The sequence below is a fragment of the Acinetobacter sp. AR_0276 genome, from assembly GCF_003000705.1.
Taxonomy (GTDB): Bacteria; Pseudomonadota; Gammaproteobacteria; order Pseudomonadales; family Moraxellaceae; genus Acinetobacter; species Acinetobacter nosocomialis.
Genome location: NZ_PSQO01000004.1, coordinates 2306509 through 2767881 on the forward strand (window position 1 = coordinate 2306509; position 461373 = coordinate 2767881).

Annotated in this window: 421 protein-coding genes, 12 tRNA genes, 3 rRNA genes, 1 other RNA gene, 13 pseudogenes and 1 riboswitch (2 of these 451 cut by a window edge); of the genes and pseudogenes, 277 read left to right on the plus strand and 173 right to left on the minus strand. The window is 39.2% G+C overall.

The features are described from left to right. Together CSB87_RS11855 and asd are read right to left on the minus strand one after the other, a co-directional pair. On the minus strand, positions 1-467 hold the start of the coding sequence (locus CSB87_RS11855; protein ID WP_006582232.1) for a FimV family protein. It extends 895 nt beyond the left edge of the window; the window shows 467 of its 1362 coding nt (coding positions 1-467); it begins with the start codon at positions 465-467; the stop codon falls past the left edge of the window. A gap of 148 nt (positions 468-615) precedes the next feature. Next, positions 616-1734 (minus strand): aspartate-semialdehyde dehydrogenase, encoded by a 1119-nt coding sequence (asd, locus tag CSB87_RS11860; protein WP_002053322.1) that lies wholly within the window; start codon positions 1732-1734, stop codon positions 616-618. 187 nt (positions 1735-1921) lie between these two features. Between asd and CSB87_RS11865 the strand changes: the two are divergent. Both CSB87_RS11865 and gltP read left to right on the plus strand, forming a co-directional pair. Further along, a pseudogene (locus tag CSB87_RS11865) lies at positions 1922-3043 on the plus strand (endonuclease/exonuclease/phosphatase family protein). Positions 3044-3732: 689 nt separating this feature from the next. After that, complete coding sequence (gene gltP, locus CSB87_RS11870) at positions 3733-5019, plus strand: glutamate/aspartate:proton symporter GltP (RefSeq protein ID WP_002053256.1); 1287 nt, start codon at positions 3733-3735, stop codon at positions 5017-5019. Between the two features lie 56 nt (positions 5020-5075). Here the strand turns inward: gltP and CSB87_RS11875 are convergent, their stop codons facing one another. From CSB87_RS11875 to CSB87_RS11885, 3 genes are all read right to left on the minus strand, one after another. Further along, positions 5076-6176, minus strand: coding sequence for a glycosyltransferase family 4 protein (locus CSB87_RS11875; protein ID WP_006582230.1), 1101 nt, complete (start codon positions 6174-6176; stop codon positions 5076-5078). 266 nt (positions 6177-6442) lie between these two features. Then, a complete protein-coding gene (gene lpxL, locus CSB87_RS11880; RefSeq protein ID WP_006582229.1) occupies positions 6443-7378 on the minus strand; it encodes an LpxL/LpxP family Kdo(2)-lipid IV(A) lauroyl/palmitoleoyl acyltransferase in 936 nt (311 codons plus the stop codon). A gap of 119 nt (positions 7379-7497) precedes the next feature. After that, a complete protein-coding gene (locus CSB87_RS11885; protein WP_004883388.1) occupies positions 7498-8130 on the minus strand; it encodes a LysE family translocator in 633 nt (210 codons plus the stop codon). Between the two features lie 140 nt (positions 8131-8270). Here CSB87_RS11885 and CSB87_RS11890 point away from each other — a divergent pair, with 140 nt between their 5' ends. Continuing rightward, positions 8271-9281 (plus strand): acyltransferase family protein, encoded by a 1011-nt coding sequence (locus CSB87_RS11890; protein ID WP_006582227.1) that lies wholly within the window; start codon positions 8271-8273, stop codon positions 9279-9281. Positions 9282-9297: 16 nt separating this feature from the next. Here the strand turns inward: CSB87_RS11890 and CSB87_RS11895 are convergent, their stop codons facing one another. Beyond that, positions 9298-11208 (minus strand): ATP-binding cassette domain-containing protein, encoded by a 1911-nt coding sequence (locus tag CSB87_RS11895; protein WP_004710693.1) that lies wholly within the window; start codon positions 11206-11208, stop codon positions 9298-9300. Positions 11209-11240: 32 nt separating this feature from the next. On the opposite strand from CSB87_RS11895, the gene CSB87_RS11900 reads away from it, so the two are divergent. Further along, positions 11241-11486, plus strand: coding sequence for a SlyX family protein (locus tag CSB87_RS11900; RefSeq protein ID WP_002053395.1), 246 nt, complete (start codon positions 11241-11243; stop codon positions 11484-11486). Positions 11487-11541: 55 nt separating this feature from the next. Here CSB87_RS11900 and CSB87_RS11905 read toward each other — a convergent pair whose 3' ends face one another. Continuing rightward, a complete protein-coding gene (locus tag CSB87_RS11905; RefSeq protein ID WP_006582226.1) occupies positions 11542-12549 on the minus strand; it encodes a zinc-binding alcohol dehydrogenase family protein in 1008 nt (335 codons plus the stop codon). Between the two features lie 99 nt (positions 12550-12648). Here CSB87_RS11905 and CSB87_RS11910 point away from each other — a divergent pair, with 99 nt between their 5' ends. The 10 genes from CSB87_RS11910 (at position 12649) to CSB87_RS11955 (ending at position 21446) form a co-directional block, all read left to right on the plus strand. After that, complete coding sequence (locus tag CSB87_RS11910) at positions 12649-13026, plus strand: winged helix-turn-helix transcriptional regulator (protein ID WP_006582225.1); 378 nt, start codon at positions 12649-12651, stop codon at positions 13024-13026. Between the two features lie 147 nt (positions 13027-13173). Continuing rightward, positions 13174-13623: a hypothetical protein gene (locus tag CSB87_RS11915; protein ID WP_000368721.1), complete on the plus strand. Its 450-nt coding sequence runs from the start codon at positions 13174-13176 to the stop codon at positions 13621-13623. A 35-nt stretch (positions 13624-13658) separates the two neighbouring features. Further along, positions 13659-16295 carry a type I DNA topoisomerase gene (gene topA, locus CSB87_RS11920; protein ID WP_002053435.1) on the plus strand — a complete coding sequence of 879 codons (2637 nt, stop codon included), beginning with the start codon at positions 13659-13661 and terminating at the stop codon, positions 16293-16295. An 86-nt stretch (positions 16296-16381) separates the two neighbouring features. Continuing rightward, on the plus strand, positions 16382-17140 hold the full coding sequence (locus CSB87_RS11925) for a hypothetical protein (protein ID WP_006582224.1): 759 nt from the start codon (positions 16382-16384) through the stop codon (positions 17138-17140). 137 nt (positions 17141-17277) lie between these two features. Next, a complete protein-coding gene (locus CSB87_RS11930; RefSeq protein ID WP_023188503.1) occupies positions 17278-17850 on the plus strand; it encodes an HdeD family acid-resistance protein in 573 nt (190 codons plus the stop codon). A gap of 117 nt (positions 17851-17967) precedes the next feature. Continuing rightward, the gene (locus CSB87_RS11935) at positions 17968-19947 is read left to right on the plus strand and encodes an ATP-dependent helicase (protein ID WP_006582222.1); all 1980 of its coding nucleotides are present in this window, start codon (positions 17968-17970) and stop codon (positions 19945-19947) included. Positions 19948-20020: 73 nt separating this feature from the next. After that, on the plus strand, positions 20021-20260 hold the full coding sequence (locus tag CSB87_RS11940) for an RNA recognition motif domain-containing protein (protein WP_000699342.1): 240 nt from the start codon (positions 20021-20023) through the stop codon (positions 20258-20260). A gap of 7 nt (positions 20261-20267) precedes the next feature. Beyond that, positions 20268-20435, plus strand: a complete 168-nt coding sequence (locus CSB87_RS11945; protein ID WP_006582221.1) for a hypothetical protein — start codon at positions 20268-20270, stop codon at positions 20433-20435. 116 nt (positions 20436-20551) lie between these two features. Next, the gene (locus tag CSB87_RS11950) at positions 20552-21055 is read left to right on the plus strand and encodes a DUF6586 family protein (RefSeq protein ID WP_004710685.1); all 504 of its coding nucleotides are present in this window, start codon (positions 20552-20554) and stop codon (positions 21053-21055) included. Positions 21056-21167: 112 nt separating this feature from the next. After that, entirely contained in the window at positions 21168-21446 is a 279-nt protein-coding gene (locus CSB87_RS11955) for a hypothetical protein (RefSeq protein WP_002053465.1), read from the plus strand. A 36-nt stretch (positions 21447-21482) separates the two neighbouring features. Here the strand turns inward: CSB87_RS11955 and CSB87_RS11960 are convergent, their stop codons facing one another. From CSB87_RS11960 to CSB87_RS11975, 4 genes are all read right to left on the minus strand, one after another. After that, positions 21483-23192: a cation:proton antiporter gene (locus CSB87_RS11960; RefSeq protein WP_006580456.1), complete on the minus strand. Its 1710-nt coding sequence runs from the start codon at positions 23190-23192 to the stop codon at positions 21483-21485. A 147-nt stretch (positions 23193-23339) separates the two neighbouring features. Continuing rightward, entirely contained in the window at positions 23340-23495 is a 156-nt protein-coding gene (gene rpmG / locus CSB87_RS11965; RefSeq protein WP_001205031.1) for a 50S ribosomal protein L33, read from the minus strand. 12 nt (positions 23496-23507) lie between these two features. After that, entirely contained in the window at positions 23508-23744 is a 237-nt protein-coding gene (rpmB, locus tag CSB87_RS11970; RefSeq protein ID WP_031952295.1) for a 50S ribosomal protein L28, read from the minus strand. A 167-nt stretch (positions 23745-23911) separates the two neighbouring features. Continuing rightward, positions 23912-25360 (minus strand): coniferyl aldehyde dehydrogenase, encoded by a 1449-nt coding sequence (locus CSB87_RS11975; RefSeq protein WP_031952296.1) that lies wholly within the window; start codon positions 25358-25360, stop codon positions 23912-23914. A gap of 112 nt (positions 25361-25472) precedes the next feature. Here CSB87_RS11975 and CSB87_RS11980 point away from each other — a divergent pair, with 112 nt between their 5' ends. From CSB87_RS11980 to CSB87_RS12000, 5 genes are all read left to right on the plus strand, one after another. Next, a complete protein-coding gene (locus tag CSB87_RS11980; RefSeq protein ID WP_002053350.1) occupies positions 25473-26165 on the plus strand; it encodes a TetR/AcrR family transcriptional regulator in 693 nt (230 codons plus the stop codon). 74 nt (positions 26166-26239) lie between these two features. Next, positions 26240-27103: a formyltetrahydrofolate deformylase gene (gene purU, locus CSB87_RS11985; RefSeq protein WP_002053369.1), complete on the plus strand. Its 864-nt coding sequence runs from the start codon at positions 26240-26242 to the stop codon at positions 27101-27103. A 387-nt stretch (positions 27104-27490) separates the two neighbouring features. After that, positions 27491-28246, plus strand: coding sequence for an energy transducer TonB (locus tag CSB87_RS11990; protein ID WP_002053518.1), 756 nt, complete (start codon positions 27491-27493; stop codon positions 28244-28246). A gap of 44 nt (positions 28247-28290) precedes the next feature. Further along, positions 28291-28911: a MotA/TolQ/ExbB proton channel family protein gene (locus CSB87_RS11995; protein WP_002053291.1), complete on the plus strand. Its 621-nt coding sequence runs from the start codon at positions 28291-28293 to the stop codon at positions 28909-28911. Continuing rightward, positions 28911-29315 (plus strand): ExbD/TolR family protein, encoded by a 405-nt coding sequence (locus CSB87_RS12000; RefSeq protein WP_002053449.1) that lies wholly within the window; start codon positions 28911-28913, stop codon positions 29313-29315. Before CSB87_RS11995 ends, CSB87_RS12000 begins: the two co-directional genes overlap by 1 nt. Before the next feature lie 57 nt (positions 29316-29372). On the opposite strand, the gene msrA is transcribed toward CSB87_RS12000, so the two are convergent. The 8 genes from msrA to lgt form a co-directional block, all read right to left on the minus strand. Continuing rightward, positions 29373-29897: a peptide-methionine (S)-S-oxide reductase MsrA gene (gene msrA / locus CSB87_RS12005; RefSeq protein WP_031952298.1), complete on the minus strand. Its 525-nt coding sequence runs from the start codon at positions 29895-29897 to the stop codon at positions 29373-29375. A 135-nt stretch (positions 29898-30032) separates the two neighbouring features. After that, entirely contained in the window at positions 30033-30530 is a 498-nt protein-coding gene (locus tag CSB87_RS12010; RefSeq protein WP_006580453.1) for an SRPBCC family protein, read from the minus strand. Positions 30531-30678: 148 nt separating this feature from the next. Then, the gene (locus tag CSB87_RS12015) at positions 30679-31734 is read right to left on the minus strand and encodes a DUF4105 domain-containing protein (protein ID WP_006580452.1); all 1056 of its coding nucleotides are present in this window, start codon (positions 31732-31734) and stop codon (positions 30679-30681) included. Between the two features lie 14 nt (positions 31735-31748). After that, positions 31749-32258, minus strand: a complete 510-nt coding sequence (locus CSB87_RS12020) for a dihydrofolate reductase (protein ID WP_000312548.1) — start codon at positions 32256-32258, stop codon at positions 31749-31751. A 44-nt stretch (positions 32259-32302) separates the two neighbouring features. Continuing rightward, positions 32303-33145, minus strand: coding sequence for a thymidylate synthase (gene thyA / locus CSB87_RS12025; protein ID WP_002053494.1), 843 nt, complete (start codon positions 33143-33145; stop codon positions 32303-32305). 117 nt (positions 33146-33262) lie between these two features. Beyond that, positions 33263-33625 carry a hypothetical protein gene (locus CSB87_RS12030; RefSeq protein ID WP_004710679.1) on the minus strand — a complete coding sequence of 121 codons (363 nt, stop codon included), beginning with the start codon at positions 33623-33625 and terminating at the stop codon, positions 33263-33265. 11 nt (positions 33626-33636) lie between these two features. After that, on the minus strand, positions 33637-33996 hold the full coding sequence (locus tag CSB87_RS12035) for a hypothetical protein (protein WP_002053200.1): 360 nt from the start codon (positions 33994-33996) through the stop codon (positions 33637-33639). Positions 33997-34069: 73 nt separating this feature from the next. Continuing rightward, on the minus strand, positions 34070-34888 hold the full coding sequence (gene lgt / locus CSB87_RS12040) for a prolipoprotein diacylglyceryl transferase (RefSeq protein WP_002053387.1): 819 nt from the start codon (positions 34886-34888) through the stop codon (positions 34070-34072). Positions 34889-34981: 93 nt separating this feature from the next. Here lgt and CSB87_RS12045 point away from each other — a divergent pair, with 93 nt between their 5' ends. After that, complete coding sequence (locus CSB87_RS12045; protein WP_006580450.1) at positions 34982-35761, plus strand: NRDE family protein; 780 nt, start codon at positions 34982-34984, stop codon at positions 35759-35761. Positions 35762-35805: 44 nt separating this feature from the next. Here the strand turns inward: CSB87_RS12045 and CSB87_RS12050 are convergent, their stop codons facing one another. The 4 genes and pseudogenes from CSB87_RS12050 to CSB87_RS20080 all read right to left on the minus strand — a co-directional run. Next, on the minus strand, positions 35806-37998 hold the full coding sequence (locus CSB87_RS12050; RefSeq protein WP_006580449.1) for a PhoX family protein: 2193 nt from the start codon (positions 37996-37998) through the stop codon (positions 35806-35808). 205 nt (positions 37999-38203) lie between these two features. Further along, a complete protein-coding gene (locus CSB87_RS12055; protein ID WP_006580448.1) occupies positions 38204-40189 on the minus strand; it encodes a PhoX family protein in 1986 nt (661 codons plus the stop codon). Between the two features lie 176 nt (positions 40190-40365). Beyond that, the gene (gene tatC / locus CSB87_RS12060; protein ID WP_002053474.1) at positions 40366-41136 is read right to left on the minus strand and encodes a twin-arginine translocase subunit TatC; all 771 of its coding nucleotides are present in this window, start codon (positions 41134-41136) and stop codon (positions 40366-40368) included. Beyond that, a pseudogene (locus CSB87_RS20080) lies at positions 41133-41249 on the minus strand (twin-arginine translocase subunit TatB); the annotation flags it as partial. The gene tatC and the pseudogene CSB87_RS20080, both read right to left, overlap by 4 nt. Positions 41250-41329: 80 nt before the next feature. Between CSB87_RS20080 and CSB87_RS12070 the strand changes: the two are divergent. Then, entirely contained in the window at positions 41330-42538 is a 1209-nt protein-coding gene (locus CSB87_RS12070; protein ID WP_000343018.1) for an IS256-like element ISAba26 family transposase, read from the plus strand. Positions 42539-42575: 37 nt separating this feature from the next. On the opposite strand, the pseudogene tatB reads toward CSB87_RS12070, so the two are convergent. Then, positions 42576-42896: pseudogene (tatB, locus tag CSB87_RS12075) on the minus strand (Sec-independent protein translocase protein TatB); the annotation flags it as partial. Positions 42897-42907: 11 nt separating this feature from the next. Continuing rightward, on the minus strand, positions 42908-43126 hold the full coding sequence (locus CSB87_RS12080) for a Sec-independent protein translocase subunit TatA (RefSeq protein WP_002053267.1): 219 nt from the start codon (positions 43124-43126) through the stop codon (positions 42908-42910). 252 nt (positions 43127-43378) lie between these two features. On the opposite strand from CSB87_RS12080, the gene CSB87_RS12085 reads away from it, so the two are divergent. Continuing rightward, on the plus strand, positions 43379-44254 hold the full coding sequence (locus CSB87_RS12085) for an AEC family transporter (RefSeq protein WP_006582218.1): 876 nt from the start codon (positions 43379-43381) through the stop codon (positions 44252-44254). Between the two features lie 196 nt (positions 44255-44450). Here the strand turns inward: CSB87_RS12085 and rdgB are convergent, their stop codons facing one another. The 7 genes from rdgB to CSB87_RS12120 all read right to left on the minus strand — a co-directional run bounded on the left by rdgB (position 44451) and on the right by CSB87_RS12120 (position 52902). Continuing rightward, positions 44451-45077: an RdgB/HAM1 family non-canonical purine NTP pyrophosphatase gene (gene rdgB / locus CSB87_RS12090; RefSeq protein ID WP_002053259.1), complete on the minus strand. Its 627-nt coding sequence runs from the start codon at positions 45075-45077 to the stop codon at positions 44451-44453. A gap of 167 nt (positions 45078-45244) precedes the next feature. Further along, positions 45245-45832 carry a tetratricopeptide repeat protein gene (locus tag CSB87_RS12095; RefSeq protein ID WP_106105074.1) on the minus strand — a complete coding sequence of 196 codons (588 nt, stop codon included), beginning with the start codon at positions 45830-45832 and terminating at the stop codon, positions 45245-45247. Then, positions 45829-46422, minus strand: a complete 594-nt coding sequence (metW, locus tag CSB87_RS12100; RefSeq protein WP_006582217.1) for a methionine biosynthesis protein MetW — start codon at positions 46420-46422, stop codon at positions 45829-45831. The genes CSB87_RS12095 and metW overlap by 4 nt, the downstream gene beginning before the upstream one ends. Continuing rightward, positions 46422-47582: a homoserine O-succinyltransferase MetX gene (gene metX, locus CSB87_RS12105; protein ID WP_006582216.1), complete on the minus strand. Its 1161-nt coding sequence runs from the start codon at positions 47580-47582 to the stop codon at positions 46422-46424. Before metX ends, metW begins: the two co-directional genes overlap by 1 nt. A gap of 83 nt (positions 47583-47665) precedes the next feature. After that, a complete protein-coding gene (gene leuA, locus CSB87_RS12110; protein WP_000978841.1) occupies positions 47666-49363 on the minus strand; it encodes a 2-isopropylmalate synthase in 1698 nt (565 codons plus the stop codon). A 459-nt stretch (positions 49364-49822) separates the two neighbouring features. Then, a complete protein-coding gene (locus tag CSB87_RS12115; protein ID WP_001984475.1) occupies positions 49823-50506 on the minus strand; it encodes a Fe2+-dependent dioxygenase in 684 nt (227 codons plus the stop codon). 104 nt (positions 50507-50610) lie between these two features. Further along, a complete protein-coding gene (locus CSB87_RS12120; protein ID WP_004883343.1) occupies positions 50611-52902 on the minus strand; it encodes a TonB-dependent receptor in 2292 nt (763 codons plus the stop codon). 415 nt (positions 52903-53317) lie between these two features. On the opposite strand from CSB87_RS12120, the gene tig reads away from it, so the two are divergent. The 4 genes from tig to CSB87_RS12140 all read left to right on the plus strand — a co-directional run bounded on the left by tig (position 53318) and on the right by CSB87_RS12140 (position 57731). Then, entirely contained in the window at positions 53318-54652 is a 1335-nt protein-coding gene (gene tig, locus CSB87_RS12125) for a trigger factor (protein ID WP_002053278.1), read from the plus strand. Between the two features lie 194 nt (positions 54653-54846). Beyond that, positions 54847-55452: an ATP-dependent Clp endopeptidase proteolytic subunit ClpP gene (gene clpP, locus CSB87_RS12130; RefSeq protein WP_000289452.1), complete on the plus strand. Its 606-nt coding sequence runs from the start codon at positions 54847-54849 to the stop codon at positions 55450-55452. A 101-nt stretch (positions 55453-55553) separates the two neighbouring features. Further along, positions 55554-56867 carry an ATP-dependent Clp protease ATP-binding subunit ClpX gene (clpX, locus tag CSB87_RS12135; RefSeq protein WP_006582214.1) on the plus strand — a complete coding sequence of 438 codons (1314 nt, stop codon included), beginning with the start codon at positions 55554-55556 and terminating at the stop codon, positions 56865-56867. 147 nt (positions 56868-57014) lie between these two features. Beyond that, positions 57015-57731: a DUF2846 domain-containing protein gene (locus tag CSB87_RS12140; protein ID WP_002053277.1), complete on the plus strand. Its 717-nt coding sequence runs from the start codon at positions 57015-57017 to the stop codon at positions 57729-57731. Positions 57732-57755: 24 nt separating this feature from the next. Here the strand turns inward: CSB87_RS12140 and CSB87_RS12145 are convergent, their stop codons facing one another. From CSB87_RS12145 to CSB87_RS12160, 4 genes are all read right to left on the minus strand, one after another. Next, positions 57756-58310, minus strand: a complete 555-nt coding sequence (locus CSB87_RS12145; RefSeq protein ID WP_002053362.1) for a DUF2059 domain-containing protein — start codon at positions 58308-58310, stop codon at positions 57756-57758. Between the two features lie 140 nt (positions 58311-58450). Further along, entirely contained in the window at positions 58451-59977 is a 1527-nt protein-coding gene (locus CSB87_RS12150; RefSeq protein ID WP_002053445.1) for a fumarate hydratase, read from the minus strand. 226 nt (positions 59978-60203) lie between these two features. Continuing rightward, positions 60204-62348, minus strand: a complete 2145-nt coding sequence (gene pta, locus CSB87_RS12155) for a phosphate acetyltransferase (protein ID WP_031952299.1) — start codon at positions 62346-62348, stop codon at positions 60204-60206. Between the two features lie 43 nt (positions 62349-62391). After that, positions 62392-63594: an acetate/propionate family kinase gene (locus CSB87_RS12160; protein WP_023188487.1), complete on the minus strand. Its 1203-nt coding sequence runs from the start codon at positions 63592-63594 to the stop codon at positions 62392-62394. Between the two features lie 759 nt (positions 63595-64353). Here CSB87_RS12160 and edd point away from each other — a divergent pair. From edd to CSB87_RS12185, 5 genes are all read left to right on the plus strand, one after another. Further along, positions 64354-66207 carry a phosphogluconate dehydratase gene (gene edd / locus CSB87_RS12165; protein WP_006582211.1) on the plus strand — a complete coding sequence of 618 codons (1854 nt, stop codon included), beginning with the start codon at positions 64354-64356 and terminating at the stop codon, positions 66205-66207. A 20-nt stretch (positions 66208-66227) separates the two neighbouring features. Beyond that, positions 66228-66848: a bifunctional 4-hydroxy-2-oxoglutarate aldolase/2-dehydro-3-deoxy-phosphogluconate aldolase gene (gene eda / locus CSB87_RS12170; RefSeq protein WP_006582210.1), complete on the plus strand. Its 621-nt coding sequence runs from the start codon at positions 66228-66230 to the stop codon at positions 66846-66848. 197 nt (positions 66849-67045) lie between these two features. Next, positions 67046-68404 carry a gluconate:H+ symporter gene (locus CSB87_RS12175; protein ID WP_002053229.1) on the plus strand — a complete coding sequence of 453 codons (1359 nt, stop codon included), beginning with the start codon at positions 67046-67048 and terminating at the stop codon, positions 68402-68404. Positions 68405-68421: 17 nt separating this feature from the next. Next, positions 68422-68934, plus strand: a complete 513-nt coding sequence (locus tag CSB87_RS12180; RefSeq protein WP_004710666.1) for a gluconokinase — start codon at positions 68422-68424, stop codon at positions 68932-68934. A gap of 172 nt (positions 68935-69106) precedes the next feature. Further along, positions 69107-70735, plus strand: coding sequence for an NADP-dependent glyceraldehyde-3-phosphate dehydrogenase (locus CSB87_RS12185; protein ID WP_006582209.1), 1629 nt, complete (start codon positions 69107-69109; stop codon positions 70733-70735). A gap of 105 nt (positions 70736-70840) precedes the next feature. Here CSB87_RS12185 and CSB87_RS12190 read toward each other — a convergent pair whose 3' ends face one another. Then, positions 70841-72106 carry a glutamate-5-semialdehyde dehydrogenase gene (locus CSB87_RS12190; RefSeq protein ID WP_006582208.1) on the minus strand — a complete coding sequence of 422 codons (1266 nt, stop codon included), beginning with the start codon at positions 72104-72106 and terminating at the stop codon, positions 70841-70843. Positions 72107-72405: 299 nt separating this feature from the next. On the opposite strand from CSB87_RS12190, the gene CSB87_RS12195 reads away from it, so the two are divergent. Continuing rightward, positions 72406-73719, plus strand: coding sequence for an alpha/beta fold hydrolase (locus CSB87_RS12195; RefSeq protein WP_006582207.1), 1314 nt, complete (start codon positions 72406-72408; stop codon positions 73717-73719). Between the two features lie 51 nt (positions 73720-73770). Here CSB87_RS12195 and CSB87_RS12200 read toward each other — a convergent pair whose 3' ends face one another. Together CSB87_RS12200 and nagZ are read right to left on the minus strand one after the other, a co-directional pair. Next, positions 73771-74613, minus strand: coding sequence for a class I SAM-dependent methyltransferase (locus CSB87_RS12200; protein WP_006582206.1), 843 nt, complete (start codon positions 74611-74613; stop codon positions 73771-73773). Between the two features lie 325 nt (positions 74614-74938). Continuing rightward, complete coding sequence (gene nagZ / locus CSB87_RS12210; protein WP_006582205.1) at positions 74939-75958, minus strand: beta-N-acetylhexosaminidase; 1020 nt, start codon at positions 75956-75958, stop codon at positions 74939-74941. A 192-nt stretch (positions 75959-76150) separates the two neighbouring features. On the opposite strand from nagZ, the gene CSB87_RS12215 reads away from it, so the two are divergent. From CSB87_RS12215 to CSB87_RS12280, 14 genes are all read left to right on the plus strand, one after another. Further along, positions 76151-78334: a carboxy terminal-processing peptidase gene (locus CSB87_RS12215; protein WP_004710662.1), complete on the plus strand. Its 2184-nt coding sequence runs from the start codon at positions 76151-76153 to the stop codon at positions 78332-78334. Positions 78335-78471: 137 nt separating this feature from the next. After that, positions 78472-79770 (plus strand): glycosyltransferase family 4 protein, encoded by a 1299-nt coding sequence (locus CSB87_RS12220; protein WP_023188485.1) that lies wholly within the window; start codon positions 78472-78474, stop codon positions 79768-79770. 24 nt (positions 79771-79794) lie between these two features. Continuing rightward, positions 79795-80346, plus strand: coding sequence for a phosphatase PAP2 family protein (locus CSB87_RS12225; RefSeq protein WP_006582204.1), 552 nt, complete (start codon positions 79795-79797; stop codon positions 80344-80346). A gap of 99 nt (positions 80347-80445) precedes the next feature. Then, entirely contained in the window at positions 80446-80646 is a 201-nt protein-coding gene (iscX, locus tag CSB87_RS12230) for a Fe-S cluster assembly protein IscX (RefSeq protein WP_000524329.1), read from the plus strand. 113 nt (positions 80647-80759) lie between these two features. Continuing rightward, positions 80760-81191: a nucleoside-diphosphate kinase gene (gene ndk / locus CSB87_RS12235; protein WP_000963851.1), complete on the plus strand. Its 432-nt coding sequence runs from the start codon at positions 80760-80762 to the stop codon at positions 81189-81191. A gap of 122 nt (positions 81192-81313) precedes the next feature. Continuing rightward, on the plus strand, positions 81314-82546 hold the full coding sequence (gene rlmN, locus CSB87_RS12240; protein ID WP_002053401.1) for a 23S rRNA (adenine(2503)-C(2))-methyltransferase RlmN: 1233 nt from the start codon (positions 81314-81316) through the stop codon (positions 82544-82546). Between the two features lie 15 nt (positions 82547-82561). After that, positions 82562-83362, plus strand: a complete 801-nt coding sequence (gene pilW / locus CSB87_RS12245; protein WP_004710659.1) for a type IV pilus biogenesis/stability protein PilW — start codon at positions 82562-82564, stop codon at positions 83360-83362. Next, on the plus strand, positions 83353-84144 hold the full coding sequence (locus CSB87_RS12250; RefSeq protein ID WP_006582203.1) for a helix-turn-helix domain-containing protein: 792 nt from the start codon (positions 83353-83355) through the stop codon (positions 84142-84144). The genes pilW and CSB87_RS12250 overlap by 10 nt, the downstream gene beginning before the upstream one ends. A 21-nt stretch (positions 84145-84165) precedes the next feature. Next, positions 84166-85281 (plus strand): flavodoxin-dependent (E)-4-hydroxy-3-methylbut-2-enyl-diphosphate synthase, encoded by a 1116-nt coding sequence (gene ispG, locus CSB87_RS12255; RefSeq protein ID WP_000572095.1) that lies wholly within the window; start codon positions 84166-84168, stop codon positions 85279-85281. Continuing rightward, a complete protein-coding gene (hisS, locus tag CSB87_RS12260) occupies positions 85278-86570 on the plus strand; it encodes a histidine--tRNA ligase (protein ID WP_006582202.1) in 1293 nt (430 codons plus the stop codon). Before ispG ends, hisS begins: the two co-directional genes overlap by 4 nt. A 28-nt stretch (positions 86571-86598) precedes the next feature. After that, the gene (locus tag CSB87_RS12265) at positions 86599-87297 is read left to right on the plus strand and encodes a YfgM family protein (RefSeq protein ID WP_006582201.1); all 699 of its coding nucleotides are present in this window, start codon (positions 86599-86601) and stop codon (positions 87295-87297) included. Beyond that, the gene (bamB, locus tag CSB87_RS12270; protein ID WP_004883298.1) at positions 87297-88442 is read left to right on the plus strand and encodes an outer membrane protein assembly factor BamB; all 1146 of its coding nucleotides are present in this window, start codon (positions 87297-87299) and stop codon (positions 88440-88442) included. Before CSB87_RS12265 ends, bamB begins: the two co-directional genes overlap by 1 nt. Positions 88443-88630: 188 nt before the next feature. Further along, entirely contained in the window at positions 88631-90040 is a 1410-nt protein-coding gene (gene der, locus CSB87_RS12275) for a ribosome biogenesis GTPase Der (protein ID WP_006582200.1), read from the plus strand. Positions 90041-90155: 115 nt separating this feature from the next. Next, complete coding sequence (locus CSB87_RS12280; RefSeq protein ID WP_006582199.1) at positions 90156-90812, plus strand: 4'-phosphopantetheinyl transferase family protein; 657 nt, start codon at positions 90156-90158, stop codon at positions 90810-90812. 71 nt (positions 90813-90883) lie between these two features. Here the strand turns inward: CSB87_RS12280 and secB are convergent, their stop codons facing one another. From secB to rsgA, 4 genes are all read right to left on the minus strand, one after another. After that, positions 90884-91342 (minus strand): protein-export chaperone SecB, encoded by a 459-nt coding sequence (gene secB / locus CSB87_RS12285; RefSeq protein ID WP_002053511.1) that lies wholly within the window; start codon positions 91340-91342, stop codon positions 90884-90886. Positions 91343-91369: 27 nt separating this feature from the next. After that, a complete protein-coding gene (grxC, locus tag CSB87_RS12290) occupies positions 91370-91627 on the minus strand; it encodes a glutaredoxin 3 (RefSeq protein ID WP_000729828.1) in 258 nt (85 codons plus the stop codon). An 11-nt stretch (positions 91628-91638) separates the two neighbouring features. Beyond that, positions 91639-92055 carry a rhodanese-like domain-containing protein gene (locus CSB87_RS12295; RefSeq protein WP_000443006.1) on the minus strand — a complete coding sequence of 139 codons (417 nt, stop codon included), beginning with the start codon at positions 92053-92055 and terminating at the stop codon, positions 91639-91641. A gap of 97 nt (positions 92056-92152) precedes the next feature. After that, the gene (gene rsgA / locus CSB87_RS12300; protein WP_002053397.1) at positions 92153-93211 is read right to left on the minus strand and encodes a ribosome small subunit-dependent GTPase A; all 1059 of its coding nucleotides are present in this window, start codon (positions 93209-93211) and stop codon (positions 92153-92155) included. Positions 93212-93336: 125 nt separating this feature from the next. On the opposite strand from rsgA, the gene orn reads away from it, so the two are divergent. The 3 genes from orn to CSB87_RS12315 all read left to right on the plus strand — a co-directional run bounded on the left by orn (position 93337) and on the right by CSB87_RS12315 (position 95729). After that, on the plus strand, positions 93337-93903 hold the full coding sequence (orn, locus tag CSB87_RS12305; RefSeq protein WP_002053300.1) for an oligoribonuclease: 567 nt from the start codon (positions 93337-93339) through the stop codon (positions 93901-93903). Positions 93904-94057: 154 nt separating this feature from the next. Continuing rightward, a complete protein-coding gene (locus tag CSB87_RS12310; RefSeq protein WP_006582198.1) occupies positions 94058-94789 on the plus strand; it encodes a Bax inhibitor-1/YccA family membrane protein in 732 nt (243 codons plus the stop codon). A gap of 136 nt (positions 94790-94925) precedes the next feature. Then, the gene (locus tag CSB87_RS12315) at positions 94926-95729 is read left to right on the plus strand and encodes an enoyl-ACP reductase FabI (RefSeq protein WP_002027450.1); all 804 of its coding nucleotides are present in this window, start codon (positions 94926-94928) and stop codon (positions 95727-95729) included. Between the two features lie 196 nt (positions 95730-95925). Here the strand turns inward: CSB87_RS12315 and CSB87_RS12320 are convergent, their stop codons facing one another. The 8 genes from CSB87_RS12320 to CSB87_RS12355 all read right to left on the minus strand — a co-directional run bounded on the left by CSB87_RS12320 (position 95926) and on the right by CSB87_RS12355 (position 106543). Continuing rightward, positions 95926-96774 (minus strand): DUF4062 domain-containing protein, encoded by an 849-nt coding sequence (locus CSB87_RS12320; RefSeq protein ID WP_006582197.1) that lies wholly within the window; start codon positions 96772-96774, stop codon positions 95926-95928. Between the two features lie 194 nt (positions 96775-96968). Beyond that, positions 96969-98363, minus strand: a complete 1395-nt coding sequence (locus CSB87_RS12325) for an efflux transporter outer membrane subunit (RefSeq protein WP_079377027.1) — start codon at positions 98361-98363, stop codon at positions 96969-96971. A 22-nt stretch (positions 98364-98385) separates the two neighbouring features. Further along, entirely contained in the window at positions 98386-100380 is a 1995-nt protein-coding gene (locus tag CSB87_RS12330) for a MacB family efflux pump subunit (RefSeq protein ID WP_004710652.1), read from the minus strand. A gap of 2 nt (positions 100381-100382) precedes the next feature. Beyond that, complete coding sequence (locus CSB87_RS12335; protein WP_002053440.1) at positions 100383-101723, minus strand: MacA family efflux pump subunit; 1341 nt, start codon at positions 101721-101723, stop codon at positions 100383-100385. Between the two features lie 107 nt (positions 101724-101830). Next, on the minus strand, positions 101831-102820 hold the full coding sequence (holA, locus tag CSB87_RS12340; RefSeq protein WP_002053357.1) for a DNA polymerase III subunit delta: 990 nt from the start codon (positions 102818-102820) through the stop codon (positions 101831-101833). Positions 102821-102840: 20 nt separating this feature from the next. After that, positions 102841-103350: an LPS assembly lipoprotein LptE gene (lptE, locus tag CSB87_RS12345; RefSeq protein WP_002053498.1), complete on the minus strand. Its 510-nt coding sequence runs from the start codon at positions 103348-103350 to the stop codon at positions 102841-102843. Positions 103351-103377: 27 nt separating this feature from the next. Beyond that, positions 103378-106002, minus strand: coding sequence for a leucine--tRNA ligase (gene leuS, locus CSB87_RS12350; RefSeq protein ID WP_006582195.1), 2625 nt, complete (start codon positions 106000-106002; stop codon positions 103378-103380). Between the two features lie 187 nt (positions 106003-106189). Beyond that, complete coding sequence (locus CSB87_RS12355; RefSeq protein WP_004883279.1) at positions 106190-106543, minus strand: DUF4124 domain-containing protein; 354 nt, start codon at positions 106541-106543, stop codon at positions 106190-106192. A 503-nt stretch (positions 106544-107046) separates the two neighbouring features. Between CSB87_RS12355 and CSB87_RS12360 the strand changes: the two genes are divergently transcribed. The 6 genes from CSB87_RS12360 to CSB87_RS12385 all read left to right on the plus strand — a co-directional run bounded on the left by CSB87_RS12360 (position 107047) and on the right by CSB87_RS12385 (position 114866). Further along, a complete protein-coding gene (locus CSB87_RS12360; protein ID WP_106105076.1) occupies positions 107047-108771 on the plus strand; it encodes an acetolactate synthase 3 large subunit in 1725 nt (574 codons plus the stop codon). Next, a complete protein-coding gene (gene ilvN, locus CSB87_RS12365; RefSeq protein ID WP_001215920.1) occupies positions 108771-109262 on the plus strand; it encodes an acetolactate synthase small subunit in 492 nt (163 codons plus the stop codon). The genes CSB87_RS12360 and ilvN overlap by 1 nt, the downstream gene beginning before the upstream one ends. 32 nt (positions 109263-109294) lie before the next feature. After that, on the plus strand, positions 109295-110311 hold the full coding sequence (gene ilvC / locus CSB87_RS12370) for a ketol-acid reductoisomerase (protein WP_006582194.1): 1017 nt from the start codon (positions 109295-109297) through the stop codon (positions 110309-110311). Between the two features lie 326 nt (positions 110312-110637). Next, positions 110638-112692, plus strand: coding sequence for an EAL domain-containing protein (locus tag CSB87_RS12375; RefSeq protein WP_006582193.1), 2055 nt, complete (start codon positions 110638-110640; stop codon positions 112690-112692). Positions 112693-113247: 555 nt separating this feature from the next. Beyond that, positions 113248-114198: an IS481 family transposase gene (locus CSB87_RS12380; protein WP_006582413.1), complete on the plus strand. Its 951-nt coding sequence runs from the start codon at positions 113248-113250 to the stop codon at positions 114196-114198. Positions 114199-114302: 104 nt separating this feature from the next. Next, on the plus strand, positions 114303-114866 hold the full coding sequence (locus CSB87_RS12385) for a TetR/AcrR family transcriptional regulator (RefSeq protein WP_106105077.1): 564 nt from the start codon (positions 114303-114305) through the stop codon (positions 114864-114866). Between the two features lie 235 nt (positions 114867-115101). On the opposite strand, the gene CSB87_RS12390 is transcribed toward CSB87_RS12385, so the two are convergent. Next, positions 115102-115674 (minus strand): TetR/AcrR family transcriptional regulator, encoded by a 573-nt coding sequence (locus CSB87_RS12390; protein ID WP_002053226.1) that lies wholly within the window; start codon positions 115672-115674, stop codon positions 115102-115104. 330 nt (positions 115675-116004) lie between these two features. Here CSB87_RS12390 and CSB87_RS12395 point away from each other — a divergent pair, with 330 nt between their 5' ends. From CSB87_RS12395 to CSB87_RS12430, 8 genes are all read left to right on the plus strand, one after another. Continuing rightward, positions 116005-116868, plus strand: coding sequence for a hypothetical protein (locus CSB87_RS12395; RefSeq protein WP_006582192.1), 864 nt, complete (start codon positions 116005-116007; stop codon positions 116866-116868). A gap of 227 nt (positions 116869-117095) precedes the next feature. Continuing rightward, a complete protein-coding gene (locus tag CSB87_RS12400; protein WP_004710644.1) occupies positions 117096-118688 on the plus strand; it encodes a peptide chain release factor 3 in 1593 nt (530 codons plus the stop codon). Positions 118689-118757: 69 nt separating this feature from the next. After that, the gene (locus tag CSB87_RS12405) at positions 118758-119600 is read left to right on the plus strand and encodes a hypothetical protein (protein WP_006582191.1); all 843 of its coding nucleotides are present in this window, start codon (positions 118758-118760) and stop codon (positions 119598-119600) included. An 87-nt stretch (positions 119601-119687) separates the two neighbouring features. Then, a complete protein-coding gene (locus tag CSB87_RS12410; protein ID WP_017393500.1) occupies positions 119688-120629 on the plus strand; it encodes an RsiV family protein in 942 nt (313 codons plus the stop codon). After that, positions 120629-121441, plus strand: a complete 813-nt coding sequence (locus tag CSB87_RS12415; RefSeq protein WP_006582189.1) for a TatD family hydrolase — start codon at positions 120629-120631, stop codon at positions 121439-121441. Before CSB87_RS12410 ends, CSB87_RS12415 begins: the two co-directional genes overlap by 1 nt. Before the next feature lie 124 nt (positions 121442-121565). Beyond that, complete coding sequence (acnA, locus tag CSB87_RS12420) at positions 121566-124322, plus strand: aconitate hydratase AcnA (protein WP_006582188.1); 2757 nt, start codon at positions 121566-121568, stop codon at positions 124320-124322. Positions 124323-124444: 122 nt separating this feature from the next. Further along, positions 124445-124918, plus strand: a complete 474-nt coding sequence (locus CSB87_RS12425) for a RidA family protein (protein WP_006582187.1) — start codon at positions 124445-124447, stop codon at positions 124916-124918. A gap of 124 nt (positions 124919-125042) precedes the next feature. Then, on the plus strand, positions 125043-125807 hold the full coding sequence (locus CSB87_RS12430) for a ThiF family adenylyltransferase (RefSeq protein WP_006582186.1): 765 nt from the start codon (positions 125043-125045) through the stop codon (positions 125805-125807). Positions 125808-125872: 65 nt separating this feature from the next. Here CSB87_RS12430 and CSB87_RS12435 read toward each other — a convergent pair whose 3' ends face one another. Next, the gene (locus tag CSB87_RS12435) at positions 125873-125995 is read right to left on the minus strand and encodes a hypothetical protein (RefSeq protein WP_009503237.1); all 123 of its coding nucleotides are present in this window, start codon (positions 125993-125995) and stop codon (positions 125873-125875) included. A gap of 102 nt (positions 125996-126097) precedes the next feature. Between CSB87_RS12435 and CSB87_RS12440 the strand changes: the two genes are divergently transcribed. Then, a complete protein-coding gene (locus tag CSB87_RS12440; protein ID WP_006582185.1) occupies positions 126098-126991 on the plus strand; it encodes a LysR family transcriptional regulator in 894 nt (297 codons plus the stop codon). Positions 126992-127002: 11 nt separating this feature from the next. On the opposite strand, the gene CSB87_RS12445 is transcribed toward CSB87_RS12440, so the two are convergent. Continuing rightward, positions 127003-127512, minus strand: a complete 510-nt coding sequence (locus CSB87_RS12445) for a hypothetical protein (RefSeq protein WP_002050979.1) — start codon at positions 127510-127512, stop codon at positions 127003-127005. A gap of 336 nt (positions 127513-127848) precedes the next feature. Further along, positions 127849-128865: a tRNA dihydrouridine(20/20a) synthase DusA gene (gene dusA, locus CSB87_RS12450; protein ID WP_004883253.1), complete on the minus strand. Its 1017-nt coding sequence runs from the start codon at positions 128863-128865 to the stop codon at positions 127849-127851. Positions 128866-128999: 134 nt separating this feature from the next. Between dusA and CSB87_RS12455 the strand changes: the two genes are divergently transcribed. Next, positions 129000-130148 carry a tyrosine-type recombinase/integrase gene (locus CSB87_RS12455; protein WP_004883251.1) on the plus strand — a complete coding sequence of 383 codons (1149 nt, stop codon included), beginning with the start codon at positions 129000-129002 and terminating at the stop codon, positions 130146-130148. On the opposite strand, the gene CSB87_RS12460 is transcribed toward CSB87_RS12455, so the two are convergent. The 6 genes and pseudogenes from CSB87_RS12460 to CSB87_RS20265 all read right to left on the minus strand — a co-directional run bounded on the left by CSB87_RS12460 (position 130132) and on the right by CSB87_RS20265 (position 136729). After that, positions 130132-130404, minus strand: a complete 273-nt coding sequence (locus tag CSB87_RS12460) for a pyocin activator PrtN family protein (protein WP_004883247.1) — start codon at positions 130402-130404, stop codon at positions 130132-130134. The two genes, CSB87_RS12455 and CSB87_RS12460, sit on opposite strands and share 17 nt — an antisense overlap. 18 nt (positions 130405-130422) lie before the next feature. Further along, positions 130423-131403 (minus strand): hypothetical protein, encoded by a 981-nt coding sequence (locus tag CSB87_RS12465; protein WP_004883244.1) that lies wholly within the window; start codon positions 131401-131403, stop codon positions 130423-130425. A gap of 1 nt (position 131404) precedes the next feature. Then, positions 131405-132640 carry a YagK/YfjJ domain-containing protein gene (locus CSB87_RS12470; protein ID WP_002062435.1) on the minus strand — a complete coding sequence of 412 codons (1236 nt, stop codon included), beginning with the start codon at positions 132638-132640 and terminating at the stop codon, positions 131405-131407. A gap of 749 nt (positions 132641-133389) precedes the next feature. After that, positions 133390-134502 carry a hypothetical protein gene (locus tag CSB87_RS12475; protein WP_000235770.1) on the minus strand — a complete coding sequence of 371 codons (1113 nt, stop codon included), beginning with the start codon at positions 134500-134502 and terminating at the stop codon, positions 133390-133392. Between the two features lie 361 nt (positions 134503-134863). Then, positions 134864-135079: a hypothetical protein gene (locus tag CSB87_RS12480; protein WP_000489165.1), complete on the minus strand. Its 216-nt coding sequence runs from the start codon at positions 135077-135079 to the stop codon at positions 134864-134866. A gap of 271 nt (positions 135080-135350) precedes the next feature. After that, positions 135351-136729: pseudogene (locus tag CSB87_RS20265) on the minus strand (IS3 family transposase). A gap of 363 nt (positions 136730-137092) precedes the next feature. On the opposite strand from CSB87_RS20265, the gene CSB87_RS12495 reads away from it, so the two are divergent. The 7 genes from CSB87_RS12495 to CSB87_RS12520 all read left to right on the plus strand — a co-directional run bounded on the left by CSB87_RS12495 (position 137093) and on the right by CSB87_RS12520 (position 141368). Further along, positions 137093-137356 (plus strand): hypothetical protein, encoded by a 264-nt coding sequence (locus CSB87_RS12495; RefSeq protein ID WP_002083868.1) that lies wholly within the window; start codon positions 137093-137095, stop codon positions 137354-137356. 100 nt (positions 137357-137456) lie between these two features. After that, positions 137457-137603, plus strand: a complete 147-nt coding sequence (locus tag CSB87_RS19885) for a hypothetical protein (protein ID WP_000682545.1) — start codon at positions 137457-137459, stop codon at positions 137601-137603. Between the two features lie 70 nt (positions 137604-137673). Then, on the plus strand, positions 137674-138699 hold the full coding sequence (locus CSB87_RS12500) for a J domain-containing protein (protein WP_000942646.1): 1026 nt from the start codon (positions 137674-137676) through the stop codon (positions 138697-138699). A gap of 81 nt (positions 138700-138780) precedes the next feature. After that, positions 138781-139479: a hypothetical protein gene (locus CSB87_RS12505; RefSeq protein WP_004883233.1), complete on the plus strand. Its 699-nt coding sequence runs from the start codon at positions 138781-138783 to the stop codon at positions 139477-139479. A 58-nt stretch (positions 139480-139537) separates the two neighbouring features. Next, positions 139538-139867, plus strand: a complete 330-nt coding sequence (locus CSB87_RS12510) for a hypothetical protein (RefSeq protein ID WP_001068165.1) — start codon at positions 139538-139540, stop codon at positions 139865-139867. Positions 139868-139957: 90 nt separating this feature from the next. Beyond that, positions 139958-140251, plus strand: a complete 294-nt coding sequence (locus CSB87_RS12515; RefSeq protein WP_000553830.1) for a hypothetical protein — start codon at positions 139958-139960, stop codon at positions 140249-140251. Between the two features lie 67 nt (positions 140252-140318). Beyond that, positions 140319-141368 (plus strand): DUF932 domain-containing protein, encoded by a 1050-nt coding sequence (locus CSB87_RS12520; RefSeq protein WP_004883230.1) that lies wholly within the window; start codon positions 140319-140321, stop codon positions 141366-141368. A 264-nt stretch (positions 141369-141632) separates the two neighbouring features. Here CSB87_RS12520 and CSB87_RS12525 read toward each other — a convergent pair whose 3' ends face one another. Both CSB87_RS12525 and CSB87_RS12530 read right to left on the minus strand, forming a co-directional pair. Next, complete coding sequence (locus CSB87_RS12525; protein WP_000611873.1) at positions 141633-142514, minus strand: copper resistance D family protein; 882 nt, start codon at positions 142512-142514, stop codon at positions 141633-141635. 66 nt (positions 142515-142580) lie between these two features. Continuing rightward, complete coding sequence (locus tag CSB87_RS12530; RefSeq protein WP_000689222.1) at positions 142581-142961, minus strand: copper resistance CopC family protein; 381 nt, start codon at positions 142959-142961, stop codon at positions 142581-142583. Between the two features lie 281 nt (positions 142962-143242). Between CSB87_RS12530 and CSB87_RS12535 the strand changes: the two genes are divergently transcribed. Next, positions 143243-145582 (plus strand): heavy metal translocating P-type ATPase, encoded by a 2340-nt coding sequence (locus CSB87_RS12535; RefSeq protein WP_000350166.1) that lies wholly within the window; start codon positions 143243-143245, stop codon positions 145580-145582. Positions 145583-145659: 77 nt separating this feature from the next. Here CSB87_RS12535 and CSB87_RS12540 read toward each other — a convergent pair whose 3' ends face one another. Both CSB87_RS12540 and CSB87_RS12545 read right to left on the minus strand, forming a co-directional pair. Then, positions 145660-147036 carry a heavy metal sensor histidine kinase gene (locus CSB87_RS12540; protein ID WP_000149047.1) on the minus strand — a complete coding sequence of 459 codons (1377 nt, stop codon included), beginning with the start codon at positions 147034-147036 and terminating at the stop codon, positions 145660-145662. Further along, a complete protein-coding gene (locus CSB87_RS12545) occupies positions 147026-147709 on the minus strand; it encodes a heavy metal response regulator transcription factor (protein WP_001221580.1) in 684 nt (227 codons plus the stop codon). Before CSB87_RS12545 ends, CSB87_RS12540 begins: the two co-directional genes overlap by 11 nt. Before the next feature lie 149 nt (positions 147710-147858). Here CSB87_RS12545 and CSB87_RS12550 point away from each other — a divergent pair, with 149 nt between their 5' ends. From CSB87_RS12550 to CSB87_RS12585, 8 genes are all read left to right on the plus strand, one after another. Further along, positions 147859-148176, plus strand: coding sequence for a hypothetical protein (locus tag CSB87_RS12550; protein ID WP_000853611.1), 318 nt, complete (start codon positions 147859-147861; stop codon positions 148174-148176). An 82-nt stretch (positions 148177-148258) separates the two neighbouring features. Then, entirely contained in the window at positions 148259-150166 is a 1908-nt protein-coding gene (locus tag CSB87_RS12555) for a copper resistance system multicopper oxidase (protein WP_004883224.1), read from the plus strand. Beyond that, positions 150153-151082: a copper resistance protein B gene (locus CSB87_RS12560; RefSeq protein ID WP_001260878.1), complete on the plus strand. Its 930-nt coding sequence runs from the start codon at positions 150153-150155 to the stop codon at positions 151080-151082. Before CSB87_RS12555 ends, CSB87_RS12560 begins: the two co-directional genes overlap by 14 nt. 112 nt (positions 151083-151194) lie before the next feature. Continuing rightward, positions 151195-151587, plus strand: a complete 393-nt coding sequence (locus CSB87_RS12565) for a hypothetical protein (protein WP_004883218.1) — start codon at positions 151195-151197, stop codon at positions 151585-151587. 81 nt (positions 151588-151668) lie between these two features. Beyond that, positions 151669-152976 carry a TolC family protein gene (locus CSB87_RS12570; protein ID WP_000348404.1) on the plus strand — a complete coding sequence of 436 codons (1308 nt, stop codon included), beginning with the start codon at positions 151669-151671 and terminating at the stop codon, positions 152974-152976. Continuing rightward, the gene (locus CSB87_RS12575) at positions 152976-154466 is read left to right on the plus strand and encodes an efflux RND transporter periplasmic adaptor subunit (protein WP_004883216.1); all 1491 of its coding nucleotides are present in this window, start codon (positions 152976-152978) and stop codon (positions 154464-154466) included. Before CSB87_RS12570 ends, CSB87_RS12575 begins: the two co-directional genes overlap by 1 nt. Positions 154467-154480: 14 nt before the next feature. Further along, positions 154481-157627 carry an efflux RND transporter permease subunit gene (locus tag CSB87_RS12580; RefSeq protein WP_004883215.1) on the plus strand — a complete coding sequence of 1049 codons (3147 nt, stop codon included), beginning with the start codon at positions 154481-154483 and terminating at the stop codon, positions 157625-157627. Between the two features lie 33 nt (positions 157628-157660). Next, complete coding sequence (locus CSB87_RS12585; RefSeq protein WP_000911303.1) at positions 157661-158023, plus strand: copper-binding protein; 363 nt, start codon at positions 157661-157663, stop codon at positions 158021-158023. Between the two features lie 71 nt (positions 158024-158094). Here the strand turns inward: CSB87_RS12585 and feoB are convergent, their stop codons facing one another. The 3 genes from feoB to CSB87_RS12600 are packed head-to-tail and all read right to left on the minus strand — an operon-like array spanning position 158095 to position 161493. Beyond that, positions 158095-159924: a ferrous iron transporter B gene (feoB, locus tag CSB87_RS12590; protein WP_002061944.1), complete on the minus strand. Its 1830-nt coding sequence runs from the start codon at positions 159922-159924 to the stop codon at positions 158095-158097. Beyond that, the gene (locus tag CSB87_RS12595) at positions 159914-160174 is read right to left on the minus strand and encodes a FeoA family protein (protein ID WP_001048218.1); all 261 of its coding nucleotides are present in this window, start codon (positions 160172-160174) and stop codon (positions 159914-159916) included. The genes feoB and CSB87_RS12595 overlap by 11 nt, the downstream gene beginning before the upstream one ends. An 11-nt stretch (positions 160175-160185) precedes the next feature. Then, positions 160186-161493 carry a cation transporter gene (locus CSB87_RS12600; protein WP_009501710.1) on the minus strand — a complete coding sequence of 436 codons (1308 nt, stop codon included), beginning with the start codon at positions 161491-161493 and terminating at the stop codon, positions 160186-160188. A gap of 75 nt (positions 161494-161568) precedes the next feature. Between CSB87_RS12600 and cadR the strand changes: the two genes are divergently transcribed. The 12 genes from cadR (at position 161569) to CSB87_RS12660 (ending at position 171519) form a co-directional block, all read left to right on the plus strand. Further along, positions 161569-161961 carry a Cd(II)/Pb(II)-responsive transcriptional regulator gene (gene cadR, locus CSB87_RS12605; RefSeq protein ID WP_000480874.1) on the plus strand — a complete coding sequence of 131 codons (393 nt, stop codon included), beginning with the start codon at positions 161569-161571 and terminating at the stop codon, positions 161959-161961. A gap of 224 nt (positions 161962-162185) precedes the next feature. After that, positions 162186-162620, plus strand: a complete 435-nt coding sequence (arsC, locus tag CSB87_RS12610; RefSeq protein ID WP_004883202.1) for an arsenate reductase (glutaredoxin) — start codon at positions 162186-162188, stop codon at positions 162618-162620. 55 nt (positions 162621-162675) lie between these two features. Further along, positions 162676-162999, plus strand: a complete 324-nt coding sequence (locus CSB87_RS12615; RefSeq protein WP_000373080.1) for a metalloregulator ArsR/SmtB family transcription factor — start codon at positions 162676-162678, stop codon at positions 162997-162999. A 6-nt stretch (positions 163000-163005) separates the two neighbouring features. After that, on the plus strand, positions 163006-163479 hold the full coding sequence (locus CSB87_RS12620) for an arsenate reductase ArsC (RefSeq protein ID WP_002125971.1): 474 nt from the start codon (positions 163006-163008) through the stop codon (positions 163477-163479). Between the two features lie 7 nt (positions 163480-163486). After that, complete coding sequence (arsB, locus tag CSB87_RS12625; protein WP_000068659.1) at positions 163487-164527, plus strand: ACR3 family arsenite efflux transporter; 1041 nt, start codon at positions 163487-163489, stop codon at positions 164525-164527. A gap of 4 nt (positions 164528-164531) precedes the next feature. Next, positions 164532-165236, plus strand: coding sequence for an arsenical resistance protein ArsH (arsH, locus tag CSB87_RS12630; protein WP_001052988.1), 705 nt, complete (start codon positions 164532-164534; stop codon positions 165234-165236). A gap of 18 nt (positions 165237-165254) precedes the next feature. Then, a complete protein-coding gene (gene trxB, locus CSB87_RS12635) occupies positions 165255-166208 on the plus strand; it encodes a thioredoxin-disulfide reductase (RefSeq protein ID WP_002061937.1) in 954 nt (317 codons plus the stop codon). A 105-nt stretch (positions 166209-166313) separates the two neighbouring features. Continuing rightward, the gene (locus CSB87_RS12640; RefSeq protein ID WP_002061939.1) at positions 166314-167381 is read left to right on the plus strand and encodes an ArsO family NAD(P)H-dependent flavin-containing monooxygenase; all 1068 of its coding nucleotides are present in this window, start codon (positions 166314-166316) and stop codon (positions 167379-167381) included. A gap of 293 nt (positions 167382-167674) precedes the next feature. Beyond that, positions 167675-168493 carry a hypothetical protein gene (locus CSB87_RS12645; protein WP_000835372.1) on the plus strand — a complete coding sequence of 273 codons (819 nt, stop codon included), beginning with the start codon at positions 167675-167677 and terminating at the stop codon, positions 168491-168493. 407 nt (positions 168494-168900) lie between these two features. Further along, entirely contained in the window at positions 168901-169173 is a 273-nt protein-coding gene (locus CSB87_RS12650; protein WP_000770669.1) for a type II toxin-antitoxin system HigB family toxin, read from the plus strand. Next, a complete protein-coding gene (locus CSB87_RS12655) occupies positions 169163-170386 on the plus strand; it encodes an ImmA/IrrE family metallo-endopeptidase (protein ID WP_000394713.1) in 1224 nt (407 codons plus the stop codon). Before CSB87_RS12650 ends, CSB87_RS12655 begins: the two co-directional genes overlap by 11 nt. Positions 170387-170388: 2 nt before the next feature. Beyond that, positions 170389-171519: a beta family protein gene (locus tag CSB87_RS12660; RefSeq protein WP_000975797.1), complete on the plus strand. Its 1131-nt coding sequence runs from the start codon at positions 170389-170391 to the stop codon at positions 171517-171519. Positions 171520-171862: 343 nt separating this feature from the next. On the opposite strand, the gene CSB87_RS12665 is transcribed toward CSB87_RS12660, so the two are convergent. The 3 genes from CSB87_RS12665 to CSB87_RS12675 all read right to left on the minus strand — a co-directional run bounded on the left by CSB87_RS12665 (position 171863) and on the right by CSB87_RS12675 (position 174474). Further along, positions 171863-173053, minus strand: a complete 1191-nt coding sequence (locus CSB87_RS12665) for an MFS transporter (RefSeq protein WP_004883192.1) — start codon at positions 173051-173053, stop codon at positions 171863-171865. A gap of 18 nt (positions 173054-173071) precedes the next feature. After that, entirely contained in the window at positions 173072-173479 is a 408-nt protein-coding gene (locus CSB87_RS12670) for a RidA family protein (protein WP_106105078.1), read from the minus strand. A gap of 68 nt (positions 173480-173547) precedes the next feature. Further along, the gene (locus CSB87_RS12675) at positions 173548-174474 is read right to left on the minus strand and encodes a DMT family transporter (RefSeq protein ID WP_004883187.1); all 927 of its coding nucleotides are present in this window, start codon (positions 174472-174474) and stop codon (positions 173548-173550) included. Positions 174475-174713: 239 nt separating this feature from the next. On the opposite strand from CSB87_RS12675, the gene CSB87_RS12680 reads away from it, so the two are divergent. The 3 genes from CSB87_RS12680 to CSB87_RS12690 are packed head-to-tail and all read left to right on the plus strand — an operon-like array spanning position 174714 to position 177634. Then, positions 174714-175841: a Re/Si-specific NAD(P)(+) transhydrogenase subunit alpha gene (locus CSB87_RS12680; protein ID WP_004883185.1), complete on the plus strand. Its 1128-nt coding sequence runs from the start codon at positions 174714-174716 to the stop codon at positions 175839-175841. Positions 175842-175852: 11 nt separating this feature from the next. Further along, entirely contained in the window at positions 175853-176167 is a 315-nt protein-coding gene (locus CSB87_RS12685; protein ID WP_000230434.1) for a proton-translocating transhydrogenase family protein, read from the plus strand. Positions 176168-176179: 12 nt separating this feature from the next. Next, positions 176180-177634 (plus strand): NAD(P)(+) transhydrogenase (Re/Si-specific) subunit beta, encoded by a 1455-nt coding sequence (locus tag CSB87_RS12690; RefSeq protein WP_000394402.1) that lies wholly within the window; start codon positions 176180-176182, stop codon positions 177632-177634. A 51-nt stretch (positions 177635-177685) separates the two neighbouring features. Here CSB87_RS12690 and CSB87_RS12695 read toward each other — a convergent pair whose 3' ends face one another. The 6 genes from CSB87_RS12695 to CSB87_RS12720 form a co-directional block, all read right to left on the minus strand. Further along, entirely contained in the window at positions 177686-178507 is an 822-nt protein-coding gene (locus CSB87_RS12695) for an SDR family NAD(P)-dependent oxidoreductase (protein WP_004883181.1), read from the minus strand. Positions 178508-178743: 236 nt separating this feature from the next. Then, a complete protein-coding gene (gene rsfS / locus CSB87_RS12700) occupies positions 178744-179145 on the minus strand; it encodes a ribosome silencing factor (protein WP_004883179.1) in 402 nt (133 codons plus the stop codon). An 81-nt stretch (positions 179146-179226) separates the two neighbouring features. Next, positions 179227-180021 (minus strand): hydroxypyruvate isomerase family protein, encoded by a 795-nt coding sequence (locus tag CSB87_RS12705; protein WP_004883177.1) that lies wholly within the window; start codon positions 180019-180021, stop codon positions 179227-179229. Positions 180022-180037: 16 nt separating this feature from the next. Next, on the minus strand, positions 180038-180904 hold the full coding sequence (locus CSB87_RS12710; RefSeq protein WP_004883176.1) for an NAD(P)-dependent oxidoreductase: 867 nt from the start codon (positions 180902-180904) through the stop codon (positions 180038-180040). 11 nt (positions 180905-180915) lie between these two features. After that, a complete protein-coding gene (locus CSB87_RS12715) occupies positions 180916-181704 on the minus strand; it encodes a crotonase/enoyl-CoA hydratase family protein (RefSeq protein WP_004883172.1) in 789 nt (262 codons plus the stop codon). A 97-nt stretch (positions 181705-181801) separates the two neighbouring features. Beyond that, positions 181802-184609, minus strand: coding sequence for an ATP-binding protein (locus CSB87_RS12720; protein ID WP_004883171.1), 2808 nt, complete (start codon positions 184607-184609; stop codon positions 181802-181804). Positions 184610-184781: 172 nt separating this feature from the next. On the opposite strand from CSB87_RS12720, the gene cysM reads away from it, so the two are divergent. Genes cysM through CSB87_RS12740 form a run of 4 tightly spaced genes read left to right on the plus strand, consistent with a single transcriptional unit; the run spans position 184782 to position 190284 of the window. Beyond that, the gene (cysM, locus tag CSB87_RS12725) at positions 184782-185705 is read left to right on the plus strand and encodes a cysteine synthase CysM (RefSeq protein ID WP_004883169.1); all 924 of its coding nucleotides are present in this window, start codon (positions 184782-184784) and stop codon (positions 185703-185705) included. Between the two features lie 22 nt (positions 185706-185727). Continuing rightward, positions 185728-186546, plus strand: coding sequence for a 3'-5' exonuclease (locus CSB87_RS12730; protein WP_004883168.1), 819 nt, complete (start codon positions 185728-185730; stop codon positions 186544-186546). A 9-nt stretch (positions 186547-186555) separates the two neighbouring features. Then, positions 186556-187947, plus strand: a complete 1392-nt coding sequence (gene rlmD / locus CSB87_RS12735) for a 23S rRNA (uracil(1939)-C(5))-methyltransferase RlmD (RefSeq protein ID WP_002059581.1) — start codon at positions 186556-186558, stop codon at positions 187945-187947. A 30-nt stretch (positions 187948-187977) separates the two neighbouring features. Next, positions 187978-190284, plus strand: coding sequence for a RelA/SpoT family protein (locus tag CSB87_RS12740; protein WP_002125975.1), 2307 nt, complete (start codon positions 187978-187980; stop codon positions 190282-190284). 43 nt (positions 190285-190327) lie between these two features. Here CSB87_RS12740 and CSB87_RS12745 read toward each other — a convergent pair whose 3' ends face one another. Continuing rightward, on the minus strand, positions 190328-191101 hold the full coding sequence (locus CSB87_RS12745) for an SDR family oxidoreductase (RefSeq protein ID WP_000682841.1): 774 nt from the start codon (positions 191099-191101) through the stop codon (positions 190328-190330). 111 nt (positions 191102-191212) lie between these two features. On the opposite strand from CSB87_RS12745, the gene mazG reads away from it, so the two are divergent. The 9 genes from mazG to yjgA all read left to right on the plus strand — a co-directional run bounded on the left by mazG (position 191213) and on the right by yjgA (position 197851). Beyond that, positions 191213-192019, plus strand: a complete 807-nt coding sequence (mazG, locus tag CSB87_RS12750) for a nucleoside triphosphate pyrophosphohydrolase (RefSeq protein WP_000359488.1) — start codon at positions 191213-191215, stop codon at positions 192017-192019. Continuing rightward, a complete protein-coding gene (locus CSB87_RS12755; RefSeq protein ID WP_004883163.1) occupies positions 191988-192398 on the plus strand; it encodes a ComEA family DNA-binding protein in 411 nt (136 codons plus the stop codon). The genes mazG and CSB87_RS12755 overlap by 32 nt, the downstream gene beginning before the upstream one ends. A 124-nt stretch (positions 192399-192522) precedes the next feature. After that, complete coding sequence (pcnB, locus tag CSB87_RS12760) at positions 192523-193986, plus strand: polynucleotide adenylyltransferase PcnB (RefSeq protein WP_004883161.1); 1464 nt, start codon at positions 192523-192525, stop codon at positions 193984-193986. Beyond that, positions 193983-194465, plus strand: a complete 483-nt coding sequence (gene folK, locus CSB87_RS12765; RefSeq protein WP_004883158.1) for a 2-amino-4-hydroxy-6-hydroxymethyldihydropteridine diphosphokinase — start codon at positions 193983-193985, stop codon at positions 194463-194465. Before pcnB ends, folK begins: the two co-directional genes overlap by 4 nt. 45 nt (positions 194466-194510) lie before the next feature. Beyond that, the gene (panB, locus tag CSB87_RS12770; RefSeq protein WP_000624763.1) at positions 194511-195320 is read left to right on the plus strand and encodes a 3-methyl-2-oxobutanoate hydroxymethyltransferase; all 810 of its coding nucleotides are present in this window, start codon (positions 194511-194513) and stop codon (positions 195318-195320) included. 3 nt (positions 195321-195323) lie between these two features. Further along, entirely contained in the window at positions 195324-196172 is an 849-nt protein-coding gene (gene panC, locus CSB87_RS12775) for a pantoate--beta-alanine ligase (RefSeq protein ID WP_002054580.1), read from the plus strand. Positions 196173-196194: 22 nt separating this feature from the next. After that, complete coding sequence (gene rapZ, locus CSB87_RS12780) at positions 196195-197046, plus strand: RNase adapter RapZ (protein WP_002054547.1); 852 nt, start codon at positions 196195-196197, stop codon at positions 197044-197046. Continuing rightward, the gene (locus tag CSB87_RS12785) at positions 197043-197312 is read left to right on the plus strand and encodes an HPr family phosphocarrier protein (RefSeq protein ID WP_000567533.1); all 270 of its coding nucleotides are present in this window, start codon (positions 197043-197045) and stop codon (positions 197310-197312) included. Before rapZ ends, CSB87_RS12785 begins: the two co-directional genes overlap by 4 nt. Positions 197313-197314: 2 nt before the next feature. Next, on the plus strand, positions 197315-197851 hold the full coding sequence (gene yjgA, locus CSB87_RS12790) for a ribosome biogenesis factor YjgA (RefSeq protein ID WP_004883153.1): 537 nt from the start codon (positions 197315-197317) through the stop codon (positions 197849-197851). 58 nt (positions 197852-197909) lie between these two features. Here yjgA and CSB87_RS12795 read toward each other — a convergent pair whose 3' ends face one another. Further along, positions 197910-199538, minus strand: coding sequence for an acyl-CoA synthetase (locus CSB87_RS12795; RefSeq protein ID WP_004883150.1), 1629 nt, complete (start codon positions 199536-199538; stop codon positions 197910-197912). A 412-nt stretch (positions 199539-199950) separates the two neighbouring features. Here CSB87_RS12795 and thrS point away from each other — a divergent pair, with 412 nt between their 5' ends. The 4 genes from thrS to CSB87_RS12815 all read left to right on the plus strand — a co-directional run bounded on the left by thrS (position 199951) and on the right by CSB87_RS12815 (position 203737). Then, entirely contained in the window at positions 199951-201873 is a 1923-nt protein-coding gene (thrS, locus tag CSB87_RS12800; protein ID WP_004883147.1) for a threonine--tRNA ligase, read from the plus strand. 5 nt (positions 201874-201878) lie between these two features. Beyond that, on the plus strand, positions 201879-202430 hold the full coding sequence (infC, locus tag CSB87_RS12805; protein ID WP_079377112.1) for a translation initiation factor IF-3: 552 nt from the start codon (positions 201879-201881) through the stop codon (positions 202428-202430). Between the two features lie 205 nt (positions 202431-202635). Then, the gene (locus tag CSB87_RS12810) at positions 202636-203256 is read left to right on the plus strand and encodes a glutathione S-transferase N-terminal domain-containing protein (RefSeq protein ID WP_004883144.1); all 621 of its coding nucleotides are present in this window, start codon (positions 202636-202638) and stop codon (positions 203254-203256) included. Positions 203257-203308: 52 nt separating this feature from the next. Then, the gene (locus CSB87_RS12815; RefSeq protein ID WP_004883141.1) at positions 203309-203737 is read left to right on the plus strand and encodes a YqaA family protein; all 429 of its coding nucleotides are present in this window, start codon (positions 203309-203311) and stop codon (positions 203735-203737) included. A gap of 40 nt (positions 203738-203777) precedes the next feature. Here CSB87_RS12815 and nreB read toward each other — a convergent pair whose 3' ends face one another. After that, the gene (gene nreB / locus CSB87_RS12820) at positions 203778-205028 is read right to left on the minus strand and encodes a nickel resistance MFS transporter NreB (RefSeq protein WP_004883138.1); all 1251 of its coding nucleotides are present in this window, start codon (positions 205026-205028) and stop codon (positions 203778-203780) included. Positions 205029-205157: 129 nt separating this feature from the next. Between nreB and CSB87_RS20085 the strand changes: the two are divergent. The 5 genes and pseudogenes from CSB87_RS20085 to CSB87_RS12840 form a co-directional block, all read left to right on the plus strand. Then, positions 205158-205265, plus strand: a pseudogene (locus CSB87_RS20085) (hypothetical protein); the annotation flags it as partial. A gap of 11 nt (positions 205266-205276) precedes the next feature. Continuing rightward, on the plus strand, positions 205277-205471 hold the full coding sequence (rpmI, locus tag CSB87_RS12825) for a 50S ribosomal protein L35 (RefSeq protein ID WP_002054552.1): 195 nt from the start codon (positions 205277-205279) through the stop codon (positions 205469-205471). 11 nt (positions 205472-205482) lie between these two features. Continuing rightward, positions 205483-205842, plus strand: coding sequence for a 50S ribosomal protein L20 (gene rplT, locus CSB87_RS12830; RefSeq protein WP_000124858.1), 360 nt, complete (start codon positions 205483-205485; stop codon positions 205840-205842). Between the two features lie 91 nt (positions 205843-205933). Beyond that, entirely contained in the window at positions 205934-206491 is a 558-nt protein-coding gene (locus CSB87_RS12835) for an NADAR family protein (RefSeq protein WP_004883136.1), read from the plus strand. Positions 206492-206550: 59 nt separating this feature from the next. Further along, the gene (locus CSB87_RS12840) at positions 206551-207054 is read left to right on the plus strand and encodes a GNAT family N-acetyltransferase (RefSeq protein WP_004710546.1); all 504 of its coding nucleotides are present in this window, start codon (positions 206551-206553) and stop codon (positions 207052-207054) included. A gap of 6 nt (positions 207055-207060) precedes the next feature. On the opposite strand, the gene CSB87_RS12845 is transcribed toward CSB87_RS12840, so the two are convergent. After that, positions 207061-208062: a hypothetical protein gene (locus CSB87_RS12845; RefSeq protein ID WP_004883135.1), complete on the minus strand. Its 1002-nt coding sequence runs from the start codon at positions 208060-208062 to the stop codon at positions 207061-207063. A gap of 157 nt (positions 208063-208219) precedes the next feature. Here CSB87_RS12845 and pheS point away from each other — a divergent pair, with 157 nt between their 5' ends. Genes pheS through CSB87_RS12860 form a run of 3 tightly spaced genes read left to right on the plus strand, consistent with a single transcriptional unit; the run spans position 208220 to position 211907 of the window. Beyond that, positions 208220-209200: a phenylalanine--tRNA ligase subunit alpha gene (pheS, locus tag CSB87_RS12850; protein ID WP_002054514.1), complete on the plus strand. Its 981-nt coding sequence runs from the start codon at positions 208220-208222 to the stop codon at positions 209198-209200. A gap of 32 nt (positions 209201-209232) precedes the next feature. Then, positions 209233-211614, plus strand: coding sequence for a phenylalanine--tRNA ligase subunit beta (pheT, locus tag CSB87_RS12855; protein ID WP_004710542.1), 2382 nt, complete (start codon positions 209233-209235; stop codon positions 211612-211614). Next, a complete protein-coding gene (locus CSB87_RS12860) occupies positions 211611-211907 on the plus strand; it encodes an integration host factor subunit alpha (RefSeq protein ID WP_000126166.1) in 297 nt (98 codons plus the stop codon). The genes pheT and CSB87_RS12860 overlap by 4 nt, the downstream gene beginning before the upstream one ends. 174 nt (positions 211908-212081) lie before the next feature. Here the strand turns inward: CSB87_RS12860 and CSB87_RS12865 are convergent, their stop codons facing one another. Further along, a complete protein-coding gene (locus CSB87_RS12865) occupies positions 212082-212345 on the minus strand; it encodes a hypothetical protein (RefSeq protein WP_004883134.1) in 264 nt (87 codons plus the stop codon). A 93-nt stretch (positions 212346-212438) separates the two neighbouring features. On the opposite strand from CSB87_RS12865, the gene CSB87_RS12870 reads away from it, so the two are divergent. Continuing rightward, positions 212439-212573, plus strand: coding sequence for a hypothetical protein (locus tag CSB87_RS12870; protein WP_017393480.1), 135 nt, complete (start codon positions 212439-212441; stop codon positions 212571-212573). Positions 212574-212757: 184 nt separating this feature from the next. Here CSB87_RS12870 and rho read toward each other — a convergent pair whose 3' ends face one another. Beyond that, positions 212758-214026, minus strand: coding sequence for a transcription termination factor Rho (gene rho, locus CSB87_RS12875; protein ID WP_001054522.1), 1269 nt, complete (start codon positions 214024-214026; stop codon positions 212758-212760). Positions 214027-214345: 319 nt separating this feature from the next. Next, a complete protein-coding gene (trxA, locus tag CSB87_RS12880; protein WP_002054512.1) occupies positions 214346-214672 on the minus strand; it encodes a thioredoxin in 327 nt (108 codons plus the stop codon). A gap of 279 nt (positions 214673-214951) precedes the next feature. On the opposite strand from trxA, the gene ppx reads away from it, so the two are divergent. From ppx to CSB87_RS12905, 5 genes are read left to right on the plus strand one after another with little or no spacing between them, the layout of a single operon-like run. Further along, positions 214952-216472 (plus strand): exopolyphosphatase, encoded by a 1521-nt coding sequence (ppx, locus tag CSB87_RS12885; RefSeq protein WP_002054555.1) that lies wholly within the window; start codon positions 214952-214954, stop codon positions 216470-216472. 18 nt (positions 216473-216490) lie between these two features. Further along, entirely contained in the window at positions 216491-217312 is an 822-nt protein-coding gene (locus CSB87_RS12890) for an acetyl-CoA carboxylase carboxyltransferase subunit alpha (protein ID WP_002054564.1), read from the plus strand. Further along, positions 217249-218649 (plus strand): tRNA lysidine(34) synthetase TilS, encoded by a 1401-nt coding sequence (gene tilS / locus CSB87_RS12895; RefSeq protein WP_079377113.1) that lies wholly within the window; start codon positions 217249-217251, stop codon positions 218647-218649. Before CSB87_RS12890 ends, tilS begins: the two co-directional genes overlap by 64 nt. Continuing rightward, positions 218624-219460, plus strand: coding sequence for a pyrroline-5-carboxylate reductase (proC, locus tag CSB87_RS12900; RefSeq protein ID WP_079377114.1), 837 nt, complete (start codon positions 218624-218626; stop codon positions 219458-219460). Before tilS ends, proC begins: the two co-directional genes overlap by 26 nt. 21 nt (positions 219461-219481) lie before the next feature. Beyond that, positions 219482-220051, plus strand: coding sequence for a YggT family protein (locus tag CSB87_RS12905; RefSeq protein WP_002054582.1), 570 nt, complete (start codon positions 219482-219484; stop codon positions 220049-220051). 59 nt (positions 220052-220110) lie between these two features. Here the strand turns inward: CSB87_RS12905 and polA are convergent, their stop codons facing one another. Then, positions 220111-222882: a DNA polymerase I gene (gene polA / locus CSB87_RS12910; RefSeq protein WP_004883118.1), complete on the minus strand. Its 2772-nt coding sequence runs from the start codon at positions 222880-222882 to the stop codon at positions 220111-220113. A gap of 154 nt (positions 222883-223036) precedes the next feature. On the opposite strand from polA, the gene CSB87_RS12915 reads away from it, so the two are divergent. Further along, complete coding sequence (locus tag CSB87_RS12915; protein ID WP_004883117.1) at positions 223037-225844, plus strand: DUF2339 domain-containing protein; 2808 nt, start codon at positions 223037-223039, stop codon at positions 225842-225844. Here CSB87_RS12915 and CSB87_RS12920 read toward each other — a convergent pair. Next, entirely contained in the window at positions 225834-226751 is a 918-nt protein-coding gene (locus tag CSB87_RS12920) for a mechanosensitive ion channel family protein (RefSeq protein ID WP_004883114.1), read from the minus strand. The genes CSB87_RS12915 and CSB87_RS12920 overlap by 11 nt on opposite strands. Positions 226752-226760: 9 nt before the next feature. Beyond that, positions 226761-227582, minus strand: coding sequence for a hypothetical protein (locus CSB87_RS12925; protein ID WP_002054549.1), 822 nt, complete (start codon positions 227580-227582; stop codon positions 226761-226763). A 96-nt stretch (positions 227583-227678) separates the two neighbouring features. Between CSB87_RS12925 and gspE the strand changes: the two genes are divergently transcribed. Continuing rightward, the gene (gene gspE, locus CSB87_RS12930; protein ID WP_004883110.1) at positions 227679-229169 is read left to right on the plus strand and encodes a type II secretion system ATPase GspE; all 1491 of its coding nucleotides are present in this window, start codon (positions 227679-227681) and stop codon (positions 229167-229169) included. Positions 229170-229224: 55 nt separating this feature from the next. Here the strand turns inward: gspE and CSB87_RS12935 are convergent, their stop codons facing one another. The 7 genes from CSB87_RS12935 to CSB87_RS12965 all read right to left on the minus strand — a co-directional run bounded on the left by CSB87_RS12935 (position 229225) and on the right by CSB87_RS12965 (position 234190). Next, positions 229225-229656, minus strand: a complete 432-nt coding sequence (locus CSB87_RS12935; RefSeq protein ID WP_000051124.1) for an organic hydroperoxide resistance protein — start codon at positions 229654-229656, stop codon at positions 229225-229227. 86 nt (positions 229657-229742) lie between these two features. Then, positions 229743-230180 (minus strand): MarR family winged helix-turn-helix transcriptional regulator, encoded by a 438-nt coding sequence (locus CSB87_RS12940; protein WP_004710519.1) that lies wholly within the window; start codon positions 230178-230180, stop codon positions 229743-229745. Between the two features lie 159 nt (positions 230181-230339). Then, complete coding sequence (locus tag CSB87_RS12945; RefSeq protein WP_002054542.1) at positions 230340-230717, minus strand: DUF4951 domain-containing protein; 378 nt, start codon at positions 230715-230717, stop codon at positions 230340-230342. Positions 230718-230731: 14 nt separating this feature from the next. Further along, positions 230732-231556: a carbon-nitrogen hydrolase family protein gene (locus CSB87_RS12950; protein ID WP_002054557.1), complete on the minus strand. Its 825-nt coding sequence runs from the start codon at positions 231554-231556 to the stop codon at positions 230732-230734. Positions 231557-231582: 26 nt separating this feature from the next. Beyond that, entirely contained in the window at positions 231583-232104 is a 522-nt protein-coding gene (gene gigB / locus CSB87_RS12955) for an anti-anti-sigma factor GigB (protein ID WP_000103065.1), read from the minus strand. Positions 232105-232206: 102 nt separating this feature from the next. After that, a complete protein-coding gene (gigA, locus tag CSB87_RS12960) occupies positions 232207-233175 on the minus strand; it encodes an RsbU family protein phosphatase GigA (RefSeq protein ID WP_002054548.1) in 969 nt (322 codons plus the stop codon). 115 nt (positions 233176-233290) lie between these two features. Then, entirely contained in the window at positions 233291-234190 is a 900-nt protein-coding gene (locus CSB87_RS12965) for a VacJ family lipoprotein (protein WP_004883104.1), read from the minus strand. Between the two features lie 571 nt (positions 234191-234761). On the opposite strand from CSB87_RS12965, the gene CSB87_RS12970 reads away from it, so the two are divergent. The 12 genes from CSB87_RS12970 to hisC all read left to right on the plus strand — a co-directional run bounded on the left by CSB87_RS12970 (position 234762) and on the right by hisC (position 247211). Then, positions 234762-236299, plus strand: a 16S ribosomal RNA gene (locus CSB87_RS12970). Between the two features lie 59 nt (positions 236300-236358). Beyond that, positions 236359-236435, plus strand: a tRNA-Ile gene (locus tag CSB87_RS12975). Positions 236436-236490: 55 nt separating this feature from the next. Further along, a tRNA-Ala gene (locus tag CSB87_RS12980) sits at positions 236491-236566 on the plus strand. Positions 236567-236914: 348 nt separating this feature from the next. Continuing rightward, positions 236915-239805, plus strand: a 23S ribosomal RNA gene (locus tag CSB87_RS12985). A gap of 179 nt (positions 239806-239984) precedes the next feature. Next, a 5S ribosomal RNA gene (gene rrf, locus CSB87_RS12990) occupies positions 239985-240099 on the plus strand. The 16S, 23S and 5S rRNA genes sit together here with 2 tRNA genes alongside, the layout of an rRNA operon. Positions 240100-240368: 269 nt before the next feature. After that, the gene (locus tag CSB87_RS12995) at positions 240369-241817 is read left to right on the plus strand and encodes an RNA polymerase factor sigma-54 (RefSeq protein ID WP_002050391.1); all 1449 of its coding nucleotides are present in this window, start codon (positions 240369-240371) and stop codon (positions 241815-241817) included. 169 nt (positions 241818-241986) lie between these two features. Further along, complete coding sequence (hpf, locus tag CSB87_RS13000) at positions 241987-242325, plus strand: ribosome hibernation-promoting factor, HPF/YfiA family (protein ID WP_001167461.1); 339 nt, start codon at positions 241987-241989, stop codon at positions 242323-242325. Between the two features lie 138 nt (positions 242326-242463). Continuing rightward, positions 242464-242715 carry a BolA family iron metabolism protein IbaG gene (gene ibaG / locus CSB87_RS13005; RefSeq protein WP_002050455.1) on the plus strand — a complete coding sequence of 84 codons (252 nt, stop codon included), beginning with the start codon at positions 242464-242466 and terminating at the stop codon, positions 242713-242715. A 6-nt stretch (positions 242716-242721) separates the two neighbouring features. Next, positions 242722-243978 (plus strand): UDP-N-acetylglucosamine 1-carboxyvinyltransferase, encoded by a 1257-nt coding sequence (murA, locus tag CSB87_RS13010; protein WP_004710509.1) that lies wholly within the window; start codon positions 242722-242724, stop codon positions 243976-243978. Next, complete coding sequence (gene hisG / locus CSB87_RS13015; protein ID WP_001000724.1) at positions 243978-244661, plus strand: ATP phosphoribosyltransferase; 684 nt, start codon at positions 243978-243980, stop codon at positions 244659-244661. Before murA ends, hisG begins: the two co-directional genes overlap by 1 nt. A gap of 105 nt (positions 244662-244766) precedes the next feature. Next, positions 244767-246056 (plus strand): histidinol dehydrogenase, encoded by a 1290-nt coding sequence (gene hisD / locus CSB87_RS13020; RefSeq protein ID WP_009499874.1) that lies wholly within the window; start codon positions 244767-244769, stop codon positions 246054-246056. Positions 246057-246125: 69 nt separating this feature from the next. Continuing rightward, positions 246126-247211, plus strand: coding sequence for a histidinol-phosphate transaminase (hisC, locus tag CSB87_RS13025; protein ID WP_006582173.1), 1086 nt, complete (start codon positions 246126-246128; stop codon positions 247209-247211). Positions 247212-247214: 3 nt separating this feature from the next. Here hisC and CSB87_RS13030 read toward each other — a convergent pair whose 3' ends face one another. Then, a complete protein-coding gene (locus CSB87_RS13030) occupies positions 247215-248570 on the minus strand; it encodes an anthranilate synthase component I family protein (RefSeq protein ID WP_085946332.1) in 1356 nt (451 codons plus the stop codon). A gap of 351 nt (positions 248571-248921) precedes the next feature. On the opposite strand from CSB87_RS13030, the gene CSB87_RS13035 reads away from it, so the two are divergent. The 4 genes and pseudogenes from CSB87_RS13035 to CSB87_RS13050 form a co-directional block, all read left to right on the plus strand. After that, a complete protein-coding gene (locus tag CSB87_RS13035; RefSeq protein ID WP_002050459.1) occupies positions 248922-249770 on the plus strand; it encodes a DUF6160 family protein in 849 nt (282 codons plus the stop codon). 297 nt (positions 249771-250067) lie between these two features. Further along, positions 250068-250901, plus strand: a complete 834-nt coding sequence (locus CSB87_RS13040; RefSeq protein ID WP_009499867.1) for a C39 family peptidase — start codon at positions 250068-250070, stop codon at positions 250899-250901. A gap of 44 nt (positions 250902-250945) precedes the next feature. Then, a pseudogene (locus tag CSB87_RS13045) lies at positions 250946-251239 on the plus strand (hypothetical protein); the annotation flags it as partial. A 2-nt stretch (positions 251240-251241) separates the two neighbouring features. Continuing rightward, positions 251242-251649 (plus strand): annotated as a pseudogene (locus CSB87_RS13050) (protein FilF); the annotation flags it as partial. Positions 251650-251696: 47 nt separating this feature from the next. On the opposite strand, the gene CSB87_RS13055 reads toward CSB87_RS13050, so the two are convergent. Next, the gene (locus CSB87_RS13055; protein WP_000006666.1) at positions 251697-252245 is read right to left on the minus strand and encodes an NUDIX hydrolase; all 549 of its coding nucleotides are present in this window, start codon (positions 252243-252245) and stop codon (positions 251697-251699) included. A gap of 114 nt (positions 252246-252359) precedes the next feature. On the opposite strand from CSB87_RS13055, the gene CSB87_RS13060 reads away from it, so the two are divergent. The 8 genes and pseudogenes from CSB87_RS13060 to fghA all read left to right on the plus strand — a co-directional run bounded on the left by CSB87_RS13060 (position 252360) and on the right by fghA (position 258431). Next, on the plus strand, positions 252360-252986 hold the full coding sequence (locus CSB87_RS13060) for a CoA pyrophosphatase (RefSeq protein ID WP_006581515.1): 627 nt from the start codon (positions 252360-252362) through the stop codon (positions 252984-252986). Between the two features lie 22 nt (positions 252987-253008). Further along, entirely contained in the window at positions 253009-253536 is a 528-nt protein-coding gene (locus CSB87_RS13065; protein ID WP_079377068.1) for a gamma carbonic anhydrase family protein, read from the plus strand. Positions 253537-253668: 132 nt separating this feature from the next. After that, positions 253669-254334, plus strand: coding sequence for a tRNA (adenosine(37)-N6)-threonylcarbamoyltransferase complex dimerization subunit type 1 TsaB (gene tsaB, locus CSB87_RS13070; protein WP_004888686.1), 666 nt, complete (start codon positions 253669-253671; stop codon positions 254332-254334). Positions 254335-254345: 11 nt separating this feature from the next. Further along, positions 254346-255137, plus strand: a complete 792-nt coding sequence (locus CSB87_RS13075; protein ID WP_004888684.1) for a class I SAM-dependent methyltransferase — start codon at positions 254346-254348, stop codon at positions 255135-255137. A 136-nt stretch (positions 255138-255273) separates the two neighbouring features. After that, positions 255274-255612 (plus strand): annotated as a pseudogene (locus CSB87_RS13080) (peptidase C13 family protein); the annotation flags it as partial. Positions 255613-255653: 41 nt separating this feature from the next. Beyond that, a protein-coding gene (locus CSB87_RS13085) for an IS5-like element ISAba27 family transposase (RefSeq protein ID WP_076611894.1) occupies positions 255654-256476 on the plus strand; the annotation gives its coding sequence in 2 pieces (ribosomal slippage) (positions 255654-256034 and positions 256036-256476; 822 coding nt in all). A 16-nt stretch (positions 256477-256492) separates the two neighbouring features. Further along, positions 256493-257611 (plus strand): annotated as a pseudogene (locus CSB87_RS13090) (C13 family peptidase); the annotation flags it as partial. Further along, positions 257580-258431: an S-formylglutathione hydrolase gene (gene fghA / locus CSB87_RS13095; protein ID WP_004888680.1), complete on the plus strand. Its 852-nt coding sequence runs from the start codon at positions 257580-257582 to the stop codon at positions 258429-258431. The pseudogene CSB87_RS13090 and the gene fghA, both read left to right, overlap by 32 nt. Here the strand turns inward: fghA and CSB87_RS13100 are convergent. Next, the gene (locus CSB87_RS13100) at positions 258428-258700 is read right to left on the minus strand and encodes a DUF2218 domain-containing protein (RefSeq protein ID WP_004888677.1); all 273 of its coding nucleotides are present in this window, start codon (positions 258698-258700) and stop codon (positions 258428-258430) included. The two genes, fghA and CSB87_RS13100, sit on opposite strands and share 4 nt — an antisense overlap. 184 nt (positions 258701-258884) lie before the next feature. Between CSB87_RS13100 and rpe the strand changes: the two genes are divergently transcribed. The 14 genes from rpe to CSB87_RS13170 all read left to right on the plus strand — a co-directional run bounded on the left by rpe (position 258885) and on the right by CSB87_RS13170 (position 269056). Then, a complete protein-coding gene (gene rpe, locus CSB87_RS13105; protein WP_004710471.1) occupies positions 258885-259571 on the plus strand; it encodes a ribulose-phosphate 3-epimerase in 687 nt (228 codons plus the stop codon). 355 nt (positions 259572-259926) lie between these two features. Further along, a complete protein-coding gene (locus CSB87_RS13110; RefSeq protein WP_004888675.1) occupies positions 259927-260748 on the plus strand; it encodes a Cof-type HAD-IIB family hydrolase in 822 nt (273 codons plus the stop codon). Positions 260749-260849: 101 nt separating this feature from the next. Continuing rightward, positions 260850-261245, plus strand: coding sequence for a hypothetical protein (locus tag CSB87_RS13115; RefSeq protein WP_023188473.1), 396 nt, complete (start codon positions 260850-260852; stop codon positions 261243-261245). A 40-nt stretch (positions 261246-261285) separates the two neighbouring features. Continuing rightward, positions 261286-263220 carry a copper resistance system multicopper oxidase gene (locus CSB87_RS13120; protein ID WP_004888671.1) on the plus strand — a complete coding sequence of 645 codons (1935 nt, stop codon included), beginning with the start codon at positions 261286-261288 and terminating at the stop codon, positions 263218-263220. After that, positions 263207-263962 (plus strand): copper resistance protein B, encoded by a 756-nt coding sequence (locus tag CSB87_RS13125; protein ID WP_004888669.1) that lies wholly within the window; start codon positions 263207-263209, stop codon positions 263960-263962. The genes CSB87_RS13120 and CSB87_RS13125 overlap by 14 nt, the downstream gene beginning before the upstream one ends. 28 nt (positions 263963-263990) lie before the next feature. Next, positions 263991-264986 (plus strand): cation transporter, encoded by a 996-nt coding sequence (locus CSB87_RS13130; protein WP_004888668.1) that lies wholly within the window; start codon positions 263991-263993, stop codon positions 264984-264986. Between the two features lie 148 nt (positions 264987-265134). Beyond that, a complete protein-coding gene (locus CSB87_RS13135; RefSeq protein WP_002115842.1) occupies positions 265135-265455 on the plus strand; it encodes a DMT family transporter in 321 nt (106 codons plus the stop codon). Between the two features lie 11 nt (positions 265456-265466). After that, entirely contained in the window at positions 265467-265946 is a 480-nt protein-coding gene (locus tag CSB87_RS13140) for a methylated-DNA--[protein]-cysteine S-methyltransferase (RefSeq protein WP_002050401.1), read from the plus strand. 136 nt (positions 265947-266082) lie between these two features. After that, positions 266083-267303, plus strand: a complete 1221-nt coding sequence (argJ, locus tag CSB87_RS13145; protein ID WP_004888666.1) for a bifunctional glutamate N-acetyltransferase/amino-acid acetyltransferase ArgJ — start codon at positions 266083-266085, stop codon at positions 267301-267303. A 146-nt stretch (positions 267304-267449) separates the two neighbouring features. Further along, on the plus strand, positions 267450-268514 hold the full coding sequence (nadA, locus tag CSB87_RS13150; protein ID WP_001278265.1) for a quinolinate synthase NadA: 1065 nt from the start codon (positions 267450-267452) through the stop codon (positions 268512-268514). Positions 268515-268656: 142 nt separating this feature from the next. Next, positions 268657-268733, plus strand: a tRNA-Pro gene (locus CSB87_RS13155). Between the two features lie 56 nt (positions 268734-268789). Then, a tRNA-Arg gene (locus CSB87_RS13160) sits at positions 268790-268866 on the plus strand. Between the two features lie 33 nt (positions 268867-268899). Further along, positions 268900-268975, plus strand: a tRNA-His gene (locus CSB87_RS13165). A gap of 4 nt (positions 268976-268979) precedes the next feature. Continuing rightward, positions 268980-269056, plus strand: a tRNA-Pro gene (locus CSB87_RS13170). A 148-nt stretch (positions 269057-269204) separates the two neighbouring features. Here CSB87_RS13170 and add read toward each other — a convergent pair. Beyond that, entirely contained in the window at positions 269205-270200 is a 996-nt protein-coding gene (gene add / locus CSB87_RS13175; RefSeq protein WP_009499898.1) for an adenosine deaminase, read from the minus strand. A 401-nt stretch (positions 270201-270601) separates the two neighbouring features. Between add and CSB87_RS13180 the strand changes: the two genes are divergently transcribed. Further along, on the plus strand, positions 270602-271777 hold the full coding sequence (locus tag CSB87_RS13180; protein WP_023188475.1) for a zinc-binding dehydrogenase: 1176 nt from the start codon (positions 270602-270604) through the stop codon (positions 271775-271777). 105 nt (positions 271778-271882) lie between these two features. Here CSB87_RS13180 and CSB87_RS13185 read toward each other — a convergent pair whose 3' ends face one another. Continuing rightward, positions 271883-272830, minus strand: coding sequence for a LysR substrate-binding domain-containing protein (locus CSB87_RS13185; protein WP_004888660.1), 948 nt, complete (start codon positions 272828-272830; stop codon positions 271883-271885). A 245-nt stretch (positions 272831-273075) separates the two neighbouring features. Between CSB87_RS13185 and CSB87_RS13190 the strand changes: the two genes are divergently transcribed. From CSB87_RS13190 to CSB87_RS13200, 3 genes are all read left to right on the plus strand, one after another. After that, positions 273076-274296 carry an acyl-CoA dehydrogenase gene (locus tag CSB87_RS13190; RefSeq protein ID WP_004888657.1) on the plus strand — a complete coding sequence of 407 codons (1221 nt, stop codon included), beginning with the start codon at positions 273076-273078 and terminating at the stop codon, positions 274294-274296. Between the two features lie 225 nt (positions 274297-274521). Then, positions 274522-275844: an MFS transporter gene (locus CSB87_RS13195; RefSeq protein WP_004888654.1), complete on the plus strand. Its 1323-nt coding sequence runs from the start codon at positions 274522-274524 to the stop codon at positions 275842-275844. Positions 275845-275895: 51 nt separating this feature from the next. Beyond that, on the plus strand, positions 275896-277125 hold the full coding sequence (locus tag CSB87_RS13200) for a CaiB/BaiF CoA transferase family protein (protein WP_004888652.1): 1230 nt from the start codon (positions 275896-275898) through the stop codon (positions 277123-277125). 103 nt (positions 277126-277228) lie between these two features. Here the strand turns inward: CSB87_RS13200 and tcuB are convergent, their stop codons facing one another. The 6 genes from tcuB to CSB87_RS13235 all read right to left on the minus strand — a co-directional run bounded on the left by tcuB (position 277229) and on the right by CSB87_RS13235 (position 284329). Then, complete coding sequence (gene tcuB / locus CSB87_RS13205) at positions 277229-278362, minus strand: tricarballylate utilization 4Fe-4S protein TcuB (RefSeq protein ID WP_004888650.1); 1134 nt, start codon at positions 278360-278362, stop codon at positions 277229-277231. Continuing rightward, positions 278352-279758 carry an FAD-dependent tricarballylate dehydrogenase TcuA gene (gene tcuA, locus CSB87_RS13210; protein WP_006582169.1) on the minus strand — a complete coding sequence of 469 codons (1407 nt, stop codon included), beginning with the start codon at positions 279756-279758 and terminating at the stop codon, positions 278352-278354. The genes tcuB and tcuA overlap by 11 nt, the downstream gene beginning before the upstream one ends. 103 nt (positions 279759-279861) lie before the next feature. Further along, on the minus strand, positions 279862-280791 hold the full coding sequence (locus CSB87_RS13215) for a LysR family transcriptional regulator (RefSeq protein WP_004888644.1): 930 nt from the start codon (positions 280789-280791) through the stop codon (positions 279862-279864). Positions 280792-280922: 131 nt separating this feature from the next. Beyond that, positions 280923-281717: a substrate-binding domain-containing protein gene (locus CSB87_RS13220; RefSeq protein ID WP_004888642.1), complete on the minus strand. Its 795-nt coding sequence runs from the start codon at positions 281715-281717 to the stop codon at positions 280923-280925. Between the two features lie 93 nt (positions 281718-281810). Continuing rightward, positions 281811-283121 carry an MFS transporter gene (locus tag CSB87_RS13225; RefSeq protein ID WP_004888639.1) on the minus strand — a complete coding sequence of 437 codons (1311 nt, stop codon included), beginning with the start codon at positions 283119-283121 and terminating at the stop codon, positions 281811-281813. Positions 283122-283399: 278 nt separating this feature from the next. Then, positions 283400-284329: a LysR family transcriptional regulator gene (locus CSB87_RS13235; RefSeq protein ID WP_004888638.1), complete on the minus strand. Its 930-nt coding sequence runs from the start codon at positions 284327-284329 to the stop codon at positions 283400-283402. Positions 284330-284489: 160 nt separating this feature from the next. Here CSB87_RS13235 and CSB87_RS13240 point away from each other — a divergent pair. The 4 genes and pseudogenes from CSB87_RS13240 to CSB87_RS13255 all read left to right on the plus strand — a co-directional run. Further along, a pseudogene (locus CSB87_RS13240) lies at positions 284490-284627 on the plus strand (LysR family transcriptional regulator); the annotation flags it as partial. Positions 284628-284993: 366 nt separating this feature from the next. Next, positions 284994-285980 (plus strand): DUF1852 domain-containing protein, encoded by a 987-nt coding sequence (locus CSB87_RS13245; RefSeq protein WP_000031355.1) that lies wholly within the window; start codon positions 284994-284996, stop codon positions 285978-285980. Positions 285981-286001: 21 nt separating this feature from the next. Further along, positions 286002-287045, plus strand: coding sequence for a methionine synthase (locus tag CSB87_RS13250; RefSeq protein ID WP_004888632.1), 1044 nt, complete (start codon positions 286002-286004; stop codon positions 287043-287045). Between the two features lie 185 nt (positions 287046-287230). After that, on the plus strand, positions 287231-287722 hold the full coding sequence (locus CSB87_RS13255; protein WP_004888630.1) for a flavin reductase: 492 nt from the start codon (positions 287231-287233) through the stop codon (positions 287720-287722). A gap of 1593 nt (positions 287723-289315) precedes the next feature. On the opposite strand, the gene CSB87_RS13270 is transcribed toward CSB87_RS13255, so the two are convergent. The 4 genes from CSB87_RS13270 to CSB87_RS13285 form a co-directional block, all read right to left on the minus strand. Continuing rightward, the gene (locus tag CSB87_RS13270; protein ID WP_004710391.1) at positions 289316-290599 is read right to left on the minus strand and encodes a ribonucleotide-diphosphate reductase subunit beta; all 1284 of its coding nucleotides are present in this window, start codon (positions 290597-290599) and stop codon (positions 289316-289318) included. Positions 290600-290736: 137 nt separating this feature from the next. After that, entirely contained in the window at positions 290737-290871 is a 135-nt protein-coding gene (locus CSB87_RS13275) for a hypothetical protein (RefSeq protein WP_002050433.1), read from the minus strand. A gap of 552 nt (positions 290872-291423) precedes the next feature. Continuing rightward, positions 291424-292074: a hypothetical protein gene (locus CSB87_RS13280; protein WP_039248851.1), complete on the minus strand. Its 651-nt coding sequence runs from the start codon at positions 292072-292074 to the stop codon at positions 291424-291426. After that, on the minus strand, positions 292071-292532 hold the full coding sequence (locus CSB87_RS13285) for a hypothetical protein (RefSeq protein ID WP_039248849.1): 462 nt from the start codon (positions 292530-292532) through the stop codon (positions 292071-292073). Before CSB87_RS13285 ends, CSB87_RS13280 begins: the two co-directional genes overlap by 4 nt. A 212-nt stretch (positions 292533-292744) precedes the next feature. On the opposite strand from CSB87_RS13285, the gene CSB87_RS13290 reads away from it, so the two are divergent. The 6 genes from CSB87_RS13290 (at position 292745) to CSB87_RS13315 (ending at position 300624) form a co-directional block, all read left to right on the plus strand. Continuing rightward, positions 292745-293767 carry a CBASS cGAMP-activated phospholipase gene (locus CSB87_RS13290; protein ID WP_228155268.1) on the plus strand — a complete coding sequence of 341 codons (1023 nt, stop codon included), beginning with the start codon at positions 292745-292747 and terminating at the stop codon, positions 293765-293767. After that, positions 293760-294944, plus strand: a complete 1185-nt coding sequence (locus tag CSB87_RS13295; protein WP_039248846.1) for a CBASS cGAMP synthase — start codon at positions 293760-293762, stop codon at positions 294942-294944. Before CSB87_RS13290 ends, CSB87_RS13295 begins: the two co-directional genes overlap by 8 nt. Before the next feature lie 2 nt (positions 294945-294946). Further along, on the plus strand, positions 294947-295441 hold the full coding sequence (locus tag CSB87_RS13300) for a Mov34/MPN/PAD-1 family protein (RefSeq protein WP_050049515.1): 495 nt from the start codon (positions 294947-294949) through the stop codon (positions 295439-295441). Next, on the plus strand, positions 295438-297171 hold the full coding sequence (locus tag CSB87_RS13305; protein ID WP_050049514.1) for a ThiF family adenylyltransferase: 1734 nt from the start codon (positions 295438-295440) through the stop codon (positions 297169-297171). Before CSB87_RS13300 ends, CSB87_RS13305 begins: the two co-directional genes overlap by 4 nt. A 388-nt stretch (positions 297172-297559) precedes the next feature. Continuing rightward, positions 297560-299773 (plus strand): hypothetical protein, encoded by a 2214-nt coding sequence (locus CSB87_RS13310; protein WP_044709353.1) that lies wholly within the window; start codon positions 297560-297562, stop codon positions 299771-299773. 536 nt (positions 299774-300309) lie between these two features. Further along, positions 300310-300624 (plus strand): type II toxin-antitoxin system Phd/YefM family antitoxin, encoded by a 315-nt coding sequence (locus tag CSB87_RS13315; protein ID WP_039248843.1) that lies wholly within the window; start codon positions 300310-300312, stop codon positions 300622-300624. 84 nt (positions 300625-300708) lie between these two features. Here the strand turns inward: CSB87_RS13315 and CSB87_RS13320 are convergent, their stop codons facing one another. The 5 genes from CSB87_RS13320 to CSB87_RS13340 all read right to left on the minus strand — a co-directional run bounded on the left by CSB87_RS13320 (position 300709) and on the right by CSB87_RS13340 (position 308820). Then, positions 300709-301125, minus strand: coding sequence for a hypothetical protein (locus CSB87_RS13320; protein ID WP_039248841.1), 417 nt, complete (start codon positions 301123-301125; stop codon positions 300709-300711). Positions 301126-301128: 3 nt separating this feature from the next. Beyond that, on the minus strand, positions 301129-303207 hold the full coding sequence (locus CSB87_RS13325) for a hypothetical protein (protein ID WP_039248838.1): 2079 nt from the start codon (positions 303205-303207) through the stop codon (positions 301129-301131). Beyond that, positions 303204-304610, minus strand: coding sequence for a site-specific integrase (locus CSB87_RS13330; RefSeq protein WP_039248835.1), 1407 nt, complete (start codon positions 304608-304610; stop codon positions 303204-303206). The genes CSB87_RS13325 and CSB87_RS13330 overlap by 4 nt, the downstream gene beginning before the upstream one ends. Positions 304611-304612: 2 nt before the next feature. Then, complete coding sequence (locus tag CSB87_RS13335) at positions 304613-305851, minus strand: tyrosine-type recombinase/integrase (protein ID WP_039248834.1); 1239 nt, start codon at positions 305849-305851, stop codon at positions 304613-304615. 134 nt (positions 305852-305985) lie between these two features. Further along, on the minus strand, positions 305986-308820 hold the full coding sequence (locus tag CSB87_RS13340) for a ribonucleoside-diphosphate reductase subunit alpha (protein WP_004888625.1): 2835 nt from the start codon (positions 308818-308820) through the stop codon (positions 305986-305988). A 329-nt stretch (positions 308821-309149) separates the two neighbouring features. Here CSB87_RS13340 and CSB87_RS13345 point away from each other — a divergent pair, with 329 nt between their 5' ends. Genes CSB87_RS13345 through bfmS form a run of 3 tightly spaced genes read left to right on the plus strand, consistent with a single transcriptional unit; the run spans position 309150 to position 311751 of the window. Next, entirely contained in the window at positions 309150-309356 is a 207-nt protein-coding gene (locus CSB87_RS13345; protein ID WP_023188471.1) for a hypothetical protein, read from the plus strand. Continuing rightward, positions 309353-310069, plus strand: coding sequence for a response regulator transcription factor BfmR (bfmR, locus tag CSB87_RS13350; protein WP_000076440.1), 717 nt, complete (start codon positions 309353-309355; stop codon positions 310067-310069). Before CSB87_RS13345 ends, bfmR begins: the two co-directional genes overlap by 4 nt. Positions 310070-310101: 32 nt before the next feature. Further along, a complete protein-coding gene (bfmS, locus tag CSB87_RS13355; protein ID WP_004710386.1) occupies positions 310102-311751 on the plus strand; it encodes a sensor histidine kinase BfmS in 1650 nt (549 codons plus the stop codon). 21 nt (positions 311752-311772) lie between these two features. Here bfmS and CSB87_RS13360 read toward each other — a convergent pair whose 3' ends face one another. The 4 genes and pseudogenes from CSB87_RS13360 to CSB87_RS13375 all read right to left on the minus strand — a co-directional run. Continuing rightward, on the minus strand, positions 311773-312126 hold the full coding sequence (locus CSB87_RS13360) for a hypothetical protein (RefSeq protein ID WP_002050462.1): 354 nt from the start codon (positions 312124-312126) through the stop codon (positions 311773-311775). Positions 312127-312218: 92 nt separating this feature from the next. Further along, a pseudogene (locus CSB87_RS13365) lies at positions 312219-312857 on the minus strand (GGDEF domain-containing protein); the annotation flags it as partial. A gap of 62 nt (positions 312858-312919) precedes the next feature. Then, positions 312920-314052, minus strand: a protein-coding gene (locus CSB87_RS13370; RefSeq protein ID WP_223235881.1) for an IS3 family transposase whose coding sequence is annotated in 2 segments (ribosomal slippage) — positions 312920-313800 and positions 313800-314052 — 1134 coding nt in all. Because the reading frame shifts where the segments join, the coding sequence is not laid out codon by codon here. 90 nt (positions 314053-314142) lie between these two features. Beyond that, positions 314143-314925, minus strand: a pseudogene (locus tag CSB87_RS13375) (sensor domain-containing diguanylate cyclase); the annotation flags it as partial. Between the two features lie 427 nt (positions 314926-315352). On the opposite strand from CSB87_RS13375, the gene ndhC reads away from it, so the two are divergent. The 16 genes from ndhC to CSB87_RS13455 all read left to right on the plus strand — a co-directional run bounded on the left by ndhC (position 315353) and on the right by CSB87_RS13455 (position 332178). Beyond that, the gene (gene ndhC / locus CSB87_RS13380; RefSeq protein ID WP_002050273.1) at positions 315353-315904 is read left to right on the plus strand and encodes an NADH-quinone oxidoreductase subunit A; all 552 of its coding nucleotides are present in this window, start codon (positions 315353-315355) and stop codon (positions 315902-315904) included. Positions 315905-315910: 6 nt separating this feature from the next. After that, positions 315911-316588, plus strand: coding sequence for a NuoB/complex I 20 kDa subunit family protein (locus CSB87_RS13385; RefSeq protein WP_002050353.1), 678 nt, complete (start codon positions 315911-315913; stop codon positions 316586-316588). Positions 316589-316672: 84 nt separating this feature from the next. Next, positions 316673-318460, plus strand: a complete 1788-nt coding sequence (gene nuoC / locus CSB87_RS13390) for an NADH-quinone oxidoreductase subunit C/D (protein WP_002050296.1) — start codon at positions 316673-316675, stop codon at positions 318458-318460. 13 nt (positions 318461-318473) lie between these two features. Further along, entirely contained in the window at positions 318474-318983 is a 510-nt protein-coding gene (gene nuoE / locus CSB87_RS13395; RefSeq protein ID WP_002050341.1) for an NADH-quinone oxidoreductase subunit NuoE, read from the plus strand. Then, the gene (nuoF, locus tag CSB87_RS13400; protein ID WP_002050452.1) at positions 318980-320311 is read left to right on the plus strand and encodes an NADH-quinone oxidoreductase subunit NuoF; all 1332 of its coding nucleotides are present in this window, start codon (positions 318980-318982) and stop codon (positions 320309-320311) included. Before nuoE ends, nuoF begins: the two co-directional genes overlap by 4 nt. Positions 320312-320322: 11 nt before the next feature. Next, entirely contained in the window at positions 320323-323007 is a 2685-nt protein-coding gene (gene nuoG / locus CSB87_RS13405; protein WP_106105080.1) for an NADH-quinone oxidoreductase subunit NuoG, read from the plus strand. Between the two features lie 3 nt (positions 323008-323010). After that, on the plus strand, positions 323011-324027 hold the full coding sequence (nuoH, locus tag CSB87_RS13410) for an NADH-quinone oxidoreductase subunit NuoH (RefSeq protein WP_004888617.1): 1017 nt from the start codon (positions 323011-323013) through the stop codon (positions 324025-324027). Between the two features lie 18 nt (positions 324028-324045). Beyond that, complete coding sequence (gene nuoI, locus CSB87_RS13415) at positions 324046-324588, plus strand: NADH-quinone oxidoreductase subunit NuoI (protein WP_000276693.1); 543 nt, start codon at positions 324046-324048, stop codon at positions 324586-324588. After that, positions 324588-325106 carry an NADH-quinone oxidoreductase subunit J gene (gene nuoJ, locus CSB87_RS13420; protein WP_014205902.1) on the plus strand — a complete coding sequence of 173 codons (519 nt, stop codon included), beginning with the start codon at positions 324588-324590 and terminating at the stop codon, positions 325104-325106. The genes nuoI and nuoJ overlap by 1 nt, the downstream gene beginning before the upstream one ends. Next, complete coding sequence (gene nuoK, locus CSB87_RS13425) at positions 325106-325414, plus strand: NADH-quinone oxidoreductase subunit NuoK (RefSeq protein ID WP_000529822.1); 309 nt, start codon at positions 325106-325108, stop codon at positions 325412-325414. Before nuoJ ends, nuoK begins: the two co-directional genes overlap by 1 nt. Beyond that, positions 325411-327300, plus strand: coding sequence for an NADH-quinone oxidoreductase subunit L (gene nuoL / locus CSB87_RS13430; RefSeq protein ID WP_004888613.1), 1890 nt, complete (start codon positions 325411-325413; stop codon positions 327298-327300). The genes nuoK and nuoL overlap by 4 nt, the downstream gene beginning before the upstream one ends. Before the next feature lies 1 nt (position 327301). Continuing rightward, positions 327302-328900 carry an NADH-quinone oxidoreductase subunit M gene (gene nuoM, locus CSB87_RS13435; protein ID WP_002050326.1) on the plus strand — a complete coding sequence of 533 codons (1599 nt, stop codon included), beginning with the start codon at positions 327302-327304 and terminating at the stop codon, positions 328898-328900. 2 nt (positions 328901-328902) lie between these two features. Next, positions 328903-330399 carry an NADH-quinone oxidoreductase subunit NuoN gene (gene nuoN / locus CSB87_RS13440; protein WP_002050422.1) on the plus strand — a complete coding sequence of 499 codons (1497 nt, stop codon included), beginning with the start codon at positions 328903-328905 and terminating at the stop codon, positions 330397-330399. A gap of 100 nt (positions 330400-330499) precedes the next feature. Then, a complete protein-coding gene (gene upp, locus CSB87_RS13445) occupies positions 330500-331135 on the plus strand; it encodes a uracil phosphoribosyltransferase (protein ID WP_002050313.1) in 636 nt (211 codons plus the stop codon). A gap of 117 nt (positions 331136-331252) precedes the next feature. Further along, a complete protein-coding gene (locus tag CSB87_RS13450) occupies positions 331253-331546 on the plus strand; it encodes a cold shock domain-containing protein (protein WP_002050402.1) in 294 nt (97 codons plus the stop codon). A gap of 155 nt (positions 331547-331701) precedes the next feature. Next, a complete protein-coding gene (locus CSB87_RS13455; RefSeq protein ID WP_006582164.1) occupies positions 331702-332178 on the plus strand; it encodes an excalibur calcium-binding domain-containing protein in 477 nt (158 codons plus the stop codon). An 11-nt stretch (positions 332179-332189) separates the two neighbouring features. Here the strand turns inward: CSB87_RS13455 and gigC are convergent, their stop codons facing one another. Further along, the gene (gigC, locus tag CSB87_RS13460; RefSeq protein WP_002050411.1) at positions 332190-333077 is read right to left on the minus strand and encodes a LysR family transcriptional regulator GigC; all 888 of its coding nucleotides are present in this window, start codon (positions 333075-333077) and stop codon (positions 332190-332192) included. An 85-nt stretch (positions 333078-333162) separates the two neighbouring features. Between gigC and CSB87_RS13465 the strand changes: the two genes are divergently transcribed. Continuing rightward, a complete protein-coding gene (locus tag CSB87_RS13465; protein ID WP_004888609.1) occupies positions 333163-333924 on the plus strand; it encodes a ferredoxin--NADP reductase in 762 nt (253 codons plus the stop codon). Between the two features lie 47 nt (positions 333925-333971). Here CSB87_RS13465 and CSB87_RS13470 read toward each other — a convergent pair whose 3' ends face one another. Beyond that, positions 333972-334391 (minus strand): hypothetical protein, encoded by a 420-nt coding sequence (locus CSB87_RS13470; RefSeq protein ID WP_170318166.1) that lies wholly within the window; start codon positions 334389-334391, stop codon positions 333972-333974. Between the two features lie 291 nt (positions 334392-334682). Here CSB87_RS13470 and CSB87_RS13475 point away from each other — a divergent pair, with 291 nt between their 5' ends. From CSB87_RS13475 to CSB87_RS13485, 3 genes are all read left to right on the plus strand, one after another. Continuing rightward, positions 334683-334910 (plus strand): hypothetical protein, encoded by a 228-nt coding sequence (locus CSB87_RS13475; RefSeq protein ID WP_002050410.1) that lies wholly within the window; start codon positions 334683-334685, stop codon positions 334908-334910. 227 nt (positions 334911-335137) lie between these two features. Beyond that, positions 335138-336805, plus strand: a complete 1668-nt coding sequence (locus CSB87_RS13480; protein WP_004888608.1) for a mechanosensitive ion channel — start codon at positions 335138-335140, stop codon at positions 336803-336805. Positions 336806-336933: 128 nt separating this feature from the next. Next, positions 336934-337104 (plus strand): hypothetical protein, encoded by a 171-nt coding sequence (locus CSB87_RS13485; protein ID WP_004888606.1) that lies wholly within the window; start codon positions 336934-336936, stop codon positions 337102-337104. A gap of 12 nt (positions 337105-337116) precedes the next feature. On the opposite strand, the gene CSB87_RS13490 is transcribed toward CSB87_RS13485, so the two are convergent. From CSB87_RS13490 to CSB87_RS13510, 5 genes are all read right to left on the minus strand, one after another. After that, positions 337117-338316 carry an NAD(P)/FAD-dependent oxidoreductase gene (locus CSB87_RS13490; RefSeq protein ID WP_004888604.1) on the minus strand — a complete coding sequence of 400 codons (1200 nt, stop codon included), beginning with the start codon at positions 338314-338316 and terminating at the stop codon, positions 337117-337119. A 116-nt stretch (positions 338317-338432) separates the two neighbouring features. Then, entirely contained in the window at positions 338433-339314 is an 882-nt protein-coding gene (locus CSB87_RS13495) for a 1-aminocyclopropane-1-carboxylate deaminase/D-cysteine desulfhydrase (RefSeq protein ID WP_002050330.1), read from the minus strand. A 65-nt stretch (positions 339315-339379) separates the two neighbouring features. Then, on the minus strand, positions 339380-340513 hold the full coding sequence (locus CSB87_RS13500) for an HlyD family secretion protein (RefSeq protein ID WP_004710365.1): 1134 nt from the start codon (positions 340511-340513) through the stop codon (positions 339380-339382). A gap of 40 nt (positions 340514-340553) precedes the next feature. After that, a complete protein-coding gene (locus CSB87_RS13505; RefSeq protein ID WP_002050275.1) occupies positions 340554-342197 on the minus strand; it encodes an MFS transporter in 1644 nt (547 codons plus the stop codon). After that, positions 342194-342763 (minus strand): TetR/AcrR family transcriptional regulator, encoded by a 570-nt coding sequence (locus CSB87_RS13510; RefSeq protein WP_022575897.1) that lies wholly within the window; start codon positions 342761-342763, stop codon positions 342194-342196. The genes CSB87_RS13505 and CSB87_RS13510 overlap by 4 nt, the downstream gene beginning before the upstream one ends. A 178-nt stretch (positions 342764-342941) precedes the next feature. Here CSB87_RS13510 and CSB87_RS13515 point away from each other — a divergent pair, with 178 nt between their 5' ends. The 3 genes from CSB87_RS13515 (at position 342942) to CSB87_RS13525 (ending at position 344232) form a co-directional block, all read left to right on the plus strand. Beyond that, positions 342942-343565 carry a LysE family translocator gene (locus CSB87_RS13515; RefSeq protein ID WP_004888595.1) on the plus strand — a complete coding sequence of 208 codons (624 nt, stop codon included), beginning with the start codon at positions 342942-342944 and terminating at the stop codon, positions 343563-343565. A 162-nt stretch (positions 343566-343727) separates the two neighbouring features. After that, positions 343728-343916 carry an NF038215 family lipoprotein gene (locus CSB87_RS19965; protein WP_004888592.1) on the plus strand — a complete coding sequence of 63 codons (189 nt, stop codon included), beginning with the start codon at positions 343728-343730 and terminating at the stop codon, positions 343914-343916. Continuing rightward, on the plus strand, positions 343897-344232 hold the full coding sequence (locus CSB87_RS13525; protein ID WP_004888590.1) for a hypothetical protein: 336 nt from the start codon (positions 343897-343899) through the stop codon (positions 344230-344232). The genes CSB87_RS19965 and CSB87_RS13525 overlap by 20 nt, the downstream gene beginning before the upstream one ends. 82 nt (positions 344233-344314) lie before the next feature. Here CSB87_RS13525 and metG read toward each other — a convergent pair whose 3' ends face one another. After that, positions 344315-346381 carry a methionine--tRNA ligase gene (gene metG / locus CSB87_RS13530; protein ID WP_004888589.1) on the minus strand — a complete coding sequence of 689 codons (2067 nt, stop codon included), beginning with the start codon at positions 346379-346381 and terminating at the stop codon, positions 344315-344317. Between the two features lie 379 nt (positions 346382-346760). Between metG and CSB87_RS13540 the strand changes: the two genes are divergently transcribed. The 3 genes from CSB87_RS13540 to CSB87_RS13550 all read left to right on the plus strand — a co-directional run bounded on the left by CSB87_RS13540 (position 346761) and on the right by CSB87_RS13550 (position 349678). Next, positions 346761-347288 (plus strand): hypothetical protein, encoded by a 528-nt coding sequence (locus tag CSB87_RS13540; RefSeq protein ID WP_050457715.1) that lies wholly within the window; start codon positions 346761-346763, stop codon positions 347286-347288. Between the two features lie 145 nt (positions 347289-347433). After that, a complete protein-coding gene (apbC, locus tag CSB87_RS13545) occupies positions 347434-348663 on the plus strand; it encodes an iron-sulfur cluster carrier protein ApbC (RefSeq protein WP_004888584.1) in 1230 nt (409 codons plus the stop codon). 142 nt (positions 348664-348805) lie between these two features. Continuing rightward, positions 348806-349678 (plus strand): 5'-methylthioadenosine/S-adenosylhomocysteine nucleosidase, encoded by an 873-nt coding sequence (locus tag CSB87_RS13550; protein WP_004888582.1) that lies wholly within the window; start codon positions 348806-348808, stop codon positions 349676-349678. 30 nt (positions 349679-349708) lie between these two features. On the opposite strand, the gene CSB87_RS13555 is transcribed toward CSB87_RS13550, so the two are convergent. Next, entirely contained in the window at positions 349709-350275 is a 567-nt protein-coding gene (locus CSB87_RS13555; RefSeq protein WP_004888579.1) for a DUF2062 domain-containing protein, read from the minus strand. Positions 350276-350630: 355 nt separating this feature from the next. Between CSB87_RS13555 and CSB87_RS13560 the strand changes: the two genes are divergently transcribed. The 7 genes from CSB87_RS13560 (at position 350631) to CSB87_RS13595 (ending at position 360175) form a co-directional block, all read left to right on the plus strand. Next, positions 350631-351224: a LysE family translocator gene (locus CSB87_RS13560; protein WP_004888576.1), complete on the plus strand. Its 594-nt coding sequence runs from the start codon at positions 350631-350633 to the stop codon at positions 351222-351224. A gap of 115 nt (positions 351225-351339) precedes the next feature. After that, the gene (dcd, locus tag CSB87_RS13565) at positions 351340-351909 is read left to right on the plus strand and encodes a dCTP deaminase (RefSeq protein ID WP_000985728.1); all 570 of its coding nucleotides are present in this window, start codon (positions 351340-351342) and stop codon (positions 351907-351909) included. Positions 351910-352220: 311 nt separating this feature from the next. Beyond that, positions 352221-353519 carry a hypothetical protein gene (locus CSB87_RS13575; protein WP_004888573.1) on the plus strand — a complete coding sequence of 433 codons (1299 nt, stop codon included), beginning with the start codon at positions 352221-352223 and terminating at the stop codon, positions 353517-353519. A 225-nt stretch (positions 353520-353744) separates the two neighbouring features. Then, positions 353745-355877 carry a hypothetical protein gene (locus tag CSB87_RS13580; protein ID WP_004888571.1) on the plus strand — a complete coding sequence of 711 codons (2133 nt, stop codon included), beginning with the start codon at positions 353745-353747 and terminating at the stop codon, positions 355875-355877. Positions 355878-355892: 15 nt separating this feature from the next. Further along, entirely contained in the window at positions 355893-356618 is a 726-nt protein-coding gene (locus CSB87_RS13585) for a DUF6160 family protein (protein WP_004888567.1), read from the plus strand. Between the two features lie 32 nt (positions 356619-356650). Next, positions 356651-359062 (plus strand): DUF6160 family protein, encoded by a 2412-nt coding sequence (locus tag CSB87_RS13590; RefSeq protein ID WP_004888564.1) that lies wholly within the window; start codon positions 356651-356653, stop codon positions 359060-359062. A gap of 159 nt (positions 359063-359221) precedes the next feature. Next, the gene (locus tag CSB87_RS13595; protein WP_004888560.1) at positions 359222-360175 is read left to right on the plus strand and encodes a DUF6160 family protein; all 954 of its coding nucleotides are present in this window, start codon (positions 359222-359224) and stop codon (positions 360173-360175) included. Between the two features lie 77 nt (positions 360176-360252). On the opposite strand, the gene CSB87_RS13600 is transcribed toward CSB87_RS13595, so the two are convergent. Then, on the minus strand, positions 360253-361197 hold the full coding sequence (locus CSB87_RS13600; RefSeq protein ID WP_004888558.1) for a tRNA dihydrouridine synthase: 945 nt from the start codon (positions 361195-361197) through the stop codon (positions 360253-360255). An 84-nt stretch (positions 361198-361281) separates the two neighbouring features. After that, positions 361282-362091, minus strand: coding sequence for a cytochrome C assembly family protein (locus tag CSB87_RS13605; protein WP_000624644.1), 810 nt, complete (start codon positions 362089-362091; stop codon positions 361282-361284). 140 nt (positions 362092-362231) lie between these two features. Here CSB87_RS13605 and ffh point away from each other — a divergent pair, with 140 nt between their 5' ends. After that, positions 362232-363641, plus strand: coding sequence for a signal recognition particle protein (gene ffh, locus CSB87_RS13610; RefSeq protein ID WP_004888555.1), 1410 nt, complete (start codon positions 362232-362234; stop codon positions 363639-363641). 49 nt (positions 363642-363690) lie between these two features. Here the strand turns inward: ffh and CSB87_RS13615 are convergent, their stop codons facing one another. Together CSB87_RS13615 and CSB87_RS13620 are read right to left on the minus strand one after the other, a co-directional pair. Next, entirely contained in the window at positions 363691-364425 is a 735-nt protein-coding gene (locus CSB87_RS13615; protein WP_004888554.1) for a pantothenate kinase, read from the minus strand. A gap of 15 nt (positions 364426-364440) precedes the next feature. Further along, entirely contained in the window at positions 364441-365193 is a 753-nt protein-coding gene (locus tag CSB87_RS13620; RefSeq protein ID WP_004888550.1) for a biotin--[acetyl-CoA-carboxylase] ligase, read from the minus strand. A gap of 30 nt (positions 365194-365223) precedes the next feature. Here CSB87_RS13620 and CSB87_RS13625 point away from each other — a divergent pair, with 30 nt between their 5' ends. From CSB87_RS13625 to CSB87_RS13655, 7 genes are all read left to right on the plus strand, one after another. Further along, the gene (locus CSB87_RS13625) at positions 365224-366027 is read left to right on the plus strand and encodes a sulfite exporter TauE/SafE family protein (protein ID WP_004888547.1); all 804 of its coding nucleotides are present in this window, start codon (positions 365224-365226) and stop codon (positions 366025-366027) included. Between the two features lie 249 nt (positions 366028-366276). Further along, positions 366277-366972, plus strand: a complete 696-nt coding sequence (locus tag CSB87_RS13630) for a GntR family transcriptional regulator (protein WP_001047228.1) — start codon at positions 366277-366279, stop codon at positions 366970-366972. Positions 366973-366982: 10 nt separating this feature from the next. Continuing rightward, the gene (gene smc, locus CSB87_RS13635) at positions 366983-370432 is read left to right on the plus strand and encodes a chromosome segregation protein SMC (RefSeq protein WP_004888542.1); all 3450 of its coding nucleotides are present in this window, start codon (positions 366983-366985) and stop codon (positions 370430-370432) included. Between the two features lies 1 nt (position 370433). Next, a complete protein-coding gene (locus CSB87_RS13640; protein ID WP_004888538.1) occupies positions 370434-371471 on the plus strand; it encodes a cell division protein ZipA C-terminal FtsZ-binding domain-containing protein in 1038 nt (345 codons plus the stop codon). Between the two features lie 94 nt (positions 371472-371565). After that, positions 371566-373602 (plus strand): NAD-dependent DNA ligase LigA, encoded by a 2037-nt coding sequence (gene ligA / locus CSB87_RS13645; RefSeq protein ID WP_009499930.1) that lies wholly within the window; start codon positions 371566-371568, stop codon positions 373600-373602. Positions 373603-373856: 254 nt separating this feature from the next. Beyond that, entirely contained in the window at positions 373857-374321 is a 465-nt protein-coding gene (gene ftn, locus CSB87_RS13650; protein ID WP_001214863.1) for a heteropolymeric bacterioferritin subunit Ftn, read from the plus strand. Positions 374322-374614: 293 nt separating this feature from the next. Further along, complete coding sequence (locus CSB87_RS13655; RefSeq protein ID WP_002050338.1) at positions 374615-375808, plus strand: MFS transporter; 1194 nt, start codon at positions 374615-374617, stop codon at positions 375806-375808. A gap of 67 nt (positions 375809-375875) precedes the next feature. Here CSB87_RS13655 and CSB87_RS13660 read toward each other — a convergent pair whose 3' ends face one another. Both CSB87_RS13660 and otsB read right to left on the minus strand, forming a co-directional pair. After that, the gene (locus CSB87_RS13660) at positions 375876-377306 is read right to left on the minus strand and encodes an alpha,alpha-trehalose-phosphate synthase (UDP-forming) (protein ID WP_004888531.1); all 1431 of its coding nucleotides are present in this window, start codon (positions 377304-377306) and stop codon (positions 375876-375878) included. Then, positions 377294-378145 carry a trehalose-phosphatase gene (otsB, locus tag CSB87_RS13665; protein WP_004888530.1) on the minus strand — a complete coding sequence of 284 codons (852 nt, stop codon included), beginning with the start codon at positions 378143-378145 and terminating at the stop codon, positions 377294-377296. The genes CSB87_RS13660 and otsB overlap by 13 nt, the downstream gene beginning before the upstream one ends. A 354-nt stretch (positions 378146-378499) precedes the next feature. Here otsB and CSB87_RS13670 point away from each other — a divergent pair, with 354 nt between their 5' ends. The 5 genes from CSB87_RS13670 (at position 378500) to bioD (ending at position 383155) form a co-directional block, all read left to right on the plus strand. Further along, positions 378500-379234: an alpha/beta fold hydrolase gene (locus tag CSB87_RS13670; RefSeq protein WP_004888527.1), complete on the plus strand. Its 735-nt coding sequence runs from the start codon at positions 378500-378502 to the stop codon at positions 379232-379234. Between the two features lie 90 nt (positions 379235-379324). Then, on the plus strand, positions 379325-380605 hold the full coding sequence (gene bioA / locus CSB87_RS13675) for an adenosylmethionine--8-amino-7-oxononanoate transaminase (RefSeq protein ID WP_004888524.1): 1281 nt from the start codon (positions 379325-379327) through the stop codon (positions 380603-380605). A gap of 1 nt (position 380606) precedes the next feature. Then, positions 380607-381764: an 8-amino-7-oxononanoate synthase gene (locus CSB87_RS13680; protein WP_002050382.1), complete on the plus strand. Its 1158-nt coding sequence runs from the start codon at positions 380607-380609 to the stop codon at positions 381762-381764. Further along, the gene (bioC, locus tag CSB87_RS13685) at positions 381761-382510 is read left to right on the plus strand and encodes a malonyl-ACP O-methyltransferase BioC (RefSeq protein WP_004888523.1); all 750 of its coding nucleotides are present in this window, start codon (positions 381761-381763) and stop codon (positions 382508-382510) included. Before CSB87_RS13680 ends, bioC begins: the two co-directional genes overlap by 4 nt. Next, the gene (gene bioD / locus CSB87_RS13690) at positions 382511-383155 is read left to right on the plus strand and encodes a dethiobiotin synthase (protein WP_004888521.1); all 645 of its coding nucleotides are present in this window, start codon (positions 382511-382513) and stop codon (positions 383153-383155) included. Between the two features lie 64 nt (positions 383156-383219). On the opposite strand, the gene rluB is transcribed toward bioD, so the two are convergent. The 5 genes from rluB to CSB87_RS13715 all read right to left on the minus strand — a co-directional run bounded on the left by rluB (position 383220) and on the right by CSB87_RS13715 (position 387163). Beyond that, a complete protein-coding gene (rluB, locus tag CSB87_RS13695) occupies positions 383220-384143 on the minus strand; it encodes a 23S rRNA pseudouridine(2605) synthase RluB (RefSeq protein WP_004710314.1) in 924 nt (307 codons plus the stop codon). Between the two features lie 41 nt (positions 384144-384184). Continuing rightward, positions 384185-384778 (minus strand): SMC-Scp complex subunit ScpB, encoded by a 594-nt coding sequence (scpB, locus tag CSB87_RS13700; protein ID WP_002050325.1) that lies wholly within the window; start codon positions 384776-384778, stop codon positions 384185-384187. Continuing rightward, on the minus strand, positions 384775-385566 hold the full coding sequence (locus CSB87_RS13705) for a segregation and condensation protein A (protein ID WP_016805462.1): 792 nt from the start codon (positions 385564-385566) through the stop codon (positions 384775-384777). Before CSB87_RS13705 ends, scpB begins: the two co-directional genes overlap by 4 nt. Before the next feature lie 227 nt (positions 385567-385793). Beyond that, a complete protein-coding gene (locus CSB87_RS13710; RefSeq protein WP_002050309.1) occupies positions 385794-386411 on the minus strand; it encodes an L-threonylcarbamoyladenylate synthase in 618 nt (205 codons plus the stop codon). A gap of 89 nt (positions 386412-386500) precedes the next feature. Continuing rightward, entirely contained in the window at positions 386501-387163 is a 663-nt protein-coding gene (locus CSB87_RS13715) for an elongation factor P hydroxylase (protein ID WP_004710311.1), read from the minus strand. A 96-nt stretch (positions 387164-387259) separates the two neighbouring features. Between CSB87_RS13715 and CSB87_RS13720 the strand changes: the two genes are divergently transcribed. The 6 genes from CSB87_RS13720 (at position 387260) to lysM (ending at position 390933) form a co-directional block, all read left to right on the plus strand. After that, positions 387260-387820: a YceD family protein gene (locus CSB87_RS13720; RefSeq protein WP_002050389.1), complete on the plus strand. Its 561-nt coding sequence runs from the start codon at positions 387260-387262 to the stop codon at positions 387818-387820. A 74-nt stretch (positions 387821-387894) separates the two neighbouring features. Continuing rightward, positions 387895-388080, plus strand: coding sequence for a 50S ribosomal protein L32 (rpmF, locus tag CSB87_RS13725; RefSeq protein WP_000290730.1), 186 nt, complete (start codon positions 387895-387897; stop codon positions 388078-388080). 152 nt (positions 388081-388232) lie between these two features. Further along, positions 388233-389219, plus strand: coding sequence for an ACP S-malonyltransferase (gene fabD, locus CSB87_RS13730; protein ID WP_001274818.1), 987 nt, complete (start codon positions 388233-388235; stop codon positions 389217-389219). Beyond that, complete coding sequence (fabG, locus tag CSB87_RS13735) at positions 389216-389950, plus strand: 3-oxoacyl-ACP reductase FabG (protein ID WP_000191300.1); 735 nt, start codon at positions 389216-389218, stop codon at positions 389948-389950. The genes fabD and fabG overlap by 4 nt, the downstream gene beginning before the upstream one ends. 84 nt (positions 389951-390034) lie before the next feature. Further along, on the plus strand, positions 390035-390271 hold the full coding sequence (gene acpP, locus CSB87_RS13740; protein ID WP_001279871.1) for an acyl carrier protein: 237 nt from the start codon (positions 390035-390037) through the stop codon (positions 390269-390271). Between the two features lie 188 nt (positions 390272-390459). Further along, entirely contained in the window at positions 390460-390933 is a 474-nt protein-coding gene (gene lysM / locus CSB87_RS13745; protein WP_002050305.1) for a peptidoglycan-binding protein LysM, read from the plus strand. 45 nt (positions 390934-390978) lie between these two features. On the opposite strand, the gene CSB87_RS13750 is transcribed toward lysM, so the two are convergent. Then, positions 390979-391746: a hydroxymethylpyrimidine/phosphomethylpyrimidine kinase gene (locus tag CSB87_RS13750; RefSeq protein WP_106105081.1), complete on the minus strand. Its 768-nt coding sequence runs from the start codon at positions 391744-391746 to the stop codon at positions 390979-390981. A 97-nt stretch (positions 391747-391843) separates the two neighbouring features. On the opposite strand from CSB87_RS13750, the gene CSB87_RS13755 reads away from it, so the two are divergent. Beyond that, complete coding sequence (locus tag CSB87_RS13755; RefSeq protein ID WP_004888510.1) at positions 391844-392518, plus strand: HAD-IA family hydrolase; 675 nt, start codon at positions 391844-391846, stop codon at positions 392516-392518. 63 nt (positions 392519-392581) lie between these two features. On the opposite strand, the gene ribB is transcribed toward CSB87_RS13755, so the two are convergent. Continuing rightward, complete coding sequence (ribB, locus tag CSB87_RS13760) at positions 392582-393241, minus strand: 3,4-dihydroxy-2-butanone-4-phosphate synthase (protein ID WP_004888507.1); 660 nt, start codon at positions 393239-393241, stop codon at positions 392582-392584. A 90-nt stretch (positions 393242-393331) separates the two neighbouring features. Continuing rightward, positions 393332-393482, minus strand: a riboswitch (FMN riboswitch). Between the two features lie 176 nt (positions 393483-393658). Here ribB and CSB87_RS13765 point away from each other — a divergent pair. Together CSB87_RS13765 and CSB87_RS13770 are read left to right on the plus strand one after the other, a co-directional pair. Beyond that, on the plus strand, positions 393659-395440 hold the full coding sequence (locus CSB87_RS13765; RefSeq protein WP_004888506.1) for a DUF2157 domain-containing protein: 1782 nt from the start codon (positions 393659-393661) through the stop codon (positions 395438-395440). Further along, the gene (locus CSB87_RS13770) at positions 395440-396000 is read left to right on the plus strand and encodes a GDYXXLXY domain-containing protein (protein WP_004888502.1); all 561 of its coding nucleotides are present in this window, start codon (positions 395440-395442) and stop codon (positions 395998-396000) included. The genes CSB87_RS13765 and CSB87_RS13770 overlap by 1 nt, the downstream gene beginning before the upstream one ends. Positions 396001-396052: 52 nt before the next feature. On the opposite strand, the gene panD is transcribed toward CSB87_RS13770, so the two are convergent. From panD to CSB87_RS13825, 11 genes are all read right to left on the minus strand, one after another. Beyond that, positions 396053-396433 carry an aspartate 1-decarboxylase gene (gene panD / locus CSB87_RS13775; protein WP_000952664.1) on the minus strand — a complete coding sequence of 127 codons (381 nt, stop codon included), beginning with the start codon at positions 396431-396433 and terminating at the stop codon, positions 396053-396055. Between the two features lie 130 nt (positions 396434-396563). Then, on the minus strand, positions 396564-397145 hold the full coding sequence (gene pth / locus CSB87_RS13780) for an aminoacyl-tRNA hydrolase (RefSeq protein ID WP_004888501.1): 582 nt from the start codon (positions 397143-397145) through the stop codon (positions 396564-396566). A gap of 20 nt (positions 397146-397165) precedes the next feature. Beyond that, positions 397166-397462 (minus strand): 50S ribosomal protein L25, encoded by a 297-nt coding sequence (gene rplY, locus CSB87_RS13785; RefSeq protein WP_031952341.1) that lies wholly within the window; start codon positions 397460-397462, stop codon positions 397166-397168. Between the two features lie 98 nt (positions 397463-397560). Next, positions 397561-398511: a ribose-phosphate pyrophosphokinase gene (locus CSB87_RS13790; protein ID WP_002050293.1), complete on the minus strand. Its 951-nt coding sequence runs from the start codon at positions 398509-398511 to the stop codon at positions 397561-397563. A 36-nt stretch (positions 398512-398547) separates the two neighbouring features. Further along, positions 398548-398622: transfer RNA gene (locus tag CSB87_RS13795), tRNA-Gln, on the minus strand. Positions 398623-398714: 92 nt separating this feature from the next. Then, a tRNA-Gln gene (locus CSB87_RS13800) sits at positions 398715-398789 on the minus strand. 20 nt (positions 398790-398809) lie between these two features. Beyond that, positions 398810-398884: transfer RNA gene (locus tag CSB87_RS13805), tRNA-Gln, on the minus strand. A gap of 26 nt (positions 398885-398910) precedes the next feature. Further along, a tRNA-Gln gene (locus tag CSB87_RS13810) sits at positions 398911-398985 on the minus strand. Further along, positions 398984-399817 (minus strand): 4-(cytidine 5'-diphospho)-2-C-methyl-D-erythritol kinase, encoded by an 834-nt coding sequence (ispE, locus tag CSB87_RS13815; RefSeq protein ID WP_004888496.1) that lies wholly within the window; start codon positions 399815-399817, stop codon positions 398984-398986. Before ispE ends, CSB87_RS13810 begins: the two co-directional genes overlap by 2 nt. 18 nt (positions 399818-399835) lie before the next feature. Beyond that, positions 399836-400414, minus strand: a complete 579-nt coding sequence (gene lolB, locus CSB87_RS13820; protein WP_002050400.1) for a lipoprotein insertase outer membrane protein LolB — start codon at positions 400412-400414, stop codon at positions 399836-399838. 4 nt (positions 400415-400418) lie between these two features. After that, positions 400419-402128, minus strand: coding sequence for a tetratricopeptide repeat protein (locus CSB87_RS13825; RefSeq protein WP_213065517.1), 1710 nt, complete (start codon positions 402126-402128; stop codon positions 400419-400421). 88 nt (positions 402129-402216) lie between these two features. Here CSB87_RS13825 and hemA point away from each other — a divergent pair, with 88 nt between their 5' ends. Then, positions 402217-403500 carry a glutamyl-tRNA reductase gene (gene hemA, locus CSB87_RS13830; protein WP_004888492.1) on the plus strand — a complete coding sequence of 428 codons (1284 nt, stop codon included), beginning with the start codon at positions 402217-402219 and terminating at the stop codon, positions 403498-403500. Here the strand turns inward: hemA and CSB87_RS13835 are convergent. Together CSB87_RS13835 and CSB87_RS13840 are read right to left on the minus strand one after the other, a co-directional pair. Further along, a complete protein-coding gene (locus CSB87_RS13835) occupies positions 403497-405362 on the minus strand; it encodes a DNA primase (protein WP_004888490.1) in 1866 nt (621 codons plus the stop codon). The genes hemA and CSB87_RS13835 overlap by 4 nt on opposite strands. Before the next feature lie 158 nt (positions 405363-405520). After that, a complete protein-coding gene (locus tag CSB87_RS13840) occupies positions 405521-406642 on the minus strand; it encodes an outer membrane protein assembly factor BamD (protein ID WP_004888487.1) in 1122 nt (373 codons plus the stop codon). Between the two features lie 71 nt (positions 406643-406713). Between CSB87_RS13840 and rluD the strand changes: the two genes are divergently transcribed. The 3 genes from rluD to CSB87_RS13855 all read left to right on the plus strand — a co-directional run bounded on the left by rluD (position 406714) and on the right by CSB87_RS13855 (position 409287). Next, the gene (gene rluD / locus CSB87_RS13845; RefSeq protein WP_002050385.1) at positions 406714-407766 is read left to right on the plus strand and encodes a 23S rRNA pseudouridine(1911/1915/1917) synthase RluD; all 1053 of its coding nucleotides are present in this window, start codon (positions 406714-406716) and stop codon (positions 407764-407766) included. Between the two features lie 10 nt (positions 407767-407776). Then, a complete protein-coding gene (gene pgeF / locus CSB87_RS13850) occupies positions 407777-408514 on the plus strand; it encodes a peptidoglycan editing factor PgeF (RefSeq protein ID WP_004888484.1) in 738 nt (245 codons plus the stop codon). Between the two features lie 221 nt (positions 408515-408735). Then, the gene (locus CSB87_RS13855) at positions 408736-409287 is read left to right on the plus strand and encodes a flavodoxin family protein (RefSeq protein ID WP_004710280.1); all 552 of its coding nucleotides are present in this window, start codon (positions 408736-408738) and stop codon (positions 409285-409287) included. 41 nt (positions 409288-409328) lie between these two features. On the opposite strand, the gene smpB is transcribed toward CSB87_RS13855, so the two are convergent. Beyond that, positions 409329-409805, minus strand: a complete 477-nt coding sequence (gene smpB, locus CSB87_RS13860) for an SsrA-binding protein SmpB (RefSeq protein WP_001029798.1) — start codon at positions 409803-409805, stop codon at positions 409329-409331. Positions 409806-409940: 135 nt separating this feature from the next. Here smpB and coaD point away from each other — a divergent pair, with 135 nt between their 5' ends. The 5 genes from coaD (at position 409941) to CSB87_RS13885 (ending at position 412553) form a co-directional block, all read left to right on the plus strand. Next, positions 409941-410432 carry a pantetheine-phosphate adenylyltransferase gene (gene coaD / locus CSB87_RS13865; protein ID WP_000047853.1) on the plus strand — a complete coding sequence of 164 codons (492 nt, stop codon included), beginning with the start codon at positions 409941-409943 and terminating at the stop codon, positions 410430-410432. Position 410433: 1 nt separating this feature from the next. Continuing rightward, positions 410434-410697, plus strand: a complete 264-nt coding sequence (locus tag CSB87_RS13870) for a YfhL family 4Fe-4S dicluster ferredoxin (RefSeq protein WP_001979799.1) — start codon at positions 410434-410436, stop codon at positions 410695-410697. 27 nt (positions 410698-410724) lie between these two features. Continuing rightward, positions 410725-411079: RNase P RNA component class A (rnpB, locus tag CSB87_RS13875), an RNA gene on the plus strand. Between the two features lie 64 nt (positions 411080-411143). Then, a tRNA-Met gene (locus CSB87_RS13880) sits at positions 411144-411220 on the plus strand. Between the two features lie 148 nt (positions 411221-411368). Then, on the plus strand, positions 411369-412553 hold the full coding sequence (locus CSB87_RS13885) for a porin (protein ID WP_006582134.1): 1185 nt from the start codon (positions 411369-411371) through the stop codon (positions 412551-412553). A gap of 52 nt (positions 412554-412605) precedes the next feature. Here CSB87_RS13885 and CSB87_RS13890 read toward each other — a convergent pair whose 3' ends face one another. Further along, entirely contained in the window at positions 412606-413586 is a 981-nt protein-coding gene (locus CSB87_RS13890) for a LysR family transcriptional regulator (RefSeq protein WP_004710275.1), read from the minus strand. A 103-nt stretch (positions 413587-413689) separates the two neighbouring features. On the opposite strand from CSB87_RS13890, the gene CSB87_RS13895 reads away from it, so the two are divergent. The 7 genes from CSB87_RS13895 (at position 413690) to CSB87_RS13925 (ending at position 421372) form a co-directional block, all read left to right on the plus strand. Next, the gene (locus CSB87_RS13895) at positions 413690-414802 is read left to right on the plus strand and encodes a tartrate dehydrogenase (protein ID WP_004710273.1); all 1113 of its coding nucleotides are present in this window, start codon (positions 413690-413692) and stop codon (positions 414800-414802) included. A gap of 20 nt (positions 414803-414822) precedes the next feature. Beyond that, positions 414823-416475 (plus strand): BCCT family carnitine transporter, encoded by a 1653-nt coding sequence (locus CSB87_RS13900; RefSeq protein ID WP_006581588.1) that lies wholly within the window; start codon positions 414823-414825, stop codon positions 416473-416475. Positions 416476-416486: 11 nt separating this feature from the next. After that, complete coding sequence (locus tag CSB87_RS13905; protein WP_004888395.1) at positions 416487-417461, plus strand: alpha/beta hydrolase; 975 nt, start codon at positions 416487-416489, stop codon at positions 417459-417461. Positions 417462-417503: 42 nt separating this feature from the next. Continuing rightward, entirely contained in the window at positions 417504-418619 is a 1116-nt protein-coding gene (gene cntA, locus CSB87_RS13910; protein WP_004710265.1) for a carnitine monooxygenase subunit alpha, read from the plus strand. Positions 418620-418682: 63 nt separating this feature from the next. Continuing rightward, positions 418683-420134 (plus strand): NAD-dependent succinate-semialdehyde dehydrogenase, encoded by a 1452-nt coding sequence (locus tag CSB87_RS13915; protein WP_004888394.1) that lies wholly within the window; start codon positions 418683-418685, stop codon positions 420132-420134. Positions 420135-420181: 47 nt separating this feature from the next. Further along, the gene (gene cntB / locus CSB87_RS13920; protein ID WP_004888393.1) at positions 420182-421138 is read left to right on the plus strand and encodes a carnitine monooxygenase, reductase subunit CntB; all 957 of its coding nucleotides are present in this window, start codon (positions 420182-420184) and stop codon (positions 421136-421138) included. 157 nt (positions 421139-421295) lie between these two features. Then, positions 421296-421372, plus strand: a tRNA-Met gene (locus CSB87_RS13925). Positions 421373-421415: 43 nt separating this feature from the next. On the opposite strand, the gene CSB87_RS13930 is transcribed toward CSB87_RS13925, so the two are convergent. From CSB87_RS13930 to CSB87_RS13955, 6 genes are all read right to left on the minus strand, one after another. Next, complete coding sequence (locus tag CSB87_RS13930) at positions 421416-422444, minus strand: hypothetical protein (protein ID WP_004888392.1); 1029 nt, start codon at positions 422442-422444, stop codon at positions 421416-421418. Continuing rightward, on the minus strand, positions 422437-424062 hold the full coding sequence (locus tag CSB87_RS13935; RefSeq protein WP_004710259.1) for an NAD+ synthase: 1626 nt from the start codon (positions 424060-424062) through the stop codon (positions 422437-422439). The genes CSB87_RS13930 and CSB87_RS13935 overlap by 8 nt, the downstream gene beginning before the upstream one ends. A gap of 385 nt (positions 424063-424447) precedes the next feature. After that, positions 424448-425008: a hypothetical protein gene (locus CSB87_RS13940; protein WP_006582131.1), complete on the minus strand. Its 561-nt coding sequence runs from the start codon at positions 425006-425008 to the stop codon at positions 424448-424450. A 90-nt stretch (positions 425009-425098) separates the two neighbouring features. Further along, on the minus strand, positions 425099-425959 hold the full coding sequence (locus CSB87_RS13945) for a pirin family protein (RefSeq protein WP_004888390.1): 861 nt from the start codon (positions 425957-425959) through the stop codon (positions 425099-425101). Between the two features lie 171 nt (positions 425960-426130). Beyond that, complete coding sequence (gene hemJ / locus CSB87_RS13950) at positions 426131-426583, minus strand: protoporphyrinogen oxidase HemJ (RefSeq protein ID WP_002050435.1); 453 nt, start codon at positions 426581-426583, stop codon at positions 426131-426133. Between the two features lie 18 nt (positions 426584-426601). Further along, entirely contained in the window at positions 426602-427831 is a 1230-nt protein-coding gene (locus tag CSB87_RS13955; protein WP_002050356.1) for a beta-ketoacyl-ACP synthase II, read from the minus strand. 296 nt (positions 427832-428127) lie between these two features. Between CSB87_RS13955 and CSB87_RS13960 the strand changes: the two genes are divergently transcribed. From CSB87_RS13960 to rimI, 8 genes are all read left to right on the plus strand, one after another. Then, entirely contained in the window at positions 428128-429444 is a 1317-nt protein-coding gene (locus tag CSB87_RS13960) for an EcsC family protein (RefSeq protein WP_031952347.1), read from the plus strand. A gap of 200 nt (positions 429445-429644) precedes the next feature. After that, positions 429645-430019 carry a 30S ribosomal protein S12 gene (gene rpsL, locus CSB87_RS13965; RefSeq protein WP_002050319.1) on the plus strand — a complete coding sequence of 125 codons (375 nt, stop codon included), beginning with the start codon at positions 429645-429647 and terminating at the stop codon, positions 430017-430019. 159 nt (positions 430020-430178) lie between these two features. Then, complete coding sequence (gene rpsG, locus CSB87_RS13970) at positions 430179-430649, plus strand: 30S ribosomal protein S7 (protein ID WP_001138055.1); 471 nt, start codon at positions 430179-430181, stop codon at positions 430647-430649. 178 nt (positions 430650-430827) lie between these two features. Then, a complete protein-coding gene (gene fusA / locus CSB87_RS13975) occupies positions 430828-432966 on the plus strand; it encodes an elongation factor G (protein WP_002050327.1) in 2139 nt (712 codons plus the stop codon). 94 nt (positions 432967-433060) lie between these two features. Then, positions 433061-434251 carry an elongation factor Tu gene (gene tuf, locus CSB87_RS13980; RefSeq protein WP_002157016.1) on the plus strand — a complete coding sequence of 397 codons (1191 nt, stop codon included), beginning with the start codon at positions 433061-433063 and terminating at the stop codon, positions 434249-434251. Positions 434252-434454: 203 nt separating this feature from the next. Next, the gene (locus CSB87_RS13985; RefSeq protein WP_004710249.1) at positions 434455-435336 is read left to right on the plus strand and encodes a metal-dependent hydrolase; all 882 of its coding nucleotides are present in this window, start codon (positions 434455-434457) and stop codon (positions 435334-435336) included. Between the two features lie 239 nt (positions 435337-435575). Further along, complete coding sequence (locus CSB87_RS13990; RefSeq protein WP_002052039.1) at positions 435576-436451, plus strand: metal-dependent hydrolase; 876 nt, start codon at positions 435576-435578, stop codon at positions 436449-436451. 109 nt (positions 436452-436560) lie between these two features. Continuing rightward, complete coding sequence (rimI, locus tag CSB87_RS13995) at positions 436561-437016, plus strand: ribosomal protein S18-alanine N-acetyltransferase (RefSeq protein WP_002052080.1); 456 nt, start codon at positions 436561-436563, stop codon at positions 437014-437016. Positions 437017-437056: 40 nt separating this feature from the next. Here rimI and CSB87_RS14000 read toward each other — a convergent pair whose 3' ends face one another. The 3 genes from CSB87_RS14000 to trxB (CSB87_RS14010) all read right to left on the minus strand — a co-directional run bounded on the left by CSB87_RS14000 (position 437057) and on the right by trxB (CSB87_RS14010) (position 439689). Further along, complete coding sequence (locus CSB87_RS14000; protein WP_002052085.1) at positions 437057-437872, minus strand: arginyltransferase; 816 nt, start codon at positions 437870-437872, stop codon at positions 437057-437059. An 18-nt stretch (positions 437873-437890) separates the two neighbouring features. Further along, on the minus strand, positions 437891-438622 hold the full coding sequence (aat, locus tag CSB87_RS14005) for a leucyl/phenylalanyl-tRNA--protein transferase (protein WP_004710244.1): 732 nt from the start codon (positions 438620-438622) through the stop codon (positions 437891-437893). 119 nt (positions 438623-438741) lie between these two features. After that, positions 438742-439689 carry a thioredoxin-disulfide reductase gene (gene trxB, locus CSB87_RS14010; protein WP_002052068.1) on the minus strand — a complete coding sequence of 316 codons (948 nt, stop codon included), beginning with the start codon at positions 439687-439689 and terminating at the stop codon, positions 438742-438744. Between the two features lie 269 nt (positions 439690-439958). On the opposite strand from trxB (CSB87_RS14010), the gene CSB87_RS14015 reads away from it, so the two are divergent. Both CSB87_RS14015 and rhtC read left to right on the plus strand, forming a co-directional pair. Further along, positions 439959-442991 carry a DNA translocase FtsK gene (locus tag CSB87_RS14015; RefSeq protein ID WP_006582130.1) on the plus strand — a complete coding sequence of 1011 codons (3033 nt, stop codon included), beginning with the start codon at positions 439959-439961 and terminating at the stop codon, positions 442989-442991. A 150-nt stretch (positions 442992-443141) separates the two neighbouring features. Further along, positions 443142-443762: a threonine export protein RhtC gene (gene rhtC / locus CSB87_RS14020; RefSeq protein WP_004888379.1), complete on the plus strand. Its 621-nt coding sequence runs from the start codon at positions 443142-443144 to the stop codon at positions 443760-443762. A 50-nt stretch (positions 443763-443812) separates the two neighbouring features. Here rhtC and CSB87_RS14025 read toward each other — a convergent pair whose 3' ends face one another. From CSB87_RS14025 to CSB87_RS14050, 6 genes are all read right to left on the minus strand, one after another. Beyond that, positions 443813-444100 (minus strand): PA4642 family protein, encoded by a 288-nt coding sequence (locus tag CSB87_RS14025; RefSeq protein ID WP_001218560.1) that lies wholly within the window; start codon positions 444098-444100, stop codon positions 443813-443815. A gap of 83 nt (positions 444101-444183) precedes the next feature. Further along, positions 444184-444456 (minus strand): cell division topological specificity factor MinE, encoded by a 273-nt coding sequence (minE, locus tag CSB87_RS14030; protein WP_000896934.1) that lies wholly within the window; start codon positions 444454-444456, stop codon positions 444184-444186. 2 nt (positions 444457-444458) lie between these two features. Next, complete coding sequence (minD, locus tag CSB87_RS14035) at positions 444459-445271, minus strand: septum site-determining protein MinD (RefSeq protein ID WP_001074362.1); 813 nt, start codon at positions 445269-445271, stop codon at positions 444459-444461. 70 nt (positions 445272-445341) lie between these two features. Further along, a complete protein-coding gene (gene minC, locus CSB87_RS14040) occupies positions 445342-446064 on the minus strand; it encodes a septum site-determining protein MinC (protein WP_002052013.1) in 723 nt (240 codons plus the stop codon). A 121-nt stretch (positions 446065-446185) separates the two neighbouring features. Next, positions 446186-447232, minus strand: a complete 1047-nt coding sequence (locus CSB87_RS14045) for a hypothetical protein (protein ID WP_004888377.1) — start codon at positions 447230-447232, stop codon at positions 446186-446188. Positions 447233-447246: 14 nt separating this feature from the next. Next, a complete protein-coding gene (locus tag CSB87_RS14050) occupies positions 447247-448173 on the minus strand; it encodes an acyltransferase (protein ID WP_031952353.1) in 927 nt (308 codons plus the stop codon). Positions 448174-448418: 245 nt separating this feature from the next. Between CSB87_RS14050 and CSB87_RS14055 the strand changes: the two genes are divergently transcribed. From CSB87_RS14055 to CSB87_RS14090, 8 genes are all read left to right on the plus strand, one after another. Next, positions 448419-449072: an OmpA family protein gene (locus CSB87_RS14055; RefSeq protein ID WP_031952355.1), complete on the plus strand. Its 654-nt coding sequence runs from the start codon at positions 448419-448421 to the stop codon at positions 449070-449072. 193 nt (positions 449073-449265) lie between these two features. Then, a complete protein-coding gene (locus CSB87_RS14060) occupies positions 449266-451305 on the plus strand; it encodes a UvrD-helicase domain-containing protein (RefSeq protein ID WP_002052000.1) in 2040 nt (679 codons plus the stop codon). 25 nt (positions 451306-451330) lie between these two features. Beyond that, positions 451331-451783: a dUTP diphosphatase gene (gene dut, locus CSB87_RS14065; RefSeq protein ID WP_002121799.1), complete on the plus strand. Its 453-nt coding sequence runs from the start codon at positions 451331-451333 to the stop codon at positions 451781-451783. A gap of 188 nt (positions 451784-451971) precedes the next feature. After that, a complete protein-coding gene (locus CSB87_RS14070) occupies positions 451972-453390 on the plus strand; it encodes a phosphomannomutase/phosphoglucomutase (protein WP_004888372.1) in 1419 nt (472 codons plus the stop codon). Between the two features lie 14 nt (positions 453391-453404). Continuing rightward, complete coding sequence (gene argB, locus CSB87_RS14075; RefSeq protein WP_002052003.1) at positions 453405-454313, plus strand: acetylglutamate kinase; 909 nt, start codon at positions 453405-453407, stop codon at positions 454311-454313. A gap of 118 nt (positions 454314-454431) precedes the next feature. After that, positions 454432-455214 (plus strand): GNAT family N-acetyltransferase, encoded by a 783-nt coding sequence (locus CSB87_RS14080; protein ID WP_004710230.1) that lies wholly within the window; start codon positions 454432-454434, stop codon positions 455212-455214. Positions 455215-455322: 108 nt separating this feature from the next. Continuing rightward, positions 455323-456171, plus strand: a complete 849-nt coding sequence (locus CSB87_RS14085) for a class II glutamine amidotransferase (protein ID WP_009505210.1) — start codon at positions 455323-455325, stop codon at positions 456169-456171. Between the two features lie 252 nt (positions 456172-456423). Continuing rightward, positions 456424-456822 carry a bacteriohemerythrin gene (locus tag CSB87_RS14090; protein ID WP_171073138.1) on the plus strand — a complete coding sequence of 133 codons (399 nt, stop codon included), beginning with the start codon at positions 456424-456426 and terminating at the stop codon, positions 456820-456822. On the opposite strand, the gene CSB87_RS14095 is transcribed toward CSB87_RS14090, so the two are convergent. Next, entirely contained in the window at positions 456779-457600 is an 822-nt protein-coding gene (locus tag CSB87_RS14095; RefSeq protein WP_076611894.1) for an IS5-like element ISAba27 family transposase, read from the minus strand. The genes CSB87_RS14090 and CSB87_RS14095 overlap by 44 nt on opposite strands. A gap of 41 nt (positions 457601-457641) precedes the next feature. On the opposite strand from CSB87_RS14095, the pseudogene CSB87_RS14100 reads away from it, so the two are divergent. The 3 genes and pseudogenes from CSB87_RS14100 to CSB87_RS14115 form a co-directional block, all read left to right on the plus strand. After that, positions 457642-457764 (plus strand): annotated as a pseudogene (locus tag CSB87_RS14100) (hemerythrin); the annotation flags it as partial. A gap of 152 nt (positions 457765-457916) precedes the next feature. Next, positions 457917-458984: a hypothetical protein gene (locus tag CSB87_RS14110; RefSeq protein ID WP_004888368.1), complete on the plus strand. Its 1068-nt coding sequence runs from the start codon at positions 457917-457919 to the stop codon at positions 458982-458984. Next, on the plus strand, positions 458984-459307 hold the full coding sequence (locus CSB87_RS14115; protein ID WP_004888367.1) for an RnfH family protein: 324 nt from the start codon (positions 458984-458986) through the stop codon (positions 459305-459307). The genes CSB87_RS14110 and CSB87_RS14115 overlap by 1 nt, the downstream gene beginning before the upstream one ends. 55 nt (positions 459308-459362) lie before the next feature. Here CSB87_RS14115 and CSB87_RS14120 read toward each other — a convergent pair whose 3' ends face one another. Then, complete coding sequence (locus CSB87_RS14120; RefSeq protein WP_001170994.1) at positions 459363-459761, minus strand: outer membrane protein assembly factor BamE; 399 nt, start codon at positions 459759-459761, stop codon at positions 459363-459365. Between the two features lie 111 nt (positions 459762-459872). Between CSB87_RS14120 and fur the strand changes: the two genes are divergently transcribed. Next, entirely contained in the window at positions 459873-460310 is a 438-nt protein-coding gene (gene fur, locus CSB87_RS14125) for a ferric iron uptake transcriptional regulator (protein ID WP_002052029.1), read from the plus strand. A gap of 69 nt (positions 460311-460379) precedes the next feature. On the opposite strand, the gene CSB87_RS14130 is transcribed toward fur, so the two are convergent. After that, positions 460380-461373 carry the 3' portion of a PilT/PilU family type 4a pilus ATPase gene (locus tag CSB87_RS14130; RefSeq protein WP_031952361.1) on the minus strand. Its footprint extends 125 nt past the window's final position, so the window shows 994 of its 1119 coding nt (coding positions 126-1119); its start codon lies off the right edge, out of view; the stop codon is at positions 460380-460382.

Sequence of the window (461373 nt, forward strand, 5' to 3'; positions counted from 1 at the left end):
TCAGGTAGGTTTAACGCAATGTCTTTTTCATTTACGATAAATTGTGGTGAAAGTGGAGTTTCATTCGCAGCAACCTTTTTAATAGGCGATGGCTTTAAAACAGTTTTAATATGTTGAAGGCGAGTTGCATTACCCTCACTGACTTTTACGACAATATTCAGTTCAGGATCAATAATAGGACGAGATGAGGTAATCACAATAACGCCAGTACCTTGGCCATTTTGTCGTGTATAAAAATTTAGATTACCAGGAGGTTGGTGAGTGACTCCCAAACTATTAAGATCTTCTTGAGTGGCTAAACTGACTTGTAATGGGGTATTTGGATCTGCTTGCTGAAAATTCATTTCTGCATAAAGTAATTCCCCAGGTGCAGATTGAATTTGAATAGGATCTAATGTAATCGCATAAACACAAGGCGAAGACATAATGGTGAAAATGGCAATTTTTAATTTGTTATATGCAGTCATCTCAATCCATGACCTGATCAGTCGTAAAGTCGTTCAAAATTATACAATAATGAAATGTAAATAAATTGTTAATTTTTCACAAACCAGTTACGAAAAAGCCGATCAAATGTGATCGGCTTTTTATTTTGACTGAATAATTCAGGTCAAATTATGAGCTTTTGTATTCTACTAAAATACGTAACATACGACGTAAAGGTTCAGCAGCACCCCAAAGTAGCTGATCGCCTACTGTGAATGCACCGAGATACTCTTTACCCATATTGAGTTTGCGTAAACGGCCTACAGGTACAGTTAAGGTACCAGTCACAGCTACAGGTGTAAGATCAGTCATCGATGCTTCACGTGTATTTGGTACAACTTTAGCCCACTGGTTTGAGTTACGAATCATATCTTCGATCTCATCAAGCGGAACATCTTTTTTCAGTTTGATGGTTAATGCTTGAGAGTGGCAACGCATTGCACCGATACGCACACAGTGACCATCAATAGGAACAATTTGAGAGTTACCTAAAATCTTGTTGGTTTCAACTTGACCTTTCCACTCTTCTTTAGATTGACCGCTTTCAAGCTGTTTATCAATGTAAGGAATCAATGAACCAGCAAGTGGCACACCAAAGTTCGCAGAAGGGAAGCCTTCACCACGTTGTAACTCAGCAACTTGACGGTCAATATCAAGAATTGCAGATTTAGGATCATCTAACAAAGTCTTGGTATTGTTGTACAAATAACCCATACCTGTTAACAACTCACGCATGTTTTGTGCGCCAGCACCTGATGCTGCTTGATAAGTCATAGCAGTCATCCACTCAACCAAATTATTTTGGAAAAGTGCGCCTACGCCCATCAACATAAGTGATACGGTACAGTTACCACCAACGAAAGTTTTAGTACCTTTCGCTAAACCGTCTTTAATTACGTTAAGGTTAACTGGATCAAGAACGATGATTGCATCATCAGACATACGTAAAGTAGATGCAGCATCAATCCAGTAGCCATCCCAACCAGTTGCTTTTAACTGTGGGAAAACTTCAGACGTGTAGTCACCACCTTGGCAGGTAATAATGACATCCATTTGCTTCAGACTGGTAATGTCTGTAGCTTCCATAAGTGCTGGGGCAGTCTTACCACCAAATGAAGGAGCTTCACCACCTGCATTACTGGTAGAGAAGTAGAATGGCTCAATATGAGCAAAATCATTCTCTTCAACCATACGTTGCATAAGGACGGAACCGACCATCCCGCGCCAACCGACCAGACCTACTTTCATGTCATTTTGCCTCGGTGCGTTAAAATTGTTAGGGGGAGTTGAGTGTATCAAAAGTGCTCACAACTGCAAGCGTTACAGAATCAAAACAGCAATTTTATTGAGTAGAATATCTTGTTTATGTTACATACAAAATTGATAAAGATGACAAAAACATTAAAAAACAAATCATCTTAAAAGAGTAATTTCAATGATTTATATCGAAGTTGTGTCTGTGGTGGTGATTTGGTTGACTTTCTGGTCACTTATCCCTCGTGATAAGTGGTGGTTTAGAGGGGCTGATTTTCCACGTTTACAAATTCTGTTTGTGGGCTTTATTGCTTTAATTGGCATGTTGTTTTGGCCGTCTGAATGGAACATATGGCGTGAGCTTTTACTTGCAGTACTCATTGCAGCAATTGCTTATCAACTTAAAATGGTTTTGCCTTATACCTTGTTTTAGAAAAAACAGGTTAAAAAGGTAAAGCAACATCAAGTAGATCCTAAAAAACAGATTTCACTAATTGTTTCTAATGTGCTTACACCCAATGATAAATATCATTTATTACTTGAGCATGTACGGACATTAAAACCTGATTTATTGTTGACGTTAGAAAGTGACAAGACATGGGAAAATGCTCTAAAAGAAATTGAAGAGGAGTACCCTTACCGTGTGCCTGTACCATTAGATAATTTATATGGCATGCATTTATATAGTCGATTACCGCTTAGAAATACTGAGGTCAAGTTCATTTTAAGTAATGAAATTCCTTCTATTCATACCACTGTAATCTTACGTTCTGGGATGCCTGTTCAGCTCTACTGTTTACATCCTAAGCCGCCTAGTCCAACTGAAGCAAAAGATTCAACACTACGAGATGCAGAGCTTTTAATTGTTGGAGATCAAATTAAAGATCTGGATGAGAGTTGTATCGTGATGGGAGATCTAAATGATGTCGCATGGTCACGCACAACACGTTTATTTCAGCGTATTAGTGGATTACTCGACCCGCGAGTTGGCCGACACTTTATTAATACTTTTCACGCAGATTACTCTTTATTGCGTTGGTCACTTGATCATATCTTTCATAGTACAGATTTTGGTTTAGTAAAAATGCAGCGTTTATCTCATATTGGATCAGATCATTTTCCTGTCTATGTGGTTTTACAAACAGGTCGAATATTTGAAGAGATTCAAGAAGAAGTTGAAGAAACTCAAGATGATGAAGAAGAAGCTCAAGCTGCCATACAAGAAGGTATTGCTAAAGCTGAAAAAGAAGAAAAAATAGTGACTGATGAAATTGCAGAGCCTTATAAAGAGAAAAGTATATAAAACCAGGTTGTAAGCAATATCGTACAAAGATTTGAGTCTAGGTCCAATAGGCAGGGTGAGCTAAAACCCGTATTCTACATTCATCGGCACACGGAAGCGGGAATGGATAATCCCAAGTAAGGATGCACTAAGCTGATATGGAACGACATCACGGATAAGATGTTAGAACGGAAGCAATAAAAAGAATTATATACCCTGAAAGCACAACCTCATTTACCCGAGTTTTGCAGGACGCAGAACTCGGGTTGATATTTTATATAAATACCATTTAATTATTTGTAAATTAAAGAAATATTTTTAAGATTATCTTAATTTTAAAATCTATTTAATTATAGGTAGTTGTCCATAAGTTTTTTATATATCCGAGCCTTTTTCGATGAAAATAGATACAAAAATTTTTTTTGATAAGTTTTTGTTTTTATAGATTATTGAAGAATAAATATAGGCTTTGGTCTATTTAGACATAAATTGGACTTGTTTAATTGGCAAATCTCAATAGAATGTGCCGATCGTTGACATGTTGGATCGTCAACAGGCATTGTTGTTTACTTCGCCGGATCGGCGGGTTGTGATTTGCTTGTGCATTTAAATTTCTGTTTGGAAATTAGTGTACATATTGAGGTTTCACTCTAAGATAGTGGTCTTCTCCCTCTCATATTTGATACTTTGCGGTGCATAAGGATTGTCTTATGAAGAATTTTAAATTTAGCCTTGCGTGGCAAATTTTAATTGCTTTAATCCTAGGGATAGTTGTCGGGGCTGTTTTACATAATCAGCCTGAAATCAAAGATAGTATTGTAAATAACGTTCTTACGCCGTTAGGTAAGATCTTTATTAGCCTGATTAAAATGATTGTTATTCCAATCGTTTTTTCTACATTGATTTTAGGTATTGCGGGTGTTGGCAGTACAAAAAGTCTTGGGCGTCTTGGTTTTAAAACCATTCTCTATTTCGAAATTATTACTACTATTGCTATTTTGGTCGGCTTGGTTGCAGCAAATATCTTCCATCCAGGTTCAGGCATTGATATGTCTCAACTGGTTCAAACTGATATTTCTCAATATAAGCATACAACTGAAGAAGTACAGTCACAGTCTCATGGTATTATCCAGACGATATTATCGCTTATCCCAACGAACATTATTAGTTCAATGGCACATGGCGAAATGTTACCAGTGATTTTCTTTGCTGTGCTTTTTGGTATTGGCTTATCTTCATTGCCAGCTACAACAAAAGACCCATTATTAAATGTATTTCATGCTGTATCGGAAACAATGTTCCGTGTGACACACATCATCATGAAATATGCGCCAGTGGGTGTATTTGGTTTAATCGCTGTTACTGTTGCAAACTTTGGTTTTGCTTCACTTATTCCATTAGGTAAATTGGTTGTATTGGTTTACGGTGCAATCTTGTTCTTTGCTTTAGTGGTACTTGGTTTAACTGCAAAAATGTTCAGCATCAATATCTTTACTTTGTTTAAGATTTTGAAAGATGAATTAATCTTGGCATATTCAACTGCTAGTTCTGAAACAGTTTTACCGCGTATTATGCAAAAAATGGAAGCTTATGGTGCGCCAAAAGCGATTTCTAGTTTTGTAATCCCAACTGGTTATTCATTTAACCTTGACGGTTCTACGCTTTATCAAAGTATCGCAGCAATCTTTATTGCACAGCTTTACGGTATTGAAATGTCGATCAGCCAACAAGTTATTTTGGTTGTAACATTAATGATTACTTCGAAAGGTATTGCAGGTGTTCCTGGCGTATCGTTTGTTGTGTTATTAGCGACATTAGGTAGTGTTGGTATTCCTGTGGAAGGCTTAGCGTTTATTGCTGGTGTTGACCGTATCATGGATATGGCACGTACTGCGTTGAACGTTGTTGGTAACGCACTTGCTGTACTTGTTATCAGTAAGTGGGAAAAACAATATGACTATGAAAAAGCTGCTGCTTATGAAGCAACATTTAAATAAGACTGCTTTCTTTTAGTTAATAAAAAACCCGCGATGATCGCGGGTTTTTTATTACGTTATTTCAATACACTTTGATATAGCTCAAGCGTCTGGTCGCACATATCTTTTAAACTGAACATTGTCACAGGTGCGACTGTTTGCGGTTGTTCAATATGATGCTTTACTGTTTCTACTAAAGCTTTTTCATTTTCTGCTTCAACAAGACCTTGTGGATATACATGAGATAAAATCTCTGCAACACCTCCACGGTTCCAGCCAATAACTGGCGTACCTACCGAAAGGGCTTCTAATGCTGTTCTACCGAATGTTTCTGCTTGATTAGATAGAGAGAGTACTATATCGCTAAAAGCGAGCCATTCGCGTATATCTGAGCGATGTCCTACAAAGGTAATTTTATCTGCAAGCCCTTTGCTTTGAATGGTGTTTTGCAACTCACTTAAATAGGCTTGTTTTTTTACATCAGCGCCACCCACAACAACAGCATGCAGTTGAGGATATTGCAAATGAAGTTGCTGCATCAGTTCAATTAAACTTTCATGTCCTTTTAAACGAGTAATACGGCCAGGTAGGCAAAGTAAAAATTTATTTTCGAGTTCGGGAAAGTCATTAAAAACTTGGTTAAACCACTGTGCTGAAGGTTGATAATTATGCGGAAAAGCGGCAGGGTCAATGCCTCGATAAATCCGGACAATATCTTGTGGTGGGCAGTTTTTATAATGGTCTGTGATGTATTTAACTACACTGTCAGAAACAGCAATCACTTTTTCTGCCTGAGTCATGATCGCACTATAGCGGTTGACTGAGTAGAAACCATGTACTGTACTGATGAGGTGAGGGCGCTGATGGGCTGGTATTCCTTTTAAAGCAAAATGAGTAAGCCATGCAGGAACACGTGAGCGTACATGAACAATATCGGGCTGATGCTCTTCAATAAGTCGACGTAAAGGGCGGATTTGCCATAAGCTCGATAAAGATTTTTTATGAATCGGTAGTGTTAAGTGTTTAGAGCCCTCGGCTTCAAGTTGAGACACTAATCGTCCGCCATTTGATACAACCAAAGATTTGTGGCCTTGTGCAACCAGTGCACGTGCAATTTCCAGTGTGCCGCGTTCTACGCCACCGCTATTGAGTTCTGGGAGAAGTTGCATCACTTTCATTGTTTATTGCCTTTAGGTTGTAGCAAAGCGGTGTTTTACCGTTTATTCATTTAATAGGTGGAGTTTACTCCTTACTTTTGTTTTGGCAAAAGTAACAAAACCATTTGTTGGACTAACGACACATCCTGAGCGATTCCCAAAGCACTGCTTTAGGAATCAGCGCAAGGTAGTCCAACGGGCGACATCCTTGTCGCCTTCGCACGATAGTACATGCTGGTGTTTATTTAGATGTTTATTACTACGGTGCGGCCGTTACTGAAGATTATTTAATAGATCTCTTCATATCCCTTAGGACGTGTCTTAAATCGACGATGAAACCACATATATTGAGTTGGTGCGATGCGAAGCTGATTCTCAATAATCTTATTCACGCGGGTTGCATCATCGACTTCATCTTCGCTTGGCATATTGTCGACTGCAGGTTCAATCAAGATATGATATTTAGGGTCATGTACATCGCCATGACGATAAAAATATAAAGGAACAGCAACCGCTTTGGAAATTTTTAATAAACGACGGTGAGCCGTTACTGTCGCAGCTGGCACTCCAAAAAATGGTGCCATAACGCCTTGTTTAAGCCCGAAGTCTTGATCGGGACTATACCAAATGGCATCACCATCTTTAAGGTGACGAATTAAGCCGCGCATATCATCATGATCAATTTGTGCTTTGTAGATTGTGCCGCGGCAGCGATAAATCAGCATATCGAGTAGTGGATTATTTTGAGGACGATAAACAACATCAGGTTCAAAATATTGAGCGCATACATAACCACCGGCATCAAGCAAAGTACTATGAGTTCCCAGTAATAAAACACCTTTGCCCTGAGCTTGAGCATCAGTAATGTGTTCTAAACCTTCAATTGTGACGCGGTTTTTAAACCAGTAAGGCTTATACCATGCGTTTAAGGTTTCAAAAATACCAAGCATCATATCTACAAAAACTTGTTTTGCTTGTTGCTCTACTTTTTCAGGTGACCATTCAGGGAAGCAAACTTCTAAATTACGAATAGTAGTTTTGCGACGAGATTTTAAATATTTCCAAGCAAGATTTGCTAACCCGTGAGCTAAACGCCATTGGATCGCCCATGGTAAAATAGCCAAAAGCATGAGGAAAGTAATCGCAATCCATACACCCCAATATTTAGGTAATAAAAAGGACCATTGAAACTCACCGGGCGTATAAGGCTGCTTTTGGCTCATAACGATATAAAGGATTTAAAAAGTTAAAACTGGCAAAAGTGTATCACGAACTGAATTTATCGTCGTAATACACAGGAGTAAATTGAAGTTTTAAAGCAGGAGGAAGAAAACAAAGTGGGTTATCGGCGGTGTTCTAAAAGAATACGAACAGCGAGTCCGGCTAATACGGTCCCCATAATCCAGCGTTGAATGCTTGCCCAAAGCGGTTTTTGCTGTAGAAAGAGCGCAATACTACCTGCAGAAAATACAATCAGTGCATTGACTGAAACACTTACAAAAATTTGTATGGTTCCGAGTTGAATGGACTGCGCTAAAATACTGCCTTGTTGTGGATGTATAAACTGTGGCAATAAAGACAAATACATAATTGCAATTTTGGGATTAAGTAAATTTGTCAAAAAGCCCATTAAAAATAATTTTAATGGTGAGTCGATAGATAAGTCTTTTACACTGAAAATAGGCGCTGCATTTGGACGTAATGCTTTCCACGCAAGCCAGAGTAAATATATGGCACCGACAATACGAATCGTGTCATAAGCATATGGAACTGCCACAACAAGCGCTGTGATCCCGAAAGAAGCGCAGAGCATATAAAATACAAAACCAACAGCAACCCCACCGAGGGAAATAAAACCTGCTATTTTGCCTTGACTAATGGAGCGAGAGATAAGATAAATCATGTTCGGACCCGGGGTGAGTACCATCGCCAAGCAAATGAGTCCGAATGCCAAAATTTGAGAGAGATCTAGCACGGAATTATCCTTAAATATTATTATACTGATAGGTATATCATAATTATTTTATATACAGCGAAACATTATTCATTGTCTTTTTAAATTAAAAAATAAGAATAATTCAGTATGATATGAATATCCTGATTTCATAGAAATTTATGAGAAATCTCCATATCGATGCCACAAAAGGCATCTTAATTTTTCTGGTTGTATTAGGTCATTACCTTGAAAGGTTAATTGGCTGGAACGAGCCTCTAAATCAAGTGATTTTAGGGAGTATTTACTTTGTTCATATGCCAGCTTTTATTTTTATATCAGGCATGTTTTTTAAAGAAGAGAAAATACTAGAAAAATTAATTTACTTTTTATCTTTATATTTACCATTTCAGTTTTTATTTCAATTGCTTGATGCCTTTTATAGCGGAAGTTTATGGAATTGGTCGTTTCATTTGGTATGGTTTGCTAAGCCTTATTGGGTGCTATGGTATTTATTTAGCATGGTGGCTTGGACGGTTCTCGCTTTTTTCCTAAAAAAGACGGCTTATCCAGTTTTATTTTCAATAGTTTTAGCTTTACTGGTTGGATGCTCACCTATTAATAATTACAGCTATTCGATGGGTCGAATTTTCGTATTTCTACCTTTTTTTATAGCTGGGTCGATTTATGGTAAAACCATTTTTCAGTATATATTGCAGTTGCCTTATGCAAAGTTATTTGCTGTTATCACATTACTAATCATTACTGCTGTAGCGGCTATAAGTCATTATAGTTATTACTGGTTATTTGGTAGTTTGTCATATTTTCAACTACATGTAGATCTATGGCAGGGAATGCTGATTCGCAGTGTAATTATGTTGCTATCGACTATGGGTGTTTTGAGTTTATTTGTACTCACTCAAAATTTTAAACGACCTTGGATCGGTTTAGGCCAAAAAACGCTGCCAGTTTATATATTGCATGGTTTTATAATTATTGTTTTGACTCATCAGTTAAGTTTTAAATACTCGGTCGAGATCAATATTTTCATTAGTCTTGTTTTGGCTATCGTGACTTGTATGGTTTTGCAGTTACAGCTATTTGAACGTTTAATTGGTTTAATTTCCTTCTTTATTTACAGACCTTTTATAAAACTATTAGAACTTTTAAAACCAAAAAAGGGCTTTAATTAAAGCCCTTTTTTATTGATTAACTGCCTTTACTCATTTGCTCAAGTTCATCCCAACGCTCTAATTTTTCAAGCAATAATTCTTCAATTTCTGCTAGGCGTTGACTTGCTTGAGTCGCAGCATCTGCATCAGACACAAACCATGAACCATCTGCAAGTTTGTCAGAAAGCTCGGCTTGTTCAACTTCCAGCTTTTCAATTTCAGCAGGAAGTTGCTCAAGTTCACGTTGGTCTTTATAGCTCAATTTCACCTTTTTTACGGTACTTTGAGCAGCAGCTTTTTCAGCTTCAGCTTTTGCCTGAGCTTTCTTAACGTCAGACTTCTGGTCTACCACTTTTTCATCTGGGCGTTGTAGTAAGTAGTCTTGGTAACCACCTATGTACTCTGCAATACCACCTTTACCATCAAAGACCCAAGTAGAAGTGACAACGTTGTCCATAAATGCACGGTCATGCGAAATAAGTAATAGCGTGCCTTTATATTCGGAGAGCATCTCTTCAAGTAGTTCAAGAGTTACCATATCCAAGTCATTGGTTGGTTCGTCCATCACAATCAGGTTCGATGGTTTAAGCAATAATTTAGCAAGCAAAATACGGTTACGCTCACCACCAGAAAGAGCTTTTACTGGTGTGCGTGCACGTTCAGGTGAGAACAAGAAATCTTGTAAATAACTGTAGATATGACGACGGTTGCCATTTACATCCACAAAGTCAGAGCCTTCTGAAACGTTTGCCATGACTGTTTTTTCAAGATCTAAGGCATTACGTAATTGATCAAAATAAGCAATCTCTAATTGAGTACCTGTTTTAACAGAACCACCGTGTTCGATTTCACCTAAAATAGCTTTAATTAAAGTCGTTTTACCGACACCGTTATCACCGACTAAGCCAATACGATCACCACGCATGACAAGCGTCGAGAAGTCTTTGATGAGTGGTTTGCCATCATAAGATACGCTCAAGTGCTCAATATCAAATACTAATTTACCAGAGCGATTTGCTTCTTGAGTCGCCATGCTCACTTTGCCTTGTTGTGAACGGCGTGCTTTCGATTCTTCGCGTAAAGCTTTTAATGCACGAACACGGCCTTCGTTACGTGTACGACGTGCTTTAATGCCTTGACGAATCCAAGCCTCTTCTTCAGCTAATTTTTTATCAAATAAAGCATTTTGTTTCTCTTCGGCTTCCATTTGCTGAGCTTTAAGCTCCAAATAGCGTGAATAGTTACCTTCGTAGCCACGTAAGATGCCGCGGTCAAGTTCAACAATTCGAGTCGCAATGCTATCTACAAAAGAGCGGTCATGCGAAATAAATAGAAGTGTTAAATTATTTTGATCGAGTAGGAATTTTTCTAGCCACTCAATACTTTCAACATCTAAATGGTTGGTTGGTTCGTCTAGAAGCAATACGTCTGGCTGCGTTAAAAGAGCACGAGCGAGTAAAACACGACGTTTACGTCCACCAGATAAGTCTGCCAAATCTGCATTTGGATCGAGACCCATTTTACTTAATAGAGCATTAACCTTGTTTTCAAGTGCCCAACCGTCTAGTTGGTCTAGCTTGTGCTGAAGGTTACCCATACGGTCGCAAGCTTCCATATCGCCAAGCATACAAGCATCGGTTGCTTGATGATACGCTTTAAGTACTTCAGCCGCTTCTCCTGCGCCGTCTGCTACAATGTCAGCAACCTTACCTGAATCCATTGGAACGTCTTGGGCTAACATGGAAACTGTTAAACCATTTTGGATAGAAACTTCACCAGAATCCGGTAATAAGCTTCCCTCGATGAGTTTAAGTAAAGTAGACTTACCTTCACCATTACGCCCAATTAAACAGACTCGTTCGCCACGTTCTAGATTAAAGTTCGCGCCATCGAGCAGGGCAGGTCCGCCAAAAGCAAGTTGGACATCCCTTAGGGTAATATAGGCCATAATGTTTTCCAGAATCTCAAATGAGGATTTAAATGACTAAACCACCATATCATGATGATCAAGCGTCATTTTCCGCACCCATTGAAGATTTGCAAGTGCGAATTACATTTTTGGATGATTTAGTTGAACAATTAAATCAACAACTCGCTATTCAAACTCAGGAAATAGCTGATTTGAAAAAACAAATGCAATTACTTTATCAACGTGTGGAATCTTCGGATTTATCAGAAGGCATTGCACCTTTTGACCCTTTAACGAATAAACCCCCGCACTATTAATAAAAAGGCAAGTTCAATACTTGCCTTTTTATTGGGGGAATATTTTTAATTTTATTTAAAAACCTTGTAAAACAATCTTCCCTTTTGTTGTTCCACTTTCAATTTGCTGATGAACCCGTTTTAAGTTTTCAGCATTAATTGGACTTAAAACTTCAGTCACAGTTGTTTTAATTTTCCCTTCATCAACCAGCTTGCTGACTTCATTTAATAGGTCACTTTGTTTTTGCATATCTTCAGTCTGAAACATTGAACGTGTAAACATAAACTCCCAATGTACGGATACAGACTTCGATTTAAACGGTTTAATATCTAACTGTTCAGGGTCATCAATTAAGCCAAAATGCCCTTGTGGTGCAATCAACTCTACAATATCTGATAAATGCTGATCCGTTTGAGTGGTCGAGAACACATATGAAGGTGCATTTAAGCCTAATTGCTTGATTTGTGGGGCTAAAGGCTCGCGATGATCTAATACATAGTCGGCACCTAGTTGTTCTACCCATTCTTTTGTTTCAGGGCGTGAAGCTGTAGCAATAATCGTGAGGTTAGTTAATTGCTTAAGAAGCTGAATGGTAATTGAACCTACACCGCCAGCTCCACCAATCACTAAAATAGTTGTATTAGCAGGTGCAGTCTTTGGAACTTGCAGACGATCAAATAGCATTTCCCAAGCTGTGATTGCAGTTAAAGGGAGAGCTGCTGCCTCTGTTGCTTCTAAAATTTTTGGTTTATGACCAACAATACGTTCATCAACCAATTGCAATTCACTATTACTGCCTTGGCGATTTAAAGCACCTGCATACCAAACAACATCGCCTACTTTGAATTGAGTGACTTTATCTCCAGTCGCTTCAACCACGCCTACAGCATCCCAGCCAAGCACTTTCCAGCCGGATTCGGCACTTATATTTTTACGTATTTTGGTATCGACTGGATTTACTGAAATAGCTTGCACGCGAACTAGTAAATCGTGTCCCTTCGCAGCAGGTGTATCGAGTTCAATATCAACGAGTGATTCTGGCGATGTAATGGGACCTGCTTTTTGATATGCGACAGCTTTCATAATTATGATTCCTCTTGTTGAGAGTTTGATCATAACGTAAGCTTAAAAATAGTGACTACAGACAAATAACGCTCATAGTGTCAAAAAGGATACTGTAAAATGGCAAAAGCTCGACATTCAAGTTTTGACTGCTCACCGGGTTGTTCAGTTGAAGCCGCGATCAGTTTGATTGATGGCAAATGGAAATGCGTCATTCTTTGGCATTTATTAAATGAAGGAACTTTACGATTTAATGAAATCCGTAAACGAGTTCCAAGCATTACGCAAAGAATGCTCACCAATCAGCTTCGTGAGTTAGAACAAGATGGCATTATTCATCGGGAGGTTTATCCTCAAGTTCCTCCTAAAGTGGAATATAGCCTGACTGATTTGGGGCTCGGGCTTGAGCAGATACTTCTTGCTCTAAAAACGTGGGGAGATGCACATCTGGATCAGTTTGGTAAGTTAGCTACTCTTGAAACTGAAAAGAGCGCCTAAATATTGTGCCTAGATTGCTAAGAATATCTATGAGGAAATGTTGTAGTTTTTAACCTCGTCGGTTAATTGGACATTATTTTTATGATGTAACTTGCGTTTTCTGGTCAGCTTATGCAACTCTAATAAAAGAGATTAATAGGTTTTGCTATGGACAATATCGGAATTTGGGTTACCGTTATCATTGTTCTTTTCGTGCTAGGCTCCATTTTTGGTTTAAGAGTGAGTCCACGTGAAAAGGCGCTGGGAATTATGCGAGACAAAGCCCGCAAAATGGGGCTACATCCACGCGTAATTGCTGCACCTGAATGGACACATGTCCCGATGGCAACTGAAAAGCGTGCCAGCATGGTTGCTTACTATAGTGTATTGATCCCCGATGCTCGTTTACCGCTCATGCGTGCTCGCGTTATAGACGGAAAATTAAAAGTTGTGCAAGGCGATGAGAAATTTAATGATTCTCCCATTGCATTAAAAGGGATTTATGCTATTGATATGCAGGCAAACTGTGTAGGCCTTTATTGGGATGAGGAATCGGACCTGAAAGCTACGCAATTAGATGAGATGAAGGCTTATCTGTTGGCCTTGGCTGAAGCCTGATTTTTAAATTTATTGGTATAGGAATAACATTTTATATGGCGAATACCTCGCGCTCTGCATCTCAAAGCACAGCATCTACTGCCTCTGCTGCACATAAACGTGCCTTAGTGATTGTGGAGTCGCCTGCCAAAGCGAAAACCATCAACAAATATTTAGGTTCGCAGTACATTGTTAAGTCTTCTGTAGGTCACGTACGTGACTTGCCAACAGGCGGCAGCAAATCAACAGAGAAAAAGCCGGCTGCCCGGACAAAACTCACTGAAGCTGAAAAAGAACAAAAAGCCCAATCTGCGCTGATTAATCGTATGGGTGTCGATCCGGAACATGACTGGAAAGCACACTACGAGGTTCTACCTGGCAAAGAAAATGTTGTTGCTGAACTCAAGAAACTTGCCAAAGATGCAGATGCAATCTATCTCGCAACGGACTTGGATAGAGAAGGGGAAGCAATCGCTTGGCACTTACGCGAAGTGATTGGTGGTGACGATAGCCGTTATCATCGTGTGGTATTTAACGAAATTACTAAAAATGCCATTCAAGAAGCATTTAAACAGCCAACTCGCCTAGACTTAAACCGTGTTAATGCACAGCAAGCGCGTCGTTTCTTGGACCGTGTAGTAGGCTTCATGGTTTCGCCATTACTATGGGAAAAGATTGCCCGTGGTTTGTCAGCAGGTCGTGTACAGTCTGTAGCGGTAAAGCTTGTTGTTGAACGTGAACGTGAAATTCGTGCTTTTATTCCAGAAGAATATTGGCAAGTGTTTGCAGACACTAAGGCTAAAAAAGATGATATTCGTCTTGAGGCTGTGAAACAGGCTGGTAAAACACTTAAATTAAAGAACAAAGCTGAAACAGATGCCCTGTTGGATGTATTAAAGGGCGCTGAATATAAAGTTGCACAGCGTGAAGATAAGCCGACTAAGGTGAATCCGAGTGCACCATATATCACGTCGACTTTACAACAGGCGGCAAGTACACGCTTAGGTTTCTCTGTAAAGAAAACCATGATGTTGGCGCAACGTTTGTATGAAGCTGGTTTTATTACCTATATGCGTACGGACTCAACATTCTTGAGTGATGACGCTGTAAGTATGGTCCGTGCTCATATTGAAAGCCAGTTTGGTGAGAAATATTTACCAGCAAAGCCAAACCGCTATGGTAACAAAGCGGGTGCTCAAGAAGCCCATGAAGCAATTCGTCCGTCAAATGTTGCACTTACAGGTGATCAACTTGCAGGTGTAGAGCGTGATGCGCAGCGTTTATATGATTTAATTTGGCGTCAATTTGTTGCTTGCCAAATGACTCCGGCAGAATATTTATCTTCAACTTTAACCGTTGAAGCTGGCAATGTGGAGTTAAAGGCAAAAGGCCGTACGCTTGTATTTGATGGCTTCACTAAAGTTCGTGGTGCTAACAAATCTGATGACGATATCATTTTACCTGCAATTAAAGTGGGTGAAATTTTAAAATTAGAAAAGCTAGATCCGAGTCAGCACTTTACTAAACCACCAGCTCGTTTTACTGAAGCATCTTTAGTAAAAGAACTTGAAAAACGTGGTATTGGTCGTCCATCAACTTATGCTGCCATTATTTCTACAATTCAAGAACGTGGCTACGTTAAGTTAGAAAATCGCCGTCTCTTTGCCGAGAAAATGGGTGAGATCGTAACAGATCGTCTTGATGAAAGTTTTAATAACCTGATGAATTATGCTTTTACCGCAGATTTAGAAGGTCAGCTGGACCGTGTGGCAACGGGTGAGCGTAATTGGAAAGAATTACTCGATACATTCTACGGTGATTTTAAAAAGCGTCTGACCAATGCTCAAGGTGAGCAGGGAATGCGCCGTAATCAACCAGTTGAAGTACCAGCAGTACATTGTCCTGAATGTTCACGACCAATGCAGATTCGTACGGGTACTACAGGCGTATTCTTAGGTTGTTCAGGTTATAACTTGCCGCCTAAAGAACGCTGTAAAGGAACTTTGAACTTAACACCAGTTGAGTCATTAGCAGCGTTATCTGATGATGACAGTGCTGAAACCGCAGACTTGATGTCTAAACATCGTTGTCCTAAATGTGGTACAGCAATGGATAGTTATGTCATTGATGGTGGCCGCAAGTTACATGTTTGTGGTAACAACCCAGACTGTGATGGTTATGAGCTTGAAGAAGGCGAGTTCAAGATCAAAGGTTATGATGGCCCAACCATTCCATGTGATAAATGTGATGGTGAAATGCAGCTTAAAACTGGCCGTTTTGGTCCGTATTTCGCTTGTACAAGCTGTGATAATACACGTAAAGTCTTGAAAAATGGTCAACCTGCACCACCACGCGTAGAACCAATTAAGATGGAACATTTGCGCTCGACCAAACATGATGATTATTTTGTGTTACGTGATGGCGCGGCTGGTTTGTTCTTGGCTGCAAGTAAGTTCCCGAAAATTCGTGAAACACGTGCACCAAAAGTTGCGGAGCTTCGTAGTGTTGCTGACCAACTTGATCCAAAATACCAGTTTATTTTACAAGCTCCGGATGTAGACCCTGAAGGTAATCCAACGATTGTGAAGTTTAGTCGTAAGAACCAATCACAGTATGTGGGATCTGAAACACCAGAAGGTAAACAAACTAAATGGAGCCTGATTTACCAAGACGGTAAATGGATTGAAGGCTAAATAAGACAAATGAAAAATGCTAGCTCAGCTAGCATTTTTTATATCTAGAACAAGAAAAGAAAATTTAATTTTTATGGGGAACAAGAATGTGGAAAAACATTCGGATTTTGTGTCTATTGATTGTTTTATTAATCGTTGCAGTTCAAGCCTGGCGTGACCAAAACCAAGACTGGAATCAGCCTATTGTTGTGGTATTGCACCCAATAAATGCGGATGGTTTACAAACCACACAAGCTTATATTCATCAGCTACAAAACGCTGACTTCCAAACGCTTAAAAGCTACCTAAGTGAATGGTCACAGCATTATCGTGGGCAATCAAGTAACTTTGAAATTCGTTTAGGGCAGCAACTACAGCAGAGGCCGCCTGTAGTTCCTCAAAATGCCAATATCCTGAATGTCATTTGGTGGAGCTTAAAGTTTCGTTTTTATGCATGGCGACAACAGCAACCTGAAGATAGTGGGGCATCACTCAAACTTTATTTAAATTATTATGATCCAAGTTATCAAAAAGTTTTGGTGCATTCGACTGCTTTAGAAAAAGGCCGTATTGGTAGCGTTAATTTGTTTGCTACACGAGAGCAAGCCCCACAAAATCAGGTTGTTATCGTTCACGAGCTATTACACGGCTTTGGCGCAAAAGATAAATATGATTTAAAAACAGGTCAGCCGATTTATCCATTAGGCTACGCACAACCTGAAAAGGTCCCTCTTTATCCACAAACACGAGCAGAAATCATGGGTGGTCGAACACCATTATCTGAACAGACCAATAAAATGCCAAGTGATTTACAAGAAACTGTAATCGGTTTACCGACTGCTCAAGAAATTGGATGGTTGAAATAAAATTGTGGATAAATACTGTTTTATCCCCATCAATTGTTAATAAACGATGCAGATCTTATACAGACAATAAATGTGAAGTGCATCACTATAATGACATTATATAAACTTTCTAATACCTGATAATAAGAGTAGCCATGATGAAAACTGTAGGTAATGATTTAGTTCGTAATCAGCTACATGCTGATCGTAAATGGTATCTAATATTAGGCTTTGTGCTCATTATTTTCGGTTTGGTGTTATTTAGCTCACTGCCATTTGCAACATTTTCGGTTGTTTTCCTATTTGGTATTTTAATGATGATAGGTGGTGTGCTGCACTTGATTGCTGCCATAAGTGTATTTAAGGGCGGTAGCCGATGGCTGTGGGCACTTTTTGGTGTGCTGTATTTAATGGCGGGCTATTACGCATTTTCTACGCCTGTGACTACGGCTGTGGTTTTAACTAGCTTATTATCAATTGCCCTGATTATTGCCGGGATAATTCGTACTATAAATGCATTTTTATTGAGACCAATCGCTGGATGGGGCTGGACCTTATTTTCCGGGTTACTAACACTCGCTACCGGTATTTTAATTTTAGTTTCTAAAGACTCACCTTTTTGGGTGTTGGGAATGTTTTTAGCAGTAGATATTTTATTTCAGGGAATCAACTTTTTAGGACTTGCTTCTGCAATTAAACATTTGCCTTCTAGCTCAAAAACGGTTTCTTAATATAAATAACGAACAAAAGGGCACCTAGAGTGTCCTTTTTTTGTTTTTAGTGAGTGAAGGTCCATCTCATGGTATGGGTCTGTTAAACTAAGCCTTGGTGTTTTAGCGATATGTGTTATGAGTCTTGCAAAGTTAATTAATGAATTAAATGCTCAGCAAAAAAAAGCAGCAACTACTACAGCACAAAACTGTTTGGTTTTGGCTGGAGCGGGCTGTGGCAAGACTAAAACCATTGTTGCTCGCGCAGCTTATTTAATTGATCAGGGGCTGCCAGCCAATCAAATTCAGATTTTAACATTTACGCGCCGTGCTGCGAGTGAAATTGTTGCAAGGGTTGAACAGCATGTTGGAGCACAAGCCAAAGGCCTTCGCGCATCTACTTTTCATACCTTTTGCATGTATTTATTGCGTCGTAATCCGCAAGCGTTTGGTTTAACCCAATTTAGTATTATTGATCGTGATGATCAGTTACTCATGTTTCGCTTATTGAGAGGCAAAGACAAAGATAATGTTTTGCCTAAAGCGGCAGAGCTGTGTGATTTATATTCTTATGCCCGAAATACACAATCTAAGCTGTCTGAAGCGTTACTCAAGCAATTACCTGAAGCATATGAATATAAATCACAAATTGCTGAGTTAATGAAAACCTATGAACAGCGTAAAAGAGAGCGTAATTTTTTAGATTATGATGACATTTTGTCGATCGTCGCTGTTCATTTACAAAACTCGGAAGCACTGACGAATTGGGTTGCAGGCTTTTGCCAAGCTTTATTGGTTGATGAGATGCAAGATACCAATCCTTTACAGTGGGCTCTTTTGCAGCCACTGATTGGTAAGGTGAAATTATTTTGTGTGGGAGATGATGCTCAGTCGATTTACGGTTTTCGTGGTGCCGACTTTGAAAACATTCATTCGTTTAAAGAGCGGATTCCAGACGCAGTAATTCATACTTTAGATTTAAATTATCGCTCGACTCAAGAAATATTAGATTTATCAAATTGGTTACTCGCCCACAGTCCAATCGATTATCAAAAACAGTTACAGGCACATCGTGGCAAAGGACAAAAGCCACAACTCCATTTGTTTGGTAATGAATTTGAAGAAGCCAACTGGATTGCACAAGACTTAATAGAGCGACATCAACAGGGCGCAAATTGGTACGACCATATGGTGTTAGTCCGCTCTGGCTACAGTGCTCGTTATTTGGAAGGTGCATTTATTGCCGCTGAAATTCCGTATCGTTTTATTGGGGGCGTAAAGTTACTTGAATCAGCGCATGTAAAAGATGTGCTCAGTTTATTACGTATTGTGAGTAACCCACAGGATGACTTGGCTTGGATGCGCTTTTTAACCTTATGGGATGGTATTGGTGACGTTGGGGCCAGCAAGTTAGCACAAGAGTTAATGGGTATTAGTGAGGTCGAAGAGCGTTGCCAGCGTTTGGAGCGTCATGGAAAAGTTCCTTTACAGGCTATTTTGATTTTGAAGCAGCTTGATGTGCTACAGCAGCATGTTGAGGCAAGCATTGGTCTAGCTCTTGATGCCTTAAGTGAACAGTTGGAGCAAAACTATAAAACTAAAGATTGGTCACGTCGCGCTAGAGATTTTGATTTAGTCAAACAACTAGCGCGTAAACATGCATCTCTTGGTGAGTTCCTTGAAGAATATGTGCTTGAACCTATTTCAGTTTCTGAAATTGAAAAAGCGGGTGATGATGATTTAGTGACCTTAATTACAATTCATTCGGCTAAAGGTGCAGAACAGAAGGTGTGTTATGTGCCGCATGTCTCACCAAATCAATTTCCATATGCGCGTGCGCAGGGCGATTTTGATGAAGTCGAAGAAGAACGCCGTGTATTGTATGTTGCATTAACACGTGCGGAAAATGAATTGATTTTAACGAAGCAAAATCTCAATACATGGTCACAAGATACATATGACGAACAAGGCCGTAAAATCGAAAGTTATTTCCTAAATGATTTACCTGCTCATTTGGTGCAGGCAAAAATTCATCGGCAAGTTCCGCAGCCATTTGCCAAAAAACAATGGAACACTTCACGAACAGTAAACTTAGGTTTTGGTATCGATCTTGACTAAACTACTGTATAAGACACTGTGAATACTCAAATGTATATTGGCCTTTATTTTGAAGGCTAATTAAGGTTGGAAAATGAAAATATTAGTTCGTAATTTAGATCGTTCAGTGACTGAAGCTGAAGTTTTAGAGCTGTTTAAGGCTTATGGTAAAGTTGAGTCTTGTGTGGTTGTTACCGATAAAGATACAGGTAAATCAAAAGGTTTTGGCTTTGTTGAAATGCCGAATCCGCGTGAAGCCATTAAAGCAATCAAAGGTCTAAATACACTTAAGGTAAAAGGTTACGGTATTCGCGTTAAGGCTGCTGAAGAGTAATACTTTTATGCAACAATTTTTAGCTCTTTCTGTGGTTGCTCCAAATGGAATCTATATAGCCCAAGGTGTAAAGACACTTGAAGTCCGTTCATGGGTGCCTACAGAGTTACCTCTTAAAGATCTATTAATTGTTAAAAACAAGAATTTTTTAATGAATGATGGTGATGAGGGATAATGTAAAATTTATCAAGTCTCTCTGGATTTACCATAAATAACGTTGATTTTATCAATGGAGTCGTTAAGCTAAGAATAGCCATATTGATGGCAATTTTAGAACAGGAAAGTTTAGTTATGTCACGTGTTGCTCGTTATCATGCCGATCGTACCAATCAAAAACTCTATTTTGCGCGCCTAGCGTGTCAACAAGCAGAGCAAACTGATCATGTACAGCAGGTACAAGCGTATCGTGAAACAGCTGTCTTTCACTTGCATGGTGCGATGTTAGCATTTTTGCAAGAACTGGTACGTTATTATCGTTTAAATGACTCGCAGCCGACATTAAAATCGATTGAAGAGCATATGGCGGCAAAAGGACAAGTTTCTCCTGAAGTTTCTGTTTTGCAGCAATTGGCAAAAGATGGTTTTGTTGCAGAGTTAAAGCGTGCTTACCGCATGTGCCAATATGCACCGGAACCTACTGAACCGACACCGGAAGAAGAAACTTCTTCTAATTTGATCATTAAAGTGACTCAGGGGCCACAATCATGGTTACCTGATGTGAAAATTTTGCGTGAATGGCATAGAGAGTTAAGTCATTTAATTGATGGTTTTCGTAACGAAATGGTCGAGTTCTAAAATTAAACTGTCTGAGCGCTTGAAATTTAATCCTAGTGCGCCTATATAAATAAGACGAGAGATGCAAAGTGCAAGGGTGCTTTGCCACCATGTTGAAACATGGAGGAAGTATATGTCTATACAGCAATTGAAAGAGTTATTTGGAAATCAAGAAGCAGTGTTGGAGTTAGTCCAACTCGAAGGTGGTGAGCTCGCCTTGCGTAATGCTGGTTCTGAAAAAGAGCCTTTGGTTAAAATTCAATTTAGTGATGAACTAAAAGAGATATTAGGCGAGCAAACGCCTATCGTTGCCCAGCATATGATTCAAGCTGCTTTATTTGGACTGCTAGAGAAGCAGGTTAATGAATGGCAGGCTGAAGTTGTAGATGAGCAGCCTAAATTCCTAAGTTAAAAAAAGCGTACTCTTGAGTACGCTTTTTTGTATGCGTTAATGATGTGTTGACTGATGCGCAAGCTCGATTTGATTTAAAATATGATGGCTCATATTCTTTGCCATTTCTTCTTTTGCATAGAATACTTCACCAATATTTTCATCTCGAATAACGGCAGCTTCTTCTTTACTTTCTGCACAAATTAAAACCTGAATTTGAGGGTTCAATTGTTTGGCAATATCCACAATCCGGTGAATATCTAAAATATCCATAGGGGAAATCACCAAAAGACGTGCATGCATGATATGAGCCTGAATGAGAACACCAGGTTCAGTTGCTACACCACTTACGGCAGCAATATTTGCTTGACGTAACTTTTCTACAATTTCACGATTTTCTTCTGCAATCACGACTTTAATATTCTGATTAATTAAATTTTCAGTAATACGTCGTCCAACGCCACCATATCCTACAATTACCACTTGATCGCGTAGATAAGCCTGATCGACTTCATCTGGCAACATAGCGAGTGGGTCACCACTACGTTCAAGAAGTCGTGCCAAATGAGAGCGCTCACGAATCCAGCGTTGTACAGGTTCAACTGCCGAGAAAACAAAAGAGTTAAGCGTAATAGAGAATAAAGCACCCGCTAAAATCAGGTTTTGCGCTTCTAGGGTTAATAGACCTAAAGAAACTCCCAGAGTAGCCAAAATAAATGAAAACTCACCAATTTGTGCAAGGCTGGCCCCGACAGTCAAAGCAGTATTAATTGGATAGCGGAAGAATAAAACCAAGGCCATTGCAGCAAGTGTTTTACCCACCATAATAATTGCGATAACTGCCAAAATATGCAGTGGACGCTCGATAAGAATATGTGGATCAAACAGCATTCCTACCGAAACGAAAAATAAAATTGAGAAAATTTCACGTAGGGGAAGAGTCTCTTCTTCTGCACGGTGGCTAAAGTCTGATTCTTTTACGACCATCCCCGCAAAGAAGGCCCCTAAGGCCATTGAAACGCCAAAGATAGCATAAGAGCCATAGGCGATTGAAACAGCTGCTGCTACGACTGTCAGCGTAAATAGCTCTCTTGAACCTAAGCGAGCAACAAACTGCATAATGATAGGCACTACACGCTTGCCTACAATGAGCATGAACGCAATAAAGCCAATCACCTTTAATAGGGTGATTCCAAGCGTTAACCAAATGTTGCCTTGCGCGCCTGCTGGTGCTTTGCCACCAAGTAAAACTGCTGTAGCTGGAAGAAGTACTAAAACAAGTACCATCACTAAGTCTTCAACTAACAGCCAACCTACAGCAATTTTGCCGTTTACTGAGTCTAAAAGACCGCGGTCTCCTAAAGCTTTTAATAAGACAACAGTACTCGCACACGATAGGCTTAAGCCAAAAACCAGAGCGGAGCCAAAGCTCCAGCCCCATAACATTGAAACGCCAATACCAAGTAAGGTGGCAACAGCAATCTGTAAAATCGCACCCGGCAAGGCAATACGACGAACTTGTAAAAGATCATTTAATGAAAAATGCATCCCAACGCCAAACATCAAGAACATTACGCCGAGTTCAGCAAGTTGGTTGGCAAGATGAATATCTGCTTCTATGCCGGGGGTATTCGGACTAATAATAATTCCGGCAATAAGGTAGCCAATAAGAGGGGGAAGTCGTAGTCGGGCGGCTATATAGCCAAAAAAGAGGGCAACACCGAAACCAACAGCAAGTAAAATAATTAAATCTACGTCATGCGGCACTAAAAACTCCTTTTACGTGAGTTAGGCTAAAGACAAGCATAAAAAATGCCAAGGTGGAATATGTAGAAAGTTTAACAAAAAGGCAGGTATAAAAAAAATGCAAAAAAAAACGACTTCTTTAAGAAGTCGTTTTTTTCGACGCTAAAATTATTTGATTTTAGCTTCTTTGAAAATCACGTGTTGACGGATTTTTGGATCAAATTTTTTGATTTCCATTTTTTCCGGCATAGTACGTTTGTTTTTAGTTGTGGTATAGAAATAACCTGTACCAGCTGAAGAAACGAGACGAATCTTATCACGCATTGCTCAGACTCCTTAGATCTTTTGACCTTGAGCACGAAGGTCTGCAATAACCTTTTCGATACCCAATTTGTCAATAATACGCATACCTTTAGTGGTTAAACGAAGACGTACAAAACGTTTTTCGCTTTCTAACCAGAAACGGTGGTGGTGCAGGTTCGGCTCGAACCGGCGCTTGGTTTTGTTGTTGGCGTGTGAGACGTTGTTACCAACGACTGGACGCTTGCCGGTAACTTGGCAAACCTTAGACATGGTGTAACTCCATTGATTTAGCCAACAGCAAATCTGTGGCCAGTCATACTAAATGTAAACGGATGAATTCATTCAAGGGGCGTTTTATACCAAAAATACGATTAAAAGACAAGCGAAATTGGTAAAAACGAGGCATGATCTAGTGTAACAGATCATGCCTTGATCAGTTAACGCAACAAGGTTTTCGAAATGAAGCGATGAATTGGTTTATTGAACGGTGGAAGAATGTATTTCAAGCTATAAAGTTTTGGATTTGACATTACCGAACGTTCATGTGACAGCCCAAAAAAGCCTTCAGGTCCGTGGTATTTACCCATACCTGATGCGCCGATTCCTCCAAATGGCAAGTCATCTTGCGCAACATGGGTAATCACCATGTTAATTCCGAAATGCCCTGAATGAGTATGTTGAGAGATATAATCAGCGCGTGCCTGATCATAATCTAAATAATACATTGCTAAAGGACGCGGGCGACTATTAATAAACTCAATGACCTCTTCGATTTGGTCATATTCTAAAATTGGTAGAACAGGACCAAAAATTTCATTTTGCATAATATCCATTGCAGTTGTTACACCAGTCACTAGAGTCGGTGCAATTTTGCGGACATCATCTAAAATTTCATTTTGCGGATTAACTTCAACAATACGCGCACCTTGATCACGGGCATTTTCGAGATATCCCTGAATACGGTTGTACTGTTTATCATTAATAATAGAGGTGTAGTCTTGGTTGTTACGGAAATGTGGGTACATTCCGGCCACAATCAATTTAAAGTTTTCAATGAACTCGGCAGTTTTTCCGCGTGGCAAGAAAATATGATCTGGCGCAACACAAGTTTGGCCTGCATTCCATAGTTTACCTACAGCAATACGCTGTGCGACATCTTTCATATCTACGGAAGCATGTACCAAAGCAGGGGATTTACCACCCAACTCAAGAATAACCGGAACCAGATTTTGAGCTGCGGCTGCCATGACAGTTTTACCAACAGAAGTCGAGCCAGTGAAAATCATTTTGTCGAAAGGCAAATGACTAAACGCATCAGAAATTACGCCGCCGCCATTTACCACCCCAACCAGCTCTTGTGGGAAGGCTTCAGAAAGTGCATTTTCAAGAACCTGTCCAAAATTTGGAGAAGCACTCGAAATTTTGATCATGGCATGGTTACCTGCAGCCAAAGCACAAATAAGTGGTCCAACAGACAGTAGTAACGGGTAGTTCCATGGTGTAATAATGCCAATTACGCCCATTGGTTGATATTGTACCCAACCTTTTGCTGGCTGATGTAATACACTGATATGGCGTTTTGATGGTTTCATCCATCCGGTCAGGTTCTTACTGTAATATTTGATTTGTTCAAGACAGGTAAGCAACTCACCAATTTTGGTTTCCATAATGGCACGATTGCCATAATCAAGGTTAATTGCTTCGGCAATCTGATCTTGATATTTTACCAAGACTCTTTTAAGACGAGCTAAACGATCAATACGCTCTTTAGCAGTGGGTACCGGATGACGTAAGTAGGCAATCTTTTGCTGCTCAAGCAAATCTTGTAAATGCTTAACATCATAAGGAACCTGAGTCTCTGGATTTGTTTTTGTTTGACTGTTCATCGGTACTTACCAAATATACTGATATACTTATTTTTTAGAGTAAATACTCTAAAGAGTCAAGTTGGTTTCTGTGTGCAAGTCTTAACCATATGAATTAACGAAGGTTATTAAAATGTCTCTACCTAAAGCTTTGAAGACAAAAGACCGGATTTTACAAATCAGTTTGCAGCTTTTTAATGAGCGTGGCGAACGGTCTGTCACTACCAATCATATTGCTGCAGAGTTGGGCATTAGTCCTGGAAACTTGTATTATCACTTTCGAAACAAGCATGAAATTATTAAAGAATTAATGTATCAATATCAGGTCGAGACTTTGGAAATGCTATCTTTACCTGAAGACAGACCATTAACGACCAATGACAAAATTAACTATTTTCAAGTGCTCAGCGGCCAGTTATGGAACTATCGTTTTATTCATCGTGATGTTTATCACTTAGTTGAAAGTAACGAAGACTTTAAAAAGATCTATCCGCGATTTGCGGGACAGGTGATGCAACAAGGACAACGAATTTATCAGGCCTTTGTTGATGCAGGACTTATGAAAATGACAGCTTCTGAAATTGAAGCTTTAATTATTAACCTTTGGATTGTCTTAACCAACTGGACCAACTTTCTATATATGTCTGGGCATATTAGTGACAACAATCACCTTGAAGAGAAATGGGTCTGGCAAGCATTACGTCAAATGGTTTTCTTAGAAGGCCCTTATTTGATGGGTGAAAGCCGTGCGACTTATGAACAATTGTTAGAATCACTTGGACCCTCTGATCTTTTTGCAAGCTTGTCATCCTTAAAAGATGAATAGTTGTGCTTGTTTATTTAGAGCGCTAGAATACTCGGCTTATCAAAATTTTGTCTCAATTAAGTGATATTAACCAAATGAATATGACCACTGCCAATACAGCCCGTTTACTGATTACTTGTGAAGACAAGCCTGGGATCGTACAGGCTGTATCGAGCTTTTTGTACCACCAAGGTGCAAACATTACCGCGCTTGATCAGTATGCGACGGAAGCTCAAGGCGGGCGTTATTTCATGCGTGTTGAATTTGAACTTGATCATTTACAGTCACGTAAGGATGCTTTAATTCAGACTTTCGCTGCAAATGTTGCTGAACGTTATGGCATGCAATGGCGTCTTGCTTTTGTAAATGATGTTAAAAAGGTTGGTATTTTAGTTTCTAAAGTCGACCATGCTTTGCTTGAGTTATTGTGGCGCCATGCTCGTGGTTCTTTACCTTGTGAAATTACCCACGTTATTTCTAACCATGAAGATTTACGTGAAGCAGTTGAAAACTTTGGTATTCCGTTTACTGTGATTAAGGTAACTAAAGACAATAAAGCAGAAGCCTATGCTCAAATTCATGAAATGATGCAGGGTAATGACTTATTAGTTCTAGCGCGCTACATGCAGATTTTAAGTGAAGATTTCGTTTCTAAATGGGAAATGAAAATCATCAATATTCACCACTCATTCTTACCTGCTTTCGTTGGGGCAAATCCATATAAGCAAGCCTATGAAAAAGGTGTGAAGTTGATTGGTGCAACAGCTCACTATGTGACTGCTGATCTAGACCAAGGCCCAATTATTGAGCAAGACGTTGAACGTGTGAGCCACGATTATAATGTTGAGCAGTTACGTGAGCTTGGCGAAGATGTGGAACGTAATGTGTTAGCTCGTGCTGTTAAATGGCATTTAGAAGACCGAATCATTGTAGATGGTAATAAGACGGTTGTTTTCTAATTACCTCATATTTTTAAAAGCACACTTTTGAGTGTGCTTTTTTATGGCTAAAATAAAATTAAAATGTTATAACATAACTATGATTTGAGGTTTCATTGATTACGTTCAATATAGTTGCTTAATGTTTTTTTTAAGTTGAGCACGATTTGATAAGTAGTATCTGAAACCAACAAGTTTTAGTGCATTGTCTAAACATGAGAAAAGTAAAGTGATATCACTTTATGAAGTTAGATCGCACAATACTGGAAAGTGTTTTCGCAAAAAAAGTAGTTGCAAATGAAAACACTTCTCATTTATTATTGTGGCACTTTATTGTTCTATCCGATGTTTGAAATCGTTTCTATAAATTGAAGTCGACTTCATCATCCATTAGGTAATTAGATTCTTATGAGTCAATCTTCCGCAGCCTTAAACTCTCCCAATCCGATGAAAAAGAAAGTCATCACGGCACTAATTGCGGTTGCAATTGGTCATATCGGGGTCTTATGGGCAGTTAGCCACATTAAGCCTGCTGAACTAAAGCCAATTGATAAGAAGCCTTTACAAGTCCGCTTTGTAAAAATTCAAGAACAACCAAAACCTTTACCACCGAAACCGAAAGAACCGCCTAAAAAGCCGGAACCTAAAAAAGAAGTGAAAGAAGTTAAGGTTGTTGAGAAACCTGTGACTCCGCCTAAACCAGTGGAAAAAATTCAGCAGGTGAAAAAGGCTGAAACTCCTAAACAAGCAGTAAAGACAGAACCTAAAGTTGAACCAAAAGTAGTGACCCCAACAACTACTGTGACTGAAAAAGTCGTTGAAAAGCCAAAGCCAGTGGTGCAAGAAGCACCTAAAGCTCAACCTGCGCCAGATCCATCACCAAAACATGTTTCAATTGGTGGTTCAGGTGTGCAGTGGAGCCGTTCACCACGTTTGACTGTTTCACCAAAAGATTTACAAGGCGAAGCGCGTTCGGTTGTTGTACTGATTGAAGCCGATGAAAAAGGTAAGATTACCAACGTACGTGTAACACGAAGCAGTGGCATTTCAAGTCTAGATGACAAAGTTGTCCGTGCTGTACGTGGTGCAAAATTTAAACCTTATATGGAAAACGGTGTTGCTTATCCAATTAAAGCCGAGCAACCCTTTGATTTAACCCCTTAAACGAATTTGAGTCCCAACGGCTAACCTTAATCAGGAGTTCTAATATGAACTTTTCAATCTATTGGCAACATGCAGATGCAGTGAGTAAAACTCTGTATTTCATTTTATTGGCAATGTCGATTGCTACCTGGACAGTTTTCATCTTACGTTTGATGGGGACTCGCCAATTAAAACAACAAGCTTACGCTCAACTCTCTAAAGCTATTAGTTCGCTAAAAGCAAAGTTACAGCCTTTGAGTTTTGAACAGCGTAAAGCAGTTGCAGAGCAAGCACTATTGCGCCAAATTTCTGCTGAAAAAGTCAATGCTGAAAAAGGTATTTCTGTTTTAGGAACAATTGCTTCAATTGCACCATTTGTTGGTTTGTTTGGTACGGTATGGGGTATTTTCCACGCGCTGGTTGCTGTAGGTAAGAGCGGACAAGCAGGTTTGGCTCAGGTGGCTACACCAGTAGGTGAAGCACTTATTATGACTGGTCTTGGTCTTGCAGTTGCGATTCCTGCGGTATTGGCTTATAACATTTGTGTACGTGCTAATCGTGGTCTTGCTCATGATTTACAAGATCAAGCACACAGTTTGTTAATCGACACCATGTTGCAGCAAGACTCAACTGTAAAGTCTGATGTTAAAACTGCAGAGCAAAGTTATGTTGGAGGTCAAGCTTAATGGCTTTTCAATTGGGTGAAGACCACGATAGTGGCATAAATGAGATGAACCTCATTCCGCTAATCGACATTATGTTGGTGTTAATGATCATCTTTTTGGTCACAGCAACAGTTGCCAACCCATCGATTCCATTAACACTGCCTAAAACAACTGCTGAAATTATTGATCCACCACCAAAAGCAATTACGATTAGTATCAATGCAAATGGTGAAGTGGCTTGGGATACTCAAGTAATTAGTCTTGATGAGCTTCAAAAACGTTTCCAAGAAGCAGGTCAAGGTGCGGTTAAACCAACCGTTCAACTTCGTGCTGATAAAGAGTCGAAGTACGATACGGTAGCTCAGGTAATGTCTCGCGCCAGTGAAGCCGGACTGAGCGATATTGCCTTTGTAAGTGAAAACTAAAATTTAGTTTACTCAATAAAAAAGCAACCAAGTCGGTTGCTTTTTTATTGCTCTAATTTAGTGATCTTTCATTAGATGCTGGAATTTACTATATAGCTTTAATAGCTTAGGTGGAATCGCAAAGTTGCAATAACCTTGTGAAGGATTCTTTGCATAGTAATTCTGATGATATTCTTCGGCTGGATAGAATGTCGGGGCAGGAGACAGCTCAGTCACAATATCAAGATCGTCATCTTTTAACGTTTGAATCGTGTGTTCTGCTGCCTGTTTTTGCTCTTCATTAAAATAGTAAATAACAGAGCGGTACTGAGTACCAATATCATTACCTTGGCGATTTAAGGTCGTTGGATCATGCGTTGCAAAGAACACATCAAGTAACTGAGAATATGTAACTTGTTGTTCATCAAAGTCGATGAGAACTACTTCAGCATGCTGAGTGTCACCTTGACATACTTGCTCATAAGTTGGCTGAGTTGTATGCCCACCAGCATAACCACTTGTTACTTTTTCTACACCACGTATTTGTAAAAATACGGCTTCGACGCACCAAAAACAGCCGCCGCCAAATAATGCCTGTTGCATTGTTTTTCCCTCTATTTCCTGCCTATTACAATAGGGTCTATCTATCTAGATTACAAAGTAAAGCGTGTATAAAAAAGTAAAGAAAAAGAGAATAACTTATTTAGTTTTCGATAGCCACCAACAGATCCTCTATATTTAAAGGGTTTTTAAATAAGCTTCTAAATTGGAGAATGTTCCATTAAATCCTTGCGTCATTCCATCGCGTGCAGAATCAAAAGTTGAGTTACCAATATCGTCAGAGTTCCACGGTTGCCAAGTAATTGTGACTTTTGTTTTATTATCAATATTTTCAAAAGTTGTGGTTGCTAACATTTCTAATGGCCATGTCGGTGACATAGGGTGTCGTGTGCTGTTACCGTCTTTGTCTGAAAAAGATTGAATAAACGTTAATCGCTCATTAGGTACAATCTCACGAAACACTTGCTTACCCCACATTTGTGTTCCATCGGGTCCTTCTAATCCATAGTGATAAGTGCCACCAACTCTAAAATCCATTGAGGTATGAATGATTTTGAAATTTTTTGGACTCATCCAATTTTGTAAGTGATTAATATCAGTATGTACCTTAAATACAAGATCACGAGGTGCATTAAATACTTTAGAAATACTAAATGGTGTAATTTTTTCTGTCATGATTATTTTCTTTTATTAGAAAACTGGTTAATTTACAAATTGAATAAGTTATACAATTACTTTGTAATTTTTGTAGATCATATTCAATGCTCTCAAAGTGTTCTTCTAGTATTTGGCGAAAATAAGCCTATAAAATATCAAGCAGACTCTAGTCAGCTTTGGGTAAACCTTGTCGCACAATTTGAGAGAAGTGTTCACTACTCTGATCTGAAAGTTGTTCAAAATGCTCAGTACGTGGATTGATATGTGCGATTTGATACCACTGTTTTAAACTAATATTTTGATTAAGTGCTTTAAGATCATATAAATAATTAGGTAAGTAACCAGACGCAATTAAGCGATAATCTTTAGGAAGTTGATATGGGTTAATGGCTTGAACCATATCAAAAATCAAGGTTGTGCAATTACTTGTGAGGGTGTTATACCATTTTGGCTGTGCACGTAGCTCATCTGACTTTTTAAGATATTCTAAAAATAGTGCTTTTTGTTCAGAGCGAGGCATATTGACCGGGAAATTATAAACTTGCTCTTTACGAATGTTGCTACGTGTGTAGACAATATCTTTTTCATCAGATGCAATTAAGCTCAGTTCATATTTTCTAAAAAAACCACCAATTGCCGAAAATTCTTCAGTCTTTTCTTTTCGAATTTCGATGGAAAAAACTAAAGGTTGTTGATTTTTAAATTCGAAACTGACTAGCGTATGGGCAATTTGTGGCCCCATCCAGTAAGAGGTAATGATATTTATGCCATTTAACTGGTTCAGGTCAAAAGTACGGGTTTCCCAGCGGACATCATAGGTTCCATCAGGATGCCAGTTGAAGTTACGGACATTATGCAAGGTAATAACATCGCCGTGTTTTTCGTAACTTAGCATATTGGCAACTTCAGGGTTCCAGTCACGGTCTTGACGTGCAGTAATCGAAAAATACCAAACCAGAGAACAGGCAAAAGCTAAAAGATAAATCAGGATATCTGTACGACGGCTAATGATATGTCCATTGAAATATAAGCCTGCCATACTTAGAGCAAAGGCAATCCATATGCCAATAATAATACGGCTGCCTAACCAGCCAAAGGGTTGTTGGACCCATAAGGCTAAGCATACCCAAATGCTGGAAAGCACAATAAACAACGTGAATAAACTATGTAAAGCGCCGAAAGCGAGGGCGATAATAAATTCACGTGTTCCGATATTGTGCATAGGCGACCAGAAAATTATTTTTTATAAGTGGCAAATTCGAATGAAGTTCCTGATTTTTCATCTACTTGCTGTTCGCTTGCAGTTTTATGAAATTCACTCGGTATAGTTGGATAATGTGCATCACCTTGTACATCTAAGTCAACATGAGTGAGCTCAAGACGGTCTGCAATTGACAAGGTTTGCTTAAAGATTTCACCGCCACCAATAATGAATAAAGCTTGCTTTTCGGTGTTTTTGGCATCTTCTAAAGCAGCATTTAAAGCATCTTCAATTGAATACGCAATTTTTACGCCGTCAAAATGCCAGTTAATGTCACGGGTAATTACCCAGTTCACACGGTTCGGTAGAGCACGGCCCATAGACTCAAGGGTTTTACGGCCCATGATCACCACACCACCTTGTGTGATTTCTTTAAAGTGTTTTAAGTCGGCAGAGATATGCCATGGCAACGCATTGCCTTTACCAATACAGTGATTTTTGTCCATTGCGACAACGTGGACAACTTCTACATTTTGCCATGCCATAATTTTATTCTCTAAACCGTAATCTAATGAAATTTAAGCCGTCGTTATACTGCAACTGGTGCTTTAATTGCCGGATGTGACTCGTAGCCTACAATCTCGATATCTTCAAATTTAAAGTCGAAAATATCTTTAACCTCCGGATTAAGTTTTAATTGACAAAGTGGTAATGGCTCACGCGTCAATTGTAGTTTTGCTTGCTCAAAATGGTTGGCATAAAGATGCGTATCGCCACCTGTCCAAACAAAATCACCAACACCTAAGTCACACACCTGAGCAATCATATGGGTGAGTAGGGCATAGCTGGCAATATTAAATGGCACGCCTAAGAATACGTCAGCACTACGTTGATAAAGCTGGCATGACAACTTGTTGTCTTGTACAAAAAATTGGAAGAGTGTGTGGCAAGGTGGTAAAGCAACTTGTCCGGCTTCATTTGGGTTCCAGCCAGAGACAATTAAACGGCGTGAATTTGGGTTGGTTTTAATTTCATTAATTAACCATTTAATTTGGTCAAAACCATCTTGGTTATAAGTACCATCGGCATTTTTGGTTGCGCCGAAATTACGCCATTGATGGCCATAAACTGGACCAAGTTCATGTTCTGGGCGGCCGAAACGGGCAGTTTGTTCTGCTGTTGCCCATTCATCCCAAATGGTGACTTTATTGTCTTGTAAGTACTTAACGTTAGTATCGCCTTTTAAGAACCAAAGTAACTCAATCACGATAGAACGAAAGTGAACTTTTTTTGTGGTGAGTAAAGGAAAACCCTTAGAGAGATCAAAACGCATTTGATGACCAAATACAGAACGGGTTCCTGTGCCTGTACGGTCGCCTTTGTCACCGCCATTATCAAGGATATGTTGTAGAAGGTCTAAATATGCACGCATAACACTCTCGAGTTCGGATTAATTCCATAAAATAAAAGGGAGACGGTTCATGGATCAATAAACCGTGGAAGATAATAGCATGCTTTAGGAATAGTAAAAACGAGCTAAACTTTATGCTTAAAAACGCTTGGCACGATTTTGATAAATTGAAACAAGAAAAAATCCAACCAGTACAAAGCCTAAAGCTTGTATTGTTGCGATCCAATTGTGTTGAGGGGGCAGTAACCACATCACAATAACAACAATAATGAGAGGGTAAATTCCAAGCAGAAACTGGAGTTTAGATTTATATGAGCTGTGCTCTGGAATTTTTGTTTGTAAATATTGCCCGAAATGAAGCCCGAACCCTAACACGAGGCTCAGAATAGTGTAAGTCGACGATAAAGGCTGAACTTGATTGGCTGCATAAATTGCAGCACAAACGACAATAATAAAGATGAGTTTGATGTGACGTGGTGCGTTATACCAATAAGCCAACATAAAAAATGAGCCTATTTGTTAAATAACGATTGTGGTGAAAAAATAAAAGCAGCAAGTGCCATAAATGCAATGCCTTGGACGCCCCAGATCAACAAGTTAGGCATGGTTTTTACAAAAATAAGTGCAAACAAGAGGGCAATAGGCACCCACGTAAATAGGCGGTAAAGTAAACCAGTCGGGTTACTTTGAGCAAAATGCAATTTAAAGTAACGGCAGATTAAAAAAATAACCCCAGTTCCTGTAAACATTAAAATAGTATCTAAGGGCAATGGTTGATATTGATATAACCCAATACAGATTAAGAGGGTAATAATTAAGATCATTAATTTTTTAAAAGTCGGGACTTGCGTATTAAACCAGAATTCCAGCATGGCGAATCTTCTTTCTTGGGAGATAAAAACTGTAGCATAAAAAAGAGGAGCCGAAACTCCTCTGATTTAGATGTTAACTGTTCTTTTGAGGGCCCCAGTCATAAATTTTCTTTTGGTAGGCATACCACATCATCCAAAGGCCAATGAGTAGCATTGGAACGGTGAGGATTTGTCCTTTCGTCATCCAACCAAATAAGATAAAACCTTGGTCAGCATCTGGTTGACGGAAGAATTCCATTACAAAGCGTGCAACACCATAACCCATTAAAAATAGGGCAGATACGGCCATACGTGGGCGTGGTTTTGAGCTAAACCACCACAAAACAATGAATAGAATTAGACCTTCACAAAGCGCTTGATAAATTTGAGAAGGGTGACGAACTAAATGTAATGGGTCGGTTGGGAAAATCATTCCGAACGGATAATTCGGATCTGTAACCGCACGACCATATAATTCTCCACCAATAAAGTTACCGAAGCGTCCAAACATTAAGCCTGTCGGTACACAAGGGGCAATAAAGTCGAGTGTCTGGAACCATGTTTTTTGATATTTTTTACACCAGAATAGCATTGCGATCATGACGCCTAAGAAGCCGCCGTGGAAGCTCATACCACCTGTCCAGACTTGGAAGAGCCAGATCGGGTTTTCAAGGAATTTATCAAACTCATAGAAAAGCACATAGCCGATACGTCCGCCGAGTACAACTCCTAAGGCGCCGTAAAACACCAGATCGGAAACCATGTCCGATGTCCAGCCATCACGCTGTTTGGCACGGTAGGAAGCGAGTCCCCAAGCACATAAAAATGCCAATAAATACATGAGTCCATACCAATGGACTTGAAGAGGTCCTAGATGTATTGCGACCGGATCGATATTAGGATAGGTCAGCATTGCTGCTCCTTGATCTTACGTTTTGACAGATTGTAGCGGAATGATGTGAAAAATGTTGTACATTCAATGTGTAAACATAGGGAACAAGAATCAATGTGTATTGTGGCTTTAGCATGGCATGTTCTGGATGATATGCCCTTGTGTCTGATTTCAAACCGTGATGAGTTTTATCACCGACCAACAGCATTATTGCATCAATGGGAACATACGCCAATCATTGCAGGGCAAGACTTACAGTCGGGTGGTACTTGGATGGGGGTTACCCCGCAGGGCCGATGGGCTGTGTTAACCAATTTCCGTGATGGACGTGATAAAAAACAATATGAAACTTCTCGTGGTCATTTGGTTCAGGCTTTTTTAGAGTCTGATTTATTACCGATTCGCTTTGCTCAGCAATTAGAACAACGGCAACAGAACTTTGCTGGTTTTAACCTGTTTATGGGGACTGCTGATCAAGCGGTCTACATGAGTAACCGTGGTGAGGCTCCTCAAGTATTAGCCAACAGCGTTTATGTGGTTTCGAATGGTTTAATGTCCGATCACTGGGAGAAAACCAGACATTTACGCACACGTTTTACGCAAGAGTTCTTGCCTATGCATCAGCACAAAACAGAAGAGTTAAGCTTGCAACATGCAGCGTGGGATATTTTAGAAGATGAGCGCAAGGTCACCACAGCATTGTTGCCAAATACAGGCATTCAACCAGAAATGGAAGAGTTGTTATCATCGACTTTTATTCAAAGTCCAGTATATGGAACCCGGTGTTCGAATTTTTTAAGAATGACCAATAATGAATGGATTTGGTTGGAAAAGACCCAGCAAGGCGAACATAGCGGCCAAATTGTACAGCAGCAGGTGCCTCTAAACCGTTAAAAGAATGCCGATCACTTGATCGGCATTTTCTAGGAAGAAATCAATTAACCAGCAATAACACCGCCATCTTTACGGGTAATAACTACAGTTGCCGAACGTGGGCGCGCAGTTTTGTTGCTTGGATCTTTTTGTGTGGCAGGCCAGTTACTTTCTGGTTTTGCATAACTTGCCGAGTCTTCACCAGGATGCTGAACATTAATGAAAATAGCTTTGTAGTCAGGTGTCATAGCAATACCAGTAATTTCACATTGCTTTGGTCCAACTAAGAAACGACGTAATGTTGCGTCTGTAACTTTAGCACCGGTTATAGTTTGCTGACCATTTGATGTAGTTGCCGCACCACCATCACCAATTTGACCTGGTAGGGCAGCAAGCATCATACAGTTGGTGACATCTGTATAAGCGCCGTCATCTGTTTCAATCCAGAGAACACCGCGTGGGTCAAACCACATACCATCTGGAGACGAAAAGTCGTTATTGTCTGTTAAGCCTGACAAATTGATATTTGAAGCCATCGAAGCTTCTGCACCGAACAGATAAATATCCCATTTGAAGGTTTCAGCAGTGGTTTTGTCATCGGCTTCTCTAAAACGGATGATATGACCGTTCACATTTCCTTTTTGTTCTTTTGTGCCTGCATACAGATCGGTATAGTTGCGAGGGTTAGCCGCATCTGTAGGGTAATCTTTACCACGGTTTGAGTTATTTGTAAGTGTGACATAGATTTCGCCATTGATTGGGTTAACTGTAGCCCACTCTGGGCGATCCATTTTAGTTGCTCCGACTGAATCTGCCGCCAAGCGTGCAAAAGTGACTACCTCTGCCTGAGATTTAAATGGATAGGTAGTGTTACTTTCATTTAAACCATTTTTACCGTAGGCAAGTTCAATCCATTGACCTGAACCATCGTTATTAAACTTGGCAACATACAACTTACCTGAGTTCATATATTTGTCACCAGCTGCATAGCCGCCGTTTATATCTTTTGTATCCCACACTGCGGTTGAAACAAACTTATAGATATATTCGCCACGAGAGTCATCCCCCATATAAAATGCGATTGGTTGACCTGCTACGGCACGGCATGCACTGTCTTCATGGGCAAAACGGCCTAATGATGTGCGTTTAACCGGATTTTGGCGGTTATCAAATGGGTCAATTTCGACCATCCAGCCAAATGTGTTTGGTCCATTGCGGTAATCTTGAGTTGCTTGAGCGGCTTTTACATCGGCATTCCAGCGGTCATATAGGTCTTGCGCCTCTACTTGACCAATTGCGGTTTCCCAACCGTAGCGAGAGCTTGATCCTGCTTTAAGACCATAGCGTTTAAGAGCAATAATTTCTTCTGGAGTACGTAGCGCATCATCAGTTGTACTACGCGCAAAATAACCAATGAAGTTTTCTTCCGTGGTTAAGTATGTTCCCCAAGGTGTATAGCCATTACCACAGTTGTTGTGTGTACCACGAGTCTGGCGGCCAGCAGGCGAAAAACGCGTCGAAAGTAAGTTAGATCCTGCCGCGGCACCAGCGAAGTCCATGACTGTAGAACCTGTAATACGTCTATTAAAAATAGAGTTTTTTACAACTTCGACTTTTTGAGTAGTAGGGTCTTTTTTGATTTGGACTACAGAAACCCCATGGGCATTGGTTTCACGAATGACTTCGTCTTCTGGGCGGCGTCCATCAACTTTGGTTGGACCTTTAGGGTGTAGAAAGGTTTGGTTGATGTATTCGTGGTTCATCACCAATAAACCTTGTGCTGAAACAGTGTCATCAAAACGGTTTGTTGATGTGTTTAAACCAAAATAGTGCATACCATCATGGCAGTCACCTGAGCGAAACTGGAAGCTTGGACCAGATGGAATATTGTTATCGTCCCAATCACCAAAAGAAGGATTAAGAGAATCACCTAAAGCGTAAATTACATTTGCTTCGTAACCTTCTGGTACGGTCACAATATCATTTAAATTTTTAGCAACTGGCGTAAAGGTAAGTTTTTCAGGCTTTTTGTTTGGATCGACTGGAGCAGTTCCACCGTTATTAGAACCAGAGTCATCGTTATTATCATTACAGCCCGTTAAAGTAGAGGCTAAAGTTAATGCCACAGCACCGCTTGCTGCTTTAGTAATGAGGCTACGACGGCTCACATATTGGTCTAAAACATCACGAAAGTGAATATTGTCTGAAGTGTTGTTGTCTAATTCCTGATCTTCATGATATGGCGTCAAATCGTTCATATTAAATTCCTAATTCAAAATAAGTTTTTTATAAAAGTCTTGATTAGCTTAAATTTTGAATATGACGAGGTCTTGACGTTTTAATGATAACTTAATGAAAAATTTGATCGTTTAGTCAAAAAAGAAAAGGGCTTTTTATTTTTATAAATGCTTTTAAATAAAAGAAACCTGCATAAAGCAGGCTTCTTTTGAGTTGCGCTAAGAATTATTTCTTCACAACAGATGGTGCGATAGGGTCAGCTGTAATATAGCCAACTGCTGCTGCAAAACGATCTTTGTAGTTTGCACGAACAAGAGGATCAAGCGTTGCTTTTACTTTATCGTGTAATGGAGATTCCCAGTCACCAGGGTGCTGGAAGTTACTCATGATGTAAGTCCAACCATTTACAGAGTCAACTGCGTGCAAACCTGTAGATTCTGCGCCAGCAGGTGTTGATAAGATACGACTTAATTGTTTGGTATCAACATTATATGCCCATAAGAAGTTATTTACGTGCATACCACTATCTTCACCAATGAAGAGGGTACGTAAATTTTCAGAGAACTTAATGTTATCTGGGTTGGCAATTTTATCTGCATTTGCAGTATTACCTAAAGCATCAGCAGTTGTTAGGTCTTCACCCACTAAAGCTGCAGGTGGTTCCATATGAGTCGATACCCATTCACTGTTAATAAGCTGACCTTTGTTATCAACTTGGCTGCCTTTTAACGTATGTGCGTAAATTGCACCAGCTTTTGGACCTTGTACTTGAATATCAGTAGTTTTATCAACCATAGAAGACTGTACATAAGACATCGCAGAGTAAGCAATTTTGTCTTTGATATTTACAGTTGTGCCTTCCATCTTAGTAAAGCCCATACTTGCACCAACCAAGGCTGCATAACGATGCGTTTCTAAGAAAGCCGCTTCACGTTCTTTACCAGGTACAAGTTTTACCCAGTTGTCTTTACCGCTATAACGGATTTTGGTGTAGCTTGCATCTTTTGGATCAGACGTTTTTACATCCATCAGGTCGGTAATCTTATATTGATCAGCCCAGCTCTTTACTTCAGCACTTGTCGCGTGACCAAGGTTAATCCATGAAATATCACCGGCACCAGCACCTACGCCTGAGGTTTGCTTCCATTTAGCAACATAGAGCGTACCCGCAGATAAGTCTTTTTCTTTATCTGCAACAAACATGAATAAACCGCCATTTGTTGCATCATCACCCATCAATGCAGTGCGGTTATCTGGCATAACTTGAATAAGTTCGTGAGAGATACGACCTAAACAGTAATGTTTTTTGATTGAACCTGTACCATCCGTATTTACAGTAACTTCTGGTAAGTGACCGTAGTGGTAAGGATTACCTTTTGTACTGTCGCCAAATAAGTTTTTGCTAAATACTGGTAAATAGCTTCCAGCAACATTGTTTGCATCTGGTTCATATTCTTCACTCGACAGGTGAGTTCCCCATGGAGATAAACTTGCACCACACGTGATCCATAAACCGTTTACTTTAGAGGTATCAACATTGTGGTATTTAACAAGGGTTAAATGACCAGTTTTAGGGTCTTGGTCTAAAGTTAAAATCGCAATTGGAGATGGTAGTAAACCATACATAGACGCTAAGCTTTGGTCACGAGTCGTATATTCAAATTGAACTACGTGAAATACAGGGTTGCCAGTAACACCTAAAGCTTGTTTGTCTGCATCGGTAAAGTCACGGCCTGTTGCTTGTTTAAAGCTAATTAAAGAGCTTCCGTCCGGGCAGTCAGAGAAGAATTGACGTTCTTGGCCTGGTTTTGACTTATCAATAATTGGTTGATTATTAATATCAACATAACCACCCGCCAGAATTTTTCCACCTTTACCGTCTGCAACCAAATCACCTGTGGTAAAGAAAGGCTTATACGCTAATGTGTAGTCAGTTTTTGAGCCATCTTCCCAATTAATTGAAAGGCTTGATGTAACAGTTGTGGTTGCCATCGCCGCTGGGTTAGCTAAAGATGGCGCAGCCATTGATGTAAAGGTTGCGTTTTTAAAGTTTACTGTTGGTGGTGGAGTAACAACATCTGAATCATTATTGCTGTCATTACAGCCTGCTAACGTTGCTGCCGTAGCCATCGCACCTAATGGAAGAAAAGGAATCCCCGTAAACCATTTTAAAATATCGCGACGTGTTGGGTGGTTAGAAGCAGTTGTCATAATAAATCCGTAACTTTTGTGTGTATATTTGTTGAGTCGATTCTATGGATTGGAAATGACACTTTTCTTACATTTTTAAGTCACTTTGAAGACAGTTTATGGTTTGATTAATTAAGACGATTTAAAAGTAAAAAGCCCAAATTTTAATATTTGGGCTTTTAAAGAGAAGTTTTAAATTATTCGGCAGTCTGGCTTTTTCTCTTCTCAAGAATCTTACCGAACAGTAGGCCTATTTCAAAAAGTAACCACATTGGAATAGCTAACATCACCATTGAAATCGCATCTGGTGGAGTAATAAACATTGCAACAAAAAAACAGCCCACAATAATAAAACGTCTTTTTTCAGCAAGGCTTTGCGTATTTACTACACCAATTAAAATCAGTAATAAGGTCGCGATAGGAATCTCAAAGGTCACACCAAATACCAAAAATAGCTTTAAACAGAAGCTTAAATAACTATTAATATCGGTCATTGGTGCTACTGTTTCAGGTGAAACGCTAATAAAGAAATGTAATATGGCAGGCAAGGTAATGTAATAAGCAAAAGCGACACCTGCATAAAATAGGACAATACTACCAATCAGTAATGGAAGCGCTAAATGGCGTTCTTTTTGATAAAGCGCAGGGCGAACAAAAGACCATATTTCATAAAGAATAAATGGCATTGCAAGCATAAGTGCGACAAATAAATTAAGTTTAAATGGCGCCATAAAGGTTGCTGTTACATCTGTTGCAATCATTGACGATGATGCAGGGAGTTGTAACCTTAAAGGCTCAGATAATAATTGGTAAGTATTATTTCGAAAGGGTAATAAACAAAAGAATAAGAATAATGTTACCCCTACAATCCTGAATAAATGGCGTCTTAAAACAACCAAATGATTCATGATTGGCATTTGGTCTAAGTTTTCTTGACTATTTACAGTGGTTGAAGGCAGTTGGTTCATACGGCAATCTTCAATTCAACAGGAGATGTTTCTGCAATATCAGTTTGAGTCACTAAAGGCGTAGGTTTAGCAACATACGGTACTTTGTAATGGTCTGATATAGGAATACATTTCCGAAGGGACTGTTCTAAATTTTGTGTAAGTACTTAATTTTCATTTATCCTTCAGAGGATAATTACAAAAGGTACTTCACATGGATGAAGCAACAATCAAAAGTATGGCTGCCGAATTGGCTAAAGGTCTAAAAACACCAGAAGACTTAAACCAAATGACAGCAGTCTTTAAAAAATTCATGATTGAAACTGCACTCAATACTGAACTTTCAGACCATCTCGGTTATGAAAAGCATCAGCCCAAGAAAGGCTCAAATAGCCGTAATGGGTTTAGTTCTAAAACCATTACAACTCAAGATGGACAACTGGCTTTAGATATTCCCCGTGATCGAGAAGGTTCATTTGAGCCACAAATTATCAAAAAGCACCAAACACGCATCACCAGTATGGATGACCAAATCCTCTCACTGTATGCAAAAGGAATGACTAATAGGGAAATTGTAGCCTTCTTCAAAGAAATGTACGATGCCGATGTGTCAGCATCTCTCATCAGCAAAGTTACCGATGCTGTGATTGAGCAAGTGACTGAGTGGCAAAATAGAGCCTTAGATAGCCTTTATCCTGTTGTCTATCTTGACTGTATTGTTGTCAAAGTCCGTCAGCACTCCAATGTGATTAACAAGTCCGTATACCTTGCTTTAGGCATCAATATGGATGGGCAAAAAGAATTACTGGGTATGTGGATTGCTCAGACAGAAGGTGCCAAATTCTGGCTGTCAGTCATGACAGAGCTAAAAAATCGAGGAGTACAGGACATTCTTGTTGCCTGTGTAGATGGATTAAAAGGCTTCCCTGACGCGATAGCCTCTGTTTACCCTCATACTGATATTCAACTGTGTATCGTGCATGTTGTACGCAATAGCCTGAGATTTGTAAGCTGGAAAGACTACAAAGCTGTTACGTCGGGTCTGAAAGCGATTTATCAGGCAAGTACAGAGGAAAATGCTTTAAAATCCCTAGACATCTTCTGTGATCAATGGAATCACCAGTATCCCAAAATTGGAGAATCCTGGCGGGCCAATTGGGAAAATATCCGAACGATCTTTAGCTATCCAGCCGAAATACGTCATGCAATTTATACAACAAATGCGATTGAGTCGTTGAATAGCGTAATACGCCATTCAACGAAGAAAAGGAAAATCTTTTCATCTGATGACTCAGTAAAGAAGGTCATTTACTTAGCAACATCAAATGCTGCGAAGAAATGGACGATGCCAATTCAAAATTGGCGTTTAGCAATGAATTGGTTTACGATTCAGTTCGATGATCGATTAAAAGATCATTTATAAAAAATGGAACTTACACAAAATAATTTACAGGCTCTTTCCGAATAGGCTTTGGTGTTGTTTTAGGCGTTTCAGTAACTTCTAAATGTTCTGAAATCTGCTGTTTTTGTATTTCTTCAAGCTGTTGCTGTACTTTTCGTTCCAATGCTTCGATGCGGTTAAGTTCCTCTTGCATTTCTTTGCGGAACTCAGAAAGACGCAGCTCCTGATCAATCTCGTTTTGCAGATTGGTAATATAGCGTTTTAGTCGAACATACCAGCGGCCTGCAAAGCGTGCAGCTTCGGGAAGCTTATCTGGACCTAAAACTAAAATTGCAATAATTGCAAAACAGAGTAGCTCTGTCATTCCTACATCAAGCATGGGTCAAACCTTTAGCTTTTCACTGATGTGCTTTCAGATGTTTTAACTTGTGCATCGATTGTACGAGGAGTATTTAAAGATGCAGCTTCGTCTTCTTCACGAACTGATTTTTTAAAGTCTCTTACTGCACCGCCAACATCTTTACCAATATTTTTTAATTTAGATGTACCGAACAATAAAATAACTACAATTGCGAAAATGACGACATGCCAAATAGATAAACCGGCCATAATTTTATACCTCTTTTTAGTTCGCTTTATCTCAACAGGTTGCCATGACAAGAATGTGACACTTATATTTCATTTTTAAGACAATATTTATAAGTAGACACTTATGATCAGTTTTTAAAAGATATTTTTTGGAAGGATTTTTAAGTTTTATTGAGCTTCTTTCTTAGACGAATTTACTTGAAATAGACCATACATTTCAAAATTAAAAGGTGTAGCATAACAAGCTGATTTTGACGAGTGAGAGGAGAGAACGTGGCATTACTACTGCCTGTATTGGCATTTATCACAGGACTTCTACTTGCTCAAACCTCCATTTCAGAAACCGTAAAACCTATTCTTTCAGCTTGGCTTGCACGACTCCTGATTCCGGTTGTAATTATTTACAACATGGTTTTTTATCAATCGGGAAGTTTGAGCTTAATGCTCTTTAGTTTTGGGTCGGCATTCATTATTTTCTTTGCTTATTTGGCTTTATTTAAAGACCGCTTATTGGCGCTTTGCGTAAGTTATACCAACATGGGATGGCTTGGATTTCCTTTCGCTATGGCTTTATTTGGCCCTGAAGCAACTGCTCCGATTGTTGCTTTATATATTGGGATGTCGCTTTTTGGCAATGCTTGGGCTGTGACTGCCGTTACTACGGCACCGCAAAGTAAGTTCAATATATTAAAAAAGGTTTTAACGTCGCCACCTTGTATATCAATATTTTGTGCTGTTGTGCTCAGACTGTTAGGGGCCCAGCATATCGAAAGCCCTGCTATACATTGGGTTTATGAGGTTGCTAAATTTGCGATGACTTTCGCAGGTATGTGTGTGCTTGGAATGTGGCTACGCCGTACCAGAGTTTATGCAAAAGATTTAATTTACAGTACAAAAGCTCAAGCATTTAAAGTAGCCTGTGGATTTTTACTTTGTGGATTAAGTTATAGATTTTTACCGATTCCAAATATAAATCAGCATATTGGTGTAATGTTTTTAATGTTTTGCTTGCCACCGGCAGCCAATATTGTAGCTCTGGAAACACATTATCAAGGGACGGGTAGATCTGCGGCTTATATCGCATCAGGGACGATTGTGAGTTGTGTGTGTATTGCGATTTATGCAGTGTTTTTACACTTGTTCGTCTAATTAATTATTTAATTCTAAGTTCCTCTACACTCGCTGGTGCGAAGGCGGCATGGATGCCGCCAGTTAGACTGTGGTACATGAACGTACCATCAGTCTAACAAAAGATTTTTGCTTACTTTTCATCTTTGAAAAGTAAGGTTTGCCTATACAAAGCTTAATATGTTTTAACGCTGCATATTGTGGCTATATGATCAGCTTACTTCTGCAAGCTCTCTCTAAATAACTGCATCGCTTGTCCACGATGACTAATCTTATTTTTTTCTTCTTTAGACAACTCAGCGCTAGAAACTTGTAGCTCTGGCAACCAGAACAGTGGGTCATAACCAAAACCATTTTCACCGCGTGGTGCTTCTAAAATTTCACCATGCCAAATGCCTTGGAAAATTTGTGGTAATGGATCTTCCGCATGAGTCACTAAAGCAAGCACACATACGAACATGCCTTCAATCACTTCTCCATTTTTACGAAATGGCAAAAGATCATTTAATAACTTGGCATTATTCGCTGCATCGTCACCATGTTCTCCAGCATAGCGTGCTGAATAAATACCAGGTGCACCACCTAAAACCGGAACACAAATACCTGAGTCATCAGCCATAGCAGGTTTCCCTGAAATTTTAGAGGCATGACGTGCTTTAATAATGGCATTTTCAATAAAGCTTAAGCCGTCTTCAATGGCGTCGGGAATATTAAGGCGACCCTGAGGAATAATTTCTACAGGTAACTTAAGCTGTTCAAAAAGTTTTTCAAACTCTGCGACTTTACCTTTGTTATTACTTGCAAGGACTAAAGAGCCCTGATCAAACCAATGTGGGGTAGACATAAGATAACCAAACTTTATAACCAATATTGAACGTGAGCTATGTTACGTGTTTTTTGAAAGGGGATATAGAGTAAAACAAATAGAATATAAAATTAGAAACTTAAAAACTAAAACCACCTTATAGGTGATATAAGGTGGTTTTAGTCGAGTAAGTATAAGCTGGATTATTATTGTGCTTGAATCCATTTATCCGCGCGGTCGCGTGCCATACGGATTTGCTCTTGAGTTAAGTTTGCAGCAAGAGCCGTCTTTTTACCTTCAGATAAGCTAATTACTTTATTGTCGAGCATGCCATCACGAGTTGAAAGCTCATACCACTGGTAAGCACCTACGTAGTTTTTCTTTTGCTCTTCCATCATCGCAAGGTTATAGCTTGCACGGTTATCGCCGTTACTTGCCGCTTTTTCGAAATACTTACGAGCCATAGACTCATCTTTCTTAACGCCAATACCATCGGCGTACATACGGCCAACATTTAATTGCGCAGGTGAAAGGCCTTGGTCAGCAGCAGCTTTGAACCAAGTAAAAGCTTGTTTATCGTCTTTTGCTACATCTTTACCGTATTGGTAACGTGTTCCAAGATAAAATTGTGCGCCAGCTTGATCCGCTTGAGCCGCTTTTTGAAGGTCATGAATCCCCATTGTGGAGAAGCGCGCAGCCTGGCTCGCAACCGATTGTGGCTGGGCGATATAATCTGCATGAGCCTGCATACTTAGCAGTCCTGCAATTAGTGTGCTAAATAATGTCTTTTTCATAGTGCACTCACTCGATAAATAGCGACTTCACCAAACAAATTCGGAACATGTTTGCTTAACAGGCTTCCCTGCTGGTTTCCATTGACGGCGAGTCGATTAATAATTTGTATTTGATTTTCCGCACATAGTGCTTCGAAATCTTTAAACGTACATAAATGAATGTTGGGGGTGTTATACCACATATATGGTAGAGCATCCGATACAGGCATCATTCCTTTTAATGCTAGAAAAGAGCGAGTCTTCCAATGCGCAAAGTTTGGAAAAGTAATAATAGCCTGTTTACCCACACGCACCATGTCTCTTAATAAAACATCGGGTGCATCTACGGCTTGCAAAGCCTGTGCCATAACCACATAGTCAAAAGACTGGTCGGCAAAACGGCTCAAACCGAGATTCAAATCTTGTTGAATAATATTTAACCCGCGACTGACGGCAATTGCAATCTTTTCTTGATCAATTTCTAAACCATAAGCACGAATTTGATGCTTTTGGCTCATATGAGCGAGTAATTCACCGTCACCACACCCTAAATCGAGAACGCTAGAGCTGGGTTTAATCCACTTTTCTGCCAGTTGTTGATCAATACGCATTAGTTTGCCTCCAGTGATGTCGATTTTAAATGTTCTTCACCGCCTAAGAAAGCGCGCAGTGTTTTGACATACAGAGGAATCGGGAATAAAAACGAGTCATGACCTTGTTCAGCATCAATATCGAGGTAACTTACCGGCTTATGGTTGGTAATGAGTGCATCTACAATTTCTTGTGAACGGCTTGGTGCAAAACGCCAGTCAGTGGTGAACGAGACAATCAGGAACTGACATTTGGTCTTACTCATCGCTTCTGTAAGCGAGTGGCCGTACTCACGCGAAGGATCAAAATAATCCAAAGCTTTGGTCATAATCAGATAAGTATTGGCATCAAAGTTACGGCTAAACTGTTCACCTTGATAACGCAGATAACTTTCAACCTGAAACTCGACATCAAAACCATACATAAACTTGCCGGATTTTAAATCACGACCAAATTTTTGTTTCATGGCTTCTTCGGAAAGATAGGTAATATGGCCGACCATACGAGCCAAAATCAAACCACGTTTTGGATAGCTATCATTTTCCAAATAACGACCATGATGGAAGTCCGGGTCAGACAGAATTGACTGACGTGCCACTTCGTTAAACGCAATATTTTGTGCTGAAAGCTTTGGCGCACTGGCAATAACAACACATTTTTGTAAACGGTCAGGGTAATCTACCGACCATTGTAGTGCTTGCATGCCCCCTAATGAACCGCCAACGACTGCATACCAAACGCTTACTCCTAAACGATCAGAAAGCATGGCTTGAGTTTTAACCCAGTCGCGTACCGTTACTAATGGGAAATCTGGTCCATAAGGGCGATTGTCATTTTCAGGGTTTGGTGAAGTTGGACCGGTCGATCCGCTACATCCACCAATATTGTTGAGTGCAACTACAAAAAATTTATTTGTGTCGATTGCCTTACCCGGGCCAATACAGCTATCCCACCATCCAGCTTTTTTATCATCTTCATGGTGATAACCCGCTGCATGATGATGTCCGGAAAGGGCATGGCAGATTAAAATCGCATTTGATTTATCTGCATTTAAAGTGCCGTAAGTTTCAACCATTAACTCAAAGCGCGGTAAAACACGGCCACATTCAAGATGTAAGGGTTCTTCAAATTGGAACTTTTGCGGAGTGACTAACCCCACTGAGTCAGCTGGAAAAGACACGGGAACATTTCGCCTTTTAAATCTTTCAGGAATAAAAAGAAAGGATACCAAGCTAGGTATCCTTTCCAAAGTCTTTTTTTTAATTAAACAGCGGCAGCAACAACCTGATCTGTACTTAAAACACCTTGATCAATCAAACGGTTGGTACATGCAATAATGGCTTCAATAGATGAAGTGACTGTGTTGTCGTGAACACCTGCACCAAATGAGCCTCTACCAGTACCTTTCACTTGAAGTTCAATTAAGGTTAATGCTTTGGCATTTGCGCCTGAACTAATACTACGTTCTTCGTAGTTCAATACGTCAATTGGTAATTGGAGTGCATTTAAGAATGCAGAGATTGGACCATTACCTTCGCCACGCAATTGTTGAGTTTCACCTTCAACATCAATCTCAAGTTCAATAATTTGAGTACCATTAATGTCAGATAACTTATAGTTTTTGACCGTGTAATGGTGGTTTTTCACTTCAACATACGTGTCTTTAAATAAAGTCCAGATTTGTTTAGCGCTAATCTCTGTACCATTTTCATCAGTATATTGTTGAACAACCTGACTAAATTCGATTTGTAAGCGACGAGGCAATACAACGTTATAGTTCGATTCTAATAAGTAAGCGATACCGCCTTTACCAGACTGACTATTTACACGAATGACAGCATCATAGTCGCGGCCCAAATCTTTCGGGTCGATTGGTAAGTAAGGCATATCCCAGATTTCTTCGTTTTTCTGGTATTCAAAGCCTTTTTTGATTGCGTCCTGATGCGAACCAGAGAATGCAGTAAATACCAAGTCACCTGCATATGGATGACGAGGGTGTACAGGTAAACCAGTACATTCTTCAACCGTTGCAATGACTTCATTAATATTAGAGAAATCTAACTCTGGCGCTACACCTTGGGTGTACATGTTCAATGCAATTGCTGCAACGTCAACGTTACCTGTACGTTCGCCGTTACCAAACACGCAGCCTTCAACACGGTCGGCACCCGCCATAATGGCAAGTTCTGATGCGGCAATACCACAGCCACGGTCATTGTGACAGTGAACGGAAATAATCACGCCATCACGACGTGCCAAATTACGATGCATCCATTCGATTTGGTCCGCATAAACATTTGGTGTTGAAACTTCGACAGTAGCAGGTAAGTTCAAAATAACTTTATGATCTGGGCGTGCATCCCAAATTTCTGTAACCGCATCACAGACTTCTTTCGCTACTTCTAATTCAGTTGCAGAGAAACATTCTGGACTGTACTGGAAAATCCAGTCAGTTTCAGGATATTGTGCAGCATATTCTTTTACTTTCTGAGCTGCATTCACTGCCAACTGTTTTGCGCCATTTACATCTACATTCAACACTTTTTGACGGAAGGTTGGAGAGTTAGAGTTATAAATATGCACAATTGCGCGCTTAGCACCTGCTAAAGCTTCGAAGGTACGCTCGATTAAATGGTCACGTGCCTGAACCAATACTTCAATGTATACATCATCCGGAATATGATTTTCTTCGATCAACATGCGAGTAAAATCGAAGTCAATTTGAGATGCAGAAGGGAAGCCGATTTCAATATGTTTAAAACCGATTTTTACAAGCATTTTGAACATTTTGAACTTTTGTTCCATGTTCATCGGTTCAAAAATTGCTTGGTTGCCATCACGTAAATCCGTGCTCATCCAGATTGGCGCTTTTGTAATTTCATTATTTGGCCATTGGCGATCTGGTAAATCGACTCGCTGGTACATACGGCGGTATTTTTTGCTAGGGTCAGCCAACATCATGAGAAAACTCCTTATCTCGTAGCACGGTTGCTCTAGGTATCGTATAAAAGGCAACGTTCTACAGTTATATATGGTATCTAATACAGAAAAATTAAAGGGAATTTGAAAAGGTCTGCTCTAAAATACAGACAAAAATTTATACGCGCGCGAGGCGCAGCATCAGGAGTTCGAGATGATGTCTTGCTTGAGTAGGCTGGGCAAACAAGTGATTCGTTTTCATCTATGGACCATGTAATAGTAAGTTTGGTGGTTTGCAAATATGCTTATTGTTTAGATATACCACATCTAAACAATGATTACACGTTGTGCAAAAGTCTTATACTCATTTTAATTTTAGTGTTCAGAAAATAATTTTCTAATTTTGCGTTGTTTAATGTTTTGTCGAAAATAATTTTCATTGTTTTGCCTTATTGAGATAAAAATAATTAATTAGTCCAAATAAGGCAAAAATAAATAGAGTTACAGTTCAGCCCATTTACGCATTAAGTTATGGTAAAGGTTGGTCAGTTTAATGACTTCGCTATGATTGTCACCCAGCTGCATTCTTAAGTTTTGTACTGTTTGATCTAGATTAAAAAGCATATGTCGCTCAGCATCATCACGCACCATACTTTGCACCCAGAAAAAAGAAGCAATACGACATCCAGAAGTAATCGCCGTCACTTCATGCAAACTGGTAGATGGATATAAAATCATATCTCCTGCCGGAAGTTTCACTTCGTGATAGCCATAAGTGTCTTCTACGACTAGATCACCACCTTCATATTCTTCAGGTTCGCTTAAAAATAAAGTGCATGATAAATCGGTTCTAAGCCGTTCATTAGTACCACGTATGCGGCGGATAGAATTGTCTACGTGAAAACCAAAAGACTCCTGATTCTCATAACGATTAAACAGGGGGGGGATAATATCAAGTGGTATTGCAGCAGATAAAAATAATGGGTGAGTACCTAGTGCCTCAAGAATAATATTACTCAGATGGTGAGTAAGCGGATGATCTTCGGGTAATTGCTGATTGCGTTTTACAGTTGCAGAGAGTGTACCAGCTGTTACTTTGCCATTGACCCATTCAATTTTGTCCATTTCATTACGAAAATATTGAACCTGTTCTTTACTCAATACATTGGGAATATGGTGGATCACGGTGATACCTGCGAGTAATAATAGTAGAAAATTAAAATAGCCTCTAACAATAGAGGCTATTTTATATTAGAAACCATAAAAATATTATGGGATTCTAGACTAACTTAGTATTTAAAGTTGATTGCGAGTACTGCGCTACGGCCTTCTGCTTCTGTTGCATAGTGAGAAGCATAAGCTTTAGTAAAGTAACGCTTATCAGATAAGTTGTTTAGGTTAAGCTGTAAATTAACATTTTTATTTACGTCATAACGAGCCATAGCATCGTAACGAACATAACCAGGAACATATTTAGTATTTGCAGCATCTCCAAATACTTTATCCATAGCGACTGCACCAGCACCTACGGTCACTTGTGGTAATACTTTATAAGTTGTCCAAAGTGTCGCTGAGTTTTTCGCTACGTTTTGTACTTGATTACCGTTTGTTGGGCTTGGAACATAGTTGCCGTTACTATCTTTAGCATATCCACCATCAACGATTTCGCTATCTAAATAGGTGTAACCAGCAGAGACTGCCCACTTTTCAGTAATGTTACCGTTCGCACCTAATTCAATACCGTCAACACGTGTTTCACCAATATTTCTTGTGAAACCATCAGTACCTAAAGCACGTGTATTGGTTTTTTCAGTACGGAAGATTGCAGCAGTTAAGTTTAAACGGTTATTTAACACATCCCATTTTGTACCTAACTCATAAGTTTTAACTTCTTCTGGCTTAAGGTTATTAATAGCTCTTGCTTGCTCATCGGTTGTATTACGGTTTGGAACACTAATTCCTTCTGAACCATCACCAGCATCTACACCTACTGGGTTAGCTGACGTTGCGTAGCTCAAATAAATAGAACCATTTTCAACAGGCTTAAATGTGATACCTGCTTGATAGTTAAAGAAGTCATTGCTTGAGCTGTATTTTGTGCCAGCTTTAATGAGCGTTGCACCTGAGCCTGAGTCCTTATTATATTTAACATCAGTATCAAATTTGTCCCAACGTACACCTAAGTCAATTAACCATTGAGGTGTAATTTCAATGTTGTTTAATGCGTAAATTGACTGGGTTTTAGATGTAATGTTGGTAACATTTGGGTTTGCTTGTATACGACCCAACCATGCATCATTTGGATTAGGGTTATTAAGGTCAGTACACCAGCCATTTGAGTTAGCAAGTGAACAAGCATTGTTTGTACCGCTACCACCAATTTGTGAAGTATTTGGATCTGTTACGATGTTTGTGCCACGATCTGAATCTTGCTTGCTATATTCAGCACCAATATTAAAGCTGTGCTTAAGAGAACCCGTATTGAATTTACCTTTTAATGATAGCTGATCAGTAAAGCTGTCTGTATCAGTAATATTGGTATTTACACGGCGCCAAACCTTACCATTAACAATGTTACCTTGGCTGTCATCTGGCTGAGTCCATAAATAATTATTTTTAGACTTACCATAAACAGCGGTATTGCTGAGAGTTAGGTTATCGTTGAAGTCATGTTCAAGTTTAAGTGTACCAATCTGGTTTTCTTGCTTTTGGAAATCGCGATCTTTCCAACCGTAATAAATACCTTGTTTAACATCAACCGGTTTACCAGCAGTCGCTTTCTTAATGACGTCATATTGATAAGGCACACCAGAATCAGGTGTATCATCAGTTTTTAAATAGTAGTAGCTCAGTGTTCCGCGAGTAGCACTATCTAAACCGAAGCTAATACTTGGTGCGATACCAGCGCGTTTATATTCTGCGCCATTACTTTGGCCGGCTTTGTCATTTTGGTGTCCCATCACAATCACACGGGCAGCCACTCCATTGCCGAAGTCTTTATTGCCATCCAAAGTAACACGTGCATAGTTATCTGTGCCCCCGGCAACAGAACCTTCAAGAGAGTCACCTTTTTTCGCAACTTTCGTAATCAGGTTAATACTACCGCCTGAACCACCCGCACCACTTAAAGCAGATGAAGAACCTTTGGTCACTTCTACTTGCTCGACAGCAAACATTTCACGGTTTTGAGAAGTTGCGTTACGAACGCCGTCTACATACATCGAACTTTCTGAATTGTAGCCACGAATGAAAGGTCGGTCGCCATTTGGATTGCCACCTTCACCTGCACCTAACGTGATACCAGGGACGGTACGTAATGCATCTGATAAGGTTGTTACTTTTGTATCTTCAATAAGTTGTTTTGAAATCACTGAAACTGATTTCGGAGTATCTAAAAGGGGAGCAACGAATTTTGCATTTGCTGATTGATCTACCTTTAAAGATTCTTCTTGTGTTGCTTGAGTATGAATCGTTGGTAGTTGTGAAACAGCTTCTTGTGCCATTGCAGTAGTTGCAATCATAGAAAGGGATGAAGCGATTGCAGATGAAACAATTTTTTTACGTGTTCTAATCAATGACATGACTTTCAGGACTTAAATACAAAACGTTATGCGAATAATAATAATTCTTATTTATATGTACAGTTTGTGTTAATTGGATTTGCCGATAGGATTATGAAGAAAATATGAAAGATTTAATAGGTTTTTGTGTCTAAAATTCTCTAATTGATTGATTATTCTTAACTGTTTTTAAAATCGATAATAATGTGAAATTTAATTGTAATTTTAGATTCATGAAGAATAACTAAAAAATTACTTTGGCTTAAGGTTGAATTAAAAAAAATTAAAAAATCATAAAATTATTGTGAAATTTCCTGGAAAAACCACCTTCAATTTACTGATCTGATCGGTTAATTTTGTATATCTTGAAAGTTGTCATATAATACAGCACTTTTTTAAAAACTGTTCCTACTAACTAATTTTTATCGAGGAAGCCATGCAAGTAACGACTGAAGCGGTTTCGGGCGTTGCCCGTCGTTTAAATGTTTCTGTACCGACGAGCCGTATTAACGAGCAATTTGAAGCTCGTTTGAAGCGCACTGCCAAAACTGTGAAGATCAACGGCTTCCGTCCGGGCAAAGTACCTGCAAACGTTGTTCGTCGCGAATACGGTGCAAGTATTTATCAAGAAGTTGTGAATGACATCATTCGTGACAGCGTATTTGAAGCAATTCAACAAGAAAAAATCAATGCGGTAGGTATGCCGAACATTGAGAAAGTTGAACATAAAGAAGATGCTTTAGTTTTTGAAGCAACTGTAGAAGTTTATCCTGAAGTTGAAGTAAAAGCATTTGACGGCTTAGAAGTTGAACGTAAAACAGCTGAAATTAAAGATGCTGACGTCGACACTATGATCGAAAACTTGCAAAAACAACGTCAAACTTGGGCTGTGACCAAGGGTATGGCGAAAAAAGATATGCAAGTGACTTTTGACTTCGAAGGTTCTATCGACGGTGAGAAGTTCGAAGGCGGTTCTGCTGAAGACTTTAAACTTGTGTTAGGTTCAGGTCGTATGATTCCTGGCTTCGAAGACGGCATCATTGGTATGAAAGCTGGTGAAGAGAAAGTAATTGATGTGACTTTCCCTGAAGACTACCAAGCTGAAAACTTGGCTGGTAAAGCAGCTCAATTCAAAATCACTGTGAAGCAGGTTGAAAAACCTAAACTTCCAGAGATTGATGCTGAATTCTTAAAAATCTTCGGTGTTACTGAAGAAGAAGGCATTGAAAAATTAAAAGCTGACGTTCGTAAAAACATGGAACGTGAAGTTCGCAATGGTTTACGTAACCAAGTTAAACAAGCGGCATTTGATGCTCTTGTTGCTGCCAACGAAGTTGAAGTTCCAGCTGCAATGGTTGCTCAAGAAATTGACCGTCAACGTCAACAAATGGTTCAACAGTTCACTCAACAATTTGGTGGCGCTGGTGCTCAATCTTTTGACAAGAGCATGCTTCCTGACGAATTGTTCAAAGAACAAGCAGAGCGTTCTGTTAAACTTGGCGTATTAGTAAGCAAAGTATTAGCTGATGCTAAACTTGAAGTTGACCAATCACGTGTTGATGCTTACATCGACGACATGGCTTCTTCTTATGAAGATCCAACTGAAGTGATCGAATACTTCAAAAATGATGCTCAACAACGTGCTCAAATCGAAGCTGTTGTATTAGAAGATCAAGTTGTTGATCATATCTTAGCTGCTGCTAAAGTGACTGACAAAGCAGTATCTTACGAAGATTTATTGAAAGAACAACAAGCTCGCCGTATGGGCTAATCTTTTGAGAAGTCAGGAAAAGGCGCTTTAGGCGCCTTTTTCATTTTTTAGGTATGTGGTTAATTTGAGTACGTCATTAAGTACTTAGGTATAAATAATATAATATTTCAGTGCGAACCTTTTGCAATTTGAGAAATTATCCCGCATATTGTTGCCATAGGTTAAGTCACAAAAAATTTAGGAATAAATAACGTATGTATGTTCCAACAATTGAAAATGCTTTAGTTCCTGTTGTGGTTGAACAATCTTCTCGCGGCGAACGTTCTTTTGATATTTATTCACGACTTTTACGTGAGCGCGTCATTTTTCTAACTGGTGAAGTTGAAGACAACATGGCAAATTTGATTGTTGCTCAAATGTTGTTCTTAGAAGCTGAAAACCCGGATAAAGATATCCATCTTTATATTAACTCGCCTGGTGGTTCAGTCACTGCTGGTATGGCGATTTATGACACGATGCAATTTATCAAACCTGATGTAGTGACATACTGTATGGGGCAGGCTGCATCTATGGGCGCATTCTTATTAAATGCTGGTGCTAAAGGTAAACGCTATTGCCTTGAAAATGCACGTGTAATGATTCACCAACCATTAGGTGGATTCCGTGGTCAGGCATCAGACATTGAAATTCACGCACGTGAAATTCTATTTATTAAAGAACGCTTGAATCGTTTGATGGCAGAACACAGTGGTCAAGACTATGACACGATTGCTCGTGATACTGATCGTGATAACTTTATGACTGCACAAGCAGCAAAAGAATATGGCTTAGTCGATCAGGTATTAAGTAAGCGTCCATAAGGGGAGTTTTTAAGTGGCTTGAGTTGTTAGAAAACGCCTCCATATAGTCATTTAACCCTATCGCTTGCCCTCATATTTAAGATTCTATTTGTGGAGAGAATATGTCCGAACATCCTCAAGGACAAAAACATTGTTCATTTTGCGGTAAAACGCAGTCTGAAGTCGGGAAACTGATTGCGGGCGAGGACGCATATATTTGTAATGAGTGTGTAGATGTCTGCTTAGACCTTGTACAAACCAGCCAACAGGTTGAAGCAGGTGACTGGGCGAGCAAGGCATTGCCAAAACCACATGAAATACGTGCTGCGCTTGATCAATATGTGATTGGTCAGGATCTTGCCAAAAAGACATTATCTGTTGCCGTTTATAACCATTATAAGCGTTTGAAAGTCGGGCAATCTGGTCATGTGTCTAAAGATGTGGAAATTGCTAAAAGTAACATTCTACTGATTGGACCTACCGGTTCAGGTAAAACATTACTTGCTCAAACATTAGCTCGTTTGTTAGATGTTCCATTTGCGATGGCAGATGCGACCACTTTAACTGAAGCGGGTTATGTCGGCGAAGACGTTGAAAATATTGTACAAAAGCTTTTGCAAAAAGCAGATTACGATGTAGAAAAAGCTCAAAAGGGCATTATCTATATCGATGAAATCGACAAGATTACACGTAAATCTGAAAATCCTTCGATTACGCGTGACGTTTCTGGTGAAGGTGTACAACAAGCATTGCTTAAGATGATTGAAGGTACTGTAGCTTCAATTCCACCACAAGGTGGACGTAAACATCCGCAGCAAGAGTTCATTCAGATTGATACCTCAAATATTTTATTTATTTGTGGTGGTGCATTTGCTGGACTGGAAAAAATTGTACAACAGCGCCAAGAGAAAGGCGGAATTGGCTTTACAGCTGACGTGAAGAAAAAAGATGAAAGCAAGAAAATTGCTGAATTGTTCCGTCAAGTTGAGCCAACTGACTTAGTAAAATTTGGTTTAATTCCAGAATTTATTGGCCGTTTACCAGTAATTGCAACGCTTGAAGAGCTTGATGAAGAAGCGTTAATGCAAATTCTGACTGAACCGAAAAATGCATTAACTCGTCAGTATCAATACTTGTTCAATATGGAAAATGTTGACCTCGTATTTGAAGATTCAGCTTTACGTGCAGTTGCTAAGCGTGCGCTTGAGCGTAATACCGGAGCTCGTGGCCTACGTTCGATTTTGGAAAATGTTTTACTTGAAACGATGTATGACTTGCCAAGCCGTACAGATGTAGGAACAGTTTTCATTAATGAAGCAGTCATTAATGGTGAAGCTGAACCTGTTTATAAGCCAGAACGTCGGCCTAGAGAAACAGCAACTCATGAAAGTGTTGCTAAGGCAGATTTAAAAGTAATTGATTCGAAGTCTGCTTAGATTTCATTCATCTAAAAAGCATGAATCGCGTAAGTGATTCATGCTTTTTTTGTTTTCAATTCACGTAGGTGGTGTTAATCTAAAAAAACAAAATGCGCATAGTTTTGCGATATAGAAAAATCAAAAGAAAACGCTTTGAGGGATGTCATGCGTTATTTAATTATTGCATTAAGTTGTACCGCATTACTTGCAGGTTGCCAAAGTTCATCACACTTAGCAAAAAATTCAGGTGAGCTGACTGCGACTTTACCGAAAGTTGATGTAGATAAAGCACCTGGGGTGTTTGATCAATACCATGTCGGTGGCTTTAGCATGGGTGGGTGGGTAAATCAGAAACTAGGTCAGACATTTGTACCGATTAAACCGCAAAATGAACATGCGGCAGTTGTCTATCTGTATCGGCCAGATACTAAATGGAACCGTCAGGAAATTGCAGCCATCAATTTGTTTGTAAATGGCAAGCGAATTCCAAGTTTATTGCATAATCACTATTACTGGATTGAACTGCCAGCAGGAAGTTATCGTATTTCTGCAAGTCGTCCTTTATTAGGTATTCATTTCCAAGAACCCAAATATATTGATATTACGGTCGATGCAGGAACATCTTATTATTTAAAATACGATGAAGAAAATAAAATGGACCGTGGTGAACACACTGGCCCGTTTATGTTAATGCAAGATAATATCGGTCGTAGAGAAATTGCATTTACCGAGCTTAAATCTTCTAGCTATAATTTTGTTGCTGAAGATGCTTCAGGAAAAATACGTCATAAACCACAAGAGCTAAAACCAGCCAAATATGACGAAAAGTCAGATGTTCATCTGATTAAACCATTTAAATTATGGAATCCTTTAACGTGGTAATGGGTTGCAAAAGATAAAGAAAAGTTAAGACTTTTCTTTATCTTTCATCAATGGGGCAATAATTTTAAGCATCTCTTCTTGCATATGATCACGTGCTTTAGGGTCATTAAAAGTTTGTTGTCCCAGCTCCATCATATATTCTGAAATTTGCCCCATAATCTGTACGTTTTTACGCGTAATCGATTGGCCTTCTGGGGTTTTTAAAAACTTTAAATTTGCCTGAACTTCTTCTTCAGTATATGTCTTTAAATAAATATCTTGTAAGGCTTGCGTAGTTTTTGGGCTACTAATGAGCTGGTTACTCGAATCTTTTAAAAGTAAGCCTAACTTTTTTGCGGCCTCTTTTTCTTTCGCACCTAAAGTTTTGATGCCCGTAATATTAGTGATGATCTGCTCAGCTTGTTGATCATAATAAGGTGTTAATTCATTAATTGATTCTTTCAGTAAATAATCAATTTGGCTCATTTGCATGAGTTCTTTGACTGAACTTAATTTGGCAGGAGAAGCAAATAAGCTTGTCGTAATACAGCTTAGGCAGAGGCTGATTGAGAGATTTTTGAGAATAGGGCGGATAGTCATGAAATGACCTATATACAATATATGGCGGGTGGGTTTATTTATTAATAACACAGATTGGTGAATCAATTGTTACAATTCTTTTCAATTTCCAAAAAAATTATAAGGCATAAAAAAAGCACCGAATTCGGTGCTTTTCTTGATTAGCCTGCTGCGGCATCGATTACTGGAATTTTACCAATTTTCGCTTGCCAGATTTTTGGAGCCACTGCGTGAATTGAAGTACCGTTTACATCAACTGCTACAGATACAGGCATGTCTTCAACTACGAATTTGTAGATTGCTTCCATACCTAAGTCTGCAAATGCTACAACTTCAGCTTCACGAACAGCTTTAGATACGAGGTAAGCCGCACCACCAACTGCCATCAGGTAAGTTGCTTTATTGTCTTTGATTGCTTCAATTGCTGCTGGACCACGGTCAGCTTTACCAATCATACCGAATAAACCAGTATGCTCGAGTACTTTACGTGTGAATTTGTCCATACGTGTTGCAGTTGTAGGACCAGCAGGACCAACGACTTCATCACCCACTGGATCAACAGGGCCAACGTAGTAAATAAATTTACCTTTAAGATCAACTGGTAATTCTTCACCATTGTCGATCATTTCAACCATACGTTTGTGCGCAGCGTCACGACCTGTGTACATTGTACCGCTAAGAAGTAATGTGTCACCTGGTTTCCAAGAATCCATTTCTTCTTGAGTAATGGTATCAAGGTTTACACGCTTAGATTGTGAAGAGTCCCAAGTGACTGAAGGGTAGTCTTCAAGTTTTGGTGCTTGAATATGAGCTACACCTGAACCATCAAGCTGGAAGTGAGCATGACGAGTCGCAGCACAGTTCGGAATCATACCAACTGGTTTGCCTGCAGCGTGACATGGATAATCTTTGATTTTAATATCAAGAACAGTCGTTAAACCGCCAAGACCTTGAGCACCAATACCCAGAGCATTTACTTTTTCAAAGATTTCGATACGAAGTTCTTCGATTTTGTTCTCTGGTCCACGGCGAAGTAATTCGTCCATGTTGATTTCTTCCATGAGCGCTTCTTTCGCAAGCATCATGGCTTTTTCAGCAGTACCACCAATACCGATACCGAGCATACCAGGAGGACACCAACCTGCACCCATAGTCGGAACAGTTTTAAGTACCCAGTCAACAATCGAGTCAGATGGGTTAAGCATTGCAAGCTTAGATTTGTTTTCTGAACCACCACCTTTCGCAGCAACAGTAATATCTACCTTGTTACCCGGTACGAGTTTGTAGTGAATAACAGCAGGGGTATTGTCTTTTGTATTTTTACGACCAAATGCAGGGTCAGCAAGTACAGATGCACGAAGAACGTTACTGTTTTCAAGGTAGCCTTGGCGAACACCTTCGTTTACTGCATCGTCTAAGCTCATAGTTAAATCAAATTTAACATCTAAGCCCACTTCAAGGAAAACGTTAACAATACCAGTATCTTGGCAAATTGGGCGATGACCTTCCGCACACATGCGAGAGTTAATTAAAATCTGTGCAATTGCATCCTTTGCAGCTTTGTTTTCTTCGCGATCATAAGCACGGCTCATCGCTTGGATAAAGTCTTGCGGGTGATAGTACGAAATAAACTGTAGGGCGTCCTTGATTGATGTAATCAAGTCATCTTGTTTGATAATCGTTGTCATACCAGAAAATCTCTTGAGCGGGCTGTTAGCTAGCGGGCTAAATTATATGACAAAAACACAAACTTGTGGGGGATTGGTTGATCTTTTGACCGAAAGTCGAATAGGACTAGTGCTAAGTGTTTTAAAACTAAGAATAACCAAAAGGGAATGTTGTTATTTAAGAATAAAAAAAGCCATTTGAGCGGATATCAAATGGCGAGAGGTAGAAAAGATTAAATGATATTAATTATTTCGCAGCAGCCTGTTGTTCAGCCTGAATTGCTGTTAAGGCAATAGTAAAGACAATATCATCTACTAAAGCACCACGAGACAAGTCATTGACTGGCTTGTTTAGACCTTGCAGCATTGGTCCAACGCTGACTACATTTGCTGCACGTTGTACTGCTTTATAGGTCGTGTTACCTGTATTTAAGTCAGGGAAAATAAATACATTGGCACGGCCAGCTACAGGTGAATTCGGTGCCTTTTGGCGTCCGACACTTTCAACGGAAGCTGCATCATATTGGAGTGGACCGTCAATTAGTAAATCAGGACGGCGTTGCTGTGCAATTTGAGTCGCTTGCTGTACTTTCTCAACATCCGCACCTGTTCCAGACGTACCAGTTGAATAGCTGATCATGGCAATACGTGGGTCAATTCCAAACGCTTTTGCAGAGTCAGCAGACTGAATCGCAATTTCAGCAAGTTGTTCGGCTGTAGGGTCTGGGTTAATTGCACAGTCACCGTAAACATATACTTCATCTGGTAAAAGCATAAAGAATATGGACGAAACTAAAGAGTAAGAAGGTGCGGTTTTAATCAGCTGAAAAGCAGGGCGCACGGTGTTAGCCGTGGTGTGAACTGCACCTGAAACCAAACCATCTACATGATCTAGCGCCAGCATCATGGTGCCAAGAACTACGGTGTCTTGTAATTGATCTTTGGCTTGTAACTCATTGAGTTTGCCTTTGCGGAGTTCAACCATAGGTGCAACATATTGATTGCGAATGCTGTCCGGATCAATAATTTCCAAGTCTGCTGGTAATTCAATACCGCGTGCCTTTGCAACGTCTTGTACCGCATCTGGCTTAGCTAACAAAATACAATGCGCAATACCACGAGCCTGACATATAGCAGCAGCTTCAATAGTACGTGGTTCATCGCCTTCAGGTAGGACAATCCGTTTTTTGGCTGCAATTGATTTTTGCACTAACTCATGACGGAATGCAGAAGGAGAAAGGCGTGGAGTTGCACCGTTATTACTGTGCTGTTTAAGCCATTCGACATCGATATGACTTGAAACAAAACGAGTCACTTGCTCGGCACGTTCGGTGTCATCGATTGGAATTTCATTACCAAAATCGGATAAGCGCTGTGCTGTTTCCAGTGTGTTTAAACGGGTATGTAAAATTGGTAAACCTTGTTTGATGGCGCTTTGACAAAACTCTAAAAGCTCAGGAGCAGGGGCTTCACGTTCAGTTAGTACTAAGCCTGCCAATGGAATACCATTACTGGTTGCCAAACTACCTGCAAGTAAAACGTCGGTACGTTCAGATGCACTAATAATCAGCTCGCCTGCAATGAATTTATTAAGTTCATATTCAATACTTGAAGCAATTAAACTTGAGTGCAAAATACGACGTGTTTTCGCTTCGCCTTGATGTACCCATTGACCATCAATCACGTTCGCGATGTCTAAAGTTCTAGGTACACTTAAGGTATTACTAAATGGGACTAAACCAATAATTGGTAAATCGTTTGATCCAAAGTAGCGATTGTATTTTTGCAGTTCTGTCGTAAATTTTGCGATGTCTTCAGTTGGACGTAACGACGGATCAAATGCGACAGGTATTTGAGCTGTTTCTTCAGACAACCCGCGTGTACGCATAAAGAGTACGCCGGCTGTTCGGTTAGAGGTTGCACCACCAAACTGCCGTAAGTGAGCTTCAACTTTCTCTGCTGTTTTACGTGGGTTTTGAATATCTGCTGTACTGACTAAAACCACTTCAGCATCGAGAGCTTGAGCAAGGCTCGCATTCAGCTCACTGGCAAAATGATCTTGCCCATTTGGCAATAAGCCTTCAACAATAATCACATTATTGTCTGCTGCAATACTGCGATGAAGACTTACCGCTTCTTCAAGTAGTTCATCGACTTCACCTGATGCAATGCGTTGGGTTAGTTTTTCATGAGAAATGGATTGAACAGTTTTACCTTGAAATAAATGGCCAAATAAAGAGGTAGTCCGGTCTAAATTTTCTTGATCTACCTGAGAAAATGGTTTTAAAAAGCCTGCTTTAATCCCATTACAATCAAGTGCATAAATCATACCTAAGCAGGCAGAGGTTAAACCAACCCCTTCACCTGTAGGAATTAATAAAATTGTATTCATATAAACCTATAAATAAATGAATAACGTTCTTTGACTTCTGTAATTAAGCAAGGCTAACTTCAGGAGATGTGTTTTGTGAAACGTCTACAACCTGACGAGTTTCTTTGGCAATACGACCTTCTTCATCGGTTGGAATAACCCAAATTTGTGGACCTGTACCGCTATCAATACGGCCTTCTGTGCCACGTTTTAAATTGTTGTTCTGGTCTTTATCGAGCTGTAAACCAAAGTGGGGTAAATAAGCTAAAGTCTTTTCACGAATATAAGCTGAGTTCTCACCAATACCACCTGTGAAAATCAGGCCATCAATGCTCGGTAAACCACAGCTTAATGCAGCAAGTGATTTTGCAAGGCGGTAGCTAAATACTTCAATTGCAAGACAGGCATCTTCGTTGCCATTTTCAGAGGCTTCAATCACTGTACGCATATCGTTAGAGAGTTGTGATAAGCCAAGTAGGCCACTTTCGTTATTCAAAACTTTATCGATTTTCGCCAAGTCCCAACCAAGATTTTTTGCAAGGAAACTGTGTAAGCTTGGGTCGACATCACCACTACGGGTTCCCATTACAACGCCTTCAAGCGGAGTAAGGCCCATAGAAGTATCAACACTTTGTCCATTCCATACTGCACAAGTCGAGCTACCATTGCCCAAGTGTGCTGTTAGCCAACCACCTTTTTGGAAATTTCCAGCCAGTTCACTGCCGCGGTCAGACACATAAGCATGGCTTGTGCCGTGGAAGCCATAGCGGCGAACGTTATGGTCTGTATATAAAAATTTCGGAATTGCATAACGGTATGCATGCGCAGGCATGGTTTGGTGGAATGCGGTGTCAAATACGGCAACTTGAGGCAATTCAGGAAATAGGCGCATTGTTGCTTCAATCCCAATTAAGTGAGCAGGGTTATGAAGCGGGGCAAGAGGCGTGGCTGCACGAATACGTTCTATAATTTCAGGGGTGAGTAATTCAGCTTTAGTAAGACTTCCACCATGTACGACACGATGACCGATTGCTTGAGGTTTATAGTTTGCAAGACGTGCAAGTAAGGTTTCTAAAGCTTTGGCGTGGTCAGCATAGGGAATTGAAAGCTCTAGCGGTTCTCCACCGACTGTAATTCCTTTAATACGAGCATCAGCTGCCCCTAAGTTTTCTGCTAAACCATAAATACGATCTTCACGACGCTCTGAAACCAGTGCGTATTTAATAGATGAAGAACCGCAATTAATAACTAATACTGATGTAGCCACGTTGAAATACCCAAGTCCTGATTTAAAAATAGTTTTCCTAACTTCCTGATCAAAAGGCATTAATTGCAATATGCACTAAGAGCAGGTTGTGATGTTTTAACATGTGTTGTTTTTCTGTCCAAGATAGACTTTAGCCCATTAGACTTAAGCACTATCGACCATTAAATTTTTTATAACTAATATTTGTTCAGTATAAAGCTTAACCACTGTATTCATTTATTTTTTGTAGATGAATTAAACATTTTTTTGTATATATTTATGAAGAGTAAATTTGTTTTTAATGTAATTTTCAACTATTTGGTATAAATTTTTTAAGAAAAAAGTGATGTTATTTTAATCAAGCTCGATGAATATATTACAAATAATATACGTAAATGAAATTAAGATTTAATCGTTTATATATAGGTTAAAATGAATAAATCATAAACATTTTTATTATAAAATTTAGTATAAAAAATCCGTGTTAATACATTTATAAAGATATTTTATTACTTTGATATTATGAGAATTTTCTCATAGTTATTAGAGGCTAATATACCGGTAAATATAGTCAAAAATAAAACCAGCTTCTTGTTTAAAACTTAAACATAATTTGTATTTAATACTCATGCTCAGGTATTACCGTAAAGTTGTCTAGGGCTTGCATGTCGCTTTTTGCCTTAATAATATTGTTCCTCCCCCTTATCAAATGATGATGAAATATATCATTTGGTCTATTTTTATTGTTCCGGCTTATCCGGTTGTACAGGAGCGTCCAGCATGGACTTGCCGAATCCAATATTGGCAAAAGTTACCGAACGTGTAATTGCGCGTAGCCAAAAAACTCGTTCTGCATATTTACAACGTATTGAACATGCTCAAGGCAAATTTCCAGCTCGTGGAGCACTTTCATGTGCCAATCTGGCTCATGGATTTGCCGGCATGGAAGATAATGAAAAATTAATTATTAAAGTGGGGCGTGAACCAAATATTGGTATTGTGTCTTCTTATAATGAAATGCTTTCGGCACATGCCCCATATAAAACATTCCCTGACATTATAAAAACAGCTGCTCGCGAAAATGGCGGCGTTGCACAGTTTGCTGGTGGTGTACCGGCAATGTGTGATGGTATTACTCAAGGTAATGCCGGTATGGAATTGTCATTGTTTTCACGTGAAACAATTGCAATGAGTACAGCGATTGCACTTTCTCATAATATGTTTGACGCTGCATTGTGTCTCGGGGTATGCGATAAGATTGTGCCAGGCTTGCTGATTGGTGCTTTACAGTTTGGTTATCTACCAACTATTTTTGTACCCGCAGGTCCAATGAGCAGCGGTTTGTCGAATGATGATAAAGCTAAAATCCGCCAGCAATTCGCTACAGGCCAAGTAGGTCGCGATGCCTTACTTGAAGCTGAGTCTGCTGCATATCATGGGCAGGGCACATGTACATTCTATGGTACTGCCAATAGTAACCAAATGTTGATGGAAGTGATGGGTTTACATTTGCCAAGTTCTGCATTTGTTCATCCTCACACACCACTACGTGACGCGCTTACTGCCGAAGCTGCTAAACGTGTACTTGACTTAACTGCTGAGCGAGGCAACTACACGCCAATTGGTCATGTTATTGATGAAAAAGCCATTATCAATGGCATTGTAGCTTTACTGGCTACAGGCGGTTCAACCAACCATACCTTACATCTTATTGCGATTGCACGTGCGGCTGGCATCTTAATTGACTGGGATGACTTCGATGAGTTGTCTGCTGTTGTTCCATTGCTCGCAAAAATCTATCCAAATGGTAAAGCCGATGTAAACCATTTCCAAGCAGCGGGTGGGGTGGCATTCCTTATTCGTAACTTACTTGAGGCTGGTTTACTACATAACGATGTGACGACAGTCGCTGGTAAAGGTTTACAGCACTACACTAAAGAACCGAAATTGATTGACGGTCAGCTCACTTGGGTTGACGGTGTGGTTCAAAGCCTTGATGACAAAGTACTCCGTAGTATTGATGCGCCGTTTCAGCCAGATGGTGGCTTGCGCTTAATGCAAGGTCGCCTTGGCCGTGGTGTTATTAAAATTTCTGCGGTTGCGCCAGAGCACCGTAAAGTGAAAGCACCAGCAATCGTATTTGACTCGCAAGAAGCGGTACAAGCGGCGTTTGATCGTGGTGAATTACACCGAGACTTTATTGCGGTGGTTCGTTTCCAAGGTGCTCGTGCGAATGGTATGCCTGAATTACACCGTTTAACGCCTGTGTTGGGTGTTTTACAAGATCAAGGCTTCCATGTTGCATTAGTGACTGATGGCCGTATGTCTGGTGCTTCAGGCAAAGTACCGGCAGTCATTCATTTGTCTCCAGAAGCGTTATTAAACGGTCCGATTGGAAAAGTTCAAACCGGAGATATGTTAATCATTGATGCTGAAGCTGGCGTACTCGATATTGAGTTAGATGAACAAACTTGGCAGTCACGCCCTGTTGCACAGCCAGAACATCAGGCTGAAAACGAAGTCGGTTTTGGACGTGAATTATTTGGTGTATTCCGTGCAGCAGCAGCGCCTGCTGAGCATGGTGCATCTGTGTTTGGTGCACTTGTTGGCGAAGAGCCACAAGCGCATATTTGAGACGAAGGAATTACAAAGTAATGAGCAAGATTGAAGATGTTGTCAAATTAGGCCCAGTAATTCCAGTGTTGGCTTTTGATTCTGCTGAACAAGGTGAGCATGTATCACGTGCGTTGCATGCTGGTGGTGTAAAAGTACTGGAAATTACTTTACGTACCGCTGCTGGTTTGGCTGCTATTGAGCGAGCGTCTCAGTTAGCAGATGACATTGTGGTGGGCGTAGGAACGATTACTAAGCCTGAGCATTGTGCTCAAGCTAAAAAAGCAGGTGCTAAATTTGGGGTATCTCCGGGTTTGACTAAAGACTTGCATCTGGCTGCGCAAGATGCGGACTTGCCTCTTTTACCAGGGGTAATGACACCGAGTGATCTTATTCAAGCGATTGAATTGGGTTACGACATTGTGAAGTTTTTCCCTGCTCAACAGGCAGGTGGGGTTGAGATGCTAAAAGCATTTTATGGGCCATTTCCAAACTTACGTTTTTGTCCTACAGGTGGAATTACAGCGGAGTCAGCTCCAGATTTCTTGAAGCAACCTAATGTCGTGTGTGTAGGTGGGTCATGGTTAACACCTAAACCTGTTGTCGCTGCACAAGATTGGGCTGAAATTACCCGTTTAGCCCAAATTGCAAGTCAGTTGTGAGTTTTACGAAAGTAATTGTGGTTTGAAAATCTAAAGTATCTTTTAGGTGCTTTAGATTTTTTGTGATGCGGTGACTGGCGGATGCCAGTCATACAAAATATAAAAAATGAGTGCTTCAACAATGAGTATATCTCTGGTTGAAGAGCTTCGTTTGGGCAGTATGCCTAGATAGCATTATTCCAAGGAGAAAGTGTCACATGGAGACCGTTCAGGGTGGCATGTTGCTTATCTATACTTTAATCGCGATTGTTGCTTTGATTGTTATGATCGCGAAGTTTAGAATTTACCCCTTTTTAGTTCTTATTATTGTTTCTCTCGGTTTAGCTCTTGCAGTTGGCATGCCAATGGATGGGATCGTTAAATCATATGAGGCTGGTACCGGTAAAACATTAGGTCACCTTGCGATTGTGATTGCGCTAGGAACCATGCTTGGCAAGATGATGGCCGAGTCAGGTGGTGCAGAACGAATAGCAATCACTTTAATTAAATGGTTTGGTGAAAAACATATTCACTGGGCCATGATGTTCATTGCGTTAATTGTAGGGCTTCCCGTATTTTTCGAAGTCGGTTTTGTACTTCTAATTCCAATTGCCTTCAACATTGCTAAACGCACAGGTAAATCATTGTTGGTTGTAGGTTTACCTATGGTTGCAGGTTTATCGGTCGTACACGGGTTGATTCCACCACATCCAGCAGCTTTGCTCGCGGTGCAGGCTTACCACGCTGACATCGGTAAAACTATTATGTACAGTTTGTTGGTTGGTGTCCCGACAGCGGTTGTTGCAGGTCCATTGTATGCATTATGGATCAACAAATATGTCAAATTGCCTGAAAACAATCCTTTAGCAAAGCAGTTTGTTGAAGCAGATGCTAACAAGACACGTGAATTACCAAGTTTTGGTATTACCTTATTTACGATCATGCTGCCAGTTGCATTGATGCTAGTTGGTAGTTGGGCAGATGTTTTCTTTGCTCCAAAAACTTTTCCAAATGAGTTATTACGCTTTATTGGTACTTCTGATATTGCATTACTTATTGCTGTTTTGGTCAGCTTTATTACTTTCGGCACCATGCAGGGTTTCAACCGTGAACAAATCGAAAAGTTCTGTGGTGGGTGCTTGGCTTCAATTGCCGGTATTTTGTTGATTGTTGGTGCTGGTGGCGGTTTTGGCGGTATTTTAAGAGACAGTGGAATTTCTAATGAAATTGTATCTACTGCCTTAAAAGCAAACCTTTCACCATTGTTGTTAGGATGGCTTGTTGCAGCTCTTATACGCTTGGCGACAGGTTCGGCTACTGTTGCGATGGCTACGGCTTGTAGCATTGTTGCACCTATTGCGGCGGCGGCAGGTGTAGTTGTTAGACCTGAACTTTTAGTATTAGCGACAGGTTCAGGATCATTAATTTTCTCGCATGTAAACGATGCTGGTTTCTGGCTAATCAAAGAATATTTTGGAATGACAGTTGGGCAGACACTGAAGACTTGGTCTGTACTGGAAACAATTATTTCAGTACTTGGTTTGTCTTTCACATTGTTGCTTAGCGCTGTTTTGTAATTAGAGGTAGGTAATCCATGATTGTGATAGCTATGGGTGTCTGTGGAACAGGGAAAACCCTCATTGGTGAGTTGTTATCAGAGCGTTTGGCTTGTGAGTTTCTTGATGGCGATACGCTTCATTCCGCTGCAAATAAAAGCAAGATGAGCCAAGGTATTCCTTTAACTGATGAAGATCGCTTGCCATGGTTGCAAGCCATTCGTCAGGCAATTGAAACAAAACAAAGAGATGGTGAAACAGCTGTGTTTACATGCTCATCTTTAAAGCGGATGTATCGCGATATTTTAAGAGGGCAGGACCAGAATGTTAAGTTTGTATATCTAAAAGGTTCTTTTGAACTATTGCAGCAAAGACTTGCAGAAAGATCTGGTCATTTTTTTGATCCATCGTTGTTACAAACTCAACTAGATACATTAGAAGAACCTGATGTGAATGAGGCAATAGCAATTGATATTGCTCTCACACCAGAACAGATCATTGAACAAGTCATCCAGAAGCTAGGGGTGACTGATAGTGTGTGTCGGGGGTAAATTCATTTAGAAAATATCGAAACTATCATAGCCTTAAGATATTCACCTTGCATCTACGGTTCAAGCAAGGTGAGTACTGATAATAATAGTAGTATTGACCCGAATAAGACCTGATTACAGTGAAAGCTCGGTAGATATAAAAAGATATACAAAGAATAAGGTATTAAGAAGAATGAATCAGTTAAATAATTTACAGCATAAATTTCCAGTAGTGGACAGTATTCCTGAAAGTGTACGTCTGCCATCTCAAATTCATCAACGTGTCTCACTGGTGGACGGTGAGTTGAAGCTATGGGCTGGTCCAACCAAGAAAACATTATCTCCGATCTGGATTCAGCAGTCTGACGGTAGCCTACAGCAAGTTGAACTTGGTAGTTATCCAGTCATGGGCGAAAAAGAAAGTGATGAAGCTCTGGAAGCGGCAGTACGGGCTTACAACAATGGTCGCGGCGAATGGCCAATGATGAAAGTTGGTGAGCGCATCGCTTGTATGCAGAATTTCATTCAGCGCATGGTAGAGCAACGAGATCTGATTATTAAGCTGATCATGTGGGAAATTGGCAAGAGCTTGGCTGACTCAGAGAAAGAGTTTGATCGTACTATTACCTATATGCGTCAAACCATTGATGCTTTAAAAGATCTGGATAATGCTAACTCTCGCTTTGTAATTGCTGAAGGTACTATTGGTCAAATTCGTCGTACTCCATTAGGTGTTGTGTTGTGTATGGGACCATACAACTACCCACTGAATGAAACCTTCGCAACCCTCATCCCAGCTATGCTAATGGGTAATACCATTATTTTTAAACCACCTCAATTTGGAACTTTACTATTTGAACCATTGCTAGAGGCATTCCGAGATTCATTTCCAAAAGGCGTAATCAATACTATCTATGCACCCGGTTCTCTGGTAGTGCCTCACTTATTAGCGTCAGGGCAAATTAATGTATTGGCACTGATTGGTTCTAGTAAAGTGGCTGATCACTTGAAAAAGCAACATCCAAAATCCCATCGTCTGCGTGCGATTTTGGGGTTGGATGCGAAGAATGCAGCCATCATTTTGCCTGATGCTGACTTAGACCTGACAGTGAAAGAATGTCTACTGGGTGCATTGTCATTCAATGGTCAGCGTTGTACGGCTTTGAAAATGCTGATGGTACACCGCTCAATAGCCGATGAATTTGTTAATCGTTTAACGACTGAGCTGGCTAAACTGAAAGTAGGTATGCCGTGGGAAAAAGGTGTCTCTATTACGCCGCTACCGGGTATGCACCGTACTACCTATATGACTGAAGTGATTGAAGATGCTGTAGCTAAAGGGGCTAAAGTGGTTAATCCGGAAGGTGGTGAATTCTGCAAAACCATGTTCTATCCAGCTGTCGTTTATCCAGTGACTGAGGGGATGAGACTATATCGCGAAGAACAGTTTGGGCCAGTGGTACCAGTTGCTGTTTATGATGATATTGAAACTGTATTGGACTATGTCACTACTTCTGATCATGGTCAGCAGGTGAGTATCTTTGGTAGTGACCCAGCGCAAATTGGTCATTTGGTCGATACACTGGTACATCAAGTTTGTCGTGTAAACATCAACTGTCAATGTCAGCGTGGTCCTGATGTATTCCCATTTGGTGGTCGTAAAGATTCTGCAGAAGGTACACTGTCTGTGCATGATGCGCTTCGTGCATTCTCGATCCGCTCTATGATTGCGGCTAAACAGACTGATGACAGTAAAGGTATGCTGGCTTCTATGGTGTCTGAGCACTATTCGAAATTTGTGAATACCGACTTTATTTTCTAATTAATATACGATTAAAAAAACCAGCCTTCGGGCTGGTTTTTCTGTGGGAAATAACAAAATAAAAACGCCTGATATGGATCAGGCGTTTTTATTTAAATAAGAGACTTATTGACGAATTTGACCGTCACCTAACACAATCCATTTTTGAGAAGTTAAACCTTCTAAGCCAACAGGGCCGCGTGCATGGATTTTATCAGTTGAGATACCAATTTCAGCACCTAAACCATATTCAAAGCCATCGGCAAAACGAGTTGATGCATTAACTACGACAGAGCTTGAATCTACGCGAGCCAAGAACTGACGAGCTAAAGTATAGTTTTCAGTCACAATTGCATCGGTATGATGCGAACCATATTTATTGATATGGTCAATTGCTTCATCAATCCCGCTAACCACTTTAACTGCAAGAATTGGTCCTAAATATTCGGTATACCAGTCTTCTTCTGTTGCAGGTTTGACAGTCGTACCCAAAATACGACGTGTTTCTGGACAGCCACGTAACTCAACTTGTTTTTCAGCATAAAGTTCAGCAATGCGTGGTAAGAAAACATCTGCAATTTTTTCATCAACAAGCAGTGTTTCCATCGCATTACAAACACCGTAACGATGAGTTTTGGCATTTAAAGTAATCGGTAATGCTTTTTGCAAGTCTGCTTGTGCTTCTACAAACACGTGGCAGTTACCATCAAGATGCTTAATCACAGGAATACGGGCTTCGTTGGTTACACGCTCAATTAAGCTTTTACCACCGCGTGGAACAATGACATCTACATACTCAGCCATGGTAATGAGGTGTCCAACTGCCGCACGGTCAGAAGTTTCAATCACTTGTACTGAGTGCTCAGGTAAACCAGCAACTTTTAAACCATGTTTAACTGCTTCTGCGATTGCTTTGTTTGACTCAAGTGCTTCTGAGCCACCACGTAAAATAATGGCATTGCCCGATTTAATTGCTAAAGATGCAGCTTCAAGTGTGACGTTTGGGCGTGATTCATAAATCATACCTACTACACCCAAAGGCACACGCATTTTCCCAATTTGAATACCTGTGGGGCGATATGCAAGATCCGTAATTTCCCCAATTGGATCGACGAGAGCGATCACATCTTTTAAACCTTGCAACATCCCTTTAAAACGTGCGGGCGTAAGTTCAAGACGATCAAGTAAGGCACTGTCAAGTTGGTTACTACGGCCTTTTTCCATGTCGAGTTGATTCGCCACCAAAATCGCTGCCTGATTATTTTCTAAAGCAGTGTAAATAGCAGAGAGTGCATGATTTTTAAGCGAAGTCGAAGCACTTGTTAAGACACGTGAAGCCTCACGTGCTTGTTGCCCGACTTTTTGCATGTATTGTTCAATTGAATCTTGCATAGCAGTTTTTAATCATTTACCAATGACTACGATAGTAGCAGTCAAATGCGGAACAATGAATGGCTTTTTTTGAAAAATGTGACCGCTATAAAAAAACATTTAAATATTTTGCAAACTATTCGCGGCTTAAACAAGATGAGCGGTCATTTCAGCGATTGCGTATATTTCAGACAATTGTTTAGAATGGACTTGTGCAATACAAACTAATACAAATTTTAAAGATTTGTGCATAAAAGATTACATGTTCAAGAAGGAACTCTTGCAGCATAAAAAAATTACAGCAAGGAGGAAGCAAGGATATGAATTCCATTATTCAAATGGATTCGGAGATAAACCAAGCTTATGCCGGTTTTGGGTTTTTCGATATCTACCATAGAGATAGTTTTAAACAGCCAGCTCGTACGACATGGATTGACGGTTGGAAAATTGAATACATGGCGATTGCAGACCCAAAAACCATTCACAAAACACCGATTGTGATTGTTGGTGGTGCTTTTCAAAATTTTAACTCTTATAAATATTGTGTTGAGCAACTGTTTGAAAGTGGCCCGGTCATTTTAATCGACTTGCCATCTATGGGCGCAAATCAACAAATTACCAATCGAGATACCGGAATTTCTGCTGGAACATTAGAACTACCTGATTTGTCCGAAATGTTAGGTCGCTGGTTAGATATTGTGGGAATTCAAAAAGTTTCTGTAATGGGAATGTCGTTGGGTTCAGTTGTTGCTTCTTGTTTTGCTTATCACCGTCCAGATTTAATGGACCGTATGATTTTAATGGGTGTCATGCAAAAGACCCGTAAAAGTTGGCGGATGATTTTGGAAGAATCACTCAAACTCATGCAAGAAAACCGTATGGAAGAGTTTGGACAAGCGGTGATTCTATATTTGGTGAATCATGCCAAATTAGATAAAACACGTATGTCACCGACAGCTAAAAAATTATTTTTTAGGCAAATGGCTGAGTTTACGGGGACCGAGCGTGAACGTTATGATATTAACTGTAATCGACTTTTACGCTTAACAGATGTACCGATTCCACAGTGTAAAACACTGGTCGCAGCAGGGCAGTACGATAGTTTTACTTTGCCTCATGAAAATGCCAATTTTGCTTTGCAATGTCCGGATATGGAATTTGCTCTGATTGCTAACGCAGACCATGTGCCACAGCTTCAGCGCCGTAAAGAAACTATGAGTTTGTTCACTTCATTTTTGAAGGGTGAATCTATCCAAAATCTGGATGGCATTATTCCAATGACGCGTGAGCAAATGCAAAACATGGAACGCCGAGGTGAAGAGCGTATACCAGTTCTCCAGCCTAAAACGAAACTGAGCCACCGTGAATGTCAAACAGAGGTGCTAGTGACGATTGTTGATGTGACTTTCTTTGGGATGTATTTGAAGTTAGATGATGTGAAACAGCTCGACTTTGTAAATGAACATCCACGGGATCTGGCACTATATTTAGAAGATGAAGAGGGTGCTTTTTCGATTGAATGTTTAATCTTTGAAGCTACTGAACAAGGAATCCGTGCTTTATTTAAACATGGCAGTTTCGAACTTGCTGACCGTTTAAGTCGTTTTATTGCCCGCCAAAAGCAAGCAGCATAAAGTTTAATTTTTTATAAAAAAGAAGTCCCAAAAATATTGAGACTTCTTTTTTTATTTCAATTGAGCATGAATAGTCCACACTAAGTCACCTAAATGTTCTTCATCGCTCTCTTTAGTAACTTGTCCGAAGAATATTTGCGGTTGTTCAACGTTAACTTGATTAAAGCCTGCATCTTTAAAAAAGTCTTTCACTTCTAGTGGAGTCTTAAAATGAAAACTAAATGAGCTTCGAGACATAAGTTTAAGTAATTTACTACTGTTCCAGATAATACTTGCGAGTTTGTTCTTAACGGGTTCAGGATACAGGTCAGTTAAATAATGAAGCTTTTTAAAGGAAGCACCATAGTGGGCAATGGATTGGATCAGTTGCTTTAATAAGTCTTTATCAAAATAGTTAATTAAACCTTCACTGATGATAACCAATGGGCGGCTAGGGTCAAACACTTCAAACGCTTGTGCGAAAGCCTCGGTAAATAAATCGACCGATAAAATTTCAGGTGCATTTTTTTCAATTTGTTGTAGTGCATTTTGTTTTGTCTGAGCCATATCGGGCAAATCAAGCTCCCGATAGGTAATAGAAGGATAATGCTGCCTAAACCACCAACCACGTGGTGATAAACCACAAGCAATTTCAAGCACCTGTAAATCAGGATGTTCTTGAATTAACTTCTCTAAATCATGATCAAGCATGGTATGGCGCTGTTTAAGCGTCGTGCGCATACTGCCACCGACATATTTCTCTGCCCAAGATTCTAATGGGTGAACTAAATATGCCAACGATTTTCCTTTGTTGGTGGCAAGTGCTTCGTGTGAGATCCCCATTTGATACCAGATATAGCCTGTATAGTGGGCTGTAAAAGAAATGTGGCGGTGTTTTGAAAGGTGTTGTGTCATTCGTCCTGAACTCGATTTATTGTTTTTGTGTGATCTTCATTATTAATAACAATGAAGAAGTTCTAATGCATTGATGGTGAATGAACCTGCATGACGGAGTCCTGTCAATTAGGTTAGCATTCTGGGATGAACTTTCAGTTGGAGTTACTTTCCTTTCGGGAAAAGTAACCAAAACCATTGTCATACGCAAAACCTGTTCACTTTCTGCACCTATCAAATATATTGAAGCAATCAATATCCTTCAGCAGATGAGCAGGTTGCGTATGACTTAACCGCGTATCAGATAGTGAATAGGTTTTTGTAGCCAATTAAAATTTTTACTAACTTAAATCGAATTCTTAAACTCTTCAATGGCAGTTTTGACAGCTTGCCACTCATTTCCAAGCGATAAGGTTTCACCAACTTGGATTTGTGGAATTCGACCACGCATACGTTCTAAACGCTCTTGATTTGGTAACGCTAAGTTGGCAATACCATCGAGTGCTGTACATGCTGCACTACGGTCATTACACACTAGCCCCATATCACAACCAGCTGCCAAAGCTGCTTGAATACGCGCATCTGCACCACCAGCGACACATGCAGCTTGCATGCTTAAGTCATCAGAGAAAAGTACGCCATTAAACTTCAAGCGATTACGAAGGACTTCTTGAATCCAGAAAGGTGAGAAACCTGCCGGATTTGGGTCAACCTTGTCGTAAATTACATGTGCCGGCATGAGCGCATCGAGCTCAGGCATAAGCTTAATGAAGCTTTGCATGTCATGGTTATAAATTTCATCATAGCTACGGCTGTCAATTGCGGCTGCGACATGTGAGTCTGCTTTGACCGAACCGTGACCCGGGAAGTGCTTACCGGTATTTGCCATGCCGGCTTTTTTCATACCGCGCATAAATGCACCAGCAAGCGGAGCAATATCTTCAATATTTTTAGAGAAGCCACGGTCGCCAATGACATCACTAATCGCATTAAGGTCTAAAACTGGTGCAAAACTAAAATCGATCCCGACAGCTAAGACTTCAGTTGCCATTAACCAGCCACACTGTTCAGCCAGTTCAAGAGCCTTTTGTGGTTGAGTGATATAAAGTTCGCCAAAGCGGCCCATGGCTGGCAATAGCGTAAAGCCAGATTTTAAACGTTGAACACGGCCGCCTTCTTGGTCGACAGCAATTAAAATATCTGGGCGAACTTGGCGCATATGGTCGGTTAAAGCACGGACTTGTTGTGGTGATTCAATATTTCGTGCAAATAAAATCATGCCACCGACTTGCGGAGCTTGTAATAGTTCAATATCTTCTTTAGTAAGTTCTGTGCCGGCAATGTCCAGCATCAACGCGCCAATCATATTGGTTCCATTTGAATTTTGATTGAAAAACAATAAGCGAATTTTGCAATGATTTGCTACATTTTGTCAGTACAGAATATGATAAAACTACACGGTATAAACAATTTAGTTGGTTAAGATGTTGAATCTGCTTAGTTCATATCGAAAACAGAGCGTGTAAGATACGAACACCCAAGGAAGTATTAAGAATTTATGAAACTTCAAACTATAGCTTGTGCAGTAGCAATCGCGACTGGCGGTTTATTCTTCTCTCATACGATGAACGAAGCAAGAGCAGCAACCAATACAGCTGCTGTTTCTCAATCGATACAGCCAACGCAAGAGCAGGCCTTGGTGGCTCGTCAACTGGCAACTTTAGTTGATCGCCAACATTATTTAAATATGCGTTTGGATGCGAATACATCTAACCGTATTCTCGATATGTATTTAGATAGTCTTGATCCAGACCATTCATTATTTTTAGACGCTGAAGTTCAAAATTATAAAAAGCTCTATGGTTCAAATTTTGGTGCTTCATTAAAAGCGGGGAATTTAACTGGACCGTTTGCTATTCACCAGCAATATCGTGAACGCTTAAAACAATTTTATGAGTTCATGCTTGCTGAGTTAAAGAAACCACAAAATTTAAAACAGCCAAATACTTTTATTGAAGTAGATCGCGAAAAAGCACCGTATTTTAAAACATCGGCCGAGCAGCAAAATCACTGGCGTAAAATGTTAGTTTCGCAGTTAATTAATTTAACGATTAGCCGTGAAGAAGAGCAGGCGAAACAAAAGGCATTAAAAGAAAATCCATCACTTGCTGATGGTCAAGACTTAACAGGCCCAGAAGATTTAACACCGGCTCAGACTTTGACCAAGCGTTATACACGTCAGCTTGAAAGAATTAGCCGTGTGAAAAGCGACGATGTTTTAGATAAAACATTAAATGCAATGTTGGCGACTTATGATCCACATAGTAACTATTATCCGCCAATTGATGCGATAGAACTGAACCGCCAAACGACCTTACAACTTGAAGGTATTGGGGTATCGATTCGTCCAGAGCGTGGCAATGAAGATTACACCAAGATTGAAACCATTGTAGAAGGTGGCCCGGCAAGTAAGTCCGGTCAAGTGAAATCAGGAGACCGAATCGTTGGTGTCGCTCAAGAGGGCGGTAAAATGATTGATGTGGTCGGCTGGTCGAGTTCAGAAATTGTTGGGTTGATCCGTGGTAAGCGTGGCACAAAAGTAACGCTGAAACTTCTTGGTGCTGGCGCGTCAATGAGTCAGGCACGCAATGTGACCTTGGTGCGTGATGTCATTCAAGAAGAAGATGCGGGCGTCCGTTCACGTACAGTTGAAGTAACACGTGATGGTAAAAAACATCTATTAGGTGTCATTGAAATTCCATCTTTCTATTTCGACTATCGTTCACGTCGTGCTGGTCAGCAATATCGTTCAGTTTCTGAAGATACTGCAAATGCGTTTGAGGCTTTAAAAGCTAAGAAAGTAGAAGGTATTATTATTGACTTGCGTAATGACCCAGGTGGTTCATTAGAAGAAGTTGCACGTATGCTTGGACAGGTAATTAAGTCAGGTCCGGTTGTGCAAATTCGTGACGGCAATGGCAATGTAAGTGTATTTGAAGACAACGATGGTGGTCAGCAAATCTATACAGGTCCACTCGCTGTATTGGTGAACTTGGCATCGGCATCTGCAAGTGAAATTTACTCTGCTGCAATTCAAGATTATGAGCGTGGCATTATCATTGGTAGTACAACCACAGGTAAAGGTACAGCTCAAGTTCAACTTGATACTTTGGCATATGGTCAAGCAACCTTAACTCAGCGTAAATTCTACCGTGTTACCGGTGGTAGTACGCAAAACAAAGGTGTAGTGCCAGACATTAAGCTTGTTGATATCTATAACGAAGAGTTTGGTGAGCGTAAATCGAAAAATGCGTTAAAGTGGGATACGATTCCAACTGCACCATTTAAACGTGAAGGTTCTGTTCAGCCATATGTGGCGAAGTTGTCTCAACTTTCAGAGCAACGTGTAGCAGTGGATCCTCAGTTTAAATATTTAAATAAACGTACGGCAATTGCGAAGGTAACTAGCGATCAGAAACAAGTTGTTCTTGATATTGATAAGCGCCGCGCAGAGCTTCTGAGTTTAGAAAAGCAAACTTTAGATGCTGAAAATGAACGCCGTGTAGCGACAGGTCAAAAACCTTTTGCTAACTGGGAAAGCTATCAGGCTTCATTAGATGCCTTGGCTGAATCTCGTGCCAAAATGAAAGCCAACCAACGTCCTGCATTGCCAGAAGAAGAAACATTTGTGAATGAAGCAGCAAATGTACTTATGGATTATGCAAAATTGCAGAACCGTTAAGTTTTTTGTCTGTTTATAAAAAAGCACGCTGTTCTCAGCGTGCTTTTTTAATTTTTCATGTCAGTAAACTGTCATGCATTTATCATCAAAGTGTCAAGAAAGCTGCTTAATCTTTAAGCATGAAAATAAATACATTGATGGATGGCGCTATGCAAGGCTCATACGCGACAGCACTATTAAAACAACAGCAACTCCCTGAAAGCTTCCACTTCTATTTTAAACAAAAACAGCAGTTGTCTAATACTCAGGAATTGCACCAACTCCACGGGTTGGTTCGTCCTCGTTTAAAAATTGCGATTGTGACAGAGACATGGCCACCAGAAATTAATGGTGTAGCACTTTCGTTATTACAGTTATGTCAAGGTTTGCAAAAACAAGGTCATAAAATTCTACTGGTTCGCCCAGAACAAAAAGCCAAGTGTCATGATTTTCTACCAGAGCAAGAATGTCTCGTCATGTCGCAGGCTATTCCTAAATATCCAACTCTACAATTTGGTTGGCCTCAATATTTAAAAGTTTCAAAAGCTTTTGAAAAATTTGCGCCAGATGTTGTGCACATCGTGACGGAAGGGCCTTTGGGCTTAACTGCCATGCAAGCTGCAAAAGCAAAAGATATTCCGGTCTCTAGTGGCTTTCATTCACCATTTCAAGATTTTAGCCGATTCTTTGATTTGGCTTTTTTAGTTAAGCCGATTCAAAAATATCTTTGCTGGTTTCATAACAATACTCAAGTGACTTGTGTGCCAAGTAAAGATACCGAAGAAGCTTTACGTGGTTTTGGTATTACCTGTCCACTGGTTGTGGTGGGACGAGGGGTCGATACCACACGCTTTTCACCAAAACACCGTTCGGAAAGCTTACGCCAGCAATGGGGTGCCGATGCCGATACTCGTGTCATGCTGTATGTAGGGCGTTTATCACCAGAAAAAGAAGTTCAATTGATAGTTGAAAGCTATGCAGCTATGCAAAATATGCAGCAACATAAAACTAAACTTGTGGTGGTAGGAGATGGCCCAGATCTTGCTCGATTAAAAGCATTACCTGAAGCGACAAATGTCATTTTTACGGGTAGTTTGCGTGGACAAGATTTAGCAATAGCATATGCAAGTGCTGATGTCTTTGTATTTGCGAGTCAGGTTGAAACGTTTGGTAACGTAGTTTTAGAGGCAATGGCAAGCGGTTTGCCTGTTATCGCGTATGATTATGCATGTGCACATCAATATTTAGTCCATAACGTAAGTGGCTGGTTAAGTCCACTTGGACAGAAAAACCATTTTATACAACAAATTTATCAACTCCCTTCAGTACAACAACTTAGAGAAATGGGCATACAAGCCTGTCGTAAAGTACAGCAAAGCGGTTGGCAACTTCCGGTACAGCAATTAGAACAGGCATTTTATCAGGTAGTGAAGGAATCCTCGGTGGACTTCACCTAAGTATCCTAAAATAGGAGAACAACCATGAAATTAAAGAATGCAAAAATAAAAATACTCGATCTAGATTTACGAGGCTGTTTATACCTCAATCATTTTTCCCATTCACAGCGTGTATCTTTATTTTTCAAAATTATTAGCCGTGCGGGCGATGGGCCATTTTGGTACCTCATGCTGGCAATTGTATGGGGAATGCATGGCATTACCTATAGTTTGCAAATTATCTATTTGCTACTTGGCGGTTCAGTCGGAACGGCAATTTATAAATTCTTAAAACATAAAACCACGCGTCCACGCCCTTACCAAGTACATCAGGTGATTGTGCTTGGGGAGAGACCACTTGATCACTTTAGTTTTCCATCAGGCCATACGCTACATGCAGTGATGGTGACAATTGTGTTAGGTTATATCCAGCCTGTGTTGCTAGCTGCCATGTTGCCATTCATGGTGCTTGTGGCATTGTCTCGTATGGTGCTTGGACTTCACTACCCAAGTGATGTGATTGTAGGCGCACTTATTGGTGCGGCAGTAGCAAGTCTGATTATTTTTGTCGCGCCATTATTGGGCATTGCTTTATAACGAACAGTAATTTTTATCAGCTTAAGCTATCGATTACGTTTGTGGATTTGCTAAAGTACACAGTTCGTGATTTAGCAGATTAAACAGATAGGAGCCGCTATGGGCTTACGTTGGACAGATACGATTGATATTGCCATTGAATTGTCAGAAGCACATCCAGAAGTTGATCCGCAATGGATTCGTTTTACCGATTTACATGCATGGGTATGTGCGTTACCAGACTTTAGTGATGACCCAAATAAATCAACCGAAGGATTGCTAGAAGCCATCCAAATGGCTTGGTTAGATGAAGTTCGCTAAAAACAGTAGAAAAAATCGCAACTTTTACACATTCAAAGCTGATTATTGCCTATGACATCGGTATAATGCGGCAAATTTTTTAAAGTTTAAATCTTAAAATAAAGGAGCCACTCATGGCAATTGAACGTACTTTGTCTATCGTAAAGCCAGATGCTGTGTCTAAAAACCACATCGGTGAAATTTTTGCTCGTTTCGAAAAAGCGGGTTTAAAAATTGTTGCGACTAAAATGAAACACCTTTCTCAAGCTGATGCTGAAGGTTTCTATGCAGAGCACAAAGAACGCGGTTTCTTTGGTGACTTAGTTGCATTCATGACTTCTGGTCCAGTTGTAGTATCTGTTCTTGAAGGTGAAAACGCAGTTCTTGCTCACCGTGAAATTTTAGGTGCTACAAACCCTAAAGAAGCGGCTCCTGGTACTATCCGTGCTGATTTCGCTGTAAGCATCGACGAAAATGCTGCTCACGGTTCTGACTCAGTTGCTTCTGCAGAGCGTGAAATTGCTTACTTCTTTGCTGACAACGAGATCTGCCCACGCACTCGTTAATCGAAAGCATTCAAACCAGATAAGTGGTATACTACTTATCTGGTTTTTTTATTCTCTCAAGAGCATATTGTTTGATTCTTGAACAATATATTCTTTTTTTGACATGGTTTAGGTAAATACACATGAGTTCTGCAGTGGTCGTTTCATCTGAAAATCTTGATGGACAGCAGCAATCTTCGTCCACGCCAGCATCGCCTGCTGCCGAAAAAGTGAATTTACTCGGCATGTCACGCGCTCAATTAGAAAAATTCTTTGAAGATATTGGTGAGAAAAAGTTTCGTGCCGGGCAGGTTATGAAATGGATTCATCAATATTTTGTCACTGATTTTGCTGAAATGACCAATATTTCAGGCAAATTGCGCGCAAAGCTTGAACAAATTTGTGAAATTAAAGCCCCTGAAGTGGTTCACCGTCATTATTCAAAAGACGGAACACGTAAATGGGTGTTTCGCGTAGGTGAAGGTTCTGGCTCTTTAGTAGAAACTGTATTAATTCCTGCCGAAGATAAAACTGGTTCACGCAAAACCTTATGTATTTCTTCACAAGTGGGCTGCGCATTAGACTGCTCATTTTGTTCAACAGGTAAGCAAGGTTTTCAGCGCGATTTAACGCCAGATGAAATTATTGGGCAACTTTGGATGGCAAACTATTCCTATATGGAAGAAGTGCCTGTTGCCGAGCGCGAGCGTTCAGTAACTAATGTGGTGATGATGGGTATGGGTGAGCCATTACTCAACTATGATGCTGTATTAAGCTCAATGCACATTATGCTTGATGACTTTGCTTATGGCATGTCAAAACGTCGCGTGACTTTGTCAACGTCTGGTGTTGTACCGAAAATTGACCAACTTGCACAAGATATTGATGTTGCATTAGCAATTTCTTTACATGCACCAAACGATGAACTACGTAATGAACTTGTACCTATTAATAAAAAATATCCATTGGCTCAGTTGATTGCAGCGTGTCAGCGTTATATTGCCAAAGATGGTAATGAAAGTGCGCGTAAACATGTGACTATTGAATATGTGATGTTAGAAGGCGTAAATGATCAGCCTGAACATGCACAGCAGTTACTTAAGTTGCTTAAAAACTTACCAAGTAAAATTAATTTAATTCCATTTAATCCATTCCCTCATGCGCCATATGGTCGCTCAAGTCGAAATCGTATTATCTCGTTCCAAAAAACTTTGTCTGATGCCGGATTTGTGTGTACGATTCGTCAAACACGTGGTGATGATATTGACGCTGCATGTGGACAGTTAGTGGGTCAAGTTGCTGACCGTACGCGCCGTGCTGAGCAGTGGCAAAAGAAAGTAGCGCAGCGACAAGAGATTTTACGTACACAAGGATAAAGTTGAGGGCAGACTTTGAGTACTCCGAAGTTAAAGATCATGTTATGTATGGGGGTTGCTGTTGCATTTCTGGCCAGTGGTTGTCAGTCTTCGCCAACGCTTAAAAAGGACCCGGAAAAAGCAGTTAAGGTGCGTACGCAGCTTGCCGCTGAATACATTCGTTCTGGTGACTTGGACTCTGCAAAGCGTTCCCTTGACCAAGCTTTAAGTGTCGATAGTCGTGATGCAACGGCAAATATGATGATGGGTATTTTATTGCAACAAGAAGGCAGTAAACCCAATTTAGAAAAAGCAGAACATTATTTTAAACGTGCAATTTCATCTGAGCCAGATAATGCTCAGGCGCGTAATAATTATGGTACGTATTTGTACCAAATGGAGCGTTATAATGATGCCATTGAGCAATTCCGTATTGCTGGTGCAACATTAGGTTATGATCAACGCTATCAAGCCTTAGAAAATCTAGGGCGGATTTATTTAAAATTAGGTGATATTGCGAGTGCTGAAAAAACATTCAAACAAGCACTCCTTGCTAACCGCGATTCTTACATTTCAATGTTAGAGTTAGCAGAAATTTTTTATTTGCAGCAGCAGATTCCGGCTGCTACACAAATGTATGAACAATACGTTCGTACAGTGGGGCAGAAAAATCAGGGTGCTCGCGCACTTTGGATTGGTTTAAGAGTGGCTCGAGCCAATGCGGATAAAATGGGAATGCAAGTTTTAGTAAACCAGTTACGTGCTTTATTCCCGGAAAGTCCAGAATATCAACGTTATTTGCAATTACAGTATAGTACTGAGGCCGTATGGAAATAAATCCTAATTCACAGCAGCCAACTGGCTCAAGCTTACCGACTTCTGCTTTAGGAAATATTCAACGTCCTGGTGAGTATTTACGTCAAATTCGTGTTTCTCAGAAAAAAGAATTAGAGCAAGTATCTTCTGATTTAAATATGCCGCTTAAAACGCTTAATGCGTTAGAGCAAGACGATTATAAATCTTTGCCAGAAGCGACTTTTATCAAAGGCTATTATCGTTCTTATGCGAAGTATTTAAATACTGATGCAACTGCAATTATTCAGCGTTTTGATGAAATTTATGCGAACGATACAGGTCTTTTGCCAAATCATGCTTTAAACAACTCACCAATTAAAATCATGGGTAAATTACCGGGTTCTAATAGTGATCGTAACAAAAAATGGTTAAAGCGTGCGTTACTTACGATTTTGATTATTGCTGTCGTGTCATTGATTGTGATGGGTGTCCAAAAATGGACTTCAAACAAAGAAGAAGCTGATGTGCCAAAAGCCAATCAGTCTAATGTTGAAGTTTTACCTATGAAAGGAAGTGCCTCTGCAACAGCGGGTGATCAATTGGTGTTAAACTTTAACCGTCCAACTTCTGTTCATATTGTAGATGCAACAGGCAAGGTTTTAGCGACGGGTCGTCAGGCATCGACTTTAACCTTAAATGGTGAGTCTCCATTCCAGATTCGTCTTGATGATGCAACAGCTGTGTCATTAAGTCTAAACCAAGAACAGATTTCATTGTCTCCATATACGGTAAACGGTAAAGCTGAATTCCGTTTATCCCGCTAATACCATGAGTTGAGCGATACAATGATAGAGAACCCAATTAAACGTCGACCAACACGTAAAATCCGTGTTGGTTCGGTCTATGTCGGTGGCGATGCACCTATTAGCGTGCAAAGTATGACAAATACCGAAACTTGCGATGTCGATGCAACTGTTGCTCAGATTGAGCGTTGTGTTGACGCAGGTGCAGATATTATGCGTGTTTCAGTTCCTTCTATGGAAGCAGCTGAAGCCTTTGGTGCGATCCGCAAACGTGTTTCAGTTCCATTAGTGGCTGATATTCACTTTGACCATAGAATTGCCTTGGCAGTTGCAGACTATGGTGCAGACTGTTTGCGTATTAACCCGGGTAATATTGGTTCAGATCAAAAAGTTCGTGAAGTTGTTGCTGCTGCACGCCATCACGGCATTTCTATGCGTATTGGTGTGAATGCGGGTTCTCTAGAAAAAGATTTACAGAAAAAATATGGCGAGCCAACAGGGCAGGCACTGCTTGAGTCAGCTTTACGTCATATCGATATTTTAGACCGTCTAGATTTCCATGAGTTTAAAGTCAGCGTAAAAGCATCAAATGTGTTTTTAACCATGGATGCTTATCGTTTGCTTTCTCAGCAAATCGACAATCCATTGCACCTTGGTGTGACTGAAGCTGGTATTTACCGTACAGGTACTGTGAAATCAGCGATTGCTCTTGGTGGATTATTGATGGAAGGTATTGGCGATACCATGCGTATTTCGCTTGCTGCTGAACCAGAAGATGAAATCAAGATCGGTTTTGACATCTTGAAATCGCTTGGTCTACGTTCTAACGGTATTAACTTTATTGCTTGTCCAAGTTGTTCTCGCCAAGAATTTAACGTGATTCAGGTGATGCAAGCCTTAGAAGAGCGCCTAGAAGATATACGTACGCCAATGGATGTTTCAGTTATTGGTTGTAAGGTAAATGGCCCAGGTGAAGCAAAAGAAGCAGATATCGGGGTTGTTGGGGCTGCGCCTCGTTCACTGGTTTATCGTAATGGTGAGAAAAGCCATTTAATTGATACCAATCAATTGGTTGATGAAATCGAAACTATGGTTCGTCAACGTGTTCAAGAGCTTGAAGAAGCTAAATCTAAAGAAATTATTCGTAGTTCATCATGAGTTCAATTGTCGCAATCAAAGGTTTTAATGACGTTTTACCAACGCAAACAGCAGCGTGGAGACGTCTCGAGCAGCATTTAGCATCGTTAATGGATGCTTATGGTTACCAACAAATTCGTTTGCCGATCGTTGAACAAACGGGACTGTTTAAACGTGCTATTGGTGATGCAACCGATATCGTTGAAAAAGAAATGTATACATTCTTCGATAAAGGAAACCCACCTGAATCATTAACTTTGCGTCCGGAAGGAACAGCTGGTTGTGTACGTGCTTTGGTTGAACATAACTTGTTGCGTGGTGCTACGCCGCGTGTGTGGTATATGGGACCTATGTTCCGTTATGAAAAACCACAAAAAGGCCGTTATCGTCAGTTCCATCAGTTTGGTGTAGAAACTTTTGGTGTGGCAACTCCTGATATTGATGCTGAATTGATTCTGTTAACAGCTCGTTTGTGGAAACGTATGGGCGTTGATCATATGGTTCAGCTTGAGTTGAATACTCTAGGTGAAACCGATGAGCGTACAGAATATCGTAATGCTTTGGTTGCCTTCTTAAATGAACATAAAGATGCTTTGGATGAAGATTCACAGCGCCGTTTAACAACAAACCCATTACGTATTTTAGATTCTAAAATTGAATCGACTCAGAAAATTTTGGAAAATGCGCCGAAATTACACGACTTTTTAAAAGAAGACAGTCTAAACCACTTCCAGCAATTACAAGATTATTTGACTGCTGCGGGCGTTAAATTTGTAATTAATCAAAAACTGGTACGTGGTTTAGATTATTACAATAAAACTGTTTTTGAGTGGACAACAACAGCTTTAGGTTCGCAGGGTACGGTATGTGCAGGTGGGCGCTATGACGGCTTGGTTGGCCAACTAAAAGGCAAGGCTGATCAGTCTGTACCAGCAGTTGGTTTTGCAATGGGTATGGAGCGTTTATTGCTTCTACTTGAGCAAGTTGAAAAAGTTGAAATTGTACGTGATTGTGAAGTTTTCTTGGTAGCAGAGCCAGCTTATCAATCTAAAGCATTAGTTTTGGCAGAACAATTACGTGATCAGTTAGAAGCTGCAAATAGTAACATTCGCATTAAAACTGGTTCACAAGGCAGCATGAAGAGTCAGATGAAAAAGGCTGATCAGGCTGGGGCCGTTTACGCCATGATTTTGGGTGAACGTGAATGGGAAGCACAGCAGCTTGCTCTCAAAGAGTTGGCAACAGCTGAGCAGACACAAGTTGCACTAGCTGAACTCGTACCATTCTTAATTGAAAAATTTACAAAATAAACTGAAACATCTGGAAAAGGACAATCATATGAGCTTAAGTGATGAAGAACAATTCGACAGCTTAAAGTCGTTCGCCAAAAAATATGGTTCTGCCATGATTAGCGGGATTCTCATTGCATTGATTGCCTTTTTCGGGTGGGAATATTGGCAAAAAAGAAACCTTGCAACAAGTCAGACAGAAACTGCAAAAGTACAGCAGTTAATGGATGAAGCAAATGCAACAGCCGATAATCCAAATGCTTTAGCTTCAATAACAGCATCGGCAGATAAACTTGTAAAAGACGATATTGATTCAGTTCAGGCGATACAAACTCAATTTGTATTAGCAAAGCTTGCATATGAAAAACAAGATTATGCTGCTGCTGAAAAAGCTTTGAAAAAAGTTGAAAACTCAAAAGTAAAAGATGAAGGACTGATTCAGGTTGTAAAATTGCGTTTAGCAGATGCACAATTAGCGCAAAACAAATATGATGAAGCTCTAAAAACCTTGTCTGGTAATGTCGATCCGGCATTTAAAGCAACAGTAGAAGAGTTACGTGGTGATATCTTTGTTGCTAAGAAAGATATTGATTCTGCTAAAAAAGAGTATCAAGCTGCATGGGATTCGTTACTGGAACGTAAACAAGAGCGACAAATTTTACAAATTAAACTCGAAAGTGTTGGCGTTTTAGTTGAAGATCCACAGATTGAGCGCCCAATTTTGGAAACACAGGTGGAAGAGTCTTAATGAATCAGAAATTCAAACTGCCTTTGGCAATTGCAATCGCATCAGCTGTACTGGTGGGATGTTCTAGCAACAAAGTAAAAGAAGCAAAACCAAATCCACTACCGAAATTGACTGAGTCGAAAAAGGCTCTGGTACCGGTGTTTTCGCGCAGTGTTTCTTCTACAAATAAGGCAGATCCATTACGTTTACAACTTGACGCTAGTGACGGTGTTGTTTTTACGCTTGACCCTAAGGGTGAAGTTGCTGCATATCGTGGCAAACAACGTCTTTGGGAGAAAAAAGTCAGTAAATTGGGCTTAAGCTCTGGTGTTGAAGCAGCTGAAGGTATTGTTGTTGTTGGTAACAGCAAAGGTCAATTATTTGCTTTAGATCAAGCGACAGGTGAACAAAAATGGACTGCACAATTATCTGGTGCATTATTAAGTCCTTCTTTAGTTCAATCTGGACGTGTGATTACGATTGCAAACGACGGTACCGTATTTGCACATGATGCGTCATCAGGACAACAAGTTTGGGCATACAAATTGCCAAACGTTCAGTTCAGTTTACGCGGTCAACCATCGCCAGTAAGTCTTGACCCACGTACTGTTTTAATTGCTTCTGCAAATGCATATGTTTATGCAATTGATACGATTAGTGGTATCCCACGTTTCCAACGTCGTGTTGCGGTAAGTGAAGGTCGTTCTGATATTCAACGTCTAATTGATATTGATGGTGATCCGGTTGTTGCAGGCCAACTCATGGTTACAACCAGCTTCCAAGGTCAAGTCACAGTGACTGATTTGGCTTCTCAACGTGTAGTTTGGAGTGAAGATTCAAGCAGCACCAAGCGTCCAGAAGTTTATGACAATAAAGTATTTGTTTCATCAACTGATGGCAAGTTGACTGCTTATGATTTATCTACAGGCGAGAAGCTTTGGGAAAATGATAGCTTGTTGAATCGTCATTTAAGTAACCCTGTTGTGTTGGGATCGGACCTTATTGTTGGCGATTTGGATGGTGTTTTACACCTGATCGACCCAGCAACTGGTAAATTGGTAGGTCGTTCTAAAACAAGTGGTGAGGTTAATACTTTACGTGTTATTGAGAATCAACTCTACGTTTCGACCCGAAAAGGCGATTTAAGTATTTGGCAGAATCGTTAATTTTGTTCGCTTGTGCTAAAATAGCCGCTTAACAAATTACGCTGTTAAAAAATATCGGGGTGTTTGAATTAAATCAGTTCAAAGCCCCGTCTTTTATTATGGTCATATCTGACCTTAAAATATATCTCCTGTACTGTTTCTAATGCTCATGCCATGAGATATGGCTGGTCTTGAATTAAGGTTATTGTATGAAACCCGTTATTGCGCTCATTGGTCGTCCGAATGTCGGAAAATCAACGTTATTTAACCAGATTACCAAGAGTCGTGATGCACTTGTAGCCGACTTCGCGGGTCTGACTCGTGACCGTAAATATGGTGATGCGACTTATCAAAATAAGTCTTTCATTGTTGTTGATACGGGTGGTATCGGTGAAAGTGAAGGCGGTATCGATAACTACATGGCCGAGCAGTCAAAAACAGCCATCAACGAAGCAGATATTATTATTTTTGTGGTTGATGCGCGCGCCGGATTGTTAGCTTCTGATGAACAAATTGCTCGTGAACTTCGTACGTTAGGCAAGAAAATTTATCTTGTTGCGAACAAGGTAGATGGTGTACATGCTGAAGCTGCTTTAGTTGAGTTCTTTAAACTTGGTATGGGTGAACCATTACAAGTTGCAGCGAGTCATGGTCGTGGCGTTCAGCAAATGCTTGAAGATGTACTTCAAGATGTTCCTGAAGATGAAAACCCAGAAGAGCATGATAAAGATACTGGTTTACGTTTAGCCATTATTGGTCGTCCAAACGTGGGTAAATCAACGTTGGTAAACCGCTTACTTGGTGAAGACCGTGTAGTGGCATTTGACCAACCGGGTACAACTCGTGATTCTATTTACATTCCTTTTGAACGTGAAGGCCGTAAATACACTTTAATTGATACAGCGGGTGTACGTCGTAAAGGTAAAGTTGATGAAATGATTGAGAAGTTCTCAATTGTGAAAACTTTACAGGCAATGAAAGATGCTCACGTTGTGGTTGTTGTGGTCGATGCTCGTGAAGGTATTGTTGAGCAAGACTTACATTTAATTGGCTATGCGCTTGAAGCTGGTCGTGCCATGGTGATCGCCATTAACAAATGGGACAACATGAGCGAGTACGACCGTAAACAATGTAAGCTTGACGTTGAACGTCGTTTTGACTTCATTCCTTGGGCAAAAATTCACTTAATTTCTGCTTTACATGGAACAGGGGTAGGTGAGTTATATCCTTCTATCCACCGTGCTTATGAGTCTGCAAATTTAAAAGTTTCACCAGCAAAATTAACTCAAATTTTGAGTGATGCGACAGAAGCTCACCAACCGCCAATGATTAGTGGTCGCCGTATCAAAATGCGTTATGCGCATATGGGTGGACAAAACCCACCGACTATTGTGATTCATGGTAACAAGGTTGATAAGACACCTGCGGACTACCGTCGTTACTTAGAAAACGTGTTCCGTAAAGTGTATAAACTTGAAGGTACGCCAGTTCGTATTGACTTTAAAACTTCTGAAAACCCGTTTGAAGGTCGTAAGAGTCAAGTTGATGAACGTACAGCTGCGCGCCGTCGTCGTTATATTCAGAAATTCAAAAAAGCGGAAAAGAAATTTAATCGTTAATCTGTATAAATGTAAAAAAGCCCAAAGTATTCTTTGGGCTTTTTATTATATGGTTTAATAAGTTATTGGTATTTTTATATTAGCTTTAATCCTTAATTAGATGGATTTAAAAAAAATGAATGATAGGAAAATTGAAGTTTATATAGGAAAGCTCAATGAGTTTTTAAAACAAGAACAGCAAGACTTTCCTGACTTTCGTACATTTAATAATTATAAAAAGCAGCAAATACAGCACATTAAAAATAATTTATTAGCTCAAAAGCTAAATGTAAATCCAGAAGATTTGTTATTTGCTAAACATGAGTATGGCAAACCTTACTTATTGGACCATGTTCTGCATTTTAACCATTCACATAGCCAACAATATTATGCTTTAGCGCTAAGTGAGCGAGTTAAAGATATTGGTATAGATGTTGAAGAACTTGACCGTAAAGTACGTTTAGATAGTTTGGCACAACATGCTTTTCATACTGATGAATATGCAACATGGCAAAATCTAGAACAAGATAGAGAGTATTGGTTTAAAGTCTGGACCACTAAAGAAGCTGTTCTAAAAGCATCGGGCCTTGGTATACGTTTAGATTTAAATACTTTAAACACTCAAGCACACCCTACAAATCATGGCGGATTATGTTCGCATGAACTTATTGGAACATTTGCTTATCAAAATTTTGTTTCAGGTAACATGATTTTAACAGTGGCATGGCGTTCAGAGCAGTCTTGCCGCGGGTTTCAGTTTCCTTCTATTCAGCTTCATCCATTTGAAAGATAGAGTGTGCCAAATAGCACGTATAAAAAAACCGCGAATTACGCGGTTTTTTGAGTTTAGAGCAAGCTATAAAATTAAGCTTGACCTTCAACAGCAGCAGCTTGAGCACGTTCCATATTTGCTTCGAACTCTGCATCAAAGTTGATTGGAGTAAGAAGTAATTGTGGGAAGCTACCCTTAGTAACTAAGTCGTTTACAGCTTCACGTAGGAACGGGAACAAAATGTTCGGGCAGTATGCACCCAAAATGTAAGGTAAGCGGTCTTCTTCGATATTATCGATTAAGAAAATACCAGATTGAGTTACATCTACGATGAATGCTGTTTCATTGTCGTTATTGGCTTGAACCACAACTTTTAAAGATACTTCAAAGTGAGTTGGGTCAATCTTTTCAGCAGCAGAAGAAAGATTGATGTTAAGTTCAGGTTGCCATTGTTTAGTAAAAACTTGTGCCCCTGGAACCTCAAAAGAAATATCTTTTGTATAAATACGCTCTAAAGCTAATTGTGGTTGAACTTGTTGTTCTTCGCTCATTGTTTTTTCCTTAATATGGATGCGATGTTAAGCCAATAATTCGTCGAGTTTACCTTCACGCTCTAAAGCATAAAGTTGGTCAAAACCACCGATAAACTGATCATTAATAAAAATTTGTGGAACAGTACGATGATTTGTACGTTGCATTAATTCAGCACGTACTTCTGGTGCCTCAACAGAAAGATTTACTTCTTTGTAAGCAACACCTTTACGCTCAAGTAATTGTTTCGCGCGAACGCAGTACGGGCATACAGAAGTTGAGTAAACAATGACATTTGCTGCCATAACAATTCTCCTTAAGCTTTTGGTTTGCTTTTAACGAGAGGTAAGCCTTGAGCTTTCCAGTTACTGATACCACCATCAAGGCGATAGCTGTCATGGTGAGCAACTTTCTGTAAAGCGCTACCAGCAACTTGCCCTAGGTTGCAAATAAATACCAATGGACGGTCACTTGCTTTTAATTCATCAGCATGACTTGCAATTTGGCTATAAGGAATATTGCGGCTACCACTAATGTGACCTTCGCGGAAGTCTTTGCTATCGCGTAAGTCAATCAAAAGGGCATTTTTCGCTTTCACTAAAATACCAAGCGACTGTGGAGAAATTTTACGACCGTTACGTTGACCTTCAAAAATGAAGAACAATACGATCAAGACTCCGAGTGTACCAAACAAAATGGGGTGATTCCCCATAAACTCTAACCAGCGTTCCACAAGTCACCTAAAAAAATTAAAAACAAAATTGACCTAGAGTATAGCGTATATAGATGGTGATCAAAATCACCACTTCAAGGGCAAAAGGGGTAGAAAATTAGTTTTTTTGCTGCGCTTCTTGAATCTCGTCGATTAAACGTAAGAAGCTATCTAAGCGTCGCGGCAAAATTTCACCTGCTTCAACAGCCTGTTTTAAGCCACAGTTCTTTTCATGAGTATGCGTGCAGTTACGGAACTGACATGAACCTAAATGCGCTTCAATTTCAGGAAAACCCATACGAATTTTATCTAAATCGAGATGCCAAAGCCCAAACTCGCGAATTCCCGGCGAATCAATTAAGGCGCCATTTTTACCAAAGTTGATTAAGCGCGTAGAAGTCGTGGTGTGTTGTCCAAGTGCCGAGTTTTCAGAGATGATATTGGTTTTCTGCTCGGCATCTGGAATGAGCACATTAATAAGTGAGCTTTTACCAACACCTGACTGGCCTACAAAAGCTACTGTCTCACCATCAAGTCGTTGAGATAATGCTGAAATATCACCTTTAGAATGACAAATCATGACTTCATAACCTAAATTTTCATACTCTTTGAGCATGTCGAGAATCGGATCATTTTCAGTGAGTAAATCCGATTTATTTAGTACTAGAAGAGCAGGAATATTTGCATCTGCACATGCTACTAAATAGCGATCAATTAAAGTCGGTGCCGGTTCTGGAAGCGGAGCAAAAACAATAACGATTAAACTAATATTGGCTGCTACAGGCTTTACTTTATGATAGCGATCTGGACGAGTAAGTAATGAAGTACGAGGGTGAATTGCAGTAATAATCCCTAAGCCTGTGTTAGGGTCTGCTTGCCACTTCACTCTGTCACCCGTGACTAGTAATTCAAGATTTGTACGAGTGTGGCAACGCCAAATACTTTTTAGTTCAATCGGTTTCCAAAATGGTTCTGGTTCGCCTTCGGCAACTTGAGGTTTTTCTGGGTGATGCTCGGGTACAGAAAGTGCCTGTACTTCAAGTTGACGGCCATAGTGCTGCACAACCAGCCCATCTAGATCTTGTGAAGTATCGACTTCTTCTTGGCGAGTTTTATGCTGTTTTTCAATACGACGTTGCTGTTGCTCAGTTAAACGACGCTTACGAATTAGAGCCATTCATATCCCAAAAAAACCATTGTTTGAAGACCGCAAAAATAGCACGAAGCTGGTATGGAATTACAGCGCAGAAGCAAGAAATTTGCTACTATTGATGTTTTTACGGCATTTTAGAACGTACATACATGAGCAGTACTTTAAATACACGATTAATTTGGATTGATCTGGAAATGACCGGTTTGGATACCGACAACGACCAGATTATTGAAATCGCAACAATTATTACAGATGATCATTTAAATGTACTTGCCGAAGGTCCGGTTTTGGCTATTCATCAACCTGATCGTATTTTAAATGCAATGGATGAGTGGAATACGCGTCAGCATGGCCAGTCAGGTTTAATTGAGCGAGTTCGCCGTAGTAAATTGACAGCTCGTGACGCTGAGTTACAGACTTTAGAATTCTTAAAAAAATGGGTCAATCCAAAAGTTTCACCAATGTGTGGTAACTCGATTTGTCAGGATCGCCGTTTCTTGCATCGTCTTATGCCTGAGCTAGAGCAGTATTTCCACTATCGTAATCTCGATGTGTCTACGATCAAAGAACTCTCAAAACGCTGGCGCCCTGAAATTATGAGCGGTCTGAAAAAGAATGCATCACATTTAGCTATGGATGATATTCGCGATTCAATTTCAGAGTTGAAATACTACCGCGAATATTTCTTCATTATGAACACTGATGGTAAAGATTGATTACGTTGTTCAAGTCATATGAAAGGGGGCAGTAGCCTCCTTTTTTATTGCTTATAAGACATCGTTACAATAATACCAAGGGGTAATTTGGCTTTCATATTCATTTTGCTTAAAATGATGTTTTAAGTTTATTTATTATAAAAAGAGAGCATTTATGCAAAGTAATAACCCGATACTGACTCGCGTTGAAACGGTCAGTGACTACAGTCAACCAATGACCGTGCAAGGTGCGATTCAAAAATCTGTGATGTTGACTATCATTGCTGCTGCAGTGGGTGTCGCTTTATTTTTCTATGCAGCCTTTACTGCAAATGTTGGTATTGCTTACGCAGCTTCAATTGTGGGTGCAATTGGTGGCTTGGTTTTAGCTTTAATCACAACGTTTAAACCAACGACTGCGCCAACTTTAGCAATTCCTTATGCTTTATTCGAAGGGGCATTTATTGGTGGTATTTCTTTTACTTTCCAGTTGAAATATCCGGGCGTTCCGCTTCAAGCTTTATTAGCTACTTTCGTTACCACTTTAGTGATGTTTGGTCTCTATAAGTTCCAAATTATACGCGCAACCGAAAAGTTCAAATCAGTTGTAATTTCGGCATCTCTAGCAATCTTTATTGTATTTATTGTACAGATGGTGATGCGTTTAGCGTTTGGTTCAAGCATTCCTTATATTTTTGAAAGCAACTGGTTGGGTATTAGTTTTGCTGCATTTGTTGCAGTCATTGCTTCACTTAACCTGATTTTAGATTTTGACTTGATCGAAACCAATGCAGCATACCGTGCTCCAAAATTCATGGAATGGTTGTGTGGTATTGCCTTACTTGCAACTTTAGTTTGGATGTATATCTCGTTCTTACGTCTACTTGGCTTATTGTCTGATGACTAAAAATGAGATGATAAAAAGTCGCTCCTAAATCGGGGCGATTTTTTTTCGTGCGATTTTTGAAAAAAGATGCATTATGCAATTTCGAAAAATGTTGAATATTGGCATTATGCTGGAAATTGTTTTGAGTGAGATCGGCATGACACAAGGACTTTTAGCAGGTAAACGCTTTTTGATTGCAGGCGTTGCTAGTAAATTATCAATTGCTTATGGTATTGCACAAGCATTACACCGTGAAGGTGCTGAGCTTGCATTTACTTATCCAAACGAAAAATTAAAAAAACGTGTAGATGAGTTTGCTGAGCAATTCGGTTCTAAACTTGTGTTTCCATGTGATGTTGCCGTTGATGCTGAAATTGATAATGCATTTGCGGAACTTGCAAAACATTGGGACGGCGTAGATGGTGTTGTACATTCAATCGGTTTTGCACCTGCACACACGCTTGACGGTGACTTTACTGACGTGACTGACCGTGACGGTTTTAAAATTGCTCATGACATTAGCGCATACAGCTTTGTTGCAATGGCACGTGCTGCAAAACCTTTATTACAAGCTCGCCAAGGTTGTTTATTAACTTTGACTTACCAAGGTTCTGAACGCGTTATGCCTAACTACAACGTAATGGGTATGGCAAAAGCTTCTTTAGAAGCTGGTGTTCGTTACTTAGCATCAAGCTTAGGTGTTGATGGTATCCGTGTAAACGCGATTTCTGCGGGTCCAATCCGTACTTTAGCCGCTTCTGGTATTAAATCTTTCCGTAAAATGTTAGATGCTAACGAAAAAGTTGCACCATTAAAGCGTAACGTAACGATTGAAGAAGTGGGTAACGCAGCATTATTCCTATGCTCACCTTGGGCTTCAGGTATTACTGGTGAAATTCTATATGTAGACGCCGGTTTCAATACTGTCGGTATGAGCCAATCTATGATGGATGATGAATAATTAGATTTATCTAATTTACATAATGAAGCCGCTTTTAAAGCGGCTTCATTCTTATTATCCCTAAGTTTTTTGAATAGGATTATCGTTCGAAAAGGATTTTAAAGCACTAAGCCTAGCATCATTAGAGAGTATATCTAGCAATTTTAGTTGGGAAAAATTCTATCTTAATCAAGCTTATATAAATTGATCCTGATATTTATAATTCGATCATATCCGCGATTTGATAACCGAGATTAGTGATTCTAAATATTTCACCTTTATAGCCGCGATCTTCAATTAAATTTTCATCTTTTAGTTCTTCAATAGCTGATTTCCAACGGGCAACCTCTCTTGGTTGTCGTGATGAAATAAAATTTTTACCATTAGTTTGAATGTCTTCACCCCCAAGATAGCTTAGATACATAATAGTACCGTTACTATCGAGACTTGCTTCTTTAAGTAATGTACGAGCTTCGTTTGATAAAGTCGGAAGTGAAATTTTAGATTTTACTACTTCAGTTTTATGTAGTAATGAGTCACTTATTTCGAATTTAAATAAAGAGTGTTCATTAATTTTAAGTTGGAGATGGCGATAAAATTTCTCTTTAAAGTCAGATTGGTTATCATAACTTTGATATAAGCCACGAGTTTGACAACTTTTCTTAAACTTACTTAATTCAGCATATTGATTTGGGTCAACTGTGTCTATTACAACAGGCTGACTGGAAAAATAAAGCATTGCTGGTTTATCAGTGGCTATATGTTTTTCGATTTCCTCCACAGTGCCGCTAGCATATTCTGTGGTAGGTGTTCCAATGCGTGTCCAAAAAACACCAATAAGGAAGTCACATTTATCTAAAACTTGGTTATTTATGATTTCTTGAGGAGATGCTCCCATTTCAGGAGATGAATGAGATTCCCATCCAACAGGTAATAAAACAATATTTCGTGATTTTGAATGAACAGCATTCCATTCATATATTACATCACGAATGATAGTCCTTTCAGATGCAACATCTCCAGGAGAGGCTATCATTACATTGAATACTTTAGCTTCGTAACTCATAGTTGGAACTCTTTTTGTAAATAAAATTAATCGAATTTTCTATCTTATTTGGATTTATTTTATTCAGTGTATAAAGCAGAAATATTTACGTTAACATATAGAATTTGATGAGTAAAATCAAAAAACTATCAGCTCATCGAAAATGAACTGATAGTATTAAGCAAGTAAAAAAATAGCATCTAGAGTAGTGCAAGTTATTGTGGCAATTCTTTTACAGGTGAACCACCTAATGCCTGCATGAGGGTGACATAAGCGTTGTATTGGCTTTGTTTGGTTTCAACAAGACTCAAGCGCGCAGTACGTGTTGTTTGCTGGGCATCGAGAAGTGTTTTTAACGCAACAGCGCCATAACGGTAACGTACTTCGGTTAAACGTTCGGTTTTTTCTGCAAGTTGAAGATTACGCTCTTGCAGTTCTACTTGTTTGTCGAGTTCTGTACGGCTTGATAACGCATTTTCTACATCAGCAAAAGCCTGATAAAGCGTTTGGCGATATTGAATAATCGCTTTTTCATAATCAAGATTACTAATCGCGATATCTTTTTTCATATCGTTATATTGCAAAAATGGCAAACTCAAACTTGCCCCAAGCGTGAGGGCAGGGTTGCGTAATAACTCGGTTAACGATGTGCTGCTTGAACCTAAACTACTGGTTAAGCTAATAGACGGATAGTAACTTGCTTTGGTCGCATCTTTGGTTGCCAGAGCCTTTCTTAAACGAAGCTCGGCTGCTTGCAAGTCAGGGCGGCGTGACAAAATATCCGCCGGTAAACCTGCACCAATAGCAGGAAGCGCTGTACGTGGTAAACGCTGTGGTTCTTGGATGTTGAGTTGCTGTACTGGCTCATGCAATAACACTGCAATGGCTGTACGTGTTTCCACAAGCTGTTGTTCAATTTGGCTTAAACTTGCTTTTTGGCTTTGAACAGACTGCTCGGCTTGCGTAAGGTCTAAGCCTGAAACTGCACCTGCTTTATACTGAGTTTGAACTAACTGATAAAGCTTTTGTGAAGTGGCTAAGCTCTGCTGTGCAGTTGCATAACGTTCATTTAAGTAGCCCAGTTGCCAGTAGAGTTTCGCTGTAGTGGCAATCAGACTTTGACCTGTAGACTGTAAGTCTTGTTCAGTCGCTAAAGCTTCCCATTTACTTGCTTCGGTTTGACGAGCAAGCTTGCCAAACAAATCAAGTTCATAACTTACGCCTGCACTTAAGGATAGTCCTTTAGCACTATCATCGCCTGAATTTAAATCGAAACTATGACCTGTAGAAACATTTGAACTGGTACGTAAGCCTTGTTGATTTGCCGTTAAATCAGCTTTTAAGCGAGCTTGCTTTAAGGTAATTCCCGCAACAGCTAAATCGCTATTACGTTCTAATACGTTGTTTACAAGCTGATTGAGCTGTGCATCTCCAAACAGTGTCCACCAACGGTCAGAGTATTGTTCAACTGATGCTGTTTTAGTTTTAGTCGTATCGTACTGAAAACTACCCGGAACTTGTACAGACGGTGCTTGGTAAGGCGTTTTAACCATTGCCGCACATCCCACAAGAGAACTGCTGAGGAGAAGTGCTGCGCTAAGTTTAGTCATTGAAAAAGACATGCAATTTTCCTTATTCTCGTGATAGTGCTGCAACAGGGTCAAGTTTTGCGGCATTTTTGGCAGGCAAGAAACCGAATACGACACCAATCAGTGTTGAGCAAACAAATGCTGCCACAATCGAAGTCGTTGAATATGCCACTGCAAAATTACCTGCGGCTACTTTGTTAATAAGTTGTCCTAACCCCAGCGAAAGTAATACGCCGAGAACACCACCAATTAAACACACTAAAATTGCTTCAATTAGGAACTGTTGCAAAATATCACTTTGTCGAGCACCGACAGCCATACGTACACCAATTTCTTGCGTACGTTCAGTTACCGAAACCAACATAATGTTCATTACACCAATACCACCAACTACCAGAGAAATGACCGCAATTGCTGAGACCAGAAGGGTCATGGTGCTGGTTGTTTTCTCAATGGTTTGACGGATACTGTCACTGTTCATAGTGAAAATATCTTGGGCACCATGTCGCTGCGTTAATAAATTAACAATGGCGTTTTCAGCAGCGCTGGTCGAGTATTTATCATTAATACGTACAACAATATTACGGACATGCGCTTGCCCTAACATACGGCTCATGACCGTGGTATATGGCATATACACATTAAGCGTATCGTCTGAGCCCATACTACTGGTCTGAGGTTCGACAATCCCGATAATACGAGCCGGCACACTACCTAGTAAGACCACTTGCCCGATTGGGTTAGTACCATCGCTAAAGAATTGTTTTTGCGTATTCGTGTCAATCACTACATCTTGTGAACGATCACGTACACTACGTTGATCAAAAGTTTGACCATCTTTAAAAACCAGACCTTTTACATCAAAAAAATCGTTACTTACGCCATTAATGGTCGCGTTCGCTTCATTTTGTTGATAACGCATAGTTTTGGATGTGCTGACCATTGGACTGACCGCACTCACATAAGGCTGCGTCATTAATGCATCGGCATCGGCAGGTACCAATGTTTTAAAATTGGCCGTCTTGGAGTTATCACCAAAACCACGCCCTTGGAATACCGTAATTGTGTTAGTACCGAGGCCGCTAATATTTTCCAAAATCTGCTTTTGTGAACCATTACCCAGTGCGACCACCGTTACGACAGATGCAATACCAATAATAATCCCGAGCATGGTTAAAAAGGTACGCATACGGTGGGCATTCATAGACAGCAGCGCCATTTGGAACGCCTCAGATAAGCGGTCTAAAGTTGAACGCCAAGCTGAAATGCTTTTACCTTTTTTCTGCTTATTTTGTAGAGCAGGTGCAGCATCGGGGTCAGATTTAACTTCTTCTGTAGATTGGTCTGGAACATTAGGACGGTCACTAATAATTTCTCCGTCACTAATTTCGATAATACGCGTTGCATTTTTCGCAACTTGCATATCGTGCGTAACCAAAATAATGGTGTGACCAGCTGCATTGAGTTCACGTAAAATTCGCATTACCTCAATACCACTATGTGAGTCGAGTGCGCCTGTTGGCTCATCGGCTAAAATTACATCACCACCATTCATTAAGGCACGGGCAATTGAAACACGTTGCTGTTGACCACCTGAAAGTTGGCTTGGTCGGTTTTGTGTTTTTGTGCCTAAACCTAACTCGGTAAGTAAGGCAGTTGCACGCTGTTTACGATCTGAAGGTGTAACACCTGCATAAACAGCCGGAACTTCAACGTTACCTTCGGCTGACAAGTCACCAAGTAAGTGATAGCGCTGGAAAATAAAGCCAAAATATTCACGGCGTAATTGGGCCAACTGGTCAGGTTCTAGCTTACCGGTTTCTTGACCATTAACCTTGTAACTACCACTTGTTGGGCGGTCCAGACAGCCCAAAATATTCATGAGCGTTGATTTACCAGAACCGGACTGGCCGACAATCGCAACCAGTTCACCTTCATAAATGGTCAGGTCAATGCCTTTTAAAATTTGAATCGTGCTTTCGCCAGCAGGGAATTCCCGGACCAGATTGCTGACTTCAAGCAAAGCTTGTTTTGTCATGCTTACATTCCCATTGGACCATTACGGCGACGGTTATTACCACTATTTGCAGAGGCAGCAGAGTTTTCTGAACTATCCGCAATTACAACTTGATCACCTTGTTTTAATCCGGCAAGTACTTGTGCATTTACACGGTTATTAATACCTACCAAAATTTGTGTTGGTTTAGTTGTACCATCTGCTTGTAAAACACGAACTACGCTCAAGGTTGCTTTACCTTGTTCAATAAGTTGTTTTTGTTCAGGAGTTAAGTTTAAGCGTTCTAAACGGGCACCATTACCTGAATGTTTTCTTTCGGCATTTGGAGTTGAAGCTGCTTTATCTGCTGACTGACCAGGTTTTTTCTGACCAGAAAATTGTTTGCTACTTAAGGCAGAAGATGGAACCAGTAAGGCATTTTTTGCTGAATCTAATACGATATAAACTTGAGCAGTCATATCAATACGCAATTTGCCATCTGTATTTGGAACGTCAAATAAAGCGTTGTAGTAGACAGCTGAGCTACTGGTTGAACTTGTAGTACTGTTTGACTCACTAGAAATTGAATCTGGTGCTGGCTCAATCTGACGTAATGTCGCATAACGCTTACTGTCATCGCCTAAAGTAGTGAAGTAGACTTTTTGACCTTTTTCTACTCGCATGATATCCGCTTCACTTACCTGCGCTTTAATCGTCATATTTTGCAGTTTTGCAATTTTAACGATCGTTGGAGCACTTTGGTTCGCGTTTACGGTTTGGCCTTCTTCAGTCACAATCGCAACAACGGTACCATCAGTTGGCGCAACAATACGGGTATAGCCAATATTTGTTTGTGCTGTTGAACGAGTAACTTTCGCAGACTCGATTTGTGCATCTAATGCTTTGACTTGTGCTTGGGCTGTTTTATAAGCAGCTTCAGCTGACTCTAAATCTGCACGAGGTGTCGCATCTTGAGCATACATTTGTTGCTGACGACGATATTCGAGTTGCTTTTCATTTAAAGATGCCACTTGTTGAAGGCGCTGTGCCTCTAAGTTTTTAATATTGGCATCAGATGTTTTTAAACTGTTTTCTTGGGTGGTTGAGTCAATTTGTGCAATAAGTTGACCTTGTTTCACTTGATCACCAAGCTGCACATACATCTTTTTAACCTGACCGGATACCTGAGCACCGACACTAATGAGCTTGGTTGCATCAAGCGTACCGGTTGCAAGTACATTATTCTCAATATCTCCGCGAGTTACCTCAGCTGTAATATATTGAGGCTGCTGCTGTTTAGGTTTAAAAAACTTCCAAGCTAATGCAGCAATAACGGCTATACAGACGACAATAATAACGAGTTTAATGGGCTTTATTTTTGGCATGGCGAGAGGTCGAAAAGTCTAAAATTTTAATTAGTATAAGAGTCAATTGAGGATAAAACGTGAATTTTTATGATATTTCAACAAAGCAGACAAAGGATTTGGCCGCTCTATTGTATAAATAATGTTTTCCCACACAACTCGGCAATCGCTTGTTGCATTAAATGTTCGGCATTTTCATTAGACATGCCTTTAATTGCTGCATCGATTTGCAAGAGTAGAGCAGACCATCCCAGAAATTGCTGTGGATTGAGTCTTCTTAAAGCTTGTTGATATAAGCTAACTTTGGTTTTCCAAATACCGAGTTGCAATGCATTGTGTGGCTGTTCAAACAACTGCATTAATAAACGCATTTCTTTACTTAATGTCCATAAGATCAGACTTTCTGGTTCACCCGAACCAATTAAATATTGGAAAATCTTAATAGACTGAGCAAGATTGCCTTCTAATAAAGCATCGCTTAAATCATAAGTGGTGTAACGAGACTGATCTTGCAAACAAGCGTATAACTGTTCAATTTGAATCAGTTTCTGGTCTGGGAAAGTATCTCTTACGCGCATCAAACTATTTTTAGCAGCGAGTAAATTGTGCTCATGATGTTGCATGAGCCACTGCCAAGCGTCATTGTCGAGTTGAATTTCGAGCTTTTCTGCTTCAGCAGCTAAAATTCTTTGGCGGTCTTGCGGATAGTTTGCAGTAAGAGCAACAACAACGCCGTTTGCTTCAACAACTTGGAAAAAAGCAGACTTTAAGCTACTGCTATCTTGTTTGGGTAAAACAATTAACAGCAGGTTGGTTTCATTATGCTGAATATAACTTTTAAGCTGTTTTAAACCATTTGCATCGGGCTTGATATTGCCGTGAACTTCAATAGCAAGTTGCTGTGAAAATAAAGACAAGCTGTTCAGGGCATTGAACACATTTTTCCAGTCACTCACACTACTAATGTCATAGCGCTGTCTTTCAATGTCTTGTTGCTGCCAGCTTTTACGGAAAGTATCTAGTAAATTTTGTTCAAGTAATGGTTCCTGACCATGCAGGATCCACGCACCCCGAGCTTCCGGAATGCGTTTAAGGGCTTGTAAGTAGTCAAGTTTCATTACTAAAGAATAGATAAATCTTATGGTTGAGCTTTTGGTAAGCGATTAGCTGAAATTTGACGAGTAATTTGCTGAGCAATGTCATCAATCACAATACGTTGCAAGTAACCTTCTTGCTGGTTTTCAGTGTTGACAGTTGCCAAGTCATATTGATAACTACGAGCTGCGGTTAAAGTACGTGGCTCGGTAATTTTATTCCCTTGACGGTCTTCAATTTGGAAAGTCACAGTCAGACGTAATAGAACTTCTGTAAGCTTACCATTTAGAAGTTGACGACGAGGCGTGTACTCTAAAACATGAAGAACATAGGCGTCGTTGTCATTGGTGAGCTGAACGCCATTTGCTGTTAAGTACACTTTTAATTGTGTTTCTAAGTCATCGGTTTTTGCCGGTAACTCAAGGCTCAACTTTTTATAAACAAGTGGAGTCGCAGTCGGGTTAGTTCCTTTTAAATGGAAACCACACCCGACTAAGCCTGCACTAAGGCCTAAGGTTAAAACAACAGCGGCTAAACGTTGGGCTAAGTGCATGCTTGATCCTCTCATTAATACCTGTAATTAAACCACGAGGTTAACCAATTTTTTTGGAACCACAATTTCTTTTTTAGTTGGTCCTGTTAAGAACTGTTGAACTTCTGGTAACGCTTTAGCTTGAGCTAATAATTCATCTTTAGAAATATCAACAGAAACTTCAAGTTTACCGCGAAGTTTACCATTTACTTGTACAACAATCGTTTGGGTATTGCGTGTTAACGCAGAAGCATCAACTTCAGGGAAAGTTGCTTCTGTTAAGTCCGTACCAAACTGAGCCAATAAAGTCTGGCTTAAATGCGGAGCAAATGGAGCAAGTAACGTTAACAATGTTGTGATTGCTTCACGTTCTACAGCAACGTCGTTATCATCTTTTGCTTCAAACTTATTGCTTGCATTTAATAATTCCATTAACGCGGCAATTGCAGTATTGAATGCATGACGACGTTCAATATCATCACTTACTTTTTGAATCGTTTCGTGAGTCTTACGACGTAAATCTTGAGCATCTTTAGACAAGTTTGCCGTATCGATTGCAGTTGCAGCGTTTCCTTTTTCAAGGAAGCTTGCTACCAGACGCCATACACGTTTCAAGAAACGGTTTGCGCCTTCAACACCTGCATCAGACCATTCTAAAGATTGATCTGGTGGAGCAGCAAACATCATAAATACACGTGCTGTATCTGCGCCGTATTGATCGATAATTGCTTGTGGGTCAATACCGTTATTTTTCGACTTAGACATTTTTTCTTGTCCGCCGATAATAACTTCTTGACCATCACCTGAATATTTTGCAGAAATGATGCGACCTTTCTCATCACGTTCTAATTCGATGTCAGCAGGGTTGAACCAAGTTTTCTTACCATTTTCCGCTTCACGATAGAATGTATCTGCAAGCACCATGCCTTGAGTTAACAAGTTAGTAAATGGTTCATTACCTTGTACAACGCCTTCATCACGCATTAATTTGTGGAAGAAACGTGCATAAAGTAAGTGGAGAATCGCGTGTTCAACACCACCAATATATTGGTTTACAGGAAGCCAGTTTTGAGCTGCTTCAGGTTTAACCATACCGCCAGTGAAGTCTGGAGACGCATAGCGTGCGTAGTACCAAGATGACTCTACGAATGTATCCAATGTATCTGTTTCACGGCGTGCATCGCCACCACAGCAAGGACATTTCGTTTCATAGAATTCAGGCATTTTATTAAGCGGGTTACCTGAACCATCTGGAACAACGTCAGTTGGTAATACAACCGGAAGTTGGTCTTCTGGAACTGTGACTTGACCACAAGTATCACAGTTAATCATTGGAATTGGACAACCCCAGTAACGTTGACGAGAAACACCCCAGTCACGTAAACGGAATTGAACCTTAGAATTTGCTAAACCTTGTGGCTCTAATTTCGCAAGGAATGCGTCAAACGCAGCTTGGAATTCTAAACCGTCAAACTCTCCAGAGTTAACAAGTTTACCTTCTTTAGAACCGTACCATTCTTGCCATTCAGTTGCAGAGTAGTCTGCATCGTCAGCGCCTTTAGCATCAATCACTTGTTTAATTGGCAAGTTGAACTTGTTTGCAAATTCAAAATCACGTTCGTCATGTGCTGGTACAGCCATTACTGCGCCAGAACCGTAAGACATTAATACGTAGTTTGCGATCCAGACAGGAAGCTCTTCACCAGTGACAGGATGTTTTACAAACAAGCCTGTTGCCATGCCTTTTTTCTCGGCTGTTGCCAAGTCAGCTTCTGCAACTGAACCCATGCGGCATTCTTCAATAAATGCAGCTAATTCAGGGTTGTTTTCAGCAGCTTTAAGCGCAAGAGGGTGTTCTGCTGCAACAGCAACGTATGTTACGCCCATAAGCGTATCAGCACGTGTTGTATAAACAGTTAAGCCGTCAGCATAAATTTCGGTATTGGCAGATGGGAAAGTAATTTCCATACCTGTAGAGCGACCAATCCAGTTACGTTGCATGGTCAACACTTGTTGAGGCCAGCCGTCTTGTAAGGTATCTAGGTCGTCTAATAATTCTTGTGCATAGTCCGTAATACGGAAGTAGTACATTGGAATATCGCGTTTTTCAACCAATGCACCAGAGCGCCATCCGCGACCATTTTCAACTTGTTCGTTTGCCAAAACTGTTTGGTCAACCGGATCCCAGTTCACTGTTGAAAGTTTACGGTAGATCAAACCTTTTTTATAAAGCTGAACAAACAACCATTGTTCCCAGTGGTAGTACTCTGGTGTACATGTTGCAAATTCACGGTCCCAATCAACAGATAAACCTAATTTTTTTAATTGGTCACGCATATAAGCGATGTTTTCAAATGTCCATTTTGCCGGAGCAACTTTATGGGCAATTGCAGCGTTTTCCGCAGGCAAACCAAAAGCGTCCCAACCCATAGGTTGTAGTACGGTTTCGCCTTTTAAACGATAGAAACGGCTAATTACGTCGCCAATTGTATAGTTACGCACATGACCCATGTGCAGTTTGCCACTTGGGTAAGGGAACATTGACAGGATGTAACGATGTTTACCTTCGACAGTGTCGGCAACTTTAAAGACTTTACGATTTTCCCAATCTTGTTGGACGGATGGTTCAATCGTGTTTGCTTGATATTCTGGGTCAATGTGAGAAATAGTCATAGACGTAAGCTATACAACGAAAATTGAAATGAAAGATTGCTGCACAGCATAGCGCAAAATAGAGGAAAATGTCAGTTTTTAGATCACGATTTTATCTTTTAATATGCGCTATAAAAATTTCCCAACTTATTCTTCTTTATTTTAAATCCGAGAAGAGTGGTGAAAGTATTCACCACTCTCATTTTACTTATCGTGGTGCTGAAGCTGATGGAGCAGGTGCGGGTGCAGCAGATGGAGCTGCTACTGCAGGTGCAGTTTTTTCCTGCATGGCGTTAGCTGCTTCTGGTACGGCTTTATCTGTTTTAGTCTGAGCTGGTTGTTCTGGGTTTGATGTCGGATTCTTCACAGAAGGCTGGGTACCGTAAGTTGAAACTTTGTTCAAATGTTTCGCACCCTTAGGTGGTGGTGTCGTGGTGTAATGTGTCGAGCCGTTTTTATCTACCCATTTATAATATTGCTCGGCTTGACTTTGAGTTGAGCAAACTAAAATTGCTGTGGTGATTGCTGTATATAAGCTTGTTTTTAAATAAGATAAATTCATATTAGATGTTCCCCAAAAAATACTGACTATATTTAAATAAAGTTCATAAATAAGCAATTTAGAATGCATGGTTTTATATAAAAAAGAGTGTTTTTTTAATAAAAATGGAGAGGGAATGAACAAATTTACGGCTTAATATTAGATTAAAAAAACAACAGCTAAAACTTTTTATGGAAAAACCATTTCTTTATTCTTGACTTTGTATATAGAAACAACAAAAATGCTTTCTCTAGTTTTATATGTATTTACTCGATCACCCTTCGAATAAATATCATGTTTTGTAATAGACATTCTCTCTAGCCGAGAGATTGATTTTACTAAAGTATGTATATCCAGACATGCTTTATTAATGTTAAAACAGCTTATACGGCTGAAAAACAGAAATTTTTCTATTGCAACGAAAACTAGACAATATGTGTGCTATAACAGTGCAGACAATTCAATGAATGAAACACTATTTGTGCCTTCCATAAATAGTGATAAAAATTTTAGGGTGAATCACGTTGGAACTTTTATCTGGTGGTGAAATGCTCGTTCGTGCTCTTGCGGACGAAGGCGTTGAACATGTTTTTGGTTATCCAGGCGGCGCTGTATTACATATTTATGATGCGCTATTTCAACAAGACAAAATCAATCATTACCTCGTGCGCCATGAGCAAGCTGCTGGTCATATGGCAGATGCCTACTCGCGTGCTACAGGTAAGACTGGCGTAGTACTGGTCACTTCTGGTCCGGGCGCAACCAATACAGTAACTCCAATTGCAACAGCTTATATGGACTCAATCCCAATGGTGATTTTGTCTGGCCAGGTTGCATCACATCTGATTGGTGAAGACGCTTTCCAGGAAACTGACATGGTTGGTATTTCACGTCCTATCGTGAAACACAGCTTTCAGGTCCGTCACGCGAGTGAAATCCCTGCAATTATTAAAAAAGCATTCTATATCGCGTCAAGTGGGCGCCCTGGTCCAGTTGTAGTTGATATTCCTAAAGATGCGACTAACCCTGCAGAAAAGTTTGCCTACGAATACCCTGAAAAAGTGAAGATGCGTTCATATCAACCGCCTTCACGTGGCCACTCTGGTCAAATTCGTAAAGCAATTGATGAATTACTTACTGCAAAACGTCCTGTTATTTATACAGGCGGTGGTGTCGTACAAGGTAATGCTTCTGCGTTATTAACCGAACTTGCACATTTACTTGGTTATCCGGTAACTAACACACTTATGGGGTTAGGCGGATTCCCGGGCGACGATCCACAGTTTATTGGCATGTTGGGCATGCACGGTACATACGAAGCCAATATGGCAATGCACCATGCAGATGTAATTTTGGCGATTGGTGCGCGCTTTGATGACCGCGTAACAAATAACCCAGCCAAATTCTGCCCGAACTCAAAAGTGATTCATGTCGATATCGATCCTGCGACCATTTCAAAAACGATTATGGCGCATATTCCGATCGTTGGTGCAGTAGAGCCTGTTATTCAAGAAATGTTGGCACAGTTAAAACAGTTAAATGTGTCTAAACCAAATCCTGAAGCAATTGCGGCTTGGTGGTCTCAAATTAATGAATGGCGCAAAGTTCATGGTTTGAAATATGAAAACCCATCTGATGGCACCATGAAGCCACAGCAGGTTGTTGAAACTTTATATAAAGTAACCAATGGTGATGCCATCATTACTTCTGACGTTGGTCAACATCAGATGTTTGGTGCACTTTATTATAAGTACAAACGTCCTCGTCAATGGATCAACTCAGGTGGTCTTGGCACCATGGGTGTTGGCTTACCTTATGCAATGGCTGCGAAGCTTGCTTTCCCTGACCAACAAGTTGTTTGTATTACGGGTGAAGCTTCAATTCAGATGTGTATTCAGGAACTTTCAACCTGTAAACAATATGGCTTGAACGTAAAAATCTTGTGCTTGAATAACCGTGCTTTAGGTATGGTAAAACAATGGCAAGATATGAACTATGAAGGTCGTCATTCAAGTTCTTATGTTGAGTCATTACCTGACTTTGCCAAGTTAATGGAAGCTTATGGTCATGTAGGCATTCAAATTAATCATGCCGATGAACTTGAATCTAAGCTTGCAGAAGCAATGGCTATCAATGATAAATGCGTATTTATCAACGTTATGGTTGACCGTAGCGAACACGTTTATCCAATGCAGGTTGCAGGTCAATCTATGCGTGACATGTGGATTTCTAAAGGGGAGCGCATTTAATGAGACATATTATTTCTGTACTCGTTGAAAACGAAGCTGGTGCGCTTTCTCGTTTGGTGGGCTTATTCAGCCAACGTAACTACAACATTGAAACTTTAAATGTTGCACCAACCGAAGATCCGACATTATCGCGTTTGACGTTAACGACTTATGGCGATGACCATAAGATCGAACAAATTACGAAACAGCTCAACAAACTTGTTGAGGTGGTAAAAGTAGTTGATTTATCAGAAGGTTCACACATTGAACGTGAACTTATGCTAATCAAAGTAAAAGCATTAGGTGCATCACGTGCCGAAATTAAGCGCACTGCGGATATTTTCCGTGCGCAAATTGTAGACGTGACACCAACGACCTATACCATTCAAATAGCAGGGACAACTGAAAAATTAGATGGTTTTATCGATGCGCTTGCAGAAAACACCATTCTTGAAGTCGTTCGCTCAGGTGTATCAGGTATCGCCCGTGGCGAAAAAGTTTTAGCCATTTAATTTTTTAAAAAGTATTTTAGCGGAGAACACAAATGCAAATTTTTTACGATAAAGACTGTGACTTATCAATCATCCAAGGCAAGAAAGTTGCGATTATTGGTTACGGTTCTCAAGGTCATGCTCATGCACTTAACCTTAAAGACTCAGGCGTAGACGTAACTGTAGGTTTACGTTCAGGTTCAGCTTCTTGGAAGAAAGCTGAAAACGCTGGTCTTAAAGTTGCTGAAGTCCCAGCAGCAGTTAAGCAAGCTGACCTCGTAATGATTTTGACTCCAGATGAATTCCAATCACAACTTTACCGTGACGTGATTGAGCCAAACATCAAAGAAGGCGCGACTTTAGCATTTGCTCATGGTTTCTCTGTTCTATATAACCAAGTTGTTCCACGTAAAGACTTAGACGTAATCATGGTTGCGCCTAAAGCTCCTGGTCACACTGTACGTTCTGAATTCCAACGTGGTTCAGGTGTTCCTGATCTAATCGCGATTCACCAAGACGCTTCTGGTAATGCACGTAACGTTGCACTTTCTTACGCTTCTGGCGTAGGTGGTGGTCGTACAGGTATTATCGAAACTTCATTCCGTGAAGAAACTGAAACTGACTTATTCGGTGAGCAAGCAGTTCTTTGTGGTGGTGCAGTTGAACTTGTTAAAATGGGCTTCGAAACTTTGGTTGAAGCTGGTTATGCACCAGAAATGGCTTACTTCGAATGCTTACACGAACTTAAGTTAATCGTTGACTTGATGTTCGAAGGCGGTATCGCTGACATGAACTACTCAGTTTCTAACAACGCTGAGTACGGTGAATACGTAACTGGTCCTGAAGTAATTAACGAACAGTCTCGTGAAGCAATGCGTAATGCATTAAAACGTATTCAATCTGGTGAATACGCGAAGATGTTCATCCAAGAAGGTGCGTTAAACTACCCATCTATGACAGCTCGTCGTCGTCAAAATGCTGCACACGGTATTGAACAAACTGGTGCTAAATTACGTGCGATGATGCCTTGGATTCAAGCAAATAAAATCGTAGATAAAGAGAAAAACTAATACTCTTTTCTATTGTTTAAAAAGACCCTGCTTCATGCAGGGTTTTTTTATTTTAGAGTAGCTAAAATAAGCTTAAAAAACATCATTAAGGTCAATTGACCTAGATTTAAGAAATCCTATATTTTTCATATAATTGGATGCTTAATTTTTGTTTACTTTATTGATTTCTAAAGTAAAAAATACTTGACCAAATGTTAGATAATGTTATTGTTTATAACTGACCAAAAAAGTCGAATTTACTATTTTTCTTTAACGTGTTTAATTGTATTTTGTGCAATGAATTGAACAAAATAAAAAAAAGTATTGAATAATCATGGAAGTCCAATATGGGTCATGTTGATTACGATAGCACATTGATCGTCGGCTCTTTTATTGCGGCTGGCGCTATTTGCTATATTGTGATTTCCATGGAGCAATTAATATTTAAGCAAGCCTATCAAAAGATTGAACCGCTTATTTTATTATTTAATGGATTATTACTCGCTGCGGCTATTAGTATTGTCCATATTGTTGGCATGCATGCTTATCATTTATTTGAAACTGCCAACGCTAATCTTTCTTTAATTACGCTTTCTTTTGGTATTAGTGCTGTACTTTCTTGTGTGGCAATTTGGCTCACTTCCCGTTTTACACTACCATTATTTAGGTTGGTTTTAAGCTCAGTCATTATGGGCATTGGTATTTCAGCTTCATATTATGTGAGTATGCTGGGCTGGAATATTGATATTTATAAGAAAGATTACACCTCATTTCTCATTTTATTTTCTGTCTTAATTGCCATGAGTGGTTCAGGTCTAGCTTTTTTGTTGGCCTATAAATTAAAAGAGAGCGAGCGTAATCGAGTAAGTTTAAAACTCGCTTTTGCAGTCATGATGACTTTAAGCATTATGGGCATGCACTATACGGCACTCATTGCGACTAATATTACCGATAAATTTGTGAGCCAATATCAGGCTGAACATGACCTGTTGCTGTTTACTATTATTCTGGTTACATGTCTGGTACTGGTCGCGAGTTTTATTGTCGCCGTGCTAGAACAACGACTGAATCAACGAAATTTAGAACTCCGTAAAGCCAATAAAGAACTCGCCAATCTCTCCATTCAAGATAACTTAACTAAATTACCAAACCGACTTTATTTAGTTGATTACGCAGAAGTTCTTCTGTCAGACCATCGTTATAAAGACCAGAAAATTGCTTTTCTTTATATTGATTTAGACCGTTTTAAATCGGTAAATGATGCCTTTGGTCACCACATTGGTGATCAACTGCTTATACAAATGGCCAATCGCTTACATTGGCAACTCAATGAAAAATGTAAGTTGCTTAGGATTGGCGGAGATGAATTTTTATTAATAGCTGAAAATACCGATACTGAAGAGGCAATGCAACTTGCTGAAAAAGTATTGCAGCTTATTCAAGACAGTTACCAAATTTCCGGTAAAGAAATTAACATTTCGGCAAGCCTTGGCATCGCATTGTTCCCTGAACATGGGCAGAATGTTCAAGACCTGTTAATGAATGCCGATGCTGCCATGCTGATGTCTAAAGAGCAGGGCCGCAATACTTACACCGTCTTTAGTTATTCAACCCACCAACAAGAAACCAGAAGTCAGTCAAAACTGATCAATGATTTATATAAAGCAGTCGAAGAAAAACAATTTGTTCTTTATTACCAACCTAAATTTAATACCAATCTTGAGATTTGTGGGGTAGAGGCGCTCATTCGCTGGAACCACCCAACTTTAGGTATGCTGACACCACATATGTTTATTGGTGGCGCGGAAAAGACGGGTTTAATTATTCCAATGGGATATTGGGCGCTTGAGCAAGCTTGCCAGCAAATCCAAGAATGGGAACGTAGCAATACGCAGTTTTATCCAATCGCAGTCAATTTATCGGCTTTGCAGTTTGAAAATAAAAAGCTCTTTAGTACCCTCGAAGGCTTGTTAAAAAAATACCAAATTAAGCCTCATCACCTCATTATTGAAATTACTGAATCAACTGCAATGCGGCATATCGACTTAAGCATTCGTGCTTGTGAGCGGCTGCGTGATATGGGCATTCGTGTCGCAATTGATGACTTTGGAACAGGGCACTCAAGCTTCTTATATTTAAAAGACTTACCAGTCGATGAGCTTAAAATTGACCGTGGTTTTATTGTCGATTTAAAACCGGGCTCAAAAGAAGAAGTCATTTTAGAAAGTATTATTCATTTGGCGAAAAAGTTAGGCTTAACCGTAACAGCCGAAGGGGTGGAAACTCAGCAGCAAGTCGAAATTTTAACGCGTTTAGGCTGTCAGCAGTTCCAAGGTTACTTGTTAGGAATGCCTGTAAATGTAGGGCAACTGATTCAGTCACAAGGCGCTCATTTTGTTTAACGAACTTGTGATAAATTTTAAAATTACAACTTTATATAATATCTAAAATAATAATTTAGTTAATCTAATGAAAAATAATAAGAATTTTAAAAACTTGTCATAAATTCCACATTGACACTTCTAAACTCTCAGATTATCCTTTGCCTGCTGGCCTACATTTGCCAGCCGGTTGTCGCAGACCGTCTCACACCGCATCAAGGCTATTTCGTCTGAGGAATAGTTTTGTGTGTACTCTCGTTCCCTCCCGTAGCGGTAGGACGGGAGAGGGACACCTATGGTGTGCTAGTTGTGTGACTAGTCTGCGAACCCTCTTTCGTTCTGCCACCATAATCCTTTATTAATGCTTTGGCAGAACTCCCTATATAAGGAGTTGGCTGTGCATACTTTTTTTACACCTCCCAGTTAGTCTTTAACACAGTTTGATCACTTTCGAGTTTTCAGGCTTTAGTTCGTCACGACTAAAAAATTATATCAACAATAAAACTTGAGATGCCTTAGGTGTTTAGTCCCAGATTTTAATGGTGCAATATTCTCAGATAAATGGAAGGAAGCACTATGGGACAAGTTCTACACAGCAGCGCCACAACGACACAGGCAGTGCGTCGAGCAATACAAAATAGTCAAGAGAGCTTAAGAACGCTAGCCAAGCGTTACGGCATCAATCAAAAGACCGTCGCAAAATGGAAGAAACGTACTTCAGTAGATGATCTTACAACCGGCCCAAAGAATCCTCGCTCAAGCGTGTTATCGCCTGAAGATGAGGCGGCAATTGTTGCTTTTCGAAAACGCACTTTGTTGCCGCTAGACGATTGCCTTTATGCATTGCAGCCGAGTATTCCTTATCTGACACGCTCGTCGTTACACCGCTGCTTACAGCGGCATGGTATTTCACGACTGCCTGAGGTACAAGGTGATCGCCCTGTCAGGAAGCGCTTCAAGAGCTACCCCATTGGTTACTTTCATATCGACATCGCTGAGATGCAAACAGCACAGGGTAAGCTTTATCTCTTCGTTGCCATTGATCGCACTTCCAAGTTTGCGTTCACTGAATTGCATACTAAAGCCAGTAAGATGGCAGCCGCGGAGTTCATGCGCAATCTGGTTAAGGCTGTGCCCTATAGAATCCATACGGTGCTAACAGATAACGGCATCCAGTTCACGAACCGCACCTGTGATCGCTACGCCTCTGAGCACATCTTTGATCGGGTTTGTACTGAATGTGGCATTGAACATCGTCTTACCAAGGTTAAGCATCCATGGACCAATGGACAGGTCGAGAGGATGAACCGAACGATTAAAGAAGCTACTGTCAAACGGTTCCATTACGACGATCACACTCAGCTATGCATTCACCTTGCTGATTTTATTGCTGCATACAACTTCGGCCGCAGACTCAAAACACTCAGGGGCCTGACTCCCTACGAATTCATCTGCAAACAGTGGACAGATGAACCTGAACTTTTTAAAATTGATCCGATCCATCAAATGCCGGGACTAAACACTTAGGGCCATCTTTGGGGCCTTTGCATGCTTTTTTTGCTTAGAGCAAAAGTTGCGGCTGTTTTATCTCATTTAGACACAACAACAAATTATTTTATAACGGTACATATATGCCATATTCAGATCTCTCAGTTCGCGCGTTAAGCGTGCTTCATACATCTCGTTATCTTTTTAATGACCATGGTTTTCACAACGTTGGTGTAGACCGCATTGTAGAAGAAGCGGAAGTGACCAAAACCACGTTTTATAAATATTTTCAGTCTAAAGAGCGGCTTATTGAAATGAGTTTAAATTTTCAAAAAGATGCTTTAAAAGAAAAAGTCTTCTCAATTATTTACACACAAAAAGATTTAGTGGTGCGTGAAAAGTTAAAGGAAATATTCTTTTTACATGTCAATCTGGAAGGGCATTATTATTTGCCATTTAGAGCTATTTTTGAAATTGAAAAAATTTACCCTACAGCCTATCAAGTGGTTATACAGTACCGTCAATGGTTAATTGATGAAGTTTATAAATTGCTTTTAACAGCGAAGAACGATGCTACTAAAAAAGATGCTCATATGTTTTTATTTGTAATTGATGGTGCCATTATTCAACTGCTAGATGAAACAAAGGCTGATAATAGAGAACTGTTATTGCAATATATTTTAAAAAGTATTTTTCTTAGTGATTAATTAATTAAATAGATGAGCTTAACTAACATTAGAGTTTTATTAATAAATTTTTTTTAAGAAAAGCTTGAGTTTATATAAAATAAGGCCGCTATGCATTTAAAACATAACGGCCTAATCTATATATAGCTAAAAAGATGAAACAAGTCTGTTCATGTAAAAGAGTATGTATTCAAGCTTTCGTATGGGTTAAAACAAGGTTTATTTATGAGATAGCATCATAAATAATTAAATCTATTTACGCAGCCGCACAGCTCTGCGTTGTTTCAAGCTCAATGAGTTTATTTATATAAGACCATGTTCTTTCAGCATTAATTTCTGGTTTATTAATGGTGCCATCAATAATAAGTCCATCAATAATATTTAGAAAAAGGCTGCTTAGAACTGTTGGATCTTCAATTTCTAGCTCTAAAAACATAGAGACTACTAAGTCGTAAATCCATTGTCTATATTGGTTCACTTGGCTTTTAATGGATGGATACATTTGTAAAACTTCTATAGTCGCTTTTTTAAATAAACAACCATAAAAATCTTCAGTGTTAATCCAGTCTATATACCAGTTAAAAACATTTTTAAGTTTATTTAACGGATCATGTGCGCGGTTTACCTTTTCTAGTAAAGAAGCCTGCACTTCCAAAATTCTTCGCTGAAGGCATTCTTCAATTAAAACTTCTTTAGAAGAGAAGTACTTATAGAAAGTCATTTTTGCAACATTGGACTCAGCAATAATTTTGTCTACCCCAATTGAGGTATAACTTTTCTGATTAAAAAGGGTCATTGCTGTTGTTATAATCGTTTCTCTTTTTGACATTGGTTGCCCCGTCATAGATATTTTTTGATTAACTTTGCTATTGTAAAGTATGAAAGCTTAAATAAAACTTATTTTATGATATTTAAAAAATTATATTTATTCAATAGTTTGGTTTATTTTAAAAAACAATAATATATATTTTTTATTGGCAATAGTTTACTTTTTTAAATAATATTAATTAATCCATTGATTTGTTGAGATAATAAACATAATATCGACTCGTTAAGTATGGGTATATGGAATTTATCCTTTTAGCAATTGAGTGCGAAATGGAAATAGAGGGATAAGCCTTAGCTTAACTATAAGAAAAACTTTTTATTGAGAATGATTATGTCAAAAAAATTTGAAGACTTTGATAATCCAAGACAAAAAGCATTACAAGGTATGAAAAATAGTATTTCTGCCCAACAGTGGGAAGAAAACTTACAATTTATCAAACAGTTAAGGAATAGAATTGCACATTTACCAGTAAGTCATCATCCAGCCATTGAAATATTAAATAACGGTTATCTTGATAAACAAACCTTGACACGTATTCATTTAGAATATCGTCATGCCATCGTACAAATTTTTACTGATGCTTTATTACAAGCACAGTTTTTAACAAAGCAATTGGAACCAAAGCTTCACTCTGGCGCCAAAATGTTTCCACGTGTGCTATTAAGCCTAAATATATTAGATGAATTTGGTTTTAGACCAGGTTTGGGTAAAGATAATTATTATTTAGGAAACCCTGAATATGCACATTATCCATTATATGAAGATTTATTAAATGACTATGGTTTGTCTGAGGACGACCGCCGTAATTATAAACCTTCAAAAATTGCAGATCAGGTGAGAACATTTTTAGAAGCTTCTTATGATAGCTATATGAATGTGGTGGCTTTATTGGCTGTAGCAGAAGAAGAGGTTATTCTTTTTAGCCCGCCATTAAGACAAGCCACCAAGTTTGTTAATATTGATGTTGAGGGTGGTGGTTATTATCACGTCCACGGCGTCTCAACAGATGAAACAGCAGAAGCTGCTGATGATGATCATCAAGATGACTTGTGGTTTGCATTAGCACAAGCGATTACCAAAGATGATTATGAAAGTTTGACCAAACTATGTCTTGATTATTGTGCATTGTGGACTGAGTTTTGGGATGCACAAATTGCCGATGTTCATTTTATTGAAGAAAAGAAATTGGCATAAGTTTTTTAAGTTCACTCGTAAAAGCCTGTTTATATTGGACAGGCTTTTTTATTGGTGTGACGGCCCGAATTTTTATATTTTCAGCAAAGTTATTTCAAATATGAAAACACGGGCCAACAACTCAACAATCTCTAAACAGTACCTATAAATCTGCTACAATTACGCCAATTTTTATTTTGATCGACTTTAGATCTTTGGCACTGCAATCTCCGCAGTAGGTGTATTTCATGAGTTTTAAAGATGAGTTAGCGGCACAGGTCGCTCAACGACGCACATTTGCTATTATTTCCCACCCCGATGCCGGTAAAACCACCATGACAGAAAAACTGTTGTTATGGGGTAAAGCGATTCAGGTTGCAGGGATGGTAAAAAGCCGTAAATCTGACCGTGCAGCTACATCTGACTGGATGGAAATGGAAAAAGAACGTGGTATCTCGATCACCACGTCTGTTATGCAGTTCCCATATAAAGGTCACACCATTAACTTACTCGATACACCGGGGCACGAAGACTTCTCGGAAGATACTTATCGTACGCTTACCGCGGTTGACTCTGCATTGATGGTGATTGACGGTGCAAAAGGTGTCGAAGAACGTACCATCAAATTGATGGAAGTGTGTCGTATGCGTGACACACCAATTATTTCTTTCGTCAACAAAATGGACCGTGAAATTCGTGAGCCACTTGAGTTGTTAGACGAAATCGAAAACGTTTTAAATATTCGTTGTGTACCAATTACATGGCCACTTGGTATGGGTCGTGACTTTGCTGGTGTATACAATATTCTTGAAGATAAATTGTATGTTTACAAAGCAGGTTTTGGTTCAACCATTACCGATATTGAAGTACGCGATGGCTATGATCACGCCGATATTCGTGAAAAAGTAGGTGAGTTGGCTTGGGCTTCTTTTGAAGAGTCGCTTGAGTTGGTACAAATGGCAAACGAACCATTAGACCGTGAACTTTTCTTACAAGGTAAACAAACACCTGTTCTATTTGGTACAGCATTAGGTAACTTTGGTGTTGACCATGTTCTCGATGCATTTATGAACTGGGCTCCTGAACCTAAAGCACATCCAACGCAAGAGCGTATGGTTGAAGCGAAAGAAGAAGGTTTCTCTGGCTTTGTATTTAAAATTCAAGCCAACATGGACCCTAAACACCGTGACCGTATTGCCTTTATGCGTATTTGTTCAGGTAAGTACGAAAAAGGCCTGAAAATGAACCATGTGCGTATTGGTAAAGAAGTCCGCATTAGTGATGCCTTAACTTTCTTGGCTGGTGAACGTGAGCACTTAGAAGAAGCATGGCCGGGCGATATTATTGGTTTACACAACCACGGTACCATCCAGATTGGTGATACTTTCACTAGCGGTGAAAACTTACACTTCACTGGTATTCCACACTTTGCGCCAGAAATGTTCCGCCGTGTACGTTTGAAAGATCCATTAAAGTCAAAACAATTGCAAAAAGGCTTGAAAGAGTTGTCTGAAGAAGGTGCAACTCAGGTGTTTATGCCACAAATTAGCAATGATTTGATCGTAGGCGCGGTTGGTGTGCTTCAGTTTGACGTTGTTGCTTACCGCTTGAAAGAAGAATATAAAGTTGACTGTGTTTACGAGCCAGTAAGTGTAAATACTGTGCGTTGGATTCATTGTGATGATGACAAGATTCTTAATGAGTTCAAGAAAAAAGCACATGACCAACTTTCAATTGATGGCGGCGGTCACTTAACGTATCTTGCTCCTAGCCGAGTAAACTTGCAGATTATGCAAGAGCGTTGGCCTGATATTGAGTTCCGTAGTACACGTGAACACTAAGCATATAAATGTGACAAACAGCTTCGAACAGAAGCTGTTTTGTTTTGAAAAATAAGAAAGGATGATGAAATGAATTTGAGTAAGAAGGCAATTATTGCGCTTGTAGTTGCAGCCGTAACACTAATCTCTGCTATTTCTGCATTTGTCTGGAAAAGCACTCAGTCCTCATCATCTTCTGAAAAAAATATAGCTTCTGCCCAAAAGCATGCTACTGAAAAGGCAGAGGTTTTACCTTACTTAAACTTGACTGAAACCAAGGCAAATTATGCAGTGCCTTTTTGTGAAAAGAAAAACTGTATTGATGTCGACATTCAAACTATAAAAACCCAAGATGCGTGGTTAAATAGCTGGATCGAAAAAAATCAGGCGAAAGTCATTCAGACTCAAATTAATTTGAAAAAAGATTTGAACCTGCAACAAGCAGTTGATGCTTACGTTAAAAAGTCAGACGAATGGCAAGATAAATATTCTAAAAACCGTGCCTATGAATTACACATTCATACACGCATTGCCTCGCAGCGTAATCAATATGTATTACTACAACTGGCTTTGGATAGTAAACAAGAAGAGATCACCATAAAAGATCGTTATTATTTTTTCGTGGCTGATCGTAAATTGCATAAAAGCTTAACTTTGCTTGATGTACTTCAAAAAGATCAGCAAACCACTGTGCATCAAATCGTGCAAACTGCGTATCAGGATTGGCTGAAAAAACAAAATGCTGACGTTAAAAAAGACGCACCAAAAACTTTGTATTGGGGACAGGCCGACTGGTTCTTTGATGGTGAGGGTGTAGGTCTACATTATCAGGCAAATCAGATTACCAAAGATGCGCCTCAGCTCGATATTTATTTAACGACAGAACAAACCAAAAAAATATTACAACCTGAGGTTTATGAACAAATGTTTTAAGTTGGTAGCAGAATTTGCAACCTACTTATAGATGCGCTAACTTCATATGAGTTATGCATAATCTTCTCAGAATAAAGGCAAAATATGATGTTAACTTCTAAGGCCTCGCTACGTTTAACGCTACTTGCTTCTGCACTATTTTTAGTGGCATGTCAGCCTAAAAGTGATCCTAAAGAGTCGAAAGATCAGCAAAAGCCAGCAGTGGTTGAGCAAAAGCCTGTGGAACTGACTTTAAAAGGGGAAACAGTTCAAAGTAAGGTGGTTTTGCCAGACTGTAGTGGTAAGACTTGCCCTGAATTTACTGTAGAGCGCTTGCAAAGTAACTATCCATTTATTGATAAGATTATTGATCAACAAGTTTTAAAAGCACTCGGACAGATTCTTGAAATTGCAGAACCAGATGCAAAAACAGCAAAAGCTGATAAAAAGACAGAAGCTTCGGGAGTTGCTGCTGCTGACCAACAAGATAGTTTCGATGTTCAGGTTCAGCGCTATGCAAATTCATTTATTGGTTTAGACAAGGAACTAAAAGAGTTAAGTAGTAATCATCAGATTAATCTTTTAGTAAAACCTAAAATTATACAGTCGCAAGGTAAGGTCGTAACTGTTGTGGTTAACAGTAGTAGCTATTTGGGCGGGGCACATGGTTCGGCTGCACAGCACTATTACAATTTTGATTTAAAAGAGGAAAAGCAAGTTAAACTTGAAAACTTGCTGCGTCCAGAGAAAAAAGCGGCTTTAGAAAAGTTAGCACATGAGGCGTTTAAAGCTTGGGTGACTGACTCAAAACTTGCCAATAGTGTGAGTGAATATGAACAAGCTTGGCCATTTAAACTCACTGAAAACTTCTTGCTCGGTGATCAGGGCTTGATTCTTCAATATGGCGAATATGAAATTGGTCCTTATGTTGTGGGGTTGCCTCGTTTAGTTATTCCATACGACCAATTACAAGATGTATTGAAAGAAGAATATTTGCCGCAGCCGAAAGCTAAACCAGCTTCGACACCTGCCGAAAAAAGTGCTAGCTAATGCATTTGTTTGATACCCATACCCATTTCGATGTTGCCGATTTTGATGAAGATCGGCAGCAGTTAGCACTTGAGGCTAAAAAAGTGGGTGTGGATGCTTTGGTGTTAATTGGCTTTTTACAGTCACGTTTTGATGATTTGGTACACACTCATCATCAGCTCAAGCAGTGGGAGAATGTGCCCACTTCTTATTTAGCGCCAGGGTTGCATCCGTTTTATATTGAGCAACATAGGCCAGAGCATCTTTCTCATCTTGAACAAATTTTGCAGCAAGAAGACTGCGTGGCAGTGGGTGAAATTGGCCTCGACACTTTTTTGAAAGAACATAAGCAGCCTGATATATATACCAAGCAAAAACAGTATTTTGCCGACCAGTTAGATTTGGCAACTCACTACCAAAAGCCAGTATTACTTCATATTCGAAAAGCACACGGGGACGTATTAGCAATATTAAAAGCACATAAGTTTAAACTCGGCGGAATTGCTCATGCCTTTAGTGGTGGAGTGGAAGAGGCAAAAGGTCTAATTAAGCTTGGTTTTAAAATTGGTGTGACGGGACAAGTGACTAACCCGAATGCGAAAAAGCTTCATACTGTGGTACAGGCTATAGGTGCAGAGCATTTAGTGATTGAAACAGACTGTCCTGATATGACCCCGCTTTGCTGTCAAACTTCAACTGAGCAGCGGACCCGCAATACGCCTGTGAACTTACCTTATGTACTCAAAAGTTTGGCCGAAAATTTAAATATAGCCGAGTCAGATTTAGCTGATTTGCTATGGAAAAACTCACTATCAGCATTGAAATTATCGTAATAAAAATCAAAGATTAGAAATAGTAACTAAAACAAAACACAGCGATGAAAAAAGAAGCTTAAAGTAAGAAAACAACATGTAAAAACGTGAAAAATAACATTGCCAGACATGGGAGGATAACCCAATGGCTAAGTATAGCAATATCAATAGTTTTAATGCTCTACAGACGCTAACAGTAGGTTCCAGCAATTATCAGATTTTTAGCTTAACCCAAGCCGAGAAAAAGCTAGGTGACATTGCCAAACTGCCGAAATCATTAAAAGTACTGTTGGAAAACTTATTACGGTTTGAAGATCAGCACAGTGTTAAAACAGAACACATTTATGCTTTAGCTGAGTGGCTAAAAACCCGTACTTCCGATCAGGAAATTCAATATCGACCTGCACGGGTTTTAATGCAAGATTTTACCGGTGTTCCGGCAGTTGTTGACTTGGCTGCAATGCGTGCTGCAATGGCACAAGCGGGCGGCGACCCTGAAAAAATTAATCCTTTATCACCTGTAGACTTAGTCATTGACCACTCCGTGATGGTGGACTATTTTGCCGATGATCAGGCTTTTGAAGAAAACGTTCAAATTGAAATGCAGCGTAATGGCGAGCGATATCAATTTTTGCGTTGGGGACAATCTGCATTTAATAACTTTAGTGTTGTGCCACCGGGTACCGGTATTTGCCATCAGGTCAATTTAGAATATTTGGCTCAAGCGGTGTGGCTAGGTGAAGACAGTGGTCAAACCTTTGCTTTCCCTGACACATTAGTAGGTACAGACTCACATACCACTATGATTAATGGTTTAGGGGTTTTAGGTTGGGGTGTTGGTGGTATTGAAGCAGAAGCTGCCATGTTGGGTCAGCCTATCTCTATGCTTATTCCTGAAGTGATCGGTTTTAAACTGACCGGAAAATTACAAGAGGGAATTACGGCAACCGACTTGGTACTCACCATTACTCAAATGCTTCGCCAAAAAGGTGTGGTAGGTAAATTTGTAGAATTCTATGGCGATGGCTTAGCCGACTTACCACTTGCTGACCGTGCGACCATTGCCAACATGGCACCTGAATATGGTGCAACTTGTGGCTTCTTCCCAATTGATGAAGTGACTTTGGGTTATTTGAAATTAACTGGCCGTCAAAGTGACCGTATTGCACTGGTTGAAGCATATAGCAAGGCACAAGGCTTATGGCGTAATCCGGGTGATGAACCTGTTTTCACAGATACCTTAAGTTTAGATATGAGTACGGTTCAGGCAAGTTTGGCAGGTCCAAAACGCCCTCAAGACCGTGTGCTTTTATCAGAAGTACCAAAAACGTTTAATGCGCTCATGGAGCTAACACTTAAGCCAGCCAAAGAAGCTAAAGAGCGTTTGGAAAATGAAGGCGGTGGTGGTACGGCTGTAGAAGCGACCAAAGCCAATATTCAGCATGAAAGCCCGTCTTGTGTGATTGAAGGGCAGGAATATCCATTAAATCATGGCGATGTCGTCATTTCAGCGATTACTTCATGTACCAATACCTCTAACCCAAGTGTAATGCTGGCGGCAGGTTTACTTGCTAAAAAAGCCATTGAAAAAGGCTTGCAGCGTAAACCGTGGGTAAAAAGTTCACTTGCACCTGGTTCTAAAGTCGTAACCGACTATTTATTGGCTGCTGGACTTACCCCGTATTTAGATGAGTTAGGCTATAACTTGGTAGGTTATGGTTGTACAACGTGTATTGGTAACTCGGGTCCTTTACCTGAACCAATTGAAGATGCAATTCAGTGTCATGATCTAAACGTGGCATCTGTACTTTCGGGTAACCGTAACTTTGAAGGGCGTGTGCATCCATTGGTTAAAACCAACTGGCTTGCTTCACCACCCCTTGTAGTTGCTTATGGTTTAGTTGGGAATATCCGTACCGATTTAACGACTCAACCAATTGGGCAAGGTAAAGATGGGCAACCTGTTTACTTAAAAGACATTTGGCCAAGTCAGGCAGAAATTGATGCCGTCTTACAAAAAGTAAATACCGACATGTTCCACAAAGAATATGCTGCGGTGTTTGATGGTGATGAAAGCTGGCAAGCGATTCAGATTCCAAAAAGTAAAACTTACGAATGGGCTGATGACTCGACTTATATTCGCCATCCGCCGTTCTTTGAAGGCATTGGTGAGCCACCAAAACCAATTAAAAATATTGAACAGGCACGTATTTTGGCAGTGCTAGGTGACTCGGTAACCACCGACCATATTTCACCAGCGGGTAATATCAAAAAAGACAGTCCGGCAGGTCGATATTTACAAGAACAAGGTGTTGAGCCAAAAGACTTCAACTCTTATGGTTCACGACGTGGTAACCATGAAGTCATGATGCGAGGTACCTTTGCCAACATTCGTATTAAAAACGAAATGCTCGGAGGTGAAGAAGGTGGTAATACCATTCATGTACCAAGTGGCGAGAAACTTGCCATTTATGATGCGGCGATGCGTTACCAACAAGAACATACACCGCTTGTGATTATTGCTGGTAAAGAATATGGAACAGGTTCTTCACGTGACTGGGCTGCCAAAGGAACGAACTTGTTAGGTGTTAAAGCTGTCATTGCCGAAAGTTTTGAACGTATTCACCGTTCAAACTTGGTGGGTATGGGCGTGTTGCCATTACAGTTTGTTGATGGTCAAACCAGACAGTCGCTTAACTTAACCGGTCATGAAGTCATTTCGATTCGTGGTTTATCGGATGGCGTTCAGCCTCATGAAATTCTTGAAGTTGATGTGAAAGGGCCAAATGGAGTAGCCAGCCACTTTAATGTGTTATGTCGAATTGATACGTTAAATGAGGTTGAGTACTTTAAGGCGGGTGGTATTTTGCATTATGTGCTGCGGAATTTGATTGCGTCATAAAAAGATTATCTTTCAAGAGTTACATAAAAAAAGCCTCATATTCATGAGGCTTTTTTATTGTCTTTGTTTACTGGATAAGCTAAATATAAATGAAATAATTTTTGTTATAAGAAGAAGCAATTATGGATAGAGATACATTATTTTTAAAAGTTGAATCTCGATTGGGATATGATTTTTCAGGGGATATAAAAATAGGAGGTAAATATACCTCATTAATTGAACACGCTGGACTTGTATTTATTAGTGGTCAAATTCCGAGAGTGGGAGATACGGTACAGATTTGTGGAAAAGTTGGATTAGATGTTGATTTGTCAGATGCACAGCTTGCTGCAAGTATTAGCACCATGAGAGCTTTAGCAATTTTAAAACAGCACTATGGTACTTTAGATGTTATTGGAAAAGTTTTACAAATGAATGTATTTGTTCATTCAACTTCATCGTTTATACAGCAAAGCGAAGTTGCTGATGGAGCATCTGAAATACTTTATGAAATTTTGGGTTCAGATACGGGACGGCATACACGTACATCGGTCAGTGTATATCAACTTCCAAAAAATGCATCTGTTGAAATTAACTTCATTTTTGCTTTGAAATAAAAGTAAGTTGGTAGAATTCAATTATTTCAATTTTACTGGGTATTTTTATTTGTAAGAGCGGCAAGACGCTCTACTTAAAAAACAGTAAAATATATAGTTTGATTTTTTAGAGAAAGCCAGTTCCATGTCCGATTTACCAGAAAATGATGAATATGACCGCCGTTTTGCAGGTGTAGCCAAAATTTATGGTGATTCATCGTTCCAGCACTATGAACAAAGTCATGTGATGGTGATTGGTATTGGTGGGGTTGGCAGTTGGGCGGTAGAAGCTTTAGCACGTACAGGTATTGGCGAGATCACACTAGTCGATATGGATGTGGTTGCGGCATCAAATGTGAACCGTCAGCTACCTGCAATGACCTCTACTCTGGGCTGTGAAAAAGTTGAGATTATGGCGGAGCGTTGTCGCCAAATTAACCCACGTATTAAAGTTAATATTATTGATGACTTCTTAACACCAGAGAATGTCGCAGAGCTTTTAAACCCTATACCAGATATTGTTTTGGACTGCATCGATGACGTTAAAGCAAAACTGGCTTTAATGCTCCATTGTCGTTTTAATAAAATTCCTTTGATTGTGTCGGGTGGGGCAGGTGGTAAGCTCGATCCACTTAAAATCCGTGTGGCTGATTTATCAAAAACAGAGCAAGACCCAATGTTAGCGAAGTTACGTAGTCAGCTTCGTGCTCGCGGCATATGTAAAAAGCCAAAAGAGAAATTTGGCATTACCTGTATTTATTCTATCGACAATCCGTTTTCTAGTGCGGATGTCTGCCCATCGGCAGGGTTGCGCTGTGGTGGCTATGGTTCAGCAGTAGTAGTGACTTCAAGCTTTGCCATGATTGCTGTGGCCGAAGTTTTGAAAAAACTCGATTTAAAGAAAGCCTAATTTAAATATTGAAAAGGCATGCGCTTAGGTGAGAGTACATGCCTTTTATTTTTGAGAGAAACTATTTAATCGTACAGCTCTATGTGGTCTTGCTGTGGCTGTGTAGGTAGCTGCTGATCATAAAATTTAAAGCACCATAAAATTAAAATAACGATGGTGCATATTGCGAAACCTTTTAAATATTTCATGAAGAATTCAATCAAGTGAATGGTCTTAATAAAATTCTAGCGAAGGGAATCTATCTAATCTAATATAGAAAATAGACCAAATGATCTAATTTTGAGATGGTAATGCTCACATTAAAACAATTCCAATATTTCATAAAAATTGTTGAAGAAGGGAGTTTTACCGCTGCTTCGGAAAAACTATTTATTGCTCAGTCTGCTTTAAGTCGACAAATGAAGCTATTAGAAGAAGAGATAGGTTTTCAGTTATTTGATCGCACTGATAAAAGGGTAAAACTCACGGCAGCGGGAGAAGTGTTTTATAAGAAAATAAAAGATAATTTGCTCTACTTAAATGAAATTATTGATCTTGCCAAGAGTGTTTCGGAAGGGAAAAACCGCCAGATTAAAATTGCTCATTCAAGTAGCATTGTTATGGATCATAAAAAGGTACAAATATTAAAAGAAGTTAGCTTAACGCAGCAGCTGAGTTTTGAGATCAATACCTTGTCATCCGAGCAGCAAATCTTAGCTTTAATGAACGGTGAAATTGATATTGGTTTTATTAGACCTCCCGTTCGGCACACACTAGATGAGATGAGCATTCTTAAGTTATATGAAGAGCCTTTAATGGTGGCTGTGCATACCGAGCATGCCAAATTTGCTAAAGCAGAAAAGGTTTATTTAAAAGACTTGAAAGATGAGTGTTTTGTAACTACAGCTCATGCTGACAGAGGGGGCTTAAGTTATTTGGTCGCAAATCTGTGTTTAGCTGCAGGATTTACTTCACAAAAAGCCCCCATTCTGTCACGTAAGGTTTCGCAGTTACAATTGGTCGCTGCAAATTTGGGAATCAGTATAGTTCCTGAAGAGTTCAAACAAATTTTACCTAATCAGGTAAAGCTATTACCTTTGGCAGATGATTTGTCATTCTCAGAAGTTTTCTTGGTTTATAGAAAAGATCAGGATGAAATGATTCAGCATTGTGCCGAGCAAATTCATCAAATGTTTCAATCTTAAAAAGCAGTAAATTAACCTAATCTGTAGTAAGTATAGGTGACGTTGTCATCTTTATAGACGTCGTAACTGCTTTGTTTGAAGTCTGAAACCCATTCACTTCCTGTGTAACCAGCGATGTGACCATAAACATGGTTGCGAGTTCTGTGAATGATGTAAATGTCGCCTTCTTGAGGCTCATCAAAAGCTGGGTTAATTTCTTTATAGCCAATCTTTTTCAGGGTATCGCCCCAATCAGATGCTGCAATTGGGTGGTTTTCAACATCGGCACCAGCAGATTCAAGTGCAAGACGAATGCTACGTGCACAACGAGCTTTGCTGCGTCTAGAAGTAACACTTTCTAATTTTGCTACGAATTTTTCTACATCAATGGCTGGAGGGGTATTACTTTCAGTGCGGTGATTGTTGGGTTTCATGGTGAAGGGATAAGGAAGGCTTGGTGTGCTGTGTGATACAACAATCGCTGCCTGATTTGAATCCTGATACATATAGTTATCAGCTACTTGTCCGTCATAAATAATCATCGTGAAATCTCTACCCGTACTACCTATATCCGTATTTAGAAAATCACCACCTACCTGTGGCGTTCAGAGATACTAATTGCCCAAACTTAAAAGTTTTGTTTATGTTATGTAATAACGTATCTTTTTTCCAGTTTTTATTTCTGACTGCGAAAAAATAGCCTAGTTAAAATAGTGGCTAAAACTAGTAAAATTTAAGTAACTGATATTATTGAGTATAAATAAATAATCAGAGCTTAAATTTGAATATTTCGAGCCGACATTTGCGAATATACTCAAAATCTAAGTCTCTGATTTAAAATGCCACATTTTCTTACAATTTAAGAAGGCTGAGTGGGCTTAAGCCTGATGCTCTTTCACATATTCTTCAGTACGAATAATCGCAGCTTGCATGTTTCGAATAGCATTCTCGACATCAGCTAAAGTTTTTGCATTTCCACCGCTTAATGCTTGACGCCATTTACGGGCACCCGGTAGGTTTTGAAATAAACCTAAAATATGACGCGTAATGATAGAGAGTGGCGCACCTTCCGCCATACGTTGTTCAATATAAGGCAACATCTGTTCCATGATATCGAAACGGTCTGGTGCTTCTAAATTCCAAAGTTGGCCAAGCTCAGCAAGTAGATAAGGGTTGTGATAGGCTTCACGACCAATCATCACGCCATCAACATGCTGTAAATGAGCTTGAGTTTCGGCAAAAGTTTTAATTCCGCCGTTAATTTCAATTGTTAAGTGCGGGCGTTCTTGCTTTAAACGGTAAACATCTTCATAGCGTAGCGGTGGTACTTCTCGGTTTTCCTTCGGAGATAAACCTTTTAATATCGCAATACGGGCATGGACGACAAAGTGTGTGCAGCCCGTTGCCGCAACGGTATCTACGAAGTGCAGCATTTCTTCGTAAGACTGCATGTCATCAATACCAATACGGTGCTTAACCGTTACCGGAATATTGACCGCTTTTTGCATGCTATGAATACATTCAGCAACTAAGTCTGGCTCTGCCATTAAACATGCGCCGATTTTATTGTTCTGTACACGGTCACTTGGGCAGCCTACATTCAGGTTGACTTCATCATAGCCCCAGTCTTCAGCCATTTTTGTACAAGTGGCAAGCTCTTGAGGATTTGAACCACCGAGTTGCAGTACGATTGGGTGTTCTTGAGCGTTATAGTCCAACTGGCGTTTTGCATCGCCAAATAAAATCGCGCCTGTTGTCACCATTTCGGTATACAGCACAACGTTTGGGTTAAACAACCGTGCAAAGAATCGGTAATCCTTTGTAGTCCAGTCCATCATTGGAGCTACACTGATTCTTGGAGATTTAATAGTTTCAATGGTTTTATTAATAGTCATTAAAAATCATACCTTTAATCAGTGTTTTGCAACCTGTTTGAATCTGTGAGAACTCATGTTTAGCTGCGTCAATCGGTTTGCATTTACACCAAAATTTACACCATAATGGAGGAAATGGTTCATGGTGTAAATTTATGGGGTCAATTACTGCCAGAAAAGGTGCAGATGGAAGTGTTAGTTACCGAGCTGCTATCCGGATCAATAAAAAGGGCTATCCAGCTTATTCTGAAAGCAAAACATTTCATTCAAAAAAAGTGGCAGAGAACTGGCTTAAAAAAAGAGAAGTCGAGATTCAAGAAAATCCAGATATATTACTTGGCAAAGAACAACTGATTGACCTAACTTTGTCAGATGCCATTGATAAATATTTGGATGAAGTTGGGAGCGAGTACGGAAGGACGAAACGCTATTCTCTACTCTTAATTAAGAAGTTGCCAATCGCGCGCAATATTATCACAAAAATACATTCAATACATTTGGCTGAGCATGTTGCTCTAAGACGAAGAGGCGTGCCTAATCTTGGTTTAGACCCTATTGCAACAAGTACACAGCAGCATGAGCTTTTACATATTAGAGGTGTTCTATCTCATGCATCTGTTATGTGGGGTATGGAAGTTGATTTAAGTAGCTTCGATAAAGCTACAGCACAGCTTAGAAAAACTCGCCAAATTTCGTCTAGCAAAGTGAGAGATAGACTTCCTACAAATGAAGAGTTAATTGCTTTAACAAAACTTTTTGCTGAGCGTTGGAAATTAAATAAATACGGCACTAAGTATCCAATGCATTTAATTATTTGGTTTGCAATTTTTTCATGCAGACGTGAAGCAGAGTTAACACGCTTATGGCTGCAAGATTATGACTCTTACCATTCTTCATGGAAAGTTCATGATTTGAAAAATCCGAATGGTTCAAAAGGCAATCATAAGTCTTTTGAAGTGTTGGAACCATGTAAAAGAATAATTGAACTTTTGTTAGATAATGAAGTTCGAAGCCGTATGCTCCAATTAGGGTATGATGATCAACTTCTATTGCCTTTGAATCCGAAAACCATAGGAAAAGAGTTTCGTGATGCTTGTAAAATATTGGGAATTGAGGATTTGCACTTTCATGATTTAAGACATGAAGGTTGTACGAGAATTGCAGAACAAAGTTTTACAATACCTGAAATTCAGAAAGTAAGTTTGCATGATTCTTGGGGTAGCTTACAGCGTTATGTTTCTGTGAAGTCAAGGCGGAATGTAATTCAATTGGAAGAGGTGCTACGCCTCATTGATGAAACGTAGCAAAGTCTTTAGCAGCTTCAGAATACTTTTTGTCTAAAATACCAGCCAAGTCTTGAACGTGTACCAGAAATGGTGCACGTTTGCTTGGATCTATTTTAAAGACTGAGAAAGGAAATTCTTGATTATTTGCCTTTCTCAGCGCTTCCGCCTTACTTAAATGAGGGTAATATTCTTGTACTACCGTCATAAGTTCAACAGTCATAGAGCGATATTTCATGAATAGGTAGTCAGCGGTATTTAACTGGAATACACCCATTGTGAAATAGCCTCTTAGCTAGTTGGTTGTAAACTTGGAAAACAACACATCAAAACTGGACTGTGTATCCCAGATTCGAAGGATTGTATCGGTGCCAACCAGATACGTTTTGAGCAACTTAATAAGGTCTTTACACTTTGGATCGTTTTTTAAAAAACGATTGGTTTGCATAAACCCATTTAATGGCATAGATACAGGATATGCTTTGCAATTAAAAAGGCTCTCCAAATTACCATGTAAGGCTGTGAAAGCATTCTCATCAGACCAACCAACAGGATCATTTATAAACTGACGTTCTAGTAAGAACACTAGTCTGAGTGCTAATTGTCCTTGGGGCGTAAGTTCCCATTTTGAAAATACCGCAACAACATCATTATTACCGCCTTCATTAATGAAAAGGGCAATCATCTCTTTCTTCTGCTGATCTAAATATTGCTGTTTAGAATACGTTGTTGCATTCGTCGAAAGCGTAAATAGTATTGGCAGATATAGCTCATGTATCTCGAAGCCTGCATAGTTCTTGTATAGAGCCTTCATTGTTAAATCAAATAACTCTTCAGTGCGAACTTGCTCTGCATTCCACGCCATTAACTCCTCATTGAACTGTCTCGTGATGAGCGTATATTGATAGCCCATAATTTGATACGAAAAGTACTGATCGTTACAGTAAATCCCACCATTGAGCATAGGCCCTATCTGTTTAATAAACTGAATAAACAATTCATTCTCTGGCTTTAGCCGAACAGATAACATCCCATTAGTGACAGGGGAGCCTGTCACTAATGGATATACTGACCTAATCAACTCAACAGGTTTACTGAGAGATAATGCCTGATTACTATTTTGAGACTTTTGTTTTGCAAACATGCTCGTAGTTTTTGATCCCCCAAGAGCTTTTGCTGACTTCTCAGAACCAATCAGATCGTAAGCCCAAATAGGTTGAATGCTGCATGACGAATGTGTAGCTGCAAGTAAAGCATCTGATGCGTACTTAGTCATGTTACTGTCCTCCTACTTCAGCATCATCTGACTGATCAGAGTCTAGTAGGTTAAGTTGCTCGAACTTGCGTGGACGGCCAAGTTTGGTAGCAGGAACTTTTGGTATTTGGCTTGTTCGGAAGCTCCGAATTTGTTCTCCATTAGTAAAGGCGAAGTACTGATCATTTTTGCATATGTAGTCAAACGTAGCCTTGAGATTCTTAAGCATTTCATGGTCGGTATACTCCAAAATGCCTAAGGCACGATAGCGGTACTCATCTTTCTTCATATTGCAGATAAAAGCAGTCCCAAGATTGTTTGTAGCAACCCTCCATTTCTCAGCAATATATTGCCCCCACGTGATGTCCTCACGATGGTCATTGGCATTGAAGAAGTAATAAAGATGTCCATGGAATCCCTTGGTTGGGGTGTGTTCAATACGCAGGATATACCCGAGCGCTTGCTTAAGCTGATTATGCTTAGATGCATCATAGAACCGAATAAAAGACTCTTGCAGAAACTCACTATCATGTTCAGCCTGAGCAAAATCAGTTGAGATAGCAAGCTGTTGAAGCTTAGCTGGATCGCGTATTAATCCTAGATCTACTCGAACAACAAGGATTCGAGAATGGATCTTGAGTAGAGTCTCTACAAGCTCAACACAACGCTCTTTAGAACGGCGTCGATTACTAGCACGATTCGAAAGTTGTTTACGAATTGAGGCACTACTCATTCTTATTGCAAACAACTTCTGAAATTTAATTAAAGCTGCAACATAAGCCTGAGCCTGTTCAGATGTGTAACACTGATTGATCAGAGAAAATTCATAAAGGGTATATTGTTCTTCCTTTGAAAGTTCTAAGAATGAATCCTTAAAGGCCTGTAACTCTATGCCCATCTTGTAATTGCCAGAGCGAGCAGACACAAAGATTGTTGTAAGCTGGCACTTAAGCAAAAGTGGAATATCCTTCGCATATTCAACACGTAGTTGCTCTTTGCCCTTAAAACTTTGAACAGATTTAAGAGTAGCGATTGGGCGCTCTTTCTCAAAATACTTGATGAACTCAACACGACTGAGCATTTTTTCAACTTCAGGGTTTATACTCGTTTTGAATATTTTAATCTTACCGTTTTCTGTCATGTACTCATGAGTTGAAAAATCTTCCTTGAGCTGTTCTAGGAATGCATCTCTATCTGCAACTGAGAACTGTGCGATAGGTGGAAGAATTGGTTTAGCTGTGTTGTTCAGAGATTTCATAGTATACCTACATACAAATAATTAATTACGTATCAGGCGTCATGAGGTAAATGCTCTCCCTATGGACATCGTTTAGAAATGTCCATTAGGGTAGGCGTAGAGTGGATATTGGCTAATCTATCTGGAGTGTATTCATCTCAAATGGATACACAATTAAATCAATCTAATCTATAAGCAGTATTTGCTAAGGCACACTGCTTATGACAATAAGTATCTAGTAGATTAATTACATATATCTAATATTACTTATTACAATTGTATTTAAACCGAAAAGCCGATTGCACTTTACTTCGAGAATGCTCTACCAAAAAATGACGGTAATACGAGGACTTTTTAAAAGTTGTGATGTCCTGCGTTATGCAGCATTTAAATGGCTTCGTTGAGCTATTCTCCGGGTGACCCACACCCGTAAATTGCTAAGCTTCCAATTGAATGTACTTATTAATTTGATGTGTTGCTGGCTTAGGTTTGAGTTGGTCATATTGGTTCCTTATGTAGCAAGTTTTGTATGCTTGATTGCATAAGGGAAATTCTAGAAAAAAATTAAGCACCCTCTAAAAATCTGCGAAGAATTTATTTAAGCTACTGATATATATGTATTTAAAATCTTTAAAATATAGAAATTTCATTGTAATTATTACTCTTTTAAAAATTTATTAATTTTTTTTAAGAGCATGTCAGTGTAGAACTAACAGGCTCTAAATAAACTATGTGAGTGATCGGATTTTTATTGGGGTGGGAGGGGAATTCTAAAGTTTTCTACCTTTCTTTTCTATAAAAATGTTCAGCGCATCATATAGGCTTGGCTCGCTTTCCTTTAACCAAGATTTAGCGCTATTCAGTAACTTCATTCTCTGATCGTCGGTTCTAATTTTACTTTTTTGAGTTTCTAAGGCAGAAATCTTTTTCTGATAAAATACTCTTATTTCCTTATAACGTTCGATAGGGCGACCTGCAAAAGAAGTTAGGGGTTGATCACGGTTCTGAGCTTGTATGATTACAGTTTTTTTACCATATTCTTCAATTTCTTTGACTTCAGCTGTAGATAGATCATTTCGAGCTGCAAAAAGAAAATATTCAGCTTCTTCTTTTTTTCGTAAACAATGTTCTATTTCAGCATTGTATTCTTGAGTGAGGTATTCTGGAATTTTTGAGATAGCTTGCTGCTCAATGGCTCCTAGAACCGTATCCATACTTGAGTAAGTTTTTTGATTACTGGTAATAAAACGTTGAACAAGTGAGAGGTAAGTTTTTTTTACCCTCTGGGATTTTTTATGGCTGTTTCGGGCTAATTGAGATTGCCTAATCTGTTTATAGATATCTTCTGGTAGCGTGTAGATATAGAAAGAACAATCATAATGTTTGGAGTAGAGACGAAATGCTTCTTCAAAATGTTTCTCAGCTTGTTGTGCTGTTTTTTTGAATATTCTGGTTTTAGTTGATACCAAGTTTTTGAATTTACGAATTTCAGTCGCGATTTCGCCATAGTGTCGGGCAAGTCGGTCCTCTTCGGGAATGTAGATGTAAATTTCCGATTTACCTCGAAGTAATGGTGGGGGTAATCTCCATGCCTGTTGACGGAGAGCCTTTTGTTCTGGCGATTCTTTTAATAAGCCTTGATCAAGCTGTTCATAAAACCACTTTCGGTCATTATCCGTCATTTCTTCACTGATAGGTTCCATTTGTTCGGGTAAATAAGCTTTGTAGTGTTCGGCATAGGCTGATGGCAAACCATAGGGAAATTTATGTCTTTTAATAATATGTTCTTCAAGTTGGTCAATTAAGCCAATAAGTTTTTTGATGTTACTCGTAGATGTGGTTTCTTGTTTAGCCTTAGCATTTTTTTTAGCTGAAGTTGCCATGTAATCAAGTTCACTTATTCATTTTAAAAGAAGTGCATATATTATAAGTCGTAACTACTTATAATTTAAAAATGATTTAGCTTAACTTGAGAGTGAATTATGAGCATTTGTAGAGGGGTGTTAGGTGTTAAACTGCACTCCATTTATGTACCGACTTATGATGATTCTATACCGACTTGCGATGTTTTGGGTGAAAAGTAGTCAAAATCAAAATGTAGCTTAGAGTTATAATTGTTGGACTAAACTTGTAGTACTGTGAAGCATTCTACTGGATTATAAATTTATTATGGACTGAATCAAGTGCTAGAAAATCACTCATTATTGGTTAGTTAATAGTATGTCTTTGTATTACTAAAAGGTCTCAATAGCGTTTCATTAATTGCAATGCAAGATTGTAGGCTACGGTTGTAGAAATTGACTCTGCTATAAAGAACTCTTGGGGTGGGGTGAAGTTTAAAGCCTGCTTTCGATAACGCGTCTGCTTTCCTGTCTGTTTGTCTTTAAAAATAAACTCATCCTGAGCATGAGAATATTCTTGTCCATACAGTGGACCACCAAGACACTTTAACCGAAACACTGAATCATCCTTAAATTTACCTAATGGTTAGTTTAAAGAATTAATCTAATGAAAAACAATAACAATCACTTTACGACTTAGTCGATAGATCATTGACACCTTAAATATTGCACATTATCCTTTGCTTGCTGGCCACATTGCCAGTCGGTTTTGACAGACCGTTTTATTGGGTTGCATCAGAGTTATTCCTTCTGAGGAATAATTTTGAGGGTACATCTCGTCTCCTCCCGTAGCGGTAGGATGATCTGACCCCATAAAGTTGGACAGTTAGTTAAGCAGTTTTTATAAACTGGTTTCTATATTGTACCGGGGATAAACCTTGTAGCTTCACCTTGATTCTCTCATGATTATAATAATGAATGTATTCTCGTATCGTTTTCTCTAATTCATCAATTGATTGAAATTTTTCTCCATGAAAGCATTCCGATTTTAATATTCCAAAGAAGCTTTCTATTACAGCATTATCTAAGCAATTTCCTTTACGAGACATACTTTGAATTAAACCATGTTGCTTTAATTGCTGTTGGTAATGAGCCATTTGATATTGCCATCCTTGATCTGAATGGAGAATTGGTTTCTCATGTCGCTTAAGTTTAGCTAAGGCATGAATGAGCATATCTTTCACTAACTCATAATTGAGTTTACGTTGGATCCGGAAAGTAATAATTTCCCCATTAAACAAATCTATAATTGGTGATAGATAAAGTTTTTCACCGTTAACATTAAATTCCGTCACATCAGTTGCCCATTTCTGGTTGGGATGGTTCGCTTTAAATTGCCGTTGCATAATGTTATCAGCCACCGTCCCGACACAACCACTTTTATATGAGCGATATTTCAATGCTCTGATACGTGATTTAAGTCCCATGGTTTTCATAAGGCGATATACACATTTATGGTTGATTATTATTCCTGTACTTTTCAGGGCAAGAGTAATTCTACGATAGCCATAGCATCCCTTATGCTTGTGATATATGGACTTAATCTGCTGTTTTAACTCAGTATATTTGTCATTAGAGCGTACAGCTTTCATGTGATAGAAATAAGTACTACGAGCAATCTTTGCAATACTGAGTAAGAGTTTTAATGGATAAATTTGCCTTAATTCTGAAATAACCTGAACAGTGTCTGCAGTACAAAGTGTATTTAAGTACGTTGCTTCAGTTTTAAGGCTTTTAGCTTTTTTAAAAAGGCAACCTCTGCTCGTAAAGCAGTCACTTCATCAATGAGCTCCTGTTGAGATTTATCTTTGTCTTCTTTTATAGGTTTAGTTATTTTGGTTTTATGTTGTTTAACCATATTGGTATAAATCCTCGTAGTATTAAACCCGGCAATCCCTTCTTTATGATACTGAGCGAGCCACCTTCTTAAAATTGACGTCCCGCTCAGATTTAACCGTCTTCTAACTTCTCTTACCGGTATCTTATCAAGAAGCATTTGTACAGCCTTGATTTTAAATTCGGAAGAGTAGTAGGTTTTTTTAGTTTTAACATTCAGGCCATCTTCACCTTGTGCCTTATAGTTTTCAATCCATAAGCGGATGGTTTGGAGATCAACATTAAATTCTTGTGAAAGGATTTTATATCCTTTACTTCCATCTAAATAAGCTTGAATGACTTTTAATTTTAACTCTTTTGAATGCTTCGGAATTGGCATAGGGCACACCTCATAAGTTTAAAAAGTCTAACTTATGGGGTGCAGTTCAGGACGGGAGAGGGACACTTTCGAGTGTGCTGGTGTCAATCCAATCCGGTCTGTCAACCCTTTCTCGTTCTGCCACCATAATTCTCTAATGCTTTGGCAGAACTCCCAATATAAAGGAGTTGGCTATGCATATTCTTTTTATAACGCCTGATTAGTTTTAATAGGATTTGATGAACTTCTAGTTTCTCAAGCTTTAGATCTTTTCGTCTAAAAATTTACTTAAAAAAATGTCATGTGAGCTACACCATGGCAAGGCTTCGTGTTGCCTAAAAAAGCCTAAGCTCCATGACGACGTCACTGGATAAAATGATGAAAAATAAAATTTTGATGGGTTTGGTAGGTGTCAGTATTTTGTTGGTTACTGGTTGTTCTTCTGATTTCGAAAAGGGTATGAAACAAAGCTGTAGGAATACGGGAGGAAGTCGCAGTTTCTGTTCCTGCTTCTACGACAGGATGGAAGAACATTATGGCAAAGAGAGGCTGGAGGCGATTGGCATGATGCAAGTCAGGATGCCAGAGGATTTCGAAGAGGTATCTTTTAAGTCTGGTCAGCAATGTGCACATAAACTTTAGAGCTCGTATTCACATTAAATCTTAGTTTGTCTTTTGATCTCACCTGCTGCCATAGAGCAGTGGGTTGGATAGGCTTACCTAAAAAAATGAGGAATTTACAATGAAACATCCATTGATTGGCCTTTATTTCACCATTGTGATTGGTTATTGGCTGTATTTGATTTGGCAGTACCCTATTTATTCTGGTTCATATTCTTTGGGTCGGGCACTTGTTTGGCCTGCTGATTTTCTACGTTGGTTGTTTTAGTCGCTAAATTGGGGAAGTTGCCATGACAATCATATCGAGAGAATCACTCCAGAAAAGCCGTTGGATGTTGATGTTAAGAGCGAGTGACAATATTTATTTTGCACCCGCTATTCCTTATAAAAAATTGCAAGGGGCTATGAGTTATCTCCCTCAAGGAATTCATCCAGATGAAATCCTTATGCTAATTGACGATACGGTATTTGGCAGTGCTAAAGCTGGACTTTGTGTGACGGCGACAGGACTCTTTTATAAAGAAAGCTTTGGAGATGAAGCGGTTTATCTCTTTAAAAGTATTCATCATGTCGAGGCAGATATTGGCGTCATTAATCATGGCATCGTACTGAATCGTATAGAAACCCTGACCTTTACCCAACTGGATAAGGGCACAGTACGAACATTGGCTTCATTTCTAAATGAAGTTTGTCAGGGTGAAACAGAAACCGATCGGGCTCCACCACAGATTGATGCAGAACTGAAGGTAATTATTGATCTGTTTGCTTATTTCATCACATTCAATATGGGTAAGTGGAATCCTGAATCTAGTCATGCAATATCTAAACATTTTGTAAAGCTGAATGATGAAGCATCACAGCACTATATTAAAAGGTTACTGACTGAACATCCCAACTTTGAATATGAAGAATTATTACATCGCTTTGCAGAACTGAAAGATGTGCTGGCTTACAAGCTTCGTACGGAGATGATCGAACAACTGGTTTATGCCATGGCACTGGGTCAGGTTGAGCAGAATCAGGCGGATCTCTTCATGACCCATTTATGTCGTGTATCCAATGTTTCTAAAGCCGTATTTCCTGATCTGGTCAAAATTATCTATCAATGTCTGGCTGATGAAATGAATCAGTCTACTACTTCTACTTTCAACGGTGGACAACTTCAAGCGTGCAAACTTCTTGATATTCAGCCTAATTCACTGACTGAGCAGAACTTACAATCTGCTTACCGAAAAAAGATGGCTGAGTTCCATCCCGATAAATACCAGAACTTACCTGAATCTGTTCGTCAGTTGATTGAAAGTCAGGCACAGCAACTGAATGAAGCAAGAGCTTTATTAAAAAGCTATTTGGACAATAACTGAAAATAAAGAATTTTTACTTACATATTACCCCAGTGAAGGCAGCCCTAAAGCGCCGTATATCCTCTATTTCAAGGTAATGATATGAATATGATAAAGAACAGCACTAACTCAACTAAAAAGATACCACCGTTATATTGGTTGTTAACTGTAGTCATGATGGCGGTGTTAATTGCAGGCGGTATTTTATTTAATCAACATCAAAAACGACAAACTGAACTTCAGTTAGCACAACTCGCTTTACAACAATCTAAGGTACAAAATCAATCTGCCACAACACAAGCAGCATCGGAACCCGTTGAATCAGGTTTCACCGGAATTGAAAGTATGGTGGAAAACCCGGAATCAGAATCTACTCATTCACAAGCTGAAGATGAAGTGGTTGCGGGGGCAATAGCCGCAGTGGATCAGGCAAAAGCACAAGATACAAGTCTAGGCAATCTCAGTTCAGAAGTTGATGCTGAGTACCATGAAGGAAAAACCTTAAGTTCGAACACCTCTCGCTATGGCTTAAAGCCAATCAAATCTGCTCCAGCTGATTTAAAGTCAACCATCCCGAATATTGATCAAATGTTAGCGTCACACCTTATGAATGTATGGGGCCGCTCAAGTCCAGATCAGGTGAGTAAACGAGTTGAAGGATGGAGCCAGCAAGGTAATACCATGACCTATCGTACTGCATGGGACTCTGACCGTTACCAATGTACTTGGTATGTGGTGAGTTGGGATAAGAACAGCAATCAAGTCCTTCACGAAGGATACCAGCCATGCTTTGGTCACTAATTAAAGCTGGCCTGTAGCATTCGTTTAATTATTACTTTACTTAATCAGAGAAAATACCATGAACCCAATCAAACTTATCGCTTGTGGAGTTTTAAGTCTTTCACTCAGTTCTATTGCTTTTGCTAAAACTGAGCAGATTACACTTAAAGCCAATGTCTATTACGGCGAAGAGTCAGTTGTATTTCCAACCACTAAAGGCGAAGTCATTTTAAATAGCTACGCTATGCCAGCTAAAGTCGTTCCACAAGTTAAACCTTTTAAGAAGGGGCAATGTTTAGAAATCAAATCAAAATATGGTTTCTTTAAAGACACTGGAGATGGTCAATATATTGAAAGTATCCAACCTTGTAGCAAGAAAGGTTTAGCGACTCCAAAAGTAACTCGTTAATTTGACTTAATCTAAAACGACATAAAGCTCAATCAAACCACAAGCATTTGCTTGTGGTTTTTTTATGCCTTTTATTTAAGGAAGAAGACCATGCACCAGTGTCCTTACTGTCATTCATTACACATCACTTTACTCCGCCAGACTGAACCCACTTCGGGCGTATTTGCAAAGCTTTCATCGTTCTCGCCCATGTCTCTGGCAGCAGCCTGTATGCAGTTGTCAAAACGCAGTCCCGTTCACCCTTTGGTGGGTGGATTTGTGGGCTTGGTGATTGGGGGCATGTTTCTGCTCTACGTTCAGCATCAAGAAAATATGGTGACCTTGTATTACCAGTGTGAGCAATGTCTGGAGCATTTTGAAATCCAGCAATCAGGCTTCGCTTAATTCTTATCGTTTACAACTTTCAAATTATTTAAATCACTTCATTTATATTACTTAAAGGAAATCAATCATGGCACATCAAATAGAAACGATGGCATTCGTTGGTCAAACCCCTTGGCATGGCTTAGGTAATCAACTCCCTCAGAATCAACCAATAGAAGTATGGGCACAACAGGCGGGTATGGACTGGCGAATAGAATCATCCAATGTCAGTTTTATGGCAAAGAATGAACGTGGACAAAATATTCTGATGCCTTATGAAGAGCAACGAGTACTTTATCGCTCAGATACTCATGCGCCGTTATCGGTAGTGAGTCAGCGTTATCAGGAAGTGCAGCCCAAAGAAATCTTGGAGTTTTACCGAGACCTGACCGAACAATCAGGCTTTGAACTGGAAACGGCAGGTGTACTTAAAGGTGGACGTAAGTTCTGGGCATTGGCTAGGACCGGACAATCGGCAGCATTAAAAGGTAAGGATGTCAGTAATGGCTACATTTTGTTGGCAACCGCATGTGATGGCACACTAGCCACCACGGCGCAATTCACCAGTGTTCGTGTGGTGTGTAACAACACCTTGGCGATTGCCTTACGCGGGCAGAATAGTAGTGCTGGTGTAGTGAAAGTTCCACACAGTACCAAGTTCGATGCCGAGAAGATTAAACAGCAATTGGGTATTTCGGTTCATGCATGGGGCGAGCACATGTATGAAATGAAACAACTCAGCCAGCGTAAAGTTACCCAGCAGAAAGCAGCAGCTTATTTTGATGCAGTGTTTAATAACACGAACCTGAGTATTGCTGAACAAGATGAAAGTATCATTCAGTTCTACCGTAATGTAGCTACGCCTAAACAAATCAACTCATCCAAAGCCGACAATAAAACAGAACCAAATGGACGTGCTATGTCTAAGGTCATGGCCATGTTTAATGGGCATGGTCGTGGTGCCGAGTTAGCTTCAGCTAAAGATACGGTGTATGGACTGCTTTGTAGTATTACGGAGTTTGTTGATCATGAGCGACGTGCGATCTCAACAGATCACCGACTAGATTCAGCATGGTTTGGGGTAGGAGCCAACCTTAAACAACGTGGGCTGGAACAGGCATTAAGAATGGTTGTATAAGGTATGATTATTTATTTAAGTTCATTTATAAATTAATTACAGAAAATCATGTAATTAATTTATAAAAACAAAGGCAGATTATGGGGTAAGTAATTTTACCCCTATATTTTAAAAGATTTGAGACTCTATAGTCGTACACTACACTCTACTTACAATAGTAAAGCTTATGGAGTTAGAAAAAATATCAAGAATTGAACCAGTAATGAAATCAAACAGAATCAGATAATTTTTTTCATTTTACTTTTTAAATTTCTATATACCTATTTAATCAATTCCCACTACAGTTGTAATATATCCAGTCGTTAAAAGGATCATTAGGCCTAATGACATTTCAAATAAAATAGCATAACCCAACTGTTTGGCAAATTTCGGGTCTTGTAAGCGAGGAGTAAAATACCATTTGTTAAAGGCAGCTAATAATAAAACGCTTAGAACAAATACGATCTTAATAATAAAACCATGCCCATAAGGAGTATTTAGTAGAGTATTGAAATCTTTAATGAGTAACAGAGCAATACTCGCACCGCAAGCGAGTAGTATTCCTACAACAAATGCTGCGATTCTTCCAAATAGGTGCATGCGATCTTTTAATGGAATACCTGTAATTTTTTTAGTTGTTCTCCATAGAGGGAAAAGTGATCCCATCCATAAGGACATTACTAGTATATGTATTGATAATAAGAATTGAGCGAATAAAGGTAAATTTGTAACATGGCCTAGTTGTGAAAAACTAAAAACTATGGGGATGAGCAGGATGGTAAAAATTGTCCCTTCTACTTTAGAAATCTGGATAGTCCCTTTACCAAGCTTTACGATCATAAATAATAGTAAAAGTGCAAAACTAATTGAACGGATGATATGAACATGCCCAGTAGGAGTATTTATTAAGATATTAATGTAGTTGCTATTCCACATTCCAGAAAAACCTGTATTGGAAAAACTTCCTATAAGAACGAAGAAGCTTAAAGCACTTGAAATAAAGCCTACCCCTGCACCAATAGTAATGTACTTTAGGATAGCTTGCTTGATTTCTACATAACGACCCAGTAGAAAATAGCTAAAGGCACCACCAACAATAAATGCTATTCCTAAATATAAAACGACTTTAATCAGCCACGTTGCATACATCCAAGCTTCAGGAATCATATTTTCACCCCAGTGATAGCAATATGCCAGCAAGCTGCTAGCATATTGATTATTGATATTTTATTTTTATTTCGCTGATTTAATGGTGAAGCTATATTCACCATTCATGTTATGGCCATCAGTACCCATTGTGGTCCAAACCACTGTGTACTTACCTTTCTTAAGTTTAGGTATAGCTACTTCAAATGATTTTTTTAAATCATGAGTTACTTGGTAATTTAAAGGGATGTCTTTACGTTGAGCATCAAGTAATTTGACATTCATTAACATGACTTCTCCACCAAAATTTAGAGTTATATTTTTTGGTTGACCTGCTACAGATGCATTAATAGCTGGCGTAGCACTTTCAAGTTTGACATGAGCAAATGCACTTGAAGCAGCTATAGCCATAGTCGCACCTACTAGTACATTACGTAGAACTGACACTTTATTTTGGAAAATTTTCATTTCATCACCTTTTAAAATTAATACATGCTAAGTAATGACCCAGTGAAGTTCCTAAATTGATCGCGTTGGTCATCACTCTTTGTATGCTTATTATTTAAGAAAGAGAGAAACGTCTTGATGACTCCAAAATTACATTTTTGTCATTTTTAGAATTGAAAACTCACAAGTGCTACACTGACTTTATCAAGAAAAATGTTCATTAAATATTCAAATAACCGGAAATTTATTTCTATCCGAAGCTAATTATTTTTTTTTAAATCAAATATGAAGGAGGTTTATATATGGACCATTATCATGAAAAGAAAACTATAAATGACACGCATAACGATCCTGTCTGTGGCATGGCTGTAACAGAGGAGTCTAAATTTCATGAACAAGTTGGCAATAACACCTTTTACTTTTGTAGTGAAAAATGTCAGATAAAATTTAAGCATGATCCTGCTTTGTATCTTGCTAAAGAAGATGGATCTGCTTTCACAAATGTCTCTCTAAATAAAATGGAGGCACAGTCAAATAGTATAAATACCTCATCAATTTATACTTGCCCAATGCATCCAGAGATCCGACAAAATCATCCTGGTAATTGCCCCATTTGCGGTATGACATTAGAGCCTTTGCTTCCAAATTTAGATGAAGTAGATGAAAATCCTGAACTCAAAGATTTTAAAAGAAGATTTTGGTACACCTTACCGTTGACCCTAATTGTAGTATTTTTGGCGATGTTTGGTCATCAACTGAATTGGTTTGAAATGAAGGTGCAAAGCTGGATTGAACTTGTCCTTACTTTACCAATCGTTTTTTGGGCAGGTTGGCCATTTTTTGTAAGATGTTGGCAGTCAATTTTAAATCGTAGTCCTAATATGTGGACTTTAATCGGAATTGGGACTGGGGCTGCATTTCTATATAGTCTCGTTGGGACTTTGGCCCCACAAGTATTTCCAGATTCTTTTATTTCTATGGGGCGTGTCGCTGTATATTTTGAAGCTACAGCCGCCATTATTTCACTGACCTTATTAGGTCAAGTACTTGAATTAAAAGCTCGGTCACAGACATCGGCAGCAATTAAGTCTTTACTTGGGCTGGCTCCAAAGACTGCAAGAAAAATTAACGAAGATGGTCGAGAGGAAGATATCCCACTTTCCCATGTACATGTTGGAGATTTACTGAGAGTGCGGCCAGGTGAAAAAGTACCTGTTGATGGAGTAATTACAGAAGGTTCAAGTTCTATTGATGAGTCGATGTTAACGGGAGAGCCAGTTCCAGTAACAAAACGTATAGGTGACCAAGTAATAGGGGCGACAATGAATATGAACGGTTCATTAGTGATGCGCTCTGAAAAGGTTGGTTCTTCAACAGTACTTTCGCAGATAGTTCAAATGGTGGCACAAGCTCAGCGTTCTAAAGCTCCTATGCAAAGAATGGCGGATCAGGTAGCTGGTTGGTTTGTACTGGTGGTGATCGGTATATCTATTCTTACCTTTTTTGGTTGGGGAATATTTGGTCCAGAACCGAGTTGGGTATACGGTTTAATCAATGCTGTTGCAGTTTTAATTATTGCTTGTCCGTGTGCTTTAGGATTGGCCACGCCAATGTCAATCATGGTAGCAACAGGTCGTGGAGCATCCAATGGCGTACTCTTCCGTGATGCCGCAGCAATAGAAAATTTACGTAAGATTGATACATTAATTATTGATAAAACAGGCACCTTAACAGAAGGTAGCCCCTCATTTGATAAGGTGTTTGCTTTATCTGGATATGAAGAAAATGAAGTACTCAGATTAGCTGCCAGCTTGGATCAAGGTAGTGAACATCCGTTAGCAGATGCAATTGTACAGGCTGCCCGTGAAAGAAATCTTGTACTAACAACACCGACATCTTTCGAGTCAAGTTCTGGAATTGGTGTTAAGGGCGAGTTAGAAGGACAACAATTATCATTAGGTAATACAGCTCTAATGGAACAACTTGGCATTTCAGTTGATGCATATATCCCTCAAGCTGAGCAATTAAGAGCAGAAGGTGCGAGTGTTATGCATTTGGCTGTTGATGGGAAGCTCGTAGGGTTATTGGCTGTTTCTGATCCAATCAAAGCCAGTACACCTGAGGCTGTGCATGCTCTGAAGAATTCTGGTTTAAGAATTATAATGGCCACAGGAGATGGTTTAACTACTGCAAAATCAGTTGGAGCTAGATTAGGTATTGATGAAGTTTATGGAGAAGTTAAACCGGCAGATAAACTGGAACTGGTTAATAAATTACAAAAAGAAGGAAGAATGGTTGCAATGGCAGGTGATGGCATCAATGATGCCCCAGCTTTAGCTCAAGCGGATATTGGTATTGCAATGGGAACAGGAACAGATGTGGCCATGAATAGTGCTCAAGTCACTTTAGTCAAAGGTGATTTACGGGGGATAGAGATCGCTCGTTCCCTGTCAGAGGCCACGATTAAAAATATGAGGCAAAACCTGATGTTTGCATTTCTTTATAATGCTTTAGGCATCCCTTTAGCTGCGGGTATTTTATATCCATTTACCGGTTGGCTACTTTCTCCTATGATCGCAGCTTTAGCAATGAGCCTAAGTTCAGCATCGGTTATTGGTAATGCTTTAAGGCTACGTAGTTAGGAAATGATCATTTCTGACTACTCATAATTTTTTAGATATTGGAAATGAGTAGTCAGTTATATGTTGTTTACAAATATTTAATTTTTAAAAGTTATTTTAAAAACTATACGGCTGTTGCTATAGTCAGCTTGAATCATCGCGCCATGTACATCAAGAATTGACTTGGTAATGGCTAAACCTAAACCTGTGCCTTCCTCAACTCTTTGTCTGGATGCATCCGTGCGGTAAAAACGATCAAATAATCGATTCAGCTGCTCAGGTGTTATTGGAGAGCTTTCATTTTCGATTGTAAATATAGTGGTATCAATATTTTGTTGGCAGTTAATCTTAATTACTGAATCAGGTTTACCATATTTGATCGCATTTGATAGTAAATTACTCAGAGCACGACGTAACATTGACGGATCGCCTTTTACGTATCCTTGTCCACTCTGTTCTAGAAACATTCCCTTTTCAGCAGCGATAGCATCATAGAAGTCAAATAAAGCAGAAATTTCTTGTACCAGGTTGACCTGTTGCAGGTTTGGTAAGTGTAGGCCATGTTCTGCTTTTGCAAGAAATAACATATCTGAAACCATTCGGGCCAAACGTTCAAATTCTTCCAGATTAGAAAAGAGGACTTCTTGATAAGTATTAATATCCCGACTACGAGACAAACACACTTGAGTTTGAGTCATTAAATTATTAATTGGTGTTCTAATTTCATGGGCCAGATCAGATGAGAAATCTGAGAGTTTTTCTACAGCAGTTTCTAGCCGATCTAACATATCGTTAAAGGCTATGGCTAATGATTTTAGTTCAGTGGGGGTATTATCGACTGCTAATCGTTCAGATAGATGCTGAGCTGAAATGCCTTCTGCAACTTTTGCCATTTTTTGAACTGGACGTAAGCCCCTCCATGCAGCAAACCAACCTAGAAACATTAAACAAATTGTGCCCACAACTCCGATATATAACAATTGTCGTCTAAAGTCGTTTAAAAAATGTTGATGTTCAGATGTATCGATTCCAACAATAATCTGAGCAGTTGGAATGCTCATATTTTTATCAAATGACTTTTTATAAACTAAGCCGCGGTATGTTTTACTTTGGATTTTCCATTCTATCCAAGGAGTATGTTTAGATTTTACTAATGTCTGGGGCTTTATAACGGCGGGTGCTGAACTAAAAATGATTTGACCAGTTGGACGTTCAATCTGGACAATTAGGTCATGATGACCAACTAAAGCATCTTTTAAATATATCTTTAGTTCTTCGGTATTTTTCGGATTCTGTTCCAGTAAATTTTCTAAAAGCTGAATTTTCCCTTCTAGCTGAGTGCGGTCCTGAGTTTCAAAATGATGCATAACAAGCTGATGAATGACCAGCCCCATAATCATTAAGATAATAATGGTAGATAATGAGAAGATGAGTGCAATACGGAAACTGATCGCATTAAACAGTTTATGAGTCATCTTCTACCTCTAAGACATACCCCATTCCGCGGATGTTTTGAATCAACTTAGGACTAAAATTACTATCTATTTTATTTCTTAGACGTTTAATAGCGACTTCTACAACGTTTGTATCACTATCAAAATTCATATCCCATATTTGAGAAGCAATGAGAGCACGAGGCAGAATCTCTCCACGTCTACGCATGAATAATTCCATCAATGCGAACTCTTTAGCTGTAAGGTCAATTCTTTGTCCAGCACGTGTGACGCGGCGTTTACGAAGATCAAGTTCAAGATCAGCAATAGTAATAATATTGCTATCTTCCTTTTGTTGACCGCGACGAAGTAAAGTTTTAATTCGGGCAAGAAGTTCTGCAAAAGCAAAAGGCTTAACGAGATAATCATCAGCTCCTAGTTCCAGGCCTTTAACTCTATCTTCAATTTGATCACGTGCTGAGAGAAAAAGGATAGGCATAGTTTTGCCACTTTTGCGAATATCATTAATGATATTCCAACCATCTAACTTCGGTAACATTACATCTAGTATAATTAGATCATATTCTTCAGAAAGAGCTTGATGTTTACCTGATAAGCCATCTGTAACCCAGTCTGTAATATATCCTGCCTCAGAAAGACCTTGCTTTAGATAATCACCAGTTTTTTGTTCATCTTCAACTAGTAAGATTCTCATTTATTAAGCCCCGTATCGCATATTAAGACCATAATAACGTTATAAATACAGGATGCGATGTAGATTACAAAAATGTCATTTTCAAGTCACATAGATGTCCGGTTCCAACCTATAAGTTAGTTATATAAAATTTATTTTTGGAGCAATCAATGAAAACTCTATTCCGTCGTAGCTTTACTGCTTTTATGTGTGTTGGGACTTTAATTGCTGGAACCCAATCTTGGGCTGCGGATGCTCAACAGAAAAATACTGTAAGTACAGAAGTTAAAGTAAATTCAAAAGCACAAGAGAAATGCAAAAAGCCTTGTGATATGAAAGATGGCAAGGAAAATCAACAAAACCATAGTCAGCATGATCACAGCCAAATGTCTGATATGTCCCAAATGGATCATTCTAAAATGATGAACATGGATCATTCTCAAATGAGTGAGATGGACCATTCTAAAATGAATATGCCAAATAAATAATTAATACGCGAAATAAGATATTGAGGGAAAGTATTTTATCCACCTGCTTAGCCCTCAATTAACTATAGATAGGTGAAAATAAATGTCTAGAAAATTAAGTCATGTCCTTTTAATAGGAGTCGGATTGTTTTCGTCGACTTGGGTTATGGCAGCGGTTAAAGAATATGATTTAACAATTGCTGAACAGACGGTGAATATTACAGGAAAGCCTCTAAAACGAATTACTGTAAATGGTAAGTTTGTTGCACCTCTTCTTGAGTTTGAGGAAGGTGATGATGCCGTTATTCGCGTACACAACAAGTTGAAAAACCAAGATTCATCTATTCATTGGCATGGTTTAATTTTACCTGGCATTATGGATGGAGTACCTGGGTTCAACAAGTTTGATGGTATTGCACCAAATAAAACCTATGAATATAAATTCAAGGTTCGTCAGAATGGAACCTATTGGTATCACTCGCATAGTAAAGGCCAAGAGCAAGATGGCTTGTATGGTCCTCTAGTTATTTATCCCAAAAATAAAGTTCCTTTAACGGCTGGAGAAAAAGCTGATAGAGATTACGTAGTCTTACTCTCTGATTTTCACAATTCTACTAGTGGTCAGATTATGAGTAATCTCAAGAAAGAAGCTGATTATTACCAGAATCGAAGAGAAACGGTTTTTGATGTTTTCAAGCAGATTAAAAGAGATGGTTTAAAAGCAACATGGAAAGATCGTTCCATGTGGAATCAGATGCGAATGCTTAAGACAGATATGTCTGATGTAACAAACTATACGTTTTTAATGAATGGTAAGACTCCAGAACAAAATTGGACTGGAAATTTTAAAGCTGGAGAAAAAGTACGTCTTCGTTTTATCAATGCTTCGGCAATGTCTTTGTTCGATGTAAGAATTCCTAATCTGAAAATGACAGTAGTCAGCGCGGATGGACAACCAGTAAAACCCGTGCCAGTGGATGAGTTCCGGATAGGAACCGCTGAGACTTATGATGTTATTGTAGAACCGAAACAAGCAAGTTATCAGATTGAAGCTGAATCTATTGATCGAAGTGGTTTTTCTATCGGTACATTACATGATGAAAATACTTCACCTGTAAAAAATATAATGATGCCGACACCTCGTCCCCGTGCTTTACTGACGATGGAAGATATGGGAATGAACCATGACATGTCTTCGATGGAAGGTATGGATCACGACATGTCTTCGATGAAAGGTATGAATCACGACATGTCTTCGATGAAAGGCATGGATCACGACATGTCTTCGATGAAAGGCATGGATCACGACATGTCTTCGATGGAAGGTATGGATCATGACATGTCTTCGATGAAAGGTATGGATCACGACATGTCTTCAATGAAAGGTATGAGTCATGACATGACTTCGATGAAAGGCATGGATCACGACATGTCTTCAAAAACAATGAGCTCTTCTGGATCAGATGAGGTGGTTTACGGATGGGCGAATGCCTCAACCCCAGCTGGACTAAAAGCACTTCAATATAGTGATCTACAATCTTTAACCCCTCAAAAAGATACTCGTGCTCCAGAACGTGAAATTGAAATCCGTTTAGGGGGAAATATGGAGCGCTATATTTGGACAATTAATGGTAAGAAGTTTAATGAAACTGAACCATTTAAAGTGAAATATGGTGAGCGTATACGCTTGAAATTTGTTAACGACAGTATGATGGCTCATCCAATGCATTTACACGGCATGTTTATGCAACTGGAAAATGGCCAAGATCCAAGTAATATGCCGAATAAACATACAGTAATTGTTCCACCAGGTAAAACAGTTACAACTTTATTAACTGCTGATGAGTTAGGTGAATGGGCCATCCATTGTCATTTGCTCTATCACATGTCTGCTGGAATGATGAATAAACTTATTGTGGCAAATGTCGATAGTAATAGTACATCTTCGAAAGATGTTGTTACTCAACCTAATACTAATGATAAGGGGGTAAATCAACATGCGCACCACTAAAAAAATATATTCTAAGACACTTTTATCTATAGCTTTAATTGGATTATCAGGTCTAGCTTTTGCAAATAATACTGATGTTCAACGTACGGATAATAGTATTAAATCCTCTCAGTCCGAGAGTATGAAAATGCTGTTAAAAGAGCCTGGTGGGCTAGGTTATGTTGACCGTAATACTTATCAAAATTCAACTTCTGGTAATGATGGAGATAACAATGCAGGTCTTGAAGTTGAAACATCTAATAGCCGAAATCATGATAAGCATCTGAAAGAACATGGTGGACAAGTTTTTCAAACGACTAAATTTGAGAATGAGTGGACTGTGGATGAAGATGGCAAAGGTACTTTAGGATCGAAAATTGAAACATTGATAGGCACAGATGAAAATCGCCTATTTATTGAAGCAAATTTGGATAAAGTAGAAAGTCATGATCCAAAATATGATGTGTCTGCACTTTATAGCCGTAATGTAGCACCCTTCTGGGATGTACAGGCGGGGGTGAGATATAGTGAAGATAAAAATAACAGCAATAGTGATCGGGTTGATGGTGTTATTGGCGTATTGGGATTGGCTCCCTATTTCTTTGAAACCCAAGCTTATTTGTACGGTGGTGAGAATAATTTCTGGGGAGCAAGCTTGGAAGTCGAGCGTGATTTCTTGTTAACACAGAAATTGATCACACAACCTTATCTCGAAGTAGATACTGTGTTTAGCGATAATTCTAACTATGCTGCAAAATCAGGTTTATCTGAATTAAAGACAGGTATTAAAACCAGATATGAAGTTACTAAGAGAATCCGACCTTTTGTAGATATTGCTTATCAATATGAAAAAGGACAAAAAGCTACCACTATGCAAGAAGCTACTGAGTCTGAAAAAGGTTGGAAATATGGTGCAGGTATCGAATTAGTTTTTTAAGGTAATATGACTTAGTATCATGAATGATAGCCGAAGCTATCATTCATGAACTTGTTGCTATTTATTTTCGAATCTGTAAAACTAAAAAAGCTTAAATTTTGGTCTTATCTTTATGCAGTGGTTAAAGACATGCTTATCGCTGTTTTTATCGTTTGCTATCCTATTAGTAGGATCGGCTGCTGCTGCTTCGTCTGTACATAAGCGATGTTTAATGCCATCTGAACAGATATCCATGCAAATGGAAATGTCTTCAAATCAGGGCATGATGCATACTGACTGTATGAAAACCGAGGTGAAGATAAAAAAAGATGTACATGATCCATCATGTATGTCTGAGCAAGATTGTATTATGTCTTTTGCCAAGATTGCTTATGCCAACATTGCTCAAGATATTTCGCACTCAATTGTGTTCTCTCCAATAGAACGATCTATTTTTTATTCTCCAGATCAAGACCTTCCTTCTCCATACCCTTCTGGTTTATGGAAACCCCCACGCTCTAACTAATCTGATGATTTTTTTATCATTCATAGAGTTTTCTATGGATGTTCTGCACGCGCGCGTGTACATCTTTTTAGAGCTAGAAATATGGACTTTTATAAAGAAAAACTGTCTCGAAAATGGGGGGGATTGTCAATTGCTGTGGCTTGCTTCTCTTTGACCTATGGTCATGCTTATGCCCAGCCACTGACCTTGGATACAGCTTTGAATCTCGCTGAGCAATATGCACCTACCCTAAGAGCAAATAGCGCCCAGATTGAAGGGGCCGAGAATGTAGTTTCAGCTTCAGGTATTTTACCCAACCCTAAATTATTTGTAGGTTTAGATAATTACCCTGTATCCGGCGATGCCGCATGGTCAGTCACACGCGAAGGTATGACTATGCAAAAAATTGGCGTGATGCAAGATTTTCCAAATCGTGCCAAAAGACAAGCTGAGGTCGATTTAGCAAAAGCTGAACTAGGTTCGGCCAATGCTCAAACTGAGATTCTGCGTATTGAGTTACGTCAGAAAGTCGCATCTGCTTGGCTTAAGCGCTTTTATCTTGAACGTAAATTAGCACTATACGATGAACTGTTTTCAGAGAATCGATTACTTTCTCAAATTACTCAAACACAGGTCATCTCTGGTCGTACAATCATTGCCGATGCACTTGATCCAAGACAAGAAGCCACGGTATTGCTTGACCAGAAGGATGATTTACTTCGTGATTTAAATAAAGCCAAGTTGGAGTTGCATCGGTTAGTCAGTGCAGAACCTACTGAAAATCTCTCTCAAATTGAAACCTTACCTGACCAAGCACCATCTATCTACCTTGATAGATCAAAGCTATATCATCATTTGCATCAACATCCTGAATTAAAAGCATTTCAGGCAGAAAAGCAAACTGCTGAAGCAAAACTGAAGCAAGCTCAGGCTTTACAGAAACCAGATTGGGGTATTGAACTTGCTTATCAGCATCGAGCACCCGAATTTGGCGATATGATCGGGGTGCAACTAACAACAGAGCTTCCTGTGTTTTCAAAAAGACGTAGTAGTCCACTCATTCGGGCAGCTTTAGCCGAACAAAACAGGATTACTGCCGATCAAGAAGTCCAATACCGTGACCATCTCACTATGCTAGATGATGGGTTATCCGATCTTGATGCACTTGATCAGCAAATTAGACGTGCGATGCAAACAAGTATTCCACTCGCTAAACAAAAAGTGGGTTTACAGTTGGCAAGCTATCAAGCAGGTAAAAGTAATTTATCTAATGTTATTGCTGCTCGACAAGCTCTTTTAGAACAGCGTTTGCGTCTCATTGATCTCCAACAGCAACAGGCTGTGACTAAAGCCCAACTTTATTATGCCTTTGAAGAACCGACCTTAAACCATGTTGAGGGGCAGCCATAATGTTAAGAAATAAATTAGCACTTACTGTCATGGGCGTTGCGGTAATTAGTCTGGCTGCGGGTGGTGGCGCTGGATACTGGATTGCACATCAGAAATACAATTCTCAATCAGGTCCGCAACAGGCTGCCAAAGTGTTGTATTGGTACGACCCAATGAAACCTGAACAGCATTTTGATAAACCGGGGAAATCGCCATTTATGGACATGCAACTGGTTCCTAAATATGCAGATGAAAATACTATGATGACTGAAGACAGTTATCCTGCGGTTAAGATTGATCCATCCCTCCAACAAAATTTAGCAATCCGTTATGCTTCAGTCGAACAAGCTGTGATGGGAAATGCTTTGTTAACCAATGGTATATTGCAGACCAATGAACGACAGGTAGCTATTTTACAAACAAGGGCAAGTGGTTTCGTCCAACGAGTGTACGGACATGCCGTTGGGGATATGGTGACGCAAGGCAGTCCCATAGCTGATATTTCAATACCCGAATGGACAGGAGAACAAACTGAATTTCTAGCTGTACTTCGAACTGGAGATCGTTCTCTTATTCAGGCAAGCCGACAACGTTTACAGCTTTTAGGAATCCCACAAAATGTGATTAATCAAGTCGAGCGGACACATCTAGTGCAATCCAATATGACTTTAAGTGCACCTGTGAGTGGATTTATTGATTCGTTAGAAGTCCGCAATGGAATGGCTTTAGCTATGGGGCAAACGCTTGTCACCATCAAGGGGATAAGCCCAATCTGGTTAGAAGCATCTGTTCCAGAAGCACAAATTGCCGGGATAAAACGGGGAATGAAAGTTGAAGCTACTTTTGTTGCATACCCTCAAATAGTGTCCGGTAAAGTTATTGATATTTTACCAACTTTGGATAGCACGAGTAGAACCATAAAAGTTCGTATTGAGTTGCCCAATAGAGAGGGAATGCTCAAGCCGGGAATGTTTGCTTCTGTTAAATTCTCCAACAACCCACAAAGCAATTTAGTTATACCAGAGCAAGCTGTTATACGTACAGGTACTCGGAACGTTGTCATTGTGGGACATGAGCAAGGGCGTTTTGAACCTGTTGTAGTACAGTTAGGTCAAAGTGATGGCAATAAAATTGCAATTCTACAAGGGTTGAAAGCTGGTCAGAAGGTAGTAATTTCAGGGCAATTCCTGATTGATTCTGAAGCAAATTTACAAGGTGTATTGGATAAGCTGAACACTGGACAATCGATGACTTCATCCCAAGTGGTTAAGACATCAATATATCAAGGCATTGGTAAAGTTGAAAAAGTCACAGCTCAAGACATTACCATTTCACATCAGGCGATTCCTGAGTTGGGTTGGGGGGCTATGACTATGAGCTTTAAACAACCAGTGCAACCATTTACCCAAATTCAGCAAGGCGATCAGGTCCGTTTTAGATTTACACATGCTAGAGATACTTACGTTATTTCTGACATTTCCAAGATGTCTATGACATCTATGAAGAACTAAACGGGAGGACGATTATGATTGCCCGTGTTATTCGTTTTTCAATTGCGAATCGTGTATTTGTCCTGTTAGCCGCTTTAATTCTGGCTGCTTGGGGAACTTGGGCCGTAAAGAATACTCCGGTCGATGCATTACCAGATTTGTCTGATGTACAAGTAATTATTCGAACTAATTTTTCTGGTCAGGCACCACAAATTGTTGAAAATCAGGTGACCTACCCTTTAACAACAACCATGTTATCGGTACCGGGTGTTAAAACTGTTCGCGGTTATTCTTTTTTTGGTGACTCATTTGTTTATGTCATCTTTGATGAACATACTGACCTTTACTGGGCCCGTTCTCGTGTATTGGAGTATCTAAATCAAATTCAAGGGAAAATGCCTGCAAATGCGAAATCTTCATTGGGACCAGATGCCACTGGCGTTGGTTGGGTTTATGAATATGCATTAGTAGACCCAACAGGACAGCATGATCTTTCGGAGCTGAGAAGCATACAAGACTGGTTTTTAAAGTATGAACTGAAGACATTACCTAACGTGGCTGAAGTTGCCACAATTGGGGGAATGGTTAAGCAATATCAGGTTGTCTTAGACCCAAGCAAGATGGCTACTTTAGGTGTCACACAAAACAATGTCATTGAGGCGATTCAAAAAGCTAATCAGGAAACTGGTGGTTCAGTTCTGGAAATGGCTGAAACGGAATATATGGTGCGGGCTTCTGGTTATTTAAAAACTTTAGATGATTTTCGCCAAATTCCTTTACGAACAAATAGTTTCGGTGTTCCTGTTTCTTTAGGTGATGTTGCAACTATTCAACTTGGTCCAGAAATGCGTCGTGGCATCAGTGAATTGAATGGGCAAGGTGAAACGGTTGGGGGTGTCGTGATTTTACGAGCAGGTAAAAATGCACGTGAAACGATTACTGCTGTGAAAGCGAAGCTAGCTGAATTACAACAAAGTCTACCGAAAGGTGTACAAGTTGTTCCTGTATATGATCGCAGTCAATTGATTGATAGAGCAGTAGAAAATCTCAGCCATAAATTAATTGAAGAGTTCATTGTGGTGGCTTTAGTCTGTGGACTCTTCCTCTGGCATTTACGTTCAGCAATGGTGGCTATTGTTTCTTTGCCGCTTGGGATTTTATCTGCTTTCTTGGTGATGCATTATCAAGGGCTAAATGCCAATATCATGTCGTTGGGTGGTATTGCTATCGCGATTGGCGCTATGGTCGATGCCGCAATTGTAATGGTTGAAAATGCACATAAGCATATCGAAACTTGGCAACACGAACATCCTGAGCAAGTCTTGGAAGCACAAGTCCGTTGGAACATCATTACACGTTCTGCCAGTGAGGTCGGGCCAACTTTATTTTTCTGTCTACTCATCATTACCTTATCCTTCATTCCTATTTTTACTTTACAGGCACAAGAAGGTCGCTTGTTCTCACCACTGGCATTTACTAAAACCTATGCAATGGCAGCAGCAGCAGGTTTATCCATTACCTTGATTCCCGTTTTAATGGGTTATTGGATTCGAGGGAAATTACCTTCTGAACAGCGTAATCCACTGAACCGTTTTCTGATCAAAATATACAGCCCTATGTTGGATAAGGTTTTAGCTCATCCAAAGACAATTTTACTTGGTGCATTGCTAATTTTCCTTATTAGTCTTTTCCCTTTAACACGGTTAGGTGGGGAGTTTCTACCCAATATGGATGAAGGTGATTTACTGTATATGCCTTCAGCTTTACCGGGATTGTCCGCAGCAAAAGCTTCTGAGCTACTCCAACAGACTGATCGAATGATTAAAACCGTTCCTGAAGTTGCAACAGTATTCGGTAAAGCTGGTCGCGCTGAGTCAGCCACAGATTCTGCACCATTAGAAATGTTTGAAACCACGATTCAGTTCAAACCACGGTCTGAATGGCGTTCAGGTATGACACCTGACAAATTGATAAAAGAACTAGATAAGGCAGTCCAAGTACCGGGTTTAACAAACATTTGGGTGCCACCTATCCGTAACCGGATTGATATGTTGGCAACTGGGGTGAAAAGTCCAATCGGGATTAAGGTTTCAGCAAATGATCTGCAAGATATTGATCGGGTAGCACAGCAAATTGAACAAGTGGCTAAACAGATGCCCGGTGTTAGTTCAGCTTTAGCTGAACGGCTCACAGGTGGTCGATATGTTGATGTTGATATTAACCGTATGCAGGCTGCGCGATATGGTCTCAATATTAAAGATGTACAGCAAATCGTCTCATCAGCGATTGGCGGGGAAAATATTGGTGAAACTGTTGAAGGCTTGGCACGGTATCCCATTAATGTACGTTACCCACGAGAGATTCGAGATTCACTGGAAGCCTTAAGAAATTTACCGATTCTAACTGAATCTGGTCAACAAATAGTCTTGAGTAGTGTTGCGAATATTCAAATTACAGATGGGCCGCCAATGCTTAAAAGTGAGAATGCCCGTCCAAGTGGTTGGGTCTATGTCGATGTACAAGGACGTGACTTAGCTTCGGTTGTACAAGATTTGAAGCAGGCCATAGACCAAAAAGTAAAACGTTCTTCTGCCATGAGCATTAGCTATTCAGGACAGTTTGAGTTCATGGAGCGTGCGAATGCTCGCTTAAAAGTTGTTATTCCAATTACTTTGATGATCATTTTTCTATTGCTCTATTTGATTTTTAGGCAAGTACAAGATGCTGTTCTGATTATGGCAACACTACCTTTTGCCTTGATTGGTGGTATTTGGGCTATGTACTTGAGTGATTATCACTTTTCGGTTGCGATTGCTGTTGGTTTTATTGCACTTGCTGGTGTTGCCGCAGAGTTTGGTGTAGTCATGTTGTTCTATTTAAAGCAAGCAATTGAGCATGCACAGCAAAGCCTATCTTCTTCAACGGCATCCTTAACAGAGCAACAACTCAATGAGGCAATTCATACAGGGGCCGTGCTACGTGTTCGCCCTAAAGCAATGACAGTCGCTGTCATTTTGGCGGGGTTAATCCCTATTCTGTTGGGGACTGAAACAGGTTCTGAATTAATGAGTCGTATTGCTTTACCTATGGTTGGGGGCATGATTTCAGCCCCTCTCTTATCTATGTTTGTTATCCCTGCGGCATATCAGCTTTTAATCAAAAGAAAACTATCAAAGAATTGATAGTTTTATTATTTCGTCAAAAGAGGTTTTATTATGTTGAAATTTATGAAAATTGTGGCTCTTGTTGCAACTGTTGCTGCGTTAAGTGCATGTAGCAAAAATGAGGCATCAGAGCAAAAGAAATCGGAAGCACCGATGGAGCAGATGAGTAAAGAGTCATCTACAGTTGCAACAGCTCAAGCTGTTGGTGTGATTACTGCTATTGATACGAAAGAAAATATTCTAACACTCGACCATGAAGCAATTCCTGCAATTAAATGGCCTGCAATGACCATGGGCTTTAAAGTTGCAGATCCAGCATTATTGAATGGTTTAACTGTAGGGGAAAAGGTTGACTTCGAATTAAAAATAGAGGGTGAGAGTCAGATTATTGTTGCTGTGAAAAAAAGCTCATAATCAGTTTGATACTTAAAAGAAAAATGGATGCGAAGGCATCCATTTTTCTTTATGAAATATTCTTATTTTGATTAAAGTCTACTAATAAGCTGATATGTAATGAAGGCAAAGAAATACGCAAGCCCAAATAAGTAAGTCGCCATAATAACAGGCTGTTTCCAGCTACCAGTTTCACGACGAATGGTCGCTAATGTTGCAAGACAATGTGGTGCGAAAATGTACCAAACTAATAATGACATCCCTGTAGCTAGCCCCCAACCATCAGGACCAGAGATTTGACTCAACAATGTTTGAGTTACAGTATCTTCATCTCCAGACATAGCATAAATTACACCTAAAGCAGCAATGACAACTTCCCTTGCAGCCATAGCAGGAATTAATGCGATACAGATTTCCCAAGTAAAGCCAATAGGTGCAAATATAGGCTGAATAATGTGTCCAAGTTGTCCAGCTAAACTATAGTTGATAGCAGGCATCGTGGCATGCTCAGGTGGTTGAGGGAACGTAACCAACACCCAAAGCAATATAGATAATGCTACGATAATACCACCAACTCTTTTTAGAAAGATCGTAGCTCGATCATAAAGTCCTAATGCAACGTTTCGAATATCTGGCAATCGATAAGTAGGCAACTCAAAGATAAAAATACTTTCTGTTTTATCTTTTCTAACTAGTTTCAAAAATAAAGAAACACCTAATGCTGAAACAATTCCAGCCATATATAGTCCAAAAAGAACTAAACCTTGTAGGCTCAACCAACCATAAACTAATTTGTTTGGAATGAATGCCGCAATTAGCAAAGCATAAACAGGTAATCTTGCAGAACAAGTCATTAATGGCGCAATCATAATGGTTGCTAAACGATCTCTTTCCGAACTAATGCTTCGTGTTGCCATGACACCAGGAATAGCACAGGCAAAACTAGATAATAGTGGAATAAAGGAACGTCCACTTAAACCAGCTTTGGACATTAATTTATCCAAAAGGAATGCTGCTCGTGGCAAATAACCTGATTCTTCTAAAATTAAAATAAAGAAGAATAAGATAAGGATCTGCGGCATATAAGCCAAAACACTACCCGATCCAGCGATTACCCCATCAACAATAAGACTTCTAAGTAATGGATGAGTAATAAGCGGGCCAATTGTATCTCCTAACCAAGCAATTGCATTTTCAATTAATGAGATAAAAGGTTGTGCCCAGATAAAAACGGCTTGGAACATGACAAACATGGTAAGCGTTAGGATGGCTAAACCAAGTACAGGATGTAAGAAAATTTTATCCAAGAAAGCTGTTCTTGCATCACCGTTATCATTTTTTAAAATTACCTGTTTAGTAATATTTTTAATCTGATCAAAATGATTCAGATCAGAATGATAAGGAGTGACAAATAGATTTTTTTGATCTAATTGATTTAGTAGTTCTTGCACGCCTTTAGTTTTAACGGCAACAGCCTCAATAACAGGGATACCCAACAATTCTGATAGCTTATTAATATCTATCGAAATACCACGCTTTTTGACCTCATCCATCATATTTAAAACAAGAAGCATTGGTCGATTCAATGCCCTTATTTCAAGCACAAGACTTAAATGTAAATGTAAATTAGTGGCATCAACCACACATACATATATATCAGGTAGAACCTCACCCTCAAGCTCACCTAAGCATACAGCCCTTGTTACCTCTTCATCTAGACTCGTAGGCTTTAAGCTGTATGTGCCGGGCAAATCTAAAACTCGAACTGATTCACCAGAAGGTAGTTTAAAGAAACCTTCTTTCCGCTCAACAGTAACACCAGCATAATTAGCTACTTTTTGACGAGTACCTGTTAAAGTATTAAAGAGAGATGTTTTCCCACAATTTGGGTTACCAATAAGTGCAATATTTTTACTGTTCATTTGAAACAATCTCTACAAAAATTCGTTCAGCTTCATTCTTTCTTAACGCAAATCGAGAAGTTTCAATTTGAACCAATACTGGATCACCACCGAAAAGTCCCTTAGCTAGAACTTGTAAAGTTTCACCAATTCTGAAACCTAACAATTCAAGTCGTTCGAGAACTGGATCATTTTTATCTAAATATTGGTTACCTTTTTTTAGGTCAACAATTTTGACAAATTCGTTTGGTTTAACTTGGAATAAATTCATTTTTAATACTCTTATTTCAATGCCAAAATTTTTCGAGCACCGTTAAGTACGAAAAGTGAAACAATTATTCCTATAACAAGATCTGGATATGCGGAACCTGTCAAAGCAACTAGTATCCCTGCACAAATCACACCAAAATTGACTATGATATCATTGGATAAAAAGACCCAACTAGCCTTCATGTGTGCACCATCATTTTTTTGATGAGACATTAGGTATATACAATAAAAATTGGCAATTAGCGCTAAAGCAGCAATTCCAATCATCAAGAAAGACTCTGGCTCACTACCATAAATGAACCGACGCACAACATCTACAATTACAGAAGTAGCGAGAATTAACTGTAACCAGCCTGAAAGATGCGCTGCTTTTAATTGTTTTTTTACACTTTTACCAACAACAAACAGTGCTATACCAAACACTGTGGCATCAGCAAGCATATCCAATGAGTCAGCAATCAAGCCTGTAGAGGCAGCTACCAAACCACTGATAAATTCTATAAAGAATAATAGGAGATTAATCGCTAAAAGAATTTTTAAAACTTTTGCTTGTTCAGACGTATCTGCTTTTTCAGGCATTTCACCCACAGAGGCAGCGGTACTTTCAAGTTTGGCTCCAAAACCAAGTGCTTCAAGTTTGCTAGTAATTTCATTAAGACCATCATTATGAAAAACTTTTAATTTCCGATTAGGTAAATCAAATATTAGTCCTTTGACCTCACTCACTGGAGACAATGCCATACGAACCATTTGCTCCTCAGCAGAGCAATCCATTTTCGGAATCAGAAACGTACTGATTTCTTTTGCATGCTCTTTATTTACATAGGCTTCAGTTTTATTTAATTTAGCGCCAAACCCAAGAGCTTCAAGTTTTGCAGTGATTTCATTACTTTCACCATTATGCATAACTTTTAGGTTTCGATTCGGCAAATCAAAAACTAGCCTCTTAACATTTACCAAAGAAGATAAAGTCATCCGAACCATTTGTTCCTCTGCGGAACAATCCATTTTAGGGATTTTATAGTCACTGATGAAAGTCGCTACATCCTCATTATCACTAACTGTCTCAGGTGAACTTATCGAATCTGGGGTGCAACATGAGTTTGACTGCGTAGAACATGGCTGAGTACTAGCACAAGGATCTTTTTCATCTGGCTTAGATTGTTGTGGTACTTCATTACCACAACAAAAACTTTTACTTTCTTCAGCAGTTAAATCTTTACTGTTACCAGAATTTGTTTCTGATTCATTTTGATTTTGCTTAGTGTCTTCACAAGAACTTTCTTTATTACAACCGCAACCACTCATTGATGTGCCCATAGTCATATCTTTACTTATTGCATATTAAAATCTCTATAGCTACTATAGAGTCAAGTTGGATTTTGAGTATTTCTAATGTTTATGAAGATAGGAGAGCTCTCTGAAAAAACGTCGTGCTCAGTACTGACAATACGGTTTTATGAAAAAGAAGGTTTAATCCCGCAACCTGATCGAACTCAAGGTAACTATAGACTATATACTGAAGATTACATTGATCGGTTGAAATTCATTGTGAATTGTCGTTCTTTGAATATGAACTTAATTGAAATCAAAAAATTACTAAATTATAAGGATCTGCCTAATCTAAATTGTTCTGATGTGAATGAGCTTATCGATTCACATATTAACGATGTAGAGGAAAATATTCGGAATCAGCAGAAACTCATACAGCAGCTATTAGAAATAAGAAAGACTTGTGATGGGTTATGTACAGTGGACAAATGTGGTGTACTTAAGAAGTTAGCCTGAATAAAAAGTTAGTGATCACATTTGTTTCTCAAACTTACTGATGCGTATATTGGCTTATTTAATATTATTGCTAAATTCTTAATCTAAAATGAATTGTTTACAGCAGTTTTTTAAATTTAACTAGCTTATTTAATGGATTGTATTTTGCAGGCCATCATATATGAAGTTGCATATATATGCTAATTCGTATATAAGGATATTAGTATATTAAAGGTCTCTGTTTTATGACAACTTCATTAGATGTAAAGATTTATCACAATCCTGTTTGTGGAACCTCTAGGAATACTTTGGCTTTGATTCGTAATACTGGAATCGAGCCAATCGTAATTGAATATCTCATTACACCACCTAGTCATGACGAATTAGTTAAATTGATTCAGGATGCAAACTTAACAGTAAGAGAGGCTATTCGTCAGAATGTAGATCCTTATCGGGATTTACAGCTTGATCGTAGTGATTTGAGTGATGAACAACTACTCAGTTTTATGCTTGAACATCCTATTTTGATTAATCGACCATTTGTTGTTACTGAATTAGGTACTCGCTTAAGTCGTCCTTCAGAAGTTGTCTTGGATATTCTGCCATTACCACAAAAAGGTGCTTTCACTAAAGAAGATGGTGAACAAGTGATCGACGAAAATGGTCAGAGGGTAAATTAAAAAATTTAGTTCTTGTATGTGATTATCTGCATATCCAAATTTATAGGTAGCAAAGATGGATCAAGTTAATTTTTTTAAATGCTTATCAGATGAAACCCGTCTCAATATTGTCACTTTAATTGCTGAGAATAAAGAACTCTGTGTTTGTGATTTGACAGAAAAGCTACAACTGAGTCAACCAAAGATTTCTAGGCATTTAGCTTTATTACGCTCTTCTGGTCTCTTACAAGACAGACGACAAAGCCAATGGGTGTACTACAGCATTAATCAACAACTTCCAGCATGGTGTTTTGAAATTCTAGATACTTTAAAAAAAACATCATCTAGTCAAGTTGTAAGCAATACCAACACGCTTTCTATAAATAGTTATTGTGAGTAATAGATTATGAAATTCCTTTTTTTGTGTACTGGAAATAGTTGTCGTAGCATTTTGTCTGAAGTGCTTTTTAACAGTCGTGCTCCTCATGACTGGAAAGCATACAGTGCAGGTAGTAAGCCATCAGGACAGGTGCATCCATTGACTATTGAAACTTTGGAAAACCTTGGTCTTTCAACAGAAGGTTTATGGAGTAAAACCATTGATGACTGTGAGCAATATAAACCTGAAGTAGTGATTACTGTGTGTGATTCAGCAGCTCAAGAAGCTTGTCCTCTTTATTTAGGGGGAGCGATCAAGGCACATTGGGGCTTGGCTGATCCATCACATTTAGACTTGCCTAAAGAGGAAAAATTAAAAGCTTTCCTAGTGACAGTAGACCATATCAACCGTCGTTTAGATGCTTTATTTGCACTTGATACAGCAAATATGTCTCGTCCTGAATTAATTGCTGCAATCAATCACATATCAGATATTGAATGAGAAAATCATGGCTCAACAAAGACTGTCATTTTTAGATCGTAACCTTACGCTATGGATTTTCATTGCGATGGGGGTGGGGATTGCGATAGGTGTCTTCTTACCTCAAGCTTCTGTTACTTTAGACAAAATGAGTGTGGATTCTGTCAATATTCCAATTGCGATTGGTTTGATTCTGATGATGTATCCACCGTTAGCCAAAGTGGACTATGCAGCTCTACCACAAGTATTTAAAGACAAAAGAACATTAACTTTGTCTTTAGTTCAGAACTGGATTATTGCTCCTGTATTAATGTTTGCATTAGCAATTATTTTTTTGCATAGCTATCCAGAGTATATGACTGGACTAATCCTGATCGGATTAGCTCGTTGTATTGCAATGGTTTTAGTTTGGAATGGTTTAGCCTGCGGCGATAACCAATATGTAGCAGCATTGGTTGCATTCAATAGTATCTTTCAGATTTTGTTCTTTAGTACTTATGCTTGGTTATTTCTTACCTTCTTACCACCTTATTTTGGTATTGCTGGGCAAGTAATCAATGTGGATTTTTGGACGATTACCCACGCGGTATTGATTTACTTGGGTATTCCTTTTTTTCTTGGTTTCTTGACCCGTTTGATCTTAGTCAACGCCAAAGGCTTAGAGTGGTACCAAAATGTCTTTTTACCGAAGATCAGTCCATTAAGTCTATTGGCATTACTGTTTACTATTGTTGCTATGTTTAGTCTCAAAGGTGGAGATGTAGTGAGTCTGCCTTTGGATGTAATTCGAATTGCGATTCCATTAACAATTTACTTTATCGTAATGTTCTTCATTAGTTTCTTTATGAGTAAGTGGATGGGTAATGACTACCCAAAAACTACAGCAATTTCATTTACTGCTGCGGGTAATAATTTTGAGTTAGCACTGGCTGTAGCCATTGCAACCTTTGGTTTAGCATCGCCTGTGGCATTTACTACAGTCATTGGGCCATTAGTTGAAGTACCAGTTTTGATTGCTTTGGTCAGTGTCTCTTTATGGCTAAGAAAAAAGTATTTTGAATCGGTGTAAATCTATGAATCTCCCAAATGTTGATATGAATCTTCTTGATCGACCTACTTTAGAGAAAGTTCAAGCTAAAGCACTGGATCATGCACCACGCATCTTATTGTTGTATGGCTCGAATCGTGAACGTTCTTATAGTCGTTTAGCGGTGATGGAAGCAGGACGAATCTTGGAGGAGTTTGGTGCTGAGGTGAAAATTTTTCATCCGAAAGGATTGCCTTTGCCAGAAGATGCCGATACTGAACATCCAAAAGTAAAAGAATTGCATGAACTTTTGGCTTGGTCAGAGGGTATGGTTTGGTGTTCACCTGAGCGTCATGGTTCTATGAGTTCTATTTTTAAATCCCAAATCGACTGGATTCCTTTGGCTGGTGGTGCAATACGTGCGACGCAAGGTAAAACTTTAGCACTTATGCAAGTTAGTGGTGGTTCACAATCTTTTAATAGCGTTAACCAGATGCGTATTTTGGGGCGCTGGATGCGGATGATTACAATCCCGAATCAATCTTCAATTCCTAAAGCCTTTTTAGAGTTTGAAGAAGATGGACGTATGAAAGCATCTTCTTATTACGATCGTATAGTAGATGTGATGGAAGAACTCTATAAGTTTACATTACTTACGCGTGGACAAAGCCTGTATCTAACTGATCGATATTCTGAGCGTAAAGAATCTGCTGAAGAATTATCTAAACGTGTTAACCAGCGTAGTCTGTAATACATTGGAGAGAACTAAATGCAAAGTAGACATTCACGTCTGATAATTCTCGGTTCTGGCCCTGCGGGCTATAGTGCAGCAGTATATGCAGCGCGTGCAAACCTTAAACCTACTTTAATTGCAGGTTTACAGCTTGGCGGCCAACTTACAACAACAACCGAAGTTGACAACTGGCCGGGCGATCCTGAAGGTTTAACAGGTCCTGCATTAATGGATCGTATGCAAGCACATGCTGAACGCTTTGGTACAGAACTCGTCTATGACCATATTAACGAAGTGGACTTAAATGTACGTCCTTTCGTTCTTAAAGGTGATATGGAAGAATACACATGTGATGCTTTGATTATTGCAACTGGTGCTACAGCTCAATATCTTGGCCTAGAGTCTGAACAAAACTTTATGGGACAAGGCGTAAGCGCATGTGCAACATGTGATGGTTTCTTCTACAAAAACCAAAAAGTAATGGTTGTAGGTGGTGGTAACACTGCTGTTGAAGAAGCACTTTATTTATCAAATATTGCTTCACATGTAACGCTAGTACACCGCCGTGATAGCTTACGTTCTGAAAAGATTTTGCAAGATCATTTATTTGTCAAAGAAAAAGAAGGCAAAATCAGCATTATCTGGAATCACGAAGTTGAAGAAGTATTGGGTGACAATACTGGTGTAACAAGTGTTCGCCTTAAATCAACTCAAGATGAATCTAAGCAAGACGTAGAGGTTCATGGTCTATTCGTTGCAATTGGCCACAAACCAAATACTGGTATGTTTGATGGTCAATTAAACTTACGTGATGGCTATATCCAAGTACAAAGCGGTACTTCTGGTAATGCAACAGCAACCTCTGTAGCTGGTGTTTTTGCTGCTGGTGACGTCGCTGACAGCATTTATCGCCAAGCGATTACTTCTGCTGGATCAGGCTGTATGGCTGCTCTAGATGCTGAAAAATATCTAGATCAATTGAACGATTAAAAAGCTAATTCAATCACTTGAAAATTTTAAGAAATAAGCCCAGTCTGTTTAACAGATTGGGCTTTTGATTTTGTTTATGACAATAAAGAAGGGGGGAGCGATACTTTGTCTCAATTACAAGCTGAAGTAGATGTAGTCATTATTGGTGGTGGACAAGCAGCTCTTGCTACAGCTTATTTTTTAAAACGTAAGAAAATTCCATTTGTGATTTTAGATGACCAAAATCAGGCAGGTGGTGCATGGTTACATGCTTGGGAGTCTTTACGTCTTTTTTCTCCAAATACTTGGAGTTCGTTGTCGGGCTGGATGATGCCAAAAACTGAACAAACTTATCCAACGCGGAATGAGGTGATTCAATACTTATCTGCATACGAACAACGCTATCAATTTCCTGTCATTCGACCTATACATGTTGATCATATTGAGAAAAAAAATGACTGCTTAGATGTATATGCGGGTGATAAATATTGGCGAGCAAAGGCGGTTGTCAGTGCTACAGGTACATGGAGTCAGCCTTATATTCCACATTACGAAGGATTAGAAAGATTTAAAGGAATACAAACCCATTCAGCACATTATGTTAATCCAGAACCTTTTATTAATAAAAAGGTTCTAGTGATAGGAGGAGGTAACTCTGGTGCTCAAATTCTTGCTGAAGTCTCAGAAGTTGCAGACACTATTTGGATCACAGTAACTCCTCCTCAATTTTTATCGGATGATGTTGATGGGCGTGTTTTATTCCTTCGAGCAACAGAACGTTTGAAGGCACAACAGGAGGGACGAATAGTTGATCAACCCATTGGTGGTCTAGGGGATATTGTCATGATTGACAGTGTCAAAGATGCACGTGAACGTGGGGTATTACATAGCAGAGAACCCTTTAAAGCATTTAAAGAACATTCGGTTGTTTGGGAGGATGGTTCAACACAATTGGTCGATGCTGTGATTTGGTGTACAGGTTTCAAAGCTTCCCTAAATCACTTAAGGAGTCTTGGAGTGATAGAACCTAATCAGACTGTTGCTGTCAATGATGGACGTTCAATAAAAATAAACAATCTTTGGCTAGTTGGTTATGGTGAATGGACAGGCATGGCATCGGCAACATTAATCGGGGTTTCTAGAACAGCCAAAGCAGTAGTCGATGAAATAGCTGTTTACTTAGCTATAGATTAAAAATTCTTAAATAAAGGATGGCTGAGGCTATAGAAGGTTTATATATTTTTATATCAAACACTTATGTTTTTTTGGTGGTATTGGTTCTAATTTAGTAAGTGATCAATAACTGGAAAATTTTAACTAGACTCTAGTTGCTTAATATAATTCCCAATAAAACTAGTCTACTGTTTATATACTCTTTCATGAGAAAGGAGGTATCTGAGTACTATAAAAGTTATTATTACTCAGATACCGACAGATTTAATTGAGCTAATTACACTGTAAGCAGAACCAATTACAGAGATGAAATCATGAAGTCTATAGATGAAATAAAAGCTCAAGAGGTATGTGTAGCTATTCTATTAGATAAAAAAGCTACTAATACGCAAGCCAAGATACTTCCTAGTGAAAATATAATCATTGATAGGTTACTTGAGCGTAAAGTTGAGTTACAACATGCTTATAGTGAGTTGTATTCAAAACTAGGGAAATATCATCAAGCCCTCACAAATTTTTTAGATTTGTTAGTAGGAATTACTTCAATGCATAGTCCAGAGGAAGTAATAAAGTCTAGGGCTGCTCAGAAAAAATTGAATGAGATTAATCAGCAAATTTCTATTAAAGCTCATGAATTAGCAGCTCTCCTAGAAACTAGATCCGAGTTAATAAATACTTCTGGCTTTATGACAGATACCCATTATCACATTGGTAATGTAATTCGTGAAGCATCTCAGAATAATCCGTATTTTAGAACATCTTTGCTAGATAAATTAAAGCAACTCCAAGGTCAGTTTGATCTTAAATATTGGCCTCGGTTAGATGATGTAATGAAAGTTATCGCTGAAGATGCAAGAATGGCCGTACCTATTGCTATTGATTCTATTACTGAAGTGGCAACAATAGGTGAGAGAGCTTCCTTAGTTGATTATTTTAGAGCTTTATTTGAAGCTATTGAATGTAATCGTCAGAAAGAATATGGTTTCTTACCTAATGACTTTAAGTTAACAGATAATACAATTGCTACCTTAGCGAATTGCGCCTTAGCTTTAGAGCCAAAAGAAATGATTGATGGCCTATATGTGAAAAATTTTAGAAGTCGTGAACGCAAACGCATAGGTAGTGACTCCTAATTTTAAATATGTGGACAAGTCTGGATTTGTCCACATACATAAAACAATCTATAGACTACCTATCCCTATAACAGAAAGTATTTTTACTGTTATTTATTATTTAAGATCATTAGAGGTTAGTCAGACTGTAATTCTGTTAGAAAGACCGTGACTAAATTAGGTTTTGAATGAAGGAATTATGGGCAGCTTATGTCAATTCAATATCTAACATATCAAACTTTAAATATTGATTTATTTAATTAAATTTATTCTTTTATTTCAAAAAAATCTAACAAAGACCATATCACTGATAAATATTTAAGCAATTAAAGTAGTTCTCAATAATTAGTTTATGATAATTACCAAAATGGGAATTGAGTTGTATTTTGAAATGGTGTAATTTATTCCCAAATTGGGAATATTTTTAAATGAAGCTTTTAGGTCTTGAAAAAATAACAGTGATTGAGTGTGAGTTTGCTAAAAAATGGCTCATAAGTTGGATCTCTGAAATACGTGATGCTCATTGGCGGGGCGCGGAAGATATTCTGAAACAATTTCCAAAAGTATCTATTTTGGAAAATCAATGTTTCGAATTTTCGATACATAACTCTAAATGGGTTATTTGTCTACAAATCGCGTTTTCTCAAAGAATAGCGATTATTAAAGCTGTAAACATTAAAGGTGCTAACAATGGAATTTAAAGTTATTCGTACAAGAGAGCAGTATCAAGCTTATCTTGACGAAGTGCATTCTTTAATTATGCTAAATCCGGCTATAGGAAGTCCTGAGAGTGATCGGTTGGAATTATTATCGGTTTTAATAGAAGATTATGAAACTAAACAATATCCGATAGAGGCGCCTGATCCTATTGATGCAATTCTATTTAGGATGCATGAGAAAGGGTTAAAACAAGCTGATTTGGCCCCATATTTTGGTACTACTAGTAGAGTTTCTGAAGTTCTTAATCGAAAAAGAGCTTTAACCGTAGATATGATCCGAGCATTATCTGTAGGGTTGGGACTGTCGGTAGAGACATTAATTGGTTTATCAAATTCAAAGAATACATTAGATAAAAATAATATTGATTGGTCTAAATTTCCTGTTAAAGAGATGAAAAATAGGGGGTGGTTAAAAACATTTCTTGCTGATACGGCAGCATCAACTGAGAGTATTATCCAAAAATATATTGCTCAATCAGGGTTACAAATCGGCTCAGCTTCTTTTAAACGAAAGTTGTCTGGTGATGCCCAAACACCTAATACGATGTATGCACTGTATGCGTGGCTAGCTAGAGTCATTCTCCAAGCTAGAGATAAGAAAGATAGTCTAGGAAAATATGACCCTAATTTAATAAATAGTAATTTTTTAAGAGAGTTAGCTCAATTAAGCTGGTTTGAGCATGGGCCAATATTAGCAATTGAATACTTAGAAAAACATGGAATTGCTGTAGTCATTGAGCCTCATCTTAAAGGTACGCATCTTGATGGAGCGGCATTGAAGGACAGTGACGGCACTCCTATTATTGGGCTAAGTTTACGATATGACCGATTGGATAATTTTTGGTTTACGTTACTACATGAATGCGCACATATTTGGAAGCATGTTGATGAAACAGAAGCATTTCTCGATGATTTAGATTCATCAAGTATGGAGGATCGGAGGGAGGCTGAAGCAAATCGATTGGCAAGAGAGGCATTTATACCAAGAGGAGTTTTGAGACGTACAGAGGCATTTATCTCACCAAGTAAAGAATCTATTGAAAAGTTGGCTAAAGAGTTGAGAGTTCATCCAGCAATCATTGCAGGGCGTATTCGAAAAGAGTTGGGAAATTACACCTTATTTTCAGACTTGGTTGGTCAATATCAGGTCAAGGCATTATTAACCAATTCTCATTTATTAAGTGTTGAGGAGTAGAGATGATGAAAATTCCAGAATATGTCCCAATCATGAAAGCGAAGCAAGGTGAATTTGATGCGATAAAACCTATTAGGTCTGAGCAGTTAGAATATCAAATACAGCCAACTTTCCACCCTTTATTTGAAATGCCTAATATTTATAAAGAAGGGGTTTCAAGACTTGTTGATATTAATAGCCGTTGCGAGAAAATAGGGAAATTATGGAGTGGAAATATTGCTTTAGTGGATGGTTATTTTTGGAAACCATCTGAAGCTTTATTGGAGAATGGTGAGCATTTCCTAACCTATACGTATAACAAATTGTTTGCATTAGGAGTAAAGGTAGTTCCTGTAATTGGTTATGACCGTTGGTTTGATCAAATGAGCAGTCTTTATCATCAAACAATGAAAAATTTAAATTATCCAGAGGCTCCTTATTTTTGTATTAGATTAGATGGTGAGGCAATGTATGATATTGATGAACCTGATTTTTTCAAAGAACAACTAGAATCAATTATTTCTGATTTAAAATTAGCAGAAAATAATTGTTCTATATTATTAGATTTTGGGGATGTAAGTGTCAATCGTATAACAATTGAACAGATGCTAAGCAAGTCTAGAGACTTTTTAGAAGTATTAACTGAATATGATTTTAAATACATTTCTATCAGTGGAGCTTCATATCCTTCAAGCGTTGCAGAAGCCATTGAAGATCATGATACGGATGGTCCAGTACTTCGAAAAGAAATGGTTGTATGGCAGACTTTAAGAAACATGTTCCCTAATGTTAAATTGAAGTTTGCAGATCATGGAGCAAGACATCCAGCTCCAGAAAAGCAGATTATTAATCAACATACGAATGGAAAAATTATCTACACTATAGATAAAAATTACTATGTCGTAAGAGGCCATCCATTTTCTAGAGATGGTGGAAGTCATGGGCATAGAAAGCAGCTAGCAATGAGATTAATTAATTCTATCTATTATGAAGATGTAAGCTTTAGTTGGGGAGACAATAAAATCTTTGAATGTGCGCACGGTATTAATAATTTTATAGGAAATCCTACGCAATGGGTTGCAATTGATACGAGCCACCACATTCGGTATGTCTTAGAGGAAATAGGATCTTTTGAGCTAGCTTATCAAAAATAGATCAAATAAAAATCCAGCCATTCATAAATGGGCTGGATTTTTAAATTATTTTTCAGTAATTAAATTTTTACACTAAATTTACACCATAAATTTTATTTTTGTTTCTAAGTTTTTAATAATAAATGATATTTTATTTTAGTTGATCCTATCCATCATTGGGGCAACTGAAATACGAGGTTGTAACGATTGAAGTGATTGCATAATCAATAGACCCAAAAGTCGCTAAATTAAAGAAAGGGCAGCATTATACGGGGTTTAGCTCTGAATCGACAGAGACATTTAATCGCGTAATTTATAACCGCCCTTATGGTGAATGTAGAAAGATGATTTTTAACAAATTACCTTATGAGTGAGCCAACTGCTTTTTTTGTAAGAAAGCATCAATCACACTAAATAAAATACAAAACAGAACGAGTCCAACCCCTGCAAGGCAAGTCATGGTCCATCCACCATGATTCCAGGCAAAAATTCCTAATGCCGAACCAGCTGCGCCACCAATAAAGTAAGTGGTCATATAGATGGCATTAATACGGGATTTAGCATCTGGACGTAGACGGAAAATAATACTTTGGTTACTGGTGTGAACGAGCGCGAGTGCTAATTGAATTAACGCAAACCCAATGACATATGTAGAAAGTAGAGTTTGTCCAAAGTAGAAACAAACCCAACTGACTAAGAATAGTCCACAGCCCATCCAAGTAAGTAATTTTGTGTAGCCTTGGTCGGCGTATTTACCAATATAGCGGGTTGATAATGCACCAAAAATACCAACTAGAGGAACGAGTCCGATAAATAGATCTGGTAAATGGTGTGCTGAGGTCAGTAGTAAGGCGATAGTGGAATATAAAGTACTTACTGCTGCAAAGGCGAAAGCACCTGTAAGCGCTCTTAGTAATAGTCGCTTTTCCTGCTTTAAAAGCTGAGCCATGGAAACAAAAATTTGCCCATAATTCATTTTCATACGCAAGACGTAAGGTAGACGGCTTTTTAAAGTAAATGCCAGTAATAGCATTAATACGCCGCTTACCACATAAACGACTTTCCAGTGGAAAAGATTGGAAAATAAACCGGCCAGACTGGTAGAGAGTAAAATCCCGACCAATAAGCCACTCATTAAAAAACCAATAATCTCGCCTGTTTTTTCAGGTTTGACTGTCATAGTAGCTAATGGAATTAATACTTGAGCTGCAACAGAAAACAAGCCCGCTAAAATTGTACCAATCCAGAGCATAGGTAAGTTAACAGCAAAGGCAGAAGTAAATAGACCAACTGCGCAAAGCACCATCAAAAACGGAATAGCTTTGGCTTTATTGACGATGTCACCCATCGGAACAATAAAGAGTAGACCAAGGGCATAAGACACCTGAGCAAATGTCACTGTTAAAGCGGCTTGTGCTTGAGTTACAGCAAACTCTTGCTGAATAGAGTGAATTAGAGGCTGACAGTAATAATTCACACCTGCACATAAGCCACATGCTGCTGCCATCAACCAAAGCAAAGGTTTATTTTGACTGATATCTTCAGGGGTAGACATGATATTCTCTCGGTTTTATTAGGTGTATGCTGTTGCTTCAACTTCAATGAGCATGCGCTCTAATGCAAGGCGTGGTACAGGAATGAGCGTACAGGCTGGAAAAGGATGATTTTTCCATAGATTTTGCATGATTTTAATTAAAATTTGGTGTTTTTCATCTGAGTGGTCAACAATTAAAACCCTTAAAACAGCAATATCTGAGATTTTTGCTTCTGCTGCTGTTAATGCATTTTGAATGTTATTAAAAACTTGAGTGGCTTGTTCTTCAAAATTTGGGCTTAATTCCCCTTTCGAATCTTCACCGCCTTGTCCTGCAATATGAATAATATTTTTAAAATTTTGGACTACAGCAATATGGCTATAAGCATTTGGTGTTGGGTTATATAAAGTAGAGGGATTTTTGATTCTAAAAGTTTCTTTATTCATTGGAACTCAACCTTTCAGTAAAATTTAGATGAGTATCCAACCTCAACTTAAGTTGAGGTCAAGAGAATTTAATGTTTTAGTCTTTTCTTTCTAAGCGTAATCATCATTACCCCTACAATATTGAGTAGGCAACCGACCCATTGCCACATATTAAGATGTTCATTTAAGAAAACAACGGCAAGTAAAATAGTTAAAACTGGTCCAATTGAAGCAATCATTGCAGATTGTGATGCACCAAGACGTTCAATACTTTGTATGAGCATAACGGTGGGTAAGACAGTGACTAAAAAGCCTAAGCCGACTCCATACCAAATTACACTTGAGGGGAGTTGTAATATTAGTTGAATAGGGTGAGGAGTACTTAGTATGTAATGTGTTAATGCCCCAATACAGGCCACAGTTAACGCTAAGCCTGTGAAATTCCAAGAACCAAATTTTTTAATTAATGGTGGGGTTAACAGTAAATAACCAGCAAATGCTACAGCACTTGCAAATACAAAACTTGTTCCTAGCCAGAAATTGCCCTGAATTGGTGCGTTGTTGTGTTCTTGGAGCATCACTAGCACGGTTCCACCATAACTAAGAAAAATGGCGATTAAACTTTTTATATCTAATTTTTGTTTGTAGAGCAGGCTTGATGCAATCACGGTAAGTGTTGGATATAAAAATAAGATAATTCGCTCTAAAGAAGCACTAATAAACATAAGGCCCATGAAATCAAGCCAGCTGGCAAAGTAGTAGCCTAATAGACCGGCAAAAATTAAAATTAGCCAATCCTTCTTTTTTATGCCCTGATTATGATGCCTATTGAACCAGCAAATTAATAGAAAGAACGGTAAGGCGCTTAGCATACGTAAAGCCATCAGGACTGTACCGTCTACTAATGGAGAAAGGGCATAAGTTTGTTTAATAAAGATTGCTTTTGTACTGAATAGAAAAGCAGAACAAAGCGCGAAAAAAGACCCAATTTGAAACGAAGATAAAGAAATTTTCATATACAGGACTGTATAAGAGAGACTATTGTCTGCAAAAAAAAGAAAAATCTTCCTATATTACACCTCAAGTCAAATATCGTGAATCATCAGTTCAAAATATGGGTATTTATTAAATAAATAGTGGGTGGTATTTTCAAAAAGTTCAATTAGAATCCAAATTCTGTACAAAGAATACACATGGGGGAAACATTGCGGGTTGCAATGTTTTTGACAATGAGAAATTAGCTTGAGGAACGCTCATGCAGATCGGAATCCCAACCGAAACTGTCGTCGGTGAAAATCGTGTAGCTGCTACGCCAGAGACAGTAAAGAAGTTGATTAGCGCTGGTCATAGCGTTGTGATTGAACGTGGTGCTGGTGTAAAGGCTGCGTACATTGACAGTGCTTATGAACAGGTCGGTGCAACCATTACGGATGATGCCTATACGGGTAGTCAAATTATTTTGAAAGTTCGTGCGCCACAAGGCGGGGAAATTCAAAAACTTGCAGCAAATACAGCTGTTGTAGCAATGTTTGATCCTTATCGTAATACCGAGCTAGATCAGTTTGCGAATCAGCAAGTATCTGCTTTTGCTCTGGAATTGCTTCCTCGTACGCTTTCTCGTGCACAAAACATGGATGTGTTGTCTTCTCAGGCGAACTTGGCTGGTTATAAATCAGTTTTGCTTGCAGCTGCCGAGTATCAACGCATGTTCCCAATGCTGATGACTGCTGCTGGTACTGTAAAGCCAGCACGTGTTGTGATTATGGGTGTTGGGGTTGCGGGCCTTCAAGCGATTGCTACAGCAAAACGTTTGGGTGCTGTTGTTGAAGCAACAGATTTACGTCCAACAGCTAAAGATCAAGTTGAGTCTTTAGGTGGTAAGTGGTTAGACGTACCAATGTCTGAAGAAGAACAGCAACGTGCAGCAGATGCAGCAAAAAATGGTTATGGCTGGATGCCGGGTGAGCAATACATCAAAGACCAAGCTGCGATTGTAGATAAAGCTGTGTCGAATGCCGATATCGTGATTACAACAGCATTGTTGCCGGGTCGTGATGCGCCGCGTCTGATTAAAGCTGAAACTGTTGCCAAAATGAAGCCGGGCTCTGTCATTTTAGATATGGCAGTTGAAACTGGTGGTAACGTTGAAGGTTCTAAAGTTGGCGAAACTGTTGTGACTGAAAATGGCGTGAAAATTTTGGGTATTCCAAATATTCCAGCCACTGTTGCGACAGAAGCTTCTGCATTATATGCACGTAACGTTTTCAATTTCGTAGAGACTTTATTCGACAAAGAGAAAAACTTTGCGATTAATCAAGAAGACGAAATCCAAAAAGCCCTATTGGTCACTCATGGCGGTCAAGTGCTGCTTAAGCGTGGTTAAGGAGATTTCTCATGGTTGAAACTATTACAATTTTCGTCCTTGCCATCTTCGTAGGTTATTACGTAGTTTGGGGTGTTACACCAGCTTTACATACGCCACTTATGGCGGTAACTAACGCATTGTCATCAATTATTGTCGTTGGTGCGATGTTGCAAACAGTCGGGCTGCCTGTACTTGGTGTAGATGCAAATGTTGCATTTCAAAGTGTGAATGTTGTAAGCGTACTTGGTGCGATTGCGGTATTTTTGGCAAGCATTAATATTTTCGGCGGCTTCGCAGTAACTGCACGCATGTTGGAAATGTTCAAGCCTAAGCAAAAGAAATAAGAGGGCTTTGACATGGAATTTATTCAAGCAAATGCAAACTGGTTGTACCTTGTAGGCGCAATTCTCTTTATCTTGACGCTTCGCGGCCTATCTGGTCCTAAAACAGCAATTCAAGGTAACCGTTACGGTATGATCGCAATGGCGATTGCAGTTGTAACAACCTTCTTTGTTGCCAACAACCCAGTGATCTGGATGATTGGCGGTGCAATGGTGCTTGGCGCGATTGTGGGTATTGCACGTGCACGTACTGTACCAATGACTCAAATGCCTGAAACTGTTGCACTTATGCACTCATTGGTAGGTTTGGCTGCAGTTTTAATTGCAGTTGCTGCAATTTTGCATAACAACCAGCTTACAGCATTGTTTGCTCAAAACGAGGCGGCATTAACAGCTGCTGGCGTACAACATGCGCACATGAGCAAAGTTCATTTATTTGAATTGTTTGTGGGCTGTTTCGTTGGTGCGATTACCTTTACAGCATCTGTGTTTGCTTACGGTAAATTGGCTGCGAAAAAATGGGCTAAAACAATCTCTGGCGCATGGGTTAAACCTGTTCAAGCGCTTATCTTTGTTGCGATGTTGGCTTGTGGTTTCTACTTCTTTACAACTGGCAATATGACTGCTTTCTGGGCAATGACAGCACTTGCACTTGCATTTGGCTGGGTATGGATTGCACCGGTAGGTGGTGGTGATATGCCTGTGGTGGTATCGCTTCTTAACTCGTTCTCTGGTTGGGCAGCGGCAGGTATTGGTTTTACCCTTGAAAATAACATGTTGATTGTTGCGGGTTCGCTTGTAGGTTCATCTGGTGCGATTCTGTCATACATCATGTGTAAAGCAATGAACCGTTCAATCATCAACGTATTGTTTGGTGGTGCAATGGGTGGTGCGGCAGTTTCTACAGCGGCCAAAGGTGAACAAGTTCAACGTAACTACCGTTCAGGTTCTGCTGATGATGCTGGCTTCTTGATGTCAAATGCAGACAGTGTTGTGATTGTACCGGGTTATGGTATGGCGCAAGGTCGTGCACAAAATGCTGTGAAAGAGCTGTGTGAAATTCTAAAAGAGCAAGGTGTTCGTGTTCGTTTCGCAATTCACCCGGTTGCAGGTCGTATGCCTGGTCATATGAACGTATTACTTGCTGAGGCAGACGTAGCATATGAAGATATCTTGGAAATGGATGAGATTAACTCTGACTTCCCGGCAACTGATGTGGTACTTGTTATTGGGGCAAACGACGTTGTGAACCCTGCTGCAAAAGATGACCCAGGTTCACCAATTTATGGTATGCCGATTCTTGAAGCACATAAAGCACGTACAATCATGGTGATTAAGCGCTCTATGGCAACAGGTTATGCAGGTCTTGATAATGACTTGTTCTATAACGAAAAAACTATGATGATCTTTGGTGATGCTAAGAAAGTTGTTGAAGATATGACTAAAGCAATTAATGGTACAGGCCACTAAGTTGCTTTGATACAAAAAACCACCTTCGGGTGGTTTTTTGCTTTTTGGGATTTAAAGAAAATTTTCTACTAAGTCCATTGATTGTTGGTAGAGGTCGCGTGCCAGTTGCTGGTTTTTTGCATATGAAGATTTCCAGTCAGGCATATGCGCGCTGACATATTCGCCATTGCGATTTTGCCATGAGTCTCCAATCGCCATTTCTGTAATGAGCTTTGCGGGAACTGACGTTGGAACTAAACCTACTTTCATGGCTGCATAAACTGGTTTTGGTAAATCACGATAAATATCGGAGGCAACACCACCGGGGTGTAATGCATTATTGGTAATTGAGCTGTTTGCTAGTCGTTCAGCTAGTGCATTGCTCAAGAGCAAGTTTGCAAGCTTGGATTGTCCATAATAGAACAGGGGATTGTAAAAACCTTCTGCGCGAAATTTATTAGGTTTAATTGAGCCAACCCAATGGGCAATAGATGCAAGGTGAATAATCCGTGCTTTAGGTGACTGTTTTAAAGCCGGAAGTAACTTTTGAGTAAGTAAGAAATGACCTAAATAATTAACGCCAAATTGTTGTTCAAACCCATCTGCGGTGAGCTGTTTTGTTTTTGCAAATAGCCCGGCATTATTAATAAGCACATCAAGGCTGCCATATTTATCTGCAATTTCATCAGCAGCTTTTCTGGTTAACTCAAGACTGTTCAGATCAAGAGAAACGATATCAACTTGTCCTTGGTTGAGTGAGCGTAGTTTGTTTTTTGCCTCTTGTGCTTTTTGAGGATTTCGGCATGCCAAAATCACATGTTGTCCTTGTTGTACAAGTTGTTCTGCTGTGGCAAAACCAATACCTGTGTTGGCGCCTGTAATGAGTATCTTCACTTTTTAGTGCTCCGGTTATGCTATTTATTGATGAGACTATAAGAATTGTTATAGTGCTGGAATTCTGACAATTTGTCATGTCAAATTTAAGTAAGATTGATGACTAGCTCGTAAGTGCTGTTGAAGCTTTGATGAGGATATCTGAGGCTATAAAAGATAGTTTTTTTAAATAAAATTTTGATTAGTTATATAAACAAAAAGCGGCTCAAAAGAGCCGCTTTTTTAAAAGCAAAATTTTATGCGACTGACTCTGGGGCAGTACGCCATAAGCTTTCTAAATCATAGAATTTGCGGGCAGTTGGTAGCATCACGTGTACTACAACAAAACCAAGATCAATTAAGATCCATTCGGCATCTCGTTCGCCTTCAACGCCAATCGGGCGGAAACCAGCTTTTCGAGCTTCTTCTGCAACATTGTCAGCAAGTGCTTTGACGTGACGAGTAGATGTACCACTCGCAATGACAATAGCATCCGCAACGTTGCTAATAGAACTAACATCTAACTGTAGAATATCTTTTGCTTTTACATCAACTAAAGCGTCATGGACGACTTCGAGACAAGCTTGTACGTCTTTATTTGAGGTGTTCATTGCGAAATCGTGAGAATTAGACACGCTGGGCGATGGTTCTAAATTCATATAGGGTATATTTTCCTGACAATTACTCACTATCTAATATAGTGGTTTTCACTCAGAATTTCAAACAAAACTAGTAACAGTTTATATATTTACATCATCCGAAAAGTATTTCTTTTTCCATGTAAATGACTGATTTGACCCGTTTTTAGGTTTATATTCTGCTGCAATGTAACCGTCATACGTGCTTTGTTTAATCCATGAAAAAATTTGCTCATAAGGGATTTGAGCCGTATCGGGTTCATGGCGTCCAGGACAGTCTGCAAACTGAATATGGCCAATCTGGTGAATATTTTCTTGTAACCCTTCAAGTACATCTTCACCCATCATCGCCATGTGGTAACAGTCATATTGTATTTTTAAAGCAGGGTGGTTGACTGCTTCAAGCATCTCTTGGGCTTGGGCAATGTTCTGTACTAAAAAGCGTGGCATATCTGTGCCATTAATCATTTCAAATACAGGTTCTATGTCGTGTTCTGTAAGTAAATCACAAGCTAGCTTTAAGTTGCTTGCAAGTGTTTTAAGGCAAGGAAGTAAGTCAGAATCTTGAGGTTGCTTACCTGCCAAAATATTAACACGAGGCACTTTTAAGGCAGTGGCATAGCGAATAGCTAACTCTAGTGCTTCACGGAATGCTGCTTCTTGGCCAGGTATGCCTGCTAAACCATTTCCACCTTGCATAAGATCGCCAGCAGGAACATTAATTAAACATAAACTTAGGTTGTAACGTTCAAGTTGGTCTTGAATATCGGCAATAGAAAGTTCGTATGGGAATTGGATTTCTACATGTTCAAAGCCCTCTGCATGGGCTAATGCAAAGCGATCAATTAAAGAAACTTCGGTAAAAATCATGGATAAGTTAACGGCAAGACGACCCATACAAAAACTCCGTTTATTATTGCTCTACTAGTTGAATGATAGTAGCTAAATCTTTCTCAGCAAAGCCATTTTTTTGGTGAGTTTGTAGCTGTAATAGAGCTTTTTGTGCAACAGGTATGTCTAAATTAACATTGTTAGCCAATGTTACCGCGTTGTTAAGATCTTTGGATAATGTTTGAACTTTCCACTGAATAGGCTCGAAAGTATGAGTCGCCATGCGTGGTGCAAGTATTTGAAAAGGCTTTGAGTCAGCAAATCCACCTGCTAGGGCGGGAGCCAGTAATGTCGTGTCTACACCTGCGTGGTCTGCTAGTGCTACAGCTTCGGCAATAAGAGCACTATTTGCTGCCACAATCAGCTGATTGCAAATTTTAGTGGCTTGGCCTGTACCTGTATCGCCCATACGTGTTACACGTTGAGAAAGTACATTGTAAACAGGACTCAAAGCTTCAATAGTTTGAGCATCTCCACCTGCAAAAATGACTAGCGTGCCTTGTTCTGCCCCGGCTGTACCGCCTGAAACAGGAGAGTCAATCCATGTCACATGTTGTAACGCGGCAGCCTGAGCAAGTGCTTTTGTTGCAGCAACAGACAGGCTTGAGAAATCGACAATAACTTGATTTGCTTTTAAATGAGGCTGGATTTGCTCAAATACAGCTTGCACAGCTTTATCGTCAGCTAGGCAAGTTAAAACTATAGGGTATTGTCCGATGTTTGAAAGATCGAGAGCATGTGCGCCAATATCGATAAGTTCTTCACAAGCAGATGCAGTTCTGTTCCAGACAGCAACTTGAAAACCAGCTTGAATAAGGCGACTAGCCATACGGCTTCCCATAAGTCCTATACCTAAAAAAGCTATAGGAGTATTACGATCAAGATTCATAATCAAAGCTCTTATCTATATTGGCGTGGTAAAAATTTAACTTCTGGATGTTTGTCTTTTTTACGAGCAAGTTTGCTATTTTTACCAAGTAATAATTTTAGTTGCCAGATTTTTTCTAGACGCAATGATTTTTCTGGCTGGTGCTCCATTGCATCTAATACACGTTTTGCAGCAGTCAATGCATCAGGTGAGCGTTGTAGCATTTCTGAGGCAATTGCATTCGCTTTTTCTAAAGGGTTCTCGCTTAGGTGAGTTACAAGGCCAATATCTTTTGCATAGTTTCCTTCAAACACACGAGCAGTTAAGGTGAGTTCTTTGGCGAGGTCAACACCTATCAAACCTTTGAGTGAGCGGGTAAGTCCCATGTCGGGTACTAATCCCCAGCGACTTTCCATAATCGACATTTTTGTCTCTGGGTGGGCAATACGAATATCGGCAGCCAGCGCAAGTTGCATCCCCGCACCAAAGCAATAACCTTCAAGTGCTGCAATCACAGGTACAGGTAAGTTCTGCCAAATCAGAAAGGCTTTTTGGAAAAGGCTTTGTCCCGGCTTTACAAGTTCCCAAATCGCAAATGCGGAGTTTTTAGGGTTGTTAAGGTCAGATAAATCAATACCAGCACTAAATACTTGTGCTTCACCAGTCAAAATTACACAGCGGATATTTCGGTCTTTTTGTATGGCTTTAGCCGTTGAAACGAGTTCTTTGAGGAGGGCAAAACTCATGGCATTACGTTTATCAGGACGGTTTAGATAAACTGTTGCAATACCATTATTTTTTTCAATACGTAAAAGTGCCATGAAATTCCCGCTTATTTTTTTATCGATAAACGGAGCATAACATGGCTTGAAATTGGAAACATGACAGGTCAGTCATGCCTTTTTTACAGGTTCTTGTTTAGTCCGGTATAACTAAGATTTGATGAGCCGCACTTTCAACTTCTTTAATGACAAGACCTAATTCATCGAAACGTCTCATGACTTCTTCAATGAAGCCATCGTCAGCTCTGCGACGCTCTTTACGTAATGTTGAAACGAATTGCTCGAAGTCACCAGTAACTTGTTGAAGCTTTGGTGTGCCTACATAGCGAGTTGCACCATAGAGGCGGTGCAACACATGTTCGAGTTGAGGAAAGTCTTCAAGCTCAATGAGTTGCTGCATTTCATCTAGCTCGGTTGGGAAACTGTCTACCAACATTTTCAATAAGTCTTGGGCAAGATCTTCTTTATTTGCAGCCAATTGTAGGCTTTGTTGCCAGTTTAATATTTCTGGGTCGAGTGCCTCGGCAACAACATGGTGATCTTTATCTAAAGCTTGTGCAGTGAAATTGTTTTTAGTCCATTGCGTTAAAATCTGAATGATTTGCTCCATTTGAATTGGTTTGGTGACATAGTCATTCATACCAACTTTCAGAAGCTTTTGTTTTTCATCAGCAAGGGCATGGGCTGTTAACGCAATAATTGGAAGCTGCATTTCTCCATCTAGCGTTGACTCGAGTGAACGGATCGCGCGAGTAGTATCAATGCCTGACATAACTGGCATTTGAATATCCATAAATACCAAATCAAACGGTTTGAGTTTTTGGTCAATGCGTTCTTGGATGATATTCAGCGCTTCTTGTCCACTTAAAGCCTTAGTAGTTTTGACATTTAACTCACCTAATAGTGCTTCTAAAACAATTAAGTTCGGTAAATGGTCATCGACCGCTAAAATATGTAAACCCTGACCATTAAAGTCTTGTTGTTCCTCTTCAAAAATAGGTTGGTCACTTAATAATTGAATGAGTCCGCTACGGCTTAATGGTTGATAAAGTGGGCGAGCACGATATTCAGTGAGCATGTTTGGCTCAAGGGTCATTTGATAGCCGTAAACTGCTAAATTGCCCTGATAGCGGCTACGAATTTCTTTAAGCAGAGCTTCTGTATCGCCACTATGATCAACAATAAGCCATGTATTGTCTTTCTGATCGAGGTGTTTTAGGCGGCTGAACAAGTCTAAAATTGATTGAGTTTCGATGTGTGGAACTTGGTAATTTTCAAGATAGTATCGTAAAACACTTGCTGTTGCAGGATGTGCTAAATAAGACACCACTTGTAAGTGTTCGAAGTGAGGGTGTTCTATCTCATGTTCTTCATCTACAGCAAACTGTGCCGTAAACCAGAATGTTGAGCCTTTTTCTGTTGGTGCACGTTCTTGGTTATCTTCAAAACCAATTTGACCATGCATGAGATGAACCAGTTGTTTGGAAATTGCAAGACCTAAGCCTGTACCACCAAATTGACGGGTAACAGATGCATCACCTTGTGAAAACGACTCAAATAACTTTTTACGGTCAGTACCGCTTAAACCAATACCGCTATCTTGAACGCTAAAGTGCAGTAAACATTGACCAATGTCATCATGCTCCATACGAACACGAACAATAATTTCGCCGTCTGGCGTGAACTTGATTGCATTTGAAATTAGGTTGGTCAAGATTTGCTTAAAGCGTAAAGCATCTCCAATGACTTCTTGAGGAATGTTGTCTGCATAATAAAATGCCATGGCAATATGCTTTTGCGCAGCCAATGGAGACAGCATATCCATCACATCGAAAATTGCTTCTTCTAAATCAAACGGTGCTGTCTCAAGCTCTAATTTACCTGCATCAATTTTTGAGAAATCTAATACATCGTTAATTAATGCTAATAGATGGGCAGAAGATTTTCGAATAGTCTGTAAATAGAGATTTTGCTCATTACTTAGATTTTGTTGGCGAAGTAGTAAATGAATAAAGCCATCAATACTGTTAAGTGGGGTACGAAGCTCATGACTGATATTGGCAAGGAAAACTGATTTTGCCTGATTTGATGAAATCGCCTGGTCACGTGCTTGACGGTAAGTAATGTTTTGAACTTCGAGGGTATCTAATGTTCTACGTAAATCTTCTTCGGTTTGTTCGGTGTGTTCTTTAAGCTCTAAAAAACTAAAATGTAATCTTTTCACCACACTTGCGATATCACGTTGGAGTAAGCGTAATTCACCCGTACTGTTAATGACAATATGCTGATCTAATGTGTCTGCATTGAGTCGCTGTAGTTGCATCCGAATTTCGTACATTGGTGCAACCCAGCGACGAGAGAAGAAATTTAGACAGAGCAAAAGTAAGAGCAGCGTCATTAAACTCGTAATAACTAAAGCGATCAGAATACGATAACGTGCTAATTCTAGTGGTTGATTATCCATTTCAATCACTAGCCAGACCGGGGTTTTACCTGTGATATTGCTGATGCGAACTCCATAAATATTGTTATTGTTATAAGAGATCGGGCCAAAAAAACTATTGTTTTGCGTAAAGTTAGGCCAATAACGATTATCTCGATAGCCTACACTTAAGTAAGTCTGACCATTACTGTCAATTAAAGCAGCACGCTTGAGATTTTTTTCACTGAACATGCTTTGCATAATATGTTGAGCATGGTCATATTCATCGGGTTTGAGTTCTACTAATGTATAGAGATCTTTAGCGATTTGATTATAACGCGCCAAAATAGCTGAGGCATGATGCAGTTGCTGTTGTTTTGCAGAGTAAGATGTTTCAGTTAAAACCAGAAAAGCACCAACACCAGTTAAAATCATCATGGGCACAAAAATAAGAGCAATCAGTTGCCCATATGCATGATTCAGACGTAAGCGTTTCGATAAGGTTTTATTGAAATTAGACATGGCTACATCGGATTGATCTCTCTGTAGGGCATATTATCACGCTTTATTTTAAAACAGACGGCATTTTATAACTGACTGGGCTTTAATCACTTTAATTAAAAAGCATAGTGAAATGGGTGCAGTACCGATCATTTTTTCATACAATAGTGCCACCCCGATTTAGGTGTTGATCATGAGTAATACACAACCTGATTTTTTAGCCGACGAATTTTTGTTAGATCACTATGTAGGTAAAACACCTCTAGTCCGTTTGCAGCGCTTGGCTTGTCACACGCAGGCAACGGTTTTAGCAAAATTGGAAGGTAATAATCCGGCAGGTTCTGTAAAAGATCGCCCTGCATATAACATGATTATGCAGGCAGAAAAGCGTGGTCAAATTAAACCGGGCGATACGTTAATTGAAGCAACTAGCGGTAATACAGGTATTGCTTTGGCTATGGTTGCGGCAATGCGCGGCTATAAAATGAAACTTATCATGCCAAATAACATGAGCCAAGAGCGCAAAGATGCGATGTTAGCTTATGGCGCAGAGCTGATAGAAGTGACTCCACAGCAAGGTATGGAAGGCGCACGTGATTTAGCTTTGCAAATGGAAAAAGACGGCAAAGGTCATGTTTTAAACCAGTTTGGTAATCCTGATAATGTTGAAGCTCATTACCTGACGACAGGTCCTGAAATCTGGAAGCAAACGGGTGGTAAAATTACTCACTTTGTAAGCTCAATGGGTACAACCGGTACCATTATGGGTGTTTCTAAATATTTAAAAGAACAAAATCCAGACATTCAGATTGTGGGCTTACAACCAGCAGACGGTTCAAGTATTGCCGGTATTCGCCGTTGGCCAAAAGAATATTTACCAACAATTTTTGATAGCAGTCGTGTAGACCGAATTATTGATATTCCTCAAATTGAGGCGGAAAAAACCATGCGTAAATTGGCTCGTATGGAAGGTATCAGTGCAGGTACATCTTCAGGTGGTGCAGTTTGGGCATCAATTAAGATTGCAGAAGAAAATCCGGATGCTGTGATTGTTTGCATTATCTGTGACCGTGGTGATCGCTACTTGTCTACAGGCCTGTTCTCAGTACAGGACTGATGACTCATAATTGAGAGAAAAAATGCGTTTTCCTACTTTAGTTTTTGATATTGAAACTTTAACTGATTTAAAAGCGGGAGCGCATTTATATCATCTTGATTTGCCAGAGGCAGATGTTGAACAGGCACTCACAAAAATCCGTCGCCAAGAATCCGGCATGGATTTTCAGCGTTTACCTTTACATGAAATCGTTTGTATTTCTGGTTTGTGGATTGATGAATCAGGTTTCAGATTATTTTCTTTTAGTCGGGAACACTATTCGGAAGCTGAAATTTTACAGAAGTTTCTATCCATTTTTGATAAGCGTCATCCAACTTTAGTGAGTTGGAATGGCTCGCAATTTGATTTGCCCGTCATTTTGTTCCGTGCCATGTATCATGGTCTTTCGGCACCCGGGTTATTTGATCAAGGCGAGCTTGATAGTCAGAAGCGTTTTAATAATTACCAAAACCGTTATCACCACCGTCATATTGATTTAATGGATGTTATGGCAATGTTTAATGGCCGTAATTTCCAGAAACTCGATGATGTAGCCTGTATTTTAGGTTTACCAGGTAAACGTGGTGAGTCGGGTTATCACGTGCCTGAATATGTACGTACAGAACAATGGTTAAAGTTAACCAGTTATTGTGAAGGTGATGTGCTCAATACATGGTTTATTTATTTGCGTTGGCTATTGCTCAAAGGCCAAATGAATGTAGATGAGCATAACCACTGGATTAGTTCGAGTATTGAGTATTTACAGACTATGCCTCAGCAACCCGATTTTCTTGAGGTGTGGCAACGTACATCGAAGCATACCGAGTTTACGTCCCACTATTTTAACCCTTTAAATTTTTAGGTTCATTCTTTGAAACAGCAAGCCAAATCTCGTAAACCTCAACAACCCGAATATATTTTTCGGGTTGAAACTCTTTCTCATGAGGGGCGGGGAATTGCGCATTATGGTTCTCATCCAGACCATCCGGCAGATAAGCATGGTAAAAAAGTGTTTATTCGTTATGCGTTGCCTGGAGAAACAGTAAAAGCCCAAATTACGCATGAGGCTAAGCGGCTTGAAGAAGCTGAAATGGTAGCGCTTTTAGCAGAGCCTTCAGCAAATCGTGTAGAGGCAGTTTGTCCTCATTATGGTATTTGCGGGGGGTGTAGCATGCAGCATATTCACCCCGATGAGCAGATCCGTTTAAAGCAAAATGTCCTTCAGTCACACTTGCAACACTTTGCGGGTATTCAGCCTGAACAATGGTTAGAACCAATTCGTTCTTTGCAAAGTGATTATCGCCGTCGTGCTCGAATAGGGGTGCGCTATTTGCCAAAACAGGACCGTTTGATTCTAGGTTTCCGTGAGCATCATAGTAATCGTTTAACATCTATCCATACTTGTAGCGTTTTGGATAAAAAGTTATCAGATAGTCTGCCAGAATTGCGTAATTTACTCCAAAGTCTAAAAGGCAAAGCGCATATTGGTCATGTAGAATTAGCAAAAGGTGATCATGAAACATCTTTATTAGTTCGTCATATCGAAAAACTAAACAATGCTGATGTCAACCAATTAAGACAATTTGCGTTACACAAAGGCTGGCAGTTGTATTTGCAACCTAAAGGACCCGAAAGTCTTCGTCGTATTGATGAAGAACAAGGAGCTATGCGATTACATTATGCTTTAAATGCATTTGATGTAAATTTTGCTTTTTCGCCATTGGATTTTACGCAGGTCAATGCCACAGTAAATGAACAAATGGTGCAATTGGCATGTGAATTGCTTCAATTGCAACAGGGTGAAAGAGTACTAGATCTGTTTTGTGGGTTAGGTAATTTTTCGCTTCCACTTGCACGATGTGTTGGTGCAAAGGGTCAGGTTGTAGGTGTGGAAGCAAGTGAAGAAATGGTGCAGCGGGCAACAGATAATGCAAAGCGTAATAATCTGGTGCAAGTAAGCTTCTTTTCACAAGATTTAACAAAAGATTTTTCGCATCATTCTTGGGCAAATCAAGGATTTGATGCATTATTGATTGATCCTCCTCGTGCTGGTGCATATGAAATTATGCAGTATGTACCGAACTTTGGAGCAAAAAGAATCGTTTATGTATCATGTAATCCAGCAACATTAGCAAGGGATGCAGGTGTTTTGGTTCAACATGGTTACCAGTTAAAAAAAGCAGCGGTTATGGACATGTTTACGCACACAGAACATGTTGAATCGATTGCTTTATTTGAGAAAATTCAAGAGATAAACGATTAAAAACATGAGTTACATATCCAGGAGAATGGTATGGTCACAGTACGTGAACAGTTACCTGAACAACTAACTGAGTTGTCAGAGGAAACGACTGTAGAGCATGCCGCCGAAACACAAGTCGGTTTAGCCTCATGGTTGGATCGGGTTCGTGAAATATTAGATGGGGCAGAGCTTAAACAACTCGAAGAGGTTGCGCATTTAACCCTACAAAAAGAGTTAGATTCAACGGTTAATCATCGTTCCAATACATTTGCTACTGGTGTTGGAATGGCTGATATTCTGGCGCATTTACATGTAGATGAAGATACTTTATCTGCTGCAATGCTTTATCGTAGTGTTCGTGAGGACATTACTGATATAGAAGAAGTAAAGCGAAAGTTTGGTGAGCAAGTTTATAACCTTGTCAAAGGTACTTTGGCAATGGGTAAGCTTTCAGAGCTTATTGAAAAAAATAAACGACTAGAAGACCATTTTAATAACAACCAACGGGAACATTTAAGCGGCATTTATAAAATGCTGATTTCAGTGACCGAAGATGTTCGTGTCGTTTTAATTAAGTTAGCTGAACGTACTTACTCTTTACGTGAGTTGGCAAACTCATCACGTGAACGTCAAGAGCGTGTGGCGCGTGAAATTTTAACTATTTATTCGCCATTAGCGCATCGCCTTGGTATTGCACAGCTGAAGTGGGAACTCGAAGATTTAGCCTTTCGTTATTTGGCGCCAGACCGTTATAAAGAGATTGCTTCATTACTCAATGAAAAACGTCTTGAGCGTGAACATTATATCCAGTTCGTGATAGACCGTTTAAAAAGTGAATTGGCGGCGCATGGTATTGAAGCTGAAATTACAGGTCGAGCAAAACACATTTATTCGATTTATCGAAAAATGAAAAGCAAAAACCTAAGTTTCGATCAGCTTTATGATATTCGTGCTTTACGTGTATTGGTGAATAGCGTACCTGAGTGTTATCACTCATTAGGTATTGTTCATCAGATTTGGCGTCATATCCCACATCAGTTCGATGACTATATTACTAACCCGAAAGCCAATGGTTATCGCTCATTACATACTGCTGTTATTGCTGAGAATAAATCTTTAGAGGTACAAATCCGTACTCATGAGATGCATGACGAAGCAGAGTTAGGGGTATGTTCGCACTTTAACTATAAAGAAGGTTCAAAGAATACCGACCACTCTTTTAACCACCGTTTGCATTCGCTTCGTGCTGTTTTGGAACATTACCAAGAACGTAATGAAACAACAGTACATCAAAATGAAGATGAGACGGAAGGTTTTGATCAGCTTCAAGACTTTGAAGGTTTTGAAAAGATTTATGTCTTTAGTCGTGATGGTGATATTAAAGAACTACCACGTGGCTCAACAGTTTTAGACTTTGCTTATCATGTGCATACAGAGGTAGGAAACAAGTGTTATGCAGCACGTGTTAACCAGCGCTATGTACCATTAACCTATACGCTAAAAACAGGTGAGCAGGTTGAGATTTTAACCAAGAAGGATCGTGAGCCTAACCGTGACTGGTTAGTGAACTCTTTAGGTTATATCAAGACAGCTCGTGCCCGTGACAAATTACGTCATTGGTTCAGACAGCAAGACCGTAGTAAGAACCTTGAAGTTGGCTGTGAGTTACTAAACAAAGAATTGTCTCGATTGGCGATTCACCCTAAGAGTATCGATCTCAACGATTACTCGTCACATTTTAATGTGAAAACAGGGGATGATATTTTGGTTAGTCTGGTCAGTGGCGATATTAGTTTGCATGCTCTGATTAATCAGATTAATCGTCAAATGCATCTGGATCAGGATGAACCTGAACTGGTACTTAAACCAACATTAAACCCACGTGCCAGCCACACCCTGTCTGCGCATGGCATCTTAATTGATGGTTTAGACAATGTTGAGCTACATATTGCGCAGTGTTGCCAACCAGTTCATGGTGAATCAATTGCTGGCTATATCACGTTGAATCGTGGGGTAAGTATTCATAAAGTCTTGTGTTCTGATTATCAACGCATGATCAAGCAAGAGCCAGAACGTGCTGTTGAAGCGGATTGGGAGATGCAGCCAACTCGTGGTCAAAGTGTTCAAATTGTAGTTGAAGCTTATGATCGTCGTGGCTTACTCAAAGACTTAACTCAAGTGATTTTTTCTGACCAGATTAATATCCGTCAGGTGAACACAATTTCTGAGGCAGATGGTATTGCTAATATGAAGTTGCTCATTGAGGTGAAAGGCTTGGCTCAGCTTTCACGTTTGTTAGCTCGTTTAGAGCAACAACCGGGGATTATTAGCGCACGACGCATGATTCAAGGTGTTTAACTAAATTGAGAAAAAGGCCGTCAATTGACGGCCTTTTTTTTAACTACTTTCTTGATAAATAAATATTAGTTAAACGATTTAAAAACTGGGGACTTATTGTTGAGAGTTGATAAAGCAGTTTGGTTTTTATACCAACTGGAGTGTGAGTCGGTGTCCAGAAATGAGCTTTTTTCTCTACAAGTGAAAGTACCTGTTGAGCAATATCATTAGGCGTTAAATCGACTCCCATGTTTTGAATAGAGCCTGCATCCATATTGTTGACCATTGCGGTTTGTACAAATAAAGGCATCACATCTAAAACACGAATACCGTATTTTTTCCATTCCACATCTAAACCTTCCGTAATTCCTCTCACTGCAAATTTACTCGCCGAATAAGAAATGAGGTCAGCTTGCCCGTAAATTGCAGAAGCCGAAGAGAGATTGATGACTCGTGCAAAAGAAGCTTGTTTTAAATAAGGGAGTGCAGCATGGCAACCATTGATTACGCCGTTTACATTAATATTGATTGTTCTTTGGTGTGACTTGATATCGATATTTTCAAAGGCTCCGGAATATAAAATCCCTGCGTTATTCACCAAAATATTAAGCTCGCCAGCCCAGTCGGTAAATTCTTTTAATATATGTTGCCACTGGCTGTAGTCACTGACATCTAGATACCCTGCGCATGCATTCGGCCCTAATTCCTGCGCTAAATTTTGAGCAAGCGATTCATTAATGTCATAAATGCCGACTTTATAACCCCGCTGATAAAATACCCGTGCAATTTCTGCTCCAATACCTTGAGCTGCGCCACTAATCAGAATGCTATGTTTCATCTTTTTTTCTCTTTATCGTTACAATATGACGAATGATTTGCCGCTTTAATTTTGATCATAGCAAATTAAGATTTTAAAGTTACTGACCAATTTTTTGAACTTGAGGGTTACATGGATAAATTGCTTAAAATTATGCAAGAGTTACGTGAAAAATGTCCGTGGGACCAAGAGCAAACTCCAATGTCACTGACTAAATATGCGATTGAAGAGGCATATGAAGTCGAGGCTGCCATTCGTCAAGGTGACATTAATGAAATTCGGAATGAATTGGGTGATCTGTTATTACAAGTGGTATTTCAATCGCAAATGTTTAGCGAGCAGGGGGCGTTCAATTTTCAAGATGTGGTTGAGGCAATTAGCGAAAAATTAGTACGACGTCATCCGCACGTTTTTCAAGCAGACCAATTTAACAACTTAACACCAGAACAAGTAAGTGAGTTATGGAAACAAATTAAACAACAAGAAAAGCAAGGCAAACCACAATCAAGATTAGATGAAATTAAACATGGACCAGCACTATCTCAAGCGCAGGAAATTCAAAAAAATGTCGCAAAAGTTGGGTTTGATTTTGAAACGGTAGAAGATGCTTATACAAAATTAGAAGAAGAATTAGATGAGTTTAAACAGGCACTTAAAAATCAAAATAGTGATGAAATTCAAGATGAATTTGGAGACTGCCTGTTTTCATTAGTCAATGTAGGACGTAAACTTGGCATTTCAAGTGAAAGTTCACTTTTATCAACCATACATAAATTTAGAAGTCGTTTTGCTTTTATTGAAGAGCAAGCCATAAAACAGCAAAGAACATTGGAAGACATGACCTTGTCCGAAATGGATGAATTGTGGAATCAGGCAAAACGACAATTAAAATCAGGGGAAAAACCACATGCAATACAGCATGAGATTTTGGAAAAATAAGTATTTTCTTTTAATAATGTTGTGCTTGGGGGTAATTTCACCTTCGGTTTACGCTCAATCTTTTGACAAAAACTTTCAAGAATGGAAGGCTAAACAGCAGATGTATGACCAAAAGTTAAACATCTCTAAGTCTTCTCATTCTAATGGTTCTAAAATTTCTCAAACTAAAAATTTTAATGACTCTACAGGGCAAATTCATTTGAATCAGGCGAATGTAAATGATTTTCAGCAGTTAAAAGGTATAGGTGAGAAAAAGGCTCAAGCGATTGTGGAATACAGGCAAAAGAACGGTAGCTTTAAAAATATTGACGAAATTAAAAACGTTAAAGGAATTGGACCAGCCATTTTTGAAAAAAATAAATCACGTTTAGCCTTATAAAAGTTCTATTCGTCAATTATCATTTCCTGCGCAATCTAAGAGAATCAAATTGCCCTTTGTGTGTGTTAGAGCTATGATTAGCGACAACTTGTTATTTACGTCCTGACGTAGGAGACAGCGTCTTTTGCAAACCTTGCGAGCGTCAAAATGTGGTTTGTCCACAGCCCAACTTCCTTCTTCGATTTTAGATGTGATCGATAGTCTGACTAAAGCAGGCTATGAAGCTTATATTGTTGGGGGTGGTGTCCGTGATTTAATGCTAGGACTTAATCCTAAAGATTTCGATGCAGTCACCAATGCAACACCTTCTCAAATTAAAGAAGTTTTTGGCCGTCGATGCCGAATTATTGGCCGTCGATTTGAATTGGCACATGTCTATTCAGGACGTGAGCTAATCGAAGTTGCCACTTTCCGTGCTCCTCCTAAAAAAGCGGTGACCAGTGCTTCGGGCATGATTTTACGTGACAACAACTGGGGAACCATCGAACAGGACTTTGTTCGACGCGATTTTTCTATCAATACTCTGTACTACCAGCCGCGTAAGGGTATTGTGCTCGATTTTTGTAAAGCAATTGATGATGTCAAGAATAAGACTTTGCGTTTATTGGGCGATCCTGTGCAACGTTTTGAAGAAGATCCGGTGCGTATGCTACGGACGTTACGTTTTGCAGCTAAGCTAAATTTTAAAATTGATCCGGCAATTCTCGATATTTTTGATGTTGAGATGACACAATTGCTTCGTGATGTTTCTCCGCACCGTTTATACGATGAGTCTCAGAAGCTTTTCACAATGGGTCATTTGGCACGTGTATTACCAATGCTAATTGAATTTGGCGTGTGGAAGCAGCTTTTTGCTGATATTCGTCCAGATCTCACCCCATTTATTCAACGCGCTGCAAAAAATACAGATCAACGCATTCAAATTGGCAAAACTATTAACCCTGCATTTTTCTATGCAGTTTTATTGTGGCAGCCATTTTTAGAGCGTTGTGACTTTTATTTATCAAAAGGCGTTGTTCCAGCCGAAGCACGTGCTCAAGCAGGTTTAGATGTTTTAAAACGTCAAGCGACACGTACAGTCATTCCTCGTTTTGCCGAAACTTTTATTCGTGAAGTTTGGGAAATGCAAACCCGATTGCTTAATCCAAAGCCACAGCAAATTGAAGCATTGGCAAGCCATGCGCGTTTCCGTGCAGGCTTTGACTTCTTATTACTTCGTGAAAAGTCAGGAGATGACACAACACAAGGAATGGGAAGCTGGTGGGATGCTTACCAAGAAATGTCAAACGATGAAAAAGAAGCTGCGATTAGCCAATATAATCGTCAAAAAGCTAAAAGTCGTCGTAAGGTTGCTGTTGAACCTATTGAAAACAATAGAGCTGATGCAGAAATTGAGCCTTTGGTGGATGTTCCAGAGCCTCGAAGCCGTCGTGGTAAGAAAGAACGTGCACGACAAGAGCAGTCTGTCGATCGTTTTATGGAAAAATCTTCCACATCACAAACCAATATGACGAGCGATCACCCAATTTTAAAGCGCAAGCGGGTACAACGTGATTTGAGCCAAGTTATTTTTGGGCCGACACAATGACAGTAACCACATATATTGGCTTAGGAAGTAACCTAGGTGACTCACGCCAGATTTTGTCTGAAGCGATAGCCAAGCTTAAAACTATTGGTGAAGTGAAGGTATCCAAACTGTACCAAAGCCCACCAATGGGTCCCCAAGATCAACCCAATTATCTAAATGCAGTAGCTCAGCTAAAAACTGAGTTACTTCCGCTTGACTTACTCAATCATTTACAGCGTTTTGAGCAAGAAGCTGGGCGAGTAAGACTCCGTCATTGGGGGGAGCGAACTTTGGACCTAGACCTGCTGATTTATGGTGATGAAAAAATACAAAATGAGCGCTTAACGGTGCCGCATGTAGGAATAATGCAACGAGATTTTGTTGTGATTCCTTTATTAGATTTAGACGCTGATTTACATATCAATGATCAGCCACTTAAGAATTTAGAACTCTTACAGCAGCCAACGCTGACTGTACTTGCTGATGAGTCTTGGGCTTAAAGTCTGACTTATTACGTTCTGCAAACTCCTGTAGAGGATACCATCATGATTAGTCTAAGTGACTTAAGAAAATTTAAAGCCGAAGGACGTAAGTTCTCTTGTCTAACTTGTTACGATGCAAGTATGGCAAAAGCAATGGAACTTGCTGAAATTGATACTATCTTAATTGGTGATTCTCTTGGAATGGCAATTCAAGGTCGTGATTCAACTTTACCTGTAACTGTTGAAGACATGGCTTATCATACAGCGGCAGTGCGCCGTGGTAACCAGCATGCTTTGATTATGACTGATTTACCATTTATGAGTTATGCCACTTTAAACGATGCTTTGCAGAATGCGAAAACAGTTATGCAAGCTGGTGCGCAGATGATCAAAATCGAAGGTGGCGCATGGCTAAGTGAAACTGTACAGGTGTTAACACGTAATGGTGTGCCTGTATGCGTACATTTAGGTTTAACCCCTCAGTCTGTACATGTTTTTGGTGGCTACAAACTACAAGCTAGAACCCGTGAAGCAGCGGATCAACTTATTGCTGACTGTACGGCGGTGGTTGAAGCGGGCGCGGCAGTTTTATTGCTCGAGTGCGTTCCGGCACAATTGGGTCAAGAAATTGCTGAATTATTCCCGAATACTCCTGTGATTGGTATTGGGGCAGGTAATGCAACTGACGGTCAGGTACTTGTAGTACAAGACATGTTAGGTTTAACTTTTGGGCGAGTTGCACGTTTTGTGCGTAACTTTATGAAAGAACAATCTGGTGAAACAGCGATTTTAGATGCTTTTAAAGCTTTTCATGCTGCTGTACAGGACCAGTCGTTCCCAGCCAAAGAACATACTTTCCAAGTTGAGCTGTAATTCATGAAAACAGAAACCACTATACAAGGCTTAGCTGCTTCTTTAAATCCTGCTAGAGCTGCACGTAAAATCATTGGTTTTGTCCCAACTATGGGAAATCTACATGAAGGCCATCTCACCCTTGTTCGTGAAGCGAAAAAGTTATGTGATGTTGTGGTTGTGAGTATCTTCGTAAACCCGACCCAATTTGGTCCGGGTGAAGATTTTGATAACTATCCACGTACTTTAGAGCAGGACAGTCGTCTACTTGCTGATGTTGGTTGTGATATTATTTTTGCGCCTTCAGTTGAGCAAATGTACGGTACACAACCTCGTTTAACTAATATTAGTGTAAGCCAGATTACAGATGACTTATGCGGTAGTTCACGTCCTGGGCACTTTGACGGTGTAGCGCTAGTTGTCACAAAACTCTTTAATATTGTGCAACCGAATTATGCTTTTTTTGGTCAAAAAGATTATCAACAGTTGGCGGTGATTCGCCAGTTTGTACAAGACTTAAATATTCCATTAGAAGTGATTGGCGTACCCATTGTTCGTGCAGCAGATGGTTTAGCACTGAGTTCAAGAAATGGTTATTTGACTCCGGAACAACGTCAGATTGCGCCAGTCATCTATCAAGGACTAAAGCAAGCTGAAGAGCAATTACACCAAGGTAAAGATTTACAACAAGTCTTGGCAGATTTAAAAACGTTGTTGACAGACAATGGTTTTGTTGTGGATTATGTGGAAGCTCGTCAGCCAAACTTGTTGGCTGTGTCTCAATTTGATCGTGATATTGTGTTGTTTGTCGCGGCTAAGTTGGGCGGAACACGTTTAATTGATAATTTACAAGTTGCCTTTACACCTCAATAATACATAAAAGGACAGCCATGCCATGAAGCGTATACTTATCGTGACAGGACAGTCTGGTTCAGGAAAATCTTCAGCTCTTCAAGTATTAGAAGATTTGGGCTATTACTGTATTGATAATTTACCTTTGGCATTGCTGCCTGAAATTGTGGCAAAGCTAGATCATGAAAATAATCTTGAACAGCTGGCTTTAGGTGTAGATGTCCGAAGTACTCGGGCTGATATGCAAGAGTTCGACCATGTTTTTGAGCAATTACAAAAACATGGTACGGTTGATGTGATTTATCTGACGACACAAGATCAGGATTTGATTGCACGATTTAGTGCGTCGCGTCGTCCACATCCGTTGGCAAATCGCTTCAAAAGCCTTTTGCAATGTATTCATGAAGAAAAGCAGTTACTGATTCCAATTCAGTTTCGAGCAACTGTTCATATTGATACCACTGATAAAAGTGTTCATGATTTAAAACATATCTTGCTGTCAAAATTAGGGCAGTCAGATAATCTGATTGTTATATTGCAGTCATTTGGTTATAAACATGGCATTCCTTTAGATGCCGACTATGTTTTTGACGTACGGCATTTACCAAATCCGCATTGGGATTTAGAATTACGCCGCTTTTCTGGTTTAGACGAGCCAGTTAAGCAGTTTTTAGAAGCAAGTCCGCAAGCAAACGAAATGTTTGAGGATATACACCACTTCTTAAGAAAATGGCTGCCGGCATTTGCTGAAGGGCATCGTCATTATATGACGGTTTCAATAGGTTGCACTGGCGGCCAGCATCGTTCAGTTTATATGGTAGATAGACTAAAACAAGCACTTGAGGCAGAATGGTCTGTTCAGGTCTTACACAGAGAAATGAAGCACTGGTCATGATAGACACAACTGTTGATGTAATTAATAAACTCGGTTTACATGCACGTGCATCAGGAAAACTGATAGAGGTCACTACAAAGTTTCGTTCGTCAATTCAGATTGGTAAGGGCGATCATTTAGTAGATGCTAAAAATATTATGTCGTTACTGATGTTAGGTGCAGGAAAAGGGACCACTTTACGTTTGGTCATTGATGGCACTGACGAAGAACAGGCATTAAATGAAGTACAGGCGTTATTCGCCGCAAAATTTTATGAGGCAGATTAATCGTGGCACGTCGTCCCCAGCGTTATACTGAAGAAGATTTTGATTCTTTAGAAGGACGTGCAAGTAAAACCGAACAGAAAAAAGCAGTTCAACGTATGGCTGCTTTAGGTGAGCAGTTAGCACAACTTTCTATCAAACAGATTCAAAAGCTTCCGGTTGATGAGCGTTTAATTGATGCTCTTTTAGAAGTCCAGAATATTAGTTCGTTTGAAGCACGCCGTCGCCAATTTCAACGTGTTGGTAAACTCTTGCGTAATGAAGATGAGACAGTCATTTTATCTTATTTGACTCCTCAACAAGGCGCGAAAAAACAAGCTCAACTTATGCGTTGGGTAGATCGTATGATCGAGCAAGGTGATCCTGCAATTAACGAGTTTAGTAAAATCTATAATGCATCAGAACGTCATACTTTGCGTCAGCATGTGTTAAGGATTAACCGTGATAAGACTCAGCAAGTTGCAGAAGCAGATCTTGAAGCATCTAAAGGTAAGTTTATTAACTACGTGCAACAAGTCGCTTTATTGTCAGATCAAGGTTAATTTCGTTTTAACTAAAAAAGCGACGTTTAACACGTCGCTTTTTTATTTCCTATATTGTTTAAACGCGTTCTTTTGCCCATTCACGCAAAATGAATTTTTGCAATTTGCCTGTTGAGGTTTTTGGAATTTCAGTAATCACTACATCTTTGGGAACTTTAAAACGTGCCAGTTCTTTTTGACAATGTGCAATAATTTCTTCAGGAGTCACTGTAGCACCCGTTTTTAATTCAATAAATGCACATGGTACTTCTTGCCAACGTTCATCAGGTTTTGCCACAACAGCCGCTGTTAAAACCGCAGGATGTTTATATAAAACATCTTCAACTTCTAAAGATGAAATATTCTCTCCACCCGAGATAATAATATCTTTGGAACGGTCAGTAATTTTTGCGTAACCATCTGGATGGCAAACAGCTAAATCTCCAGTATGAAACCAGCCACCAGCGAAAGCTTCTTCGGTTGCCTTTGGATTTTTTAAATATCCTTTCATAACAATATTGCCACGGAACATAATTTCTCCCATGGTTTCACCGTCATTTGGAACTGGTTGCATCGTTTCAGGATCTAGTACTCGCATACTATCTTGAAGTGGATAAGGCACACCCTGACGAGAATGCAGTTGCGCTTGTTCAGTAATTGACAGGTCGCTCCATCCTGCTTGAGAGGCACAAAGGGCAGATGGTCCATAGGTTTCGGTTAATCCATAGACGTGGTTAACATTGATTCCAATATTTCGCATACCTTCAATTACAGCGACAGGTGGAGCAGCACCTGCCACCATAACTTCAACATGATGTTCTATGCTTGGCTGCTTTTCTTTCGGTAGATTAATAATCATGGACAAGACGATTGGAGCGCCACAGAAGTAATCAACTTTATGTTTAGCAATAAGCTGCATCACCAGTTCGGGGTCAACTTTGCGTAAACAAATATTGGTTCCGCCACTTGCTGCAATACTCCACGCAAAGCACCAACCATTACAGTGAAAAAGAGGAAGTGTCCATAAATAAACAGCTCGGGGTTTCATACCGCAAGCTAAAATATTACTAGCTGCATTTAAATAAGCACCTCGGTGGTGATAAACCACTCCCTTAGGATTACCCGTTGTTCCTGATGTGTAATTTAAACTAATTGCATCCCACTCATCTTGCGGTAAATGCCATTCGAAATTAGCATCGCCTTGAGCTATCCATTCTTCATATTCAAACGAACCAAGAAATTGATTTTCACCTTCATATTCTTCATCAGCTACATCAATCACAATGATATGTTGGTTTGGAATGAGTGATAGGGCTTCTCGGGCTAAATTAACAAACTCAGGGTCAACCAGAAGCACTTTCGTCTCAGCATGCTCTAGCATAAAAGCGATGGTTTTAGCATCTAAACGGGTGTTTAGCGTATTAAGAACAGCACCTGCCATAGGTACAGCAAAATGGGCTTCAATCATTGCTGGTACATTTGGCAATAAAACTGAAACGGTATCGTTTTTAGTTATACCTAATTGTTGAAGCTGAGATGCAAATTGACGGCAGCGCTGATAAGTTTCTTTCCATGAAATCTGACGATTACCATGAATGATAGACGCTTGGTCTGGATAGATATAAGCTGCACGTTCTAAATAGCGCAGAGGGGATAACGCAACAAAGTTTGCGGGTGTGCGTGGTAATTCATCGTATGCACTAACCATGTGAAATAACTCCATGTTCTATTTTTTAATTCATTCTTTGAAAATATGACTTAATATTAATCAAAGCATTAATGCTTTAGTCTTAAACAGAAATACCCCTCAGTCAGGAAATGAGCACAAATGCTATTTTCAACATCTTAAAACAGTTCTGATGAATAATTATCCTATTTATGTATTTCTTAAAATTTAGGTAGAGCACTTATTAAAGTCACTTATTGCTGTTTACCGTATAAGCAAAATGTATTTATGATTTTATGAGTACAAAGGTTTTCACTTGGCTTGAACAAGTGTAAAATCTTTCAGGTTTTTTAATTTTGATTTACACCGTTTTTATATTTTGAGGCTTGCCTCGATCATAATCTCGCGGTGAAATGCTCCTTCGTATAGGGCATCACTCCTTAAGGATTTTTTTATGCCAATTATCACATTGCCAAATGGCGATCAAAAGAGTTTTGATCACCCTGTATCTGTTATGGAAGTCGCTCAAAGTATTGGGCCTGGTTTAGCAAAAAATACCGTTGCTGGACGAGTAAATGATCGCTTAGTTGATGCATGTGACTTAATTACCGAAGACTCGACCTTACAAATTATCACTCCAAAAGATGAAGAAGGTCTTGAGATCATTCGCCACTCTTGTGCACACCTTGTAGGGCATGCAGTAAAGCAGCTTTTCCCTGAAGCAAAAATGGTGATTGGTCCAGTCATTGAAGAAGGTTTCTATTACGACATCTGGATGCCACGTCCTTTTACATTAGATGATATGGCAGCAATCGAAGAGCGTATGAAAAAGCTCATCGATCAAGATTACGATGTTGTTAAAAAAATGACTCCACGTGATGAAGTCATTGCTGAATTTACTGCTCGTGGTGAAGAATACAAATTACGCTTGATTGCAGACATGCCTGAAGAAACTCAAATGGGCTTGTACTACCATCAAGACTATTTAGATATGTGTCGTGGTCCTCACGTACCGAATACAAAATTCTTAAAATCATTCAAGCTTACTAAAATCTCTGGTGCTTACTGGCGCGGTGATGCGAAGAATGAACAGCTTCAACGTATTTACGGTACGGCTTGGGCTGATAAAAAACAATTAGCAGCTTACATCAAGCGTATTGAAGAAGCTGAAAAGCGTGACCACCGTAAAATTGGTAAAGCATTAGACTTGTTCCATATGCAAGAAGAAGCACCGGGTATGGTGTTCTGGCATGCAAATGGTTGGACTATTTATCAAGTACTAGAGCAGTACATGCGTAAAGTTCAGCAAGACAATGGTTACCAAGAAATTAAAACTCCGCAAATCGTAGACTTTACGCTTTGGGAGAAATCTGGTCACGCAGCAAACTATGCAGAAAACATGTTTACGACTCATTCAGAAAGTCGTAACTATGCTGTAAAACCAATGAACTGCCCTTGTCACGTTCAAGTGTTTAACCAAGGATTAAAATCTTACCGTGATTTACCAATTCGTTTAGCTGAGTTTGGTTCTTGTCACCGTAATGAACCATCTGGTTCTTTACACGGTATTATGCGTGTTCGTGGCTTTACACAAGATGATGCACATATCTTCTGTACTAAAGAACAGATTGGTAAAGAAGTTGCAGACTTTATTCAACTTACTTTAGACGTTTATAAAGACTTTGGCTTTGAAGAAGTTCAAATGAAGTTGTCTACTCGCCCAGAAAAACGTGTAGGTGATGACGCTCTTTGGGATTTAGCTGAAAAATCTTTAGCAGATGCTTTAGATGCAGCTGGTCTTAAATGGGAATTGCAGCCGGGTGAAGGCGCATTCTATGGTCCAAAGATTGAGTTCTCTTTAAAAGACTGTCTTGGTCGTGTATGGCAATGTGGTACCATTCAATGTGACTTCAACTTGCCAGTTCGTTTAGACGCTTCTTATGTAACTGAAGAAAACGAACGTGATCAGCCTGTAATGTTGCATCGTGCAATTCTTGGTAGTTTTGAGCGTTTTATTGGTATACTAATTGAACACTACGCTGGTTTCATGCCACCTTGGTTGTCACCTGTACAAGCATGTGTCATGAACATTACCGATGCTCAAGCTGAAGTAAGTGAGCAAGTTGTGGCAAAACTCAAGGAAAATGGCCTTCGCGCTATTTCTGACTTGAGAAATGAAAAAATCGGATTTAAGATTCGTGAGCGTACTCTAGAGCGCATTCCTTACCTGTTAGTTCTTGGTGATCGAGAAGTTGAAGAAGGTACAGTGAATGTACGTACTCGCTCAGGAAAAAATTTAGGTACTATGTCAGTGGATGCTTTCATTGACTTAGTGAAATCTGCCGTCGCCGAACGTGGCCGGTATATTGTGGAGTAAGAAAGATTAAACAGCCTGACCGTAACCAACAACAAGGTGCAAAGAGTAACCGTCCAGCAATTAACGATGAGATCCGTGCAAAAGAAGTACGCCTCGTCGCTGCTGATGGTGAGCAAAAAGGAATTGTTTCATTAAATGAAGCACTGCGTGCTGCTGAGGATGCAGATCTTGACCTTGTTGAGATTGTCGCAAACGCTGAGCCGCCTGTTTGTAAAATCATGGATTACAACAAGCACTTGTTTGACCTGAAACAGAAGCAAAAAGATGCCAAGAAAAAACAGCATCAAGTGCAAGTGAAGGAAATCAAACTACGCCCAGCAACTGATGTAGGTGATTATCAAGTTAAGCTTCGTGCTATTTTGAAGTTCCTTGAAGAAGGTAACAAAGTCAAAATCACTTTACGTTTCCGTGGTCGTGAAATGGCTCACCAACAACTTGGTTTAGCTCAATTGCAAAAGATTGAAGCAGACGTAGCTGAGTTTGGTATTGTAGAGCAAGCTCCGAAAATGGAAGGTCGACAAATGGGTATGTTACTTGGACCGAAAAAGAAAAAGTAATACTCAAAAAAAGCACTGCAAACGCAGTGCTTTTTTATGCCCGTCATTTCTTGATTTAATTCCTTTAAAGTGCGATTTAATAACTTTTTAAACCAAAGTTATTCTCAAATTTTATGTATTTTTTGGTGTTGGACATATCATTGTATTAGCCAAAACATGATATAACGCAAGACGCAGTCATGATAACGATGAATAGGAAAATAGAATGATTGATCTATATTATTGGGGAACACCCAATGGCCATAAAATCACAATTGCCTTAGAAGAAATGGGACTGGATTACACCCTTTATCCAATTAATATTTTAGAAAATGATCAATTTCAACCAGATTTCCTGAAAATTTCCCCGAATAATAAAATCCCCGCAATTGTTGATCAGGACGGTCCACGTGGTGAGCCAATTTCAGTATTTGAATCAGGCGCGATCTTACAATATTTAGGTCGAAAAACTGGATTGTTTTATCCAACAGATGAACAAGAGCGGGTTGAAGTGGAACAATGGCTTATGTGGCAAATAGGTGGTTTAGGCCCTATGTTGGGACAAAATCATCACTTTAACCGCTTTGCGCCAGAGAAAATTCCTTATGCAATTGAACGTTATGTGAATGAAACTAAGCGTTTATATGGCGTATTAAACAAACAACTTATAGGGCAAAAATTTGTTGCGGGGGAATACTCAATTGCTGATATGGCAATTTTACCTTGGATTCTGCGCTATGAATGGCAGGGGATTCAATTAGAGGATTATCCTTATGTACAAGAATACATTGTCCGCCTAACAGCACGTCCTGCGGTACAAAAAGCTTTATCAATTAAAGTTATCTAATTTTGCTTGGTAGCACAATGAATAAAGTGAAAGGTAGTTTGGTTTAATTAGAATGCTAAGTTACTTTTTACTTTTTTTGAGTGCTTTTGGGGCTGCTACATTATTACCACTACAATCAGAAGCTGTACTCGCTGCTTTATTATTAAAAAATCAACAGTCCGCTTTTCTTCTTATTTCGATTGCTACTTTTGGAAATGTTCTCGGTTCATGTGTGAACTGGTGGTTAGGTTTAAAAATAGAACAGTTTAAAGATAAAAAATGGTTTCCAGTTTCTGAAAAACGTCTAGAACAAGCTCAACGTTTTTATCATAAGTATGGCTTTTATTCGCTACTTTTAAGTTGGACACCTGTGATTGGTGACCCTATTACTTTGGTTGCTGGCTTATTCAAAGAAAATTTTTGGCGCTTCTTATTTATGGTTCTTATTGCTAAGGCTGGGCGTTATATTTTCATTTATTGGGTAATTACAGACTTTATTTAAAATACAAGCATCCGAAGATGCTTATATTAAAACTATTTATTTAGTCTTCCGAGCTTTTGGTAATGTCGACTTTAAATAGGTCATTGGTTTTTAACCAACAGAACGTGACCACTGCAAGCGTCATACAACCACCAAAAATAGTCGCTGCAATAGTCCCCAAATATTTAGCAGCCAACCCTGATTCAAATGCACCCAGCTCATTACTGGATGACACAAACATGCCATTTACAGCCGCTACCCGACCACGCATATTTTCTGGTGGGAATATTTGCAAAATGGTTTGTCGAACCACAACTGAAATACTGTCACAAGCACCTGTCATGGCCAGTGCAAATAGGGATAACCACATATTATTCGAGAAAGCGAAAAGGATCGTAAATACACCAAATCCGGCAACTGCAAGTAGCATGTTACGCCATGCGTGCTGAGTTGGCGGAAAACGGGTCAAAGCAATCATGGTAATGAGTGCACCAATAGAAGGCGCTGCACGCAAATAACCTAAGCCTTCTGGCCCTACTTTTAAAATATCTTCAGCAAAGATCGGCAGTAAGGCAATCACACCTCCAAATAAAACGGAGGCTAAGTCTAAAGAAATAGCCCAGAGAACGATTTTTGTTTTCCAAATAAAGCGGAAACCATCACCTAAGCTTTCTAATACATTCGCAGTTTCAATTTTAGGAAAGCTTCGTTTTTGCAATAAATTAATAAGAATAAAACAGGTGCTGAGTAGGGCAGCAACACTAAAAAGACTGGTTTCTCTGCCTAAGTAAGCAAGCATAAAACCGCCTAGCATAGGCCCAATAATCACACCACTTTGCCAACCAATAGTTGTCCATGTTGCACCATTGGCATAAAGCTCGCGTGGAATTAAGAATGGTTTCAATGAGGTGGCAGAGGGATTATAAAACCCACGTATCGTACCTAAGCCAAAGATGACTGCGTAAATACCCAAAGAAAGGAAATTTACACTGATATGACCTAAACCATGCAAATGAAACAACAACCACAAAACTAAAGGTAGAGGTACCGAGAAAAATAAACAGATTTTCATAATGACCTGTTTATTAAATTTATCAGCAAAATAGCCCCCCCAAAGCGATAGAGCAATAAATGGAATGGCTTCTGCTAGTCCAATTAAACCTAAAGTTAGAGGATCTTTGGTAATTTGATAAAGTGAATAAGCAACAATAATTTCTTGAATCAAAATTGCTAACGTTAAGCAAAATTGATTAATGGTAACAATAGAGAAATCTCTATAGCGCAGTGCAGCGAATGCATCATGTTTCTGCATTTGAAATATCGTATGTTGATAATTTGAACATATTATAGAGCTAAATAAGGCATAATGTTGAATTTATTAGCAGTGACCAATCTCTAAAAAAACGATATGAATTTTTAATTTGTTAAGACATTCATCTAAAAAAGCACTACGAGTAGTTTTAATTTTAGTCAGCATACTATAAAATACGCGCTTCCTTACCTGCAGGTCGATTTTGCAATGGTGCAATCGCGCCGAACAGGTGCCTAAAAGAGGTTACTATGGCTAAGTTAAAAACTCGCCGTGGTGCAGCTAAACGCTTCAAAGCGACTGCAAACGGTTTTAAGCGTAAACAAGCGTTCAAGCGCCACATCTTGACCAAAAAATCTGCTAAACGTATCCGTCAATTACGCGGCTGTGTAATGGTTCATGTTTCTGACATGAATTCAGTTCGTCGTATGTGCCCATACATCTAAGGAGATTATAAATGGCTCGTGTAAAACGTGGTGTAGTGGCTCATCGTCGTCACAAAAAAATTCTTGCTCGCGCTAAAGGTTACTATGGTGCTCGTTCACGCGTTTACCGCGTAGCGTTCCAAGCGGTAATCAAAGCTGGTCAATACGCTTACCGTGACCGCCGTCAAAAGAAACGTCAATTCCGTGCTCTATGGATTGCGCGTATCAATGCTGGTGCTCGTCAAAACGGTTTGTCTTACAGCCGTATGATCGATGGCTTGAAAAAAGCTCAAGTGATCATCGACCGTCGCGTATTAGCTGACATCGCTATGCATGATGCAGTAGCATTTGCTGCTTTAGCTGAAAAAGCTAAAGGTGCATTAGCTGCATAAGCTTAGAGATTCAAAAAGAGGCCGCTTTTTAGCGGTCTTTTTTATTTTTAATGGTTCTATTTTAAAAAGAGAAAATAATCAGAGATAAATGATGAAAGACGAAAAATTTCTAAATGACTTAATTCAAAAAGTACAGCAAGGTCACCAGTATAAATACTTATATTTTTGGGGACATACTCCTAAACAAGCTGATCTTGTTGATAAATGCTGTTTTAGCCAGTGGTTCCCAGCGCAATTCAAAGTAGAAGGTGTCGAGTACTTTACTGCTGAACACTATATGATGGCGCAAAAAGCAAAATTATTTAATGATGAAGAAATTTTTGCACAGATTTTGCAGGTTAAACATCCGAATGAAGCGAAGCAACTCGGTCGTAAAGTGCGTAACTATGATGAACAAATATGGCAAGAAAATCGTTTTGACATAGTGGTGCAGGCGAATTTTGCTAAATTCTCGCAGTATTCTGAATTGAAAAAATTCTTGTTTGCAACGAAAGACCGTATTTTGGTTGAAGCATCTCCTGTCGATAAAATTTGGGGTATTGGTATGGCACAAGATCATCCAGATATCGAAAATCCATCTCTATGGCAAGGTCTAAATTTGTTGGGGTTTGCTTTAATGCATGTTCGAGAGCGGCTTTTAACTGAATAGGTTGGTGTGAGATCAACCAATGCTTCACTTTAAAAAAGTAGTAAGGTGAGAGGAGCAAATTGAAGTCATTAAATAATTCAGATATTCGTATAGCATCATTTAACGATGCATTATCTATTGCAGAAGTACATGTGCAAGGTTGGAAAGAAACCTATGCCGGTATGGTTAAGCAAGAAATATTAGATGAGCTTAACGTACTAGATAAAGAACAGTTATGGAAAGAGATAAGCAGAAGTCCTGATCATAAGTTATTTATCTATACTGAAAATGGGGTAGTGAAAGGCTTTCTCGATGGCTATTTAAACCCAGAAAGTAATATTGCTGAAATTCTTGCTTTTTATCTTTTAAAAGAAGTTCAAAAACAAGGTATAGGCCGTGAATTATTCCAAAAGTTCTATCAATGCGCTTTAAATCAAGGTTATGCTTTTATTCGTTTAGAAGTCTTTAATAAAAATCCGAGCCGTTTCTTCTATGAAAAAATGGGAGCACAGTTAATTAATGAAGCCGAACTACCAGAGTTCGGCCTCGGAATAACAGAGTTACTTTATCAATGGAAACTTTAATCTTGATTAAAGACCAAAATAATAAGCTAAGGCGCAAATAATTACCGTTAGTACAATAAGCTTAATTACACCTGTTCCTCCAGCTTTATGATGAGGTGCTTTTAAATGAGTTGCGGCTTCATTCGTTGCATCAAAAGGAGAAGGTTTTTCAACTGGTTTTAATTGTGCAGTTTGATAATGATTGGCTGCTTTCACAATGAGCTTTGCAAATAGATCATCAGTTTTGTGGGTAAAGTTTCTTAAGTTAATAATTTGTTCTTGGTCTAGGTCTTTCCCTAAAGGATCATTTGCGCTGCGTTTTTTCTGCTCTAAATATTCGGATAAAGCTTGGGTGCGGTAGAGGAGTTGATGTGCACAATCTGCTGGGTAGTTCTCAGGTATAAGTGCAAGTGTTGGTTGATGATCTACCGAAATTTGATGAGTTGATCCATCAAAATATTTTTTCTGAAATTCGGGTTCTTCAAAACCTGCTGCATACTTACTCCGAAATAACTCGGTTTCCATAAAGTCAGCAATTTCATCCCATTGGGGTGCCTTTAAGTCAGCTTCAACTTTCTTAGATAATTTTTCATTCAATTCAAAACGCCAGAAAGTTTCTAAGCGTAAATCGCTACGCTGATTTAAAGGTGGTTCAAATTCGTTATCGCTACTGTACCACTCTGCAAGCTCATGACCAAAAATCCATGCGATTTTTTTATTGTTTTGGTGGCTTACAATAAAATGAGCATAAGGTAAAAGCTCGACATTACTATTCGGGTTTTGCTCTTCATTTAAAATAGTAGATAGGTGAAGAGATATTTGAGTTGTCCCTTGTTTTTTGAGTGCTTCTAACCAAACTTGGAAATGTTGAGCAAGTAAATGCTGTGAAATTAAGTCACGAAATTGAAAACTATGCTGGTCAAAAATATGATGTTGTCGCCATTGGTTGAAGCTTAAATTCTGGCGAAGGTATTCATTACCGTAGGTCACAAGTGTAAGTTGTTGTTTCCAAATCTGATTGAGCGCCATAATAATTGATCTCATTGACGATGCTATTATTTTATACGTTTTATCTTTTTGTTGCCTAATACATTTTTCATGATGGATAAACTTCATCAATACGGTGAAAAACTGTTAGAATGCAGTGTTTTATTATATTTTTAAATTTGTTGCTTTGAGAGTTAATATGTCACTGGAAGCCCTGACCACAGAAGCGCTTGCTGCCATTGCAGCAGCTCAAGACCTTGTTGCACTTGATCAGGTGCGTGTGCAATTTACAGGGAAAAAAAGCCAGCTTGCAGAACAATCGAAAGCATTAGGGAAAATGGACCCTGAAGAACGTAAAGTACAAGGTGCTGCGATTCATGCTGTTCGAGAAACGATTAATAGTGCTTTAACTGAGCGTCAAACGGCATTACAACAAGCTGCGCTAGCACAAAAACTAGCAAATGAGACCATTGATATTACTTTGCCAGGTCGTGGACAGCGTATTGGTACAGTTCATCCTGTTACTCAAGTGCAAGAACGTATTTGCCAATTCTTTACTAAAGCTGGTTTTACGGTTGCAACAGGGCCAGAAGTTGAAGATGACTATCATAACTTTGAAGCATTAAATATTCCTGGGCATCACCCTGCACGTGCCATGCACGATACTTTCTATTTTGATGCAAACCATTTGTTGCGTACGCATACCTCTGGTGTGCAAATTCGTACCATGGAAACAAGTCAGCCGCCAATTCGTATTGTATGTCCGGGCCGTGTATACCGCTGTGACTCGGATCAAACGCATTCGCCAATGTTCCATCAAATCGAAGGTTTGTATGTTGCTGAGAACACCAGCTTTGCTGAATTAAAAGGTTTATTAATTAACCTACTTAATGAGTTTTTTGAGAAAGATTTAAAAGTACGTTTCCGTCCATCATATTTCCCATTTACAGAGCCTAGTGCAGAAGTAGATATCATGGATGAGCGTGGACGTTGGTTAGAAGTATTAGGCTGTGGCATGGTGCATCCAAATGTATTGCGTGCTGCGGGTATTGATCCTGATAAATACAAAGGCTTTGCTTTTGGTTTAGGGGTAGAACGTTTTGCAATGTTGCGTTATGGCATTAATGACTTGCGTATGTTCTATCAAAATGACGTGCGTTTCTTACGCCAATTTGCCTAACATTTTTTCAGGATTAAATAAGGTTTATAAAGATGAAGATTAGCGAAAATTGGTTACGCACATGGGTTAACCCTGCAATTGATAGTGATACATTATCTGATCAGTTGACTATGCTTGGTCTTGAGGTAGATGAACTAGCGCCTGTTGCTAAGCCATTTACCGGAGTTGTAGTTGGTGAAGTTCTAACAGTTGAACAGCATCCAGATGCAGACCGTCTACGTGTAACAACAGTGAATATTGGTTCAGGTGAGCCTCTGCAAATTGTATGTGGTGCTCCTAACGTTCGTGCTGGAATGAAAGCACCTGTAGCAACTATTGGCGCAGTATTACCAGGCGATTTTAAAATCAAAAAAGGTAAGCTTCGTGGTGTCGAGTCACAAGGTATGTTGTGCGGTGCTTCTGAAATTGATCTTGAAGATAAAATCGATGGTTTGCTTGAGTTACCTGCCGATGCTCCAGTAGGGGTAAACATCCGTGAATACTTAAAACTTGATGATAACGTCATCGATATTAGTATTACGCCAAACCGTGGTGACTGTTTCAGTATCCGTGGTATCGCACGTGAAATTGCAGTGATTAACCAACTGCAAATGAATGAACCTGAAATTAAATCGGTTGATGCGACAATCACTGATGAGAAAAAGGTTGTTATCAGCACAGAGGGTGCTCCACGCTATTTAGGACGTGTCATTAAAAATGTAAATGTGAAAGCTGCTACTCCTGAATGGATGGAACAAGCTTTAGCACGTTCAGGTATTCGTACACATAGTATTTTAGTTGATGTAACGAACTACGTTCTAATGGAATTAGGCCAGCCAATGCATGCTTTTGATTTAGCTAAAATCGAAGGTACTGTACAAGTTCGCCAAGCTAAGCCGCAAGAAAAGTTGCAACTTTTGAATGATCAAGAAGTTGAATTGCAAGAAGATGTGATGGTTATTGCTGATGACCAGAAAGCTTTAGCAATTGCTGGTATTATGGGTGGTCTAGCGTCAAGTGTAACTGATGATACAACAGATATTTTCTTAGAAAGTGCATTCTTTGCTCCGCTTGCGATTGCTGGGCGTGCTCGTCGTTTTGGTTTACACACAGACTCTTCGCAACGTTATGAACGCGGTGTAGATTTCGAATTACCTTTGATTGCGATGAACCGTGCTTCCCAGCTTATTCAAGAGTTGGCAGGTGGTGAGTTTGGTCCAATTACTATAGCTGAAAAATCTGATTTACTTCCTAAACGTGAAGCGATCGAACTTAAGCAAGCTCAGGTAGACCAATTATTGGGATATCAAGTTGCTGCTGAATTTATTACAGATGCTTTAACTCGACTAGGTTGTGAAGTAACTGTTAAAGCTGATGGCGAATGGAGCGTAGTTCCACCATCACATCGTTATGATATGGCAATTTATCAAGATTTGATTGAAGAAGTTGCTCGTATTGATGGATATGACAATATTCAGATCAGCTTACCAAGCATGGATGTTCAGCTTGCTAAGTACCAAGATCGTTTTGAAATTGCACAGCTACGCCAAACAGTAGTTACTTTAGGTTACCAAGAAGCAATCAGCTTTAGCTTTGCTGATGCAAAACTTGAAAAGCAGTTAAACCCGCAAGTCAATCCACTTATGCTAGCAAATCCAATTTCAAGTGATTTGGCAGCAATGCGTAGCACTTTGCTTTCTAGTTTAATTCCTTGTGTACAATATAATTTAAATCGTCAGCAAAGCCGTGTACGTTTCTTTGAGCTTGGCTTACGTTTTGATTATCAAGATGCCAATTCTATTCAAGACTTAAGGCAAATCCCGACATTAGCTTTAATTGCTGTAGGTTCTCGTGAACCAGAATCATGGCATGCTAAGCCACAACCAATGGACTTCTTCGATTTTAAAGGTGAAGTAGAGGAAGTTTTAGCTGCTGGACGTGTCAAAGTTGAATATGTACGTTCAGAGCGTTCATGGTTACATCCAGGACAGTCTGCTGAAATTTTAGTTGATGGTAAATCAATTGGTTACCTAGGTCGTTTGCACCCATCTTTAGAAAATGAGCTCGATTTGAGCACAACTTGGGTTGCTGAGCTTGATCAGGCAGCAGTTTTGCAATCTTATGTATCTAATTTTACAGAATTATCACGTTTTCCTTCGGTTAGACGTGATATTGCGCTTTTAATCTCTGATAATATAAATGTTAGAGATATTCAGCAGTTAATCGAAAAAACTGGTGGAGAGCTTTTAGACTCTACTTGGTTATTCGATGTGTATACGGGGCAGGGTGTCGAAGAAGGTAAACGTTCATTAGCGTTTGCACTATTATGGCAACATCCTTCACGTACGCTTGAAGATGCTGAAATTAAATCTGGTATGGACAATATAATCCAAGTGTTGGAAAACACTTATCAAGCGACATTGAGGGCCTCATGACAGCACTAACTAAAGCAGACATGGCTGATCATTTAAGTGAGTTAACCAGCTTAAATCGCCGTGAAGCAAAACAAATGGTCGAGTTGTTCTTTGACGAAATTAGCCAAGCGCTTATCGCGGGTGAGCAGGTTAAGCTTTCTGGTTTTGGTAATTTCGAGCTTAGAGATAAACGCGAGCGTCCGGGACGTAATCCTAAAACAGGCGAAGAAATTCCGATTTCTGCCCGTCGTGTAGTGACCTTTAGAGCAGGTCAGAAATTTAGACAACGCGTTGGAAATGAGCAGATCGATTGATCTGCTTTTTTTTATTTATATTTGGTTTTATTAGTTTTGAATGAATCGCATTTAATATAAGCCTAGAAATACTTTATATCGATATATCAAGTACATCTGTACTGAAATTATAAAATTTTAAGTATAAAAAAAGAGGACATAAAGTCCTCTTTTTTATCTAATCTAGAATATAGATTAGTGTGCAGCAGAAGCAGCAGCGTCAGAAGCAGCAGCAGCGTCAGAAGCAGCAGCAGCAACGTCAGAAGCAGCAGCGGCAGTTTCAGAAGCAGCAGCGTCAACAGCAGTAGCAGCTTCAGAAGCAGCAGCAGTAGCTTCAGAAGCAGCAGCTACAGCTTCAGAAGCAGCAGCAGCAGCTGGAGCTTCTTCTTTCTTAGAACAACCAACGAAAGCTAAAGTAGCGGCAACAGCAGCAGCAACAGCGAATTTTTTGAATAACATGGCATCACTCTCACAAAAAAAATTTGAGATTAAAAAAACCTAAGTTAGGCTGTTTTGCTTTTATTATTCCTAAACGTAGCTAGGTAACAACGCATGGAGCAGTCTAACTGGTCTGCCGCTATGCTATCACTGCAAATGTTGAAATACTACTGTCACCTGTCAAAAAAGCGCAGAAAAATTGAAAAAACAGCCTGTTTTTTAACAGAAAAAAACAATCAATTAGATTAGATATATTGGAAAAGGTATAAGTAAGCTACTAAAAAACATAATTTTTTTATATTAAAAATATTTGTTTTCAAAAGCTTAAATATATCCTTACATAAGGTTTAACAAAATGTATTTTTGTGTAAAGCATGTCAACCAAATAAAAAAGCTACTCATGAGAGTAGCTTTTTGGAAAACAACATAATGATTAAGTTGAAGCTTTACGTTTCATCTGATCAAAGAAATCATCATTTGTTTTGGTTTCTTTCATACGGTCAAGTAAGAATTCCATAGCAGCCAACTCATCCATAGGATGAAGGAGTTTACGGAGGATCCAGACTTTACGTAATTTATCTTCATCCATTAAACGTTCTTCACGACGTGTACCTGACTTCTTAATATTCATGGCAGGGAAGACTCGTTTCTCAGCAATACGGCGATCAAGTGTAATTTCTTGGTTACCAGTACCTTTGAATTCTTCGTAAATTACATCGTCCATTTTACTGCCAGTTTCAATAAGAGCAGTAGAGATGATTGTTAAAGAACCGCCTTCTTCGATATTACGAGCAGCACCGAAGAAACGTTTTGGGCGTTCTAATGCATGTGCATCTACACCACCGGTCAATACCTTGCCTGATGAAGGAATTACAGTGTTGTATGCGCGAGCTAAACGTGTGATAGAGTCAAGTAAAATCACAACATCTTTTTTATGTTCAACAAGACGTTTTGCTTTTTCAATGACCATTTCAGCTACTTGTACGTGACGTGCTGGTGCTTCATCAAATGTTGAGGCAACGACTTCACCGCGTACGGTACGTTCCATTTCAGTTACTTCTTCTGGACGCTCATCAATAAGTAAAACAATAAGGAACACTTCCGGATTGTTTCTCACAATAGATTGTGCAATGTTTTGAAGTAACATTGTTTTACCCGCTTTTGGCGGTGCAACAATAATAGAACGTTGTCCTTTACCAATTGGCGCAACTAAGTCGACAACACGGGCAGTTAAGTCTTCTGTTGTACCATTACCAAGTTCCATAACCAATTGTTCGGTTGGGAAAAGGGGAGTTAAGTTTTCAAATAAAATTTTATTTCGAGAATTTTCTGGCGTGTCATAGTTAATCTGGTTAACTTTGAGCAACGCAAAATAACGCTCACCTTCTTTCGGAGGGCGAATAGTACCTGTGATGGTATCACCTGTACGCAAGTTAAAGCGTCGGATTTGTGAGGGGCTCACATAAATATCATCCGGACCAGCTAAATACGAACCTGCGGCAGAGCGCAAAAAACCAAAACCATCAGAGAGAATTTCAAGAACGCCGTCACCAAAAATTTCTTCGCCATTCATTGCATGGCGTTTCAAGATGGCAAAGATAATATCTTGCTTTCGGTTACGAGCCATACCTTCAAGGCCCATAAATTCAGCAATTTTAATTAGTTCGCCGATTGGTTTTTTCTTGAGTTCAGTTAAGTTCATAGGGGTCAGAATTAGGAAAGAATAGAGTGTGGTTTAAAAGAAGAAAAATCGCTCGCATACAAAAAAGAGTATCGCAATTGTATTTACACAATAACAATTCAGAAGTCTAATTAACTGTTTCGAAGAGAAATGTGAAAAAACAATTTCTGTTGCCGAGTGGCGATCTTTATGTTTGTGTCTTGTAAGAAGCCGGACAGAAGACGATTCCCTTCAGTGCCTCTTGAGCATGCAATATAAGTGAGATCAGCTAATTTGTCAATTTATAGCCGAAAAAAATACGCTATAGAGATATAGCGTATTTCATCTGTAACGTTCGGACTTAAACGTTTTCGTCAATGAAGCTAACGAGTTTAGAACGAGGTACAGCACCGATTTGCTGCGCTACTACTTCACCATTTTTGAAAAGTAATAAAGCAGGAATATTACGGATATTGTATTTCACTGCAGTATCTTCACAAGAAGTCACGTCAACTTTAACGATTTTTACTTTACCAGCATATTCACTTGATAAATCTTCAAGAACAGGTGCAATCGCTTTACAAGGTGCACACCAACCTGCCCAGAAGTCAACAAGTACAGGTGTTTCTGCATCTAGAACATCTGCTTGGAAGTTATCATCAGTTGTATTTACAATAGTCGCAGACATGGTACGGCTCCAATTTTTAGAAAAAAGTGCTATCACTATAGGAGGATATAATCTCTATCAGTATTACATAGCTACTTAGTTCAATGTAAGGGTTTGATGCTATTATTCAAGGCTTAATTAAATTTGTCTAATGGATGCTCACGATATTCACCATCGGCTTGTACAATCGTTTAACAAATCGAAAATTATCGATGGCTATTAATTGTTGATGAAAATGGCTTTTCAATTGCATTCTTGTGAATTACTCTAGGCGTGAATTGTTATGGGTTTAGTTCAATAATGTCTGACTTTCTGATTGATGAAGAATTACTTGCTGCCATAGATATGGGGTCGAACAGTTTTCACCTTGCCATTGCACGGGTAGATCACGGTGAAGTTAAAAAAGTGGCTTCAATGTCAGAAAAAGTACAGCTTGCAGCTGGTCTTGATGAAAATAAAAACTTAACAGAAGCTGCACAGCAACGTGGCTTGGCATGTTTGGCTCGTTTTGTCGGGCGTTTGGGGTCGGTTCAACCTAATCGTTTAAGAATTGTGGCAACGAATGCTTTGCGTCAGGCTAAAAATGGCCATGAGTTTATTCAAAAAGCTGCTGAAATTTTACCTAAACCTATTGAAATTATTGCAGGCCGTGAAGAAGCACGACTGATTTATCTTGGTGTATCTCACACGATGGCAAATGGTGGACGCCGCTTAGTTGTTGACATCGGTGGAGGGTCTACTGAGTTTATTATTGGCGAAGAATTCGAGCCGATTTATACCGAATCATTACAGATGGGTTGTGTAGCATATACTAAAGCCTACTTTGCTGATGGTGAAATTACCCAAAAAGCTTTTGATAAGGCAGTGGTTGCTGCGCGCAAAGAACTTTCAGCGATCGCAACAACTTATAAAATGGAGGGTTGGGATACTGTTGTTGGTTCTAGCGGAACAATTAAAGCCTGCCGTCAAATTATGGTAAATATGGGGTTAAGTGACGAGCAAGAAAATGTTACTCGTGAAGGCCTCTATAAACTTAAAGATAAGTTGCTCAAGTTCAAAAATATTTCTGAAATTGATTTTGAAGGACTTAGAGAGGATCGACGAGCAGTTTTGCCAGCCGGATTGGCAATTTTGTACGCAGTTTTTGAAGTATTAGAAATTGAACATTTGGCATATTCTGATGGTGCATTACGTGAAGGAGTCATGTATGACCTTTTAGGTCGTTTTAAGCATGAAGATATCCGAGATCGTAGTGTGCAAGCTCTAATGGGACGTTATAACGCTGATCCGAAACAAGCAGAACGAGTTGTAAATACAGCTCAACACTTATTTGATGGGGTGGCAGAATCTCTGAATTTAACCAGTGAAGACAGTGACTTACTGCGCCGTGCAGCATATTTGCATGAAATTGGTTTAGCAATTAGTCATGGTGGTTATCATCGTCATGGTGCTTATTTATTACAGCATTCTGATATTCCTGGTTTCTCACAAATTGATCAAAACCATCTTTCACATTTAGTTGCTCATCATCGTCGTAAATTACGTAATGATGTAAAAAATGAAGTTTTAAAGGCGGGCGGTAATAAATTACTCTACCTAAGTCTATTACTTCGCCTTGCAGTTTTACTCAACCATAGTCGCAGTGATCAGATGCTTCCTGCCATTGAATTGACCATCATAAATGATCAACAATGGCAGCTTAGTGTTTCTGGTGATGCCAAACAATGGCCATTGTTAGTTGCCGACTTGCATGATGAGCAAGAGCAGTTTAAGCATTGGGACATTGAATTGAATATTCAGTCGGAAAAATTTATCGATTAAAGGGATAATATTCGACCTATGAAAAAAGCTACTCAGTCCAAAGCGTGGACAACGGTTCAAATTGCACGTCATCCTGATCGTCCGCAGTTTCTAGATTATGTCGGTGAAATCTTTACAGAGTTTGATGCCTTGCATGGTGATCGTTTGTTTGGTGACGATGGTGCGATGGTAGGTGGTCTTGCTCGTTTTGACGGTCAACCTGTGATGGTCATTGGACAACACCGTGGTCGTAGTACCCGTGAAAAATTAAAGCACAACTTTGGTATGGCGAACCCAGAAGGTTACCGTAAATCTCAGCGTTTACTAGATATGGCTGAGCGTTTTAATCTTCCGGTTTTCACGTTTATTGATACGATGGGTGCATATCCAGGTGTTGGTGCTGAAGAACGTGGACAAGCTGAAGCAATTGCGACCAGTCTTGCTCAACTTTCAAGTTTGAAAGTTCCTGTTGTTGCAACAGTACTCGGTGAAGGTGGTTCTGGCGGTGCTCTAGGTATTGGGGTTGCTGACCGTGTGATTATGTTGTCACATAGTATTTATTCTGTGATTTCACCAGAAGGTTGTGCATCTATTTTATGGAAGACTGCTGAAAAAGCAGCTCAAGCGAGTGAAGCTTTAGGTTTAACAGCAGATAAACTACAATCTCTAGGTATTGTTGAATATGTAGTAGATGAAGGCGAAGGAGCTCATTTAGACCCTGAGCGTGTGATGCAAAACCTAAAAGTAGTTTTAAAGCAAGCTTTGGATGAATTGCTACCGATGGATGCAAATGAACGATGCGAAGCACGTTATCAACGTTTAATGAAGTTTGGCAGCGAAAATTTAGGCATCACGTCTTAAAGCAGGCTCAAGAGTTTTCAGAAAATAGTTCTTTTCTTATTGGATGTAGTGGTGGCATGGATTCAATGCTACTACTACATTTAATGACTCAAATTTTCCCTCAAAAGATCCGGGTAATTTACATTGATCATCAACTGCAAGAACAAAGTGCAGAATGGGGGAAACTTGTTGCCAGTCAGGCAACAAGTTTAAATATTTCTTATATTATTCAAAAAGTACAGATTTCTGATGGGAATCTGGAAGCTCAAGCACGTCAAGCACGTTATCAAGCTTATCAGCAACATTTACAACAAAATGAAATTCTATTGCTTGCTCATCATCAGCAAGATCAGGCCGAAACAGCTATTTTACGTTTATTGTCAGGTACAGGTGTAGATGGACTTGCTGCAATGCAAGCCATTGATTACCGTGAAAATATGACGATTTGGCGTCCTTTTTTGGATTTAACACGTGAGCAAATTGCTTCTTGGGCTGCTCAGCTTGAAGTGAAGTATATTGATGATCCAATGAATTATGATACCCATTATGACCGTGTGTGGTGTCGTGAAGAGCTTTGGCCATTTTTATCAAAAAGATTTCCAAAAATGCAGCAGGCGCTGAGCCGAACCAGTTATCTCATGCAGGATGCTTCCGAAATTTTAGAAGAAGTTCTGAAAAATGATTGGCAATATTCGGGTTCAGCTGATTATTTAGATTTAACGAAATTATCCGAGTTATCTTTTGCGCGACAGCGCCAGTTACTTTCTGCATGGATGAAGGGTGATGGGCAATATCGACCTGCATTTGAAATGGTCGAGCGCTTAAAAAAAGAAGTCATTGATTCTAAATCTGATGCACAAGCCGCTTTACATTGGAACCAGTTTTATTACGTCCGTTATCAAAATATTCTTTATAGGTTAAGTAAACAGATTTATCTTGCTGAAAAATTAAATCTGGTTGAAGCTGAACTGGAGCATTCATTTAAATTACAAGAAGAATGGCAGGGTGCAGCAGGACTGTTCCATATTGAGAGTAAAAAAATTGGTTTAAGTCATTCTTTATTGAATAAAAAATTGAAAATAATTCGACGCCAAGGTGGGGAAAAGATTCATCTATATGGTCGTGTTGGACAATGGCCGTTAAAAAAAGCGATTCAAGAAGCACATATTTTGCCTTGGCTTCGTCATACAATTCAAATATTAGTCATAGATAATGTTATGCTTGGGGTTTTTACACCGAAAGGATTTTGGTTGGCTCAGTCTCCGTATTGTGAGCAAGGAGGATGGCAACCAGATTTAATTTCTCATTCTTGTGATCTGGTAAATGGCGAATATGGTTATGACAAGTGCAGTAAATAGTAATATCTGTTTTATTGGTGGTGGTAATATGGCCCAAGCGTTGATCGGCGGGCTGATTTCAAGAGGTTTGCCGCCAACACGTATTACCGTTTCAGATCCAGTTGAACAAATCCGTCATTTATTACAAGAAAAAGAAGTTCATGTAACTCAAGATAATGTGGCTGCAATTAAAAATGCGGATGTTGTTGTACTTGCGGTAAAGCCACAAGTTCTAGCGAATGTTCTACGTCCGCTGAAAGGCTTATTATCGGATAAACTGGTTATTTCCATCATTGCTGGTGCGGAAATTAAGACAATATCAAATCTTATTGATAGCGAACGAATTGTTCGTGTTATGCCTAATACGCCAGCATTAGTTCAAACTGGCGCACATGGTATTTATGCGACTGATGTAGTTGGTGCTTCAGACCGTGAATTAACGAGTCAAATTTTAGCAGCAACTGGTTTAACAATTTGGGTAAACTCCGAAGCTCAAATTGATGCGGTAACAGCAGTTTCAGGTTCAGGCCCGGCTTACTTCTTCTACCTCATGGAAAGTATGATCCGTGCAGGTAAAAATCTAGGCCTAGATGAAAAAGTTGCAACTGCTTTAACTCTTCAAACAGCATTAGGTGCTGCTCAAATGGCAATTACGAGTTCAAATACTCCGTCTGAACTACGTAAAAATGTGACATCACCGAATGGTACAACACAAGCTGCACTTGAAGTTTTTGATCGTGCACAAATCTCTCAAAATATTCAATCTGCATTAGCTGCTGCACAGAAACGTAGCCAAGAATTGGCTCAAGAACTGAGTGACAGTGCAAAATAGCTTTAATAGGATAAGACAACTATGGGTGCAAATTCTGCGCTAATTTTTGGAATTTTAATTAACGTTGCGATTTTATTGGTCTTTTTCCGGTTCTTAATGCAATTGGCGGCAGTAAGTCCTTATAATCCTGTGGTTTTATCGACAGTAAAGGCGACGAAGATTGTTGATATTTTTGGCCGAATTTTTCCAACAGTCGCAAAAGGCCGATTCAATTTAGCCGCATTAGTTCTTTTAATTATTTTATATTTACTGAAAATTTTCGGTGTGATGTATCTTTCAGGTTCAATGCCAAATAGTCCGATTCATTTAGTGATTCTGACATTTGTGACAATGATCCAAGATTTGATTCGTTTCTGTCGTTATTTAATTTTTGCGACAATCATTTTGAGTTGGGTGGTGATGTTCACTCAATCTCGTTCACCTTATATTGAAGTCATTCAAGATTTGGCAGAACCATTATTAGCGCCGTTCCGTCGCTTACTGCCTAATATGGGGATGATTGATTTGTCGCCAATTTTGGCATTCTTAGCGCTCTATATTGCTGAGATCTTAATGAATGAAGTCGCTAAAGTTCTTTTAACTGGACTTTAAGTTGAGACGATAAAAAAGGGCTGTATTTCACAGCCCTTTTTTATTGGTTTATTGATGACTTAGTGTGCATCATCCCAGTTTTGTCCTTGCCCAACTTCAACAAGTAAAGGCACAGAAATTTCGACAACGGATTCCATAACACTTGCGATTTGCTTAGAAAGTTCTTCTGCAATATTTTGATCGGCTTCAAACACTAATTCATCGTGTACCTGAAGTAGTAGTTTTGCTTGATCTTTTGGCAAGATTTTATCAACTGCAATCATTGCAAGTTTAATAATATCAGCTGCACTACCTTGCAAAGGCGCATTGATCGCAGCACGTTCAGCAGCCTTACGTACCATCACATTTCGAGCATCAATATCTGGTGTATAAAGACGACGTCCTAAAATAGTTTCAACAAAGCCTTGCTCCGATGCTACTTGGCGGGTACGTTGCATGTATTCATAAATACCCGGATAGCGTTGGAAATATTGCTTAATATAGTTTTGCGACTCTTGACGTGTGAAGCCTAACTGACGAATTAAGCCAAACTCGGACATACCGTAAAGTAAACCAAAATTTACAGCTTTAGCTTGGCGACGCTGATCGTTTGTTACATCTTCGATCGCAATACCCAATACTTCTGCTGCCGTACGGCGGTGCACGTCTTGTCCGTGCTGGAACGCATGTACTAAGGCATCATCTTGAGAAAAATGAGCCATTAAACGAAGTTCAATTTGTGAGTAATCGGCTGCTAGTAAAACTCGTCCTTCTGGTGCAATGAATGCTTTACGAATTTGACGGCCAATTTGTCTACGAATTGGAATATTTTGTAAGTTAGGATCCGAAGAAGATAGACGACCTGTCGCTGTGAGAGCTTGGTGATAACTTGTATGTACGCGATGGGTATCGTTATGAGATTGCTCAACTAGACGATCAGTATAGGTACTTTTTAGCTTTGCTAACCCACGATGTTCTAGAATAATTTCCGCTAATGGGTGTTCGATTTTTTCTAAAACACTTTCACTGGTACTGTATTGTCCAGTTGCAGTTTTTTTACCACCTTTAATACCTAATTTATCAAATAGGATTTCGCCTACTTGTTTAGGTGAAGCAATGTTAAAAGTTTCATCTGCAATTTCCATAGCCTGATTTTCAAGGCCTTCCATGGTTTTTGCAAATTCAACACTTAATTTATCTAAGAATGCATGATCTAAACGAATACCATCTTCTTCCATGCCTGACAAAATTCGGGCAACCGGCATTTCGATGTTATATAAAATATTTTCTAGCTCAGGATGTGCTTTAAGTTTATTTGAAAGGACTTCATATAAACGATAAGTCACATGCGCATCTTCGGCTGCATAATGAGCAGCAACTTCAATCTCAATTTGATTAAAAGTCTTCTGTTTAGCACCTTTACCAGCAATTTGTTCAAAAGTTGTGGTTAAGTGACTTAAATAGACACGAGCTACATCATCCATGCCATGACGAGTTGCTGCTGCATTTAATACATAAGATGCCAGCATGCTATCGAAATACCAGCCTTTAAGTTCTATACCGTGATTAGCAAAAATGTGCGCATCATATTTAAGGTGATGACCGATTTTTTTAACCGCTTCATTTTCTAATACTGGCTTAATTTGAGCCAGAATTTGTTCACGATCCAGCTGCTGTGGCGCATTTTCATAGTTATGTGCTAAAGGCACATAATAGGCATCTTTTGCATCAAAGGCGATTGAAAAACCAACCATTTCGGCAATACGGTAATCAAGACTTGTGGTCTCTGTATCAATAGCAAAATGATCGGCATTTTGCATGCGTTGCCAGAGTTGATCCCAAGCTTCTTGAGTTAAAACAGTATGATAATTTGCAGTCCCAAGCTGATCATCTTGACTAGTTAAGCTAGCTTGATCTTCTGTTTCTATTGTTTCAGCAGGTTTAACTTCATTTTGAACCACGGTCTGTGAAGCTTGCTGTTTGTAGCTTGAGCTATTTGGATTGTTTGGATGATCAAGCGACTGTAATTGGTTTCTAAACTCGAGCTCAGTGTATAGATTACGCAAAGCCTCTACGTTTGGATCAGTAAGCTTTAACTCATGCCAGTCAAGTTCTAAAGGAAGATCGCAAACAATACTTGCCAACTGATGATCAAGCTTAATGTTATCTAAATTGTCTTTAATATTTTGGCTCAGTTTGCCTTTAAGCTGGTCTACATTAGCAATGATATTATCTAAAGTGCCATATTCGGTCAGTAACTTGGCTGCTGTTTTTGCTCCCACGCCAGGCACGCCCATAATACCGTCAGATGCATCGCCCATTAGAGTCAAGTAGTCGATAATCTGATTCGGCCAAACCCCAAACTTTTCAAATACGCCATCGGTATCCATTACGCGATCTTTGAAGCTGTCTTCTAATTTTACATGGTCGTTGACGAGCTGAGCCATGTCTTTATCTCCGGTTGAGATCAGTACATGATGCCCCTCAAGTACGGCACGTTTAGCCAGTGTCCCGATAATGTCATCAGCTTCAGCACCTGGAAGGCTATATAAAGGAATTCCTTGCGCTTTAATTAGAGCGTGTAAATATGGAATCTGTTGAGATAACTCTTCCGGCATGGTTGGACGATCACCTTTATAAATAGGTGAAAGCTTATGACGGAAAGTTGGCTCAGGTGTATCGAAAATTACGGCCATATGTGTTGGTTGCATACGGCGCATTAATTTTTGAATGGCAGAAATTGCCCCACGTATTGCATTGGTATGTAACCCTGTAGAGGTCGTCAATGGTGGTAATGCATGATATGCACGAAATAAAAAATAGGACCCATCAACCAAGACAAATGGTGGCATTGAACAATTCCTTAATTTGAATTAGGGGTATTTTACGTGAAAACGGTTATGAATGCAGGTTTATGATTTTTGCAGTATTTTGTATGTATAAATATACGCTTGTATTGGCTTGAAGTAAGATGATATGTAATGAAGGTGTCATATTGCTAAGCCCATGTATAAAAAAGACAAACAGGGAATGATCGTTGTTTTGATCGCTTTGACTTTGTTTTTAGCCATTTCAATTGGTTTTAAATTTCAGAGTGCCGTTGTTGCTTTATCTATTGCTCTTACTGTCATACTAGTTCAGTCGTTATCAAATCTACATCAACGTTTAACTCATTTAGAACAACAGTTTTCTCGGCAGAGAACCCCACTTTATTCTATTCACATACAACGCACAGTCATTTATGCGGCTGCTTTAGTTGCATTAGTTGCTTATATCAATCATTGGATGTGGATTGCTGGTGGGGCATTACTGGTTTTATTGTTATGTTTGATTCAAACTATTAGTACATTTCATACTCGTCTATTGTTCCTCGAGTCAGCCAAGCAAACAGTAAGTGTAAATGAATCTATACATACAGAAGTGATAATGCCTGTATCAGAGCAAGCTGATCCAAACAATATTACCGAGCCAGCTTCACCTGAAACAACAGCTTTAGATCAAGAAGAACAAATAGCTCGTACACAGACCACCGCATGGTGGCAACCAGCAGTCGATTGGATGATTCATGGTAATCCAATTTTAAGAGTTGCTGTTGCTGTACTTATGGTTGGGGTGGTGCTCTTACTGCGTTTTGCCAGTGAGCATTGGCAGTTGAGCTTAGGTGTGAAACTTGGTTTTATTGCGATTGCAGGAGGTGTATTAACAGCATTTGGATATACCTTGCAAAAGAAAAACCAGCTATTTGCTGTGGCATTGCAAGGTGTCGGGTTAGCTGTTGTCTTTCTAACGCTTGTGTTCTCGCATCATTTTGGTGTAATTACCAGCCTAACTACAGCAAGTATTCTATTTACGATTTTATTAGCAATTACAGTATTCCTGAGTTTAAAACAACAAGCTATTTATTTGGCAATACTCGCACTGGGTATGGCTTATGCAGCTCCTTTAGTTATTCCGCAATATCGTCCTGATGTGGTTTTTTTATTTAGTTACTATCTGGTTATTAATCTTGCAGTCGCCACTGTTAATTTTATTCAGCCTTGGAAAATCCTAAATCAGATTGCTTTCTTTGCCACAATGTTTATTGGTAGTAGTGCAATCGCATTTTATGCTGAACCTGCAAAATTTGACACATTAGACTGGATCTTATGGTGTCATATTGCTTTGTTTATTTGGTTAAGTGTTCGTTATAGCCAAAATATATCGCGGGTTTCAGCACATGAAAAACAAGAGGGGATTCGTGTACCTCCACTCTTAGATGTTGGCCTTATTTTTAGTGTTCCTGTATTAGGCTTTACACTTCATGCTTATTTAGTTCATGAGTCGACCCAAGCTTTGACGATTGGTGCTGCTGTATTAGCGTGTACTTATGCGGTATTAACTTATTGGATTAAAAAAAACCATCCACAACTTTCAGTTCTTGCAAAAAGTTTTTTTATACTCGCGGTTGCTTTTTTTGCCTTAATTTTTCCACTCGCAAAAGGGGCGCACTGGACTGCTATTGGCTGGGTTGCACAAGGTACGGCTTTAATTGTGTGGGGCGTCACTGAACGCTATCGTTTAAGCCGATATATTGGCGTGATTTTAGTTTTACTCAGCTCACTTGCACTGTTTTATCAGGTTTGGGCAAATGAAGAATTCCCAACGCTAAGCACTAGTATTTATGCAATTGCTCAATTCATTTCTGCTTTTTATTTATTGCAATACAATAGTAAAGAGCAACGCTATTTTAGCGCAAGTATGTTTAGCGGTATTTTCTTATGCTTAGGCATGTATGCGGGCGCTGTAGCTGGTATAGAAATAATGGCATGGCATCATCATGGTTTAAGTCCGTATTTGATCTTCGCCGTAGCCCTAATCGCAATATTTAGCGCAGTCGTACATTATAAATTACGTGTGCAATGGCAGAGTTTGCAGTTAATTTTAATTAGCCTGTTACTGTTGTTAGTTTTGGGAGAAGCCTTTACCAGTCAAGTATTCATTCTGTTTAAATGGACCGATCTATTACAGCAAACTACTTTCCTAGTCACTACAATTATTCTTAGCGGCTTATTTATTATAGCTCAACCACAGACGGGTGAGTCTGGATACTTAAAAGTCTGGGCTGGTTTAAGCTGGTTAGCGTTAGCAATAGTTGGCGTGGCTATTTTTCCAAAAATGCCAATTGTGGCTTTGGCTTTTGTTCCTGTGGTTTATTCACTTTGGACATATAAAGCTCATAAAACGACACTGTTGCATCAAATTCCGGTGTGGTGTTTAAGCTTACTGTGGTTGCTTATGGTGAGTCTTGATGGTCATTCTGCTGAGTACCTTTATTTTATTCCTTTAATTAACTTAACGGACTTTCTTTCAATTGCGATATTTGCAGGTTTACTTTTTATTATTTATCAACATGATTTTGATCAAGATAAGTCACTGGAGTGGACTTTTAAAATTACAACAATTTTAGTGGGCTTGCTGGTATTTAGTAGTGTAGTTGTTCGGGGCTTGCACCATTACTGGGCAACACCGCTATGGAGTGTTTCAATTTGGACGAATGGTGTAGTACAGCTAAGTTTGACCTTACTTTGGGTTATTTTGGCTTTTGTATTGACGACATTCTCTAGTCGAAAAATGATTCGTCAACTCTGGTTTGTAGGCGCTGCACTTTTAGGGATTGTTGTATTAAAGCTGATTTTGCTTGATCTATCGCAAAGTGCAACGTTAACTCGAGTTATTTCATTTATTGGAGCAGGTGGGGTAATGCTGATTATTGCTTATCTTGCACCATTACCACCATCATCCTCTGTAAAGAAGAATCAAGAGCCTAAGCTTTAGGCTCTCTTTTTAACTCTTTTTGATTACTGTATTGATCGATATCGTCTTCAGCAAAAATAGTAGATGGTCGATCAATTAATCCCATTTTAGGAACAGGAATTTCAATTTGGTTATCTAAAAAGCCATTTCGGATACGTTCTTGCATTTCATCTCGAACTTTTAAAGAATTTTCTTGGCGGCACCACATTGCAAATAAAAGCTCAATCGATGATTCCCTAAATGCAGTTACTGTAACCGCAGGTTTTGGGTCATCTAACACGAGTGGGTAATTTGCTGCGACGTTAAGTAGAACCTCACGGACTTTAATAATGTCTTCATGAAAATTAATGGCAAGTGTAATTGGAATACGGCGTATCGGGTATTTAGATAAGTTGTGTACAGGGGCACGAATAAGTTGTTCATTCGGTAAACGAATATAAACGTTGTCGAGTGTAAGTAATTTTACTGAAAGCAAATCAATTGAGATGACTTCACCTTCGATGGTATTGCCACGAATGAGGGTGATTTGAATGGTATCACCGACTTCAAATGAACCTTCACCAATCAAAAATAAACCACTAATCAAGTTACTGGCAGAGGTTTGCGAAGCAAAACCGAGCGCTACTGTTAAGATCCCCGCTGCCCCTAGGAATACACTAAGTTTGAAACCGGCTTCTTTTAAACTCGTCATAATGAAGAGTAAGAAAATAAAATAGAAAATACCGCGGCGCCATACCAGACGCTGATGAGCATTAAAACGTGAGCCAACGGTTCTAATAAATGTATTTGAAATAATACGGGCAAGGACAAAACCAATAAAACAAAGCACAACACCGACTAAAATTTCACTGATACGTTCGGTATTAATATTGGTGAATATACTTTTGAGGCTATCAGCGATATCTCTAGGAATATTTGAATCAGCCATAGAACCCCCTTAGAAAAATGAATCAAACATATTAAATAGTGCACCGCCAGGTGAACGTGGGGGATGTACGTAAGTCACTTCACCTGCAAGAGGCGGTGTACGGTTTTCAATACGAATGCGGGCAGGGCGGTCAGACCCTTCATAATAAACTTTAATCTGTGAGGTCCATAAGCGTCCCGTACTTTCACTATAAAATAGCGGTAGGGCGGTAACCGGAACATTCATACGATCAAAGCGTAATTGATGATTACTGGTATTGTGAAAATCAATCGGCGTAACTGCTCTAAAAGCACGTGGTGTTAATAGATTTAAATCGGTACGTCCATCAACAGAGGTGGCATAGCAAATTTCACCTTGCTGTGCATTGGGTCCAAACCATGTATCTTTAGGCTGAATTACAGGAATCTCAAATAAAGGTTCATGCTGACTTTCAACTAAACCTGCAATCCATAAAGGAGTACTAATATAAAGAGTCCCTCGCTGACCTGCTGGAATATAAATTGGATCAACAGGTTTAATCACAACAGATCGGTCCGCCAAACGTGGCATGAGTAGAAACTTCGGATTAGTTTTTCTAAACATGTAACGTTCGACTTGAACAGTATGGGGGAAACCAAAATTTGCATCCGAGATAATGTGCCAATCTTGTTCATTATCATCTTGGAGAGTGGGACGATAATATTCGATACGCCATTCTTTTATGCCCCGCGTTAAACGAAAGAGCATTGAACCGAATTGCCATGCTTTCGACTGGTTAATTTCAAAGTGCTGTTCACCCCACCATTTTAAAGAATTCTGGGGGCGAGGCTGATATTCATTATTTTCAAACAAGACGTAAAATTCCTCTACCGAGTTGTTAAACAGACTTCACGCTGTAATCTGCTTAGAGTACACTCAAAATCATCTTACTCATCATTATAAATTGTGATGCAAATATTGAAACAAATACAAGTTCCATATAGTTTTGCCAAGCGTCATGGTGTTTTATTTCGTTATGACGGTGATCAAGTTTTTATTGTTAGACGTCAAAATACAGAAAAAATTGCATTGCAGGAAGCAAGACGAATTTTGGGGAAGCCTGCACATTATCAGCTATGTACTGAACAAGAGTTTAATAGCTTATTAAGTACGAGTTACGCTGGTGACACAGGGGAGTCGCAACAAGTTGCAGCAGGTCTAGAAGATCATCCAGATTTATTGAGTTTGGCCGATCAGGTTCCTGAAACAGAAGACTTAATGGACCAAGAAGATGACGCGCCTATTGTCCGTCTGATCAATGCACTTCTATCAGAGGCGATTCGAGTTGGTGCTTCTGATATCCATATTGAAGCTTTTGAAAAAAAATTATCCGTTCGTTTGCGGGTAGATGGTCAATTACGTGAAATTGTACAGCCGCGCCGTGAGTTGGCACCGTTACTTGTTTCACGTATTAAAGTTATGGCGAAACTAGATATTGCCGAAAAGCGTGTGCCACAAGATGGACGTATTTCTTTGCGTCTTGCTGGACGTGAAGTGGATGTCCGTGTTTCAACTTTGCCTTCGTCTCATGGCGAGCGAGTTGTTATGCGTTTGCTTGATAAACAAGCGGGTCGCCTTAATATGACTCACTTGGGTTTAATGGCAAATGACTATGAGCGTTTAACTCAATTGGTACATCGTCCACACGGAATTATTTTAGTTACAGGTCCTACGGGTTCGGGAAAAACCACTACCTTATATGCAGCTTTATCTGATTTAAATGATAATACGCGCAATATCTTAACTGCCGAAGACCCAATCGAATATCAACTTGAAGGCATAGGGCAAACACAAGTTAATACCAAAGTGGATATGACATTCGCTCGTGCTTTAAAGGCAATGTTACGTCAAGATCCAGATGTTGTAATGGTTGGTGAGATTCGTGATTTAGAAACTGCTGAAATTGCAGTACAAGCATCATTAACAGGTCATTTGGTTTTATCGACACTACATACCAATACTGCTATTGGTGCGGTTACTCGTCTTAAAGATATGGGAATTGAACCGTTCTTACTTTCAAGTTCTTTAATTGGGGTCGTTGCTCAGCGTTTGGTTCGTACCTTATGTCCACATTGTATGACATGGCGTGAAGCCGATACTTTTGAAAAGCAGGTTTTTCAGCATATTTCGCATGAGCCAACTTTAAAGTTACCGGAAGCTCAAGGGTGTGAGCAATGTTCCCACTTAGGGTTTAATGGCCGTACAGCGATTTATGAAATTGTACCTATTGATGAACCTATGCGCCGACTCATTCATGGTAATGCAGCAGAGTTTGAATTAGAAAATCATGCCCGTCAGTATTCTGGTTCTATTCGAGATGATGGCTTGCGTAAAGTGCTCTCAGGCAAAACTACACTTGAAGAAGTACTTCGTGTAACTAATGAAGCAAGTGAAGTATAATACGAAAGATATAAAAAATGCCCGATAATATTCGGGCATTTTTCAATATGAATAATTATTCAGTCACAATATTAAAAGTTACATCAATATTGTTACGAGTCGCATTTGAATATGGACAAACAATATGAGCTGCTGCAACTAATTTTTCAGCTTCTTCGCGGTCCATACCAATTAAATAAACATTTAAAGTAACTTCAATACTAAAACCTGTAGGAATTGGACCAATACCAACTTCACCTTCAACATAAGCATCTTTGCTAATGTTGAATTTATCGCGGTTAGCAACAAATTTTAAAGCGCCTAAAAAGCACGCTGAATAACCAGCTGCAAATAATTGTTCTGGGTTGGTTACAGCACCACCAGCGCCACCCATTTCTTTAGGCACACCAAGTTGTACGTCTAATACACCGTCTGATGAAGTTGCACGACCATCACGGCCACCAGTTGCTTTAGCTTTTGCACGATACACAACTTTTTCTAAAGACATCTTTTTATTCCTAAATTAAATTGAATACAAATATATCGTACACGACTTAAATATTTTGACAAGTTAATTTTGTAAAAAAGTGGTGATTATTTAGCTATATTTGTACGAAGCTGTGTCAGTTGATCTTTTAGGCCGAGTAACGTGGTCATATCACAAGAACTTGCTTCCAATATATGAGCTGGAATATTCACTGCCCGTTCTTTAAGTTTTTTCCCGTTTTCGCTTAACGTAATAATTACTTGTCGTTCATCTTCTTTTGAACGAGTACGATTAACAAATTGCAGTGCTTCTAGCTTTTTTAAAATTGGTGTTAAGGTGGAGGACTCTAAAAATAACTTGCTGCCAATTTCTGAAACAGTAATCTCATCTTTTTCCCATAAAACTAACATCACCAAATATTGAGGATAGGTAATACCTAATGGAGTTAAAAGTTTACGATAAAGTTGATTAAGAGCTAAATTTGTTGAATAAATGAGGAAACATAATTGATTCTCAAGCTTTAAGTTTTGACAGTCTTGGTCCATATATTCCTCAGAAAACTAGTGGGTGCTTTTCTAGTATATCGCTTTATGTTTAATTTCTTAAATGCTCATAATTCTGAGTTATTGATAAAAATCAGATAACGCAAAAAAAAGAGTAATCAAAGGATTACTCTATAACTTTAAAATATGAATTTGAAACAATTACCAGAGGTCAGCAATTTTTTTCATTAAACGAGCACGGTATCTTGCAGTTGGATTGTTCTCATCGCGTTGTTGCTCTTGTTCGTAAAAATCCTGCCAAGCAGTAATCATTTCCAAGGTTGTGCCTTGTTTTTTTATCATAGAAACATCAGCTGGTTGAATGTTTTCTAAACGTTGTCTTGCACCTTCAGCACCAGTTCCCCAGCCAATAATTCGTTGCCCAAAAGCAGGAAGAGGAATATTTTTTGGAGTAGGTGGAAAAGTATTTTGTTTAAGCTGTAAATTTGGAGAAACAAAATGATTTGTTGCACCGAAATCCGCTGCGTAACAGTGAATATTTGCCCCTAAGCAAAAAATGCTAAATAAGTATTTCCACATGAATAATTAAGCTTTTAATAGTGAATTAATTTACGATGAGTCATTAAAGGCATTGAAGTGCGAACAAGTTCTTGAGCAGCTAAATCAAAAGGTACAGTAATTAAACCATTACCTTCATGTTCAATCATACTTAAAATTTGTCCACGGCTATCAGTTGCTCCTGCATGTCCCCAAGTTTGACGTTTTTCCCCATGCCAACCTTGTTGTGCCGCTCCTAAAACATAGCATTGGCTATCCATTGCACGTGCTTGCAACAACAGCTGCCAGTGCATTTGCCCTGTTGTATAGGTAAATGCTGCTGGAGCAGTCAATAGATGAGCGCCTTGTTGTCTGAGGGTTAAAGCTAACTCGGGAAAACGCAAGTCATAACATACCATTAGGCCGATATTGCCAAAAGGAGTAGATGTGACTACAACGTCTGTTCCGGGCTCAAAGAAACGGGATTCTTGATATCCACCGACAGCATCGCCAACTTGTACATCAAATAAATGTATTTTGTCGTATCGTGCTTCTGTACCTTCAGGACTGATACATAAGCTTACTGTGCGCACGCGGCCATCTTGAATGATAGATCCATCTGGACGGAATGGGCAGGGCAGAGTACCTGCAACAATCCAGATTTGATATTGATGCGCAAGTTTCTCAAGTCTTTGCTGGATCGATTCAAATTGCTCAGCTGTTTCACGCTGTTTACCAGCAGCGAAACATACAAAGTTCTCGGGAAAAACAATTAAGCTAGCATTTTGAGCCTTGCTTTGCTGAATCAATGACTCAATTATTTGAAAGTTGCTTTCAATGTCATCTTGAGAATTCATTTGAACAACTGAAACAAGAGTCATATACAAATCCCGATTAGCAATAAAATTTAGGCATTTTGCTTATCAGATACTTGTTCAAGCGTATCTTGTTCTTTCTGCAATTGCTTAACAAGTGGCTCAAACATATTCTGATTATTTGCATTGAGTTTCATCAATGTCTTATGCGCATCCAGAACAGTTCTTAGCATCGCATTATGAGTAATGTGTTCATCCGTTAACGTTAAAGTACAAACGTTAGGATCGCCACAATAATTCAGAATGACAAAAACCTGCCCTAGCCCCATGCTGTTGGCTAAGGTTGTGATATCTGGATTGGTAGATAGCATCACAGCTTGAATATGATGAGTCTGTTTCAGTTTTAAACCTAGCTTAGCTAAGATACCTAATACAGTACTATCAATAAATGTTGTTTGGGTTAAATCAACGATTGCACCAACAACATTCTCTTGCTGTTCAATTCTGTTTAAAAGTTTGTCTAGACTTATACAAGAATGGGCTCGCACTTCACCAATAAGTTTGAAAATATGCGTTCCATTTAAGCTTGCATATTCAACATGACCTGTTGACATATAAATGCCATTTTCAGAGAAGGATAGAAAAATTATCACATAGTGCCATCTCAGACTCAAGAGTCCTTAAGTCGTATATTTTTTAATTGTTTGATTTTTAAATTAATTCATTCGACAAAGACTAAAGATGGCAATGTCATCAGCAACATGATCAGGGGCTTGGAATGATTGATTTTGCAAATGTTGAACCAATTGTTGAAATTGATCATTCAATCCGCCATCAAATGGTTCTAATGCTCCATCTGAACAAACTATGAAACGTGCATGACGATTTAATGTGCAAACGTGTTCTTCAACTTCTAGTTCGTCAGTTAAACCCAAAGGAAAGCTACTAGTTGTTAAAATTTTTGGAGGTTGATTAGGTTCAAAAATAATTGGAGGAGGGTAGTGACCTGCACTAGACCAACGAAGGCTATGTGTTTCCAGATTTAAAATACCAACTACAATCGTAATATGTTTTTCAATATTCTCTTGAACTAACATTCCATTTAATTTTTTAATCAACTGTCGCGGTGTTTTTGAACGACCATGAAAGGCAGCCATCCATGAAGTTAATAAACTGCTTGTAACACCGTGTCCCGATACATCGGCAAGATAGAATAAAACCTCTTTATCATTTAATTTCCAATAATCATACCAGTCACCTGATAGATAGGCGGAAGGTTGAAAAAAAGTTTCAACTTCATAATTTAATAAATCAATAGGATTTGGTAATAAACGTTTTTGCAATTCTGCGGCGGAAGGTAAATCGCGACTATCTTGATTGCGTTTATATTGAGCATCAATCCTTGTTAATGCCTTGTTTAAATCTTGAGGTAACTGGTTCCATACCCATCCCGCAAGAGCACCTGCTTCCCATGCTTGAGCTAAAGCACTACCTTCATGCTCAAAAGCAATCACAATGGTAGGTAAACGCCATTTATGAGTCAGGAAATCTTGTACATCTGCAATTGCGATAATTGTTGGATCATATAAATCGAGATCATCTATGTGAATGACTTGTAAGTCTGGTAATGCTTCCAGAGCTTGCTCTAAGAAAGGGATAGAGCGGGTCGGTTTAATAAAATACATAGAAGATATGGTAGTCCTTTTACAAGATCACTTTATCCATCATAGAGGATGTATGATCAAAATCAAGGTATTGCCTTTTTATATGAAGAGTACAATACCTTGATTTCTTCTTTAATTATTTTTTAGTTTTAGTTTGACTATCATCTGGTACATCTTCAGATTCGTCATCATCAATAAAAGATACGTCTGCTGAATTACCTTTTTTCTCAGCAATCTGGAAAGCCTTACGTTGGAGATACAAATCGCGAATCATCGCATATTGATCACCTTGTATGGTTTGATCCAAATCTAGATATTGAGCACGTGTATCAATGGCCTGTAAGACATTAGTTGACCAGTAAAGACCATCTTGGTTATCCATGATGTACTTTTGTGGACGAGCCTGAGAATCTACAGCTAAGCCAATCCCATCACGTAATGTACTCGGTCCAAAGAAAGGCAACATTAAAAATGGCCCAGAAGGAACGCCATAATAACCAAGAGTGACACCAAAGCTTTCATCTTCAGGCGGAAGGCCTAAGCGACTAGCAGGGTCAGCTAAACCTAAAGTTGTTAATGTATTAACAGTAAATCGGCCGAGTGTTTTTGCTGCACGTCCAGGGCGTCCTTGAATTAACTGGTTAACAGCATTCCATGGCTCTCCAAGATTTTTACGGAATTGGCGATAAGAGCCACGCACATCTTCTGGAGTTTTCTCATTATATTGAACTGCAACTGGACGAAGAATATTACGATCCAACATATCATTAAAAGAATAAATCGGACGGTTTAATGACTGTAATGGATCTTTTACTGTATCCGGTTGAGCAGCGTTTGCATTAATTTTTAAATCTTTAGCTTTTAGTGCTTTCAAGTCTTTAATAATTTGTGAGCGGGGGCGGCCCTGCTGAGCCTCTGTCGAAGTAGCATCTTCCGGACTAGCGGCAGATTCTTCAGTAAGATTTTCCTGAGCGTGTGCTGAGGTATAAAGACCCACAGTTAATAAGCTCGATAATAGTAAATTAGAATAATTCATATAATTCCTTAACCGCTAGCCAGGCTCTGTTCAATATGCAGTTGGATAGAGATATATTTTAATACAGAAGCGATAAGCTATTATCAATGTAAAATTGGTCAAATAATATAGAAAAATGACTAAAAAGCCTAAAAAATGATCGGTTGATGTGTTGGATGTTAAAAAGGTATTGCAAAGGGATTTGGATGGTCTATAATGTACATCCATCGGCGGTGATGCAGATAGAAACTTGTTGAAAAACAGTTACTTGAGATTAGATTGGTTACTTTAAGTGATGAATTTGATGTTAAGTTGGTTTGAAAGATGAGTTTTAAAAATATCGAAATTACCTGTTGACTTTTAAGAGATTAAGAGTAATATAGCCGACCTAGCTTGCTGGTGACGAACCAGGAAGAAGATCATTAAGAGAATTGAAGAACAACTTGTGTGGATTTTTACTGATTGATTAATCGAAATAATTTTCATTGATTGATTGGTTTAAATTACTCGAAGTTTATTTGAGCGAAATTTAAGTCAGTAATTGATGAGCCAGAATTGGCACCTTGTCTATAAATAAGGTGCAAAATGATTTTAACTGAAGAGTTTGATCATGGCTCAGATTGAACGCTGGCGGCAGGCTTAACACATGCAAGTCGAGCGGGGGAAGGTAGCTTGCTACCGGACCTAGCGGCGGACGGGTGAGTAATGCTTAGGAATCTGCCTATTAGTGGGGGACAACATCTCGAAAGGGATGCTAATACCGCATACGTCCTACGGGAGAAAGCAGGGGATCTTCGGACCTTGCGCTAATAGATGAGCCTAAGTCGGATTAGCTAGTTGGTGGGGTAAAGGCCTACCAAGGCGACGATCTGTAGCGGGTCTGAGAGGATGATCCGCCACACTGGGACTGAGACACGGCCCAGACTCCTACGGGAGGCAGCAGTGGGGAATATTGGACAATGGGCGCAAGCCTGATCCAGCCATGCCGCGTGTGTGAAGAAGGCCTTATGGTTGTAAAGCACTTTAAGCGAGGAGGAGGCTACTTTAGATAATACCTAGAGATAGTGGACGTTACTCGCAGAATAAGCACCGGCTAACTCTGTGCCAGCAGCCGCGGTAATACAGAGGGTGCAAGCGTTAATCGGATTTACTGGGCGTAAAGCGCGCGTAGGCGGCTAATTAAGTCAAATGTGAAATCCCCGAGCTTAACTTGGGAATTGCATTCGATACTGGTTAGCTAGAGTGTGGGAGAGGATGGTAGAATTCCAGGTGTAGCGGTGAAATGCGTAGAGATCTGGAGGAATACCGATGGCGAAGGCAGCCATCTGGCCTAACACTGACGCTGAGGTGCGAAAGCATGGGGAGCAAACAGGATTAGATACCCTGGTAGTCCATGCCGTAAACGATGTCTACTAGCCGTTGGGGCCTTTGAGGCTTTAGTGGCGCAGCTAACGCGATAAGTAGACCGCCTGGGGAGTACGGTCGCAAGACTAAAACTCAAATGAATTGACGGGGGCCCGCACAAGCGGTGGAGCATGTGGTTTAATTCGATGCAACGCGAAGAACCTTACCTGGCCTTGACATAGTAAGAACTTTCCAGAGATGGATTGGTGCCTTCGGGAACTTACATACAGGTGCTGCATGGCTGTCGTCAGCTCGTGTCGTGAGATGTTGGGTTAAGTCCCGCAACGAGCGCAACCCTTTTCCTTATTTGCCAGCGAGTAATGTCGGGAACTTTAAGGATACTGCCAGTGACAAACTGGAGGAAGGCGGGGACGACGTCAAGTCATCATGGCCCTTACGGCCAGGGCTACACACGTGCTACAATGGTCGGTACAAAGGGTTGCTACACAGCGATGTGATGCTAATCTCAAAAAGCCGATCGTAGTCCGGATTGGAGTCTGCAACTCGACTCCATGAAGTCGGAATCGCTAGTAATCGCGGATCAGAATGCCGCGGTGAATACGTTCCCGGGCCTTGTACACACCGCCCGTCACACCATGGGAGTTTGTTGCACCAGAAGTAGCTAGCCTAACTGCAAAGAGGGCGGTTACCACGGTGTGGCCGATGACTGGGGTGAAGTCGTAACAAGGTAGCCGTAGGGGAACCTGCGGCTGGATCACCTCCTTAACGAAAGATTGACGATTGGTAAGAATCCACAACAAGTTGTTCTTCATAGATGTATCTGAGGGTCTGTAGCTCAGTTGGTTAGAGCACACGCTTGATAAGCGTGGGGTCACAAGTTCAAGTCTTGTCAGACCCACCATGACTTTGACTGGTTAAAGTTATAGATAAAAGATACATGACTGATGATGTAAGCTGGGGACTTAGCTTAGTTGGTAGAGCGCCTGCTTTGCACGCAGGAGGTCAGGAGTTCGACTCTCCTAGTCTCCACCAGAACTTAAGATAAGTTCGGATTACAGAAATTAGTAAATAGAGATTTCGGTCTTGGTTTATTAACTTCTGTGATTTAAGTATCACGGTATTAAGCATGACCTGACGAAGGCATGTTTATTCATTAACAGATTGGCAAAATTGAGTCTGAAATAAATTGTTCACTCAATAACAAAGAGAGATGAAGTAATTCTGATCTTGGAGTTAATTGAGAACTAGCAAATTAACTGAATCAAGCGTTTTGGTATATGAATTTAGATTGAAGCTGTACAGTGTTTAAATACACAGTGCTCTAAACTGAAATGTTGAAGTTACTAACTTGTAGGTAACGTCGACTGTTTGGGGTTGTATAGTCAAGTAATTAAGTGCATGTGGTGGATGCCTTGGCAGTCAGAGGCGATGAAAGACGTGATAGCCTGCGAAAAGCTCCGGGGAGGCGGCAAATATCCTTTGATCCGGAGATGTCTGAATGGGGGAACCCACCTACTTTAAGGTAGGTATTGCAACATGAATACATAGTGTTGCAAGGCGAACGAGGGGAAGTGAAACATCTCAGTACCCTTAGGAAAAGAAATCAATTGAGATTCCCTCAGTAGCGGCGAGCGAACGGGGATCAGCCCATTAAGTTATGTGTGTTTTAGTGGAACGCTCTGGGAAGTGCGAACGTAGAGGGTGATATTCCCGTACACGAAAGGGCACACATAATGATGACGAGTAGGGCGAGGCACGTGAAACCTTGTCTGAATATGGGGGGACCATCCTCCAAGGCTAAATACTCCTGACTGACCGATAGTGAACCAGTACCGTGAGGGAAAGGCGAAAAGAACCCCTGTGAGGGGAGTGAAATAGATCCTGAAACCGCATGCATACAAGCAGTGGGAGCACCTTCGTGGTGTGACTGCGTACCTTTTGTATAATGGGTCAGCGACTTATATTCAGTAGCGAGGTTAACCGTATAGGGGAGCCGTAGAGAAATCGAGTCTTAATAGGGCGTTTAGTTGCTGGGTATAGACCCGAAACCAGGCGATCTATCCATGAGCAGGTTGAAGGTTGGGTAACACTAACTGGAGGACCGAACCCACTGTCGTTGAAAAGCCAGGGGATGACTTGTGGATAGGGGTGAAAGGCTAATCAAGCCTGGTGATAGCTGGTTCTCCCCGAAAGCTATTTAGGTAGCGCCTCGGACGAATACCATAGGGGGTAGAGCACTGTTTCGGCTAGGGGGTCATCCCGACTTACCAAACCGATGCAAACTCCGAATACCTATGAGTACTATCCGGGAGACAGACTGCGGGTGCTAACGTCCGTAGTCAAGAGGAAAACAATCCAGACCGCCAGCTAAGGCCCCAAAATCATAGTTAAGTGGGAAACGATGTGGGAAGGCATAGACAGCTAGGAGGTTGGCTTAGAAGCAGCCACCCTTTAAAGAAAGCGTAATAGCTCACTAGTCGAGTCGGCCTGCGCGGAAGATGTAACGGGGCTAAAACTATGTGCCGAAGCTGCGGATTTGACATTAGTCAAGTGGTAGGGGAGCGTTCTGTAAGCCGATGAAGGTGTATTGAGAAGTATGCTGGAGGTATCAGAAGTGCGAATGCTGACGTGAGTAACGACAAAACGGGTGAAAAACCCGTTCGCCGAAAGACCAAGGGTTCCAGTCCAACGTTAATCGGGGCTGGGTGAGTCGACCCCTAAGGCGAGGCCGAAAGGCGTAGTCGATGGGAAATTGGTTAATATTCCAATACTTCTGTGTAATGCGATGAGAGGACGGAGAAGGTTAAGTCAGCCTGGCGTTGGTTGTCCAGGTGGAAGGATGTAGGTATGTATCTTAGGCAAATCCGGGGTACTCTATACTGAGATCCGATAGCAAGCTGTACTTGTACAGCGAAGTGGCTGATACCATGCTTCCAGGAAAAGTCTCTAAGCTTCAGTTACACAGGAATCGTACCCGAAACCGACACAGGTGGTCAGGTCGAGTAGACCAAGGCGCTTGAGAGAACTCTGCTGAAGGAACTAGGCAAAATGGTACCGTAACTTCGGGAGAAGGTACGCTGTTGTTGGTGATGGAACTTGCTTCCTGAGCTGATGACAGCCGCAGAAACCAGGCCGCTGCAACTGTTTATTAAAAACATAGCACTCTGCAAACACGAAAGTGGACGTATAGGGTGTGATGCCTGCCCGGTGCTGGAAGGTTAATTGATGGGGTTAGCGTAAGCGAAGCTCTTGATCGAAGCCCCAGTAAACGGCGGCCGTAACTATAACGGTCCTAAGGTAGCGAAATTCCTTGTCGGGTAAGTTCCGACCTGCACGAATGGCATAATGATGGCGGCGCTGTCTCCAGCAGAGGCTCAGTGAAATCGAAATCGCTGTGAAGATGCAGTGTACCCGCGGCTAGACGGAAAGACCCCGTGAACCTTTACTGCAGCTTGACACTGAACTTTGACCTTACTTGTGTAGGATAGGTGGGAGGCTTTGAAGTTGGAACGCTAGTTCCAATGGAGCCGTCCTTGAAATACCACCCTGGTAATGTTGAGGTTCTAACTCTGTCCCGTTATCCGGGACGAGGACCGTGTCTGGTGGGTAGTTTGACTGGGGCGGTCTCCTCCTAAAGAGTAACGGAGGAGTACGAAGGTGCGCTCAGCGTGGTCGGAAATCACGCGTAGAGTATAAAGGCAAAAGCGCGCTTAACTGCGAGACCCACAAGTCGAGCAGGTACGAAAGTAGGTCTTAGTGATCCGGTGGTTCTGTATGGAAGGGCCATCGCTCAACGGATAAAAGGTACTCTGGGGATAACAGGCTGATACCGCCCAAGAGTTCATATCGACGGCGGTGTTTGGCACCTCGATGTCGGCTCATCTCATCCTGGGGCTGAAGCAGGTCCCAAGGGTATGGCTGTTCGCCATTTAAAGAGGTACGCGAGCTGGGTTTAGAACGTCGTGAGACAGTTCGGTCCCTATCTACCGTGGGCGCTGGAAATTTGAGAGGATCTGCTCCTAGTACGAGAGGACCAGAGTGGACGAACCTCTGGTGTACCGGTTGTGACGCCAGTCGCATCGCCGGGTAGCTATGTTCGGAAGGGATAACCGCTGAAAGCATCTAAGCGGGAAGCCTACCTCAAGATAAGATTTCCCTAGGAATTTATTCCTCTAAAGAGCCGTTCGAGACTAGGACGTTGATAGGTTGGATGTGGAAGCATAGTGATATGTGAAGCTGACCAATACTAATTGCTCGTGAGGCTTGACTATACAACACCCAAGCAGTTGTATACAAAGTATCAATCGATTCATAAATCTACAAACAAACTTGATTTAGTTATTCCACTAGATAAAATGAACACAGTCAGATTCAATCAGCCCAATCTGTAAAGATTTGGAAAACGCTTCGGCAGTCAATAAGACCAAAGCAAGTATCCATAAACAGTTGTGCTGGCGACCATAGCAAGAGTGAACCACCTGATCCCTTCCCGAACTCAGAAGTGAAACCTCTTAGCGCTGATGGTAGTGTGGGGTTACCCATGTGAGAGTAAGTCATCGCCAGCTCATTATTCTAAACACCCCCATTCTAAAGAGTGGGGGTGTTTTTTATTGCGCGAAATAAAGTGAAAATTTAATTCATGAAGCAATAATCTTTTTTGATTATCCTCAATCGATCATTAGATATAACTCAAAATAACCTTAATATTATTTTAGAAGATTAAATTACTACTTTTCTCATGAAATGCTGAGTCAATATATAGGATAAACCATTACTATATGCTATAAATAATGAATAGGCATGATTTTTGCTTGTTTTTTGGAAAGAGAAATATATGAAATTATCTGTTGGATTGAAAGTTGCGAACTCTTTATCGTTAACACCTCAATTGCAGCAGGCAATCCGTTTACTGCAGCTCTCAAGTTTAGAATTAGAGCAAGAAATTCAAATTCAATTAGATAGTAATCCATTACTTGAAAAAGTGGAAGATGAATCAATAGCAGAAAGTTTATCCACTTTAGAAAAAAAAGAGGCAGATGATCTTACTACAGAGTTAAATGCAAACCATTTACCTGATGATTTACCTGTCGATACTGAGTGGGATGACATTTATACCCATCAGTCTACAGCTCTAGCTACACCTGAATTTGAAGAGCGTGAGGATAACCGTCAAGTTCAGATGACACTTAAAGAGCATATGTTAGAACAAGTCAATTTATTGCATTTTTCAAAAATAGATCAGTTGATTGCTTATTGTATTGTGGATGCCTTAGATGATAAGGGATTTTTAGATGCTGAGATAGAAGAGATAATCTTAGCTGTACAACATCTATTAAATGATATGGATATTGAGGAAGATGTTGAGGAAGATGAAGTTTTAGTTGTTTTAAAGCATATACAACGGCTTGATCCAATTGGCATTGGTGCTCGTAATCTTGCCGAATGTTTAAAAGTTCAGTTAGAGTTTTTACCTAAAGAAACTGAATATTTAAAAGAAGCTAAAAATCTTCTTCAATATTATGAGTTATTGATTGCGAACGATCTCAATAAATTATTAAAGCAAACAGGTCTTTCTAAAGATCAGTTAAAGTTTGCAGTTGATTTACTAAAGACATTAAAGCCTTACCCAGGTATGGATTTTGAAAAGCAAGAATCAGAATATCAAATTCCTGATGTAGTAGTTGCTAAGAAGGATTTACATTGGCAAGTTCAGTTAAATCCTGATGTGATGCCAAAACTAAGAATTAATTCTTTTTATTCAAGCATGATTCGTAGAGCAGATCAAAGTGATGATAATTTATATCTACGTAATCAGATGCTTGAAGCTAAGAATTTTATAAAGAGCATTGATGAACGCCATAAAACTTTATTAAAAGTTGCGACTTGTATTGTTGAGCATCAAAAAGCATTTCTTGAAATAGGTCCTGAAGCAATGAAACCGTTGGTACTACGGGACGTTGCTGAGGAAGTGGAATTACATGAGTCTACAGTTTCTCGGGTCACAACAAATAAATATATGCTAACACCACGTGGACTTTTTGAGTTGAAATACTTCTTTTCTAGTCACGTGGGAACAACAGCAGGCGGGGAGGCTTCCTCTACCGCCATTCGAGCTATGATTAAAAAGTTGGTATCCAATGAAAATCCACGTAAACCATTGTCTGATAATGCAATTGCTGCTTTGTTAAAAGATGAAGGGATAGAAGTGGCTAGAAGGACTGTAGCAAAATATCGAGAATCGTTACATATTCCATCGTCATCCGAAAGAAAAGTCTTGATCTAGATTTTGAAGTATGACTATTCTAGATATTCATTATGACGAAATAATGAAATTTCAATTTCACCAAAAGGAGTAGCTAGAATGATTTAATTGTCCCAAATCATCTTTTTTAGATTGCATTAAATCGTTTTAGTTCTTCTTTATATAACCCAAAAAGGTGAGGGATAGAATTATGCAAATAACGATTCGTGGACATCATTTAGCAATTACACCAGCTATAGAAGAAAATATTAAAGCAAAATTTAATCAGTTAACAAAACATCTTGATCAGGTGAATAGTATGCAGATTAAATTAACCAAAGATCATCAGATTGATAAGCGATCGCATAAAGGTAGTTCTAATCATGTGGCCGAAGCAATAGTCCGGTTACCGGGAATTGAACTATTTGCTCAAGCAACAGCAGATGATATGTATACTTCAATTAAAAAACTGACTGAAAAACTAAAAAAACAATTGTTAAAATATCGGAAAATGCAATGTACGTATTCACAAGTTGCTGTTTCTATTTAATAAGTTTTTAATAATTGAGAGAGGCTTGAAATATAGCCTCTTTTTTATTGATAAAATATAAACACGTACTGAATTCTTTGAAAAAGTTATAGTAAAATACTTCGTTTTACACCGTAGGTTGTGCCAGAGGTCTTTGCAATGAATAGTGAACAGCTCACTCAAATTTTAAAAGAAGCTTTTCCTGAAGCGGAAGTAGCGGTGAGCGGACAGGCTGGAAAATTTGACCTCCGTATTGTGGATGATCAATTTGAGGGTAAGCGTACTGTTGCCCGTCAACAAGCAGTTTATGCACCATTAAATACTTATATTGCAAGTGGCGAAGTTCATGCCGTAACAATTCGTGCGATGACCAAAGATGAATGGCGCAAAGCAAGCCTTTTCGGAGCTTAAATATTAATGGATAAATTTTTAATTACGGGCGGTGTTAAGCTCGAAGGGGAAGTACGCATTTCTGGTGCTAAAAATGCGGCTTTACCATTACTTGCGGCAATGATTCTTGCTGACTCTCCAATTACATTAACCAATGTTCCAAATCTTAAAGATGTAAATACTTTGGTGAAATTAATTGGTGGTTTAGGCGTCACGATCAGTTATGAGAACGATACCGTTAAAGCTGATACCTCTACTTTAGATAATCAGTTTGCGCCTTATGAACTGGTAAAAACGATGCGTGCATCTATTTTGGTTTTAGGACCATTATTAGCGCGTTACGGAAATGCCAAAGTTTCATTACCTGGCGGATGTGCAATTGGCTCTCGACCAGTAGATCAACACTTAAAAGCCTTAGAAGCGTTAGGTGCTCATATCGAAGTCGAAAATGGTTATGTCCATGCGACTGTAGATGGTCGACTTAAAGGCGGTGAAGTAGTCTTCGATATGGTCACTGTCGGCGGTACTGAGAATATTTTAATGGCGGCTGCTTTAGCGGATGGTGTAACTACAATTCGTAATGCTGCGCGTGAACCTGAAATTACTGACCTTGCCCAAATGCTTATTAAAATGGGCGCAAAAATTGAAGGTATAGATACCGATACACTCGTTGTTACTGGTGTTGAAAGTCTACATGGTTGTGAATATGCAGTTGTTGCAGACCGTATTGAAACAGGTTCTTACTTGGCTGCAGCGGCTATTACTGGTGGTCGTGTAAAAACAACACATACAGATCCTTCATTACTTGAATCTGTTTTAGACAAGTTTGAAGAAATGGGTGCTGAAGTGACCCGTGGCGACGACTGGATTGAATTGGATATGTTGGGTAAGCGTCCTAAAGCAGTAAGCTTTAGAACGTTGCCGCATCCTGAATTCCCGACTGATATGCAAGCACAAATTATGGCTGTAAATGCAATTGGTCGTGGCTTTGCAACGATTTCTGAAACCATTTTTGAAAATCGTTTCATGCACGTTCCTGAATTGTCACGTATGGGTGCTAATATTCAGGTTGAAGGTCATGATGCTGTTGTGACTGGTGTTGAAAAATTACAGGCAGCACCTGTAATGGCAACAGATTTACGTGCTTCATTCTCTTTGGTTTTAGCGGCTTTGGTTGCTGAAGGTGATACATTAATTGACCGTATCTACCATATTGACCGTGGTTATGAGCATGTCGAAGAAAAACTTCAAGGTTTAGGTGCCAAAATTAAGCGAGTAAGTTAATGAATGACGTAAGAAACGATGATCCTAATTTTAACGTAATGGGTAATTTTGATCATGGTTTGACCTTGGCACTGAGTAAAGGACGTATTTTAAAAGAAACTTTACCTTTACTTGCTACAGCAGGTATTAACCTACTTGAAGACCCGGAAAAATCGCGTAAGTTAATTTTTCCTACCACTCACAAGCAAGTTCGTATTTTGATTTTACGTGCGTCTGATGTGCCAACTTATGTTGAGAATGGTGCAGCTGACTTAGGTGTAGCTGGTAAAGACGTGCTTATGGAACATGGTGCTCAGCATGTTTATGAGCTATTAGACCTGCAGATTGCGAAATGTAAATTAATGACTGCTGGTAAAGTAGGAATGGAACGTCCAAAAGGTCGTCTAAAAATTGCGACTAAGTACGTCAATCTAACACGTCAATACTATGCAAGCTTAGGTGAGCAGGTGGATGTTATTAAGCTTTATGGTTCTATGGAGCTGGCACCACTCGTTGGTTTAGGTGATTATATTGTTGACGTCGTGGATACCGGAAATACTTTGCGAGCAAATGGCCTTGAACCATTAGAAGAAATTTGCAAAGTATCTTCACGTCTTATTGTCAATAAAGCGAGCTTTAAGCGTAAACAGGTTTTATTGAACCCAATCATTTCCCAACTTGAACAGGCTGTTCAATCACGTTAAAAGTAATTTCCTATCATGCTTTTGCGATAGTTGTAGATATGATGCCCACAAGAGTCTAGAAAAAGAGTAAACTTGGTTTTTCTTTTTCGCCTTGTGGGTAAATTGATGCGACGTTTATCGACTCAAGATCAGAACTTCAAACAGGTTTTTGCCGAGCTTTTGGCTTTTGAAACTGTTAATGATCCTAATTTAGTTCAAACAGTAGATCAAATTATTGCTGATGTTCGTCAGCATGGTGATGATCATGTTTTAAAACTTACTCAACAGTTCGATCGACATCCAGCGCATCAATTTTCCGATCTAGAATTGTCTCAACAACAACTTAAAGCTGCTTTTGATGGTTTAAACCAAGAGATTCGTGAGGCCCTACAACTCGCGGCTGATCGTATTCGTACATTTCATGAGGCTCAGAAACAAGATAGCTGGACTTATGTAGATGATTTAGGTAACACCTTAGGACAAAAAGTGACTCCACTTGACCGTGTTGGTATTTACGTACCAGGCGGACTTGCATCTTATCCTTCATCAGTACTTATGAATGCAGTGCCTGCACATGTGGCAGGTGTACCTGAAATTATTATGGTTGTGCCTGCGCCAAATGGTGAACTAAATCCACTCGTTTTAGCTGCTGCTTATTTAGCTGGTGTTAGCCGAGTATTTACTATTGGTGGTGCACAAGCTGTTGCTGCTTTAGCTTATGGTACTCAGACCGTTCCACGTGTTGATAAAATTACGGGCCCTGGAAACCGATTTGTAGCAGCAGCAAAACGTGCTGTATTTGGTCAGGTTGGTATCGATATGATTGCTGGGCCTTCTGAAATTTTAGTATATGCAGAAGGTGTAAATAACGCTGAATGGTTAGCGATGGATGTATTATCTCAAGCTGAACATGACACAGTGGCTCAAGCTATTTTCATTACTCCAGATGAAGCATTGCTAGAAGCTGTAGAGTCTGCAGTTGAAAAACATTTAAGTGAATTGCCAAAAGCTGATATTGCATGTACATCGATTGAAAATCGTGGGGCTTTAGTTTTAGTAAAAAACCGTGCAGAAGCTGTTGATTTGATTAATCAGGTTGCACCAGAGCATTTGGAGTTATGTCTTGATGATGCTGAAGCAATGAGCGAAGACATTCGTCATGCAGGCGCAATTTTCATGGGACGTTATACACCTGAAGCAATTGGTGATTACTGTGCTGGCCCAAATCACGTATTACCAACATCTGGTACAGCGCGCTTCTCATCGCCACTTGGTGTATATGATTTTCAAAAGCGTTCTAGCTTGATCATGTGCTCAAAAGAGGGCGTTAAAACATTAGCTAAGACGGCCGATGTCCTTGCTGTCCAAGAAAATCTTGATGCCCATGCACGTTCGGCTCGTTATCGTTATCAATAAGCTTTAAGCCTTTTAGTATTTTTAATGATTATTCAGGGCTGACTTTCAGCCCTTTTTTGAGATAAGACTATGACTGTATCTACAGCACAAATGCGTTTTTGGAGTCCTGAGGTTCGTGAACTAGAGCCTTATGTGCCAGGTGAACAACCAAAAATCCAAAATTTATTAAAGTTAAATACTAACGAAAATCCATATCCGCCATCACCCAAAGTAGTAGAAGCAGTTCAAGCGGTATTACATGAACAAGCTGATGCGCTTCGTCTATATCCAGATCCGGATGCTACAGCTTTAAAACAAGCGATTGCTAAGCAACAGGATATTGATGTATCTCAAGTTTTTGTAGGTAATGGTTCTGATGAGGTGCTTGCTCATATTTTTAAAGCATTTTTCCTTCAAGAAGAACCGATTCTATATCCAGATATCACTTATAGTTTTTACCCAGTTTATAGCCAGTTTTTTGGAACAAAAACAAAAGAAATTCCACTCAATGAGAATTTCGAGATTGATGTCAAAGATTATACTCAGCCTAATGGTGGAGTTATTATTACCAACCCAAATGCACCAACCAGTATTGCGTTAAGCTTGGCAGAGATTGAACAAGTGTTACAAGCTAATCCAGACCGTGTGGTTGTGATTGATGAAGCTTATGTTGATTTTGGTGCTGAGTCAGCTGTAAGTTTGGTAAACCGTTATGAAAATCTTGTGGTGTGCCAAACAACTTCAAAGTCTCGTTCTTTGGCTGGTTTACGCGTTGGATTTGCGATTGCTCAGTCACATTTGATTGCAGCACTTGAAGCGGTAAAAAATAGTTTTAATTCATATCCAATTGATCGATTTGCTATTGCAGCGGCTGTCGCTTCTTTTGAAGATCAAGTCTATTTTGAAGAACAGTGTCAAAAGGTCATTATAAGTCGAGAAAAACTTGTTCGTGATTTAACGGAACTTGGCTTTAATGTCTTGCCATCGAAAGCGAATTTTATATTCGCTACGCATTCGCAATATGATGCTGGGCAATTAGCACAAAAGTTGCGTGAGCAGGGCGTTATTGTCCGTTATTTCAATAAGCCTCGCATTAATCAGTTTTTACGTATTACGGTTGGAACTGATGAACAAAATGCGCGTTTAGTTCAAACATTGAAGCAAGATATTCTTTAATATTTATTCTGCTGTGCTGTTCACTAAGTTCAGCATAGCAGAGATTTTATCAAGACTTTCTTGATATTCAGCCTCAGCTTCTGAGGCAATTGTAATACCGCCACCCGCCCAAATAGAGAGTTGGTTTTGATATTGTTGAAAACTGCGAATTAAAATATTCCAACGTCCCGTGCCATCGAAATTAAAATATCCCAGAGTCCCGCAATATGCTCCTCTTGGCGCACCTTCTAACTCTTCAATAATTTGCATTGCTCGAATTTTAGGGGCACCTGTAATTGACCCCCCTGGTAAAGCAGTGAGTAACATTTGCATAGGATTAATATCATTTTTAAGTGTAGCCGTAACTTCACTTACCATGTGATGAACTTGATTGAAACTTTCAATTTCAAATAACTTCGTTGTTTTTACCGAGCCAGTATTGGCATAAATGCTCAAATCATTACGTAATAAATCAACAATCATGACATTTTCTGCTTGATCTTTTTTAGAGTTTTTTAAGGTTTGCTTTGAAAGTAAATCTTGTTCTTCATTTTTAAAACGAGGCATAGTTCCTTTGATCGGTCTGGTTTTAATTTGCTTATCTACATCAAACTCAATAAATAATTCAGGAGAGCAGCTTAATAACTCAAAATTTTCTAACTTCAAATAACCAGCATATGGAGCATTAGTTAAATTCCACAACTCTTCTGCTTTATTTAATAATGAGCCGGTAAAATTTGCACTGAATTCTTGAGTAAGGTTAATTTGATAACAATCTCCTGCTTTAATATATTCTTGTATTTTATGAAAGGCAGTTAAGTATTTATTTTTAGTCCAACGAGGATGAATATTTTCTTCTAATTTAAAAATATTATTTTTTAGTTTAGGAGAAGGTTTTTTGAGTAAATCTGAAATATATTTAAAAATTTCTAATGCATTATTGTCATCGCTAAAAAAATACCATTCATTATTTATATTTTTAATAAAAGAATGATAGCAACCTATAAATAAAGAAGGTTGTTCATGTAATTGATTATTTATAAATTGATTCGCAGAGAAGTCATAGCTAATAAAACCAATATAACCTCCATTAAAGCTTATAGTTTCAATATTTTTGTTTTTTAGATCTGGGGATTGAAATTGAGAAAAATCTATAAGACTCTGTATGTCAGATGAAGTTTGATAATTATTTAGGTCCGATTTTTCAAATAAAAAATTTTTATGATTTTGAATAATTAAATATTTATTTGGAAGAAACCCAATAACCGGATTGTTGTCATCATGAAGATATACAAGCCCGATTAACTCTTCTAATTTTTTTAAAATATCGGCAGCAGATTGAGAGCTTTCTAAAGAGATTTTTTTCTTTAACTGAGACATTTTAAACATATAAGTACTTGGAAGAGGTGACATAGTTTACTACAACTTCTAGTCCATCAAACGGATGAGTCGAAAGAGTTTAATATTTCGTGGAAAAAACAACCGAACAATTCTTCAGTTTTGCTAATAATTTATGAATTCGAACGGGCGATCAATATCGGTACCGTTTGTCGGGTAATTGGCAAAAAATGCATTACAGTAGTTGAACAAAAATTAACGTAGCTGTAATTTAGTAATTGCTAAGCAAAACTACTCAAGGATTGGAAGTTTCGGTTGCCACAAAAGAAAAATGCAACTTGAGACAGTAAGAGTGGTTAAGTCAAAAAATAAATGCTCTTGGGAGAGTGCTCAATGAAAATGTTCACTAAACTTGCTTTAGTTTCTTCTTTAGCTATCAGTGCAAATGCTATGGCAATGCAATCAATGGATGATGCAGCGCTTAGTGCTGCTACAGGTCAAGACGGTATTAATATCGGTATTGCTTTGGGTTCTGGTGGTATTTCTATCGATAAATTATACCTACACGATAATGATGGTTTAGCAACATCAACAGGTATTACTGGCGCTTCAGGTACAGCGGGTTCAATCGCAATTAGTGGTGTTACGGTAACTCAAAAAGGTACAGGTAACCTTTTAGATTTAGCGATTGATACAAATGGTGCTTCAGGTTCAAATGGTGCTTTCTTAAACGTTGCAGCAACAGTAGGTGCGGTTGACGTGCATGTTGGTTCAATTGGTGTAGGTACTTCTGGTACATTAAATACAACTACGGCTGTACGTGGTATTACTGAAACTGCTCCAACTGAAATTATCTCTGGTTTAGATTTATCTTTGGGTCAAATTTCTGCAAATGTTCAGTTAGGTTCAACTCCGCAAGGCGCAATGATCAAAGTGAACTCTAGCTTGCAAGGTGGTTTAACATTATCTAACTTCGGTATTAATGATGCTGCTGGTGGTGGTAAAATTGTCCTAGACAAAGTAATGGTTCGTGGTTCAGGTAATACAACTGGTGACTTGGATGTAAATGCGAATATTTCTGTTGTTCCTACAGGCTTACGTATCCAAAATAACAGTACGCAAGGTATGAACGTTTATGCACAGGGCGTACACCTAGGTGCAGCGGGTAATGCTTCAATTGGTGATTTAGAAATTCAAGGTTTAAATGTAGGGACTTCTACAATTACTATTTCTGGTCACTAATTTAAAGACTGATAAAAAGCGCGTTTATACGCGCTTTTTTATTTATCTTAATAAAACTAATATCTATACTTTTCTATTTAAATAATATTAGCTTATATAATAAGAAAGAATATAAAACATTTGAAATGAGAATTAATTAACAGTTTATAAATGTAAAACTATGCATTCATCAAAAAGATTAAAAAAAAGCTGTTTTTTACAAAAAAAAAGGTATCTTCAACACACAGGGATGTAGAGCTATTGCTCTAAGAATAAAATGAATAAGGCCGGTTAGGCCACCATTTAGACCAAGTGCTTATGTTAGAGATAGTTTTAGGCTCAGCATTGATGTATTACTTTGCGACAGAAGCCTTCGAAATAGAAAAAAAGCCGCCGGGAACTGTTTATTATACAGAGACTGCCGATTCACGTAATTTATCATTTCATCGAAACCATATTGAACCTGTCACAATAAAACCGGCTGTAGAAGACCAGTTTCGTGGCATTGTTCGACAAGCCTATGATTATAGTTGTGGCTCTGCTGCACTTACGACTTTATTAAATGGCTATGTGGGAACGAGTTTAACTGAACAGCAAACAATGAGTGGTTTGCTTCAATATGGTGAATATCAGCGCATTATTGAACGCCGAAGTTTCTCATTACTTGATATGAAGCGTTTTGTCACAGCAATTGGTTTAGACAGCGGTGGTTACCGAGGTGAGTTTTCTGATTTAGTTAAACTCGGTCAGCCTGCAATTGTGCCTATTTCATATGCTGGTTTTAAACATTTTGTCGTATATAAAGCTTATAAAGATGGAAGAGTATATGTAGCTGACCCTGCTTTAGGGAATATCAGCTTTGATGAAAGTCGTTTTAAACAAATTTGGGATAATAATACTTTATTTGTTATTTCTGTTCCTGAATCACAGCGTAAAGATCTATTGGCATTAAAAGATGCAGATATGCGTCATGTCGAAGATGCAACGGTCAATAAATATGCTTTTGTTGATGTGCAATATCCAGCGTTTAATTACGAACGTACGGCAAATAAAGCTTCAACCATGAGACTTGTGCTAGACAGCGATAGTCATTCTGCAACATATGGAAAGCCGATAGAAACCTATATGCGTCTTTATTACAAACGTAAATAGACAAATTTAAAGTTAGTAAAATAAATAAATTGGGTGGGAAAAACATGAATAATCGATGGATGAAGATGAGTGTGTTGGCCTTAAGTATGAGTGCCATTACAGGGACAATCTATGCCGAAGATCAAGTACAACAACCTCAAGTATCTAGTTCGAATCAGGTTGTAGCAAATGGAACAGAAAGCTCTGACTCTTCAGAAGCTACAACCTCTAGTTCAGCTATAACAGATAATACTACGCAAGCATCGAATGCAGTAGATACGAATGCCGCAGCCCCAGCTCCAAATAGTGAGGCACATCAAGCTGCAAGTGCGTTACAGAAAAAAGAAGGTGATGCTAGTCTCGTATAGGGACAACCGGTGGTACAGAGTCTTCTTCAAATGACAAATCAATTACAGTAAAAATGATTTTTGCTGAACCGAAGCTCGGTAATCTCAATGGTATTTTGGCTGGTTTAAATTCGAATGTTGTTCAAGGTACTACTGCAACTGGTAGTCAAACACTGATTGTAAGTGGGGCAAAAATTAACGTTGCCAACTTATTACAAGGGCAGTTAAATGGTATTAACCTTACAACTTATGATAACAAGACAGTTTCATGGTTAAATCCATATGCCTTCTATCAACGAGTCTATAATAATATTAAGGATGTGAGCCCAGCTCCTACAGAAGAGGATAAAGCTTTAGCTGAGCGAATGAGTGGAACGATAACGATTAGAACGGCTGATTGTTATCAAATTAAGACAAAATAAAAACCATAAAAAAAAGACCGCGAAAGCGGTCTTTTTTATTAACTAAATTACCCTGTATGGTCTAAACGAGTTCCTAGTGTTTCTAGGTGCGTTGGAAAAACTTGTTTTTTACGATCTTCAAAATAATGTCTGAGTGTGTGTTCGACACTCGGAAAGGCAAGTTCACCCCATGGAATCTCATGCTCTTCGAATAATCGGCTCTCTATGCTTTCTTCACCCGCACCAAAAAGTCCATCTTTTAGCTGGGCTTTGAAAAGTACATAAATTTGACCAATACGAGGAATATTGTACATACAGTAAAGTTGTTCTATTTCAATTTCGGCTTCTGCCTCTTCACGAGTTTCTCGCGCCGCACCTTGTTCCATGGTTTCGAACAACTCCATATAACCAGCGGGCAAAGTCCATAAGCCATAACGAGGTTCAATTGCACGACGGCAGAGGAGTACTTTATCTTCCCATAACGCTAAGGCACCGCAGATTACTTTGGGGTTTTCATAATGAATATTTCCACAATGAGTACAAACACGGCGTACTTTATGATCACCTAAAGGAATTTTTTGTTCGGTTTTATGCCCACACGCTACACAGAAACTCATAATTATCATCGAGTATAGAGATGCCTCAGCATAACTGAATTTTTAGACTTACGCATCAACTCTATTCCCTAAGTTTGATTTTCAGATATGATGCAAAGAGAGACAGAATAATAGGTGAATGGTATGGAAGAGCACTTGCTAACACAAAAGTTACAGCAAAGATTGCGCTTTTCCACCCGCATACAAGAAGCACAAGCTGCAGTACTGATTGCGATTACAAATGAAAATAATCCTAAGGTACTGCTTACACGCCGTTCAATACATATGAACAACCATGCGGGGGAGGTTTCTTTTCCGGGTGGCAAACGTGACCCTAGTGATACAAGTAATATTGTTGTAGCGCTAAGAGAGGCTCAAGAAGAGACGGCTTTAAATCCGTTTGATGTACAGTTGCTAGGTGATCTGCCTATGCAACGTGCAAGAAGTGGCTTGTCTGTAAAACCGATTGTTGGGCTTATTCCTCCTGAGGTAACTTTAATTCCTCAGCCCACCGAAATTGATCGAATTTTCTTTGTGCCTTTACAGCAACTTATAGAGACGCGTCCGACGCCATATGAAGTTCGATATGCTCATCAATCTTTATACTTCCCAAGCTTGCAGATTGATAATGAAATTATTTGGGGACTCACAGCGCGGATGTTAATTGCCTTATTTAAATATGGTTTAGGCTACCAAAAAGAGTGGCCATTTCTACTGAACTCACCAACGTTTGGAATGCCAAAATTTTCTCATAAAAAATAAAGATCAGGACTCATAAATTATGATGTATAGCTATCAAGGACAGCATCCAAAAGCCTTACATGAGCCATGGGATGGCTGGGTTGCTCCAACCGCAACGCTTATTGGACAAGTAGAATTAGGCCGTCAGGTCAGTATTTGGTTTGGTGCTGTAGTACGTGCCGATAATTGTATAGTGCGCATTGGTAATTTTTCTAATATTCAAGAAAATTCGGTATTACATACTGATGCTGGACTTGAGCTAAATATTGGTGAATATGTCACGGTCGGACATAAAGTCATGCTGCATGGTTGTACAATTGGTGATAATAGCCTGATTGGTATGAACGCCGTCATTTTAAATCGGGCTGTGATTGGTAAAAATTGTATTATCGGTGCTAATGCTTTAATACCAGAAGGTAAAGTGATTCCAGATAACTCAGTAGTGATGGGTTCACCAGGAAAAATTGTGAAAACTTTGGATGAAGATGGCGCAGCAAAAATACGTTTGAGCGCACTACATTATGCTGAACACTTTAAAAGCTATGCCGATTTGAAAGAATTTCACTTTTAAAATTTTAGTAAGATATTTTCTATGCCAAGCACTCGCTTGGCATTTTTATTTAGATAGGAACAACTCGCCTAACAGGGCCGAGTGGGGTATCATTACTTCCGTTTTTAATCTGATTGAATACTAAGGTTGTGCATGAAACTGCTGGCGTTGGAAACTGCAAACGAGCAATGTTCCATTTCATTAATCAATGAAACCCAAGAACTCTTTTTCCAACTCGATACGCGAGCGAAAGCACAAACTCAGACCATTCTGCCAATGATTGAGCAAGGGTTACAAGAAACCGGACTTGACGTAGCTGGTTTAGATGCAATTGCCTTTAGCCGAGGGCCGGGTTCTTTTAGTGGTGTTCGAATTAATGCTGCTGTTGCTCAGGCTTTAGCTTGGTCACAAGATTTACCTGTGGTTCCCGTTTCTACCTTACAAGCTCTCGCACAAGCGGCTTACCGACTTGAAGGTTTAGAGCAGGTAACTGCGGTACTCGATGCACGTATGAACGAAGTTTACATTGCAAGTTTTGTTCTAGATGAGCAAGGCATCATGCAGTGTATCGATGAAGAAAAATTAATGAACTACGAGCAAGCGGCTGCCTATGCAAAGCATTGCTTGATTGGTTCAGGTGCTAAACTTCTTCAAGCTGATGCAGAGTATCAAACAATCACTGCCACTGCACAGGACATTGCTTCGATTGCACGTGTCTATGCTGCCCAAAAGCAGTGGGTTGATGCTGAACATGCTTTACCGGTTTACTTGCGTGATGATGCATGGAAAAAAATTGCGGATCAGGGTAAAGCAAAGTAAAGGCACTGCGCATGCATATATATTTTGAAGTGGATTTTCAAGAACAAGCACAGCATTACCAAGCTGTGCTTTCTTCTAGAGGCGTGACTGCCGATTTACAGCCGATTGAAAAGCTCAATGCCCGTTTTTTACGTTTAAATCCTGAATTAGCACTTTGTGTAGATGAAAACGGACTTTGGTTATCTGCGAACGGCATGAAAATGCAGCCTGACTGGAAAGCTGAAATCCCACGTTTAAAACGAGCAAGTCTTAAATCGGAAATGATTGCTCGTGCTTGTCAGTTAGGGGAAAAGCCAGTACTGGTCGATGCTACAGCGGGCTTAGGTCATGACAGCTTACTTATGGCTTATCTGGGTGCCCAAATCCAGCTTGTTGAGCGTCATCCGATTTTATTTACTTTACTTGAAGATTCAAAAGCTCAGGCACAGCGTGATCCATTTTTAAGTCAATTTATAGATCGTATTCAACTAATCTTTGCTGACTCTGCAAGCTATTTACAGCAATTAGATCAAGACGCACAAACGGTTGATGTAGTCTACCTTGACCCGATGTTCCCACAGCGCGACCAAAACCAACAAGCAATTAAAAAACAAGCCCAGGTCAAAAAGCAGATGCAACTTTTGCATTTACTTTTACCCGAAGATGGAGAAATGGATTTGGGAGATAATTTGCTTGATTTGGCCAAAAAAGTTGCCAAGCGAGTGATTGTAAAACGTCCACGCCATGCTGTTTTCTTAGCAAATCAAGAGCCAGCTCATCAGTGGCAGGGGGATGCTTGTCGTTTTGATGCTTACTTTCAGTAAGCTTATGTAAGGTTAAGTTTTATTGCTTGAATAATGCACAAATATATGTGATATAGTTCAAAAGCATGATTGCTAAAATTCTTAGCAGGCATACACTTATGATGCCTGACAAAAACGAAATTTTTGAAACCTTTTTATGATTGATCTCAAACCTTCCATTAACTTTTGGCATGATTTTAAAAGTAACCAGCTTGCCGGAATGTGGTTATTTTTGGGGTCAAGACGTTCCTTACAGATCGTACATCCCTCTATTCTTCAACTTATAGTTTGGGGAATATTAGGCGGATGTACCAACTCACTTTATAGCTGGCTCGTAGCTGGTCAAATGGGTGATTTTAACTCCCAAGGCCTAATTGGGTACGCACTCTGGCCTTTTATTGCGCTTATTGTTGGTATTTTTTTATCACAGCGTATTAATCAGCCGCGTTTAATGTTAGTTCCAGCCTTACTGTGGTTAGTTTTAGATACCAATATTAGACCTCTTGCGAAAGTAAAAACCACCTCAATCTAAATTTCATGAGATATCAGAAATTAAATCGTTTTTCAGATTCTGAATTCCAGCGCTTGGTTGGTGTACCTCGACCAGTTTTTAGTGAAATGATCGAAGTTTTAAAAGAAGTAGAATCACTTAAAAAGAAATCTGGGCGTCCTCATACTTTAGCTATAGAGGATCAATTATTATTAACACTCAATTACTTACGGAATTACAGCACTCAATTGGAGTTGGCTGCAAATTACCATATCGCTGAAAGTAATGTGAATCGAACCATTAAAAAGGTTGAAGATGCATTGATGAAATCAAGACGGTTTACTCTGCCAAAACGAAGCATTACCACAGCAGACGAACAGTTTAACTGGGTCATTATTGATGCGACAGAATGTTCAATAGAACGTCCGAAAAAAAAATCAGAGTAAGTTCTACAGTGGTAAAAAGAAGAAACATACGCTAAAAGCACAAGTGATCTATCATCCGAACAGCAAACAAATCATAGGGCTAGATATATCGAATGGCAGTCAGCATGACATTAAATTGGCAAGAAGAACGGTTAAAAAATTCAAACATTGTAAATATGTTATGACCGATTTAGGGTACTACGGATTAGAGCAAGATGGCTTTAAATTATTGATGCCAATAAAGAAAAAGAAGAATTTACCCTTATTTGATGTTGAGAAAAAGTACAATAAAATGATTGGAAAAATACGAGTTGTGATCGAACATATTAATAGTCAATTGAAAACATTTAGAATATTAAGTGAACGCTATCGAAATAGACGGAAAAGATTCGGTTTACGCATTAACTTAATCGCTGCACTGGTAAATCGGATGAACTTGCAATAACGACTTTCGCAAGAGGTCTATTTTATTAATTCAATGTTTAATTCAATATCTGGGCTCTAATGGTTATTTGAACTTTGTTCCCGACGCTATTTATAACGGTATTTTACCGAGTCTGTTTGTGGCACTTTTTGTGTGGCAAAGTTTGGCAGTTATTTGGGTTTTCTCGCGTGAGCTGAAATGGCCTTGGTGGGAGCGGGCGTTGGTCATGGTTGCGACCATTGCAACTATGGTTGTTTGGCAGCTTTCCGTAAAAGATCAGCCTATTTGGAAAGTAGAAGACTCCCCACCTACCTTTGCCGAAGATGCTTTCTATGCACAAAGTAAGTTACTTCATGATGCGTTAGAGCAAGTCCAGTATGGTGAGCTAGCGAAAAGCCACTGGTATTTCTTAGGTGTTGCGGGCGACAGTTACCAAGACGTTTTTAAATCGGAAGTAGTTCGTATTAAAGAACAATTCGATACACGTTTCGGTACTGTCGGACGTTCGATGATGCTAGTCAATAATCCAGATACTCGAACCGAAATTCCGATTGCGTCTAAAACTAGTATAGAGTTGGCTCTACGCCGTATGGGCCAGCAAATGAACCGTGATAGTGATGTATTATTTTTATATATGACATCGCACGGTGAACAAAACCATTTTGAAATTGAAAATGCGCCTCTAGATTTGGGGCAAGTCGATCCGAAATGGTTACGTGAAACGCTCGATAAAGCGGGGATTCGTTGGCGTGTAATTGTCATTTCCGCCTGTTACTCGGGAAGCTTTATTCCGGCGTTACAGTCACCTGATACTTTAATTATTACTGCATCTGCGGCAGATAAAACTTCGTTCGGTTGTAATAACGAAGCTGATTATACGTATTTTGGACGAGCTTTCTTTGACTTGGCCATGCGAGAGCAGTCTTCAATGAAAGATTCGTTTAATGCCGCTAAGCAAACCGTAACTAAATGGGAAGTCGCTCAAGGTGTAGAACCTTCAGAGCCGCAATGGATGATTGGTAAGAATATGGAGCTTATGCTACCTCAGTTGGAAAAATATCTTTTCCCACAGCAAAGCACAGGTAGTGTAAATATTGCTCAAACACAAACAGAGGCTAAAAACGATGCAACTCCTGCAAAAAAACCGCTGCTTTGAAGGTGAGCAGCGCATTTACCAGTTCGATTCTCAATTATTAAAGGGCTCTACTAAGTTTGGTGTTTATTTGCCACCTGCAGCTTTGGAAGGTAAACCTTGCTCAACTTTGTTTTACTTAGCGGGTTTAACGTGTACTGAGGAAACTTTTGCAATCAAAGCCCATGCACAACACATGGCCGCGCAGCTTAGCCTCATACTGATTACACCAGATACTTCTCCTCGTGGTGAACAAGTCGCTGTAGGTGACCATTGGGATATAGGGCAAGGTGCTGGCTTTTATATTAATGCAACGCAAGCGCCTTGGTCTGAGCATTATCAAATGGAAAGCTATTTAATTGATGAGTTATATCCACTCATTTTAAAAAGTTTTCCGGTAAATGCTAAACAAGTTGGTGTCTTCGGACATTCGATGGGTGGCCATGGTGCCTTAACTTTAGCTTTTAAATATCCTGACAAGTTTAAGTCGGTATCTGCATTTGCACCGATTTGCGCGCCAAGTGAATGTGCATGGGGTGAAAAAGCATTTAGCCATTATTTAGGTACAGACCGCGATAGCTGGTTGGCTCATGATGCTACAGCTTTAGTCTTAAAAAATGGTGCAGTTTTTAGCGAAATTTTGGTTGATCAGGGATTGGATGATCAATTTTATGAACAACTTCACCCTGAAAAATTTAAGCAAGCATGTTTAAAAGCAGGACAGCCCTTAACTTTAAGACAACATGCTGGCTATGATCATGGCTATTATTTTATCCAGACCTTTATGGATGAGCACTTGCAGTTTCATGCAATCCAGTTAGAAAAGGTAACATCAGCGAGTTAGTGCTGCCATTCCACCTGAAATTCTTGTTGAGCCATACGGTTTAGGTGATCAAGGACAACTTTTTCCAAGTGGTCGTGATCATCTAACTGACTATCAATAGCAACATTTAATTGCTCTGTTTGAGGTGCAAGTGTAATGGTTGCACTAGGCATGAAGATTTTAAAATCTTGATCAGTTTCTTGTACTTCAAATTTGTGCTTCCAATGATTGACTAGACGTTTTGCAATGCGTTTACCATCATTTGTTAATAGATGAGTTGTGCTTTTCATTATCAATCCTCACATTGGTTTAATGTACCTTAACAAATTCGTTTGGCACTTAGCATTCTATAGTAGCAACGTTACGTTGCAAGTTTGAAATGTTGCCATTTAAGCAAGGAAGAGCGGGCCAACTAGGTTCTTTTTTGTTATAATTTTTAGCCTCTCCTTAAATTTTTAGCCAGGTCATCCACCTATGTCCAAGCCTTATTTGATTGCTCCTTCTATTTTATCTGCCGATTTTGCTCGTTTAGGCGAAGATGTAGACAAAGTGTTAGCTGCAGGTGCAGATGTAGTGCATTTTGACGTTATGGATAATCACTATGTTCCAAACTTAACTTTTGGTGCAGGGGTGTGTAAGGCTCTAAAAAAATATGGTGTTAAAGCTCCTATTGATGTGCATTTAATGGTATCTCCAGTTGATCGTATTATTGGCGATTTCCTAGAAGCTGGCGCAGATATTATTACGTTTCACCCAGAAGCATCTCACCATATTGACCGTTCATTGCAACTTATCAAGTCAGGTGGTGCTAAAGCAGGTCTAGTTTTCAATCCAGCAACCCCATTACATTATTTGGACTACGTACTTGATAAAGTTGACCAAATTTTATTAATGAGTGTAAACCCAGGTTTTGGCGGACAAAAGTTCATTCCAATGACTTTAGAAAAATTACGTGAAGCTCGTAAAATTATTGATGCAAGTGGTCGAGATATTCGCTTAGAAGTAGATGGTGGTGTTGGTCCTGCAAATATCCGTGAAATTGCAGAAGCTGGTGCAGATATGTTTGTTGCTGGTTCAGCAATTTTTGGTCAACCAGATTATAAAGTTGTAATTGATCAAATGCGTGCAGAGCTTGCTAGAGTTGGTACTGTGAGCGTTTAAAAAAGCTTATTAAGCTGAGAGTAAACTTGTGGATAACTTTGTTTATAACTTTATGGATAACTGTGTTGATAACCGTATGGATAAAATGTTGGTAAAATAAACAAAAAGAGATCAACCGTTTACTCTCTACACAAAATATATGAAAAAAGAACGCTTTGGCGTTCTTTTTTTATACGTATTGGATATTTTATTGTCTGTTTTTTTATTAAGCTTTGCTAAAAAATGACCTGTGCAAAAAATGAGATGGAGCTGTGTAAAACTTTTAAAACATAATAGATAGAAAACTGTAAAAGTGTCATGAAAAGTAAAGCTAAATTTGATTTAATAAGATTTTAGTAAGAGACCTAGATCATTAATGACAGTAAAAATTTTAGCGGTAGATATGGATGGGACTTTTCTTAATTCTAAGAAGCAGTACAACAAAGCACGTTTTTTAAAACAGTATGAACAACTAAAACAAAATAATATTCATTTTGTGGTGGCCAGTGGTAACCAACTTGCAAAGCTTGTTACTTATTTTCCAGAAATTAATCATGAAATTGCTTTCATTGCAGAAAATGGAGCACATGTTGTAGATGCAGGGCAAGAACTCGCTTTTGCTCATTTAAGCAAAGAACAGTTTGGTAAGATTCTAAAAGCGATTGACCCTGCGTATACCTCGACCATGGTGATCTGTGGGAAACAGAGTGCTTATGTACATAGGAGTATGAATGCAGAGGACTACGCTAAAGTCGCTCGATATTTTGAGAAGCTGACAGTTATCGATGACTTTTATACGTTAGATGATCTGGTGTGTAAAATTACTTTTACTGCTCAGGAAAACGAAAGTTTTGCAATTTTTGAACATTTTCAGAAGCAAAACTTCGTAGCAGATAAGGTTTTAGTGCCTGTTTCTAGTGGCTTTGGTTTTATTGATTTGATCCTTCCAGATCAACATAAAGCGCATGGTTTGGAGCTATTACTACAAAAATGGCAGATTGAAGCCAATCAAGTGGTTGCGATTGGTGATAACAATAATGATATCCAGATGATCAAAGCAGCAGGTTATGGGTTTGCGGTTGAAAATGCTATTGAAGCTTTAAAAGCAGTAGCACCTTATACAACACGAAGTAATGAACGAGAAGGTGCACTAGAAGTGATTGATTTAGTTCTTCAGCATCAACCTCCGTTTGCTTAATGACCATAAAAACAATCAATTAAGATGTAAAATTGTATCTGTTTTAAAACTTGGTTATGCTTATACCCCATAGATAAATGGATTGCTCAAGGCAATAAATGATGACGCTGCAACACTTACGCAAGTATGCTTGGTTTGTGTTCCTAATGACTTTGGTCATTGGGTGGAGTGGCGTGTCTGTTGCTCAGATGCCTATGCAGCGTGATCTTCATACAATGCCATGCCATAGTAAACAAATGACACATCACACTATGCATGTTCAAGCTGATAATCAGGCGATATGTCATCAATCTATGGTTAAAGTTTCTCATCAACATGGTGAACACTGTCAAGACTGTAACCCAGTGCATTGTCAAATGGTGAATCTGGCTTTACAGCAAGCTGTACCAGATATTGAAACATCATTTATTCCTATTTCATCTCAATTTAGTAGTATTTATCAGGCACAGCATTTAGCTGGATACTGGCAAGAAATCTTACGTCCACCAAAAGCTTAATCCTTTCTTACTTATTTTTTTAGTTAAAAGGATTACAGCAATGTCTCATAAAACAATTAGCAGCCTCGTCGCTGTATTTGGTCTATTGGTTTCACCATGGACTCTCGCGGCAATTAAGGAATATCACCTTAATATTAATGAACAACAGGTCAATGTTACGGGCAAACCCCTTAAACGAATTACCGTAAATGGCAAGTTTACAGCCCCACTTCTTGAGTTTGAGGAAGGGGATGAGGCTGTTATTCATGTTCATAACCAATTAAAGAATCAAGATACCTCTTTACATTGGCATGGCTTATTACTACCTGGGTTAATGGATGGTGTGCCCGGTTTCAATGGTTTTAAAGGAATCGCGCCAAACGGAGATTTTGTTTACCGTTTTAAAGTGAAACAAAATGGCACATATTGGTATCACGCCCATAGTAAAGGCCAAGAACAAGATGGTCTATATGGACCACTCGTGATTTATCCAAAAGGAAAAATACCCGTTGCGGCGCATGAAAAAACTGACCGTGATTATGTGGTGATGCTTTCAGATTTTCATCAGTCTTCTAGCGATAGTATTTTAAAGAATTTAAAGAAATCTGCTGAGTATTATCAAAACCGCCGTGAAACCGTATCTGATGTTTGGAAGCAAGTTAAAGCACAAGGCTTAAAAGCAACTTGGCAAGATCGTTCGATGTGGAATCAGATGCGGATGTTAAAAACCGATATGTCTGATGTGACGGGTTATACTTTCTTAGTTAACGGCAAGACACCAGAGCAAAACTGGACAGGTAATTTTAAAGCGGGCGATAAGGTTCGATTGCGATTTATTAATGCATCAGCTATGTCTTTTTTTGATGTCAGAATTCCAAATTTAAAAATGACTGTCGTGAGTGCAGATGGACAGCCAGTTAAACCTGTTGCAATTGATGAGTTTCGTATTGGTACAGCCGAAACCTACGATGTCATTGTAGAACCTAAACAAGCAAATTATCAGATTGAAGCTGAGTCTATTGACCGCAGTGGTTTTGCCATTGGTACCCTGCATGATGAAAATACCCAAGCTGTAGGGCCGGTTCAAATCCCAGCATCACGCCCACGTGCTTTATTAACCATGGACGATATGGGCATGAGTCATGGGGGGAAAAGCGATCAACATGCTGGCCATCAAATGACTATGCAACATGACATGCCGGCTATGCCTGAGATGAAAAAAGAGACGAGTCAGGCTAATCATGATTCTACAATGATGAAAATGGACCATGACATGAAAGATATGTCACCTGACGGGCATGACCATTCTATGATGCACATGAAGCATGACATGTCGGCCATGTCTGAAATGAATCATGATATGCAAACTATGTCATCTAGCGAACATGATCACGCTATGATGAATATGAATCATGAGATGCTATCTCAATCTGAGAATAAGCCTAAAAATGATGAACCCGTTTATGGCTGGGCAAATGCTTCAACACCAGCAGGTATGAAAGCACTGCAATATAGTGATTTGCAGTCTTTAACACCGCAGCCAGATACTCGTGCGCCCGAGCGTGAATTAGTCATTCGTTTAGGGGGCAACATGGAACGTTATATCTGGACTATTAATGGTAAGAAATTTAACGAAGCTGAACCATTACAAGTTAAATATGGCGAACGTATTCGCTTGAAGTTTGTAAATGACAGCATGATGGCTCATCCAATGCATTTACATGGCATGTTTATGCAATTGGAAAATGGTCAACAAGCTGAAAACTTACCAAATAAACATACCATTATTGTTCCACCTGGAAAGACCGTTACTGCGTTATTGACAGCCGATGCTTTGGGAGAATGGGCGATTCATTGTCATTTGCTCTATCACATGAGTGCGGGAATGATGAATAAGTTGATTGTTGCTCAAGTAAATGACAGCCAACAACCAGCTCAATCACAGCCACCTGTTCAATCTGAAAATGAGAAAGGAGCTAGTCATGCGCATCACTAAGTTATTTTCTCAAATGATATGTTGCGGTGCTTTCTCGGGTATATCTTTATTTGCTTTTGCTCAAGAACCTTTAACACACGATCATTTACGCGAACATGGTGGACAGGTTTATCAAGCAACTAAGATTGATACTGGCTGGACTCAAAATGAAGAGGGTGAAGGCAGTTTTTCTTCTGAATTGGAAAGCTGGGTGGGAACGGATGAAAATAAATTGTTCATTAAAGCCCATGTTGAAAAGGCCGAGTCGGAAGATGCCAATTATGGCGGTTCAGTACTTTATAGCCGCAATATAGCTGATTATTGGGATGTACAGGCTGGGGTAAACTATGAACGTTTACAACGGGAAGACGAAAAGCAAGAACGTTGGGCTGGTGTAGTGGGTTTACATGGCATGGCGCCTTACTTTTTTGAAACCGATGCTTATCTTTATGCAGGTGAAGATCAGTTATGGAAGTTGAGCCTAGAGACTGAAAGAGATTTGCTTTTTACCCAAAAGTTGATTGGTAAGCCCTATTTAAAAGCAAGCGTTGTTTTGCAAGATGAATCTCGCTATGCCAGTAAAACGGGATTATCGAGTTTACAGGCAGGTTTTCAAACCCGTTATGAAATCAATAAAAAGGTCATGCCATTTGTTGATGTCGGCTATGGTTATGAAAAAGGTTTAAAACAAACTGCTTGGCAAACTGGAACCGACTCTGAAAATGGTTGGTATTATGGTGCAGGTTTAACACTTAAATTTTAATTGCCGAACAAAAAGTAAGCTTAATGACATGCCATTAGTTTATACTAATGGCATTGTTTTTTGTGTCAGTTATGGTGCAAAGATGGCTTTAGAAAAACAAGAGAATCAAATAAATGTAAATAAAAGCTGCTCAAGCTGTGGGTGTTCAAGCGTAGCAACTCAGGAATATTCTATGCCGAGTGAACCTATGGCAAATAAAATCCAATGGGTGAGTTATTACCATATTCCTCACATGGATTGTGCAGCAGAAGAGCAGATGGTGCGAATGGCGTTAGCACCTTATGCTGGCCATATTCAAGAACTTGAATTTGATTTGCCTGCTCGGCATTTAGCGGTGTATCACAGTACAGAAGCTGAAAAAATTACCCAAAGTCTGCAACGCCTAGGTTTAGGGGCAGAGTTACAGCAAACTCAACCTCACTATGAACCCGTTGAAAAGCCTAAAAAGGTACGTGTTAGCTCTTCAGCCAATGCAGCACAAAAACAGGTTTTACAATGGTTGTTACTTATTAATGCAGTGATGTTTTTTATCGAATTTATGGCAGGCATCATTGCGTCATCAACAGGATTAATTGCTGACTCACTCGATATGTTTGCCGATGCGGCAATTTATGGAATTGCTTTATTTGTGGTGGGTAAAAACCTCAATGCTCAATTAAAGGCTGCACATATTTCCGGATGGTTTCAGTTTGGCTTAGCCATGATTGTGTTAGTTGATGTATTACGTCGTTTTATATACGGCAGTGAACCTGTTTCAATTCTCATGATTTTAATTGGTGGTTTAGCGCTTGCAGCCAATGTTAGTTGTCTTCATTTAATGAGAGATCATAAGGAGAGTGGGGCACATATGAAGGCGAGTTATATATTCTCTGCCAATGATGTCATCGTAAACTTAGGTGTCATTATTGCGGGAATATTAGTTGCAATCACTGGCTCTCGTTATCCTGATTTAATTATTGGATTGATTATTGTTTTGTTTGTTTTAAATGGTGCTCGGAAAATTCTACAACTCAAAAATGAATAATATTTTCTGATAAAGGCAAGCTTGAGTTCGGGTTTGCCTTCATTTTTTATTTTAAAGTAAACTGAGTCTTCACATAAGGAGGAACGACCTCCCCCATAATGGGTAATCATGTCGGGACGACCTGACACTATAAAAATTAGTGAATGTTATGGCTTGGGCTATTTTAATTTTAGCAGGTGTATTTGAAATCATTTGGGCATATTCTATGAAAATGTCTGAAGGTTTTACACGTTTAACCCCTAGTGTTATTACCGTAGTTTTTATGATTTTGAGTGTAGTTCTACTTTCAATATCAATGAAAACTTTACCTCTTGGTACTGCTTATACGGTTTGGACAGGCATAGGTGCAATTGGATCATTTTTAGTGGGTATATTTTTTCTTCATGAGCCTATTGGTGCAATGAGAATGATTGCCGCTGTACTGATTGTATCGGGACTGGTTCTAATGAAAATTTCGTCTCCATCTTAAAAGGATAAAGTATGTTGCTGTCTTATAAGTATATCAATTCGCCTGTTGGGCAATTAAAACTAGTTGCGAATGAAAATGCTTTGGTGGCAGTACTTTGGGACAATGAAAATCCAAAACGTGTTCGACTGGCAGAGCTGGTCGAACAAGCTGAGCATCCGGTTTTATTAAAAACTGAGCAACAGTTAAAAGAATACTTTGAAGGCAAACGCCGTGAATTTACATTGCCATTAGATTTTGAAGGTACAGCATTCCAAAAACAGGTGTGGACCGCATTACTCAGCATTCCTTATGGCGAAACAAGAAGTTATAAAGAAATTGCTGTTCAAATTGGAAATGAAAAAGCAGTGCGAGCAGTAGGGGCTGCCAATGGTAAAAACCCAATTTCGATTATTGCACCTTGTCACCGAGTCATTGGCGCGGGTGGTGCTTTAGTGGGTTTTGCTGGTGGTCTTGATAAGAAAGATATTTTATTAAAATTAGAGCAAAAATAAGCTATTTTTAGCGCTCGATTTTTTCAGGCTTTTCTAATAAGCTGTCAATACTGATATTTCATATAAAGCGGGTTTTATGACCTCGCTATTTTCTGAAATATTGATCTTTTCATAACAAACTCTGGATGTTCTAAAAATGGCTGTCGGCGACGTAACAATGCCACAAATGCATGTGGTAAAAGGTGTAAAAATTGGCTCAACAGAAGCATATGTACGTTACCAAAACCGACGAGATTTAGTCATTTTTGAGTTTGCAGAAGGTTCAAATGTTGCGGGTGTATTTACTCAAAACGCCTTCTGTGCAGCACCTGTTCATGTCTCTAAAGCTCATCTTGCTCAAGGCAATCCTCGTTATTTAGTAATTAATACAGGTAATGCCAATGCGGGTACTGGACCTACAGGCTTAAAAAATGCTCAAGCTACTTGCGCGAAGTTAGCTGAGCTTGCTGGTGTGAACAGTTTTGAAGTACTTCCGTTTTCTACAGGGGTAATCGGTGAGCAGCTTCCAATGGAACGTTTACTTGCTGGTCTTCAACCTGCATTAAATAGCGTACAAGATGCTGCTTGGAATGATGCAGCAAATGGCATTATGACGACAGATACAGTTCCTAAAGGTGCATCTGAACAATTTGAACTTGATGGCATTACTTATACCATGACTGGTATTAGTAAAGGTGCTGGAATGATCCGTCCAAACATGGCAACCATGTTGAGCTTTGTTGCTACAGATGCGCCTATTAGCCGCGATTTAGTCCAAAAGCTATTAAAGACAACGGTTGAGCATTCATTTAACCGTATTACCATTGATGGTGATACTTCAACAAATGACTCTTGTATTTTTGTGGCGACTGGTCAGGCTGGTGGCACTGAAATTACATCAGACAGCGATGCGCGCTACGCAAAAGTATTAGAAGTGCTTGCTCGTGTCATGAACTGTTTAGCACAGTTAATTATACGTGATGGCGAAGGTGCGACCAAGTTCATTACTGTTGCGGTAGAGGGTGGTGGTAACACTCAAGAGTGTTGTGACATTGCGTATAGCATTGCACATTCTCCACTCGTTAAAACTGCACTGTTTGCATCTGACCCGAACTGGGGACGTATTTTAGCGGCAATTGGCTATGCAGGAGTGAAAGACTTAGACGTGTCTAAAATTCAGGTGTGGTTAGATGACGTTCAAATCTGTAAAGATGGTGGTGCAGCCGAGGACTATACCGAAGAAGCGGGTGCGCGCGTTATGGCACAAACCGAAATTACCATTCGCGTTGATTTAGGTCGCGGTCAAGCCAAGGACACAGTCTACACCTGCGATTTATCTTACGACTACGTCAAGATTAATGCAGATTACCGTTCGTAAATATTCAGTTATAATCAAGCCTCGACAAAGAGGCTTTTTTATTAGCCCCAGCTTTTGATATTAAATGATTCAATCTAGTAAATCATTTAAGCAGTAACGTTATATGCGAGCAGGTATGCCAGCATGAAGGATAGAGAAGACGTTTTATGAGTGATGCGACTTTAATTGCCAACGATGCAAAAAACATTGTACAAGCGCATTTAGACCGTTTAGGTGAACCAAAAGACAACCGCCTAAGTGAAGAAGCAAAACAACAAAAGTTTGCACAGATCGAAGCAGAGCTCAAAAAACGTGATGCTGTCCTTGTTGCTCACTACTATTGCGATCCCGATGTACAAGAACTTGCAGAAAAAACAGGTGGATGCGTTTCTGACTCTTTAGAAATGGCCCGTTTTGGACGAGATCATGCAGCCTCTACACTGGTTGTAGCTGGTGTTAAGTTTATGGGGGAAACAGCTAAAATTCTGTCTCCAGAAAAAACAATCCTGATGCCGACACTTGAAGCAACTTGTTCACTTGACTTAGGTTGTCCAGTCGATGAGTTCACAGCATTTTGTGATCAACACCCTGACCACACCGTAGTGGTTTATGCCAATACATCGGCTGCTGTTAAAGCACGTGCGGATTGGGTAGTGACTTCCAGCTGTGCAGTTGAAATTGTTGAGCACCTAGACAGTTTGGGCGAAAAAATTATTTGGGCACCAGATCAGCACTTAGGTCGCTATATTCAAAAGAAAACTGGTGCAGATATGTTGCTTTGGGATGGCGCATGTATTGTGCATGAAGAATTCCGTGCACGTGGCATTGCCAACATGAAAGCACTGTATCCAGACGCTGCTGTATTGGTACATCCAGAGTCGCCAGAGTCGGTAGTAGAAATTGCCGATGCGGTAGGTAGTACTTCTCAACTCATTAAAGCTGCACAGACTTTGCCAAATGAAAGACTCATTGTGGCAACTGACCGTGGTATTTTCTACAAAATGCAGCAAGCAGTACCAGATAAGATTTTAGTTGAAGCTCCAACGGCGGGTGAGGGAGCAACTTGTCGTTCATGTGCGCATTGTCCGTGGATGGCAATGAATGAACTCGACGGAATTTTAGAAGTTTTACAAAAAGGCGATCAAGAAATACACGTTGATCCAGCGCTTGCTGAACGTGCCAAAATGCCTTTAGATCGAATGTTAGCCTTTAGTGCATCGTTAAAACGTTAAAAAGCCTCAAAATGCTTGTTAAATATACATTTGATAAGGATTTTTAACTTTTTTTGACAATAGGTGTTGACGTCTGAGGGCGTCGCGCCTAGAATGCACACCGTACCGCACGATGTGCGATACAGCAAAAGCTGAGATAGATCGGAGCATAGCACAGCCTGGTAGTGCACCTGGTTTGGGACCAGGGGGTCGTAGGTTCGAATCCTACTGCTCCGACCACTTAAAAGAATATTTTAAGATCGGCGAAGTATCGCATGATAAGCATCATCGGTTAAGCGCCTGTAGCTCAGTTGGATAGAGCATCCGCCTTCTAAGCGGATGGTCACAGGTTCGAATCCTGTCAGGCGCGCCATTTGGTAGCTTGGTACATAGAACTTATTTGATGGTGGATGTAGCTCAGTTGGTAGAGCCCTGGATTGTGATTCCAGTTGTCGCGGGTTCGAATCCCGTCATTCACCCCAATTTCGGAGCATAGCACAGCCTGGTAGTGCACCTGGTTTGGGACCAGGGGGTCGTAGGTTCGAATCCTACTGCTCCGACCATATTTAAAAGCGTTCAAGCTTTCTCAAATATTGAAAATAATTTCTTCTAGTCTTACAGACAGAAGGAATTTTTTTGTTTTTATATATTTAAATTTTAATTCATACACACTCCAATATTTGAACTTGTTTAAATAAGTTCTGTTCTCTGCTATTGATATTTCTGCCTTAACTCATCTTTTTCTTGTTCTGATAAAAATGCGATTTTAAGTCCATTTTGTTGAGCTATATAAATTTGCTCAGGACTTAAACCTGCCAGTGGAGCAGCAGTTAAATATTCATGTTGTATTTCAATACCTTCAACAGCAGGGTCATCTGTATTAATGGTGGCAAGCACACCATGTTCTAAAAAAGTCTTTAATGGATGTTCTGCTAAAGAAGGCACTGTGTTGGTTTGAATATTTGAGGTGAGACAAGATTCAATACCAATCTGGTGTTTTGCCAAATAATCTAAAAGTTTTAAATCTTGAACCGCTTTAACACCATGCCCAATCCGTTCGGCACCTAATTCTTCAATGGCTTGCCAAATACTCTCTGGGCCAGCAGCTTCGCCTGCATGTACCGTAATGTGCCAACCTGCATCACGCGCTTTTTTAAAGTGTTCAATAAATAAATTGCCCGGAAAACCAAGCTCATCTCCAGCAAGATCCAACGCTTTAATATCATTTTTATGGGCGAGTAGAGCATTTAACTCTTTTTCACAGGCTTCTTGGCCAAAAGTACGGCTCATAATGCCAATTAAATTCGCTTTTACCCCGTAAGCTTGGCTACCTTCTTTTACGCCAGCAATAACTGCTTCAACAACCCCTTCAAGTGGAAGTTGATGGGTCATTCCCATATAACCCGGTGAAAAACGTAACTCTACATAGTCTAGGCCTTGCTGTGCTGCATCTTGCATATTTTCAAATGCAATACGTTTGCAGGCATCTAGGCTTGCTAATACTTTTACTCCCCAATCGAGCTTAGATAAAAAACTTAATAAGTCAGGTTGGTTATCCATCACTTGTACGTGTGGTCGCAAAGATTCAATGTCGTAAGCAGGCAAATCTAAATGGTATTGTTGGCCTAATTCTAAAATAGTTTGAATGCGGATGTTGCCATCAAGATGACGGTGTATATCTGTAAGCGGGAGCGTTTTTGTAATCATAGATTTCTTCTTATCTGTTTGCATCAATTCATCATGCCTGTTTAGAGCCACTGATAAAAGTTTGGTTTTGCTATGTTTTTGTGAAAAGCGTTGAGTTGAGTTTTTTGAACTTACTATATTTGTATAAGTTTTAATTTTGATGACATTGTTCTGGCCTAAGAAGATAACGCAGTCTGTGTAAGATACAAGCACCAAGATTTTTATTGTTTTTAATTTCGCTGAGCCTGTTTTTGTTGACTCTTCAAGAGTAGATTGGCTGAAGAATGGTCATTGGTATTTTGGCTTTTACTTGTAAAGATGAAGAAAGGCTTGCTAAAGACCAAACCGATAAAGCGATTAATTTATCTGTAGAAATCTATTTCTGGCAAGTAAATGAAAAAGAAGAAATAGGAAGCACTCAAATGAAGTCGGTACTTTGTCATCAAGCAACATTACAAGTAGTGGATCAACCAAACTTAACACCTGCAAAAGGGCAAGTTTTATTGGAAGTGGTGCGATGCGGGATCTGTGGTTCAGATTTACATATGCAGCACCACTGCGACCACATGCATGATTTGGCTGCACGTGTAGGGTTTAATGGTTTAGCGAAGTCCACAGACCCGTTTGTACTAGGACATGAGTTTTGCGGCAAGGTTTTAGACTACGGTCCAAAAACACGTCATAAATTTAAAGCCGACACACTCGTTTGTGCAATGCCGCTTTTAAACGTTGATCAGCATGGTTATTTGTCTACAGGCCTTTCTCCAAATGCTTCGGGTGGCTATGCCGAGCAAGTATTGGCTCAATCAAGCTTGATATTTGAAGTACCGAATGGTCTAGATGCAGATAGTGCTGCCATGACTGAACCTATGGCAGTTGCATTGCATGCGGTTCGCCGTAGCCGCGTAAAAACTAGTGAACCTGCGATTGTGGTCGGTTGTGGTCCTGTCGGGCTAGGTGTCATATTAATGCTTAAAGCAGCGGGGGTTAAAACCGTAGTTGCCAGTGACTTTTCTCCAAACCGCCGTAAGCTTGCCGAGCAATGTGGTGCGGATATTGTGGTAGACCCTAAAGAGACATCGCCATTTGCCAACTGGAAAGAGTTTGGTTTACTTGGCAATGTTTCTGATGCCATTAACATGGGCATGGGACTGTTTGATAAGTTACAAGCGACTCGCTTACCATGGTGGCATGGATGGCGCATGATTGATAAATTAGGCGCTCTGCCAAAACGCCCTGTTATTTTTGAGTGTGTTGGCGTACCGGGCGTTTTACAGCAAATTATTGAAGGTGCACCTTTATTTTCCCGAATTGTTGGGGTGGGCGTGTGCATGCAAAGTGACAAAATAGAACCAGCACTTGCGATTAATAAAGAGTTAGAAATTCAGTTTGTATTGGGATACACGCCGCTTGAGTTCCGAGATGCGCTACATATGATTGCAGAAGGTAAAGTGAACTGTTCACCGCTCATTACAGGTGTTGTTGGCCTAGAAGGTGTTACGAGTGCATTTGAAGCGTTACGTGATCCTGAACAACATGCCAAAATCTTAATTGACCCGAAACGTAGCGGTTCAGATATTCAATTAATGAAACATTAATTTCAAAGCCATTTACGCTTAACTAAAAAGATTGTGATCTTATTAATCACAATCTTTTTTTATATGTATAGATCGCGATATTGGGTATAAAGAAAGGCTATTGAGTTAATTTGAATTACTCTTTAGTTGTTCTAGTTCTTGGTAAATCCACTCAACAAATTTTTGAATAGTCGGTGAGATGTCTTGGCTCGAATGAATAAGGTAATACTTTCGGCTGCCTTTTAGTTTTTTATTGGAAACAATCACCAGTTCCTTTTTTTGTAGTTCAGACTCAATCAACATTTGTGGAATTAAAGCCATTCCCATGTCATGGCTGGCAGCAACCGCAAGCATTGAAAATAACTCATGGCGTTGTCCATCAAAAGGTTTCGGGTGTTGCATCTGATGAGTCAGAAACCATTCTTGCCAAATACTAGGCCGAGTGGTTTGTTGTAGTAGGGGGATTTTTAATAAATCTTCTGGACTTAAATCATAGGTATTTTCATTAATCATCACAGCATCTGGAAAATACTTTTCGATTAGCCTTGGCGAGCACACAGGTACAATTTCTTCATCCATTAAATAATGCGCTTGTATGCCGGGCCAGTGGTCAATTTGCTGCTGCGTACCTGCAAAAATCGCAGCGTCAAAAATATTGTCATTAAATAAAAAGGGCTTGGTACTGGTTTCTAAGTGAACCGTAATTTCAGGGTGTTTTTGATTTAAAAGATGGAGCTTGGGTAACAGCCAACGCGTTGCGAAGGTAGGAACTACACCTAACTTTAATGTTCCACCTAAACCTTTATGAGAAATCACATCGGCCGTACATTTCTCTAGCCCTAACAAGTAGGGTTTAATGCTTTTAAAATACTGTTGACCAGCAATGGTGAGTTCAACACCATGCCGAGTACGTATAAAGAGTTCAACGCCCAAGAAATCTTCTAACTGCTGAATTTGGCGCGAGACTGCACTTTGGGTAATACATAACTCTTGCGCAGCATAGGTATAACTTAGATGTTTTGCTGCACTTTCAAAGCAGATTAGACCCTGAATAGACGGGATGCTTCTTCGCATAAATAAATCCTTTTATTTGTCGTCATATTTCAAAACAGCATATGACCTAAATGCAGATATCCGAGTTTAGTATAAAAATAAGCCATTTTTAATGAAATACAACGAATTAAATATTTAAATTTAAACCTTCTTATTTTAAATATGCGTAAGTCGCATATCTGCATGAACATTTATCGTTTGATTACTGAATTTTTCACGCATAACATCGAGTTAAATAAAGAAGATCCAATTAAGCAGAGGATGCGATGAATCACATGGTGACAACAAAAAAAGCAAAAGTTCAATTTAACTGGAAAGACCCATTTTTAATTGAGCAACAGCTTAGCCCAGATGAGCGCATGATTCGTGATGCGGCTCATGCCTATTGCCAAGAACGTTTGCAACCCCGCGTACTTGAACAATTCCGTCATGAAACAACAGATCCTTCCATTTTTCGTGAAATGGGGGAGCTCGGCTTACTGGGGCCAACCATTCCCGAGCAATATGGTGGCGCGGGTTTGAACTATGTGAGTTATGGTTTGGTTGCGCGCGAAATTGAATATGTCGACTCGGGCTACCGCTCTATGGCGAGCGTGCAAAGCTCATTGGTGATGGTTCCGATTCATGAGTTTGGTACCGAAGAGCAAAAGCAAAAGTACTTACCTAAACTTGCCACTGGTGAATACATTGGCTGTTTTGGTTTGACCGAACCTGATCATGGTTCAGACCCAGGTAGTATGATTACCCGTGCTAAAAAAGTTGACGGTGGTTATCGTTTAAGTGGCGCAAAAATGTGGATTACCAATAGCCCAATTGCCGATGTATTTGTTGTTTGGGCAAAAGAAGTTTCTGCTGAAGGTAATGTGGGGGATATTCGCGGTTTCATTTTAGAAAAGGGCTGGGAAGGTTTATCTGCGCCTGCCATTCATGGCAAGGTCGGTTTACGTGCATCGATTACAGGCGAAATTGTAATGGATAACGTTTTTGTGCCTGAAGAAAATGCGTTCCCTGAAATTCGAGGTTTAAAAGGTCCATTTACCTGTCTAAATAGCGCCCGCTATGGTATTGCATGGGGGGCAATGGGTGCTGCCGAGTTCTGTTGGCATACCGCACATCAATACACCATGGACCGTAAACAATTTGGTCGCCCGTTGGCTGCAAATCAGTTGATTCAAAAGAAATTGGCAGATATGCAAACTGAAATTGCTTTGGGTTTACAGGCAGCTTTACGTTTTGGCCGTATGAAAGATGAAGGCATTGCATCAGTTGAAGGTACATCTTTAATTAAGCGTAATAACTGTGGAAAGGCACTTGATATTGCTCGTATGGCACGTGACATGATGGGTGGAAACGGCATTAGTGACGAGTTTGGTGTGGCACGTCATTTGGTCAATCTTGAAGTCGTAAATACCTATGAAGGCACACATGACGTTCATGCCTTGATTTTAGGTCGTGCACAAACAGGCATAGCCGCATTTAGTAACTAACTCATTCATTTTTAAAGGTAGAGGTGTTCTTTCGGGAGCACCTGTAGGGATTTTTACGCAAAAATTTATGGAAAATGACAAGATTCATCGTAAGGATACTCATGTGAAGATGTGCCTCTGTGTACTTAAAACCAAATGTAAGATTATGAAAATATAGAAGATTAAGTCATACAGAAAACATAAGTAGGCTGCCGATGACTCATTTGGGAAAATGAGGAACTAAAGATGAACAATGACGTTCAAGTAATATCGAAAGAGTTGAGAACTACATTTCCAAGTAACCTTGGAACATATGAAAAGATTGGACCTCATACATGGAAATGGGCGTTGTTATTTGCCTATTTTGCGATGGTGGTCGATGGTATTGATATTATGCTGCTGTCTTATAGCTTGACCAGTTTAAAAGCAGAGTTTGGGTTAAGTACCTTTCAAGCGGGTGCCTTAGGTAGTGCTTCTTTGGCAGGTATGGGTATTGGCGGTATTTTGGGTGGTTGGGCATGTGACAAGTTTGGTCGCGTACGGACCATTGCCAACTCGGTGACTTTCTTTTCTGTAGCGACTTGTTTGTTAGGCTTTACGCAAAGCTTCGAGCAATTTATGGCTCTACGCTTTATAGGTGCTTTAGGAATCGGAGCACTCTATATGGCCTGTAATACCTTAATGGCTGAATATGTACCGACTACTTACCGTACCACGGTATTGGGCACGTTACAGACGGGTCAGACCGTAGGTTATATTGCTGCAACGTTATTAGCTGGTGCAATTATTCCAGATCATGGCTGGCGCGTTTTGTTCTTCCTGACCGTAGTACCTGCTTTCGTTAATATTTTCCTGCAACGATTTGTGCCAGAGCCAAAATCTTGGCAGCTCACCAAAATTGAAAGCTTACAAGGCAATAGACAACCTAAGGAAATGGTCGTGGCTGAAAAGCCAAAAAGTAGCAGTATCTATAAGCAAATCTTTAATAACTTTAAGCACCGTAAAATGTTTTTGTTGTGGATGACCACAGCATTCTTCTTGCAGTTTGGTTATTACGGCATTAACAACTGGATGCCAAGTTATTTAGAAACAGAAGTGCATATGAACTTTAAAAATTTAACCAGTTATATGGTGGGTTCATATACAGCAATGATTCTAGGCAAAATTTTAGCGGGTTATCTTGCTGATAAATTTAACCGCCGTGCTGTTTTTGTGTTTGGAACAATTGCCAGCGCTGTGTTTTTGCCAATCATTATTTTCTTCAATACCCCTGACAATATTTTGTATTTATTAATCACCTTTGGCTTCTTATATGGCATTCCATACGGTGTAAATGCGACTTATATGGCTGAAAGTTTTTCAACCGATGTACGCGGAACAGCCATTGGCGGTGCTTATAACATTGGTCGTGTCGGCGCAGCGATTGCACCAGCCACCATTGGTTTCTTGGCATCGGGTGGAACTTTTGCCATGGCCTTTATTGTGATGGGTGCTGCGTATTTTGTTGCAGGGGTATTGCCAGGCTTATTCATTAAAGATCGTCAGTACGATCCACAAAGACAATCATAAACAATGACAGGGAGGTGCATTAGCGCCTTCTAAAAAGATAAGGGTATCGTTATGGGTGCATTACAAGGAATTCGAGTTTTAGATTTAAGTCGTGTGCTTGCAGGGCCGTGGTGTGGGCAAATCTTGGCAGACCTTGGCGCGGAAGTGATTAAAATTGAACGTCCTCGAGTCGGTGATGACACCCGTATGTGGGGACCACCGTGGATGCCCGATCAAGATGGAAACATGACCCGTGAATCTGGTTATTTCCAATGTACCAACCGCAATAAATATTCGGTTGCGGTGGACATTACCACACCCGAAGGTCAGGCCTTAATTTATGAAATTGCCAAGACTGCCGACGTGGTAATTGAAAATTATAAGACAGGGTCTTTGGCTAAATATGGTTTGGACTATGCTTCCTTAAGTGAGTTAAACCCAAATATTGTGTATTGCTCGATTACCGGTTTTGGGCAAGATGGCCCACGTGCAGAAGAGCCCGGCTATGATTTTATTATTCAGGGTATGTCTGGCTTAATGAGCATTACTGGCGAGCCTGATGATGCGGCAGGTGGCGGGGCGCAAAAGGTTGGTGTGGCTGTGGTCGATATTCAAACTGGTTTATATTCAACCATTGCCATTCAGGCCGCATTGATTGCACGCTCGCACACGGGACGCGGTCAATATATTGATATGTCACTCCTTGATGTACAGGTCGCGGCACTGGCAAATCAGGGAATGAATTATTTAGCTTCAGGGAAAGCCCCACAACGCATGGGTAATCAACACCCAAGTATTGTGCCGTATCAAACTTTTAAGGCTAAAGATAAAGAATTTATTATTGCTTGCGGTAACGACAAACAGTTTAAAGATTTGTGTATTGCGATTGGTTATCCAGAGTTACTCGAAAATGAAAAGTTTGTGCGTAATCAGGACCGCGTAAAGTATCGAAATGAACTGATTCCTTTATTGTCGGAGCACTTTTTGCAGAAAACTGCTAAAGAATGGGTCGACATGATTCATGCGCTTAAAGTACCAGTAGGTGTTATTAACTCTATTGAAGATGCTTTGGCTGAACCACAAATCGTACATCGCAATTTGGTGGTGAACATTCCCCATCGTTTAAATGAAAACTTCCAAACCATAGGCTCACCTATCAAACTGTCTGATACTCCCGTTGAATATCATCATGCGCCGCCAGAGCTATGTGAACATACCGCTCAAATCTTATCGAGATTTAAAACAGCAGAAGAGCTTGCTGCATTAAAAGAGAAGGGTATTATTGATGGAAAAATTGCTTAAGCGATTACCGTTTTCAATATGGCCATTCAATTATCATTGTAGTTGAATATAAAAAACCGCTTTTATAGCGGTTTTTTATTAGGAAGTTTTTCTAATCTTGAACTTATGACTTCTTAGAAATACGTTCTTCGATGGCAAATTTGAGTAAAGAAGCGCTGCGGTAAAAACCGTGTGCGAACTTTCCAAACGGCATGGTAATAAAGAACGTCATGACCGTAGCTAAATGGAAAATCAGTAAAAGTGCCATGTAAGGGGTATTGCGAAATGCCATGAGGGCTAAGCCTGAAGCACTGACTAAAATTAAAAGGAAAATAAAGCCTCGATCTACAGGTTTTTGCTCGCGGTCACCATGTAGTGGGTGGCGTTTAAGGTTTAAATAGAGCAGGCCCGATGGTCCAATCACTAAGCCAAGCCCACCCAACGTACCCAAAATAACAGGCAAGCTAAAGATAGGGTAAGGCGCATGTAGGTTAAGGAAATAGTGATATAAAGTCGCTACACCTGTAGCTGCAAAGCAGAGCATAAAGCCATAAAAGGTGAGGTGATGGAACACGCGGCGGATTTGGGTGTAACGGTCATCCTGTTCATTACAGCCTTTGCCATGTCCACCATCTAAATATTTAAGCGTTAATACATTTTGAGAGGCTTGAACTAGGTCGGGTTTCTCAACTTTGCCGTGAATGACTTTAGAGGTTTGACGCCAGAATTTACTAATGCCAATGCCGAGCAAAACAATCGCAACTGTAAAGGTCACTCCAAAAAGTAGAGCTAGAAAGTTATGCGGGAAAATCGCATAGAAATTACCTTGATAGCCTGCAAACAGGTCAGTGCCTTTGTACCACACCACAGCTAACATGCATAAAAAGAAAATAGCTGATAATGCTGAGACAAAAGGAATTCCTACAGACTTATAAAGTCGGCCTAAAGGCTGAGGGGTCGCAAACTCTTGGTAAGTTTCCAAACGTACTTGCGCCATCGCTTTTGGAATATTTACACCAAACTCATGTGGCGGGGCATATTGGCAAGCATGTAAACAAGCACCACAGTTATGGCAGAGGTTTGCCATGTAATGAATATCGGCTTGGTTAAACTCAAGACGTTTGGTCATGGCCGCAAAAACAGCACAAAAAGACTCACAGTAACGACAAGCATTACAAATTTGTAGGGCTCTTTGAACTTCCTGCTCGTGGTCAGAGAGCTGAACAACTGGAATTAGGGCTTTGGTACTAGCATTCATGTTCAACTCCTTGTGTAAGTGCATAGTGGGCTGCATTTTTTCCGGCAATGCGACCAAAGGTTGTGCCAATCGACATACCAACACCTGCGGTATAACCTTGACCGAGTACGTTACCTGCCATCATTTCACCTGCGACAAACAGGTTGCGGCTTGGCTTATTGTTAAAACGCACCGCAGCATCGTCTTCGACTTTTAAACCTAAATAGGTAAAGGTAATGCCGGGTTTAAGGGCATAGGCATAGAAAGGTGGCTGATCGAGAGGGACAGCCCAATGGGTTTTGTTGGGAACAATATTTTCGGTGGTGCAGTCATCTAAAACCGTGTGGTTAAAGGTGCCTTGCACACAGGCTTGATTAAATTCTTCTACGGTGTGGCATAAGGTTTTTGCATCTAGCCCGATTTTTTCGGCCAGTTCTTGAATGCTATTTGCTTTTACACCCGCAAACACAGGTGGCATAAAGCGCCCAATCGCTTTTGAGTCGATAATCGAATAGGCAATTTGCTGTGACTGTTTGGCAACAAGGCGGCCCCAAATCGCATAACGTTTTGGCCAGAAGTCTTCGCCCTCATCGTAAAAACGTTCGGCTTTGTTATTGACCACAATACCCAGTGAAACGCAGTCAATACGAGTGCAGATGCCGCCGTCATATAACGGTGCGCGTGCATCTACGGCGACACAATGCGATTGCGATGGGTCACCAATAATATCGGCGCCTTGATCTATCATAAATTTGAGTAAGTTGCCTTGATTAAAGCGAGTTCCACGGATAATGAAATTATCGGCAGGCCATTCGCCGTTTTCATTTTGCCCCCATGCTTCTCTTAACCATTCCAAATTTGACTCAAAACCACCTGCGGCCAATACACAGCTTTTTGCTTTAAAAACACGACCATCTTCCGCAATTGCGGCTTCAAAATGTCCTTGGTTTAACTTTAGATCTTTAATTTTTGTGTTGTATAAAATTTCGATGCCAAGTTCTTGGGCACTACGGTAATACGCATTAATAAGAGCTTTACCACCACCCATAAAAAAGGCATTGGTACGTGCAACATGCAAAGCACCCGATAGTGGTGGCTGAAAATTCACACCATGTTTACGCATCCAGTCGCGGCAGGTCGCCGTGCTACGAATGACCAGACGAGCTAAGTGCTCATTAGTTTTGCCCGCAGTCACTTTAAGTAGGTCTTGCCAATATTCTTCTTCGGGGTAGGCATCGACTAATACATCTTGAGGGGCATCATGCATGCAGCGAAGGTTACGAGTGTGTTGTGAGTTACCACCACGCCATTCTTTAGGCGCTGCTTCTATGACAAGCACAGAAGCGCCGCTTTCTTTTGCCGTGAGCGCGGCACACAGTGCGGCATTCCCACCACCAATCACAATTACATCATGCATGGATTTCTCCCTTTCTCAGCTAAGGCTAATGTAGCTTTAAAAGGGAAGGTGAAGTGAGAGGCTAAATTTGAATGGATGTTTAGTAAAAATAAACACTAAGCGCTTAAGTGTTTATGAGTTCAGCACCGGGCCAACGCTTTTCATTAATTAAGTTAGTCACACAAGCACGAATTACTACTTTGGTGGCTAAAGTAGCAGGTGAGAGCTCTTCTTCAGACAAACTAATTAAATAGTTAATGCGTTCAATGGCAGGTTCTACAACGCGTAGCAAACATAAGTCTTGCCGTGAGTTTAATGATGCACCCGCAGGCTGGATGGTTGCCATTTCGAGTTGGCTAATGCTTTCCATTAACAAATGTAGCCCATCAATTTCATAGGCCACTTTAAGTTGATGAATTTTCTGTTCGAGCAACAAGCGCAGTCCATGTCGTTGGCTCGGCAAAATCAGGGGAAGTTCTTTAAGCTGTGAGTGGTTAATAATTTGAGTGTCGATACAGCTTTCAAGATGGTACTGACTCAGCACTTCTTTAGGCGAGATTAAAAACATTTGCTCTTTGACTAAAGGCTGTATGGCCCACTGTGGATCGACATCGTCACTAAAGATGATGGCAACATCGAGCTGCCTTGCATTAACTAAGGCTTTTAAGTCACCCGATAACCCTTCGATTAAACGGACTTTAATATCGGGATAACGGTTTCTCATGAGTTTTAAAAAATGCGTGCCTATAACGGCCGCAACACTCGGGGAAAAACCCACGGTGACATGACCACTTAAACGTGAGGAGTGCGCAGAGTCTACCGCATGGTCTAGGTGTCTAAGTGCCAGTTGAACCTGTTGAAAAAAAGCTAAACCCGCAGGGGTGGGAACCGTACCCAAAGCAGTACGTTGTAAAAGGCGAATAGAAAGCTCACTCTCTAATTTTGAGATTTGCTGACTTAATGCAGACGTTCCAATATCGAGATTTTTTGCAGCTTTACCCAAGCTTCCAGACTCGATCACTGCAATAAAGTACTTTAATTGTTTAAGTTCCACGGCAAATTCTACTTTGACCTTTGTTAATTATTCTACACTGGTTTATTGCTATACATTTTGTTCTATTACGCTGCGTAAACCGTTCAAAGAGTAAAGGCAACATCTGCTCAAGACGTTGCCTTTTAGAGCTTTTATTGTTTAACCTGCTCAAGACCCTGTTCTTCAATAATTTGTGTCGCTTGAGGCGATTTCACAAATTGAATAAGTTCTTTTGCGACTTTTGCATGCTGTGAGTTTTTACCAATACCAGCAGCAAACACGGTAACTTTTTGGTAAGGCGCAGGGATTGGACCAACTAACTCGACTTGACCATATTTGCCAGTAAAAGGTTTGATTTCACTAATTTGCTGGAAGCCAATATCAAACTGGCCTTCGGCAATACGTTTTGCAACGCGGTCGCCTACCACTTTTTCTGCTTTACTCGAAATTACTTTGTATTCGACAGGTGGGAAACTTGGGAAAACATCTTTTTCAAGATGTGTACCGCTCGCACTTGCTGAATAGCCGATGTGCTTGGCATTTAATAAAACTTTTTCAAATTTTGCCGCAGAGCTAATGTCTGGTTTTGGTGCACCTTTAGGCACAGCCATACCAATGCTTGAATTGACTAAAGCGCTTTGTGAATTTGGGTCGACATAACCTTTTTCTGCGAGTTTGCTTAGTTCAGGAGCAGCCAATACCACCACATCAAAGCGTTCACCACGATCGAGACGGTTTGGAATTGCAGTTGGCGATGCACCCATAGATGAACCAGAAGAAAGATGAACTTTGTGACCAGTTTGCTTTTCAAATATTGGAATGAGTTTTTCCATAGATGAATAGAAACCGCCAGAGCTAATCACTTCTAACGTATCTGCGTTAGCAAGCGTTGAACCTAAGCCTGCACCAGCTAGGCAAATGGTCATGAAGATAGGGGACTTTTTCATAGTATCTCACTTTTAATGACAGGAGAGCACAGTACGGAGACTTAAGATCTGCCGTACTGTTCATTAAAATTTCAGGTTAAGTAGTTAGTTGTTTTAAGCGCTAACCTTTGCAGGTTCAGCAATCGCGTCAGATTTGTTCTGCTTAGAACCGCGACATAGATATAAACTTGAGATGAGACTACATACCGCATCAAGCATGAGCCAGAACGCTGGTGTGCTTGCATTGCCAGTGTTTTCGACTAGGAAAGTACATGCCATTGGAGTCATACCACCAAAAATAGCGGCTGCAAGACTAAACGCTAAAGAGAAGCCAACGGTACGAACACGTTTTGGCATTACTTCGGCAAGTGTTGCGACCATAGTCCCGTTGTACATACCAAAGAAGAACGAGAAGTAAGCAAGGGTAATAAGTAGGTTTGAAAAACTAATGTCGCTCACCAACCAGCTTAAAACCGGATAGCTGGTAAAGATGGCAAGTGTAGTGATACCTACTAATACTGGACGGCGACCAATTTTGTCTGAAAGTAAGCCACCCATTGGTAACCAGAAGAAATTCGATAAACCTACAAACACGGTTGCTAAAAGGCTGTCTGTGACCGACATTTCTAAAGTACGTTTTGCATACACTGTGGTGTAAACCGTAATGAAATAGAAAGTTGTCGTAGTCATCGCACTCATCATCATGCCGGCAAGTACAATGCGCCAGTTGCTCGCCAATGTGCTGAAAATTTCTTTGGTTGAAGGATGAGTTTTTTGTGCTTTAAATGCTTCAGTTTCCTCTAAAGTACGGCGGAATAAGAAGATTAAAGGAATGATCAAACAACCGATTAAGAACGGAATACGCCAGCCCCATTCACTCACTTGTGCATGAGTTAAAACGGTGTTGAGCCAATAACCAAATAACGCTGCAAACACGACCGCAATTTGTTGGCTACCAGACTGCCAGCTAGTAATAAAACCACGGTTTTTATCGGTTGCAATTTCTGCAAGGTAAATCGACACGCCGCCAGATTCAACACCTGCCGAGAAGCCCTGTAACAGACGGCCAATGACCACCAAAATAGGGGCCATAATACCGATGGTGTCATAACCCGGTACAAAGGTAATTAAAATCGTACCGATAGCCATCAAGCTTAAAGTCACAATCAACCCTTTACGACGACCAATTCTGTCGACATAGGCACCCAAGAAAATAGCGCCAAGAGGACGCATAAGAAAGCCCGCAGCAAACACGGTAAATGTCATCATTAAAGAGACATATTCATTATCTGAGTGGAAAAATTTTGCTGCGATATAGGTGGCATAGAAACCAAAAAGAAAAAAATCGTACTGTTCTAAAAAGTTGCCACTCGTTACGTTTAATATTTTTTTAAAAGTAGCCCTACGGTTATTAACGACATCCATTGGAGACCTCCTTGGCCTGACAAAATGGAAACATTCACGATCTTCAAAGTTTGGACGTAAATTGATTCAATCAATAAACCTAAATAGGAAATGGGTTAGAGATGAGATTTAAAGGTGTCCTTGGTAGAAAATGTGATGCCTTGTTTCCAGTTAAAACTACACATCTATATTTCGATAAACAGAAAACCACTTATCATTCGTATAAAAATGTAATCTTAAAAAGCAGGGAGGAGTGAGAGGCGAAAATTAATTAGGTATTTAGAAAAATTAATGACCCTTTAAACAATAATTTCAGAACATGGCCAAATTTGGTTTTGAATTAACTCTTTCACACAGGCCTTAATGGCTGACTTGGCGGCAAGTGCAGCAGGTGATAATTCTTCTTCGGCAAGGCTTACTAAGTAGTTAATTCGTTCAACTTCAGGGTCGACAACCTTAAGCAATTGCAGCTTGTGTTTATACTCTTGCAGGCAGGCACTTCCGGGGCGAACACTGGCGAGGTCGAGGTGAATCAGGCTGTCCATAAGCAAATGCAAGCCATCAATTTCATAGACGACATTAAGCTGTCCAATCTTGTGCTCAAGCAGTTTCCGTAAGCTATGACGCTGACGTGGTAGCACTAAAGGAATATCACCAATTTGCTGCGATTGAACAATGCCGCTTTTAATACATTCGCTAAGGCCGTATTTTTCGAGTACTTCTTTGCGCGCCATTAAATACATTTGTTCGCGTACTAATGGCTGTATTGACCACTGCTTATCAATTTCATTGGTAAAAATAATGGCGATATCAAGCTGACGCGAATTAATCGACTGAATCAGATTTCCCGACAGCGTTTCCACAATCTCTAAACGAATATCTGGATAACGTTCAGACATTAGTTTCATTAAAGGGATGCCAATTAAAGCGGTAATGGTGGGCGGAAAACCAAGGCTGACATGACCTGACAAGCGTGCCGGATGTGCCGCATCTATGGCAAAGTTCACTTGACGCAAAATCAGTTGCGAGTGTTTTAAAAAGGCAAGACCTGCTGGGGTTGGGGTCACACCAAAAGCATTACGCTGTAATAAGCGAATGCTTAACTCTTGCTCGAGCTTACTAATTTGCTGACTAATCGCCGAAGCACCGACATCGAGTTTTTGGGCAGCTTTTCCAATACTGCCCGATTCAACGACCGTCAAAAAATACTTTATTTGCTTGATTTCCATAATAAATGTATTCGCTCATCATCCTTGATTTATAGAGATATGAAGGATTGGGAAATCTATCATGCGTTTTAATATTAACAGTAATATATAAAAAAGTTTCTTAAAAATTAACGAGCTATACTGAAACTTGGTAAAAAGCAGAATCATACCTAATACACATAAAAATTCACCTGTTATACAAGATAATTCAGCCTATTTTTTACTTTCTCATAGTGCTTTTGAGGAAGATCCACGCAAAACCCTATTTTTAGAATGGCTAAAAGCAGAGATGAATGAGAGTCAACATAAATTGCTTTAGGTTGAGCAGTTTTATTTAAAGATAAATTATTTAATTAATTGAAAATAATAATAAATTATAAAATTATAGGTATTAAAACGAGAGCCCCTTATGTCTCGTTTGTGCTGTCTAAAAACTCCAAAGATGAAAAATATTTAACTTCCTACTTATTTATAAAACCCTAAACATGAATTTCACTCAGTTTTGAATGAGACTAAATCATTTTTATTCATGTTGTGATTGCGGTATAAATCTATCCATGCTCTGAAGCGCTCCAGTCATTCACTTTTGATAAGACCACAAGGCACAAAACTGACAAGGCTGGAAAGTTCAAAAAGAGCAAAAAGATTTTTTAGGTTTATCTCAGAAATTAGGGTACTGATCACAATGAGTAAAGAATTTACATTTACGATTAAGAGTATTTGTTTCGATGAGAACTATCGTCCAGCAGACAATACACGTATTACAACCAACTTTGCTAACTTGGCGAGAGGGATGAGCCGCGAAGAAAATTTGCGCAACACATTACGGATGATCGACAATCGTTTCAATGCCTTAGCTCATTGGGACAACCCTAAGGGCGACCGTTATGGCGTTGAACTTGAAATCATTTCTGTTGAAATGAATATTGACGCCGAAAACCGTACTAGCGGGCTTCCTCTCATCGAAATATTGAAAACCAATATTGTTGATAAAAAGACCAATGAACGCATCGAAGGTATTGTAGGTAACAACTTCTCGTCTTATGTACGTGACTATGACTTTAGTGTGTTGTTGTTAGATCACAACAAAAATAAGTCTACGTTTAGCACGCCAGAAAAGTTTGGCGAATTGCACGGTAACTTGTTTAAGAGTTTTATTAACTCTGAGACTTATAAAGCCAACTTTAAAAAAGCGCCTGTGATTTGCTTAAGCGTTTCAACAAGTAAAGTGTATCACCGTACTGAAAACGAACATCCTGTTTTGGGTGTTGAATACAAGCAAGAAGACTATTCATTAACCGATGAATATTTCCAAAAAATGGGCTTAAAAGTTCGCTACTTCATGCCGCCGCATAGCGTTGCGCCGTTAGCGTTCTATTTTACTGGCGATTTGTTGAGTGATTACACCAACCTTGAGTTGATTAGTACCATTAGTACGATGGAAACCTTCCAAAAGATTTACCGTCCTGAAATTTACAATGCAAATTCAGTGGCTGGAAAGTCTTATCAACCAAGCTTGAAGCACCAAGATTATTCACTTACTCGAATTGTGTATGACCGTGAAGAACGTAGCCGTCTGGCTATAGAGCAGGGGAAGTTTGTTGAAGAGCAATTTATCAAACCATACCAAGCGATTCTTGAGCAGTGGTCTGCGAATTACGCTCCTAATTAATCAACATATAGGTCATTTATTATGAAAAAGTTATTACCGACTTCAACTGCTGGCAGCTTACCTAAACCGTCTTGGCTTGCAGAACCTGAAAAACTTTGGTCGCCGTGGAAACTCGAAAACGAAGGCTTAATCGAAGGTAAAAAAGACGCGTTACGTTTAGCACTTCACGAGCAAAAACTTGCGGGCATTGATATTGTGAGCGATGGTGAACAAACCCGCCAACACTTTGTGACCACGTTTATTGAACATTTAAACGGCGTAGATTTTGAAAAGCGTGAAACAGTTCGTATTCGTGACCGTTACGATGCAAGCGTACCGTCTGTAGTGGGTGCGGTGTCTCGTCAAAAGCCTGTGTTTGTTGAAGATGCAAAGTTTTTACGTCAGCAAACGGATCAGCCAATTAAATGGGCGTTACCTGGCCCAATGACTATGATTGATACGCTTTACGACGGTCACTACAAGAGCCGTGAAAAGCTTGCTTGGGAATTTGCCAAAATCTTGAACCAAGAAGCGAAAGAGTTAGAAGCTGCTGGTGTAGATATCATTCAGTTTGACGAACCTGCATTTAACGTCTTCTTTGACGAAGTAAATGACTGGGGGATTGCAACTTTAGAGCGTGCAATTGAAGGTCTAAAATGTGAAACTGCGGTGCACATTTGCTATGGTTACGGTATTAAAGCCAATACTGACTGGAAAAAGACACTCGGTTCAGAATGGCGCCAGTACGAAGAAGCTTTCCCGAAACTTCAAACTTCTAACATTGATATCATCTCGTTAGAATGTCATAACTCGCGTGTGCCAATCGACTTGCTTGAACTCATTCGTGGTAAAAAAGTTATGGTCGGCGCAATTGATGTTGCAACAAACCAGATTGAGACACCGGAAGAAGTTGCCAACACCCTACGTAAAGCGCTTCAGTTTGTAGACTCTGACAAGCTTTACCCGTGCACAAACTGTGGTATGGCGCCTCTTTCTCGTGAAGTGGCACGTGGCAAGTTAAATGCGTTAACGGCAGGTGCAGAAATCGTTCGCCGAGAACTGACTGGTTTTGAACTTACTGCTTAATACTTACCAATAAGTGGTATAAAGGGTTACTTTTTTGATGGTAGTTGATAATCAAACAAGTAACCCTCATTTTACTTACTACATGTCGCTCTAATTAGATCGCATGTCGATAGTACCTTCCTGATGGAGTTGGGCGGTATAGCAAACACACAGGAAAAGGTACGGTTCAATTTAGGAATAATGTCATGGTTCAAGCAACAGACTTTAGAAATGCAATGTCTTTACTCACAAGTGCGGTTAGCGTTGTGACCACGGCAGGCATGTCTGGCCGTTTTGGATTTACTGCCTCTGCTGTTTGTAGTGTGACTGACACACCGCCAACATTATTGGTCTGTATGAACCAAGCTGCGAGTTCACATGCACATTTCCTAGATAACAAAATCTTAACTGTGAATGTGTTAGGCGCGCACCACGAACATATTTCAAAAGCATTTTCATCTAAGCTCACACCAGAAGAACGCTTTAAACATGGAGAATGGATTGAGTTAGAAACGGGTTCACCTGTGTTGGAAGATGCTTTGGTAAGTTTTGACTGCGAGATTGAGCAAATTCAACAAGTCGGCACACACACGATTTTTATATGTCCGATTGTGGCGATAAAACAAAGCCAACATGACCAAAGCTTGGTTTACTTTAACCGCGCTTATCACCAAGTAGGGCAGACAGAGATTGTCTAATCCGACTTATCGTATTGTTATTTCATATAAAAAGACTCATTAAGAAATCAATAAGCATGGATCGCTTCTGTTTAATTTTAAAAATACAATTAAATATAATATATTAAATAATAATTTAGTTAATCTAATGAAAAACAATAATAAATTTAAAAACTTGTCATTAAAGCCACATTGACACATCCAAACTCTCAGATTATGCTTTGCGTGCTGGCCACATTGCCAGCCGGTTTTAGCAGACCGCATAGTAAGAGCATCAGATTATTCCTTCTGAGGAGTAGTCTTATGTGTATCAATCGTCCCTCGCTCGTTGCGGTAGGACGAGTGAGGGACACCTTCGGGTGTGCTGATTTCTTACTATCAGTCTGCTAACCCTTGCTCGTTCTGCCACCATAATTCCAAATGAATGTTTTGGCAGAACTCCCAAAATCAGGAGTTGGCTATGCACATCCATCATTTCTTGGTACTCCGTGCCAAAAGCTATAACAACACAGCTTAAAAAATTACAGCAGCTTGAACGCCGTAGGGTTTCAGGCTTTAAGTCATTTTTACTTAAAACTTAGCAACAACAAAACTTGAGATGTGCCAAGCACCGTCTTACGGCTTTGCTGTGCCTTTTTTCTCCCAAAAAGGGCACAGGCTTTTTATCTCTCACCAGAGCCGTTACCTAAACTACTGCTTGTGTTAGTATTTTCAGGAAGTGGGATAATCTTAGTGATCGAAGATAAAATACTTTTAATTAACATAATCTATTTCCATGTGATTTGTTTGAGATATTTTTATTACTATTTGTTGATTATGTGCTTCTGTGCACATAATTGGTAAAGAGTATTTAATTTTTTACTATTTGGTGTCAAGATGTGTAATCTGTCACTGGTCATATGAAGCATATCTAAATATATTTAAAATCAATAAAATAAAAAATAGAGTTATTTTTAATAACATTTTTAAACACAAAATATGAGGTAACCTAATAAGGTTTTATAAATTTTAAATAATATATTTTTATTTAAATTATAAAATAAAACATAATCTATATTATTGAAATAAAAATAATTTTACTTCTTTATGGTGGTTTTAATTTGATAACTCTTTGTTTTTATTTTAATTATTTAATTCGGTTTTTAGCGGTTTGTTATTCTTTAAATAAAACAAATATTTAAATTGGATATATTTGTTTTCTGAATTTTTTAATTAATATTCTATTTTTATTTGTAAAATAATAGTATTGATGTTGGTTTTTATTGAAATAATTTGGTATATCTAGCTCGTCGGCTGAGTTTATATTCGTTTAAAAGCAAAAGCGGGTCAGCCGACGCCTAGTTTTAATTATAAAAGTTTTTTAAAAACAAAAGTTTTTTATATATTTATATTATTGGTTTTTATCTATAAAATATTTTGGTATTAGTATTATTGTTTTTAAATTAAGAAGCCATTATTTATTTGTTCCTAATGTGAAGAAAGTTCTATTTAAGTGAAAATGACATATTTATATAGTGAATAATTTAATATTATTTAAAATCAAATTTAAAAATACTCGCGATAAAAAAGCCACTCAAGAGGAGTGGCTTTTTTATTGCAAATGCTAAATTAAACTTACCAGCTTAACGCACCACCAGTTTGGTAATCAGTTACGCGAGTTTCAAAGAAGTTCTTCTCTTTACGTAAGTCCATCATCTCAGACATCCACGCAAATGGGTTAGTTACACCAGCAAATTGCTCTGGTAAACCTAACTGAGATAAACGACGGTTACAGATGAATTTCAAATATTCTTCCATCATGCTTGCGTTCATACCCAATACACCACGTGGCATTGTGTCACGAGCATATTCGATTTCAAGCATCGTACCTTCAAGAATCATTTGAATGACTTCTTGTTGGAACTCGGCAGTCCATAGGTGAGGGTTCTCAATCTTGATTTGGTTAATCATGTCGATACCAAAGTTCAAGTGCATAGACTCATCACGCAAGATGTATTGGAACTGCTCAGCAACACCGTTCATCTTGTTACGACGACCCATACTCAAAATTTGAGTAAAGCCACAGTAGAAGAAGATCCCTTCAAGTACACAGTAGAACGCGATCAAGTTACGAAGTAAACGTTGGTCATTTTCAGGCGTACCTGTGTGGAAAGTAGGGTCACTTAATGATTGAGTATATTTCAAGCCCCAAGCTGCTTTACGTGCAACTGATGGAATCTCGCGATACATGTTGAAGACTTCGCCTTCATCCATACCTAAAGATTCGATACAGTATTGGTAAGCGTGAGTGTGAATTGCTTCTTCAAACGCTTGACGCAAAATGTACTGACGGCATTCAGGGTTAGTAATGTGACGGTAAATCGCCAATACCAAGTTGTTCGCAACCAAAGAGTCTGCAGTCGAGAAGAAACCTAAAGAACGCATAACAATAGTACGCTCATCTTCAGTTAAGCCATTTTCAGACTTCCAAAGTGCGATGTCATGGTTCATGTTCACTTCTTGCGGCATCCAGTGGTTTGCACACCCGTCAAGATACTTCTGCCAAGCCCATTCATATTTAAACGGCACAAGCTGGTTCAAGTCAGCGCGACAGTTAATCATGGCTTTGTCGTCAACTTGAACGCGTTGCGCGCCCATTTCTAACTCTTCCAGGCCAGGAGCAACATCCAAATGTTCTAAGGCTTCAGATGCTCGAGCCATTGAATCGGTTGGATTTGTTGATCGCACGGAATGGGTTCCAGCGGATTGTGGAGCTGCCACGCTCTGCGATGATGGCTGCGCAGCAGATACATTCTGCGAATCAGACGTTTTTTCCGGTTGGATGGGCGCAGACTTGTGTTCAGGTGCAGCCGGTTTTTGCGAATCATCTTCAAAATCGTCCCAACTAAGGATAGACATTGTTGTTCTCTCTTCGTTGTATATATCTATGTTCGACATCTCTAAACGAAGATGTCACTACTATACGCTTATAATGTGTAAACAAAATTAAGTTTTATCGATGTATGACCAAATTTTGGGCCTTTGGTCCATCATCCCTACAACTTATTTTGCTTACGCTGTTGTTTACGGATTTTAAAAAAGGCGTAAACCATAGGCGTATAAAAGAAAATAAAGGCAAAGATTAAGATTCCAACACCAAGCATATAGTTATGGCTGAGATGAGAAAACATAATCTTTACCTCGTTTAAAGTTGCTCTTTTTGTTTAAAGAGCAACTTTATTGAATATTATTGGCATTCTATTGATGTTTAAAATGTATACATCGAAAAAAATTCTTTATTTACAAATAGATAATTGCTTATCTTGAACAAAAATAGTGAAAAAATGTATACATTCTTTCAAGCCAATAATTTTAATATCATTTGACAATTAAGAAGCCTTTTTAGAAAAAACCTTAATACTTGCCTTGATATCCCATAATGACACCACTGCAATTATTATATAGAACACATTATATGGTGTATAGACTCTTTAAGAAATCTATATCTTGTGGTTAATGAATAGTCAGATTGCTAATGAACTCTTATAAGACATTGCATTTAAAGGAGCTATAAGCTTCTCCGTATATTATGTAGTCAAAGGAAAAGAAGATTTTTAATTTTTACCAAAGTATACAAATCAAAAAAACAATAAAAAACTTAAAAAAAATGGAATAAACGATTAAGAGATAAATCTACTAAGATGAATCAAAAGAGATTGATCTCTTACGTTAGCTATTAAAGTTTATTTTTTGTTTGTTTGTAATTTTGTGGCCATCTGATATGAATCAACATTAGCACAATTTCGATCAACTAAATTTAACTCTATCTCACCGCATGTATTTGCATTAGTCCAATAAATACCTTCTAATGTTTGGCTATCGTTAGTCAATCTTAAATTTCCACTACCAAAAGTGACTTTATTTTCACTGTTTTTAGTTCGATAGAATCTATAAATATAAATGAAGTCAGAGGTTTCACTATCTTTATTGAATGATAAAGCAGTAATCACTGATTCAGATGATTGAGATGAGGTGAAAGACTTTATAGTGGTTATTAGAAATGTCTGTTTTATATAAAAATAAATCTCAATAGGAGGGAGCTTTTGCCCATCAATCTCAAAGTTACTTATTAGTTTTCCTTTCCAAAGCCCATGTATAATTGGTTTTCCAATGATATGAGTTAATAATCTATGTTTAATTGTAACTTTTCTAAGAAGTAGGCCTAAAATAAAGAGAGAGGCAGTAATAGATGGGGTCAGTGATTGAACAATACCTAGATTTCCACCAAATAGATAGTTGATAAGTTGTATTAATCCCAAAATAAGACCTGTAAGTATAATAAACAAATAAATTATTTTAGTTAGCTCGTTAAATTTTAATACTAAAAAACTCATGCGTTTACCTTTTGATATATAGTTGAGCTGTCTTTAAAGATCTTAATCGTTTTATTTGCACTAATTAGTCCAACACAAAACACACCTTCAATATTTGATGTTAAAAATGCTGTCATTTCACGAGCACCACAAGGAATAACTTGATTAATACTCATGTTTTTAACAGATTCTAAGGAAGGAGAAACAAATTGGGAAATATGAGTTATATGTAGAGTATTAATGTTAACGAAATGAAAACCATCGTGGTATATAGAGGAGTTTTTCGAGACTTTTAGAAGAGTTGTGCTTAAGTTTTGAGGAATTAAATCAAAGGGCAAATTTGTGCCATGTAAGCCAATGTAAGGAAGATGACTTAAGTCCTTATAATAAATTATCCCTAAACCAGAGAAATCGTTACCAGCATTTTGACTTATTTCTATAAGGGAATTTTGTATGAAGTGTTCAAGAGAATTTATCACTAGTGTTACCTAGATTAATTTATTAAATACATATAGTTATTTTATTGTAGTTTTATATAGAAAGATATCACAAGTTTTGGTTGTGAGTGGGTAAAATATGATTAGTATTAATTTGTAGAGAAAAATGGATAAATTACATTTTTTTATGGTGTATCTTGATTTTTTTTGTTCATCCCCCAATTAATTTAATAATTCATAACAAGTAAGAAGATATGGAAAAATTTCAAATTTTGGCATTGTCGGGTGGTGGCTATCGTGGATTATTCACGACTACCGTATTGAAAGAGTTAGAACAAGAGGCGAAAGAAAATGGCCACACTTCCATAGCTGATTGCTTTGATCTAATTACAGGAACTTCCGTGGGGGGGATCGTTGCTTTAGCAATAGCATATGGTATAAGCGCAGATGACATTGTTGAACTGTTCAAATCTCATGGTGACAAAATATTTAAGTCCAAACCCTTCTATAAAATTACAGGATCTAAGTATTCTAACCAGTCATTGAAAACTATATTAGAAGAATGGTTTGGTGAATCAATTTTAGGAGATTTAAAATGTCCAGTAGTAATTCCAACTATTGATTTTACACGGGGTAGTCCTGTTACATTAAAAACACCGCATAATGTAAATTTAAAGCGTGATTGGAAATTAAAGATAGTTGATGTGGCGTTGGCTACTTCAGCAGCGCCAACTTACTTTCCAAGACATGCGATAGGTCCTAATGAGTTTGTGGATGGTGGGCTTTTTGCTAATGATCCAAGCTTAGTAGGCTTACATGAAGCGGATTATATGTTTAAAAAAAACATCCAAGATGTACACATTCTTTCAATCGGAACATTATCATCAAAAAAACAGCTTAATCCGAGCACTAAAAAAGATGGTGGATATTTGGATTGGGGGGAAGGATCTATTCTTAAAGCGGCTCCAAACATTATTGATTTAGTTTTGAGTAGTCAACAGCAATTTATGGAACAGATGGTGAAACATAGGATGGAGCCATTTCCAAACCAATTTTACAAGATAGATGAGCAAATCGTGCAGTCATCAGCCCAATTTATTGGATTAGATGAAACAACTGATGAAGCTAGACAGGTACTAGAAGGTAATGGTATTCAATCTGCAAAAGTCGCATTAGGTAAAGAGTTTATTCGTAATTATTTTAATCAACCAAAAAGAAATAGAACATGGTTCTATGGTCCGCAAAAAAATGTACAGGGGGGAGAGGTTAATGGGTAGTAATTTGCATAGAACTTTTAGAGCCAAATTAGATGGTTTTATTAATGAAATTAAGCCTACTAGTGAGCAACGTGATTATTTAAATGAGTGTCGTCAAAAAGTAAGAGCTGTTTTGAAGCATGGAATGGCGAACTTTATTGCAGAAAATGGTGGTGATCCAAATACTATCAAGCCAAAATTTCGTCTACAAGGCTCTTGGGCTTATGGTACATGTAATCAGCCAGCATACCCTTCACAGGAAATGGATGTTGACTATGGAGTATATTTGCCTAATTCTTTATTAGCTCAAGGGCGTTCAGATATAGTAGCTAAGTCATACTTTGTAGTAGTAGAAGCTTTATTAGAGCCATTGGCTAGCAGAGAAGGCTGGACTTTATGCAAAACAAAAAATACTTGCTGTCGTCTAATACTAGCTGGCAATGCTCATATGGATGTGCCTCTTTATATTGTTCCAGACTTAATGTTTGAAAGTTTAGTTGAACGAAACAATATGATTCTGGATGAGGCAAAAGCAACAATTGCCAAAGATGAATATATATTTAAAGGTTATCATTATTCAACAGAGAGCTTTGAGAGTGAAGCCAAAATCATACAACTCGATTATATTACTAAAATCCTCATGGCTTTACGTGATGGTAATTGGAAAGAAAGTGACTGTGAATTGATTCGTAAATGGTATGCAGATCATTTGGCTGAACAAGAAGATAATGGAAGACAATTGAGATATATTGCTCGATATCTTAAGGCTTGGAGAGATCAAGAATATGAAGAAGGTGGAGGGCCAAGTTCGATATTACTCATGATAATTGCAAACCAAAATTATCAATATTTTGAAGATCGGGATGATCTTGCTTTATTACACGTTGTAAAAAAACTTCCTGAAATACTACTAGGTCCTGTCAAAGAAGATTCTATTCCTGAGCATACAGATGAAGATTTTAATAGAATTCCTGTAGATGAAAGAAGCGAGGCGCATGATTTAGCTTCAGAACTACTTGATGTAGTTACGGCAGCAATTGAGGTTGAATCAGCAAAAACTTCAATTAATTTTCTACGAAGTAAATTTGGAAAAAGAATCCCTGATAATGAAAGCTATGTGATTATTGAGAATACTAATCAAGAGTTACCATTGCAGACTGTATCCCCAGCGACAATTCAACCTACAAGGGGTGGGTAAATTTGGGATTATATCTTTATTCTCATGAATTAGGATTTGAGGTGTTCTTAACAGACAGAGCACTTCATTTAATTCATCTGCATAGACAATTTCACGGTACTCAGAAGACTGAGGCATGTGGAATCATTATTGGTGAGATACGTAGTAAATCATTACGAGTAATTGATATTAGTCCTCCAGCAGATGATGATGAAAGATCCATATATAGTTTTTTTAGAAAGTCTCGAAAGCATCAAAAGTATTTAAATAGAATGCATGAAATATCAGAAGGAGTATTACAATATATTGGTGAATGGCATACTCACCCGGAACCTTATCCGCGTCCCTCTATCTGTGATTATAATGGATGGAGTCAGCTTCTAGGGAGTGAGGATTTTAATCAAACTCCTAAATTATTGTGGATTGGAAGCAATAAAAGCTATAGTGAGGATTGGTTTAATTTGCTTGTGAATAAAAAGTATTATACCCTGAAAATCAGAGAGGATAATAAGCTTTGATTCCCATTATTTATGCTAAATATCTTATTCAGTTAGGATATAGTTTGGTAGATCCATGTGATACGAATTTAAAGAAAAAATTTTATAATAATTTATGGGTAAAAAAAGTTGTTGTAGGTGGGGTGGATATAAGATTGGGAGTTTTTTTTAGGAATTGGGATTTTATATCTCCTCCTAATGTCTATTTGTTTTCTGATGATCTTCTAGAGATTAAAAAAATAAACAAATATTTTAAATTTCCACTACCTCACTTTTCTATCGAACATGATTTTAAATATTTAAATAAGAATGCTTATAATTTTTGTTATGCTTTGCATGATAAAGTGGAAATTAATCGAAAAAATTTTACACAAATCTTAGCTTTTTTAGAGGCTCAATTTCAACGTGTAATTCTAGATTTATTTAGTCCATCTGGATTTGTCTCGGAGTTAAGAAAAGAAATAGTTCCAATTTGGATGATACTATCTAATAAGTTCGAAAAAAAATTTAAAATGGAAAGTTTATTTGTAGAACTTGAGAGGTGTGAGGGTATTAAGAATATTTCTTTGACATATTATTCTGCGGATGCTGATGGAGCTCAAAAAACAATTAAATCTAATTTTATTATTTTAAGAATATCTAGCATTAATTTTCCATTAATGTCTAATTTTTTTAATGAAGACGGTGATATAACACTAGGGAAAATGCTTCTATTTATTTATAAATTTTCTCAGCGTTGTTTTATTTTGTTAAAGAAATACTTAAGTGAGTTTAGAGCTAATAAGAAGTTATTCATTTCTTTGTGTTTTGAAAATCATATGTTTTCTTTTTTTGTGGATTGGAAGAGGGTATATCAGAAGTCGTTAGATGTAAATATTGAAATATCTTCAGAATTTTTGAGAGAGCTTGTTTTCCCTGTATATGTGAAAAATTATTGTATGCAAGAATTAATTAATAGAAATATAAAAGATATTAAATCTCAAAACTTAAGTAATTTGAAAATTCTACAAATTGGAGCAGGTGCTATAGGAGGGTATGTTGCAGATGCATTGATTAAAATTGGTGCTAGCTTAGAAGAAGGTAATTTCAAAATTTGTGATAGTGATGATTTTAAAGTTGAAAATTTAGGAAGACATATATTAGGTAGGCAGTATGTTGGTTTGAATAAAGCCGATGCAATAGTTAAGTATATAAAAGAGCAATTTGGCGATAAAAATCTTAATATTCAATCTATAGGTCAAAGTGTAAATACAATTACTAATTTTAGTGAATATGATTTAGTTATAGATGCTACAGGTCAGATTGAAATTGCAGAGTATTTAAATGAAAAGATACTTCAAATACCTAAAGAATATAGACCAAATCTTTTACATCTATGGATATATGGCAATGGGGAATGTGTGCAAGCATTGATTAATTTGCCTTCGAAATACGAAAGTAAAGGCGGGTGTATTAGTTGTTTACATCAATCAGGAATGGACGATTACAAAGAGAAATTTGATCCACTGGGAAATAAGGATTTTTTAAAAATTATGGGTTTAGGACCTTGTGCAGCCTATACTCCTTATTCAGTTTCTGCTAGCTTAGCAGTCGCAGGCCTTGCAATCGATTTGCTTTTAGAATGGAGAAATTCTACTCAGTTAGTAAATAATTACTTTACTCGATATAGCGTTGCTTATTCAGGTACAAAAATTTTTGATATGGAATTAACAGCTCAAGAATCATGCCCACATTGTCTTACAAAATCATAGGGAAATATATTTCTTCTAATCTCAAATATATATTGTTCAATTAGTTGATCTTATAGAGGCTTATGAAAACAAATATTACCCAATCAAATGCAGAAGCTACGGTGCTACAAAAGCATTTCTAAATGCTGCTGATCGCTCGGTCTAAAGGAATTACAGATTACATCTGTGATTATCGTATAGCTATCAGTGGGATTTTAGAAAAATTTATAATAAGACTACTATGTAAGGGATAAGTTAAGAGTCGTTAGCACTTATTTTGAATGTCTCATACGTTAATATTAGTCAATAACAATATTTGTCCTCTCAAGACTAAAGAAATTATTTTAGAATGATGATTTTTTGATAGCAAAGGTTGTATATTATAAAAAAATACTTTGATTATATGTTTATGAAAAATCTTGATGTGAGTTTAGATAACTGCTTTGGAATTGCTAAGTTAAGCCATAAATTCTGTTTTGAAAGAAGTAAAGTAAATTTAATTTATGCTCCTAATGGGACGATGAAAACTTCGTTTGCCAAAACTTTTGATTTAATTTCTAAAAAAGATCCTAAAAATTTACCATTAGATAGAGTTTATAAAGCACGAGAAACAAAATTTAAAATATTAGTAGATGAAAGTGAAATTAATCCAGATAATATATTTGTTATTAATTCCGATGATGGGGATTTTGATGGCTCTGATAAGATTAGTGCATTTTTAGCTAGTAAAGAATTAAAAAAGACATATGATGATATATATAAGAATTTAAATACTGAAAAAAATAATTTTGTGAAAAAGCTAAAGGCTATATCGAAGAGTACAGACTGTGAAAAGGAAATTTTAAACACATTTACAGAAATATCGGAAGATTCATTTTTTGAAATTTTATTAAAATTGAAAGATACACTAAAAGATGATTTTAGAAAATTTGATTTTAAATATAATGATGTATTTGATTCAAAAGGGAAGGTATTGAATTTTTTAGAAAAAAACAAGGAAACTTTAAACCTGTATGTTTCTAGTTATAAAGATGTAATTTCTAAATCTAATTTTTTTAAAGAAAATAGTGGAAATATTTTTGGAACTTATCAGGCAAATGAAATATTAAAATCTATTTCTGATAATTCTTTTTTTAATGCAGGTCATACATTTGTTTTAGGTGATAGTACTATAGTTAATGATTCTGAAATTTTAAAAGATTTAGTTAGTAGTGAAATTGATAAAATATTAAAAGATAAGGATTTAAAAGATGCATTTGATAAGGTGGATAGAATAATAAGTAGTAATGTTGAGTTGAGAGCATTCCATCATGTGATTCAAAAAGATAATTTACTTTTACTAGATTTAGAAAATTATCAGGATTTTAAAAAAGAAGTATGGATTTCATTTCTATCACAAATAAAAATTGACACTGAATTGTTGGTTAATTTATATGAAGAAAAAAAATTGGAATTGGAAAAAATAATATCTGAAGCCAAAAAGGAATCAATATTATGGACGGAAATAATTAATACTTTTAATTCTAGATTTTTTGTTCCATTTAAAGTCTCTTTAATTAACAAGGAGGATGTTATTTTAAAAAAACAAACCGCAAATCTAGCATTTTTATATACTGATAGGGGAGATGATCCAGTTGAACAAGATAGAAGTACCTTATTAAGTGTATTAAGTAAAGGTGAGCAGAGAGCATATTTTATTCTTCAATTCTTATTTGAACTTGAGTCGAGAAAGGCTAATGCAGATGTAAACCTTTTAATTCTTGATGATATATCAGATTCTTTTGATTATAAGAATAAATTTGCAATTATTGAATATATTAAAGATATTAATCAGTTAGATAATTTTAGAACAATTATTCTAACTCATAATTTTGACTTTTACAGAACTTTAGCTTCACGTTTTAACTTACCTAAAAATGTAGTTTATATGGCTGTGAAAAATGAAGAAAAGGAAATTACTCTCAAATCGGGTAATGACTTAAGAGATGTATTTTCGTCTTTAATAAAAAATTTCGAAAAACCAATATATTTTATAAGCTTAATTGCATTTGTAAGAAATCTTGTACAGTATAGTGACCCTAAAGGTTGTGATGATTTTACTAACCTTACTAACTGTTTGCACTTAAAGAAAGAAAGCCTAACGTTAACTTCTAACGAAGTTTTTAATATTTTTTCTAATAAACTATTTTATTTAAAAGGGAAGACTATAGATTTTGGAGAAGAAAATATTGTTGATTTGATATTTAAATCTTCAGATTCGATAGCTAGTTCTGAAAACATAAATGAAATTTTTATCGAAAATAAAATAGTTTTAGCTATAGCTACAAGATTAAAAGCCGAATATTTTATAATATCAAAAATCAAAGAAAAGGGCATTACTTTAGAACTCGATGAAGTTTGGAATCAAACTAGGTATTTATGTGATCAATATAAGATTAATTATCCTGCATGTAGTGCTTTATATATATTAGATAAAGTGAACCTAATGACTCCTGAAAATATACATATTAATGCTTTTATGTATGAACCTTTAATTGATATGTCTGTTAAACATCTTATTGATTTATATATAGATGTATCAAAATTATGTAATCCTTTTGATATCAGAGGTTTATACATTTAAAAATAGTCATGAGAGCAAATTTTTTTGTTTTTAGATGAAAAGTTTATTATAAAATATTTACTAAAAATAAATACTTATATATACTTGATGCTAAGGAGCCTCTCCAAAATCTATCCTAATGTAAAAGCAAATTGTAGCTATACAAAGGGGTGTTAGTTCCCACAACTAACGTAATTAGATAAGGAGAAAGGCAATGTCTAAGAAATTAGTCGATGTCCGAGCATATCGTCGTTATCGCTTAGGTGCATGGGAAGATGTGTGCAAACACAAACGCTCATACCCTAAACGATAGATGAATGTTAGGGAGAGGTTCTGGTTTATATAACAATTATTTTTAGCTTTCCTTGGCAAGATTGCATATTCCTACATAAACTTATCACTGATTTTTATTCGTATCCTTCCCCAATTCCTGTTTCAAGTCGGCTATCAAGAATTAAATTAAATTAAATTGCTAATACTTAGTGTATGTTTGAAATACGGTTAAACTACATGGCAAATATAATATAATTTTTATCATACAGTATAAGTTCTTAGATATGAATGGATTAACTTTTATAAACGGTGCGATTGTTACTGCGACTGATGTTCGCAAATCTTGGAGCAAAATTGTTCAAGGTCTCAAAGATAGTCATAAACCTGTTTTTGTCTGCAAGAATAATACTCCCGAAGCTGTTATTCTCAGCTTTGAAGAATTTCAAAACATGCAGGAAATTGTTCAAGCTGCTCGGCGCGAACAACTAGGACAACAAATGGTTTGTGATCTTTTAGATATTGCTCAGCTAACTAGTCAACCGATCAAACACATGCTTTTGAACTCAAAAGATGTGTTTGAAGAAGCAAAAGGGCATTAAATATGGTTGTTGGTGATATTTATAGAATTTTTGTAAAATTTAGTTCAAATACCCTTGAAGGGAAAGAACACCATACAGCTAATTTTAGGAAGTATTTTTGATCGAATAAGTAGGGAGGGGCATGTTTAGTTCTTCTAGGGATATTCCTTTATTTGCAGCATTTGTAGACCAAACTACAAGTTTTTCAGTGAGTATGTTGTTATCATTTTCTAATCGTTCTATGGTTCTTTCAAGCTTTTCAATTTTTTCAAAAGCTGTTTGCAATCCAGAACTACCGAAATTATTTTTTTCGTTTCTTTCGGGGTTTTCGATCCATCTTCTTTTATCCCAAGTATTTTTGAATCTTGAGTGTCTCAATAGAGCAGCTTTCGTATACTTATGACCCAGATCTAATTCAAGTATGGCTAAAAAACGAGACCAAGTTAGTTTTCCAGTCCAACCATCAAGTAGCTTTAAAGCAATATCAATTCTCTCATTAGTTAAACGTGGTGCAGTAGTCATATATTATTTTAATCCTGAAAAATTTTTAAAATTTGAATTTTGCTCTGATTCTCTTACTGCGAAAGCTAAACCAACTTTAGTTTGATGATAGTCGGATGAGTCGGCTAGGGTAAACATTGTATTATTTGGAATACTGTCGTCTTCTAGAAATCCTTTGATTTTGTGCCAACGCTCTAATTTTGGTTCATTGACTTCAATCCATCTTCTTGCACCTGTATGCCCATCTTTTTCCGCCTCTTTTGCCTCAATTAGTGCTTTTTCGAGTATTTGTACTTGATAAGAAGCCTCTTTTTTATGTTTCTCATTACCTTTCATAACTGAAAACTCACCGCAATTTCCACAGTCTTTATCTTTAGGGCAAGGGGTGAGAGAATAGTCATGCCGACAGATACCATATTGAGTTAAATGAATTGAACCTAATTCTATTTGTAGAGCTTCGTGATAACTTATGGTATTTCTTTTAGCAATTGCTTGTGCTTTCTTTTCTAAATTTCCTGCTTCCTTAATCATCTCAACCTGATTTTCAAGATTTGTAAAAGCTTCAATAATCGCTTCTTGGGATAAGTGATTGTAAACATCATTCTGTTTAATGTTTTTTCTTCCAGACCAAAATGCAATGAGTTCCTGAGAGAGCGCTTTAGTTTGTGCCAAGGTATTAAGTAGGTGCCTAAATTGGTGAGTGGTAACATACATTGCTTTTCCACTGACCAATTTTTTATTATTTCTACTGAAAACAGTATTACCATCTGGATTACTCCCTAATTGCTTATTAATTTTGTTAATATCAATTGTTTCAGGTACATATAGAAGTGAGTCAGCATCTGGTTTAAGTATGTGTTTAGGAAAAACAAATAGCGATTCATCCCAATATTGCTGTGATCTGCCATCAAATATTGGGAATGTTTGAGGTAATTTTGAAATTATAAAGCGTTCTAATTCTTCAAAATTATAAAGACCTACTGAGGGACTTTTTTTCACCATTCTACTTTTTTCAGTAGTCCTTCCGAGTAGTTTAGAAAATCCATAGCCAAAAGCATCACATGCCTTAATTGAGTTCTCCTTTCCTAGAATTTGAGTAGCCTCCCATAAAGTAATTGGCTGATTTCTCAAATGTTCAAGCTGAGGAGGGAGATATAATTTATTTGGATTGTCTCTATACCATCGTGCAGCTTCACGCGCGGGTTTGCCAATTTCAATCAAATAGTTAACAGCATCAGTAGCTAATTCTTCATATTCTTTATTTACAGCAAATTTGGTTAATGGATCTCCACCTTTCAATGGTCTCCATTTTAGCCCCATGATTTCATGATTTCCTTGAGTGGCTTTTGCAATGCAATCTATAGGGAGAGATAAAATTTCTGAGGCTCTACTAGGTGCAAACATTGCTAAAGCAGAAAAGCAAGTGACTATCTTATCTGGGATATGGCTGCTTGAATGATGGATCTCAGCGAGAGCCAGAATTTCTTCCAAATGTGGTATTTTCGACTTACTACCTTCCACATGTTCTTTCTGTGTACGATCGCTCCTAGCTGGCGGGGTATAAGTAATAGTTGTGGAAAATTTATATATTATTGTATTTAGTTGTTTTTTTATGACTATATTATTGATGATTGACTCTAATTTTTTTGCAATACTCCATGGGTCTTTGTATTTAGATCTAAGATAGGATTCAGCTATATGCAAAGTCTCAACATCTATTTCAGTTATGCACACTGGTGATTTTTGTTCTAATAAAGCAAATTCCAAGGCTTGAATAGCGTAAATAATGCGTTTGTATTCGGATAGTCTATTTATTCGCATAATTTCGCAGAATACTGCTTTAGCGAAATCTATAAAGGAGTCTGATATAGCAATACTAATTTTACTTTTAGATATTGAATTATCATTTACAGAGCGGAAATAGATTTTTCTTGATTTACTATCACTAATTTTATTTTTTAGAAAATTTGTAATATCCCATATATTGTCATCCCAATTACAGTCTTGGAATATAAAATTAGTTTTATTGTTTAAAATGAAAATACTTAAATTTTCTTGAGCTTCTATTTTTTTAGATTGGCTGAAATCAATAATAGTTGTCATTCGTTATACCTTGATTCTATAAGACTAATAAGATCTTTAACTGCCCTGATAGCCTGTATATTGATTTCTTTAATCCTTAATGATTGTTCTTTAGCTTGATCTTCTAGTAAATATTCTAAAAGTTTATCCCAAGGCGCATCCATTAATGGTTCAAAATAGGGGCATGTTAAACATGCTATAGGAGCATTTTGATAGCATTTAGCTTGTGTCCCACATGAGCCAATAGTTTTTCCTGCTAATCGGAAAAAATCTGCTATTGCTGATTCTTGAAATTTTGCTTCATCTAAAGATGGGATTATTTTTCCTTTAAATGCTTTTGCAAAAAAGTTCATTTCCTCATCTAAAGCATCTTGTATTGGTTTCTGTAACTCAGGCATAGAGGCACGATAGTAACGTATACAACTTAGGGAGCGATGAGTTAGTAGTCTTGCTACTTCTTGATCTGAAGCGCCACTAGCTAATGCTCTTGTTGCTAGGGTGTATCTGAATCTATATGCATTTACTGGAATTTTCGCTTCTAATCTTGAGGAATAAGTAGATAAGTTTTCGAAGATTTGTTTAGTTTTGTGACTAATTTGGATAGGATTTAACTTAAAGAAATTTGTTTGTTCATCAACAGGAGGAGGATAACTCTCTATATATTTAATTATACAGTCAGCCAAAATAGTCGGTGCTTTCCTTAGAAAATAGCCTTGCTCGACAATTCCTTCTCCTTTAGCTAAAGGCATTTTAATCATTACTTCATTATCAATGATTTGTATGTCTTCATATTTTAAGCGTGATAATTGGACTGGTCGTGCTCCTGTTGCGATCAAAAACCAAGAGAGAGTATAGTCAAATAAGCTTAATGAAGCGTTACTGAAAGCAAAGTTCAAATTAGAATGTATACTATCTAGCTCTTGTAAAGTAAAAGTGCCTTTTTCGGGATCATTTGCTATTAATTTGAAATAAACTGGGTTTCTTTCTTCCCATTTCTCTGAATTTGCTAAAAAATCGGCTAAATCATTCGATACTAAGTTTTTAAAGTTTTTACTAAGTTTTCTTAATAATGGTGTTATAAATGGTTGATATCCAATACTTACATTATTTAAAGAATCTAAGCATTCAAGTCCTAATGTTGTAGCTAAATAAACATCAGATTCAAACCATTTTTTTAAAGCTCTTGTGGTTGTTGCTGCATATGATATTGAATGAGTAGAAAGCAAATCTATCACTGAATTCGATAATACTTTATGTAATATATTATTATTACTGAAAATATTGAAATTAAGAAGAAATGTCATACCATCATGGTTGTCGATTTTAAAATTTTTATAAAGTGGAACAGTTACATGTCTCCCATCGAGTAAAACAATTGTTCGTTCCGTAAGTGGAGTGATTTCTTTAATTATATTACTTTGCATATTTATGACTCTGGCCTAATAAGAATACTATTAGCTAATAATTCAGCAAGTTCATCGGCCTTTTCTCTGATAGATCGACGTGCATACCGATTGCTCATTTCAGATATTGAACTCCATCCCATTAATCTGTTACGGATTTGCTTTTCTATCTCTTTATCTGGTCTGCTATCGCTTGGCAAGCTATCTATCATTTCGCTAAAAATATCATTCCACGTTCTTCTCATTGTATGCGGGGTGAGACATGTAGTTATCTCTGCATGCTGTCTTAATGTTCTAAATGTTAGATTGATAGCATCATTTGATAAATGTTTACCTTTCTCTGTTGTAAATAGATAGCCATGCTTTCTATGTTTGAAAGGAATTTTATTTAAATACTTGGTAAGGAAAATATGAAAATATTCACAAGCCTTAGAGGAACATTTAACTTCACGTTGGACTGTTTTAGATACTCGAATATTAATGGTATGGGTACTGTAGTTAACGTCTTCAATTTTTAGAAATCTTAATTCACTTCTTCGCATTCCTGTACTTAACATGATTTCGTAAATTAACTGATTTCTATGTTTGAGAAATTCATTTCTGAATGGGTTATCTGGGTGCTTTGGGTTAATGATCTCAATAAGAGTGTTCCGCTCATCAATTGAAAGCCCTTCAGGTGCATCTTGATCACCTTTATTTGAGACTTTTGGTGCTAATGAGTAAAAGTAATTTAGACGTTGCTCTATGTCATTAAATTTATTTTTATTTAGACGATGTTTTGATCTTTGAAGTAGAAATTCAAAGTAGTTAAAAATTGTCTTTATCTGAAATGCACCTTCTTCCGCAGAAGTCGCACTTTTTGTTTCTTGGTTTGGTGACTGGATGTAGATGATGTTTTCAATTTTTTTTGAAATTTTTTGGGGATTTAAAGATTGTTGCTTATCCTTTTTAGCAGCTATCTGATCTTGATGGTTTCGTTTTAATCTAAGGAAAAAAGCCAAATCTTGTAATTGCTCTATGGTTAAGAAATCAAAAAATAAGATACTTTCTTCTAAGGCTATTTTATTTAGTGATGCCCATAAATGAGCAGTGCCAATACATCTTAATACTTTTTCAGTGGTGCTAGCTGCACGTCCTAAAGTTCTAAACTTTGTAATTGCATAAACATTTGGATAGAACAATGGAATTCTGTTCTCATCAATAAGTATCACTATTGGATGCTTATCACTGGCAATAAACTTTTTGATACTTCGTTTTATCATTCTTGTATACGTTTTTTAATTATCATTTTCCATACATTTATTAAATATAAAAAAATACCCCCTGTAAAGTATTTAAGTAAATATTTTACAAGGGGTTTGTTGTGAAGCCGTATACGATTATATAAGTATCAGCCCTATTGGCAAGCTTCGCAATCTGGGTTGTCGATTGAACAAGCCATAGGAACCGGAGCTGCTTGAGTAAAGCCGTCTTCTTCAACTGCTTCAGGCTTTTTCGCTTCTACTACTGGCGCTGCTGCAGGTGCTGCCGCTTCTACAGTTGCAGGTTTAACCGCGTTTAACGCACCTGTGTTAATTGTAGATTTTTCAGCAGAAGTTGCACCTAAAGCTCGGAGGTAATAAGTCGTCTTAAGACCACGTAACCATGCCATCTTATAAGTGATGTCAAGTTTCTTACCGTTTGCACCAGAGATGTAAAGGTTAAGAGACTGTGCTTGATCAATCCATTTTTGACGGCGTGATGCAGCATCAACAATCCAGCGTGGCTCAACTTCAAACGCAGTAGCAAAGATTGCTTTTAATTCTTCAGGAATACGAGCAATTTTTTGTACTGAACCTTCAAAGTGTTTAAGGTCGTTAACCATTACTGTGTCCCAAAGACCACGGTCTTTTAATGCACGAACAAGGTAAGGGTTAATAACAGTGAACTCACCAGACAAGTTAGATTTCACATATAAGTTTTGGAATGTTGGCTCAATAGACTGAGAAACACCACAAATGTTTGAAATGGTTGCAGTTGGAGCAATCGCCATTACGTTTGAGTTACGCATACCGTCTTTTTGAACTTTGGCACGTAAAGTGTCCCAGTCTAAACGTTGAGTACGGTCAACTTCGAACATACGTTCTGGACGAGATTTAGCAACAATTTCTAAAGAGTCGATTGGAAGGATACCTTGATCCCACAATGAACCTTTGAATGTTGAGTAAGCGCCACGTTCAACAGCCAAGTCACTTGAAGTTTGGATTGCATAGTAGCTAATCACTTCCATTGACTCGTCAGCAAAGTTCACAGCTTCATCAGAACCGTAAGCCATACCCATTTCGTAAAGCGCATCTTGGAAGCCCATGATACCCATACCAACAGGACGGTGTTTCAAGTTAGAGTTTTTCGCTTGTGGTACAGCGTAGTAGTTAATGTCGATAACGTTATCGAGCATACGAACTGCTGTTTTAACCGTACGCGCTAACTTTTCACGGTCTAATACGCCGCCTTTAACGTGTTGAACAAGGTTGATCGAACCTAAGTTACATACTGCAATTTCGTCTTGGTTTGTGTTTAACGTAATTTCAGTACATAGGTTAGATGAGTGAACTACGCCAACATGTTGTTGTGGTGAACGTAAGTTACATACATCTTTAAACGTGATCCAAGGATGCCCAGTTTCGAACAACATAGAAAGCATTTTGCGCCATAAGTCTTTCGCACGTACTTTCTTGTGCAACATGTTCTGTTCTTTCGCAACAGACTCATAGTATGCATAGCGTTCAGCAAACTCAGCACCAGTTAAATCGTGGAGGTCTGGAGTTTCAGATGGAGTAAATAGTGTCCATTCGCCATCTTCAAACACACGTTGCATAAATAGGTCAGGAACCCAGTTTGCAGTGTTCATGTCATGAGTACGACGACGGTCATCACCTGTGTTTTTACGAAGTTCTAAGAATTCTTCGATGTCTAAGTGCCAAGTTTCTAAGTACGCACATACCGCACCTTTACGCTTACCACCTTGGTTTACCGCAACAGCAGTATCGTTGGCAACTTTAAGGAATGGAACAACACCCTGAGATTTACCGTTTGTACCTTTAATATAAGAGTTCAAGGCACGTACAGGTGTCCAGTCATTACCTAAACCACCCGCCCATTTAGAGAGCATCGCGTTGTCACGCATTGCACCATAAATGTCATAAAGGTCGTCACCAATCGTTGTTAAGTAACAACTTGAAAGCTGTGGACGTAATGTACCTGAGTTAAACAGGGTAGGCGTAGAAGCCATATAGTCAAAGCTAGACAACAAGTTATAGAACTCGATTGCACGCTCTTCTTTATCTTGCTCATTCAGTGCAAGACCCATTGACACACGCATGAAGAATAATTGTGGTAATTCGAAGCGAACGCCATTTGAATGGATGAAGTAACGGTCAAATAGAGTCTGTAAACCTAAATAGGTAAACTGGTTAGAACGTTCTGGCTGAATTGCTGCTGCTAGTTTTTCTAAATCGAACTTAAGCAAGTCTGGTGAAAGCAAATCAAGCTCTACACCTTTTTTCAAGAATGCTTCAAGTGCATTATTTTCAGCTGTATCTGCCGGTAAACCTAAGAATGCTAAACCAGTGCTGACCAACTCATCACGAAGCAAACGCGCAGTTACGTATGTATAGTTAGGTTCTTGTTCGATACGTGTACGTGTTGCCATCATCATGGTTGTTGCAATATCGCTTTCTTTTACGCCGTTATATAAGTTTTTAACGGTTTCATCGATAATTGCTTCAACCTCAATACCTTCTAAGCCTTCAGCAGCTCTATTTACAGTTGCTTTCAGTGCACTTAAATCAAGTGGTTGAAGCTGACCGTTTGCATCAGTAACTTGCAAGGTAGGGTGGTGGTTTGAATTTGTTTGCTGACGAGCGCTAGCACGTTGTTCGCGGTAAATTACATAAGCGCGGGCAACTTTTTGTTCCCCAGTACGCATTAAAGCAAGTTCTACTTGATCTTGAATTTCTTCAATATGGATCGTACCGCCCGATGGTAAACGGCGTTTAAAAGTATTTAATACCATTTCCGTCAACTGGGTAATACGGTCATGAATACGGCTTGAATCCGAACTCTGTTGACCTTCCACAGCAAGAAAAGCTTTACCAATCGCAACAGAAATTTTCTCTGCATCAAATGCAGCAACATCTCCAGTACGCTTAATCACCTGAATTTGACCAGGAGTCGAAGTAATTACGCTCATGCCAGCATAGCTCCATTGTCACTTTTGTTATGTTCATAGACCGTTTGAACCGAGCAAAAAACATGCCACGATATTTGAGGGATAAACACAAGACTTAGTAGTTAAAGTTTATTTTCAACACAAGATACGGGATTTTTTAAGCTAGATCAATCTTGACTTTTTAGTAATTTTTTATCTGTATGATTTGTCGGGAGATAGCATACCAAAGCTATGAAAAAACACTTATAGATAACTTTGTGGATAACTCAAAAAACAAACACTTGAGTGAATTTAAATTCATCTAAGAAATAATTTGTTTAATATTCATACATAGGAAATATGAATAGATTATGACATGTAAGAATAATAAACAGATATCAAAAATACTTGAAAATTCAAAGGTTAATAAAATGCAACAAAACATGGTTGTCATGTATCAGTTTGGTGAACGCCTACTTGTTTACAATGTAAACGTGTGTATATTGCAAATGATAAACGAATGTATCTGCAAGATTTTTAAGATGCATGTAATGAGATTTATAGGGGCAATGATATGAGCCAAGAAGAAAAGTTACCAAAGATTCTGATCGTTGAAGACGACGAGCGTTTAGCGCGATTAACTCAAGAATATTTAATCCGCAACGGTTTGGAAGTTGGTGTAGAAACTGACGGTAACCGTGCAATTCGTCGTATTATTAGTGAACAACCAGATCTTGTGGTCTTGGATGTCATGTTGCCGGGTGCAGATGGTTTAACCGTTTGTCGTGAAGTTCGTCCACACTACCATCAACCAATTTTGATGTTGACTGCACGTACTGAAGACATGGACCAAGTACTTGGTCTAGAAATGGGTGCAGACGATTATGTCGCTAAACCAGTTCAACCACGTGTATTATTAGCGCGTATTCGTGCACTATTACGTCGCACAGATAAAACTGTTGAAGATGAAGTTGCTCAACGTATCGAGTTTGACGATCTAGTCATCGACAATGGCGGCCGCTCTGTAACGTTAAACGGTGAACTTGTTGACTTTACAAGTGCTGAATATGACTTGTTATGGTTGCTTGCATCAAACGCTGGTCGTATTTTATCGCGTGAAGATATCTTCGAACGTTTACGTGGTATCGAATACGATGGTCAAGACCGTTCAATTGACGTACGTATTTCACGTATTCGTCCAAAAATTGGCGATGATCCTGAAAATCCAAAACGTATTAAAACTGTACGTAGTAAAGGTTACTTGTTTGTTAAAGAAACCAATGGATTGTAAAATCTGATTAAACTTCCTATAAGGTTGGTCGAGTGTTTAAACACAGTATATTCCTGCGAATATATGCGGGGCTGGTAATTCTTGTTGTTTTGGTGGCTGTTTTTGGGTATTTACTGGTACAAATTATCAACTACCAACGCGCACAAGAATACCGAGAATCTTTAACTGATGGTATTTCTTATGTCATTAGTGAAGGGGTCGCTCGACAACCTGGGAAGCAGCAAAAGATAGATTGGATTTCTGATGCATCTGATTTGCTCGAACTTCCAATTTACTATACTGATGCAAGTAAGGTTGAATTGTCTCGAACCGAGAAAAAGCGGATTGAAGCACAAAAATCTGTTGTTCGTTACGATGCCAGTAATAGCATTGCGTATGTCATTATTGGTTTGCGTGACGACCCACAACATTACTTATCTATAAAAGTCGACAAAATTAGTGAACGCCAAATGAAGGCTCTTCCTATTTTTGTACTCGACTACTTAATGTTTTATCCGGGGCAGGAACAAGAGTACCTTGCCAAGATTCAAAAACACTTTTCATATCCAATCAATATTCAAAACATTCAAGATGTAAATCTGGACTCTGAACAGATTGGGCGTTTACGCCAAGACCAAAGTGTCATGTTGTATAAAGATAGTGCAACAGTACGTGGTACGACCATTTCGATTGTCTCTCCAATCCCGAATCATCCTGCACAAGTGTTAGTGTTGGGTCCTGTTCCAATGTTTAACTGGATGCCTTTACAGCTTTCTGCGGGTATTACCTTATTTAGCTTATTCTTATTAAGTTTGGGTGTTTACGGTTTGATTTTGCCGTTAGAGCGCAAAATTCGCCAAGTGCGTTATGCATTAAACCGTATGAAATCGGGTGATTTGTCATTGCGTGTTCCAATTGAGGGAAGTGACGAAATGGCAAACTTGGCTTCAAGTTATAACAATATGTCTGATCATATTCAGCGTTTAATTGAAGCTCAACGTGAGTTAATGAGAGCGGTATCTCATGAGCTGAGAACACCTGTTGCACGTATTCGCTTTGGTACAGAAATGTTAGCCGAAGAAGATGACTACAATCACCGTATGCATCAGGTCGACATGATTGATAAAGATATTGAAGCACTCAATACCTTAATTGATGAAATCATGACTTATGCAAAACTAGAGCAGGGTACACCTTCGCTAGATTTTGCAGAAATTGTACTCTTTGAAGTGTTGGATCAGGTTGCAGTTGAAACCGAAGCGTTAAAAACACAGAAAGAAATTGAACTCATTCCACCGCCTTTATATGTGAAAGTAGATGCAGAGCGTCGTTACCTTCACCGTGTTGTACAAAACCTAGTAGGTAATGCTGTTCGTTATTGTGATAACAAAGTGCGTATTACTGGTGGTATTCACAGCGATGGCATGGCTTTTGTCTGTGTTGAAGATGATGGTCCCGGTATTCCTGAACAAGATCGTAAACGTGTATTTGAAGCCTTTGCACGTTTAGATGATAGCCGTACACGTGCATCTGGTGGGTATGGTTTAGGACTTTCGATTGTAAGCCGTATTGCTTATTGGTTTGGTGGTGAAATTAAAGTAGATGAAAGCCCAAGCTTGGGAGGCGCACGTTTTATCATGACGTGGCCAGCACATCGCTTTAAACAGCCGCCATTAAAGGCAAATAAAAAAGCACCTGCATAAGGTGCTTTTTTATTGGTTTATTTATAATTGAGTGGCATCAGGTTCTAAAATTGGTTTCCCGCTTCTTAAACTGTTTAGCGCATCTGTATTAAAGTCAATTAACAGCGAATTGTTTTTAGCATCGATTTGATATTTTTGAATAAGAGGCTGGTCTCCATTCAAAGTTTCAACTCTATATGAATCCGCAATATGTAAAATGCCTTCTAAATTTGTTGTGGTTGACGCGAAATCTTGTCTAAAAATTTCATAGACATCTCGCAAGTCAAAAATGGCATTATCTGCATCTGGGTGTTTTTGAATATAGCTTTCTATATGTCGCACGAGTAATTGTGCAAACAAGTAATAGTCTGGTTTATGCGTATATTCTAGATTCATACATTTTTCTCCTTATTATCTGTTATTAGCATACATGGCAAAACAGAAGTTATTGTATAAAATTCATTACACTAGATGATGACTTTAAAATATTACAAAGAAATAAAAACTCGGTTACGTCCTTGGCGCTTTGCTTGATAGAGTGCGTCATCTGCTTCTTTAAACAAGCTTTCAATAGATCGGTGGTAGTTTGGAGAATATAAGCTAATACCAATACTGACCTGTACAAAAATAGGTAATTTGCCATAAACATATATTGGTTGCTGACTAATTTTAATGCGTATTCTTTCTGCAAGTTCAAAAGCAGCTTCTTTAGTCGTGTCAGGAATAAAAATTGCGAATTCCTCACCTCCAAAACGACCCAGTAAATCATGAGGGTGCAGAATATTTTGTATAGTGGTTACACAGGTTTGTAAGGCTCTATCACCAATCAAGTGACCATAACTGTCATTCACCTTTTTAAAATGGTCGACATCCAACATAAAAAATGCAGAGGTTTTATGTCCTTTTTGTACTTTTTCTTGGAGTAAACGAACCGATTGTAAAAACTGACGTCGAGTTAAACTCGATGTGAGTTCATCATGGGCAATAGCATGTTGTAATTTTTGAATTAATTCAGAATGAAGTGCACTAATACTGGAAACAGTAAGTGGTGCAATGGTCATCATGATTAGCCCTATACGGATAGAAATAGTATTGCTTAAATAATCTTGTGGATACAGTAATAAATAAAGAGGTGGTCCCACATGTTTGAACAACTAAAAGCTTATTTATAAGTGATACTCTGCTCTAGTTAAGCTACCTTATTTTGTTGTGGTAGCTGGTCATAGTAAAACTCATCTGGAGTCATTTTGTCCAGACTCGAATGAGGTCGTTTCAAATTATAAAATTCAAAATATGCGTTTAATTGCTTCTTCGCATCCAAAACATTGCTGTAGGCTTTGAGATACACCTCTTCATATTTAACGCTCCGCCATAATCGTTCAACCATCACATTATCAACCCATCGACCTTTACCATCCATACTGATTTGAATGCCATTTGATTTCAATACATCAATAAATGCATCACTGGTAAACTGACTGCCTTGGTCTGTATTAAATATTTCAGGTCGACCATATTTTTCAATAGCTTCATTTAATGTTTCTATGCAAAATGTAACCTCCATACTAATCGATACTCTATGCGCAAGTACCTTGCGGCTATGCCAATCAATCACAGCACATAAATAAACAAAGCCTTTTGCCATAGGGATATACGTTATATCCGTAGACCACACTTGATTACTGCGCTGAATAGCCAATCCTTTGAGCAGATATGGATATTTGCGGTGAGCTTGATTAGCCTGGCTTAAATTTGGTTTGCAATATAACGCATTAATGCCCATTTTCTTCATTAAAGTACGTGTATGACGTCGTCCTATATGATGTCCTTGACGATTCAACAAATCACGCATCATACGGCTACCTGCAAAAGGGTATTGCATATGTAACTCATCCATACAGCGCATCAGCTTCAGATCTGATGCACTCACAGGTTTTGGGCGATAGTAATAACAACCACGGGAGACTTTCAGCAGCTGAGCTTGCTTAGATACTGAAATCTGAAGTGAGTCATCGATTAACTTTTGTGGTTGAAGCGGCCCAGTTTCTTCAACACACCTTCTAAAAAATCAATTTCTAATGCCTGCTCACCGATTTTTGCATGTAGTTTTTTTAGATCGATGGGTGGTTCTGTTGGAGCTTTTGATTGATCGAAAGCTTGCGAGGAAGCTGAAATCAGTTGATTTTTCCAGTCGATAATTTGGTTTTGATGAACATCAAATTCAGCACTCAATTCAGCAAGTGTTTTTTCTGCTTTAATCGCAGCAAGTGCTACCTTAGCTTTAAAATCATTTGAATGATTTCTTCTTGGTCTACGTGCCATAAAATACTCCATATATTGATGTTTATAACATCATTTGGGGAGCAAAATATCACTTATAAGTGTTGTTCAAATTTCCTGATCCACCTCTTAATGACCAGAGACATGATAAATAATATACGCACTCGTAAAAGAAGTAATGAGAGCCACAATAATGGGTTTATAGCGTATAGCGCACCAGATTAATGCGGCAATTGGATAGAGTAGGGAACCTGGACCTGAGTCATAATAACTGACAGTTATTGAAATGAGGACAGCCAATAAAGGCAGAAAATCAACAGCCTTTACATATACTTGATTACCTTTAATGTAGTTTTTTATTTTAAGATAAGGAGGGAAGTTTAAAATGATTGGCAATAACAGTAAGGCATTTTGAAGTTCTGATGTAACCCAATAACCAAACTCAGCCCAAAAGCTGCCAATCATAAATTTGGTATTAAACATCGGTACAAAAGTTGCTGCAAAAAAAGCACCAGTTATGCTACCAATACCGCACAGAGCAAATAAAACCAAGTAAGAATAGCCTCGATACGCAGCTTTTATATAACGGCCAAATAACATTGCAAGTGCTAATGTCATGACGACATATAGGTAATTTGAGGCAGTTAAAATAAGGGTGAGAAAAAGAGGAGTGCCCTTAATTAAATCGGCAATCATGTAACCGATAAAAGCTCCTGCAAAACTACCCACTTGTCGTGTTTGCGGAAATCGAATGAGTAGACCTAAAAATACGGAGTTAGCAGGCCAGAAAAATGCAAGAAAACTAAGGGGGCGAGATGCAATTCCAATAAAGCAGCATATTGAAATAATGAGAGTGAATAGGAAAAAAAACTTCAGGGAAGAAGAAAATGAAAATTCACGAAGTGAGTATGGCATCAGCTGCCCTTAATGATAAACACTCTTATCCAAGAGTAATAAAATATTAATGCATGATTAAACATTCATCATAATTCAGAGGGGAAGAGGAATACAATAAAAAACCGTCTAATATTATAAAAAAGTAAGGTGTTTATTTTGACCGATTGAGCAATTGTGCAAATAATATTAAAAATCAAAAAATGAAAAAAATCATTACAACTAAGAAAACTATCAAATAAACCGATTATAAGCGGTGAAACCCCCTCTACAAGACATAGAACAATACTTTTGATTGGAAAATCATCCAAAAGACTAAGACGCTTCAACTAGCATGCGAAATTAGAAATCAGGTACAATTGGCGGGATTAATTTTGTGTTTGGTGTATTCAAAGGCCAATACATACATTCTTTGTTAAATAATAGGCCTGCCAGGAGTTATCCCCGCATGAGTGCCATTACTCCATACGACTGGGCGATTATCGCCTTCGTGATCGGCGTTACATTTCTTTGCGTCTTTATGCTCACAGTTCCCTTACTCCTCGGGGGAAAATCGTGGGGACGTGCTAAGCAAGAGCAGTTTGAATCAGGTGTCGTGAGTGCTGGTGGCGCTCGCATTCGCCTGTCTGCAAAGTTCTATCTAGTTGCAATTTTCTTCGTGGTTTTCGACTTAGAGGCCCTTTACCTCTATGCATGGTCTACTTCTGTGCGTGAAGTAGGGTGGTTGGGCTATACCACTGTTGTAATCTTTGTCGTTGATCTATTAATTGCGCTTGTTTATGCCTTCTCTGTAGGTGCTTTAAGTTGGGCACCGGCAGATCGCCGTAAATTAGCTGGTGAGAAGATTAAAGTCGGTTCACCAACAATGGACATTGCTGAAATTACACGCTTTAACTCTATTGAAGAGCTCGTAACTGACCCTACTGGCCAGATTCCAGCCCAATCATCAGGTCGTGTTAAGTCAAAAACTACACCTGCATTGTCATCTGAAAAGGAGTAAGTCGGGATGAAATATACTCTGACCCGCGCGAATCCGGATGCTGATCAATACCCATTGCAAGAACGCCAAATTGTGACTGATCCGCTTGAAGAGGAAGTGAATAAAAACGTATTCATGACTCGTTTAGAGGATGTCTTGCATACAGCAGTAAACTGGGGACGTAAAAACTCTTTGTGGCCATTTAACTTTGGTACCTCATGTTGTTACGTTGAATATGCAACGACTTTAACAGGCGTGCATGACTTGTCCCGTTTCGGTGCAGAGGTTATTCGTGCTTCACCTCGTCAGGCTGACTTGATGATTGTTGCAGGTACCTGCTTTGTAAAAATGGCTCCGGTTATTCAACGTTTGTATGAACAAATGTTAGAACCTAAATGGGTTATTTCAATGGGTGCTTGTGCAAACTCTGGAGGTATGTACGACATCTATTCAGTAGTACAAGGTGTAGACAAAATTATTCCTGTTGACGTGTACGTCCCAGGTTGTCCGCCTCGTCCTGAAGCATTAATTCAAGCGTTAATGCTTTTGCAAGACCAGATTCAATTAGAGCGACGCCCGCTTTCTGCCGTGATTGGTGATGATCTTCAGCCAGTGTATAAGCCAAAGATGATGCCAGAACGTGATCGTAAGAATGCGCAGCGTATTGCCGTTAAAAACTTACGCTCTATGGATGAGATTAAATAATTTTTTGACGGTGTTTTGACATATCTGACCGATATGTTCATCGAGAAAATTGACAGAATTTGTATTAAATAGGAAGCCAAGCCAATGGCTGAAACTGACATTGCTATGCCAGAATCAACACCAGTTGATTCACGCCCAGCATTTGCAATCGTAGAAGAGCTCAAAACCAAGTTTGGTGAGAACTTCTATGTGCAGGCGACTTTTGAAGAGTTTCCAACAGTCTGGGTTGAGCGCGCACGCGTGCAAGAAGTCCTCATGTTCCTGCGTAAAGTGGAACGTCCTTATGTAATGCTGTTTGACTTATCAGCGATGGATGAGCGTTTACGTCAACATCGTGATGGTTTACCAGCATCTGACTTCACTGTGTTCTATCATTTATTATCGCTTGAGCGTAATAGTGACATTCGTATCAAGGTTGCCTTGAACGAAAATGATCTTAGCCTCCCGACAGCGACAAATATCTGGCCAAATGCCAACTGGTATGAACGTGAAGCTTACGATATGTTCGGTATCAATTTCGAAGGGCATCCAATGCTCCGTCGTATCTTGTTGCCAACTTATTGGGAAGGTCACCCGCTTCGTAAAGAATATTCAGCACGTGCGACAGAATATACGCCGTATATGCAAGACAAAGCGAAGCAAGATTTCGAACAGGAACATTTACGCTTTGTACCTGAAGATTGGGGTCTTAAGCGTGGTAACGCTGATGAAGACTTCATGTTCTTGAACTTGGGTCCTAACCATCCATCTGCACATGGTGCGTTCCGTATTGTATTGCAGTTAGATGGCGAAGAAGTGAAAGACTGTGTTCCTGATATCGGTTATCACCACCGCGGTGTGGAAAAGATGGCTGAGCGTCAAACATGGCACTCTTTCATTCCTTATACTGACCGTGTTGACTACTTGGGTGGTTGTGCGCAAAACATGCCATATGTAATGGCAGTTGAACAGCTTGCAGGAATTAAAGTTCCTGAGCGTGCACAAGTGATTCGTGTCATGTTGAACGAATTGTTCCGTATTAATAACCACTTACTTTACTGTGGTACGGCAATTCAGGATGCCGGTGGTATGACACCAGTATTCTATATGTTCGCAGACCGTCAAAAAGTATACGACATTGTTGAAGCAATTACGGGTTACCGTATGCACCCAGCATGGTTCCGTATTGGTGGTACAGCACACGACCTTCCAAATAACTGGCAAAAACTTGTTAAAGAATTGCTAGAGTGGATGCCAAAACGTCTCAACGAATACTACACAGCTGCGCTTAAAAACTCTGTGTTTATTGGTCGTACACGTAATGTTGCTCAATACGATGCAAAATCTGCGCTTGCATGGGGTGTAACTGGTACTGGTTTACGTGCAACAGGTATTGATTTCGACGTTCGTAAATATCGTCCATACAGTGGCTATGAAAACTTTGATTTTGATGTGCCAGTTGAGTATGAAGGCGATGCTTACGCTCGTGTTCTTGTTCACTTCCGTGAAATTACTGAGTCACTCAAAATTATCAAACAGTGTTTGGATAACATGCCTTCTGGTCCATATAAAGCGGATCACCCATTGGCTGTTCCACCACCAAAAGATAAGACGTTACAAGATATTGAAACTTTGATTACGCACTTCTTGAGCGTGTCATGGGGTCCTGTCATGCCTGCTGGTGAAGCGTCATTCATGACTGAAGTTGTGAAAGGTGCAAGTACTTATTACTTGACTTCGGATAAGGCAACGATGAGTTATCGTACTCGTATCCGTACACCGACGTTTACTCACTTACAGCAAATTCCTTCAGTGATTAACGGCAGTTTAGTGTCTGACTTAATCATTTATCTGGCGACCATTGACGTGGTTATGGCTGACGTGGATCGCTAAGAGGTAACGCAAAATGATGATTCTGACTGATAAAAAACCACGTGTGAATGTTGAAGGGATTTTGACTGCTGAAGAAATCCATGAAATTGAACATCACATTGGTCACTATCCATACCCACGTGCAGCTTCTTTAGATGCATTAAAGTGCGTACAGCGCCGTAACGGTTGGGTAGATGATGCTCAAATGAACGCCATCGCACAATTATTGACGATTAGTGTGGCAGATTTAGAAGGTGTAGCAACGTTCTACAACCGTATCTATCGCCAGCCTGTAGGTCGTCACGTAATTTTGCTTTGTGACTCGATTGCTTGCTTCTTAATGGGTGCTGAAACATTAGCTGAAGCATTCCAGCGTGAATTAGGTATTCAGTTTGGTCAAACGACACAAGATGGTCGTTTTACACTGCTCCCAATTTGCTGCCTAGGCAACTGTGACAAAGGCCCAACGTTAATGATTGATGAAGATACTCACGGTTTAGTTGAAGTGACATCAGTCAAACAGTTATTGGAGAAGTATGTATGAATACTGAACCAAAACCAATTTATGGCGACGGTAATCCGGAAACTCATCCACTGACTTGGCGTTTAAGCAAACAAGATGCCGTACATAGCGCTGACGACTATGAAGCACTTGACGGTTATGCTGGCTTTAAAAAAGCATTAGGCATGAAACCTGCTGAAGTGCTTGAAGTCATTAAAGCTGCAACTGTAAAAGGTCGTGGTGGTGCAGGCTTCCCAGCAGGGATCAAATGGTCTCTTATGGCGCCAAACGATGGTGGCCCACGTTACTTGATCTGTAACGCCGATGAGATGGAACCAGGTACCTTTAAAGACCGTTTGTTGATGGAAAAACTTCCTCACCAATTGATCGAAGGTATGTTAATTGCAGGTTATACCTTAGAAGCAACTCAAGGCTATATCTTCATTCGTGGCGAATACATCGAAGCTGCTCAATACCTAAATGAGGCGCTTGAGCAAATTCGCGCTAAAGGTTACTTAGGTGACAACATTTTAGGTTCTGGCTGGAACTTCGAGTTACACGTGCATACTGGTGCAGGTCGTTATATCTGCGGTGAAGAAACTGCATTGATTAACTCACTTGAAGGTCGTCGTGCTAACCCACGTACTAAACCGCCATTCCCGCAAGTTGCTGGTGCATGGGGTCGTCCTACGATTGTGAACAACGTTGAAACTTATAACAACTTGCCAGCAATCATGCTTCGTGGTCCAGAGTGGTATATCGGTTTATCAGCTGGTAAATCAAAAGATCCAGGCACTAAGATTTATGGTGCGTCAGGTAAAGTTAAATTCCCTGGTCTTTGGGAACTACCATTTGGTACGACTGCACGTGAAGTAATCGAAGATCATGCCGGTGGTATGCGTGAAGGCTTAAAGCTTAAAGCATGGTTACCAGGTGGTGCGTCAACTGACTTTTTACCTGCAGATACCATTGATTTACCAATGGATGCTGAAACCATTATGAAAGCAGGTTCTCGTTTAGGAACATGTTTATTGATGGTGGTAGACGAGACTCAATGTATGGTGTCGTTGACCCGTAATCTTGAAGAATTCTTTGCGCGTGAATCATGCGGTTTCTGTACACCGTGCCGTGATGGTTTGCCATGGGCTGTTAAAGCGCTTAAAGCACTTGAAACAGGTGAAGGTAAGAAAGAAGATATCGATCATTTACAAGAACTTACTCGTAAGTTATGGATTGGTAAAACTTTCTGTGCCCACGCACCAGGTGCGATGGAGCCGCTTATGGGCGCACTCAAACATTTCCGTAGCGAGTTTGAAGCGAAAGTGACGAATCGTCCTGTCGTGCAAACTAGCAACGTAGAACAAGCTTAAGGGATTCGACTATGGCTACAATTCATGTCGATGGAAAATCGTACGAAGTCAATGGATCAGAAAACTTGCTACAAACATGTTTATCCCTTGGCATTGATATTCCGTATTTTTGTTGGCACCCATCCTTAGGTTCTGTTGGTTCATGTCGTCAATGTGCCGTAACTCAGTATGCAAATCCTGAAGATACGCGCGGACGTCTTGTGATGTCATGTATGACACCAGCATCTGACAATACCTATATCTCGATTGAAGACAAAGAAGCAACGGATTTTCGTGAATCTATCGTTGAGTTCTTAATGACCAACCACCCACATGACTGTCCGGTGTGTGAAGAGGGTGGTCACTGTCATTTACAAGATATGACTGTAATGACTGGTCATGACCGTCGTCGCTATCGTTTTACTAAGCGTACACATTACAACCAAGAACTAGGCTCATTCATTGCGCATGAAATGAACCGTTGTATTGCTTGTTACCGTTGTGTTCGTTACTACAAAGACTATGCGGGCGGTACAGACTTTGGTGTGTTTGCCAACGCATCGCGTGTTTACTTTGGTCGTCCAGAATCAGGCACTTTAGAATCTGAATTCTCTGGTAACTTGACTGAAGTATGTCCAACAGGTGTATTTACCGATAAGACTCATTCAGAGCGCTATAACCGTAAATGGGATATGCAATATGCACCAAGCGTGTGTCATGGCTGTTCTTCAGGTTGTAACATCTCTCCGGGTGAGCGTTATGGCGAAATCCGTCGTGTAGAAAACCGTTTCAATGGTTCGGTTAACCAATACTTCCTTTGTGACAAAGGCCGTTTTGGCACAGGTTATGTAAACCGTGCAGATCGTCCACGTCAACCTCAGTTCCGGAATGGCGAAACAGTAGCAACTGTTTCTGTTGACCAAGCTTTAGATCAAGCAATTGCGAAACTTGAAGGTAAAAAAGTTTTAGGTATCGGTTCACCACGTGCAAGCTTAGAATCAAACTATGCATTACGTGAACTTGTAGGCCAAGCAAACTATTCAACAGGTGTTGCACAAAAAGAGCAAAAACTTGTTGAACTTGCTGCTTCAATCATGCAAACAGAAGGTATTTACAACCCGAACATGCGTGAAATTGAAAGCTATGATGCAGTATTAATTTTGGGTGAAGATTTAACCCAAACTGCACCACGTATGGCTTTGTCAGTTCGTCAAGCTGCGAAAAACAAAGCTCGCGAAATGGCTGCAAAAACACGTACGCCAGATTGGTTGGCTGAACCAGTACAACGTATTGGTCAGGAAGCGAAATCTCCGATCTATATTTTGGCTGCAACTCAAACTCGTCTTGCCGATGTTGCAACTGGTGAAGTTGTTGCCTCTCCAAATGACATTGCGCGTTTAGGTTTTGCAGTTGCTGCGGCAGTTAAAGGTGAAACAGTTAATGGTTTAGATGACGATGCAAAAGCATTTGCTCAAACTATTGCAGACACTTTAAAAGCAGCAAACAAACCGTTAATTATTGCGGGTACGAGCTTGCAAGATGCTTCAATTATGGAAGCTGCAGCAGAGTTAACGCAAAACCTTGGCTCAAAAGCTGGTTTAAGCCTTGTAGTTCCTGAAGTGAACTCTATGGGCTTGGCATTGTTTGGTGGCTTAAGCCTTGAACAAGCATTTGCTCAAGACTACGACACACTTGTTATTGTTGAAAATGACTTGTTCCGTCGTTTACCAGCTGCTCAAGTTAAAGCAGCACTTGATAAGGCTGAAACAGTAATCGTGCTTGATCACAGCGAAACAGAAACTGTGAAACAGGCGGATATTGTGCTTTCAGCAGCAAGCTTTGCTGAAGGTGATGGTACTGTTGTAAGCCAAGAAGGTCGTGCTCAGCGCTTCTATCAAGTTTACGATCCAAGCTACTACAAACCTGAATACGCGATTAAAGAATCTTGGCGTTGGTTGCATGCCATTGAAACTGGTCTTAAAGGTAAGCCAGTTGATTGGACATTGCTTGATGACGTGATTGAAAGTATCGTTAAAAATGTTCCGGTACTTGAAGCAATTCAAGATGTTGCACCAGATGCAGGTTACCGTGTACATGGTTTGAAAATTGCTCGTGAACCACGTCGCTATTCTGGTCGTACAGCAATTCGTGCACCTTTATCTGTTCATGAACCTAAGCAACCGACAGACCCAGATTCAGCATTAACATTCTCTATGGAAGGTTATGTAGGTCCGCAAAAAGCTTCTTCGCTTGTACCATTTGCGTGGGCGCCAGGTTGGAACTCTCCACAATCTTGGAACAAATACCAAGATGAAGTGGGTGGTCACTTAAAAGGTGGTGATTCAGGCGTTCGTTTATTTGACCGTTTAGCAAAACGTCCAGCACGTAGCTATGTTGCTCCAACTGCAGTAGTTGCAAACCCTGAAAGCTTCCGTCTTGTACCAATGCACCATATTTTTGGTTCTGGTGAATTCACGATTAAAACACCTGCAATGGAAACTCGTATTCCTGAAGCTGTATTTGCTGTAGGTGAACAAGACGCAACGCGTTTGAACCTACAAGAAGGTCAACGTATTACAGTTAAAGCAGGCGAAACTACAGTGAGCTTACCTGTACAAGTAATTGAATATTTACCTACAGGTTATATCGGTTACCCAGTTGGTTTAGCACCGACAGTATCCTTAGCTGAGCCTGTTTCAGTGGCATTAGGAGTGTAATTCATGAATCAAGAAATTATACGTCAAACGCCACTTTGGGCTGAGAACTGGCCAATTGCTTATGCAGTGATTCAAGCAGTTGTGATTTTGCTTGTCGTTGTACTTGTTGCTGCATTGATGTCTTTTATTGAGCGTCGTTTACTTGCTTGGTGGCAAGACCGTTATGGTCCAAACCGTGTTGGTCCTGGTGGTATGTTCCAGATCGTTGCCGACATGCTTAAGATCATGTTCAAAGAAGACTGGACACCAAAATTTGCCGATAAATTAACTTTCCGTTTAGCTCCGGCAGTTGCGATGGCAACTGCGGTGCTTTCGTTCATGGTTATTCCTGTAAGCCCTGCATTGGGTGTTGCAGACATGAGCATCGGTCTGTTGTTCTTTATGGCTATGGCTGGTATTGCGGTTTATGCAGTGTTATTCGGTGGTTGGTCATCAAATAACAAATATTCATTACTCGGTGGTTTGCGTTCAGCTGCTCAAACAATTTCTTATGAAGTGTTCTTGGGCATCTCGTTAATGGGCGTAGTTGCAATCGCTGGTTCATTTAACCTTCGTGAAATTGTTGAAGCTCAACGTGACGTTTGGTTCATCATTCCACAATTCTTAGGTTTCTTGATTTTCGTGGTTGCTGGTGTTGCGGTAACTCACCGTCACCCATTTGACCAACCTGAAGCAGAACAAGAATTGGCTGAAGGTTACCATGTTGAATATGGCGGTATGAAATGGGGTATGTTCTTCGTTGCTGAATATGTAAACGTTGTACTTATCTCTGCATTGATCGTGACTTTATTCTTTGGTGGCTGGTTAGCGCCATTCAATTTAGAAATTCCATTTATTCCACCAGTGTTCTGGTTTGTGATTAAAACAGCATTCTTCGTAATGATGTTTGTATTGGCACGTGGTTCTTTAATGCGTCCACGTTACGACCAAGTCATGAACTTCGGTTGGAAAATTTGTTTGCCGCTGGCGTTGGTTAACCTATTGGTAACTGGTGCTGTGATTCTGATGAATCAGGCCTAAGACAGCAGGGAGTACAAAATGTATAAAATTCTAGCTGGAGTTGGGTCAATCGTTCGGACGTTATTCATGGTATTTACCCATGGTTTCCGTAAACGTGACACAATTCTTTATCCAGAAGTACCAGCAGAGGAAATTGTACCACCTCGCTATCGTGGTCGTATTATCTTGACGCGTGACCCAGATGGGGAAGAGCGTTGTGTGGCATGTAACCTTTGTGCGGTTGCATGTCCAGTTGGCTGTATTTCACTGCAAAAAGCTGAAAAAGAAGATGGTCGTTGGTATCCGGAGTTTTTCCGTATCAACTTCTCTCGTTGTATCTTCTGCGGTATGTGTGAAGAAGCATGTCCAACGACAGCGATTCAGTTAACTCCAGATTTCGAGTTGGGCGAATACGTACGTCAAGACCTCGTATATGAGAAAGAAAACTTACTCATTTCAGGTCCAGGTAAATACCCAGACTACAACTTCTACCGTGTAACTGGTATGGCAATTAACGGTAAAGAGAAAGGTCAAGCACAAAAAGAAAGTGCACCAATCGATGTACGGAGTCTATTACCATGATGTGGCCGTTTTATTTGATGGCGCTCGTGGCCATCGTTTCTACGGTTCGTGTAGTGACTAACACGAACCCTGTACATGCATTGCTTAGTCTGATTGTTTCATTACTAGCTGTTGCTGGTATTTTCATGATCGTAGGTGCGCCGTTTGCTGGCGCCCTCGAAATCATTGTTTATGCTGGTGCGATTATGGTCTTGTTCGTATTCGTTGTGATGATGCTTAACTTAGGGCAACACACTGTGGAACAAGAGCGTAAATGGCTTTCTTCAGATGCTTGGGCATATCCAGCACTCATGAGCTTTTTACTTGGCTTGCTTTTAGTTTGGATGCTTGGTGGTGAATATACAACCATCTCTGCACCACTTGGAGCACAAGTAATTGGACCAAAAGTTGTTGGTCAAGCGCTCTTTACACACTACTTATTATTGGTTGAAGTTGCCGCGATGTTATTGCTAGCAGCCCTTGTTGCAGCATACCACTTAGGTAAACGTGAACCAGGTGCAGAAGAGGAAAAAGAATAATGGGCCAGATCCCTTTAGAACATGGTTTGATTGTTGCAACCATTCTTTTTGCACTCGGTTTTTACGGTGTAATGGTGCGACGCAACCTACTATTTATGTTAATGAGCCTTGAAATCATGATGAATGCTGCTGCGTTAGCATTCGTTCTTGCGGGTAGCGTATGGGCACAACCAGATGGACAAGTCATGTTCATTCTGATTTTAACCCTTGCTGCGGCAGAGGCGTGTATCGGTCTTGCGATTGTCCTTCAGTTCTATCATCGCTTCCATCATTTGGATGTGGATGCTGCTAGTGAGATGCGCGGATGAGTTATTTATATCTAACAGTATTATTTCCGCTAATCGGTTTTATTTTATTGGCGGCAGGGCGTGATAAGCTCTCTGAAAATGTTGCAGCAATTATCGGTGTGGGTTCTGTAGGTTTATCTGCATTATTTGCATTGATTGCTGGTATGGCATTTACCAACAGCGGCCAACAGGTTTTTGTTCAAAACCTTTGGACATGGTTCAATGTTGGTGGTTTCGCTCCTGGCATTAGCTTACATTTAGATGGCTTATCTTTACTCATGATGGGCATGATCACAGGTGTTGGTTTTCTAATCCACATCTTTGCATCATGGTACATGCGTGGTGAAGAAGGTTATGCGCGCTTCTTCTCTTATTTCAACCTATTCGTTGCAAGCATGCTTGTGCTTGTGTTGGGTGACAACTTAGCGTTGTTATTCTTAGGTTGGGAAGGCGTAGGTCTATGCTCTTACTTGCTGATTGGTTTCTATTATGCAAACCCTGCAAATGGTTGGGCAGCGATCAAAGCATTTACAGTTACCCGTGTAGGTGACGTATTCCTACTTATCGCTTTATTCTTGCTTTACCAACAATTTGGTACGCTTAATACTCAGTACATCGTTGAACACGCAGCAGAAGTCATGACGAAGAGTTCGTCACTTACTATCTGGACTGCATTAATGTTGTTCTTAGGTGCTGCTGGTAAATCTGCTCAAATTCCATTGCAAACATGGTTGGCAGATGCGATGGCAGGTCCAACACCTGTTTCTGCATTAATCCACGCAGCAACAATGGTAACGGCTGGTGTGTACTTATGCTGCCGTCTATTTAGCGTATTTGAGCTTGCACCTGAAGTGATGCAGTTCATTTCGGTAACAGGCGCTGTAACTTTATTAGTTGCAGGTTTTGCTGCTCTCGTGCAAACAGATATCAAACGTATTTTGGCTTACTCAACAATGAGTCAGCTTGGTTATATGTTTATGGCTGTAGGTGCAGAAGCGTATCAAGCTGGCCTGTTCCACATGTTAGCTCACGCATTCTTCAAAGCATTATTATTCTTGTCTTCTGGTGCAGTTATTCTTGCTTACCATCACGAACAGAACATTTTCAAAATGGGCGGTTTGTTCTACAAAAACAAATTCCTATTTGCATGTTTCGCGATTGGTGGCGGTGCATTAGCAGCGATTCCATTCTTAACAATCGGCTTCTTCTCAAAAGATGCGATTCTTGGTGAAGTTTGGGTACAAGGTCAATCAATTGCTCTATACCACACTTTATATTGGGCTGGTGTAGCAGGTGCATTCCTGACTTCAATTTATACCTTCCGTTTAATCTGGGTTGTATTCTTCGGTAAAGAAAATACGCATTACCATGAGATTAAAGGTGCAACTTACTGGGCGCCATTAGGTATCTTGGCAGTATTGTCTACTTTTGTGGGTGCTGCATTAAAAGGTCCAGTAGCTGGTATTTTAAATACAGCAAAAATTCCTGAATTCCATGTTGCTGAACAATTTGTAGAAGGCATGCATGGGGCAGAGCATTTAGCTGTAGGCATTGCGCTTGTTGGTTTAGCTGTTGGTATTGGTCTATTTGCATTTGCTTACGGTGCAGTGAAATCGTTTGCTCAAACAAGTCTTGGTGCTGGCTTAGCTCATATTTGTCGTACTGCATTTGGTTTCGATGCGTTGTATGACATCGTTTTTGTTAAACCTTATTTATTCTTCGCCAAACTATTTGGTCGTGATCCGATTGACAGCTTATGGCTTGTTCTTCCTGCGCTTGTTAAAGGCGGAAACAGTTTCACAAGCTCACGTCAAACAGGTTCATTGCGTGAATACGCATCAAGCATGTCACTCGGTGTAGTGGTGTTATTGATGATCTTGATCGTTATTCAGGTAGTGGGGAAATAAAATGGAAAACAATTTAATTTTACCCGCGCTGATCCTTGTTCCGTTCATTGCAGGTTTTACTTGTTGGTTAGTCGATAAACTCGACAAAACTTTGCCACGCTGGATTGCCTTAATTGGTATGCTCATTACCTTGGGCTTAGGTCTTGCACTTTGGCAAAATGGTACTTATAGCTACGAGTTGGGCTCAAAAGTCCCAACTTGGTCAGCTGAGTTCTATTTACCGTGGATTAAGTCTCTCGGTATTGGCATTCACTTAGCAGTGGATGGTTTGTCTTTACTCATGGTGTTGTTAACAGCTTTACTGGGTGTACTTGCTGTTGGATGTTCATGGGGCGAGATTCAAAAGAATGTTGGTTTCTTCCACTTAAACTTATTATGGAGTTTAGGTGGCGTTATTGGCGTGTTCTTGGCAATTGATTTGTTCCTATTCTTCTTCTTCTGGGAGATGATGCTTGTACCAATCTACTTCTTGATTGCGTTATGGGGTCATAAGGGTTCAAACGGTCGTTCACGTGTTTACGCTGCAACAAAGTTCTTCTTATATACACAAATCGCTGGTTTAGTGATGTTAATCGGTATCCTTGGCCTTGTGGTCTATGGCTACATGATGACTGGTATGATCGGTTTTGATTACAACTATTTATTAGCTGTAGCGAATCGTTTACCTGCTGGCTTCGCGTATGGTTTCATGATCTGCTTCTTTATCGGTTTTGCAGTGAAGTTACCAGTTTTCCCATTGCATGGCTGGTTACCAGATGCGCATGCTCAAGCTCCTACAGCGGGTTCTGTAGACTTGGCTGGTATCTTGATTAAGACTGCAGCGTACGGTTTGCTCCGTTTTGTAATTCCATTCTTCCCGGCAGCTTCTGCACAGTTTGCAGATATCGCGATTATTTTCGGTTTGATTGGTATTTTCTACGGCGCTTGGTGTGCTTACCAGCAAACTGACATGAAGCGTTTACTTGCGTATACGTCGATTTCACACATGGGCTTCATTTTACTTGCGATCTATGCAGGTAATATTTTGACCTTCCAAGGTTTAATGATCATGATGTTGGCACATGGTTTGTCATCTGCTGCATTGTTCATTATGTCTGGTCAAATCTACGAGCGCTTGCATACACGTGATTTGCGTTTGATGGGTGGTCTTCGTGGTCAACTCCAATACTTACCATTCTTCTTAATGTTCTTCGTAGCTGCTCTTGTTGGTGTGCCAGGTTTAGGTAACTTTATTGGTGAATTCCTGATTTTGATGGGTTCATTTAATAAATATCCTGCCTTCACGATTCTTGCTTCTATCAGCCTTGTATTTGCAGGTTTATATGGCTTGATCTTGATTCACCGTGCTTTATTTGGTGAGCCAAACCCTGAACAAAAGCAACACTACACTAGTCCATTAAAAGACTTATCTGCTCGTGAAGTTGTTATTTTGATGATTTGTGCGATTGGTCTCGTTTGGCTTGGTATCTTCCCGCAAACATTCTTGGATGTATCTCATTCAAGTATGCAGTGGTTGGTCAATAGTTATGTGCCAGTACAAGAAGTCGTTGAAACTGTTCAGCAAACAGCTACTCAACTTGACCATGTGGAGATCCAATAATCATGAACTTCACAGTATCATTCTCTACGCTTATGCCTTTAGCACCGGTGATGATTGTTGCTTTGACAACAGTCGTCGTCATGTTGTTAATTTCAATTAAACGTAACCATAATTTAATCGCAACAACTTCTGTTGTCGGTTTAAACCTTGCTGCACTTTATATCTTGCTAGAACTATTTGGCGGTAAATTTGTACCGGCAAATGTGATGGGCATGTTTATGGTTGATCCATTTACTTTGTTCTATCAGTTCATGATTCTAGTTGCATCATTGGCTTGTTGTACTTTGTCTCATGCATATATCGAGACTTATAAAGACAACCGCGAAGAACTCTATCTTCTGTTACTTGCTTCTGTAGCTGGTGCAATGTTGATGGTTGCAAGTTCTCATTATGCATCTTTCTTCATTAGCCTTGAGTTAATGTCGATTCCTGTATATGGCTTACTTGCTTATACATATCAACGTAGTCAATCGCTTGAAGCTGGCATTAAGTACCTTGTGCTTTCTGCAACAGCTTCTGCAATGTTGTTGATGGGTATGGCGTATATCTACGCTTATACTGGTTCGCTTTCATTCTATGATTCTGTTCAAGCTTTATTTGGTGCAATCAAACAGCCAATGGTGTTATTAGGTTTAGCACTCATTATCTTTGCTGTTGCATTCAAATTATCGCTTGCACCGTTCCACAAATGGACACCAGATGTATATGCAGGCGCTCCAGCTCCAATGGCAACTTTCTTAGCGACTGCTGCTAAGGTTGCGACGATTGGTTTATTCGTACGTTATTTGCTTGCTTCTGGCGCAATCATGGTGAACTCGCTAGTGACTGTTTTGACAATCATCGCTGTATTGTCAATTTTAGTCGGTAACTTGCTCGCTGTTCGTCAAGTTAACTTAAAACGTATTTTGGGTTATTCATCTATTGCTCACTTTGGTTATTTGTTAATTGCTTTAATCAGCATGACATATGCAAGCTTAGGTAGCGTAACTGTGTATGTGGTGACTTATGTCTTAACAACTATTGGTGCCTTTGGTGCAGTAGCGTTAATGTCTAGCCCATATAACAACGTAGATGAAGCTCAAAGCCTTGCAGACTACCGTGGTTTGTTCTGGCGTCGTCCAGTACTTACAGCAACATTAACAGTCATGATGTTATCTTTGGCTGGTATTCCATTAACAGCGGGCTTCATTGGTAAGTTCTTGGTTGTTATGGCTGCTGTAACGACTCAACACTGGTTCTTAGCTGCAATGATTATTGTAGGTAGTGGTATTGGTTTGTATTACTACTTACGTGTGATGGTTGTTATGTATATGACTCCACCTGAAACTCCTCGTATTGATGCTGATGCACATTGGGGACAAAAAGTGGGTGGTTTAATGGTGTTGGCTGCTGCTGCATTAGTAATTATTTTGGGTGTATATCCAGATCCAATGATTAATTTGGCGTTAAAAGCAGAAATTTTATCTCCATTACATTTCATGCTTTCACAACAGCAATAATTCTTGTGTACAAAAAAGCCTCCAAATATGGAGGCTTTTTTTTATTGATAGTTAAAAAAAGATTATAATAAATACGTTTTTATATTTTTAGGTAACATCTGTGGCCATTCAAGAAATTCGTCACCCACTTATTCGTCATAAATTAGGTTTATTACGTCGTGCTGACATCAGTACTAAGAATTTCCGTGAGCTTGCTCAAGAAGTGACTATGTTATTGACATATGAAGCAACCAAAGATTTACCAGTTGTGGATTGTGAGATTGAAGGTTGGGCTGGCAATGTTACTACTCAGCGTATTGCTGGTAAAAAAATAACGATTGTACCAATTCTACGTGCAGGTATTGGTATGCTTGATGGCGTACTTAACCTGATTCCAAGTGCCAAAGTCAGTGTGTTAGGTCTTGAACGTGATGAGGCTACTTTAGAAGTACGTACTTACTATAAGAAGTTAGTTCCAGATGTGGCTAACCGTATTGCGATGATTATTGACCCAATGTTAGCAACGGGTAATTCTTTAGTTGCTGCCATTGATGTGCTAAAGGCAAGTGGTTGTAAAGATATTCGTGTTATGGTGTTAGTTGCAGCTCCTGAAGGAATTGCAAAAGTAGAAGCAGCACATCCCGATATTCAGCTTTATACTGCATCTATTGATGATGGCTTAAATGAACATGGTTATATTGTTCCTGGTTTAGGCGATGCTGGCGACAAGATTTTTGGTAGTGTTCAAAAAGATTAATTTTTGACATAGCAATAAAAAGAGACTTCATCAAACCGTATATTTTTTTAAGAGCGGAATTGAAAGTCTCTTTTTATTTACCGCAACGATTGGATGGGAAAAAATAGGGGAAAGATCATGAAGCAAGAGTTTTATGTTGGAAGAGTAAAACAATATAACGCCGATAAGGGATTTGGTTTTATTTCAACCACTGAAGGAGATATTTTCTTTCATATTTCTGATTTCCCTGCATCAGAAGGTGAGCCAAAAAGAAATGAAAAAGTAAGATTTCTTGCAGCGGATAATCAGGGGAAATTTAAAGCGATCAAAATTGAGCGTGTGGACCCAAACCCTGCAAAAACTAAAAAAAATAAAATTTCGGAACACAATAAAGCGATTACCAGTGAGTTATTGTCAAATTTCCGACGCTAGGTGAACTAAGTCTTATGCATTAAAATTACTTAAATAATGTATTAAGCAATTACTTTGGTTGATGTTTAAAAAAATTAAGAGATTTAGCATTAAGGGAGATATAAGTTTCCCTTAATTTTCTTAAAACGAATAATAAAATTAAAAAAAGGGGAAATATGAATCAACGGGGAAAAATCAAACGCAGCAAATTCAAGCTGAGTTCAAGTGAATACATCAGTATATTTACCGTTATGGTCTTAGTCATTGTTGCGTGTGTGAGTTTTATGGTATTGCACTATCGTCAGGAGGCTCAACAACGTGCATCACATGAGAAAGTGCAATTATTAATACAGCAGCAGAAGAAGATTATCGAAGCACAGCGCGCAGCTTTGGGTAAATTGCCGGATATTCAACTATCTGAGAAAACGAAAAAGGCTTTAGCATTTACTCCTCAAACAGTTGCTTCTCAAACAGCTCCAGCCCCGGAACGAGTAAATGATGAAACATCAGTTTTTCATTGTGATGGGCGTGAGTATTGTTCGCAAATGCATTCTTTAGAAGAAGCACGTTGGTTTGTAAGAAATTGTCCGAACACTAAAATGGATGGTGATCATGACGGTGAGCCGTGTGAAAATGACTCACGATGGCATTAGAAAATCAGGCTTTAAGCCTGATCTTCATCGCAGAATTTTAAAAATGCTTTAAGGCCCGGACCTTGATATTTTTGGCGATGCACCAGCATATAAAGCGGACGAGTCAGTTGCCAAAATGGTGTATCTAAAATGACGAGCTGACCTTTTTCACTTAAAGGTTCAATTGCTAATCTAGAAATACAAGACATTCCTAAACCACCTGCCACTATTTTTAAGATTGCTTCATTGTGACCAAGCGTTAAGCGAATGTTGGCATCGGGTAGATCTTGCAAAATAGCATTATCAAAGACTTCTCGAGTACCAGAACCTTCCTCACGTAATATCCATTCTATGTCATGAAAATCTTGAGGCGTAAGTGGGCGATTTAAACGTGTTAAAGGATGATCTGGTGAACAGCACACTGCTAATTCATCATCGCGCCAATGAATACATTGGAGTTGAGGTAAGTGACAAGAACCTTCAATTAAAGCTAAATCTAATTGGAACTGATTCACAGCTTCAATCATTTGGCGTGTGTTACCTACTTGAAGTTGTAAATGTGCTTGCGGATGACGCTGTAAAAAGTTAGCCATTAAATCAGGCATTAAATAGTCACTGATAGTTAGGGTCGCCCCAATACGAAGGTCAATGCTTTGTAACTCACCTTTTGCAGCTTGTTCAAAAGCTTCACAGCGCCCTAATATCTCTAATGCTTGTGGAAGTAAAAAACGTCCAAGATCATTTAGTTGTAAGCGCTTCCCTAAACGATCAAACAAAGGAGCACCTAAGCCGTCTTCTAAATCAGCTAAAGCCATACTTGCTGCACTTTGCGTCAGTCTGACCGCATCACTGGCTTTAGTAACGGTTCCTTCTTGGGCGACTGCTACAAAAACAGCCAACTGGCGTAATGTCATCCGCATGTTTAAAAGCCTTAACGTTTAAAAGTATTCATTATTTCGGCTGTCATGCTAACATGAGCGCACTATTTCATGCCACGTTGAAATCATGTCAATTGAAAAATTTAGCGTAGAAAAAGTTTTATCTGTTCATCGTTGGACCCCAACACTTTTCAGCTTTACCATGACTCGCCCTTCACATTTTAAATTTACCGCAGGTCAGTTTGCGCGTATAGGTTTAAAGGTGGGGGAGGAACTGGTTGTTCGTGCTTATTCGGTGGTGTCTTCTCCATTTGATGAAACGCTAGAGTTCTTCTCAATTGTTGTACCAGACGGTGCCTTCACCTCGAATCTACAGCATTTGAAAGTCGGTGATGAGCTATATTTAGAAAAAATTCCATATGGCTATCTGACTTTGGCGCGTTATCAGCAACCTTTACCCCATGATTTATGGTTATTGGCAACAGGTACTGGTTTGGCTCCATTTTTGTCGATGCTACAAGACTTTGAAACTTGGTCTAATTATCAAAAGATTAATTTGGTCTACAGTGTACGTACAGCAGATGAATTGGCTTATGTTGACCGTATTCAAGAGATTGCCGAAACTTTTGGCGAAGGGCATATAGGTTTTAAATTTATTCCAATTATTACCCGAGATCCATCTGCGCCGTTGCATGAACGTTTACCGATATTAATTGAAAATGGTGAGTTAGAAAAAGCAGCAAGTCTGGAACTTAATTCAGCAACCAGTCATGTCATGCTATGTGGAAACCCACAAATGGTTGACGATACCAAAGAGGCTTTAAAACGCCGCGGTTTGACGATGAATCGTCGTGGTGAGGGAAATATTGCAGTAGAGAATTATTGGTAAAAACCGAAAGTAAAAATATTTTAAGAGAATTTTTATGGATATGTTTATTAATGGACAAACATATCCATAAATTCACGAATTTCTGAAATTGCACTGTCTACATCTGTTGAAAGCCAAGTTGGCTCAAAAAGCCCCGCATAATATTCAAGACGATCTTGAGGAACAACCAAACGAACAGGGCAGTCTTCTTCAAGTAAACGCCATGGTAAAATAGGCACTTCGTTGTCCAGAAATACATTGATATTACGAATATCAACAATCATCGCATTAACACATTCAGGGAATGGCATGACCGAGAACTCTTCGGTACGGCGACGGAAATACTCAAGATCACCCCATTTGAGCTCATAGCTTGGCTTATTAAATTCAATAATACCAATGAGATGGTCATCTCTTGTCTGATGCAAATAACATTGATGTGTGACGTCAGTGTCGAGATCAAGAGTTACGCTTTGCTGACGATACATCATAAAATTGAGTAGCTTTAAAACAAGGGGGCTTATTATAGCCTATTTTATAAAAAGTAAGCGCTAAAACATATTGTATTACAAATCCAACTTCGCAAAAGAATTTGAATAAGTCAGAATATTTTTTATATAGTCAAAAATAAAGTGGCTAAATTTTATACTAAAATTATTTTTTTTAAAGTAGAGTTTTGCAAACCTAGTCACCTTCGCATAATGCTTTTTCACACAATGCAACAAATCAAATTGTTATGATGAATATAAAGTTAATGATAATAGAAGAGGGGAAAGAAGATGCATGATTTTTCAAAACCACCTCATGTGACGAGTCCTGAAGAGACTGCAAAAAAAAGAAGATTGCCAGTTTATATTTTAATTATTGTAGGGCTTTTTCTTCTTGCGCTTATTGTTTATATGGTTGCTGAACATAACCAATCACCAAAACAAGAAGCGGCTTTTCAACATGAGACTACACCACATGTCATGATGGGTAATTCTGATTTGAAAACTTACAAAGGATAGTAAGCTCACTAGTATATATCTATAGAAAGCCTTTAGGATGTGCCCTGAAGGCTTTTTTTGCAATCTTTTGCATCAATTTGTTGTATTTATGCAGAAGAATGTTGATTGAAAAATATTCAAAACATAAGGTGACATAGACCGCATTTATCGTCATTTTTTACAACGAACTGGTGTTTTTCATTTATTGATAACACTGAAAAGAACATAACAATTGAGGACATAACAATATGAATGAATTTTTTAATGGGCCCCGCGGCGCTCAGTTTGATGCGATGTATTACTGGGATCAGTTTCATCCTATTTTAGCTGCAATTGTCATCTTACTGGTTGGCTGGATAATCGCTTTATTAGTTGCGGCAGGGGTAAAAAAACTTCTGCAAAAATTAAATACGAATGCCAAATTATCTTCAGCTACAGGACGTACTCCCAACATAGAAGGCCTCGTCTCCAAAGTCATATTCTGGTTTATTCTGATTCTTGCTGTTGTTGCCGCTTTAAATGTGCTCAACATTAGTGGAGTGAGTGGGCCATTTAGCAATATGGTGAATCAGGTACTCGTCTATATTCCAAATATCATTGCTGCCGTGGTAGTGGGTTTCATTGGCTGGATCGTTGCTCGACTGGTGCGGGCAGGAATTACCAATGTGCTATCCAGAACGCAACTTGATGACAGGTTAAGTAGTGAAGTAGGAGTAGGGGGAATTAGCCAGAATATTGGTGAAATTCTTTACTGGCTTGTATTATTACTTTTCCTTCCTATTGTTCTCTCAATCTTAGGATTAACAGGTTTACTTATTCCTATTCAAAATATGGTGAATGAGGCAATCGCCTTCCTACCAAATATCTTTATTGCTGGCGTTATCGTTTTTGTTGGTTATATCTTGGCAAAAATTGTACGCGGTATTGTTGAAGGCCTAATCAATAGCTTGGGTGTTCAAGCGCAAGCTGAAAAAATCGGTCTTTTCAAAAACTCAAATGTAGGCAAATTCTTAGGTTCTTTTGTTTTTGCCATTATTATCATTACGACATTAATTGTGGCATTTGAAGCTTTAGGTATTGAGACTATTTCTCAGCCAGCGACAGCAATGCTCAATGAAATCTTGCAAGCGATTCCAAACATTATTGCTGCAGGATTAATTTTACTGGTTGCTTATATTGTTTCTCGTTTTGTTGGACGCTTGGTTGCCGAACTCATTGCGGGAACAGGTGTTGATGAAATCCCTGCAAAATTAGATGTACAACGCTTTTTAGGTCAAACTAAAGTTTCTGGCGCTGTGGGTTGGTTAATCGTGTTCTTTACGATGCTGTTTGCAGTTTCAGAAGCTGCTGACCGTCTTGGTTTTGAACAGATTAGTGGTCTGATTGCAATGTTTATCCATTTTGGTGCAAACATTCTATTGGGCGCTGTAATTTTGGTTATTGGTTTCTGGCTTGCCAATGTTGTGGCAAATGTGGTGCAACGCGGTGAATATAATAGTTCACGTTGGTTAGGTAGTTTGGTTCGTGTCTTAATTATTGGTTTAGTCCTTGCGCTTGGTTTAAAAGCGATGGGTATTGCTGATTCGATTGTGAACCTTGCATTTGGCTTAACTCTAGGTGCAGTTGCAGTGGCTTTCGCACTTGCATTTGGTTTAGGTGGTCGTCAACCAGCTGAAAGATTGCTGTCTGACTTGCTTGATAAAGCGAAGAAAGAAGCTAATCAACCAAATCCTTTATATCAACCACCTTCTACTACAACAGCAAGTACGTCTTCGGCTTCAACTCCGTCAACGACTACAACAGCACCATCAACAGTTTCATCTGATGCAAAACCAGCTGATTCTGCACAAGTAAATCCATCACAACCACCAGTAAATAAACCGTTTGGTTCTACTGGCGAAAATGATGAAATTTAGTAGGTGTAACTAATTTTCAGATAAACAGTACAAAAAATCTTTGATTTTTGTGATAAGTTCGACCACTCTATATTGAGTGGTCGTTCTGTCTTTGACAGCTATAAAAACAAATAAGTGAGGAAAATACGATGAAGAAGCCTGGTCGTTTTTTAGCACCTGTTGTAATTGCTGGGATTACCGTAGGTTTTTTAGCAAGTGCTTATAAATTTGTATTTAGCAAATCCGAATCATCAAAACAGACAACAAGCCATAAGCATGATTCTGAAAAATCATCTAATGATTCGAAAGCAGCAAATTAGCGTATTCAATAGTTAAACATATTGTGCTGCTGCATAAGCAGAAGACCAAGCCCATTGGAAGTTATAGCCTCCTAAGTGGCCAGTCACATCAAGTACTTCTCCAATAAAGAACAGTCCTTTCTGCTTTTTACTTTCGAGTGTTTTAGATGAAACTTCGGTTGTATCAACTCCACCTAAGGTAACTTCTGCAGTACGATATCCTTCAGTGCCTGATGGTTTAACTGAAAAACCATGTAACTGCTCGGCAATATGTTCTAGCTGTGCATCACTCATATTACCAATTGCCATTTCGCTATGCTCGGGCCATATGAGTTGTTGTAGCTCTTGTACAATACTTTTCGCAGTAAACTCATTAAGAAGGGTACGTAATAAAACTTTAGGCTGTGCTTTCTTTTTATCTTTTAAATAAGTCGTTAAATCTTGGCTTGGGAAAAAGTCAATTTTAAAACTTTCACCGGTATTCCAGTAGTTAGAAAGCTGTAAAGAACTTGGCCCACTTAATCCACGATGGGTAAATAATAACGCTTCAGTAAAGCTATTTTTTGAATTGCTTAACGTGACATCTAAAGCGTTACCACTTAAGCGCGTGGTGACTTCTTTGATATGATCCGAAAAAGTAAAGGGGACTAAACCAGCACGGGTTGGGTAAACTGTATGCCCAAATTTTTGTGCCAATTCATAGCCAAAACCAGACCCACCCAAAGTCGGAATAGATAAACCGCCTGTAGCAACGACTAATGACTCACAGCTAAATCGCCCTTGGTTGGTGTGTACAGAAAAACCGCCTTGTTCTAATGGATCAATCTGTCCAACTTCACAATGGGTCTGGATTTCAACATTGTTGGTTTTATTACACTCACTCACCAACATCTCTAAAATTTCTTTAGCGCCGTTTAGGGTAAATAATTGGCCGTGTTTACGTTCTTCATAGGCAATTCCATAATCACACACCAGACCAATAAAGTCCCAGTTGCTATAGCGTGACAGGGCAGAAATGACAAAGTGTGGATTATGAGAAATATAGTTGTCAGGCTCTACATACAGGTTGGTAAAGTTACATTTACCTCCACCCGACATTAAAATCTTTTTACCAATTTTATTGGCTTTTTCTAAAATTAAAACCGAGCGTCCTCGTTTAGCAGCATGTGCAGCCAACATGAGTCCAGAAGCGCCTGCACCTAAGACAATGACATCGACATGACTGTTAGACATAAGAGATTCTCGATTAATCGTGAAAATTAAAAAGGGGCATATACTACCATGTCAGCCCTTACTCGTGCTAAAGACATTTATGATGGTAGAGAAAACGTTAACTAAAAAAGAGTGAATTATTGGTCCGTTTTATTTCTTATATCTGCCTGTAAGCCACCAGAATGAATAGCGAGAATACGAGTTCCTACAGGAAAGTAATTATTTTTTATAAGGTCGGATAAACCGAACATCATTTTTCCCGTATAGATTGGTTCAAGAGGCACGGCATATTGCGCTTCAAAACCTTTAATAAATGCAAATAGTTCAGGTGACGTTTTGGCATAACCACCGCAGCAATAAGCATCTGTTAGCGACCAATTTTGTTTTTTAGTCCACTGACGAATCTCTTGTTGTAAAAAGTCGCCTTTTAAAGCTGAAAATCCTAAGACTTTTTGATGTGTTGAACTTTTTTCAATAAGACCTGAAATTGTTCCGCCAGTTCCTACCGCACAGCAAATCACATCATATTTCTCTAAATCACTCTGACTAAGAATTTCCTGACAACCTTGAACTGCTAACTTATTGGTGCCGCCTTCAGGGATTATGTATGTTTCAGGAAACTGTTGAATTAACTGTTGAAGAAATTTTTCATCATCTCTCAAACGATATTCATTGCGTGAGACAAAATGTAGCTGCATTCCTAAATTTTGTGCTTTTTCCAAAGTGGGGTTAAGCGGCTTATTCGTTAACTCTTCACCACGAATAATTCCAATACTGTTTAAGCCAAAAATATGAGCTGCATAGGCCGTTGCGGCAATATGATTTGAATAAGCGCCACCAAAAGTCAAAATATTTGATAGTCCTTGTTGTTTTGCGGCAAGTAAATTGTATTTTAATTTGAAAAACTTATTGCCCGAAATTTGAGGATGGACGAGATCTAAACGTTTAATGTCGAGATGAACAGATGATGGGAGTTCAATGTGCTGGTAAGAAATAGGTTGGGCAATGTGATCAAACATTAGAAATTGAGAAAAATAATGAATGATCACATTGTAACTTTTTAAAGAGAACTTTAAAAAGCTGATTAAGAGCTTGTGTCGACAGAAGTAATCACTGACATACCAGGGCGTAAGTGTTCCATTCCTTCCTGATTTGGGTCGATGGTGATACGTACAGCTATGCGTTGCACAACTTTAGTAAAGTTACCTGTCGCATTGTCTGGCTTTAATACACTGAACTCGGAACCTGCAGCAGGCGAAATTTGCTCAACATGTCCTGTAAATTTTTTGTGGTTCATCGCATCGACTGTAAACCATGCTTTTTGTCCAATTCGCATATTGGCAATTTGGGTTTCTTTAAAGTTAGCAATCACCCAAGTTTGTTGTGGAATTAAGTAGAGTAATTGTGAGCCTGCTGCGACATATTGCCCAACACGAGGGTTTACTTCCCCAAGTTGACCATCCATAGGAGCAACAATAACGCTATAGTCTTTAGTGGTTTGTGCTTGATCTAATTGTGCTTTAGCGCTAGAAACTTGTGCCTCTAAACCTGCTTCTGCGACCTGTGCGGTTTTTAAAGCCTCTTTTGCAACTAATACATTAGCTTCTGCTTGCTTAAGGGCTGCGAGATTATTTTCGGCATCTGCTGCGGCTTTATCTTGCTCAGATTTAGAGGCTGCACCACTATTTCCTAACTGCTGATAGCGTCTAAGCTGTGCTAAAGAGAGTTCGTATTGAGCCTTCACCTGATCTACTTTGGCTTGCGCCGCAACAATATCAGCTTGTTTTTGTGCGATGGATTGGGTTTGATTAGCTAAAGTATTTTTAGCCTGTTCAACGCCTGAAGCCGCTTGTGCTACTTTTTGATCGTAAGTAGTGGCATCAATATGCATTAATACTTGACCCTTTTTAACATGGTCAAAGTCTTTCACTAATACATCTTTAACATAGCCATTAATTTGTGAAGATAAAACAGTGGTTTTACCTTTGACATAACTATTGTCCGTTTGCTGTACACTCGTTGCAAAAGGCCCAATTCTCCATGCCCATAAAATAACTAAAATACCAATAATAAGAACACCTAACATCCATAATAGGGTTGAGCGTTTTGTTGGAATCAGTTTACTTGCAGGTGCAGGTGCAGGTGCAGGTGCAGGTGTTGGCTCATTATTAGATGTTTGAGCAGGGCTTTGTTCCGGTTTATTTTGATCATCTGACATATATCAATCTCAATTTCTGTTTCATCAATAACGAAAGCCATTAAGGACGGCTAATTCCTCTGCGTTGTAGATATTTACTACGGGCAATATTAAATCCACCCCATAAGAGCAATGCGATAGCAAAAATACCGTTTAACGCAATAACATCATTGTAGGCACGCACTTGTGCTTCACGGGTGACCACTTGATTGAGTGTGCGCATGGCCTGAGCCGTTTGTAATGCCGGGTCATTTGTTGTGATGGCTGCACTGCGCTGATAAGTGGAGAGCCTTTGAGAAACTAACGGGTCGGATTGTTCTAAATCTTTAATAATCTCGACTTGATAGTTTTGCGTGCGGTGTTGTTGATAGGTCGAGAAGAAAGAAGACCCGACCAGACCACCAAAGGTTTGAGTTGCAGAGAACAGCACAATAAAAGTCACTACATATGAAGGACCTTTTGCTAAAGTTTGAGCAAAGCCAATAAGCAGTAATGGCCCAATAAATAAACCACCTGCAAAACCCACTAAGAATTGACTTGCAAAAAAGTTCACAGGTCGAACATCACTGGTTAAGTGATAATCTAGTCCACAGGCAACCAGAATCAAGAACTCTGCAAAAAGTAAGTGGAAGATAATTCGTTCGCGTGAAAAAGTCAGTGCACTAAATAATGTTCCGCTTAAAATCCCGATAAATATCACAACATAAAGAGGTACAAACTGATCAGGCCCCATTCCCATGGCTTTTAAGAAGTTAACAGCAGCATAGCTTTGCTCTGACATTAGAAGCCGAATCGCAAAAGCACCAAAAATAAAACGTAGTGTCGAAGCAGTACCTAACCAACGTGTCATAATTAATGGATTGGCACGGTAGTGTTCGTAAAGTAAACCTAAAACAACTAAGCTAAAACCTGCAATTAATATATAAGCAAGCCATTCGCTATTAAACCACCACAGAATTGGTCCTTGTGTAAGCACAATACATAAGCATGCAAAACCAGGAGCCAGTAAAGCAAAGGTAAAGAAATCCTGCTTCTCAAACACATAAATACGTAAGCTGCGTGGTAGTTTCAATGAAACAACCATAGCTAAACAACAAAGTGCTAAACCAAGCTCAAAGGTATATAGAACAGACCAACTGTCTGTACTAACAAGAAATGGAGAAATAATCCAAGCGAGAGGAACACCTAACTGCTGAAAACCAAAGGCAATGTATATACCTTTTGCCATGTCAGCTTTTTTAAAAGCTTGCATGGTGTAATACATGCCTAAGGAGCTTAGTGGTGCACCTGCTAAACCAGCTACAACCCGTGCGAACAGCGCCATTTCATAGGTATGTACAAAAATATGTAAAACAAGAACCGCAATAAAAATGACGAGACCTATTTCTGAAAATACTCTCAGACCATATTGTTGACGGGCCTTAAACAAAATCAGGTTTGAACTGACATTTGCCATAACATATGCAGCAGGCAGCCATGCAGCTTCGGAAGGGGTTAGGCCATACTCACCTTGAATTAAAGGCAAATTTGCCGTGATAAAGCCATTACTTAAGCTTGCCGAAAGAGCAACGAATAGCCCAATGAAAAAATAGATAAAACGTTTAGGTACAGAATGTGCAATCGCTGCTGGTGAACCAGGTAGAGTCGGTTGTTCCTCTGGTGTCCAGTCGGGTGGTGTTTCTAAATAACGAGGCGTTTTACTCATTCTATCCCTCGAATTTTTTGTATTTGAATACCATTAAATAGTAATTCAATTGCTCGTTTTGCTAAGCGAGTCTGTTCTTCTGGCTCATGTCCTTGAAATGAAGAACCTAACATTGCAGTGACCATTGCATAGTCATTAGCAGTCAGATCAGCTCGACACAATTTTTGTTCTATCGCATTTTCAATCAGTGGTTTAAGTGCATTATTTCGCCTTTCATAAATTTTTAACATAATTGGATCTTGTCGATCAATCACTCTCCAAAAATCTTGCAAAATTGCGAGTTTGGGAAGCTGTGCAATATGTCCTTCAATTAAACGAAATAATCCATCCTCGAATTGTTGAAAATGAGCAGCTTTTTGCTCTAGCTGTGTAATCGCGCGCTCTAAAAGGGCGCTAATTAAAGCCTTTCGATCACAAAAGTTTCGGTAAAAGGTTGCTCTACCTACACCTGCATGGTCAATGACAACTTGTAAAGGCACATTAATGCCATGAATACGGAAACATTCTTCGGCTGCAGTGAGTAATTCATCCCGATTATGGGCTGCAATTTTTTGACGCTTACTCATGTCATGGATTGGGGGAGATTTAAAGATGATATATTTAACGGACATTTTTGTCCGTTGTGAAGAGATAAATTGTAAAAACATGAAAATTCAATTTTTATCATTTATATTTTTCCATTTTTATATGTGTCATAAAAAGCTGCTAGAATATCGCCAAATTGCATGATGCTAGGTCAATACAATGTTTGAGTCCCTTATTCCTCTTTTTTCAATTGCGATGGCATTGATGCTTGGAGCAATAAGCCCTGGGCCGAGCTTTATTTATGTAGCACAAAATTCAATTTCTAAATCACGTAAACATGGTTTGTTTACTGCTTTAGGTACAGGTACGGGTGCTGCTCTTTTTGGTTTTTTAGCAGTTATGGGGTTACAGGCAGTTTTGTTGGCAGTGCCTTCAGCTTATCTAATTTTAAAAATTGGTGGTGGACTGTATTTACTTTGGCTTGCTTTTAAAATTATCAAACATGCCAAAGAACCAATTGCCATGGAAAATGATGGCAAATCAAAAATGACCTATAAACAGGCATATCGATATGGCCTGATTACACAGTTAAGTAACCCGAAAATTGCTGTTGTATTGGCGAGTGTATTTACTGCTTTATTGCCCAAAGAAATCCCAAATTATTACTATGTTGCATTGCCATTGATTTGTTTTATGATCGATGCGGGGTGGTATTCATGTGTTGCAATGCTGCTATCTTCAGAGAAGCCAAGAACAATGTACCTAAAAGCAAAAACTGGCGTTGACCGCGTAGCTGGAAGTATTGTGAGTATATTGGGCTTAAAGTTAATTTTCTTCAAATGATAAGTCTTTAATTAAAATATCTAAAAAATGCAGAGCCAGCTGTTTATAGACTGGCTTTATTTTTGAGTAAAATATATACAAATTGAAATATCTTTTTTAGTTCTTAACCATTTAAAAAGTGGTAACTTAATAAATAAAACAAAAAGAAATGAGGGTCACGCTATGAAAAAATTGATGGTGAGCATTTCTGTAGCTTTTCTTATCTTAACGACAGGATGTGAGATGAGAACAATGAGCAAGCAACAGCCAGCCAATGAGCGGACTATGAGCATAGTTGGTACTCCTGTTCATGAAAAAGATTACAAAATTTCTGATTTACAAGCCAACAATCATGAGCAATCTAACTATTAAGTTACTCATAGGCTGCATCACTTACTGCATTTTAAATGTAGTAAGTGCCTGTGAGCCTGCATCTTTAGATTGGAAGCTTTTTCAAGAAAAATATGATGTAAATCATGATGGTTTGTACAGCTTAAAAGAGTTTCCACAGGTACAAGATTTCTATCCTTATCGTTGGCCTACGGATAAGCGTTTTCAGGGAGAGAATAAGCAAACAGAACTCTTTCATTATTTAGATAAAAATAAGAATGGTTATTTAACAAATGAGGAATTGGGGGATATACACGTTTTACTTAGTAACCCTTGTGAAGGGCGGCCATGGACATAATTTAAATCTTCTTATAGATGTTTCTAGAAAATTTATAGTTAAAAAAAGCTCCCAAATTAGGGAGCTTTTTTATGAAGGCAAATTAAGACACTTTATCGCCAGGTTTTGCACCACTATCTGGAGAAATAATGAAAATACCTTCACCATTTCCAGCAGCAAGTACCATACCATTTGAAATACCAAAACGCATTTTACGTGGTGCAAGGTTGGCAACCATAACAACCAACTTACCTTTTAGGTCTTCAGGCGCATATTGACTACGAATACCACTAAATACATTACGTGGTTCAGCTTCACCTACGTCTAACGTCAGTTGTAGCAATTTATCTGAACCTTCAACTGCACCTGCTTCAATGACCTGAGCAACACGTAAGTCAACTTTTAAGAAATCTTCAATACCGATAATTTCAGCTTCACCCACTGCTGGAGTAGGGGTTGCTTTTTTCTCGGCAGATTTCTCTTTCTTTGCTGTTGCTTTAGTTGCTTGTGGAGCTGGAGCACCTAAAGACTCTTTCGAAGCATCAACCATTGCTGCAACAGCTTTTGGATCAACACGCTGCATAAGTGGCTGGAACTGCGCAATTTCATGGCTTACAAGAATTTGTTTGCGTGACTCGAAATCGAAGCTTTCAAGTTTTAAGAAATCTTGAACTTGCTTAGCCAAAGTTGGAAGAACTGGCGCTAAGTACACTGCGAGTTGACGGAATAAGTTGATACCAACAGAGCAGACATCAAGAACTTGTTGTTCTTGACCTTCTTGTTTAGCAAGAGCCCAAGGCTTTTTCTCATCAATATATTGGTTTGCACGGTCAGCAAGCGCCATAATTTCACGAATGGCTGTAGAGAATTCACGTGCTTCATATGCTTTAGCAATTGAATCACCAGCATCAATAAAGCTTTGTACTAACTCAGATTCTGCACATTCAGCAGATAAAGTATTGTTAAAGCTACTATTAATGAACTTCGCACAGCGACTTGCAATATTGACGACTTTACCGACTAGATCTGAATTTACTTTCTGAACAAAGTCATCAAGGTTCAAGTCAGAGTCTTCAACTTTATCTGAAAGTTTAGAAGCGAAGTAGTAACGTAAATACTCTGGGTTTAAATGCTGTAAATACGTCTCGGCCTTAATGAAAGTACCGCGAGACTTAGACATTTTTTGTCCATTTACAGTCAAGAAACCATTTACGAACAAGCCTGTTGGAGTGCGATAGTTCGCACCTTCAAGCATTGCAGGCCAGAATAAAGCATGGAAGTAAACAATATCTTTACCAATAAAATGGTAAACCTCATTTTGACTATCTTTTTTCCAGAAATCATCAAAGTTTAAGTCTGGACGTTTAGTTTTAATATAGTTTTCAAAACTAGACATATAGCCGATTGGGGCGTCTACCCACACATAGAAATATTTATTTGGGGCGTCTGGAATTTCAAAGCCAAAATATGGTGCATCACGAGAAATGTCCCAGTCTGCTAAACCCGCTTCAAACCATTCGTCTAATTTATTGGCAATTGAAAGAGGTAGACGACCTTCATCACGCGTCCATTTCTGTAAATATTCAGAGAAGTTTGGTAGTTTAAAGAAATAGTGATCTGATGATTTTTCAACAGGTGTTGCACCACTTAAAGTCGAACGCGGGTTAAGTAATTCGGTTGCGTTATAAGTTGTACCACACACTTCACATGAGTCGCCGTATTGATCTTCTGATTTACATTTCGGGCATGTACCTTTAATGAAACGGTCAGACAAGAACATACCTTTTTCTGGATCAAATAATTGAGTTACAGGGCGAACTGCAATATTTCCAGCTTCACGGTTTTTAATATAGATATCTGTTGAACGAGCTTTGTTTGCATCACTATGAGTTGAATCATAATGATCGAAATGTACGCCAAAACCGTCAAAATCACGAATGTGCTCTTTTTGAACATTCGCAATTTGCTCTTCTGGGCTAATACCATTTGCTTCGGCACGTAGCATAATCGCTGTACCATGAGCATCATCCGCACATACATAAGTCACGTCATGACCCATTGCCCGCATGGCACGAACCCAGATATCTGCCTGGATATAACCGAGTAAATGACCCATATGAATTGGACCATTGGCATAAGGGAGGGCATTGGTGACTAAAATTTTACGCACGGATCTCATTCTCTCATTCGTATTTATAAGGTGGAAGATTTTAACTGATGCAGGGAGATAAGCAAAGATTAATAATCTTTGTCTAAAGAGAAGAGGTAGCTACAGAAATGGGCCTAAAGCCAGAAAGGATTTCTCTTTAGAACAGATAAACAAATCAAAAAATATTTGAATCTTCCTGTATTGTCTTTGTTTCAAATTGCAGTTACGGTCAGAAAACAAGCCATAACGATGTATAACTAATAACTTATTCAGGTAATTTTTTTAATTAACGATGAGGATAACAACGATGACTACTGAAAATAAATTAGATGAATTAAAGGCAAAAGCGGCTGATGCAAAAGTACAAGGTGAAAAAGCTTTGGACGATTTAAAAGAAAATATAAAAGAGAAACAAGCTGCTGGCAAAGAAGCAGTTGAAGATAAAGTAGATGAGTTGAAAGCAAAAGCAGCAGATGCAAAAGCCCAAGGTGAAAAAGCCTTGGAAGATTTAAAAGAAAATGTAAAAGAGAAACAGGCCGATGGTAAAGAAGCTGTTGAAGATAAAGTAGATGAACTAAAGGCAAAAGCAGCAGATGCAAAAGCCCAAGGTGAAAAAGCCTTAGATGATTTGAAGGATAATGTAAAAGAGAAACAGGCGGCTGCAAAAGAAGCAGTGGAAGAGAAAGCCAGTGATTTGAAGAGCAAACTTGATGATGCTCAGCATAGTCTGCAAGACAAATTTGATCACCTGCGAACTGAAGCAGCTCATAAACTTGATGATGCTAAAGCAAAAGCAGCAGAATTAAAGGAAGAGGCTGCATCAAAATTAGATGAGTTAAAAACTCAAGCAACTGCAAAGTTTGATGAATTGAAGAAAACGGCAACAGATAAACTCAATAAATTGAAAAATCACGATTCTGCTGAATAAGCTGATTTAAACAAAAATTCGTGCTCCTCACTCAAATGATGAGGCTTTAAAATTAGCAATTATTCATTTCGAGTTGAGCGAGTGCGGATCAATACTGTTACACTAGCTCCAACAAGCTGTAATGATCTGTTTTGGAGTAAACAATATGTCTTGGCTTTCTTCATTAAAGTCCGTTTTTTCACCCGCACAAGAAGTGAAAGAAGATGAAATCCAAACCGTACTCCAAAACTATTTACTACCCCATTCAAAAGATGCCTTAAAAGAGCGCATTAGTCAGCTTCAGGTACAAGGCCGAGTTTTACAGCTCACCATTAATACCTTTCCAGATGAAAAAGAGTATTTGCAACAAATTCATGATGATTTGGCTGGAGCTTTACAAAAGTGTGGTATTGAAGAACTTAACTTACATGTAGTTCAACAAAAGCGTCCTGCTCAAGAAAGTTCAGGCCAAGGCTGCTCATCTAAAGCACCTAAAGAAAGTGCGAACTTACCTCCTGTGCTTGATGCCTCACCTAAATCTGAACCTGATCCAAACAATCCTCCGATTCAAAAAGCTGCTCCACAACAAAGAGATGTTCCACTTCATCCTCGGATTAAAAACGTCATTTTAGTTTCATCTGGGAAAGGTGGAGTTGGTAAGTCAACAACTACTGTCAATTTAGCACTTGCCTTACAGAAAATGGGGCTTAAGGTTGGGGTATTAGATGCCGATATCTATGGCCCAAGTATTCCAACTATGCTGGGTAATGCAGGCAAAACACCTCTTATTGAAAGTGAAAACTTTGTACCTTTGGAAGCATATGGTATGGCTGTGCTTTCTATTGGACATTTAACAGGTGACAACAATACTCCTGTTGCATGGCGTGGACCAAAAGCAACCGGTGCTTTAATGCAATTGTTTAACCAAACACTTTGGCCAGATTTAGATGTACTCATGATTGATATGCCGCCGGGTACCGGTGATATTCAACTTACGCTTGCACAGCGTATTCCGGTTACAGGGTCAATTATTGTCACTACACCACAAAATGTTGCTTTACTGGATGCGACCAAAGGAATTGAACTGTTTAATAAAGTTGGCATACCTGTATTGGGTGTAGTTGAAAATATGTCGACTCATATTTGCTCAAATTGTGGACATGAAGAACAAATTTTCGGCATTGGTGGTGGTGATAAGCTTTCCGAGCAATACCATATTCCCTTATTAGGTCGTTTGCCTTTAAATGCTCAAATACGTGAACATGCTGATGAGGGTAAACCAAGTGTTATAGCAATGGATGACGCAGCCGATAGCTACATTGATATTGCGAAAGCTGTGTGGCAACAAATTGAAAAAATTCCTCAACGCACGCGTGATGATAAACGAATCTTTTGATTCAACTGACCCAGCTTTAAGCTGGGTTTTTTATTGGTTGGTTAAAAGAAAAAATTAAATTACTGAATCTAAATAACAAAGCTGAACTTGAAATTGGCATATAGATTGCTACTTTACGCTTTTAAAAAGAAATAGGTGAGAAATGCAATTTAAATATACTTTTGGCGTTATCAGTTTATGTAGCGCTTTATTTTTGGTTGGATGCAACGACGATCATTCAACAGTGTCCCAAACAACGCCAGTTGAAGAGCAAAAACAGAAATTACAGCCGATTATTATTCAAGGCGCCTTACCTGTAGAGTCAAAACAGATGGCTTCTAAATTACAGAATGTGACTGTTGAAACAGTAGGTGGGTGGACATTCTGGAAAGGAACTTACAATGGTTACCCAATGGTGATTTCTAAAACACGCATGGGCATGAGTAACTCTGCTGCTGCAACAGCTTTGGCAATTGAGCGCTATAAGCCGATTGCAATTATTAATCAGGGGACGGCAGGTGGTCATGACCCAGATCTACACGTTTATGACATTGTTTTAGGAAAATATGCAACCAATATTGGTGCGTTTAGAACACCTAAACAGCCATTAGGTGGCGGTTCAAACTCACTTACATGGGTTGAGGCCTTTGATGTTTTGCCAACAGATGAATCTGACCCAGAACCGATCGCAATACGCAAATTTGAAGGTGATCAAGAGCTATTAATGGCGGCGCATAAAGTCCGTTATGATAAAGGTGAGGTAGTCGAAGGAACGATTGGCTCGGCAGATGTGTGGAATAATGAGCTTGACCGAATTCAATTTTTCCATCAGCGTTATGGTACTTCTGTTGAGGAAATGGAAGCAGCATCTGTTGCACAAATCGCAAGTCAGTTTAATGTTCCTTTCTTAGGAATTCGGATTTTATCTAATAATATTACTAATAATGGAGCATATGATCCTGGTACAGGAGAGGCTTGCCAAGACTATGTGCTTAATGTGGCAGAAGAATATATGAAATCTAAACTACCAAAATAATAATTTAACTATAGGCAAGAAGATGGGTTCTTATAGGACATCTTCTTGTCTTTTATGACCAGGTCTACTTTTCCAATTTCGGATGACCATCCAACGCCAGAAAACTTCAGTCACTATGTACAGTATGATTGCAAAGACAAAAGCTTCAACTATAAGCCCGGTCATTAAAATTTTAGCGAGGCTGAAATCTATATGACCATGACCAAAATGAGTAATCCATCTAGAAATCTGATGAAGTACGCCTAGGAGCATCTTTTTATTGATCATATGTACATGATAAATATGCGAACCAAACCAGAATCCAACATATAAAATAGGAACTAATGTGAGAGGGTTACTAAGCCAAGCAAGCATTAGGCTGATGGGTAAATTCACCTCAAACAGCAATACGGCCATCACAATAAAAACGCTATGAAATGGAATAGGCAGTAAACCAAAAAATGTTCCTACAAAAACCGCTCTTGTAATCGATTTACGGTTGACATACCAAAGCACTGGATTAAGGGTTTTTTGCCCAAAAATCCTTAAAAATTTCATATTTGAAACTTTCTCTGGAGAAGGAAGCCAAGACTGAAAAAATTGCTTTGCCATAATCATAGAATAGTAGAGTCTGGTGACTCATATAAACACAAAAAAACAATATATTAATTGAAACTTATTAAAAGCTTAAAAATTAAACTTACTGCTGTAATAATTCATTATAGATCTTTTCAACTTAAAAATAGATTTAAAATAAAAATACTTATATTACTTAATACAATTTGGCACGCAAAGCTCGACAACTGACTCTAAAGTTTTTTAGCTTAAGCTTCTTTACTTTCTTGTATCTATTTGTTTAATAATAATATTTACTTTTACCGTGTTAGTGTTTTAAAAAATCGTCTTACAATTAGATTTTGCCTTCATAAAAGATATCTATTAATCTGAGATGACTACATTGTGAGGTCATTCAATGATTTCATGGCTTTTTATTGGCTTAGTTGCCACAATTTTACTTACCCCAGGCCCAACCAATACTTTACTCGCATCGTCAGGAGTACAGGTAGGTCTTAAGAAGTCTGCGAAATTAATTCCGGCAGAAGTTCTTGGATATATTATTTCGATTTCCGCTTGGGGCATGTTAATCGGGAAAGTTTCTGCAACACTTCCTTTCTTACCTCCTATGCTTAAATTGCTCAGTGCTTGTTACATTATTTTTTTAGCGATTAAGTTATGGCATACAGCAAATCAACAATTTGAGTTAGATCAGCCAACTATTCGACCACGTGAATTGTTTTGTGCAACTCTATTGAACCCTAAAGCATTACTTTTTGCTTCTGCAATTTTTCCTGTTACAGCATGGACTGATTTTCATATTTATCTCATTCATATGCTGGCTTATTTGGCTTTAATTACACCGATTGCTTTATTTTGGATTTTTTTAGGATCAATCTTGGCAGCTAATAAAGTAAGTTGGTTAAATCAGACGAATTTACAAAAAACAGCCTCACTAGTTTTAGTTAGTTTCTCAATTCCGATTAGCTATTCTGCGTTATTAAACCTTTAAAAGTCTTGCTGAGCTATTCTTATCGAGAAGAGTAGCTCAAGCGTTGTTTTCATAATTGCTTTTTTACGTTAAAGTACGTCGCAATCAATGAAATTACCTTTTGGATAGAAAATACATGGCTATTAAGTCTGATCGTTGGATTCGCGAAATGAGCGAAAAACACGGCATGATTGAACCTTATGCAGAGAATCAAGTCCGTTTTGATAAGAATGGCGAAAAATTGATTTCGTACGGGGTCTCTAGCTATGGTTATGACGTACGCTGTGCACGTGAATTTAAAGTTTTCACCAACGTACATTCTGCAATTGTTGATCCGAAAAATTTCGATGAAAAAAGTTTTATCGATATTGAGTCTGACGTTTGTATTATTCCGCCAAACTCATTTGCCTTGGCGCGCACAATTGAATATTTCCGCATTCCACGTAATGTTTTAACTGTATGCTTGGGTAAATCAACTTATGCACGTTGCGGAATTATTGTAAACGTGACGCCTTTGGAACCAGAGTGGGAAGGTCACGTTACTTTAGAGTTTTCGAATACTACGAACTTACCTGCACGTATTTATGCGGGTGAAGGTGTTGCACAAATGTTGTTCTTTGAAAGCGATGAAGTTTGTGAAACATCTTATAAAGATCGTGGTGGTAAATACCAAGGACAAACTGGTGTTACACTTCCTAAAACCTAAGTTGTTCTAACGTAGATTAAATTCTAAAAAATGGGTCACTTGAAGTGGCCTATTTTTGTTGAAAAATAAAGAAAGTGGCATTCATCGGAATATTTATAAATGAACGTTTTCTTTTGTAAAAAATGATATAAAATGATCAATAATTGATTTGTTTCTTTGAGTTGTATCACACAATTTAAATGGACTTAAATCATAAAAATCAGCTATAGGCATTTCTTTGTTTTATTCAATTTAAGATTAGATTAAAGAAAGGAAAGCCAAATAAAAAGAAATTAAATTAGATTATGCCCCCAAGGATACGGAGGTCGGTCATGCGACAGTTTAAGTCTCTTCATTTAGCTATTCTAGCGCTTGGAAGTTTATGCTTTTCTTCAGCTTATGCTGGTTCTACCTTAGTTCCAATGTCAGATGCTGAGTTGTCAGCTACTCGTGGCCAAGCCTTGATGAGTATGTCTTATATCGCACCTACCGATGCTGCAAGTAACTCAAGTACTAACGGAAACATGGGCTTTTATCGACTTGCCCTAGATGCCCAGTTAGAACTGAATGCCAACATTAAAAAATTACAATTAGGTTGTGGTGGTGTTAATGGAGCAGGGGCTTGTGATATTGATATCGATTATTTGAGCCTAAGTGGCGGCACTGTCGATAGTACTAGTGCGGAACGAGCTGCGTCCTCCGCCGTTATTACCAATCCATTTTTAGAGTTCGCTGTTAAAAACCCAAATTCAGCTTCTACACGTGAAATACAAGGTTTCCGCTTAAGTGCCAAATCACTTTCGGGTTTACTCACTTTTGGTTTACAAAATGGTGATGCGGCGAGTGGTATTAACTCTTTGAGTGGTTACTTAGTGACTAAACCAACAGGAGGCACGGTAACTACCAATCCTTACTATGGTATTACCCAAGATGAGACTGGCACAGCAATTACAGGACGAGCACAATTTATAGGGAATGTAGCAACTCTTCCATTTACATCTACCGATTATAATCTGAATTTGGGGGCTGGTAGTGGAACTCTATCTATGGGTCAGCAAATTATTACGGGTAAACGTATAAATACAGCCAATTTAAATGCGACTGCAAGGGTCGGAGGAATTGCAGTTACAGGGACTTTAGATGCAACTGCTTCATTACTAGGTATTCCTGTTCCGATTTCCGGTAACGTGACTGGTACCGTAAATAATTTAGATGTAAATGTAGCAATTAAACAAAGTTTGGGCTATTTCCATGCTGCACAACTAAATGGTTCTGCTGGTTATTTATCTGTACAAGGTGTGAATATATTGTGGCCAGAAGCTGCATCGACTGCCCAAACTGGATGGTGGTTAGAGCTTACAAACCCGATTGATATTGGCCAAATTACTCCTACAGGTAGTGTTGATATTGCTCTAGCTACTATTAATGATGCTTTAGGGCAAGTCAGCTCGTACCTTAATAGTAATCCTGTGGCATGTGGGCCACTGGCATTAAGTTGCTTAGCTGGTAATCTTCCTATTGGAAATGTTGATTTAGCAGGTAAAACACCTGCTTCTATGAGCTTAACTAATGTGGTTTTACAAAAACAAAATTTCTCAGCTAACTGTTATGGTTCTCTAAAATTCTGCTGATTAAGATCATTACTTGAATCATTTTTCATTCATCGGAAAAATGTATTTTTGCTGATTTAATTTTGCATTTGAATAAATATTCAGCATAATGGAAATGTGGAAAGGTTGGCAATTTTGAAGTTTGCCCCTTGTGAGATGGAAAAGGAAATAATTTCATCACACCTCAAGGACTGTTAAAGAAAAAGAAATATGGTGCGCGGCATCGTATAAAACAGGAAGGTCACGATGACTACACTTAATTATACGGTCGGTTTTCGAAAAACCGTTTTAGCAAGTTTAATTGGCCTCTGTTTAAGTCAATCGAGCTTTGCTCTTGAAGAGCTTTCTGATGCCGGTTTAAGTGAAACTACAGGCGAAGGTATTGCAATATTACCCCAAAACGCATTTATGGTATTCCGTGGTGCTGGTCCCAATGAATCTGTAAATCAAATAATTACCGATCGTAGTAAAGATACAGGTTACATTAACTATGTACCTGTAGGCCCCTTAAGTGTTGCAGCTGCTGATACTAGTGGTAATGGTACTGTTGGGCCAGAAGATAAAGCAGTAGGTAAAGCTGATATCTTTCTTTATGGTTTAGCACTTTCCAAATCGGACGGTGATGCAAACTCACGTATTGCTAATACTGCAACAGCAGCCGCGATTTCAAGCTGGGGAACAGGTGCGAACCCATGGGTATTCAAAGTAAAAACTGTCAACAATGTTCCTAACTTTAGTACTACAGATAGCGGTGGTTATCCTGTTACGTATTTATCTTTAGAGGCTCCTTTATATCAACCTACTATTGATGGTGCAGAGGGTGCAGACGCATATAATTTAAAATTAGGTTTATGGGCAGATGCATTTGTACGGAATCCTAATATTGTGGCAACGACAAATGGCTCTTTAGCACAATTCCAATATGGCGATAGTAATGGATTAATTGGTACCAGTATTGATACAAGTCGTGCTAACCGTTTGCGATTACAAGGTATTCTAAATGGCTTTAGTCTTAATGGTAGCCAGATTAGTATGTTTCAAACACTAGGTGGGGCAACCTCTGCTGGTGGAATGAGTCCTTTTTATAACAATACTTTAGGCATGTCTGGCTTAGTTCGCTTAAATACGGGTGATAGTAAAGATACAAGTATTGTGACTGAGAATGTTACGAGCCAAACCCAAACCTATGCGTCGAGCACCAATAATGGTTGGCAAACAGTACATGCTGGTGCAAATTCAACATTAAGTACAAGCAGTAGTGGCGACTGTGGTAATAGCAGTACAGGAAGTTTCAGTACATCACGTGGCTGTCGCTATTATGTAGAAAATCGTACTAGAACAGATACAAAGACATCAAGTAAGACTCGAAGCGCCTTTAACGATACAAGTAAAGTTTTACGATTGAGTACTTGTGAAACCTCTGACTCACCGAATGCGTCAAATAACTTATATACACCAGCGTTGGATTCGACAGGTGCTATAGCACCGAAATTTGCAGATACTGAAGGCTTATATCTCTATAATCCCAATATTAACTTAGTGTTAGGTAATTTATATCAACCCCTTATTTTGGGTTCTGATGGTAAAAACTTTAGTATAGAAATTGCACGAATTGCCAATAAGCCAGAAATATATAAGCAGATTTATACGGACTACACTGGTGCCGACACGACTTACAAAGGATCTACCTGTAACGTTTATTCATGTGCTAATCCAACACACAGTAGTATCGCAATTGGGACAGTTTACAGCCCTGATAATGGAAAAACTTTGTTAGCAAATACAAGTGAAGGCGCAATTGGGGTTTCCTTTGGTCGTTTAATTTCAACAGGAACACAAGTTTCTGGAACTTCCGCTGGTAGTCTAGTTTCACTGACCAACTCTGTATCTGGAACGACCTCGGCATCTATGACAGAAGTCCGTTTTAAACAAAGACAACAAAATACTCAAATATGGAACCAAGAATATAGTTGTGGTTTGTTTAATTCCAACTGTGGTTATAAAACATTAGGATATTTATATCAGTGGGAATATAACCAAGGTACAGGTACTTGGGTGATTACAAATCCAACTGCTAAACCAGCTGACGCAGCGAAGTGTTCTGGTGCATTAGGATGTACGAGTACATCAGGTTCAACTCCAATGTATGGAACGGTTTCAAACCGTGACTGGAGTAACTCTTCTATTCCATGGCTCACATCAAGAAATGCTGTGGTCAACGATTTAATTGGTAGTAGTAACGGTACCACAGGCTATGTGATTCCAACTACCAATCAGGCACCTGCATTAAATAACATTACTCCTCTCAATAATTTAGGTTCTGCTGTGGTGGATGGCTTGCTCATTCAGCATTTAAAACTCACCACAAAGGGTCTATAAGAGGAGAATAATGCGATGAAAAAAATAACTGCTTTACTCCTTACTCTTTGTGCAACTGCGAGTCATGCAGAATTACAAACTTTGGACAACGACGCTTTACAGGCGATTAATGGTCAAGCTGGTGCTGATTTGTCTTTAATGCTTAATTTAAACCAGACCAGTAACGGTATATTTGATAATGGTAGTGGCGGCGTTTGTGAAAACGTAGAGTTCTGCCACATTGGTTTAGCAATTAATAAACGCTTTGTGCAAGCAGACGCGACTAAACCAAGTGGTTGGGCTGAAAATAGTGATAGTGGTAATAAGCTTTGGTTGGTGTTTAAAGGTGTACAAGGAACTTTAAACATCCAAAAAATGGGTTTGGATGGTGCTGATTTGAAGTATCTCGATAAAACCAATACCGAAATTATAAAACCTGCTATTCAACTAAGTTTTAGTGCTGCACAACCAATTTTAATTCGTAATTTTGGTTTTAATGCTTTATCCATTGAGCAAGATAACTTTACAAGTTCAACAACGACCCAAGGCTCGAGTACGAATATGTATGATTATGCATATTTCAAAAAACCAACGTATGCTGCAACTGCAAACAGTGCGACTCAGCAAGTGGCCACAGCAACGCCTTCAGCCTATGACTATGGACGTGAAACAGGTTTTATGGGTTTAATGATGAACGGCAACTTGGCTATTCAAGGAAAAGTCATGGTGTTTAGCTGTGATGGTAGCCATCCCCGTTGTTAACGGTTAATGTAGATTTCAAAGGAACTGAAGTGATGAACAAAAATAAAGAAAGTCACGGCTCAAAGTTTATTTTAAATACATTAACAGCCAGCATGTTGTTAGTGAGTGGACAAGTTTTTGCTTTAGAAGCGTTAACCGATGCCGATTTGAGTGCAGTCAATGGTCAAGATGGGATCTCAATTCAAACGACTTTCAACGAAATTAATGTTGATAATGCTTATTGGGATGATCATGCGGGCACGCCAACAAGTGCTGATCAGGTTTTAAGAGCTCAAGCGAGTGGTGTAAAAATACAAAAAAGTAATGCCTCTACACAAGCTTTAGGAACGAACTACCGTTTAGATGTGGGGAGTAATACGACTACAGGTAAAGCTGGGGTCGATTTTTCTATGCAAAGTAGTCCATCCCTCATTACGGTAAATAGCGTGAAGGTTTGTAATAGTTCTGCTACATGCTCACCTACGTTAGGGCAGTTGGCTATCCAAACAACATCACCTTTAAATCTAGCATTGACTACTCAAGATGGCCTGTTTACTCCAAATAGCCAGTCAAATATGACATTGGGTATAAATAACGCAAATATTTATTTAGGACAGTTAGATGCTCGTAGTCAACTCAACCAACTAATTTTAAAGAATTTTAACTTTAATTTTGTGGGTAAAGGTGTCATGTTTATTGACCCTATCCGTGGCTTAGTTTTACAAACTAATACTGGGTCAAATGTGGCTGCTATAGGACAAACACCAAATAGTACATATGGCTATGTCGACTTTAATCGGGTGGCAGACTCAGCTTCGGGTTTAACGGCAGGTACCTATGTTGATAGCAATGGCAAAGTGACGAATTCAGGTCTGAACATTGAAGTAATGCTCAGTTCTAATGTAGATAAAACCAATCCTTATGGGCTAGATGCTACGAATACACCGCAAAATTCAAAAGGTTTAATTCGTGTAGGCGCAAGCGGACGTATGGTAAATAGTTATTTACAAGTCCGTGGTATGGATGGCTCTTCGGACGCGACAACCTTAGGTACAGCAAATACTGCCTCAGGCACCACCTCAAGTAATAGTATTTTGGGTAATACTGGAATTGCCTTTCGTATGAAAGGTGAGTTCACTAAAGATAACGATTCTATGCTAGGCGCCGATGGCAAAGCCACGACTTTAGAAATTGGTGGGGCAGGGCTGAATGCTTATGGTTTTGAGTTTGGTAATTTAACTGGGCTGAACTCAGCTACACGTGGTTACTTTGATAGCGGGAATATTTATCTAAATCTTGCTGATACAAAAACCTTATTAATGCCGAATAACGCAACGTTAAATGCAATTCGTTTAGGATCTGGCACTTTAACAACTGCTGCCGATTATCAACATAATATTCACCGGGATACGGTGGCTAATCCATTTAGTCTAATTCTTGCGATGCGTGGAGCAGAGTTTCAGGCATTTTCTAGACGTGGTCGCTTTACTACCAGTGCCAATGTCGCTGCTGCTAATCAATTTGTAGATAATGGCTTAAGTAACCAATGGGGCTTGGCTTTACCTTTTTATAACTTAAATGCCAATGCCGCAGTTTATGGGGTAGATGCACCAGCGAATAGTGCTTTTTACTATACAAAAGATGCTAATGGTAGACCTGTTCAGAATGTTGTAGGTACCTCGGGAACGACTTCGCGTTTAGGATTTGGTGTTGCTGTTGGCACAACAGGACGTGATTCAGGCGGTACAAAAACAACTTCAATTTTATTAATTGATGGTTCTCCAAATGCCAATAATGCGGGTAATCCTACCGACTACTATATGGGCTTACGTAATATCGATATGTTCTTAAAAGGTAATGGGACTATCGGTTTAGAAAATGGCAGTTTAAATATCGGTTTAAAAGATATGTTACTTGCCTTATCAACTGAAATTGCAGCGGGTTATTTACCTGGGGCTAAATATAAGACTTGTCCGGCAACAGGATCTTGTACCTCACCAATTGATAACTTTGCTCGAAATAACGATGTTTTATTTGGTTTAAAACTGCGTTTAGGCGGAGATCTTAATTTATCAATAGTGCCAAACAGTTCAATTGCCGATGGTAGTGCGCTCACTGTTTTGGGTGATTTTACAATGCCTGCCACAGCAACCGGAAACTCAGTTCAAATTAGTGACCCGATTGATGGCTCTGCAATTGGTCTGGAGAACATGACTGGAAAGCTTGCGTTCAATACAGCATTAGTTGTTGGAAAAGACAGTGCGAGCGGACTAGGCAAAGTGGGTGTAAATACCGCAGTGTACTTTAACCCTGATAAGAATATTGATGGTGCTTTACGTGTTAAAGATATTAATTTCTATCCACCTTCAACAGGGGCGGGTGCACGTTTAGGTGAACTTGCAATTACTGGTGGACGTTTAAATAGTAACTTTAGCATTGTGCCGAGAAATGGTGCTTTTAACTAATAAATAAAAGTGGAGATATCGCCACTTTTTTAAAATTTAATTTTTGAATGTGATTGGATTTGCATTCGTCGGGTTATAGGGATAATTGTTTTGTACTCATCTATTATTCTGATAATCTGAACAAATAATAAACGTTTGTCTCTTAAGGATTAGAGCAACATGAAAAATAAAAATATAGCCTGTTGGTTATTATTTGCCAGTAGTTCAAGTGTTTTTGCGATGCAGCCTTTAGATGACCAAAGTCTTTCAGCAACGACGGGTCAAAATGGTTTAACGCTAGGCATTCAGGCCGATAAAGTTAAATTTAATCAAGTGGCCTTGATTGATACCAATGGTATTGTATCTACATCTTACAACAGCAAAGCTGGTCTCGTCATTGCGGGGAACTCTACTAATCCTGTTCCAAGTATAGAATTTATTAAAGCAGCTGTATCGACCAATCCGTCTTTCAATATTGCTATAGATACCGATGCAGGTGCAGGTAAGCCTTTTGTGAACTTGGCTGTCACAATGGGAAGTGACGTCAATGGTATTCGGCTTACACCATTTTCAGTTTATTTAGCGCCTAATACATCAGTTTCTAGTCCTTCGGATTATGCGGTGACTAGTTATGCACCCAAATCAATTTTTAGCTCGGGAACCACGGTAAATACAGGAGTGAAAGAACTTATTCGCTCTACCGGAAATTTGGATATTAACTTTGTACAGACCAATAAACCTCGTTTAAACATTCAATTGGGGCATGCTGCCCAGTCTGTCATGGTCAAATTTGGTGGAGCTATTCAATCGATTTGTTCTGCTGCATCTGGTTGTCCAATTACTTTAGTGTCTGATAATACTGGCGCTAACTTTGGGTTTAAATTTGCGGGAACAAATTCATCTACAGGATTTGTTCTTGATGGGTTTTATGCTGGAGTTGACCCGACGGGGCTAACTTTTGGCAATACGGGTGTCTCTAGTAAATTTGACGCATCCCTTAACAATATAACTTTAGGAAATGCGGGAATACAAAGTCCAACAACGTTTAATAATTTACCTAATGGGTCTATGGGGAGTTTTGGAGTCACGGGTGCTTCGGTAACCGACTTTAAAATGAAAGTAAGCGGGTTTTAAAAATAATCACTGAACCTGAAATACAAAAAAGAGGGTGATTGTCTAAACAACCGCCCTCTTTTATAAATTTTAAGTAATTAGCTATGTGATGAGCTGGTTTGTTCTAACTTTTGAACAATTTCATCTAAAGCTTTAATACGTTTAACTTGGTCCCACAGTTCTTTGGCTTGAGGGTAGGCTTTGGTCATCATACCTAGCCATTGCTTATAACGACCAACCATACCAATTTCTGTTTTTGCTTGACCATTTAAAAACCGAATTTGTAAGTCAACCAGTTGCTCCCAACTAAATAATGCCTCATCCATATTATTACGAATGCATTGTGTTAAATCGGGAGTTGTCACAGCACCACGGCCAATCATTAAATCTTCACAACCAGATTGTTGTTGACAGGCTTTAGCATCGGCATTGGTCCAGATTTCTCCGTTAGCAATCACATTAATTTTTAAAGCTTCTTTAATAGGTAGAATTTTTTCCCAATAAGCTGGTGGTGTATAACCATCTGCTTTCGTTCGCGCATGTACAGTTAACCAGCTTGCACCCGCATCTTCAACAGCATGGGCATTTTCCATAGTGTGGTTTTCATCGAGATAACCCAAACGCATTTTTGCTGATACAGGAATATGCGCTGGTACAGCATCACGGACTGCTTTAATGAGCATATGTACCACGTCTGGTTCATCAAGAAGTACGGAACCACCTCTATGACGATTGACTGTTTTTGCAGGGCAACCAAAATTAAGGTCAATTGCAGGAGCACCTAGTTCAACCACTTTTGCTGCATTTGCTGCCAGCATATCTGGGTTGTTCCCTAAGAACTGAACATGCACAGGTGTTCCAGCAGCTGTTTTACCGTCGTTTTTTAACTCAGGGCAAAAACTATAGTAAATATGGTCTGGCAAAATACTGTCTGTAACGCGAATAAACTCGGTTACACACCAGTCGAAATGACCAACAGATGTGAGCGTATCCCGCATGATCGGGTCAGTTAAACCTTCCATTGGAGCGAGTATGAGTTTCACAGTCTGAGTCACCTGATTAAAACAAAAACAGCGTTATACGGGATATATATAACGCTGTCTAGTAGTGCTGAAATTTTAATTGTTTTATCGGCCCAATATCATCTCAAGCACAAATTTACTGCCAATAAAGCCGATCGCTAAAAGGGCAAAACCAATTAGGGTAAAACGAATCGCTTTTTGACCACGCCATCCGAGTTTGTAATGGCCAATGAGTAATGAGCCATAAATAATCCATGAAATAATACTAAATACCGTTTTATGAGCGAGATGCTGAGCAAAGAAACTATCAACAGTTAAGAAACCAAACGCCAGAGCAATGGTTAATAAAATAAAACCGGTAATAATTAAATCAAATAACAAGGACTCCATGGCCTGAATGGGCGGGAGTAAATTGACCCAGAAGCGTTTTTTTTGTTTCTTTTTGAGTTCACGGTTTTGGAACCATATCAAGATTGCATGTATGGTTGCCATGAGTAGAACCGCATAGGCCGAAAGTGAAAGAATAATATGCGTATCTAAGCCTAATGAGTGTTGTTCAATAAACTGATTTGGTTTACTAAATGCAAAACCTAAAATAAGACCAATGGCTGCTACAGGAATGCCTAATAAGTTTAAAGGTACAATCGGACGAAAAGTACTAAAAATTAAACTTAACAACAACATAAGCCATGATGTAAAAGAGACTAAATTAAAAACATCATAGTTAATTCCTAAAGGCGTGAGCATTGCATGGCATAGAACTGTGCCGTGCAGTAGCAGGGCCAAGGTCGTAACAAGAGCAAATAACCATGGGTTTGGTTCACGTTTTGACATTAAACGTATGAACAGATACCAGAAAGAAGTGGTATATGCGATGAGTGCCAAAATTGTGTAAACCAAGGGGAGGCTAATCATGTCAAACCTTTTTCAGGATTAATTCATCTAGATAAGATATAAATTCGCTGCGAACTAAAGTATCCTATAGCATTCTATGCATAAATTTTCTATTTCGAGAAAGATTTTTTTGCAACTAGCCATTTTAAGCGGATTTTGCAATGTTTGATACCTTAACAGAACGACTCACGCAGAGTTTAAGAAATGTTACTGGCTCAGGGCAGCTGACCGAAGACAATATTAAAGATACCTTACGTGAAGTACGTATGGCTCTTCTTGAAGCCGATGTCGCGTTACCTGTAACTCGTGAATTTATCGCGAAAGTTAAGGAAGAGGCATTGGGCCAAGAAGTGATGACCCAGTTATCTCCAGGCCAGGCATTTGTAAAAATTGTCTATGACGAACTCACCAAGATGATGGGTGAGGCAAATGAAACACTGGATTTAAGTGCTAAGCCTCCAGTTGTTGTATTGCTTGCTGGTTTACAAGGTGCAGGTAAAACTACAACTGCTGCCAAGCTGGCACGTTTCTTAAAAGAACGTCAAAAGAAAAAAGTAATGACCGTTTCTGCCGACGTTTACCGTCCGGCAGCGATCAAACAGTTAGAAACTGTATCAGTAGAAGTTGGTGCAGGCTTTATTCCTTCAGATCCTTCTGAAAAGCCTATTGATATCGTTAACCGTGCAATTGAACAGGCAAAGATCCAGTTTGCCGATGTGTTGATTGTCGATACAGCAGGTCGTTTACATGTCGATGAAGACATGATGGACGAAATTAAAGAATTGCATGCAGCAGTTAAGCCGACTGAAACTCTGTTCGTGGTTGATGCTATGACAGGTCAGGATGCTGCAAATACTGCTAAAGCATTTAACGATGCTTTGGCACTTACGGGCGTGATTCTTACTAAAACTGATGGTGATGCGCGTGGTGGTGCGGCACTTTCTGTACGTGCGATTACTGGTAAGCCAATCAAGTTCTTGGGTATGGGCGAAAAGCTTGATGCCTTAGAGCCATTCCATCCGGATCGTGTTGCTCAACGTATTTTAGGTATGGGTGACGTACTTTCTTTAGTCGAAGAAGTTGAACGTAAAATCGACAAAGAAAAAGCCGAAAAAATGGCGAAAAAATTGCAAAAAGGCGGTAGCTTCAACTTTGAAGATATGCTGATGCAATTTGAGCAAATGAAAAAAATGGGCGGCATGATGGGCTTCTTAGACAAGTTGCCTGGCATGAGCGGTGCAGGAATCCAGCAAGCGATTGAGCAAGCGAATCCTGAAAAACAAGTCAAAAAAATGGAAGCAATTATCCAATCGATGACTGTTAAAGAACGCCGTAACCCAGACCTGATGAACCCAAGTCGTAAAAAACGTATTGCGGCAGGTTGTGGTATGGATGTTGCTGAAGTGAATAAGCTTATTAAGCAACAAGCGCAAATGGCTAAAATGATGAAGAAGTTTGCGAATCCATCTGGTATGAGCAAAATGATGCGTTCATTAGGCAATATGCAAAAACAATTTGGCGGTGGTGGCGGTATGGGACCACTGTTTGGTAACAACGACCAAAAGAAATAAAACCATAAAATAAAAGGCGCTTAGAGCGCCTTTTATTTTGTTCTGTATTTTAGTCTTTAGGATAATGAGCAATATATTGTTGTAGCCCTTTAAGCAAAAGATCTTTTTCAACAGTTGGCTGGTACTTCTGTAGAAATTTAGCAAAAAGAGGAGCATCTCCACCTGTGAGGAGCAGCTTTTTAGGATATTGCTGCATGATGCTCTCAATCGTACTAATAAGACCTAACAAAATACCGTGATGCACTGCATCGACTGTGTTATTGCCCGGGTTCAGATTATCAAAAGCTGAATCGGGAATTTTAATACCTTTGGTATTTTGAATCAGTGCGTCGCGTTGCAAATACAAATTAGGTAGAATATAACCGCCTAAATGCTGTTTGCCCTTGGTTAAATCAATCGTGAGCGCTGTTCCGCAACCAATAATGCAATAATTTTCTTGTTCCTCTGCAACAGCCAATACTTGTAACCAGCGGTCAATCCCGAGCTGACTCGGGACTTCATAGCCACATTGTAAGCCTGCATATTCCGAATGAACTTTGGCAAAAACAACAGGAATTTCAAGCCATTTTAAAATCTGCTGAATACGCTGATTGTTTTCGGTATCGAGAACCGAAGAAATCCCAATACGATGTAAACCTTGATGCTTAAAGTGTTGGATTAATCCAAGTAATAAATCGGCAGGCGACTGCAAATGTAACTCAGCTGCATGCTCAATAATTTGCTGATTCTCAGTAATCCAGTATTTTAAACGGGTGTTTCCGATATCAAGCCATAAACTTTTCATGGGGAAAATACCTGATTACTGAGTTGATTGTGGTCTTAAACGACCTTGATAAAACTGCTGTGGTTCCGGAGTTTCAAGAATGACCGCACCTTCATTAGAAATTCCAACAAAACGGCCATGTACCAATCCTTGACTATGTTCGAATTGAACTAACTGATTCAACCAAGCTGCATGATGGTTAAAACGACCTGCCAAGTTGTAGCAACCATGATCAAACCAGCGAGCTGCATTTTGAATTGCCACATAGAGTTCTGAAATGAGTTCAAGCCGACTCATTTGCTCTAGACCTAAATCTTCTAAAGAGGTGATTGGCTGGTCACTATCAGTCACTGGTGGTGTTTTTAAATTAATACCCACGCCTACAATAGCCTGATGCTGAGAAAGTGGTTCGACCAAAATTCCACCCCATTTCCCATGCGCACTATACAAATCATTTGGCCATTTCACTTGTAAGCTCAAAGCTTGCAACTGCGGGATTTGCAAAATATTTAGAGCAACTTCAAGTGCTAAGCGACCATCTAAGGGTGTTCGAGTTTGCACCAATGTGCTTAAATAAATGTTTCCTTCAGGTGAAATCCACTGCCGTTGATGTTGACCTCGCCCTTGAGTTTGTTGAGCACTGCAAACCAAGCCTGTTGTAATGCCTTTTTGGGCAATTTCACGAATATCATCATTGGTCGAAGTTGTGGTTGCTTTTAATAAAACCACTTCTGGAAGCTGGTTTTTTGCGCTTAAAAGTTGTTGTAGTTGGCGAGTCTCTAAATCCATGTTGAATATGAGCAGAGTGGTAAAACATTTATGGAGTTAATCATATATTTACTCATTGGCGCAATTGCTGGTTTTACTGCCGGATTGTTTGGGGTTGGTGGTGGACTAATTATTGTACCAATCCTCTATGTCGTTTTTACCCAGTTGCACTATGACCCGGCAGTAATCATGCATATTGCAGTCGGAACCTCCTTAGCAACCATTATTGTGACGTCTTTTAGTTCTGTTTCTGCCCATCATAAAAAAGGTGCAGTTCTTTGGCCTGTTTTTCGTAATCTAGCACCCGGTCTTGTGCTGGGCTCATTTTTAGGCGCAGGCATTGCCGATCTTTTATCTGGTCAGCATTTACAGCTTCTGATTGGTGTGTTTGCAGTTGTGATGGCCTATCGCATGTTTAAAGGCGCAAATGTGGTTGTTGACCCAACACGTCAGCTCCCTTCAACACCTATGCAATTTATGGCAGGTGGTGGTATTGGTATCGCCTCTGCAATTTTTGGTATTGGAGGCGGTAGCTTAACTGTTCCATATTTAAACCGTCATGGTGTAGTCATGCAAAAAGCAGTCGCGACTTCTGCCGCTTGTGGTTTACCTATTGCTGTAGCGGGTGCAATTGGCTTTATGTGGTTTGGTGCTAAAGAGCACATTTCTGTACCTAATACGATTGGATATATCCATATCTACGCTTTTATTGGTATTAGTGTCATGAGTTTTGTCACTGCTAAACTTGGGGCTAAGGTTGCCCACGCATTGTCACCACAAATGCTAAAAAAATGCTTTGCTTGCTTGTTAGTCGTGGTCGGCAGTTACTTTATTTATAAAGGTTTTACGAATTAAAAACGTTTTATTAAAAATATATAGAAAAGAAAGCTTAGACTCTCACGGTTTAAGCTTTTTTTATTTGAAGACTTGAAAAGATTAAAGGTGAGTTTTTCATCCGATTTCTGTATGGATTTTGGGTGGGTTGGCTTAAAATGCAATAAAATTGTCAGACAATGACATAGTTTTTAATGGATGGGATCAGTTAAAAACAAGGATGCGAAAGAAAAGCATGGATTAATGCATATAAAAAGTAGCGGGTGATTTATGAATCTCGAAGAGACAGAGAGTCTTTCTGAGCAAATTGTCAAATATATTAGCGAACAGATTATTAGCGGCGAATTGGTCGAAGGCGAACGCATACAAGAGCTTCGTATTGCGAAAGAGCTTGATGTAAGCAGGGGGTCAGTTCGTGAAGCATTATTATTGCTTGAACGTACGCATCTCATTGAAATTTTTCCGCGACGTGGTGCAATTGTTTCGGAAATGTCGGCACAACAGGTCAAAGCGTTATTTGATACAAATATGATGTTATTGGGGCATATTGTACAACGCATCAGTGAAACATGGCGCGCCCATGAAGCTGATCAATTACAGCTCTTGTTAGAACAGCTTCTTGAGCATGTAAAAGCAGGCGATATCGAAAAATTCTACGATGCTATTTTCCAATATCTTGCTGAACAACAAGATATGGTCGGTAATCCTTATTTAATGAAATTTTATAAAGAATTATTACCATCATTACGTCGTAGTTATTTTTTGACGCTAAATACCTCTAAAAGGGAACTGCAAGAAGCGTTTGCATTATTTAAACTCGTGACTGATGCAATTTTGATCCGAAAATCACAACAAGCCGCTTTATTTATGGAAGATTTTTGTCGACACTTACGTAACCTTGTGTTGGAATCGCTGACACGAATGAAACAGATTGAATTGGCTTGGGCGAGACGCTCACGCCGCTAGTTAGGGCATTATGCGTTTAAGCAGTTTAAAACTTTCCGGCTTTAAATCTTTTGCAGATAGTACAACTTTAAATTTTAAGGCGAACCGCACAGCAGTGGTTGGTCCAAATGGTTGTGGCAAATCCAATGTTATTGATGCGATCCGCTGGGTGATGGGTGAGTCAAACGCTCGTCAGCTGCGTGGTGGTAGCATGCAAGATGTTATTTTTACCGGAACATCCAAGCGTAAACCAGTGGGTGTTGCCAGTGTAGAACTGCGTTTTGACAATACCTATGGCAAATTAGGTGGAGCTTATAACGCTTATAATGAGCTCGCAGTTCGTCGTCAGGTGACTCGCGAAGGTAAATCTGAGTATTTCTTAAATGGTACACGTTGTCGCCGCCGTGATATTACTGACATTTTCTTGGGAACAGGCTTAGGGCCACGCTCTTACGCAGTTATTGAACAAGGCATGATTAACCGCTTGGTTGATGCCAAACCTGAAGAAATGCGTATTTTTATTGAAGAAGCGGCAGGTGTTTCCCGTTATCAGGCACGTCGCCGCGAAACCTTGCAACACCTTGAACATACGGAGCAAAACCTTTCACGCTTGGAAGATATTGCGTTTGAGTTAAAATCGCAGCTTAAAACGCTTAAACGCCAGTCAGAAGCTGCGGTTCAATATAAAACCTTAGAAAACCAGATTCGTACCCTAAAAATTGAAATTTTGTCTTTTCAGGCAGAGAAAAGTGTACGCCTACAAGAAGAATATACCGTTCAAATGAACGAACTGGGGGAAACTTTTAAATTAGTTCGTTCAGAATTAAGTACGATTGAACATGATTTAGAATCTACCAGTGCTTTATTTCAGCGACTTATTCAGCAATCTTCACCACTACAACAAGAATGGCAACAAGCCGAAAAAAAATTATCTGAGCTGAAAATGACTCTGGAACAAAAACAGAGTTTATTTCAGCAAAACAGTACAACCCTTGTTCAATTGGAACAACAAAAAGCTCAAACGAAAGAGCGTTTACAGCTTTCTGAATTACAGCTTGAAACGCTGAATAGTCAGTTAGAAGAACAAAATGAAGCTTTAACAGCAGTTGAGCATACAGCAGCTGAAGCAGAGCAAAATTTTGCCGGTTTACAATCACAGCAGCGGCAAGCACAGCAACAATTTGAGCAAGTAAAAGCTCAGGTTGAAAAACAACAGCAGCAAAAAATGCAAATGTCTGCTCAAATCGAGCAATTAGGCAAAAATGTTCAGCGCATTGAACAGCAAAAAGAAACACTGCAACATCAAGCAAACCAGATCCAATCGCAAGTACACGAAGATGAACAAGGCGAGCTTGAACAACTACAGCAGCAGCTTTGTCGTGAAATCTCAACGCTAGAAGCTGAAATTGAGCAGTTTGTGCAACAGATTGAACAGTCTCAACAAGCGCATCAGGCAACTAAAAATCAGCAACAAGTACTGAAAACTGAAATACAGGTTTTATTATCTGAGCAGAAAAACTTAAACCAGCTTGTTGCTAAACAAAGTCCAAAGCAAAATCAAGATACGCTACGTTTAATGCAGGCTCTAGAGTTAACAGAGCAGGGCAAACCACACGCACAAATTATTGAAAAGTTTTTAGCAAAATGGTTACTGGCACATATTGTTGAAACTGAACAAGCCTTTCAGGAAGGAATTGCTCGTCAGTTAAAACCTTCAGAGCAATCAAGCGAATTTAAGGGGAACCTGTCTTGCTTGAATGATTGGATTGCATCACCACAGCTATCAATATTCTCAAATGTAGCGATTGTACAAGATTTATCTCATGCATTAAATGAACAAAAGCAACTGCAATATGGCCAGTCTATTTTGACTTTAGATGGTTATCATGTTGGGCAAGATTGGGTAATTGCTCTTATGTATGATGACGAAAGTCAAAGTGCGCAAGGTATGCTCAGTCATCGTATTCGTCTAGACGAAATTGAACAAGTTCTTCAAAAGCAGCAACCAGCATTACAAGCATTAGATGAAACGGTAGTTCAGCAAAAAGAAAAACTTACACAGCTACAAGCTGACTTACAGCAGAAACAACAAACCATTAAACAAAAACAAAAAGACTTGCAACAGCTAGATATTCAAATTGCTAAACAGCAAACCGCAGCACAAGCATTTTTATTGCAAAAACAACAATTGAAAGATCAACTCGCTCAATTAGACATGCAGCTTGAAGAAGATGCGATGCAAAAAGATGATCTGGAAATTGATTTGCATGCATTGGCAATGAAGCTTGAAACCATTTTACCTGACTATAAAACTTTGCAATTTCAGGTAGAAGAATTAACAGAGCAGCTTGAAGAACAGCAACAAGTCTTGCAACAGCAACAACAAGAACGTGAGATTTTACGCCGTAATAGTACGCAGACAACTCAACAGATTGAGTTACTTGAAAAAGATATTTCGTTCTTGCAGAGCCAATATCAACAAATTACAGCGCAAATGGAACAGGCGAAAAAGTTTGTTGACCCTATTCAGTTAGAGTTGCCAAACCTTGAGTCAGAGTTTCAACAACAATTTGCTCAAACCGAAAAGCTGCAAAAGACATGGAATGAATGGCAGATTGAGCTTAATAGTGTCCAAGAGAAGCAACAAACGCTTACAGACCAACGCCATCAATACCAACAGCAAGATGAAAAGCTTAGAGAGCAGCTTGAAGCCAAACGTTTAGCATGGCAAGCAGCCAAGTCGGATCGTGAACATTATCAAGAACAGCTCAAAGAGTTAAATGCCGAGCTTCAAACGGGCTTGAAAATAGATTTAACTGAACACCAGCAAAAACTAGAAAAAGTACAGAAACAGTTTGAAAAAATCGGTGCAGTTAACTTAGCTGCTTCACAAGAGTTTGAAGAAGTTTCTCAGCGTTTTGATGAGTTGAGCCATCAGATTCAAGACTTGGAAAATACGGTAACTCAGTTAAAAGATGCGATGAAAAGCATTGACCAAGAAACCCGTAAGTTGTTTATGTCGACTTTTGATCAGATTAATCAAGAGTTACAAAATCTATTTCCAAAAGTTTTTAATGGCGGTGAAGCCAGTTTAAGTCTTGAGGATGATTGGCAATCTGGGGTTAAGCTCATGGCGAGACCACCGGGTAAGAAAAACAGTTCTCTAGCATTACTTTCCGGTGGAGAAAAAGCGTTAACAGCGTTAGCATTAGTATTTGCTATTTTCAGGTTAAATCCGGCACCGTTTTGTGTACTCGATGAAGTGGACGCTCCACTCGACGATGCGAATGTACAGAGATATTGTAATTTGGTAAAAGAGCTTTCTGAACATGTACAATTCATTTACATTACACATAATAAGCTGGCGATGACCATGGCAACTGACTTGTTGGGTGTAACCATGCCTGAACCGGGTACATCAAAATTAGTCACTGTCAATTTAGAACAGGCAAAAGAATACGGGTTAGTTTCGGAGTCATAGAATGGAAATCAATACGATTATTGGCATCGTTGTTGCCATTATTATCATGCTAATTGGCTTAAGAATGATTTTAAAAAAGCCGAACCATGCTGAACCCTCGCTAGACAGTGATTTACATATTAATCCTGAAAGTAATCAACCAGTTATCCCTCGTCATGTGCGAGATCAACTTGAACAGCCAGAAGTTGCTGTTACGTCAGCAGCCGTTGCTGAACGCGTGGAACCAACTTTAAACGAGCAGGAACAGCCAAAAGAAAAGGAAACAAAAGAAGTAGAACAGGCTTCCCAAGCTCAAACAGTCCAGACACAAGTACCCGTTGAAAATACGCCAGTAGAAGTAGAAGAAGTTAAAGCTGAAGAAAATACTGTTAGCCCAACTGTAAGTGAAAATAGTTCAGTTGAGTTAACTGATACCGTTTCTGCTGAACCAGAAGTTGTTGGCTCATCAGAACAAAAAGTTGCAGAAGAGCAGCCGAAAACTGAGCCAGAATTAAGTTTAAACCCAAATATTGAAACGGCTGAAATTGCCGAATTTGAAGGTGAAAGTAATATTCTGGATGTACATCTACATGAGCAACAGCGTTTTGACGACGAAAGTGCGTTGGCAATGGCTGAACAGATTATTGCATTAAATGTCTATCCAAATCCGCGCCGTGCATTATCGGGCGATAAAGCACTGAAAGTACTTTTAAAATATGGTTTACGTTACGGTGAAATGTCTTGTTTCCATCGTTATGAAAATACAGATGAACCAAGTGCACTCATGTTCTCTGTACTTCGTATGACCGATAATGGTCCTGCTGGTTTCGATTTAGAAACTTTATCTGCTGAACAAGTTCAAGGCTTGGCATTTTTCCTTGCACTTCCAAACAGTAAAGCCGTGACAGGTTTTGACATGATGACCAGTATTGCAGGCCTGATTGCTCGTGAAATTGATGGTAAGGTTTATGATGAAAATAACCTTGAGTTTACGCCACAGTTAAAAGAACATTGGCGCCATCATGTGATTGATTATCGTCCAGCACAGGCAACAGCCTAGTTTAAATTTTTGGTATAGGTTGCGATAATTGTAAAATATCTAGTCGCAGCTCAGGGTGGAGAAATTTCCACCCTTTTTTATGGTGAATAAAATAATGGCAATAACTTCCGTGATCGAACAGATGCGTCAGCTTATTCAACTGATTGCAAAGCATAACCATGCCTACTATGTCATGGATCAGCCGACAATCTCGGACAGTGAATATGATCATTTATTTCATCAGTTAAAAGCTTTAGAAGAGCAGTATCCGGAACTTGTACAAGCCGATTCACCAACAACGAAAGTAGGTGGTCAAGCGCTTTCAAAATTCGAAAGTGTGACGCATGTGGTGCCAATGCTTTCACTGGGTAACGTATTTAATCAAGAAGATTTATTTGCATTTGCACGCCGTGTAGAAGAGCGACTACCAAACCAGAAAGTACAATATGAAGTTGAGTTAAAACTCGATGGTCTTGCAATTTCACTATGGTATGAAAATGGCGTACTGGTTCGTGGTGTAACTCGTGGGGATGGTGAAACTGGCGAAGATATTACTCAAAACGTTAAAACCATTCGTAACTTACCTAAAGTTCTGCATTCAGAAAAATACGAAATTCCGCGCTTGCTCGAAGTACGGGGTGAAGTACTCATGCCGAAGTCTGGTTTTGAAAAACTCAATGCCGATCAGGAAGCAAAAGGGGAAAAAACCTTCGCTAACCCTCGAAACGCAGCTGCAGGAAGTTTAAGACAACTTGATCCGAATATTGCTGCTGGCCGACCTTTGGCATTTTACGCGTATGGAATTGCACAATGTGAACCAAATCATGGCCTCACCACTATGCATGATAGCTTGCAATGGTTAACGGAACTTGGGTTCCAAATTGCTGAGCGTCAGTACTTGTGTAATTCAATTCAAGAAGTACAGCAGCGCTATGAGCAAATTCAGCAAGAGCGTCCAAACTTGCAAGTTGAAATTGATGGCATGGTGGTGAAGGTTGATGACCTAAAACAGCAACAGCAGCTTGGTTTCTTAAGTCGTGAACCACGCTGGGCAACTGCTTATAAATTCCCAGCTCAAGCTGCTCTTACGACTGTTGAGCAGATTGACTGGCAAGTAGGGCGTACAGGGACTTTGACCCCTGTAGCACGCTTAAATCCTGTTTTTGTAGGTGGTGTAACTGTTTCTAATGTCACGTTGCATAATATTGGGGAAATTCATCGTCTAGATGTACGTGTTGGCGATACGGTAAGTGTATATCGTACGGGTGACGTGATTCCTAAAGTAGAAAAAGTTTGGCCAGAGTTCCGTCCTGCTGAAGCAGAAGTTGTTCATTTACCAGAGTCCTGCCCAGTATGTGCTTCGCCTGTAGTGATGCCTGAAGGTGAGGCTCTTGCACGTTGTTCAGGCGGTTTATATTGTGCTGCACAGCGTATTGAAGCCATTCGTCACTTTGTATCGCGTAAAGCGATGGATATCGAGGGCTTGGGAGATCGTTGGGTAGAATCTTTATTACGTCTCGATTTACTTAAAGATGTGGCTGATATTTACCATTTGCATGAACACAGAGAAACACTGTTGGGCATTGAAAAAATGGGAGAAAAGTCAGTACAGAACTTAATAGATGCGATCGAAGCAAGTAAGAAAACAACTCTAGCACGTTTTATTTATGCCTTAGGTATTCGTGGAGTAGGTGAAACAACGGCTAGAATGTTAGCAAATACCTTCCAAACGCTTGAGGCCCTTAAAGCTGCGAATGTAGAAGCTTTGAAGAAAACCCCAGATGTAGGGGATATTACAGCAGAGTGGATTGCTGATTTCTTCTTGGCACCGCATAACATTGAAGTACTTGATCGTTTAATTGCCGCGGGTATTCATTGGGATGCGCCAACTGCACCAACACGCCAGCCCTTAAATGGTGAAAGCTGGGTACTTACAGGCACATTAGAGCAAATGACTCGTGATCAGGCCACTCAAATGCTACAAGCATTAGGGGCGCGCGTAAGCGGTAGCGTATCAAGCAAAACGAAGTGTGTGGTTGCAGGTGAAAAAGCCGGTTCAAAATTAGAAAAAGCTGCGAAATTAGGTATTCCTGTCATGAATGAAACAGATTTCTTATCACTCATGGCGAGTTATGGGCAGACTTTGAGCTAAAAGACTTAGCGAAATAAGAACCATTGATTTTAGTTACAAATTTATAAATTGATGGTTTATGCCATATTTGAACGCTTGTCTGAGCTTATAAATCGGACAAGCGTTTCTTTTTGCAAAGGAAATTTAAATAACTTAAACTGCAAATGCGTATGTTTCTCATTTTAATTTGATAAAAATCATAAACTTAACTATTTTTTATTTTGCAATCATTTTTAAGTTTGCCCATAATAGACTCATACGATAGGAGATTTATTATGCGTGGCAATCCAGAAGTCATAGACTATTTAAATATGCTCATTGGCGGAGAGTTGGCTGCCCGTGATCAATATTTAATCCATTCTCGTATGTATGAAGATTGGGGCTTAAATAAGATTTATGAACGTATTGACCATGAGATGCAAGAAGAAGCTTCTCATGCCGATGCAATCATTCGTCGTGTATTGTTTTTAGGTGCCAAACCAAACATGCACCGTGAAGATATCAATGTTGGTACAGACGTTGTATCTTGCTTAAAAGCTGATTTAGCACTTGAATATCATGTGCGTGAAAAATTAGCGACAGGTATTAAACTTTGTGAAGAAAAAGGCGACTACATTAGTCGTGACATGTTACGTCAACAATTATCAGATACTGAAGAAGACCATACTTATTGGCTTGAAAAACAGTTGCGTTTAATTGAACTGATTGGCCTGCAAAATTATATTCAGTCTCAAATTTAATGATGTGAAAAACCCAGCTTAAGCTGGGTTTTTTATTGGCTCATTTTAATAAAATGAAGTCACTGATTAGATGTTAATAATGTCAAATTGAATATATTCAAAGCCTTACTATATAAGGCTTTGGCAGTTACAAAAAAGTCAGAAAATTTGTATCAGACCCCATGTTTTTTTTGTGGAATTGGATATAATTTCGCCAACAAAAACCCTTGCCTGGAACTTAATAAGGCAGGGGTTTTTCTATGGGGAATCGGTTGGTATGGATCGCCAATGGTTTTATGGTGAGCTTCGCGTATATGTTATTTTCCAAACCTGCTGTTTTAGATACAGCTACTCTCTTAAGCACACAACGATTAGCAACTCGTCTTAGCTTTTTTAGCTTGGGCTTTGCGATATCTGCTTGGGCACCACTCATTCCGTATGCACAGCAACGTTTAAACCTAAATCATGCAAATTTTGGTTTATTGCTGCTTTGTATGGGAATCGGCTCAATGATTGCTATGCCTGCGACAGGGGCTTTAGTTAAGCGTTGGGGATGTCGTCCATTAATTGCTGTGGCGACCATACTCTTAATGGTGTTACTACCAAGTTTAACGATCTGGCATAGTCTTGTATCGATGGCTGTGGCGTTATTTATTTTTGGTACAGCAGCAGGCAGCCTTGGCGTAGCTATTAATTTGCAGGCAGTTGTGGTGGAAAAACACAGCTTACGTGCGCTCATGTCTAGTTTCCATGGTATGTGCAGCCTTGGTGGTTTAATAGGCGCCATGCTCGTCACCACGCTACTAGCAATTGGCCTTTCACCACTCATGAGTACGCTATCTGTGGTCATGATTTTAATGGTCGTGAGCTTTGTTGCTATTCCATCTGCTTTAACAACATTTGAGCAAGATGAACAAGGTGCAGCTGAAATAACTGACGCACCTAAAAAAACTTCGCGCCCGAATGGTGCGATCCTGTTGATTGGAATGATGTGTTTTATTGCTTTCTTGTCAGAAGGTGCAGCAATGGACTGGGGTGGTATTTATTTGACCAGTAAATATCATCTTAACCCTGCTTTTGCTGGGCTGGCCTATACTTTCTTCGCGCTTAGTATGACAAGTGGTCGTTTTGCAGGGCATCTCTTGTTAAAACAATGGGGTGAGAAAACTATTGTGACTTATAGTGCAATTGTTGCAGCCCTTGCTATGGTTACTATTGTGATGGCACCTGTTTGGCAAGTTGTCGTATTGGGTTATGCACTTTTGGGTTTAGGCTGTTCTAATATTGTACCAGTCATGTTCTCTCGTGTTGGACGCCAAAATGATATGCCGAAGGCTGCGGCACTATCTTTAGTGTCAACGATTGCTTATACAGGTTCATTAAGTGGTCCCGCCTTAATTGGCTTGATTGGCCAGTGGACCAGTCTAACCACAGTGTTATCTGGGGTAGCGGTTTTATTAACTATGATTGCCATACTCAATCGCTTTACTCTTGTAAAGGCAAAATAACTTAAGTCAATTTACCAACCGATAGAACATCGAGAAAAACTTCTCGATGTTCTATAAGCTTAAATCATTACAAAACATGATAGATGGGTTGGTACTTGTCTTGTAATGACAACTTAGTCTTCGTAAAGGTTGGAGCATTTTCAAGATCTTTCAAGAAATTATTTCTCCAATCGCTAAGGTCAGTGGCTGCTAGACCTTCTATTAACTGTTCATAACGATTAATACGTTCAGCTTTAGGCATCTCTAGAGCGGTTTTTAGAGTATCCATCATCGCTGCCCGATCTAATGGGTCAACAATTAAGGCCTGAGTCATTTGCTCAGCAGCACCGGCATATTTAGATAAGATCAGCACACCTGGGTTCTCTGGATCTTGAGCCGCAATATATTCTTTTGCGACCAAGTTCATACCATCCCGTAATGAGCTAATCCAGCAAATATCAGAACGACGATAAATATGCATCAAACTGTCATGTTGAACAGTGTCGTAGCAACAATCAATTGGACGCCAGTCTTCGTGTGCAAACTCTTCATTAATCAGTTCTAACTTGGTTTTAAATCGTTGGTATAAGCGTTGATAAGCCGGAATATCTGTACGTGAAGGTGTTGCAACTTGAAGGTGGCGTACCAGTCCATGATATTCAGGGTTAGTTTCCAAGAAGGTCGCAAATGCATTGAAGCGTTCAAGCAGACCTTTTGAATAATCAATCCGGTCAACGCCAATAATGGTTTTTTGACGTGGTATATCTTCAAAGTTAAATACATTGGGAGTATGAAATGCCTGTTGTGCTTGGCGCTGAATAAGGTCTGGTTGCACGCCAATAGGATAGGACTTTATGAGTACTTGACGTTTTTTATAGCTGATTCGGTCACTTAGTATTTTTTGAGCTTCAAGTAAGCCCATACACGTTTGCATACAGGTGTTTTGATCGGCTTGGGTTTGTAGGCCAACTACATCATATTGGCAAAGGTCTTGTACCAACTGCAGTGCAACTGGAATTTTGTGCCAAATGTTTAAGCTTGCGAAAGGAATATGCAAAAAGAAACCGATTTTATTTTGCATACCTAATTCACGACAATGACGAGCTACACTAAAAAAGTGATAGTCATGTACCCAAATCAGATCATCAGGCTGAGCAATCTCTTTTAATTTTTCAGCAAATAAACGGTTAACCCTTTGGTAAGTATTATATTCTTCAGCATCATATTCGATCAATTCATCTCGATCATGCATGGCAGGCCATAAAACTTTGTTAGCAAAACCGCAGTAGTACTGTGCATATTGCTGATGTGTAAGAGGGCAGGTAATGTAGTCAATTCCATGAGAATATGCCTGATCGAATTCAGGCGCTTCAGTATCGGTAATTTGCTGACCGTTCCAGCCTAACCAAATGCCGTTACTGTCATTTAATGCGTCTTGTACAGCTACTGCAAGGCCACCTGCTGAGGCCTTACCTGATGGCATACTTATTCGATTCGATAACACGATTAATTTAGACATATTTGTTCTCCATTCTGATCTTGACTATTTTTGACGTATAACTTTTTTATTTTTTCTAGAAAGAAAAAAAGAAAATTAGAAACGCTGTTAATATCTTTTAATCTATATTGAGCTTCTGTTTCACCAGAACCTACTTTAATTGAAGTGCCAAATTGTTGATTAATAAAAGTGAAACCCGATTCATCCGTTAAATCATCTCCAATAAATATTGGGTGAATTAATGGTAAATTAAGATGGTCTAATATTGTTTGAATTGCTTTACCTTTATCTGCCTGTTTAGGTAATAACTCAATGACAAATTTACCTCTATTTAATTTTAATTGAGGATAGAAATATTTAATTTGTTGCATAATATAAATTGCATTATCTTCTAATTCTGGTTTTTTTCGATAATGTAAAGCAATAGAATGTCCTTTATCCTCAATTAATAAATCGGGATATTTTTCACAAGATTTTATAATATCTTCTTTTAATTTTTTGAAATTAATATTGCTTAAATCTGGACGAATATAATTGTCGGAATCAAAATAAATATCTAAGCCATGTAAGCCGGCTATAGGAATTTCAATAGACTGAAATAGCTTACTAGCTGTTTCAACATCACGTCCTGTTACAGCAATCACTGGTATATTTAATTCAATAATTTTTTTTATAACTTCTAATGTAGTATTAGGTATAAAACTATGCTCAGGATGAACTTGAAATGGAGCTAATGTTCCATCAATATCCAGAAATAAACAATAATTTTTATCTATAGGTAAGGTGTTTATAATATCGTTGGGTGTAACAAAATATGTATCTTTTTCTCTCCCGTCAGATATTTCACTTTGAGTATTCATATTAATCCGCCCATTATTTTGATCATTAATTAATCTTCTAACATTAAAATGAATTGATGAGTCATTTTTTTTAATAAAAAAACATAAGTATTAACATTAATTACATTGCACAATGGATTTATGGGGGAAGTGTGGATTATGTTGTTTTTTGATTTGCTTCAATGTTTAGATAATTAAAGTTTTGTATATTTCATATAAATATTTTAGCTCTTGTATATCAATATATTTCAGAATATTTATCGACTATAAATGACTGATTTTACTTTTTGAAATTCAAGTGTTCTGTTGATTTTAAAAGATATTTAGAATTGAACTTCATATATAATCTTCCTAAAGTTGACTGTGGATAGGCACATGAAGTTACAAAATAAAATTTTATTGATTACAGGGTGGGGAGTAGGTATAGAACCTCTGCAATCGTTAAAATTAGGTTTAAATAAATTTGGCTATGACACACAACTGATTAATATTTTTAATGTTTTAGATAGTAGCTTTCAAGCACAGCTTGATTTAGTGGCTGAAGTTGATGTGGTAATAGGCTGGTCCTTAGGTGGGCAGTTAGCAACTCAACTGGTTGATATTTTTTACAAGCAAACAGGGCAAACAAAAACTTTAATTACGCTCGCTTCAAACCCTTGTTTCGTTGCTCATGATAATTGGCAAACCGCAATGCCTGCTGATGTATTTAGTCAATTTAAAGGGTCTTTTTTACAGAATCCACAAGCCACTTTAAAGCGTTTTTATTATTTGATTACACTTGGCTCATCTCAAGCGAAACAAGATTGGATGAGCGTACAAAACATTGCAAATCCACCCGCAAAGGAAATACTGGTAGATGGTTTAAAAATGTTAGAACAGTTAAACTTGGTAGATAACTTGAAAAATTATCCAGGTCTACAGCTTCACCTGTTTGCTGAGCAAGATAATGTCATTCCTTGCAAAATTATCGAGAATTTTAAGGATTTCGCTACAGAAAACATGACTTATAAGTTGCTAAAAGACGCTACGCACGCTTTTCCTTACCTGCAGGCTGAAAGAACAATTGAAGAAATCTGCCAATTTTTAACAATTCATCAGCAAAGTTCATAAGCTTTGGTTGATCTCGCAATTTTCTTTCATTCTTAACAGGTTTAACATGTGTTAAATGAAAGATTTGATTGCTGTAAAAGGGTATAGAGGATGACCGATAATTTTGATTTGGAACATATTTGGCATCCATATACTTCAATGACCCAACCTTTACCCACATTTAAAGTGAAGCGTGCCTATGGGGCAACGATTGAACTTGATGATGGTAGAACTTTAATTGATGGTATGTCGTCTTGGTGGTGTGCAATACATGGTTATAACCACCCTGAACTTAATCAAGCAGTGACCGATCAACTACAAAACATGTCACATATCATGTTCGGTGGTTTGACTCACGATCCTGCTATTGAGCTTGGTAAAATTCTTTTAAAAATTACCCCACCAAGTCTGGATAAAATTTTCTATGCAGATTCAGGTTCGGTCGCTGTTGAGGTTGCTTTAAAAATGGCTGTGCAATTCTGGACAGCACAGGGAAAACCACAAAAAACAAACTTTATTACCACACGGTCCGGTTACCATGGCGATACATGGAATGCGATGTCTGTGTGTGATCCTGTGACAGGTATGCATCAGATTTTTGGTACCAGCTTACCGAATCGTCTTTTTGTAGCAGCACCACAAACTAAATTTAATGAAGAATGGAACCAAGAAGATATTGCCGAGCTAGAGCAAGCTATTCAGCAAAATCATGAAAACCTTGCTGCACTCATTATTGAGCCGATTGTTCAAGGTGCAGGGGGCATGCGCTTTTATCATCCTGAATATTTACGTCAGGCTAAAGCGCTTTGTGAAAAATATCATCTGTTGTTAATTTTCGATGAAATTGCTACCGGTTTTGGTCGTACAGGTAAGCTTTTTGCTTGGGAACATGCTCAAGTCGAGCCAGATATTATGTGTCTAGGTAAAGGGCTAACGGGCGGTTATATGACTTTGTCTGCGACTTTAACGACAAAGCATGTTGCTAAAACCATTAGTCGCGGTGAGGCTGGGGTATTTATGCACGGCCCAACTTTTATGGCCAATCCACTCGCTTGTGCCGTTGCTTTAAAAAGTACGCAATTATTAATTGAGCAAGATTGGCAGGCCAATATTAAGCGAATTGAGCAACAGCTTAGCCAATATCTAGCACCTTTAAGCCAGCTTGATTATGTTGCTGATGTAAGAGTGCTCGGTGCAATTGGTGTGGTAGAACTCACCTTTAATGTCGATATGAAAACTTTACAGCAACAATTTGTAGAGCGTGGAATCTGGATTCGTCCTTTTGGCAAACTGGTTTATGTGATGCCACCTTATGTTATTACTCAACAAGAGTTAAGTGACTTGCTTGAACAGTTGGTTGAAGTAGTTAAAACGATGCAGGGGGCACATTAAAATGTCATTGCTCGATCATTTTGCTACCGAGTTAGATGAGTTAAAACAACAAGGTAATTTCAGACAATTTACCCAAAATGTGCAGCATGGTCGTTTTATTACAATTAAAAATAAAACAATGCTCAACTTAGCTTCAAATGACTATCTTGGACTGGCGGCTGATCTTAATCTTCGCCAAGAGTTTTTAGATAGCTTACCATTAGAACGCAGCTATTTTAGTTCTTCATCAGCCCGTTTATTGACGGGTAATTTTGATGAATATGAACAGTTGGAAAATAGCCTAAGCCAAGCATTTGGTGGACGGGCAGCTCTATTATTCAATAGTGGCTACCATATGAATATTGGTATTTTGCCCGCTGTTGCTGATAGTAAAACTTTAATTTTGGCAGATAAGTTAGTTCATGCCAGTATGATTGATGGGATCCGTTTGTCTGGTGCCCAGTATGTGCGGTATCGACATAATGATTTACAGCACTTAGAACAGCTTCTACAAAAGTATCATGATGATGACAAGATTGAACGAATCATTGTGGTCACAGAAAGTATTTTTAGTATGGATGGTGATGAAACGGATTTAACCGCTTTAGTCCAGCTTAAAAAACGTTTTGGTAAAACCATGCTTTATGTCGATGAGGCACATTCAATTGGCGTACGTGGACAGCAAGGTTTAGGGTGTGCTGAACAATATAATGTAATTCAGGAAATTGATTTTCTAGTTGGTACCCTAGGTAAAGCATTAGCAGCAGTCGGTGGTTATATTATTTGCCATCCAATTATTAAAGATTATCTCATTAATAAAATGCGCCCGCTTATTTTTAGTACCGCTCAACCTCCGATTGTTATGGCTTGGGCAAATTTTATTTTTCAAAAAGTATTAGTGGCTCAACCTCAGCGTGAACACTTAAAAAATATTAGCCAATATCTTCAACAAGCAGTGGTACAAAAGGGTTATCTGAGTCCATCGACCAGCCATATTATTCCAGTGATTGTGGGAGAAAGTCAGGCTGCTATCGATAAGGCGAAGCAGGTTCAGGAAAGTGGTTTTTATGCCATGCCTGTACGCCCACCAACAGTACCTAAAAATAGTTCGCGGTTACGTATTTCTTTAACGTCAATGGTTGAACAACACGAGCTTGAAGCACTGGTGAGTTTTCTGTGAGTCTGAATAAAAATTTAGTTGCCCAACGTTTTGCTAAAGCAGGTCAAAGCTATTCAGAGCACGCGGTTGTTCAAAAACAAATTTGTCAAAATTTAACAAGCTTACTCAAGCAGTTTTGCCCAAGTAAGATACGACGTGTTTTTGAAATTGGTTGTGGTTCTGGCAATTTAACTCGTCTGCTTGTTGAAGCTTTTCAAATTGAAGATTTAGTTTTAAATGATTTGTATGCAGAGGTGCAGGAGCACTTCAATCACGAAGAGCATTTAAAATGGTTAATTGGAGATGTTGAAACCTTAGAACTCCCTCAGCAGCTCGATATGATTGTTTCAGGTTCTGCCTTGCAATGGATGCAGGATTTGCCGCTTTTGCTGAAGCGTTGTAATGATGTTTTAACTGACAGTGGTTGGCTATGCTTTTCAACATTTGGCCCTAAGAACCTAATTGAAATTAAAGAGCTAACCGGACAGGGCTTAAGTTATTGGAATCTTGAAAGTTGGAACAGTGCCTTAACTCAGGCTGGTTTTGAAGTTCTGTATCTATCTGAGTCAGAAACTCAGCTTTATTTCGATTCGCCTAAAGCCGTATTACAACATTTAAAAGCGACTGGTGTAACAGCGACAGCGCAGCACCGTTGGACGAAGCAAACTTTACAGCAGTTTTATCAAGATTATGATCGGTATAAGCACGCCGAGGGATATGCCCTAACATATCACCCAATTTATTGTATTGCCCGGAGAATGAAGTAAATGAGTGGTCAGATCTATTTTGTCAGTGGGATTGATACCGAAATTGGTAAAACCTACGCGACAGGTTTTTTAGCAAAATTATGGTCTGAGCAGGGTAAAAAAGTAATTACCCAAAAACTCATTCAAACAGGTAATGCTGATATTTCTGAAGATATTGAAAAGCATCGTGAAATTATGGAGCAAGGTTGGTTTCAAGAAGATCACGATAAGCTAACTATGCCCGAAATTTTTAGTTATCCTGCTTCACCTCATTTAGCAACGCGACTTGATAACCGAGAAATAGATTTTCAAAAAATTGAAAATGCGACTCAAACATTAGCTGAGCGTTTTGAAATTGTATTATTAGAAGGGGCGGGTGGCTTAATGGTGCCCTTAACCACCAGTTTACTCACCATTGATTATGTTGCTCAGCATCAGTTTCCTGTTATTTTAGTGACATCTGGTCGTCTAGGAAGTATTAACCATACTTTGCTTAGTCTCGAGGCACTTAAGTCTCGTGGTTTGAAATTAAAAGCTTTGGTTTATAACTTAAAAGATGAATCAAAAGATCCATTAATTTCGCAGGATACTTCAAATTATTTAAAGAACTACTTAGCTATTCATTTTCCAGAAGCTGAGTGGATTGAATTGGCAAAAATGAATTAATTGAAAAAGTAGGCCATAAAAAACCGCTCAATTTAGAGCGGTTTTTTTGATTTAAAAGTTTTACTTAGAACTTTTTAAATCCACGGTTAAAACCAGTCGATTTGCGCTGATTACCTGTGTTAGCTGGTGCTTCTTTTTCATCATCACGACGTTGTTGACGTAAATAGCCACCACGACGTGCTGCCATTGGTTTTTCGGTCATACGATCAGTACGACGTTTTGCCATACCAAATAAACCTGTACCTTGACGTGGTTTCAACTCAACAGATTTAGCTAAGTTGTCGATATCAGTTTTATCGAGTTCCATCCAACGACCAGTACGTAATTCGCGTGGTAAAATAACAGTACCGTAGCGAGTACGTAATAAGCGGCTTACTTTAAGACCTTGCGATTCGAAAATACGGCGAACCTCACGGTTACGGCCTTCTTTCACTACAACTTGATACCAGCGGTTAATACCTTCACCACCAATTTCAGAGAAAGATTCGAACTTGGCTGGGCCATCTTCAAGCTCTACACCATTGACCATGTTTTGGCGTAATTGTGGTGTTACTTCACCCATTACACGTACAGCGTATTCACGTTCAATTTCATTAGACGGGTGCATTAAGCGGTTAGCAAGCTCACCATCGTTTGTAAATAGTAATAAACCTGTACTGTTAATATCCAGACGACCTACCATTACCCAACGGTCATTTGCAATTTGTGGCAAATGATCAAATACAGTTGGGCGTTTTTCTGGGTCATTACGTGAACAGATCTCACCCTCTGGTTTATAATAAATCAGTACACGACGACGAATTTCATCTTCGATCTGGAACTGAACTTTACGGCCATCAATGCGTAATTCATCGCCTGGTTCAATGCGCTCACCCACTTGGGCAACGCGGCCGTTTACACTCACGCGTCCTGCGGCAATAACCTCTTCCATATATCGGCGAGAACCTAATCCGATTCGCGCTAATACTTTTTGCAATTTTTCACTCATGACAGCACAACCTTAGACATAATGATCAACAGTCCACCTCTTTATGATTTCGGTGCATTCGCATCGAGAGCCATAAATGCTTCCTTGGCGTTCTGTAGGGGAGGCAATTGGCCTAAAGAGGCTAGACCAAAAGCATTCAGAAATTGAGGCGTTGTAATTAGCAACGCAGGTCTTCCGGGTAAATCTCTAAAACCGGCTTCTTTAATCCAGTTCCAGTCAAATAGCGTTCTGAGAATCTGACTATTATTAGATACACCACGAATTTGTTCAATATCAGCACGCGTGACTGGTTGATGATACGCAATGACAGCCAAGGTTTCTAGTAAAGATGGCGACAGTTTTGTTGGTCGCTCTGGCCAAATCTGCGCAATAATATTGCGATATTTGGATCTTACCTGAAAACGGAAGCCTTGCGCGGTTTCAATCAACTCAATAGAGCGGCCATGTTGTAAGAGGGCAAGTTGTTGTAAAAGCTGACGAAGCTGTTGTTTGTTATATTGATTATTAAAAGCTTCTTTTAAACGAGCAATTGAAACAGGTGCTTCACTGGCAAAAATAATCGCTTCAAGTTGCAATAAAACTTCGTGATGAATGTCAGCTAATGACAAATCATTATTATTTTGTTCAAAACTCATGCTGCAGACCCTTGAATAGCCAATGGAGCTTCAACACCTGTAGCAATAATTTTAATCTTTTGTTGTCGGGTCAATTCTAAAACAGCCATAAAAGTTACAACCATTCCCATACGGCCTTGTTGGGGATTAAGTAATTCTTTAAAACTTAACACGTCGCCTGACTCTAATTTCTCTTCAATATAAGCAATACGTTCTTCTAACAGTACAGGCTCTTGCGCAATTGTGTGTGTTACGGGTTCAGGACGATTAAATACGCAAAACAAAGCATCATGTAATGCTGAAACATCATAACCTTCATAAACAGGCGCGATATGACCTAAGCTTACATTGGCACTAAATGTATCACGGTCAAGAACTGGCATTTGACCTAAACGTTCAGCCGCTTGTTTAATGCGTAAATAAGTTTCTAGTCGATCAATAAGATCCTGTTTAGGATCTTTTTCGATACTCACTACTGTAGGTTTAGGTAAGAGTAAGCGAGATTTCAAATCAGCCAATAGAGCAGCCATAACCATATAGTCGGCAGTCAACTCAATATTTAAGGATTTCATGCTATCCATATAAGCTAAATATTGAGTTGCAATAGGTGCAATATCGAGCTGAATTAAATCAAAACCGTTTTTCTGAATCAGATAAATTAAAAAGTCGAGTGGTCCTTCAAACTGTTCGAGTAAAATCTCAAAAGCAGCCGGAGGAATATAAAGATCTTCAGGAATTGTGTCGTGCCACTCATCTAAAACACGGATGTGTGGAACGTCTTCCATGGATTGATGAAGTGATTGGTTCATTACGATTATAAGCCACGCGAATTTTCAAAAGCATGAGACTTGTTTTTCAAGTCAATAAGAGCTGTAGCAGAAGAACAGCAGATAGTGAAAAACATTCTAAAGGAATTGTGACTTTTAATAAATTGCTTAACGACTAAAGTGTAAAAAAAATCCAAACTAAATAAAGAGTATTTTTTTTCTTGATAATACTTTTTTTTTTAACTATTGGTAAAAAGGAGAATAAGTGCTTATTCGAAAGCACTTACATCTCCAGCACCGTGACGTATAATTTCCGGATGTTCACCCGATAAATCAACAATACTAGTTGTTGTTAAAGTACCAAAACCCCCATCGATAAAGACATCAATACGTTTAGACAACTGACTTTCAATATCGTAAGGATCATCAAGTGGGTCTTCTTGTCCGGGTAAAATTAATGTACTTGTAAGTAAAGGCTCACCAAGTTCTTTTAATAAAGCCTGACAAATCGGGTTACTTGGAATGCGTAAACCAATCGTTTTCTTTTTAGGATGCATTAACCTGCGTGGAACTTCACTTGTTGCAGGTAAAATGAAAGTCGTAATGGCAGGTGTATTTGCTTTTAATAACCGATACGTCGCATTATCAACTTTTGCATAAGTCGCGATATCTGATAAATCACAACACATAATTGCGTATTGATGCTTAGGGCCTAAATCACGAATCTGGGCAATGCGTTCCATCGCATTCTTATTACCAATCTGACATCCGATTGCATAGGCAGCATCGGTCGGGTAGACCACAACATCGCCTGCACGAATACGCTCAACTGCTTGATCAATGAGGCGTTGCTGTGGATTTTCAGGATGTACATGTAAATGCAACATATTTTAGAGACTCCATCACGCCAGTATTAAAAATAGTATTAGACTTTTCAAACTTCGGAAGCAAGTAACTTACGTAGTTTTTTTGTCATTTAATCAAGGAGTTCACGTTTAAATTCATCTAATTGTAACGCTGTACCTGCTCGTGTACATTGGCAAATACATTCAATGAATCTTGCTGCATCAACAGGTAGTTTAGCTTCACCAGAAAAGTAACGTTGAACTTGGATATAAACATTATCTTTAAACTTTTTGCCATCTCCGCCATCACCTGTCAGGTTATCTAGAGATACTCTAAATTTTCTGCCAAAAGATTGGGCAAATAACCATTCAATGGCTTGAGGTTTGATTTCTACTTGTTCAAATAAATCCTGCTGTTCTTTAGTTCGGCCATCTGGCGCATACCAATAACCTAAATCGGGCAACAGACGTCGTTTTGCACCTGCAATTGTCCAATGGCTAATTTCATGCAAAGCGCTATTGAAAAAACCATGAGCAAATTGGATTTTAGCTGGTTCATGTTCATTTGCTGGGAAATATTCTGGTTCAAATTCTCCACGAACTAATGTCACATTATGGTGGGAAAACCAGTGATTAAAGTGTAAAATAAGCCAATCAACTTGCTCAGACTCTAATTTTGAGCTTGGCCATGGTGAGAGTTGCACCACGTCAGGTAAAAGAGTGTTTTGGTGAGTTGAATGGGTGCAAACGAGTAATGAAGTGTTAACTTCAGGTTGCGGCTGCAACAGGTGCATTGCTTAATTTACCCCGAGTTCTGTCTAAAGAAGTACAAAATTGTATCTTAATCTTTGACAGAGTACCGATGAATTTGTAGAATTGCCGCCTTAATTATGTCAGCAAATACCTTTCCGGCACAGATTGAGCCGTTTAAATGGGCTGAACAAGGCTTTACATGGTCAGGTCAACTGCCATTGTCTCGTCTTGCTCGTATTGCTCGTGAAGCTGTTGGGTCAATTGATAACCAATTGATCAACATAGACTGTAAGCTATCAATGGATGCCTATCATCGCATTGTGTGGTTAGATGGTCACATGGAAACAAAAGTTCCAATGGAGTGCCAACGTTGTTTGGAACCTGTTGAAATGCCAATTGTTTCTGACTTTCATATTGCACTTGTAGATGATGAGTCACTGATAGAGCGCTTGGATGAGGATGCTGATTTCATCGTTTTAGGTGAAAGTGAGTCTTCGACAAAAGGTGATTTTGATACACCTGCTTCGATTAACTTACTCGCATTACTAGAAGATGAACTGTTATTGTTGATGCCTTTATCTCCCAAGCATGATGCTTGTGAACATAAACATCAACCTACCATTCAGAACGTTGTCGAAGAGAAACGGGATAACCCGTTTGATGTTTTGGCAGGTTTGAAGGGTAAACTTAACTCATAATTTGTGTTATGATTATGAGATAAGACAACTGAATTTGTTCTGATCCATTTTTTCGATCTTTGTAAGGAGCCATCATGGCCGTTCAGCAAAACCGTAAAAGTCGCTCTCGCCGTGACATGCGCCGTTCACATGACGCTTTAACCGAGAATGCATTAACAGTAGACCAAGCAACTGGTGAAACTCATCGTCGTCACCACGTGACTAAAGACGGTTTCTACCGTGGTCGCCAATTATTCGCTAAAGCAGCTGATGCTGAATAATTGCATGATATGCATTAAGCGTGATGCTTAAGTATAGAAAAAATGGGAGCGAAAGCTCCCTTTTTTTGTTGTTTTTCGCAATTATAAATATACAAATTAAATGTTAAATTTCCGCTCCAGAGAAATGAGTGAAAACCCAAAAAGGATTTCTTATGTCTGCTAAACGTCTTGAACAAGTAGCTTTAGCCACAAAAACTGCATTTGTGTTTCCAGGTCAAGGTTCACAAAAAGTTGGTATGCTCGCTGAACTCGCAGAACAGTTTAGTGGAGTTGGGCAAACTTTTGCCGAAGCTTCAGACGCGCTAGGATTTGATCTTTGGCACATTGCACAAAGTGGTGAAGGTTTAGACCAAACAGAAAATACCCAACCTGTATTATTAACTGCCAGTATTGCTTTATGGCGTTTATGGTTAGATTTAGGTGGTTTAGCCCCTAAATACCTTGCAGGTCACTCTTTAGGTGAATACAGCGCTTTAGTTGCAGCAGGTTCAATGAGTTTGGCGGATGCAGTTAAATTAGTTAATTTGCGTGGAAAACTCATGCAAAATGCTGTTCCTCAAGGGGAAGGCGCTATGGCTGCTATTCTTGGTTTAGCTGATGATAAAGTAGTTGAATTGTGCCAGAGCGTGAGTGCATCAGGTCAAGGTTCAGTTGAAGCAGCAAACTATAATTCACAAGGTCAAGTTGTGATTGCTGGTAGTACTGCATCTGTACAGCAAGTTATGGCATTGGCAAAAGAACAATCTGCTAAAGCAATTGCTTTACCGGTTTCTGTTCCATCACATTGTTCATTGATGAAGCCGGCAGCAGAAAAATTTGCAGAAGCTTTGGAACAAACTGCCATTGAGCTACCTACCATTCCTGTAATACAAAATGTCAACGCGGGAATTGCTACCGATGTTGCTCAATTACGTCAGGCTTTAACAGCACAATTGTACCAGTCTGTACAATGGACACGTACCATGCAGTCTCTACAAGACCAAGGTATTCAGTACATTGTTGAGTGTGGCCCAGGTACAGTATTGAGTAATCTCGCAAAGCGTTTACCAAATATTGAAAAAGCTTTTTCTATTGATAGTAAGAGCAAAATGGAAGATGCCCTAAATGCTGTTTTAGTGGCAGAAGGAAAAATTGCATGACACAAGAACGCAAAGTTGCATTAGTAACGGGCGCGAGTCGGGGCATTGGCGCTGCAATTGCCCAGCAACTTATTCAAGACGGTTATTTTGTCGTAGGTACTGCGACTTCTGAATCTGGTGCACAAAAGCTAACTGATAGCTTTGGTGAACAAGGTGCAGGTTTGGCTCTCGATGTGCGTAATCTCGATGAGATTGAAGCAGTCGTGTCTCATATTGAACAGAACTATGGTCCTGTACTTGTTCTCGTTAACAATGCAGGTATTACGAAAGACAATTTGTTGCTTCGTATGTCTGAAGATGATTGGGATGACATTCTCAATATCCACCTTAAAGCCGTTTATCGTTTATCTAAACGCGTACTTAAGGGTATGACAAAAGCACGTTTTGGTCGAATTATTAATATCAGTTCTGTTGTTGCTCATTTTGCAAACCCAGGCCAAGCAAACTACTCTGCTGCTAAAGCAGGTATTGAAGCATTTAGCCGCAGCCTTGCAAAAGAGATGGGTAGCCGCCAAATTACTGTAAATAGTGTGGCACCAGGTTTTATTGCAACAGAAATGACAGATGCACTTAGTGAAGACATTCGCAAAAAAATGAGTGATCAAGTGGCTTTAAATCGCTTAGGTGAGCCACAAGATATCGCAAATGCGGTGAGTTTCCTTGCAAGTGATAAAGCAGGTTACATTACCGGTACGGTATTACATGTAAATGGTGGTTTATACATGGCCTAACGCCGATGTATAAACTTTTAAAAATTTTTATATTCAATTAAACTAGTGGCAAATCAAACGCCACAAGCAATGAGGAGAATTCCTGTGAGCGATATCGAACAACGCGTTAAACAAGCGGTTGCAGAACAACTTGGTCTTAAAGCTGAAGAGATTAAAAACGAAGCATCTTTCATGGATGACTTGGGTGCTGACTCTTTAGATTTAGTTGAACTTGTTATGTCTTTCGAAAATGACTTCGACATCACTATCCCTGATGAAGATTCAAACGAAATCACTACAGTTCAATCTGCAATTGACTATGTAACTAAAAAACTTGGTTAATTCGCATATTGCTGATTAAAAAGAAGGCCACCGTAAGGTGGCTTTTTTTATTTGAGTAAAATAATTGAGAGAGATACATATTTTTACAAGATCAACCTCAATTGATAGCAGAGGTGTCTCTTTTTTCAAGTATAACAATAAGGGTCAGTTTAATGACTTTACTATAAACAATAAGATGAGGACTAAAAATGGGTCTTTTTGATTTTGTAAAAGGTATTGGTAAGAAAAATACCGCACCAGCAGAACCACAACCAGCTCCAGCAACGCCAGCAGAACCTTCTGCACAAGAAGTAGCGAATAAATTATTAGGATTAATTAAAAGTTTAGGCCTCGGGGTGGAAGGCTTATCTGTAACATATAATGGTTCAACTGATACTGCGACTATTAATGGTCAAGTACAAAGCCAAGCGGATAAAGAAAAGATTATTCTTATTGTTGGTAACGTCGATCATGTTGCACATGTAGATGACCAGATGACCGTTGCTACGCCTGAACCGGAAAGCAAATTTTATACGGTAAAATCCGGTGATAATCTTTCAAAAATTGCGAAAGAGTTTTATGGTGATGCCAACCAGTATCCTAAAATCTTTGAAGCAAATAAACCAATGCTCAAAGATCCGGATGAGATTTTCCCTGGGCAAGTTTTACGTATTCCACAGTAATTGGAATAAATAAAAAGGCGCTTTAAGCGCCTTTTTATTTGATTGTTAAAATCGTTTTGGAATCTTTTGTCCATTAGGTACAGGTGTTTCGGCATTTTTTAAAACACCAAACAACCATGTTTCTGCATGCTGTACTGCAATTTTTAGAGAATCACCTAAAGCTAAGCGACCTGCAATAAAACTTGCTAATGAACACCCTGAGCCATGATATTCACCTTCAAGGCGAGGGCAAGTACTACTCGCTGCAAGTTCACCATCAATATATAAACTATTTTTAATGAAGTTAGGGGTATCTTCATGTCCCCCCTTTACTAATACAGCTTTAGCACCCATTTCAAAGAGCTTGTGAGTCGCTTCTTCTAAGTCATTGATACCTGTTAATGCACGTAATTCAACTGTATTTGGCGTAATAAGTGTCGCTAGGGGAATCAGCTCAACAAATGCTTTAACTAAAGTTGCCTGATCTCCTAAAGAACCACCGCTATTAGCAACTAATACTGGGTCTAATACATACTGATAGTCAGGATGGGCACGTAAAAATTCGGCTAGAGCCGCAATATTATCTGTTGTGCCAAGCATGCCGGACTTAACACATTTAATCGGTAAATCGCCTACAACAGCATTTGCTTGGGCTAATAATAGTTCTTTTGAGGTTGCTTCAAAGCCAAATACTTGTTGTGAGTTTTGAATGGTAAGAGCTGTACACGCAATTGCTGCATGGGCACCACTTTGTCCAATCGCTTCAATATCGGCTTGTAAACCTGCACCACCTGAAGGGTCTAAACCCGAGAAACAAAGTACGGTTGCACGCACGGTTATTTCCTTTTCAATTTAAATTTACGTTAGTATAAGAGAGTTTAATTAAACTCTCGACCAATTGAATTAAATACTTTACTGGGTTAGTGATTAAATGGCTATAAAACATATTTTGATTGATTTAGATGGAACCTTAACAGACCCTAAAGTTGGCATCCATACATCAATTCGTTATGCAATGGAGATGCTTGGTTATCCTTTAGCTGCCGATTTAAATATTGATTGGACAATTGGACCGCCATTAAAAGCATCATTAGCAAAATTATTAGCTACCCAAGATGATGCTCTAGCTGAGCAAGCTTTACTTGCTTACCGTGAGCGTTTTTCGGTGATTGGCTTATTTGAAAATGAACTATATCCATCTGTTACAGAAACCCTTAAAGCTTTAAAAGCAGAAGGATATCGTTTGTTCGTTGCTACTGCTAAACCAACGATTTATGCAAAACGAATTTTAGACCATTTTGAATTAAGCCAGTATTTTGTACATATTTATGGCAGTGAATTAACGGGTGAGCGGACCAATAAAGCTGAGCTTATCCATTATATTCTTGAACGTGAGCAATTAAATCCAGAAGAGTGTTTAATGGTGGGTGATCGTCAATATGATATTTTAGGTGCTCGCCACAATGGTATTGAGGCGGTAGCTGTGACTTATGGTTATGGAACAGCAGAGGAACTTGCTCAAGCACAGCCAAAAGCAATGATTAATCAATTCTCTGAACTTTTGGTCTATGTTGAAGAACTGGCAGCACAAAAGAAAGTTTCTTAAATATAAGTAAGTTTTAATTTATAGGTTTGGCTCTGATCTGATCTAAAGCCAAACCTTTTTTATTTAAATACTGTGTTGTTGACGGTATTGAACAAGTTCTTCAATTGTAATCACTGTTAAGTGATGAGTTTGTGCATAAGCCAAAACTTGAATGCCGGATGCCATAGTGCCATCCGGATTAGTTAATTCACATAACACACCAGCAGGTTTTAGACCGGCTAATCTTGCTAAATCAATTGTTCCCTCAGTATGACCACGTCGAGTAAGCACGCCGCCATTACGTGCACGTAATGGGAAAACGTGACCAGGACGATTTAAGTCACTTGCAACAGCACCATCTTTAATAGCAGTTTTAATCGTTGTTACACGGTCTTTTGCAGAAACACCAGTAGTAACGCCTTGAGCAGCTTCAATGGTTACTGTAAAAGCAGTATGAAACTGACTTGAGTTTTGAGAAACCATTGGTGGAAGATCTAAATGATCTGCTAATTCTTCTGTCAGGCATAAACATACAATACCTGAGCCATCACGAATCATACGTGCCATGGTCTCAACAGTTAGGGTTTCGGCTGCAACAATTAAATCTGCTTCATTTTCACGATCAAAGTCATCCATCACCAATACAGGTTTACCTTGACGGATATCTTCTAATGCTTGTTGAATGCGCTGTTCAGCAGGAGAGAGGGCTGAGAAAAAAAGTTCTGGTTGAATTAAGCTAGACATAATGAAACGCTCTCGTAAAAATACGGTTGAACATTTCAGGACTGATGTAAAAACAGGCTGGCACTGAAATAAAACGGATTTATCCCAGTTCGTCGTCTTCTTTCATCCGGACTATACCGTCGGCTTTGGAGTTTCACCAAATCTGCTCAAATTACACAATTTAAGCTCGTGGGCTTGTTAATTTATATATGAAAATTAACTTTACCACCGGTGGGGAATTACACCCCGCCCTGAAGCGATGGGTTTTATTATAGCGCGCTTGGCAAAATTGGCTAGATGCTTTTGTAGAATGCTAAGTCTCATTATGAATAAGCATTTTCATAAAACGAAATAGGTTTTTTAACAAGCGCTTACTTGTTGGCTTTAAAAGGGAATGCTATGTTTTTTATAGAAAATTATAAATAAAACAGGTGTTTCATGCAGATAAGAGACTATTATCCATTTAGGAATACTTTATTTATTCAGCATCTCCATATTTTCAGTTATGTATTTATGGCGCTCAGTATTCTTTATTTAATTGCTGCTAATTGGTTGATGCTTCCTGATAGCATTCAACTCATTATTCCACCTTTTATATTGCTTATCACAGCTTGGATGAGCATAAACGATACCTTAAGCGAGGGAATACGGCAGACTTTACATGGTACTTGCGGCTTAATGATCGGTTTGAGTTTGGCTGTAATTGGACAAATTTATCAAACTGGTGCAGACAGTTATTTACTTTTCTTGATTTGGACTTTGCTTTTATTGCCGTGGCTATATCGACCAAATATTGGAATCTTTGCTTTAATTTGTATTACAAGCCAACTCGCCCTATTTTTATTTTTTAAACAGACTTTCTGGGCAGAAAAGTTTCCTTATCTTTATCTTTTTGCTCTAAATTTATTAAGTCTTGTACAGTTCTGGATCTGTCAAAAGAAATATATAGCCTTACGTTTTGTTTTTATTGCTTGGTTTGCTGTCATTTCAATAACAGGGATGATTCAATTCTTATCAAGTGAAAATTTACCTTATCTGATATCGGCGTTCTTACTAGGAATTATTGCTTTTTATTATTTCTTCAAAAAGAATGATCAGCTATGTGCCAGTTTAATGGCTGCTGTTCTTGGCGTGACAGCTACAATATGGCTTGTAGATGGTATTAATCATCTATTTAAAGATTCTAATGAATTCATCTTTTTATTGATCGCGGGCATTATTTTCATTTGGTTTGCACTCATTAGTTATTTCTTAATAAGAATTTTTCGCCAAAGCCGTTTTTATATCATTCCTTTAGCAATTGGTGCTTGGCTTGCTGGCTTAGTACTTGCAGCATTTACTTTAGTGTTTTGGGAGACTATTTCCTTAGTTATTGGAATCATCTTTGTTGCTATAGCTATAACTTTACTAACAAAATCGCAAAGCTATTTCATTCGGCAATTTGCATATTGTTTATTTGTGAGTGGACAGACTGCTTTTTTATTTCATCTTGGTTCTGAAACAAATCAAATTTTATGGGTATTGATTGCCCAGATTTTTATTCTATGCGTCAGTTATTTTCTTAAGCCTCATTGGTTCTTTGTTTTAATTCAAATGCTCGCAACTTATGGCATAGCATTTATCTACATACTGCAACTAGACCATTCATTGTGGTCGGTACATTCTACTCAAACTTATTTCAATTTAACTTTACTTAACTATTTGATTTTTAGCTTGATACTACTGATAGGGAGTAAAGCGGTTTTACGGTATGAGCGGAGTATTTTTTTATGTGTACTTAGTGTCATTTTTGTGAGCTCATTCTTTGACAATTTTATGGGGCTTGCGTTGATTGATTCTGCTGATCAGCCATTATGGTTTATCTATATTTTTCCAAGTCTATGGTTATTGTGCTTTAGCCTTTTCTATTTATATAGGCAGCTTCAAGCTATCACTTTCGTTGCTTTTTTAATTTTTGGCATAGCACTTATTGCACTCGGCTATTTTGATGTATTCATTCTATTTGTAATTTTGACATGGGCTTTAAAAAATCAAGATCGCATTGTTTATGGTGTTACGCTCATAGTATTTACCTTTGTGCTTTGGCAACTTTATTACAGTTTACAATTAAGTTTTTTAGCTAAAAGTGCATCAATCTTGGTGTCAGGAATTATATTGTTGGCTTTATATGGATTGCTTCTGAAGGAAGCTAAAAGCAATTTTATTGAGGGGGAAAAGTAATGAAAAAGTATTTCTCCCTTATGCTTGCAGTAGCCACTGTATTATTTTTTGCAGGTTTGGTTGCGAAAAATGAATGGCACCTGTATCAGAGTAAAAGTATTTTTATTAAGCTTAAGCCGGTTGACCCTCGCTCTATTTTACAGGGGGACTATATGGCGCTCGCATATGAATTAAATTTACAATCTCTCAAAGCGCTTTCGGGAAGTGAAAGTGAGGCTTTAGATCAAGTGATTTTTAATCATGCTTCTGTTCCAGCAAAAGTTATTTTAGATTCACAAAATCGAGTAGTTCGTACCATTTTAGATACTCACAATTCATTTGCTGGGCAGCGTTTAATTTTAAAAAATCCTGAAAATCGTTTACAGGCTTTATATCCAGCTTCTCGAAGCTTCTTATTTGCCGAAGGTCTAGCTCAATGTTATGGGAAAGCAAAGTATGCTGAATTTAAAGTAAATACAAAAGGAGAGGCGATTTTATTTGATTTACGTGGAGAAGAGCTACAGCCTTTAAACTGTAAGCAACAGCACAGTTGGTGGAAGGGGACTGCTAGAAGTTTATAAAGGTGTATAAGAAAGCCCGTATTTACGGGCTTTTTTGCTTTTAAATCTTTAATCAGGCAACTTGCACAGGAATGCAGTTCGCTGTGTGGTTGACTGTATTGTCTGGGTTTGCATATACCAAACGTGGTTTGTGAGCATTTGCTTCAGCTTCGGTGAAATCACCAAAAGTAGCAATAATTACAAGATCGCCAACATCTGCTTGGTGAGCAGCACCACCATTTACTGAAATAATGCCAGAGTTATCTTCACCACGAATCGCGTAAGTTGTGAAGCGCTTGCCATTAGTTACGTTCCAAACGTGGATTTCTTCGTATTCACGAATACCAGCTAAATCCATTAATACGCCATCAATTGCACAAGAACCTTCATAGTGAAGTTCAGCATGGGTTACAACTGCACGGTGAATTTTGCATTTTAATAAACGAGATAGCATGGCTAGCGTCTCCTGAGTAGACCTAAGAAGATCTTATAGTGAAATCTTTTGCCTTTGCCGTTCTGGCAATGTGGCTGATGCGCATTTTGCTCCTAAAAAAGCAAGATAGCAAGCTTGATTGTTCAACAATTTAAGCTGGTTTATACGCATTAATTTGGTTCATGGCCTGTGATACTTGTCCTTGAACAAGTAACTTCATTTTAGAAAGAGCGTGATCAATTGCTCCATCCATCAGGCTTTGTTCACTACTTGGCGCTTTTCCGAGTACATGCCCAGAAACTCTTTCTTTTGAACCTGGATGTCCAATACCAATTCGTAAACGATGAAAATTTGGACCAATATGTGGGACAATATCACGTAAACCGTTATGACCGCCGTGCCCACCGCCTGTTTTAAGACGAATTACACCAGGGTTCATATCAAGTTCATCATGAGCAATCAAAATTGCTTCAGGAGCAATTTGATAGAACTTTGAGAAAGGAACAACACTTTGTCCGGAACGATTCATATAAGTCGTTGGGAGAAGTAAACGAACATCGTGCCCTTCTATATTACCACGACCACTAATTCCGTGAAATTTTGGATCATTTTTTAATGTAATGCCATATTTATCTGCAAGCTGTTCAACGAACCAAAAACCTGCATTATGGCGGGTTTGGGCATATTCTGAACCAGGATTGCCCAAACCAACAATTAGCGAAATATTTGACACTAATTTACGCCTTTAAACACTTATGCGCGTTTGAAGTCAGCGTGCATAGGAGTGTTTTTAGATGGGTGACGTTGTAACGCTTGGATTTTAACGTTTTCAACTTTATCGCCCATTTTGATTTCTACAACTTCTTCAAAGAAAGCATTGCTTTCTAAAGCTTTTACAAGCTCACGAAGTTCTAAAGTAACACTTACAGGTTCAGCGTTACCACCGTAGATGATAGCTGGAACTAAAGATTCGCGACGAAGGCGGCGGCTCGCACCTTTCCCTTGTTTGTCTTCAGCACGCGCTTGAGCGTTGAATATGAAGTTTGCCATGAGATAAATCCTCATTAAAGATTAAATAAACTAAACTTGCGACCAGTTTAGTGATAGAAAACCCCAGCCAAGGCCAGGGTTAAGAAAAAGCTGCAATATTATAAACTATCGAACATCGCGCTGATAGACTCTTCGTTATTAATACGACGAATCGTTTCAGCAACCATGCTAGCAACAGAAACTTGACGGATTTTGCCCAAGTTCAATGCTTCTTCAGAAAGAGGAATTGTGTCAGTTACGACTAACTCATCAATTACTGAGTTACGTAAGTTCTCAATTGCTTTACCTGAAAGTACAGGGTGAGTTGCATATGCAACAACACGACGTGCACCGAATTGCTTAAGTGCATCAGCTGCTTTACACAATGTACCAGCAGTATCAACCATGTCATCTACAATAACGCAATCACGATCTTTTACATCACCAATCAAATGCATAACTTGCGATTCGTTGGCTTTTTGACGACGTTTGTCAATAATTGCTAAATCGATGTCACCCATCTGTTTGGCTACAGCACGAGCACGTACTACACCACCAACGTCAGGAGAAACCACCATAAGGTTATCATGTTGTTGTTGACGTAAGTCAGCAAGCAAAGCAGGAGTACCGTAGATGTTGTCGACTGGAATATCGAAGAAACCTTGGATTTGGTCAGCATGTAAGTCAATCATTACGACACGATCAATACCAACAGTGGTAAGCATGTCTGCAACAACTTTAGCTGTAATCGGCACACGTGCAGAACGTGGACGACGGTCTTGGCGAGCATAACCAAAATAAGGAATAACAGCGGTAATACGACCAGCACTTGCACGACGCAAAGCATCTGCCATAACCAAGATTTCCATAAGGTTATCATTGGTAGGCGCACAAGTAGGCTGAACGATAAATACGTCTTTACCACGAACATTTTCAGTAATTTCTACTGAAATTTCTCCATCAGAAAAGTGACCGACTGATGCAGCACCTAGAGGGATATGTAAGTGACTTACGACTTTTTGAGCGAACTGTGGATGAGCATTTCCACTAAAAACGACAAGATTGGGCATGAAGCACCCTTGGCGGTTGGTATGTAATGAAATAGATGGCAGGGGCGGCTGGATTCGAACCAACGGATGGCGAGATCAAAACCCGCTGCCTTACCACTTGGCGACGCCCCTAATGCGGCAGAACTTTAATATTTTTGCAATGCAATGTCAAGAATAATCAACAAAAAGCAAGGCAATTAAGTCTGTCTTTAAAATAAGAAGAATGGCAGGGGCGGCTGGATTCGAACCAACGGATGGCGAGATCAAAACCCGCTGCCTTACCACTTGGCGACGCCCCTAAATTCGATGATATATATGATGGCAGGGGCGGCTGGATTCGAACCAACGGATGGCGAGATCAAAACCCGCTGCCTTACCACTTGGCGACGCCCCTAATATAATCATCATTACAGGTGAAATTGGCAGGGGCGGCTGGATTCGAACCAACGGATGGCGAGATCAAAACCCGCTGCCTTACCACTTGGCGACGCCCCTAACTTGCAACTTTAAAATGATGTAAAGGAGATTCTTTTAAACTATGTACCAAGTAAGCTTTACATGGTGCATGTTTAAGAATGTCATCAACATTCATTTCATTGGTTAATTCAGTAAAAACACAAGCACCTGTACCTGTAAGCTTTGCATGACCAAATTGATCAAGATATTGCATTGCTTCTTCAACTTCAGGGTATAACTTTCTAGCCAAAGGCTCAAAGTTATTTCCAAAATTAGAAGGTTCTAACTGATAGGCGCAAAATTTAGTGGTCTTAGTGTCTCTTGTCAATGTTTTTTGTGAAAAAAGCAATTGAGTGCTGATAAAACAATCAGGTTTTAAAATAATGAACTGTTTTTGATCTAAGTCTATGAATGTTAAATGTTCACCAATACCTTCAGCCCATGCATTTTTACCATAAATAAAAATAGGAACGTCGGCACCAAGTTTTACACCATAGTCAGCAAGCTCTGTCTGAGTTAGGCCACATTGCCATAATTGATTTAAAACAATGAGCGTTGTGGCGGCATTCGAAGAACCTCCGCCTAGACCTGCACCCATTGGAATATTTTTTTCAATGCTAATGTGTAGGCCACACAATTTTTTTGCATGCGGTTTTAATATTTGAGCAGCCCGATAAATCAGATTCTGCTCAAGTTGAACCTCACCTAAACCTTCAATCTGGATTTCATCTTTCTCAATAGGGGAAAAAGTCATCCAGTCATATAAATCAATGAGTTGAAAAATGGTTTGTAATTCATGGTAACCATTTTCACGACGTCCCGTTATATGTAAAAACAGGTTGAGCTTGGCTGGAGAAGGAACTCGAATCATAGATTTATATAGTTAGACTTAACGGTTTTGGATAACCATTGTAATACGGTTTTCTTTATCTTCAGCAAGCGCCTGCTTTAAAACCAGTTTATTTGGTAAAGTTTGTTCACCATCATAACTAAAATTAACCGTCCAACCATCTTCAATGAGTTGGCTCACACGGTTTGCATTATCTTTGCTAATTTGGGCATTTAAAGTTGCAGGTTTCGCTAAAATCCAGCTGGTTAAATGAGTAATGGGGGCTTGCCAACCAGTTGCACGCTCTAAAAGCTCTTCAGGAGATGCTGCTGTAATAACGCCAGTTTTAGCGCTGTTTAGAGTGACTTCACCCGGTTTTCCTTGAATTTGTGTTTTTCCAACACCTAAAATTCCACTTAACTCGATATCAAAATTATCTTGCTGTTGAACCCATGTGAAAAAAGCACTACCACTTTGTTGGGGAGTACGTACTCCAATTTTACCTTGCAAATTGAAGTGTTTTTCATCTTGTACTTGGTGGGTAACTGCGGGTTTAGGCTGAGTAAAATGCTGACAACCGGTTAAGAATAATACACTTGATCCACAGATCGCTGTGCACAGTTGGGCAAGTTTGCTCATAAATTTAACTCTTTTTTACAGATGTAGGTAAAATTAACGCATCAAGCTGATGCAATTGTGGATCATTCGCGTGCTTTTGTTTCAGTTGTTGTAACACGGTACTAAATTGAGTTAACGATCCTTGCATATACAATGCTTTAGCGTAACGAATGCCAATATTTATGTTATGGCTGAGTTCATATGCTTTGCCTAAAGCTTCCGCTGCTGCTTCATAATCATTTTGTAAAAATGCAATATAGCCTAGCGTATCAAGAATTGAGGCTTGTTCAGGTGCATATTCCAATGCTTGTTCAGCATACTGTCGTGCTTCTTTTAATCTACGGTTTTGTAAAGCCAACGTATATGCATAAGCATTTAGATAAGTCGGGCTATTCGGTTCTAACTGTAATAATTGCTTCAGTGTTTTATCAAGTTTGTCGAGGTCGGTATAAGGGTCTAATAATAAAACTTCTGCATAGATGAGTTCTGGATCATCTGGTAAGTTTTTGATCGCTTCATCTAATAAATTTAATGCAGCTTTTTTATTACCCATCTTCTTTAAAATTTCAGCTTGAGCTTGATAGAGAAAGCTTGCATGCTGCGGATAATTGACTCGCTCTTGAGTTAAAAAACGTAATGCATCATGTAAATTTTCTTGCTTATCATAAATCGCAATAAGATTACGTCTGGAAACAATGTAAAGGCTACCATCTACTAAACGGTAATAGGCTTTAGCAGTCTCATAGTGCTGTTTTCGTTCAGCATTGATTGCTAAGTAGTAATACGCTTCATTTTGATACTTTGCAGAGTTGCGTAAATCAACCAAATATTGTTCAGCTTTATCATATTGCTTCAGGTCAATACTGGTTAAGCCCGCAATAAATAATGCTTCTTCAGCACGAGGATTACTCTCAATAATTTTTTCTAATTTTTCAAGAGCAAGCTGGGGCTGATTAATCTGAATGAGATATCGTACTTCAGCTAATCGTATATCTAGATTTTTCTTATATTTACGGCTGGATTTTGCATACCATTTTAAAGCACCTTCTTGATCACTTAGGGCAATCAACAGGTTGGCTTTCATTAAGATAAAACTGGTTACTTTAGGACGACGGCGTAGTGCACGATTAATGGTGTTTAGTGCTGGTTCTAATTGGCCATTTTGTGCTTCCAGATTAGCGATAAGCGCTAAAATAGAAGGATTTTCCTTTTCTGCACTTGAACGTAAAGCGGTTAATAAAACTTCTCGATCTTGTGCATTTTCGGGTGCAATACTTGCCAAAATTTGTTCAAGATCGGCAGTTGGATCTATTTTTAAAATTTTATCCAAAGTTTCAGCAGCAAGCTGATATTCATGTGTTTTTAATGCAATATGCGATAAATAAAACAAAGCAGGGACGTCTTTAGGCTCTTGAACGACCCAATGTGTTGCGATATTCAGTGCAGCTTGTAAGTCGTTGTATTCAAGTGCAACATCTAAGGCACGCTGTTTAATGGTTGTTGAGTTGCTTCTAATTGCAAGTACGGTGTAATTATGCAGTGCCGTAGGAATATCGTCATAAGCTAAGGCAAATTCAGCGACCATACTCTGTTGTAGAGCCTGATCAAATGAATGCACGGCATAGGTCTCTTGCAACGGACGTGCATAGACATATGAGGACATGCTACCTAACAATAAGAATGTGGTAGAATACTGTCTTATCGAAGCACCGTTAAAATTAATACGGCTATTCATTTGACGCAATTTTTATTGATCCAAAGTAATGCTTTTTATGACACCGATGTTGCACAATAGCATAAATTTAGCGAAATGATGATCTGATATGTCTTTCTTTGCATTGGGTGTCAACCATCAAACAGCTTCTGTAGAACTCCGCGAGCAAATTGCTTTCAATGCAGAGCGATTAAGTAATTTGCTTGCCGAGCAACGCCATCATGAGTCTTTAAAAGACTTAGTGGTTGTCTCAACCTGTAACCGTACAGAAGTCTACGCCATGGCGGAAGATGCCGAAAGCCTTCTGAAATGGTTAGCCGATGCCAATAATATTGATGTAAAGCAGTTAATTCATCATGTTTATCGTTACGAGAATGCTCAAGCGATCACACATTTAATGCGTGTTGCAAGTGGTTTAGATTCCTTAATGTTAGGTGAACCACAAATTTTAGGGCAGGTAAAAAATGCTCTAGCATTGTCTAAAGAAGCGCAGACGGTTTCTCCTGAGTTAAACAGTGTATTTGAATACGCTTTTTATGCGGCAAAACGTGTGCGTACAGAAACAGCTGTAGGTAGTCATGCAGTTTCAATGGGTTATGCTGTTGCACAATTAGCCTTACAAGTCTTTAGTAAACCTGAAAAACTCACTGTTATGGTGGTTGCAGCAGGTGAAATGAATAGTCTGGTGGCCAAGCACTTAGCGGAAATGGGTGTTGCCAAGATTATTATCTGTAATCGTAGCCGTGAACGTGCTGACCTGCTAGCTCAAGAAATTGCCCATCAAGTTAAAGTTGAGATTATTGATTTTTCAGCTTTATCAGAAAATTTATACCGTGCAGATGTTGTTTCAAGTTGCACAGGTAGTTTGCATCAAGTTATTGCATATGCAGATGTCAAAACGGCATTAAAAAAGCGCCGTTATCAACAAATGTTAATGGTTGATTTAGCTGTACCGCGCGATATTGACCCTAAAGTGGAATCACTTGATGGCGTATATCTATACGGAGTTGATGACTTACAAAGTGTAATTGATGAAAACCTAGCCCAACGCCGTCAAGCAGCTGTTGAAGCTGAGGTGATGGTGAATCAATTAGCAACCCAATTGATTACACATCAAAAAGTCAAAGAAGCAGGCAGCACAATCCATGCTTACCGCCACCATAGTGAAGAAATTAGTCAGCAAGAACTTGCTCATGCTTTAGACGCATTGCACCATGGCGGCAATCCAGAGCAAGTACTCAAAGAATTTGCTCACCGCTTAACACAAAAGTTAATGCATCCAACGTCTATGTTGTTACGTGAAGCTGCTAAAGCAGAAAGTCCTGATTATTTCGAGTGGCTCCAACAGCATCTACAGGATGTATTTGATCATGAGCGAAAACCGAAACGTTAAGACAATAATCTTAAGCTAATTTGTTTGGTGAGCTCATTGAGTTGTTGTCTTAGGTTTCTTGACTCAACTAAAGAAATTTTAGATTTTAGCTTTTGACGTAAATATCTTTCTTGTAAGCCTAAGGCATATTCTTTAGCGAGTTTATCTGCTACTTCTGGTGCTTGAGTTAATGCCTGAATATTAGTTCTTTGCATAATATCTGCAATTTCATGGCAATAACTGCTACATGCACCTAACACATAATATGTCGCTAACTCTTGGTCATCAGGCAATTCATCAAATATACGATTTAGAATTGCTAATATTTTAGCCAATAACTCATCTTGTGGAATATAAGCCCGTAATCCTTCAAAATGAATATAAAGAAACGGATGGTGCATCAAAATTGCGACAGCAAAGTCTTCATCTTTTGTCTGAATATTAAAAGATAACGATGCATCGTGACTAATTTGCGGGGTAAAGCGCTTACCTAACCCTAACTTTTCACGGAAAGATTGGGTTAATAGATAACGGAAAGATCCCTGTTTGGGTAATAACTCGGTGAGTTCTCTTAGTTCGCCCATGACAAGACTTTTGCCCTCAGGCGTACTAATGTCATGTTGGCCAGTAAGATGTGCAAAAACAAAGTCAGAGAGCAGGGGCGCTTGCTGTAAAAGTCTTTGGAAGTTTTCGAGGCCTTCACGTCGAATTAATGAGTCTGGATCGTGATCATTTGGTAATACAAAGAACTTAAGCTCACGTCCATCATTTAGAAGTGGTAACGCAATTTCTAAAGTTCGACGTGCTGCTTTTTGACCTGCTATATCGCCATCAAAGGCGATTGTAATTCGATTATTTTGTTTAAATAAAATATTAAGGTGTTCTGTATTACTTGCCGTTCCTAAAGTCGCGACAGCGCCTGTAATACCATATTGCTGTAAAGCAATAACATCCATATATCCTTCAACCATTAACCAGTCGTTAGACTTTAATTTTCTACCTTCATATAAACCATAAAGTAATTGGTTTTTATGGAAAACTTCTGAGTCTGGCGAGTTGATGTATTTAGGTTTAATTTCGTCATTGAGTGCACGACCACCAAAACCAACTACACGACCCTTCGGGTCTCGAATTGGAAAAATGACACGATCACGTAAAAGATCAAAGTCACGACCACTGTCGCTTGAACGGATGAGGCCAAGTTGCTTTAAGCCCTCAATATCATAAGGAAAAGCTTTTTCTAGATGCTGCCAGTCTTCTGGTGCATAACCTAAACGCCAGAACTGAATAGTCTGGTCACTTAAACCACGTTGCTTAAAGTAATTTTTAGCTTTTTGACTAGTCGGTAATTGATGCTCATAAAACTGGGCAATATTTTCTAGAAGGTCGTATAAATTACCTTCTTGTACAGGTTCCTCAAAATTAAATGGCTGTTCGAACTGGGCAAAAGGATCATCAAAATACACTGGTTCAAGTGTATTGTACTGATCATCTATAGGTGCTTGAGTACTGGGTTCAACAACTGTTTTTGCTGGAACTGGTGGTTTGGTAACCTGGCGTGTATAAGACAGTTTTTTATTATCGGTATTATCTTTGGGTAATTCGACACCTGCATTGCTCGATAACTCTTTCATTACATCGATAAAGTTTCGGTTATCAATATCCATTAGGAAACGGATGGCATTGCCGTTTGCTTGGCAACCGAAGCAATGATAGTACTGTTTATCGCGATAAACATGGAAAGAAGGGGTTTTCTCTTGATGAAAAGGGCAACAACCAGAATATGTTCGTCCGGTCTTTTTCAATTTCACACGTTGACCAATCAGATCGACAATATCTGTCCGATCTAGAATCTGATCAATCGTATGCTGTGGAATTGCCATAATTCAGATAACCGTGTTTAAACTAATGATGCGATAGGTCAGATTATTCTGACATGATGAAACGAGATATGCCCGATAAATATTTTACTATTTTATAAAAACAAACAGGCAAGTCATATCACTTGCCTGTTTGTTGGTTATTTTTAAGCTGTTATGACTTATTGAGCAGCGTCGTCCGGTTCAGTTGAAGATGCTGCAGGTGCAGTGGTTGCACCTTCTGCTGCTTTTTCAGGCTTATCAAGTAAACCGAAGCTTAAACGGTTAGTCCAGCTACGTTCAGTTTTTGGAGTCTCAACCGGTGCTTTTGTTGTTTCTTGAGCTTCTTCTTTGCCAGAATTACCTATTAAACCAAAGCTTACACGGTTCAGTAGACTACGTTTAGGTTCTGTTTCAGTAGTCGTAGTATCAGGTGTTGTAGACTTAGATTCACGGCCAAGAATACCCAAGGTAGCACGGTTAATCCAGTTGCCTTCTTTACGAGCAGCACGCATGTTTACTGTGCCATTTTTATTAACAAGGCTAGGATAATTAAGCTTTAAAACTTCAATGTATTGTTGTGAAGTTGCTTTGTCACCCAACTGGTCATAGCTATATGCCAAAGTTGCTAATGCTTCTGGTATTTGAGGTGTTTGTGGATAGTGTTCAATAACCCATTGTGAACGCTCAGCTGCTGCAACCCATGCTTTACGTTTAACGTTAAAGCGTGCAGCATTCATTTCGCTTTCAGCAAGCTCTTGACCAATAAATTTCATACGCTGTGCTGCATCGACAGAATATTGGCTGCTTGGGAAACGGCGAATCAGATCAACAAAGTTTTGATAAGCAACTTTTAAATAACTGATGTCACGGTGTGATTGTTGCAAAGACGTGTAGCGCAATAAACTGTCATAGTTCAGCTCCATGTTAGATACGCCACGTACATAGTAGGCATAATCTACATTTGGATGCTGAGGATTTAAACGAATAAAGCGTTCAGCTAGAGCAATCGCCCCTTCATAATCTTTTTGTTTAAATTTTGAATAGAGAAGTTCGAGTTGTGCTTGTTGCGCGTATTGTCCAGTTGGATAATAGGTGTCAATCGCTTCTAAAGATTTAGTAGCTTCAAGATATTGACCACGATCAAGAGATTTTTGGGCCTTTTCAAAATATGCTTGTTCACTAGATTGCGGGCCAGTATCGACCACTTCTTTTTTACTTGGATTGCTGCTACAGCCCACAAATGCAGACGCTACACCTAGAGATAAGGCAAGCATCGTAATTTTATAACGTGGTAGCGACATAAAAACTCCTCTGTTATGTTGGGCAATGAGCTACAATTGCGCTATTAAACCACTTTTATCTCAATGATCAAATGACTTCAGCACAATCTTCAAACACAAACTTCTCTGAAACCGACTTCAATTTACTTGAAGATTCTGAGGATGCAGATAACCATACTTCTGATACAACTGCAACACGTTTATCGTTGCAAGTTCAGTTAGATGAAAGCTACTTAGGGCAACGTATCGACCAAGTTGCAGCCATGGTGTGGAGTGAGTTTTCGCGTGAAAAGCTCAAGCAATGGTTGAAGGATGGCCATCTGTTGGTGAATGGTAACATTGTTAAACCTAAGCATCGTTGTGAAGGGACAGAGCTACTTACGCTCGAAGTTGAGCTTGAAGCTCAGACGACGAGTCAACCTGAAAACATTCCACTTAATATTGTTTATGAAGATGATGATATTTTAGTCATTAATAAACCAGTAGGGATGGTAGTGCATCCAGGAGCAGGTAATACCTCTGGAACTTTAGTGAATGCCTTGCTTTATCATTTTCCAAAATTGGCAGAACTTTCTCGTGCGGGTTTAGTACATCGTATTGATAAAGACACCAGTGGACTATTAGTTGTTGCTAAAACACTAGAAGCGCAATTTTCTTTAAGTAAACAATTGGCAAATAAGTCAGTTTATCGTGTATATGACTTAGTTGTTTATGGAAATATTATTGCTGGCGGTACGATTGATGAGCCAATTAAACGTCACCCAGTTGACCGTGTGAAAATGGCGATTTTACCGGGTGGGCGTGATGCAGTGACGCATTACAACGTAAAAGAGCGTTTTAAAGATTTTACTCGTGTGCAAGCTCGTCTTGAAACAGGCCGAACTCATCAGATTCGTGTGCATTTTAGTTATATTGGTTACGGCTTGATTGGTGATCAGGTTTATATGAACCGTGTACGTGTACCTGCTGGTGCATCTGAATTACTCATTGAAACTTTACGTGGTTTCAAACGTCAAGCATTGCATGCAGCTAAGTTGGGTTTAAAACATCCGCGTACTGGTGAAGAAATGTTATTTGAAGCACCTTGGCCTGAAGATTTTACTCAGTTGGTTAATGTGCTACGTTCAGAAAACGCTGCATATTAAGGACATGCATATGGAATTTGTTCAAGGTTTACCGCAAGGCGTATTTGTAGGGCAGACACGGGTTCAACATCCTTTGGCTTTGCCAACGGACCAAACCGAATTAACTGGGTTTAATCTTGCTTTACACGTTAAAGACGAAGCTGCACGCGTTCAGCAGCATCGAATGATGCTTTTAGACGAATTTGCTCAGTTCGGTGTTAAGAAAATGACATGGATGACCCAAACGCATAGTACGATTTGTCATACGGTAAATGAACAAATTCCCTTTACAGCATTAATTGGCGATGGATTGGTTACTCAAACCAAAGGTCATGCGTTAATGATGATGACAGCCGATTGTTTGCCTGTAGTACTTGGTAACGCAGAGGGCACTGAAGTTGCCAACTTACATGCAGGGTGGCGAGGTTTGGCGGGCGGTATTATTGAAAATACAGTTGCTGCAATGCAAAGCCCTCCAACTTGGGCGTGGTTAGGAGCTGCGATTAGTCAACCTTGTTTTGAAATTGGAGCCGAAGTAAAAACTGCTTTTTGTAGTAAATATCCTGAATTGGAAACTGCATTTATTGATGGAGCAGCTCCAGATAAATTTCATGCAGATTTATACGCGATTGCTCGTTTTATTTTGCAAAACCTTGGTGTTAAGCAAGTTTTAGGCGGCGATCAATGCTCATATCAACAGCAAGAAGAGTATTTCTCTTACCGCCGTGATGCTAAAACTGGCCGTATGGCAACTTTTGTTTTTATGTAATTTATAAAAATCGTATTTAATTTTAGAAGTACGATTGTTGTGATATTACTCCCTTATGTTATTTAAATTTAAAAATAATATAAGGGAGTTTTTTATTTTTTGTATTTTCAGTATTTACTTAAATAAACTGCTTAAAAGCTAATTTTTGATATTCTTAGATCACGGTTTAGCAACTTTTAATAAAATGATAAAATACAAAAAATCGCTAAAATATTAAGCTTATGTCTTTGCCTGAAAAACATCTCTCTATCGTCTATCACAGTCCATATGGTCATACCGCAAAGGTAGCATCTGCTATTGCTGCTGGTGCACAAGTGATGGGTGTTAAAGTACATGTGATGAATATTGAGCATATCGATTGGGATGTTTTAGATGCCTCACAGGGTATTATTTTTGGCTCGCCAACATATATGGGGAGTGTAACTGCCGACTTTAAAAAGTTTATGGATAGTACCTCCAAACGCTGGAAAAATCGTTTATGGCAAGGCAAATTAGCAGCGGGTTTTGCAAATTCAGGTGGCCTGAGTGGTGATAAGCTAGCGGTTTTGCAACAACTTAATATTTTTGCGATGCAGCATGGCATGCTCTGGTCAGGTTTACCTTTAATGACAACAGGCCATACCGAAACTGATTTAAACCGTTTATCGAGCTGTTTAGGTTTAATGACTCAATCAGATAATGCACCAGTTGAAATTACACCGCCACAAGGTGATTTAGATACTGCTAAATGGTTTGGTGAATATATTGCTGGACTTTTATATAGATTAAATTAGTAAAAAATAAAAAAGCCTCTTTATAGAGGCTTTTTAGTCTATTATTTATGAAATATACGGGCTTTATCACGTTGCCAGTCACGTTCTTTTTCAGTTGCACGTTTATCGTGGAGTTGTTTACCTTTCACGAGTGCAATTTCAAGCTTGACCAGATGACCTTTCCAGTAACACGCTAATGGAACGCACGAATAACCTTTTTGGTTCACTGCACCCATAAGCTTTTCAAGTTCACGACGAGATAATAATAATTTACGTGTACGTGTAGCCTCCGGCACAATATGTGTAGATGCAGAAAGAAGCGGTTGAATTTGTGCACCAAATAAAAATGCTTCACCGTTTTTAAAAATGACATAACTTTCTGTCAAACTCATACGACCGGCACGTAAAGACTTTACTTCCCAGCCGAGTAAAGACATGCCAGCTTCAAATTTTTCTTCGATAAAATAATCATGACGGGCACGCTTATTTTGTGCGATGGTTCCGCCATTATGTTTCTTTACTACTGTTGCTTTCGCCATAATTCAAACTTCCACAATTGCCCCTATTGTGCCGTAAACTGATGCCAAGGTGAAGTTTTTTCCCACATATCAATATTTCGCCTCATGTATAACTTTTGCTAAAATAGGTGCACAATACAATTAGAGTACTAGCGGATGTCTAAAACGCGTGTAATTTATCCTGGAACATTTGACCCTATCACAAATGGGCACGTTGATTTAGTTACTAGAGCATCAAGAATGTTTGATGAGGTCGTAGTAGCGATTGCAATTGGACATCATAAAAATCCTTTGTTCAGTCTAGAAGAGAGAGTTGCACTGGCACAGTCATCATTAGGCCATCTATCAAATGTTGAATTTGTAGGTTTTGATGGTTTATTGGTTAATTTTTTCAAAGAACAAAAGGCTACAGCAGTACTTCGCGGTTTAAGAGCAGTATCTGATTTTGAATATGAGTTTCAATTGGCTAATATGAATCGCCAGTTGGACCCACATTTTGAAGCCGTGTTTTTAACACCTTCCGAACAGTATTCTTTTATTTCTTCGACGTTGATTCGAGAAATTGCACGCTTAAAAGGTGATGTAACCAAGTTTGTTCCGCAAGCTGTGGTTGAAGCTTTTGAACGTAAACATCAACAAGGTTGGTAAAGTGTCGTTATATATCACCGATGAGTGCATAAACTGTGATGTTTGTGAACCAGTTTGCCCAAATGAAGCTATTTTTATGGGTGAAGTGATTTATGAAATTAATCCAGATTTATGTACCGAGTGCGTTGGTCACCATGATCAGCCACAATGTCAATTATTTTGTCCAGTCGACTGTATTCCTAAAGATCCGCAGCATGAGGAAACGGAAGAACAGCTATTAGACAAATATAAAAGATTAATTGCTCAAAAAAGCACAAGCAATTAGTGAATAAATTTGTTAATATGCGCCCTCGAAGTGAGCCGGATGGTCGCTGCTGTGGAGGTCTCCGTGACTGAAGCAGGAGAGGAAAGTCCGGGCTTCATAGGGCAGGGTGCCAGGTAACGCCTGGGCGGTGAAAGCCGACGGAAAGTGCAGCAGAGAGTAGACCGCCTCATTCGTGAGGTAAGGGTGAAAGGGTGCGGTAAGAGCGCACCGCGTGTCTGGTAACAGTTCACGGCATGGCAAACCCCACCAGAAGCAAGACCAAATAGGAATCCTAGGTGCGGCCCGTACTGGATTCGGGTAGGTCGCTTGAGCGTATGAGTGATTGTACGCCTAGAGGAATGACCATCCTCGACAGAACCCGGCTTATAGGCTCACTTCACCTCATTTTATTTAAAATTTTTCTTGACGCGCGGTAAAGAAGCTAAGATAATGCGCGCACAGTTTACGGCTATGTAGCTCAGTTGGTTAGAGCACCGCACTCATAATGCGGGGGTCACAAGTTCAAGTCTCGTCATAGCCACCATTTTACAGACCACGCTCCTGCGTGGTCTTTTTTTATGCTTATTTTTTGATTAAACACAGTTTGTAAAGACCGACTTTATAGTTCTGGCATTGTTTGTCTAACCCAATTTCTTCATGTTCTTATAACACTTAACAAGGATGTTGAAGACATGAAAAGGTCATTATTATTTTTAGGAATTCTAAGCTTAACTGCTGGAGCACAAGTCTCTGCGGCTGATTTGAGTTGGGGTGATCCAACTTTAGATTCGGGTCAATTTAAAGTGTCTGGTGCGGTACGTTCCCGTTATTTACATAAGGACTATGTGGTTGAGGCTAATGAAGGCTCTCAAAATGATGACTGGCGACTCACAGATATTAAATTAGTGTTGGGTTACGAAAATCCAGATTGGATTGCGGGCTTAGATGCTCGTTGTTACCAATATAATCGCCTGTGTGATGCAATTTTTCTAAAAAAAGCATGGGCAGGTTATAAACTGTCTGATCAACAAAGAGTTACAGTAGGTTTACAACCTGTTGATTTTGGCTTTGGAGAATTTTGGGGCAGCAGTTATTACGAGACACTTTTAAATACCGTCGGTTTAGAAGATATTGATAATTTAGGAATTAAATATAAATTTGCAGATGATAAATATAATTTGACCTTAGGTTTTTATCCATCTGATGGTGGAAATTATAAGGGTACTTCAAAGGACTCAAGCCGATATAGTGGTAATTTTGTTGAAGCTGATGACTTGTCCAATGGCACTAATATTGAAGAAAAAAATATGTGGATTGGCCGCGCATCTAGAAAATTTGAAATTGATAAAGCTCAAAATTTTTCAACAGAATTGGGTGGTTCGTTTTGGTATTCTGATTTAGAAAATAAAAGAACAAACATAGATGGACATCGTAAGTCATGGAATGTGTTTGCTCAAACACAATACCAAGCTTGGCAATGGATGTTCTTAGCAGGTAAGCAAGATGTCACGAATGGAGATGATTTATTTCCAAATAGTTCAACTATTGGTGCTTTCGACTATCCATATCAAGTAGCGAATAAGGGTAAGTATTTGGTTAATGAAATTAATTACACCTTTGCTCAGCCATTTCATCAACTTACCAATATTAAGCCTTATATTTCTCATAGTCGCTTTTTCAAAGATGAGGATGGCTATAAAGACTCTGAGCGTTTAATTGCAGGCGTTTATTTTAATTACAAAGCCATTGGTATTCAGGGCGAATATATTATGAGTAAAAATGACCCAATGGTAGGTGGTGGGGCAAATGGCCTTGCACAAGGTAGCAGTAATGACTGGGATAAACTGTTTTATCTTTCAATTGGATATTATTTCTAAAATTTAAAAGCGAACGATTGCCCTAAGTGAATAGGCTCACTTAGGGCTTTTTTTATAGAAAGACTTTTTCAGGTGGTGGTTCTCGTTTGACGGCTGGTGAAATGAGTTGTCCCCGATTTAGGTTTTGTACATGCTGTAAACGATTAAGTAATTCATTTTGAATAAACAAAATACAGGTTTGCAGTTTGGACGAGCTTTTCAGACGGGATGGATAAACTGCCCAAACATCTGCGTCTTGCCAATATTCAGGCAAAATATGCTGAAGTTGGCCAGTAATCAGTTCGTCTGCAACATCCCAAATCGAACGGAAAATAATACCGTGACCTTCTATGGCAAGCTGATGAATAATCTCGCCGTTATTAGAAACAAAACGTGGTTTGATATGCACTGAAACATCTTCAGAAGCATGTCTAAATTTCCATAGTACAGATGATTGATCACGTTCACTAATCGTTAAACAGTCATGTGTTTGCAAATCTTCAATACTGTCTGGTACGCCGTGTTTAAGTAAATAGCTAGGTGCTGCACATAAAATTCGAAAATTAGAAGCTAACTTCTTCGCAATCATATTGGGTGCAATTTCATTACCAATTCTGATGTCTAAATCAATACTGTGTTGAATCAAGTCCTTGGTATTGTCGATGGTGTCAAAATGTATTTGAAGCTTTGGATAAAGCATCATTAATTTAGACAAAATTGGTGCGATATGTTTCCTGCCAAAACCAAAGCTACTAATAATATCCATACGACCCGTAGGCGTACTGAGCGGGTTATTGACCAGTTCACAAACTTCATCAAATTCCTCAAGAATATTTGAAACTCTCTCAAGAATGAGTTTGCCATCTTCTGTCAGGCTAACGTGACGCGTACTGCGATGAAAAAGTTTGCAGCTTAACGTGTTTTCTAAAATATTAATTCGCTTGCTAATAAAAGCTGGCGATGTCCCAAGTTCCTCAGCAGATTCGACAAAACTTTTTAGTTTGGCGACTGTGCAAAAAACCTTTAAATCCGATAGGTTAGGTAGATTATTCACGATCCGTGTCCATTGGATTGATAGTTCCGTTGTTGATCATTTTTGCTTAAAACATCATGTTTAAGCCATACAAGGATATTAGTCGAAGGTGTGAAGGAAGCTTATGGCAAAAAGATATAAAGTTGCCACGATTGCAGGCGATGGCATTGGTTTAGAAGTTCTACCAGAAGGCATTAAGGTTGTAAAGGCAGCAGCAGAGAAGCATGGCATTGAGCTTCAGTTAGATGCTTTCGATTGGGCAAGCTGCGATTATTACCTTGAGCACGGCAAAATGATGCCGGATGACTGGTTTGAAACTTTGCAGGGCTACGATGCAATTTATTTTGGCGCTGTAGGCTGGCCAGATAAAGTGCCTGACCATATCTCGCTTTGGGGTTCGCTGCTCCAGTTCCGTCGTGGTTTTGACCAATATGTGAATTTACGTCCAGTGCGCTTAATGCCAGGTGTGAAATGTCCATTGGTAGGTAAAAAACCGGGCGACATCGATTTTTATGTGGTTCGTGAAAACAGTGAAGGTGAGTACTCAGCCATTGGTGGCAAAGCTTTTGAAGGAACAGACCGAGAGTTTGTTTTACAAGAGGCTGTATTTACACGTCATGGTGTAGATCGCATTTTGCGTTATGCATTTGAATTTGCAAATCAACGTGATGCGAAAAAAATTACTGCAGCGACTAAATCAAATGGTATTGCTGTCAGCATGCCGTACTGGGATGAGCGCGTTGATGCGATGGCAAAACAATATCCACAAATTCAAGCTGATAAACAGCATGTTGATATTTTGGCGGCTCGTTTTGTGTTGCAACCTGAGCGTTTTGATGTGGTTGTGGCATCGAATTTATTTGGCGACATTCTTTCCGATTTAGGTCCTGCATGTACGGGAACCATTGGTTTGGCTGCTTCAGCAAATTTAAACCCAGAAAGAAAATTCCCATCACTGTTTGAACCTGTACATGGTTCAGCACCAGATATTTACGGTAAACAAATTGCCAACCCAATCGCTGCGATTTGGTCGGGTGCCATGATGTTCGAATTCTTTGGTGAAGAAGACGAACGTTGTATCCAAGCAGGTCAGGATATTATGCACGCGATTGAGAATGTCTTAATTAATGGACCAAAAACAGCGGATATCGGTGGTCAGGCGAAAACTTATGAGGTAGGAGATGCAATTGCATCATGTGTAGCCCAAACTAAAATGGACGTATTCGCTATGGAATAACGCCATCCAAAAATGGATGTATGGATATGGATAATCAAAACACAAAAATTTATACGGATAAAGTTCTTGCCGTAACCAGCTTACTGTTTGTATTTATTTCAGTTGCTGGTTTGGCGATTTATTCGCAAGAATCGATCAAGATTGCTGCAACGTGGATGCAGTGGACGACATCGGTATTTACAACCCCAGTATTACTGTTTGCTTTTTTAGCCATCATTTTTACTTTTGGTCTTGCCTTTAGTAAATACGGAAAAATTAAGCTTGGAGAAGGAAAACCTCAATACAGCACAATGTCATGGATATTTATGTTCATCTTGTCGGGTATTGGGTCTTCCACACTGTACTGGGGCTTTTTGGACTGGGCCTACTATTATCAAACTCCGGGTTTGAGCCTACCGCCTGAGTCAGCAGAAGCATTGAAATATAGCGTGGCTTACTCGTTTTTTCACTCTGGTTTAAGTGCTTGGGCAATTTATGCTTTGGCATCAATTTCTTTATGCTACAGCTATCATGTGAGAAAAAACAAAGGTTTAAGTTTAGCTTCAGTGATTGAGGCTGTGACAGGCTTTAAATCAACCGGCGTGGTTGGTCGTTTAGTCGACTTAATGTTCTTGCTTTGCATGTTTGGTGCATTGACGATTTCATTGGTACTCACTGCCGTAACATTTACCAATATTTTGTCTCAGCTCACAGGCATACCAAATACCTTTATGACCAAGGTCATCATTATTTTGGCAGTTTCAGTTCTGTTCGCACTAAGTTCTTATGTAGGTATGGACAAGGGCATGCAGCGTTTAAGCCATATGGTGTGCTTGGGTGTAGTGTTATTTGCAATTTATGTACTTTGCTTTGGTCCGACTCAGTTCATTTTGAATAACTCATTAATGAGTTTTGGGTTAATGGCTACCAACTTTGTCGATATGAGTTTGTTTACCGACCCAATGGGTGACGGCAAGTTTACTCGAGAATGGACTGTTTTCTACTGGTTATGGTGGATTTCATATGCACCGGGTGTGGCACTCTTTGTAACGCGTGTTTCTAAAGGTCGTACCATTAAAGAAGTGATCTTTGCCATGGTAATTGGCGGCAGTGTCGGTCTTTGGTTCATCTTTGGTGTGTTTGAAAACTACAGCGTTTATAGCTTTATTCATGGGGCTGTCAATGTACCGCAAATCTTAAGTCAACAGGGTGGTGAGGTTGCGATTGGTCAATTGCTCAGTCTGTTACCTGCCGGAAAATTAATGATGTGGATTTTCCTCGGCATCATGGTGGTGTTCTTGGCAGCGCATATGGATGCAGTCGGATATGCGGTTTCAGCAACATGTACACGTGGTTTAAGTGAAGGACAAGACCCATCACCAAACGCTCGTCTGTTCTGGTGTGTCATGCTGACTTTAGTTCCAATTGCCATGATTTTTAGTAAAGCACCGTTAGACACCATGAAAACGGCAACTATTGTGACGGCTTTACCATTCATCGTGATTATTCTGATTCAAACCTATGGCTTAGTGAAATGGCTAATTCAGGATTATGCCAAAGTCCCATCGCATTTAATTGAGCAACAAGGTTATGATGATGCGGAAATTGGTTTAAACCAGTCTCAAGATGAACATGCAAAACGGATGCAGCTTGAGCTTGCAAGCTCAATCAAACTGGATAGAAAAACCAGCTAGAGGGAACGGTAATGACGACACGTGGACAGACTACTTATGTCTTAAGTGAAGAAATGCAAAGCTTAGTGTACTGGAGCAGCATTTATTCACCAGCAGATGCAGATATTGACTCAATTCGTGCAGCATATGACGCGATGTGCCGACACTACACTTTGCCACGTGATGGCAAGATTGAAGTAGAAGACCGAGTGGTTGCAAATGCAGGGCATCCTGTACCTGTTCGTGTGTATTTACCAAAAACAAATCGACCTAAAGCTGGTTGGCCATGTGTGTTGTATTTACATGGCGGTGGTTGGATGGTCGGTGGACTCGATTCACATGAGTTTATTACCAGTTATTTATGTCAGGACTTAAATGCAATTGTCATTGGTGTAGATTACCGCTTAGCACCAGAACATCATTTTCCTGCAGCTTTTGAAGATTGTTTAGCGGTATATCAATGGATTAAACAGCATGGTTCAGCTTGGCAAATCGATGGTGAAAGTATCGTTCTAGCAGGTGATAGCACAGGCGGTAATTTAGCAGCCGCTCTTGCAGTGGATCTACAACATAGTGGTTTGCAAGCTCAAGGGCTGGCATTGGTTTATCCATGTTTAACGACAGCATTTGATACCCCAGCCGTGCAAAAGCACGCCCATGCGCCGTTGTTAACGGCTGAAGATATGCATTTTTATTTAAAGGAATATGCACCGAATTCACAAGAGTGGCAGGATTTACGTCTAGCACCTTTATTGGCAATTGATTTTTCAGATATGCCTACAAGTTTTGTGGCAGTTGCAGAATATGACCCTTTAAGTGATGACGGTTATCTCTTTACCCAAAAATTGGAACAAGCAGGCATCCCTAACGAGTTTCATTTAGGTAAAGGTTTATTACATGGCAGTTTACGTCTGATGCGTGACTGTCCGGAAGTTCAACATTTATATCAAAACATGCTAAGTGCAATACGTCGCATGTTGAGCAGTGCCGAAAAGACATCAATTTAATATCGAGTCATTTGGACGAAAAGAATTTAATGGAGTAAAAACATGAGTGCAGTTGAAAAATTACCTGAAGATTTTTGCGCAAACCCAGATGTTGCATGGACTTTCCCTAAAGTTTTCTATACTTCATCTCAAGTTTATGAGCATGAAAAAGAATCAATCTTTGCTAAAAGCTGGATTTGTGTTGCACATGGCAGTGAGTTGGCTCAGCCAAATGACTATATTACCCGTAAAGTAATTGGTGAAAATATTGTCATCATTCGCGGTAAAGATAGTGTTCTACGTGCGTTTTATAATGTGTGTCCACACCGAGGCCATGAGCTTTTAAGTGGCAGTGGTAAAGCAAAAAATGTCATTACTTGCCCATATCATGCATGGACTTTCAAGCTAGACGGTAGCTTGGCATTGGCACGTAACTGTGACCATGTTGAATCTTTCGATAAAGAAAACTCAAGTATGGTTCCTTTAAAAGTCGAGGAATATGCAGGCTTTGTTTTCATTAATATGGATGAAAATGCGACTTGTGTAGAAGACCAGCTTCCAGGCTTTGCTGAGCGTTTAAATCAAGCATGTAGTGTAATTAAAGATTTGAAATTGGCGGCTCGTTTTGTAACAGAAACGCCAGCAAACTGGAAAGTTATTGTCGATAACTACTTGGAATGTTATCACTGTGGGCCTGCTCATCCGGGCTTTGCTGACTCAGTACAAGTCGACAAATATTGGCACACCACACATCAAAACTGGACATTGCAATATGGCTTTGCGCGTTCATCTGAGAAGTCATTTAAGCTTGATCCATCAGTAACAGATCCTGAGTTTCATGGGTTCTGGACTTGGCCTTGTACTATGTTCAACGTACCACCGGGCAGCAACTTCATGACTGTGATCTATGAGTTTCCAGTTGATGCAGAAACGACGTTGCAGCATTACGATATTTACTTCACTAACGAAGAACTGACTCAAGATCAAAAAGATTTGATTGAATGGTATCGCAATGTATTCCGTCCTGAAGATTTGAACTTGGTTGAAAGTGTGCAACGTGGTTTGAAATCACGTGGATATCGTGGCCAAGGTCGTATTATGACTGATAAGCAACGCTCAGGAATTAGTGAGCATGGTATTGCTTACTTCCAACATTTAGTGGCGCAGCATCATAAATAAAACAAATGGATTTATTCAGGTGTAAAGATCACTTACACCTGATTCTTCAGTTAGGAAGATGATATGTCGAGTTTACAAAGTACTGAACTATTTCAGCAACAAGCCTATATTAATGGGCAATGGCTAGCTGCACAGTCGAATGCGACTGTTCCGGTGAGTAACCCAGCTACAGGCGAAGAAATTGGCACAATTCCGAATATGGGAGCGGCAGAGGCAACGCAAGCAGTTGAAGCTGCCTATATGGCTTTACAAAGTTGGAAAGCTTTAACTGCCCAAAATCGTGCTGATATCTTGTTGGCTTGGCATAAACTGGTTCTCGATCATACCGATGAACTTGCTTTAATCATGACCATTGAGCAAGGCAAGCCTTTAGCAGAAGCAAAAGGTGAGGTTCGCTATGCTGCATCATTTATTCAATGGTTTGCCGAAGAAGGCAAGCGTATTTATGGTGATGTGATTCCAACCGTAAATAACCAGCAGCGTTTTATTATCAGTAAAGAACCTGTGGGTGTCGTGGCTGCGATTACGCCGTGGAATTTCCCAATTGCCATGATTACCCGTAAAGCAGCACCAGCTTTAGCAGCGGGTTGTACGGTCGTGATTAAGCCAGCCAACGAAACACCTTACTGTGCATTAGCGATTGCAAAGCTTGCAGAAAAGGCGGGTATACCAGCTGGTGTGATTAATGTTGTTACTGGTAAATCTCAAGAAATTGGCTCGGTATTTACTTCACATGAAAAAGTAAAGAAGTTAACTTTTACTGGTTCAACGCCAGTGGGCCGTTTACTGATGCAGCAGTGTTCAAGCACCATTAAAAAATTGGCACTTGAGTTGGGCGGAAATGCTCCTCTGATTGTGTTTGATGATGCCGATTTAGATAAAGCTGTGCAAGGCGCGATTTTTGCCAAGTTCCGTAATGCAGGCCAGACCTGTGTTTGTGCTAACCGCATTTATGTACATGACAATATTTATCAAGCTTTTGCCGAGAAGTTTGTACAAGAAGTACAAAAAATTAAAGTCGGTAACGGTTTGGAAGATGGCGTACAAATTGGCCCATTAATTAATGAAAAAGCAGTTTTGAAAGCACAGCAGTTAATTGATGATGCAGTGAGCAAAGGCGCTAAGATTGCATGTGGTGGTAAGCAGCATGCTTTAGGACAAACCTTTTATGAACCATCAGTTTTAACTAATGTTGACCGTACAATGGAAATTGTCCAAGAAGAAATTTTTGGTCCGGTTGCGCCGCTCATTCGCTTTACAGATGAAGCAGATGTGGTTGCTCAAGCAAATGACACTATTTTTGGCTTGGCTGCGTATGTTTACAGCGAAAATATTTCACGTTTATGGCGAGTGTCGGAACAGCTTGAATATGGAATGGTCGGTATGAATGCCACAGCAATTTCAAATGAAGTTGTACCATTTGGTGGTGTGAAGCAATCAGGCGTTGGACGTGAAGGTTCAAAATATGGTCTTGAAGAATTCATGACTATTAAATACATGTGTTTAGGGCTTTAAGGATAAGCCCTAACAACAAGAATATGCGGTAAAAGAAGGATTCTAATATGGCTAGTCATTATGAAATGTTCCCAGCAGTTGTTACTCGTGTGGAACAGCTAACCCCTTTAATCAAACGGTTTACGTTCAAACGTCAAGATGGGCAGAACTTTCCTCGATTTAGTGGGGGAAGCCATATTATTGTCAAAATGAATGATCAACTTTCCAATGCTTACTCATTGATGGGCTGTACGCAAGACTTATCAACTTATCAAGTCTGTGTTCGTAAGGATGTCGAAGGTAAGGGTGGATCAGTTTTCATGCATGATCAGTGCAATGAAGGCTGTGAAATCCAGATATCAGAACCAAAAAATTTATTCCCGCTAGCTGAAACAGGTACTAAACATATCTTAATTGCAGGTGGTATTGGTATTACACCGTTTTTACCGCAAATGGATGAGCTTGCGGCACGTGGTGCTGACTTTGAGCTACATTATGCTTACCGTTCACCTGAACACGCGGCTTTACTTGATGAATTAAAGCAAAAACATCCAGAGCACGTATTTAGTTATGTTGATTCAGAAGGCAGCATGCTTAACTTAGACGAATTAATTTCATCGCAACCAAAAGGCACACATGTATATGTATGTGGACCTAAACCTATGATTGATGCGGTGATTGATTGTTGTAACAAGCACCGTTACCGCGATGAATACATTCACTGGGAACAATTTGCCTCAACAGTTCCAGAAGATGGTGAAGCATTTACGGTGGTACTTGCCAAATCTAATCAGGAAATTGAAGTACAAAGTAACCAGACTATTTTACAAGCTATTGAGACATTAAATATTGATGTGGAATGTCTATGCCGAGAAGGGGTTTGTGGTACATGTGAAACCGCTATCTTAGAAGGTGAAGCAGAGCATTTCGATCAATACTTAAGTGATGCCGAAAAGGCTTCACAAAAGAGCATGATGATTTGTGTATCAAGAGCAAAAGGCAAAAAACTGGTATTAGATCTTTAATATATTTCTGTGGCCGATCAATTGCTTAAAGTAAGAATTTGCTAAAAAATGAACAAATAATGGTGATCTGAATCATATTTGTTCATTTGGTGGGCATAAAGAGTTTTGAAGTATTGACCTGCTATACAGAACTATAGATAATGCGCACACAGTTTACGGCTATGTAGCTCAGTTGGTTAGAGCACCGCACTCATAATGCGGGGGTCACAAGTTCAAGTCTCGTCATAGCCACCATTTTAAAAACCACGCTCCTGCGTGGTTTCTTTTTATCTATTTTTTACTCATTAAAATGTTTTTCAATCATATCGAGTGTTTTTGAGCTTTGATAAAAAGGAGCTAAGAGCGCTTGAAGTAACGGTTCCAAAATACCGTGCTCATTAAAGGCATCCATAACCTTTGGATAAAAACGTAAAGCTTCAGTTTGTAAATCGGTTTCGGTTAAACCAATCTCACTTAACACTTCAAATAGACTTTGGTCTTTATAAAAATCATAAAAAACTTCGACGCCATACAAAATAAGATCTTGCATAAATTGCGATTGACGTAATTCTTTCCAGTATTCATAAATTAAGACAAAGAACTCTTCCACATCAAGAGGAGTGAGCTGTTTCATAAACTCATACATTTTTTTATGTCTAATATCTTCCCAGATATGACGCACTAAGCTTTCTAAATCTTCAGCCGACAAAAGACTTAATTCTGTAAGTTGTTCATGAATAAAACTAGCAATCCAAGTTTCAAGTTTGTGCTCGAGACGTTGTTGCTGTAAAAACGAGAATTTTTTAAGTTTATGCTGCCATTCAAAATGGTAGTCATTCACTGTAGTGGCAGTTAAAAATTTTGGTAATTTTTGTTCTAAGGTTGAAGTAGCAATATATTGGCAAAGTTGTTGAACAGAAGGGCTGGTTCTTAAAAACTCATTTAGATATTGAGGGATATGCTCCATTTCCAAAAACTTGGAAAGCCACATTTCAAACTGGTGATCGGATACCAAGTCTTGTAGCTGAATTGGAGATTTCATGGCAGATAAATAAATACGCTGTGCAATTTCCCCAATAAACTCAAGTAAGCCTGCACCCAGCTGCATTTCAAAAGCATAGCGTTTCACAACGGCTTGTAATTGTTCTAAATCTACAACTTCATAAAGTTTAATTTCGTCAGCATGTTGCATAAACAGTTGAATGAACTGCTGGAAATAAATAGGTGAGTTTTCTATCGATAATTGTTTTTTGAAAAATTCCACCTGCTCAAGCAAAAGTGCTTGAGCAAGTGCTGTGATTTTTGATGAGTTTTTCTGCTCAGTCATTTGCTGTCCAACCGTTGACAATCGGATAACGTCGTTCGCGACTAAATGCACGAGAAGTAATTCTCGGACCAATCGCACCTTGACGACGTTTGTATTCATTACGATCAACTAAACGGATGACTTTTTCAACAACTTCTTTATCGAAACCTTTGGCAATAATGTCTGCCTGACCTAAATCTTCTTCAATGTATGCATAAAGGATAGCATCCAATACATCATACGCTGGTAAAGAATCTTGGTCTTTTTGATCTGGACGAAGTTCTGCTGAAGGTGGGCGAGTAATCACACGCTCAGGAATAACCGGAGTTTCACTTAAGCTATTACGGTATTTTGCTAATTCAAACACGATTGTTTTATAAACATCTTTGAGAACAGCAAAGCCGCCCACCATGTCACCATAAAGTGTGCAATAGCCGACTGAAAGTTCAGATTTATTACCTGTAGAAAGGACTAAATTACCAAACTTGTTAGATAAGCCCATAAGCAATGTACCACGAGCGCGCGCTTGTAAATTTTCTTCAGTCGCATCGGCTGGTGAATTACCAAAGAACGGATATAAAGTTTGCATGAAGCTATTTACGATTGAGTGGATTTCGGCAATACCGAAAGTCACGCCCATACGGCGAGCTTGTTCAGCTGCATCTTCTACACTAATTTGAGAGGTGTAGGTATAAGGCATCATCACAGCTTGAACTCTTTCAGCACCGATTGCATCAACTGCAATAGCGAGCGTAAGGGCAGAGTCAATACCGCCAGAAAGACCTAAAATTACTCCAGGAAAACCTGAGCGCTCTACATAGTCACGTGTTGCCATGACTAAGCCTTGATAGATCTCTGCAAAAGTTTCCAATGCAGGAGCAGACTCGGTGACCTTATATAATTTTGTATCGCGGTCAAATTCAGCTATATACAGGTCTTCTTTAAAGCTTGGCGCTTGTAAAGCAATTTCACCATTTTGGTTGCTGACAAAACTTGTACCATCAAAAATTAAATCATCTTGTCCACCGACTTGGTTGACATAAACAATGTTTAAATGAAGCTGCTTTGCAAGCTCACTTAATGTCTGTTTACGATGCTGTGGTTTACCCACTTCATATGGCGATGAATTAAGCACAAGTACAGTATCAACATTTAATTGGCTTAATTGTTTTACTGTATTGATTGACCAGATATCTTCACAAATGAGTACACCAAACTTATGACCTAAGTACTCAAATACCAAGTGCTGATGGCCTTTTTGGAAATAACGTTTTTCATCAAAAACGCCATAGTTTGGCAAGTTGTGTTTATTGAAGACACCTAAAACTTGGCCATCTTTCATGACAGCAGCTGAATTATAACGTTGACCATCTTCTGTCTGGTTTACGAAGCCGAAAACCATCACAATATCTTTAACTTCGCTAAGTTGAGCAAAAGCCTTTTGCATACGTTTATTTAAATTTGGACGTAACAATAAGTCTTCAGCTGGATAACCAATCACAGAAAGCTCAGGAAAAATAATCAGGTCAGCATCTTGTTTTTTCGCCTGATTTGCTTGCTCAATCATCTTTTGGGTGTTTGAGTCAATATTGCCAATATGCGGAGAAAACTGAGCAAGGGCAACTTTAAAACTTTTCATTCAAACCTAATCCTAGATCATAACGAATATAAATACACATAGTGTTGATTTTTATGAATATAATTTTTCAACGATGTGTATAGCACGATAATAAACAAGTAAAATAGTAAACAAAAATGTCAAGATCAATAATATATACCAATCACATATTTTCTGCGTAAAAATAACGAGATTTTCTGTATACAATAGAAACAAGCTTCATTATTTTTATTGTTTGTATACTGCCTTAACACTCCAAATTTTGGAATAAGTTTTTATACTTATTTTCAATAATTTGACATTAATAAACTCAGATCTCAACTTTATTTTCATATTTTTTTGTTTATAAATTTTCTGATTATAAGTTAGCAAAAAAGTTACGTTGAAGACGATCTTGATTATTTAGTTACAAATCAAAGTGAGGTGAACAAATAATATTTGGCAGCTTACCTGAACAGATATCTCTAGCAATTTCTCCTTGCTGCTCAATATTGTAAGAGCTAAAAGCTTTCTGAGGATGGTAAGTGTATTTATATGGGTTGTAATATTTAAAACTCAGATAATAGGCCGTTTGCAGTAAGGCACCTTTTAGTAGTACATGAATACCTCGTTGGTATTGCATGACATGAGTCAACTCATGAATAAAAATGCCTTGTATGAATTTAGACTCTAGCGCGTAATTACTACTGTAGTCAGAAAGATTGACATAAATATTTCCATTTGGCGCCATCAAAATTCCATGAGATTGCCAAGGTAAGTAACGAGTAGCAATAATTTTAGGTCGTTCGCAATCTAGCAAATCCCCAAACACCCTTTGCGCCAAAACCTTTTCTTCAGGCGTAAGAAATCGAATTGGATAGCTTTTTAAGTGACGAAAAATAAAAAGGGTGAAAATAATAAATTGCCGATATATGAGAAGTTTAAAAGCGTTGAGAGTGAACATAGTTTTGCTAGTAAATAAGTTCATCTGTTAATTTGTAGCATAACATACATCAACTATGTTGAAAGACAGACGCAAATAACTGTGATTTGTTTCGCATGCGGTAGTTAGGCTGTTTTACTTGGCAAATCTTCCATTTTTAATATCATCATAGGCTTGTAAAATCTCATCATAAGTATTCATTACAAATGGACCATGACCATTAATCGGTTCTGTAATGGGTTGTCCTGTCAAAATAAGTAACTTACAACTTTGTAAAGCCGTAATAGAGAAATGCTCTCCTTGGTTTGACATCACTGCTAAACCTTGTTCCTCTAGGACTTCTTCATCTTTTTGAAATTGTACTCGGCCTGAACGTAAATAAACTAATGTTGTTTCGCCAGATTGAGCAGGGAAAATGGCTTGCTGACCTGCGCGGAGCTCTACATCTAATAAGGTAATAGGTGTGTGAGTAAGCGCGGGTCCTATAACATGATTAAACCGCCCGGCAATAATACGTACAAATCCAGCCTCATTTTCCAGTTTTACCACTGGTATTTCAGCTTTCTTTAAACTTTGATAGCGTGGAGAATTCATTTTATCTGCTGCTGGTAAATTGACCCAAAGCTGGATCATTTCAAAAGCACCGCCAGATTTAGAAAATTCTTCACTAAACAATTCCCGATGAATTACACCAGCGCCTGCTGTCATCCATTGCACATCGCCAGCACTTATAGACCCACCTCCGCCAGATGAATCTTTGTGTTCCAATTCACCTGCATAAACAAATGTTACCGTTTCGAACCCACGATGGGGGTGATCATTGACTCCTCTACGTTTTATAGACGGTGCAATTTTTCCGGGGCCTAAATGGTCGAGTAGTAAAAAGGGGGAGAGTGTATTACCTAACTCATGGTAGGAAAAAACAGAAAGAACTGGATAAAAATCGCCGACTGCAAAACGAGTATCGTTACGATGAATAAAAGCCAGACTTTTCATGCTTTATCCTTACTGTTTATTGAATTTATAAAAAAGATGAGGTGTTTTTATAAGAATGTATCAAGATTGCTGTAAAAGTCTTTTGCTCGGAAAAATAAATTATGAATAGGTTAAGCCAGTGAAATGAATAAAAGAATTCAGTTAAAAATCTTAGATAATAAAAAACCCCAGTTAAAACTGAGGTTTTACGACAACTAAAATCACAACAGCAAATAAAATTAAGGTTGGCATTTCATTGAAAAAACGCCAGAACTTATGTGATTTATAGTGAGCATTTCCAATAAGCTTTTTGCGATAGTAACCACAAACTAAATGATAAATCACTAATAAAGCCACTAATCCAACTTTTAAATAGAACCATGTGGCTTCATGGTAATGTCGAGTTGCATCGCCCCAGTCTACGAGAAAATGGGCGGTAATTAATGTGGCAATCATAGATGGCCACATAATACCTCGATACAACTTACGTTCCATCACTTCAAAGCGTTGATGACTTGCCGCATCCTCACTCATTGCATGGTAAACATAAAGACGTGGTAAGTAGAACAAAGCAGCGAACCAACAAACCACAGCAATAATATGTAATGCTTTTACCCACAAAAAAGCATCAGAAGGTGCATCCATCGTTAATCCTAGGTGGGATTATGCATCCCACTTCTTGAAAATTAGGCAAGCGTTTACACCGCCAAAGCCAAAACTGTTACTCATTACAGTATTCAATTTTGCATCACGTTTTTCAAGCACAATATCAAAACCTTCAGTGCCATCATCAAGCTCAGTCACGTTAATGTTTGGAGCAATAAAGTCATTTTGAAGCATTAATACAGAGTAAATTGCTTCATGAACACCAGCAGCACCCAAGCTATGACCAGTCATAGATTTAGTTGAGCTTAAAGGTGGAACTTTACCTTCACCAAAAGCACGTTCCATTGCTTTAAGTTCAGTAACATCACCAGCTGGTGTAGAAGTACCATGGGTATTTACATAGTCAATTTTTTCTACGCCGTGTTGTTTTGCTTCTTCAAGAGCCATCAAGATACAACGAGTCGCACCTTCACCGCTTGGAGCAACCATGTCTGCACCGTCACTGTTCGCAGCATAAGCAACAACTTCAGCAAGAATTTTTGCACCACGTGCTTGAGCATGTTCAAGAGATTCAAGAACAACGAAACCGCCACCACCAGCAATAACGAAACCGTCACGGTCTTTTGAATATGGACGAGATGCTGTTTCAGGGGTGTCGTTGTATTTAGAACATAAAGCACCCATAGCATCAAACAATAAGCTTTGAGACCAGTGATCTTCTTCACCACCACCAGCAAGCATAAGGTCTTGTTTACCAAGTTGAATAAGATTATATGCATAACCAATTGCATCTGCAGAAGTTGCACAAGCACTTGCGATTGAGTGAGCAATACCTTGAAGTTTAAATGCAACACCCACGTTTGCAGTAATTGTGTTTGTCATGTTACGTGGAACGAAGAAAGGACCAACTTTACGAGCACCTTTAGTTTCTAAAAGCTCAGTCATTTCTACAACAGAAGCAGTTGAACCACCACCTGAACCGCCAGCAATACCATAACGTGGATTATCTGCTAAATCTTCTGCTTTTAAGCCAGCATGTTCAACAGCGGCAACAGCAGAGTTATAAGCGTACATTGCACATACGCCCATGAATCGTTTTAATTTACGATCAATATTGTCAAAATCTTGTTCTGCAGCAGCGCTGACATGACTCTTAAAATTGAGTTCAGCATAAGTTGGGTTAAAACGTGTCCCGGAGATTCCATTTTGAAGTGAGTGAGTAACTGCTTCTAAAGAGTTACCGATACATGAGTTAATACCCATACCAGTGATTACAACACGTTTCATCTACAGGTCCCTTTATGGTGATATTTAAAGTCTATGAACATGAGCAGCTATTAAATGATAGGAGAATATAGCTGTAAGAACATTAGACATATGTTTTCGTTGTTACCATGATAGCAGAAAGGTTTTTTATTTCTTATGGCAAATCTTTATGTCAATTTTGCATTTAAAAAAAATAACCAAATACACAGTATGTTGCATTTAGGGTTAACTAAAATACACACATTCAAGTTGAGATAAATCCACATTCCACCTAGTATTTATCTCTAATTAGATAAATTAAAAAATCGAGGTACTGGATGACAAAATTTAATAATAATCAATCTGACAATTTGTTTTCTCAGGTCTTCGGAGTGGCTAAAAAGCTCAGTTCTAATGGTTTAAACATCTTGCAGCAAAGCCAAATAGGTGAGGTTAGTAAGTTGGCTGAGCCACTTGCAAGTGGTAAAACAGTAGAAGGTAATGCTAGAAGTAAAAGTCCTTTTGAAGTGGAACAGTATGAAAGTCCACAACAAATGTTACGTGAACATTTACCTAAAGTTACGCGTCAGGTGTTTGGTCGTCATTTTAGAAAGGTCAATGGTATTGCGACATTTATTTCGCCTGACTGGAATGAAAAAATATCGAGCTATTTATTTGATTGGCTAAATGACTTTAGTTCAAAAAGTACGCTGACTGAAAAAATCTTAGAAGAGGCGGGAGCAAAAGACCTATTTGAGCTGACTAAAGATACTTCACGTTCACAACGTTTAAGTCAGGCTTTAATTGAACAAAATAAACTAATTGCAAGTATTCAAGGTGCAATTACAGGTGTATCGGGTATGGTCGGTGCAGCCGTAGATATTCCTGTTTCTTTAGTATTGGTCTTAAGAACAATTTATCAAACAGGACGATCACACGGATTTGATTTGACTGAAGCCACTGATCAAGATGTCGTTGAATTTATTTTTAAAGAAGTTGATATTAGCCTGATTGCAGAGAAGCAGACAGTGCTTTTAGCACTTAAAGCTTTACGTAATATGTTAGAGACACAAGACATTCAACAGTTTCAGCAAGTACTTGGGTCTTCAAATGATATTGAGACTTTAAAAAGCTGGTTAGTCGATGAAAATGGTGAGTTCAAATGGAGCTGGTTAAATAAAGTTCCTCAACTTGCTGCGGTTGGCAAGTTTACTCCAATTGCTGGTGCAGTACTTAGTGCTGTTTATAGCTGGAAGTTACAAGAAGATGTAGGCCATAAAGCACAAGCTATTTTTGGTGCAGCACGACATTATTTAAATGAACACCCAAGTGAGCATTTATCACCATTACAAGCTTACTATGCTGCAGTAACTCTTATTCAAAAGGCAAGTCCACGTCTTTTAAATGTTGGAGAAAATGGCAGTGTACATGCAGCACAACATCATAAAATTGAAAATCATGATGTAATTTCAAAAGTATCTGTTGTAGTCAAATCCAATACTTCTGAAAAAAGTGAAGAAAAAGTGCAAGAAAATGTTCATAACGGTATTGAGCAGCTTGCAGAAAAACATGTGGTTGAGCATGAACACAGTGAACAAAAACCAGCATTAGAAATTGAAAATGATGAGGTTGTAGAGGATCAAAAGTACTCTTAACAATACAATTACAAAGACAGGGTTTGAAAATTAAGTTTCAGCCTTATTTAAATTTGTAAATCATCCTGTCAAACATTGATATGGTCAACATTTGGTAAGTATTGCCATGTTGACCATTTTTGCATCTTGGCTTACAATTATGTGCCCTTAAAAAGAGGTATTTTCTTTTTAAGGTTTTTTAATAACGGGAGAATTGCCATATGGCAACAACGAATCAGTTGATCCGTAAGGGTCGTACGACTTTGGTTGAAAAATCCAAAGTTCCTGCGTTGAAGGCTTGTCCACAACGTCGTGGTGTTTGTACACGTGTTTATACAACTACACCTAAAAAACCTAACTCAGCTATGCGTAAGGTTTGCCGTGTTCGCTTAACTTCAGGTTTTGAAGTATCTAGCTACATCGGTGGTGAAGGTCATAACTTACAAGAGCACAGTGTTGTTCTTATCCGTGGTGGTCGTGTTAAAGACTTACCAGGTGTACGTTACCATACCGTTCGTGGTTCTTTAGACTGTGCCGGCGTTAAAGATCGTAATCAATCACGTTCTAAATACGGTACTAAGCGTCCTAAGAAGTAATTCTAGGAAACTAGTCCAAAAGCCCTTTAGCGTTTCGCTTGTTTGAATTCTTCATAGATTTGTAATTCAAGCGACGTATAGTAAGGCCAGCGTCGTGTACATGACACTTGTACAAACTGCTGGATTATCCTGAAGTGTCATATTATTAGGTGTATTAAAATGCCAAGACGTCGCGTAGTCGCTGCTCGTGAGATCCTTCCAGATCCAAAATTTAGCAGCCAAACAATCGCTAAATTCATGAACCACGTAATGCAAGATGGTAAAAAATCTATTGCTGAAAGTATCGTTTACGGTGCTTTAGAACGCGTTCAAGAAAAAAACAAAGTAGACCCAGTTGAATTTTTCGAGACTACTCTTGAGAAAGTTCGTCCTATGGTCGAAGTAAAAGCACGCCGTGTTGGTGGTGCTACTTATCAAGTACCTATGGAAGTACGCCCATCCCGTCGTACTGCCTTAGCAATGCGTTGGTTAGTAGATGCTGCTGCTAAGCGTTCTGAAAAAACTATGGCTTTACGTCTTGCTGGCGAGTTGCTTGATGCAGCTGAAGGCAAAGGTGCCGCGATCAAAAAACGTGAAGACGTGCATCGTATGGCAGAAGCTAACAAAGCCTTCTCTCACTACCGTTTCTAAGCGGATAAAACAGTCCCTAATCAGGAGAATACTCATGCATACAGTAGCTAGATTCAACATTGCTCTCTACCAAAGTGGGGGCTTTGCGGGTATTTAAGTTGCCCCGTTTGAGTATTCGTGCGCATCAATTTAATTGATGCGCCCTGTTTTAAAGATAACATTTAGGAATGTAGACATCATGGCTCGCCAAACCCCAATTACTCGTTACCGTAACATCGGTATCTCTGCGCACATTGACGCAGGTAAAACAACTACAACTGAACGTATTTTGTTCTACACAGGTGTATCTCACAAAATTGGTGAAGTACACGACGGTGCAGCAACAATGGACTGGATGGAACAAGAGCAAGAGCGTGGTATTACAATTACCTCTGCTGCTACAACTTGTTTCTGGTCTGGTATGGCTAACCAATTCCAACAACACCGTATCAACGTAATTGATACACCGGGACACGTAGACTTCACAATTGAAGTTGAACGTTCTATGCGTGTTCTTGACGGTGCGTGCATGGTTTACTGTGCAGTTGGTGGTGTACAGCCTCAGTCTGAAACTGTATGGCGTCAAGCAAACAAATATAAAGTGCCTCGTTTAGCATTCGTGAACAAGATGGACCGTACTGGTGCAAACTTCTTCCGTGTTGTTGAACAAATGAAAACACGTTTGGGCGGTAACCCTGTGCCAATCGTTGTGCCAATCGGTGCTGAAGACACATTCCAAGGTGTTGTTGACCTTATCGAAATGAAGGCAATCATCTGGGATGAAGCTTCTCAAGGTATGAAGTTTGAATACGGTGATATTCCTGCTGACCTAGTTGATACTGCTCAAGAATGGCGTACTAACATGGTTGAAGCAGCTGCTGAAGCTTCTGAAGAATTAATGGACAAGTACCTAGAAGAAGGTGATCTTTCTAAAGAAGACATCATCGCTGGTTTACGTGCTCGTACATTAGCTTCTGAAATTCAAGTAATGCTTTGTGGTTCTGCGTTCAAAAACAAAGGTGTTCAACGTATGTTGGACGCTGTAATTGAATTCTTACCATCACCTACAGAAGTTAAAGCGATCGAAGGTATCCTTGACGATAAAGACGAAACTAAAGCGTCTCGTGAAGCATCTGACGAAGCTCCGTTCTCTGCACTTGCGTTCAAAATCATGAACGACAAATTCGTAGGTAACTTAACATTCGTACGTGTTTACTCTGGTGTTCTTAAACAAGGTGATCCGGTTTATAACCCAGTTAAAGCTAAGCGTGAACGTATCGGTCGTATCGTGCAAATGCACGCGAACGAGCGTCAAGATCTTGATGAAATCCGTGCAGGTGATATCGCAGCGTGTGTAGGTCTTAAAGACGTTACAACTGGTGATACATTATGTGATGAGAAAAACATCATTACTCTTGAGCGTATGGAATTCCCAGAGCCAGTAATTTCATTGGCTGTAGAACCAAAAACTAAAGCAGACCAAGAAAAAATGTCTATCGCTTTAGGCCGTTTGGCGAAAGAAGATCCATCGTTCCGTGTTCGTACTGATGAAGAATCTGGTCAAACAATTATTGCTGGTATGGGTGAGCTTCACCTTGACATCATCGTTGACCGTATGAAGCGTGAATTCGGTGTTGAAGCGAATATCGGTAAACCAATGGTTGCTTATCGTGAAACGATTAAGAAAACTGTTGAGCAAGAAGGTAAATTCGTACGTCAAACAGGTGGTAAAGGTAAGTTCGGTCACGTATATGTTCGTTTAGAACCGCTTGACGTTGAAACTGCTGGTAAAGAATACGAATTCGCTGAAGAAGTTGTTGGTGGTGTAGTACCTAAAGAATTCTTCGGTGCAGTTGATAAAGGTATTCAAGAACGTATGAAGAATGGTGTCTTGGCTGGTTACCCAGTTGTAGGCGTTAAAGCTGTTCTTTTCGACGGTTCTTACCACGATGTCGACTCTGACGAATTATCGTTCAAAATGGCTGGTTCTTATGCCTTCCGTGATGGTTTCATGAAAGCGGATCCTATCCTTCTTGAACCTATCATGAAAGTTGAAGTAGAAACTCCAGAAGACTACATGGGCGATATCATGGGTGACTTAAACCGTCGTCGTGGTATGGTTCAAGGTATGGACGATCTTCCTGGTGGAACAAAAGCAATTAAAGCAGAAGTTCCTCTTGCTGAGATGTTTGGTTACGCGACTCAAATGCGTTCTATGTCTCAAGGTCGTGCGACTTACTCAATGGAATTTGCTAAATATGCTGAAACTCCACGTAACGTGGCTGAAGGCATCATTGCTAAATTCCAAGCTGGCGGTAAAAAAGGTGACGACGAGTAATCTTTCGATTACTATAAGCCCTAACTAATTCTTAGTTGAAAACCAAGTGCTCATGGGGTGACCCTCCATGAGTAGTTAATAAAGGAAGATCATCATGGCTAAAGCCAAGTTTGAACGTAATAAACCACACGTAAACGTGGGTACAATCGGTCACGTTGACCATGGTAAAACAACTTTAACTGCTGCGATTGCAACTATTTGTGCAAAAACTTACGGCGGTGAAGCGAAAGATTACTCGCAAATCGACTCAGCACCTGAAGAAAAAGCACGTGGTATTACAATTAATACTTCACACGTAGAATACGATTCTCCAATTCGTCACTACGCACACGTTGACTGCCCGGGCCACGCCGATTACGTTAAAAACATGATCACTGGTGCTGCTCAGATGGACGGCGCGATCCTTGTATGTGCTGCGACTGACGGTCCAATGCCACAAACTCGTGAACACATCCTTCTTTCTCGTCAGGTTGGTGTACCTTACATCATCGTATTCTTGAACAAATGCGACCTTGTTGACGACGAAGAATTACTTGAATTAGTAGAAATGGAAGTTCGTGAACTTCTTTCTACTTACGACTTCCCAGGTGATGACACTCCAGTAATCCGTGGTTCAGCTCTTGCTGCTCTTAACGGTGAAGCAGGTCCTTACGGTGAAGAATCAGTTCTTGCTCTTGTAGCAGCTCTTGACTCTTACATCCCAGAACCAGAACGTGCTATCGACAAAGCATTCTTAATGCCAATCGAAGACGTATTCTCAATTTCTGGTCGTGGTACAGTAGTAACAGGCCGTGTAGAATCTGGTATCGTTAAAGTTGGTGAAGAAGTAGAGATCGTTGGTATTAAAGATACAGTTAAAACAACTGTAACTGGCGTAGAAATGTTCCGTAAACTTCTTGACGAAGGCCGTGCAGGCGAGAACTGTGGTGTATTACTTCGTGGTACTAAGCGTGAAGACGTACAACGTGGTCAAGTACTTGCTAAACCAGGTACAATCAAGCCGCACACTAAATTCGACGCAGAAGTATATGTACTTTCTAAAGAAGAAGGTGGTCGTCACACTCCATTCTTAAATGGTTACCGTCCACAGTTCTACTTCCGTACAACTGACGTAACTGGTGCGATCCAGTTGAAAGAAGGCGTTGAAATGGTAATGCCAGGTGACAACGTTGAAATGTCAGTAGAATTAATCCACCCAATCGCAATGGACCCAGGTCTACGTTTTGCGATCCGAGAAGGTGGTCGTACTGTAGGTGCTGGTGTTGTTGCGAAAGTAACTGCATAATCACTTTTCAGTGAAAAAAGCGCTCCTTTTGGGGCGCTTTTTTTATGTTTAATTGTTCGACAATTCAATAGAAAGCTGGCCTTAACTGATACTTCAATGTCCCTATTTGCACTTAAGCCTTTTTATTAACTTTGTATGATAAGAATCAAGAAAACGAACAATAAAGTTTAAGTAACTACGGTTACTAGCAAGGAGCTTTCACTATGAACGCTAAAGTAAATATTACGAATCGTGCCGGAGCAAGCTTTCCTGTACGTCGTATGAACTTTGACTTTAATGATGTACCAGAATACTGGATGAATGGTTCTGCTGGCCTTACACATTTTATGACAGCATTATCAGCACTATTTCCTGCTGGTGAAAAGTTCTTTATTGATAGTGTACGTGCGGTGCGTTATCACCCAGCGATTAAAAACAATGAAGAGCTACAAAAAGAAATTAGTGCTTTCATTGGTCAAGAGGCTATGCATACTCAAGAACATGTGAACTTTAATGCATCTGCACAAAAGTTCGGTCATGATGTAGAGTCGTTGGAAAAATTTACTGATACAGCTATTCAGACTGCCCGTAAAACTTTTGCAAAGATCGTAAAACCATTTGGTATGACCCAAGAAATGGTAGATTTAACTGCGACTACGGCTCTTGAGCATTTTACTGCAACGATTGCATCTCAGCTTTTAGTTAATACTCATATTCAAGAGCTTATGACAGACAAAACAATGTCAACTATGTGGTATTGGCATGCAATAGAAGAAAATGAACATAAAGCCGTAGCTTTTGATGTATACGAAGGCGTATTTGGCAAAGGTGTTAAAGCTTATGCATTACGTACAAGTTCACTTGTATTTGCGATGGCGCTTATTTTCGCAATTCAATCTTCGTTTGTACTCCGTCTTTTAAGAGAAGATAAAAAATTAAACTTAGATGAATTGTCTGTGATTTATAAATATGGTTATAGCCCGTCGAAAGGCATTATTACGGGTATGGCTAAAGAGATGTTGGCTTATTTTAAACCAGGCTTTCATCCTAATGATTTAGATACAGTTAGCCTATTAAAATCATGGAAAGCCAAACTTGGACTTTAAATTAAAAATAAAGTGAAAAGGACTGTTAGCAGTCCTTTTTTATTGTCTTGAAACCACTGCTCGTTTTTAAAATTGATATATGTTCATTTTGCTCCAGAAAGGGGCTAGTGATGACCTCATCTGATAATTTGCTGTCCTCATCTGCACTTAAATAGCGCTTTCAAAGGCGTATTATTATAAATATTAAGAAAATAAATAAGGATATAAGTGAATTGATGGTTCACTTAAAGGAGTCTGACATGAATGCTAAAGTAAATATTTCTAATCGTGCTGGAGCAAGTTTCCCTGTACGTCGTATGGACTTTGAATTTGCTCAAGTCCCACGTTATTGGGCAAATTACGATGCAGGATTAACTCACTTTATGACAGCATTATCGGCTCTTTTTCCTGAAGGCGAGCAGTTCTTTGTAAATAGTACACGTGCAGTACGAAATGATCCAAAGCTTGCTGACCCGGCTCTTCAAAAAGAAATAAGTGCTTTTATTGGTCAAGAAGCTATGCATTCTAAAGAACATTTAGCATTTAACGCTTCTGCGCAAGCGTATGGATATGATGTTCGCAAAATGGAAAAGCAAACAGGTACAGTTATTAAAATGGGTACAGCAGTTGTAACCAAGTTAATGAAACCTTTTGGCTATACTAAAGAAATGATTGATTTGACAGGTACTTGTGCTTTAGAACATTTTACATCGACGATTGCCGCTGAACTTTTACAAAATCCTGAAATTCAGGCCATGTTCCAAGATGACACCATGTATCACTTATGGATGTGGCACGCAGTAGAAGAAAATGAACATAAAGCTGTTGCGTTTGATGTGTATACAAGTATGTATGGGCAAGGGCCAAAAGCTTATTTTATGCGCTCAACCGCTTTAATTATTGCGATGGCATTAATCTTCGCTACACAATCTTATTTTACTGCTAAGTTACTTAAGACTGATGACAAGCTAACATGGAAAGATACCAAATACATGCTTAAGTTCATGTATGGCCGTAAAGGTTTTATGACCCGTCAAATTCCAGAATTATTAGATTTCTTAAGACCAAAATTCCATCCAAATGATTCAGATACGACAGCTTTATTGGCCACTTGGCGTGAAAAGTTAGGGCTTTAAAAAACTGTCCGGAAAAAGAGCAATTTAATTGCTCTTTTTTTTTACTCGTTTTTTCTATTTAAGTTTCTATAATACGTTTACTTTGAAATCTAAAAATGTGCTGAAACTCATGATCCGTACTATGCAAGCCTCCGATATTGATAGTGTTGCCCAAATTGAGAAGCTTGTTCAAACACACCCATGGTCTAGGCAGCAATTTCTAGAATCTGTGAACTCTTATCAGTGTACGGTAATTGAGTTAAATAATAAGGTCGTCGGTTTTTGTATTTTACAACCTGTGTTAGATGAAGCGAACTTATTGCTTATGGCAATTGATCCTCAAATGCAAGGTAAAGGTTTAGGATATCAATTGTTGGAAACCTCGATTGAGCGGTTAGAAAATCAACCTGTACAAATTTTTCTAGAGGTTCGTGAAAGTAATAAAGCAGCCATTGGTTTATACGAAAAAACAGGTTTTCATCAAATTGATGTGCGTCGCAATTATTACCCAACTCAAGAGGGTGGGCGTGAAAATGCCGTTATTATGGTAAAAAGCTGTACCGACGATTTTGCGTCTTTATTCTAAAATGACTGTCTTGTTGTTTTAACAACAAGACAAAATCACATTACTTAATAATTAAATTATTCCATTCAGAAGGTAACGTTGTCATGAGAGAGTTACCTAACTGATTAATCTCCTCTGGCGATAATGATCTATTTAAGCGGCGCCATTGCCCATCTAATAAAAGTTCTAGTGGAGTATATTGAGACTTATAATTCATTTTAGCTGAGTGGGGTACCCAATAGCCTAAGTAAAGATATTCTAAACCAAGTGATTTTACATATTCGATCTGATTCAAAATTGAATAAACACCTAAAGATCTGCGGTGCTCGTCTGGGTCGAAAAATGTATAAACCGCAGATAATCCATCATCCATTAAATCACATGTAGAAACGCTAATTAGACGGTTATCTTTCCATAACTCTAAGAAGAAACTATCTGTACAACTATGAACTAGGAATTTTTCAAATTGATCTAAACTTGGTGGAAACATATCACCATCGGCATGGCGCTCGTTAATGTAACGTTCATATAGATCATAATGAATTTGTGCAGCTTGCCGTGTTGGCAGAACAGTCATGGTAAGGTCTTGATTCCGCTTCCATGCTTTTTTTTGCATGCTGTTCATTTGGAAATCGGCAACTGGAACACGACAAGACAAACACTGTCTGCATAAATGACATTCAGGACGATATACAAAGTCACCACTACGACGAAAACCTAATCGCGATAACTCTGAAAGAGTCACCACATCGATGCGATGAATCGGGTCTAAAAAGACCATACGTGCTGACTTATTTTCTAAATAGCTGCAATCGTGAGGTGGAGTAATATAGTACTGCAGATCATTTAAAAGGGACTTCGGGTGATATGATTTCATGATTGGTCCCTCCTGTTATCATTCCATTAATTTTGCATTTAATGCTATTGTTTTACTTGAAAATACACGTTCTTGATACTTTTTCCAATTGATAGAGGGGTGAATAATTACATCTTGTAACGATTTAAGATATTCCTGCCGAGAAAGTGTACAAGCCCCCAAGCTAATTAAGTGACTATTTACCAGTTGGCAGTCGACCCAAGGAAGCTGATTTTCTTGACCGATTAACATTAAAGTATAAAAAGCCATTTTAGAAACATCGGTTTGAGTACTAAACATAGACTCGCCAAAACAACCCTTACCAATCGTAACTCCATATAAACCGCCTACCAGCTGTTTGTCTTGCCAAACTTCTATGCTGTAGCCATAACCTGAATTAAACAACGCGCAGTAACCTTGAATAATATCTTCGCTAATCCAAGTTTCGTTAGCATAACTTCGAGGTAGTGAACATGAACGAATGACTTGTTCAAAAGCACGGTTTACCGTAATGGTGTAATCGTGCTTTTTCATGTTCCGAATGAGCGATTTACTTGGTTTATAGTTTTGAGGGTAAATCACACAGCGTGGTTCAGGACTCCACCAACAAATAGGTTCATCTTCATTAAACCAAGGAAAGAGTCCGTGAGTATATGCTTCATAGAGGGTAGAAGGGGAGAGGTCAGCACCAATGCAAATTAGACCATGACCATCTGGATCGGCTTCCTCTGGATCTGGAAAAATATATTGAGATAGAGGTAGTATGTTCATAAAACTAAAATAATGTGTGCTTAAGGGTTATGCTATAAAAATTAATTTGAGGCAGCCAGCAATTATTATAAATGATAAAAAAACAGCCGTTTTATAACGGCTGTTTGAAATATCTAAACTTAAAGATTATCTAGATATTTTTCTGCATCTAATGCTGCCATACAGCCTGAACCAGCTGAAGTAATGGCTTGACGGTAGATACTGTCAGCAACATCACCCGCAGCGAAAACACCTGCTACAGAAGTTGCTGTTGCATTACCTGAAGTACCGCTTTGTACTTGAATATAGCCATCACGTAAGTTCAACTGGCCTTCAAACATTCCAGTGTTTGGCTTATGACCAATGGCAACGAATAAGCCTTGAACTTGTACATCTTGTTTGCTTTCATCTTTTGTAGATTTTAAGCGAACACCTGTTACGCCAGTATTGTCACCAAGGACTTCTTCAACTTCATGATTCCAGATAATACTGATCTTGCCTTCTTTTTCTTTAGCAAATAAGTGATCTTGTAAAATCTTCTCAGAGCGTAAAGAATCGCGGCGATGAACCAGTGTTACATGTTCAGCAATATTTGATAAATAAAGCGCTTCTTCAACAGCGGTGTTACCACCACCTACAACCATTACTTTTTGGTTTTTATAGAAGAAGCCATCACATGTTGCACATGCGCTCACGCCTTGGCCCATAAACTTTTGTTCAGACTCTAAACCAAGATATTGAGCTGTCGCACCAGTTGCAATAATTAATGCATCACAAGTGTACTCATCCATATCACCTTTAAGAACAAAAGGACGTACATTTAAGTCCACTTCATTAATATGGTCATAGACGAGTTCAGTACCGAAGCGTTCAGCATGTGCTTGCATACGGTCCATTAAAGCAGGACCAGTCAAACCTTCAGGATCGCCCGGCCAGTTGTCAACTTCGGTTGTCGTTGTAAGTTGGCCGCCAAGTTGTAAACCAGCAATAAGTGTTGGTTTAAGATTTGCACGTGCTGCATATACAGCTGCACTATAACCCGCAGGACCAGAACCGAGAATAATTAACCGAGAATGACGAGCACTCATTGAGGGTATCCTTATTTATTTCGAGAATTTTGAAAATTATACGTGAAATTGCCGACCAATAGCGTGAAATCAATGTGGATAATATTGATCAGGACAATCGAATTAAGTTATATAACAATATAGAAGAGCCTTATGTTAACAACAACTGTAAAGAATCATGCACCTTTTTTGTAAGAACAGGTGCATAATATAAAGTTCATTCGTTGAAGATCTGAAATGTAGGTCTTCACATCTCTAAACCAATAATTAAATGGGTTACAGGACAGTATATGACTGCGGTGTCAAGTGTTTATGCACAGCGCTTATTGATGACATTATTCTTGGTCTCTTTTGGTATTTATATGTTTCTGGCGACAGTAACGTATACGCCATTTGATCCGGGCTGGATGCATATTTCAAGTGATACTCAGCAAGTATCCAATGCAAGTGGTATTGCCGGTGCATGGATTGCAGATTTGTTGTTTGGCTTTTTAGGTTGGGCAAGTTTACTTATTCCAATTTTCTTATTTGTTGAAGCTATTCAAGTCTGGTGGCCGCATAGTTTTCTAAACCGTCCATTCCGTTATGCTGCTCAGTTCTTCTTGATTCTTGTTGTGTCTAGTTTGCTTTACTTACACTGGAATGTACCTGCAGATACTTTAGATAATGCGGCAGGTGGGATTATTGGTTATGAATTAGGGCAGAGCTTATCTCAACTGTTAACAATTTATGGTGCGACCTTATTTTTATTGGTTTTCGGAGTGGTATTATTCACTTTGGCATTTGGGGTGCAGTGGAGCAAAACATGGGTTACGCTCAAAGCAATGCCGAGTTATTTACAAGATTTATTCTATAAGAATGTATCGCCAAATGAATCTGCTTATGATTTAACTACACAGCCTGCAAATAAAACAGCAACGGTAAAAGTTGCCGAGATGCCTAAAGCTGAAGTTAATGATGAAGCAGAGCTAAATGTTCAGCCAGAAAAAACTCAAGCCAAAGCTAGCTCTACACGACACGATGAAATGGCGGAGCGTTTATTTGCCGATGTGTTAGCGAAAGAGCAAAGTCAGTCTGAAACTGTTGAAGAAAAACCAGCGCCTCAGCCAGAAAACTTTGAGCGTACGCTTGAACAAGCTCAACAGCTTAAAAAAGACAGTGAGCGTTTAGTAGCGACAGGTGAGGTTTGGCGTGCCCTACAGCGCGATGATGCAAGTCATAAGCAAGAAATTGATGCACTGTTAAGAGCTGCGGATGATTCAAATGAACATCCAAGTCATGAGCAATTCCAAGAAACGGCTTATCAGGCTAAACAAGCACAACCTCAAGCATCGAATATTCATCAAGGCTTAGATTGGAATGATGATGAGATTTTTGATGAATTGCTTGCAGCAGTTCCAAATAGTAAAACTGCTACTGATGTACATACTCCGTTCGTTCAAGATCATCATGTTGAATCAGCAGTAGCACCGCAAACACCTCATCCATCAGTTGAAACATCTGCACCTGTATCAAATTTAAATCAGTCACCTAAAAACTTATCAAATGAACAAGTATTTGATGATTTTGATGACTTATTAATTGATGAAGATATTGCCCCAGCACCTCAATCGGTCAAAGCAAGTAGCTATGCGCAATCTTCAGCATTTGTAAAAGCTCCTATTCAAACTACGATTGGTGCAGAGAAGCTTTCAAAAGAAGAATTTATTGAAGCTTGGCAAGAAACTGCTGGAAAGCCAGAAGACAATCTTGAGGATGAATTCGATTTTGATGCGCCATTAACAGATGCATCAGGTCGACCAATGTCGCGTGCAATGCAGGTAGCCAAAAAGCGTTTAGATTTACCAACATTACCGGGCTTTGAATTACTTGATAAGGTTGACCCAAATAAGAAAGTTAACTTTACCGAAGAGCAGCTTTCGCGTTTGTCTGAATTGCTTGAGATTAAATTACAAGAATTTAATGTGAAGGCGCAGGTTGTTGAAGCTCAGCCGGGTCCAGTTGTTACACGTTTTGAATTAGATTTAGCACCGGGTGTGAAAGCATCTAAAGTGACTAATATTTCCCGTGACTTGGCGCGCTCAATGTCTATGGCATCAGTACGTGTTGTGGAGGTTATTCCGGGTAAACCATATATTGGTATTGAAGTACCAAATAGTGCCCGTGAAATGGTACGTTTAATTGAGCTGTTGGAAACACCAGCATATCGTGACCCAAGTGCTCTGATTAGTATGGCAATGGGTAAAGATATTTCGGGTAATCCGGTACTAACAGACTTGGCAAAAGCACCGCATATGTTAGTTGCGGGTACAACTGGCTCGGGTAAATCTGTTGCCGTTAACTCAATGATTTTGTCGATGTTACTTAAATATACGCCAGATCAATTACGTTTAATTTTAATTGACCCGAAACAGCTTGAATTGGCTAACTATAACGATATTCCGCATTTATTAACGCCTGTAGTCACTGACATGAAAGATGCAGTTAGTGCATTAAACTGGTGTGTAAATGAAATGGAACGCCGTTATAAGCTTATGTCGTTCCTTAAAATTCGTAAGTTAAGTGACTACAACCGAAAAGTTGAAGAAGCAATTGCGAATGGAGAAGACTTGATTGATCCAACATGGAAACCAAGTGATTCAGCGACACAAGAGCGTGCACCTCGTTTAACGCCATTACCATCAATCGTGATTGTGGCAGATGAGTTTGCCGACATGATCATGCAGGTAGGCAAGAAAGCAGAAGAAATGATTACGCGTTTGGCGCAAAAATCTCGTGCTGCTGGTATTCACCTGTTACTTGCAACTCAGCGTCCATCGGTAGATGTTATTACGGGTCTTATTAAAGCCAATATTCCAACGCGTGTAGCTTTACGTGTAAACAGTAAAATTGACTCACGTACTATTTTGGATGCAGGTGGTGCAGAAGACTTGTTAGGCCATGGTGATATGCTGTTCTTAGGGCCAGGTAAAATTGAGCCAGAACGTGTACATGGTGCATTTATTAGTGATGATGAAGTTAACCGTATTTGTGATGCATGGCGTGAACGTGGTGAACCAGACTACGTAGATGAGATCTTAACACCATTTGATGAAGAGCCAGCTTCGCGTGGCTTTGAAGAGGGTGATGGTGCTTCAGACCGTGATGCCCTTTATGATCAATGTGTATCGTTTGTCCTAGAAACTCGTAAGGCATCTACATCATCATTACAGCGTAAGTTTAGCTTAGGTTATAACCGTGCTGCCCGTATTATCGACCAAATGGAAGAGAACGGTATTGTGAGTGCTATGGGCGCCAATGGTAAGCGAGATATTTTAGTTTAATATCTACATTTAAAATTAAGCCTCTTCGGAGGCTTTTTTTATTGTTAAAAATAATCATTATTCAGTTGTAGTTTAAGATTTTATCAAATAGTAAAAAATGCTAATGTGTGCTTCTCAATAAAAAACAATGAAACAAATCAGGAGGACAACATGTTAGTCGCGTTAATTACATTAGCTTTTATTCATTTTTGTGCGCTTATTACTCCAGGGCCTGATTTTTTTCTGGTATCACAGACCGCAGTGAGCCGCTCTCGTAAAGAAGCCATGTTGGTTGTGGCAGGAATAACAGCAGGTGTTATGTTTTGGGCTTCTTTAGCACTGATGGGCTTAAATATTATTTTTGAGAAAATGGCATGGTTAAAGCAAGGGTTACTCATCGCAGGTGGTTTGTACCTATGTTGGTTAGGCTATCAAATGTTGCGTTCAGCATTTTCAAAAGATCAGCAGCAAGAGGTGACAACTGTTGAGTTGCCTAAAGCACCTTACTTATTTTTTATGAAAGGATTACTTACCAATTTATCGAATCCTAAAGCCGTGATTTATTTTGGTAGTGTGTTTTCTTTATTTTTAGCTAACCCTCAGCTTGATCAAGTTCATTGGTTACTGTTTATTATTGTGTCGGTTGAAACGATTTTATGGTTCTGCTTTGTGACTTTTATTTTCTCATTACCGAGTTTTAGAGTAGCTTACCGTAATTTTTCAAAATGGATTGATGGGATTTCAGGTGGTATTTTTACCGTATTTGGTATTTTCTTGATTGGAAATCGATAACTCCAGACAATAAAAAAAGCCTCTTAAAGAGGCTTTTTTTATTCTTAAGCTTAAGCAAACTTTGCTAAAACTTCTAAAAACGGCGCTGATTGACGCGGAAACTTAGCAATCACGTCATGAATGCGTTCGCCTTCAGGATTTGTTGCATTGATATCTCGCCCATCTGCAACGAATTTAGTCAAAAGACGTTCATAGTCATTTGGACGCATATGTTTGAAAGCATGGTAGAGCACATGAAAGTCTGCGTTCACACCATTTGGAGGAAGTTGGTTGAGGTAGGCAAAAACACGCTCATCGGACCATTCTTCATTGAAAGTTGCTGGCTGTGATAATGCCATGACAATCTCCTCATTTTAAAAAAGGCAAAATAACTTGCGTTATTTTGCCTTGATTCTGATTTATTGAATAGTCAGAAATAGAATTATCGTTCTTCAGGTAAATTGATATTCATTTCTAACATTTCGATATTTGCTTCAGAACGAACTTGCATTTGGATATGCTGTTCGCCTACGCCGCTTACATAGCGACTGACCACCTGCATGATTTCTTTCTTCATTTGGTCAATCTTGTCTTGGCTTAAACGACGGCCTAAACCTTGTTCTGATGCAACAATAACTTTTAAACGATCTTTGGCAGTTTGAGCACTTGATGGTTTTTCTTCACTGCTAAATAATTTACTCCAGAATCCTGCCATATCTACGCTCCAAATAGTCGTGCTAACCAGCCTTTAGGTTGAGCTGTGATGTGTCGATAAGGGCGGTCTTCGCCAAGAAAGCGAGCAACCAAGTCATCATACGCTTGGCCAGCTTTAGTTTCTGAGTACAGAATAACTGGCTTACCTTCGTTTGATGCTTGTAATACACTTGGACATTCAGGAATAACACCTAATGTCGGTACGCGTAAAATATCTTTAGAAATATCATCAATCGTCAGCATTTCCTGACGGTCAGCACGTTCAGGGTTAAAACGTGTAATACATAAATGCTTACGTATACGTCCTTCGTTGTGTTCAACTTTTTTAGTTTTGCTGTCTAACATTCCGATGATGCGGTCAGAGTCACGTACTGAAGAAATTTCAGGGTTTGTCACAATGATTGCTTCATCTGCATGGTACATTGCTAAAATCGCACCACGCTCGATCCCCGCAGGTGAGTCACAAATAATGTAATCAAATTCTTGAGAAAGCTCATCAATTACACGAGCAACACCTTCGTCGCTCAAAGCATCTTTATCACGGGTTTGTGAAGCCGGCAAAATGTAAAGGTTTTCGATATCTTTATCGCGAATAAGGGCTTGTTGCAGACGTGCTTCATTATTAATTACATTGACGAAATCATAAACAACACGACGCTCACACCCCATGATTAAATCAAGGTTACGTAAGCCTACATCAAAGTCAATCACAACAGTTTTATGACCACGAAGGGCTAAACCTGTTGCAAAAGATGCACTCGTTGTAGTTTTACCTACACCACCTTTGCCTGATGTTACGACAACAATTTTGGCCACCGAATCCACTCCTATTATGGTCATACATACACCCTTAAAAGGGCTGTTTTTTGGTGATTTGCTTAATAAACTAAAGTTCTAGAGCTTCAAATTCAAGCTCTTGCTTTTCATTTAAATAAATATGTACTGGCTTTTTTACCACATGTTTAGGGATATCATCTGCGACACAATATGTTCCGGCAATGGAAACGAGTTCAGCCTCTAAAGATTGGCAAAAAATGCGTGCAGCAGCGTGCCCACCCGCACCAGCAATGACTCTACCACGAACCGTGCCATAAATATGTATATTTCCTGAAGCAATCACTTCAGATCCACTATTCATGCCAGCTTTTAAAATAATATCGCCTTGGTCTTGTACAAGAGATTGGCCTGTACGCAAAATTTCATCATGATAAGAGGTAATATGGGCAACTGCATTATTATTTAGTGGTTTTTTTGTTTCTGTTGAGGCTTGTGCAGGGGCAGCTTTCTCTACAATTGCAACTTGCTCCGCAGTTGCTTTAATGCGTTGTAATGGCTGGTCTGCCGGTAATACAGGGAACTGAATGGCGCGTGCTTCATCACCTAAAATACCGTCAATAACCGCCATAGGCTGTAAACCTAAGCTGACTAACAACTGAATTAAAGCAATGAGCTCTTGCTCAACAGTACTATCTATAATAACGACAGTTCCCTGATAGGAACCTTCATTTAGAATATTTGATAATTGCTGGCGGATCACATCATGATCATTCGTATCGAAGGTTATCCTGCTAAAGTTAACCATTCTGCCGGTAATCCGGATATCAGCCATAAGTCTTCCTTCAAGGCGTTAAAACGAGCTGTAATATCGTTAAGTTTATTGTAAATAGAGCAAATGCTAGAACAAATCGTGCCAATTCTCTAGCGTGTTTCATAAAAAATTAAGTAAATGCTTATTCTTTGATTCGATCATGCTCCGCAAGGGTTTGTTGCCACTGTTTGACTTTAACTTGTTTGCGAATTGCTTCGAGACTTTCAAACACTACAGACTCTACAAGTTGTTCAAGCTCACGGTTATTAATATTCACGTTACTTATTTTTTCTGAAATTAATTGATAAGTTGCATTGGGCTGTTCTTTTGACCCTTCAATTAAAGGTTCAATTAAACCTGCACTGATATTTTCCCCAAGTCTTTGACCAATACTTTGTATTTGCTGTTCAATACGGCCTCCGACTAAAGGAATTAAGCGTAATAATTGGGTTAATTCTGGCGTATCTTCTATGGCTTGATCAACAATTTGTCCAACACCTTTTGTAATTGCGGGCTTTTGTTCTTTTAATGCTGTAGCTAAGGATTCTTGTAATATGGAGGTCAGGGTAACCGTAAATTGTTCACGATGATGGTTAACCAGCTCATGAATAATTTGCTTATGTGTTGAGCTTGTTTGAAGCTCATTACGAATGCCATCAATAACCGTAATAACCACGCGATCAGATAGCTCTTCCATAACGACACGATAATAAAATAAACCGTTTTTTCTCCAGCTTTCAGGAATAACCGGATAGCCTAATTCATATAAGCGATAGGCAATAATGCCGGCACGAAACAAACGTAAAAAACGCAATTGCGGAATGATGGCTAAAATTTCATACCAGTGAATAAATGGAAAGAAGAACCAACGTTTATGGTGTTTATAAACAATAGAAATGCCCCAACGGACAAAAAATTCAGTAATTAAAAAGCCAATAAACCAAGCTTCTGTCGTAATTACCCATGGGTGTAAATAGGTTTTATAAAAGCTGAGTACTTGGGGCAAGTGAATATGTTCGAAAAACCATGCCCCAATACTGCTCATTAAAAAGAAATTTGCTGCAAGACAGAACAGATTGAAAATAATAATAAACACCATAAAGATGTCATAAATCAAAAACAGCTTAAATGAAATGCTGTTTGGGTCCATATGATAATATTGTGCTTGTTTTCTGGAACTGTTTTGCATAGCTGTAAATGCTTTTAATGAGTTGAAGTAGTATATCGAGCTTTCATTTGTTCGATGAGTTGATCTTTTTCAGTCCAGAGTTCATGTACCCATTGTTGAAAACGCTCACGGTAAACTGGGTCATCTTCGTAGTTACCGCCGAGTACCCAAGCTGGTATTTCAATTTTACGAAGATTTACCGCAATTTGTGAAACATCACCTAACCAGAAATCGCCATAACCTGGTACACCGTCAGGGTAAACAATCGTCATATCAACTAAAGCATCAATTTTGTCGCCTAAAATATTTAAAGCCAGTGCCAAACCACCTGCTTTAGGTTTTAGTAAGTGTTTATATGGCGAATTTTGTTGATCATGTTTTTCCTGAGTAAAACGTGTACCTTCCAAATAGTTTAATAATGTAAAAGGCTGGCTTAAGAGCTGTTCGCATGCTTTACGTGCTTCCATCATATCGCGGTCTTTTAATTCAGGGTTTTTCGCGATTTTCTCTTTGGTATGACGTTTCATCATTGGGAAGCCTAAAATTTTAAAGGCTTGACCAACGAATGGAATAAAGATGAGTTCCCACTTGGTAAAAAAACGGGTAAGTGGCATACGGGTTAAGCCGAAATACTGGTTTACAGTCGTATCAACCCAACTTTGATGGTTACAAGTCATTAAGTAACGGCCTTGCATACTTAAATCAAGACCTTCGTCGATCGTAATGTCCCATTTTAAATTAGGTAGAACATGGTCAATGAGCCAATTGTTGACACTGAGCCAGCTATTTGTAATTTGAATGTTGGTTTCATCTACTTTGGATGATTTTTTAAATAACTTGGTTAAACCCAAAGCCAATACAGGTGGTCCATGAAAAAAGGTGCTACCTGTAATGACTGTACCGACAGTGAGTCCACGTGTAATTTTTTTTAGCGCAGATTGCTTATTGGGTGCAGTTGACATATAAATGGCCCCGAATATCCAAAATCCATAGAAAGTTGTTCAACTATAACTATCATGAAATGAAATACAACGGTATCTTAGACAACAATGAAGAAATTGTGATGAGTGCACGTCTTAAAGTGCATCAAAATATTACAAAAAACTAACTAAACTGTTTATTATTAACAAAATATCAATGTTTTATACTTCCTTTTTGTTTCATTATTCATCCAGACAACAAAACACACAAAGTGAGGAGGCATGCAATGCGTGCATTAGTTATTTCAACAGTCGTAGGGGCAGCAGTAGTACTTTCTGGTTGTCAGACAACAGGTAACAACCTTGGTGGAATTGAATACGATAAAGCCGCATTAGGTACATTAATCGGCGCAGCAGGAGGTTATGGTATTTCTAAATCAAGTGCAAACTCTAGCCGTCAAAACAACCGTGCTGCGGCAATCGGTGCAGTTCTTGGTGCAGCTGGTGGTTTATATCTTGACCAAAAAGAGAAAAAATTACGTGAACAAATGGCGGGTACTGGTGTAGAAGTAGGCCGTAACCCAGATGGTTCTGTTCAATTGATCATGCCTGGTAGCATCACTTTTGATACGAACAAATCAAACATCAAGCCAAACTTCTATGCAACTTTGGACAAAGTAGCGCAAACATTGGCTGAAGATAACAAGAGTGCGATTTTAGTTACTGGTTACACAGATAACACTGGTAATGACTCTATCAACATTCCATTATCTCAAGCACGTGCTCAATCAGTTAAAATCTATTTAGCTGGTAAAGGCGTTTCTTCAAGCCGTATCGATGCACAAGGTTATGGTTCTTCTAACCCAATCGCAGACAACTCAACTGCTTCTGGTCGTGAACAAAACCGTCGTGTAGAAATCAGCATTTATGCTAAACAATAAGATTTAATTTATTGTTTCAAAAACCACCTTCGGGTGGTTTTTTTATGGGTGCAGTACAAGAAATAATCACGACATTCTGCGGTGCATAAATTGCATTATTAGACATCATTTATACATATCCGTAGATTTACTATTGGGATTCTAAAAAAGAGATGACTATAATCATGCTCGAAAAATTAAGAGGTAATACACGATGTCATCTGCCAGTCAATTGAACGACAAGCAAGAAGAAGCCATGAAATATACTCAAGGCCCTTTATTGGTGCTTGCTGGTGCTGGTTCAGGTAAAACATCGGTAATTACTCGTAAAATTGCCTATTTGGTGCAACATTGCCGTATTCCAGCGCATCGTATTACAGCGATGACCTTTACTAATAAAGCTGCACGTGAAATGAAAGAGCGTGTAACCAAGCTTTTATCACGCGAGGAAGCAAAAGGTTTATCAGTCTCGACTTTCCATACTTTTGGTTTAAATCTTTTACGTTTAGAACTTAAAAATTTACCTTTAAAAGCCAATTTTTCGATTTTGGATGCAGATGACTGTAAACGTATTTTGATGGACCTGATGCATCGCGATAATTTATCAGGTGCTGAGAGTAAAGAGTTAATTGCCAAGGCAATGAAGAAAATCTCAGATTGGAAAAATGATCTGATTTTGCCAGAACAAGCACATTCGACGTGTGAAACACCCGAAGATGTTCAATTTGCCCATCTTTACCAACTTTATGAGCGTAATTTACGTGCCTACAATGCAGTCGACTTTGATGATCTAATCGTTATGCCAACACGATTACTGCAAGAAAATGCAGAGGTACGTGATAAGTGGCAAAACCGTGTTCGTTATTTATTGGTCGATGAATATCAAGATACCAACACTGCACAATATATTTTAGTGAAACTATTGGTTGGTGTAATGGGGCAGTTTACTGCCGTTGGTGATGATGACCAGTCGATTTATGCATGGCGAGGGGCGAAGCCTGAAAACATGGCTTTGCTTAAACAGGATTTTCCAAATTTACATATTATTAAGCTTGAGCAAAATTACCGTTCGACCAGCCGTATTTTGAAAGCTGCAAACTGTGTGATTCAAAATAACCCGCATATTTTTGATAAGAAATTGTGGAGTGATAAAGGCCATGGCGAGGTCATTAGAATTATTACTTGTCGTAATGATGACGATGAAGCTGAACGCGTAGTTAAAGACTTGCTGACTCATAAACTGATGAATGGTAAGAACTGGAAAGATTACGCTGTGTTATACCGTGGAAACTTTCAGGCGCGTGTATTAGAAACCCAGCTTCGCCAAATGCAGATTCCGTATAAGCTCTCTGGTGGTACATCATTCTTTGCTCGTGCAGAAATTAAAGACGTAATGAGCTACTTGCGTCTTATTATTAACCCTGAAGATGACAGTGCTTTCTTACGTATTATTAATACCCCTAAACGTGCGATTGGCCCAGTTACTCTTGAGAAGCTAGGATTATTTGCGCAAGAAAATAATTTGTCTTTACTTGGTGCCTCTTCCGACCAGCGTTTAAGTATGGTGCTTCCTAAAAAGGCAGAAACTCAATTACATGAGTTTGCTGACTTTATCGCAACGTTTACTCGTGAGTTGTTAGAAGACGATGAGCCTGTACCTAAAGTTCGTCAAATGATGAATGAGGCAGGTTATATCGACTATATTCGCGAGCAGTCTGCAACACCTGCTCAAGAGAAAAGTAAGCTTGATAACATCGAGAATTTATTTACCAGTATTCAAAATCTGATTAATCGTGCAGAAGATGTTGATGAAAAGAACATTGAAAGCGTTATTCGAAAACTGGTCTTGCTCGATTTGTTAGAACAACAGCAAGAAGAAGAGGACACTGACAAAGTAAACCTACTTACTTTGCATGCAGCAAAAGGTTTGGAGTTCCCATTTGTGTATATTATGGGACTTGAAGAAGAGCTTTTACCGCATAAGAACTCGATTGCAGCTGAAACCATTGAAGAAGAACGCCGTCTTATGTACGTGGGAATTACCCGTGCGCGTCAAGGCTTAACTTTAACTTTGGCAGAACAGCGTAAAAATGGTGGTCAAATGAAACAAATGACCCCAAGCCGTTTCCTTGATGAGCTTCCACAAGACGAGCTCGAATGGTTAGGGCGTAAAAAGAAAATTGCAGCAAATGTTGACCCTAAAGAACAGGCTCAACAATATTTGGCAAATTTAAAAGCTTTATTAAAGCGTTAATTTTTTTTAATTTTTAGGAAATCTCATGAAAGTTCAAGTTAAATTGCTCGATCCACGTTTAGGTAAAGAATGGCCTTTACCTTCGTATGCAACAGCAGGATCAGCAGGTTTAGATTTACGTGCCTGTTTAGATGAAGCAATTGATATTGAACCAGGCCAAACTGTATTAGTTAAAACAGGTATGGCAATTTATATTCATGATGTGAATTTTGCTGGTTTAATTTTACCGCGTTCAGGTTTAGGCCATAAACACGGCATTGTTCTTGGTAACTTGGTCGGATTAATTGACTCAGACTATCAAGGCGAATTGATGGTTTCAGTTTGGAACCGTGGTCAAACCACTTTCCGTTTAGAACCAGGTGAACGTTTAGCACAATATGTTTTAGTCCCAGTTGTTCAGGCTGAGTTTGAACAAGTAGAGGAATTTGAAGAAACTTTACGCGGTGCTGGTGGCTTTGGTCACACTGGTAAACAATAATTAACTTATAAAAAATAATGAAAAGAAACGCCTGTTTTACAGGTGTTTCTTTTTATACCTTGAATGTTACAATGAATTATATTACAACACGCTTTACTCATACTCTTTTAACTTTTTTAGCAAATACCTTTTTGAATACTCTATATTTTTGCGATAGATCAGATTGATCTTTAAATAGAAGATACGCTATGAATGTAAGACACTCATTCCCAAAAAATATTTTCCGTGCTTACGATATTAGAGGCAAACTTTCTTATTTAACTACGGATGTCGTCCGTTCAATTGCCTATGGATTGGCACAACAATATAAACAAGCAGAACAAACTCAACTGGTCATTGGTTATGATGCCCGTCTCACAAGCCCAGCTTATGCGCATTTAATTGAAGAGATATTAGTAGAGCAGGGCCTCAAAGTTACAAACATTGGTTGCTGCTCAACTCCGATGATGTATTACATTGCACGTGAGTTTGGCGGTAATGGAATTATGGTGACAGCTAGCCATAATCCAAAATCAGATAATGGTATTAAGTGGATTTTAAGAAGCGAACCTCCATCTCCAGAAATGATTCAGCAAGTCGGTGAGTTCGCGCAAACTTATGTTCCTACTCATCCGATTTCATTATTAGAATTATCAACCCCTCAATTTAAATCAGAATTTTGCAAAAAATATCAGCAAGCCATCTTTGAAGACATTCAACTCAAACGTCCATTAAAAGTAGTGCTGGATGGTTTACATGGTTCGGCAGGGCACTGTGCGAAACTGGTACTCGAAAAGATGGGCTGTGAGGTTATTGCCTTACGTACGGCGCCAAATGGTGAATTCCCTGATCATGCGCCAGACCCTTCACATGCTGCACATTTGAAAGAGTTGCGTAAAACAATTGTTGAACAAAGTGCAGATATTGGTATTGCGCTTGATGGTGATGGTGACCGCGTCGTATTACTCGATGAAAAAGCCAACATACTTACAGCTGATCGGTTACTGTCGCTATTTGCGCAAATGTGTCTGGAACAGCAGCCCCATAAAGAAATTGTATTTGATGTGAAATGTTCGCTTATGGTTCAAAGAACCGTAGAGCGACTCGGTGGTAAACCGAAAATGATTCGTACGGGTAGCAGTTTCCTCCGTTCATACTTGTCTAAGTCCAAAGGCCTAGCCATTTTTGGTGGCGAATATGCTGGCCACTATGTGTTTAATGACGGACGTGGTTTTGGGTATGACGATGGTATATATGCGGCACTGCGTGTAATGGAATATTTCACCGAGTCTAATGCGGCAACAGTTTCGGATTTATTTTCTATTTATCCTGAAAGATGCTGTACCGAAGATACCTATATCAGTACTCACCAATCAGATCCTAAGCATGTACTACAAGACATTGAAATTTTGAGCCATCGTTTAGGCGCTCATATTAGTAAAATTGATGGCGTACGTCTTGATTTTGATGATGGTTTTGGCATTATTCGAGCATCAAATACGGGTGAGTATTTTACCGTAAGATTTGACGCTGATAGTCCTTTGCGTTTAAAGGAAATCCAGCAAAAATTTATTGATATGTTGCAAGAGCGTTACCCGCAAATTGCACAAGAACTTTCTGAGGCCTAATAAGGAGAGGCGCAATGCCACAAGATCAGCATCTCGGCGTCGACAAAGCAAAAATCTTGATTGAAGCTTTGCCATATATTCAACGTTTTTCTGGTAAGACGCTGGTGGTGAAATACGGTGGTAATGCGATGACTGATCCGGAATTGGAAAGTTCATTTGCTCGCGATATCGTTTTACTTAAAACTGTGGGCTTAAACCCGGTTGTTGTACATGGTGGTGGCCCACAAGTTGACTCTTTCTTGAAGCAATTAGGCCGTGAGTCTGACCGTATTGACGGTATGCGTGTGACCGATGAAGCCACTATGGAAGTGGTTGAAATGGTATTAGGTGGTAGCGTAAACAAATCCATTGTTAATTTAATTAATAAACATGGTGGACGTGCGATTGGCCTCACGGGTCAAGACGGCAATCTTTTACGTGCCCGTAAATTATTAATGGAAAAGCACGAAGAAGACGGTTCTATCAAACATATCGACTTAGGTATGGTGGGTGAAGTGACTGGGGTAAAAACAGACGTATTGGAGATGTTTACTCAAAGTGACTTTATTCCTGTTATTGCTCCTTTAGGCGTTGATGAAAAAGGTAATACTTACAACATTAATGCTGACTTAGTAGCTGGCAAGGTTGCTGAAGCACTGGGCGCAGAAAAATTAATTCTGCTTACGAATATTACCGGCGTATTAGATGAAAACAAAAATCTCTTAACCGGATTAACCACACAAGAAGTTGACCGTTTAATTGAGACAGGTGTGATTTACGGCGGAATGATTCCTAAAGTAGGTTGTGCATTAGATGCTGTAAAAGGCGGTGTTGTGAGTGCTCATATTGTTGATGGCCGTGTACCGCACGCGACATTACTTGAAATCTTTACAGATCATGGTGTAGGTACGCTTATTTCTAACCGTACTCATTCAGCCCACTAAAATTATTATTTTCATTAAAAGATCACGCTAAGTGGTCTTTTTTTATGCCATTTAATTTTGGTCATTTTTTTGTCATGAGCTTTGACTAGTGTAGGGGGTGTCACTAGGAGCGTTCATTATGCTGGAAAAATTTAATCAATATCGCCAAACGTGGACTTTACCTCTAAATCGCCATAAGGCTACGAATCAAACACAATTTCGCTTTGAATGGGTTGATAATTTAAAAGAATTACAAGATGTACAACGGTTTCGTGCACAACAATTTAGTAAACAGTTCGGTATTCATTTTGAAGATAACTTAGATCAAGATATTTACGACTTTAGCTGTGAGCATGCAGTATTACGTGAGAAATGGACGGGAGAGATTGTAGCTTATACACGCCTCAAACTCTTTCAGGGCCATGAAATTGCACAAAGCTATAGTGCTCATGAATTTGATATTGTTCCCCACTTATCACATTTGCCAAATGTATTAGAAATAGGGCGTACCTGTGTACATCCGCGTTTCCGTAATGGAAAGGCCCTTTCAACGTTATGGTTGAATCTTGCACCTAAAGTTTTGTGGTCAATGCGCGCTAAATATTTAATGGGCTGTGTCAGTATTCATCTGCAAGATAACTTGGCCAGAGCGTACTATACGCACCGTCAGATTCAGCAATTACCAGACAGTAAAACCATCGATATTCGTTCTAAAAAAATTTATGAACCTGAATATCCTGAGTTTAGCTTTCCTCAAGATGAGCGCATGCCGAAACTGTTTCAAATGTATTTGAGTATGCAGTCTAAACTATCTAAAGATGCCTTTTTTGATGCTGAATTTAACTGTCTCGACTATTTTGTATTTTTGGAAGTGAATAAAATCGCAACTTCTTTTGTAATGAACAAAATGGCTCAGCGATAAAGATATCTTATATTTTGTAATAGCGAGCGCATATTGGGATTTACAAGCTATTTTACTCTCATGCACAATAGTATGTATGAGGTAATGAAGCGAAAAGTTTAAAACAATATGTGCCAGCTATTAGGAATGAATTGTGCAACACCAACGGATATCACTTTTTCTTTCCGTGGTTTTTCACAGCGCGCAGGAATTACCTCTGACCATAGTGATGGTTTTGGTATAGCCTTTTTTGAAGATAAGGCATGCCGATTATTTGTAGACAACCAGTCTGCAGTTGAATCACCAATTGCTGATCTTATACGTAATTATCCTATCAAATCACGTAACGTAATCGCGCATATCCGTAAGGCAACCCAAGGCAAAATTACACTTGAGAACTCACATCCTTTTATTCGTGAGCTATGGGGACGTCACTGGATTTTTGCTCATAATGGCGATTTACATGATTTTAATCCACCCTTGAGTGGGCGTTTTACACCAGTAGGAAATACTGATAGTGAAAGAGCATTTTGTTATTTATTAGACCAGCTTGTAGAAGTATTTGGCTATGAAGAACCAAGTCTTGAACAGATATTTGAAGTGCTAGAGAAAATTTCTCCACAAATTGCAGAATATGGCACATTTAATTTCTGTTTATCTAATGGCAAAGCTTTATTTAGTTATGCAATTACTAAATTGCATTGGCTCGTTCGTGAATATCCATTTAATAATGCGCATTTAATCGATTTAGATGTCGAAGTCGATTTTAGTCAAGTAACGACTCCTGAAGATCGGGTTGCAGTAATAACCACTGAGCCTTTAACACATAATGAAACTTGGACAGCATATCAACCTGGTGAAATGATTTTATTTCAACATGGCCAGCCTATAAAAAAAGCAATAACACATGTTGAAAGATTAATACGTGAAGAAAAAAATCCTGAACTTAAACGTATTACTCGTGCAGATCAGTATTAAATCTTCAGTAAAAATAAATGTAATTGCTTGACTAATATATATTTCACTTAATTAACAATAAAGTATTTTGTTTAAAAAATACTTTATTGTTTTAGTTGGTTAATATTATTAAATATTTTATAAATCAAAAACTTAATTAATTATTTATTTTTATTTATATAAAGCCGACAAAATAGGTTTGTTTTTATTTATACCCTTTAAAGATAAGATGCGTTTTATGCAACAGTCATTGAACATCATTGGGGGTGGTGTATGAAAATGAAATGGGCTTCAGAATATAATACGGGTATTGATGTTATTGATGAGCAACATAAACGAATACTCGATTATATTAATGAGATTGATGATGTAAAAGATGATGAAGATAGACGTCGTATTAAAGATGTTTTAGACAATATTATCGATTATACACAGTCACATTTTACCTTTGAAGAAAGTTTGCAAGAAGAAGCTGATTATAAATATAGAGTACCTCATAAACGCGTACATGATTTGTTTATTAAAAAAATAGAGTTATATCGTGAGCGTTTTGAAATGGGGCATACTATAGAAGCTGAATTACAAGAAATTTTGGCTAAATGGTTAATTAGACCTCTTGCGAAAGTCGTTATTGCAAGTTCATCCGATTTACCAGTGCAGCGATTAAGTTAATGCGTAAACCGAATCTTTTCCGTCTATTTCGATAGCGTTCACTTAATATTCTAAATGTTTTCAATTGACTATTAATATGTTCGATCACAACTCGTATTTTTCCAATCATTTTATTGTACTTTTTCTCAACATCAAATAAGGGTAAATTCTTCTTTTTCTTTATTGGCATCAATAATTTAAAGCCATCTTGCTCTAATCCGTAGTACCCTAAATCGGTCATAACATATTTACAATGTTTGAATTTTTTAACCGTTCTTCTTGCCAATTTAATGTCATGCTGACTGCCATTCGATATATCTAGCCCTATGATTTGTTTGCTGTTCGGATGATAGATCACTTGTGCTTTTAGCGTATGTTTCTTCTTTTTACCACTGTAGAACTTACTCTGATTTTTTTTCGGACGTTCTATTGAACATTCTGTCGCATCAATAATGACCCAGTTAAACTGTTCGTCTGCTGTGGTAATGCTTCGTTTTGGCAGAGTAAACCGTCTTGATTTCATCAATGCATCTTCAACCTTTTTAATGGTTCGATTCACATTACTTTCAGCGATATGGTAATTTGCAGCCAACTCCAATTGAGTGCTGTAATTCCGTAAGTAATTGAGTGTTAATAATAATTGATCCTCTATAGCTAAAGTATGAGGACGCCCAGATTTCTTTTTAAGTGATTCTACTTCTTTTAAAACTTCGATCATTTCACTAAAAACTGGTCGAGGTACACCAACCAAGCGCTGGAATTCAGAATCTGAAAAACGATTTAATTTCTGATATCTCATGAAATTTAGATTGAGGTGGTTTTTACTTTCGCAAGAGGTCTATTAATCATATTCAACATGATGATGCTGATTATGTAGGGGCAGTAAAAGAAAATATGATGGGGATTATTAGAGAAAAAGAAAAGAAGAAAGGAAAGAACTGGTTCGCCCGTTTTTTCTCATAAATTTAACTCGAAAAACTCTAATATACAGTTAGCGCGGCAAACTATCGTTTCGGTGGTTTGCTTTTTTTATTGTGCAGACTTTGATTTTCATGCATGAGACGGGCAAAATATCTAAAGACTTTTTCAAGGAATGCATAATGCAGGACATACCTATGTCACGTTGGTTATCGCCTCTTATGGCGTTTTGCTTATCTTTTGTCATCATGGCCACTTTGGCACCAACCATGGGCATCCAGATTGATCGTCAGCTCGATTTCTGGTTATTGTGGTTTGGCACAATGTTGTTATTGGCATTACCAGTTTGTTATTTGGAAATTGCTTTAGCAAAACGATCTAAAACAACCGCTTTAAATGCGTTATCGAGTTTAACTCGTGAAGCAGATAGTTCACCTAAATGGCGCGTGGTTGGCTGGCTTGCTGTTGTTTTTATTCCTTTCTTAGCGAGTAATGTACTGAGCACTGCAAGCAATATATTAGTTGCGCAGTTTGCCCCAGGCGTTTCCGGTCAAATCATTTTTGCGGGCCTTGCAGTTGCTGCCTTGGTCTTATCATTTATTCCTCGTCAAATTCTTGTTTTGTTAATGACCATAGGGGTAATCGCTTCTATTGTGTTGGCAAATATGATGGGTACCACGTTACAGCCTTGGCATTGGACCAATGTAGAGTTTAAAGAGTGGGGTAATGCAACCGTACTTGCACTTGTAGCGAGCGGGTTAGGTTTAGGACTTTACTGGCAAAATAGTGTTGGCACTGTTCAGACTCAAGAAGGTGCAACGAAAACTGTTCTTCCAATTTGGTTGGCTCAGCTCATTGCTGTAATTGCTTTTGGTTTCTTCTCGCTTCAAGCTCAATTACCAGTCCTTACGTGGATATTTACTGGCGTGATGACATCAGCATTATTTGTGCAGTTAGCAAGAGAACAACTTGCTCAGCGTCAGCTTATGCCTGTTTTACAATGGGTGATTCTTATTGTTGCGATTGCAGTTTGGGCTGTGCCTGAACTTCATAACTTATTTACGTTGATTCTTATGCTTTGGGGCTTACTCATTAGTTTGATCTATGCAATTTTTGCAGGTTGGATTATGAAAATTAGTCACTTACGTAAATCGATGAATTTCAGCAATGAGCTTTTCTATAACTTATGGCGTATTGCTGTACGTATTGTGTTGCCACTTTCAATTATTGTGGCAATGATTGCTGTAATTGGGCAAAGTATCTAATGGAACGCATTCAACAAGTTTGGGTTGCGTTTGCAGCGCCAGAGCAACAGTTTCTAATCTCTGTTCCATTTGAAGAGGGAATGACTGCTTCACAGGCAGTTCATGTCAGTGGTTTATCAAGTCAAGTTGATTTGCCTGAACCACTTCAGCTCGGCGTTTTTGGAGTAAAAGTAGAAGCTGATGCCGTAATACATGCAGGTGATCGAGTTGAGGTTTATAGACCTTTAACGATTAATCCAAAAGATATTCGTAGAAAACGTGCCGCGAAGAACCCTGTAGGCAGATACATTAAAGGCAATCGCTTTAAGCAATCAGCTCAATAAGCAAAACCCCTCAAGTTTTTTCACTTGAGGGGTTTCTTTTTATTAGAAAAAACGATTATAGTGGTGGGGCAGTTAAAATTGCTTCTTTAGAAGCAGGTAAACCTGGTTGCGATTCTGGAATAGTCTCTAAACCTTCAATTTTAGTTACAGTTCCAGTTCCATCAAAGTAAATTTTTAAATGCTGACCATGTGCTGCGGGGATTTTCGCTTTTTTAGCATATGTTCCCGGGATATAGTTGTAGATATAGTCCCAACGTTGTGGATTGAGGGGATCAGTCACTGTTGGGCTACCAAGCAAAAAGCGCACTTGCTGGAAATTCATGCCGACCTGTACTTGAGAGGCTTGAGCTTTAGTCAATGGAGTCCCTTGAGGAATATCAACCTTATATACACCAAAGATTGAACAACCAGCTAGGAGTGAAGTGACGAATAACGTCAGCACGAGTTTTTGCATTTTGCTACACTATCCCAATAAATTATGATGCATTTGATCAAAGGATAGATCATACTTCATATAAATTCTATTGCCTATTCCAACTTGAGATTTGTTGAGAGACCTTTTTTCATGCCTATTTCCAATCAAGATTTGCGCAAAGCTGGACTTAAAGTTACCCTTCCACGAATTAAGATTTTGGAATTATTAGAAAATTCAAAACAACATCATCTTAGCGCTGAAGATATTTACAAGACTTTGTTAGAGCAAGGGGAAGATGTCGGACTTGCGACAGTTTACCGTGTGTTAACACAATTTGAAGCTGCGGGTATTATTCAACGTCATCATTTTGAAAATAATCATTCTGTTTTCGAAATTATGCAAGAAGACCACCATGATCACTTGGTTTGCCAAAACTGCAACAAAGTTATTGAATTTACTAATGATGTTATCGAGAAAGAACAGCATTCTGTAGCAGAACAACATGGGTTTACCTTAACGGGTCACTCATTAAATCTCTATGGTTACTGTAATGAACCAGAATGTCAGGATGCATTGCGCAAGAAATAATCGTTTTCACACAAAGAAAACAAATAAAAAAGGAAGGTTACGTTTAACCTTCCTTTTTTTATGAAGAAATTACTGACGATCAAAAGTTAAATGCTGTTTTTCGTCTGTTATTTGATCAGGCCCTTCATTTGCAAGCTTAATCGTTAAACGTAAATCGTTTGGTGAGTCGGCATGTTTAAGCGCATCTTTATAAGTAATTTGGCCTGCTTTATATAAGTCGAATAAAGCTTGGTCAAAGGTCTGCATACCAAGCTCACGTGAGCGTTTCATCAAGTCCTTAATTTCATGAATTTCACCTTTACGGATATAGTCTGAAATTAATGGTGAGTTAATTAAGATCTCAATCGCTGCACGGCGTGAATTACCATCTGGTGTTGGAATAAGCTGCTGTGCAATCATGGCTTTTAAGTTAAGAGACAAGTCCATGTAAAGCTGGCTATGACGGTCACTTTCGAAAAAGTGAATAATACGGTCGAGTGCTTGGTTGGCGTTGTTGGCGTGCATTGTAGCTAATACAAGGTGTCCTGTTTCAGCAAAGCCAATTGCGTAGTCCAAGACTTCGCGAGAACGGATTTCACCAATTAAGATGACATCTGGCGCTTGTCGTAACGTATTTTTTAAAGCAATTTCAAATGAGTCTGTATCAATACCGACTTCACGTTGAGTAATGATGCAGCCTGCATGTTCGTGAATAAACTCAATCGGGTCCTCAATGGTAATGATATGGCCTTTAGAGTTATGGTTACGATGGCTGATCATTGAAGCCAATGAAGTCGATTTACCTGTACCTGTTGCACCTACGAAAATAATAATGCCGCGTTTGGTCATCGATAAATCTTTAAGCACAGTCGGCAACTGTAAGTCATCAATTGAAGGAATTTTCGTTTCAATTCGACGTAGTACCATACCCGGCATGTCACGTTGCTGAAAAGCACTGACACGAAAACGCGCCGTTTTATCGCGGTTCATGATGGCAAAGTTACATTCACGAGTCTCTGCAAATTCTTTACGTTGTTTTTCACTCATGATGGAATGTAAGAGCTGTCCAATCACTTCACCTGAA

What these genes read in the sequence shown, in the direction of transcription:
- asd (WP_002053322.1), bottom strand. Translation starts at nt 1,734, where the DNA reads ATGAAAGTAGGTCTGGTCGGTTGGCGCGGGATGGTCGGTTCCGTCCTT.
- gltP (WP_002053256.1), top strand. Translation starts at nt 3,733, where the DNA reads ATGAAGAATTTTAAATTTAGCCTTGCGTGGCAAATTTTAATTGCTTTA.
- CSB87_RS11875 (WP_006582230.1), bottom strand. Translation starts at nt 6,176, where the DNA reads ATGAAAGTGATGCAACTTCTCCCAGAACTCAATAGCGGTGGCGTAGAA.
- lpxL (WP_006582229.1), bottom strand. Translation starts at nt 7,378, where the DNA reads ATGAGCCAAAAGCAGCCTTATACGCCCGGTGAGTTTCAATGGTCCTTT.
- CSB87_RS11890 (WP_006582227.1), top strand. Translation starts at nt 8,271, where the DNA reads ATGAGAAATCTCCATATCGATGCCACAAAAGGCATCTTAATTTTTCTG.
- CSB87_RS11895 (WP_004710693.1), bottom strand. Translation starts at nt 11,208, where the DNA reads ATGGCCTATATTACCCTAAGGGATGTCCAACTTGCTTTTGGCGGACCT.
- CSB87_RS11900 (WP_002053395.1), top strand. Translation starts at nt 11,241, where the DNA reads ATGACTAAACCACCATATCATGATGATCAAGCGTCATTTTCCGCACCC.
- CSB87_RS11905 (WP_006582226.1), bottom strand. Translation starts at nt 12,549, where the DNA reads ATGAAAGCTGTCGCATATCAAAAAGCAGGTCCCATTACATCGCCAGAA.
- CSB87_RS11910 (WP_006582225.1), top strand. Translation starts at nt 12,649, where the DNA reads ATGGCAAAAGCTCGACATTCAAGTTTTGACTGCTCACCGGGTTGTTCA.
- CSB87_RS11915 (WP_000368721.1), top strand. Translation starts at nt 13,174, where the DNA reads ATGGACAATATCGGAATTTGGGTTACCGTTATCATTGTTCTTTTCGTG.
- topA (WP_002053435.1), top strand. Translation starts at nt 13,659, where the DNA reads ATGGCGAATACCTCGCGCTCTGCATCTCAAAGCACAGCATCTACTGCC.
- CSB87_RS11925 (WP_006582224.1), top strand. Translation starts at nt 16,382, where the DNA reads ATGTGGAAAAACATTCGGATTTTGTGTCTATTGATTGTTTTATTAATC.
- CSB87_RS11930 (WP_023188503.1), top strand. Translation starts at nt 17,278, where the DNA reads ATGAAAACTGTAGGTAATGATTTAGTTCGTAATCAGCTACATGCTGAT.
- CSB87_RS11935 (WP_006582222.1), top strand. Translation starts at nt 17,968, where the DNA reads ATGAGTCTTGCAAAGTTAATTAATGAATTAAATGCTCAGCAAAAAAAA.
- CSB87_RS11940 (WP_000699342.1), top strand. Translation starts at nt 20,021, where the DNA reads ATGAAAATATTAGTTCGTAATTTAGATCGTTCAGTGACTGAAGCTGAA.
- CSB87_RS11945 (WP_006582221.1), top strand. Translation starts at nt 20,268, where the DNA reads ATGCAACAATTTTTAGCTCTTTCTGTGGTTGCTCCAAATGGAATCTAT.
- CSB87_RS11950 (WP_004710685.1), top strand. Translation starts at nt 20,552, where the DNA reads ATGTCACGTGTTGCTCGTTATCATGCCGATCGTACCAATCAAAAACTC.
- CSB87_RS11955 (WP_002053465.1), top strand. Translation starts at nt 21,168, where the DNA reads ATGTCTATACAGCAATTGAAAGAGTTATTTGGAAATCAAGAAGCAGTG.
- rpmG (WP_001205031.1), bottom strand. Translation starts at nt 23,495, where the DNA reads ATGCGTGATAAGATTCGTCTCGTTTCTTCAGCTGGTACAGGTTATTTC.
- rpmB (WP_031952295.1), bottom strand. Translation starts at nt 23,744, where the DNA reads ATGTCTAAGGTTTGCCAAGTTACCGGCAAGCGTCCAGTCGTTGGTAAC.
- CSB87_RS11975 (WP_031952296.1), bottom strand. Translation starts at nt 25,360, where the DNA reads ATGAACAGTCAAACAAAAACAAATCCAGAGACTCAGGTTCCTTATGAT.
- CSB87_RS11980 (WP_002053350.1), top strand. Translation starts at nt 25,473, where the DNA reads ATGTCTCTACCTAAAGCTTTGAAGACAAAAGACCGGATTTTACAAATC.
- purU (WP_002053369.1), top strand. Translation starts at nt 26,240, where the DNA reads ATGAATATGACCACTGCCAATACAGCCCGTTTACTGATTACTTGTGAA.
- CSB87_RS11990 (WP_002053518.1), top strand. Translation starts at nt 27,491, where the DNA reads ATGAGTCAATCTTCCGCAGCCTTAAACTCTCCCAATCCGATGAAAAAG.
- CSB87_RS11995 (WP_002053291.1), top strand. Translation starts at nt 28,291, where the DNA reads ATGAACTTTTCAATCTATTGGCAACATGCAGATGCAGTGAGTAAAACT.
- CSB87_RS12000 (WP_002053449.1), top strand. Translation starts at nt 28,911, where the DNA reads ATGGCTTTTCAATTGGGTGAAGACCACGATAGTGGCATAAATGAGATG.
- msrA (WP_031952298.1), bottom strand. Translation starts at nt 29,897, where the DNA reads ATGCAACAGGCATTATTTGGCGGCGGCTGTTTTTGGTGCGTCGAAGCC.
- CSB87_RS12010 (WP_006580453.1), bottom strand. Translation starts at nt 30,530, where the DNA reads ATGACAGAAAAAATTACACCATTTAGTATTTCTAAAGTATTTAATGCA.
- CSB87_RS12015 (WP_006580452.1), bottom strand. Translation starts at nt 31,734, where the DNA reads ATGCACAATATCGGAACACGTGAATTTATTATCGCCCTCGCTTTCGGC.
- CSB87_RS12020 (WP_000312548.1), bottom strand. Translation starts at nt 32,258, where the DNA reads ATGGCATGGCAAAATGTAGAAGTTGTCCACGTTGTCGCAATGGACAAA.
- thyA (WP_002053494.1), bottom strand. Translation starts at nt 33,145, where the DNA reads ATGCGTGCATATTTAGACCTTCTACAACATATCCTTGATAATGGCGGT.
- CSB87_RS12030 (WP_004710679.1), bottom strand. Translation starts at nt 33,625, where the DNA reads ATGTTGGCTTATTGGTATAACGCACCACGTCACATCAAACTCATCTTT.
- CSB87_RS12035 (WP_002053200.1), bottom strand. Translation starts at nt 33,996, where the DNA reads ATGCTGGAATTCTGGTTTAATACGCAAGTCCCGACTTTTAAAAAATTA.
- lgt (WP_002053387.1), bottom strand. Translation starts at nt 34,888, where the DNA reads ATGCTGACCTATCCTAATATCGATCCGGTCGCAATACATCTAGGACCT.
- CSB87_RS12045 (WP_006580450.1), top strand. Translation starts at nt 34,982, where the DNA reads ATGTGTATTGTGGCTTTAGCATGGCATGTTCTGGATGATATGCCCTTG.
- CSB87_RS12050 (WP_006580449.1), bottom strand. Translation starts at nt 37,998, where the DNA reads ATGAACGATTTGACGCCATATCATGAAGATCAGGAATTAGACAACAAC.
- CSB87_RS12055 (WP_006580448.1), bottom strand. Translation starts at nt 40,189, where the DNA reads ATGACAACTGCTTCTAACCACCCAACACGTCGCGATATTTTAAAATGG.
- tatC (WP_002053474.1), bottom strand. Translation starts at nt 41,136, where the DNA reads ATGAACCAACTGCCTTCAACCACTGTAAATAGTCAAGAAAACTTAGAC.
- CSB87_RS12070 (WP_000343018.1), top strand. Translation starts at nt 41,330, where the DNA reads ATGGATGAAGCAACAATCAAAAGTATGGCTGCCGAATTGGCTAAAGGT.
- CSB87_RS12080 (WP_002053267.1), bottom strand. Translation starts at nt 43,126, where the DNA reads ATGGCCGGTTTATCTATTTGGCATGTCGTCATTTTCGCAATTGTAGTT.
- rdgB (WP_002053259.1), bottom strand. Translation starts at nt 45,077, where the DNA reads ATGTCTACCCCACATTGGTTTGATCAGGGCTCTTTAGTCCTTGCAAGT.
- CSB87_RS12095 (WP_106105074.1), bottom strand. Translation starts at nt 45,832, where the DNA reads ATGAAAAAGACATTATTTAGCACACTAATTGCAGGACTGCTAAGTATG.
- metW (WP_006582217.1), bottom strand. Translation starts at nt 46,422, where the DNA reads ATGCGTATTGATCAACAACTGGCAGAAAAGTGGATTAAACCCAGCTCT.
- leuA (WP_000978841.1), bottom strand. Translation starts at nt 49,363, where the DNA reads ATGATGTTGGCTGACCCTAGCAAAAAATACCGCCGTATGTACCAGCGA.
- CSB87_RS12120 (WP_004883343.1), bottom strand. Translation starts at nt 52,902, where the DNA reads ATGTCATTGATTAGAACACGTAAAAAAATTGTTTCATCTGCAATCGCT.
- tig (WP_002053278.1), top strand. Translation starts at nt 53,318, where the DNA reads ATGCAAGTAACGACTGAAGCGGTTTCGGGCGTTGCCCGTCGTTTAAAT.
- clpP (WP_000289452.1), top strand. Translation starts at nt 54,847, where the DNA reads ATGTATGTTCCAACAATTGAAAATGCTTTAGTTCCTGTTGTGGTTGAA.
- clpX (WP_006582214.1), top strand. Translation starts at nt 55,554, where the DNA reads ATGTCCGAACATCCTCAAGGACAAAAACATTGTTCATTTTGCGGTAAA.
- CSB87_RS12140 (WP_002053277.1), top strand. Translation starts at nt 57,015, where the DNA reads ATGCGTTATTTAATTATTGCATTAAGTTGTACCGCATTACTTGCAGGT.
- CSB87_RS12145 (WP_002053362.1), bottom strand. Translation starts at nt 58,310, where the DNA reads ATGACTATCCGCCCTATTCTCAAAAATCTCTCAATCAGCCTCTGCCTA.
- CSB87_RS12150 (WP_002053445.1), bottom strand. Translation starts at nt 59,977, where the DNA reads ATGACAACGATTATCAAACAAGATGACTTGATTACATCAATCAAGGAC.
- pta (WP_031952299.1), bottom strand. Translation starts at nt 62,348, where the DNA reads ATGAATACAATTTTATTAATTCCTACAGGTGAAGGGGTTGGTTTAACC.
- edd (WP_006582211.1), top strand. Translation starts at nt 64,354, where the DNA reads ATGGACTTGCCGAATCCAATATTGGCAAAAGTTACCGAACGTGTAATT.
- eda (WP_006582210.1), top strand. Translation starts at nt 66,228, where the DNA reads ATGAGCAAGATTGAAGATGTTGTCAAATTAGGCCCAGTAATTCCAGTG.
- CSB87_RS12175 (WP_002053229.1), top strand. Translation starts at nt 67,046, where the DNA reads ATGGAGACCGTTCAGGGTGGCATGTTGCTTATCTATACTTTAATCGCG.
- CSB87_RS12180 (WP_004710666.1), top strand. Translation starts at nt 68,422, where the DNA reads ATGATTGTGATAGCTATGGGTGTCTGTGGAACAGGGAAAACCCTCATT.
- CSB87_RS12185 (WP_006582209.1), top strand. Translation starts at nt 69,107, where the DNA reads ATGAATCAGTTAAATAATTTACAGCATAAATTTCCAGTAGTGGACAGT.
- CSB87_RS12190 (WP_006582208.1), bottom strand. Translation starts at nt 72,106, where the DNA reads ATGCAAGATTCAATTGAACAATACATGCAAAAAGTCGGGCAACAAGCA.
- CSB87_RS12195 (WP_006582207.1), top strand. Translation starts at nt 72,406, where the DNA reads ATGAATTCCATTATTCAAATGGATTCGGAGATAAACCAAGCTTATGCC.
- CSB87_RS12200 (WP_006582206.1), bottom strand. Translation starts at nt 74,613, where the DNA reads ATGACACAACACCTTTCAAAACACCGCCACATTTCTTTTACAGCCCAC.
- nagZ (WP_006582205.1), bottom strand. Translation starts at nt 75,958, where the DNA reads ATGATTGGCGCGTTGATGCTGGACATTGCCGGCACAGAACTTACTAAA.
- CSB87_RS12215 (WP_004710662.1), top strand. Translation starts at nt 76,151, where the DNA reads ATGAAACTTCAAACTATAGCTTGTGCAGTAGCAATCGCGACTGGCGGT.
- CSB87_RS12220 (WP_023188485.1), top strand. Translation starts at nt 78,472, where the DNA reads ATGGATGGCGCTATGCAAGGCTCATACGCGACAGCACTATTAAAACAA.
- CSB87_RS12225 (WP_006582204.1), top strand. Translation starts at nt 79,795, where the DNA reads ATGAAATTAAAGAATGCAAAAATAAAAATACTCGATCTAGATTTACGA.
- iscX (WP_000524329.1), top strand. Translation starts at nt 80,446, where the DNA reads ATGGGCTTACGTTGGACAGATACGATTGATATTGCCATTGAATTGTCA.
- ndk (WP_000963851.1), top strand. Translation starts at nt 80,760, where the DNA reads ATGGCAATTGAACGTACTTTGTCTATCGTAAAGCCAGATGCTGTGTCT.
- rlmN (WP_002053401.1), top strand. Translation starts at nt 81,314, where the DNA reads ATGAGTTCTGCAGTGGTCGTTTCATCTGAAAATCTTGATGGACAGCAG.
- CSB87_RS12250 (WP_006582203.1), top strand. Translation starts at nt 83,353, where the DNA reads ATGGAAATAAATCCTAATTCACAGCAGCCAACTGGCTCAAGCTTACCG.
- ispG (WP_000572095.1), top strand. Translation starts at nt 84,166, where the DNA reads ATGATAGAGAACCCAATTAAACGTCGACCAACACGTAAAATCCGTGTT.
- hisS (WP_006582202.1), top strand. Translation starts at nt 85,278, where the DNA reads ATGAGTTCAATTGTCGCAATCAAAGGTTTTAATGACGTTTTACCAACG.
- CSB87_RS12265 (WP_006582201.1), top strand. Translation starts at nt 86,599, where the DNA reads ATGAGCTTAAGTGATGAAGAACAATTCGACAGCTTAAAGTCGTTCGCC.
- bamB (WP_004883298.1), top strand. Translation starts at nt 87,297, where the DNA reads ATGAATCAGAAATTCAAACTGCCTTTGGCAATTGCAATCGCATCAGCT.
- der (WP_006582200.1), top strand. Translation starts at nt 88,631, where the DNA reads ATGAAACCCGTTATTGCGCTCATTGGTCGTCCGAATGTCGGAAAATCA.
- CSB87_RS12280 (WP_006582199.1), top strand. Translation starts at nt 90,156, where the DNA reads ATGAATGATAGGAAAATTGAAGTTTATATAGGAAAGCTCAATGAGTTT.
- secB (WP_002053511.1), bottom strand. Translation starts at nt 91,342, where the DNA reads ATGAGCGAAGAACAACAAGTTCAACCACAATTAGCTTTAGAGCGTATT.
- grxC (WP_000729828.1), bottom strand. Translation starts at nt 91,627, where the DNA reads ATGGCAGCAAATGTCATTGTTTACTCAACTTCTGTATGCCCGTACTGC.
- rsgA (WP_002053397.1), bottom strand. Translation starts at nt 93,211, where the DNA reads ATGGCTCTAATTCGTAAGCGTCGTTTAACTGAGCAACAGCAACGTCGT.
- orn (WP_002053300.1), top strand. Translation starts at nt 93,337, where the DNA reads ATGAGCAGTACTTTAAATACACGATTAATTTGGATTGATCTGGAAATG.
- CSB87_RS12310 (WP_006582198.1), top strand. Translation starts at nt 94,058, where the DNA reads ATGCAAAGTAATAACCCGATACTGACTCGCGTTGAAACGGTCAGTGAC.
- CSB87_RS12315 (WP_002027450.1), top strand. Translation starts at nt 94,926, where the DNA reads ATGACACAAGGACTTTTAGCAGGTAAACGCTTTTTGATTGCAGGCGTT.
- CSB87_RS12320 (WP_006582197.1), bottom strand. Translation starts at nt 96,774, where the DNA reads ATGAGTTACGAAGCTAAAGTATTCAATGTAATGATAGCCTCTCCTGGA.
- CSB87_RS12325 (WP_079377027.1), bottom strand. Translation starts at nt 98,363, where the DNA reads ATGACTAAACTTAGCGCAGCACTTCTCCTCAGCAGTTCTCTTGTGGGA.
- CSB87_RS12330 (WP_004710652.1), bottom strand. Translation starts at nt 100,380, where the DNA reads ATGACAAAACAAGCTTTGCTTGAAGTCAGCAATCTGGTCCGGGAATTC.
- CSB87_RS12335 (WP_002053440.1), bottom strand. Translation starts at nt 101,723, where the DNA reads ATGCCAAAAATAAAGCCCATTAAACTCGTTATTATTGTCGTCTGTATA.
- holA (WP_002053357.1), bottom strand. Translation starts at nt 102,820, where the DNA reads ATGAAACTTGACTACTTACAAGCCCTTAAACGCATTCCGGAAGCTCGG.
- lptE (WP_002053498.1), bottom strand. Translation starts at nt 103,350, where the DNA reads ATGCACTTAGCCCAACGTTTAGCCGCTGTTGTTTTAACCTTAGGCCTT.
- leuS (WP_006582195.1), bottom strand. Translation starts at nt 106,002, where the DNA reads ATGACTATTTCTCACATTGACCCAGAATATCAAGCAAACACGATTGAA.
- CSB87_RS12355 (WP_004883279.1), bottom strand. Translation starts at nt 106,543, where the DNA reads ATGAATTTATCTTATTTAAAAACAAGCTTATATACAGCAATCACCACA.
- ilvN (WP_001215920.1), top strand. Translation starts at nt 108,771, where the DNA reads ATGAGACATATTATTTCTGTACTCGTTGAAAACGAAGCTGGTGCGCTT.
- ilvC (WP_006582194.1), top strand. Translation starts at nt 109,295, where the DNA reads ATGCAAATTTTTTACGATAAAGACTGTGACTTATCAATCATCCAAGGC.
- CSB87_RS12375 (WP_006582193.1), top strand. Translation starts at nt 110,638, where the DNA reads ATGGGTCATGTTGATTACGATAGCACATTGATCGTCGGCTCTTTTATT.
- CSB87_RS12380 (WP_006582413.1), top strand. Translation starts at nt 113,248, where the DNA reads ATGGGACAAGTTCTACACAGCAGCGCCACAACGACACAGGCAGTGCGT.
- CSB87_RS12385 (WP_106105077.1), top strand. Translation starts at nt 114,303, where the DNA reads ATGCCATATTCAGATCTCTCAGTTCGCGCGTTAAGCGTGCTTCATACA.
- CSB87_RS12390 (WP_002053226.1), bottom strand. Translation starts at nt 115,674, where the DNA reads ATGTCAAAAAGAGAAACGATTATAACAACAGCAATGACCCTTTTTAAT.
- CSB87_RS12395 (WP_006582192.1), top strand. Translation starts at nt 116,005, where the DNA reads ATGTCAAAAAAATTTGAAGACTTTGATAATCCAAGACAAAAAGCATTA.
- CSB87_RS12400 (WP_004710644.1), top strand. Translation starts at nt 117,096, where the DNA reads ATGAGTTTTAAAGATGAGTTAGCGGCACAGGTCGCTCAACGACGCACA.
- CSB87_RS12405 (WP_006582191.1), top strand. Translation starts at nt 118,758, where the DNA reads ATGAATTTGAGTAAGAAGGCAATTATTGCGCTTGTAGTTGCAGCCGTA.
- CSB87_RS12410 (WP_017393500.1), top strand. Translation starts at nt 119,688, where the DNA reads ATGTTAACTTCTAAGGCCTCGCTACGTTTAACGCTACTTGCTTCTGCA.
- CSB87_RS12415 (WP_006582189.1), top strand. Translation starts at nt 120,629, where the DNA reads ATGCATTTGTTTGATACCCATACCCATTTCGATGTTGCCGATTTTGAT.
- acnA (WP_006582188.1), top strand. Translation starts at nt 121,566, where the DNA reads ATGGCTAAGTATAGCAATATCAATAGTTTTAATGCTCTACAGACGCTA.
- CSB87_RS12425 (WP_006582187.1), top strand. Translation starts at nt 124,445, where the DNA reads ATGGATAGAGATACATTATTTTTAAAAGTTGAATCTCGATTGGGATAT.
- CSB87_RS12430 (WP_006582186.1), top strand. Translation starts at nt 125,043, where the DNA reads ATGTCCGATTTACCAGAAAATGATGAATATGACCGCCGTTTTGCAGGT.
- CSB87_RS12435 (WP_009503237.1), bottom strand. Translation starts at nt 125,995, where the DNA reads ATGAAATATTTAAAAGGTTTCGCAATATGCACCATCGTTATTTTAATT.
- CSB87_RS12440 (WP_006582185.1), top strand. Translation starts at nt 126,098, where the DNA reads ATGCTCACATTAAAACAATTCCAATATTTCATAAAAATTGTTGAAGAA.
- CSB87_RS12445 (WP_002050979.1), bottom strand. Translation starts at nt 127,512, where the DNA reads ATGATTATTTATGACGGACAAGTAGCTGATAACTATATGTATCAGGAT.
- dusA (WP_004883253.1), bottom strand. Translation starts at nt 128,865, where the DNA reads ATGACTATTAATAAAACCATTGAAACTATTAAATCTCCAAGAATCAGT.
- CSB87_RS12455 (WP_004883251.1), top strand. Translation starts at nt 129,000, where the DNA reads ATGGGGTCAATTACTGCCAGAAAAGGTGCAGATGGAAGTGTTAGTTAC.
- CSB87_RS12460 (WP_004883247.1), bottom strand. Translation starts at nt 130,404, where the DNA reads ATGGGTGTATTCCAGTTAAATACCGCTGACTACCTATTCATGAAATAT.
- CSB87_RS12465 (WP_004883244.1), bottom strand. Translation starts at nt 131,403, where the DNA reads ATGACTAAGTACGCATCAGATGCTTTACTTGCAGCTACACATTCGTCA.
- CSB87_RS12470 (WP_002062435.1), bottom strand. Translation starts at nt 132,640, where the DNA reads ATGAAATCTCTGAACAACACAGCTAAACCAATTCTTCCACCTATCGCA.
- CSB87_RS12475 (WP_000235770.1), bottom strand. Translation starts at nt 134,502, where the DNA reads ATGGCAACTTCAGCTAAAAAAAATGCTAAGGCTAAACAAGAAACCACA.
- CSB87_RS12495 (WP_002083868.1), top strand. Translation starts at nt 137,093, where the DNA reads ATGAAAAATAAAATTTTGATGGGTTTGGTAGGTGTCAGTATTTTGTTG.
- CSB87_RS19885 (WP_000682545.1), top strand. Translation starts at nt 137,457, where the DNA reads ATGAAACATCCATTGATTGGCCTTTATTTCACCATTGTGATTGGTTAT.
- CSB87_RS12500 (WP_000942646.1), top strand. Translation starts at nt 137,674, where the DNA reads ATGTTAAGAGCGAGTGACAATATTTATTTTGCACCCGCTATTCCTTAT.
- CSB87_RS12505 (WP_004883233.1), top strand. Translation starts at nt 138,781, where the DNA reads ATGAATATGATAAAGAACAGCACTAACTCAACTAAAAAGATACCACCG.
- CSB87_RS12510 (WP_001068165.1), top strand. Translation starts at nt 139,538, where the DNA reads ATGAACCCAATCAAACTTATCGCTTGTGGAGTTTTAAGTCTTTCACTC.
- CSB87_RS12515 (WP_000553830.1), top strand. Translation starts at nt 139,958, where the DNA reads ATGCACCAGTGTCCTTACTGTCATTCATTACACATCACTTTACTCCGC.
- CSB87_RS12520 (WP_004883230.1), top strand. Translation starts at nt 140,319, where the DNA reads ATGGCACATCAAATAGAAACGATGGCATTCGTTGGTCAAACCCCTTGG.
- CSB87_RS12525 (WP_000611873.1), bottom strand. Translation starts at nt 142,514, where the DNA reads ATGATTCCTGAAGCTTGGATGTATGCAACGTGGCTGATTAAAGTCGTT.
- CSB87_RS12530 (WP_000689222.1), bottom strand. Translation starts at nt 142,961, where the DNA reads ATGAAAATTTTCCAAAATAAAGTGTCAGTTCTACGTAATGTACTAGTA.
- CSB87_RS12535 (WP_000350166.1), top strand. Translation starts at nt 143,243, where the DNA reads ATGGACCATTATCATGAAAAGAAAACTATAAATGACACGCATAACGAT.
- CSB87_RS12540 (WP_000149047.1), bottom strand. Translation starts at nt 147,036, where the DNA reads ATGACTCATAAACTGTTTAATGCGATCAGTTTCCGTATTGCACTCATC.
- CSB87_RS12545 (WP_001221580.1), bottom strand. Translation starts at nt 147,709, where the DNA reads ATGAGAATCTTACTAGTTGAAGATGAACAAAAAACTGGTGATTATCTA.
- CSB87_RS12550 (WP_000853611.1), top strand. Translation starts at nt 147,859, where the DNA reads ATGAAAACTCTATTCCGTCGTAGCTTTACTGCTTTTATGTGTGTTGGG.
- CSB87_RS12555 (WP_004883224.1), top strand. Translation starts at nt 148,259, where the DNA reads ATGTCTAGAAAATTAAGTCATGTCCTTTTAATAGGAGTCGGATTGTTT.
- CSB87_RS12560 (WP_001260878.1), top strand. Translation starts at nt 150,153, where the DNA reads ATGCGCACCACTAAAAAAATATATTCTAAGACACTTTTATCTATAGCT.
- CSB87_RS12565 (WP_004883218.1), top strand. Translation starts at nt 151,195, where the DNA reads ATGCAGTGGTTAAAGACATGCTTATCGCTGTTTTTATCGTTTGCTATC.
- CSB87_RS12570 (WP_000348404.1), top strand. Translation starts at nt 151,669, where the DNA reads ATGGACTTTTATAAAGAAAAACTGTCTCGAAAATGGGGGGGATTGTCA.
- CSB87_RS12575 (WP_004883216.1), top strand. Translation starts at nt 152,976, where the DNA reads ATGTTAAGAAATAAATTAGCACTTACTGTCATGGGCGTTGCGGTAATT.
- CSB87_RS12580 (WP_004883215.1), top strand. Translation starts at nt 154,481, where the DNA reads ATGATTGCCCGTGTTATTCGTTTTTCAATTGCGAATCGTGTATTTGTC.
- CSB87_RS12585 (WP_000911303.1), top strand. Translation starts at nt 157,661, where the DNA reads ATGTTGAAATTTATGAAAATTGTGGCTCTTGTTGCAACTGTTGCTGCG.
- feoB (WP_002061944.1), bottom strand. Translation starts at nt 159,924, where the DNA reads ATGAACAGTAAAAATATTGCACTTATTGGTAACCCAAATTGTGGGAAA.
- CSB87_RS12595 (WP_001048218.1), bottom strand. Translation starts at nt 160,174, where the DNA reads ATGAATTTATTCCAAGTTAAACCAAACGAATTTGTCAAAATTGTTGAC.
- CSB87_RS12600 (WP_009501710.1), bottom strand. Translation starts at nt 161,493, where the DNA reads ATGGGCACATCAATGAGTGGTTGCGGTTGTAATAAAGAAAGTTCTTGT.
- cadR (WP_000480874.1), top strand. Translation starts at nt 161,569, where the DNA reads ATGTTTATGAAGATAGGAGAGCTCTCTGAAAAAACGTCGTGCTCAGTA.
- arsC (WP_004883202.1), top strand. Translation starts at nt 162,186, where the DNA reads ATGACAACTTCATTAGATGTAAAGATTTATCACAATCCTGTTTGTGGA.
- CSB87_RS12615 (WP_000373080.1), top strand. Translation starts at nt 162,676, where the DNA reads ATGGATCAAGTTAATTTTTTTAAATGCTTATCAGATGAAACCCGTCTC.
- CSB87_RS12620 (WP_002125971.1), top strand. Translation starts at nt 163,006, where the DNA reads ATGAAATTCCTTTTTTTGTGTACTGGAAATAGTTGTCGTAGCATTTTG.
- arsB (WP_000068659.1), top strand. Translation starts at nt 163,487, where the DNA reads ATGGCTCAACAAAGACTGTCATTTTTAGATCGTAACCTTACGCTATGG.
- arsH (WP_001052988.1), top strand. Translation starts at nt 164,532, where the DNA reads ATGAATCTCCCAAATGTTGATATGAATCTTCTTGATCGACCTACTTTA.
- trxB (WP_002061937.1), top strand. Translation starts at nt 165,255, where the DNA reads ATGCAAAGTAGACATTCACGTCTGATAATTCTCGGTTCTGGCCCTGCG.
- CSB87_RS12645 (WP_000835372.1), top strand. Translation starts at nt 167,675, where the DNA reads ATGAAGTCTATAGATGAAATAAAAGCTCAAGAGGTATGTGTAGCTATT.
- CSB87_RS12650 (WP_000770669.1), top strand. Translation starts at nt 168,901, where the DNA reads ATGAAGCTTTTAGGTCTTGAAAAAATAACAGTGATTGAGTGTGAGTTT.
- CSB87_RS12655 (WP_000394713.1), top strand. Translation starts at nt 169,163, where the DNA reads ATGGAATTTAAAGTTATTCGTACAAGAGAGCAGTATCAAGCTTATCTT.
- CSB87_RS12660 (WP_000975797.1), top strand. Translation starts at nt 170,389, where the DNA reads ATGATGAAAATTCCAGAATATGTCCCAATCATGAAAGCGAAGCAAGGT.
- CSB87_RS12665 (WP_004883192.1), bottom strand. Translation starts at nt 173,053, where the DNA reads ATGTCTACCCCTGAAGATATCAGTCAAAATAAACCTTTGCTTTGGTTG.
- CSB87_RS12670 (WP_106105078.1), bottom strand. Translation starts at nt 173,479, where the DNA reads ATGAATAAAGAAACTTTTAGAATCAAAAATCCCTCTACTTTATATAAC.
- CSB87_RS12675 (WP_004883187.1), bottom strand. Translation starts at nt 174,474, where the DNA reads ATGAAAATTTCTTTATCTTCGTTTCAAATTGGGTCTTTTTTCGCGCTT.
- CSB87_RS12680 (WP_004883185.1), top strand. Translation starts at nt 174,714, where the DNA reads ATGCAGATCGGAATCCCAACCGAAACTGTCGTCGGTGAAAATCGTGTA.
- CSB87_RS12685 (WP_000230434.1), top strand. Translation starts at nt 175,853, where the DNA reads ATGGTTGAAACTATTACAATTTTCGTCCTTGCCATCTTCGTAGGTTAT.
- CSB87_RS12690 (WP_000394402.1), top strand. Translation starts at nt 176,180, where the DNA reads ATGGAATTTATTCAAGCAAATGCAAACTGGTTGTACCTTGTAGGCGCA.
- rsfS (WP_004883179.1), bottom strand. Translation starts at nt 179,145, where the DNA reads ATGAATTTAGAACCATCGCCCAGCGTGTCTAATTCTCACGATTTCGCA.
- CSB87_RS12705 (WP_004883177.1), bottom strand. Translation starts at nt 180,021, where the DNA reads ATGGGTCGTCTTGCCGTTAACTTATCCATGATTTTTACCGAAGTTTCT.
- CSB87_RS12710 (WP_004883176.1), bottom strand. Translation starts at nt 180,904, where the DNA reads ATGAATCTTGATCGTAATACTCCTATAGCTTTTTTAGGTATAGGACTT.
- CSB87_RS12715 (WP_004883172.1), bottom strand. Translation starts at nt 181,704, where the DNA reads ATGGCACTTTTACGTATTGAAAAAAATAATGGTATTGCAACAGTTTAT.
- CSB87_RS12720 (WP_004883171.1), bottom strand. Translation starts at nt 184,609, where the DNA reads ATGTCTAATTTCAATAAAACCTTATCGAAACGCTTACGTCTGAATCAT.
- cysM (WP_004883169.1), top strand. Translation starts at nt 184,782, where the DNA reads ATGAGTAATACACAACCTGATTTTTTAGCCGACGAATTTTTGTTAGAT.
- CSB87_RS12730 (WP_004883168.1), top strand. Translation starts at nt 185,728, where the DNA reads ATGCGTTTTCCTACTTTAGTTTTTGATATTGAAACTTTAACTGATTTA.
- CSB87_RS12740 (WP_002125975.1), top strand. Translation starts at nt 187,978, where the DNA reads ATGGTCACAGTACGTGAACAGTTACCTGAACAACTAACTGAGTTGTCA.
- CSB87_RS12745 (WP_000682841.1), bottom strand. Translation starts at nt 191,101, where the DNA reads ATGAAACATAGCATTCTGATTAGTGGCGCAGCTCAAGGTATTGGAGCA.
- mazG (WP_000359488.1), top strand. Translation starts at nt 191,213, where the DNA reads ATGGATAAATTGCTTAAAATTATGCAAGAGTTACGTGAAAAATGTCCG.
- CSB87_RS12755 (WP_004883163.1), top strand. Translation starts at nt 191,988, where the DNA reads ATGCAATACAGCATGAGATTTTGGAAAAATAAGTATTTTCTTTTAATA.
- folK (WP_004883158.1), top strand. Translation starts at nt 193,983, where the DNA reads ATGACAGTAACCACATATATTGGCTTAGGAAGTAACCTAGGTGACTCA.
- panB (WP_000624763.1), top strand. Translation starts at nt 194,511, where the DNA reads ATGATTAGTCTAAGTGACTTAAGAAAATTTAAAGCCGAAGGACGTAAG.
- panC (WP_002054580.1), top strand. Translation starts at nt 195,324, where the DNA reads ATGAAAACAGAAACCACTATACAAGGCTTAGCTGCTTCTTTAAATCCT.
- rapZ (WP_002054547.1), top strand. Translation starts at nt 196,195, where the DNA reads ATGAAGCGTATACTTATCGTGACAGGACAGTCTGGTTCAGGAAAATCT.
- CSB87_RS12785 (WP_000567533.1), top strand. Translation starts at nt 197,043, where the DNA reads ATGATAGACACAACTGTTGATGTAATTAATAAACTCGGTTTACATGCA.
- CSB87_RS12795 (WP_004883150.1), bottom strand. Translation starts at nt 199,538, where the DNA reads ATGGTTAGTGCATACGATGAATTACCACGCACACCCGCAAACTTTGTT.
- thrS (WP_004883147.1), top strand. Translation starts at nt 199,951, where the DNA reads ATGCCAATTATCACATTGCCAAATGGCGATCAAAAGAGTTTTGATCAC.
- CSB87_RS12810 (WP_004883144.1), top strand. Translation starts at nt 202,636, where the DNA reads ATGATTGATCTATATTATTGGGGAACACCCAATGGCCATAAAATCACA.
- CSB87_RS12815 (WP_004883141.1), top strand. Translation starts at nt 203,309, where the DNA reads ATGCTAAGTTACTTTTTACTTTTTTTGAGTGCTTTTGGGGCTGCTACA.
- nreB (WP_004883138.1), bottom strand. Translation starts at nt 205,028, where the DNA reads ATGCAGAAACATGATGCATTCGCTGCACTGCGCTATAGAGATTTCTCT.
- rpmI (WP_002054552.1), top strand. Translation starts at nt 205,277, where the DNA reads ATGGCTAAGTTAAAAACTCGCCGTGGTGCAGCTAAACGCTTCAAAGCG.
- rplT (WP_000124858.1), top strand. Translation starts at nt 205,483, where the DNA reads ATGGCTCGTGTAAAACGTGGTGTAGTGGCTCATCGTCGTCACAAAAAA.
- CSB87_RS12835 (WP_004883136.1), top strand. Translation starts at nt 205,934, where the DNA reads ATGAAAGACGAAAAATTTCTAAATGACTTAATTCAAAAAGTACAGCAA.
- CSB87_RS12845 (WP_004883135.1), bottom strand. Translation starts at nt 208,062, where the DNA reads ATGGCGCTCAATCAGATTTGGAAACAACAACTTACACTTGTGACCTAC.
- pheS (WP_002054514.1), top strand. Translation starts at nt 208,220, where the DNA reads ATGTCACTGGAAGCCCTGACCACAGAAGCGCTTGCTGCCATTGCAGCA.
- pheT (WP_004710542.1), top strand. Translation starts at nt 209,233, where the DNA reads ATGAAGATTAGCGAAAATTGGTTACGCACATGGGTTAACCCTGCAATT.
- CSB87_RS12860 (WP_000126166.1), top strand. Translation starts at nt 211,611, where the DNA reads ATGACAGCACTAACTAAAGCAGACATGGCTGATCATTTAAGTGAGTTA.
- CSB87_RS12865 (WP_004883134.1), bottom strand. Translation starts at nt 212,345, where the DNA reads ATGTTATTCAAAAAATTCGCTGTTGCTGCTGCTGTTGCCGCTACTTTA.
- CSB87_RS12870 (WP_017393480.1), top strand. Translation starts at nt 212,439, where the DNA reads ATGGAGCAGTCTAACTGGTCTGCCGCTATGCTATCACTGCAAATGTTG.
- rho (WP_001054522.1), bottom strand. Translation starts at nt 214,026, where the DNA reads ATGAACTTAACTGAACTCAAGAAAAAACCAATCGGCGAACTAATTAAA.
- trxA (WP_002054512.1), bottom strand. Translation starts at nt 214,672, where the DNA reads ATGTCTGCGACTATTGTAAATACAACTGATGATAACTTCCAAGCAGAT.
- ppx (WP_002054555.1), top strand. Translation starts at nt 214,952, where the DNA reads ATGTCTGACTTTCTGATTGATGAAGAATTACTTGCTGCCATAGATATG.
- CSB87_RS12890 (WP_002054564.1), top strand. Translation starts at nt 216,491, where the DNA reads ATGAAAAAAGCTACTCAGTCCAAAGCGTGGACAACGGTTCAAATTGCA.
- tilS (WP_079377113.1), top strand. Translation starts at nt 217,249, where the DNA reads ATGCGAAGCACGTTATCAACGTTTAATGAAGTTTGGCAGCGAAAATTT.
- proC (WP_079377114.1), top strand. Translation starts at nt 218,624, where the DNA reads ATGGTTATGACAAGTGCAGTAAATAGTAATATCTGTTTTATTGGTGGT.
- CSB87_RS12905 (WP_002054582.1), top strand. Translation starts at nt 219,482, where the DNA reads ATGGGTGCAAATTCTGCGCTAATTTTTGGAATTTTAATTAACGTTGCG.
- polA (WP_004883118.1), bottom strand. Translation starts at nt 222,882, where the DNA reads ATGCCACCATTTGTCTTGGTTGATGGGTCCTATTTTTTATTTCGTGCA.
- CSB87_RS12915 (WP_004883117.1), top strand. Translation starts at nt 223,037, where the DNA reads ATGTATAAAAAAGACAAACAGGGAATGATCGTTGTTTTGATCGCTTTG.
- CSB87_RS12920 (WP_004883114.1), bottom strand. Translation starts at nt 226,751, where the DNA reads ATGGCTGATTCAAATATTCCTAGAGATATCGCTGATAGCCTCAAAAGT.
- gspE (WP_004883110.1), top strand. Translation starts at nt 227,679, where the DNA reads ATGCAAATATTGAAACAAATACAAGTTCCATATAGTTTTGCCAAGCGT.
- CSB87_RS12935 (WP_000051124.1), bottom strand. Translation starts at nt 229,656, where the DNA reads ATGTCTTTAGAAAAAGTTGTGTATCGTGCAAAAGCTAAAGCAACTGGT.
- CSB87_RS12940 (WP_004710519.1), bottom strand. Translation starts at nt 230,180, where the DNA reads ATGGACCAAGACTGTCAAAACTTAAAGCTTGAGAATCAATTATGTTTC.
- CSB87_RS12945 (WP_002054542.1), bottom strand. Translation starts at nt 230,717, where the DNA reads ATGTGGAAATACTTATTTAGCATTTTTTGCTTAGGGGCAAATATTCAC.
- CSB87_RS12950 (WP_002054557.1), bottom strand. Translation starts at nt 231,556, where the DNA reads ATGACTCTTGTTTCAGTTGTTCAAATGAATTCTCAAGATGACATTGAA.
- gigB (WP_000103065.1), bottom strand. Translation starts at nt 232,104, where the DNA reads ATGTCAACAGGTCATGTTGAATATGCAAGCTTAAATGGAACGCATATT.
- gigA (WP_002054548.1), bottom strand. Translation starts at nt 233,175, where the DNA reads ATGTATTTTATTAAACCGACCCGCTCTATCCCTTTCTTAGAGCAAGCT.
- CSB87_RS12965 (WP_004883104.1), bottom strand. Translation starts at nt 234,190, where the DNA reads ATGAATTATTCTAATTTACTATTATCGAGCTTATTAACTGTGGGTCTT.
- CSB87_RS12995 (WP_002050391.1), top strand. Translation starts at nt 240,369, where the DNA reads ATGAAATTATCTGTTGGATTGAAAGTTGCGAACTCTTTATCGTTAACA.
- hpf (WP_001167461.1), top strand. Translation starts at nt 241,987, where the DNA reads ATGCAAATAACGATTCGTGGACATCATTTAGCAATTACACCAGCTATA.
- ibaG (WP_002050455.1), top strand. Translation starts at nt 242,464, where the DNA reads ATGAATAGTGAACAGCTCACTCAAATTTTAAAAGAAGCTTTTCCTGAA.
- murA (WP_004710509.1), top strand. Translation starts at nt 242,722, where the DNA reads ATGGATAAATTTTTAATTACGGGCGGTGTTAAGCTCGAAGGGGAAGTA.
- hisG (WP_001000724.1), top strand. Translation starts at nt 243,978, where the DNA reads ATGAATGACGTAAGAAACGATGATCCTAATTTTAACGTAATGGGTAAT.
- hisD (WP_009499874.1), top strand. Translation starts at nt 244,767, where the DNA reads ATGCGACGTTTATCGACTCAAGATCAGAACTTCAAACAGGTTTTTGCC.
- hisC (WP_006582173.1), top strand. Translation starts at nt 246,126, where the DNA reads ATGACTGTATCTACAGCACAAATGCGTTTTTGGAGTCCTGAGGTTCGT.
- CSB87_RS13030 (WP_085946332.1), bottom strand. Translation starts at nt 248,570, where the DNA reads ATGTCTCAGTTAAAGAAAAAAATCTCTTTAGAAAGCTCTCAATCTGCT.
- CSB87_RS13035 (WP_002050459.1), top strand. Translation starts at nt 248,922, where the DNA reads ATGAAAATGTTCACTAAACTTGCTTTAGTTTCTTCTTTAGCTATCAGT.
- CSB87_RS13040 (WP_009499867.1), top strand. Translation starts at nt 250,068, where the DNA reads ATGTTAGAGATAGTTTTAGGCTCAGCATTGATGTATTACTTTGCGACA.
- CSB87_RS13055 (WP_000006666.1), bottom strand. Translation starts at nt 252,245, where the DNA reads ATGAGTTTCTGTGTAGCGTGTGGGCATAAAACCGAACAAAAAATTCCT.
- CSB87_RS13065 (WP_079377068.1), top strand. Translation starts at nt 253,009, where the DNA reads ATGTATAGCTATCAAGGACAGCATCCAAAAGCCTTACATGAGCCATGG.
- tsaB (WP_004888686.1), top strand. Translation starts at nt 253,669, where the DNA reads ATGAAACTGCTGGCGTTGGAAACTGCAAACGAGCAATGTTCCATTTCA.
- CSB87_RS13075 (WP_004888684.1), top strand. Translation starts at nt 254,346, where the DNA reads ATGCATATATATTTTGAAGTGGATTTTCAAGAACAAGCACAGCATTAC.
- fghA (WP_004888680.1), top strand. Translation starts at nt 257,580, where the DNA reads ATGCAACTCCTGCAAAAAAACCGCTGCTTTGAAGGTGAGCAGCGCATT.
- CSB87_RS13100 (WP_004888677.1), bottom strand. Translation starts at nt 258,700, where the DNA reads ATGAAAAGCACAACTCATCTATTAACAAATGATGGTAAACGCATTGCA.
- rpe (WP_004710471.1), top strand. Translation starts at nt 258,885, where the DNA reads ATGTCCAAGCCTTATTTGATTGCTCCTTCTATTTTATCTGCCGATTTT.
- CSB87_RS13110 (WP_004888675.1), top strand. Translation starts at nt 259,927, where the DNA reads ATGACAGTAAAAATTTTAGCGGTAGATATGGATGGGACTTTTCTTAAT.
- CSB87_RS13115 (WP_023188473.1), top strand. Translation starts at nt 260,850, where the DNA reads ATGACGCTGCAACACTTACGCAAGTATGCTTGGTTTGTGTTCCTAATG.
- CSB87_RS13120 (WP_004888671.1), top strand. Translation starts at nt 261,286, where the DNA reads ATGTCTCATAAAACAATTAGCAGCCTCGTCGCTGTATTTGGTCTATTG.
- CSB87_RS13125 (WP_004888669.1), top strand. Translation starts at nt 263,207, where the DNA reads ATGCGCATCACTAAGTTATTTTCTCAAATGATATGTTGCGGTGCTTTC.
- CSB87_RS13130 (WP_004888668.1), top strand. Translation starts at nt 263,991, where the DNA reads ATGCCATTAGTTTATACTAATGGCATTGTTTTTTGTGTCAGTTATGGT.
- CSB87_RS13135 (WP_002115842.1), top strand. Translation starts at nt 265,135, where the DNA reads ATGGCTTGGGCTATTTTAATTTTAGCAGGTGTATTTGAAATCATTTGG.
- CSB87_RS13140 (WP_002050401.1), top strand. Translation starts at nt 265,467, where the DNA reads ATGTTGCTGTCTTATAAGTATATCAATTCGCCTGTTGGGCAATTAAAA.
- argJ (WP_004888666.1), top strand. Translation starts at nt 266,083, where the DNA reads ATGGCTGTCGGCGACGTAACAATGCCACAAATGCATGTGGTAAAAGGT.
- nadA (WP_001278265.1), top strand. Translation starts at nt 267,450, where the DNA reads ATGAGTGATGCGACTTTAATTGCCAACGATGCAAAAAACATTGTACAA.
- add (WP_009499898.1), bottom strand. Translation starts at nt 270,200, where the DNA reads ATGATTACAAAAACGCTCCCGCTTACAGATATACACCGTCATCTTGAT.
- CSB87_RS13180 (WP_023188475.1), top strand. Translation starts at nt 270,602, where the DNA reads ATGAAGTCGGTACTTTGTCATCAAGCAACATTACAAGTAGTGGATCAA.
- CSB87_RS13185 (WP_004888660.1), bottom strand. Translation starts at nt 272,830, where the DNA reads ATGCGAAGAAGCATCCCGTCTATTCAGGGTCTAATCTGCTTTGAAAGT.
- CSB87_RS13190 (WP_004888657.1), top strand. Translation starts at nt 273,076, where the DNA reads ATGAATCACATGGTGACAACAAAAAAAGCAAAAGTTCAATTTAACTGG.
- CSB87_RS13195 (WP_004888654.1), top strand. Translation starts at nt 274,522, where the DNA reads ATGAACAATGACGTTCAAGTAATATCGAAAGAGTTGAGAACTACATTT.
- CSB87_RS13200 (WP_004888652.1), top strand. Translation starts at nt 275,896, where the DNA reads ATGGGTGCATTACAAGGAATTCGAGTTTTAGATTTAAGTCGTGTGCTT.
- tcuB (WP_004888650.1), bottom strand. Translation starts at nt 278,362, where the DNA reads ATGAATGCTAGTACCAAAGCCCTAATTCCAGTTGTTCAGCTCTCTGAC.
- tcuA (WP_006582169.1), bottom strand. Translation starts at nt 279,758, where the DNA reads ATGCATGATGTAATTGTGATTGGTGGTGGGAATGCCGCACTGTGTGCC.
- CSB87_RS13220 (WP_004888642.1), bottom strand. Translation starts at nt 281,717, where the DNA reads ATGAAAAAGTCCCCTATCTTCATGACCATTTGCCTAGCTGGTGCAGGC.
- CSB87_RS13225 (WP_004888639.1), bottom strand. Translation starts at nt 283,121, where the DNA reads ATGGATGTCGTTAATAACCGTAGGGCTACTTTTAAAAAAATATTAAAC.
- CSB87_RS13235 (WP_004888638.1), bottom strand. Translation starts at nt 284,329, where the DNA reads ATGGAAATCAAGCAAATAAAGTATTTTTTGACGGTCGTTGAATCGGGC.
- CSB87_RS13245 (WP_000031355.1), top strand. Translation starts at nt 284,994, where the DNA reads ATGAGTAAAGAATTTACATTTACGATTAAGAGTATTTGTTTCGATGAG.
- CSB87_RS13250 (WP_004888632.1), top strand. Translation starts at nt 286,002, where the DNA reads ATGAAAAAGTTATTACCGACTTCAACTGCTGGCAGCTTACCTAAACCG.
- CSB87_RS13255 (WP_004888630.1), top strand. Translation starts at nt 287,231, where the DNA reads ATGGTTCAAGCAACAGACTTTAGAAATGCAATGTCTTTACTCACAAGT.
- CSB87_RS13270 (WP_004710391.1), bottom strand. Translation starts at nt 290,599, where the DNA reads ATGTCTATCCTTAGTTGGGACGATTTTGAAGATGATTCGCAAAAACCG.
- CSB87_RS13275 (WP_002050433.1), bottom strand. Translation starts at nt 290,871, where the DNA reads ATGTTTTCTCATCTCAGCCATAACTATATGCTTGGTGTTGGAATCTTA.
- CSB87_RS13280 (WP_039248851.1), bottom strand. Translation starts at nt 292,074, where the DNA reads ATGAGTTTTTTAGTATTAAAATTTAACGAGCTAACTAAAATAATTTAT.
- CSB87_RS13290 (WP_228155268.1), top strand. Translation starts at nt 292,745, where the DNA reads ATGGAAAAATTTCAAATTTTGGCATTGTCGGGTGGTGGCTATCGTGGA.
- CSB87_RS13295 (WP_039248846.1), top strand. Translation starts at nt 293,760, where the DNA reads ATGGGTAGTAATTTGCATAGAACTTTTAGAGCCAAATTAGATGGTTTT.
- CSB87_RS13310 (WP_044709353.1), top strand. Translation starts at nt 297,560, where the DNA reads ATGAAAAATCTTGATGTGAGTTTAGATAACTGCTTTGGAATTGCTAAG.
- CSB87_RS13315 (WP_039248843.1), top strand. Translation starts at nt 300,310, where the DNA reads ATGAATGGATTAACTTTTATAAACGGTGCGATTGTTACTGCGACTGAT.
- CSB87_RS13320 (WP_039248841.1), bottom strand. Translation starts at nt 301,125, where the DNA reads ATGACTACTGCACCACGTTTAACTAATGAGAGAATTGATATTGCTTTA.
- CSB87_RS13325 (WP_039248838.1), bottom strand. Translation starts at nt 303,207, where the DNA reads ATGACAACTATTATTGATTTCAGCCAATCTAAAAAAATAGAAGCTCAA.
- CSB87_RS13330 (WP_039248835.1), bottom strand. Translation starts at nt 304,610, where the DNA reads ATGCAAAGTAATATAATTAAAGAAATCACTCCACTTACGGAACGAACA.
- CSB87_RS13335 (WP_039248834.1), bottom strand. Translation starts at nt 305,851, where the DNA reads ATGATAAAACGAAGTATCAAAAAGTTTATTGCCAGTGATAAGCATCCA.
- CSB87_RS13340 (WP_004888625.1), bottom strand. Translation starts at nt 308,820, where the DNA reads ATGAGCGTAATTACTTCGACTCCTGGTCAAATTCAGGTGATTAAGCGT.
- CSB87_RS13345 (WP_023188471.1), top strand. Translation starts at nt 309,150, where the DNA reads ATGACATGTAAGAATAATAAACAGATATCAAAAATACTTGAAAATTCA.
- bfmR (WP_000076440.1), top strand. Translation starts at nt 309,353, where the DNA reads ATGAGCCAAGAAGAAAAGTTACCAAAGATTCTGATCGTTGAAGACGAC.
- CSB87_RS13360 (WP_002050462.1), bottom strand. Translation starts at nt 312,126, where the DNA reads ATGAATCTAGAATATACGCATAAACCAGACTATTACTTGTTTGCACAA.
- ndhC (WP_002050273.1), top strand. Translation starts at nt 315,353, where the DNA reads ATGAGTGCCATTACTCCATACGACTGGGCGATTATCGCCTTCGTGATC.
- CSB87_RS13385 (WP_002050353.1), top strand. Translation starts at nt 315,911, where the DNA reads ATGAAATATACTCTGACCCGCGCGAATCCGGATGCTGATCAATACCCA.
- nuoC (WP_002050296.1), top strand. Translation starts at nt 316,673, where the DNA reads ATGGCTGAAACTGACATTGCTATGCCAGAATCAACACCAGTTGATTCA.
- nuoE (WP_002050341.1), top strand. Translation starts at nt 318,474, where the DNA reads ATGATGATTCTGACTGATAAAAAACCACGTGTGAATGTTGAAGGGATT.
- nuoF (WP_002050452.1), top strand. Translation starts at nt 318,980, where the DNA reads ATGAATACTGAACCAAAACCAATTTATGGCGACGGTAATCCGGAAACT.
- nuoG (WP_106105080.1), top strand. Translation starts at nt 320,323, where the DNA reads ATGGCTACAATTCATGTCGATGGAAAATCGTACGAAGTCAATGGATCA.
- nuoH (WP_004888617.1), top strand. Translation starts at nt 323,011, where the DNA reads ATGAATCAAGAAATTATACGTCAAACGCCACTTTGGGCTGAGAACTGG.
- nuoI (WP_000276693.1), top strand. Translation starts at nt 324,046, where the DNA reads ATGTATAAAATTCTAGCTGGAGTTGGGTCAATCGTTCGGACGTTATTC.
- nuoJ (WP_014205902.1), top strand. Translation starts at nt 324,588, where the DNA reads ATGTGGCCGTTTTATTTGATGGCGCTCGTGGCCATCGTTTCTACGGTT.
- nuoK (WP_000529822.1), top strand. Translation starts at nt 325,106, where the DNA reads ATGGGCCAGATCCCTTTAGAACATGGTTTGATTGTTGCAACCATTCTT.
- nuoL (WP_004888613.1), top strand. Translation starts at nt 325,411, where the DNA reads ATGAGTTATTTATATCTAACAGTATTATTTCCGCTAATCGGTTTTATT.
- nuoM (WP_002050326.1), top strand. Translation starts at nt 327,302, where the DNA reads ATGGAAAACAATTTAATTTTACCCGCGCTGATCCTTGTTCCGTTCATT.
- nuoN (WP_002050422.1), top strand. Translation starts at nt 328,903, where the DNA reads ATGAACTTCACAGTATCATTCTCTACGCTTATGCCTTTAGCACCGGTG.
- CSB87_RS13450 (WP_002050402.1), top strand. Translation starts at nt 331,253, where the DNA reads ATGAAGCAAGAGTTTTATGTTGGAAGAGTAAAACAATATAACGCCGAT.
- CSB87_RS13455 (WP_006582164.1), top strand. Translation starts at nt 331,702, where the DNA reads ATGAATCAACGGGGAAAAATCAAACGCAGCAAATTCAAGCTGAGTTCA.
- gigC (WP_002050411.1), bottom strand. Translation starts at nt 333,077, where the DNA reads ATGCGGATGACATTACGCCAGTTGGCTGTTTTTGTAGCAGTCGCCCAA.
- CSB87_RS13465 (WP_004888609.1), top strand. Translation starts at nt 333,163, where the DNA reads ATGTCAATTGAAAAATTTAGCGTAGAAAAAGTTTTATCTGTTCATCGT.
- CSB87_RS13470 (WP_170318166.1), bottom strand. Translation starts at nt 334,391, where the DNA reads ATGTATCGTCAGCAAAGCGTAACTCTTGATCTCGACACTGACGTCACA.
- CSB87_RS13475 (WP_002050410.1), top strand. Translation starts at nt 334,683, where the DNA reads ATGCATGATTTTTCAAAACCACCTCATGTGACGAGTCCTGAAGAGACT.
- CSB87_RS13480 (WP_004888608.1), top strand. Translation starts at nt 335,138, where the DNA reads ATGAATGAATTTTTTAATGGGCCCCGCGGCGCTCAGTTTGATGCGATG.
- CSB87_RS13485 (WP_004888606.1), top strand. Translation starts at nt 336,934, where the DNA reads ATGAAGAAGCCTGGTCGTTTTTTAGCACCTGTTGTAATTGCTGGGATT.
- CSB87_RS13490 (WP_004888604.1), bottom strand. Translation starts at nt 338,316, where the DNA reads ATGTCTAACAGTCATGTCGATGTCATTGTCTTAGGTGCAGGCGCTTCT.
- CSB87_RS13495 (WP_002050330.1), bottom strand. Translation starts at nt 339,314, where the DNA reads ATGTTTGATCACATTGCCCAACCTATTTCTTACCAGCACATTGAACTC.
- CSB87_RS13500 (WP_004710365.1), bottom strand. Translation starts at nt 340,513, where the DNA reads ATGTCAGATGATCAAAATAAACCGGAACAAAGCCCTGCTCAAACATCT.
- CSB87_RS13505 (WP_002050275.1), bottom strand. Translation starts at nt 342,197, where the DNA reads ATGAGTAAAACGCCTCGTTATTTAGAAACACCACCCGACTGGACACCA.
- CSB87_RS13510 (WP_022575897.1), bottom strand. Translation starts at nt 342,763, where the DNA reads ATGAGTAAGCGTCAAAAAATTGCAGCCCATAATCGGGATGAATTACTC.
- CSB87_RS13515 (WP_004888595.1), top strand. Translation starts at nt 342,942, where the DNA reads ATGTTTGAGTCCCTTATTCCTCTTTTTTCAATTGCGATGGCATTGATG.
- CSB87_RS19965 (WP_004888592.1), top strand. Translation starts at nt 343,728, where the DNA reads ATGAAAAAATTGATGGTGAGCATTTCTGTAGCTTTTCTTATCTTAACG.
- CSB87_RS13525 (WP_004888590.1), top strand. Translation starts at nt 343,897, where the DNA reads ATGAGCAATCTAACTATTAAGTTACTCATAGGCTGCATCACTTACTGC.
- apbC (WP_004888584.1), top strand. Translation starts at nt 347,434, where the DNA reads ATGTCTTGGCTTTCTTCATTAAAGTCCGTTTTTTCACCCGCACAAGAA.
- CSB87_RS13550 (WP_004888582.1), top strand. Translation starts at nt 348,806, where the DNA reads ATGCAATTTAAATATACTTTTGGCGTTATCAGTTTATGTAGCGCTTTA.
- CSB87_RS13555 (WP_004888579.1), bottom strand. Translation starts at nt 350,275, where the DNA reads ATGATTATGGCAAAGCAATTTTTTCAGTCTTGGCTTCCTTCTCCAGAG.
- CSB87_RS13560 (WP_004888576.1), top strand. Translation starts at nt 350,631, where the DNA reads ATGATTTCATGGCTTTTTATTGGCTTAGTTGCCACAATTTTACTTACC.
- dcd (WP_000985728.1), top strand. Translation starts at nt 351,340, where the DNA reads ATGGCTATTAAGTCTGATCGTTGGATTCGCGAAATGAGCGAAAAACAC.
- CSB87_RS13575 (WP_004888573.1), top strand. Translation starts at nt 352,221, where the DNA reads ATGCGACAGTTTAAGTCTCTTCATTTAGCTATTCTAGCGCTTGGAAGT.
- CSB87_RS13580 (WP_004888571.1), top strand. Translation starts at nt 353,745, where the DNA reads ATGACTACACTTAATTATACGGTCGGTTTTCGAAAAACCGTTTTAGCA.
- CSB87_RS13585 (WP_004888567.1), top strand. Translation starts at nt 355,893, where the DNA reads ATGAAAAAAATAACTGCTTTACTCCTTACTCTTTGTGCAACTGCGAGT.
- CSB87_RS13590 (WP_004888564.1), top strand. Translation starts at nt 356,651, where the DNA reads ATGAACAAAAATAAAGAAAGTCACGGCTCAAAGTTTATTTTAAATACA.
- CSB87_RS13595 (WP_004888560.1), top strand. Translation starts at nt 359,222, where the DNA reads ATGAAAAATAAAAATATAGCCTGTTGGTTATTATTTGCCAGTAGTTCA.
- CSB87_RS13605 (WP_000624644.1), bottom strand. Translation starts at nt 362,091, where the DNA reads ATGATTAGCCTCCCCTTGGTTTACACAATTTTGGCACTCATCGCATAT.
- ffh (WP_004888555.1), top strand. Translation starts at nt 362,232, where the DNA reads ATGTTTGATACCTTAACAGAACGACTCACGCAGAGTTTAAGAAATGTT.
- CSB87_RS13615 (WP_004888554.1), bottom strand. Translation starts at nt 364,425, where the DNA reads ATGAAAAGTTTATGGCTTGATATCGGAAACACCCGTTTAAAATACTGG.
- CSB87_RS13620 (WP_004888550.1), bottom strand. Translation starts at nt 365,193, where the DNA reads ATGGATTTAGAGACTCGCCAACTACAACAACTTTTAAGCGCAAAAAAC.
- CSB87_RS13625 (WP_004888547.1), top strand. Translation starts at nt 365,224, where the DNA reads ATGGAGTTAATCATATATTTACTCATTGGCGCAATTGCTGGTTTTACT.
- CSB87_RS13630 (WP_001047228.1), top strand. Translation starts at nt 366,277, where the DNA reads ATGAATCTCGAAGAGACAGAGAGTCTTTCTGAGCAAATTGTCAAATAT.
- smc (WP_004888542.1), top strand. Translation starts at nt 366,983, where the DNA reads ATGCGTTTAAGCAGTTTAAAACTTTCCGGCTTTAAATCTTTTGCAGAT.
- CSB87_RS13640 (WP_004888538.1), top strand. Translation starts at nt 370,434, where the DNA reads ATGGAAATCAATACGATTATTGGCATCGTTGTTGCCATTATTATCATG.
- ligA (WP_009499930.1), top strand. Translation starts at nt 371,566, where the DNA reads ATGGCAATAACTTCCGTGATCGAACAGATGCGTCAGCTTATTCAACTG.
- ftn (WP_001214863.1), top strand. Translation starts at nt 373,857, where the DNA reads ATGCGTGGCAATCCAGAAGTCATAGACTATTTAAATATGCTCATTGGC.
- CSB87_RS13655 (WP_002050338.1), top strand. Translation starts at nt 374,615, where the DNA reads ATGTTATTTTCCAAACCTGCTGTTTTAGATACAGCTACTCTCTTAAGC.
- CSB87_RS13660 (WP_004888531.1), bottom strand. Translation starts at nt 377,306, where the DNA reads ATGTCTAAATTAATCGTGTTATCGAATCGAATAAGTATGCCATCAGGT.
- otsB (WP_004888530.1), bottom strand. Translation starts at nt 378,145, where the DNA reads ATGAATACTCAAAGTGAAATATCTGACGGGAGAGAAAAAGATACATAT.
- CSB87_RS13670 (WP_004888527.1), top strand. Translation starts at nt 378,500, where the DNA reads ATGAAGTTACAAAATAAAATTTTATTGATTACAGGGTGGGGAGTAGGT.
- bioA (WP_004888524.1), top strand. Translation starts at nt 379,325, where the DNA reads ATGACCGATAATTTTGATTTGGAACATATTTGGCATCCATATACTTCA.
- CSB87_RS13680 (WP_002050382.1), top strand. Translation starts at nt 380,607, where the DNA reads ATGTCATTGCTCGATCATTTTGCTACCGAGTTAGATGAGTTAAAACAA.
- bioD (WP_004888521.1), top strand. Translation starts at nt 382,511, where the DNA reads ATGAGTGGTCAGATCTATTTTGTCAGTGGGATTGATACCGAAATTGGT.
- rluB (WP_004710314.1), bottom strand. Translation starts at nt 384,143, where the DNA reads ATGAGTGAAAAATTGCAAAAAGTATTAGCGCGAATCGGATTAGGTTCT.
- scpB (WP_002050325.1), bottom strand. Translation starts at nt 384,778, where the DNA reads ATGAGTTTTGAACAAAATAATAATGATTTGTCATTAGCTGACATTCAT.
- CSB87_RS13705 (WP_016805462.1), bottom strand. Translation starts at nt 385,566, where the DNA reads ATGAACCAATCACTTCATCAATCCATGGAAGACGTTCCACACATCCGT.
- CSB87_RS13710 (WP_002050309.1), bottom strand. Translation starts at nt 386,411, where the DNA reads ATGTTGCATTTACATGTACATCCTGAAAATCCACAGCAACGCCTCATT.
- CSB87_RS13715 (WP_004710311.1), bottom strand. Translation starts at nt 387,163, where the DNA reads ATGCACCTGTTGCAGCCGCAACCTGAAGTTAACACTTCATTACTCGTT.
- CSB87_RS13720 (WP_002050389.1), top strand. Translation starts at nt 387,260, where the DNA reads ATGTCAGCAAATACCTTTCCGGCACAGATTGAGCCGTTTAAATGGGCT.
- rpmF (WP_000290730.1), top strand. Translation starts at nt 387,895, where the DNA reads ATGGCCGTTCAGCAAAACCGTAAAAGTCGCTCTCGCCGTGACATGCGC.
- fabD (WP_001274818.1), top strand. Translation starts at nt 388,233, where the DNA reads ATGTCTGCTAAACGTCTTGAACAAGTAGCTTTAGCCACAAAAACTGCA.
- fabG (WP_000191300.1), top strand. Translation starts at nt 389,216, where the DNA reads ATGACACAAGAACGCAAAGTTGCATTAGTAACGGGCGCGAGTCGGGGC.
- lysM (WP_002050305.1), top strand. Translation starts at nt 390,460, where the DNA reads ATGGGTCTTTTTGATTTTGTAAAAGGTATTGGTAAGAAAAATACCGCA.
- CSB87_RS13755 (WP_004888510.1), top strand. Translation starts at nt 391,844, where the DNA reads ATGGCTATAAAACATATTTTGATTGATTTAGATGGAACCTTAACAGAC.
- ribB (WP_004888507.1), bottom strand. Translation starts at nt 393,241, where the DNA reads ATGTCTAGCTTAATTCAACCAGAACTTTTTTTCTCAGCCCTCTCTCCT.
- CSB87_RS13765 (WP_004888506.1), top strand. Translation starts at nt 393,659, where the DNA reads ATGCAGATAAGAGACTATTATCCATTTAGGAATACTTTATTTATTCAG.
- CSB87_RS13770 (WP_004888502.1), top strand. Translation starts at nt 395,440, where the DNA reads ATGAAAAAGTATTTCTCCCTTATGCTTGCAGTAGCCACTGTATTATTT.
- panD (WP_000952664.1), bottom strand. Translation starts at nt 396,433, where the DNA reads ATGCTATCTCGTTTATTAAAATGCAAAATTCACCGTGCAGTTGTAACC.
- rplY (WP_031952341.1), bottom strand. Translation starts at nt 397,462, where the DNA reads ATGGCAAACTTCATATTCAACGCTCAAGCGCGTGCTGAAGACAAACAA.
- CSB87_RS13790 (WP_002050293.1), bottom strand. Translation starts at nt 398,511, where the DNA reads ATGCCCAATCTTGTCGTTTTTAGTGGAAATGCTCATCCACAGTTCGCT.
- ispE (WP_004888496.1), bottom strand. Translation starts at nt 399,817, where the DNA reads ATGATTCGAGTTCCTTCTCCAGCCAAGCTCAACCTGTTTTTACATATA.
- lolB (WP_002050400.1), bottom strand. Translation starts at nt 400,414, where the DNA reads ATGAGCAAACTTGCCCAACTGTGCACAGCGATCTGTGGATCAAGTGTA.
- CSB87_RS13825 (WP_213065517.1), bottom strand. Translation starts at nt 402,128, where the DNA reads ATGAATAGCCGTATTAATTTTAACGGTGCTTCGATAAGACAGTATTCT.
- hemA (WP_004888492.1), top strand. Translation starts at nt 402,217, where the DNA reads ATGTCTTTCTTTGCATTGGGTGTCAACCATCAAACAGCTTCTGTAGAA.
- CSB87_RS13835 (WP_004888490.1), bottom strand. Translation starts at nt 405,362, where the DNA reads ATGGCAATTCCACAGCATACGATTGATCAGATTCTAGATCGGACAGAT.
- CSB87_RS13840 (WP_004888487.1), bottom strand. Translation starts at nt 406,642, where the DNA reads ATGTCGCTACCACGTTATAAAATTACGATGCTTGCCTTATCTCTAGGT.
- rluD (WP_002050385.1), top strand. Translation starts at nt 406,714, where the DNA reads ATGACTTCAGCACAATCTTCAAACACAAACTTCTCTGAAACCGACTTC.
- pgeF (WP_004888484.1), top strand. Translation starts at nt 407,777, where the DNA reads ATGGAATTTGTTCAAGGTTTACCGCAAGGCGTATTTGTAGGGCAGACA.
- CSB87_RS13855 (WP_004710280.1), top strand. Translation starts at nt 408,736, where the DNA reads ATGTCTTTGCCTGAAAAACATCTCTCTATCGTCTATCACAGTCCATAT.
- smpB (WP_001029798.1), bottom strand. Translation starts at nt 409,805, where the DNA reads ATGGCGAAAGCAACAGTAGTAAAGAAACATAATGGCGGAACCATCGCA.
- coaD (WP_000047853.1), top strand. Translation starts at nt 409,941, where the DNA reads ATGTCTAAAACGCGTGTAATTTATCCTGGAACATTTGACCCTATCACA.
- CSB87_RS13885 (WP_006582134.1), top strand. Translation starts at nt 411,369, where the DNA reads ATGAAAAGGTCATTATTATTTTTAGGAATTCTAAGCTTAACTGCTGGA.
- CSB87_RS13895 (WP_004710273.1), top strand. Translation starts at nt 413,690, where the DNA reads ATGGCAAAAAGATATAAAGTTGCCACGATTGCAGGCGATGGCATTGGT.
- CSB87_RS13900 (WP_006581588.1), top strand. Translation starts at nt 414,823, where the DNA reads ATGGATATGGATAATCAAAACACAAAAATTTATACGGATAAAGTTCTT.
- CSB87_RS13905 (WP_004888395.1), top strand. Translation starts at nt 416,487, where the DNA reads ATGACGACACGTGGACAGACTACTTATGTCTTAAGTGAAGAAATGCAA.
- cntA (WP_004710265.1), top strand. Translation starts at nt 417,504, where the DNA reads ATGAGTGCAGTTGAAAAATTACCTGAAGATTTTTGCGCAAACCCAGAT.
- CSB87_RS13915 (WP_004888394.1), top strand. Translation starts at nt 418,683, where the DNA reads ATGTCGAGTTTACAAAGTACTGAACTATTTCAGCAACAAGCCTATATT.
- cntB (WP_004888393.1), top strand. Translation starts at nt 420,182, where the DNA reads ATGGCTAGTCATTATGAAATGTTCCCAGCAGTTGTTACTCGTGTGGAA.
- CSB87_RS13930 (WP_004888392.1), bottom strand. Translation starts at nt 422,444, where the DNA reads ATGACTGAGCAGAAAAACTCATCAAAAATCACAGCACTTGCTCAAGCA.
- CSB87_RS13935 (WP_004710259.1), bottom strand. Translation starts at nt 424,062, where the DNA reads ATGAAAAGTTTTAAAGTTGCCCTTGCTCAGTTTTCTCCGCATATTGGC.
- CSB87_RS13940 (WP_006582131.1), bottom strand. Translation starts at nt 425,008, where the DNA reads ATGAACTTATTTACTAGCAAAACTATGTTCACTCTCAACGCTTTTAAA.
- CSB87_RS13945 (WP_004888390.1), bottom strand. Translation starts at nt 425,959, where the DNA reads ATGAAAAGTCTGGCTTTTATTCATCGTAACGATACTCGTTTTGCAGTC.
- hemJ (WP_002050435.1), bottom strand. Translation starts at nt 426,583, where the DNA reads ATGGATGCACCTTCTGATGCTTTTTTGTGGGTAAAAGCATTACATATT.
- CSB87_RS13955 (WP_002050356.1), bottom strand. Translation starts at nt 427,831, where the DNA reads ATGAAACGTGTTGTAATCACTGGTATGGGTATTAACTCATGTATCGGT.
- CSB87_RS13960 (WP_031952347.1), top strand. Translation starts at nt 428,128, where the DNA reads ATGACAAAATTTAATAATAATCAATCTGACAATTTGTTTTCTCAGGTC.
- rpsL (WP_002050319.1), top strand. Translation starts at nt 429,645, where the DNA reads ATGGCAACAACGAATCAGTTGATCCGTAAGGGTCGTACGACTTTGGTT.
- rpsG (WP_001138055.1), top strand. Translation starts at nt 430,179, where the DNA reads ATGCCAAGACGTCGCGTAGTCGCTGCTCGTGAGATCCTTCCAGATCCA.
- fusA (WP_002050327.1), top strand. Translation starts at nt 430,828, where the DNA reads ATGGCTCGCCAAACCCCAATTACTCGTTACCGTAACATCGGTATCTCT.
- tuf (WP_002157016.1), top strand. Translation starts at nt 433,061, where the DNA reads ATGGCTAAAGCCAAGTTTGAACGTAATAAACCACACGTAAACGTGGGT.
- CSB87_RS13985 (WP_004710249.1), top strand. Translation starts at nt 434,455, where the DNA reads ATGAACGCTAAAGTAAATATTACGAATCGTGCCGGAGCAAGCTTTCCT.
- CSB87_RS13990 (WP_002052039.1), top strand. Translation starts at nt 435,576, where the DNA reads ATGAATGCTAAAGTAAATATTTCTAATCGTGCTGGAGCAAGTTTCCCT.
- rimI (WP_002052080.1), top strand. Translation starts at nt 436,561, where the DNA reads ATGATCCGTACTATGCAAGCCTCCGATATTGATAGTGTTGCCCAAATT.
- CSB87_RS14000 (WP_002052085.1), bottom strand. Translation starts at nt 437,872, where the DNA reads ATGAAATCATATCACCCGAAGTCCCTTTTAAATGATCTGCAGTACTAT.
- aat (WP_004710244.1), bottom strand. Translation starts at nt 438,622, where the DNA reads ATGAACATACTACCTCTATCTCAATATATTTTTCCAGATCCAGAGGAA.
- trxB (WP_002052068.1), bottom strand. Translation starts at nt 439,689, where the DNA reads ATGAGTGCTCGTCATTCTCGGTTAATTATTCTCGGTTCTGGTCCTGCG.
- CSB87_RS14015 (WP_006582130.1), top strand. Translation starts at nt 439,959, where the DNA reads ATGACTGCGGTGTCAAGTGTTTATGCACAGCGCTTATTGATGACATTA.
- rhtC (WP_004888379.1), top strand. Translation starts at nt 443,142, where the DNA reads ATGTTAGTCGCGTTAATTACATTAGCTTTTATTCATTTTTGTGCGCTT.
- CSB87_RS14025 (WP_001218560.1), bottom strand. Translation starts at nt 444,100, where the DNA reads ATGGCATTATCACAGCCAGCAACTTTCAATGAAGAATGGTCCGATGAG.
- minE (WP_000896934.1), bottom strand. Translation starts at nt 444,456, where the DNA reads ATGGCAGGATTCTGGAGTAAATTATTTAGCAGTGAAGAAAAACCATCA.
- minC (WP_002052013.1), bottom strand. Translation starts at nt 446,064, where the DNA reads ATGGCTGATATCCGGATTACCGGCAGAATGGTTAACTTTAGCAGGATA.
- CSB87_RS14045 (WP_004888377.1), bottom strand. Translation starts at nt 447,232, where the DNA reads ATGCAAAACAGTTCCAGAAAACAAGCACAATATTATCATATGGACCCA.
- CSB87_RS14050 (WP_031952353.1), bottom strand. Translation starts at nt 448,173, where the DNA reads ATGTCAACTGCACCCAATAAGCAATCTGCGCTAAAAAAAATTACACGT.
- CSB87_RS14055 (WP_031952355.1), top strand. Translation starts at nt 448,419, where the DNA reads ATGCGTGCATTAGTTATTTCAACAGTCGTAGGGGCAGCAGTAGTACTT.
- CSB87_RS14060 (WP_002052000.1), top strand. Translation starts at nt 449,266, where the DNA reads ATGTCATCTGCCAGTCAATTGAACGACAAGCAAGAAGAAGCCATGAAA.
- dut (WP_002121799.1), top strand. Translation starts at nt 451,331, where the DNA reads ATGAAAGTTCAAGTTAAATTGCTCGATCCACGTTTAGGTAAAGAATGG.
- CSB87_RS14070 (WP_004888372.1), top strand. Translation starts at nt 451,972, where the DNA reads ATGAATGTAAGACACTCATTCCCAAAAAATATTTTCCGTGCTTACGAT.
- argB (WP_002052003.1), top strand. Translation starts at nt 453,405, where the DNA reads ATGCCACAAGATCAGCATCTCGGCGTCGACAAAGCAAAAATCTTGATT.
- CSB87_RS14080 (WP_004710230.1), top strand. Translation starts at nt 454,432, where the DNA reads ATGCTGGAAAAATTTAATCAATATCGCCAAACGTGGACTTTACCTCTA.
- CSB87_RS14085 (WP_009505210.1), top strand. Translation starts at nt 455,323, where the DNA reads ATGTGCCAGCTATTAGGAATGAATTGTGCAACACCAACGGATATCACT.
- CSB87_RS14090 (WP_171073138.1), top strand. Translation starts at nt 456,424, where the DNA reads ATGAAAATGAAATGGGCTTCAGAATATAATACGGGTATTGATGTTATT.
- CSB87_RS14095 (WP_076611894.1), bottom strand. Translation starts at nt 457,600, where the DNA reads ATGAGATATCAGAAATTAAATCGTTTTTCAGATTCTGAATTCCAGCGC.
- CSB87_RS14110 (WP_004888368.1), top strand. Translation starts at nt 457,917, where the DNA reads ATGTCACGTTGGTTATCGCCTCTTATGGCGTTTTGCTTATCTTTTGTC.
- CSB87_RS14115 (WP_004888367.1), top strand. Translation starts at nt 458,984, where the DNA reads ATGGAACGCATTCAACAAGTTTGGGTTGCGTTTGCAGCGCCAGAGCAA.
- CSB87_RS14120 (WP_001170994.1), bottom strand. Translation starts at nt 459,761, where the DNA reads ATGCAAAAACTCGTGCTGACGTTATTCGTCACTTCACTCCTAGCTGGT.
- fur (WP_002052029.1), top strand. Translation starts at nt 459,873, where the DNA reads ATGCCTATTTCCAATCAAGATTTGCGCAAAGCTGGACTTAAAGTTACC.